At 65.7% G+C, this 398,101-nt stretch carries 373 protein-coding genes, 4 tRNA genes and 8 pseudogenes (1 of these 385 only partly in view); 192 read left to right on the forward strand and 193 right to left on the reverse strand.

Annotated features, from left to right (window positions below; genetic code table 11):
• The 3 genes from C4S70_RS01360 to C4S70_RS18600 all read left to right on the forward strand — a co-directional run.
• Window positions 1-737 carry the 3' end of a xanthine dehydrogenase family protein molybdopterin-binding subunit gene (locus tag C4S70_RS01360; protein WP_104006303.1) on the forward strand. It extends 1,627 nt beyond the left edge of the window, so 737 of the gene's 2,364 nt are visible here — the last part of the coding sequence; its start codon lies off the left edge, out of view; the stop codon is at window positions 735-737.
• 98 nt (window positions 738-835) lie between these two features.
• Window positions 836-1,621 carry an FAD binding domain-containing protein gene (locus C4S70_RS01365; protein ID WP_104006304.1) on the forward strand — a complete coding sequence of 262 codons (786 nt, stop codon included), beginning with the start codon at window positions 836-838 and terminating at the stop codon, window positions 1,619-1,621.
• Between the two features lie 257 nt (window positions 1,622-1,878).
• Window positions 1,879-2,157: a phasin family protein gene (locus C4S70_RS18600; protein WP_268807765.1), complete on the forward strand. Its 279-nt coding sequence runs from the start codon at window positions 1,879-1,881 to the stop codon at window positions 2,155-2,157.
• A 149-nt stretch (window positions 2,158-2,306) separates the two neighbouring features.
• Here C4S70_RS18600 and infC read toward each other — a convergent pair whose 3' ends face one another.
• The 6 genes from infC to C4S70_RS01400 form a co-directional block, all read right to left on the reverse strand.
• Window positions 2,307-2,921 (reverse strand): translation initiation factor IF-3, encoded by a 615-nt coding sequence (gene infC / locus C4S70_RS01375; protein WP_456077570.1) that lies wholly within the window; start codon window positions 2,919-2,921, stop codon window positions 2,307-2,309.
• 132 nt (window positions 2,922-3,053) lie between these two features.
• Window positions 3,054-3,872 carry a ferredoxin--NADP reductase gene (locus C4S70_RS01380; RefSeq protein WP_104006307.1) on the reverse strand — a complete coding sequence of 273 codons (819 nt, stop codon included), beginning with the start codon at window positions 3,870-3,872 and terminating at the stop codon, window positions 3,054-3,056.
• Window positions 3,873-3,942: 70 nt separating this feature from the next.
• On the reverse strand, window positions 3,943-4,350 hold the full coding sequence (locus C4S70_RS01385; RefSeq protein WP_104006308.1) for a DUF934 domain-containing protein: 408 nt from the start codon (window positions 4,348-4,350) through the stop codon (window positions 3,943-3,945).
• On the reverse strand, window positions 4,347-5,132 hold the full coding sequence (locus tag C4S70_RS01390) for a phosphoadenylyl-sulfate reductase (protein ID WP_235003670.1): 786 nt from the start codon (window positions 5,130-5,132) through the stop codon (window positions 4,347-4,349). Before C4S70_RS01390 ends, C4S70_RS01385 begins: the two co-directional genes overlap by 4 nt.
• Before the next feature lie 4 nt (window positions 5,133-5,136).
• Window positions 5,137-6,801 carry a nitrite/sulfite reductase gene (locus tag C4S70_RS01395; protein WP_104006310.1) on the reverse strand — a complete coding sequence of 555 codons (1,665 nt, stop codon included), beginning with the start codon at window positions 6,799-6,801 and terminating at the stop codon, window positions 5,137-5,139.
• A gap of 81 nt (window positions 6,802-6,882) precedes the next feature.
• The gene (locus tag C4S70_RS01400) at window positions 6,883-7,209 is read right to left on the reverse strand and encodes a DUF2849 domain-containing protein (protein WP_104006311.1); all 327 of its coding nucleotides are present in this window, start codon (window positions 7,207-7,209) and stop codon (window positions 6,883-6,885) included.
• A 147-nt stretch (window positions 7,210-7,356) separates the two neighbouring features.
• Here C4S70_RS01400 and C4S70_RS01405 point away from each other — a divergent pair, with 147 nt between their 5' ends.
• Window positions 7,357-7,839: an Lrp/AsnC family transcriptional regulator gene (locus C4S70_RS01405; RefSeq protein WP_104006312.1), complete on the forward strand. Its 483-nt coding sequence runs from the start codon at window positions 7,357-7,359 to the stop codon at window positions 7,837-7,839.
• 125 nt (window positions 7,840-7,964) lie between these two features.
• A complete protein-coding gene (locus C4S70_RS01410) occupies window positions 7,965-8,921 on the forward strand; it encodes an NAD(P)-dependent oxidoreductase (RefSeq protein WP_104006313.1) in 957 nt (318 codons plus the stop codon).
• A 15-nt stretch (window positions 8,922-8,936) separates the two neighbouring features.
• Here the strand turns inward: C4S70_RS01410 and C4S70_RS01415 are convergent, their stop codons facing one another.
• The 3 genes from C4S70_RS01415 to C4S70_RS01425 are packed head-to-tail and all read right to left on the reverse strand — an operon-like array spanning window position 8,937 to window position 11,644.
• Entirely contained in the window at window positions 8,937-9,491 is a 555-nt protein-coding gene (locus C4S70_RS01415) for a TadE/TadG family type IV pilus assembly protein (protein WP_104006314.1), read from the reverse strand.
• Between the two features lie 3 nt (window positions 9,492-9,494).
• Window positions 9,495-10,028 carry a TadE/TadG family type IV pilus assembly protein gene (locus C4S70_RS01420; protein WP_104006315.1) on the reverse strand — a complete coding sequence of 178 codons (534 nt, stop codon included), beginning with the start codon at window positions 10,026-10,028 and terminating at the stop codon, window positions 9,495-9,497.
• Entirely contained in the window at window positions 10,025-11,644 is a 1,620-nt protein-coding gene (locus C4S70_RS01425) for a TadE/TadG family type IV pilus assembly protein (RefSeq protein ID WP_160114833.1), read from the reverse strand. Before C4S70_RS01425 ends, C4S70_RS01420 begins: the two co-directional genes overlap by 4 nt.
• 412 nt (window positions 11,645-12,056) lie before the next feature.
• Here C4S70_RS01425 and C4S70_RS01430 point away from each other — a divergent pair, with 412 nt between their 5' ends.
• The 4 genes from C4S70_RS01430 (at window position 12,057) to C4S70_RS01445 (ending at window position 17,723) form a co-directional block, all read left to right on the forward strand.
• Entirely contained in the window at window positions 12,057-13,487 is a 1,431-nt protein-coding gene (locus tag C4S70_RS01430) for a Glu/Leu/Phe/Val family dehydrogenase (RefSeq protein ID WP_104006317.1), read from the forward strand.
• 194 nt (window positions 13,488-13,681) lie between these two features.
• Window positions 13,682-15,991: a molybdopterin-dependent oxidoreductase gene (locus tag C4S70_RS01435; protein ID WP_104006318.1), complete on the forward strand. Its 2,310-nt coding sequence runs from the start codon at window positions 13,682-13,684 to the stop codon at window positions 15,989-15,991.
• Complete coding sequence (locus C4S70_RS01440) at window positions 15,988-16,785, forward strand: IclR family transcriptional regulator (RefSeq protein WP_104006319.1); 798 nt, start codon at window positions 15,988-15,990, stop codon at window positions 16,783-16,785. The genes C4S70_RS01435 and C4S70_RS01440 overlap by 4 nt, the downstream gene beginning before the upstream one ends.
• 92 nt (window positions 16,786-16,877) lie before the next feature.
• Window positions 16,878-17,723, forward strand: coding sequence for a class I SAM-dependent methyltransferase (locus C4S70_RS01445; RefSeq protein WP_104006320.1), 846 nt, complete (start codon window positions 16,878-16,880; stop codon window positions 17,721-17,723).
• 47 nt (window positions 17,724-17,770) lie between these two features.
• Here the strand turns inward: C4S70_RS01445 and C4S70_RS01450 are convergent, their stop codons facing one another.
• The 6 genes from C4S70_RS01450 to C4S70_RS01475 form a co-directional block, all read right to left on the reverse strand.
• On the reverse strand, window positions 17,771-19,063 hold the full coding sequence (locus tag C4S70_RS01450) for an O-acetylhomoserine aminocarboxypropyltransferase/cysteine synthase family protein (protein WP_104006321.1): 1,293 nt from the start codon (window positions 19,061-19,063) through the stop codon (window positions 17,771-17,773).
• 137 nt (window positions 19,064-19,200) lie between these two features.
• Window positions 19,201-20,205 carry a hypothetical protein gene (locus C4S70_RS01455; protein ID WP_104006322.1) on the reverse strand — a complete coding sequence of 335 codons (1,005 nt, stop codon included), beginning with the start codon at window positions 20,203-20,205 and terminating at the stop codon, window positions 19,201-19,203.
• A gap of 202 nt (window positions 20,206-20,407) precedes the next feature.
• On the reverse strand, window positions 20,408-21,157 hold the full coding sequence (gene tpiA / locus C4S70_RS01460; RefSeq protein WP_104006323.1) for a triose-phosphate isomerase: 750 nt from the start codon (window positions 21,155-21,157) through the stop codon (window positions 20,408-20,410).
• Between the two features lie 89 nt (window positions 21,158-21,246).
• Window positions 21,247-21,636, reverse strand: coding sequence for a HesB/IscA family protein (locus C4S70_RS01465; protein ID WP_104006324.1), 390 nt, complete (start codon window positions 21,634-21,636; stop codon window positions 21,247-21,249).
• 10 nt (window positions 21,637-21,646) lie between these two features.
• Window positions 21,647-22,009 carry an SUF system Fe-S cluster assembly protein gene (locus C4S70_RS01470; RefSeq protein WP_104006325.1) on the reverse strand — a complete coding sequence of 121 codons (363 nt, stop codon included), beginning with the start codon at window positions 22,007-22,009 and terminating at the stop codon, window positions 21,647-21,649.
• 89 nt (window positions 22,010-22,098) lie between these two features.
• Window positions 22,099-22,665 (reverse strand): HNH endonuclease, encoded by a 567-nt coding sequence (locus tag C4S70_RS01475; protein ID WP_104006326.1) that lies wholly within the window; start codon window positions 22,663-22,665, stop codon window positions 22,099-22,101.
• A 444-nt stretch (window positions 22,666-23,109) separates the two neighbouring features.
• Here C4S70_RS01475 and C4S70_RS01480 point away from each other — a divergent pair, with 444 nt between their 5' ends.
• Window positions 23,110-23,736 carry a pseudouridine synthase gene (locus tag C4S70_RS01480; RefSeq protein WP_104006327.1) on the forward strand — a complete coding sequence of 209 codons (627 nt, stop codon included), beginning with the start codon at window positions 23,110-23,112 and terminating at the stop codon, window positions 23,734-23,736.
• Here the strand turns inward: C4S70_RS01480 and C4S70_RS01485 are convergent.
• Window positions 23,723-24,007 carry an usg protein gene (locus tag C4S70_RS01485; protein ID WP_104006328.1) on the reverse strand — a complete coding sequence of 95 codons (285 nt, stop codon included), beginning with the start codon at window positions 24,005-24,007 and terminating at the stop codon, window positions 23,723-23,725. The two genes, C4S70_RS01480 and C4S70_RS01485, sit on opposite strands and share 14 nt — an antisense overlap.
• A 191-nt stretch (window positions 24,008-24,198) precedes the next feature.
• Here C4S70_RS01485 and gyrA point away from each other — a divergent pair, with 191 nt between their 5' ends.
• Entirely contained in the window at window positions 24,199-26,967 is a 2,769-nt protein-coding gene (gyrA, locus tag C4S70_RS01490) for a DNA gyrase subunit A (protein WP_200822700.1), read from the forward strand.
• Window positions 26,968-27,169: 202 nt separating this feature from the next.
• Here gyrA and C4S70_RS01495 read toward each other — a convergent pair.
• From C4S70_RS01495 to C4S70_RS01515, 5 genes and pseudogenes are all read right to left on the reverse strand, one after another.
• A tRNA-Val gene (locus C4S70_RS01495) sits at window positions 27,170-27,245 on the reverse strand.
• A gap of 118 nt (window positions 27,246-27,363) precedes the next feature.
• A pseudogene (locus tag C4S70_RS01500) lies at window positions 27,364-28,543 on the reverse strand (ammonium transporter).
• 156 nt (window positions 28,544-28,699) lie between these two features.
• Window positions 28,700-29,176 carry a CinA family protein gene (locus C4S70_RS01505; protein ID WP_104006329.1) on the reverse strand — a complete coding sequence of 159 codons (477 nt, stop codon included), beginning with the start codon at window positions 29,174-29,176 and terminating at the stop codon, window positions 28,700-28,702.
• On the reverse strand, window positions 29,173-29,673 hold the full coding sequence (locus C4S70_RS01510) for a phosphatidylglycerophosphatase A family protein (RefSeq protein ID WP_104006330.1): 501 nt from the start codon (window positions 29,671-29,673) through the stop codon (window positions 29,173-29,175). The genes C4S70_RS01505 and C4S70_RS01510 overlap by 4 nt, the downstream gene beginning before the upstream one ends.
• Entirely contained in the window at window positions 29,670-30,809 is a 1,140-nt protein-coding gene (locus C4S70_RS01515) for a bifunctional 2-C-methyl-D-erythritol 4-phosphate cytidylyltransferase/2-C-methyl-D-erythritol 2,4-cyclodiphosphate synthase (protein WP_104006331.1), read from the reverse strand. The genes C4S70_RS01510 and C4S70_RS01515 overlap by 4 nt, the downstream gene beginning before the upstream one ends.
• A 186-nt stretch (window positions 30,810-30,995) precedes the next feature.
• Between C4S70_RS01515 and dusB the strand changes: the two genes are divergently transcribed.
• The 5 genes from dusB to ntrX all read left to right on the forward strand — a co-directional run bounded on the left by dusB (window position 30,996) and on the right by ntrX (window position 38,223).
• Window positions 30,996-31,979, forward strand: a complete 984-nt coding sequence (dusB, locus tag C4S70_RS01520; protein WP_104006332.1) for a tRNA dihydrouridine synthase DusB — start codon at window positions 30,996-30,998, stop codon at window positions 31,977-31,979.
• Complete coding sequence (locus C4S70_RS01525; protein ID WP_104006333.1) at window positions 31,976-33,058, forward strand: two-component system sensor histidine kinase NtrB; 1,083 nt, start codon at window positions 31,976-31,978, stop codon at window positions 33,056-33,058. The genes dusB and C4S70_RS01525 overlap by 4 nt, the downstream gene beginning before the upstream one ends.
• Window positions 33,058-34,422, forward strand: a complete 1,365-nt coding sequence (locus C4S70_RS01530; RefSeq protein ID WP_104006334.1) for a response regulator — start codon at window positions 33,058-33,060, stop codon at window positions 34,420-34,422. The genes C4S70_RS01525 and C4S70_RS01530 overlap by 1 nt, the downstream gene beginning before the upstream one ends.
• A gap of 163 nt (window positions 34,423-34,585) precedes the next feature.
• On the forward strand, window positions 34,586-36,814 hold the full coding sequence (locus C4S70_RS01535) for a sensor histidine kinase NtrY-like (RefSeq protein WP_104006335.1): 2,229 nt from the start codon (window positions 34,586-34,588) through the stop codon (window positions 36,812-36,814).
• Window positions 36,811-38,223 (forward strand): nitrogen assimilation response regulator NtrX, encoded by a 1,413-nt coding sequence (gene ntrX / locus C4S70_RS01540; RefSeq protein ID WP_104006336.1) that lies wholly within the window; start codon window positions 36,811-36,813, stop codon window positions 38,221-38,223. Before C4S70_RS01535 ends, ntrX begins: the two co-directional genes overlap by 4 nt.
• A 155-nt stretch (window positions 38,224-38,378) precedes the next feature.
• Here ntrX and C4S70_RS01545 read toward each other — a convergent pair whose 3' ends face one another.
• Window positions 38,379-38,867 (reverse strand): hypothetical protein, encoded by a 489-nt coding sequence (locus C4S70_RS01545; protein WP_104006337.1) that lies wholly within the window; start codon window positions 38,865-38,867, stop codon window positions 38,379-38,381.
• Between the two features lie 96 nt (window positions 38,868-38,963).
• Here C4S70_RS01545 and trkA point away from each other — a divergent pair, with 96 nt between their 5' ends.
• From trkA to C4S70_RS01570, 5 genes are all read left to right on the forward strand, one after another.
• Window positions 38,964-40,340, forward strand: a complete 1,377-nt coding sequence (gene trkA / locus C4S70_RS01550; protein ID WP_104006338.1) for a Trk system potassium transporter TrkA — start codon at window positions 38,964-38,966, stop codon at window positions 40,338-40,340.
• Between the two features lie 2 nt (window positions 40,341-40,342).
• Window positions 40,343-41,878: a TrkH family potassium uptake protein gene (locus tag C4S70_RS01555; RefSeq protein WP_104006339.1), complete on the forward strand. Its 1,536-nt coding sequence runs from the start codon at window positions 40,343-40,345 to the stop codon at window positions 41,876-41,878.
• A gap of 158 nt (window positions 41,879-42,036) precedes the next feature.
• Window positions 42,037-42,276, forward strand: a complete 240-nt coding sequence (hfq, locus tag C4S70_RS01560) for an RNA chaperone Hfq (RefSeq protein WP_104006340.1) — start codon at window positions 42,037-42,039, stop codon at window positions 42,274-42,276.
• Entirely contained in the window at window positions 42,276-43,547 is a 1,272-nt protein-coding gene (gene hflX, locus C4S70_RS01565) for a GTPase HflX (RefSeq protein WP_104006341.1), read from the forward strand. Before hfq ends, hflX begins: the two co-directional genes overlap by 1 nt.
• Window positions 43,548-43,728: 181 nt before the next feature.
• Window positions 43,729-44,922 (forward strand): DegT/DnrJ/EryC1/StrS family aminotransferase, encoded by a 1,194-nt coding sequence (locus C4S70_RS01570; RefSeq protein ID WP_104006342.1) that lies wholly within the window; start codon window positions 43,729-43,731, stop codon window positions 44,920-44,922.
• On the opposite strand, the gene C4S70_RS01575 is transcribed toward C4S70_RS01570, so the two are convergent.
• Entirely contained in the window at window positions 44,882-46,219 is a 1,338-nt protein-coding gene (locus tag C4S70_RS01575) for an APC family permease (RefSeq protein ID WP_104006343.1), read from the reverse strand. The genes C4S70_RS01570 and C4S70_RS01575 overlap by 41 nt on opposite strands.
• Window positions 46,220-46,308: 89 nt before the next feature.
• Between C4S70_RS01575 and C4S70_RS01580 the strand changes: the two genes are divergently transcribed.
• The gene (locus C4S70_RS01580) at window positions 46,309-47,472 is read left to right on the forward strand and encodes an isovaleryl-CoA dehydrogenase (RefSeq protein WP_104006344.1); all 1,164 of its coding nucleotides are present in this window, start codon (window positions 46,309-46,311) and stop codon (window positions 47,470-47,472) included.
• 84 nt (window positions 47,473-47,556) lie between these two features.
• On the opposite strand, the gene C4S70_RS01585 is transcribed toward C4S70_RS01580, so the two are convergent.
• Window positions 47,557-48,159 (reverse strand): OmpW/AlkL family protein, encoded by a 603-nt coding sequence (locus C4S70_RS01585; RefSeq protein ID WP_104006654.1) that lies wholly within the window; start codon window positions 48,157-48,159, stop codon window positions 47,557-47,559.
• A gap of 197 nt (window positions 48,160-48,356) precedes the next feature.
• On the opposite strand from C4S70_RS01585, the gene C4S70_RS01590 reads away from it, so the two are divergent.
• The 29 genes from C4S70_RS01590 to C4S70_RS01730 all read left to right on the forward strand — a co-directional run bounded on the left by C4S70_RS01590 (window position 48,357) and on the right by C4S70_RS01730 (window position 76,359).
• A complete protein-coding gene (locus tag C4S70_RS01590) occupies window positions 48,357-49,892 on the forward strand; it encodes an AMP-binding protein (RefSeq protein WP_104006345.1) in 1,536 nt (511 codons plus the stop codon).
• Complete coding sequence (locus C4S70_RS01595; RefSeq protein WP_104006346.1) at window positions 49,889-51,493, forward strand: carboxyl transferase domain-containing protein; 1,605 nt, start codon at window positions 49,889-49,891, stop codon at window positions 51,491-51,493. The genes C4S70_RS01590 and C4S70_RS01595 overlap by 4 nt, the downstream gene beginning before the upstream one ends.
• A gap of 76 nt (window positions 51,494-51,569) precedes the next feature.
• Window positions 51,570-53,510 (forward strand): acetyl/propionyl/methylcrotonyl-CoA carboxylase subunit alpha, encoded by a 1,941-nt coding sequence (locus C4S70_RS01600; RefSeq protein WP_104006347.1) that lies wholly within the window; start codon window positions 51,570-51,572, stop codon window positions 53,508-53,510.
• A gap of 68 nt (window positions 53,511-53,578) precedes the next feature.
• Window positions 53,579-54,433 (forward strand): hydroxymethylglutaryl-CoA lyase, encoded by an 855-nt coding sequence (locus tag C4S70_RS01605; protein WP_104006348.1) that lies wholly within the window; start codon window positions 53,579-53,581, stop codon window positions 54,431-54,433.
• A gap of 19 nt (window positions 54,434-54,452) precedes the next feature.
• A complete protein-coding gene (locus C4S70_RS01610) occupies window positions 54,453-55,241 on the forward strand; it encodes a crotonase/enoyl-CoA hydratase family protein (RefSeq protein WP_104006349.1) in 789 nt (262 codons plus the stop codon).
• 195 nt (window positions 55,242-55,436) lie between these two features.
• A complete protein-coding gene (locus C4S70_RS01615; RefSeq protein ID WP_104006350.1) occupies window positions 55,437-55,802 on the forward strand; it encodes an NADH-quinone oxidoreductase subunit A in 366 nt (121 codons plus the stop codon).
• Complete coding sequence (locus C4S70_RS01620) at window positions 55,793-56,326, forward strand: NuoB/complex I 20 kDa subunit family protein (protein WP_104006351.1); 534 nt, start codon at window positions 55,793-55,795, stop codon at window positions 56,324-56,326. Before C4S70_RS01615 ends, C4S70_RS01620 begins: the two co-directional genes overlap by 10 nt.
• Window positions 56,323-56,928 (forward strand): NADH-quinone oxidoreductase subunit C, encoded by a 606-nt coding sequence (locus C4S70_RS01625; protein WP_104006352.1) that lies wholly within the window; start codon window positions 56,323-56,325, stop codon window positions 56,926-56,928. Before C4S70_RS01620 ends, C4S70_RS01625 begins: the two co-directional genes overlap by 4 nt.
• Window positions 56,928-58,145 carry an NADH-quinone oxidoreductase subunit D gene (locus tag C4S70_RS01630; RefSeq protein WP_200822701.1) on the forward strand — a complete coding sequence of 406 codons (1,218 nt, stop codon included), beginning with the start codon at window positions 56,928-56,930 and terminating at the stop codon, window positions 58,143-58,145. The genes C4S70_RS01625 and C4S70_RS01630 overlap by 1 nt, the downstream gene beginning before the upstream one ends.
• Window positions 58,146-58,148: 3 nt before the next feature.
• Window positions 58,149-58,529 (forward strand): hypothetical protein, encoded by a 381-nt coding sequence (locus tag C4S70_RS01635; protein ID WP_104006354.1) that lies wholly within the window; start codon window positions 58,149-58,151, stop codon window positions 58,527-58,529.
• Complete coding sequence (locus C4S70_RS01640; protein ID WP_104006355.1) at window positions 58,529-59,644, forward strand: NADH-quinone oxidoreductase subunit E; 1,116 nt, start codon at window positions 58,529-58,531, stop codon at window positions 59,642-59,644. Before C4S70_RS01635 ends, C4S70_RS01640 begins: the two co-directional genes overlap by 1 nt.
• A gap of 117 nt (window positions 59,645-59,761) precedes the next feature.
• Window positions 59,762-60,214, forward strand: a complete 453-nt coding sequence (locus tag C4S70_RS01645) for a hypothetical protein (protein ID WP_104006356.1) — start codon at window positions 59,762-59,764, stop codon at window positions 60,212-60,214.
• A 45-nt stretch (window positions 60,215-60,259) separates the two neighbouring features.
• Complete coding sequence (locus C4S70_RS01650) at window positions 60,260-60,487, forward strand: DUF5337 domain-containing protein (RefSeq protein WP_104006357.1); 228 nt, start codon at window positions 60,260-60,262, stop codon at window positions 60,485-60,487.
• A gap of 7 nt (window positions 60,488-60,494) precedes the next feature.
• Complete coding sequence (gene nuoF / locus C4S70_RS01655) at window positions 60,495-61,790, forward strand: NADH-quinone oxidoreductase subunit NuoF (RefSeq protein ID WP_104006358.1); 1,296 nt, start codon at window positions 60,495-60,497, stop codon at window positions 61,788-61,790.
• Window positions 61,790-62,134, forward strand: a complete 345-nt coding sequence (locus C4S70_RS01660) for a hypothetical protein (protein ID WP_104006359.1) — start codon at window positions 61,790-61,792, stop codon at window positions 62,132-62,134. The genes nuoF and C4S70_RS01660 overlap by 1 nt, the downstream gene beginning before the upstream one ends.
• Window positions 62,135-62,232: 98 nt before the next feature.
• On the forward strand, window positions 62,233-62,643 hold the full coding sequence (locus C4S70_RS01665) for a DUF5333 domain-containing protein (RefSeq protein ID WP_104006360.1): 411 nt from the start codon (window positions 62,233-62,235) through the stop codon (window positions 62,641-62,643).
• Window positions 62,644-62,646: 3 nt separating this feature from the next.
• The gene (gene nuoG, locus C4S70_RS01670) at window positions 62,647-64,662 is read left to right on the forward strand and encodes an NADH-quinone oxidoreductase subunit NuoG (RefSeq protein WP_104006361.1); all 2,016 of its coding nucleotides are present in this window, start codon (window positions 62,647-62,649) and stop codon (window positions 64,660-64,662) included.
• Window positions 64,659-65,048 carry a hypothetical protein gene (locus tag C4S70_RS01675; RefSeq protein ID WP_104006362.1) on the forward strand — a complete coding sequence of 130 codons (390 nt, stop codon included), beginning with the start codon at window positions 64,659-64,661 and terminating at the stop codon, window positions 65,046-65,048. Before nuoG ends, C4S70_RS01675 begins: the two co-directional genes overlap by 4 nt.
• Window positions 65,049-65,054: 6 nt before the next feature.
• The gene (gene nuoH / locus C4S70_RS01680) at window positions 65,055-66,092 is read left to right on the forward strand and encodes an NADH-quinone oxidoreductase subunit NuoH (protein WP_104006363.1); all 1,038 of its coding nucleotides are present in this window, start codon (window positions 65,055-65,057) and stop codon (window positions 66,090-66,092) included.
• A gap of 3 nt (window positions 66,093-66,095) precedes the next feature.
• Window positions 66,096-66,590, forward strand: coding sequence for an NADH-quinone oxidoreductase subunit NuoI (nuoI, locus tag C4S70_RS01685; RefSeq protein WP_104006364.1), 495 nt, complete (start codon window positions 66,096-66,098; stop codon window positions 66,588-66,590).
• Window positions 66,587-66,997 carry a carboxymuconolactone decarboxylase family protein gene (locus C4S70_RS01690; RefSeq protein WP_104006365.1) on the forward strand — a complete coding sequence of 137 codons (411 nt, stop codon included), beginning with the start codon at window positions 66,587-66,589 and terminating at the stop codon, window positions 66,995-66,997. The genes nuoI and C4S70_RS01690 overlap by 4 nt, the downstream gene beginning before the upstream one ends.
• Window positions 66,994-67,602: an NADH-quinone oxidoreductase subunit J gene (locus tag C4S70_RS01695; RefSeq protein WP_104006366.1), complete on the forward strand. Its 609-nt coding sequence runs from the start codon at window positions 66,994-66,996 to the stop codon at window positions 67,600-67,602. The genes C4S70_RS01690 and C4S70_RS01695 overlap by 4 nt, the downstream gene beginning before the upstream one ends.
• Before the next feature lie 85 nt (window positions 67,603-67,687).
• Window positions 67,688-67,993, forward strand: a complete 306-nt coding sequence (gene nuoK / locus C4S70_RS01700) for an NADH-quinone oxidoreductase subunit NuoK (RefSeq protein WP_104006367.1) — start codon at window positions 67,688-67,690, stop codon at window positions 67,991-67,993.
• Between the two features lie 4 nt (window positions 67,994-67,997).
• Window positions 67,998-70,097 (forward strand): NADH-quinone oxidoreductase subunit L, encoded by a 2,100-nt coding sequence (nuoL, locus tag C4S70_RS01705; protein WP_104006368.1) that lies wholly within the window; start codon window positions 67,998-68,000, stop codon window positions 70,095-70,097.
• 1 nt (window position 70,098) lies between these two features.
• Window positions 70,099-71,640: an NADH-quinone oxidoreductase subunit M gene (locus C4S70_RS01710; RefSeq protein ID WP_104006369.1), complete on the forward strand. Its 1,542-nt coding sequence runs from the start codon at window positions 70,099-70,101 to the stop codon at window positions 71,638-71,640.
• Window positions 71,641-71,653: 13 nt separating this feature from the next.
• Window positions 71,654-73,093 carry an NADH-quinone oxidoreductase subunit NuoN gene (gene nuoN / locus C4S70_RS01715; protein ID WP_104006370.1) on the forward strand — a complete coding sequence of 480 codons (1,440 nt, stop codon included), beginning with the start codon at window positions 71,654-71,656 and terminating at the stop codon, window positions 73,091-73,093.
• A gap of 54 nt (window positions 73,094-73,147) precedes the next feature.
• Complete coding sequence (locus C4S70_RS01720; RefSeq protein ID WP_104006371.1) at window positions 73,148-73,897, forward strand: biotin--[acetyl-CoA-carboxylase] ligase; 750 nt, start codon at window positions 73,148-73,150, stop codon at window positions 73,895-73,897.
• 18 nt (window positions 73,898-73,915) lie between these two features.
• Window positions 73,916-74,695 (forward strand): type III pantothenate kinase, encoded by a 780-nt coding sequence (locus C4S70_RS01725; RefSeq protein ID WP_104006372.1) that lies wholly within the window; start codon window positions 73,916-73,918, stop codon window positions 74,693-74,695.
• The gene (locus C4S70_RS01730) at window positions 74,692-76,359 is read left to right on the forward strand and encodes a ribonuclease J (RefSeq protein ID WP_104006373.1); all 1,668 of its coding nucleotides are present in this window, start codon (window positions 74,692-74,694) and stop codon (window positions 76,357-76,359) included. The genes C4S70_RS01725 and C4S70_RS01730 overlap by 4 nt, the downstream gene beginning before the upstream one ends.
• Before the next feature lie 171 nt (window positions 76,360-76,530).
• Here the strand turns inward: C4S70_RS01730 and C4S70_RS01735 are convergent, their stop codons facing one another.
• The 4 genes from C4S70_RS01735 to C4S70_RS01750 form a co-directional block, all read right to left on the reverse strand.
• Window positions 76,531-78,006, reverse strand: coding sequence for a DEAD/DEAH box helicase (locus C4S70_RS01735; RefSeq protein ID WP_104006374.1), 1,476 nt, complete (start codon window positions 78,004-78,006; stop codon window positions 76,531-76,533).
• Between the two features lie 181 nt (window positions 78,007-78,187).
• Window positions 78,188-79,150 carry a glycosyltransferase family 2 protein gene (locus C4S70_RS01740; protein ID WP_104006375.1) on the reverse strand — a complete coding sequence of 321 codons (963 nt, stop codon included), beginning with the start codon at window positions 79,148-79,150 and terminating at the stop codon, window positions 78,188-78,190.
• A 10-nt stretch (window positions 79,151-79,160) separates the two neighbouring features.
• Complete coding sequence (locus C4S70_RS01745; protein WP_104006376.1) at window positions 79,161-80,768, reverse strand: peptide chain release factor 3; 1,608 nt, start codon at window positions 80,766-80,768, stop codon at window positions 79,161-79,163.
• A gap of 58 nt (window positions 80,769-80,826) precedes the next feature.
• Window positions 80,827-81,825, reverse strand: coding sequence for a Hint domain-containing protein (locus tag C4S70_RS01750; protein WP_104006377.1), 999 nt, complete (start codon window positions 81,823-81,825; stop codon window positions 80,827-80,829).
• A gap of 196 nt (window positions 81,826-82,021) precedes the next feature.
• On the opposite strand from C4S70_RS01750, the gene C4S70_RS01755 reads away from it, so the two are divergent.
• Together C4S70_RS01755 and C4S70_RS01760 are read left to right on the forward strand one after the other, a co-directional pair.
• On the forward strand, window positions 82,022-82,801 hold the full coding sequence (locus tag C4S70_RS01755; protein WP_104006378.1) for an SDR family oxidoreductase: 780 nt from the start codon (window positions 82,022-82,024) through the stop codon (window positions 82,799-82,801).
• Between the two features lie 141 nt (window positions 82,802-82,942).
• Window positions 82,943-84,046 carry an ABC transporter ATP-binding protein gene (locus tag C4S70_RS01760; RefSeq protein WP_235003636.1) on the forward strand — a complete coding sequence of 368 codons (1,104 nt, stop codon included), beginning with the start codon at window positions 82,943-82,945 and terminating at the stop codon, window positions 84,044-84,046.
• Window positions 84,047-84,107: 61 nt separating this feature from the next.
• Here the strand turns inward: C4S70_RS01760 and C4S70_RS01765 are convergent, their stop codons facing one another.
• Window positions 84,108-84,776, reverse strand: coding sequence for a helix-turn-helix transcriptional regulator (locus C4S70_RS01765; protein WP_104006380.1), 669 nt, complete (start codon window positions 84,774-84,776; stop codon window positions 84,108-84,110).
• A 206-nt stretch (window positions 84,777-84,982) separates the two neighbouring features.
• Here C4S70_RS01765 and C4S70_RS01770 point away from each other — a divergent pair, with 206 nt between their 5' ends.
• The 4 genes from C4S70_RS01770 (at window position 84,983) to C4S70_RS01785 (ending at window position 87,525) form a co-directional block, all read left to right on the forward strand.
• Complete coding sequence (locus C4S70_RS01770) at window positions 84,983-85,198, forward strand: twin-arginine translocase TatA/TatE family subunit (RefSeq protein ID WP_104006655.1); 216 nt, start codon at window positions 84,983-84,985, stop codon at window positions 85,196-85,198.
• Window positions 85,199-85,204: 6 nt separating this feature from the next.
• The gene (gene tatB, locus C4S70_RS01775; protein ID WP_104006381.1) at window positions 85,205-85,687 is read left to right on the forward strand and encodes a Sec-independent protein translocase protein TatB; all 483 of its coding nucleotides are present in this window, start codon (window positions 85,205-85,207) and stop codon (window positions 85,685-85,687) included.
• Window positions 85,684-86,565, forward strand: a complete 882-nt coding sequence (gene tatC, locus C4S70_RS01780) for a twin-arginine translocase subunit TatC (RefSeq protein WP_104006382.1) — start codon at window positions 85,684-85,686, stop codon at window positions 86,563-86,565. The genes tatB and tatC overlap by 4 nt, the downstream gene beginning before the upstream one ends.
• Before the next feature lie 117 nt (window positions 86,566-86,682).
• A complete protein-coding gene (locus C4S70_RS01785; protein WP_104006383.1) occupies window positions 86,683-87,525 on the forward strand; it encodes an ATP-binding protein in 843 nt (280 codons plus the stop codon).
• A 6-nt stretch (window positions 87,526-87,531) separates the two neighbouring features.
• On the opposite strand, the gene C4S70_RS01790 is transcribed toward C4S70_RS01785, so the two are convergent.
• The 6 genes from C4S70_RS01790 to pepN all read right to left on the reverse strand — a co-directional run bounded on the left by C4S70_RS01790 (window position 87,532) and on the right by pepN (window position 95,508).
• Window positions 87,532-88,902, reverse strand: coding sequence for a diguanylate cyclase domain-containing protein (locus tag C4S70_RS01790; RefSeq protein WP_104006384.1), 1,371 nt, complete (start codon window positions 88,900-88,902; stop codon window positions 87,532-87,534).
• A 72-nt stretch (window positions 88,903-88,974) separates the two neighbouring features.
• Window positions 88,975-89,346: a DUF4177 domain-containing protein gene (locus tag C4S70_RS19445; RefSeq protein WP_200822702.1), complete on the reverse strand. Its 372-nt coding sequence runs from the start codon at window positions 89,344-89,346 to the stop codon at window positions 88,975-88,977.
• Between the two features lie 129 nt (window positions 89,347-89,475).
• Entirely contained in the window at window positions 89,476-90,987 is a 1,512-nt protein-coding gene (gene gatB / locus C4S70_RS01800; protein ID WP_104006385.1) for an Asp-tRNA(Asn)/Glu-tRNA(Gln) amidotransferase subunit GatB, read from the reverse strand.
• A gap of 83 nt (window positions 90,988-91,070) precedes the next feature.
• The gene (locus C4S70_RS01805) at window positions 91,071-92,387 is read right to left on the reverse strand and encodes a hypothetical protein (protein ID WP_146064165.1); all 1,317 of its coding nucleotides are present in this window, start codon (window positions 92,385-92,387) and stop codon (window positions 91,071-91,073) included.
• Window positions 92,388-92,519: 132 nt separating this feature from the next.
• A complete protein-coding gene (locus C4S70_RS01810; RefSeq protein WP_104006387.1) occupies window positions 92,520-92,951 on the reverse strand; it encodes a hypothetical protein in 432 nt (143 codons plus the stop codon).
• A 4-nt stretch (window positions 92,952-92,955) separates the two neighbouring features.
• Window positions 92,956-95,508, reverse strand: coding sequence for an aminopeptidase N (pepN, locus tag C4S70_RS01815; protein ID WP_104006388.1), 2,553 nt, complete (start codon window positions 95,506-95,508; stop codon window positions 92,956-92,958).
• A 281-nt stretch (window positions 95,509-95,789) separates the two neighbouring features.
• Between pepN and C4S70_RS01820 the strand changes: the two genes are divergently transcribed.
• A complete protein-coding gene (locus tag C4S70_RS01820) occupies window positions 95,790-97,934 on the forward strand; it encodes a malate synthase G (RefSeq protein WP_104006389.1) in 2,145 nt (714 codons plus the stop codon).
• A gap of 276 nt (window positions 97,935-98,210) precedes the next feature.
• Window positions 98,211-98,990 (forward strand): gamma-glutamyl-gamma-aminobutyrate hydrolase family protein, encoded by a 780-nt coding sequence (locus C4S70_RS01825; RefSeq protein WP_104006390.1) that lies wholly within the window; start codon window positions 98,211-98,213, stop codon window positions 98,988-98,990.
• A 169-nt stretch (window positions 98,991-99,159) separates the two neighbouring features.
• Here the strand turns inward: C4S70_RS01825 and C4S70_RS01830 are convergent, their stop codons facing one another.
• The 3 genes from C4S70_RS01830 to C4S70_RS01840 all read right to left on the reverse strand — a co-directional run bounded on the left by C4S70_RS01830 (window position 99,160) and on the right by C4S70_RS01840 (window position 102,947).
• On the reverse strand, window positions 99,160-100,131 hold the full coding sequence (locus C4S70_RS01830; protein ID WP_104006391.1) for an ABC transporter permease: 972 nt from the start codon (window positions 100,129-100,131) through the stop codon (window positions 99,160-99,162).
• Window positions 100,124-101,131: an ABC transporter permease gene (locus tag C4S70_RS01835; protein ID WP_104006392.1), complete on the reverse strand. Its 1,008-nt coding sequence runs from the start codon at window positions 101,129-101,131 to the stop codon at window positions 100,124-100,126. Before C4S70_RS01835 ends, C4S70_RS01830 begins: the two co-directional genes overlap by 8 nt.
• Window positions 101,132-101,240: 109 nt before the next feature.
• Entirely contained in the window at window positions 101,241-102,947 is a 1,707-nt protein-coding gene (locus C4S70_RS01840) for a peptide ABC transporter substrate-binding protein (protein ID WP_104006656.1), read from the reverse strand.
• Between the two features lie 275 nt (window positions 102,948-103,222).
• On the opposite strand from C4S70_RS01840, the gene C4S70_RS01845 reads away from it, so the two are divergent.
• From C4S70_RS01845 to C4S70_RS01870, 6 genes are all read left to right on the forward strand, one after another.
• The gene (locus C4S70_RS01845; protein WP_235003637.1) at window positions 103,223-105,055 is read left to right on the forward strand and encodes an ABC transporter ATP-binding protein; all 1,833 of its coding nucleotides are present in this window, start codon (window positions 103,223-103,225) and stop codon (window positions 105,053-105,055) included.
• A 7-nt stretch (window positions 105,056-105,062) separates the two neighbouring features.
• Window positions 105,063-106,241 (forward strand): acetylornithine deacetylase, encoded by a 1,179-nt coding sequence (gene argE, locus C4S70_RS01850; RefSeq protein WP_104006393.1) that lies wholly within the window; start codon window positions 105,063-105,065, stop codon window positions 106,239-106,241.
• Window positions 106,242-106,281: 40 nt separating this feature from the next.
• The gene (locus tag C4S70_RS01855; RefSeq protein ID WP_104006394.1) at window positions 106,282-107,445 is read left to right on the forward strand and encodes a M20 aminoacylase family protein; all 1,164 of its coding nucleotides are present in this window, start codon (window positions 106,282-106,284) and stop codon (window positions 107,443-107,445) included.
• A 288-nt stretch (window positions 107,446-107,733) separates the two neighbouring features.
• Window positions 107,734-108,234, forward strand: a complete 501-nt coding sequence (locus C4S70_RS01860) for a type III secretion system chaperone family protein (RefSeq protein WP_104006395.1) — start codon at window positions 107,734-107,736, stop codon at window positions 108,232-108,234.
• A gap of 40 nt (window positions 108,235-108,274) precedes the next feature.
• On the forward strand, window positions 108,275-109,090 hold the full coding sequence (proC, locus tag C4S70_RS01865) for a pyrroline-5-carboxylate reductase (protein ID WP_104006396.1): 816 nt from the start codon (window positions 108,275-108,277) through the stop codon (window positions 109,088-109,090).
• Window positions 109,083-109,421 carry a tRNA-binding protein gene (locus C4S70_RS01870; RefSeq protein WP_104006397.1) on the forward strand — a complete coding sequence of 113 codons (339 nt, stop codon included), beginning with the start codon at window positions 109,083-109,085 and terminating at the stop codon, window positions 109,419-109,421. The genes proC and C4S70_RS01870 overlap by 8 nt, the downstream gene beginning before the upstream one ends.
• A 4-nt stretch (window positions 109,422-109,425) precedes the next feature.
• On the opposite strand, the gene C4S70_RS01875 is transcribed toward C4S70_RS01870, so the two are convergent.
• The gene (locus C4S70_RS01875; RefSeq protein WP_104006398.1) at window positions 109,426-110,007 is read right to left on the reverse strand and encodes a thymidine kinase; all 582 of its coding nucleotides are present in this window, start codon (window positions 110,005-110,007) and stop codon (window positions 109,426-109,428) included.
• 341 nt (window positions 110,008-110,348) lie between these two features.
• On the opposite strand from C4S70_RS01875, the gene C4S70_RS01880 reads away from it, so the two are divergent.
• On the forward strand, window positions 110,349-110,825 hold the full coding sequence (locus tag C4S70_RS01880; RefSeq protein ID WP_104006399.1) for a phage regulatory CII family protein: 477 nt from the start codon (window positions 110,349-110,351) through the stop codon (window positions 110,823-110,825).
• A gap of 22 nt (window positions 110,826-110,847) precedes the next feature.
• On the opposite strand, the gene C4S70_RS01885 is transcribed toward C4S70_RS01880, so the two are convergent.
• On the reverse strand, window positions 110,848-111,978 hold the full coding sequence (locus C4S70_RS01885) for a beta-ketoacyl-ACP synthase III (RefSeq protein ID WP_104006400.1): 1,131 nt from the start codon (window positions 111,976-111,978) through the stop codon (window positions 110,848-110,850).
• Between the two features lie 165 nt (window positions 111,979-112,143).
• Here C4S70_RS01885 and C4S70_RS01890 point away from each other — a divergent pair, with 165 nt between their 5' ends.
• Together C4S70_RS01890 and C4S70_RS01895 are read left to right on the forward strand one after the other, a co-directional pair.
• Entirely contained in the window at window positions 112,144-112,551 is a 408-nt protein-coding gene (locus C4S70_RS01890) for a hypothetical protein (RefSeq protein WP_104006401.1), read from the forward strand.
• Between the two features lie 25 nt (window positions 112,552-112,576).
• Window positions 112,577-112,990, forward strand: a complete 414-nt coding sequence (locus tag C4S70_RS01895) for a hypothetical protein (RefSeq protein WP_235003638.1) — start codon at window positions 112,577-112,579, stop codon at window positions 112,988-112,990.
• 13 nt (window positions 112,991-113,003) lie between these two features.
• Here the strand turns inward: C4S70_RS01895 and C4S70_RS01900 are convergent, their stop codons facing one another.
• From C4S70_RS01900 to C4S70_RS01915, 4 genes are all read right to left on the reverse strand, one after another.
• Complete coding sequence (locus C4S70_RS01900; protein WP_104006403.1) at window positions 113,004-113,234, reverse strand: RND transporter; 231 nt, start codon at window positions 113,232-113,234, stop codon at window positions 113,004-113,006.
• Between the two features lie 26 nt (window positions 113,235-113,260).
• A tRNA-Asp gene (locus C4S70_RS01905) sits at window positions 113,261-113,337 on the reverse strand.
• 41 nt (window positions 113,338-113,378) lie between these two features.
• A tRNA-Asp gene (locus tag C4S70_RS01910) sits at window positions 113,379-113,455 on the reverse strand.
• A 101-nt stretch (window positions 113,456-113,556) separates the two neighbouring features.
• Window positions 113,557-114,426 carry a MurR/RpiR family transcriptional regulator gene (locus tag C4S70_RS01915; protein ID WP_104006404.1) on the reverse strand — a complete coding sequence of 290 codons (870 nt, stop codon included), beginning with the start codon at window positions 114,424-114,426 and terminating at the stop codon, window positions 113,557-113,559.
• A 133-nt stretch (window positions 114,427-114,559) separates the two neighbouring features.
• On the opposite strand from C4S70_RS01915, the gene C4S70_RS01920 reads away from it, so the two are divergent.
• The 7 genes from C4S70_RS01920 to C4S70_RS01950 all read left to right on the forward strand — a co-directional run bounded on the left by C4S70_RS01920 (window position 114,560) and on the right by C4S70_RS01950 (window position 122,576).
• Window positions 114,560-115,351: an N-formylglutamate amidohydrolase gene (locus tag C4S70_RS01920; RefSeq protein ID WP_104006658.1), complete on the forward strand. Its 792-nt coding sequence runs from the start codon at window positions 114,560-114,562 to the stop codon at window positions 115,349-115,351.
• A 13-nt stretch (window positions 115,352-115,364) separates the two neighbouring features.
• Window positions 115,365-116,033, forward strand: coding sequence for a TRAP transporter small permease subunit (locus C4S70_RS01925; RefSeq protein ID WP_104006405.1), 669 nt, complete (start codon window positions 115,365-115,367; stop codon window positions 116,031-116,033).
• Window positions 116,033-117,361 (forward strand): TRAP transporter large permease, encoded by a 1,329-nt coding sequence (locus C4S70_RS01930; protein WP_104006406.1) that lies wholly within the window; start codon window positions 116,033-116,035, stop codon window positions 117,359-117,361. The genes C4S70_RS01925 and C4S70_RS01930 overlap by 1 nt, the downstream gene beginning before the upstream one ends.
• Window positions 117,362-117,450: 89 nt before the next feature.
• On the forward strand, window positions 117,451-118,488 hold the full coding sequence (locus C4S70_RS01935) for a TRAP transporter substrate-binding protein (protein WP_104006659.1): 1,038 nt from the start codon (window positions 117,451-117,453) through the stop codon (window positions 118,486-118,488).
• Window positions 118,489-118,583: 95 nt separating this feature from the next.
• Complete coding sequence (locus C4S70_RS01940) at window positions 118,584-119,948, forward strand: glutamine synthetase family protein (protein WP_104006407.1); 1,365 nt, start codon at window positions 118,584-118,586, stop codon at window positions 119,946-119,948.
• A gap of 98 nt (window positions 119,949-120,046) precedes the next feature.
• Window positions 120,047-121,426 (forward strand): aldehyde dehydrogenase family protein, encoded by a 1,380-nt coding sequence (locus tag C4S70_RS01945; RefSeq protein ID WP_104006408.1) that lies wholly within the window; start codon window positions 120,047-120,049, stop codon window positions 121,424-121,426.
• 4 nt (window positions 121,427-121,430) lie between these two features.
• The gene (locus C4S70_RS01950) at window positions 121,431-122,576 is read left to right on the forward strand and encodes an iron-containing alcohol dehydrogenase (RefSeq protein ID WP_104006409.1); all 1,146 of its coding nucleotides are present in this window, start codon (window positions 121,431-121,433) and stop codon (window positions 122,574-122,576) included.
• 1 nt (window position 122,577) lies between these two features.
• On the opposite strand, the gene C4S70_RS01955 is transcribed toward C4S70_RS01950, so the two are convergent.
• Window positions 122,578-123,537 carry an L-threonylcarbamoyladenylate synthase gene (locus C4S70_RS01955; RefSeq protein ID WP_104006410.1) on the reverse strand — a complete coding sequence of 320 codons (960 nt, stop codon included), beginning with the start codon at window positions 123,535-123,537 and terminating at the stop codon, window positions 122,578-122,580.
• 159 nt (window positions 123,538-123,696) lie between these two features.
• Here C4S70_RS01955 and C4S70_RS01960 point away from each other — a divergent pair, with 159 nt between their 5' ends.
• The 5 genes from C4S70_RS01960 (at window position 123,697) to C4S70_RS01980 (ending at window position 127,792) form a co-directional block, all read left to right on the forward strand.
• Window positions 123,697-125,400 carry an acyl-CoA dehydrogenase gene (locus C4S70_RS01960; protein WP_104006411.1) on the forward strand — a complete coding sequence of 568 codons (1,704 nt, stop codon included), beginning with the start codon at window positions 123,697-123,699 and terminating at the stop codon, window positions 125,398-125,400.
• A gap of 3 nt (window positions 125,401-125,403) precedes the next feature.
• Window positions 125,404-126,450, forward strand: a complete 1,047-nt coding sequence (locus tag C4S70_RS01965) for an MBL fold metallo-hydrolase (protein WP_104006412.1) — start codon at window positions 125,404-125,406, stop codon at window positions 126,448-126,450.
• A 4-nt stretch (window positions 126,451-126,454) separates the two neighbouring features.
• On the forward strand, window positions 126,455-126,925 hold the full coding sequence (locus tag C4S70_RS01970) for a DUF6173 family protein (protein WP_200822703.1): 471 nt from the start codon (window positions 126,455-126,457) through the stop codon (window positions 126,923-126,925).
• 94 nt (window positions 126,926-127,019) lie between these two features.
• The gene (locus tag C4S70_RS01975) at window positions 127,020-127,154 is read left to right on the forward strand and encodes an aa3-type cytochrome c oxidase subunit IV (protein ID WP_104006413.1); all 135 of its coding nucleotides are present in this window, start codon (window positions 127,020-127,022) and stop codon (window positions 127,152-127,154) included.
• Window positions 127,155-127,177: 23 nt separating this feature from the next.
• Complete coding sequence (locus C4S70_RS01980) at window positions 127,178-127,792, forward strand: hypothetical protein (protein WP_235003641.1); 615 nt, start codon at window positions 127,178-127,180, stop codon at window positions 127,790-127,792.
• A 4-nt stretch (window positions 127,793-127,796) separates the two neighbouring features.
• Here C4S70_RS01980 and C4S70_RS01985 read toward each other — a convergent pair whose 3' ends face one another.
• Together C4S70_RS01985 and C4S70_RS01990 are read right to left on the reverse strand one after the other, a co-directional pair.
• Window positions 127,797-128,132 (reverse strand): AzlD domain-containing protein, encoded by a 336-nt coding sequence (locus tag C4S70_RS01985; RefSeq protein WP_104006415.1) that lies wholly within the window; start codon window positions 128,130-128,132, stop codon window positions 127,797-127,799.
• Window positions 128,129-128,842, reverse strand: a complete 714-nt coding sequence (locus tag C4S70_RS01990) for an AzlC family ABC transporter permease (protein ID WP_104006416.1) — start codon at window positions 128,840-128,842, stop codon at window positions 128,129-128,131. The genes C4S70_RS01985 and C4S70_RS01990 overlap by 4 nt, the downstream gene beginning before the upstream one ends.
• A gap of 49 nt (window positions 128,843-128,891) precedes the next feature.
• On the opposite strand from C4S70_RS01990, the gene C4S70_RS01995 reads away from it, so the two are divergent.
• From C4S70_RS01995 to C4S70_RS02015, 5 genes are all read left to right on the forward strand, one after another.
• On the forward strand, window positions 128,892-129,782 hold the full coding sequence (locus tag C4S70_RS01995; RefSeq protein ID WP_104006417.1) for a formate dehydrogenase accessory sulfurtransferase FdhD: 891 nt from the start codon (window positions 128,892-128,894) through the stop codon (window positions 129,780-129,782).
• A 102-nt stretch (window positions 129,783-129,884) separates the two neighbouring features.
• A complete protein-coding gene (gene mobA, locus C4S70_RS02000; RefSeq protein WP_104006418.1) occupies window positions 129,885-130,535 on the forward strand; it encodes a molybdenum cofactor guanylyltransferase MobA in 651 nt (216 codons plus the stop codon).
• Window positions 130,532-131,023: a molybdopterin-guanine dinucleotide biosynthesis protein B gene (gene mobB, locus C4S70_RS02005; protein ID WP_104006419.1), complete on the forward strand. Its 492-nt coding sequence runs from the start codon at window positions 130,532-130,534 to the stop codon at window positions 131,021-131,023. Before mobA ends, mobB begins: the two co-directional genes overlap by 4 nt.
• Window positions 131,024-131,029: 6 nt before the next feature.
• On the forward strand, window positions 131,030-132,283 hold the full coding sequence (locus C4S70_RS02010) for a molybdopterin-binding protein (RefSeq protein WP_104006420.1): 1,254 nt from the start codon (window positions 131,030-131,032) through the stop codon (window positions 132,281-132,283).
• A 519-nt stretch (window positions 132,284-132,802) separates the two neighbouring features.
• Complete coding sequence (locus C4S70_RS02015) at window positions 132,803-134,335, forward strand: ATP-dependent DNA helicase (protein ID WP_104006421.1); 1,533 nt, start codon at window positions 132,803-132,805, stop codon at window positions 134,333-134,335.
• Here C4S70_RS02015 and C4S70_RS02020 read toward each other — a convergent pair whose 3' ends face one another.
• The 13 genes and pseudogenes from C4S70_RS02020 to C4S70_RS02080 form a co-directional block, all read right to left on the reverse strand.
• A complete protein-coding gene (locus C4S70_RS02020; RefSeq protein WP_104006422.1) occupies window positions 134,336-135,103 on the reverse strand; it encodes a TIGR02186 family protein in 768 nt (255 codons plus the stop codon).
• Between the two features lie 3 nt (window positions 135,104-135,106).
• Window positions 135,107-136,030, reverse strand: coding sequence for a sulfite exporter TauE/SafE family protein (locus tag C4S70_RS02025; RefSeq protein ID WP_104006423.1), 924 nt, complete (start codon window positions 136,028-136,030; stop codon window positions 135,107-135,109).
• A 78-nt stretch (window positions 136,031-136,108) separates the two neighbouring features.
• Window positions 136,109-137,029: pseudogene (locus C4S70_RS02030) on the reverse strand (sulfite exporter TauE/SafE family protein).
• Window positions 137,030-137,174: 145 nt separating this feature from the next.
• Window positions 137,175-137,669: a hypothetical protein gene (locus C4S70_RS02035; protein ID WP_104006424.1), complete on the reverse strand. Its 495-nt coding sequence runs from the start codon at window positions 137,667-137,669 to the stop codon at window positions 137,175-137,177.
• 134 nt (window positions 137,670-137,803) lie between these two features.
• Window positions 137,804-138,769: an ABC transporter permease gene (locus tag C4S70_RS02040; RefSeq protein ID WP_104006425.1), complete on the reverse strand. Its 966-nt coding sequence runs from the start codon at window positions 138,767-138,769 to the stop codon at window positions 137,804-137,806.
• Window positions 138,770-138,772: 3 nt separating this feature from the next.
• Window positions 138,773-139,921 (reverse strand): ABC transporter permease, encoded by a 1,149-nt coding sequence (locus C4S70_RS02045; protein ID WP_235003642.1) that lies wholly within the window; start codon window positions 139,919-139,921, stop codon window positions 138,773-138,775.
• A gap of 1 nt (window position 139,922) precedes the next feature.
• Window positions 139,923-141,470 (reverse strand): ABC transporter ATP-binding protein, encoded by a 1,548-nt coding sequence (locus C4S70_RS02050; protein WP_104006426.1) that lies wholly within the window; start codon window positions 141,468-141,470, stop codon window positions 139,923-139,925.
• A gap of 74 nt (window positions 141,471-141,544) precedes the next feature.
• Window positions 141,545-142,540: a BMP family lipoprotein gene (locus C4S70_RS02055; protein ID WP_104006427.1), complete on the reverse strand. Its 996-nt coding sequence runs from the start codon at window positions 142,538-142,540 to the stop codon at window positions 141,545-141,547.
• A 107-nt stretch (window positions 142,541-142,647) separates the two neighbouring features.
• Window positions 142,648-143,112, reverse strand: coding sequence for a GNAT family N-acetyltransferase (locus C4S70_RS02060; RefSeq protein WP_235003643.1), 465 nt, complete (start codon window positions 143,110-143,112; stop codon window positions 142,648-142,650).
• Complete coding sequence (tsaB, locus tag C4S70_RS02065) at window positions 143,112-143,714, reverse strand: tRNA (adenosine(37)-N6)-threonylcarbamoyltransferase complex dimerization subunit type 1 TsaB (RefSeq protein ID WP_104006428.1); 603 nt, start codon at window positions 143,712-143,714, stop codon at window positions 143,112-143,114. The genes C4S70_RS02060 and tsaB overlap by 1 nt, the downstream gene beginning before the upstream one ends.
• Window positions 143,704-144,258 carry a NifU family protein gene (locus C4S70_RS02070; RefSeq protein ID WP_104006429.1) on the reverse strand — a complete coding sequence of 185 codons (555 nt, stop codon included), beginning with the start codon at window positions 144,256-144,258 and terminating at the stop codon, window positions 143,704-143,706. The genes tsaB and C4S70_RS02070 overlap by 11 nt, the downstream gene beginning before the upstream one ends.
• Before the next feature lie 72 nt (window positions 144,259-144,330).
• Window positions 144,331-144,786, reverse strand: a complete 456-nt coding sequence (locus tag C4S70_RS02075) for a universal stress protein (protein WP_104006430.1) — start codon at window positions 144,784-144,786, stop codon at window positions 144,331-144,333.
• Between the two features lie 67 nt (window positions 144,787-144,853).
• A complete protein-coding gene (locus C4S70_RS02080; protein ID WP_104006431.1) occupies window positions 144,854-145,717 on the reverse strand; it encodes a branched-chain amino acid aminotransferase in 864 nt (287 codons plus the stop codon).
• Between the two features lie 198 nt (window positions 145,718-145,915).
• Between C4S70_RS02080 and C4S70_RS02085 the strand changes: the two genes are divergently transcribed.
• From C4S70_RS02085 to C4S70_RS02105, 5 genes are all read left to right on the forward strand, one after another.
• The gene (locus C4S70_RS02085; protein ID WP_104006432.1) at window positions 145,916-147,196 is read left to right on the forward strand and encodes a DUF3422 family protein; all 1,281 of its coding nucleotides are present in this window, start codon (window positions 145,916-145,918) and stop codon (window positions 147,194-147,196) included.
• A gap of 155 nt (window positions 147,197-147,351) precedes the next feature.
• Window positions 147,352-147,972 carry a thiamine phosphate synthase gene (locus tag C4S70_RS02090; protein WP_104006433.1) on the forward strand — a complete coding sequence of 207 codons (621 nt, stop codon included), beginning with the start codon at window positions 147,352-147,354 and terminating at the stop codon, window positions 147,970-147,972.
• 116 nt (window positions 147,973-148,088) lie between these two features.
• Window positions 148,089-149,537, forward strand: a complete 1,449-nt coding sequence (guaB, locus tag C4S70_RS02095; protein ID WP_104006434.1) for an IMP dehydrogenase — start codon at window positions 148,089-148,091, stop codon at window positions 149,535-149,537.
• Window positions 149,538-149,567: 30 nt separating this feature from the next.
• On the forward strand, window positions 149,568-150,743 hold the full coding sequence (locus C4S70_RS02100) for an RsmB/NOP family class I SAM-dependent RNA methyltransferase (protein ID WP_104006435.1): 1,176 nt from the start codon (window positions 149,568-149,570) through the stop codon (window positions 150,741-150,743).
• Between the two features lie 110 nt (window positions 150,744-150,853).
• On the forward strand, window positions 150,854-153,142 hold the full coding sequence (locus tag C4S70_RS02105; protein ID WP_104006436.1) for an ATP-binding protein: 2,289 nt from the start codon (window positions 150,854-150,856) through the stop codon (window positions 153,140-153,142).
• 42 nt (window positions 153,143-153,184) lie between these two features.
• On the opposite strand, the gene C4S70_RS02110 is transcribed toward C4S70_RS02105, so the two are convergent.
• On the reverse strand, window positions 153,185-153,778 hold the full coding sequence (locus tag C4S70_RS02110; protein WP_104006437.1) for a gamma-glutamyl kinase: 594 nt from the start codon (window positions 153,776-153,778) through the stop codon (window positions 153,185-153,187).
• A gap of 191 nt (window positions 153,779-153,969) precedes the next feature.
• On the opposite strand from C4S70_RS02110, the gene recA reads away from it, so the two are divergent.
• The 3 genes from recA (at window position 153,970) to C4S70_RS02125 (ending at window position 158,120) form a co-directional block, all read left to right on the forward strand.
• Complete coding sequence (recA, locus tag C4S70_RS02115; RefSeq protein WP_104006438.1) at window positions 153,970-155,037, forward strand: recombinase RecA; 1,068 nt, start codon at window positions 153,970-153,972, stop codon at window positions 155,035-155,037.
• Window positions 155,038-155,173: 136 nt separating this feature from the next.
• Window positions 155,174-157,831, forward strand: a complete 2,658-nt coding sequence (alaS, locus tag C4S70_RS02120) for an alanine--tRNA ligase (RefSeq protein ID WP_104006439.1) — start codon at window positions 155,174-155,176, stop codon at window positions 157,829-157,831.
• A 1-nt stretch (window position 157,832) separates the two neighbouring features.
• Window positions 157,833-158,120 carry a DUF1330 domain-containing protein gene (locus C4S70_RS02125; RefSeq protein WP_104006440.1) on the forward strand — a complete coding sequence of 96 codons (288 nt, stop codon included), beginning with the start codon at window positions 157,833-157,835 and terminating at the stop codon, window positions 158,118-158,120.
• A gap of 214 nt (window positions 158,121-158,334) precedes the next feature.
• On the opposite strand, the gene typA is transcribed toward C4S70_RS02125, so the two are convergent.
• Window positions 158,335-160,155, reverse strand: a complete 1,821-nt coding sequence (gene typA / locus C4S70_RS02130) for a translational GTPase TypA (protein ID WP_104006662.1) — start codon at window positions 160,153-160,155, stop codon at window positions 158,335-158,337.
• A 78-nt stretch (window positions 160,156-160,233) separates the two neighbouring features.
• Window positions 160,234-160,569: a DMT family transporter gene (locus C4S70_RS02135; protein WP_104006441.1), complete on the reverse strand. Its 336-nt coding sequence runs from the start codon at window positions 160,567-160,569 to the stop codon at window positions 160,234-160,236.
• Between the two features lie 190 nt (window positions 160,570-160,759).
• Here C4S70_RS02135 and C4S70_RS02140 point away from each other — a divergent pair, with 190 nt between their 5' ends.
• Together C4S70_RS02140 and C4S70_RS02145 are read left to right on the forward strand one after the other, a co-directional pair.
• Entirely contained in the window at window positions 160,760-161,182 is a 423-nt protein-coding gene (locus C4S70_RS02140) for an acyl-CoA thioesterase (RefSeq protein ID WP_160114834.1), read from the forward strand.
• Between the two features lie 199 nt (window positions 161,183-161,381).
• A complete protein-coding gene (locus C4S70_RS02145) occupies window positions 161,382-162,068 on the forward strand; it encodes a hypothetical protein (protein WP_146064166.1) in 687 nt (228 codons plus the stop codon).
• Window positions 162,069-162,070: 2 nt separating this feature from the next.
• Here the strand turns inward: C4S70_RS02145 and C4S70_RS02150 are convergent, their stop codons facing one another.
• On the reverse strand, window positions 162,071-162,343 hold the full coding sequence (locus tag C4S70_RS02150) for a hypothetical protein (protein WP_104006444.1): 273 nt from the start codon (window positions 162,341-162,343) through the stop codon (window positions 162,071-162,073).
• On the reverse strand, window positions 162,343-162,996 hold the full coding sequence (locus tag C4S70_RS02155) for an alpha/beta hydrolase (protein WP_104006445.1): 654 nt from the start codon (window positions 162,994-162,996) through the stop codon (window positions 162,343-162,345). The genes C4S70_RS02150 and C4S70_RS02155 overlap by 1 nt, the downstream gene beginning before the upstream one ends.
• A 205-nt stretch (window positions 162,997-163,201) precedes the next feature.
• On the opposite strand from C4S70_RS02155, the gene iscR reads away from it, so the two are divergent.
• The 13 genes from iscR (at window position 163,202) to C4S70_RS02225 (ending at window position 178,437) form a co-directional block, all read left to right on the forward strand.
• Complete coding sequence (iscR, locus tag C4S70_RS02160) at window positions 163,202-163,663, forward strand: Fe-S cluster assembly transcriptional regulator IscR (RefSeq protein ID WP_104006446.1); 462 nt, start codon at window positions 163,202-163,204, stop codon at window positions 163,661-163,663.
• Window positions 163,664-163,745: 82 nt separating this feature from the next.
• Window positions 163,746-164,792, forward strand: a complete 1,047-nt coding sequence (locus tag C4S70_RS02165; RefSeq protein WP_235003644.1) for a cysteine desulfurase family protein — start codon at window positions 163,746-163,748, stop codon at window positions 164,790-164,792.
• Between the two features lie 17 nt (window positions 164,793-164,809).
• The gene (sufB, locus tag C4S70_RS02170) at window positions 164,810-166,333 is read left to right on the forward strand and encodes a Fe-S cluster assembly protein SufB (RefSeq protein WP_104006448.1); all 1,524 of its coding nucleotides are present in this window, start codon (window positions 164,810-164,812) and stop codon (window positions 166,331-166,333) included.
• Window positions 166,334-166,374: 41 nt separating this feature from the next.
• Entirely contained in the window at window positions 166,375-167,247 is an 873-nt protein-coding gene (locus tag C4S70_RS02175; RefSeq protein WP_160114835.1) for an FkbM family methyltransferase, read from the forward strand.
• An 18-nt stretch (window positions 167,248-167,265) separates the two neighbouring features.
• A complete protein-coding gene (locus tag C4S70_RS02180) occupies window positions 167,266-167,901 on the forward strand; it encodes a hypothetical protein (protein ID WP_235003645.1) in 636 nt (211 codons plus the stop codon).
• Window positions 167,902-167,960: 59 nt separating this feature from the next.
• Window positions 167,961-168,716 (forward strand): Fe-S cluster assembly ATPase SufC, encoded by a 756-nt coding sequence (sufC, locus tag C4S70_RS02185; protein WP_104006664.1) that lies wholly within the window; start codon window positions 167,961-167,963, stop codon window positions 168,714-168,716.
• The gene (gene sufD, locus C4S70_RS02190) at window positions 168,716-169,996 is read left to right on the forward strand and encodes a Fe-S cluster assembly protein SufD (protein WP_104006450.1); all 1,281 of its coding nucleotides are present in this window, start codon (window positions 168,716-168,718) and stop codon (window positions 169,994-169,996) included. Before sufC ends, sufD begins: the two co-directional genes overlap by 1 nt.
• Entirely contained in the window at window positions 169,996-170,481 is a 486-nt protein-coding gene (locus C4S70_RS02195; RefSeq protein WP_104006451.1) for a YIP1 family protein, read from the forward strand. Before sufD ends, C4S70_RS02195 begins: the two co-directional genes overlap by 1 nt.
• A complete protein-coding gene (locus tag C4S70_RS02200; RefSeq protein ID WP_160114836.1) occupies window positions 170,478-171,068 on the forward strand; it encodes a YIP1 family protein in 591 nt (196 codons plus the stop codon). Before C4S70_RS02195 ends, C4S70_RS02200 begins: the two co-directional genes overlap by 4 nt.
• On the forward strand, window positions 171,061-172,281 hold the full coding sequence (locus C4S70_RS02205; protein ID WP_104006453.1) for a cysteine desulfurase: 1,221 nt from the start codon (window positions 171,061-171,063) through the stop codon (window positions 172,279-172,281). The genes C4S70_RS02200 and C4S70_RS02205 overlap by 8 nt, the downstream gene beginning before the upstream one ends.
• A 114-nt stretch (window positions 172,282-172,395) precedes the next feature.
• A complete protein-coding gene (locus C4S70_RS02210; RefSeq protein WP_104006454.1) occupies window positions 172,396-174,291 on the forward strand; it encodes a PhoX family protein in 1,896 nt (631 codons plus the stop codon).
• 84 nt (window positions 174,292-174,375) lie between these two features.
• Window positions 174,376-174,452: transfer RNA gene (locus C4S70_RS02215), tRNA-Arg, on the forward strand.
• Window positions 174,453-175,302: 850 nt separating this feature from the next.
• The gene (locus tag C4S70_RS02225; RefSeq protein ID WP_235003646.1) at window positions 175,303-178,437 is read left to right on the forward strand and encodes a Hint domain-containing protein; all 3,135 of its coding nucleotides are present in this window, start codon (window positions 175,303-175,305) and stop codon (window positions 178,435-178,437) included.
• 87 nt (window positions 178,438-178,524) lie between these two features.
• On the opposite strand, the gene C4S70_RS02230 is transcribed toward C4S70_RS02225, so the two are convergent.
• Both C4S70_RS02230 and C4S70_RS02235 read right to left on the reverse strand, forming a co-directional pair.
• The gene (locus C4S70_RS02230; RefSeq protein ID WP_104006456.1) at window positions 178,525-179,133 is read right to left on the reverse strand and encodes a nucleotidyltransferase family protein; all 609 of its coding nucleotides are present in this window, start codon (window positions 179,131-179,133) and stop codon (window positions 178,525-178,527) included.
• A gap of 119 nt (window positions 179,134-179,252) precedes the next feature.
• Window positions 179,253-181,661 (reverse strand): GcvT family protein, encoded by a 2,409-nt coding sequence (locus tag C4S70_RS02235; protein WP_104006457.1) that lies wholly within the window; start codon window positions 181,659-181,661, stop codon window positions 179,253-179,255.
• A 279-nt stretch (window positions 181,662-181,940) separates the two neighbouring features.
• Between C4S70_RS02235 and C4S70_RS02240 the strand changes: the two are divergent.
• From C4S70_RS02240 to C4S70_RS02245, 3 genes and pseudogenes are all read left to right on the forward strand, one after another.
• Window positions 181,941-183,473, forward strand: a pseudogene (locus C4S70_RS02240) (FAD-dependent oxidoreductase); the annotation flags it as partial.
• Window positions 183,474-183,536: 63 nt separating this feature from the next.
• On the forward strand, window positions 183,537-184,235 hold the full coding sequence (locus tag C4S70_RS18965; RefSeq protein ID WP_380218898.1) for a polysaccharide deacetylase family protein: 699 nt from the start codon (window positions 183,537-183,539) through the stop codon (window positions 184,233-184,235).
• Entirely contained in the window at window positions 184,235-185,083 is an 849-nt protein-coding gene (locus C4S70_RS02245) for a glycosyltransferase (protein WP_104006458.1), read from the forward strand. The genes C4S70_RS18965 and C4S70_RS02245 overlap by 1 nt, the downstream gene beginning before the upstream one ends.
• Before the next feature lie 153 nt (window positions 185,084-185,236).
• Here the strand turns inward: C4S70_RS02245 and C4S70_RS02250 are convergent, their stop codons facing one another.
• Entirely contained in the window at window positions 185,237-186,871 is a 1,635-nt protein-coding gene (locus tag C4S70_RS02250; protein ID WP_104006459.1) for an MFS transporter, read from the reverse strand.
• Window positions 186,868-188,175: an HlyC/CorC family transporter gene (locus tag C4S70_RS02255; RefSeq protein WP_104006460.1), complete on the reverse strand. Its 1,308-nt coding sequence runs from the start codon at window positions 188,173-188,175 to the stop codon at window positions 186,868-186,870. Before C4S70_RS02255 ends, C4S70_RS02250 begins: the two co-directional genes overlap by 4 nt.
• Before the next feature lie 72 nt (window positions 188,176-188,247).
• Here C4S70_RS02255 and C4S70_RS02260 point away from each other — a divergent pair, with 72 nt between their 5' ends.
• Entirely contained in the window at window positions 188,248-189,060 is an 813-nt protein-coding gene (locus tag C4S70_RS02260) for a metallophosphoesterase family protein (protein WP_327314567.1), read from the forward strand.
• Here C4S70_RS02260 and C4S70_RS02265 read toward each other — a convergent pair.
• Genes C4S70_RS02265 through C4S70_RS18775 form a run of 3 tightly spaced genes read right to left on the reverse strand, consistent with a single transcriptional unit; the run spans window position 189,009 to window position 191,645 of the window.
• Window positions 189,009-189,977, reverse strand: a complete 969-nt coding sequence (locus C4S70_RS02265; protein ID WP_104006461.1) for a site-specific tyrosine recombinase XerD — start codon at window positions 189,975-189,977, stop codon at window positions 189,009-189,011. The two genes, C4S70_RS02260 and C4S70_RS02265, sit on opposite strands and share 52 nt — an antisense overlap.
• Window positions 189,974-191,503: a hypothetical protein gene (locus tag C4S70_RS02270; RefSeq protein ID WP_104006462.1), complete on the reverse strand. Its 1,530-nt coding sequence runs from the start codon at window positions 191,501-191,503 to the stop codon at window positions 189,974-189,976. Before C4S70_RS02270 ends, C4S70_RS02265 begins: the two co-directional genes overlap by 4 nt.
• Entirely contained in the window at window positions 191,493-191,645 is a 153-nt protein-coding gene (locus C4S70_RS18775; RefSeq protein ID WP_200822704.1) for a hypothetical protein, read from the reverse strand. Before C4S70_RS18775 ends, C4S70_RS02270 begins: the two co-directional genes overlap by 11 nt.
• Before the next feature lie 79 nt (window positions 191,646-191,724).
• Here C4S70_RS18775 and C4S70_RS02275 point away from each other — a divergent pair, with 79 nt between their 5' ends.
• Together C4S70_RS02275 and aroB are read left to right on the forward strand one after the other, a co-directional pair.
• Entirely contained in the window at window positions 191,725-192,312 is a 588-nt protein-coding gene (locus C4S70_RS02275) for a shikimate kinase (protein ID WP_104006463.1), read from the forward strand.
• Window positions 192,312-193,424 (forward strand): 3-dehydroquinate synthase, encoded by a 1,113-nt coding sequence (gene aroB / locus C4S70_RS02280; RefSeq protein WP_104006464.1) that lies wholly within the window; start codon window positions 192,312-192,314, stop codon window positions 193,422-193,424. The genes C4S70_RS02275 and aroB overlap by 1 nt, the downstream gene beginning before the upstream one ends.
• A 211-nt stretch (window positions 193,425-193,635) precedes the next feature.
• On the opposite strand, the gene C4S70_RS02285 is transcribed toward aroB, so the two are convergent.
• The gene (locus C4S70_RS02285) at window positions 193,636-194,709 is read right to left on the reverse strand and encodes a site-2 protease family protein (RefSeq protein WP_104006465.1); all 1,074 of its coding nucleotides are present in this window, start codon (window positions 194,707-194,709) and stop codon (window positions 193,636-193,638) included.
• Between the two features lie 23 nt (window positions 194,710-194,732).
• Window positions 194,733-195,236: a single-stranded DNA-binding protein gene (gene ssb, locus C4S70_RS02290; RefSeq protein WP_104006466.1), complete on the reverse strand. Its 504-nt coding sequence runs from the start codon at window positions 195,234-195,236 to the stop codon at window positions 194,733-194,735.
• A gap of 197 nt (window positions 195,237-195,433) precedes the next feature.
• Here ssb and C4S70_RS02295 point away from each other — a divergent pair, with 197 nt between their 5' ends.
• A complete protein-coding gene (locus C4S70_RS02295; RefSeq protein ID WP_104006467.1) occupies window positions 195,434-196,009 on the forward strand; it encodes a lytic transglycosylase domain-containing protein in 576 nt (191 codons plus the stop codon).
• Window positions 196,010-196,174: 165 nt separating this feature from the next.
• Here the strand turns inward: C4S70_RS02295 and C4S70_RS02300 are convergent, their stop codons facing one another.
• The 5 genes from C4S70_RS02300 to miaA form a co-directional block, all read right to left on the reverse strand.
• Window positions 196,175-198,262, reverse strand: coding sequence for a dipeptide ABC transporter ATP-binding protein (locus C4S70_RS02300; protein WP_104006468.1), 2,088 nt, complete (start codon window positions 198,260-198,262; stop codon window positions 196,175-196,177).
• Between the two features lie 96 nt (window positions 198,263-198,358).
• Window positions 198,359-199,573, reverse strand: a complete 1,215-nt coding sequence (locus tag C4S70_RS02305; RefSeq protein ID WP_104006469.1) for an ABC transporter permease — start codon at window positions 199,571-199,573, stop codon at window positions 198,359-198,361.
• A gap of 17 nt (window positions 199,574-199,590) precedes the next feature.
• A complete protein-coding gene (locus C4S70_RS02310; protein WP_104006470.1) occupies window positions 199,591-200,643 on the reverse strand; it encodes an ABC transporter permease in 1,053 nt (350 codons plus the stop codon).
• Between the two features lie 115 nt (window positions 200,644-200,758).
• Entirely contained in the window at window positions 200,759-202,423 is a 1,665-nt protein-coding gene (locus C4S70_RS02315; RefSeq protein WP_104006471.1) for an ABC transporter substrate-binding protein, read from the reverse strand.
• A gap of 326 nt (window positions 202,424-202,749) precedes the next feature.
• Entirely contained in the window at window positions 202,750-203,625 is an 876-nt protein-coding gene (gene miaA, locus C4S70_RS02320; RefSeq protein WP_104006667.1) for a tRNA (adenosine(37)-N6)-dimethylallyltransferase MiaA, read from the reverse strand.
• Between the two features lie 129 nt (window positions 203,626-203,754).
• Between miaA and pyrH the strand changes: the two genes are divergently transcribed.
• The 13 genes from pyrH (at window position 203,755) to lpxB (ending at window position 215,799) form a co-directional block, all read left to right on the forward strand.
• Window positions 203,755-204,501: a UMP kinase gene (gene pyrH, locus C4S70_RS02325; RefSeq protein WP_104006472.1), complete on the forward strand. Its 747-nt coding sequence runs from the start codon at window positions 203,755-203,757 to the stop codon at window positions 204,499-204,501.
• Between the two features lie 66 nt (window positions 204,502-204,567).
• Window positions 204,568-205,131: a ribosome recycling factor gene (gene frr / locus C4S70_RS02330; protein WP_104006473.1), complete on the forward strand. Its 564-nt coding sequence runs from the start codon at window positions 204,568-204,570 to the stop codon at window positions 205,129-205,131.
• A 7-nt stretch (window positions 205,132-205,138) separates the two neighbouring features.
• Entirely contained in the window at window positions 205,139-205,873 is a 735-nt protein-coding gene (locus tag C4S70_RS02335) for an isoprenyl transferase (RefSeq protein ID WP_104006474.1), read from the forward strand.
• A complete protein-coding gene (locus C4S70_RS02340) occupies window positions 205,870-206,661 on the forward strand; it encodes a phosphatidate cytidylyltransferase (protein ID WP_104006475.1) in 792 nt (263 codons plus the stop codon). The genes C4S70_RS02335 and C4S70_RS02340 overlap by 4 nt, the downstream gene beginning before the upstream one ends.
• Entirely contained in the window at window positions 206,661-207,833 is a 1,173-nt protein-coding gene (gene dxr / locus C4S70_RS02345) for a 1-deoxy-D-xylulose-5-phosphate reductoisomerase (RefSeq protein ID WP_104006476.1), read from the forward strand. The genes C4S70_RS02340 and dxr overlap by 1 nt, the downstream gene beginning before the upstream one ends.
• Window positions 207,834-207,839: 6 nt before the next feature.
• The gene (gene rseP / locus C4S70_RS02350) at window positions 207,840-209,192 is read left to right on the forward strand and encodes an RIP metalloprotease RseP (RefSeq protein ID WP_104006477.1); all 1,353 of its coding nucleotides are present in this window, start codon (window positions 207,840-207,842) and stop codon (window positions 209,190-209,192) included.
• A 92-nt stretch (window positions 209,193-209,284) separates the two neighbouring features.
• Window positions 209,285-209,410 carry a hypothetical protein gene (locus tag C4S70_RS19300; protein WP_268807762.1) on the forward strand — a complete coding sequence of 42 codons (126 nt, stop codon included), beginning with the start codon at window positions 209,285-209,287 and terminating at the stop codon, window positions 209,408-209,410.
• Between the two features lie 128 nt (window positions 209,411-209,538).
• Window positions 209,539-211,899: an outer membrane protein assembly factor BamA gene (gene bamA, locus C4S70_RS02355; protein WP_104006478.1), complete on the forward strand. Its 2,361-nt coding sequence runs from the start codon at window positions 209,539-209,541 to the stop codon at window positions 211,897-211,899.
• Window positions 211,900-211,912: 13 nt separating this feature from the next.
• Entirely contained in the window at window positions 211,913-212,521 is a 609-nt protein-coding gene (locus tag C4S70_RS02360) for an OmpH family outer membrane protein (protein WP_104006668.1), read from the forward strand.
• A gap of 70 nt (window positions 212,522-212,591) precedes the next feature.
• Window positions 212,592-213,059, forward strand: a complete 468-nt coding sequence (fabZ, locus tag C4S70_RS02365) for a 3-hydroxyacyl-ACP dehydratase FabZ (RefSeq protein WP_104006479.1) — start codon at window positions 212,592-212,594, stop codon at window positions 213,057-213,059.
• Window positions 213,060-213,063: 4 nt separating this feature from the next.
• A complete protein-coding gene (gene lpxA / locus C4S70_RS02370; protein ID WP_104006480.1) occupies window positions 213,064-213,849 on the forward strand; it encodes an acyl-ACP--UDP-N-acetylglucosamine O-acyltransferase in 786 nt (261 codons plus the stop codon).
• 4 nt (window positions 213,850-213,853) lie between these two features.
• The gene (locus C4S70_RS02375; RefSeq protein WP_104006481.1) at window positions 213,854-214,648 is read left to right on the forward strand and encodes an LpxI family protein; all 795 of its coding nucleotides are present in this window, start codon (window positions 213,854-213,856) and stop codon (window positions 214,646-214,648) included.
• The gene (lpxB, locus tag C4S70_RS02380) at window positions 214,648-215,799 is read left to right on the forward strand and encodes a lipid-A-disaccharide synthase (protein WP_235003648.1); all 1,152 of its coding nucleotides are present in this window, start codon (window positions 214,648-214,650) and stop codon (window positions 215,797-215,799) included. Before C4S70_RS02375 ends, lpxB begins: the two co-directional genes overlap by 1 nt.
• 81 nt (window positions 215,800-215,880) lie before the next feature.
• Here the strand turns inward: lpxB and C4S70_RS02385 are convergent, their stop codons facing one another.
• Window positions 215,881-216,792 (reverse strand): LysR family transcriptional regulator, encoded by a 912-nt coding sequence (locus tag C4S70_RS02385; RefSeq protein WP_104006669.1) that lies wholly within the window; start codon window positions 216,790-216,792, stop codon window positions 215,881-215,883.
• Between the two features lie 99 nt (window positions 216,793-216,891).
• Between C4S70_RS02385 and C4S70_RS02390 the strand changes: the two genes are divergently transcribed.
• Together C4S70_RS02390 and C4S70_RS02395 are read left to right on the forward strand one after the other, a co-directional pair.
• A complete protein-coding gene (locus tag C4S70_RS02390) occupies window positions 216,892-218,109 on the forward strand; it encodes an acyl-CoA dehydrogenase (protein WP_104006483.1) in 1,218 nt (405 codons plus the stop codon).
• Window positions 218,110-218,302: 193 nt separating this feature from the next.
• Entirely contained in the window at window positions 218,303-219,085 is a 783-nt protein-coding gene (locus C4S70_RS02395; RefSeq protein WP_104006484.1) for an SDR family oxidoreductase, read from the forward strand.
• Between the two features lie 27 nt (window positions 219,086-219,112).
• Here the strand turns inward: C4S70_RS02395 and C4S70_RS02400 are convergent, their stop codons facing one another.
• From C4S70_RS02400 to C4S70_RS02415, 4 genes are all read right to left on the reverse strand, one after another.
• Window positions 219,113-219,982 carry an acyl-CoA thioesterase gene (locus C4S70_RS02400; protein ID WP_104006485.1) on the reverse strand — a complete coding sequence of 290 codons (870 nt, stop codon included), beginning with the start codon at window positions 219,980-219,982 and terminating at the stop codon, window positions 219,113-219,115.
• Complete coding sequence (locus C4S70_RS02405; protein WP_104006486.1) at window positions 219,983-221,959, reverse strand: acetoacetate--CoA ligase; 1,977 nt, start codon at window positions 221,957-221,959, stop codon at window positions 219,983-219,985.
• Window positions 221,956-223,179 (reverse strand): serine hydrolase domain-containing protein, encoded by a 1,224-nt coding sequence (locus C4S70_RS02410; protein ID WP_235003649.1) that lies wholly within the window; start codon window positions 223,177-223,179, stop codon window positions 221,956-221,958. Before C4S70_RS02410 ends, C4S70_RS02405 begins: the two co-directional genes overlap by 4 nt.
• Before the next feature lie 83 nt (window positions 223,180-223,262).
• Window positions 223,263-224,015, reverse strand: coding sequence for an enoyl-CoA hydratase/isomerase family protein (locus C4S70_RS02415; RefSeq protein ID WP_104006487.1), 753 nt, complete (start codon window positions 224,013-224,015; stop codon window positions 223,263-223,265).
• 152 nt (window positions 224,016-224,167) lie between these two features.
• On the opposite strand from C4S70_RS02415, the gene C4S70_RS02420 reads away from it, so the two are divergent.
• The 3 genes from C4S70_RS02420 to C4S70_RS02430 are packed head-to-tail and all read left to right on the forward strand — an operon-like array spanning window position 224,168 to window position 226,109.
• Entirely contained in the window at window positions 224,168-224,779 is a 612-nt protein-coding gene (locus C4S70_RS02420; RefSeq protein ID WP_235003650.1) for a glutathione S-transferase family protein, read from the forward strand.
• The gene (locus C4S70_RS02425; RefSeq protein WP_104006488.1) at window positions 224,776-225,510 is read left to right on the forward strand and encodes an SDR family oxidoreductase; all 735 of its coding nucleotides are present in this window, start codon (window positions 224,776-224,778) and stop codon (window positions 225,508-225,510) included. Before C4S70_RS02420 ends, C4S70_RS02425 begins: the two co-directional genes overlap by 4 nt.
• Window positions 225,510-226,109 (forward strand): 2-hydroxychromene-2-carboxylate isomerase, encoded by a 600-nt coding sequence (locus C4S70_RS02430; RefSeq protein ID WP_200822705.1) that lies wholly within the window; start codon window positions 225,510-225,512, stop codon window positions 226,107-226,109. The genes C4S70_RS02425 and C4S70_RS02430 overlap by 1 nt, the downstream gene beginning before the upstream one ends.
• 223 nt (window positions 226,110-226,332) lie before the next feature.
• Here the strand turns inward: C4S70_RS02430 and C4S70_RS02435 are convergent, their stop codons facing one another.
• The 13 genes from C4S70_RS02435 to C4S70_RS02495 form a co-directional block, all read right to left on the reverse strand.
• Window positions 226,333-227,034 carry an ABC transporter ATP-binding protein gene (locus C4S70_RS02435; protein WP_104006490.1) on the reverse strand — a complete coding sequence of 234 codons (702 nt, stop codon included), beginning with the start codon at window positions 227,032-227,034 and terminating at the stop codon, window positions 226,333-226,335.
• Between the two features lie 2 nt (window positions 227,035-227,036).
• Window positions 227,037-227,807, reverse strand: a complete 771-nt coding sequence (locus C4S70_RS02440; RefSeq protein WP_104006491.1) for an ABC transporter ATP-binding protein — start codon at window positions 227,805-227,807, stop codon at window positions 227,037-227,039.
• Complete coding sequence (locus tag C4S70_RS02445) at window positions 227,804-229,090, reverse strand: branched-chain amino acid ABC transporter permease (RefSeq protein ID WP_104006492.1); 1,287 nt, start codon at window positions 229,088-229,090, stop codon at window positions 227,804-227,806. Before C4S70_RS02445 ends, C4S70_RS02440 begins: the two co-directional genes overlap by 4 nt.
• On the reverse strand, window positions 229,087-230,043 hold the full coding sequence (locus C4S70_RS02450) for a branched-chain amino acid ABC transporter permease (protein ID WP_104006493.1): 957 nt from the start codon (window positions 230,041-230,043) through the stop codon (window positions 229,087-229,089). Before C4S70_RS02450 ends, C4S70_RS02445 begins: the two co-directional genes overlap by 4 nt.
• 77 nt (window positions 230,044-230,120) lie before the next feature.
• Window positions 230,121-231,362: a branched-chain amino acid ABC transporter substrate-binding protein gene (locus C4S70_RS02455; protein ID WP_104006494.1), complete on the reverse strand. Its 1,242-nt coding sequence runs from the start codon at window positions 231,360-231,362 to the stop codon at window positions 230,121-230,123.
• A 360-nt stretch (window positions 231,363-231,722) separates the two neighbouring features.
• Complete coding sequence (locus C4S70_RS02460) at window positions 231,723-232,523, reverse strand: IclR family transcriptional regulator (protein WP_104006495.1); 801 nt, start codon at window positions 232,521-232,523, stop codon at window positions 231,723-231,725.
• A 15-nt stretch (window positions 232,524-232,538) separates the two neighbouring features.
• On the reverse strand, window positions 232,539-233,570 hold the full coding sequence (locus C4S70_RS02465; protein WP_104006496.1) for a phosphotransferase family protein: 1,032 nt from the start codon (window positions 233,568-233,570) through the stop codon (window positions 232,539-232,541).
• 9 nt (window positions 233,571-233,579) lie between these two features.
• Window positions 233,580-234,230: a histidine phosphatase family protein gene (locus C4S70_RS02470; RefSeq protein WP_104006497.1), complete on the reverse strand. Its 651-nt coding sequence runs from the start codon at window positions 234,228-234,230 to the stop codon at window positions 233,580-233,582.
• Window positions 234,231-235,268 (reverse strand): NAD(P)H-dependent flavin oxidoreductase, encoded by a 1,038-nt coding sequence (locus tag C4S70_RS02475; protein WP_104006498.1) that lies wholly within the window; start codon window positions 235,266-235,268, stop codon window positions 234,231-234,233.
• A 4-nt stretch (window positions 235,269-235,272) separates the two neighbouring features.
• Window positions 235,273-236,202: an SDR family NAD(P)-dependent oxidoreductase gene (locus tag C4S70_RS02480; RefSeq protein WP_104006499.1), complete on the reverse strand. Its 930-nt coding sequence runs from the start codon at window positions 236,200-236,202 to the stop codon at window positions 235,273-235,275.
• Window positions 236,203-236,212: 10 nt separating this feature from the next.
• The gene (locus tag C4S70_RS02485) at window positions 236,213-237,040 is read right to left on the reverse strand and encodes an SDR family oxidoreductase (protein ID WP_104006500.1); all 828 of its coding nucleotides are present in this window, start codon (window positions 237,038-237,040) and stop codon (window positions 236,213-236,215) included.
• Window positions 237,041-237,045: 5 nt separating this feature from the next.
• Entirely contained in the window at window positions 237,046-238,167 is a 1,122-nt protein-coding gene (locus tag C4S70_RS02490) for an acyl-CoA dehydrogenase family protein (RefSeq protein ID WP_200822706.1), read from the reverse strand.
• A gap of 6 nt (window positions 238,168-238,173) precedes the next feature.
• Window positions 238,174-239,349 carry an acyl-CoA dehydrogenase family protein gene (locus tag C4S70_RS02495; protein WP_235003651.1) on the reverse strand — a complete coding sequence of 392 codons (1,176 nt, stop codon included), beginning with the start codon at window positions 239,347-239,349 and terminating at the stop codon, window positions 238,174-238,176.
• A gap of 142 nt (window positions 239,350-239,491) precedes the next feature.
• Here C4S70_RS02495 and C4S70_RS02500 point away from each other — a divergent pair, with 142 nt between their 5' ends.
• Complete coding sequence (locus C4S70_RS02500) at window positions 239,492-240,490, forward strand: NADPH:quinone oxidoreductase family protein (RefSeq protein WP_104006673.1); 999 nt, start codon at window positions 239,492-239,494, stop codon at window positions 240,488-240,490.
• A gap of 93 nt (window positions 240,491-240,583) precedes the next feature.
• Here the strand turns inward: C4S70_RS02500 and C4S70_RS02505 are convergent, their stop codons facing one another.
• Window positions 240,584-241,240: a histidine phosphatase family protein gene (locus tag C4S70_RS02505; protein WP_104006502.1), complete on the reverse strand. Its 657-nt coding sequence runs from the start codon at window positions 241,238-241,240 to the stop codon at window positions 240,584-240,586.
• Window positions 241,237-242,610 carry a class II 3-deoxy-7-phosphoheptulonate synthase gene (locus tag C4S70_RS02510; protein ID WP_104006503.1) on the reverse strand — a complete coding sequence of 458 codons (1,374 nt, stop codon included), beginning with the start codon at window positions 242,608-242,610 and terminating at the stop codon, window positions 241,237-241,239. Before C4S70_RS02510 ends, C4S70_RS02505 begins: the two co-directional genes overlap by 4 nt.
• Before the next feature lie 169 nt (window positions 242,611-242,779).
• Here C4S70_RS02510 and C4S70_RS02515 point away from each other — a divergent pair, with 169 nt between their 5' ends.
• Window positions 242,780-243,784, forward strand: coding sequence for a GlxA family transcriptional regulator (locus C4S70_RS02515; protein ID WP_104006504.1), 1,005 nt, complete (start codon window positions 242,780-242,782; stop codon window positions 243,782-243,784).
• 145 nt (window positions 243,785-243,929) lie between these two features.
• On the opposite strand, the gene C4S70_RS02520 is transcribed toward C4S70_RS02515, so the two are convergent.
• Complete coding sequence (locus C4S70_RS02520) at window positions 243,930-245,027, reverse strand: PQQ-dependent sugar dehydrogenase (protein ID WP_104006505.1); 1,098 nt, start codon at window positions 245,025-245,027, stop codon at window positions 243,930-243,932.
• Window positions 245,028-245,159: 132 nt separating this feature from the next.
• On the opposite strand from C4S70_RS02520, the gene C4S70_RS02525 reads away from it, so the two are divergent.
• The 5 genes from C4S70_RS02525 (at window position 245,160) to C4S70_RS02545 (ending at window position 250,521) form a co-directional block, all read left to right on the forward strand.
• The gene (locus C4S70_RS02525) at window positions 245,160-246,341 is read left to right on the forward strand and encodes an ABC transporter substrate-binding protein (protein ID WP_104006506.1); all 1,182 of its coding nucleotides are present in this window, start codon (window positions 245,160-245,162) and stop codon (window positions 246,339-246,341) included.
• A 157-nt stretch (window positions 246,342-246,498) separates the two neighbouring features.
• On the forward strand, window positions 246,499-247,281 hold the full coding sequence (locus tag C4S70_RS02530; RefSeq protein WP_104006507.1) for an ABC transporter ATP-binding protein: 783 nt from the start codon (window positions 246,499-246,501) through the stop codon (window positions 247,279-247,281).
• 97 nt (window positions 247,282-247,378) lie between these two features.
• A complete protein-coding gene (locus C4S70_RS02535) occupies window positions 247,379-248,206 on the forward strand; it encodes an ABC transporter ATP-binding protein (protein ID WP_104006508.1) in 828 nt (275 codons plus the stop codon).
• A gap of 3 nt (window positions 248,207-248,209) precedes the next feature.
• A complete protein-coding gene (locus tag C4S70_RS02540) occupies window positions 248,210-249,220 on the forward strand; it encodes a branched-chain amino acid ABC transporter permease (RefSeq protein WP_104006509.1) in 1,011 nt (336 codons plus the stop codon).
• Window positions 249,217-250,521, forward strand: a complete 1,305-nt coding sequence (locus C4S70_RS02545) for a branched-chain amino acid ABC transporter permease (RefSeq protein WP_104006510.1) — start codon at window positions 249,217-249,219, stop codon at window positions 250,519-250,521. The genes C4S70_RS02540 and C4S70_RS02545 overlap by 4 nt, the downstream gene beginning before the upstream one ends.
• A gap of 150 nt (window positions 250,522-250,671) precedes the next feature.
• Here the strand turns inward: C4S70_RS02545 and C4S70_RS02550 are convergent, their stop codons facing one another.
• Entirely contained in the window at window positions 250,672-252,219 is a 1,548-nt protein-coding gene (locus C4S70_RS02550) for a helicase HerA-like domain-containing protein (RefSeq protein ID WP_104006674.1), read from the reverse strand.
• 472 nt (window positions 252,220-252,691) lie between these two features.
• Here C4S70_RS02550 and C4S70_RS02555 point away from each other — a divergent pair, with 472 nt between their 5' ends.
• The gene (locus tag C4S70_RS02555; protein ID WP_104006511.1) at window positions 252,692-253,300 is read left to right on the forward strand and encodes an invasion associated locus B family protein; all 609 of its coding nucleotides are present in this window, start codon (window positions 252,692-252,694) and stop codon (window positions 253,298-253,300) included.
• 51 nt (window positions 253,301-253,351) lie between these two features.
• Here C4S70_RS02555 and C4S70_RS02560 read toward each other — a convergent pair whose 3' ends face one another.
• From C4S70_RS02560 to C4S70_RS02575, 4 genes and pseudogenes are all read right to left on the reverse strand, one after another.
• Window positions 253,352-254,560, reverse strand: coding sequence for a beta-ketoacyl-[acyl-carrier-protein] synthase family protein (locus C4S70_RS02560; protein ID WP_104006512.1), 1,209 nt, complete (start codon window positions 254,558-254,560; stop codon window positions 253,352-253,354).
• Between the two features lie 25 nt (window positions 254,561-254,585).
• A pseudogene (locus tag C4S70_RS02565) lies at window positions 254,586-254,846 on the reverse strand (acyl carrier protein); the annotation flags it as partial.
• Between the two features lie 30 nt (window positions 254,847-254,876).
• A complete protein-coding gene (lpxD, locus tag C4S70_RS02570; protein WP_104006514.1) occupies window positions 254,877-255,962 on the reverse strand; it encodes a UDP-3-O-(3-hydroxymyristoyl)glucosamine N-acyltransferase in 1,086 nt (361 codons plus the stop codon).
• 50 nt (window positions 255,963-256,012) lie between these two features.
• A complete protein-coding gene (locus C4S70_RS02575) occupies window positions 256,013-257,647 on the reverse strand; it encodes a L,D-transpeptidase family protein (protein ID WP_104006515.1) in 1,635 nt (544 codons plus the stop codon).
• Between the two features lie 359 nt (window positions 257,648-258,006).
• Between C4S70_RS02575 and C4S70_RS02580 the strand changes: the two genes are divergently transcribed.
• Window positions 258,007-258,576 carry a YcbK family protein gene (locus C4S70_RS02580; protein WP_235003652.1) on the forward strand — a complete coding sequence of 190 codons (570 nt, stop codon included), beginning with the start codon at window positions 258,007-258,009 and terminating at the stop codon, window positions 258,574-258,576.
• Between the two features lie 115 nt (window positions 258,577-258,691).
• Here the strand turns inward: C4S70_RS02580 and C4S70_RS02585 are convergent, their stop codons facing one another.
• On the reverse strand, window positions 258,692-262,111 hold the full coding sequence (locus C4S70_RS02585; protein ID WP_104006516.1) for an indolepyruvate ferredoxin oxidoreductase family protein: 3,420 nt from the start codon (window positions 262,109-262,111) through the stop codon (window positions 258,692-258,694).
• A 170-nt stretch (window positions 262,112-262,281) separates the two neighbouring features.
• Here C4S70_RS02585 and C4S70_RS02590 point away from each other — a divergent pair, with 170 nt between their 5' ends.
• The 4 genes and pseudogenes from C4S70_RS02590 (at window position 262,282) to C4S70_RS19370 (ending at window position 265,799) form a co-directional block, all read left to right on the forward strand.
• A complete protein-coding gene (locus C4S70_RS02590; RefSeq protein ID WP_104006517.1) occupies window positions 262,282-263,187 on the forward strand; it encodes a LysR family transcriptional regulator in 906 nt (301 codons plus the stop codon).
• Between the two features lie 434 nt (window positions 263,188-263,621).
• Entirely contained in the window at window positions 263,622-265,247 is a 1,626-nt protein-coding gene (locus tag C4S70_RS19360; protein WP_327314603.1) for a mechanosensitive ion channel family protein, read from the forward strand.
• A gap of 12 nt (window positions 265,248-265,259) precedes the next feature.
• Window positions 265,260-265,364, forward strand: a pseudogene (locus C4S70_RS19365) (mechanosensitive ion channel domain-containing protein); the annotation flags it as partial.
• An 18-nt stretch (window positions 265,365-265,382) separates the two neighbouring features.
• A complete protein-coding gene (locus C4S70_RS19370; RefSeq protein ID WP_380218900.1) occupies window positions 265,383-265,799 on the forward strand; it encodes a hypothetical protein in 417 nt (138 codons plus the stop codon).
• 55 nt (window positions 265,800-265,854) lie between these two features.
• On the opposite strand, the gene C4S70_RS02600 is transcribed toward C4S70_RS19370, so the two are convergent.
• Together C4S70_RS02600 and C4S70_RS02605 are read right to left on the reverse strand one after the other, a co-directional pair.
• A complete protein-coding gene (locus tag C4S70_RS02600) occupies window positions 265,855-266,754 on the reverse strand; it encodes a YihY/virulence factor BrkB family protein (protein WP_327314605.1) in 900 nt (299 codons plus the stop codon).
• Complete coding sequence (locus C4S70_RS02605) at window positions 266,751-267,821, reverse strand: AI-2E family transporter (RefSeq protein WP_104006518.1); 1,071 nt, start codon at window positions 267,819-267,821, stop codon at window positions 266,751-266,753. Before C4S70_RS02605 ends, C4S70_RS02600 begins: the two co-directional genes overlap by 4 nt.
• Window positions 267,822-267,963: 142 nt before the next feature.
• On the opposite strand from C4S70_RS02605, the gene C4S70_RS02610 reads away from it, so the two are divergent.
• From C4S70_RS02610 to cls, 5 genes and pseudogenes are all read left to right on the forward strand, one after another.
• Window positions 267,964-268,203: a hypothetical protein gene (locus C4S70_RS02610; RefSeq protein WP_146064167.1), complete on the forward strand. Its 240-nt coding sequence runs from the start codon at window positions 267,964-267,966 to the stop codon at window positions 268,201-268,203.
• 53 nt (window positions 268,204-268,256) lie between these two features.
• The gene (locus tag C4S70_RS02615) at window positions 268,257-268,595 is read left to right on the forward strand and encodes a hypothetical protein (RefSeq protein ID WP_104006520.1); all 339 of its coding nucleotides are present in this window, start codon (window positions 268,257-268,259) and stop codon (window positions 268,593-268,595) included.
• A gap of 17 nt (window positions 268,596-268,612) precedes the next feature.
• On the forward strand, window positions 268,613-269,074 hold the full coding sequence (locus C4S70_RS02620; protein ID WP_104006521.1) for a phage holin family protein: 462 nt from the start codon (window positions 268,613-268,615) through the stop codon (window positions 269,072-269,074).
• A gap of 76 nt (window positions 269,075-269,150) precedes the next feature.
• Window positions 269,151-270,109 (forward strand): annotated as a pseudogene (locus tag C4S70_RS02625) (HAD family hydrolase).
• A gap of 9 nt (window positions 270,110-270,118) precedes the next feature.
• Window positions 270,119-271,540 carry a cardiolipin synthase gene (cls, locus tag C4S70_RS02630; protein WP_235003653.1) on the forward strand — a complete coding sequence of 474 codons (1,422 nt, stop codon included), beginning with the start codon at window positions 270,119-270,121 and terminating at the stop codon, window positions 271,538-271,540.
• Window positions 271,541-271,544: 4 nt separating this feature from the next.
• Here the strand turns inward: cls and C4S70_RS02635 are convergent, their stop codons facing one another.
• The 11 genes from C4S70_RS02635 to C4S70_RS02685 all read right to left on the reverse strand — a co-directional run bounded on the left by C4S70_RS02635 (window position 271,545) and on the right by C4S70_RS02685 (window position 283,182).
• A complete protein-coding gene (locus C4S70_RS02635; RefSeq protein ID WP_104006522.1) occupies window positions 271,545-271,985 on the reverse strand; it encodes an ion channel in 441 nt (146 codons plus the stop codon).
• Between the two features lie 27 nt (window positions 271,986-272,012).
• Window positions 272,013-272,744 carry an alanyl-tRNA editing protein gene (locus C4S70_RS02640; protein WP_104006523.1) on the reverse strand — a complete coding sequence of 244 codons (732 nt, stop codon included), beginning with the start codon at window positions 272,742-272,744 and terminating at the stop codon, window positions 272,013-272,015.
• Window positions 272,725-275,160: a DUF3772 domain-containing protein gene (locus tag C4S70_RS02645; RefSeq protein ID WP_235003654.1), complete on the reverse strand. Its 2,436-nt coding sequence runs from the start codon at window positions 275,158-275,160 to the stop codon at window positions 272,725-272,727. The genes C4S70_RS02640 and C4S70_RS02645 overlap by 20 nt, the downstream gene beginning before the upstream one ends.
• 2 nt (window positions 275,161-275,162) lie before the next feature.
• Window positions 275,163-276,197 carry a cysteine synthase A gene (locus tag C4S70_RS02650; protein ID WP_104006525.1) on the reverse strand — a complete coding sequence of 345 codons (1,035 nt, stop codon included), beginning with the start codon at window positions 276,195-276,197 and terminating at the stop codon, window positions 275,163-275,165.
• Window positions 276,198-276,257: 60 nt separating this feature from the next.
• The gene (locus tag C4S70_RS02655; protein WP_104006526.1) at window positions 276,258-277,379 is read right to left on the reverse strand and encodes an NUDIX domain-containing protein; all 1,122 of its coding nucleotides are present in this window, start codon (window positions 277,377-277,379) and stop codon (window positions 276,258-276,260) included.
• 21 nt (window positions 277,380-277,400) lie between these two features.
• The gene (locus tag C4S70_RS02660; protein WP_235003655.1) at window positions 277,401-277,862 is read right to left on the reverse strand and encodes a TrgA family protein; all 462 of its coding nucleotides are present in this window, start codon (window positions 277,860-277,862) and stop codon (window positions 277,401-277,403) included.
• Between the two features lie 125 nt (window positions 277,863-277,987).
• Window positions 277,988-279,217, reverse strand: a complete 1,230-nt coding sequence (locus C4S70_RS02665) for an aminotransferase class V-fold PLP-dependent enzyme (RefSeq protein WP_104006527.1) — start codon at window positions 279,215-279,217, stop codon at window positions 277,988-277,990.
• A 195-nt stretch (window positions 279,218-279,412) separates the two neighbouring features.
• Entirely contained in the window at window positions 279,413-280,408 is a 996-nt protein-coding gene (gene acuI, locus C4S70_RS02670) for an acryloyl-CoA reductase (RefSeq protein WP_104006528.1), read from the reverse strand.
• Between the two features lie 103 nt (window positions 280,409-280,511).
• Window positions 280,512-281,606 carry a dimethylsulfoniopropionate demethylase gene (locus C4S70_RS02675; RefSeq protein ID WP_104006679.1) on the reverse strand — a complete coding sequence of 365 codons (1,095 nt, stop codon included), beginning with the start codon at window positions 281,604-281,606 and terminating at the stop codon, window positions 280,512-280,514.
• A gap of 168 nt (window positions 281,607-281,774) precedes the next feature.
• Window positions 281,775-282,407 (reverse strand): DUF1326 domain-containing protein, encoded by a 633-nt coding sequence (locus tag C4S70_RS02680; protein ID WP_104006529.1) that lies wholly within the window; start codon window positions 282,405-282,407, stop codon window positions 281,775-281,777.
• A gap of 13 nt (window positions 282,408-282,420) precedes the next feature.
• Window positions 282,421-283,182 carry a DUF2182 domain-containing protein gene (locus C4S70_RS02685; protein ID WP_235003656.1) on the reverse strand — a complete coding sequence of 254 codons (762 nt, stop codon included), beginning with the start codon at window positions 283,180-283,182 and terminating at the stop codon, window positions 282,421-282,423.
• A gap of 90 nt (window positions 283,183-283,272) precedes the next feature.
• Here C4S70_RS02685 and C4S70_RS02690 point away from each other — a divergent pair, with 90 nt between their 5' ends.
• Window positions 283,273-284,019: a FadR/GntR family transcriptional regulator gene (locus tag C4S70_RS02690; protein ID WP_104006531.1), complete on the forward strand. Its 747-nt coding sequence runs from the start codon at window positions 283,273-283,275 to the stop codon at window positions 284,017-284,019.
• Window positions 284,020-284,461: 442 nt separating this feature from the next.
• Here C4S70_RS02690 and recG read toward each other — a convergent pair whose 3' ends face one another.
• From recG to sciP, 4 genes are all read right to left on the reverse strand, one after another.
• Entirely contained in the window at window positions 284,462-286,552 is a 2,091-nt protein-coding gene (gene recG / locus C4S70_RS02695; protein ID WP_104006532.1) for an ATP-dependent DNA helicase RecG, read from the reverse strand.
• The gene (ligA, locus tag C4S70_RS02700) at window positions 286,549-288,828 is read right to left on the reverse strand and encodes an NAD-dependent DNA ligase LigA (RefSeq protein WP_235003657.1); all 2,280 of its coding nucleotides are present in this window, start codon (window positions 288,826-288,828) and stop codon (window positions 286,549-286,551) included. Before ligA ends, recG begins: the two co-directional genes overlap by 4 nt.
• Before the next feature lie 62 nt (window positions 288,829-288,890).
• Window positions 288,891-289,604, reverse strand: coding sequence for a response regulator transcription factor CtrA (ctrA, locus tag C4S70_RS02705; RefSeq protein ID WP_104006534.1), 714 nt, complete (start codon window positions 289,602-289,604; stop codon window positions 288,891-288,893).
• 99 nt (window positions 289,605-289,703) lie between these two features.
• A complete protein-coding gene (gene sciP, locus C4S70_RS02710) occupies window positions 289,704-289,982 on the reverse strand; it encodes a CtrA inhibitor SciP (RefSeq protein ID WP_104006535.1) in 279 nt (92 codons plus the stop codon).
• Window positions 289,983-290,118: 136 nt separating this feature from the next.
• Here sciP and mnmA point away from each other — a divergent pair, with 136 nt between their 5' ends.
• Window positions 290,119-291,261, forward strand: coding sequence for a tRNA 2-thiouridine(34) synthase MnmA (mnmA, locus tag C4S70_RS02715; protein WP_104006536.1), 1,143 nt, complete (start codon window positions 290,119-290,121; stop codon window positions 291,259-291,261).
• 176 nt (window positions 291,262-291,437) lie between these two features.
• Here the strand turns inward: mnmA and phoB are convergent, their stop codons facing one another.
• The 11 genes from phoB to C4S70_RS02770 form a co-directional block, all read right to left on the reverse strand.
• On the reverse strand, window positions 291,438-292,127 hold the full coding sequence (phoB, locus tag C4S70_RS02720; protein WP_104006537.1) for a phosphate regulon transcriptional regulator PhoB: 690 nt from the start codon (window positions 292,125-292,127) through the stop codon (window positions 291,438-291,440).
• Between the two features lie 9 nt (window positions 292,128-292,136).
• The gene (gene phoU, locus C4S70_RS02725; protein ID WP_104006538.1) at window positions 292,137-292,841 is read right to left on the reverse strand and encodes a phosphate signaling complex protein PhoU; all 705 of its coding nucleotides are present in this window, start codon (window positions 292,839-292,841) and stop codon (window positions 292,137-292,139) included.
• Window positions 292,842-292,858: 17 nt separating this feature from the next.
• On the reverse strand, window positions 292,859-293,656 hold the full coding sequence (pstB, locus tag C4S70_RS02730; protein ID WP_104006539.1) for a phosphate ABC transporter ATP-binding protein PstB: 798 nt from the start codon (window positions 293,654-293,656) through the stop codon (window positions 292,859-292,861).
• Window positions 293,657-293,670: 14 nt separating this feature from the next.
• Entirely contained in the window at window positions 293,671-295,455 is a 1,785-nt protein-coding gene (pstA, locus tag C4S70_RS02735; protein ID WP_160114837.1) for a phosphate ABC transporter permease PstA, read from the reverse strand.
• A gap of 13 nt (window positions 295,456-295,468) precedes the next feature.
• Window positions 295,469-296,845, reverse strand: coding sequence for a phosphate ABC transporter permease subunit PstC (gene pstC / locus C4S70_RS02740; RefSeq protein WP_104006541.1), 1,377 nt, complete (start codon window positions 296,843-296,845; stop codon window positions 295,469-295,471).
• Window positions 296,846-296,957: 112 nt separating this feature from the next.
• The gene (locus tag C4S70_RS02745) at window positions 296,958-297,956 is read right to left on the reverse strand and encodes a substrate-binding domain-containing protein (RefSeq protein WP_104006680.1); all 999 of its coding nucleotides are present in this window, start codon (window positions 297,954-297,956) and stop codon (window positions 296,958-296,960) included.
• A gap of 178 nt (window positions 297,957-298,134) precedes the next feature.
• Window positions 298,135-299,169, reverse strand: coding sequence for an ATP-binding protein (locus C4S70_RS02750; protein ID WP_104006542.1), 1,035 nt, complete (start codon window positions 299,167-299,169; stop codon window positions 298,135-298,137).
• 3 nt (window positions 299,170-299,172) lie between these two features.
• Window positions 299,173-300,357, reverse strand: a complete 1,185-nt coding sequence (locus C4S70_RS02755) for a trans-sulfuration enzyme family protein (RefSeq protein WP_104006543.1) — start codon at window positions 300,355-300,357, stop codon at window positions 299,173-299,175.
• Window positions 300,357-300,881 (reverse strand): gamma carbonic anhydrase family protein, encoded by a 525-nt coding sequence (locus tag C4S70_RS02760; RefSeq protein WP_104006544.1) that lies wholly within the window; start codon window positions 300,879-300,881, stop codon window positions 300,357-300,359. Before C4S70_RS02760 ends, C4S70_RS02755 begins: the two co-directional genes overlap by 1 nt.
• Window positions 300,878-301,519: a guanylate kinase gene (gene gmk / locus C4S70_RS02765; protein ID WP_104006545.1), complete on the reverse strand. Its 642-nt coding sequence runs from the start codon at window positions 301,517-301,519 to the stop codon at window positions 300,878-300,880. The genes C4S70_RS02760 and gmk overlap by 4 nt, the downstream gene beginning before the upstream one ends.
• 15 nt (window positions 301,520-301,534) lie before the next feature.
• Window positions 301,535-302,413, reverse strand: coding sequence for a YicC/YloC family endoribonuclease (locus C4S70_RS02770; RefSeq protein ID WP_235003658.1), 879 nt, complete (start codon window positions 302,411-302,413; stop codon window positions 301,535-301,537).
• Between the two features lie 292 nt (window positions 302,414-302,705).
• Here C4S70_RS02770 and C4S70_RS02775 point away from each other — a divergent pair, with 292 nt between their 5' ends.
• From C4S70_RS02775 to C4S70_RS02790, 4 genes are all read left to right on the forward strand, one after another.
• A complete protein-coding gene (locus C4S70_RS02775; protein WP_104006682.1) occupies window positions 302,706-303,392 on the forward strand; it encodes a PAS domain-containing protein in 687 nt (228 codons plus the stop codon).
• A gap of 111 nt (window positions 303,393-303,503) precedes the next feature.
• Complete coding sequence (locus C4S70_RS02780; RefSeq protein WP_104006683.1) at window positions 303,504-303,974, forward strand: MaoC family dehydratase; 471 nt, start codon at window positions 303,504-303,506, stop codon at window positions 303,972-303,974.
• Between the two features lie 132 nt (window positions 303,975-304,106).
• A complete protein-coding gene (aroQ, locus tag C4S70_RS02785) occupies window positions 304,107-304,556 on the forward strand; it encodes a type II 3-dehydroquinate dehydratase (RefSeq protein WP_104006546.1) in 450 nt (149 codons plus the stop codon).
• A complete protein-coding gene (locus C4S70_RS02790; protein WP_104006547.1) occupies window positions 304,553-305,299 on the forward strand; it encodes a helix-turn-helix transcriptional regulator in 747 nt (248 codons plus the stop codon). Before aroQ ends, C4S70_RS02790 begins: the two co-directional genes overlap by 4 nt.
• 366 nt (window positions 305,300-305,665) lie before the next feature.
• Here C4S70_RS02790 and tsf read toward each other — a convergent pair whose 3' ends face one another.
• The 5 genes from tsf to C4S70_RS02815 form a co-directional block, all read right to left on the reverse strand.
• Window positions 305,666-306,541 carry a translation elongation factor Ts gene (tsf, locus tag C4S70_RS02795; RefSeq protein WP_104006548.1) on the reverse strand — a complete coding sequence of 292 codons (876 nt, stop codon included), beginning with the start codon at window positions 306,539-306,541 and terminating at the stop codon, window positions 305,666-305,668.
• Window positions 306,542-306,620: 79 nt separating this feature from the next.
• Window positions 306,621-307,412: a 30S ribosomal protein S2 gene (gene rpsB, locus C4S70_RS02800; protein ID WP_104006684.1), complete on the reverse strand. Its 792-nt coding sequence runs from the start codon at window positions 307,410-307,412 to the stop codon at window positions 306,621-306,623.
• Window positions 307,413-307,587: 175 nt separating this feature from the next.
• Window positions 307,588-308,433 (reverse strand): lysophospholipid acyltransferase family protein, encoded by an 846-nt coding sequence (locus C4S70_RS02805; protein ID WP_104006549.1) that lies wholly within the window; start codon window positions 308,431-308,433, stop codon window positions 307,588-307,590.
• A complete protein-coding gene (locus tag C4S70_RS02810) occupies window positions 308,430-309,194 on the reverse strand; it encodes a GNAT family N-acetyltransferase (RefSeq protein WP_104006550.1) in 765 nt (254 codons plus the stop codon). The genes C4S70_RS02805 and C4S70_RS02810 overlap by 4 nt, the downstream gene beginning before the upstream one ends.
• A gap of 101 nt (window positions 309,195-309,295) precedes the next feature.
• Entirely contained in the window at window positions 309,296-309,451 is a 156-nt protein-coding gene (locus C4S70_RS02815; protein WP_380218901.1) for a DUF3553 domain-containing protein, read from the reverse strand.
• 89 nt (window positions 309,452-309,540) lie between these two features.
• On the opposite strand from C4S70_RS02815, the gene C4S70_RS02820 reads away from it, so the two are divergent.
• Window positions 309,541-310,149, forward strand: a complete 609-nt coding sequence (locus C4S70_RS02820) for a histidine phosphotransferase family protein (protein ID WP_104006551.1) — start codon at window positions 309,541-309,543, stop codon at window positions 310,147-310,149.
• 143 nt (window positions 310,150-310,292) lie between these two features.
• Here C4S70_RS02820 and C4S70_RS02825 read toward each other — a convergent pair whose 3' ends face one another.
• Complete coding sequence (locus tag C4S70_RS02825; protein ID WP_146064168.1) at window positions 310,293-310,847, reverse strand: hypothetical protein; 555 nt, start codon at window positions 310,845-310,847, stop codon at window positions 310,293-310,295.
• A 112-nt stretch (window positions 310,848-310,959) separates the two neighbouring features.
• On the opposite strand from C4S70_RS02825, the gene C4S70_RS02830 reads away from it, so the two are divergent.
• From C4S70_RS02830 to C4S70_RS02840, 3 genes are all read left to right on the forward strand, one after another.
• Window positions 310,960-311,859 (forward strand): PfkB family carbohydrate kinase, encoded by a 900-nt coding sequence (locus C4S70_RS02830; RefSeq protein WP_104006686.1) that lies wholly within the window; start codon window positions 310,960-310,962, stop codon window positions 311,857-311,859.
• On the forward strand, window positions 311,856-312,770 hold the full coding sequence (locus tag C4S70_RS02835; RefSeq protein WP_104006553.1) for a pseudouridine-5'-phosphate glycosidase: 915 nt from the start codon (window positions 311,856-311,858) through the stop codon (window positions 312,768-312,770). The genes C4S70_RS02830 and C4S70_RS02835 overlap by 4 nt, the downstream gene beginning before the upstream one ends.
• Window positions 312,771-312,848: 78 nt before the next feature.
• Window positions 312,849-313,535 carry a DUF502 domain-containing protein gene (locus C4S70_RS02840; RefSeq protein WP_104006554.1) on the forward strand — a complete coding sequence of 229 codons (687 nt, stop codon included), beginning with the start codon at window positions 312,849-312,851 and terminating at the stop codon, window positions 313,533-313,535.
• Between the two features lie 33 nt (window positions 313,536-313,568).
• On the opposite strand, the gene C4S70_RS18780 is transcribed toward C4S70_RS02840, so the two are convergent.
• Genes C4S70_RS18780 through C4S70_RS02855 form a run of 4 tightly spaced genes read right to left on the reverse strand, consistent with a single transcriptional unit; the run spans window position 313,569 to window position 315,663 of the window.
• A complete protein-coding gene (locus C4S70_RS18780) occupies window positions 313,569-314,051 on the reverse strand; it encodes a DODA-type extradiol aromatic ring-opening family dioxygenase (RefSeq protein ID WP_200822708.1) in 483 nt (160 codons plus the stop codon).
• Window positions 313,996-314,418, reverse strand: coding sequence for a DODA-type extradiol aromatic ring-opening family dioxygenase (locus C4S70_RS18785; RefSeq protein ID WP_200822709.1), 423 nt, complete (start codon window positions 314,416-314,418; stop codon window positions 313,996-313,998). The genes C4S70_RS18780 and C4S70_RS18785 overlap by 56 nt, the downstream gene beginning before the upstream one ends.
• A gap of 3 nt (window positions 314,419-314,421) precedes the next feature.
• Window positions 314,422-314,778 (reverse strand): protocatechuate 4,5-dioxygenase subunit alpha, encoded by a 357-nt coding sequence (locus C4S70_RS02850; RefSeq protein WP_104006555.1) that lies wholly within the window; start codon window positions 314,776-314,778, stop codon window positions 314,422-314,424.
• A gap of 12 nt (window positions 314,779-314,790) precedes the next feature.
• On the reverse strand, window positions 314,791-315,663 hold the full coding sequence (locus C4S70_RS02855; RefSeq protein ID WP_104006687.1) for an amidohydrolase family protein: 873 nt from the start codon (window positions 315,661-315,663) through the stop codon (window positions 314,791-314,793).
• A gap of 228 nt (window positions 315,664-315,891) precedes the next feature.
• Here C4S70_RS02855 and C4S70_RS02860 point away from each other — a divergent pair, with 228 nt between their 5' ends.
• On the forward strand, window positions 315,892-316,836 hold the full coding sequence (locus tag C4S70_RS02860; RefSeq protein ID WP_104006556.1) for a Gfo/Idh/MocA family oxidoreductase: 945 nt from the start codon (window positions 315,892-315,894) through the stop codon (window positions 316,834-316,836).
• Window positions 316,837-316,959: 123 nt separating this feature from the next.
• On the opposite strand, the gene cueR is transcribed toward C4S70_RS02860, so the two are convergent.
• Both cueR and C4S70_RS02870 read right to left on the reverse strand, forming a co-directional pair.
• Window positions 316,960-317,364 carry a Cu(I)-responsive transcriptional regulator gene (gene cueR / locus C4S70_RS02865; RefSeq protein WP_104006557.1) on the reverse strand — a complete coding sequence of 135 codons (405 nt, stop codon included), beginning with the start codon at window positions 317,362-317,364 and terminating at the stop codon, window positions 316,960-316,962.
• Window positions 317,365-317,374: 10 nt separating this feature from the next.
• Window positions 317,375-319,885: a heavy metal translocating P-type ATPase gene (locus C4S70_RS02870; protein ID WP_104006558.1), complete on the reverse strand. Its 2,511-nt coding sequence runs from the start codon at window positions 319,883-319,885 to the stop codon at window positions 317,375-317,377.
• 175 nt (window positions 319,886-320,060) lie between these two features.
• Here C4S70_RS02870 and C4S70_RS02875 point away from each other — a divergent pair, with 175 nt between their 5' ends.
• The 4 genes from C4S70_RS02875 (at window position 320,061) to C4S70_RS02890 (ending at window position 324,582) form a co-directional block, all read left to right on the forward strand.
• The gene (locus tag C4S70_RS02875) at window positions 320,061-320,258 is read left to right on the forward strand and encodes a heavy-metal-associated domain-containing protein (RefSeq protein WP_104006559.1); all 198 of its coding nucleotides are present in this window, start codon (window positions 320,061-320,063) and stop codon (window positions 320,256-320,258) included.
• Window positions 320,259-320,370: 112 nt separating this feature from the next.
• The gene (locus C4S70_RS02880; protein WP_200822710.1) at window positions 320,371-321,024 is read left to right on the forward strand and encodes an ABC transporter ATP-binding protein; all 654 of its coding nucleotides are present in this window, start codon (window positions 320,371-320,373) and stop codon (window positions 321,022-321,024) included.
• The gene (locus C4S70_RS02885; protein WP_104006560.1) at window positions 321,021-323,432 is read left to right on the forward strand and encodes an ABC transporter permease; all 2,412 of its coding nucleotides are present in this window, start codon (window positions 321,021-321,023) and stop codon (window positions 323,430-323,432) included. Before C4S70_RS02880 ends, C4S70_RS02885 begins: the two co-directional genes overlap by 4 nt.
• Before the next feature lie 133 nt (window positions 323,433-323,565).
• Entirely contained in the window at window positions 323,566-324,582 is a 1,017-nt protein-coding gene (locus tag C4S70_RS02890) for a lipocalin-like domain-containing protein (RefSeq protein WP_235003678.1), read from the forward strand.
• An 18-nt stretch (window positions 324,583-324,600) separates the two neighbouring features.
• Here the strand turns inward: C4S70_RS02890 and C4S70_RS02895 are convergent, their stop codons facing one another.
• The 4 genes from C4S70_RS02895 to C4S70_RS02910 form a co-directional block, all read right to left on the reverse strand.
• Window positions 324,601-326,370 carry a PHA/PHB synthase family protein gene (locus C4S70_RS02895; protein ID WP_104006562.1) on the reverse strand — a complete coding sequence of 590 codons (1,770 nt, stop codon included), beginning with the start codon at window positions 326,368-326,370 and terminating at the stop codon, window positions 324,601-324,603.
• Between the two features lie 253 nt (window positions 326,371-326,623).
• Entirely contained in the window at window positions 326,624-327,511 is an 888-nt protein-coding gene (locus C4S70_RS02900; RefSeq protein ID WP_104006563.1) for a fructose bisphosphate aldolase, read from the reverse strand.
• A 71-nt stretch (window positions 327,512-327,582) separates the two neighbouring features.
• Complete coding sequence (locus C4S70_RS02905) at window positions 327,583-328,935, reverse strand: cytochrome P450 (RefSeq protein ID WP_104006564.1); 1,353 nt, start codon at window positions 328,933-328,935, stop codon at window positions 327,583-327,585.
• On the reverse strand, window positions 328,932-330,200 hold the full coding sequence (locus C4S70_RS02910) for a hypothetical protein (protein ID WP_104006565.1): 1,269 nt from the start codon (window positions 330,198-330,200) through the stop codon (window positions 328,932-328,934). Before C4S70_RS02910 ends, C4S70_RS02905 begins: the two co-directional genes overlap by 4 nt.
• A 103-nt stretch (window positions 330,201-330,303) precedes the next feature.
• Here C4S70_RS02910 and C4S70_RS02915 point away from each other — a divergent pair, with 103 nt between their 5' ends.
• Complete coding sequence (locus C4S70_RS02915) at window positions 330,304-330,543, forward strand: sulfurtransferase TusA family protein (RefSeq protein WP_104006566.1); 240 nt, start codon at window positions 330,304-330,306, stop codon at window positions 330,541-330,543.
• 65 nt (window positions 330,544-330,608) lie between these two features.
• Here C4S70_RS02915 and C4S70_RS02920 read toward each other — a convergent pair whose 3' ends face one another.
• From C4S70_RS02920 to purC, 6 genes are all read right to left on the reverse strand, one after another.
• Window positions 330,609-333,563 (reverse strand): Rne/Rng family ribonuclease, encoded by a 2,955-nt coding sequence (locus C4S70_RS02920; protein ID WP_104006567.1) that lies wholly within the window; start codon window positions 333,561-333,563, stop codon window positions 330,609-330,611.
• Between the two features lie 461 nt (window positions 333,564-334,024).
• On the reverse strand, window positions 334,025-335,365 hold the full coding sequence (locus C4S70_RS02925) for a sigma-54-dependent transcriptional regulator (protein WP_104006568.1): 1,341 nt from the start codon (window positions 335,363-335,365) through the stop codon (window positions 334,025-334,027).
• Between the two features lie 24 nt (window positions 335,366-335,389).
• A complete protein-coding gene (locus C4S70_RS02930) occupies window positions 335,390-337,192 on the reverse strand; it encodes a sensor histidine kinase (RefSeq protein WP_104006569.1) in 1,803 nt (600 codons plus the stop codon).
• Window positions 337,193-337,228: 36 nt separating this feature from the next.
• Window positions 337,229-337,897, reverse strand: a complete 669-nt coding sequence (gene purQ, locus C4S70_RS02935) for a phosphoribosylformylglycinamidine synthase subunit PurQ (protein ID WP_104006570.1) — start codon at window positions 337,895-337,897, stop codon at window positions 337,229-337,231.
• A 93-nt stretch (window positions 337,898-337,990) separates the two neighbouring features.
• Window positions 337,991-338,221, reverse strand: a complete 231-nt coding sequence (purS, locus tag C4S70_RS02940) for a phosphoribosylformylglycinamidine synthase subunit PurS (RefSeq protein WP_104006571.1) — start codon at window positions 338,219-338,221, stop codon at window positions 337,991-337,993.
• A 92-nt stretch (window positions 338,222-338,313) separates the two neighbouring features.
• Window positions 338,314-339,069, reverse strand: a complete 756-nt coding sequence (gene purC, locus C4S70_RS02945; RefSeq protein WP_104006572.1) for a phosphoribosylaminoimidazolesuccinocarboxamide synthase — start codon at window positions 339,067-339,069, stop codon at window positions 338,314-338,316.
• Between the two features lie 185 nt (window positions 339,070-339,254).
• Between purC and C4S70_RS02950 the strand changes: the two genes are divergently transcribed.
• Together C4S70_RS02950 and bmt are read left to right on the forward strand one after the other, a co-directional pair.
• Window positions 339,255-339,578, forward strand: coding sequence for a DUF1476 domain-containing protein (locus tag C4S70_RS02950; protein WP_104006573.1), 324 nt, complete (start codon window positions 339,255-339,257; stop codon window positions 339,576-339,578).
• Between the two features lie 146 nt (window positions 339,579-339,724).
• The gene (bmt, locus tag C4S70_RS02955) at window positions 339,725-340,741 is read left to right on the forward strand and encodes a betaine--homocysteine S-methyltransferase (RefSeq protein ID WP_104006574.1); all 1,017 of its coding nucleotides are present in this window, start codon (window positions 339,725-339,727) and stop codon (window positions 340,739-340,741) included.
• A 161-nt stretch (window positions 340,742-340,902) separates the two neighbouring features.
• Here the strand turns inward: bmt and C4S70_RS02960 are convergent, their stop codons facing one another.
• The 6 genes from C4S70_RS02960 to C4S70_RS02985 all read right to left on the reverse strand — a co-directional run bounded on the left by C4S70_RS02960 (window position 340,903) and on the right by C4S70_RS02985 (window position 345,379).
• Window positions 340,903-341,679 carry an enoyl-CoA hydratase-related protein gene (locus C4S70_RS02960; RefSeq protein WP_104006575.1) on the reverse strand — a complete coding sequence of 259 codons (777 nt, stop codon included), beginning with the start codon at window positions 341,677-341,679 and terminating at the stop codon, window positions 340,903-340,905.
• Between the two features lie 69 nt (window positions 341,680-341,748).
• Window positions 341,749-342,309 (reverse strand): holin family protein, encoded by a 561-nt coding sequence (locus tag C4S70_RS02965; RefSeq protein WP_104006576.1) that lies wholly within the window; start codon window positions 342,307-342,309, stop codon window positions 341,749-341,751.
• Window positions 342,300-342,911: a holin-associated N-acetylmuramidase gene (locus C4S70_RS02970; protein WP_104006577.1), complete on the reverse strand. Its 612-nt coding sequence runs from the start codon at window positions 342,909-342,911 to the stop codon at window positions 342,300-342,302. The genes C4S70_RS02965 and C4S70_RS02970 overlap by 10 nt, the downstream gene beginning before the upstream one ends.
• A gap of 107 nt (window positions 342,912-343,018) precedes the next feature.
• A complete protein-coding gene (gene ccmE, locus C4S70_RS02975) occupies window positions 343,019-343,465 on the reverse strand; it encodes a cytochrome c maturation protein CcmE (protein WP_104006578.1) in 447 nt (148 codons plus the stop codon).
• A gap of 24 nt (window positions 343,466-343,489) precedes the next feature.
• Complete coding sequence (gene argC / locus C4S70_RS02980; protein WP_104006579.1) at window positions 343,490-344,518, reverse strand: N-acetyl-gamma-glutamyl-phosphate reductase; 1,029 nt, start codon at window positions 344,516-344,518, stop codon at window positions 343,490-343,492.
• Window positions 344,519-344,569: 51 nt separating this feature from the next.
• A complete protein-coding gene (locus C4S70_RS02985; RefSeq protein ID WP_104006580.1) occupies window positions 344,570-345,379 on the reverse strand; it encodes a glutamate racemase in 810 nt (269 codons plus the stop codon).
• A gap of 209 nt (window positions 345,380-345,588) precedes the next feature.
• Here C4S70_RS02985 and C4S70_RS02990 point away from each other — a divergent pair, with 209 nt between their 5' ends.
• Window positions 345,589-346,470: a DNA adenine methylase gene (locus C4S70_RS02990; RefSeq protein WP_104006689.1), complete on the forward strand. Its 882-nt coding sequence runs from the start codon at window positions 345,589-345,591 to the stop codon at window positions 346,468-346,470.
• 106 nt (window positions 346,471-346,576) lie between these two features.
• On the opposite strand, the gene C4S70_RS02995 is transcribed toward C4S70_RS02990, so the two are convergent.
• From C4S70_RS02995 to ccrA, 4 genes are all read right to left on the reverse strand, one after another.
• The gene (locus tag C4S70_RS02995) at window positions 346,577-347,248 is read right to left on the reverse strand and encodes an acyl-homoserine-lactone synthase (RefSeq protein ID WP_104006581.1); all 672 of its coding nucleotides are present in this window, start codon (window positions 347,246-347,248) and stop codon (window positions 346,577-346,579) included.
• 79 nt (window positions 347,249-347,327) lie between these two features.
• Complete coding sequence (locus tag C4S70_RS03000; protein WP_104006582.1) at window positions 347,328-348,047, reverse strand: helix-turn-helix transcriptional regulator; 720 nt, start codon at window positions 348,045-348,047, stop codon at window positions 347,328-347,330.
• Complete coding sequence (locus tag C4S70_RS03005; RefSeq protein WP_104006583.1) at window positions 348,004-348,201, reverse strand: hypothetical protein; 198 nt, start codon at window positions 348,199-348,201, stop codon at window positions 348,004-348,006. Before C4S70_RS03005 ends, C4S70_RS03000 begins: the two co-directional genes overlap by 44 nt.
• 213 nt (window positions 348,202-348,414) lie before the next feature.
• Entirely contained in the window at window positions 348,415-349,707 is a 1,293-nt protein-coding gene (gene ccrA, locus C4S70_RS03010; RefSeq protein WP_104006690.1) for a crotonyl-CoA carboxylase/reductase, read from the reverse strand.
• A gap of 390 nt (window positions 349,708-350,097) precedes the next feature.
• On the opposite strand from ccrA, the gene C4S70_RS03015 reads away from it, so the two are divergent.
• The 3 genes from C4S70_RS03015 (at window position 350,098) to deoD (ending at window position 353,257) form a co-directional block, all read left to right on the forward strand.
• The gene (locus C4S70_RS03015) at window positions 350,098-352,101 is read left to right on the forward strand and encodes a protein meaA (protein ID WP_235003660.1); all 2,004 of its coding nucleotides are present in this window, start codon (window positions 350,098-350,100) and stop codon (window positions 352,099-352,101) included.
• Between the two features lie 104 nt (window positions 352,102-352,205).
• Window positions 352,206-352,517, forward strand: a complete 312-nt coding sequence (locus tag C4S70_RS03020; RefSeq protein ID WP_104006692.1) for an H-NS histone family protein — start codon at window positions 352,206-352,208, stop codon at window positions 352,515-352,517.
• A 35-nt stretch (window positions 352,518-352,552) separates the two neighbouring features.
• Window positions 352,553-353,257 (forward strand): purine-nucleoside phosphorylase, encoded by a 705-nt coding sequence (gene deoD / locus C4S70_RS03025; protein WP_104006584.1) that lies wholly within the window; start codon window positions 352,553-352,555, stop codon window positions 353,255-353,257.
• A gap of 108 nt (window positions 353,258-353,365) precedes the next feature.
• On the opposite strand, the gene C4S70_RS03030 is transcribed toward deoD, so the two are convergent.
• The 18 genes from C4S70_RS03030 to C4S70_RS03110 all read right to left on the reverse strand — a co-directional run bounded on the left by C4S70_RS03030 (window position 353,366) and on the right by C4S70_RS03110 (window position 370,182).
• Window positions 353,366-354,220: an urea carboxylase-associated family protein gene (locus tag C4S70_RS03030; protein ID WP_104006585.1), complete on the reverse strand. Its 855-nt coding sequence runs from the start codon at window positions 354,218-354,220 to the stop codon at window positions 353,366-353,368.
• 60 nt (window positions 354,221-354,280) lie between these two features.
• A complete protein-coding gene (locus tag C4S70_RS03035) occupies window positions 354,281-355,447 on the reverse strand; it encodes a type III PLP-dependent enzyme (RefSeq protein WP_200822711.1) in 1,167 nt (388 codons plus the stop codon).
• A gap of 161 nt (window positions 355,448-355,608) precedes the next feature.
• Window positions 355,609-355,800 (reverse strand): hypothetical protein, encoded by a 192-nt coding sequence (locus C4S70_RS03040; RefSeq protein WP_104006587.1) that lies wholly within the window; start codon window positions 355,798-355,800, stop codon window positions 355,609-355,611.
• A 72-nt stretch (window positions 355,801-355,872) separates the two neighbouring features.
• Window positions 355,873-356,025, reverse strand: a complete 153-nt coding sequence (locus tag C4S70_RS18605; RefSeq protein WP_160114838.1) for a hypothetical protein — start codon at window positions 356,023-356,025, stop codon at window positions 355,873-355,875.
• 196 nt (window positions 356,026-356,221) lie between these two features.
• The gene (locus C4S70_RS03045; protein WP_104006588.1) at window positions 356,222-357,004 is read right to left on the reverse strand and encodes a succinate dehydrogenase iron-sulfur subunit; all 783 of its coding nucleotides are present in this window, start codon (window positions 357,002-357,004) and stop codon (window positions 356,222-356,224) included.
• Window positions 357,005-357,018: 14 nt separating this feature from the next.
• Window positions 357,019-357,831 carry a sulfotransferase family protein gene (locus C4S70_RS03050; RefSeq protein WP_104006589.1) on the reverse strand — a complete coding sequence of 271 codons (813 nt, stop codon included), beginning with the start codon at window positions 357,829-357,831 and terminating at the stop codon, window positions 357,019-357,021.
• A 92-nt stretch (window positions 357,832-357,923) separates the two neighbouring features.
• Window positions 357,924-359,729: a succinate dehydrogenase flavoprotein subunit gene (sdhA, locus tag C4S70_RS03055; protein WP_104006590.1), complete on the reverse strand. Its 1,806-nt coding sequence runs from the start codon at window positions 359,727-359,729 to the stop codon at window positions 357,924-357,926.
• 12 nt (window positions 359,730-359,741) lie between these two features.
• Window positions 359,742-360,119 carry a succinate dehydrogenase, hydrophobic membrane anchor protein gene (gene sdhD / locus C4S70_RS03060; RefSeq protein WP_104006591.1) on the reverse strand — a complete coding sequence of 126 codons (378 nt, stop codon included), beginning with the start codon at window positions 360,117-360,119 and terminating at the stop codon, window positions 359,742-359,744.
• A 12-nt stretch (window positions 360,120-360,131) separates the two neighbouring features.
• Window positions 360,132-360,515: a succinate dehydrogenase, cytochrome b556 subunit gene (gene sdhC / locus C4S70_RS03065; RefSeq protein ID WP_104006592.1), complete on the reverse strand. Its 384-nt coding sequence runs from the start codon at window positions 360,513-360,515 to the stop codon at window positions 360,132-360,134.
• A 279-nt stretch (window positions 360,516-360,794) separates the two neighbouring features.
• Window positions 360,795-361,670 carry a hypothetical protein gene (locus C4S70_RS03070; RefSeq protein WP_104006593.1) on the reverse strand — a complete coding sequence of 292 codons (876 nt, stop codon included), beginning with the start codon at window positions 361,668-361,670 and terminating at the stop codon, window positions 360,795-360,797.
• A gap of 92 nt (window positions 361,671-361,762) precedes the next feature.
• Window positions 361,763-362,986 (reverse strand): MFS transporter, encoded by a 1,224-nt coding sequence (locus tag C4S70_RS03075; protein ID WP_104006594.1) that lies wholly within the window; start codon window positions 362,984-362,986, stop codon window positions 361,763-361,765.
• A gap of 36 nt (window positions 362,987-363,022) precedes the next feature.
• Entirely contained in the window at window positions 363,023-363,661 is a 639-nt protein-coding gene (locus tag C4S70_RS03080) for an ImuA family protein (RefSeq protein WP_104006595.1), read from the reverse strand.
• A gap of 84 nt (window positions 363,662-363,745) precedes the next feature.
• Window positions 363,746-364,597, reverse strand: coding sequence for an ABC transporter permease (locus C4S70_RS03085; protein ID WP_104006596.1), 852 nt, complete (start codon window positions 364,595-364,597; stop codon window positions 363,746-363,748).
• Between the two features lie 255 nt (window positions 364,598-364,852).
• Window positions 364,853-365,710 (reverse strand): ABC transporter permease, encoded by an 858-nt coding sequence (locus tag C4S70_RS03090; protein ID WP_200822712.1) that lies wholly within the window; start codon window positions 365,708-365,710, stop codon window positions 364,853-364,855.
• Window positions 365,703-366,836 (reverse strand): ABC transporter ATP-binding protein, encoded by a 1,134-nt coding sequence (locus C4S70_RS03095; protein ID WP_104006598.1) that lies wholly within the window; start codon window positions 366,834-366,836, stop codon window positions 365,703-365,705. Before C4S70_RS03095 ends, C4S70_RS03090 begins: the two co-directional genes overlap by 8 nt.
• Window positions 366,837-366,924: 88 nt before the next feature.
• Window positions 366,925-367,986, reverse strand: coding sequence for an extracellular solute-binding protein (locus C4S70_RS03100; protein WP_200822717.1), 1,062 nt, complete (start codon window positions 367,984-367,986; stop codon window positions 366,925-366,927).
• A 236-nt stretch (window positions 367,987-368,222) separates the two neighbouring features.
• On the reverse strand, window positions 368,223-368,690 hold the full coding sequence (locus C4S70_RS03105; protein ID WP_104006600.1) for a DNA polymerase III subunit chi: 468 nt from the start codon (window positions 368,688-368,690) through the stop codon (window positions 368,223-368,225).
• Between the two features lie 4 nt (window positions 368,691-368,694).
• Window positions 368,695-370,182 (reverse strand): leucyl aminopeptidase, encoded by a 1,488-nt coding sequence (locus tag C4S70_RS03110; RefSeq protein ID WP_104006601.1) that lies wholly within the window; start codon window positions 370,180-370,182, stop codon window positions 368,695-368,697.
• Between the two features lie 132 nt (window positions 370,183-370,314).
• Between C4S70_RS03110 and lptF the strand changes: the two genes are divergently transcribed.
• The 6 genes from lptF (at window position 370,315) to rsmA (ending at window position 377,830) form a co-directional block, all read left to right on the forward strand.
• The gene (gene lptF / locus C4S70_RS03115) at window positions 370,315-371,439 is read left to right on the forward strand and encodes an LPS export ABC transporter permease LptF (RefSeq protein ID WP_104006602.1); all 1,125 of its coding nucleotides are present in this window, start codon (window positions 370,315-370,317) and stop codon (window positions 371,437-371,439) included.
• Complete coding sequence (gene lptG / locus C4S70_RS03120) at window positions 371,436-372,533, forward strand: LPS export ABC transporter permease LptG (RefSeq protein ID WP_104006603.1); 1,098 nt, start codon at window positions 371,436-371,438, stop codon at window positions 372,531-372,533. The genes lptF and lptG overlap by 4 nt, the downstream gene beginning before the upstream one ends.
• Window positions 372,530-374,674 (forward strand): LPS-assembly protein LptD, encoded by a 2,145-nt coding sequence (locus tag C4S70_RS03125; RefSeq protein ID WP_104006604.1) that lies wholly within the window; start codon window positions 372,530-372,532, stop codon window positions 374,672-374,674. The genes lptG and C4S70_RS03125 overlap by 4 nt, the downstream gene beginning before the upstream one ends.
• Window positions 374,656-375,951, forward strand: a complete 1,296-nt coding sequence (locus C4S70_RS03130; protein ID WP_104006605.1) for a peptidylprolyl isomerase — start codon at window positions 374,656-374,658, stop codon at window positions 375,949-375,951. The genes C4S70_RS03125 and C4S70_RS03130 overlap by 19 nt, the downstream gene beginning before the upstream one ends.
• Window positions 375,948-376,913 carry a 4-hydroxythreonine-4-phosphate dehydrogenase PdxA gene (gene pdxA, locus C4S70_RS03135; protein WP_104006606.1) on the forward strand — a complete coding sequence of 322 codons (966 nt, stop codon included), beginning with the start codon at window positions 375,948-375,950 and terminating at the stop codon, window positions 376,911-376,913. Before C4S70_RS03130 ends, pdxA begins: the two co-directional genes overlap by 4 nt.
• 71 nt (window positions 376,914-376,984) lie before the next feature.
• Window positions 376,985-377,830, forward strand: a complete 846-nt coding sequence (gene rsmA, locus C4S70_RS03140; RefSeq protein ID WP_104006607.1) for a 16S rRNA (adenine(1518)-N(6)/adenine(1519)-N(6))-dimethyltransferase RsmA — start codon at window positions 376,985-376,987, stop codon at window positions 377,828-377,830.
• Window positions 377,831-377,887: 57 nt separating this feature from the next.
• Here the strand turns inward: rsmA and C4S70_RS03145 are convergent, their stop codons facing one another.
• The 3 genes from C4S70_RS03145 to prfA all read right to left on the reverse strand — a co-directional run bounded on the left by C4S70_RS03145 (window position 377,888) and on the right by prfA (window position 380,671).
• Complete coding sequence (locus tag C4S70_RS03145) at window positions 377,888-378,496, reverse strand: DUF4167 domain-containing protein (RefSeq protein WP_104006608.1); 609 nt, start codon at window positions 378,494-378,496, stop codon at window positions 377,888-377,890.
• A 283-nt stretch (window positions 378,497-378,779) separates the two neighbouring features.
• Complete coding sequence (gene prmC, locus C4S70_RS03150; protein ID WP_104006609.1) at window positions 378,780-379,622, reverse strand: peptide chain release factor N(5)-glutamine methyltransferase; 843 nt, start codon at window positions 379,620-379,622, stop codon at window positions 378,780-378,782.
• Window positions 379,619-380,671, reverse strand: coding sequence for a peptide chain release factor 1 (prfA, locus tag C4S70_RS03155; RefSeq protein WP_104006610.1), 1,053 nt, complete (start codon window positions 380,669-380,671; stop codon window positions 379,619-379,621). Before prfA ends, prmC begins: the two co-directional genes overlap by 4 nt.
• 74 nt (window positions 380,672-380,745) lie before the next feature.
• On the opposite strand from prfA, the gene C4S70_RS03160 reads away from it, so the two are divergent.
• Window positions 380,746-381,048 carry a hypothetical protein gene (locus C4S70_RS03160; RefSeq protein WP_104006611.1) on the forward strand — a complete coding sequence of 101 codons (303 nt, stop codon included), beginning with the start codon at window positions 380,746-380,748 and terminating at the stop codon, window positions 381,046-381,048.
• Here the strand turns inward: C4S70_RS03160 and C4S70_RS03165 are convergent.
• The 4 genes from C4S70_RS03165 to C4S70_RS03180 are packed head-to-tail and all read right to left on the reverse strand — an operon-like array spanning window position 380,980 to window position 384,518.
• Entirely contained in the window at window positions 380,980-381,390 is a 411-nt protein-coding gene (locus C4S70_RS03165; protein WP_235003661.1) for a DUF1499 domain-containing protein, read from the reverse strand. The genes C4S70_RS03160 and C4S70_RS03165 overlap by 69 nt on opposite strands.
• 39 nt (window positions 381,391-381,429) lie before the next feature.
• Window positions 381,430-382,377: an agmatinase gene (speB, locus tag C4S70_RS03170; RefSeq protein WP_104006613.1), complete on the reverse strand. Its 948-nt coding sequence runs from the start codon at window positions 382,375-382,377 to the stop codon at window positions 381,430-381,432.
• Window positions 382,374-383,336 (reverse strand): agmatinase, encoded by a 963-nt coding sequence (gene speB, locus C4S70_RS03175; protein WP_104006614.1) that lies wholly within the window; start codon window positions 383,334-383,336, stop codon window positions 382,374-382,376. Before speB (C4S70_RS03175) ends, speB (C4S70_RS03170) begins: the two co-directional genes overlap by 4 nt.
• A gap of 18 nt (window positions 383,337-383,354) precedes the next feature.
• Window positions 383,355-384,518 carry a M20 aminoacylase family protein gene (locus C4S70_RS03180; RefSeq protein WP_104006615.1) on the reverse strand — a complete coding sequence of 388 codons (1,164 nt, stop codon included), beginning with the start codon at window positions 384,516-384,518 and terminating at the stop codon, window positions 383,355-383,357.
• A gap of 64 nt (window positions 384,519-384,582) precedes the next feature.
• Here C4S70_RS03180 and mazG point away from each other — a divergent pair, with 64 nt between their 5' ends.
• The 4 genes from mazG (at window position 384,583) to C4S70_RS03200 (ending at window position 387,275) form a co-directional block, all read left to right on the forward strand.
• Window positions 384,583-385,416 carry a nucleoside triphosphate pyrophosphohydrolase gene (mazG, locus tag C4S70_RS03185; protein ID WP_104006616.1) on the forward strand — a complete coding sequence of 278 codons (834 nt, stop codon included), beginning with the start codon at window positions 384,583-384,585 and terminating at the stop codon, window positions 385,414-385,416.
• A gap of 81 nt (window positions 385,417-385,497) precedes the next feature.
• Entirely contained in the window at window positions 385,498-386,439 is a 942-nt protein-coding gene (locus tag C4S70_RS03190) for a nucleoside hydrolase (protein WP_104006617.1), read from the forward strand.
• On the forward strand, window positions 386,436-386,882 hold the full coding sequence (locus tag C4S70_RS03195; protein WP_104006618.1) for a GNAT family N-acetyltransferase: 447 nt from the start codon (window positions 386,436-386,438) through the stop codon (window positions 386,880-386,882). The genes C4S70_RS03190 and C4S70_RS03195 overlap by 4 nt, the downstream gene beginning before the upstream one ends.
• 117 nt (window positions 386,883-386,999) lie before the next feature.
• Window positions 387,000-387,275: a glycine zipper 2TM domain-containing protein gene (locus C4S70_RS03200; protein ID WP_104006693.1), complete on the forward strand. Its 276-nt coding sequence runs from the start codon at window positions 387,000-387,002 to the stop codon at window positions 387,273-387,275.
• 84 nt (window positions 387,276-387,359) lie between these two features.
• Here C4S70_RS03200 and ndk read toward each other — a convergent pair whose 3' ends face one another.
• Window positions 387,360-387,782: a nucleoside-diphosphate kinase gene (ndk, locus tag C4S70_RS03205; RefSeq protein ID WP_104006619.1), complete on the reverse strand. Its 423-nt coding sequence runs from the start codon at window positions 387,780-387,782 to the stop codon at window positions 387,360-387,362.
• A gap of 157 nt (window positions 387,783-387,939) precedes the next feature.
• Between ndk and C4S70_RS03210 the strand changes: the two genes are divergently transcribed.
• From C4S70_RS03210 to C4S70_RS03245, 7 genes and pseudogenes are all read left to right on the forward strand, one after another.
• Entirely contained in the window at window positions 387,940-389,793 is a 1,854-nt protein-coding gene (locus tag C4S70_RS03210) for an ABC-F family ATP-binding cassette domain-containing protein (protein ID WP_104006620.1), read from the forward strand.
• Between the two features lie 177 nt (window positions 389,794-389,970).
• Window positions 389,971-391,476 (forward strand): annotated as a pseudogene (locus C4S70_RS03215) (arylsulfatase).
• 121 nt (window positions 391,477-391,597) lie between these two features.
• Window positions 391,598-392,212: a MarC family protein gene (locus C4S70_RS03220; RefSeq protein ID WP_104006621.1), complete on the forward strand. Its 615-nt coding sequence runs from the start codon at window positions 391,598-391,600 to the stop codon at window positions 392,210-392,212.
• A gap of 168 nt (window positions 392,213-392,380) precedes the next feature.
• Window positions 392,381-392,971, forward strand: a complete 591-nt coding sequence (locus tag C4S70_RS03230) for a retropepsin-like aspartic protease family protein (RefSeq protein WP_104006623.1) — start codon at window positions 392,381-392,383, stop codon at window positions 392,969-392,971.
• Between the two features lie 66 nt (window positions 392,972-393,037).
• On the forward strand, window positions 393,038-393,790 hold the full coding sequence (locus C4S70_RS03235; RefSeq protein ID WP_104006624.1) for an RNA methyltransferase: 753 nt from the start codon (window positions 393,038-393,040) through the stop codon (window positions 393,788-393,790).
• A 66-nt stretch (window positions 393,791-393,856) separates the two neighbouring features.
• The gene (gene ctaA / locus C4S70_RS03240) at window positions 393,857-395,011 is read left to right on the forward strand and encodes a heme A synthase (protein ID WP_104006625.1); all 1,155 of its coding nucleotides are present in this window, start codon (window positions 393,857-393,859) and stop codon (window positions 395,009-395,011) included.
• Window positions 395,008-396,486, forward strand: coding sequence for a carboxypeptidase M32 (locus C4S70_RS03245; protein WP_104006626.1), 1,479 nt, complete (start codon window positions 395,008-395,010; stop codon window positions 396,484-396,486). The genes ctaA and C4S70_RS03245 overlap by 4 nt, the downstream gene beginning before the upstream one ends.
• A gap of 59 nt (window positions 396,487-396,545) precedes the next feature.
• Here the strand turns inward: C4S70_RS03245 and C4S70_RS03250 are convergent, their stop codons facing one another.
• Window positions 396,546-396,950, reverse strand: coding sequence for a DoxX family protein (locus C4S70_RS03250; protein ID WP_104006627.1), 405 nt, complete (start codon window positions 396,948-396,950; stop codon window positions 396,546-396,548).
• A 956-nt stretch (window positions 396,951-397,906) separates the two neighbouring features.
• Between C4S70_RS03250 and C4S70_RS03255 the strand changes: the two are divergent.
• Window positions 397,907-398,101 (forward strand): annotated as a pseudogene (locus tag C4S70_RS03255) (transposase); the annotation flags it as partial.

Here is a 398,101-nt window from a genome sequence, read left to right on the forward strand (position 1 = left end):
TGGGCACCTACGGGTCGCGCTCGATCGCGGTGGGCGGTTCCGCCATGGTGCGGGCGACCGAGAAGATTATCAACAAGGCCAAGAAGATCGCCGCGCATCTGCTGGAAGCGTCCGAGGCCGACATCGAACTGAAGGATGGTCAGTTCAGCGTGGCCGGCACCGACAAGTCGGTGGCCTGGGGCGATGTGTGCCTGGCGGCCTACGTGCCGCACAACTATCCCTTGGAGGATATCGAGCCGGGACTTGAGGAGACGGCCTTCTACGATCCGGCGAACTTTACCTATCCTTCGGGCGCCTATGCCTGCGAGGTCGAGGTGGATCCGGACACCGGCAAGGTGACGATCGAGAGTTTCGCCGCGGCGGACGATTTCGGCAACATCATCAACCCGATGATCGTGGACGGCCAGGTGCATGGCGGGATCGGCCAAGGGATCGGACAGGCGTTGCTGGAAAACTGCGTCTATGACGAGAACGGCCAGTTGCTGAGCGCGTCCTATATGGACTATGCGATGCCGCGAGCCGACGACGTGCCGTTCTACAAGGTCGATCATTCCTGCCAGACGCCCTGCACCCACAACCCGCTGGGCGTGAAGGGCTGCGGCGAGGCTGGCGCGATCGGGTCGCCGCCGGCGGTGGTGAACGCGGTGATCGATGCGTTGCAGTCGGGTGGCTACAAGGTGGACCACATCGACATGCCCGTGTCGCCGGCGCGCGTCTGGGCGGCGATGCACGGCTGAGGCAAGGTGCGGGACCGGGGGCCAGCCCCCGGACCCCCGGGATATTTCAAGCAAGAGGAAGGGGCCCAGGGGTTCCGGATTCTTGGAGGAGAGACGAGATGTACAATTTCGAATTCGTGAAGCCAAAGACTCTGGAGGAGGCTGTGGCGGCGCTTTCGGCGGAAGAAGCGCAGGTTCTGGGTGGGGGGCAGACGCTGATTCCCACGTTGAAGCAGCGGCTGGCCGCGCCTGCGAAACTGGTGAGCCTGAGCGGCATCGAGGCGTTGCAGGGCGTGCGCGCCGACGGCGGTGTGCTGACCGTGGGCGCTGGCACCACCCACGCGACGGTCGCGGCCGAGGCAGGTGCCTATCCGGCCCTGGCGGCGCTGGCGGGCAATATCGCCGATCCGGCGGTGCGCAACCGGGGCACGCTGGGCGGGTCGATCGCCAACAACGATCCGGCCGCAGATTATCCGGCGGCGGTGCTGGCCAGCGGCGCGACCGTGGTGACGATTGCGCGCGAGATCGCGGCGGATGATTTCTTTCAGGGGATGTTCACCACGGCGCTGAACGATGGCGAGATCATCACGGCGGTGAAATTCCCGATCCCCGAGGCGGCGAGTTATCAGAAGTTCGAACAACCCGCCTCGCGGTTCGCCCTGGTGGGCGTGTTCGTGGCGAAATACGCCGATGGCGTTCGCGTTGCCGTGACCGGGGCGTCCGAGGACGGCGTTTTCCGCTGGTCCGAGGCCGAGGCGGCGCTGGCGGCGAATTTCGCGCCCGAGGCGCTGGAGGGTCTGGCCGTGCCGGCCGAGGGCATGATCGCCGATCTGCATGGCAGCAAGGCGTATCGCGCGCATCTGGTGGGCGTGATGACGAAACGGGCCGTGGCCGCTGCCGGCTGAGGCGAGGCACCGAGACTGGGGCGGGCCGCGCGACAATGCGCGGCCCGTTTTCGTGTTCGGTGATAGGGCAGAATCCATTCTGCGGCGATAATGTCGCGCCTGGCCTCAAATTTGTTGCGAGAGGCGAAACTGTTTCGCATACTTGTCTCGATTGTTCGGTTGTCGTGGCCTGGGAGGGTAGAATGTCCAGAAAGCGCAAGACAGACGCATCCGACGAACGCCTCGGCGGCGCGGTCCCATCGTTCTATCACAGCATCATGCAGACGCAGATGGCGGCGATTTCGTCGCTGTCATGGCTGGGGGCCGAGTGGGCCGGGGCCGCCGGTCGGATGAGCGGCGAGTTCCTGCAATTCATGGCCGATCGCGTCAAGGAAGACGTCCGGTTTCAGCACAGCTGCCTGCAGTGCAAGTCGCCGCAGGAATTACAGAAACTTCAGGCCGAATTCATCCAGAAGGCGATCGATCAATATGTGGCCGAAACTGGAAAAATGGTTGAAATCGGGTCTGCGGCGCTGAAACCATTTCGGGACGCTTGACGCCGCGACCATGCGGCGGATCGGAGTGGCAGGTCGGGACTGGCCAAGCAGCGGCGCGATCGAACGCAGCGGCCGGAAAACGAACCCCCTGAGTCGGACGACTCAGGGGCGCATGGGCTATCGCCGGGCAAGAGCCGGTCGGTGTCAGATCACTTTTGCGGCAGGGGGCCGATCATCATGATCATCTGCCGGCCTTCCATCTTGGGCATGTTCTCGACCCGGCCGATTTCCTTGACGTCTTCGGCAACGCGTTCCAGCAGTTCGCGGCCCAGGTTCTGGTGCGCCATTTCCCGACCGCGAAAACGCAGGGTGACCTTTACCTTGTCGCCGTTTTCCAGAAACTTGAAGACGTTGCGCATCTTGACCTGATAGTCGTGCGTGTCGGTGTTGGGGCGGAATTTCACCTCCTTCACCTCGATCGTCTTCTGTTTCTTGCGCGCCTCGGCTTCGCGTTTCTGCTGTTCATACTTGAACTTGCCGAAATCCATGATCTTGCAGACCGGCGGATTGGCGTTGGGCGAGATCTCGACGAGATCGAGACCGGCCTCGTCGGCAAGCTCGAGCGCCTGCGAAGGCGGCATCACGCCCAGGTTTTCGCCATCGGCGCCGATCAGGCGGATTTCGGGGGCGCGGATCTTTTCGTTGACGCGCGGGCCGGTGTCTCTTTGCGGCGGCGCGTTATGAGGTCTGCGGGCTATGGTTTCGTTCCTTTTTCCGTTGCAGCAAGTTCGCGTTTTGAGGCCGAAATCTATCTTGGCCGCGATGCCGGTTCAAGCCGGATAAGTGCAGCGCCGCGCTAAAAAACGAACGGTGTGGACCGGGCACCTCGCCGCAGGCGTCACAAAGGCCGGCGCCTTGCGGGCCGGCCCTTGTGGCGCCGTTCGATGCGCCGACCGTCAGCCGACGAAAGCCTTTTCCACCACATACTCGCCGGGCTCGGAATTCGCGCCTTCGCGCAGGCCATAGCCTTCGAGGATCTCCTTGAGTTCCATGTTGAAGGCGAGGCTGCCGCAGACCATGGCACGGTCGGTTTCGGGGTGGATGCCGTCGATCCCGAGATCGCGGAACACGGTGCCGTCGCGCAGAAGATCGGTGATCCGGCCCATCTTGGGGCTCTCTTCGCGGGTGGTGGTGGGGTAGTATTTCACCTTGTCGTCCACCATCTCGCCGATCAGCGGATCGTCCTTCAGGCTCTCCACGATCGACTTGCCGTAGGCGAGGTCGGCCACTTCACGGCAGGTGTGGGTGATGATCACCTCGTCGTATTTCTCGTAGGTTTCCGGTTCGCGCAGCAGCGAAGCGAAGGGGGCGAAGCCGGTGCCGGTGGCAAAGAACCAGATCCGCTTGCCCGGCAGCAGCGCGTCATGGACCAGCGTGCCGGTGGGCTTGGGGCGCAGAATCACCTGGTCGCCCGGCTTGATGTGCTGCAGCCGCGAGGTCAGCGGCCCGCCCGGCACCTTGATCGAGTAGAATTCCAGCTCGTCGTCCCAGGCGGGCGAGGCGATGGAATAGGCGCGCAGGATCGGCTTGCCGTTGTCACCCAGCAGCCCGATCATGACGAATTCCCCGGACCGAAAGCGCAGACTGCGCGGGCGGGTCACGCGGAACGAGAACAGGCGGTCCGTCCAGTGCTTGACGTAGGTGACGGTCTGGGCGTCGGGCAGAGTCTGGGCCTTTACGGCTTTGGCTTCGGTCACGGCGGTCATCTCGGTCATTGTTCACGTCTGCCGGCCTGATAAACCGACACCTCTGATTAAACTTTGATTTATGTCAGGTGAAGGGGTCTCAGCCGCGCAGGCGGGCCTGATAGTCGCCCGCGCGCCAGTCGGCCCGGGCGATCCACTGCTCCTGTGGCTGGCGGGCAGCAAGGGCGTCGTCGATCTCCACCTCGTCAAAGCCGGACCGGCGCGCCATCGCGTATTGGTCGGCCAGAACGTGGCCCTTGGCCCGCAAACGCCCGCGATAGCCCATCAGGCGCAGCTGGCGCGCGATGGAAAAGCCGCGCCCGTCAGCAAAGCCGGGGAAGTCCACGCGGATCATGGTCACGCCCTCCAGCCGGCCGGCCAGGGTCAGCGGATCGGTGTCGGCGGGCAGGTCCAGTGACGTTGCGTCGCGGCCCGCATCAGCCAGCGGGACAAAGCCGCCGGTCCAGTCATCGGCGGCGAATCCGCCGTCATTCACGAGAATGGTCATCTGTCAGCTCCGATTCGCACGAATTTTCCGTTCACAAGGTGGATGCCGCATTCGGTCTTGTCGTGCCCGCGCCAGCGGCCCGAGCGGGGATCTTCGCCCGGCGCCACCGGCGAGGTGCAGGGCGCGCAGCCGATGGAGGGATAGCCGCGCGCCACCAGCGGGTGCCGGGGCAGGCGGTTTTCGTCCATATAGGTGGCGACGTCCTCGGGTGCCCAGTGGGCCAGCGGATTGATCTTGATCCGGCCGGTGCCTTCTTCGACCTCGAAGAAATCGAGCGCGGCGCGGGTGCCGGACTGGAACCGCTTGCGGCCGGTGATCCAGCCGTCGAACCCCGCGAGCGCCCGGTTGAGCGGCACGGTCTTGCGCAGCGCGCAGCAGGCGTCGGTGTTGTGCCGGTGCAGGGTGCCGTCGGGGTCGGCGGCGGCGATCTCCGCCTCGGCGGCGCGGATGATGCGCACATTCTTCAGCCCCAGCCGTTCGCTGAGCTCGACCTGGTAGACCAGGGTTTCGGTAAACAGCATCTCGGTGTCGATGAAGAGCACCGGGACGGTGTTGTCGATCACCGCCGCCATGTGCAGCAGCACCACCGATTCCGCGCCGAAGCTGGAGACCAGCGCGATGCGGCCGGCCTCTTGCAGGGCGGCGCGCATCACCTCGGTCGCGCCATGGTGACGGTAGCGCGCGTTGAGCGCGGCAACCTTGTCCTCCAACGCCGCCTGCGCGGCGTCGGAGGCGCCTCCGGCGGGAGTATTTGAGGCAAGATGAAGGGGCCGGTCTTTCATGTCGTCAAGCGGCATTGGCGCGGGTTTCCGGGTAGAGCGCGGCCTTGAAGGGCGCCGCCCCGAGCCTGCGCCAGGTTTCCAGGAAGGTTTCGGCGGGGCTTTCGCGCAGGTCGAGATAGGTTTCCACGATGCGTTCGATGGCCGGCACGATCTCGTCGTAGGAAAAGCCGGGGCCGGTGCGTTCGCCCAGAGTGGCCTCTTCGGTCCCGTCGCCGCCCAGCGTGATCTGGTAGGTTTCCACGCCGGCGCGGTCCAGCCCGAGGATGCCGATATGGCCCACATGGTGGTGGCCGCAGGCGTTGATGCAGCCCGAGATCTTGATCTTGAGCGGGCCGATGTCGTGTTCCAGCTTCAATTCGTCGAAGCGGGTGGCGATCTTCTGGGCAACGGGGATCGAGCGCGCCGTGGCCAGCGCGCAATAGTCCATGCCCGGGCAGGCGATGATGTCCGAGATCAGGCCGATATTCGCGGTCGCAAGCCCGTTTTCGCGCAGCGTGGCATGGATCGCGGGCAGGTCGGATTTGTGCACATGCGGCAGGATCGCGTTCTGTTCGTGGCTGATGCGCAGTTCGCCGTAGGAATAGCGCTCGGCCAGATCCGCCATCACTCGCATCTGGTCCGAGCTGGCATCCCCCGGCGTGGCGCCGTGAGATTTCAGGCTGATGGTGACGATCGCGTGTTCGGGGTGGCGATGCGCGGTCAGGTTGGTGTCGGCCCAGCTGCGGAACACCGGGTCGGCGTCACGGGCCGCGTCGAACGCCGCGGTTGACCGCGTGCGGAAGGCGGGCGGGGCGAAGTCGGCCTTGATGCGGGCCAGCGTGTCGCGGTCCGCGCCCGACCAGGTGGGGCGGATCAGCGCGAAATGGCGTTCCACCCGGTCGCGGATGGCGTCGATGCCGTGTTCATGCACGGCGATCTTGATCCGCGCCTTGTATTTGTTGTCGCGGCGGCCGATCAGGTTGAAGGTGGTCAGCACCGCCTCGAGATAGGGCAGCAGATCGGCTTCGGGCAGGAAGTCCCGCAGCACCTTGCCGATCATCGGCGTGCGGCCCAGCCCGCCGCCCACGATCACCTCGAAACCCAGTTGCCCGTCGCGTTCCACCAGCCGCAGCCCGACATCGTTCACGCGGGTGACGGCGCGGTCTTGGGCGCTGCCGGTCACGGCGATCTTGAACTTGCGCCCCAGGAACTGGAATTCGGGATGGTCGGTGGACCATTGCCGGATCAGCTCGGCATAGGGGCGGGGGTCGGCGATCTCGTCCGCGCTGGCGCCGGCGAAATGGTCCGAGGTCACGTTGCGGATCGTGTTGCCGCTGGTCTGGATCGCGTGCAGGCCGACCTCGGCCAGCGCGTCCAGCATGTCCGGCACTTCACGCAGGCGCGGCCAGTTGTATTGCAGGTTCTGGCGCGTGGTGAAATGGCCATAGCCCCGGTCCCAGCGGTCGGCGACCTCGGCCAGTTTGCGCATCTGCGCCGGGTTCAGGGTGCCATAGGGGATCGCCACGCGCAGCATGTAGGCGTGCAGCTGCAGGTAGAGCCCGTTCATCAGCCGCAGCGGCTTAAATTCCTCTTCGGTCAGCGAGCCGTCGATGCGGCGTTCCACCTGGGCGCGGAACTGGGCGTTGCGGCGGGCCAGGAAGTCGCGGTCGAACTCGGTATAGCTGTACATGGGCGGTATCCTTGCGTCGGGTCAGCCCCGGGCCGGCGGCTCGGGCAGCCGGGCCGGGGGAGAGGCGGGTTCGGCCTGGGGTCAGGCCCGGGGCTGTTGGCTGGACTGTTGGCGGGCTTGCTGTTTTCCGTGGAAATAGTTGGACGGGCCGGAGCGGCGGAATTCCTCACGGAAATGGGTGGGCTCGGGGCCGTTCGGGCCGATCGCCACCTCGGCGAGATAGGCGCCGACCACGCGATTCTGCTGGGCTTCGGCAAAAAGCAGGCGCAGCTGGGCGTGGGCTTCGTCGGTGATGACCTCGGCCTCTTCCAGCTGCCGCGACCAGCGGTCGTCGGCGGTCAGGTAGATCACGTCGCCCTCGAACAGGTCCGAGGCGGTCACCACCTTGGGGGTAAAGGCGCGTTTCATGGGGCTGGCTCCGAAATCGGTTCATCTCTTGGGTGGAATATAGGAAATTGTTCTGGTACCAGGCCATATATCCGCAGAAATAAGGACGTTCGTTTTGTTTAGGTGGCGGGCCGGGGCGAATGATCCAGCGAAAGGGGAAAATCGGGAATGACGGTGCGCATTGACGCGATGGATCGGAAAATCCTCACCGAGCTGCAGCGGGACGCCAGCCAGTCGCTGGACGAGATCGCCCGCCGCGTGGGCAGTTCAAAGACGCCGGTATGGAACCGGATTCGCAAGTTGCGCGGGGCCGGGGTGATCGGCCGGCAGACGGTGATTCTGGACCCCGAGGCGCTGGGATTCGAGGCCTGTTTCTTCGTGCTGATCCGCACGTCCGAACATGACGCGGGCTGGCAGGCGGCGTTTCTCAAGGCACTGCGCGACCGGCCCGAGGTGCAGGAGGCGCACCGGCTGGCGGGGGACATCGATTATATCCTCAAGGTGCGCGTGCCCAACGCGCGGGCCTATGATGCCTTCTACCAGGCGCTGATTTCCGAGGTGAAGGTGCACAACGTCACCGCCCTGCTGTCGATGGAGGAAATCAAGTCCACCACCGAATTGCCGCTGATGGACGGGCAGGGCCGGCGCTGACGTAAAGGAAGTGACGGGGGAAGGGGCGCGCGTCCCGAAAACGGCGCGGGCAGGTCGCAAACGAAGGCGACGGCGCGGACCGCGGGTGGCGAGGCTGGCGCAAAGCCACATGCGGGAGAGAGCGGATGCGCGTCGGATTCGTCGGTCTGGGAAATGTCGGGGGCAAGCTGTCGGGCAGCCTGCTGCGCAACGGGGTGGATTTGGTCGTCCATGACCTGAACCCCGATCTGGTCGCGGCGTTCGTCGAGCGCGGCGCGGCGGCGGGCGAAGGCCCGTCGGCGATGATGCGCGACTGTGACGCGGTGATCACCTGCCTGCCCAGCCCCGCGGCGTCGGACGCGGTGATGCGCGAGATGCTGCCCGAGGTCGGCCCCGGCAAGATCTGGATGGAGATGTCCACCACCGACGAGGCCGAGGTGAAACGTCTGGGCGCGCAGGTGATCGACCGCGGCGGCGCGGCGGTGGACTGCCCGGTGTCGGGCGGCTGCCATCGCGCGGCGACGGGCAATATCAGCATCTTTGCCGGCTGCGACCGGGAAACCTTCGAACGAATCCTGCCGCTCCTGACCAAGATGGGCCGGCGGATCCTGCACACCGGGCCGCTGGGCAGTGCGAGCATCCTAAAGGTGGTGACCAATTACCTTGCGACGGCGAACCTGGTTTCGCTGGCCGAGGCGCTGACCGTGTCCAGGGCGGCGGGGATGGACCTGAACGTGGCCTACGAGGCGATCCGCATTTCCTCGGGCAATTCCTTCGTGCATGAAACCGAAAGTCAGGTGATCCTGAACGGCAGCCGCGACATTTCCTTCACCATGGACCTGGTGGCCAAGGATATCGGGCTGTTTCAGCAGGTCGCCGACCGGGTCGGCGTGCCGCTCGAGCTGAACCCGCTGATGATAGAGATCTTCCGCGACGGAATAGACCGGTTCGGCCCGCGCGAGTTGTCGCCCAACATCATCAAGCGGCTGGAAGAGGCCACGGGGCTGGACATTCGCGCACCGGGATTTCCGGCCAAAATGGTCGATGACGAAGCCGAAGCGCCGGGCGCCGAGGTAATCGTCCGGCGTCCGGCGGCGGAATAGACGGCTGGCGCCGGCTCAGACGTTGCTCCAAGCCACTTGCGGAGCAAAACGGGGGCGCGTGAAGACGAAGTTGTCCAAGTCCAAGTTGCCGAAACCGACATTGAAGATCGGCTCGTAGGTATTGCTGCTCTCGACCAGGATCACGCGCTCGCCGTCCGGCATCTGCGGCAGGCGGGCCTTGATGTCCTGGAGATTGTTGTCGTTGCGTGGATAGGTATAGATCCCCCGGACCCGCGACCAGTCCACATAGTATCGGTCCTTCGCGGCATCATAGCGCACGACGCTGATGCGCAGCCCGACCGGCGCCTGGTCGCGCACCATCGTCTGGAACAGGGCATACATGCTGTCGATATAGGTGTCGTTGATCGCCTCGGTCTCGCGCGAGATCAGGTCGCCGACAGTGTAGGCGGCCTTCACGTTCAGCGCGCTTTGGCGGTAGCCGTCAAAAAAGACGTAGCTTGCCATGAACGCCCAGAACAGAAGCGGGACGATGAGGACGAATTCGACGGTGATACTGCCACGTTCGTCGCGGGCATATCCCGAAAGGATGCGGCGCAGAGCGTAGGGCATGGTTTACCTCGGTTCCTGAACAAAGACACTCACCGCAACCAGCGCGTAGCCTCCGTCGGCGGTATCGGACAGTTGCTTGCCCAGTCCGCTGCTTGGAAAGATCGGGTCGAACTTGGCGCAGGCGCGCAGCAGCATCAGTTCGTTTTCCTGGCCGTTGACAAAGTTGCGCACGGGCGAGAGTTCTTCGGCGCGGTTGATGCAATCGGGGGCGGCCAGAGCGCCGTTCCAGTTGCGCGGGTCCAGCCGGATCATTTCGAGCCGCAGTGAATTCTGGCAGTCGGTGATCACGGCCGACCGGGCGCACAACTGATCGCGGATGTCGTCATGGGTCATCACCTGCCCGGTCCCCAGCCGGATGTCGCGCACGGTCAGGTCCATGGCGCGCTCCAGCATGGCCTGTTTGAAGGTTACCATCCCCAGTTCGATCCCCGAGAACATGATGGTCATGACCGCCGGAAAGACGAGAACGAATTCGACCGTTCCCGCGCCGGTCTGGGATCGCCGGAATCGGCGCAGCAGGTGTCCAAGCCGTTTCATTGGGTCAGCCTCAGTTTGCGGATGGAAGACGCGATCGCGGCAAAGGCGTCGCGGATTTCCAGCCCCTTCACGTCGAAATAGTGACTGTCCGAGCTGGCGCAGTCCATCAGAACCGCCTTGCCGTTCGACGGAGCCTCGAAGCTGATCGTGTAGACCACGATCCCGGCGTCCTTGGCGGCGTCGCAGATGGCATGGGAGCGCCAGTTCTTGGAATTGGGCCGGATGTCGTCATAGACGTCGATCCAGTCGTAATAGTCGCTGGCCTTGTAGTGCATCTGATAGCGCATGTAGGCATGGCCGGATACCGAGGCCAGGTTCCACAGTTGCGGGTAGCTCAGCCGATAGGCGCGCGAGCCGCCCGCGGGGGCGTCGCGCCACTTGCGATTGTGCGGGTAGAAATAGCCCCAGTCCACGCAGGGATCCACGCCGCCGGCGTTTTCGGCGTTGTTGTGGTCGCTGGAATTGCCCGGCGCGCACTGGTCGCCATTGCCCCAGCCATTGTTGCCCTTGGACTTTTTCTTGCCCCAGATCGAGAACCGCTTGCGCTTGGGGTCGTACCAGACGTCCGTCGGCCCGTCGCGGTATTCGTCCTTCATTACGTATTCGGTGGTGTTCTCGCCGTCGCTCATCAGCACGATGACCTTGAGCGTGCCGCCGTCGGAAAAGTCGTTCGGGCGCCCGTCAAAGCCGACATCCACGATGCCATCGTCCACCAGGTCGCCGATGGCGGGGCGGGCGGCGGGATCCAGCAGGGCGCTGCCCCACTTCATGCCGATCTCGATCGAGGTGTTGCCGCTGGCGGAAAGCTGGTTGATCTTGTTCTGAAGGGCGCTGATGTTGTTCGACACCGGAAAAATCTCTGACCCGGAATCGGTGCGGCAGACCCGGTAATTGGCCTTCGTGCCATAGCGATAGCTCGACCACGGGTCGAAATGGCCCGACCGTTGCAGCCGCTGGGTGACCGTGATCGCCGTCGTCCGATAGTCCGCATCGTCGAAATCGACGCAGTTGTTGTAACTGTGCTCGTTCGTGACGTTGAACTTGGACAGCAGCGCGCCGCCGACATTCACCTGGCTGGAGAACGGGACGATCGAAATGCTGGCGCCACCCGGCGCGCTGGTCGAGATCACCGTGTCCACGAATTCCTTGGCTGCGATCTTGAGGTTCTTCAGCCTGTTGCGGGACCCCATCGAGCCCGACACGTCCAGGACCATCGACACTTCCAGCTTGTCCAGACGTTCTTCCGCCGTGGTCGAGGCCGGGACGGTCAGGGAATCCACGCCCGACATGTGCATGAACTGGGTGGGAAAGCTGAATTCCGCCGAGGCCGAGACGCTGCGATAGCCAAAGCCCTGATCCACCGTGACGTTGCTGAGATAATCCAGCATGCCGGCCTTGGCGAGATAGTCGTGCACGACCTCCTCGGGATCCTTGACCTGGTCGAGGTCTGCCGCCGCCAGCGCCGCCCGGTCCAGCGTGTTCTGCAGTGCAGCGCGATCACGCTCGAACCGCATCAGGTCCACGCCGATGCCGGCGGTTATCAGGATGATCAGGAACACGAAGATGCCCATGATCAGCAGGGCGCCGTCCTCGTCCCTTGCAAAACGGCGGGCCATGACAGCGAGGTGCTGGCGAATGGACCGTGCGGTGGCATGGCGGCTGATCCCGGTCCTGCTCAAGGGGCGATGATTGAAACCGTTCATGGTAAACCTCGCTTGCCGGGTGGCCCGACAGGTCGTGAAACGTGCTTGTCCGAAAACGCTTATGCGCGCTGAACGTGACCGGATTGAGGCAAGAATCAAGCTGGAACGGGACATTGTTCCGCCTTCCGGAAACAGTCTCCCGCCACAGTGCCACTGTTCGTCATCCGGAAAACGGCAAGCCGGGAAATGCAAAAATTCTTGCAAACGGAAAAGTTTTCGAAGTGACCAAAAATTAGGCATTTCCCGGTTGAAGACTGGGTTACGGTGGGTCACAAGACCCCTGCGGCGACTCGCCGCAGACTCGGTTTTTCCAAGGAGGGCCCCAATGGCGCCGAGACAGGAACCCAGCTTTCGCGAAAGTGTTGACCTGATGTTCAACAGGGCCGCGGCCCTGATGGACCTGCCGCCGGGGCTGGAGGAAAAGATACGGGTCTGCAACGCCACCTATACGGTGCGCTTCGGCGTGCGTCTGCGCGGCCAGATCCAGACCTTCACCGGCTATCGGTCGGTCCATTCGGAACATATGGAGCCGGTCAAGGGCGGGATCCGCTATGCGCTTTCGGTGAACCAGGACGAGGTCGAGGCGCTGGCGGCGCTGATGACCTACAAATGCGCCCTGGTCGAGGCGCCGTTCGGCGGCTCCAAGGGGGGCTTGTGCATCGACCCGCGCCAGTATGACGAATACGAACTGGAAATGATCACCCGGCGCTTTGCCTATGAGCTGGCCAAGCGCGACCTGATCAACCCCGCCCAGAACGTGCCCGCCCCCGACATGGGCACGGGCGAGCGCGAGATGGCCTGGATCGCGGATCAGTATGCGCGGATGAACACCACCGACATCAATGCCCGCGCCTGCGTCACCGGCAAGCCGCTGAACGCGGGCGGCATCGCCGGGCGGGTCGAGGCAACGGGCCGCGGCGTGCAATACGCGCTGCAGGAGTTTTTCCGCCATCCCCATGACGTGAAGAAGGCCGGCTTGTCCGGCACGCTGGATGGCAAGCGGATCATCGTGCAGGGGCTGGGCAACGTGGGCTATCACGCGGCCAAGTTCCTGTCGGAAGAAGACGGCGCGCGCATCACCGGAATCATCGAACGCGACGGCGCCCTGTTCGACGAGGACGGGCTGGATGTCGAGGCGGTGCGCAACTGGATCGTCCACCACGGCGGGGTCACCGGCTATCCGGATGCGCTGCACCACGCCGAAGGGGCCGCCGTTCTCGAAGAAGAGTGCGACATCCTGATTCCGGCGGCGATGGAGGGGGTGATCAACCTCTCCAACGCCGAGCGGATCAAGGCCAAACTGATCCTCGAGGCCGCAAACGGGCCGGTCACCGCCGGCGCCGACGAGATCCTGCGCGACAGGGGCGTGGTCATCATCCCCGACATGTATGCCAATGCCGGCGGCGTGACCGTGTCCTATTTCGAATGGGTCAAAAACCTCAGCCACATCCGGTTCGGCCGGATGCAGCGCCGGCAGGAAGAGGCGCGCCACCAGCTGGTGGTGGCGGAACTCGAAAGGCTCGACCGCTATCTGGGCGACGCTTGGTCGATGACCCCGGATTTCAAGAGCAAATATCTGCGCGGCGCGGACGAGCTGGAACTGGTCCGGTCGGGGCTGGATGACACGATGCGGATTGCCTACCAGTCGATGAGCGAGGTCTGGAACGACCGCGCCGATGTCGAGGATCTGCGCACGGCGGCCTATCTCGTCGCCATCGACCGCGTGGCCAAGAGCTATCGCGCCAAGGGGTTGTGATCCGGCGGGGTGCCGACTGATCCGGGCTGGAGGGCGGCATGACCGCCGTCCTGCCGGTTTCACGGCACCGACCGCAGCGCGCTTCGGACTCCGCCGGTCGTTTGCGGGACCACGGGCGGGGACACAAAGCGGGTGACGGCTCGGGCGTTTCGTGTCAGTATGCGGGTTGAATGTTGCAGCCAGCGGAACGCTCGATGTCGCCTGATCCCGATCCGGCCCTGCGCACCGGCAACCATTGGGGGCTTGGCCGTCCCGTCCTGCGTGATGGGCGCCTGGTCGAGGTCAGGCCACATCCGGCGGACCCCTGGCCCTCGGCCCTGAACGGCAACATAGCCGGCAGCTTGGGCGGGCGCGCGCGGATCCTGCGGCCGGCCATCCGCGTCGGCTGGCTCGAAAACGGGCCCGGCCCGGCCGATGGCGCGCGGGGGCGCGAGCCGTTTGTCGAGGTCGACTGGGACACCGCGCTCGACCGGCTGGCCGAGGAACTTGGCCGGGTGCGCGCCGCCCACGGCAATGGCGCGATTTATGCCGGCTCCTATGGCTGGGGCAGCGCGGGGCGGTTCCACCACCCCCAGACCCAGCTCAAGCGGTTCCTGAACGCGGTGGGCGGCTTTGTCCGGTCCGAAGGCAATTACAGCTACAACGCCGCGCTGGTCCTGCTGCCGCATGTCGTGGGCAACTACCGCGATCATGTGAAACAGGCGACGCGGTTGTCCAATATCGCCCGGCACGGGGAACTGGTGGTGATGTTCGGCGGCTTTCCGCTGCGCAACACGCAAGTGTCCGATGGCGGTCTGGGCCGACACCGTATCCAGGGGGCGCTGCGGGACTGCGCGGCCAACGGCGTGCGCTTCGTCAATGTCAGCCCGCTGAAGGGCGATGCCGACCCGGTGCTGAACGCCGAATGGATCGCGCCGCGGCCGGGAACGGATGTTGCGCTGATGATGGGACTGGCGCAGACCCTGATCGCCGAAGGGCTGCACGACCGTGCCTTTCTGGATCGCTATACGGTCGGCTTCGACCGGGTGGCCGCCTATCTGGCCGGGCAGGTGGACGGCGTCGCCAAGACGGCCGACTGGGCCGAGTCGCAATGCGGCGTGCCGGCGGACCGCATCCGTGACCTTGCGCGGGAAATGGCGGGTAAACGCACGATGATTTCGTGCGCAGCGGCGCTGCAACGGGCCGACTGGGGTGAACAGCCGCTGTGGATGACGGTCGCTCTGGCCGCGCTGCTGGGCCAGATCGGGCTGCCCGGCGGCGGCTATACGATCGGCTATGGCGTGAATGCTTCGGTGGGGGTGATGGACCGCATCCTGCGACCCGGCGCGCTGCCGCAGGGGGAAAACCCGATCGCGGATTACATCCCGGTGGCGATGGTCAGCGACATGCTACTGACCCCCGGCGGGGCCTATGACTACAACGGCGAACGCCGCCGGTTGCCCGATATCCGCATGGTCTGGTGGGCCGGCGGCAACCCGTTTCACCACCACCAGAACCTGAACCGGCTGCGCGCGGCCTTTCAGCGGCCCGAAACGGTGGTCGTGAACGATTTCAATTGGACCGCCACAGCACGGCATGCCGACATCGTCCTGCCGGTGGCCGCGCCCGAGGAGCGGCGCGATTTCGTCTGCGGCAAGCAGGACAACGCGCTGATCCCGTCGCCGGCGCTGGTGGCCCCGCCGGGGCAGGCGCGTACCGAATACGAGATCTTTTCGGATCTCGCCGACCGGCTGGGCGCGCGCGACGCCTTTACCGAGGGGCGCGGCGAAGAGGACTGGCTGCGCGACATGTGGGCGCGCACGGTGCAGACGGCGGCCGGCCACGGCATCGCCCTGCCGGACTGGGGCCGTTTCATGGCGAGCGGCCCGATCGAACTGCCCGATCCCGCGCCCGACCGGGTGTTCCTGTCGGAGTTCCGCGCCGACCCCGACGCCAACCCGCTGCCCACGCCCAGCGGCAAAATTGAGCTTTATTCCGAGGTGATCGCGGGGTTCGGCTATGACGACTGCCCCGGCCACCCGGTCTGGATGCCGCCGCGCGGGGTGGCGGACGGGACCGCGCGGCGCTTTCCGCTGGCGCTGCTGTCGGGGCAACCCGAGGCGCGGCTGCATTCGCAGATGGACAATGGCGGCTACAGCCTGTCGCAAAAGATCGCCGGGCGCGAACCCGTTCTCATCCACCCCGCGGACGCCGCCGCGCACGGCATCGCGGATGGCGATGTGGTCGAACTGTTCAACGACCGGGGCCGGTGCCTCGCTGGCGCGCGGGTGACCGACGCCATCGCGCCGGGCGTGGTGTTCCTGCGCACCGGCGCCTGGTATGACCCGGACCCCGACGATCCGCAGGCCCGCGACCGCCACGGCAACCCCAACGTCCTGACCCACGACCTACGCACGTCGCGGCTGAGCCAGGGCCCGGCGGCGCAGTCGGCCTTTGTCGAGATCCGCCGCCACGACGGCCCCGCGCCCGCCGTCATGGCGCATGAACCGCCCGCGTTTGCATGAACCGGGATCGGGCGAACCGGGGGGCGAAGCCGCCCCAGAAGCCGCCCCAGCGGCTGGACAGCACGCTGTCCAAGGGGCTGCTGATCCTCGAGACGCTCGCAACGGCGCCGGGGCCCAGGGGGGTGTCGGAACTGGCGCGCGAACTGGGGCTGACCAAGTCCAACGTGTTCCGCCTGCTGCAGACCCTGGTCGCGCTGGGCTATGTGCAGGCGACCGAAGACAAGCTCTACCGCGCGACGCTGAAGACTTGGCGCGTGGGCCGGGCGGTGGTCGAGAATGTCAACCTGCGGGATCTGGCCGCCCCGGCCATGGAAGTGCTGGCCCGCGAAACCGGCGAGACCATCTATCTGGCGGTGCAGGAGGGGCTGAGCGTGGTCTATATCGACAAGGTCGAAAGCACCCGGCCGATCCGGTCCTGGAACCCGATCGGGGGCACCGCGCCGCTGCACTGCGTGGGCACGGGCAAGGCGATCCTGGCCGCGCGCTATGACCGGATGCGCGCCCGGATGATCGGCCATCTCACCCGTCACACCGATCGCACCATCACTTCGATCAAGGCGTTGGACGACGAAATGGCGCTGACGCGGGACCGCGGCTTTGCCATCGACACCGGCGAGTTCCGCGAAGGCGTGCGCAGCTATGGCGCCGCGATCCGACTGCCGGGCGGCGAGCCGATCGGCGCTCTGGGAGTCTCGGTGCCCGAGGTCAATCTGAAGGACGGGGACGAGCCGCGCATCTGCGCGCTGGTCAAACGCGCCGCGGACGAGGTTTCCCAGGCGCTGGGCCAGGCCTGACGCGCGATCCGGCGGCGCCCGGACCCGCGCCCGGTTGCGCCCCCGGCGGGTCGTGCCTATTCAGGCCGGGGAGCACGGCGAAAGGATGCAGCGTGGCGAAAAGAAGGTTTCCGAAACTGAACGGCTTGCTGGAAGAGCTGGACGTCAAGCTGGCCGATCTCGCCCCCGACCGCGAGGAACGCGCGCGCCTGCACGCCTTCGAGGCTGCCGGGGGACTCGACCGTCCGGCCTATGCCCTGTCGCCGGGGATGGAGGGGTTCGACATCGCCCCGCTGGTGCAGGAACATGCCCGCCATGCCGGGGCGCTGGCGCGGCTGAAGGATCCCGCGCGCAACGACACCGGCTATGCCCCCGGCAACGGCTATTACGACAGCCCCGACGCGGACGCGCTCTATCTCATGGTGCGGCGGTTTGCGCCCGAACGAGTGATCGAGGTGGGTTGCGGGAACTCGACCCGCGTGACGCGGCAGGCGGTGATCGACGGGGGGGTGGCGACGCGCATCACCGCGATCGACCCATGGCCGCGCGCCGACATTGCCGATGTGGTGGACCGGTTCGAACAGGCGCGATTGGAACAGGTCGATCCCGCGCTGTTCGAGGCGCTTGGACCCGGTGACATCCTGTTCATCGACTCCAGCCACCAGGTTCGGGTTTCCAACGACGTGGCGCATCTGTTCTGCCGGATCATCCCCGCGCTCGCGCCGGGCGTGGTGATCCATGTCCACGACGTGTTCCTGCCCTACGAATACCCCAAGCGGTTCTTTTACGACTGCCCCGGCTGGGGCGAACAATACCTGCTGCACGCGCTGCTGCAGGGCGGCGGCTTTGAGATGCTCTGGCCCGGCTACTATCTTCAGCGCGAACGGCCCGACGCGGTGGCGGCCTTGCCCTTTCTGGCCGAGGGGCGGGCGCAGAGCATCTGGGTGCGCAAGCTTTGAAACGAAAAAGCCGCCCCGGGGGGCGGCTTTCGTACCTCTCGCAGGTGTCAGGCCGTGGCCTTGGCCAGCGCCTGGTCGAGGTCGCGGATCAGGTCGTCGGCATCCTCGATCCCGATCGACACGCGCACCACGTTCGGCGCGGCGCCGGCGGCGATCTGCTGTTCTTCGGTCAGCTGCCGGTGCGTGGTCGAGGCCGAATGGATGATGAGCGACCGGGTGTCGCCGAGGTTCGCCACATGGCTGAAGAGTTCGAGGCTGTCCACCAGCTTGACGCAGGCTTCGTATCCGCCCTTGACAGCAAAGGTGAACAGCGCCCCGGCGCCCTTGGGATAGAGCCGCTGCGCCCGATCATACCAGGGCGAGGAGGGCAGGCCGGCATAGGTCACGTAGTCCACGCGCGGGTCTTTCTCCAGCCACTCGGCCACCTTGCGCGCGTTCTCCACGTGGCGCTGCATCCGCAGGCTGAGAGTTTCAATCCCCATCAGCGTGTAATGCGCGGCCTGCGGGTTCATGGTCATGCCCAGATCCCGCAGCCCGATGGCGATGCCGTAGAAGGTATAGCTGAGCGGGCCGAAGGTTTCGTGGAACTTCAGCCCGTGATAGGCGGGCTCGGGTTCGCTGAGCGAGGGGAACTTTCCGCTGGCCGACCAGTCGAAATTGCCCGAATCCACCACCGCGCCGCCGGTCACGGTGCCGTTGCCGGTGAGGTATTTCGTGGTCGAATGAACCACCAGCGTCGCGCCCTGTTCGATCGGGCGGCACAGGTAGGGGGTTGCCGAAGTGTTGTCGATGATGAGCGGCAGACCGGCCGCGTTCCCAACCTCGGCGATCGCGGGAATGTCGGTGACATAGCCGCCGGGGTTGGCGATGGATTCGCCAAAGATCGCGCGGGTGTCGTCGTCGATGGCGTCGCGCACCGCGTCGAGGTCGTCGAAATCGACGAACTTGGCCGACCAGCCGAACTTGCGGATCGTGTTGGAAAACTGCTGCACCGTGCCGCCGTAGAGCCGGGTCGAGGCGACCACGTTCGTGCCCGGCTGCATCAGCGGGAACAGCGCCATGATCTGCGCCGCATGGCCCGAGGAACAGCAGACCGCGCCGACGCCGCCCTCGAGCGTGGCGATGCGTTCCTGCAGCACCGCGACGGTGGGGTTGGTCAGGCGGGAATAGATGTAGCCCACCTCCTGCAGGTTGAACAGCGCCGCCGCGTGGTCGGCATCGCGGAACACATAGGCCGTGGTCTGGTAGATCGGGGTCTGCCTCGCGCCGGTGGCCGGATCGGGCCTGCTGCCGGCGTGAATCTGCAGCGTGTCGAAACCATAGGCGGGTGCGTCGGACATCAATTTCACTCCCTCATGCGCAATGTCGTTGGCAACGGTTTAGAACACCGATCCCGCCCGCACAACGAGCGCGCCGAAAATCGGGAAATTGGGCCGCAAACCGGCCGTGCCCCGGAACATTGTTCCCCCGCGCGGCGCTAGCGCATCCAGAATCCCGCCGCGCGGATGCGATTGCGGATCGCCTGTTCCTTGCGGGGCAGGTTTTCGCGGTCGAACATGGCCCGCACCTTGGCCCCGCGCCCCTGATAGACGATACGCTTGATCGGCTCGTATCCCTTCAGCACCTTCTTGATCCGGTTCGGCGCGGCGACCTGTTCCAGCACCTCGACCACCCGGTCGCTTTCGCGCGCATAGAGCAGGGGGAGATGGCGGTAATGGCAGCTGACCGAGCCGTCCAGAAGCCCCTGGGGCAGCGTATCCCTCCCGCCGCCGAAGGAGTGGATCACCAATGGCAGCGCCACCTGGTCGAGCCACGGGTCGAGGCTTTGGCCGACCAGTTCGGGCGGCGGGTCGTTGCGGATCGAGGTGGCATAGTCGAGGAACCGCCGGCCGAAGGCGACCGGGTCGGCATGGAAGAACCAGCCGGCGTTGAAATAGAGATAGCGCTTCCAGTATTCGTCGGGCTGGGCGAGGTCCAGGCTGCTTTCGAAATCCAGCCCGAACCGGTCGTAGAGCGATTTCCAGATGCTCGTATAGCCAGGCCCGTAGAGGGTGGGCTGCGGCCACGTCCCTTCGCGCCGCAGCGAGGCGGTCGGACGGTCGAAGTCGAACGGCACCCGGGTCAGATCGCCGGTGATCAGCGTGTCGGTGTCGAAGAACAGGAAGGGCTCGCCCTCGGGCAGGGCCAGAAGCGCCTCGATCTTGTTGCCGTGCGGATAGCTTTCGCCGAAGGCGGTGTTCTGGAAGGGCAGGATCTCGGCGCCGAGCCAATGCAGCAGCGCCAGCACCTCGCGGTTGCGGATGGCGGGGTCGAAGCTCCAGCGCGGGCCGGGCTGGGGCACGGCCACGAACAGGCGGCCCCGCCAGTCCGGGCTGCAATGGCGCAGCGAGGCGGCGAACAGGATCGCCTCGTATTGCAGCCGGCCGGCCTGGCCGACGATCATGATGTTGAAATCCCGGTTGCTTGCCTGGTCGCGTGTCATGGTGGTTCCTGCCGCGGGTCGGTGATTGGCGGCGACTGCCCTTTTGCGGGACTATAGGCGCGCAGAGACGCGGCCGGAAGCCCGCAATCGCCGTCCCGCGGGATATCGCAGGGCGTTCCGGCGCGGGGATCCCGGTCGGCCACATGCCGGCGTTGGCGCGGGCCGTGGGGGCGGAATTGGGTATTTTTGACCAGAAAGAAGCTCAGGCTGCTTCCAGAGCGCTGACGATGGGCGAGAAATCGCAGGCGTGGAGGCTCGCGCCGCCGACGAGCGCGCCATCGACATCGGGCACGGCAAAGATTTCGGCGGCGTTGGACGGCTTGACCGAGCCGCCGTAGAGGATGCGCACCGATCGGCCGACGCCCGCGCCGAAGCGGCGTTCGAGCCGGGCGCGGATGAAGGCGTGAACCTCGCCGATCTGGTCGGCGGTGGGGGTCAGGCCGGTGCCGATGGCCCAGATCGGTTCATAGGCGATCACGAGGGTTTCCCCGGTGACCAGATCGGGGACCGAGCCCGCCAGTTGTCCGCCGATGATGTCGAGCGTATTGGCGGCCTCGCGTTCGGCGAGGCTTTCGCCGACGCAGATGATCGCGGTGAGGCCCGAGTCGATGGCATGGCGGGCCTTGGCGCGCACGTCCTCGTCGGTTTCGCCGTGGTCGGCGCGGCGCTCGGAATGGCCGAGAATCACATGGGTCGCGCCGGCATCCGACAGCATTTCGGCGCTGATGTCGCCGGTATGGGCGCCGCTGGCCGCGGCGTGGCAGTCCTGGCCGCCGATGGCGATGGCCGTGCCCCGGGTCGCGGTCGATGCGCGGTGGATCAGCGTCGCGGGCGGGCAGATCACGATGTCGCAGCCGGGGTCGGGATGCGCGGCGGCCAGCGCTTCGAGCTCTGCCAGCGCCGCGCCGGTGCCGTTCATCTTCCAGTTGCCTGCCGCCAGTTTCCGCCGCATCCGCCTCTCTCCGTTTCCGAATGATCAGGCGTGAGGTAGCATCGGGCGCGGGGCCGCGCAATTGCAGCGGATCGTCGCGCGGGGACCGGTCAGGCGCTACCGTCGCCCTGCGCCTCTTGCGACAATTCGTCTATGTCCTTGAACTTGATCGATTCGCCGCAGCCGCAGGCCTCGGCCACGTTGGGGTTGTTGAACCGGAACCCCGATTCCAGCAGCGAAACCTCGTAGTCGATCTCGGTCCCGAACAGGAACATCTGCGCCATGGGCGCGATCATCACCCGCGCGCCGTCCTGTTCGACGACCTCGTCGTGCGGGTCGGGCGCGTCCACATATTCCATCGTGTATTCCATGCCCGCGCAGCCGCCCTTCTTGACCCCGATGCGCAGGCCGGCGTGACCGCCCTGTTCCATCAGTTTCCTGATCTGCGCCGCGGCGCGCGGCGTCATGGTGACGGCCTGTTTTCCCGGAATTCCGAACATCGCCGTCCCCTTACATGAAACCCAGTTCGAGCCGCGCGGCATCGGACATCATGTCCATGCCCCAGGGCGGCTCCCATGTCAGTTCGACCTCGACCGAGCGCACGCCGGGCACCGCGCCGACCGCGTCCTGCACCCAGCCGGGCATGTCGCCGGCCACCGGGCAGCCCGGCGCCGTCAGCGTCATGATGATGCGCACGTCGTTGTCGTCGCTGATCTCGATCGTGTAGATCAGGCCGAGCTCGAAGATGTTGACCGGGATCTCCGGGTCATAGACCGTGCGACAGGCATCCGCCACGGCCTCGTAAAGCGGATGGTTGGTGGTCGAGGGCGCGATCAGCGGGGCGCCTTCAAGCGGTTCCTGGGGCTTGGTCATCTCGGGCCTCGGTCCTTTTTCCTGACCGATTATATAGGGAATGTCGAATGCGGCGTCCAGCCCGGTCTTTGCCGCTGGGCGATCGCCGGTCAGTCCTCAAGTTCGCTTTCCCAGTAGAGAAAGTCCATCCAGGTCTGGTGCAGCTGGCCGCGCACGAAGGGCAGGCGGCGTGCGGCGGCATCGAGCTGGTGGGCCGAAGGTTTGAAGGGGGGGCGGCGCAGTTTCATGCCGGCCTGTTTCAGCGTCTTGTTGCCCTTGCGGGCGTTGTCCTTGCGGCAACAGGCAACGATATTGGTCCAGACCGACTTGCCGCCCTTGCTGCGCGGCAGAACGTGGTCAAAGGTCAGATCCTTGGCGGGAAAGCGGTTGCCGCAATACTGACAGGTGAATTCGTCCCGCAGGAACAGGTTGTAGCGGGTAAACCCGACCCGTTTGCGCTGATGATACTGTTTCAGCGCGACGACTGCCGGCACGTCGTATTCCCGCGTGGCCGAGCGGATCACGATGTCGTCATAGGTCTTGATCTGGATCACCCGTCGCTGGTGCACGGCGACAAAGGCGTCCTGCCAGCTCCAGACAGAGAGCGGCGCCCAACTGAGCGGTTGCATGTCCGCGTTCAGCACGAGCGTGCGCAGGTGGTCGAGAGACTGGGTCATGGGGCGGTCTCCATCGGCGGTAAAGACGGCGCGGGGCGCGCGGGAGGCAAAAAAGAAGGCGCGTGGGACTCACGCGCCTGTCGGGATCGGATATGGCTCCGGCAACTGATCGGGGTGACTATTCGGCCATGATCGTCGGGGCGGTCATGGCCGGCCGGGCAGGGCGGCCTGACGGACCCCATGCCGCGCGCGGATCGTTCCGCGTCGGACGCGGTGGCAAGAGGATATGCGGCGAGCAACCCCATATGCGGTTCCGGTCTCCCTGTGCCGCCGCCGAAATTGCCTGTCCGGCGGGGCCTTGATCTGTCCACAACTATATATCGTGGTTGACGTCTGGCAAGCGTTCAGTTTCCACAATATGTCGCAGATACTCTTGCTCGGAAACGTAACAGGCGCGTGACGGGGGCACTTGTCTGTCTCGGCGGCGGTGGCTAAGGCGGGGCCATGGCGCGCCTGATCCGCTTCAACAAACCCTATGACGTGCTGCCCCAGTTCACCGACCGGGCCGGCGGGGACAGCCCGCGGCGGACGCTGTCGGACCATATCGACGTGCCGGGCGTCTATCCGGCGGGGCGGCTGGACCGGGACAGCGAGGGGTTGATGCTGCTGACCGATGACGGGCGGCTTCAGGCACGGATCGCGGACCCGCGCCACAAGCTGGAAAAGAGCTACTGGGTGCAGGTCGAGGGCACCCCTGACCACGCGGCGCTGCAACGGCTGGAGCGGGGCGTGATGTTGAAGGACGGGCTGACAAGGCCCGCCAAAGCGCGGTTGATCGACGAACCCGCCGGACTCTGGCCGCGCGATCCGCCGATCCGTGTGCGCAAGACCGTGCCTGATTGCTGGATCGCGCTGACCATACGCGAAGGCCGCAACCGTCAGGTGCGCCGCATGACCGCGGCGGTGGGGCATCCGACCCTGCGCCTGATCCGCTGGCGCATCGGCGACTGGACGCTGGACGGGCTGGCCTGCGGCGAATGGGAGGATCTGCCAGTGCCGTCGCGGCCGAGTCGGACACGGGTCCGCCCCAAGGCAGGGCGGCCGGGGCGGCGAAAGCCTACTGGATCCTGAATTCCCCCACCATGTTCTGCCACTCTCCGGGCGAGATCATCTTGCGGTGGGTGAAGCGGACCGAATGCAGCGGTCCGTCGATCTCGCGCTGCCAGAACTCGATGAACTGGAACAGGCGCGGGTGGTCGGGGGCCAGATCGTATTCCTGCCAGATGAAGGTGTTCAGGACATGGACGTGATCGGGCATGTGGTAAAAGAGCTCGGCCGTGGTCAGGCCATAGCCCCTGAGCATCAGCTCGGTTTCGGTCATGTCACTCGGGCGCGTCTCCATGAATTGCCTCATGTCATGTTTCGGTGAAACAATGATGCGCCCAATTTCCTAATTTTCAAGAAAAACAGTGTGTTAGCAATCTTCTGGCGGTGCTGACAAATCGGTCGGAGAACTGCCATTGCACCTGATATGCGCTGTCTGGTAAGGTGCATCCACAATATCTAGTCCCCTCAAAAGATCGGGAAGAAAACGTGAGCGACACGCCGGAAACCCCTGAAAACATGGATGAAAACGGGCCGACAGACGGTTTCGGCGGCGGATCGTCGGAGCATGTCCACACGATCTCCATCGAATCCGAGATGCGCTCGTCCTATCTGGACTATGCCATGTCGGTCATCGTCAGCCGCGCGATTCCCGACCTGCGCGACGGTCTGAAGCCGGTGCACCGGCGCATCCTGTATGCGATGTATGAAACCGGCAACACCCACGACAAGCCCTATCGCAAGTCGGCCCGTCCGGTCGGCGACGTGATGGGTAAGTATCACCCGCATGGCGACAGCGCGATCTACGACGCGCTGGTGCGGATGGCGCAGCCGTTTTCCATGTCGCTGCCGCTGCTGGACGGGCAGGGGAACTTCGGGTCCATGGACGGGGACAACCCGGCCGCCATGCGCTATACCGAGGTGCGCATGGCCAAGGCTGCGGCCTATCTGCTGGCCGACATCGACAAGGACACGGTCGATTTCCAGGACAATTACGACGGCAAGGACAAGGAGCCGACCGTTCTGCCGGCGCGGTTCCCCAACATGCTGGTCAACGGCGCGGGCGGCATCGCGGTCGGCATGGCCACCAACATCCCGCCGCACAATCTGGGCGAGGTGGTGGATGCGACGCTCGCGCTGATCGAGAACCCGGATCTGTCGAGCGAGGATCTGATCCGCTACATCCTCGGCCCCGATTTCCCCACCGGCGGGGTGATGCTGGGCCGGTCCGGCGCGCGCAAGGCGTATCTGGAGGGGCGCGGCAGCGTCATCATCCGTGCGAAAACGCATGTGGAGGAGCTGCGCAAGGACCGTTTCGCCATCGTGGTGGACGAGATCCCCTATCAGGTGAACAAGGCCGCGATGATCGAGAAGATCGCCGAGGCCGTGCGCGAAAAGCGGATCGAGGGGATCGCCCATGTCCAGGACGAATCCGACCGCCACGGCGTGCGCGTGGTGATCGAGCTGAAGCGCGACGCCACGCCCGAGGTGGTGCTGAACCAGCTGTGGCGGTTCACGCCGATGCAGACGACATTCGGCTGCAACATGCTGGCGCTGAACGGCGGCCGGCCCGAGCAGCTGACCCTGCGCGGGTTCCTCGCCGCCTTCGTCGACTTCCGCGAAGAGGTAGTCGCGCGGCGCACCGCCTATCTGCTGCGCCGCGCGCGCGAACGCAGCCATGTGCTGTGCGGTCTGGCGGTGGCGGTCAGCAATGTGGACGAGGTGGTGGCGACGATCCGCTCTTCGGCGGATGCGGCCGAGGCGCGGCAGCGTCTGATGGAGCGGCGCTGGCCGGCGGCCGAGATCGCCGACTATATCCGGCTGATCGACGATCCGACCCACAAGATGAACGAGGACGGCACCTACAACCTGTCGGAAACTCAGGCCCGGGCCATCCTTGACCTGCGACTGCAGCGCCTGACCCAGATCGGGGTCAAGGAAGTCACCGACGAACTTGAAGAGCTGGCGGCCAAGATACGGGAATATCTGGAAATTCTCGGCTCGCGCGAGCGGATTTTGGGGATCATCTCGGATGAGCTGCGCGAGGTGAAGGAGCTGTTCGCGGTGCCGCGCCGGACCGAGATCGTCGAATGGTCCGGCGACATGGAGGACGAAGACCTCATCGAGCGCGAGGACATGGTGGTGACCGTCACCGCCGCCGGCTGGATCAAGCGCACCCCGCTGGCCGAGTTTCGCGCCCAGCGCCGCGGCGGCAAGGGGCTGAGCGGCATGGCCACCAAGGAAGAAGACGTGGTGACCGCGTTGTTCGTGGCCAACACGCACACGCCGCTGCTGTTCTTTACGACCGACGGCATGGTCTACAAGCTGAAATGCTGGCGCCTGCCGCAGGGCGGGCGGACGTCGAAGGGCAAGGCGATCGTAAACATCCTGCCGATCCCGACCGGCGTCAGCGTGGCGGCGGTCATGCCTGTCGATGTGGACGAGGATCACTGGGATGACCTGCAGATCGTCTTTGCCACCAGCGCCGGCGACGTCCGCCGCAACCGGCTGGGCGATTTCACCAATGTCCGCTCGAACGGCAAAATCGCGATGAAACTGCCCGAGGGGGTAGAACTGGTGAATGCCTGCATCGCCTCGGAGGAGGACGACGTGATGCTGGTGACGCAGGCGGGGCGGGCGATCCGGTTCCCCACGACGGATGTGCGCATCTTCAAGGGGCGCGATTCCACCGGCGTGCGCGGCATCCGGCTGGCGCCGGGCGACCGTGTGGTGTCGATGTCGGTGATCCGGCATTTCGAGGCGACGCCGGACGAACGGTCCGCCTATCTGAAGATGCGCCGCGCCGTCGCGGGCGATACCGAGCCGGCCGGCGAAGAGGAAGAAGGCAACGTCTTTGCCACGATCAGCCAGGAACGCTACGCCGAAATGTCGGCCGCGGAGAACCTGATCCTGACGGTAACGGCCAAGGGGCTGGGCAAGCTGACCTCGAGCCACGACTACCCGGTGCGCGGGCGTGGCGGCCAGGGGGTGACCGCGTGGGAGAAATCCATGCGCGGCGGGCCGCTGGTGGCGTCCTTCCCGGTGGAGATGGACGATCAGATCATGCTGGCGACCTCCACGGGGCAGTCGATCCGGGTGCCGGTCGAGGGGATCTCGTTCCGGTCCCGCAGCGCCGGCGGGGTCAAGGTATTCGATACCCGATCCGGCGAAGAGGTGGTCAGCGTGGCGCGCGTCGCCGAGCAGGGCGAAGACGCGGGCGAAGACACGGGCGAAGACGGGGCGGGCGAGGCGGAATAGGTCCGTCCTGTCGCGACAGACGGCGGTTTCGGATTGGCCGGGCCAATCCGACCGAGGCGGGGGGCATCGCCCCCCGCACCCCCCAATCCAAACGGGGGGCTCTGCCCCCCGAACCCCCCGGAGTATTTGCAGGCAAGATGAAGGCATGGGGCGCGGCGGGTTCGTAATTTGCGCCAACCGTTGGAAAGGGCGAGGGGGTCGTTGGTGGGTGATGAGAGACTCGAACTCCCGACATCTTCGGTGTAAACGAAGCGCTCTACCAACTGAGCTAATCACCCGCGGGGCTGCTATTACCCGCCTCGCGCGCCGGTCGCAAGACCCGGATTGCCGGCAGACCCGCGGTGGGGGGCCTCACCGCGGTATCGGGGTCGCGGTGAGGCGGATTGCGCCGATGATTTAGCTGATGATGCCGTAGGCGCGTTCACCGTGAACGCTGAGATCCAGCCCGTTGGTTTCGGTTTCGGCGTCCACGCGCAGCGGGGTCACGAGCGCAACCAGCTTGACCAGAATGACGGTCGCGACCAGCGTGAACACGCCAATGATCGCCAGGCTGCCCAGCTGCGCGGCCCAGCTGCCCACGCCGAACAGGGCGATCATTGTGGTGCCGAAGATGCCGCCCACGCCATGCACGGCAAACACGTCCAGCGTGCCGTCGATCTTCAGGACGTTGCGGACCACGTTCACCGCCTCCTGGCACAGCACGCCGGCGACGCCGCCGATGATCAGCGCCTCGACCGGTCCCACGAAGCCGCTGGCCGGGGTGATCGAGGCCAGCCCCGCGATGGTGCCGGTGACGAGGCCCACCATCGACGCCTTGCCGTATTTCACGCGCTCCCACAGCGCCCAGGTGAGCGATGCGGCGGCGGCCGAGACATGCGTGACGGTCAGCGCCACCGCCGCGCCTCCGTCGGCGGCCAGTTGCGACCCGCCGTTGAAGCCGAACCAGCCGACCCACACCATGCCCGCGCCGATCGCGACAAAGGCGGGTGCGTGCGGCGGCGTGGTGCGGTTGCGGCGGGGGCCGAGAAAGACTGCGATCACCAGCGCGGCGATGCCGGCGGTTTCATGCACGACGATGCCCCCGGCAAAATCCTTGACGCCGGTATCGCCGAAGATGCCGCCGTCGGACAACAGCCCGCCGCCCCAGATCCAGTGGGTCACGGGCGCATAGACCAGCAGCATCCACAGCGCCGAGAACAGCAGCACGAAGCCGAAGCCGACCCGTTCCACATAGGCGCCGACGATCAGCGCCGGCGTGATGATGGCGAAGGTCATCTGGAAGGAGAAGAACAGGATTTCCGGGATCGTGCCCGACAGGTCGTCCGGCCCCACACCGGCCAAGAAGGCCCGGCCCAGACCGCCCCACCAGGCCGAATCGGCCGGGCCGAAGGCGATGGAATATCCGACCGCGAGCCACAGAACGCTCATCAGCGCGGCGATGGAGAAACAGTGCATGAAGACGCTGAGCACGTTGCGCGCGCACCAGCCCCCCATGGAACAGGGCAAGCCCCGGCAAGGTCATGAAAAGGACCAGCGCCGTGGCGACGATGATCCAGGCTGTGTCGGCTCCGTTCATTCGGCCGCTCCCTTGTTGCATGAGTGTCGATTGGGAGCGGCTCAAGCGGATGCGGCCTGCGGAAAAAAGAGGCGGCCGGGGCGAGGGCCGCCCATTTTCGGGGCTTTTTTCAATCTGGTCAAAATTCGGGCGCCATCCCGCGCGATTGCCCAGGACTTAGGCAGTATGCGAAAGCGCGTCTTTCAGCAGTCGCAGCGCGTGGTCGCGGGCCGCGGCGCGGACATTGGGGCGGCCCAGGGCGCCGAACTCGACCGTTTCGGTGACGGTGGCGCGGCCCGTCTGCGCCAGACTGAAGCAGACACGGCCCTCGGGCTTGTGTTCGGACCCGCCGGGGCCAGCGATGCCGGTAATCGCCACGGCCAGTTGCACCGGGGCGCGGGCCAGCGCGCCGTCGGCCATCTCGCGGGCGACCTGTTCGGACACGGCGCCATGCGCGGTGAGCGTTTCGGGGCGCACGCCCAGCAGTTCGGTCTTGGCCCGGTTCGTGTAGGTGACGAAGCCGCGTTCGAACACGTCAGACGAACCGGCGATGTCGGTGAGCGCGGCGGCGACCATGCCCCCGGTGCAGCTTTCGGCGGTGGCGATCATGATCCCGCGTTCGCGGGCGAGGTCGAGGATGTCCGCGGCGATCATGCGCCCAGCACCCCGTGCGCGATCCATGCCAGCAGCAGAACGCCCCCCGCCGCCAGTGCCCCGGCGATCACGTCGTCCAGCATCACGCCCACCGGATCGTTGTGCCGCTCGGCCCAGCCTACCGGGCCGGGTTTCCAGATATCGAACAGCCGGAACAGGACGAAGGCCGCGATCCAGCCGGGCCAGAGCGCGGTGATGTCGATGCCCAGCCGGTCGGCTGCGGCAGAGAGCGGCATCAGCGCCATGAACTGTCCGGCGACCTCGTCGATGACGATTTCGGACGGGTCGTGATCGTCTGCGCCGCGCGTGGCCACCGCGATCGACCAGAGGCCGGCCAGGAACACGGCGATCGTGCCCGCGACCAGAAGCGGAAAGCCCCCCGCGACATGCAGCCCCCAGCCCATCGGCAAGGCGGCGAGCGAGCCCCATGTGCCCGGCGCCGGGCGCAGATAGCCCACGCCGAACACCGTCGAGATGATCCGCGCCAGCTCCGTCATGCCCGCACCAGAGTCGCCGTGGCCAGCGCGGCGATCCCCTCTTCGCGGCCGGTGAAGCCCAGCCTTTCGGACGTGGTTGCCTTGACCGACACCGCGTCCCTGTCCAGCCCCATGATCCGCGCCATGACGTCCCTCATCCTGTCGGCATGCGGCCCCACCTTGGGGCGTTCGCAGATCAGGGTGCAATCCACATTCGCCACGCGCCAGCCCATCTGTCCGGCCAGTTCCACCGCATGACGCAGAAAAATGTCGCTGGCCGCGCCTTTCCATTGTGGATCGCTGGGGGGGAAGTGCTGGCCGATGTCGCCGCGCGCCAGCGCGCCATAGATCGCGTCCGTCACCGCGTGCATGCCCACATCGGCGTCCGAATGGCCCTGAAGGCCGCGGTCATGGGGCACCTTCACGCCGCACAGCGTCACATGATCGCCGGGGCCGAAACGGTGCACGTCAAAGCCATTGCCCAGTCGAACCGTCATGTCACCTCTCAATATGCGCTCGGCCCGGGCGAAGTCCTCGGCCTGCGTGATCTTCAGATTGTCGGGGTCGCCCGGCACGATGGCAACCCGCAGCCCGGCGGCGCGTGCGACCTCCACATCGTCGGCGGTCCCGCCCGGATGCGCCGCATGGGCCGCGACGATCGCGTCATACCGAAACCCCTGCGGCGTCTGGGCCGCGAAAAGGCCGCTGCGGTCCTGCGTGCCGGTGACTTCGCCATCGGCCCCGGTCCACAGCGCATCCGTCACCGCCAGCCCCGGCGCGGCCCCGTCATGGGTATCAAGCGCGGCCAGCACATCGGCGATCACCCGCCCGCTCACGCAGGGCCGGGCCACGTCATGGATCAGCACCCGTGTCACGCCGCGGCCATCCAGCGCGGTCAGCCCGGCGCGCACCGATGCCGCCCGGTCCGCGCCCCCGCGCGCCAGAATCAGGCCGGGGGTATCCGCGAACGCCTCCCACGCGGCGCGGTCGTCGGGTGACAGCACCAGCGCGATCAGGTCGATCTCGGGCGCAGCGCGGAACCGCTCCAGCGTCCAGTCGGCCACCCGCCGCCCGGCCAGCGGCCGCCACTGCTTGGGCACGCCGCCGCCTGCGCGTGTTCCGCGTCCGGCGGCGACGATCACGGCGGCTGTGGTCATTGCGGGCTCCTGCGGCGAATGCGTCGGACCCGTCTTTATGCGGTGGCTGATCGCTAGGCAATGACCCGGGGGTATGTGCTGAAAAAACAGGCAAATGCCCGTGCGATGCCTTCGGATTTCGCATTGATCGTTGTGTCCGGGCCGGTTTCCCCATAGCTATGGGGCGAATGCACAAGGATTGAGCAGTTGCCGCTGAACATTGCCGACAAATCCGTGACCCCGCCCGTGATTCTGGCGCCCATGGCTGGAATCACCGACCGGCCGTTCCGCGACCTCGTTATGTCCTTTGGCGCGGGGCTGGTGGTGAGCGAGATGATCGCCAGCCAGGAGATGATCCAGGCCAAGCCCGGCGTGCGGGAAAAGGCGGAGCTGGGCGCGGATGTGGAAAACACCGCCGTGCAGATCGCCGGCAAGGATGCACGCTGGATGGCCGAGGCCGCGCGGTTTCTCGAGGGTCGCGGCGCGGCGATCATCGACATCAACATGGGCTGCCCGGCCAAGAAGGTGACGAACGGCTATTCCGGCTCGGCGCTGATGAAGACGCCGGACCACGCGCTGCGGCTGATCGAGGCGGTGGTGGGGGCGGTCAGCGTGCCGGTCACGCTCAAGACCCGGCTGGGCTGGGATGATGCGATGCGCAACGCCCCCCAGATCGCCCGGCGCGCCGAAGAAGCGGGCGTGCGCATGGTGACGATCCACGGCCGCACGCGCTGCCAGTTCTACAAAGGGCGCGCCGACTGGGGCGCCGTGCGTGCGGTGAAAGAGTCCGTGTCGGTGCCGGTGGTGGTGAATGGCGACATCGTGGATGCGGGTTCCGCGCGGCAGGCGCTGGCGCAGTCGGGCGCCGACGGGGTGATGATCGGGCGCGGGGCGCAGGGCCGGCCCTGGCTCTTGGCGCAGGTGGCGCATGAGTTATACGGCGCGCCGGCGATCGAGGTGCCCGAAGGCGACGACCTTATCGACATGGTTTCAGGTCATTACGAGGCGATGCTGAGGTTCTATGGCGCCGATCTGGGGCTGCGCGTCGCGCGCAAGCATCTGGGCTGGTACATGGATCGTGCCGGCACCGGCGCGGGGCTGCGCCGGGCGGTGCTGACGGCGCGCGACCCGGCCGAGGTTCTGCGGCTCTTGCGCGACGCGCTTGTGCCGCAAAGGGAGCGGGCGGCGTGACCGGCAGCGACACGATCTGGGCCTCGCTGCCGGTACCGGCCTTCATCATCGACGCCGAGGACCGGGTGACGGAGGTCAACTCGGCCGCCGAGGGGTTCCTGAACGCCTCGCTGAAATCGGTGGCGGGCACGCCGATCTGGGATCTGCTGGCGATCGCGGTGCCGATCGAAGAGGCATTCGCCCGCGCCCGAGCCAACGGAACACCGCTTTTCGTCAATGACATCGACGTGGGGTCGGGCAATCGTGCGCCGCTGCAATGCGCGTTGCAGATCGCGCCCCTGGCGGGTCATCCGGGGGCGATGATCATGATCGTCAGCCCGCGCGAGCTGGCCGGCCGCATGACCCAGAGCCAATCGGTCAAGTCCGCCGCGCAGTCGGCGATCGGCATGGCCCAGATGCTGGCGCACGAGATCAAGAACCCGCTGGCGGGGATCACCGGGGCGGCGCAGCTGCTGAGCATGAACCTTGCTCCGGAAGATCTTGAACTCACGGATCTTATCGTCGCCGAAAGCCGCCGTATCGTGAAGCTGCTGGAACAGGTGGAACAGTTCGGCAATCTCAGTGCGCCGGATTTCCGGCCCGTGAACATCCACGACGTTCTGGACCGCGCGCGGCGGTCAGCGCAGCTGGGCTTCGGCGCCCACATGGCCTTTGTCGAGGATTACGACCCCTCGCTGCCGCTCGCGTGGGGCGATCCCGACCAGCTGTTGCAGGTCGTGATGAACTTATTGAAGAACGCCTCGGAAGCTGCTGACAAGAAAGGCGGAACCATTCGCCTGCACACCTATTTCGAACATTCCTTCCGGCTTCGGCGCAGCGACGGGTCCGGTCATTCCCTGCCGTTGCAGATCGAGATCATCGACGACGGCCCCGGCCTGCCCGAGCACATCCGCGACGACGTGTTCGACCCCTTCGTGTCGGGGCGCGAGAACGGCACCGGGCTGGGGCTGGCGCTGGTGAGCAAGATCGTGTCGGACCATGACGGCTGGATCTCGGTGACCTCGGTGCCCGGTCACACCGTGTTCCGCCTGTCGCTGCCGCGCGTGCCGCGCGACCACAAGGACAAGGAGACCACCTGATGGACGGAACGGTTCTGGTTGCCGACGACGACCGCACGATCCGCACGGTGCTGACCCAGGCGCTGACCCGGGCGGGCTGCAAGGTGCATGCGACCTCTTCGCTGACCACGCTGATGCGCTGGATCGGCGAGGGGCGGGGCGATGTGGTGATCTCGGACGTGGTGATGCCGGACGGGAACGGGCTGGAGATGCTGCCGAAGATCGCGCAGGACCGGCCCGGTCTGCCGGTGATCGTGATCTCGGCGCAGAACACGATCATGACGGCGATCAAGGCGGCCGAGGCCGAGGCCTACGACTATCTGCCGAAACCGTTTGATCTGCCGGAGCTGATGAAACGCACCGCGCGTGCCTTGGAACAGCGGGGCCGGCGGGGGCGGGCGGCGCCGCGGGATGAAGCCGACGGTCCCGATGATCTGCCGCTGGTTGGGCGTACGCCGGTGATGCAGGGGCTCTATCGCGTGGTGGCGAGGCTGATGAACGCGGATCTTCCGGTGACGATCACCGGCGAAAGCGGTTCCGGCAAGTCGTTGATCGCGCGGGCCATCCATGACTTTTCCGATCGCCGCACCCTGCCTTTCGTGACGGCGACCGAGGCGGACCTGAGCGATCTCGAGGGCCCGGCGCGCCTGCTGGCGCGGGTCAAGGGCGGGACGCTTCTGATCGACGAGGTCACCGATTTCGACGACGAGTCGCAGGCGCGGATCGTGCGGATGATGGAGGCGCCCGGCGACCACGTTCCGCGCTTCATGGCCACCAGCCAGACCGACCCGGCCACGGCGATGGAGCAGGGGCGGCTGCGCAGGGATCTCTATTACCGGCTGGGCGGGGCCACGCTGCAGGTGCCGTCGCTGCGCGAACGGGTGGACGACATTCCGCTGCTGACGGAACATTTCCTGGCCCGCGCCGAACGCGAAGGCGCGCCAAGGCGCCGGCTGGGCAGGGAGGCGGCAGAGCTCTTTCGCACCTACAGCTGGCCCGGCAATGTCCGCCAGCTGGAAAACGCCGTGCGGCGGCTGAGCCTGACCAGCCGCGCCGAAGAGATTTCCCGCGCCGAGGTCGAGGCGATGCTGGGCAGCCAGCCCGAGGCCGCGCCGGTGCTGGGCGGCGGGTCCGAAACCCTCTCGGCCTCGGTCGCCCGCCATCTGCGGCGCTATTTCGACCTGCATGGCAATGTTCTGCCACCTCCCGGCCTTTACCAGAGGATTTTGCGCGAAGTCGAAGCGCCGCTTATAGAAATCGCTCTTGAGGCTACCGGCGGCAATCAGGCGAAATGCGCCGATCTTCTGGGAATCAACCGCAATACCCTGCGCAAAAAGATCACCGATCTCGAAATTCAGGTGACACGCCGCCGAAAATTGATGTAAAACTGCCACACAAAGCGTGGCGAGCCGGCGTCAGTCGGCGCAAAGACCACGAAATATGGCGGTTGGCCGTTTCGGCGGCACATCAGGATGAGGGACGCAGGTGGCAACCCGGTCACAGCAAGGGCTATTCCCGGCTCTGAGCCAATGGCGCAGAACCCGGCGGATGCGAAACATCGGCACGCTGGGTCTGGTGATCCTGGGGCCGCTTCTGGCGCTTGCCACCTTCCTTGCCCTTGGCCCCTTCGACCTGCATGCCTCGGCTCCGGCGCTGCGGATCATTCTTCTGGCGGACCTGGTCTATGTTCTGGTGCTGGCGGCGCTGGTACTGGTGCAGGTGATGCGGCTGGTCGCGGCCCGCCGGGCGCGGTCGGCCGGATCTCGGCTGCATCTGCGGCTGATGGGCGTGTTCACGCTGCTGGCGCTGGCGCCCACGGTGATCGTCGCGGTCTTTGCGGGGTTGACCCTGAACATCGGGCTCGAGGGCTGGTTTTCGGAGCGCGTGCGCGATGCGCTGGGGGCTTCGGTGGCCGCCGCCGAGGCCTACGAGAAGGAGAAATACGACGGTCTGGTCGAGGACGCGACCGCGCTGGCACGGTTTCTCGACAGCGGGCGGCGGGCCGAATTCTTCATTTCGGATGCGGAACTGCGCGTGGTGCTAGCGCAGGGGCAGAGCCAGATCCAGCGCGGCCTGCGCGAGGCCTATATCATTGACGGCACCGGCGAGATCCGGGCCCGCGGCGAACGATCCTATCTTTTCGACTACGAGCGCCCGCCCCCCGATCAGTTGCAACAGGCCCGGGACGAAGGGCTGGTCGTCATCAAGGATTGGGACAACAACGAATTCCGCGCGCTGGTGCGGCTGGATGCCTTTCTTGACCGTTATCTCTATGTCAGCCGCGAAGTGGACGGCAGCATTTTGAGCCTGCTGGATGACACCAAGCAGACCGTGCAGCTCTATCACCAGCTCGAGAGGGAGCGCGGCCGGGTGCTGTTCGAGTTCGGGCTGCTCTATCTGGGCTTTGCGCTGATACTGGTGCTGGCGGCGCTGTGGCTGGCGATGTGGTTCGCCGAGCGGCTGTCGCGGCCGGTGGGGCAGCTGACCATGGCCGCGCAAAAGGTCGGCGGCGGCGATCTGGACGTGCAGATCCGCGAAGAGGACGGCGACGACGAGATCGCGATGCTGGGGCGCTATTTCAACCGGATGACGCGGCAGCTCAAGGCGCAGCGGCAGTCGCTGCTGGACACCACCCGGCAGATCGAACAGCGGCGGCGGCTGTTCGATTCGGTGCTGTCCTCGGTGACGTCGGGCGTGGTGGGGCTGGATGCCGAGGGGCGGGTGACCTTCGTCAACCGCTCGGCCGAGCGGTTGCTGGGCTGGTCCGGCGAGGAACAGTCGCTGGCGCTGGGGGTGGCGGTGCCCGAGTTCGGGCCGCTGTTCGAGGCCCTGCGCGAAGGTCCGGGCGAAACCGTGCAGGGCGAGGTGCGCGTGTCGCGTCAGGGGCGGATGGAGATCCTTCTGGTGCGGATGAGCACCCGGCGCGAGGTGGACGGGCAGCTCGAAGGTTATGTGGTGGCCTTTGACGACGTGACCGATCTGGTCAGCGCCCAGCGGATGGCGGCTTGGGGGGATGTGGCCCGCCGCATCGCGCACGAGATCAAGAACCCGCTCACCCCCATTCAGCTCAGCGCCGAGCGGATCCGGCGCAAGTTCGGCCCGCGCCTGGGCGACGATGCCGAAAAGCTGGAATCGATGACCGATGTCATCGTGCGGCAGACCAACGATTTGCGGCGGATCGTGGACGAGTTTTCCAAATTCGCCCGGATGCCCGAGCCGGACCGCCATGTCGAGGATCTGACCCGGCTGGTGCGCGACGCGGTGACATTGCAGCAAAGCGGCCAGCCCGAGGTCCGGATCGCCCCGGATCTGCCGGATCATCCGGTCATCGCCGAGGTGGACGCCACCATGGTCTCGCAGGCGCTGACCAATCTCATCAAGAACGCGGGCGAAGCGATCGAGAGCCTGCGGCAGAAGGGAGCGCCCGAGGGCTATTGCCCCGAGATACGGGTGGAGATGCGCGACGAGGGCGGTCAGTGCGAGATCCGGATCGCCGACAACGGGATCGGCCTGCCCGAAGACCGGGCGCGCCTGTTCGAACCCTATGTGACCACCCGTGACGAGGGCACCGGCCTGGGCCTGCCGATCGTCAAGAAGATCATCGAGGAACATGGCGGCAGCCTCTCGCTCGAGGATGCCCCGATATTCGACGGATGCACCCATGCAGGCGCGATGGCGGTGATCCGTCTGCCGGTATCGTCGCGGCAGGAGACCGCCGAGCCCGGCGCCCCGACCGAGCAGCAGAAAGAACGATTGGTGAAAGCAGGTACGAGATGAGTGACATTCTGATTGTTGACGACGAACGCGACATCCGGGAACTGGTGTCGGACATCCTCGAGGACGAGGGCTATACGACCCGCCTGGCCGGCAATTCCGACGAATGCATGGCCCAGATCAATGCCGAACCGCCGGCGCTGCTGATCCTCGACATCTGGCTGAAGGACAGCAACATGGACGGGATCGACATCCTCAAGAAGGTGCGGCGCGACAATCCCGACATCCCCGTGGTGATCATCTCGGGCCACGGCAATATCGAGATCGCCGTGGCTGCGATCAAGCAGGGCGCCTATGACTTTATCGAGAAGCCGTTCAACATCGACCAGCTGTTGGTAGTGATCCGCCGCGCGATGGAAACCTCGCGCCTGCGGCGCGAGAACAGCGCGCTCAAACGGCGCGAGGTGACGACCTCCGAAATGATCGGGGAATCCGCGGCGTTCCGCGCGCTCGTGTCTCAGCTCGACAAGGTAACGAAATCCAACGGCCGGGTAATGCTGACCGGGCCGGCCGGGTCGGGCAAGGAAATCGCCGCGCGCTATATCCACGCCAATTCCAATCGAGCCAATGCGCCCTTTGTCACCGTCAATTGCGCCACGATCGAACCCGAGCGCATGGAAGAGGTGCTGTTCGGCCGCGAAACCGCCGACCGCGGCATCGAGTCGGGCCTGCTGGAAGAGGCGCATGGCGGCGTCATATTCTTTGACGAGGTCGCCGACATGCCGCTGGGCACCCAGTCCAAGATCCTGCGGGTTCTGGTCGAGCAGCAGTTCCAGCGCGTCGGCGGCACGGACAAGGTGCGGGTGGATCTGCGGGTGATCTCGGCCACCAACCGCGATCTTGAGGAAGAGATCAAGGCGGGGCGGTTCCGGCAGGAACTGTATCACCGGCTGAACGTGGTGCCGATCCGGGTGCCGTCGCTGGAGGAGCGGCGGGAGGACATTCCGGTTCTGGCGCGCCACTTCATCCGGCAGTTCCACGCCGATCAGGGCCTGCCGTTGCGCGAGCTGAGCGAAGAGGCAATGGCCCTTATGCAGACCATGCGCTGGCCGGGCAACGTGCGCCAGTTGCGCAACCTGATCGAGCGGGTCCTGATCCTGGGCGAGCCGGGCGGGCCGATCCAGGCGTCCGAACTGCCCAGCGACGAGGGGGCGGAGACGGATGGGGAACGTGTGGTTCTTTCGGGCAAGCTGGCCGCCCTGCCGCTGCGCGAGGCGCGCGAAGCGTTCGAGCGCGAGTATCTTCTGACGCAGATCAACCGGTTCGGCGGTAATATCAGCCGCACCGCGGCCTTTGTCGGCATGGAGCGCAGCGCCTTGCACCGCAAGCTGAAGTCGCTGGGCGTCGTCACCACCAACAAGGCCGGTGCGCGCGTGGCGCGGGTGAGCGAAGCGGTCGAGGCGGCCGAGTAGGGTCCGGCGCAGGTTTTCGGGGCGATGTTCCGGATCGGCGGGGCCGATCCGGCCGGGGCGAGGGGGCGCTGCCCCCTCGCGCTCCCCCGGAGTATTTCAGGCAAGATGAAGAAACGGGAGGGGGCCGACGGGGCGGATTGGCGCGATGCGGGCTGTCAGCCCTGGCTTGAGGCGGTCACGGGCGATACGATCTGCCAGCTGCCGTCGTCGTGACGGATCACGCAGCTTTGCGGGGTCAGTTGCGGCAGCGTCGTGGTCGGCCGTTTGGGCACCGATGCCGCCACATTTGGCGAACAGCGCGGCAAGGTGACGGGCGCATAGCCCTTGCCGGCCATGCACATGTCCATCACGCGTGCGCGCAGTTCGCGGTTCACGTCCACCGTGTAGATGCCGCCCTCGACCCAGTATCCGGGCGTGGTCCAGCAGTTGCCGGACGGGTCGCAAACCGTCCGACCGGGATAGTAGATCGGCGGTTCCTGCCGGATCTGGTTGGCGACCGGCGCCTTCTGGAGGGCCTCGACTTCGCAATCGGTGGTGTCGGTTTGTGCGCGGCCGACCGCGACGCCGGGTTTGTGATAGAAGGTGACGTCCGTGCAGCCGGCAAGTGCGAGCAGGGCAACGGCGGGGATTGCTGTCGTTTTCATGGCCTCATGTTGCCTCGGCTTGCGGTGCAAGACAACGGAATTGACCCGGCTCGGCCCTTCTGTCATTCCAGTTCGGGCACAAGGGAACCGAGAGCCATGAAGGTCATCATTTGCGGCGCCGGCCAGGTCGGCGGCCAGATCGCCCGGCAGCTGTCCAGAGAGGACAATGACGTGACCATCGTCGACAAGGACGAGGACCTGATCCGCAGCGTGACCGACACGCTCGACGTGCAGGGGGTGGCGGGGTTCGCCAGCTATCCCGACGTGCTGCGGCGCGCGGGGGCCGAGGACGCGGACATGATCATCGCCGCCACCCATTCGGACGAGGTCAACATGGTCACCTGTCAGGTGGCCCATTCCATGTTCCGGATCCGGCGTAAAGTCGCCCGGCTGCGTGCGCAGGCCTATCTGAAGGCGATGCAGTCGGACCTCTACAAGGAGGAGCACCTGCCCATCGACGTGGTGATCAGCCCCGAGCGCGAGGTGGCGGCCGCCGCGATGCGCCGGCTGTCGGCGCCATCAGCCTTTGACACCGAATCCTTCATGGGCGGGCGCGCCCAGCTGCTGGGGATCACCGTCGACGAGGATTGTCCGATTACGAACACGCCGCTGCGGCAGCTGACCGATCTGTTTTCGACGCTGCGCGCGATCGTGGTCGGTATCCGGCGCGAGGGTACGCTGTTTGCCCCCGAACCGGGCGACCAGCTGTTTGCGGGCGATGACTGTTATGTGTTCTGTCATGCGGACGACGTGAGGAGAACGCTGGAGATCTTCGGAAAAAAGGAAAAGAACCGGGATCGCGTGCTGATCGTCGGAGCCGGGAACGTCGGGCTTGACGTGGCGCGGCGGCTCGAGCAGTCCCCGGACCGGACGCGTGTCAAGGTGATCGAGGCCAAGCGTGCGCGGGCCGAACGGGCGGCCGAGCAGCTGGAACGAACGGTGGTGCTGCATGGCGACGGGCTGAGCAGCGAGTTGCTGACCGAGGCGGGCGTGGACCGGGTCGATGCGCTGCTGGCCGTGACCGACGACGACAAGACCAACATGCTGGTGGCCGTGCGCGCCAAGGCCGAGGGCTGCGCGCTTGCGATCGCGCTCATCAACGAACCTTCGCTGGTGCCGCTGGCGGGGCCCTTGGGGATCGACGCCTATATCAACCCGCGTGCAACCACGGTCAGTTCGATCCTGCGGCACGTCCGGCACGGCAAGGTGCGGCAGGTCTATGCGATCGGCGACAACGAGGCCGAGGTGATCGAGGCCGAGGTGATGGACACCTCGCCCATGGCCGGGCAGAGGCTGCGCGACATCGACTTTCCCGAAGGCGTTCTGGTCGGCGCGGTGCGCAAGGGGGAGGAGGTGTTGCGTCCGGTGGGCGAGTTGCGGATCGAGAAGGGCGACGTTCTGGCGATCTTTTCGCTGGCCGGCGACGTGCGCGAGGTCGAACGCCTGCTGCAAGTCTCGATCGACTATTTCTGACCATGTCGCGGATCGGGAAATACGACGATGCGGCCTGGATGCCGCTGGCCCTGCAGGTGTGGGGCGTCTTTTCGCTGGCCATGTGGCTGCCGGCGGCCCATGCCCTGATTCGCAACAATCACGCGGTATCCCGGTCGTTTTTCTATTCGGGATTGCTGGGGGTGATCTGCGTGGCGATGATCGCGCTGGCGCTGCGGGGGCGCCGGTCAAGGCGGGGGGCGCTGGGGCAGCTTCTGGTGCTGTTCGCCGTATTCGCGGCGCTTCCGGCCTTTCTTGCGATTCCGCTGCATGACGCGATGCGAACGACGAGCTTCGTGAACGCCTATTTCGACATGGTCAGCGCGATCACAACCACGGGAGCGAACCTGTTCGACGACCCCGCGCGGCTGGATGCGTCGATCCACCTGTGGCGGGCCGAGGTCGGCTGGCTGGGCGGGCTGGTGATGTGGATCGCGGCGGGGGCCATTCTGGCGCCGCTGTCGTTGGGCGGGTTCGAGATCACCGCGCGGGGCCAGCCGGGGCGCAGCTCGGACAACGCCGCAGCGATCGCGCGGGCGGACCCGATGCGCCGGGTGGTGCGGACCACGGTGGTTCTGACCCCTGTCTATGCGGGGCTGACGGTCGTGGTCTGGGTGCTGCTGATGGTCGCCGGGGAAAGCGCCCTGACCGGGCTGTCCCACGCCATGTCCGTGATGGCGACGTCGGGCATTTCGCCGGTGGGCGGCCTGTCCGGCAGCGCCTCGGGCGTGACGGGCGAGGCGATCCTGTTTTTGTTCATGTTCTTTGCGCTGTCGCGTCTGACCTTTTCCAGCGACACCGCGAATCGCGGCTATGCCCGGCTGGACAAGGATCCCGAATTCCGCATTGGCCTGATGATCGTGGTGGGGGTGCCTGCGCTGCTGTTTCTGCGCCATTGGCTGGCGACCCTGAACATCGCGACCGCGAGTCAGGGCGGGGCAGAGCCGCTTCAGGCGCTTTGGGGCGCGGTGTTCACTGTTCTGTCCTTTCTGACCACGACCGGTTTCGTCAGTGCCGACTGGGGCGCGGCGCAAAGCTGGTCGGGCATGGGAACGCCGGGGCTGATCTTGATGGGGCTGGCGCTGGTCGGAGGCGGCGTGGCGACCACGGCGGGCGGCGTAAAGCTGCTGCGCGTCTATGTCCTCTATCTCAGTTCCGCGCGCGAGCTCGAGCGGCTTGTCCATCCCCATTCGGTGGGCGGAGGGGATCCCTCGCACCGGCGGTTCCGGCGCGACGGGGCGTTCATCGCCTGGGTATTCTTCATGCTGTTCGCGCTGTCTCTGTCGCTGGTGACGACCGTTCTGGCCGCCCTTGGCGTGGGCTTCGAACAGTCGGTGGTCATGGCGGTCGCCACGCTGTCCACCACCGGGCCGCTGATCGAGGTGGCGATGGATACGCCGGTTCGGCTGATTGAACTGGGCGCGGGAGCCAAGGCGGTATTGTGCGCGGCGATGGTGCTGGGGCGGCTTGAGACGCTGGCGATCGTCGCGCTTTTGACGCCCGATCTGTGGCGGAATTGACCCATGACGTGAAAATGCCCCCGCGTCTCTTGCTTTTTTCTGGTGGAATATCCGTGCACTCCGCGACATACTCCGCCTGAAGGGGCGCGCCGCGGGGCGGTGCGATACGGACAAGAAACGAGAAGAACCAGACCAGAAAAAGGCGAGATTTTCAGCAAATGGCTTCGGACAGACAGAATCTTCAGGACGCTTTCCTGAACCACGTGCGCAAGACCAAGGTTCCGGTCACGATTTTCCTCATCAACGGCGTCAAGCTTCAGGGCGTGATCACATGGTTCGACAATTTCTGCGTTCTGCTGCGCCGGGATGGTCAGTCGCAACTGGTCTACAAGCATGCGATCTCGACCGTGATGCCGTCTCAGCCGATCAGCCTGTATGAAGGTGACGACGGCGCCTGATGGAGCATGAGGCGCAGCGCACCCGGGCCTGGGTGCTGCATCCTGACATCGGAACCCAAAAGCATCGCCGCGATCCTGAACGCGCGCTGGAAGAGGCCGTCGCTCTGGCGGCGGCGCTGCCCGGTCTCGACGTGATCGGAGCCGAGGTCGTCCGGCTGCCGAAACCCCATGCGGGATATCTGTTCGGGGCGGGCAAGATCGAGGAACTCGGCGACCGGTTTGCCGAACATCGGATCGAACTGGTGCTGATCGACGGGCCGGTGACGCCGGTGCAGCAGCGCAACCTGGAAAAGCGCTGGAAGGTGAAGATCCTGGATCGAACCGGGTTGATTCTGGAAATCTTCTCGGACCGGGCGCGGACCCGCGAAGGCGTGTTGCAGGTGGAAATGGCGGCGCTGAGCTATCAGCGCACGCGGCTAGTGCGGGCATGGACGCACCTTGAACGTCAGCGTGGGGGCCTGGGTTTCGTGGGCGGCCCAGGCGAGACGCAGATTGAGGCCGACCGGCGGGCGATCGACGAACAGCTTGTGCGGCTGCGGCGGCAACTGGACAAGGTGGTCAGGACGCGCGAGCTGCACCGCAAGGCCCGCGCCAAGGTGCCCTATCCGATCGTGGCACTGGTGGGTTATACCAACGCGGGAAAATCCACCCTGTTCAATCGGCTGACCGGGGCGGAGGTGATGGCCCGCGACATGCTGTTTGCGACGCTGGATCCCACCATGCGGCGGGTGCAACTGCCCGACGGACCGGAGGTGATCCTGTCCGACACGGTGGGGTTCATCAGCGACCTGCCGACCGAACTGGTCGCGGCCTTTCGCGCCACGCTGGAGGAGGTTCTGTCGGCGGATGTGATCGTGCATGTGCGCGACATCCAGCATCCCGAGACCGAGGAACAGGCGCGGGACGTTGAAACCATCCTGGCCTCTCTGGGAGTCGAGGAGGACCGGCCGCGGATCGAGGTCTGGAACAAGGTTGACCTGCTGGAGCCGGAGGCGCGCGCGGCGGTGATGGCACGGGCGGCGCGGGATCCATCCGTTTTTGCCATTTCGGCGCGGACCGGAGAAGGGGTGGATGCGCTGTTGCAAGCCATCGGCGAGCTGGTGCAGGGCGCAAGACACGAGACGCGGCTTCATCTCGGCTTTGACGAGGGAAAACGCAGGGCGTGGCTATATGAACAGGACGTGGTTCAGGACGAAACCCAGGTCGAGGACGGGTTCGATCTGACGGTCCTGTGGACGCCAAGGCAGGAGGCCCGGTTCCGGCAGCTTTAGGCCGGGTTCGGGCAGGGCGAGCTGTCGGCCTCGGCGACGCTTGTGGATGACCGGGCAGGGGGCGCTGCCCCCTCGGCCCTTGCGGGCCTCACCCCCGGAGTATTTCAGGCAAGATGAAGAGTTTTAGAATTCGGCGGATGACCGCTTGACCGGGCAGGGGCGGGCGCCCACAACGGCTGTCATGACGGAACGGTTCACAGGCAGTTTCACCCAGCAGGAGCCGATCCCCGAGGAGGGGATCGAGGCCGCTCTGGCGGTTCTTCGCAGCGGACGGTTGCACCGCTACAACGTAGCCCCCGGCGAGGTTGGCGAGGTCGCGCTGCTGGAACGGGAATTCGCCGTGCAGATGGACGCAAAATATTGCCTTGCGGTGGCCTCGGGCGGCTATGCGCTGGCCACGGCGCTGCGGGCGGTGGGGGTTGCGCCGGGCGAACCGGTGCTGACCAATGCCTTCACGCTGGCGCCAGTGCCCGGCGCGATCGCCAGCGTCGGCGCAGTGCCGGTATTCGTCGGCGTGAGCGAGGCGCTGACCATCGATCTGGAGGATCTGGCGGCCAAGGCGGGGCGAGCGAAGGTTCTGATGCTCAGCCACATGCGTGGGCATATTTGCGACATGGACGCGCTGATGCAGATTGCCCGGACCCATGGGCTGACGGTGATCGAGGATTGCGCCCATACGATGGGGGCTTCCTGGAACGGGGTGAAGAGCGGCCGGCACGGGGCGGTGGGCTGCTATTCCACCCAGACCTACAAGCACGTCAATTCCGGCGAGGGCGGGCTGCTGGTGACGGATGACGAAGAGATCGCGGCCCGGGCGGTCATCTTGTCGGGATCCTACATGCTGTATGACCGCCACCTTGCCGCGCCGGACAGGGAGGTGTTCGAGCGGGTGAAATACGACACGCCCAACATTTCGGGCCGGATGGATCATCTGCGCGCGGCGATCCTGCGGCCGCAGCTGCGCGATCTGGACGCGCAGGTGCGGCGCTGGAACGACCGCTATCGCGTGATCGAGGAGGGCCTGCGCGGCACGCCCGGCCTGACCGTTATCGAGCGGCCCGTGGCGGAGCATTTCGTCGGCTCGTCCTTCCAGTTCCTGCTGCTCGACTGGCCGGCGGAGAAGGTGCAGGCGGTCGTCGCGCGCTGTGCCGACCGGGGGGTGGAGCTCAAGTGGTTCGGCGCGCCCGAGCCGCACGGGTTCACCTCGCGCTATGACAGCTGGCGCTATGCGCCCAGCGCGCCGATGCCTGCGACCGACCGGGTGCTGGCGGGGATCCTCGACATGCGGGTGCCGCTGACCTTCAGCCTGAACGATTGCGCGCTGATCGCCCGGATCATCCGCGCCGAAGTTTCGGCGGTGCATCAGGTCGCCTGAGCCGCCCCGAAAGGTGGGCATAGACGGCCGCCATGACCGTCAGCACGGCATAGATGGTGAGTACGAAGGCGAGTTGCTCGGGGCTGTGTTGCGCCTCGTAGATCAGGATCAGGACGGTCGCCGCGCCGAGGCCGGTCATGGACAGGACCGTCGCCCAGGGGTGCGCGCCGGTTTCGCCACGTTTGGCGTGGTTGGTCAGCGCCATCAGGAAACAGACCAGCAGGAAGGTGATCGAGCCGAATTCGAGGATCAGCCGCAGGCTGCCGATCACGATCAGACCCATGGCGCAGATGGCCATGGCCGCGACCGCGAGGCGCGGGATGCCGCCCGACCGTTCGGCCAGCCGCGGCGGCAGGTAGCCGTCGCGCGCGATCGCGGCCATCTGCCGTGAAGCGCCGTAGAGGGTGCCGGAAATCGCGCTCATCGTTGCCAGCAGGGCGCCGGCGATCACCAAGTATTCGCCCACGGGTCCCAGCACGTCGCTGGCGCCGGCAGCGAGTGCGTATTCCTGTTTGGCGATGAGGTCGTCGAAGGGAATCGCGGCAATCGCGCCGATGGCCAGCACCACATAGATCGTCGTGGCCGCCGCCACCGCCCAGTAGATCGCGCGGGGGATGTTGCGGTCGGGCCGGTCCATGTCATTGGTGGCGTTGATCACCAGCTGGAAGCCTTCGTAGGCGACGAAGGTGACCGAAGCGATGGTGAGGATGCCCAGCAGCGGGAAGCCGTCCCGCGCAATCGCGGCTTCGGCCAGTCCGACATCGGCGTTGCCCCACAGCACGCCGGCCACCACCAGCAGGATTGCGATCTTTGTATAGACCATCAGATCCTCGAGCCGTCCCATGCCATGCACCGACCACAGGTTGACGGCGAGAAATCCCCCGATCACCGAGAGCGCCACGACTTTGCGCACAAGGTCGTTGTCGGCAAAGGCAAAACCGCTGATCGCGTAAGACGCGAAGGTGTAGGCATAAAGCGCGATGGTCGAGATGTAGCCGAACACCACCCACCAGCCGATCAGCGCCGCCAAGAAGTCGTGGCCGGGAAAGCTGCGCTTCACGAAGGCATAGGTCGCGCCTTCGTCGCGGTAATATACCCCCAGCTTCACATAGGAATAGGCCGCCAGCGCCGCCACCGCCCCGCCCAGCGCGATTGCGACCGGGGTCCAGACGCCGACCGTGGCGACCGAAATGCCAAGGATGGTGAATATCCCGCCGCCCACCATGCCGCCCAGCGCGATGGCGACCAGTTCGGGCAACCTCAGCGGCGCGGAGTCCTTTGAAGGGGAATGATGCATGCGGGTCACTGGATTCGAATTCTCTTGATCGGATGCATGACATGCCGTAGTTATCTGAACAACTGTTCAATAACCGGAGAGTCGATCCCATGTTCATGCATTCGATGAGGTTCGATCTGGGCGAGGACATCAACGCCCTGCGCGAGATGGTCCACCGCTGGGCGCAGGAGCGCCTCAAGCCGATGGCGGCCGAGATTGACCGCTCGAACAGCTTTCCCAACGAGCTGTGGAAGGAAATGGGCGAACTCGGCCTTCTGGGCATCACCGTGCCCGAGGAATATGGCGGGGCGGGCATGGGCTATCTGGCCCATGTGGTCGCGGTCGAGGAGATCGCCCGCGCCAGCGCCAGCGTGTCGCTCAGCTATGGCGCGCATTCCAATCTGTGCGTCAACCAGATCAAGCTGAACGGCACCGAGGAGCAGAAGCGGAAATACCTGCCCCGGCTGATCTCGGGCGAACATGTGGGCGCGCTGGCGATGTCCGAACCCTCGGCCGGGTCGGACGTGGTGTCGATGAAGCTGCGCGCGGAGAAGCGCAACGACCACTACCGGCTGAACGGCAACAAGTACTGGATCACCAACGGGCCCGATGCCGATACGCTGGTGGTCTATGCCAAGACCGACCCCGAGGCCGGCGCCAAGGGAATCACAGCCTTCATCATCGAAAAAGAGATGAAGGGCTTTTCCACCAGCCCACATTTCGACAAGCTGGGGATGCGCGGATCGAACACGGCCGAGCTGATCTTTGAAGACGTCGAAGTGCCGTTCGAAAACGTTCTGGGCGAGGAAAACAAGGGCGTTGCGGTTCTGATGTCGGGGCTGGACTATGAACGGGTGGTCCTGTCGGGGATCGGCACCGGAATCATGGCCGCCTGCATGGACGAAGTGATGCCCTACATGGCCGAGCGCCGCCAGTTCGGCCAGCCGATCGGGAATTTCCAGCTGATGCAGGGCAAGATCGCCGACATGTACACGGCGATGAATTCCGCCCGCGCCTATGTCTACGAGGTCGCGCGCGCCTGCGACCGGGGCGAGGTGACGCGCCAGGACGCGGCGGCCTGTGTGCTCTATGCGTCCGAAGAGGCGATGAAGGTGGCGCATCAGGCGGTGCAGGCCTTTGGCGGGGCCGGCTATCTGAACGACAACCCGGTGGGCCGGATCTTCCGCGATGCCAAGCTGATGGAAATTGGCGCCGGCACCAGCGAAATCCGGCGGATGCTGATCGGGCGCGAACTGGTGGGCAAGATGCTGTAGACAAGGAAAAGGCCCGCGCGACCGAGGGAGACACGCGGGCCGAACCGTTCGGCGGGCCGGCATGGCCCGCCAAGGCAAAAGGGATCAGAAGCGGTGGATGTAGGAAAAGCCCACGACGACCGGGTCGATCTTGGCGGTGCCGATCTTGGCGCCGTTCAGGCTCACGTCGCTATCGATATCCATCCAACGCAGGTCAAAGCGCAGCGCGCCGTTGTCGCTGATCTGGTAATCCACGCCGGCATGGGCGGCGATGCCCCAAGAATCGTCCAGCCGAACCTTACCCAGCGGCGACTTTTCGTCAAAGAAGGTGGTGTAGTTGATGCCCGCGCCGATGAAGGGCTTGAATGCCGACTGCGTGGGGAAGTGATAGTTCAACGACAGCGTCGGCGGCAGGTGCTTGACCGTCGCCGCGTAGGCGCCGCCCAGCTTGACGTCATGCTTGAACGGCGTCGCGGCCAGCAGCTCGACGCCCAGATTGTCGCGGATGAAGTATTCCACCGTGAACGTCGGGCGCGTGTCCGAATCCACCGTCGCCCTTGCGCCGGCCAGCGTGCCGTTGTTGGATTTGGGATTCACGTGGCCGACACCGATGCCGACGGTCCAGTCGCCTTGGGACTGGGCAAGGGCAGGGGCCGCCAGGGCGGCCATCGCGGTGGAAAGAACCAGAGCCTTGGTCATGCGTTTCATGGGTGTTGCGTCCTTGTTGATGTTTGCATGCGGAGATTCGCATGTTTTCGCGGTCGCAGCACTGATCTGGATCAAGTTTGCCCAATGTTACCAAGCGGCAACATGTTGAAATGTCGGCATAAAAATATGGTCATCGCTGGATTCTCCCGCAGAAAGGATCGTTACGTGTTGCATCGCGGCGTCAACCGGAGGGCCGCATGACCGGTTTCTCCGCCTCTCTCCCCGGTCTGCGGGCGGACGGGACATGGGACATCCCCGACCGCCTGAACATGGCGCGGCAGTGCCTGTCGCAGCCGCCGGATCGGCTGGCCATCATCGACCTGACCGGGGCGGCGCGGCGCGACGTGACCTTTGGCGATCTCGCCGCCATGACCGACGCGCTGGCCCGCCGGCTGCTGCGCGCGGTGGCGCCGGGCGACAGGGTGGGGGTTCTGCTGTCTCAATCGCCCTGGACGGCGGCGGCGCACTTGGCAATCTGGAAGATCGGCGCGATCTCGGTGCCGCTGTTCAAGCTGTTCCAGCGCGACGCCCTGCGCACGCGGATCACGGATGCGGACCTTTCGCTTGTCCTGACCGACGCGGCAGGCGCCGCGCAGCTGGGCGACCTGGCCACGCCGCTGATCGTGGACCGGGCGGGCGAAGACGGCGCGCCGGTGCCCTTTGCCGATACCGGCCCCGACGATCCCGCCGTGCTGATCTACACCTCGGGCACCACCGGCAAGCCGAAAGGCGCGCTGCACGGCCACCGGGTGTTGACCGGCCACCTGCCGGGCGTGTCGATCAGCCACGACCACCTGCGCGCGGGCGACTGCCTGTGGACCCCGGCCGACTGGGCCTGGATCGGCGGCCTCTTCGACGTGTTGATGCCGGGGCTGGCGCTGGGCATCCCCGTGGCCGCCGCGCGGATGGAGAAATTTACCCCCGAAGGCTGCGCCGACATCGTCCGCCGGGGCGGTGTGCGCAACGTGTTCTTCCCGCCCACCGCGCTGCGGATGCTCAAGGCGGCGGACATGGTCCTGCCGGGGCTGCGTTCGGTCGCCTCGGGGGGCGAGCCGCTGGGGGCGGAAATGCTGGACTGGGGCCGCCGCGCCTTTGGTCTGACCATCAACGAATTCTACGGCCAGACCGAATGCAACATGGTGGTCAGCTCCTGCGCCGCCGATTTCCCGCCGCGCCCGGGCTGCATCGGCAAGCCGGTGCCGGGCCACGAGGTTGCGGTGATCGACGACACCGGCCGGCCCGCGTCCGGCGAAGGCGACATCGCGATCCGGCGCGGCTCTGCCTCGATGATGCTGGAATACTGGCGCAACCCGCAGGCCACCGCCGAAAAGTTCTGCGACGACTGGCTGGTGACCGGCGACCGGGGCATCTGGGGCGGCGACTATCTGCGCTTTGTCGGGCGCGAGGATGACGTGATCACCTCGGCCGGCTACCGCATCGGCCCCGCCGAGATCGAGGACTGCCTGCTGACCCATCCGGCGGTCGCCACCGCGGGCGTGGTGGGCAAGCCCGATCCGCTGCGCACCGAGATCGTCAAGGCCTATGTCGTGCTGAAACCGGGGGCGCACGCGACCGAGGCGGATTTGCAGGCATATGTCAAAGAACGGCTTGCAAGCCATTCATACCCAAGGGAAATCACATTTCTCGATAGCCTGCCGATGACGGTGACGGGCAAGGTGATCCGCAAGGAGCTTAAACGCCGCGCGGCGGCGGAAACGGAGGCACAGCGATGAAACTGAAATCCGGGGCGCTGCCCTCGTCCGAGGACTTCCAGAAAAACCGCGCCGCGCATCTCGAGGCGCTCGAGCTGGTGCGCGTGGCCGCCGATGCCGCGCGTGCGGGTGGGGGGGAGAAGGCGCGCGACCGGCATGTGGCGCGCGGCAAACTGCTGCCCCGGCGGCGGGTGGCGAACCTGCTGGATCCCGGCTCGCCGTTTCTGGAAATCGGCGCGACGGCGGCGCATGACATGTATGGCGGCGCCGCGCCCTGCGCCGGGCTGATCGCCGGGATCGGCCGGGTGCACGGACAAGAGGTCATGGTCGTCTGCAACGACGCGACCGTGAAGGGCGGCACCTACTACCCGATGACGGTCAAGAAACACCTGCGCGCCCAGGAAATCGCCGAACAGAACCATCTGCCCTGCATCTATCTGGTGGATTCGGGCGGCGCCAACCTGCCCAACCAGGACGAGGTCTTCCCCGACCGCGACCATTTCGGCCGCATCTTCTACAACCAGGCCAACATGTCGGCCAAGGGCATCCCGCAGATCGCGGTGGTGATGGGGTCCTGCACGGCGGGCGGCGCCTATGTTCCGGCCATGTCGGACGTCACCATCATAGTGCGCGAACAGGGCACCATCTTCCTCGCCGGTCCGCCGCTGGTGCGCGCCGCCACCGGCGAAGTGGTCAGCGCCGAAGACCTGGGCGGCGGCGACGTGCACACGCGCCTGTCGGGGGTGGCCGACTACCTCGCCGAAGACGACGCCCACGCGCTGGCGCTGGCCCGCCGCGCCGTGGCCTCGCTGAACCGCGCGAAACCGCGGACCGTGCAGTTCCAGTCGCCCGAAGACCCCGCCTACGACCCCGAAGAGATCCTCGGCGTGGTCCCCGCCGACCTGCGCACCCCCTACGACATTCGCGAGGTGATCGCCCGCGTCGTGGACGGCTCGCGTTTCGATGAGTTCAAGCCGCGCTTCGGCGAAACGCTTGTGACCGGCTTCGCCCATCTCAACGGCTGCCCCGTCGGCATCGTCGCCAACAACGGTGTCCTCTTCTCGGAAAGCGCGATCAAGGGCGCGCATTTCATCGAACTGTGCTCGCAGCGCAGGATCCCGCTGGTGTTCCTGCAGAACATCACCGGCTTCATGGTTGGGCGCAAATACGAAAACGAAGGCATCGCCCGCCACGGCGCCAAGATGGTCACCGCCGTGGCCACCACCGCCGTGCCCAAGATCACCATGCTAGTGGGCGGCTCCTTCGGCGCGGGGAATTACGGCATGGCGGGGCGCGCCTATTCCCCGCGCTTCCTCTGGACCTGGCCCAATTCGCGCATCTCGGTGATGGGCGGCGAACAGGCCGCGGGCGTGCTGGCTACGGTCAAGCGCGATGCGATCGAACGGCAGGGCGGCACCTGGTCGGCCGAGGAAGAGGCCGAGTTCAAGCGCCCGACGATCGAACAGTTCGAGCACCAGTCGCACCCGCTCTACGCCTCGGCGCGGCTGTGGGACGACGGAATCATCGACCCGCGCAAGACGCGCGAGGTGCTATGGCTCAGCCTTTCGGCCAGCCTCAACGCTCCGATCCCGGAAACCCGTTTCGGCGTCTTCCGCATGTAATCTTCATCTTGCTTCAAATACTCCGGGGGTCCGGGGGCTGGCCCCCGGTTCCACCGCCCGACAAGGGACCAGCGCCATGTTCGACACGATCCTCATAGCCAATCGCGGCGAAATCGCCTGCCGCGTCATGCAGACGGCCCAGCGGCTGGGCATCCGCTGCGTCGCGGTCTTTTCCGACGCGGATGCCGGCGCGAAACATGTCCAGATGGCCGATGCCGCCGTGCATATCGGCGGCCCGGCCCCCGCCGACAGCTATCTGCGCGCCGACTCCATCATCCGGGCGGCAAGGGATACCGGCGCCCAGGCGATCCATCCCGGCTACGGGTTTCTCTCGGAAAACCCGGAGTTCGTCGAGGCGGTCGAGGCCGCCGGGCTCACCTTCATCGGCCCTTCTGCCGAGGCGATCCGCGCCATGGGGCTCAAGGACGCGGCCAAGCACCTGATGGAACGGGCTGGCGTGCCGGTGGTGCCGGGCTATCACGGCGACAACCAGGATCCCGAGCATCTCTCGGGCGCGGCGGACGCGATCGGCTATCCGGTGCTCATCAAGGCGGTCGCCGGCGGCGGCGGCAAGGGCATGCGGCTGGTCCAGCGACCCGAGGATTTCGCCGCCGCGCTGGAAAGCGCCCGCGGCGAGGCCCGCACCGCCTTTGGCAACGACACGGTTCTGATCGAGAAATTCGTCTCCAAGCCGCGCCATATCGAGGTGCAGGTCTTTGGCGACGGCGCCCGCGCGGTGCATCTGTTCGAACGCGACTGCTCGCTCCAGCGCCGCCACCAGAAGGTGATCGAGGAAGCCCCCGCGCCGGGCATGACCGGGGAGATGCGCGCCGCCATGGGCCAGGCGGCGGTGCGCGCCGCCGAGGCGATCGGCTATCGCGGCGCGGGCACGGTGGAGTTCATCGTCGATGCCTCCGAAGGGCTGCGCCCCGACCGGTTCTGGTTCATGGAGATGAACACACGGTTGCAGGTGGAACACCCCGTGACCGAGGCGATCACCGGCGTCGATCTGGTCGAGTGGCAGCTGCGCGTGGCGGCGGGCGAGTCCTTGCCCGCGCGGCAGGAGGATCTGTCGATCACCGGCCATGCCTTCGAGGCGCGGATCTATGCCGAGGACGCGGCCAAGGGGTTCCTGCCGGCGACGGGCACCCTGACCCATCTCGCCTTTCCCGAAGGCGCGCGGATCGACAGCGGCGTGCGGGCCGGCGACAGGATCAGTCCGTGGTATGATCCGATGATCGCCAAGCTGACAGTGCACGGCCCCACCCGTGATACCGCTCTGCGCCAGCTCGAACGCGCCCTGCGCTGGACCGATATCGGCGGGACGGTGACCAACGTGTCCTTCCTCGCCCGGCTGGCGGCGCAGCCCGATTTCGTTCGTGGCGACGTGGATACCGGGCTGATCGACCGGGAACTGGAGGATCTCACACCGGTGCCGGTGGCCTGCTCGCGGGCGCGCACCGTGGCCGCGTTGGCGGCGCTGGGCCTGCACGGCGGCGCGGGGCACGAGGGCGGGTTCTCGCTCTGGGGCGCGCTGGGCTGGGACGTGACGCTGGAGCATGAGGACGAGCGGATCGAGGCCCGCGTGGTGGCGCTGGGTCCGGACTGTTTCGAGGTCGATCTGGGCCGGATCGTGCACCGGATCGAGCGGCGCGACGGGATCTGGTGGGTGGACGGCACCAAGGTTCAGGCCCGCGTGGCCCGGCACGGGAACGAGGTGACCGTGTTCTGGGGCAACGGCTATCGGTTCGCGGTTGTCGATCCGCTGGAGCGCGACGTGGGCGGGGCGGCGGGCGGCAACGTGGTCGTGGCGCCGATGCCGGGGCTGGTGAAGGCGATCCTTGTCGCGCCGGGGCAGGCGGTGCACGAAGGCGACCGGCTGGCGGTGCTGGAGGCGATGAAGATGGAACATTCACTTCTGGCGGCGCGTGACGGGGTGGTGGCCGAGGTGCTGGTGCCCGAGGGCGCGCAGGTCGAGGCCGGCGCTGCGTTGGTGCGGCTGGAAGATGACGGCTGAGGTTTGTGACCGCGGTGGTGTCGGGAATTGGGTATTTGTGACCAGAAAGAAGCAGGGGGTCGGGAGAGATGCGTGAACGGGTCGAGATTTTCGAGGTGGGCCCCCGCGACGGGTTGCAGAACGAAAAGCGCGAGATCCCCGTGGCGGAGAAGATCGCGCTGGTGGACTGTCTGAGCCGCGCGGGGTTTTCCCGGATCGAATGCGCCAGTTTCGTGAGCCCGAAATGGGTGCCGCAGATGGCCGGATCGGCCGAGGTGCTCAAGGGAATCCGCCGCGCGCCGGGGGTGCGCTATGCGGCGCTGGTGCCGAACATGCGCGGGTATGAAGACGCGCTTGCCGCGGGCGCGGACGAGATCGCGGTCTTCGCCTCGGCCAGCGAGGGGTTTTCCAAGGCCAACATCAACGCCACGATCGAGGAGAGCGTCGAGCGGTTCAAGCCGATCATTGCCGCGGCCCGGCATATCGACCTGCCGGTGCGCGGTTATATCTCGTGCGTGACCGACTGCCCCTATGACGGGCCGACGCCGCCGGGAAAGGTGGCCGAACTGGCCGACATCCTGTTCGGTCTGGGATGCTATGAGATTTCCCTGGGCGACACGATCGGGCAGGGCACGCCCGAGACGATCTCGCGCATGTTGCTGGCGGTGCGCGACGTGGTGCCGGTGACGCGGCTTGCGGGGCATTACCACGACACGGCGGGCCGGGCGCTGGCGAATATCGACGCTTCGCTGAGCCTCGGTGTGCGGGTGTTCGATGCCGCCGTGGGGGGCTTGGGCGGTTGTCCCTACGCGCCCGGCGCGGCGGGCAATGTCGCGACCGAGGCGGTGGCGGCGCATCTGGAGCGGCTGGGCTATGAGACCGGGCTCGACATGGCCGTGCTGCAGGAAGCGGCGGCCATGGCACGGGCGATGCGTGGACTTTGAGACCGAAAGGGGGCAGGCGATGTTCGAGACGATTTCGATTTCCACCGATGCGCGCGGGGTGGCGACGCTGATGCTGAACCGGCCCGACAAGCACAACGCGATGTCGGGGCGGATGATCGAGGAACTCATGGCGGCGGCGGCGCGGCTGGCGGCGGATGACGCGGTGCGGGTCGTGGTGCTGACCGGGGCGGGACAGACGTTTTGCGCGGGCGGCGATCTGGCCTGGATGCAGGCGCAGATGGCGGCCGATGCCGACACCCGGTTTCGCGAGGCGCGCAAGCTGGCCGAGGCGTTGCAGGCGCTCAACACGTTGCCCAAGCCTCTGATCGGGGCGATGCAGGGGAATGCCTTTGGCGGCGGGGTGGGCATGGCCTGCGTCTGCGACGTGACCGTCGGGGTGGACACGCTGAAGATGGGCCTGACGGAAACGCGGCTGGGTCTGATCCCGGCAACGATCGGGCCCTATGTCGTGGCGCGCATGGGCGAGGCGCGGGCGCGGCGGGTGTTCATGTCGGCGCGGATCTTCGATGCCGCCGAGGCAGTGGAGCTGGGTCTGTTGGCCCGCGCCGTGCCGGCCGACAGGCTGATGGACGCGGTCGAGGCCGAGGTGGTGCCGTATCTTGCCTGCGCGCCCGGCGCGGTGGCGGCGGCCAAGAAGCTGACGCGGGATCTGGGGCCGCGCATCGACGACTCGGTCATCGACATGACGATCGGCGCGCTGGTGGAGCGCTGGGAAGGCGACGAGGCGAAAGAAGGGATTGCCGCCTTTTTCGACAAGCGCGCGCCGGCCTGGGCGGCAAAGGGCTGATCGCCGACGGCGGGTCGGATCATATTGGAAAACATGAATGTTTTTGCGGCGCTACACTTCGGCGATTTACCTTGGCTGAATCGGCCCGCGCTTGGTTGACGGCATGGGGGGCGTGGGAGTAGAGAGGCGCAGGTCAACACGCCATGTCTCGGCATGTCACGGCGCGCGTGCGCACGCGCCAGAAAGGAGCCACTCGTGGAAGAGCTGTTGCGGGAATATCTCCCCATCCTCGTGTTTCTCGTCATCGCCACCGCGCTGGGCGCGGTCCTGATTCTGGCGGCCGTGATCCTTGCGGTCCGCAACCCGGATCCGGAAAAGCTAAGCGCCTATGAATGCGGCTTCAACGCCTTCGATGACGCGCGGATGAAATTCGACGTCCGGTTCTATCTGGTGTCGATCCTGTTCATCATTTTCGACCTCGAAATCGCGATGCTGTTTCCCTGGGCGACCGGCTTTGCGGTGCTCAGCGATGTCGCGTTCTGGTCGATGATGGTGTTCCTGGCGGTGCTGACCATCGGCTTTGCCTACGAATGGAAGAAGGGGGCGCTGGAATGGGAGTGACCACCACAGCCAACGCGGCCGGCGCCGACAAGGAAGCGGCGACGCAGGCGCTGAACGCCGAGCTGCAGGACAAGGGGTTCCTGCTGACCACGACCGAGGACATCATCAACTGGGCCCGCACCGGGTCGCTGCACTGGATGACCTTCGGCCTGGCCTGCTGCGCGGTCGAGATGATGCACACCTCGATGCCGCGCTACGACGCCGAACGCTTTGGCATCGCCCCGCGCGCCAGCCCGCGCCAGTCCGACCTGATGATCGTCGCGGGCACGCTGACCAACAAGATGGCGCCGGCGCTGCGCAAGGTCTATGACCAGATGCCCGAGCCGCGCTATGTGCTGTCGATGGGCTCCTGCGCCAATGGCGGCGGGTATTACCACTACAGCTATTCCGTGGTGCGCGGCGTGGACCGGATCGTGCCGGTCGATGTCTATGTGCCGGGCTGCCCGCCGACCGCCGAGGCGCTGCTGTACGGGCTCTTGCAACTGCAACGGAAAATCCGCCGCACGGGGACGATCGTACGATGAGTGAAGCTCTGAAGGAACTGGGGGCGCACATCGCCGAGAAACGCCCCGACTGCGTGCTGGGCTGGGATGTCGCGCTCGGCGAGCTGAACGTGGAGGTGGCCCCGTCGAGCATCGTCGGATTCGTCGAGTTCCTGCGCGACGACCGCACCTGCCGGTTCACCTCGCTGATGGACGTGACGGCGGTGGACTATCCCGACCGGCCCAAGCGGTTCGACGTGGTCTATCATCTGTTGTCGATGTACCAGAACCACCGGATCCGCCTGCGCGCCGCGATCCGCGAAGACGAGGCGATCCCGTCGATCACCGGTGTCCACCCCGGCGCCAACTGGTTCGAACGCGAGGTGTTCGACATGTTCGGCATCCTGTTTACCGGCCACCCGGATCTGCGGCGGATCCTGACCGACTATGGGTTCCGCGGCCACCCGCTGCGCAAGGACTTCCCGACCACGGGCTATACCGAGGTGCGCTATGACGAGGTCGAAAAGCGCGTGGTCTATGAGCCGGTCAAGCTGGTCCAGGAATACCGTCAGTTCGACTTCATGAGCCCCTGGGAAGGCGCGAAATACATCCTGCCGGGTGACGAGAAAGCGGAGGCCAAGTGATGGACGGTTCCAATTTCGGCGACGCCCGCACGGGCGAACAGAAGATCCGCAACTTCAATATCAACTTCGGTCCCCAGCACCCGGCCGCGCACGGCGTGCTGCGGATGGTGCTGGAGCTGGACGGCGAGGTCGTGGAGCGCGCCGACCCGCATATCGGCCTGCTGCATCGCGGCACCGAGAAGCTGATGGAAAGCCGCACCTACCTGCAGTGCCTGCCCTATTTCGACCGGCTCGACTATGTGGGCACGATGAACCAGGAACATGCCTGGGTGCTCGCGATCGAAAAGGCGACCGGGGTTGAAGTGCCGCGCCGGGCCCAGCTGATCCGGGTTCTCTACTGCGAGATGGGCCGGATCCTGAACCACCTGCTGAACGTGACCACGCAGGCCATGGACGTGGGCGCGCTGACGCCGCCGGTCTGGGGCTTCGAGGAACGCGAAAAGCTGATGGTGTTCTATGAACGCGCCTGCGGGGCGCGGCTGCACGCGGCCTATTTCCGCCCCGGCGGCGTTCACCAGGACCTGCCGCCCGAGCTGCTGGACGACATCGACGAATGGTGCAAGGCCTTTCCGGCCTTCCTCGACGATCTCGACGCGTTGCTGACGGAAAACCGGATCTTCAAACAGCGCAACGTCGACATCGGCGTGGTCGATGTCGATACGGTGATGAAATACGGCTTTTCCGGCGTGATGGCGCGCTCGGCCGGTCTGGCATGGGATCTGCGGCGGTCGCAGCCCTATGAATGCTATGACGAGTTCGAGTTCGAGGTGCCGATCGGCAAGAACGGCGACTGTTACGACCGCTATCTGATGCGGATGGAAGAGATGCGCCAGTCCACCTCGATCATGCGGCAGGCGATCGCCAAGCTGAAGATGCCGGAAAACCGGGGCGACGTGCTGGCCCGCGGCAAGCTGACCCCGCCGCGCCGGGCCGAGATGAAAAGTTCGATGGAGGCGCTGATCCATCACTTCAAGCTCTATACCGAGGGCTTCCACGTCCCCGCCGGCGAAGTCTATGCCGCAGTCGAGGCGCCCAAGGGCGAACTGGGCGTCTACCTCGTCTCTGATGGCACGAACCGACCCTATCGCGCCAAGATCCGCGCGCCGGGCTATGCGCATCTGCAGGCCATCGACCACATCACGCGGGGGCACATGCTGGCCGACGTGGCCGCAATCATCGGCTCGCTCGACGTGGTGTTCGGAGAGATCGACCGCTGAGCGATGCTGGACACGGCCATCGATATCACGCTTGTGGTGACGCTTTGCATCACCGGCTTTTACGCGGTCATCTTCGTCCGCGATCCGCAGGCCGCGATGGAAACCGCCACCCATCGGCTTGACCTGCTGCCGCGGGTCATGGCCGGGCGCTATGTGGTGGTATTCCTGTTCACGCTCGGCGTGTCCATCCATTTCCTCGTCTACCGCGATGCCGCGGTGGCGGCCTGGTTCTACGCCGTCTGCGCCTTTCTGGGGCTGCATGACGGCTGGGTCTATCGCCGCCACGGGCTGCCGCATTTCAAACACACGATCACCGGCCTTCTGGCGCTGGGTGCCTTGTGCATCACGGTGCTGGCGCTGGCCACTTCAGGAGACGCAGTCTGATGCTCCGCCGTCTGTATCACGAACAACCCGACAGCTTTGCCTTTACGCCCGCCAACCTGGAATGGGCCAAGGCGCAGATCACCAAATATCCCGAAGGCCGCCAGGCCAGCGCGATCATCCCGCTTTTGTGGCGCGCGCAGGAGCAGGAGGGCTGGCTCACCCGGCCCGCCATCGAATATGTCGCGGATTTCCTGGGCATGCCCTATATCCGGGCGCTCGAAGTGGCCACGTTCTACTTCATGTTTCAGCTGCAACCCGTTGGCAGCGTTGCGCATATCCAGATCTGCGGCACCACGACCTGCATGATCTGCGGCTCGGGCGCGCTGATCGAGGTCTGCAAGCGAAGGATTGCCGAGAAACCCCATACGCTGAGCGCCGACGGCAAGTTCAGCTGGGAAGAGGTCGAATGTCTCGGGGCGTGTTCGAACGCGCCGATGGCGCAGATCGGCAAGGATTATTACGAGGATCTCACGCCGGAACGGTTCGAGGAGATTTTGGACGATCTCGCCGCCGGGAAGGTGCCGGTGCCGGGTCCGCAGAACGGCCGTTATGCCGCCGAACCGCTGGGCGGGCTGACGGCGCTGAAGGAATTCGAAAGCGGGCGCACGCAGCATAACGCCACCGTGGAACTGGCTGTGAAGCTGGGCGATACGGTGAAGCGCATCGACGGGACCGAGGTGCCGATCCTGACCCCGTGGCTCAAGGATCGCCCCGCCGCCGAACCCGCCGAGGCGCCCGCCGCCGAAGCCGAGGCCAAGCCCGCCGCGCCGAAGCCCGCCGAAGCCAAGGCCGAGGAGCCGCTGGTCAAGCCCTCCAAGCCGTTGCCGGGCCAGCAGGAACTGGCCGCGCGCAAGGGCGAGTGGAAATACGAGGTCGAGCCGGAGACGCTGAGCGCGCCGCGCGACGGCAAGCCGGACGATCTGAAGCTGCTCAAGGGCGTTGGGCCCAAGCTGGAAAAGCTGCTGAACGAGCTGGGTTTCTATCATTTCGACCAGATCGCGGCCTGGACGCCGGAACAGGTGGCCTGGGTGGATGAACGCCTGTCCTTCAAGGGCCGGATCGAACGCGAAGGCTGGATCGAACAGGCGCGGGAACTGGCTGCGAAGAAGAAATAGGCAGTGCCCGCCGTGATCGTGGCGGGTGCGTTTGAACACGACGGGCAAGGCTGAAATCGAGGGACGGAAGAGACCGATAAGAGAAGACCATCGACCAACAGGGAAAGGACCGGATCCATGACGAACGACTCCAAAGACGGAAAATCCAACGCACGGCACTGGCAGAAGGCCGCCGCCGGGGGCGTCGTGGTGGCGGTTCTGCTGATGGTGTTCAACGGGACCGGGCTGGTGACGGCGCTGATCTCGGGCGGGGTGGTCGCGGCGGTGGCGGGTTACATCCTGACGCGCATGGTTGGCGACCGTGATGTGGCCGAAATGGCGCGCGCGGCGCAGGACGCGGCAGAGCAGATGCGCGATAGCGCGACGACGACCGCACGGGCGACGGAAACCGAGCCGTCGGCGCCGGCCGAGCCGCAGGCGGCAACCGCTGCGCGCGAAGCAACGCAAGCGCCCCAGGCGCCGGCACGGATTTCGGCCAGCCCGCTGGTCAAACCGTCCAAGCCGCTGCCCGGCCAGCAGGAACTGGCGGCGCGCAAGGGAACCTGGCGCTATCAGGGCGCCGCGACATGAAAAAACGGCGGGCCGGAGAACGGCCCGCGATGACACGACGAACGAATGGCTGGGGAACGGGACAGTGCCATTGCCCGCAAGGGGCGCCAGATCGCGGTGGTGATCGCCGCGACCATGGTGCTGTGGCTGGCCGCCAACGCGCTGGGGCCGATGCTGGGGCTGCCGGGGCGTTATGCGCTGCTGTTCGATCTGGCGGCGATCGCGGGCTTCATCTATGCGCTCGTCAACATCTTGCAACTCTGGCGGATGCGCCAGGATCAGAACCGAGGGTAGCCGAGACATGCTCAAGGACCAGGACCGGATCTTTACCAACCTCTACGGGATGCATGACCGCTCCCTTAAGGGCGCGATGGCGCGGGGCCACTGGGATGGCACCAGGGAGATCCTCGAGAAGGGGCGCGACTGGATCGTGCAGCAGGTCAAGGATTCGGGCCTGCGCGGCCGGGGCGGGGCGGGCTTTCCGACCGGCTTGAAATGGTCCTTCATGCCCAAGGAGAGCGACGGACGCCCGGCCTATCTGGTGATCAACGCCGACGAATCCGAACCGGCCACCTGCAAGGACCGCGAGATCATGCGCCACGATCCGCACACGCTGATCGAGGGCGCGCTGATCGCCGGCTTCGCGATGGGGGCGCATACCGCCTATATCTACATCCGGGGCGAGTTCATCCGCGAACGCGAGGTTCTGCAGAACGCGATCAACGAGGCCTACGAGGCGGGGCTTATCGGCAAGAACGCCTGCAAGTCCGGCTGGGATTTCGACCTGTTCCTGCACCACGGCGCCGGGGCCTATATCTGCGGCGAGGAAACCGCCCTGCTGGAAAGCCTCGAGGGCAAGAAGGGCATGCCGCGCATGAAGCCGCCGTTCCCGGCGGCGGCGGGGCTTTACGGCTGCCCGACCACGGTCAACAACGTGGAATCGATCGCCGTCGTGCCGACCATCCTGCGGCGCGGGGCGGACTGGTTCGCCTCGTTCGGCCGGCCCAACAACTCGGGCACCAAGCTGATGGCGCTGACCGGGCACGTCAACAACCCCTGCGTGTTCGAGGAATCCATGTCCATGTCGGTGCGCGAGATCATCGAAACCCACGGCGGCGGCGTGCGCGGCGGCTGGGACAATCTCAAGGCGATCATCCCCGGCGGTGCCTCCTGTCCGATCCTGCGCAAGGACCAGCTGGACGACGCGACCATGGACTTCGACGGGATGCGGGAAAAGCAGTCGTCCTTCGGCACCGGCTGCATGATCGTGATGGACCAGTCCACCGACGTGATCGCGGCGGTGTGGCGGCTGTCGAAATTCTTCAAGCATGAAAGCTGCGGCCAGTGCACCCCCTGCCGCGAAGGCACCGGCTGGATGATGCGGGTGATGGAGCGGCTCGTGACCGGGGATGCCGAGATCGAAGAGATCGACATGCTTTACGACGTGTCCAAACAGGTCGAGGGTCACACCATCTGCGCGCTTGGCGACGCGGCGGCCTGGCCGATCCAGGGTCTGATCCGCAACTTCCGCGACGAGATCGAGGACCGGATCAAGGCCCGCAAGACCGGCCGCGTCACGGCGGTGGCAGCCGAGTGATGACCGGGCGCGGGCTCATATCCCTGGCCGTGGCGGCGGTCGTGCTGTTGGCCGCATGCACCAGGAAAGAGGACCGCGTCCTCTTTGGCGGGCATTTCTACAACGCCAAGGCTGAGGCCGTGGACCGCAAGGGCGACCGCACGCTGTTCCGCGTGACGGTGCCGGATGTGGCCGTGTCGCTGGAAAACGCGGTGCAGGCCGGCGCCTACGAGGCCACGCGCTATTGTATCGAGAATTACGGCAGCTCGCGCATCCTCTGGGAGATCGGGCCAGAAACCGAACCGCAGAATCTGCCGATCGAAAAGGGCAAGCTGATGCTTCGGGGGAGGTGCATCCGGCCATGACTTGGCTGGCGGCATATCCGCGCGCTTTCGCCGGGCTGTTATTGCATAACGGCCGGGGCTCGGCGCGTGCTTGGCTCTCCAGACAGGAGAGCAAACCCATGAAACATGCGGTCATCGTTCTTGTCACCGCCGCCATTCTGGCCGTGAGCCCCGCCACCGCGACGACCGCGCGGCCGTCCCTGCGCGACGTGCCCGAGATCGAGAACCCGCTGTTCGCGATCGTGGTTGCATATGTGATCGGCGAGCAATGCCCGACCATCACCGCGCGTCGCTTCAAGGGGCTGCTGCAGCTTGAAAAACTCTACTGGCGCGCCCGCGATCTGGGCTACGGCCATGACGAGATCCGGGCCTATGTGAAGTCCCCGGCTGAAAAGGAGCGCATGCGCAAGAAGGGCATGGAGCTGCTGAAGAAATACGGGCCCGAGGACGACCCGCAGAGCTATTGCGCGTTCGGACGCGCGGAAATCCAGAAGAAAAGCGCAATCGGCGCGCTATTGAGGGCGAAATAAGCCATGACTGACCTCCGCAAGATCGTCATCGACGGAAAAGAGATCGAAGTGGACGGGGCCATGACCCTGATCCAGGCCTGCGAAGAGGCCGGGATCGAGGTGCCGCGCTTCTGCTACCACGAGCGGCTGTCGATCGCCGGCAACTGCCGCATGTGCCTGGTCGAGGTCGTGGGCGGCCCGCCCAAGCCTGCGGCCAGCTGCGCGATGCAGGTGCGCGATCTGCGGCCCGGCCCGGAAGGCCAGCCGCCCGAGGTCAGGACCAACTCGCCCATGGTCAAGAAGGCGCGCGAGGGGGTGATGGAATTCATCCTGATCAACCACCCGCTGGATTGCCCGATCTGCGACCAGGGCGGCGAATGCGACCTTCAGGACCAGGCGATGGCCTATGGCCATTCCTTCAGCCGCTATCGCGAACCCAAGCGCGCGGTCGATGACCTGAACCTGGGCCCGCTGGTGTCCACGCAGATGACGCGCTGCATCTCCTGCACCCGCTGCGTGCGCTTCACCACCGAGGTGGCGGGCGTCTATGACATGGGCCAGACCGGCCGCGGCGAGGATGCCGAGATCACGACCTATCTGGGCAAGACGATCGATTCCAACCTGCAAGGCAACATCATCGACCTGTGCCCGGTCGGCGCGCTGACCAGCAAGCCTTATGCGTTCACCGCCCGGCCTTGGGAGCTGACCAAGACCGAAACCATCGACGTGATGGATGCGCAGGGCGCCAACATCCGGGTCGATACCAAGGGGCGCGAGGTCAAGCGGATCCTGCCGCGCAACCATGACGACGTGAACGAGGAATGGCTGTCGGACAAGTCGCGCTTTGTCTGGGACGGGTTGCGCCGACAGCGGCTGGACACGCCCTATGTCCGCGAGGACGGAAAGCTGCGCCCGGCGTCGTGGCCCGAGGCGCTGGCCCGCGCGGCCGAGGCGATGAAGGGCGCGTCCAAGGTGGCCGGCCTGATCGGCGATCTGGTGCCCGTGGAGGCGGCGTTCTCGCTCAAGCAGCTGGTCGAGGGGCTGGGCGGGGCCGTGGAATGCCGCGTCGATGGCGCGGTGCTGCCGGCCGGCAACCGCAGCGCCTATGTGGGCAATGCGGCGATCGCGGATATCGACGCTGCGCGCGCGATCTATCTGATCGGCACCGATCCGCGCGACGAGATGCCGGTTCTGAATGCCCGCATCCGCAAGGCGTGGCTTAAGGGCGCGCAGGTGGTTCTGGTCGGCCCCGAGGGGCTGGACCTGACCTATGACTATGCCCGCGCGGGGTCCGGGCGCGAGGCGCTGAACGCCCTGGTGGCCGATGCCAAGCCGACCGAGGGCGCGCTGGTGCTGGTCGGTCAGGGCGCGATCAGCGAGGGCGACGGCATCGCGGTTCTGGGCCAGGCGATGGCGTTGACCGAAAAGCTGGGCGGCAAGATGCTGGTGCTGCACACCGCCGCAGCGCGGGTGGGCGCGATGGATGTGGGCGCGGTTACCGAGGGCGGGCTTGAGAAAGCCACCGAGGGCGCGGACGTGATCTACAACCTCGGCGCGGACGAGATCGAAATCGCGCCGGGCGCCTTCGTGATCTATCAGGGCAGCCATGGCGACCGGGGCGCACACCGCGCCGACGTGATCCTGCCGGGTGCGGCCTACACTGAAGAAAACGGCCTGTTCGTCAACACCGAAGGCCGGCCGCAGCTGGCGATGCGCGCCAACTTCCCGCCGGGCGAGGCCAAGGAGAACTGGGCGATCCTGCGCGCGCTCAGCGCCGAGCTGGACGCGACGCTGCCCTGGGATTCGCTGGCGCAGCTGCGGCAGGCGCTGGTAGAGGCGGTGCCGCATCTCGCGGCGATCGACACGGTGCCCGACAACGGCTGGGAGCCGCTGGAGACCAAGCCGCTCAAGTCCGGCGATTTCCGTCTGGCCGTCAGCGATTTCTACCTGACCAACCCGATTGCGCGGGCCAGCGTGCTGATGGCGGAACTGTCGGCGCTGGCGCGCGACCGCAAGGCGCAGAAGATCGCCGCCGAATGATTCGCGCCGCGCTCATACCGTCGCTGCTGCTTGCGGCCTGCGACACGCAGGTCTCGTCGGACGATCCGGCGGTTTTCGCGCCCGAATATCTGGGCGTGGAAACCCGTCTGCTCGACAGCGATCTGGTGCAGTTCCAAGTGTCGATGAAGGGCGCCCGTGACGGTCAGGACGCGGTTGACTATGCCGAATGCGCCGCGGCGCAGTATGCGCTGATCCGGGGCTACGGTTTTGCGCGCCATTTGCGCACGAAAGTACACGAAAAGGGTGGCGTGTGGACGGCAGATGCTGTTTACACCATCTCGCCATCCCTGCCGCGTGGACTCAGGACCATCGACGCCGAGGTGACGGTGGCCAACTGCGCGGAAAACGGAATACCCACGGTGTGAGGACACATGGCTGATTTCTTTTCAACTCCGGTCGGTATCGGCATCATCATCGTGGCGCAGGTGCTGGCGATCATCGCCTTCGTCATGGTTTCGCTGCTGTTCCTGGTCTATGGCGACCGCAAGATCTGGGCGGCGGTCCAGATCCGGCGCGGCCCCAACGTGGTGGGCGTGTTCGGGCTGCTGCAATCGGTGGCGGATGCGCTGAAATACGTCGTGAAAGAGGTGGTGATCCCCGCCGGCGCCGACAAGCCGGTGTTCATTCTGGCGCCGATGCTGTCCTTCATCCTGGCGCTGATCGCCTGGGCGGTGATCCCGTTCAATGACGGCTGGGTTCTCAGCGACATCAACGTGGCCATCCTCTATGTCTTCGCCGTCTCCTCGCTCGAAGTCTACGGCGTGATCATGGGCGGTTGGGCGTCGAACTCGAAATACCCCTTCCTGGGCAGCCTGCGTTCGGCCGCGCAGATGATTTCCTACGAGGTGTCGATCGGCCTCATCATCATCGGCGTGATCCTCTCCACAGGGTCCATGAATTTTGGCGATATCGTGCGCGCGCAGGACACAGGCTGGGGCTTCTTCGGCTGGTACTGGCTGCCGCATTTCCCGATGGTGTTCCTGTTCTTCATCTCGGCCCTGGCAGAAACCAACCGCCCGCCCTTCGACCTGCCGGAAGCGGAATCGGAACTCGTGGCCGGCTATCAGGTGGAATATTCCTCGACCACGTTCCTGCTTTTCATGGCGGGTGAATACATCGCGATCTTCCTGATGTGCGCGCTGACGTCGCTGCTGTTCTTCGGCGGCTGGCTGTCGCCGATCCCGGGGCTGCCCGACGGCGTGCTGTGGATGGTCGGCAAGATGGCGTTCTTCTTCTTCATCTTCGCGATGGTCAAGGCGATCACTCCCCGCTACCGCTATGACCAGCTGATGCGGATCGGCTGGAAGGTGTTCCTGCCGTTCAGCCTGGTGTGGGTGGTCTTCGTGGCCTTCGCGGCGAAATTCGACTGGTTCTGGGGCACCTTCGCCCGCTGGACCGTGGGAGGCTGATCCATGACTCAGATCGATTTCGGACGCGCGGCGAAATATTTCCTGCTGTGGGATTTCATCGTCGGGTTCAAGCTGGGGATGAAGTATTTCTTCAAGCCCAAGGTGACGGTGAACTATCCGCATGAAAAGGGGCCGCTTTCCCCCCGGTTCCGGGGCGAGCACGCGCTGCGCCGCTATCCCAACGGCGAAGAACGCTGCATCGCCTGCAAGCTGTGCGAGGCGATCTGCCCCGCGCAGGCGATCACCATCGATGCCGAACCGCGCGACGACGGCAGCCGCCGCACCACGCGCTATGACATCGACATGACCAAATGCATCTACTGCGGTTTCTGCCAGGAGGCATGCCCGGTCGATGCCATCGTGGAAGGCCCGAATTTCGAATTCGCCACAGAGACCCGCGAAGAGCTGTTCTATGACAAGCAGAAACTGCTTGAGAACGGTGAGCGCTGGGAAGCCGAAATCGCCCGCAATCTGGAGCTGGATGCGCCCTACCGATGAACGACTCGCCGGCAAATCCCTTCGAACTGATGCTGCGGCAGGCGCAGGAGATGGCCCGGGCCTTCAACCCGGGGCTCGAGAGCTTTTCGCCAAAGGAGTTCGAGAAGCTCTGGCCGACCATGCCGAAAGAGCTGATGGAAGTCTGGTTCGGCAATGCGGTCAACAAGGAGGGGCTTGATGCCAGGACGCGGCTTCTGCTGACGCTGGCGGGGCTGACCATGCTGGGCGCGCAGTCGGAAACGGCGGTGCGCCAGACCGTGCGCCACGCGCTGGCGGCGGGGGCGAGAAAACAGGAGATCGTGGAAACGATCGGTCTGATGTCGGCCTTTGCCGGCATCCCGGCCATGACCCGGGCGCTGGAGCTGGCGCAGCAGGTCATGGACGAAAACGAGGAAAACGAGACATGAGCGTGTTTGCCTTCTACCTCTTTGCGATCAGCGCCATCGTCGGCGGGCTGTTCACCGTGATCAGCCGTCAGCCGGTGCATTCGGTGCTATGGCTGATCCTGGCCTTCATCTCTTCGGCGGGGCTGTTCATCCTGTTGGGCGCGGAATTCGTGGCCATGCTTCTGGTCATTGTCTACGTGGGCGCGGTGATGGTGCTGTTCCTGTTCGTGGTGATGATGCTGGACGTGGACTTTGCCGAGCTGAAGGCGGGCATGGCGAAATACATGCCGCTGGCGCTGTTGATCGGGCTGGTGATCCTGATGCAGTTCGTGATGGCCTTTGGCGCCTGGGACGCCAGCACCGTGGCCGAAAGCTTGCGCGCCAATCCGGTGCCGAGCGACGTGCAGAACACGGTGGCGCTGTCCGAGATCCTCTATGACAAGTATTTCCTGATCTTCCAGCTGGCCGGGCTGATCCTGCTGGTGGCGATGATCGGGGCGATCATGCTGACGCTGCGCCACCGCAAGGACGTCAAGCGCCAGGACGTGCTGGAGCAGATGTATCGCGATCCGGCCAAAGCGATGGAGCTGGTGGACATCAAACCGGGGCAGGGGATCGGCAACTGATCCGCGCCCGCCCGGCATCCGGCCGGGGCAACCTGAACTGATCGGGGGCAGTCACCCCCGCCGGGACCAAGAACCGAGGGACGACATGATAGGCTTGGAACATTACCTGACGGTGGCGGCGACGCTGTTCGTCATTGGCATCTTCGGGCTCTTCCTGAACCGCAAGAACGTCATCATCCTGCTGATGTCGATCGAGCTGATGCTGCTGGCGGTGAACATCAACTTCGTCGCCTTTTCCAGCCATCTGGGCGACCTGACGGGGCAGGTGTTCACCCTGTTCATCCTGACCGTGGCGGCAGCCGAGGCGGCGATCGGGCTTGCGATCCTGGTCTGCTTCTTCCGCAACCGCGGCACCATCGATGTCGAAGACATCAACATGATGAAGGGCTGAGACGATGGAAACGACAATTCTCTTTGCCCCGTTGATCGGCGCGCTGATCTGCGGCTTTGGCTACAAGCTGATCGGCGAAAAAGCGGGGATGTGGATCGCTACGGGCCTTCTGTTCCTGTCCTGTCTGCTCAGCTGGATCGTGTTCTTCGGCTTTGACGGCGAAACCCGGCAGATCCCGGTGCTGCGCTTCATCGAAAGCGGCAGCCTCGCCACCGAATGGGCGATCCGTCTGGACCGGCTGACCGCGATCATGCTGATCGTGGTGACCACGGTGTCGGCGCTCGTCCACCTCTACAGCTTCGGCTACATGAAGGACGACCCTCAGTGGAAAGAGGGCGAAAGCTATCTGCCGCGGTTCTTTGCCTACCTGTCCTTCTTCACCTTCGCGATGCTGACGCTGGTGACCTCGGACAACCTGGTGCAGATGTTCTTTGGCTGGGAAGGCGTGGGGCTGGCGTCCTACCTGCTGATCGGCTTCTACTATCGCAAGCCTTCGGCCAATGCCGCGGCGATCAAGGCCTTCGTTGTCAACCGGGTGGGCGACTTCGGCTTTGCGCTTGGCGTCTTCGCGCTGTTCTTCCTGGTGGACAGCATCAACTTTTCGGACGTCTTCGCCGCGGCCCCGACCATCGCCGAGACGCAGATGACCTTCCTCTGGGGCGAATGGAACGCGGCCAATGTGGTGGGCGTGCTGCTGTTCATCGGCGCGATGGGCAAGTCCGCGCAGCTGATCCTGCACACCTGGTTGCCCGACGCGATGGAAGGCCCGACCCCGGTTTCGGCGCTGATCCACGCCGCGACCATGGTGACCGCGGGCGTGTTCCTGGTCTGCCGGATGTCGCCGCTTTATGAATTCGCGCCGGGCGCGACCGCCTTCATCACGGTGCTGGGCGCCTCGACCGCGTTCTTTGCCGCGACCGTGGGCCTGGTGCAGACCGACATCAAGCGCGTGATCGCCTACTCGACCTGTTCGCAGCTGGGTTACATGTTCGTCGCAGCCGGCGTCGGCATGTATTCGGCGGCGATGTTCCACCTGTTCACGCACGCCTTCTTCAAGGCGCTCCTGTTCCTTGGCGCGGGCTCGGTCATCACCGCGATGCACCATGAACAGGACATGATGAACTATGGCGGCCTGCGCAAGAAGATCCCGCTGACCTTCTGGGCGATGATGCTGGGCACGCTGGCCATCACCGGCGTCGGCATCCCGCTGACCCATATCGGCTTTGCCGGGTTCCTGTCCAAGGACGCCATCATCGAGAGCGCCTGGGCCGGCGGATCGGGCTACGGCTTCTGGCTTCTGGTGATCGCGGCCTGCTTCACCTCGTTCTACAGCTGGCGGCTGATGTTCCTGACCTTCTGGGGCGAGCCGCGCGGCGACCGCCATGCCCATGACCACGCCCATGAAAGCCCGATGGTGATGCTGATCCCGCTGGGCGTGCTGAGCCTGGGCGCGGTGTTTGCCGGCATGATCTGGTACAACAGCTTCTTCGGCCATGCCGAGGACGTGGCCGAGTTCTACGGCATCCCCGTCGCCGAGGCGCAGGCCGAGGGCGGCCACGGCGAAGCCGCGGCGCATGGGCAGGGCGATGCGGCCGGTCACGGCAAAGAGGCCGGCAACGATGCCGCGCATGTGACATTTGCCGGCAAGCCGGGCGAGGGCGCGCTCTACATCGCGCCGGACAACCATGTGCTCGAGGACGCGCATGCCGCGCCGAAATGGGTCAAGGTTTCGCCCTTCATCGCGATGCTGCTGGGCCTTGCCATTGCCTACTGGTTCTACATCGTGAACCCCGAGGCGCCGAAGCGGCTGGCCGAGAACCAGCGCCCGCTGTATCTGTTCCTCAAGAACAAGTGGTATTTCGACGAGATCTATGACGCGATCTTCGTGAAGCCGACGCTCGCGCTGGGTCGGGTGCTGTGGAAGCGCGGCGACGGCAGCATCGTCGACGGGTTCCTCAATGGCGTGGCCATGGGTGTGGTGCCGTTCTTCACCCGCCTCGCGGGCCGGGCGCAGTCCGGTTACATCTTTACCTATGCCTTCTGGATGGTGATGGGCGTCGCCGCCCTGATCACCTGGATGTCGATCTCGGCAGGAGCGCACTGATATGGACAACCTTCTTTCCATTGTCACCTTCGTCCCGACGCTGGCGGCGCTGATCCTTGCCGTTTTCCTGCGCGGCGATGACGAGGCCGCGCAGCGCAACGCGAAATGGGTGGCGCTGGTGGCGACCACGGTCACCTTTCTGGTGAGCCTGGGCATCTACACCCAGTTCGACCCCTCCGATACGGGCTTTCAGTTCGTGGAAGAGGGCGAATGGCTGATGGGCCTGAAATACAAGATGGGCGTGGACGGAATCAGCGTCTTCCTGGTTCTGCTGACCACCTTCATCATGCCGCTGGCGATCCTGGCCAGCTGGGAGGTCACCCACCGCGTCAAGGAATACATGATCGCGTTCCTGCTGCTCGAGACGCTGATGCTGGGCGTGTTCATGGCGCTGGACCTGGTGCTGTTCTACCTCTTCTTCGAAGGCTCGCTGATCCCGATGTTCCTGATCATCGGCATCTGGGGCGGCAAGGACCGGATCTATGCCAGCTTCAAGTTCTTCCTCTATACCTTCTTCGGCTCGGTGCTGACGCTGGTGGCGATGATCGCGATGTTCGTGCAGTCGGGCACCACCGACATTCCGACGCTGATGACGCACGAATTCCCCGCCGACAGCCTGTCGGTGCTGGGGCTGCACATCGTGGGCGGGATGCAGACGCTGCTGTTCCTGGCCTTCTTTGCCTCGCTGGCGGTGAAGCTGCCGATGTGGCCGTTCCACACCTGGCTGCCGGACGCGCACGTGCAGGCGCCCACTGCCGGTTCGGTCATTCTGGCCGCGATCCTGCTGAAGATGGGCGGCTACGGTTTCCTGCGGTTCAGCCTGCCGATGTTCCCGGTGGGGACCGAGGTGATGACGCCCTTCATCCTGTGGATCAGCGTGATCGCCATCGTCTATACCTCGCTGGTCGCGCTGGTGCAGGAGGACATGAAAAAGCTGATCGCCTATTCGTCCGTGGCCCACATGGGGTTCGTCACCATGGGCATCTTCGTGGTGAACCAGCAGGGGCTGGACGGCGCGATGTTCCAGATGATCAGCCACGGCTTCATCTCGGCGGCGCTGTTTCTTTGCGTCGGCGTGGTGTATGACCGGATGCATACGCGCGAGATCGACGCCTATGGCGGGCTGGTGAACCGGATGCCGGCCTATGCGCTGATCTTCATGCTGTTCACCATGGCCAATGTCGGCCTGCCGGGCACCAGCGGGTTCATCGGCGAATTCCTGACCATGATGGGTGCCTTCCAGCACGACACCTGGATCGCCGCTGTGGCCGCGACCGGCGTGATCTTCTCGGCGGCGTATGCGCTGTGGCTCTATCGCCGGGTGGTGTTCGGCGACCTCATCAAGGAAAGCCTGAAGGCCATCACCGACCTGACGCCGCGCGAAAAGCTGGTCTTTGCCCCGCTGGTGGCGATGACCCTGCTGCTGGGTGTCTATCCGTCGCTGGTGACCGACATCATCTCGCCTTCGACCGAGGCGCTGATCCAACACTATGACAAGGCGCTGGCCGCGGCCGAGGCCGCCAGCCAGTATGCTTCGAACTGAGGAGCCTGGAACGATGATCCAAGGTGATCTGTCCATCATCCTGCCCGAGGTCGTGCTGTCGGTCTATGCGATGGCGGCCCTGATCGGGGCGGTCTACACGTCCAAGGACAAGCTGGCGCCGACCCTGACCTGGGCCACCGCCGCGCTGATGGCGGCGATGGCGGTCTGGACCGCGACCGGTGACGCCTCCGCGCGCACCGCCTTTGGAGGGATGTTCATTGACGACGGCTTTGCCCGCTTCGCCAAGGTGGCGATCCTGCTTGGCGGCGCCTCGGTGCTGGTGATGAGCCAGGATTATCTGTCCCGCCGCGACGCGCTGCCGTTCGAATTTCCGCTTCTGGTGGCGCTGTCCACCGTGGGCATGATGGTGATGGTCAGCGCGGGCGACCTGATCGCGCTCTACATGGGGCTCGAGCTTCAGTCGCTGTCGCTTTACGTGATCGCGTCGATGCGGCGCGACAGCGTGCGCTCGACCGAGGCCGGCCTGAAATACTTCGTGCTCGGCGCGCTGAGTTCCGGTCTACTGCTCTTTGGCTCGTCACTGATCTACGGCTATGCGGGCACCACGTCCTTTGCCGGGATCGTCGAGGCCGCGCAGCACGGCCATGTGTCGCTGGGTCTGCTGTTCGGGCTGGTGCTGCTGATCTCGGGCATGACCTTCAAGATCAGCGCGGTGCCGTTCCACATGTGGACCCCGGACGTCTATGAAGGCGCGCCGACGCCGGTCACCGCCTTCTTTGCCACCGCGCCCAAGGTGGCGGCGATGGGCATGATCGCGCGCGCGCTGTTCGAGGCCTTCGGCGGCATGTCCTCGGACTGGGGGCAGGTGCTGGCGCTGCTGGCGTTTCTCAGCATGGTGCTGGGCGCAGTGGCCGGGATCGGCCAGCGCGACATCAAGCGGCTGATGGCCTATTCATCGATCACCCACATGGGCTTTGCGCTGATGGGGCTGGCGGCGGGCACGCAGTTCGGCGTGCAGGCGATGCTGATCTACATGGCGATTTACGTGACCATGAACGTGGGCACCTTCGCCTTTATCCTGTCGATGGAAAAGGACGGCGAGCCGGTGACCGAGATCGACTCGCTGAATCTTTATGCCCAGCGCGAGCCGGGCCGGGCGCTGGCGATGCTGCTGCTGCTGTTCAGCCTCGCCGGGGTGCCGCCGCTTCTGGGCTTCTTCGGCAAGTTCTATGTGCTGCGCGCGGCCCTTGACGCGGGGCTGGTGTGGCTGGCGGTTGCGGGCGCGCTGGCTTCGGTGGTGGCGGCGTTCTACTACCTGCGGATCGTGTTCTACATGTATTTCGGCAAGGAAACCGATGGTGCGGTTGCCGGCGGTTCGCCCGTGCTGTGGGTGTTCCTGGCCGTTGCGGCGGCGATCAACGTGCTGGGCGTCATCAACCTCTTTGGCGTAGAGGGCGCGGCGGCCTTCGCCGCGGGGGCACTTGTTCAGTAATCGCCGCATCACGCTGGCAAGGAGGGCCCGGTTCGCCGACCGGGCCTTTCGCGCATGATCAGCTGGCCCGCCGGATATGGCTGCCGGGTGCTGGACGAGGTGGACAGCACCCTGGACGAGGCGCGCCGCATCGCCGATACCCTTTCCGGCCCGGAATGGATCATGGCGCACCGCCAGACCAGGGCGCGCGGCAGGCGCGGCCGGGCATGGATCGCGCCCGAGGGCAACCTGTCCGCGACCCTGATCCTGCGCCCCGGCGGCGGGCCGGAGAAGGCCGCGCAGCGCAGTTTCGTTGGCGCGCTGGCCGTCCACGATGCGGTGGTCGCGGTGACCGGCCGCGCCGAAGGGCTGGCCTGCAAGTGGCCCAATGACGTGCTGCTGAACGGGGGCAAGCTGGCCGGCATCCTGCTGGAAAGCTTTGGCGCGGGCGCGGATGTGTCCTATCTGGCGATCGGGATCGGCGTGAACCTGCGCGAGGCGCCGCCGGCCGACGCGGTAGAGGAGGGGGCGCTGCGCCCCGTGTCGCTCTTGTCCGAAACCGGGGCCGACGTGGACCCGGAAACCTTTCTGACCGCGCTGGCCGCGGCCTATGACCATTACGAGACGCATTTCGTCACATACGGTTTCGACCCGATCCGCGCCGCCTGGCTGCAACGGGCCGCGAAGCTGGGCCAGCCGATCACCGCCCGCACCGGCACGTCCGAGTTCACCGGCACGTTCCAGTCGATCGACGAGGCGGGAAATCTGGTGCTGATGACGCCAAGGGGACAGGTGATCCTGCCTGCGGCCGACATCTATTTCTGACCATATGGGGGGGGTGCGATGCTGCTGTGCATCGATTGCGGCAATACCAATACCGTGTTCTCGATCTGGGACGGGGAAAGGTTTCTGTGCACCCTGCGCACTTCGACCCACCATGCGCGCACGGCGGATGCCTATTTCACCTGGTATTCGACGCTGGTCAAACATTACGGGATCGAGGCCGACATCACCGACGTGATCATCTCCTCCACCGTGCCGCGCGTGGTGTTCAACCTTCGGGTCTTTTCCGAACGTTTCTTCGGCTGCCGCCCGCTGGTCGTGGGCAAGCCCGACTGCGTGCTGCCGCATCCGCCGCGGGTGGACCAGGGCACGCAGGTGGGCCCCGACCGGCTGGTCAATGCCGAGGGCGCGTTCGACCGCCACGGCGGCGACCTGATCGTGGTGGATTTCGGCACCGCCACCACCTTTGACGTGGTGGATACGGATGGCGCCTATATCGGCGGGGTGATCGCGCCGGGGGTGAATCTCAGCCTCGAGGCGCTGCACATGGCCGCAGCCGCGCTGCCGCATGTGGACATCACCACGCCGGAAAAGGTCATCGGCACCAACACGGTCGCCTGCATCCAGTCCGGCATCTTCTGGGGCTATGTGGGGCTGGTGCGCGAGATCTGCGCGCGCATCCGTGCCGAACACGCCCGTCCGATGAAGACGATCGCCACCGGCGGGCTCGCGCCGCTGTTTCAGCAGAACGTGGACCTGTTCGACTATCTCGAGGAAGACCTGACCATGCACGGCCTGACCGTGATCCACGCCTACAACAAGGAAAACGGGGCCAGATGAGCGGTGAAAGACTGATTTACCTGCCACTGGGCGGGGCCGGCGAAATCGGCATGAACGCCTATGTCTACGGCTATGGCAGGCCGGGCAGGGAACGGCTGATCCTGGTGGATCTGGGCGTCACCTTTCCCGACATGGACGGCACGCCGGGCGTCGATCTCATCATGCCCGACATCACCTGGCTGCGCGAAAGCGCCGACCGGCTCGAGGCGATCTTTGTCACTCATGCGCACGAGGACCATGTGGGCGGCGTGGCCCATTTGTGGGACGATCTGGGCGTGCCCGTTTACGCCCGTGCGTTCACCGCCAATATCGCGCGCGGCAAGATGGCCGATCTGGGCAAGCCAGAGGACGCGGTGCGGACCGTCTCGGCCTTCCCCGAGATCACCGAGGCCGGCCCGTTCAGGGTGAGCTTCCTGCCGGTGTCGCATTCCATCCCCGAAAGCGCGGCACTGGTGATCGACACGCCGGTCGGCAGGGTCATCCATTCCGGCGACTTCAAGCTGGACCCCGACCCGGTGGTGGGCGAGCCCTTCGATCCCGATCTCTGGGCAGAGGCCGCAAAGCCCGGGGTCAAGGCGCTGATCTGCGACTCGACCAACGTGTTCTCGCCCGATCCCGGCCGCTCCGAGAGCGATATCGGCGCGGCGATTACCGAACTGATCGCCGGGGCAGGGGGCATGGTCGCGGCCACCACCTTTGCCTCGAACGTGGCGCGGCTCAAGACCCTGGCCGAGGCGGCCCAACGCGCCGGACGTTCGGTGGTGCTCTTGGGGCGCGCCATGCAGCGGATGATCGAAGCGGCGGTCGAAACCGGCGTTCTGGCCGATTTCCCCCGCGTCGTCAGCCCCGAGGACGCGCTGGAGATTCCGCGCGAGAACCTGATGCTGCTGGTCACGGGCAGCCAGGGCGAGCGCCGCGCCGCCACGGCCCAGCTCGCACGCGGCCGGTTTCGCGGACTGGAGCTGAAAGAGGGCGACCTGTTCCTGTTTTCGTCAAAGACGATCCCCGGCAACGAACGGGGCGTGATCCGCATCATGAACCAGCTGAGCGAAAAGGGCGTGGACGTGGTGGACGACAGTTCCGGCCGCTATCACGTTTCGGGTCACGCCAACCGGCCGGACCTGCTGCGCATCCACGATCTCGTCGCGCCGCAGATGGTCATTCCGATGCACGGCGAACACCGGCACCTGCGCGAACACGCCCGCCTCGCCGAAGCCGCGGGGCGTCAGAGCGCGATCGTCGTGAACGGCATGATGATGGATCTTTCCGGCAACGCGCCCCAGGTGGTGGACTATGTGGAAACCGGGCGGACCTATCTCGACGGCTCGGTCAGGATCGGTGCTCTGGACGGCATCGTCCGCGACCGCATCCGCATGGCGCTCAACGGGCATGTGATCGTCACCGCAATCCTCGACGAAGAGAACGAACCGCTCGGCGACGCCTGGTGCGAACTGATGGGCCTGCCCGAGATTGGCAAGTCACGGGTCGCGCTGGACGAACTGCTGGAACACGACCTGACCCGGTTCCTTATGCGCGCCGACCCCCGCACCCTGGGGGACGACAGCAAGCTGGAAGAGGCCCTGCGCCGCATCGTGCGCCAGACCGCCCAATCCGAGATCGGCAAGCGCCCCGAGGTCACCGTGGTCATCAGCCGCATGGCCTGAAGGCGGCCATGGGGATCGGGGCAGCGGGTTTGCCCCCGGCAAGGGCGTCCAGCTTCTTTCTGGTCGGAAATACCCCGGGGGAGCGCGAGGGGGCAGCGCCCCCTCGCCTCGGTCGGATTGGCGTAGCCAATCCGAAACCCGATTGGACGACAGCGAAAGCCCGCGCCGGCTTCAGCCCGCGCGGCGTTCGTCAAAGCTCAGGGCGATAAAGCGGGGCAGGTGGTCGCCCATGCCGACCACCTTGTTCCCGGATCGGCCCGAATCCTGATCCTTGCGCCCGCGCGCAGAGCTCTTGACCTTGTCGCCCGAAGTTGCCTTTTCCGATGCCCTAGCCTTCGTGCTGGACCTGGACGCGCTCTTGCGGCCCTTGTCCGAGGTCGCGGCCTCGTCGGCTTCGCGCGGCGCCGCAACCGTGTCGTCCGCGGCGTCGGCGATCGGCTTTTCGGCAGCCTCGTCGCGGCGCTCGGCGCTCTTTTTCCTCTTCGCGGGCGCGGGTTTGACCGGATTTTCCAGGCGCGGGATTTCCTTCTGGACCAGTCGTTCGATCGCTTCGAGATATTTCTCGTCCTGCGGCGCGCAGATGGTCAGCGCCTTGCCCTCTCGCCCGGCCCGACCGGTGCGGCCGATCCGGTGCACATAGTCCTCTGGGTGGGTGGGCACGTCGAAATTGAACACGTGGCTCACGCTGGGCACGTCCAGCCCCCGCGCCGCCACGTCCGAAGCGACGAGGAACCGCAACTTGCCCTCGCGGAAATCCTCCAGCGTTCGCATGCGATGGGACTGGTCCAGATCGCCGTGGATCGCGGCCGCGTCATAGCCGTATTTACTGAGCGACTTTGCAACGATGTCCACGTCCACCTTGCGATTGCAAAAGATGATCGCATTGGTGCATTTTTCGCCCTCGGCGTCGATCAACGCCCGCAGCAGGCGGCGCTTTTCGCTGGCCGCGCGGTCCCGCCGCGACGGCTTGAACATCACCACGCCCTGTTCGATCGTCTCGCTGGTGGTGGCTTGGCGGGCGACCTCGATGCGAACGGGGTTCGACAGGAACATGTTGGTGATCCGTTCGATCTCGGGCGCCATCGTGGCTGAAAAGAACAGCGTCTGCCGTGTGAGCGGGTTGGTCAGACCGAAGATCCGCTCGATATCGGGGATGAAGCCCATGTCCAGCATCCGGTCGGCTTCGTCCACCACCATGATCCGCACGTCGTTCAGGATCAGCTTGCCGCGCTCGAAATGATCGAGCAGCCGCCCCGGAGTGGCGATCAGCACGTCCACGCCGCGGTCGATCAGCATCTCCTGTTCCTTGAAACTGACGCCGCCGATCAGCAGCGCCTTGGTCAGTTTCACGTATTTGGCATAGGCGTCGAAGTTCTCGGCCACCTGCGCGGCGAGTTCCCGCGTCGGGCACAGCACCAGGCTGCGCGGCATCCGCGCCCGCGCCCGGCCGCGCGCCAGAAGCGTGATCATCGGCAGAACGAAGCTTGCCGTCTTGCCGGTGCCGGTCTGGGCGATGCCCAGCACGTCGCGCCCCTCCAGCGCAGGCGGGATCGCGCCGGCCTGAATCGGCGTGGGGGTTTCGTATCCGGCCTCTTCGATGGCCTTCAGAACTTTGGGGTTCAGGTTCAGATCAGAGAATTTTGTCATGTATATCCGCGATTTGCGGACACATCCCGGCCCGCACGTCCATCTGAGCCGCTAGATTCGCATGTGGGCGCCAAGGCGCGCATGGCGGCTGCTGCGGGGCATAGCAAAATAGCAGGTCAGGGTCAAACAATCGTGGAAATCGGCCCGCCCAGCGGTTTTCTGTTGCTGAACTGGCGACAATTCAGGCAAAGTCAGGAAATTGTCTCCTGATTTTTCGATCCAGATCCAGCTCGCAACGGCGCAGCATCCCGGCGCGGTGGAGCCGGGCGCGGGCCTCCGGCGTGGCGGCGCAGATCTCGTCGTAAAAGGCGCGCAGGCCGGCCTCGCCGCTGTCGGCTTCGACAAAGCGCAGCGCCTCGTGCAGCGTCATGCCGCCCTGGTCGCGCGGGCGGGCCGGGGCCAGCTCGGCGCGATAGGATCCCTTCTCCAGCCGGTAGCGATAGGCGGCGATCCAGTCCTCCCAGCTTTTCGCGTGGGCATGGGCCAGCGCGATGTCGCGCAGTTCCACCTGCCCCGGATTGGTTTCGTCGCCGCGAAACACGTTGTGGATCTTCACCGTCAACCGGCCCAGCCCGGTTCGCACGAAAACCTTGCCCTGAACGTGGCTCATGAACCCGCCCTTCACGAAATCGCCGAAGGTCGGGTAAAGTCGGCGCACCGTCTCGGCCCGGCCCGGACCGGGGGGGATGAACGCCTTGAAATCGTTGCCGTCTCCGGCGATCTGCTCCATCGGCCGCACACGGGCGCACAGCACATCCTCGTCCAGGGCGGCCAACCTGTCGGCAACCGATGTCTCGGGCCACAGGAATTCGTCCACGTCGATATGGATGATCCAGTCCAGCTGCACCTTGCGCCCGTAGGCGAAGGTGGCGTTCGCGGTCTGGCGGGCCTGGTGCTTGGCCGGGCGCTTCACCCCCAGCCGCCGCCAATGCGCGTCGTCGCAGGCAAAGACCCGGATGCGCGGATGCGCCTTCAGTGCGGCAACGGTTGCGGGCGCCGGGTCGTCCAGAAAGATCAGCAGCCGGTGCGCGCCGAGTTCCAGGTGATGCGCGGCAAAGCCCAGAATGTCGCGCAGCGGCGCCTTGATGGTGGAGACCACGCCCCAGCGGGGCAGATCGGCGGAGAGGTCACGGGGCGCGGTCATCGCCCCGCTCTCATACCATCATTTCCTTGGTCGCCGACAGGGTGAGATCGGGAAAGTCGCGCTCGATCCGGTCGATGTCCCATTGCAGGCGCGTGAGATAAACCACGTCGCCGTCATGGTCATGGGCGATGTGCTGGCGGTTGGCGTTGATGAACCGGTCCATCGCCGTCTTGTCGCCGCCGACCCAGCGGGCCGAGGTGAATTGCGACGGCTCGAACCGCACCGGCAGGCCGTATTCCAGCTCGATCCGGCTGGCCAGAACCTCGAACTGCAAGGCGCCCACCACGCCCACGACGTAACCGGCGCCGATCATCGGCTTGAACACCTTGGCCGCGCCTTCCTCGGCGAACTGCATCAGCGCCTTGTCCAGATGCTTGGCCTTCATCGGGTCGGCCGCGCGGATGCCCTTGAGCAGTTCCGGCGCAAAGGAGGGGATGCCGGTCACGCGGATCGGCTCGCCTTCGGTCAGGGTGTCGCCGATGCGCAGCTGGCCGTGGTTGGGAATGCCGATGATGTCACCGGCCCAAGCCTCTTCGGCCAGTTCCCGGTCCGAGGCGAGAAACAGCACCGGGTTGCTGACCGCCATCGGTTTCTTCGTGCGCACATGGGTCAGCTTCATCCCGCGCGTGAAATGCCCCGAGGCCAGCCGGACAAAGGCCACCCGGTCGCGGTGCTTGGGGTCCATGTTGGCCTGAACCTTGAAGACGAAACCGGAAACTTTTGTTTCCTCGGGGGAAATCTGGCGCGGCTCGGCGCGCTGGGGCTGCGGTTCGGGGCCGTAGGCGCCAATCCCTTCCATCAGTTCCTTCACCCCGAAGGAATTGATCGCCGAGCCGAACCAGATCGGGGTCATGTGGCCTTCGAGCACCGATTGCGGGTCGAGCGCGGGCAGCAGTTCGCGCGCCATCTCGATCTCTTCCAGAAACGGCTCCAGCAGATGCGCGGGCACGTGCTCGGCCAGTTTCGGGTCGTCCAGACCGTTGATTTGGATCGATTCGGCCACGCGGTTGCGGTCGGCGCGGTCCATCAGCTCCAGCCGGTCGCGCAGGATGTCATAGCAGCCGATGAAATCGCGCCCCTGTCCGATCGGCCAGGAAGCCGGGGTCACGTCGATGGCCAGCATCTCCTGGATCTCGTCGATGATCTCGAACGTGTCGCGGCTTTCGCGGTCCATCTTATTGCAGAAGGTCAGGATCGGCAGGTCGCGCAGGCGGCAGACCTCAAAGAGTTTCTGCGTCTGGCTTTCCACCCCCTTGGCGCCGTCGATCACCATGATCGCCGCGTCCACCGCCGTCAGCGTGCGATAGGTGTCTTCGGAGAAATCCGAATGGCCCGGCGTGTCCACCAGGTTGAACCGCCAGCCGTTGTAGTCGAAGGACATGGCCGAGGCCGACACGGAAATGCCCCGATCCTTTTCCATCTGCATGAAGTCCGACCGGGTGCGGCGCGCCTCGCCCTTGGCGCGGACCTGTCCGGCCATCTGGATCGCGCCGCCATAGAGCAGGAATTTCTCGGTCAGCGTGGTCTTGCCCGCATCGGGGTGGGAAATGATCGCAAAGGTGCGCCGCCGGGCGATTTCGGCGGGCAGGTCGGGGCGGTTGGGGGCGGTGTCCAGCATGGCCGCGCATATAGTCAGCCGCCGGGCCAAGGGCAAGCGGGCAGGCGAAGGCCCCATCTCAGCCGGCCGAGGCGCGGCGCAACAGGTCGATGGCGTCGGGCCGGTTCAACAGCGCCTCCTGCACTTCGACGCCGTGGGCGCCGCCCTTGTCCGACAGGAGCGTGCCGACCCTGGTCAGAAGCTCTTCGGGCAGGACCGGCCGCGTGCGCGGGTCCACCAGCATCGATTCGGCGGCGATGCCTTCGGCGTAGATGATGTGATGATGGTCGAACAGGATCTGATAGTAATCGACAAATCCGCCTTCGCGGACATATACGGAACTGCCGTTCACCAGATGCCGGGCCTTGATCAGGATTTCCGGGCTGCCCGCCCCCAGCGCATCGCGGCGCTGATAGACGAACAGGCGGTGTTCGGGGCTCACGACCAGGTCGCGGTTGTTGTTCAGCACGCCTTTTTCGATCACCACCGGCGCAAAATCTCCGACCGCGCGGACGGTAGAGTGACCGATCCAGCGCACCTCTTGCGGGCCGGCATCGCGGGTCAGAACGCGGTCGCCCGCGCGGATGTCTTCGATCGGCACCTGCTTGCCGGTGGCCATGGTGATATGCGTGCCGGCGGTGAACGAGACGCAGGCGACCTGCGCGAACCTGCGCCGCGCGGCCGCCTTGTCGCAGCCCACCAGAGCGTAATCCGTCTTGGGTTCGATGCGGGCCAGCGGCAGGACATGGACGCTCTCGATCAGCCAGTCGTCGTCCACTTCGATCAGGATCAGCGCCTCGACGCTCTGACCATCGGGCGACATGAGCGTGATTGCGCAGTCAAGATGTACAAGGTCGCCCGGCTTTCCGGTTTCGCTGCCCCGGGCCACGCGGAAGGTGGTGTCGCCCAGCGGTTCCAGCGCCAGCCGCCGCCTGTGCGCATCGTCACGCAGCCGGTAGAGATCGTCGAGCACGAGATCCTCGGCCCCCGACAGACCGTCCCCGAGATTCGCGCCGGCCACAACGCAAAAGGCGTCAGCGGGATAGACGGAAATGTTCTGTTCGGGATAGGCGGGCATTGTCCTGGTCCTGTGTTCCGATCTGCTCCGAAACCTTGTGAGGCGATCTCGCATCAAGTATGTGCATTTTCTCTATGACGAAAGGATTAACCGGGTATTGTGGCCGATTTTGGAAAAATGCCCAGCAAAACGGGGGCGATCGTTCTCGAGCCTTTTACAATAAGGGCGTGTGCTTGCGCGACGACAGGGGGGAGCCATGGATTTCGGGATTTCGGGGAAAAAAGCGCTGGTCTGCGCATCGAGCCGCGGGTTGGGGTTGGGCTGCGCCCGGGCGCTGGCCGGCGAGGGCGTCAATCTGGTGATGAATGCGCGCGGTGCCGAAGCGCTGGAGAAGGCCGCGCAGGCGGTCCGCGACGATTTCGGGGTCGAGGTCGTGACGGTGGCGGCCGATGTCTCGACGCCCGAAGGACAGGCGGAGGTGATCGCGGCGGCCGAGGGCGCCGAAATCCTGGTGACCAATGCCGGGGGGCCGCCGCCGGGGATGTGGACGGATTGGGAGCGCGAGGATTTCATCAAGGCGCTGGATGCCAACATGCTTGCGCCGATTGCGTTCATCAAGGCGCTGGTGCCGGGCATGATGGAACGCGGCTGGGGGCGGGTCGTGAACATCACCAGTCAGGCGGTGCGTGCCCCGATCCCGGTGCTGGGCCTGTCCAATTCTGCGCGCACTGGGCTCACCGGCTATGTGGCCGGGACGTCGCGGCAGGTGGCGCGGGAAGGGGTCACGATCAACAACCTGCTGCCGGGCATTCATGCCACTGACCGGGCGGATGCGCTGGACCGCGGCGTGGCCGAGGCTGAGGGGATCACGCTGGAAGAGGCACGAGCACGGCGCGCCGCCACCCTGCCGGTAGGCCGCTATGGCACGCCAGAAGAATTCGGCGCGATGTGTGCGTTTCTGTGTTCGCAACATGCGGGTTTCATCGTGGGGCAGAACATTCTGCTGGACGGCGGCGGGGTGAATCTGACCATGTAGGGGGGAGGGGGCGCTGCCCCCTCTGGGCCTGCGGCCCATTCACCCCCGGAGTATTTCGGGCAAGATGAAGGGCACGGGTTGCGTGAAGGAGGCGCCGTTGCTATCTGCGCCGGAACCGCAATGGCCGAGGCGAGGGTCCGAATGAACATGACGCCTGAGCTGGACGTTCCGAGGCTGGAGGTCCGCAACCTCGTTCGGACCTACGAGGGGCGGCGGGTCGTTGACGACGTGTCACTGACCATCAAGGCCGGGCAGGTGATGTGCCTGCTGGGGCCGTCGGGTTGCGGAAAGTCCACCACCTTGCGCATGATCGCCGGCATCGAGATGCAGGATTCTGGCGAAATCTGGGTGGACGGCAAGCTGGTCTGCGACACCCGGTATCGCGTTCCGCCCGAACGGCGCGAAATCGGGCTGATGTTCCAGGATTTCGCCCTGTTTCCACATCTGAGCGTTGCCGACAACGTCGCCTTCGGGCTTCGGCACGGCAGCAAGGCCGAAAGGCGCGCCCGTGTGGAGCAACTCCTGGAGCGCGTTCACCTCACCCGGCATATCGACGATTATCCGCATCAACTGTCCGGGGGAGAGCAGCAGAGGGTCGCGCTGGCGCGTGCCCTGGCCCCCAGACCCAAGATCATGCTTATGGACGAGCCTTTCTCGGGGCTGGACAACAGGCTGCGGGATGGAATCCGCGATGACACGCTAAGCCTTCTGAAAGAGGAAAACGCCGCCGTTCTTCTGGTCACACACGAGCCCGAAGAGGCAATGCGCATGGCCGACGAGATCGCGCTGATGCGTGCCGGACGGATCGTTCAGCGTGGCGCGCCCTACAATGTCTACACCCGGCCGGTGGACAAGGCGGCCGTCGCTTTCTTCAGTGATATCAATGTCCTTCAGGCCACAGTGAACGGAGCCTTGGCGGACACGCCCTTTGGTCATTTTCTGGCCCCGGGCTATCCGGACGGAACCGATGTGGATATCGTTTTCCGACCTCAGCACGTCCGACTCGACTTCGATCGCAATGGCAAGGGGCCGCTTCCGACCGCATCGGACGGCGTTCCCGCGCGGGGCGTTGTCCAAAGGGCGAGGTTTCTTGGACACGAAAGTCTGGTCGAATTCCGCATGGATTACGATGGCTCGATCCTCAAGGCCACCGTTCCGAACGTCTTTCTCCCCGAACCGGGCCGCCCGATGTGGCTGACGATCCGCCGCGATCGTTGTTTCGTCTTCCCCGCGCAGACTTCCTGACGTTCCTGCTTCTTTCTGGTCGCAAATACCCCCGCCGGAGGCGCCGCGCGGCACGCGCGGTTCATCCCTCCTCGAAATCGCAAAGCCGCCGGCCGGGCTCGTCCACGAACAGCTCCGGCAGCGCGGCGGCACGTTCGATCTGGTCCAGGCGGAACTCCTCGAACCGATCATGACTTTCGCACCAGGCAGTCAGGATCCAGGCACGGCCGAAGGAGTCCAGACGCAGCGGGCGAATTCTGTGATCCGCGACGGCGCCGCCCTGCGCCCTTCCGGCAAGCCGCAGTTTCTGCCGGCCGCGGATGGCGCTGCGCAGCAAGCCCAGTTGGGAAAAACCCCGTGCTGCATCCGCCAGCGGATCCGGTTCCGCCTTCCAGGCTTCGGCTTCGGCAATGGTTTCGGCGGGCAGCGCGGCATCCAGCTTGTCCACGAGGGACAGTGCCGCCGCCCGGAGATCGGGATCGGGGGCCTCGGCCACGATCGCCAGGCCGAGATTCAGCGCGTCAACCTCCTGCCCGGTCAGCGTCAGCGGCGGAAGCACCACGCGCCGGGCCAATCGATACCCTACGCCTCGCGCGCCTTCGACCGGCACGCCGGCGCGGGCCAGCCGCTCCATGTCGCGATAGATCGTGCGCACCGATACGCCGAGCCTTCGCGCGAACCCATCGGCCCGATGGACCTGCCCGTCGCGCAGCAGACGGATGATTTCGTGAAGCCGGTCGGCGCGGCGCATGCGATCTCCTGACATTCAATACATTCAATGGCCATATACTGCCAAAAAACTGTCAGTTGCAACTCGGGCAGCACACCGGCCTGAAGATTCGGATCGAAATCCGCCCCGTTTCCGCGCCCGACGGCTTTTCCGCCCCACCCGCGCGCCCTAGAAGTCGGGACAAAGAGGCGCGGCCCGGAACGCGCGCAATACGCAAGGAGAAAGACATGCTCAACAATATCGGACTTCCCGGCCTTCTTCTGATCGCTGTCGTGGTTCTGGTCCTGTTCGGTCGCGGCAAGATCAGCTCGCTCATGGGCGAGGTCGGCAAGGGCATCACCGCCTTCAAGAAGGGCGTGAGCGAAGGAACCAGGGAACTCGAGGCCGACGCCGGCGACACCGTCAAGGACGTGACGCCCGAAACCGACAAGGACAAGGCGTAACCGCAGATGTTCGATCTGGGCTGGAGCGAACTTCTGCTCATCGCCATCGTGGCGCTGATCGTGGTGGGGCCCAAAGACCTGCCCGTTCTGTTCCGCAACATCGGCCGTTGGGTGGGCAAGGCCCGTGGCATGGCCCGAGAATTCAGCCGGGCGATGAACGAGGCCGCCGACCAGGCCGGCGTGAACGAGGTGCAGAAGACGCTTAAGGCGGCGACCAACCCCGTGGGCAGCGCGCTGGACGGGGTCAAGGACGCCGCCCGCGACCTGACCAAGGGGATCGATCCGACGAAATACGACCCCGAGAGCGAGACCGGCAAGCTGGCCGCCGAACGGGCAGAAGCCGCCAAGAAGATACAGGCCTCGACCGCGCGCGCCGCGGCCGAGCGGATGAAACGCGAGGCCGACGCCGCGCTGGCCAAGGCCGAAGAGGTCGAGGCCGCGTTGAACGCCCCGAACGGCGCGAATGAGGACAACGGAACCAAGGCATGAGCCAGACCGACGAGATCGACGACACGACGGCGCCGCTGATCGAGCATTTGGCCGAGCTGCGCCTGCGGCTCATCCATTCGGTGGTGGCCTTCATCATCGCCATGGTGATCTGCTTTGGCGTGGCCACGCCGATCTTCAACTTTCTGACGCAGCCGCTGTGCGACGTGTTGGCCGCGCGCGGGCAGAACTGCGACCTGATCTTCATCAGCCCGCAAGAGGGCTTCTTCGTGGCAATCAAGGTGTCGCTGCTGGGCGGGTTCATCCTGTCCTTTCCCTATATCGCCCTTCAGATGTGGCGTTTCGTGGCGCCGGGGCTCTACAAGTCGGAAAAGAACGCCTTTCTGCCCTTCCTGATCGCGTCGCCCTTCATGTTCCTGCTGGGCGCGGCCTTTGCCTTCTATGTGGTCACGCCGCTGGCCTACGACTTCTTTCTGGGCTTCCAGCAGTTTGGGGCCGAGGGCGAGGCCGTGGTCGGCCAGGACGCCGCCCCGCTGTCGGTGGTGTTCCAGGGCTCGGCGCAGGAATATCTGAACCTGACGATCAAGTTCATCGTCGCCTTCGGGCTGTGCTTTCAGCTGCCGGTGCTGCTGACGCTCATGGGCAAGGCGGGGCTGGTCAGCGCCGAAGGTCTGGGCAGTGTGCGCAAATACGCGGTGGTGGGAATCCTCGTGCTCGCCGCGATCGTCACCCCGCCGGACGTGATCACCCAGATCATCCTGTTCACGGTGGTCTACGGGCTCTACGAGATCTCGATCTTCCTCGTCCGCAGTGTCGAGGCCAAACGCGAAAAGCAGTTGCGCGCCGAAGGCTACTATGACGACGAGGAAGCCTTCGACGACCCGCTGCTGGACGAGTTCGACGAAGCGAAGGACAAGTAACCGCGGCCCGCAACAGTGACGGGGAAGGGCGTCCGTGGACGGGCGCCCTTTTCCGTTGGTCTTGCCGTGCCGGTTCGAAAGTGGTTTGAAACCGCGACGGATTTCAGGAGCAGTCCCATGGATCACGACCCTTTGACCCGCATTGCCGCCGCGCTGGAACGGATTGCCCCGGCACCGATGCCGGCGCCAGATTTCGACAGCGCCCCGGCCTTTGTCTGGCATGTCGAACCGGACCGGCTGGAGCCCGTCCGCCGGGTCAACCGGGTTGATCTGAAGCTGCTCGTCGGAATCGACCGGGCCCGCGACACGCTGCTGGAGAACACGCGGCGGTTCGCTGAAGGGTTCCTGGCCAACAACGCTCTTTTGTGGGGCGCGCGCGGCATGGGAAAATCCAGCCTTGTCAAGGCTGTGCACGCCGAGGTAGCGGCGGTCCACCCGTCCCTGAAACTGGTCGAGTTACAGCGCGAGGATCTGCCCAGCGTCGGGCGGCTTCTGAACCATCTGCGCGATGCATCGCAGCGTTTCGTTCTGTTTTGCGATGACCTGTCGTTCAGTCACGACGATCAGCACTACAAGTCGCTCAAGGCGGTGCTGGACGGCGGGATCGAGGGGCGGCCCGAAAACGTTGTGTTCTATGCGACCTCCAACCGCCGCCACCTGATGCCGCGCGACATGATCGAAAACGAACGCTCAAGCGCCATCAACCCCTCCGAGGCGGTCGAGGAAAAGGTGTCGCTTTCGGACCGGTTCGGTCTGTGGCTTGGCTTTCATCCCTGTTCGCAGGATGAATTTCTGTCGATGATCTCGGGCTATTGCCGGGCCTATGGCGTGCGGGTCGATGCCGAGACGCTGCGGGCCGAGGCGATCGAATGGCAGGCCACGCGCGGCGGGCGATCGGGCCGGGTGGCCTGGCAGTTTTTTGTCGATCTCGCCGGACGACACGGAGTCGCCATCGCCTGATCGCCGTCAGGCTGCCGGCTGAAAGAGGGACACGGTGTTCCGCCCCGCCTCCTTGGCGCGGTAGAGCGCGGCGTCGGCCCTGGCGATCAGCGCCTCCGGCTCGGGCGGGGCCGCCCGGTCCGGGGACACCACCGCGACGCCGATGCTGGTGGTGATCCGGATCATCTGGTTGGGCCGGTCGGTGGGAAACGGCGCGGCCTCGATGGCGTGGCGCATCCGGCCGGCGATGGCTTCGGTCCGGTCCGGGTCGGAATCGGTCAGTACGATCAGGAACTCCTCGCCCCCGAAGCGTGCCACCAGATCCCGCGGCCCCACGGTCGCGCTCAACCGTTTGGCGGCCTCGGCCAGAACCGCGTCACCGGCCAGGTGGCCATAACGGTCGTTCACCTGTTTGAACAGGTCGAGATCGGCCAGCATCACCGCAAATCCGCTCCCCCGCGCCACCGAAGCGCGGATGGTCCGGGCCAGAAAGGGGATCGCGTGGCGCCGGTTGAAAAGCCCGGTGAGCGGATCACGATGCGCGGCTCGCAGCCCTTCGCGTAGCGTGTCCCTGGCCCGGTCGGCGCGCGCCTTGTTGCGCAACTGGTTGGTCAGGCGCAGGGCAAGCTCATCCCCATGATACCCGTGGGGCATCACGTCGTCGGCGCCCCGGTCCAGAGCCTCGGCGGCGAGTTTCGGCGAGTTTGCCACGGCAATCACCGCCGCGTGCCGCGTCACGGCCGAGGCCCGCAGGTTCGACAGAAGGTCCAGCGCCATGTCCCGCGTGTCCGCCGTCATCTCGAGGATCAGTGCATCCGGCGGCGTCGCGGCCGCGCATCCATGCGCGCCGGCCAGGGCACAGGGCACCAGGCGATGGCGTTCCAGCCGCGCAGACAGTTTCGATTTCCACAGCGTGGCAGTTGCCGTGACCTCGGTGGCCAGCACGACCCGCGCCGGGGGCAGGAGCGCGGCGGCGGGTGCCTCTGCCAGGCCGAAGCCGTCGGGGGCGGCGCCCGAGGCGCGCAGTTCCTGATCGGCGGTGCGCGCGCGGATCAGGCTGCGGATGCGGGCCTGCAGCAGGGTGTCGTCCAGCGGGTGGCACAGCACGTCGTCGATCCCGGCCGCCAAGGCGGCCATGCGCGCGCCGTGGTCGTTCTGCGCCGTGATCGCGATGATCGGCACATCGGCAAGGCGCGGGTCGGACCGCAGCATCTGCGCGCGCCCGTCAGGCAAATTGACTGCGGTCACGATCAGATCGGGTTTGACCCGGCGCAGAATCGCGGAAAGCCCCGCCAGCGCGTCGGCCTGAACCACATGATACCATGCCGAAGAAAGCAGAACCTTCAGCATGATCCTGTTGGTGGCGACCCCGTCTATGATCAAAATGGTGCCTCGCACGGCAACCCCCGGCCTGCTGTCTCCGTCGCCCGCCGATCATCGGCAATGAGGGTTAACAGGCCGTAAACCCTGTCAGGGCGCCTTGCTGGTGGCCTCGTCGCCGGCGCCGGAGTCGGGGGTGGGCGCGGCCGGCGCGTCCGGTTCGACCGGGGGCGGCGTCGCGGGGGCCGTGGCTTCCTCTGCCTCGGCCGGTCGATCGGCGGTCCGGCCGGGGACCGGGCGGCGGAACACCAGCACGTTGCGCCACTTGATCGCTGTTCCTGTCAGGCCGCTGCGCTCTTCACTGGGCAGAAGGTCGGCGCGCTGGTATTCCCAGCCGTCCCGCGCCAGCTCGTTCAGCACGGTTTCAACCCCGAGCGCAAAGCGGCCCTCGGCCGTCTTGACGCCCTTTGCCTTGCGGCCGCGCGTGGGGGCGGGGATGACCTTGTATTCGTAATGCGTCATGCAAACTGCCTCGGAAAGCCGCCGGACCCGTCTATCAGCCCCGAAACGCCGCGCCAAGGAGGGGCAGGGGCGCCGCGTTGGGGTTGGCGCCCACCGGACGGGATGCCGGGCCGGCGCAGAACCCGCGGATCAAAGGCCCAGTTTGGCCTTGACGATGTCGTTCACCGCCTTGGGGTTGGCCTTGCCGCCTGTGGCCTTCATCACCTGGCCCACGAACCAGCCGGCCAGCTTGGGGTTGCTCTGCGCTTTTTCCACCTGGGCGGGGTTGGCGGCGATGATCTCGTCCACCGCGGCCTCGATCGCGCCGGTGTCGGTGACCTGCTTCATGCCGCGCTGCTCGACTATCTCGACCGGGTCGCCGCCCTCTTTGTAAACGATTTCAAAGAGTTCCTTGGCAATCTTGCCGCTGATGTCGCCCTTCTTGATGAGGTCGATGATCGCGCCCAGCTGCTGCGGCGAAACCGGCGATTCGGTGATGTCGTGGTCTTCCTTCTTGAGCCGGCCGAAGAGTTCGTTGATGACCCAGTTGGCCGCCATCTTGCCGTCGCGGCCCTTTGCCACCTCTTCGAAATAGGCCGCCGCCTCGACCTCGGCGGTCAGCACCGAGGCGTCATAGTCGGTCAGGCCGTATTCGGCGATAAAGCGCGCCTTCTTCTCATCGGGCAGTTCCGGAAGGCTGGCCGCGATGTCATCCACCCAGCTCTGCTCCAGCTCCAGCGGGAGCAGGTCGGGATCGGGGAAATAGCGGTAGTCATGCGCCTCTTCCTTGGAGCGCATCGACCGGGTTTCGCCCTTGTCGGGGTCATAAAGCCGGGTTTCCTGATCCACGGTGCCCCCCGATTCCAGAATCTGGATCTGGCGGCGTGCCTCGTATTCGATCGCCTGCTGGATGAAGCGCAGCGAGTTCATGTTCTTGATCTCGCAGCGGGTGCCCAGATGCGAGAAATCCTGCGTTTCCATGTAGCGTTCATAGTCGCCCGGACGGCAGACCGACACGTTCACGTCCGCCCGCAGGTTGCCGTTCTGCATGTTGCCGTCGCAGGTGCCGAGATAGAGCATGATCTGGCGCAGCTTGGACACATAGGCTGCGGCTTCCTCGGGGCTGCGGATGTCGGGGCGCGAGACGATCTCCATCAGCGCGACGCCGGTGCGGTTGAGGTCCACGAAGGACATGGTCGGGTCCATGTCGTGGATCGACTTGCCGGCGTCCTGTTCGACGTGGATGCGTTCGATCCGCACCCGGCGCGCGATGCCTGGCCCCATCTCGACCAGAACTTCGCCTTCGCCGACAAGTGGCTGATAAAGTTGGGAAATCTGATAGCCCTGCGGCAGGTCGGGGTAGAAGTAGTTCTTGCGGTCAAAGGCGCTGACCAGATTGATCCTGGCCTTCAGCCCCAGCCCGGTGCGCACCGCCTGTTCGATGCAGAATTCGTTCAGCACCGGCAGCATCCCCGGCATCGCCGCGTCCACGAAGGACACGTTCGAATTCGGCTCGGCCCCGAACTGTGTGGATGCCCCGGAAAACAGCTTGGCCTTGGAACTGACCTGGGCATGGACTTCCATGCCGATCACCATTTCCCAGTCGTGCTTCGCACCGGCGATGGTCTTGGCCTTGGGGGCCTCGTAGCTCAGGTCCAGCATGGATATGCGCCTCTTTGTCCGCAAACGTGTCCGGCCCGCGTTCTATGGCACGCGGGTCTGCGGGACAAGAGGGGGCGAGACGCTCAGGCGCGGCGGATCTCGACGCCGTCGTCGGTGAACACGACCTGGCGGCCCCGGCGCAGCTCGTCCCGGAACTGCTCGGCGATGATGCGCAGCGCGTCGTCGCGGCCGCGCGCGGCGAACCGGCCGGGCGAGGTGACGCGCGTGTTGTTGTCGAACCCGCAGGCCGCATGGGCCCAGATCATCGGGTGCAGCTCGGTCATATGGTCGCGGATCAGCCAGGATGCGGCGGCGGAAATCCGGTTGATCACGGCATCGGCCCGGTCGCTGCGCCCGGCGCGGCGCGGCAGGGCCAGCGCGCAATAGGCGGCGAGAAGGTTGATCATTCCCTGATCCGGCCGGGCGGCGACGATATCGCGCAGTCCGTCGAGAAAGAATTCCACGTCCAGCTCGGCGCAGGCGCCTTCGTCCAGAGCGATCGCGTCGAAGCAGACCCATGTATAGCCGCCATCGCCCCAGATGTCCTGGGTGCGCGCGGCGATGCGGCGGGCCTGAAGGTCCAGTTCCGCATATGAGCCGAACCAGCGCGGCAGAAGATGCGTGCCCAGCGCGCGCATGGGGCGGAAATTCGCGCGGTCGAGGTCGATCAGGCGCTCATAGTCGCGCAGGATGCCACCTTCTGGATTGCGCTGCCCCGCCAGCAGGGCGCAATGGGCGGCGGCCAGGGCGGGGCTGGTTACGTCGTCGCCGCACCAAGGGTGCAGAATGGCGGCGGCGCGTTCGAAATGCGCCGCGCAGCGGTCGCGGTTGAGGGACGGGATCGTGTCGCCGTCAAGCGCGCGCGGATCGCCCGGTCCGCGCCAGGCCCAGCCGATGTCGATATGGGCCAGGGCCACGATCAGGGCGATGGCCGGGTCGTCCGGCCGTTCCGCGCGCACGGCCTCGAGCCCCCGGATGCCGTTGAGCAGCGCGTCCTCGGTGGGCTCTCCGCTGTCGCCCAGCGCGTGTTCGACCGCCCGGATCACGTCCGCCCGCCCCCCCCAGGCCAGAAGATCGGCGACGGGCGTTCCGGCGGGGGAGGTCATCCTGCCCCGATCCGCGGTCAGGATTTCCTCGGACAACTCCTCCCAGCGATCCTGTCGGGCGAGGAACTGCCCCTTGAGCTGCATCTGCCGACAGAAGGAATCGTCGGGGCTTTCTTCGCAGATCGGGATGAACAGCTGGTCCTCGGGCGCCTGCGCCGCGCCATGCCCCGCGCGATCCAGAACCGCGCCCGCCAGCCCGCCGCGCGAAAACGACAGCCGTGCGGCAATGTCGCGAAGCTGGGAAAAGGGGCGCATCGAACGTCGGGCGTATCTGAGCATGGGAACCGGCAGCATTGATGTTTGACCTGCCGTGACTCTGGCCGCGATTTGGGGCGCAATCGTGGCGGCGATGCGAAGTTTCGCGGCTGCGCTTCGGGCTTTTGCGTGGCCTTGCCGGCGATGCGGCCCGGCTCGGCGATTCGCTGCCTAGAAAGGGGCAAAGTGGTGGCGCTCGGTGTCGATTCCGTGTTCGGAAAAGGCGCGCTCCAGCACCTGCCAGCGGGGCAGGGATTCGGGCGGAAGTTGCACCGGCGGGCCGGATTTCGGCACCACCCGGACCCGCATCGACATGTCCCAGCGGCGTTCGAACCGAACCCGGTCGATTTCCGCCAGCGGGATGGACCCGCGGCGCCGGCCGCTGTGCCAGTCAAGCCGGTCGTCGGTGAGGGTCAGGCCGGCCGAGGGATTGGCGATCAGATCCCACAGCGCGGGCAGGGTCGGCAGGGCCAGCAGCGCGACGATCCACGGCGCGGCCTGAAGGTGCACCAGCGCGAAGGCCAGCGCCGCATAGATCGCCACCAGCAGCACCGCCGCCTTCACCGACCGGCCGGCGCGGGCAAAGGTGAAGGGGGCGGGCATTGCGTCAGGCGGTGCGGATGCGCGAGATCATCTCGGTCACGTCGCGCGACAGGTCGGGTTGCGCCGCGATCCGGTCGAGCTGGGCTGCGATCAGCGCCTGACGGTTCGCGTCATAGCGCCGCCAGGTCTGGAAGGCGCTGCACATCCGCGCGGCGGTCTGCGGGTTCACCGGGTCCAGCCGGATCAGCCAGTCGGCCAGCAACGCATAGCCCGCCCCGTCGGCCCGGTGGAACCCGGCATGGTTCATCGCCAGCGCGCCAAAGAGCGCACGGAACCGGTTGGGGTTCTTCCAGTTGAAATCGGGGTGTTCGGTCAGCCGCCGGGCGATCTCGACCGCGCGATCCGGCGAGGCATGGGCCACCTGCAGCATGAACCATTTGTCGATCACCAGCCGGTCGTGCCGCCACTGGTCGTAGAAGGCGGCCAGTTCCGCCTCTCCCTTGCCGGCGGTCAGCAGGCAGGACAGCGCCGCGAGCTGCAGCGTCATGTTGTCGGCGCGCGCATATTGTTCGGCCGCCATCGCGCCGCCATCCACCCGCGAGGTCAGCCCGAGCGCCGCCGCGCCCAGCGCGCGCTTGCCCGCCTGTTCGGCATCGGGGGAATAGGGGGCGTCCACCTGCGCCTCGGCGTGCAGGCGCGGCAGAAGATCCTGAAGGTGCTGCGCCAGCGCCAGTTTCAGTGTCTCATGCGCGCGCCAGATCGCGTCGGGGTCCGGGGTGATGCCACGGTCATGCAGGGTGCCGGTCAGTTCCGACTGGGTCGGCAGGGCCAGCATCAGCGCGCGATAGGCCGGATCCAGACCATCGTCGCGGACCACCGCGCGGATGCCGTCCAGATAATCGGCACCCGGTGCGGCGTCCCTTGTGATCATGTCGATCAGGGTTTCGCGCGCCAGCATCCGCCCCGCTTCCCAGCGGTTGAACGGATCGGTGTCATGGGCCAGAAGAAAGGCGCGTTCGGCATTGGTCGTGTCGCGGTCGAGCACCACGGGTGCCGAGAAGTCGCGCAGGATCGACGGCACCGGCCGCGCGGCAAGCCCCGCGAAGGCAAAGCTCTGCCGAGCCTCGGTCATCTCGAGGATCTCGGTGGGCCGGATTTCATCTCCGTTGGGGCCGAGCAGGCCCACGGCAATCGGGATCACCTGCGGTTGCGGGTCGGGGGTGGCGGCAGAGGGTTTGATGGACTGCGTGAAGGTCAGCGTATAGGTGCCGTCCTGCCAGTTCTCCTCGACCTTCAGGCGCGGTGTGCCGGCCTGCGTGTACCAGCGTTTGAACTGCGTCAGGTCTCGGCCGGTGACGTCCTCAAACACCTTCAGCCAGTCCTCGATGGTGCAGGCCTGCCCGTCATGGCGGGCAAAGTAGAGATCGAGCGCCTCGTAATATTTGCGGTCCCCCACCAGCCGCTTGAGCATGCCGATTACCTCGGCGCCTTTCTCATAGACGGTCGCGGTGTAGAAGTTGTTGATCTCCTGATAGCTTTCGGGGCGCACCGGGTGGGCCAGCGGGCCGTCGTCCTCGGGGAACTGGCGGGCGCGCAGGTCGATCACGTCGCTGATGCGCTTGACCGCCGCGCCGCGCTGATCGGCGGTGAACTGGGCGTCGCGAAAGACGGTCAGCCCTTCCTTGAGGCATAGCTGGAACCAGTCGCGGCAGGTGATGCGGTTGCCCGTCCAGTTGTGGAAATATTCATGCGCGATGATCGCCTCGATCCGTTCGAAATTGGCATCCGTCGCGGTGTCGGGGCTGGCCAGGACGGCCGAGGAATTGAAGATGTTGAGCCCCTTGTTCTCCATCGCGCCCATGTTGAAGTCATCCACGGCGACGATGTTGAACACGTCCAGGTCGTATTCGCGGCCATAGACCTCTTCGTCCCATTTCATCGCCTTCTTGAGCGAATCCATGGCAAAGGCGCATTTGTGTTCGTCGCCGGGTCGGACCCAGACGGCCAGATCGACTTCGCGTCCCGACAAGGTGGTGAAGCGGTCGCGATGCGCGACCAGATCGCCGGCGACGAGGGCGAAGAGATAGGACGGTTTAGGCCAGGGATCATGCCATTCGGCAAAGCCCGGACCGGACTGGACGGGATTGCCGTTGGACAACAGCACCGGCAGGTCGGAATTGATCCGCACGGTAAAGGTGGCCATCACGTCCGGGCGGTCAGGATAAAAGGTGATCTTGCGAAAGCCTTCGGCCTCGCACTGGGTGCAGAACATGCCGTTCGACAGGTAAAGCCCCTCGAGCGCGGTATTGGCGGCGGGATCGATTTCCACCTCGGCTTCCCAAGTGAAGGGGGCGTCGGGGACGGCGCAGGTGAGGCCTTCGTCGGTGATCTCGGGGTCGATCTCGGTCCCGTCGATGGCGGCGCGGATCAGCCGCAGCTGTTCGCCATGCAGGAAGAACCGGCGGTCGGTCGCCGCCGGGTCGGGGCGAAAGCGGACGCGCGAGCGGACGCGGGTCGTCGATGGGTCGAGGTCGAAGGTCAGGTGCACCTCGTCCACGAGATAGCCGAAGGGGGTGTAATCCGTCAGATGGATGGTCTTTGGGGCCGCGTCGCGCATGGGATACCTCACGTCCGGGTTGCGGCGGGACGTTAGGGAGTCGGGGCGCGGGCTGCAAGAGGGGGGCAGGGCGGCGGCGTGGCGTGCGCGGCTGCTGTCGGACTTGGGTATTTGGGACCAGAAAGAAGCAGGATGGCCATGCGCGCGGTTTTCAAACGGGGATTGAAGAAGCATCGCGTCGATTTTGGTAAGAATTTTTGACCGCACTGTTGCCTATAGGAAACTTCCGTTCTAATCATGCGCGGAATGCGGCGGGATACCGCCTAGAGGAGGCGAAGGGAATGACCGAGAGAGTAGATCGGCACGGGTTGCAGGTGGCCCGCGTTCTGGCTGACTTCATCGAAGGCCGCGCGTTGCCGGGAACGGGGGTGGCGTCGGATGATTTCTGGGCCGGGATGGCGCGGATGGTGCGCGAGCTGGGGCCGAAGAACAAGGCGCTGTTGGCGCGGCGCGAGGAGTTGCAGAGCCGGATCGATGCCTGGCATGTCGAGCGGCGCGGCCAGCCGCATGATGCCGACGCCTACGAGACGTTCCTGCGCGAGATCGGGTATCTGTTGCCCGAGGGGCCGGATTTCCGGATCGAAACGGAAAACGTGGACCCCGAGATCGCGCGGGTGCCGGGGCCGCAGTTGGTCGTTCCGATCACCAATGCGCGGTTTGCGCTGAACGCGGCGAATGCGCGCTGGGGGTCGCTGTATGATGCGCTGTATGGCACGGATGCGCTGGGGGATCTGCCATCGGGCGGCGGCTATGATCCCGCGCGCGGGGCGCGGGTGGTCGCCTGGGCCAAGGCGCATCTGGACGAGGCGGTGCCGCTCGGCGATGGGTCCTGGGCCGATGTGACCGGTTTCGATCGCGATGCGGGCGGGCTGGTGCTGGCCACGGCGCAAGGGCCGGTGCGGCTGGCCGATCCCGCGCAGTTCGTGGGACTGAAGCCGGATCTGTCGGAGATCCTGCTGCGGCGCAACGGGTTGCATATCCGAGTTGTGGTGAACCGAGACCATCCGATCGGCAAGAACGACCCGGCCGGGATTGCCGATGTCGTTCTGGAGGCGGCCATGTCCACCATCATGGACTGCGAGGATTCGGTGGCCTGCGTGGATGCCGACGACAAGGTGCTGGCCTATGGCAACTGGCTGGGGCTGATGCAGGGCGACTTGGTGGAGCGTGTTACCAAGGATGGCCGCACCTTCGACCGGGTGCTGGCGGAGGATCCGGAGTTCCAGACGCCCGACGGGCAGCCGTTGCGGCTGAAGGGGCGGTCGCTGATGCTGGTGCGCAACGTCGGACATCTGATGACCAATCCGGCGATCCTCGATGCCGACGGCAACGAGGTGTTCGAGGGATTGATGGATGCGCTGTGCACCACGGCGATCGCGATGCACGATTTGAAGAAGGAGGGCGGCAATTCGGTCTGCGGTTCGGTTTACGTGGTCAAGCCGAAGATGCATGGGCCCGACGAGGTGGCCTTTGCCGTCGAGACATTCGACATGGTCGAGGAGATCCTGGGGCTGCCGCGCAACACGGTGAAGCTGGGGATCATGGACGAGGAGCGGCGCACCAGCGTCAACCTCAAGGAATGCATCCGGGCGGCGAAGGCGCGGGTGTGTTTCATCAATACCGGGTTCCTCGACCGGACCGGGGACGAGATCCACACCAGCATGGAAGCCGGTCCCATGGTGCCCAAGGGCGAGATGAAGACGCAGCCCTGGATTCTGGCCTATGAGGACCGCAACGTGGATATCGGGCTGGCCTGCGGGCTGCAGGGGCGCGCGCAGATCGGCAAGGGCATGTGGGCGATGCCGGACATGATGGCGGCGATGCTGGAGCAGAAGATCGCGCATCCGCAGGCCGGGGCGAACTGCGCCTGGGTGCCGTCGCCCACGGCGGCGACGTTGCACGCCACCCATTATCACAAGGTGGACGTGCTGGCCCGGCAGGAGGAGATTCGCGCCGGCGGGCCGCGCGGGACGCTGCGGGATCTGCTGACCATTCCGGTAATGGAGGGGCGCAACCCGAGCGAGGAAGAGATCGCGCGCGAGGTCGAGAACAATGCGCAGGGAATTCTGGGCTATGTGGTGCGCTGGATCGACCAGGGGATCGGGTGCTCCAAGGTGCCCGACATCAACGATGTGGGCCTGATGGAGGATCGCGCCACATGCCGGATTTCCAGCCAGGCGCTGGCCAACTGGCTGCATCATGGGGTCGTTTCTCATGATCTGGTCATGGAGGCCATGCGCAAGATGGCCCAGGTGGTGGATCGGCAGAACGCTGGCGATCCGAACTATCGGCCAATGGCGCCGAGCTTCGACGGGATCGCCTTTCAGGCGGCATGTGACCTGGTGTTTAAGGGGCGGGAGCAGCCGTCGGGCTACACCGAGCCGGTCCTGCACGCCCGGCGCCTGGAACTGAAGCGGCAAGTGTGAGGACAGGGAGGGAAGCGAGGGGGTTTTCCACCCCCTCGCGCTCCCCCGGAGGGTATTGGGGACCAGAAAGAAGCAAGGAACTTCGGGTCTCCGACGGCCAGGGGAGCACATTGGCACGCGGCTGGTACCGGTCCGAGGTGCGGGGCTTGGGCGCCCGACCGTCGAAGTCCTGACTTTGTGCGCCGCTGCACGAATCTGTGCGCAAGGCGGACTGTTGCGGGGGCGTGGTGACGCCGGTATCGTGCGCGGGAAGCAACCCAGGCAGATCGTTCCACCATGACTCGTCCCGTCGTCGGTATCATTGGCAATTCCTATCTGCTCAACGACCAGTATCCGACACACGCCGGCGGAACGATGAACTCGGACGCCGTCGCGAACGTGGCTGGGTGTCTGCCGCTGCTGATCCCGTCAGATCCGCGCTTTGTTACCGTCGCCGAACTGATGGATGTCTGTGACGGGTTCCTGCTGACGGGGGGGCGGCCGAACGTGCATCCCTCGCATTACGGTGAAGAGCCGACGCCCGCGCACGGCGAGTTCGACCAATGCCGGGATGCGGTCACGCTGCCTTTGGTAAGGGCCTGCGTCGAAAGGGGGCAGCCCTTTCTTGGGATCTGCCGCGGTTTTCAAGAGGTCAATGTGGCAATGGGCGGCTCGCTTTACCCCGAGATCCGCGACCTTCCGGGGCGCATGAACCACAGGATGCCGCCCGACGGGACGCTGGAGGAGAAGTTCGCGCTGCGACATCGCGTGACCTTCACCGAAGGCGGCGTGTTTCACCGTGTCATTGGGGCGCGCGAGGTGATGACGAATTCGCTGCACGGCCAGGGAATAAAACGCGCAGGCGCGCGGATCGTGATCGACGGAGTTGCGCCCGACGGCACGCCCGAGGCAATTTACGTCAAGGATGCGCCAGGCTTCACGCTCGCAGTGCAGTGGCACCCGGAGTGGGAGGCAGGTAACGATCCCGTCTCACGGCCCTTGTTCGAAGCCTTTGGCACGGCAGTCCGTGCCTGGGCTGCCGGGGGGCGCGGCGTTTCCATGCAAAAGACCGCGTAGCGGTGGAACATTCGAGCTGAGCGCTTTCGCCAGAGCCTTCAGATACTGGCTGCATCGGTCTGAGCACGCTCGCGGACAACTCGCCTCCTCATCTTGCTGAAAATACTCCGGGGAGCGCGAGGGGCAGAGCCCCTCGCTTCGGTCGGATTGGCGCAGCCAATCCGAAACCCTATCGCCCGCGAATCCGCGGGTCCAGCGCGTCACGCAGTCCGTCGCCCAGGTAATTGACACTCAGCACCGTCAGAGAGATTGCCATGCCCGGCCAGAAAACGCGCTCGGGATATTGCTGCAGATAGTCGGTTGCGTCGAACAGCAGCCGTCCCCAGGTGGGGAAGTCCGGCGGGAAGCCGAGCCCGAGAAAGCTGAGCGCGCTTTCCGTGATGATCGCCGTGGCGATGCCGAGCGTGGCCGACACCATGATCGGAGACAGCACGTTGGGCAGGATGTGGCGCAGGATCATCTTGGTGTTGGTGGTGCCCATGGATCGCGCGGCCAGCACGAATTCACGCTCCTTCAGCGCTAGGACGTCGCCACGAACGATCCGCGCGGTGGGCATCCAGCTGGTGATGCCGATGGCGCAGACGATCAGAATGAAGATCCCCTGTTCCGGCCCGAAAGTGGCATTCAACGGCTCGCGGAACAGCATCATCATCACCAGCAGGAGCGGCAGAAGCGGCAGCGCGAGGAACAGGTCGGTCAGACGCATCAGCGGACCGTCCAGCCGCTTGAAGAATCCGGCCATGACGCCGATCAACGACCCCAGCCCCAGCGCCAGCAGCATCGCCGCGATGCCCACGGACACGCTGGTCCGCCCGCCGGCCATCATCCGTGCCAGCATGTCGCGGCCCAGCTGATCGGTGCCGAAGGGATGGGCTAGGCTGGGCCCCTGGTTGCGGGCACGGATGTCGATATGGGTGGGGTCGATGGTCCAGACATAGGGTCCGAGAAACACCGTGACCACGATCAGCAGGAACAGGATGCCGCCCCACAGCGCGCCCTTGTGCGTCTTGAACTGGTCCCAGACATTGGCCCACTGGCTGCGCGGCGGCTTGGTGAATTCGTCCAGCTCTCCGGCCGCCGGAAGCACGGTGGAAGCCGGAGCAAGGCCCTCGTCGGGGACAAAGCGTTCCTTGTCAGTCATAGCGGATCCTCGGATCGAGAAGGCCGTAGAGGACATCGGCAATCAGGTTGAACAGCACGATCAGCACCGCAAAAATGAAGGTCAGCGTCTGCACCATCGGCAGGTCGTTGGCCTGGATCGCACCGATCAGCAACTGGCCGATCCCGTTCACCTTGAACACCTGTTCGGTGATGATGGCCCCGCCAAAGATCGACGGCACCCCCAGCGCGATCACCGTCACGACCGGGATCATCGAGTTGCGCAGGACATGCACCATCACCACGGTGTATTCGCCCAGCCCCTTGGCGCGGGCGGTGCGCACGTAATCCTGGTTGAGGTTGTCCAGCATCGAGGCGCGCATGAACCGGCTGATCTGGGCCGTGATCTGCAGCGCCAGCACCATGACCGGCATGATCATCTGCCGCAGCTGATAGACGAAGCTGTCCCAGTCATCGACCACATGGGTGGTGTCATAGATCGACGGGAACCAGCCAAGGTGGACCGAAAAGATCACGATCACCAGCACCCCGGAAAAGAACGGCGGCACCGAAAACCCGACCATCGAAACGAAGGTGCCGGCCTGGTCGAACCAGGAATATTGCCGATAGGCCGAATAGATCCCGATCGGCAGCGCGATCAGGATGCCGACCACATAGGCGGTGCCAACCACCCACAGCGTCTGGGGGATGCGTTGGATCACGATGTCCATGACCGGGCTGCGGGTCTGCCAGGAGATCACGCGCAGATCGCCCTGCGAAAAGCTCGTGCCGAGGTAGTGATCGATCAGCACCTGCGGTTCGATCCAGAAAAACTGGACCAGCCATTTCCAGTACTGGATGTGCAGCGGCTGGCCCAGCCCCAGGGCTTCGCGCATCTTCTCCTTAACCTCGGGCGGTACGGTCAGCGGCACCTGCGCCATCGGGTCACCGGGGGCGAGCTGCAGCAGCAGGAAGATCACCAGCGAAATGAAGATCAGCGTCGGAACCGCAAGCACCAGCCGGCGGATGGTGAAGGTCAGCATTCAGCGCGCCCCGTGAGACTCGGTGTCGGATCGGTCATGGACGAAAAACGTGGAAAACGGGCAAGAGCGGCCCCCGCCGGAAAGCAGGGACCGCCGGTCGTCTAGCAGCTTACTTGATGCGATACCAGTCCGCGACGTTCCACAACTCGCTGTCCCAGACGTTCAGCACCACGCCGCCCAGCGTGTTGGAGTGGGCCGACACTCGGCCGCGGTGCACCAGCGGCACGATGGTATAGCTGTCCTTGGTCAGCATGTTGTTCATCTTGATCGCGATCTCGGCGCGCTTGTTGATGTCGCCGGTCCGGGCCAGCTCGTCGATCAGCTTGTCGTATTCCGGGTCGCAGTAGCGGTTGATGTTCTCGCCCTGCCACTGGCTTTCCGGCTTCGGCTCGTTGCCGCAGCGATAGGCGGCCAGATACTGCTGCGGGTCGGTGCCGTTGAAGGTGTTGGCATACATCTGCACGTCGGCATAGAACTTCTGGAACGTGTCCGGGCTGCCCGGGTCGCCGCCGAAGAATACGCTGGCGTTGATGTTGCGCAGTTCGGTGTCCACCCCGATCTGGCGCCACCATTCCTTGATCAGCGCCTGGAAGTCCTGACGCACCGCGTTGGTGGAGGTCTGATAGAGGATCTTCAGCGGCTTGCCGTCCGGGGTTTCGCGGATGCCGTCGCCGTTGGTGTCCTTGTAGCCGGCCTCGTCCAGCAGCTTGTTCGCGCCGTCGATGTCCTGCTTGAGGCAGTAGTCGTTCTTGGCGGCATAGATTTCGGGCGCCGGCACCAGATCACAGGTCACCTTGCCCGCCTTTCCATAGCCGATCTCGACCAGCAGTTCGCGGTCGATCGCCATGCTCAGCGCCTGCCGCACGCGCTTGTCCGACAGGAACGGATGCGGATGCTTGCGCGTCGAACGCTCGCCCTCGGGCAGCGACGGCGAGGGATCGGTCAGGTTCATCTCGAGCCGCTCGACTAGCGGGCCGAAGCCGGCGATCGCCTTGCCCTTGCCGCCCTTTTCCATGTTGGCGATCACGTCGGGCGCAAGCTGCAGGTTCCAGGCATAGTCGAACTCGCCCGTTTCCAGCACCGCGCGGCCCGCCGCCGTGGCGTCACCGCCGCCCTTGAAGGTGACCTTGGCAAAGGCCGGCTTGTCCGGGTCGCGATAGTTGGGGTTGGCCTCCATGGTGATCACGTCGTTGGGCTTGAACTCGACCACCTTGAACGGCCCGGTGCCGATCGGGTTGAAGTTGGCTTCGGTGCATTCGGGGGCCTTGGCGCCCATGCAGTTTTCGAACTGCTTCTTCTGGATGATCGGCGACTGGCCGCCGACGAAGGGGCCATAGGGGTTGGGCTTGGGCTGGTCGAAGGTGACCTTGACGGTCAGCTCGTCCAGGGTCTCCACCTTTTCCACCCCGTCAAAGAACGACAGCTGCGCGCAGCCGCCTTCGGGGTGCATGCAGTAGTCCGCGGTGAACTTCACGTCCTCGGAGGTGACCGGCGTGCCGTCGGACCATTTCAGGCCGGGCTTCAGCTTCCAGGTGATGGTGGTCAGATCCTCGGAGACGCCGCCGTTTTCCAGCGTCGGAATTTCCTGGGCGAGGAAGGGCACCATGTTGCCTTTTTCGTCATAGCGCGCCAGCGGCTCGATGATCATCGAGGCCGATTCCACGTCCTTGGTGCCGCCCGACAGATAGGGGTTCAGGATCGACGGAGCCTGCCAGTAGAGGATCTTCACCTCGCCATCTGTTCCGCGACCGGCAAATGCCGCGGGGGCCAGAGCCAACGAGGCCGCAGCCCCGAGCAAAAGCGCCTTCATCTTCATCATGTTCTCCCGTTTTGGACACTCTCGTGTTCGTTGCGGCCCACGGGCCTTGTGCCGGTGGGTCCGGTGCCGCGAAGTCCGGGAACGCTTTTGCAACAACTTGTTAACGATGGTTTCAACAATGCGGCGCAGCGCCCCCCGGTCCGCGGATACGCAGCTATCGAAACAGAAGTTTTCAAAATTGCAAGCCCGTGTAATGGGAATTTCAGTCTGGGGTTTGACTTCGGGGTGCGGCTGGTCTTAGCGTCCGGGGCGCGACAACAGGGGGGGCTGACGTGCTCGATCAACCGCTGGATCAACCGCTTGCCAAGGTCGAAAGGCTCAGGGTCGAATTCGAAACCCGCGACGGCACCGTCGTTGGGGTGGAGGACGTGTCCTTCGACATCAAGCCCGGCGAAACCGTCTGCATCGTGGGCGAATCGGGATCCGGCAAATCGGTGTCGTCGCTGTCGCTGATGCGGCTGGTGGAATTCGGCGGCGGCCATATCGCGGGCGGGCGTCTGCTGTTCGACCGGCGCGAGGGCGGCGTGGTTGATCTGGCGCAGGCCGACACCAACCTGATGCGCCACATCCGCGGCAACGAAATCGGCATGATCTTTCAGGAGCCGATGACCGCTCTGAACCCGGTTTTCACCGTGGGCCGGCAGCTCACCGAAGGGTTGCGCCTGCATATGGGGATGACCCGCGCCGAGGCCGAGGCGCGCGCGGTGGAGCTGCTGCGGCAGGTGCGAATCCCCGAACCCGAGCGGCGGCTGAAACAGTATCCGCACGAACTGTCGGGGGGCATGCGCCAGCGGGTGGTGATCGCCATGGCCATGGCCTGCGAACCGCGCCTGCTGATCGCGGACGAACCGACCACGGCGCTGGACGTGACGATCCAGGCCGAGATCCTGGCGCTGATGAACCGGCTCAAGCGGGAAACCGGCACGGCGGTGATGTTCATCACCCACGACATGGCCGTGGTTGCGCAGATGGCCGACCGGGTGGTGGTCATGTATCGCGGCCGCAAGGTCGAGGAAGGGCCGGTTGAGGAAATCTTTGCAAACCCCCGGCATGACTACACAAAGGCGCTTTTGGCGGCGGTGCCGAAACTGGGCGAGATGCGCGGCAGGCCGGACCCGGAACCGATGCGGCTTCTGGGGGTCGAGGATCAGGATCTGCGCCCCATCCGGGGCACGGACGAGCCGCTCTTGCAGGTGCGCGGGCTGGTCACGCGGTTCCCGGTCAAGGGGGGCTTTTTCCGCCGCACCATCGCCAATGTCCACGCGGTAGAGGACGTGTCATTCACGCTCAACAAGGGCCAGACGCTCAGCCTGGTGGGCGAATCGGGCTGCGGCAAGTCCTCGGCGGGGCGCTCCATCCTGCGGCTGGTGGAGCCGCTGGCCGGCGAGATCGACCTGGACGGCCTGGACATCATGAAGCTCGACGCCGACGGCCTGCGCGAGGCGCGGCGCAACATGCAGATGATCTTTCAGGATCCCTTCGCCTCGCTCAATCCGCAGATGCAGCTGGTCGATCAGGTGGCCGAACCGCTGCGCAACTACGGCATCGCCTCGGGCAGCGAGATCACCGACCGCGTGGCGCATCTGTTCGACCGGGTGGAACTGCCGCGCAGTTTCCTGCGCCGCTATCCGCACGAGCTGTCCGGCGGACAGCGCCAACGGGTGGCGATCGCGCGGGCGCTTGCGCTGAATCCCAAGCTGATCGTTGCCGACGAATCGGTGTCGGCGCTGGACGTGAGCGTGCAGGCGCAGGTTCTGAACCTGATGATGGAGCTGCAGGCGGAACTGGGGCTGTCCTTCCTGTTCATCAGCCACGACATGGCGGTGGTGGAGCGGGTCAGCCATCATGTGGGGGTCATGTATCTGGGCCGGATCGTCGAGATGGGGCCGCGGCAGGCGGTGTTCGAAAACCCCCGTCACCCCTATACCCAGGCGCTGATGAAGGCGGTGCCGATCGCCGATCCGCATAGGCGCAAGTCGGAAAAGGATTTGAACTTCAAACCGATACCGTCGCCCATTCATCCTTTGGATTACGAACCCGCGCCGTCGGAATACGAAGAGGTCGAGCCCGGCCATTTCGTGCTGACGACCGACAGCGGGTATTGAGGTGGGCATGGCCGCAAAGCTGTCGCCGCTGGAGATTCTCGAACGCCTGATTTCGTTCCCGACGGTCAGCCGCGAGTCGAACCTGCCGCTGGTGGACTGGGTCGAGGAGTATCTGAAGGGCCACGGCATCACCGCCCACCGGCACTACAGCGAAGACAACGAAAAGGCGGCGCTTTTCGCCCATGTCGGCCCGTGGCAGGAGGGCGCCGTGGTTCTGTCGGGCCATACCGACGTGGTGCCCGTGGACGGCCAGCCCTGGGCAAGCGATCCGTTCCGGCTGGTGGAACGCGACGGGCGGCTCTACGGGCGCGGCACCTGCGACATGAAGGGGTTTGACGCACTGGCGATCTGGGCGCTGGTCGAGGCGCATGCGCGCGGCGTGGCCCGGCCGCTGCAACTGGCGCTGAGCTATGACGAAGAGGTCGGCTGCACCGGCGCGCCGGGCATGATCGAGGCGATGCAGACGGTTCTGCCCAAGGGCAGCGCGGTGATCGTGGGCGAGCCGTCGATGATGCAGGCCGTCACCGGCCACAAGGGCAGCATCGGCATCGCCACCCGTGTCACGGGGGTCGAGGTGCATTCGTCGTTGCTGCATCAGGGCGTCAGCGCCGTGATGGAGGCGGCGCGGCTGATCGACTGGGCCAATGCGGTGAATGCCGAAAACGCCGCCCGGCCGCCCTCGGACCTTGCCGCGCTGTTCGACCCGCCCTGGACCACGGCGCATGTGGGCACCGTCCACGGCGGCACGGCGGAAAACATCACCGCCCGCGACTGTCGCTTTGTCATGACCTTCCGCGTGGTGCCCGGCGAGGACCCCGAGGACTGGTCGCTGCGCTATCTGCAAAAGGTGCGCGCGGTCGAGGAGGGCATGAAGGCGGTGCGCCCCGAGGCGGGAATCGCGCTGGAACAGATCTTTGACGTGCCGCCGTTGGTGCCCGAGGGGCAGGGCGGTCGTGGCGGCGAGGCCGAGGCGCTGGCGCGCGCCATCACCGGCGACAACGGCGTGCATGTGGTCAGCTACGGCACTGAGGCCGGCCAGTTCCAGCACGCCGGCTATTCCGCCGTGATCTGCGGCCCCGGCGACATCGCGCAGGCGCACCAGCCCGACGAATACCTGACCGTGGCGCAGTTCCGGGCCGGTCAGGCCTTCATGGAACGGCTGCTGGAGCGGCTGCGGGCCGGCTGAGCGCCGCCCGAGAGAATTGTGAAAAGGAGTGTGAGAGCCGATGCCAGTCAAGAACCGCTTTGCAGAACTGCATGACGAGATCACCGCTTGGCGGCGGGACATCCACGAACATCCCGAGATCCTGTTCGAAACCCATCGCACCAGTGCGCTGGTGGCCGAAAAGCTGCGAGAATTCGGCTGCGACGAGGTGGTGACCGGCATCGGCCGCACCGGAGTCGTTGGCGTGATCAAGGGCAAGTCCACCGATTCGGGGCGGGTGATCGGGCTGCGCGCCGATATGGACGCGCTGCCGATCCATGAACAGACCGGAGTCGGTTATGCCTCCAAAACACCCGGCGCGATGCATGCCTGCGGCCATGACGGGCACACGGCGATGCTGCTGGGGGCGGCGAAATACCTGGCCGAGACGCGCAATTTCAACGGCACGGCGGTCGTCATCTTCCAGCCCGCTGAGGAAGGCGGGGGCGGCGGCAAGGAGATGTGCGACGACGGCCTGATGGAGCGCTGGGGCATCCAGGAGGTCTATGGCATGCACAACTGGCCGGGCAAGCCGGTGGGCAGTTTCGCAATCCGCCCCGGCGCCTTCTTCGCCGCCACCGACCAGTTCGACATCGAGTTCGAGGGCAAGGGCGGTCACGCGGCCAAGCCGCAGGAGACGGTGGATACCACGGTGATGGCCGCGCAGGCGGTGCTGGCGCTGCAGACCATCGCCAGCCGCAATGCCGACCCGGTGGACCAGGTGGTGGTGTCGGTGACGTCCTTTGAAACCTCCTCGACCGCCTTCAACGTGATTCCGCAAAAGGTGCACCTGCGCGGCACGGTGCGCACCATGAGTCATGCAATGCGGGATCTGGCCGAGAACCGGCTCAAGGAGATCTGCAACGGCGTCGCGGCGACCTTCGGGGGTTCGGTGAGCATCGACTATCACCGCGGCTATCCGGTGATGGTAAACAGCCCCGAACAGACCGAATTCGCGGCGCATGTCGCGCGCAAGGTATCCGGTCAGTGCGACGAGGCCCCGCTGGTCATGGGGGGCGAGGACTTTGCCTTCATGCTCGAGGAACGGCCCGGCGCCTATATCCTGGTCGGCAATGGCGACACCGCGATGGTCCACCACCCCGAATACAACTTCAACGACGAGGCGATTCCCGCCGGATGTTCCTGGTGGGCGGAGATCGTCGAATCGCGGATGCCGGCGGACTGACCGACAGCCCGTTTCCCATCGAATGGCGGCCCGGTAGATCGGGCCGCCATTTGTCGTGCCTCGGTCGGAGAAGGCCGCCAACATCTCGGGCACGGGCCGGGCTCATCCACAACTTATTGGCGTTATCCCCAAAATAATGCTTGCCAGATCGCCTTGGGCGCAGCACCATATCTGGTAGGAACACTGCGAAACACGCAGGTTTCTTGAGCAGGCAACCAGTTCTTGGGGCGTGATCCGGGCGAACGCCAAGATCCCGCTCAGGCTGGCAGAGAACCGAGAGGTGACGTCATGGCCCTTTCCGAGCAGATCTTCGAAGAGGAAATCCATCCCATCGACATTGTCGAGCATCTGGCCGAGCATCACGAATGGGACTTCGACCGGATCGGGGACGACCAGATCGCGATGGCGGTCGAGGGCCAGTGGCGGACCTATTCGATCACGCTGGCCTGGTCGGGCTACGACGAAACGCTGCGGCTGATCTGCAGTTTCGAGATGCAGCCGCCCGAAGAACGGCTGCCCGAACTGTATCACCTGCTGAACGAGATCAATGACAAGTGCTGGGCCGGCTCTTTCACCTACTGGGCCGAACAGCAGATGATGATCTATCGTTATGGTCTGGTGCTGGCGGGCGGGCAGGTGGCTTCGCCCGAACAGATCGACACGATGATCAGCGCCGCGGTGCTGAGCGCCGAACGCTACTATCCGGCGGTGCAGGTGCTGCTGTGGGGCGACAAGAGCCCGGCACAGGCGCTGGACGTCGCCATTGCAGAGGCCTACGGCCGAGCGTAAGTCTGGGCCCCGAACCGAACGATCAGGGGAGGGGCATTTCATGAGCATGTCGCGCGTCGCCGACCAGGGGCTGGTGCTTCTGGGCTGTGGCAAGATGGGGTCGGCCCTGCTGGCCGGCTGGCTCGAGGGCGGGCTGTCGCCGGCCTCGGTCTGGGTGATCGATCCCAACCCGTCCGATTGGCTGAAGCGTCAGGGGGTGCATCTGAACGCGCCGCTGCCGGAACGACCGGCAATCGCGCTGGTCGCGGTCAAGCCGCAGATGATGGGCGAGGCGCTGCCGGCGCTCAAGGCACTGGGCGGCGGCGGGACGGTGTTCCTGTCGATCGCCGCCGGCACGCCGATTGCGGCGTTCGAACAGGCAATGGGCGCGGGCACCCCCGTCATTCGCGCCATGCCGAACACCCCGGCGGCCATCCGGCGGGGCATCACCGCGCTGATCGGCAACGCCCATGCGACCGAATCCGACATGGAAATGGCCGAATCGCTGCTGGCCGCCGTGGGGCGGACGGTGCGGCTGGAGAGCGAATCGCAGATGGACGCGGTGACCGGGGTCAGCGGCTCGGGCCCGGCCTATGTATTCCACCTGATCGAAACGCTGGCTGCGGCGGGCGAAGCGCAGGGCCTGCCGGCGGATCTGGCGATGACTCTGGCCAAGGCGACCGTGGCCGGGGCAGGGGCGCTGGCCGAGGCGTCCGACGAATCGCCCGCGCAGCTGCGGGTGAATGTCACCAGCCCCGGCGGCACCACGCAGGCCGCGCTGGAGGTTCTGATGGATCCCGAAACCGGCTTTCCGGCCCTGATGCGGCGCGCGGTGGCGGCGGCCACCGAACGGTCGAAGGAGCTGTCCCGTGGATGAGATATCCTTTGACGATTTCCTCAAGGTGGATATCCGCGTGGGCCGCGTGACCCGCGCGGAACCCTATCCCGAGGCGCGCAAGCCCGCGATCAAGCTGTGGGTCGATTTCGGCCCCGAAATCGGAGAGAAAAAGTCCTCGGCCCAGCTGACCGCGCATTATGCGCCCGAGGATCTGGTCGGGCGTCAGGTGATGGCGGTGGTCAATTTCCCGCCGCGCCAGATCGGCAAGTTCATGTCCGAAGTGCTGGTTCTGGGCGTGCCGGATGCGGCGGGCGAGGTCGTTCTGATTGCGCCGGACAAGGACGTGCCCAGCGGTGGGCGGCTGTTCTAGCGCCTCAGCGATCGCCCACTGCCTCGCGCCAGTGGCGGCGGCAAAGGCTGACATAGGTTTCGTTGCCGCCGATCTGCACCTGATCTCCATCGGTCAGGACGCGCCCGGTTTCGTCCTTGCGCACCACCATCGTCGCCTTGCGCCCGCAATGGCAGATGGTGCGCACCTCGCGCATCTCGTCGGCCAGCGCCAGAAGCGTGGCCGAACCGGGGAAAAGCTGGCCCCGGAAATCCACCCGCAGACCATAGCACAGCACCGGCACGCCCAGATCATCGACCGCGCGCGCCAGTTGCCAGACCTGTTCGGGGGTCAGAAACTGCGCCTCGTCCACAAAGACGCAGGCGACCGGACCCCGTTCCAGCCGCGCCCGGATTCGCGCGAACAGATCGTCGCCGGCCTGGAAGGTGTCGGCCTGCGCGCCGATGCCGATGCGCGACGCGATCCGTCCCGGCCCCGCGCGGTCGTCGATCCGCGCGGTCAGCAGATAGGTTTCCATCCCGTTTTCGCGGTAGTTGTGCGCCGCCTGCAAGAGCACCGTGGACTTGCCGGCATTCATGGTCGAGTAGTTGAAGTAGAGCTTGGCCATGACGGCCGTTTACGCGCTGTCCGGCGCAGCGGCAAGCGCCCGCAGGCGCGGGAAATCCGGTCTGCTCGAGCGGGTCCATGACATGGGGACACTTGTCCCTGGGGATGGACATGCAGCCGACCCGCTCGGCAGTCCGAGCCGCGGGAAAACACTTGGTGACAACACCCCCGCGGCCCACTCTTTAACTGACGGAAATTGCCGCCCACCACTCACGGTCCCCCCGTTTCACCGAGGGGATGACAAGAGCATCGCAGTTCGCTTACAAGTCGTTAATGGGAAAAGTCGGCGCATCTTCCCCCGGCTGGCGGGAAGGCGGCCGGAGCGCGACCGGGGGGACACGCATGGCCGATATCGGCGCCTATCTGAAGAAACATACCGAGGCCCTGGTCAAGGATGTCGGGATCGAGGCGGCCTGCCGGATCACGGGCAAGTCCAAGGCTACGTTGGGGCGGTATTATTCCGAGCATGAGGAACACGCCGACCGGTTCATGCCGGTGGACGCGGTGGCGCAGCTCGAGGCGGCGGCGTCCTATCCGCATGTGACCGGGGCGCTGGCCGAACTGCAGGGTATCTCGATTTCCTTCGATGATAACCATCGCCGCCCGAACGCGGCGCGCGACGGCGGGGTGAATGCGGATGTGGTCGCGCTGAGCCAGCGGTTCGCAATGCTGATGGCGGAATACCAGCAGGCGATCGAGGACGGGGTCATCACCGCCGCCGAGGCCAAGCGGCTGCTGCAGGAAACCCAGGCGCTGCAGCAGGTCCTGGTCGAGATGAAGCTGCATCTCGAGGAGCAGAAGGTTTCGGTGGTGAAATGACGCCCCGGATCAGGTGCCCGGATCAGGCGGCGCTGCGGCGCTCGACGATCACGGATCCGACCGAATAGCCCGCGCCGAACGAACAGATCACGCCGATGTCGCCATCGCTCAGGTCGTCGGAATTCTGCGAGAACGCGATGATCGACCCCGCGGACGAGGTGTTGGCGTATTCCTGCAGAATGTTGGGCTGTTCCTCGGGGGTGGGCGTGCGGCCCAGCACCTTCTTGCCGATGAAGTCGTTCATCGACTTGTTGGCCTGATGCAGCCACATCCGTTTCAGGTCCGATGGCGCGATCCCTTCGGCGGCCATGTGCTCGGCGATGTGCTGGCTGACCATCGGCACGACTTCCTTGAACACCTTGCGGCCGTTTTGCATGAACTGCATGTCGCGCCGGTCCTTCATCCCGTCGGGCCGGCAGCGGCGAAGAAAGCCGTTGTTGTTTCGGATGTTGTTGGAAAACTGCGTGGCGCAGCGGGTGGACCGGATCACGAAATGCGGGCCCCTTGCGTCTTCGACCCGTTCGATCAGCGTGGCGGTCGCCACATCGCCAAAGATGAAGTGGCAATCGCGGTCGCGCCACTCCAGGTGGCCCGAGCAGATCTCGGGGTTGACCACCAGCGCCGAGCGGACCGTGCCGGCCCGGATCATGTCGGCGGCGGCCTGAATGCCGAAGGTGGCCGACGAACAGGCCACGTTCATGTCGAAGGCAAAGCCCTTGATCCCCAACAGATTCTGGATTTCCACGGCCATGGCCGGATAGGCCCGTTCCATGTTCGACGCGGCGCAGATCACGGCATCCACGTCCGCAGGCGTCTTGCCGGACTGCGAGAAGGCCTTGTGCGCGGCGTCCAGCGCCATTTCCGCCATCAGCGAGGGTTCATCGTCGCTGCGCTGGCGCAGCAGCGGGTGCATCACCTGCGGATCCAGGATGCCCGTCTTGTCGATCACATGCCGCCGCTCGATGCCCGAGGCTTTGACGATGAACTCCTCGGACGAGTGTTCCTTGGCCTCGACCGTTCCGGCGGCGATCTCTTCGGCATGTTCGGCGTTGAAACGGTCGGCATAGGCGTTGTAGGCCGCGACCAGTTCGGCGTTGGTGATGACCTGTTCGGGCGTGAAGACACCGGTTCCGGTGATGGCTGGCGTATGCATGTCGGACTCCGTCGGAAGGTTCCGCGATGTGGCCGCAAAGGCGGGGCAAGGTCAAGGGGGGCAGACGGATGATGGGGGCGAATTGTCGGCGCTGACGGATATTTGACGTGGCAACCTGCCGGAGTTGGGATAGCATGTCGCCGCTGGCTTGAGGGGATTGTTCCGATGCGTTTTTTCCATGTCTTTGCCGCGGTGTTGACCTTTGCCGTGGCCGCGCAGCCAGCCTATGCCTTTACCAGCCGCAACGGGGCGCGCGTGAATCAGGTCGACGCCGCCGTTTTCGAGGTGGTTCCGCGCGGCGCGTCGAACGGCCCCGACATCTGGTGCGCTGCCTCGGAATATGCGCGGATGCAGTTGGGGGCGTCCTGGAGTGCCGAGATTTTCGTAGTGCGCGGTCGAGGGCCCAGCGTCACCACGAACCGCCGAACGGCGGTCCAGTTCACGCTGGATCCCGCCGCGGCCGGGGTGACGCCTTCCGGCGGGTCGATCAGTCTCAATTCCCTGAAGGCAGGAGAGCACATGTCCGTCCAGTTGGCCAATACCCAGTGCAATGTCCCTTTCGGGCGATTCTAGGCGTGAAGGTTCGGGAATGAACAGGATGCGGACATCATTGGCGTTCCGGGCCATCGTGGCGGCCGGACTGATCGCGTTGCCGGGGATGGCGTCCGCCCAATGGCGTGCTGTCAATCGCAGCGAGGTGTTCCCGATTTCGAAGGGCGTGTTCGAGGTGGTGAACCGCAGCAGTTCCCGGACCCAGGACTACTGGTGCGCTGCGGGCGACTACGCGATCACCCAGCTGCGAACGGCCGCGACCCAGCGGATTTATGTGTCGGTTCCGATCGGCGCCAGCCAGTTCCGGTCCGGCAAGCGGGGCGTGCGGTTCTCGCTGACGCCGCCGCCGGAGGGACCGGCGCCGGACAGTTATTCGCTGTCGGTGAAGAAGGTGGGAGAGAACCTGACCGCCGCCTCGGCACGGAACTACTGCTACGACGATCTTTTCCTGGATTTCTGACGGGATTCGGCGCTTAGCCGGGGTTTGCGGTCGTGACTGACCGGACCGTCTTGGCCAGCAGCAGCGCCCAGGGGGCCGCGTGCAGGATGAGGTCGAAGATGTCGATCGGGCGCGTCAGCGTGCCCGCCGCCAGCATCTTCAGCTTTTCCCAGATATGCGGCTCGGGCAGGAACGGCGCCAAGCCCAGCGTCAGCGCGGCAATGATCGCCAGCGGCCATGAAACCTGATCCAGCAGCGCGCCCATATGCAAACCCTCTGCGAAAGAAGAAGTGGCGCGGTTGACGGGGCTCGAACCCGCGACCCCCGGCGTGACAGGCCGGTACTCTAACCAACTGAGCTACAACCGCGCATTTTCGGTGCCCTTCCCGGGCCGGGGTTCTGGCAGCGGTGGCGCGGTTGACGGGGCTCGAACCCGCGACCCCCGGCGTGACAGGCCGGTACTCTAACCAACTGAGCTACAACCGCTCGCTGCCGATCCGGGTCATCCCGGATGCCCGGGTGTATTATGGTGCCGGCCATTTCCCGTCAAGCGGGGTTTGGCGAAAAAAATGCCTTGTGCAAAAAAATCACGCCTCGCATCCGTCCGGCTTCAGCCCCCCCTGCGAGCGGAACAGCCGGGTGGAGGAAAACATCGCCTCCAGCTCCTCGATCCGCTCGCGGGCCTCTTCCCAGCGCATGTTCTGCACCTCGGCGATCAGAGCTTCGGCGATCAGCATCAGCGCTATGGTCGAATCCCAGCTCGACGGCGCCTCGACCAGCCCGTGAAAGGTGAAATCGGCAACCCGTCCGATCGGCGAGCCCCATTGATCGGTGAACAGCACCACCGTGGCACCGCGTTCGCTGGCCAGTTTGGCCAGCCGCTCCAGATCGGCCTCGTAGCGGCGGATGTCGAAGATCACCAGAACGGTGCGGTCATCCATGTCCAGCAGATATTGCGGCCAGACATTGGTGGAGTTGCCCAGCTGCGTGACATGGGGGCGGATGATCTGGAGATGGTTGAACAGGTAGTCCGCGTTCGACCGGGTGATCCGGCCGCCCACGACGTAAACCGTCCGGCGCGTGTCGGCCAGCACCCGTGCCACCGTGTCGAAAAGGGCGGGATCGATCCGGTCCAGCGTGTGGCGCATGTTTTCGCTGACGGCTTCGGCAAAGCGGGACAGAAGGTGGCGCGCGCCGTCATCGGAGCCCCAGTCGTCGCGCTTGGAAATCGGCTTCTTGATCTGTGCGGCGAGTTCGGCGCGCAGCGCGTCCTGAAGCGCCGGGAAGCCCTCGAATCCCAGCTTGCGGGCCATGCGGATGACGGTCGGGGTGGATACGCCCGCCGCCGTGGCCAGCCTGGTGATCGATTGCAGTCCCGCCATCGGGTAATCCTGCAGCAGAACCGAGGCCAGCTGGCGTTCCGACCGGGTCAGGTCGTCCATGCTGTCCTGAATCATCTGCTTGACCAGTCGCGTCGTGGGGGCCACGGGTGCCTCGTATTTTAGCGTTTGTTACAGGTTATTGGTCTGTGAAAATATGTCTACAGAAAAATTCTTGACAGGTGAATGAATGCTGTAGCCAATGTTTCACATGGCTGCCGACACCGATTCACTTTTGCTGACCGAAGACGAACGCCCCGCGGCGCGCGTCTTCAATCCCGGCGGGCGGGCCGGGGTCGTTCTGGTCTGCGAACATGCCAGCCGGTTCATCCCGGCCGCCCTGGGCGGGCTGGGGTTGAACGAGGCCGGCCGGCGGTCTCACGCGGCCTGGGACATCGGTGCGCTGGACACGGCCCGGGCCATGGCCGAGGCGATGGACGCGCCGCTGGTCCATTCCTGCGTCAGCCGCCTGGTCTATGACTGTAACCGCCCGCCCGAGGCGCCGGACGCGATGCCCGCGCGCAGCGAACGAATCGTGGTGCCGGGCAACGAGGGGCTGACCGAGGCGCAGCGGGCGCAGCGGGTGCGCGAGGTGTTCGTGCCCTTCTCGGCGCTGGTGGAACAAACGCTGGATGCGCGCGCGGACCCGCCGGTTCTGGTGACGGTGCACAGTTTCACGCCGGTCTACATGGGCCGGCCGCGCGCGGCGCAGATCGGCATCCTGCACGACACGGATTCGCGGCTGGCCGATGCCATGCTGGAGAGCGCCGGCCGGCACACGGAGCTGCGGGTCGCCCGCAATGACCCCTACGGCCCCGAGGACGGCGTGACCTACACGCTGCGCCGCCACGGGCTGCCGCGCGGGCTGCTGAACGTGATGATCGAGGTGCGGAACGATCTTCTTCGCACCCCCGACGACTGCGCCGGGATGGCGCGGTTGCTGGCGGGATGGTTGGAGGAAGCCATTGCCGCCGCGAAAGAGGGAGGAGAACGGAAAGGATGAAACCGGAGTTCCCATGCCCCGCGTGATCGTCGGATATGTGCGCACGGTGGATGCGATCAACTACCGGCTGGGCCGGATCATCATGTATGGCCTGTTCGTGATGGTCGCGGTGCTGCTGTGGTCGTCGATCAGCAAGACTCTGTTCGTGCCGTCGCGCTGGACGCTGGAGGTCGCGCAGTTCGCGCTGGTGGCCTATTACCTGCTGGGCGGGCCCTATTCGATCCAGCTGGGGGCGAATGTGCGGATGGACCTGTTCTATGGCAGCTGGACCCCGCGGCAGAAGGCGTGGATGGACGTCTTCACCATCTGGTTCCTGATCTTCTACCTGGCGGTGATGATCCACGGGGCGATCGAATCCACCGCCTATTCGCTGGGCTATTTCGGGGATCAGCCCTATCACTTCTTCCGCGACTTCTTTGCCGCGCTGCTGACCGGCGGGCCGGACGCGGCGGCCGAAAAGCTGGGCTATATCGAACGGTCCCCCACCGCGTGGCGGCCCTATCTCTGGCCGGTCAAGGTCATTGCCACGATCGGCATCTTCCTGATGCTGCTGCAGGCGGTTTCCGAGTTCTTCAAGGATCTGGCCCTGATCCGGGGGGTCGATCTCTACAAGGACTCCCCCGCCCACAAGCACCACGAAGAAGACATCTGTGACGACCTCCGTGAAGAGGAGGGCGCCTGATGTCCCATGAGATGATCGCCCTCTTCATGTTCTCGGTCATGATGGTGATGCTGTTGACCGGGCAGCGCGTGTTCGGCGCGATCGGCTTTGTGGCGGCCATTTCGGCGCTGTGGCTGTGGGGGACGGGCGGGTCGGACATTCCCTTTGCGGCGGTGATGAAGCTGATGAAGTGGTATCCGCTTCTGACCCTGCCGATGTTCATCTTCATGGGCTACGTGCTGTCGGAATCGAAGATCGCCGACGACCTTTACAGAATGTTTCACGTCTGGATGGGGCCCGTGCCCGGCGGGCTGGCGATCGGCACGATCGGGCTGATGGTGCTGATCTCGGCCATGAACGGGCTTTCGGTCGCGGGCATGGCGATCGGGGCGACGATCGCGCTGCCCGAACTGCTGAAGCGCGACTACGACAAGAAGATGATCACCGGGGTGATCCAGGCGGGATCCAGCCTTGGCATCCTCGTGCCGCCTTCGGTGGTGTTGGTACTCTATGCGATGATTGCCCGCCAGCCGGTGGGGCAGCTGTGGCTGGCCGGCGTCATTCCGGGGCTGATGATGGCGGCGCTGTTCATCATCTACATCTATATCCGTTGCCGGATCACGCCGTCGCTGGGACCGACGCTGAGCGCTGAGGAACGGGCCGAGATCACCATGACCGAAAAGCTGCGTCTGCTGCGGGCGGGGCTTCTGCCGCTGGCGATCTTTTTTGCCATGATGTTCCCCTTCGTGAAGGGCTGGACGTCGCTCACCGAAAGCTCGGCCATCGGTGCCATGACCGCCTTTGTCGCCGCCGTCATCAAGCGGCGCATGACCTGGAAGGTGTTCGAGAAATCGGTGCGCTCGACGCTGGCGGTCAGCTGCATGTTCATGTTCATCATCGTCGCCGCGATGGGGTTCGGCGCGGTGTTTGACGGGCTGGGCGCGGTGCAGGCGATCGACAGGCTGTTCACCGAACGGCTGGGGCTTTCCCCCTGGATGATCCTGGTGCTGATGCAGCTGAGCTTTCTGGTGATGGGCACCTTTCTGGACGACACGGCGATGCTGGTGATCGTGGCGCCGCTCTATATTCCGCTGGTGCGCGAACTGGGCTTCGACCTGGTGTGGTATGGCGTGCTCTATACGATCACCACGCAGATCGCCTACATGACGCCGCCCTTCGGCTACAACCTGTTCCTCATGCGCGCCATGGCCCCGCCCGAGATCACCATGCGCGACATCTACGGATCCATCATCCCCTTTGTCGGCGTGATGATCTTTGCCTTGGCCATCAACATGATCTTCCCCGAGATCGCGCTGTGGCTGCCGGAACTGGTCTACGAGGGGCGATGACGATGAGACGGGATCACGATGACAACAAGAACTCCGCCAAAGGAGCCGGGCACAACACTGAAAGCAAAGTTCAGCAAGGAGACTTCGATATGACGACAAGACGCAAGTTTTTGAAAACCGCCGGCGTCGGCGCTGCGGCGAGCCTCGCCGCCCCGGCCGTTCACGCCCAAGGCGCCAAGATCAAGTGGCGGCTTCAGACCTATGCCGGCCCGGCTTTGGCCGAGCAGGTGGTCAAGCCGATGGTGGACAAGTTCAACGCCATTGCCGGCGACGAGATGCAGATCGAGCTCTATACCGCCGACCAGCTGGTGCCCACGGGCGAGCTGTTCCGGGCGATGCAGAAGGGCACGATCGACGCGGTGCAGTCGGATGACGATTCCATGGCCTCGCCCACCGAAGTGACCGTGTTCGGCGGCTATTTCCCCTTTGCCCTGCGCTACAGCCTGGATGTGCCGGTGCTGTTCAATCAGTATGGCCTGGACGAGATCTGGAAGGCCGAATACGCCAAGGTGGGCGTCCAGCACATCTCGGCCGGGGCCTGGGATCCGTGCCATTTCGCTACCAAGAAGCCGGTGACTTCGCTGAAGGATCTGGACGGACTGCGAGTCTTCACTTTTCCCACCGCGGGGCGGTTCATGTCGCGTTTCGGCATCGTGCCGGTGACGCTGCCCTGGGAAGACGTCGAGGTCGCCCTGCAGACCGGCGAGATCGACGCCATCGCCTGGTCGGGCATCACCGAGGACTACACCGTCGGTTGGGCGGACGTGACCGACTATTTCCTGACCAACAACATCTCGGGCGCGTGGATCGGGCATTTCTTCGTCAACATGCAACGGTGGGCGGATCTGCCCGATCACCTCAAGACGCTGTTCCAGGTGTGCTGCGATTCCAGCCATTACCGCCGGCAGTGGTGGTATTGGGGCGGCGAGGCCGCGCTGCGGGTCAACGGCACCAAGCTGAAGCTGACCGCGATCCCGGACGAGGAATGGGCCCAGGTCGAGGCCGAGGCGCAGAAGTTCTGGGACGAGATCGCCAGCGAGTCCGAGGTCAAGGCGCAGGTGGTCGCCAAGATCAAGGAATACAACGCCGTGATGGCCAAGGCCGGCCGGCCCTATCGCTATACCTGACATGGACGCGGCCCGGCCGGGCCGCGCCCCTGGCAACCGAGAGGCCCCGGTTCGCGCCGGGGCCGATCCGCGACTGACAAACGGGATGAACGCCAATGCCTGCCCCCTGGAGCTTTGACTATCTGAAATCGCGCGTCGAGGACGGAAGCATCGACACAGTGCTTGTCTGTCTCGTGGACATGCAGGGCCGCCTGATGGGCAAGCGGTTCCACGCGGCGAACTTCATCGATCACGCCTGGGAAGAGACCCATTGCTGCAACTACCTGCTGGCGACCGATCTGGAGATGGCGACGCCCGACGGCTACAAGGCCACGAGCTGGGCGGCGGGCTATGGCGATTATGTGATGAAGCCCGATCTGACGACGATCCGGCCGCTGCCCTGGCTGGAGGGCACGGCAATGGTGCTGTGCGACATCCTGGACCACCACACGCACGAACCCGTCCCCCACAGCCCGCGCCAGGTGCTCAAGCGTCAGATCGCGCGCCTGGCCGAAAGGGGGCTGACGGCGATGGCCGCGACAGAGCTGGAATTCTTCCTGTTTGAAAAGAGTTACGAGGAGATCCGCAAGTCGGATTATCGCGATCTGGAGCCGATTTCCGGCTACAACGAGGATTACCACATCCTGCAGACCAGCAAGGAAGAGGCGGTGATGCGCCCGCTGCGCAACCATCTGGTCGCCGCCGGCGTGCCTGTGGAAAACACCAAGGGCGAGGCGGAAACCGGGCAGGAAGAGCTGAATATCCGCTATGCCGAGGCGCTGCTCTGTGCCGATCACCACACGCTGGCCAAGCACGCGACCAAGGAAATTGCGTGGAGCCAAGGCCATGCCGCGAGTTTCCTGCCGAAATGGAGCCACGCCAAGGTGGGCAGCGCGAGCCATGTGCATCTGTCGCTGTGGCGCGGGGAGGAGCCGGCCTTTTACGACCCGGAGGCCGCGCATGGCATGTCCGAAACCATGCGGCAGTTCTGCGCCGGCATGATCGCCCATGCGCCGGATTACACGTTCTTTCTTGCGCCCTATGTGAACAGCTACAAGCGGTTCATGAAGGGCACCTTTGCGCCGACCCGGACGGTCTGGTCGGTGGACAACCGCACCGCCGGGTTCCGCCTGTGCGGCGAGGGGACCAAGGCGGTGCGGATGGAGTGCCGGATCGGCGGGTCGGACATCAATCCCTATCTGGCGCTTGCGGCGATGATTGCCGCCGGAATCAAGGGGTTGGAGGACGGAATGGAACTGGCGCCGCCGGCCAGCGGCGACGTTTACGAGGATGTCGAGGGCGGCGAGATCCCCCGCACTCTGCGCGCGGCGACCGAGACGTTGCGCAACTCGGCCATGCTGCGCGAGGCGATGGGGGATGCGGTGGTGGATCACTACACCCGTTGTGCCGAATGGGAGCAGGAGGAATTCGACCGGGTGGTCACCGACTGGGAGATCGCGCGCGGGTTCGAACGGGCCTGACGGAAATCCGGGCGCCTGGCGGCGCCCGGATGCCTCCGGCGGGAGTATTTGGAGCAAGATGAAGGGGCGGGGCGCGGACCCGGTCCCGAGGTGGTGACATGACACGAACTGTCAAGTTGATTTCGCCGATCGACGGGTCGGTTTACCTGGAGCGGCGGGTTCTGGAGCGGGAGGAGGCCGAGGCGGCGGCGGACCGGGCTCGGGGGGCGCAGGCGGCCTGGGCCGCGCGGCCTTTGGACGAGCGGATCGCGCTGGTGCGGGCGGCGGTGGCGGAGGTGGGCAGGACCACCGACCGGATGGCCGAGGAACTGGCCTGGCAGATGGGCCGGCCGGTGCGCTATGGCGGCGAGTTTCGGGGGTTCGAGGAGCGCGCGCTCTACATGGCGGATATCGCGCATGAGGCGCTGGCACCGATCATGGTGGAGGATTCGCCCGCTTTCCTGCGCAAGATCGAACGCGAACCGCACGGAGTGGTGCTGGTGATCGCGCCGTGGAACTACCCCTACATGACGGCGATCAACACCGTGGCGCCGGCGCTGATCGCCGGCAACACGGTGTTGCTGAAACATGCCGCGCAGACGCTGCTGGTGGGGGAACGGCTGGTCGAGGCGTTTCATGCGGCGGGCGTTCCCGAAGATGTGTTCCAGAACCTGGTGCTGGATCACGACGCCACCGAGGCGTTGATCGCGAACCGGCATGTGGATTTCGTGAACTTCACCGGGTCGGTGGCCGGCGGGCAGGCGATGGAGCGCGCCGCTGCCGGCACCTTCATCCCCGTTTCGACGGAACTGGGCGGCAAGGATCCGGGCTATGTGCGTGCCGATGCGGATCTGGATGCGGCGGTCGAGACGCTGATGGACGGGGCCATGTTCAACTCGGGCCAGTGCTGTTGCGGGATCGAGCGGATCTATGTCCATGACAGCCTGTTCGACGCCTTTGTCGAAAAGTCGGTTGCCTTGGTGAAAGGGATGAAGCTGGGCAATCCGCTGGACCCCGAGACGACGATCGGGCCGATGGCGAATATCCGCTTTGCCGAACTGGCGCGGCGGCAGATCGCGGATGCCGTGGCGCAGGGGGCCGTGGCGCATATCGAGCCCTTCCCGCAGGATGATGGCGGGGTCTATCTGACGCCGCAGATCCTGACCAGTGTCACCCATGACATGGAGATCATGCGCGAGGAAACCTTTGGTCCCGTGGTCGGCATCATGGCCGTGCGCGACGACGAAGAGGCGATCGGGCTGATGAATGACAGCCGGTTCGGGCTGACCTGTTCCATCTGGACGCGGGACGCGGACAAGGCCGAGGAGATCGGGCGGCGGTTGCAAACGGGAACCGTGTTCATGAACCGCTGCGACTACCTGGATCCGGGCTTGTGCTGGACTGGATGCAAGGATACCGGGCGCGGCGCGGGGTTGAGCGTCCTTGGCTTTCACGCGCTGACGCGGCCGAAATCCTATCACTTGAAAAAGACGGTGTAAGAATATGCAACTGTTTGGAAACTGGTCCTATCCGACCTCGATCCGGTTTGGCGCGGGGCGAATTGTCGAGATTGCCGAGGCCTGTTCGGTCGCGGGCATCACCCGGCCGCTTCTGGTCACCGACAGGGGGCTGGCCGACATGGAGATCACCGCCCGCACACTGGGTCTGCTGAAGGCGGCGGGGCTGGAGGCGGAAATCTTTGCCGATGTCGATCCGAACCCGAACGAGAAGAACCTCGAGGCCGGGCTGAAGGTCTGGCGCGCGGGCGGGTTCGACGGAGTCATCGCCTTTGGCGGCGGGTCGGGGCTGGATCTGGGCAAGGTGCTGGCCTTCATGTCCGGTCAGACCCGGCCGGTCTGGGATTTTGAGGATGTGGATGACTGGTGGACTCGCGCCGACCCCGACGGAATCGCGCCGATCGTGGCGGTGCCGACGACGGCCGGGACCGGGTCCGAGGTGGGGCGCGCGGGCGTGCTGACCAACTCCGAGACGCAGGAAAAGAAGATCATCTTTCACCCGAAGATGCTGCCGACCGTGGTGATCTGCGACCCGGAACTGACCGTGGGCCTGCCGAAACATATCACTGCGGGCACAGGGCTCGATGCCTTTGCTCATTGCGTCGAGGCGTTCTGTTCCCCGCATTACCACCCGATGAGCCAGGGGATCGCGCTGGAGGGCATGCGGCTGGTCAAGGAGTATCTGCCGCGCGCCTATGCCGACGGGACCGACATCGAGGCGCGCGCCCACATGATGAGCGCGGCGGCGATGGGGGCAGTCGCGTTCCAGAAGGGGCTGGGCGCGATCCATGCGCTGAGCCACCCGGTGGGGGCGATGTATCATACCCATCACGGCACAACGAATGCGATGTTCATGCCCGCCGTGCTGCAATTCAACCGCCCCGCGATCGAAGGCGTGATCGGGCAGGCGGCGGCCTATCTGGGGATCGACGGCGGGTTCGACGGGTTCTGCGCCTTTGTGGGCGAGCTGAACGCCAGCTTGGGGATTCCGAAGACCCTGCGCGCGCTTGGCGTGACCGACCCGGATCTGGAGGAACTGACGCGCAAGGCGCTTGCCGATCCCAGCGTGGGCGGCAATCCGGTCGAGATGACGCCCGAGAACACCCGCGCCTTGTTCGAGGCCTGCCTCTAGCTCAGGGGCGTGGCGCGGCGGCCCGGCGCAGCCGGTCGTTGATGGCGTGCCCCAGCCCGTGATCGGGGATTGGGGCGACGGCGATCGGCTTGCCCGTGGCGTCCAGCCGATGCAGGTGGCCAAAGAGGTTGGCGGCGGCCTCTTCCAGATCGGCGGAAGGCGACAGGTTCAGGTCGCACGCCATCGGGCCAAAGCCCAGCAGCACCTCGCCCGGTTCGGCCGAGGTTGCGTTCAGGCGCACGCGGGCGCGCGGCGCATAGTGCGAGTTCAGCTGTCCCGGCGCGGTGACGGTGTCCGACGTTTCGGGGCGGCGAAGCGGGGTGGCCAGCACTTTCTCGATCGCCTCCGCCGCCAGCCCGCCGGGGCGCAGCAGTTCCGGCGCCTCGCCCGCCAGTCCGACGATGGTGGATTCCACGCCCACCGGGCAGGGGCCATCGTCGATCACCGCCGCGATCCGGCCCGCCAGTCCGGCCAGCACATGCTGCGCCGTAGTCGGGCTGATCCGGCCCGAAGGGTTGGCCGACGGTGCCGCCAGCGGGCCGCCAAAGGCATGCAGCAGCGCCCGCGCCGCGGGGTGGGCGGGCACGCGCACCGCCAGCGTATCCAGCCCCGCCGTTACCAGTTCGGAAATGCCGTGGCCGGGCCGCAGCGGCAGCACCAGCGTCAGCGGCCCCGGCCAGAAGGCCCGCGCAAGCCGGTCGGCGGCATCGGTCCACTGCACATGGCGGCGCGCGTCGTCCGGGGCCGCCACATGCACGATCAGCGGGTTGAAGCTGGGCCGGCCCTTGGCCTCGTAGATTCTGGCCACGGCGCGGCCGTTGCGGGCATCCGCGCCCAGCCCGTAGACCGTTTCGGTCGGAAAGGCGACCAGTTCCCCCGCCCGCAGCAGCGCCGCCGCGCGGTCAAGATCCGCGCTGGCCGTGGTCAGGACAAGGGTTTCGGGCGGCGCGGGGCGATCCATGGGCATGACGCGGCGTTTCGATTTGCATGACAGGGCGCTTCCGATAGGTATTCGCCCGAATGCAAGTGAATAGCCGCGCCCTGCGCGGTTGCCAACCCCGCAGCTTTGGCCCCGGCAGATCCGGTCGCCAGCGCGCCGCGGATGCACGAGAGGTTACGAATGTCCTACTGCGCCCCCGTCTCTGAATACGAATTCCTTCTCAGGAACGTTCTGAAGTTCAACCGCGTGACCGAGACGGAGCGGTTTTCCGAGGCGACCGACGATCTGGTCCACGCGATCCTGACCGAAGCGGCCAAGATGTGCGACGAGGTGATGGCGCCGCTGAACCGCGCGGGCGACCTGCACCCGGCGCGGCTGGAAAACGGGGTGGTGCGCACCTCTCCGGGCTTTGCCGAGGGCTGGAAGGCGATCGCCGAGGGGGGCTGGATCAGCATGAGCGCGAGCCCCGAATATGGCGGAATGGGGCTGCCGCACACCCTGACCACCGCGGTCAACGAGATGATGAGCGGCGCCTGCCTGTCGCTGCAGATGGCGCCGCTGATGAGTCAGGGCCAGATCGAGGCGCTGGAACATCACGCCAGCGACGAGATCAAGGCGCTCTATCTGCCGAAACTGATGAGCGGCGAATGGTCCGGCACCATGAACCTGACCGAACCGCAGGCGGGGTCGGACGTAGGCGCGCTGACGTCCAAGGCCGTGCCCAACGGCGATGGCACCTATGCGATTTCGGGGCAGAAAATCTTCATCAGCTGGGGCGACAACGACTTTACCGAAAACGTCTGCCACCTGGTTCTGGCCCGGCTGCCCGACGGGGCGCCCGGCACCCGCGGCATCAGCCTGTTCCTGGTGCCCAAGCTCATCCCCGACGAGAACGGCAACCCCGGCCGCGCCAACAGCCTGCGCGTGGTCAGCCTCGAACACAAGATGGGGCTGCACGGCTCGCCCACCTGCGTGATGGAATATGACGGCGCCACCGGCTGGCTGATCGGCGAGCCGCACAAGGGGCTCGCCTGCATGTTCACCATGATGAACAACGCCCGCCTCGGCGTGGGCGGGCAGGGGGTCGGCGTGGCCGAGGCCGCCTTGCAGAAGGCGCTGGCCTATGCGCTGGAACGCAAGCAGGGCAAGACGCCGTCGGGCACGATCATCGACCATGCCGACGTGCGGCGGATGCTGCTGGAGATGAAGGCGGACATCTTCGCGTCGCGCGCGATCCTGCTGGCTTGCGCCATCGCCATCGACGTGGCCAACGCCACCGGGGATGAGGCCTACAAGGCGCGCGCCGCGTTGCTCACGCCGATTGCCAAGACCTTTGGTACCGAAACCGGCATCCGCGTGGCCGAGCTGGGCCAGCAGGTGCACGGCGGCATGGGCTTCATCGAGGAAACCGGCGCGGCCCAGTATTACCGCGACGTGCGCGTGACCTCGATCTACGAGGGCACCAACGGCATCCAGGCGATGGATCTGGTGGGCCGCAAGATGATGGATGGCGGCGAGGCGGCGATCCGAATGCTGGAAGAGATCGAGGCCCGGACCGAGGCCGCGCGCTCCTCGATCCCCGATCTGGGCACACCGGTCTGGGAGTCGGCCGAAAACCTGCGCGAAGTGACCGAGTGGCTGGTCGAACAGACCGACATGAACGAACGCTTTGCCGGGGCGCTGCCCTACTTGCGCGCCTTTGCCCGGGTGCTGGGCGGCTTTGCTCATCTGGGCGCGGCGCTGGCCGATCCCGGCGGGCCGCGCGAAAAGTTGGCGCGGTTCTACATCCACCGGATGCTGCCGGAACATGCCTCGCTGCTGGAGCAGGCGCGGGCCGGGGCGGGGGATCTCTACGCGCTCACCAACGACGAACTGGCGGCCTGAGCCGTGGACGGGGCGTCGGCCGGCACGCTGCGTTACCCGTGGGACACGCCGCCCGCGCCGGGGGAGGCGATCGAGGTGGCCGAGGGCGTGCTGTGGATGCGCCTGCCGCTGCCGATGAAGCTGGATCACGTCAACGTCTATGCGCTGGATGACGGCGACGGCTGGACGGTGATCGACACCGGTTTCGGCTCGAAAAAGACCCGCGCGATCTGGTCCGATCTGATGGCCGGCCCGCTGGGCGGCAGGCCGGTGCGGCGGGTGGTGGCGACGCATCACCACCCCGACCATATCGGGCTGGCCGGGTGGTTCCAGTCCGAACACGGGGCCGAGCTGGTCACCACCCGCACCGCCTGGCTGTTCGCGCGGATGCTGACGCTGGACGTGCAGGAGGAATGGCCGCGCGAGACGCTCGACTACTACCGCAGCGCGGGCATGGCACCGGACATCCTGCAAAAGCGGATGCAGGAGCGTCCCTTCAACTTTGCGGACATGGTCTATCCCATGCCGCTGGGATTCACCCGGATCAAGCAGGGCGACATCTTCCGCATGGGCGGGCGCGACTGGGAGGTGCATGTCGGCAACGGCCACGCGCCCGAACACGCGACCTTCTGGAGCCGCGACGACAACCTGGTGTTCACCGGCGACCAGATCCTTTCGTCGATCAGCCCCAATATCGGGGTCTATGCGACCGAACCGCTGGCCGACCCGCTGGCCGAATGGCTGGAAGCCTGCGAGCGGCTGGCGCTGCTGGCGCGGCATGACCACTTGACCTTGGGCGGGCACAAGCTGCCGTTCACGGGCCTGGCGTTCCGGATGCGGCAGCTGATCGACAACCACCACGGCGCCCTGCGGCGGCTGCTGGAGCATCTGGATACGCCCAAGCCCGCGAGCGAATGTTTCACGCCGCTGTTCAAGCGCAATATCGGCGACGGCGAATACGGGCTGGCGCTGGTCGAGGCGGTGGCGCATGTGAATCATCTGTTCCATACTGGCGAAGTGACGCGCACGCGCTGCGCGGACGGGGCGTGGCTTTACCAGCGGAAGGACTGACGAGATGGTGGAAAGGGTGGAAAACACGGCCGAGGCGATGGAGGCCGCGGCCCTGCCGCGCATGCACGAGGTTCACGCGGACCCCGACCGACCCGCCGGCCCTGGTCGCGTGCCTGAAAAGCTGCTGACCGCGATCGGCGAGAAGAGCCCGGCCCGCTGGGCCTATGAACGGCTGATCCTCTACATTCGCAACTTCGAGGAGCAGCTCGATGCCGAACACGAAGTGGCGATGGGCTTTGCCGGGGGTGATGCGGGCGTGCTGCGGATCGAGGGGCTGGGCTATTTCGATCCCGATATCCTGACCTTCTACGGGTCCGACATGTCGGGCGCGCGCACCCAGCTGATCCAGCATGTCAGCCAGCTGAGCGTGATGCTGCGCGCAGTACCCAAACCGCGCGAGGACAGCCCGCCGCAGCGGATCGGGTTCCGTCTGGCGGCCGAGATCGAGGATGACGCGCCGGACGAACGGGGCTGACTTCTCGCCGCGCCACCTGTGCCGGAATGACTTGATGACAGACGCCCCCGAATCCGCTATCCACCGGAAAAACACGCGAACGTAAGGGACTGACATGGCAGAGCACAAGCACGGCGACATGGACATTCGCGAACACGAGGAGATGTTCCACGCCTTCGTGAAATTCATGACGTGGTCGGTGATCGTCATCTTGGCGATTCTCGTTTTCCTGGCGATCTTCGCGTCCTGAACATGCCTACCCTGCGGACGGCCATGGCGTCATGCCTGGTCGCCCTGACCGTGGCCGGTTGCACCAACCGGCCGGCCGGCAACGCCACCGACGCGCAGATCGCGGCGGTGTCCTATCGGGACGACGGGCCGAAATCGATCACCCTGTTCACGATGGTGAACAACCGCACCGGCAAGGGGGCGCACAGTTCGCTGCTGATCAACGCCTCCGAGCGGATCATTTTCGACCCCGCCGGGTCGTTCAAGGCCGACATCGTGCCCGAGCGCGGAGACGTGCTCTATGGCATCACCCCGGCGGTCGAAAAGGCCTATATCGGTTCGCACGCGCGCAGCACGTTCCACGTCGATATCCAGACGGTCGAAGTGACGCCCGCTCAGGCCGAGATCGCCTATCGGCTGGCCACGCAGAACGGCCGGGTGATGGGCGGGCTGTGTTCGAACGCCGCGGCGAATCTGCTGCGGCAGGTGCCGGGGTTCGAGAGCATCCATGCCTCGATGTTTCCCAGCAAGCTGCAGGAAGAGTTCTCCAGGCTGCCGGGCGTGACGCACGACAAGTATTACGAGTACGACAGCGAGGATCTTCAGGAAGGACTGAAGGTCAACAATGCCAAGCTGAACGCGGCCGCCCACAGCGGATAGCGAATCATCCGGTCAGGTAAAGCAGCGCCCAGAGCGTGCCCGCGCCGGCGAACATGGCGGCCAGCACGTTGCGGGTGGCATAGCCGGTCGCGGCCGTCACGAGCGCCGCCGCCAGCCGGGCCGTGTCGGGTGCGCCGCCGGTCGCCGGCGGCCATACCACCAGCGGCGCCACCAGCGCGGGTATGATCGCCACGGCGGTATAGCGCAGATGCCGCAAGATCCATGCCGGCAGCGGTCGGTCGCCCACCAGGCCGATGAAGACGAAGCGCAGCGCGAAGCTGCCCACGGCCATGCCGATGATCACGGTCCAGAGCGTCACGGGGTCGAATTGCGCGTTCATTCCGCGGCTCTCCCTTCGATCACCGTCTCGGCGCAGGCCCCGGCGATCATTCCCGCCAGCCCGGCCAGGATCAGGCCCAGATTGTGCGGAATCCCCGCGCCCAGAAGAACGACGACCACGGAAACCGCCGCGGCGATCAGATGCGCGCGTGTGCGCAACATGGGCGCGACCATGGCGATGAAGGCGATCGGAAGGACGAAATCGAGCGCCCAGCTTTCCGGGATCGTCTTGCCCAGCGCCGCCCCGGCAAAGGTCGCCGCATACCAGGTGGGCGCCAGCGGCGCCACCACGCCAAAGAAATAGGCCATCCGTTGGTGAACGGTCATGCGCGGTTCGGTTTCGAACTGGACGACCGAGCAGGCATAGGACTGGTCCACCGTGAAATAGGCCGCCAGCGCCCGCTGCCACAGCGGCGCCGCGCCCAGATACGGCGTGAGCGAGGCCGAATACATCGCGACCCGCAAGTTCACCGCCAGTGCCGAAACCAGCACGATCAGCGTGGGCGTGTCCTGCTGCATCAGCTGCAGCGCGGTAAACTGCGCGGCGCCGGCGAACACGGTGAAGGTGAACACCATCGTTTCGAACAGGGTCAGCCCGGCCTCGGTCGCGAGCACGCCGAACAGGGTGCCGAAGGGCGCGGCCACCAGGATGAAGGGAAGTCCATCCCTGAAGCCCTTGGCAAAAAAGGAATTGACGGTGGTGCTGGTCACGGCAAGGTCCTAAACTGTGCCGGCCCGGACTACCGGCGATCGGGGAGGGATGCAATTGGCCACGCGTGACGACCTGTCGGATTACATCATCGCACCGGACCCGGATGCGCGGCGCCTGACCCGCGCGGTGGCGGGCGTGGACCACACCGGCGCGCCCGTCGATATCCGGGTGATCGAGGAACGACCCCTGACGATCTATCTCAACAGGCAGGAGATCGTCACCGCGATGACCATCGGCGACTACCCGGAATATCTGGCACTGGGATTCCTGCGCAATCAGGGGATGCTGAAGGACGGCGAAGAGATCATCGGCGTCGATTACGACGAAGAGGTCGAAACCGTCGTCGTGCGCACGGTCGGAGAAACCACCTACGAAGACAAGCTGAAGAAAAAGACCCGCACCAGCGGCTGTGCCGTGGGGACCGTGTTCGGCGACATGATGGAGGGGCTCGAGGGCGTCACCCTGCCGCGGACGCCGGTGCGGACCTCCTGGCTCTATGCGCTGGCGCAGAAGATCAACCGCACCCCGTCTCTCTATCTGACGGCAGGGGCGATTCATGGAACGGTGCTGTGCCGGCAGGACCGGCCGCTTGTTTACATGGAGGACGTGGGACGCCACAACGCGGTGGACAAGATCGCCGGCTGGATGCTGTCGGAACGGGTGCCGGCGGCCGACAAGATCCTGTATACCACCGGGCGGCTGACTTCGGAGATGGTGATCAAGACGGCGATGATGGGGATCCCGGTGCTGGCCTCGCGGTCGGGTTTCACCGCCTGGGGGGTCGAGATCGCGCGGCAGGTTGGGCTTACGGTGATCGGGCGGATGCGCGGGCGGCGCTTTGTCTGCCTGTCGGGCGCCGAGCGTCTGGTCCGGGATGCCGATCCGGCATCGGTGCCCGAGGAAGACCGCAAGCATCGGCGCAAGGGAGCGGCGTCGTGATCGGGGGCGACGTGGTGCGGGAGGGGGGCCAGCCCCCCTCGGCCTGCGGCCTCACCCCCCGGGATATTTCGGGCAAGAGGAAGGACCGGGCGGGGGCGCGTCATGGGAGCTGAGACGCTGGGGGTCATCCTTGCGGGCGGGCGCGCGACCCGCATGGGCGGTGGCGACAAGGGGTTGCTGCCGCTGGGCGGGCGGACGTTGCTGACCCATGTCATCGACCGGATCCGGCCGCAGGTGGCCGGGCTTGCGCTCAATGCCAATGGCGAGCCGGCCCGGTTCGCCAGCTTTGGCCTGCCGGTGATCCCGGACACGATCGAAGGTCACCCCGGCCCGTTGGCGGGGGTGCTGGCGGGGCTCGACTGGGCCGCCGGGCAAGGGGCGAGTTGCCTCGTCACCGTGGCCGCCGATACGCCGTTCTTTCCCCGCGACCTGGTGGCGCGTCTGCAGGAGGCCGCGCAGGGCATGGCGCATCCGCTGGTGCTGGCCACCACGCCACGCGAAGGCGGCGAGGCGCTGAAATCGGGAGGGCGGCGGGGGGTGAACCGGCACCCGACCTTCGGTCTCTGGCCGGTGGCGTTGCGCGACGATCTGCGTGCGGCCCTGAAGGCCGGGCTGCGCAAAGTGGTTCTGTGGACCGACGCGCATGACGGGCGCGAGGCGCTGTTTCCGGTCGGCCGGATCGATCCCTTTTTCAATGTCAATACGCCCGGCGATCTGGAGCGTGCCGCGGCGATGCTGGAGGAACAGTTGTGAGAGTTTACGGCGTCGTCGGCTGGAAGAATGCCGGCAAGACCGGGCTGATAGAGCGGCTGGTGCGCGAGATCACCGGCCGGGGGATCACGGTTTCTACGGTGAAGCATGCCCATCACACGTTCGACGTGGATCACGAGGGCAAGGACAGCTGGCGCCACCGCGTGGCCGGGGCGACCGAGGTGCTATTGGCCTCGCGCAACCGTTTTGCGCTGATGCACGAGCTACGGAACGAGGATGAGCCGCGTCTTGAGGATTTGCTGGCCCGGCTGGCCCCGGTCGATCTGGTGCTGATCGAGGGCTACAAGCGCGACAGCCATCCCAAGGTCGAGGCCCACCGCAAGGCGACTGGCAATCCGCTGATCGCGCCGGGCGATCCCACTATCCGCGCCGTGGCCAGCGACGAGCCGATGGATCTGGATCGACCAGTTTTCGACCTCGACGACACGGTGCGGATTGCCGATTTCATCCTGTCCGAAGTGGGGCTGTGAGGGGCCATGATCGAGCCGCCGCCGCTGAAGAACGACTGTTTCGCACTGCCGCCGGGGGTGAACTGGACGCCGGTAGACGAGGCGCTCGCGCTGCTGCGCGACAGGTTGCACCCGGTGACGGGGGAGGAATGCGTGCCGTTGCAGGCCGCGCTCGGCCGGGTTCTGGCGCGTGACGTGGTGGCGCGGCGGTCGAACCCGCCCCGGACCAACTCGGCCGTCGATGGCTATGCGCTGGCCGGACCGGTGGCCGAGGGCAGCCACGTCCTGCCGCTGGTCGAGGGCCGCGCTGCCGCCGGGGTTCCGTATGAGGGCGTCGTGCCCGCAGGCCAGGCCATCCGCATCCTGACCGGTGCGATCCTGCCCGAGGGCGTGGATAGCGTCATCATGGAAGAGGACGTCACCGCCGAAGGGGGCGAGATCGCCTTTCGCGGCCCGCTGAAGAGGGGCGCGAATGCCCGTGCCGCCGGCGAGGACGTGGCCGAGGGGGCCGTGGCCCTGCCCGCCGGGCGGCAGGTGGCGCCGCAGGATCTGGCGCTTCTGTCGGCGGTGGGCGTCGCCGAGATCCCGGTGCGGACGCGGTTGCGGGTGGCGGTGCTTTCCACCGGCGACGAACTGGTCGAACCCGGCGCGCCCGCAGGGCCGGGCAAGATCTACGACGCCAACCGCCCGATGCTGCTGGGCCTGGCCGAACGGATGGGGTTCACACCCATCGACATCGGCCGGGTACCGGACGATCGCGATTCCCTGCGCGCGCGGCTGGACGAGGCCGCGTCGCGGGCGGACCTGATCCTGACCTCGGGCGGCGCCTCGGCGGGGGACGAAGATCACGTTTCGGCGCTCTTGCGGGAAAGCGGCGCGTTGCAGGAATGGCGCATGGCGATCAAGCCGGGCCGTCCGCTGGCGCTGGCGATGTGGGATGGCACGCCGGTCTTCGGCCTGCCCGGCAACCCGGTCGCGGCGCTGGTCTGTGCGCTGATCTTTGCCCGTCCCGCGATGGCCGCGCTGGCGGGCATGGGGTGGCCTGAACCGCAGGGCTTCGACCTGCCGGCGGCTTTCGAGAAGCGCAAGAAACCGGGCCGCCGCGAATACCTGCGCGGCCGGGTGAAAGACGGCCGGGTGGAGGTGTTCCGCTCTGAAGGCTCCGGCCTCATCAGCGGACTTTCCTGGGCCGGCGGGCTGGTCGAGATCGGGGACGAAGAACGCCACATCCGCCCAGGCGACCCGGTGCGGTTCCTGCCCTGGGGGGCGTTCGGCCTTTGACATCGGTGGCCGTCGGTGGCCGGGGGCGGACATGTCCTCTCCTGCGGGAGGTGGGCGCGTCGCGGCCCACCATCGCGCGTTCCTTGATCTTTCCGGCAAAAGCTCCAGTCGGTTCGAGATGTGGCGTGGTGTTGGCGGGCGGGAGTTGGGAAATACCCGGAGGCGCTGTTGCGGGCAGAGCGTTCGAGGCCTTTGCGGCGCATAGCCGGGGGCGCAAGTCGGCGCGCGATGCGCTCTGCATGTCGGCGCTTTCGGCTACCCGGCATGACCCCGAGCCGCGGGCCTTCGCCGAAAGGCTCGGGACCGAGGGCAGGCGCTCGAGCAGGCCATCATTGCCGTCGCGCGAAAACTGTTGGCCGTTCTGAATGCAATGATCCGGGAAAACGGACCATAGCGCCCCAGTTGAAGCCAGACTGAAGAACACATGTGTCGGGGCGCGCATTGGGCAGCGCCGATTTCCCTGACGGGCGGCAAACGCACGGTATGGGCAAGGCAGGGGAACCCCTGTAGGGTCGCGCCATGAGCAGCACGACTCTGACCTTTTCCGACGACCAGGCCACCGCCTTCGATATGATCGCCGAGCTTCTGCGCGGCGTCGGGGTGGACATCGAAGACACCCTGCTGACCCCGGCGCGCGACGACGGTGCCGGCGTCATGGCCGTGATCGGCAAGGCCGGCTCGGGCAAGACCCTGCTTCTGGCCGAGCTTTACCGCGCGCTCGAAGCGGCCGGGGTCGAAGTGGTGTCCGGCGACTACGAAGGCCGTCGCCGCCGCGACCGGCGCACGCTCGCGATCCTCGCCCCGACCAACAAGGCCGCCAGCGTGCTGCGGATGCGGGGCGTGCCGGCGACGACGATCCATCGCATCCTCTACACCCCCGTCTACGACCCCGAATACGAACGCATCGCCGAATGGCTGGCCGGCACCGGCGACCGGCCCGAGATCGAGGGTCTGACCGACGAGGCCTTGGACCGCGCCGCCGCCTTCTATGAACGCAACAAGTCGATCCCCGGCGCGCTGGCCGCGGCGGGCCTGCGGGGCTCGGACTTCATCACCGGCTGGAAGCGGCGCGAACAGCCGCTGGATATCGGCTTCATCGACGAGGCCTCGATGCTGGACGACCGCCAGTTCGAGGATCTCAAGGACATCTTCCCCACGCTGATCCTGTTCGGGGATCCCGCGCAGCTGGCCCCGGTCAACCAGTCCGGCGCGATGGTATTCGACGCGCTGCCCAGTCCCCGCAAGCTGGAACTGCACCGCATACACCGGCAGGAGGCCGACAACCCGATCCTCGATCTCGCGCATGCGCTGGCCGACCCGGATCTGGGGTTCGAGGATTTCGAACGGCTGATCGAGGACACCGCCCGCCGGGACGACCGCGTGGTCTGGGGGCAGAGGGTCGAGGTGGACCTGATGGCCCGCAGCCCGGTTCTGGTCTGGCGCAACGCGACGCGGGTGCGGCTCATCAACGCCTTCCGAACGGTGCACGCGGCGCCCGAAGATGCGCTTCTGCCCGGTGAGCCGCTGATCTGCGACGGGATCGAACTGCCGCTGAAGCACCGCAAGAAGCGGCTCGATCTCGAGGCGCGCGGCCTCATCAAGGGGGCGCAGGTGGTCTATCTCGGCCCCGGTTCGCGCGCGGGCTTTGCCCGGCTGCATGTGATCGGCGCCGAGGATCCCCAGGTCAGCGCCGCCTCGATCATCAAGATCGAGAAACCGGACGAGGAAGAACCCTTCATCCCCCAGGCCGCCCGCATGGGCGCCACCTTTCTGCACGGCGCGGCGGTGACGATCCACAAGGCGCAGGGGTCGCAATGGGATACGGTGCAGGTCTTTGCCCCCGACATCTGGGCGGCGGCGCGGATGGGCCGGGTCGAGGCCGGCCAGCCGCTGTGGAAACGCCTGGCCTATGTCGCGATCACCCGCGCGCAGGATCGGCTGATCTGGGTCGTGCGCAATCGGCTGTCGAAGCCCTCGCATCCGCTGCGGGTGGACGACCTGCGCGCGCGGCCCGCCGCGGCCCTGACGCTGGAGATGCAGGAAGAGGGGTGATCAGCTGTTCTTGAGCAGCCGGAACGCGGTGGAGGCACCCCAGCCGGCGGCGATGGCGATGGCCAGCGCCATGATGCCATAGACCATCGGCCGTTCCCGCGACAGGGTGAACAGGACCCGTTCCAGCCCGACCTTGCGCACGTCGATCACGGTTTCATCGCTGGACACGACCCGCCCCCCCCGGGTCAGGAAGATCCGAATGTGGTAGTCGCCTTCGGTCAGGTTGGCCGGCATGTCGATCGCGGTGCGAAACAGGGTCTGTTCGTCAAAGGCCACCTTGCCCTCGAGCGTCTGATACAGCCCTTGCGCCGTGCGAATGCGGATGACGGCCTCGGTGAAGCTCTCGCTGTCTTCGATCGCCATCGGGGCCCCGACCGAGCGGATGGCGTGGTCTACCGTGACCTTGTGGCGCAGGTTCTCCGTTTCGCTGATCGCTTCGTGCATGGGGGCCGAGGTCGCCACCGCATAAAAGACGGGGGCGGCGTCCACCTCCACCGTGTCGGTATTGACCCAAATGATCCCGTTCCACTTGGACTTGCGCCGCACCACGACAGGGTGCGACGGACCGGCCACGGTAATCACCACCTGAAGCGGGTTTTCGGTGTCGATCGGCTCTTCCCGCTTGACCGCGCCGAAGATCAGGATGTTGGAACCGTCAAAACGGGTGGTGATCGACACCTTATCCTTCGACAGGCCCAGAACGACTTCTTCCTTCGCCAGGGTCAGCGACGGAACGAGAAGCAGAAGAATCAGGAGCAGGAGGCGCATGGCTCAGTGACCTCCCGGCGCGCCGAGCGTGTAAAGCTCGGACGGTTGCAGCAGAAGGTCCAGCGCCAGCTTCAGGCAGACGGCAATGACTATCAGAGCCAACAGGATGCGCAGCTGTTCGGCCTTCATCCTGACCCCGATCCGCGTGCCGATCTGGGCTCCCACCACGCCGCCGATCAACAGCAGCAGCGCCAGCATGATGTCCACGGTAAAGTTCGTGGTGGCGTGCAGCATGGTGGTAAATGCGGTCACCAGGATGATCTGAAACAGCGAGGTGCCCACGACCACCTTGGTCGGCATGCCGAGGATGTAGATCATCGCCGGCACCATGATGAAGCCGCCCCCCACGCCCATGATCGCGGCCAGGATGCCCACCGCCATGCCCACGAGAATCGGCGGAATGACCGAGATATAGAGCCCGGAGGCGCGAAACCGCATCTTCAAGGGCAGGGCATGCACCCAAGTCCGTTGCCGCCGACGAGGGGCGGGGGCGCCGCCGGCCTTGCGCGCCTTGCGAATGGCATTGAGGCTTTCGACGAACATCAACGCGCCGACCACGCCCAGGAACACGACGTAGCAGAGCTTGACCAGCAGGTCGACCTGGCCGAGGCTCTTGAGATAGTTGAAGATCACAAGGCCAAGAGCAGCCCCCATCAGACCGCCGGCCTGCAGCACCAGCCCCATCTTGATATCGACCGTCTTGCGTCGGAAATGGGCAAGAACGCCGGAAAAGGACGAGGCCACGATCTGCGCCGCTTCGGTCGCGACGGCGACCGCCGGCGGGATGCCGATGAAGAAAAGAAGCGGCGTCATGAGGAATCCGCCACCGACGCCGAACATGCCCGAAAGGATGCCCACGATTCCGCCCAGACCAAGCAGAAGGTAGGCGTTCACGGAGACTTCGGCGATAGGTAGATAAATTTGCATATGTTTATCTAACCTAGGGTCAGGCACCGATCAACGGCTAATCTGTTGCGGAAGGTTGCGACACCGACCGTCTCGATTTCAGTGCCGACCGGGTGCAGACAGAACATAGATATTCCCCGGCTCCATCATCAGGTCCAACGCCAGTTTTCCGCAGACTAGCATAACAAGGGCGGCCAGCAAGACGCGCAGTTGCTCCGCCTTGAGTTTGAGTCCGATCCGGGTTCCGAACTGTGCGCCGATCACGCCGCCGATGATGAGATAGAGCGCCAGCATCACGTCCACGGTCTGGTTCGCCGTGGCGTGCAGCATGGTGGTGAAGGCGGTGACAAAGATGATCTGGAACAACGACGTTCCGACGACGACCTTGGTCGGCATGCTCAGCAGGTAGATCATCGCCGGCACCATGATGAAACCGCCGCCCACGCCCATGATCGCCGCCAGAACGCCGACCGACAGGCCAACCAAAAGCACCGGAATGACCGAGATATAGAGCCCCGAGGCGCGGAACCGCATCTTCAGGGGCAGGGCATGGACTCAGTTGTGGCGCCGCCGTTTGGCCGGCGGTCCGCCGGCTTTTCGGGCCGTGCGCAGCGCGTTTGCGCTTTCGACGAACATCAGTCCGCCGATAATGCCCAGGAATACGACATAGCACAGCTTGACCAGCAGATCGACCTGCCCGAGGCTCTTCAACCAGTTGAACACGAAGACCCCGAGCCCCGATCCGGCTAGCCCCCCGATCAACAGCACCGTGCCCATGGTCAGGTCTACGGTCTTGCGCTTGAAATGGGCAAGCAGCCCGGAAAACGAGGACGCCACGATCTGGTTGGCGCCGGTGGCGACGGCAACAGCTGGCGGCACGCCCACCATGAAAAGAAGCGGCGTGATGAGAAACCCGCCGCCAACACCGAACATTCCCGACAGAACGCCCACGATCCCGCCGATGCCCGGCAGGACGTAGGTGTTCACCGAGACTTCCGCGATAGGAAGATAGGTCTGCATGGCGCTTCCGATATTTCACATTCGCGGAAAGCAATATGAATTTCCGGCCTCCGCCTTGCCATCAGACGGCCTTTTGCCGGATGGGCAATGGCGGTCCTCGGTCACCGGGGATCGAAAACCGCGTCTGCCTGCGGCGGCCGGTGTCCTACAGGTAGTCCACGCACTCGATGAGTTTCTGCATCGTTGCGCGTGATCCCGCCAGCGACCACTGCCCCATGCGCTGGCCGGACCGATGGTTCAGGCGGATCACGTTGCCGCGGGCGATCTCGAGCAGGAACCTGGTCGAGGGATCGCCGCCGGGCAGGGTAAAGATCACGCTGTTTTTGTAGAGGTTGGCGCTGTTCAGGTTCCAGCCCGCACGCCGGTCGATGCGCGCCACGACATCGCCCGTGGTATTGCCGAACGCCCACATGTCGGAAAAGAACTGCAGCTTGACCGTCTGGCCATCGGCCCAGATCGCAAAGGTGGTTCCGTTGGACGGCCGCACCTGGGCGATGCAGGACAGCGTGCCGTCGTCAAAGGCGGCCACCCTCAGCTCCCACGCCTTGTGGCGAAAGACGACCCTAGAATCGCTGGCCTGTGCCGGAACAGAGGTCAGCGCGATGAAGACAACAAGAAACGCGCTCAGAACGAACCGCATATTCCACATCCCCTTTCTGAAAGAATTCAACTAGCCAAGTCGGGCCAGCGTGAACCGGGGGGGCGAGGCTGTCAATGACGCGGTGCCGGCCGGATCGGATTCGTGAACAATCCGTGTCCGGCCGGCGGGTTTTCTCAACGCTCCTTCACATAGGGCTCGCCACCCGCGCGCGGCGGGATCGCCTTGCCGACGAAGCCGGCCAGGATCACCACCGTCAGGATGTAGGGCAGGGCGTCCATCGCCTGCACCGGGATCGAGATCCCGCCCAGGTCGATGTTCTGATAGCGCAGCGCGATCGCCTGCAGCAGCCCGAACAGCAGGCAGGCCCACATCGCCTGCCAGGGTCGCCACTTGGCAAAGATCAGCGCCGCCAGCGCGATGAAGCCACGGCCCGCCGTCATGTCCTTGACGAACCCCGCCTGCAACGCGGTAGCCAGATAGGCCCCGGCAATGCCGCAGAGCACGCCGCAGATCATCACCGCCGCATAGCGCAGGCCGATCACCGACACCCCCGCCGTGTCCACCGCCGCGGGGTTCTCGCCAACCGCGCGCAGGCGCAGGCCAAAGCGGGTGCGGAACAGCAGCCACCATGTGGCCGGCACTGCGAGGAAGGCGACATAGACGAGGATGGAATGGCCCGAGATCAGTTCGGCATAGACCGGCCCCAGCACGGGCACGCCGCTCAGCGTCTGCGCCAGCGGCAGCTCGACCGGGGTGAAGCGGCCGGCGCCGATCAGCGCCGGCGTCCGCCCGCCCTGCTGGAACCAGTCCTGCGCGATCAGCACCGTCATGCCGGCGGCGAGGAAGTTGATCGCCACGCCGGAAATCAGCTGGTTGCCGCGGAAGGTGATCGAGGCCAGCCCGTGCAGCAGGCTCAGCGTCAGCGACGCGGCGATGCCTGCCAGCAGGCCCAGCCAGACGCTGCCGGTGATCGCCGCAAGGGCGGCGGAAAAGAAGGCTGCCGCCAGCATCTTGCCCTCGAGCCCGATGTCGAAGATGCCCGAACGTTCCGAATAGAGCCCCGCCAGACAGGCCAGCAGCAGCGGCGTGGCCAGACGCACGGTCGAATCGAGGACCTGGATGATGGTGTCGAAATCCATGATCTACTCCGTCGGCTGGGTGGGCTTGCGTTCGGGCAGGGGCGCGCCTTCGCCCATGTCGCGGCGGCGGTTGCCCAAGGCGAGAAACAGCCGTTCCAGCGGCATCCGCACCATGTTGTCCAGCGCCCCGGTGAACAGGATCACCAGCGCCTGGATCACCACGATCAGCTCGCGCGGGATGTTGCTCCACAGCGCCAGTTCCGCGCCGCCCTGAAACAGGAACCCGAACAGCAGCGCGGCCAGGAACACCCCGAACGGGTGGCTGCGCCCCATCAGCGCCACCGCGATGCCGATGAAGCCCGCGCCCTCGGTCGAGTTCAGCACCAGCCGTTCGGCCTCGCCCATCACGTTGTTGATCGCCATGAGCCCGGCCAGAGCGCCGGATATCAGCATGGCGATCATGGTGATGCGAAACGGCGAGATGCCGGCATAGCGCGCGCCGGTTTCCGAATGGCCATAGGCGCGAATCTCGTATCCCAGCCGGGTGCGCCAGATCAGCGCCCAGACCAGCACGCAGGCGGCGATGGCGACCAGAAGGCTGACATTGGCCGGGGCCGACTTGGAAAAGCCGATGCCCAGCGGGGCCAGCAACTCATGCAGGGTCGGCAGGTGGACAGCAGCGGGGAACCGTTCGGTGGCGGGGTCCATCGACCCTTCGGGCCGCATCACGTTGACCAGCATGTAGTTCAGCAGCGCGGCCGCGATGAAGTTGAACATGATCGTGGTGATCACGATATGGCTGCCGCGCCGCGCCTGCAGATAGGCCGGGATCGCCGCCCAGGCCGCGCCGAACAGCATCGCGGCCACACCGGCCGCCAGCAGAGCGATGCTCCAGTGCGGCCAGGGCACGTAGAGGCAGGCCATCGCCACGCCGAGCCCGCCCAGCATCGCCTGACCTTCGCCGCCGATGTTGAACAGGCGCGCATGAAAGGCCACCGCCACCGCCAGCCCGGTGAACATGAAGTTGGTGGCATAGTAGAGCGTGTAGCCCCAGCCATAGGTGGACCCCAGCGCACCGTCGAACATGATCTTGACGGCGGCGATCGGGTCTTCGCCGATGCCGAGGATCACCAGCGCCGACAGGATCGTCGCCAGCAGCAGGGAAATCAGGGGGATCAGGACCACATCGGCCCATTTGGGCATCTTGTCCATCTCAGGCGGCCTCTCCGCTCATGCCGGCCATCAGCAGGCCCAGTTCCTTTTCATCCGTCTCCTGCGGCAGCCGTTCGCCCATGATGCGGCCGTCGAACATGACCGCGATGCGGTCGGCCAGCGACAGGATTTCCTCCAGTTCGACCGACACCAGCAGCACCGCGCGTCCGGCATCGCGCAGGGCGACGATCTGCTTGTGAATGAACTCGATCGCGCCGATATCCACGCCACGCGTGGGCTGACCCACCAACAGCAGGTCGGGGTTGCGCTCGATCTCGCGTGCAACGACGATCTTCTGCTGGTTTCCGCCGCTGAAATTCCGGGCGCTCAGCCACGGATCGGCGGGGCGGATGTCGAATTTCTCGATCTTCCGTTCGGTGTCGGCCCGGATCGCGGCATTGTCCATCAGCAGCGCGTTGCGCTGATAGGCCGGGTCGTGGTGATAGCCGAAGGCGACGTTCTCCCACGCGTGGAACTCCATGATGAGCCCTTCGCGCTGGCGGTCCTCGGGCACATGGGCGATGCCGGCAGCGCGCCGCGCCTGACCGTCCGCGCCGCGCCCGTGCAGCGGCAATGCCGCGCCGTTCAGCCGGATCGTGCCCGCGCCGGGACGCATGCCGCCCAGCACCTCGAGCAGTTCGGACTGGCCGTTCCCGGCCACGCCCGCGATGCCGAGGATTTCGCCCGCACGCACGGTCAGGTCGATGCCCTTGACGCGCTCGACCCCCTTGTCGTCCCTGACCCGCAGGCCCTCGATTTCCAGCACCGGCCTGCCCGGCCGGGCCGGGGCCTTGTCCACCCGCAGCAGAACCTTGCGGCCCACCATCAGCTCGGCCAGCTGTTCGGGGTTCGTCTCGGCGGTGCGCACCGTGGCGGTCATCTGCCCGCGCCGCATCACGCTGACGGTGTCGGTCACATCCATGATCTCGCGCAGCTTGTGCGTGATCAGGATGATGGTCTTGCCCTCTTCCCGCAGACGCCGAAGGATTCGGAACAGCTGGTCGGCTTCTGCGGGCGTCAGCACGCCGGTCGGCTCGTCCAGGATCAGGATGTCGGCATGGCGATAGAGCGACTTGAGGATCTCGACCCTCTGCTGCATGCCCACGCCGATCTCCTCGATCAGCGCGTCCGGGTCCACGTCCAGCCCGTATTCGCGTGACAGCTCTTCCAGCGTCCTGCGCGCGCGCGCCAGCGATGGCCGCAAAAGCCCGCCGCCTTCGGCGCCCAGGATGATGTTTTCCAGCACGGTGAAGTTTTCCACCAGCTTGAAATGCTGGAACACCATGCCGATACCGGCGGCGATCGCGTCCTGACTGTCGTGGATCTCGGTGCGTTGCCCGTTGATCCATATCTCGCCCGCATCCGCCCGGTAGAAGCCGTAGAGGATGCTCATCAGCGTGGATTTGCCCGCGCCGTTTTCACCGATGATTCCGTGAATCGTGCCCGGCGCCACCGACAACGAGATGTCGCGGTTCGCCTGCACCGGCCCGAAGGCCTTGGATATGCCCTTGAGTTCGATGGCGGGGGGCGTGGTGGCCGAGGCGTTCATGCCTGTTCCCTCCGGCAAATGGGGATGCACGCCCGACGGCATCGGGCGTGCACATGATTTTCAGATCGCTACGCTCAGAATTGCAGAACCGGGCAGGTATCGTCGGTCATGTAGTCATGGACCTTGATTTCGCCCGCGGCGATCTTCGCCTTGGCCTCGTCCACCTTCGCCTTCATCTCGTCGGTGATGAGCGGCGCGTTGTATTCGTCCAGCGCATAGTCCACGCCGCCATTGGCCAGACCCATCACATGGAGTCCGGTTTCCATGTTCTCGCCCTGCTTGAGCACGTCATAGACCGCGTTGTCCACGCGCTTCATCATCGAGGTGAGAACCTTGCCGGGATGCATGTAGTTCTGGTTGCTGTCCACGCCGATCGACAGGATGCCTTCGTCGGCGGCGGTCTGCAGCACGCCCACGCCGGTGCCGCCGGCGGCGGCATAGACCACGTCGGCCCCCTGCGCGATCTGCGCCTTGGTCAGTTCCGACCCCTTCACCGGGTCGTTCCAGGCCGCCGGGGTGGTGCCGGTCATGTTGACGATGATCCTGGCGTCGGGGTTCACCGCCTTGACGCCTTCGGCATAGCCGCAGGCGAACTTGCGGATCAGCGGGATGTCCATGCCGCCGATGAAGCCCACGGTGCCGGTCTTGGAGGCCATCGCCGCCAGCATGCCCACGAGATAGGAGCCTTCATGTTCGTTGAACACGACCGAACGCACGTTGGGCTTGTCCACCACCATGTCGATGATCGCGAACTTGGTGTCGGGATAGTCGTCGGCCACCTGGCTCAGCGCGTCGGCAAAGGCAAAGCCGACCATGATCACCGGGTTCGCGCCGCTTTCGGCGAACCGGCGCAGGGCCTGTTCCCGCTGGGCTTCGGACTGCAGTTCGATGTCGCGGAACTTGCCGCCGGTTTCTTCGGCCCAGCGCTTGGCGCCGTTGAAGGCGGCTTCGTTGAACGACTTGTCGAACTTGCCGCCCAGATCGAAGATGAGCGCCGGTTCGGCCAGCGCCGCGACGGCGGTCAGGGCGACAGTGGCAGCCGCGCCCGCCAGAGATTTCATGAAGGTCATGTGCAAACTCCCGTTTGTTGTTGTGCGGGGCCGCGTGTTCGCGCGGTCCCGTCGGGCGGGTCGAGCCGCCCGGACTGACCAATTTAGGCCGCAGGGCAGGGGGCTGGTCAACCGGTTTTTGCCGCCCTTTGGGCGGAATCGGTCGGGTGACCACGGGGCAGGTCGCAGGTCATGATCAGCGCATTGGCGGGATCGCCCCCCGCGCGCCGGTAGTAGGCCCGGCGCATCCCCGCAGGGGCAAAGCCCTCTGATTCGTAGAGCGCGACGGCCGGCAGGTTGTCCGACGCGACCTCGAGGAAGGCCCGGCGGGCGCCCATTTCGGCCGCGCGGGTCATCCAGTCCCGCATCGCCGCACGGGCGAGCCCCCGCCGGCGATGATCGGGATGGGTGGCGATGGTCAGCAGTTCGGCTTCGTCCACGATCACCCGCACGAGCGCAAAGCTCCGGGCGTTGCCCACGGCAAAGCAGCCTGAATTCTGCAAGAGATCGGCAAATTCATCCGCGCTCCACGGTCGTTCCTGCCGAAAGGCGGCGGCGTGGGTTGCGGCCATCTGCACGGGCGTGAGCGACATCAGTCCAGCAGGATGGGCGGCGCGTCGCGCGGCGGGGCGGCATCGGCGGGCCGGACATAGAACGGCGCGGGCGGGGTCGTGATGTCCTGCCGGTTTTCGGCGGCGATCCGGGCGATCGCCTCGGCCAGCCGCGCCGGATCGGCCTGGGTGTGCAGGATGCGGCCTTCGGCCTGCGCGGCGGCTTCGGCCTGCGCGCACGGCAGCAGTTCGACCTCGCGCGCGGCACGGCACAAATAGACCTGATCGCGCGGGGCGGGGATGGCGGGCAGCGCATCCGGCGCCGCCAGCCGCAGCCGGGCGGCGCAGCCGGTCACACCCACCGCCGGCACGCCCAGTCCCAGCGCCAGACCCCGCGCGGCGGAAACGGCGATGCGTATGCCGGTGAAATTGCCGGGGCCGACGCCAACCCCGATCGCGGCGAGATCGCGCCAGTCGTGGCCGGCGCGTGCCAGCATCTCCTGCAGCATCGGCATCAGCCGTTCTGCCTGTCCCCGGCCCATCTCTTCGGCGCGCGCCTCCAGCAGATGGTCGCCCGACAGCAAAGCGGCCGCGCAATGCGCGGCCGACGTGTCGAAAGCCAGAATCAGAGGATCAGACGCCAACGGGGCGCACCTCGGTCACTTCGGGGATGTAGTGGCGCAGCAGGTTCTCGATCCCCATCTTCAGCGTGAGCGTGGAAGAGGGGCACCCCGCGCAGGCGCCCTGCATGTGCAGATAGACAACGCCGCGTTCGAACCCGTGAAAGGTGATGTCGCCGCCGTCCTGTGCCACCGCCGGGCGCACGCGGGTGTCCAGAAGCTCCTTGATCTGGTTGACGATCTCGGCGTCGTCGCCGCTGAATTCGGCATGGTCGGAGCCGTCTCCCTCCATCACCGGGGCGCCGGACTGGAAATGCTCCATCACCGCGCCCAGGATCGCCGGCTTGATGTGGTCCCATTCGATATCGTCATCCTTGGTCACGGTAACGAAATCGTTGCCCAGAAACACCGCCTTGACCCCGTTGACCGCGAAGATCCGCTTGGCCAGGGGCGACTTGGTCGCGGCTTCCGCAGTGGGAAAATCGGCGGTTCCGACCTCCAGCACGGTCTGGCCAGGCAGGAATTTCAGCGTTGCCGGGTTCGGCGTGGATTCGGTCTGGATGAACATGGAAGATAACTCCGTTGGCTTGGCTTGGATATGCGGGCGGACCGCCGCCAAGTCAAGGTTGCGCGGGCGGGCTCAGGTGATCGCCTCGAGCCGCTCCTTGCTCAGGTGCCCGGGCACCAGCGTGATCGGGATCGGCAAGGTGCCGGAAGCCTTGCTGAGTTGCGTCACCAGTGGGCCGGGGCCGCTCTTGTCGGTGCCCGCGCCCAGAACCAACACGCCGATTTCCGGGTCTTCCTTGATCTGTGCGAGGATTTCGGTCACCGCCTCGCCCTCGCGGATCACCAGTTCGGGGTCCACGCCCTGCCTGTCCCGCATCCACTTGGCGAAAACCTCGAAATGGGCGTGGATTCGTTCGCGCGCCTCTTCTCGCATGACTTCGCCCACGCCCAGCCAGTGGTTGAACTCCTCGGGCGGGATGACCGCGAGTATGGTCACGCCGCCGCCGGTATGCGCCGCCCGCATCGCGGCAAAGCGCATGGCGTTGAGGCACTCGCTGCTGTTGTCTAGAACGACGAGGAACTTGCGCATGGATCGTCTCCCTTTCGCGGGGATCATGCCCGAGGGGGGGCAATCTGGCAACTGCGGCGATTTGCTGTCAGCGGGTCGATTTCGCCCAGTCCCAGTAGAGCTCGCGCACGCGGCGGGTGACCGGTCCGATCTGGTACTGGCGCTCCTCGAAGGCCGAGACCGGCGTGACCTTGTTCATGTTGCCCGACATGAACACCTCGTCGGCCTTTTCGAAATCCTCGAAGGTCAGCACGGTTTCATGCACCTCGATCCCGTCGGCGCGCATGTTGGTGATGTGGCGCGCGCGGGTGATTCCGGCCAGGAAGGTGCCGTTGGGGATCGGCGTGAACACCACCCCGTCGCGCACCATGAAGATGTTGGCGGTGGCGGTTTCGGCCACGTTGCCCATCGCATCGGCCACCAGCGCGTTGGAAAAGCCCTTGGCGCGGGCCTCGGCCAGCATCCGGGCGTTGTTGGGGTAGAGGCAGCCGGCCTTGGCATTGACCACCGCGTTTTCCAGGGTCGGACGGCGGAACCGCGTGCGGGTCAGGGTCGCCGCGGCGGTGGGCGGCGCCATCGGGATCTCCTCCAGACAGATGGCAAAGCCGGTTTCATCGCGCTGTGGCACGATCGCCGTCGCGTCGCCGTTGATGCCCCAATACATCGGCCGGATGTAGACCGCCGCATCCGGGGCATAGGCCTTGAGCCCCTCCCACACGATATCGACCATCTCGTCGGTGCCGACCGTGGGCTCCAGCATCAGCGCCTCGGCCGAACGATTCACCCGGTCGCAATGCGCCCGCAGATCCGGCGCCATGCCGTCGAAAAACCGAGCCCCGTCGAACACGCCCGAACCCAGCCATGCGCCATGATCCGCCGCACGCATGATCGGCACGTCGCCGTCGTGCCAAGCGCCGTTGAAATATGTGCGGATGTTGGTGCCCGTCGCCATGTGATCCTCTCCGTCGCTTCGGGCGCAGACTAGGCGCGGGCGGGTCACAGGTCCAGACAGTTTCGGGCGCGCGCTCTCCGCCGGCATGCGGCACGGGCGAAACAGGCCACCGGGCATGTCGCCGCGCCGGCACGCCTGGCGGTTTTCTTTGCCGGCGGAGCCAATATAGTGCCCGCGACCGACCAGAGGAGATCCCCCGTGGCGCCGATCGAAGACCACCCGCTGCGATACGTTCTGACCAACGAACTGCATGCCCGCCCGTTCCCGGCGCTGGGGGCCAACAGCACCGTCGTGTTCCTCGCGATCAAGAAGGTGCAGGGCGCAGCCGGGCGCGACCGGAACGCCGACCTGACCCATCTCAAGGCGCTGCTCGACCGCCACGGCGCGCCCTATCCGCAGCCGGGGACCAACCACCACAGCTGCCGGATCGGCCGGCACACGCTGAAATGGGAAAGCCATACCGAGTTCGTCACCTACACCGCCTTTTCCGAGGGCCTCAGCGGCCGCGCCTTCGACCCGGTGGATTTCGGCGTCTTCCCCGCCGACTGGCTGGCGGACGCACCGGGCGCGCGGGTGACCTCGCTGGCGATTCGCATCAGCCCGCGGCCCGATGACGCCACAGTTGCGAAATTGCTCGAGGACTGGTTCGTGCCCGAAAGCCTCGCCGCCTCGCGGGTTCTCGACGACAACGCCATTGCCGCCAGCGATTTCCGCATCGACCCCGCGGGGCATGTCCGTTTCGGGATCTTCGTCAATCCCGAAACCGGCCCGCGCCGGATCGGCCGCATCGTCCAGCGCCTGTGCGATATCGAAACCTACAAGTCCATGTCAATGCTGGGCTTTTCCCGGGCTCGCGGGCTCTGGGACCGTTTGGGCGAACTTGACCGCGACCTCACCGGTCTGGTCACCGAGATGTCCGAATCCCGCGCTCCGGCCGAAGAAACCCTGAACCGCCTGCTCGAAGTCTCCACCGAGCTCGAAGCGATGGCCGCGCGCTCCGCCTTCCGCTTCTCGGCGACGGCGGCCTACGAAGCGATCGTGCACGAACGGATCGAGCTTCTGCGCGAAGAACGGCTCGAAGGGCGCCAGACCTTCCGCGAATTCATGACCCGCCGCTACGTTCCGGCGATGCGCACGGTCAAGGCGACCGAATCGCGGCTGCAGGCGCTGGCGGATCGGGCCATGCGGGCGGGCGATCTGCTGCGCACCCGTGTGGACGTGGAACGCAGCGCGCAGAATCAGGCGCTTCTGGCCAGCATGGACCGCCGCGCCGCGCTGCAACTGCGCCTGCAGCACACGGTCGAAGGTTTCTCTGTCGCAGCGATCAGCTACTACGCCGTGTCGCTGCTGAGCTATTTGCTCTACCCGTTGGCCAAGGCGACCGGCCTTTCCAAAGGGATGCTGACGGCCGCTCTCGTGCTCCCCGTGGTGCTGACGGTGTGGGCCACGATCCGCAATATCCGCAAAAGGCTCGAATGAGCTCCCTTCATCTTGCCCGAAAATACTCCGGGGGGAGGCCGCAGGCCGGGGGGCAGCGCCCCCCTTGGCCACGGCGGCCGCACGCCGGACCGGCTTGATGCTTGCCTCCTCCGCGCAATCCGCTAAACCTCGGCGCGCTTGCAAGAGGATCCCCCATGGACGCGCCGGAAAAACCCCAGATCTACCTCATCACCCCGCCGATCTTCGACGCGCCCGCCTTTGCCGACGATCTGGCGCGCGTCCTCGACGGGGCCGAAATCGCCTGCGTCCGGCTCGACATGGCGGCGACCGACGAAGGCGAACTGTCTCGCGCCGCCGACACCCTGCGCGAGGTCACCCATGCCCGCGACATCGCGATCGTGATCACCGATCACCTGCTTCTGGCCGAACGGCTGGGCCTCGACGGCGTGCACCTGTCCGACGCCTCGCGCTCGGTGCGCGCCGCGCGCAAGGCTTTGGGGCCTGATGCCATCGTCGGCTGCTTCTGCGGGGCGTCGCGGCACGACGGCATGACCGCGGGAGAGGCGGGCGCCGACTATGTCAGTTTCGGACCCGTGGGCGCGTCGCAGCTGGGCGACGGCACCACTGCCCCGCTCGAGCTGTTCCAGTGGTGGTCCGAAATGATCGAACTCCCGGTGGTCGCCGAAGGCGGCCTGACCCCGGAGCTGGTCGCGCAACTGGCGCCGCACACGGATTTCTTCGGTATCGGCCGCGAAATCTGGCGTTCCGGCGATCCGCTGGCGGCGTTGAAGACGCTAACTGCCGCGATCGATTGACCGGCGACCGACCGGCGCGCGAAGGGCACCTCCGCCATTGCCACCCCCCCTTTCCCCCGCCGGTGATCCGTGCGATAGGGTTGCCGCCAAACGGGCTCTTGCATGGGGAAACGACAATGCAGATTCGCGAGGCGCTCACCTTTGATGACGTTCTGCTGGTACCGGCCAAGTCGTCGGTGCTGCCATCCACGGCGGATACGCGCACGCGGGTGACGCGCGAGATCGCGCTGAACATCCCGCTCTTGTCCAGCGCGATGGACACGGTGACCGAGGCGCGCATGGCCATCGCCATGGCCCAGGCCGGGGGTATGGGCGTGATCCACCGCAACCTTTCGATCGAGGAACAGGCCGAAGAGGTGCGGCGGGTCAAGCGGTTCGAAAGCGGCATCGTCTACAACCCCATCACGTTGCGCCCCGATCAGACGCTTGCCGATGCCCGGGAACTGCGCGAACGCTACAACGTCACCGGATTCCCCGTGGTGGACGACGAAGGCCGCGTGGTCGGGATCGTCACCAACCGCGACATGCGCTTTGCCAGCGACGACAGGACGCCGGTCAGCGTGATGATGACCTCGGACAATCTGGCGATCCTGCGCGAACCCGCTGACCGGGACGAGGCGATCAGCCTGATGAAGGCGCGCCGCATCGAGAAACTTCTGGTGACCGACGCCACGGGCAAGCTGACCGGCCTGCTGACGTTGAAGGATACCGAACAGACGGTGCTGAACCCGACCGCCTGCAAGGATGAACTGGGTCGGTTGCGCGTCGCGGCGGCTTCGACCGTGGGCGATGCCGGATTCGAGCGCGCCCAGGCGCTGATCGAGGCGGGCTGCGACATGATCGTGATCGACACCGCGCATGGCCATTCCGAAGGGGTGGCCAAGGCGGTCGAACGGGTCAAGGCGCTGTCGAACGCGGTGCAGGTGGTTGCCGGTAACGTCGCCACGGCCGAGGCGACGCGCGCGCTGATCGACGCAGGTGCCGACGCGGTCAAGGTCGGCATCGGCCCGGGCAGTATCTGCACCACGCGGATGGTGGCGGGGGTCGGCGTGCCGCAGCTGACCGCGATCATGGATTGCGCGGCCGCCGCCGGCGACGTGCCGGTGATCGCCGATGGCGGGATCAAGTTTTCCGGCGACTTCGCCAAGGCGATCGCCGCCGGCGCCTCCTGCGCGATGGTGGGTTCGATGATCGCCGGCACCGACGAAAGCCCCGGCGAGGTGATTCTCTATCAGGGCCGCAGCTTCAAGAGCTATCGAGGCATGGGCAGCCTTGGCGCGATGGCGCGCGGCTCGGCCGACCGCTATTTCCAGAAGGATGCCGCCAGCGACAAGCTGGTGCCCGAGGGGATCGAGGGTCAGGTGCCCTACAAGGGGTCGGCCGCGACGGTGATCCACCAGCTGGTCGGGGGCCTGCGCGCGGCGATGGGTTATACCGGCTGCGCCACGATCGAGGAGATGCGCAAGAACTGCACATTCGTGCGGATCACCGGCGCCGGGCTCAGGGAAAGCCATGTCCACGACGTCCAGATCACCCGGGAAAGCCCCAATTATCGGGTCATGTGATCGGTCGGTGGCCCACGGGGACGGGTTGAGATGACGCCGGCGGCGCGGGTCCAGGCCGCGATCGAGATCCTTGACGAGATCCTCGCCGGTGCCCCGGCTGAGCGAACCCTGACCCGCTGGGCGCGGCGCAGCCGCTATGCCGGGTCGAAGGACCGCGCCGCTCTGCGGGATCTGGTGTTCGACGCCCTGCGTTGCCGGCGCTCGCTGGCCGCGCTTGGCGGGGCCGAAACGGGGCGCGGCCTGATGCTGGGTGCCTGCCGGCGCGACGGGGTCGATCCCGACACGATCTTTCAGAATGCCCGCTATGCGCCCGCGCCACTGACCTCAGCCGAGCGCGCCGCCGGGCGGCAGCCCGAAACCGCGGCCGAGCGTCTGGACATCCCCGACTGGCTCTGGCCGCGTCTTGTTGCGAGCCTGCACGATCGCGCGGCGCCGGTAGCGCAGGCGCTGCGTTCGCGCGCTCCGGTTCATCTCCGGGTGAACGTGGCACGCTGCGGCCGGGACGCGGCGATGGCGGTGCTGGCCGAAGACGGCGTGCACTGCATCCCGCATCCCGCCTCCTCCGCCGCGCTCGAGGTGGTCCGGGGCAGCCGTCGCGTTTCGTCCTCGCGGGCCTATCGGGACGGTCTGGTTGAACTGCAGGACGCAGGGAGCCAGGCCATCGCCGAGGCCTTGCCCCTGCGGGACGGGATGCGCGTGCTGGATTACTGCGCGGGTGGTGGCGGCAAGACGCTGGCCATGGCGGCGCGGGCGAGGCTTGATCTCTTTGCCCACGACGCCGCGCCAAGCAGGATGAAGAACCTTCCGCAACGCGCTGAAAGAGCGGGAGTTTCCGTCAAGATCGTGGATGCGGCAGAGGCGCGCCGCCATCGATACGATCTTGTCCTTTGCGATGTCCCGTGTACGGGAAGCGGCGCTTGGCGGCGCGCGCCCGAAGGGAAGTGGCGGCTTGGTCCGGACAGGTTGCAGACCCTGTTGCGCACCCAGGCGGGGATTCTCGACGAAACGGCCGTGCTGGTCGCGCCGGACGGCACCTTGGCCTATGCGACCTGCTCGGTTCTGCAGGAGGAAAACCACGCGCAGATCGCTGCCTTTCGGCAGCGCGAACCGGGCTGGACGCTGCGGGGCGAGTATCATTGGCTGCCCGACGCCGGGACGGACGGGTTCTATCTGGCGCTCTTGACGCGGCAGCCGGACGGCCCTTAAATCAACCCAAAGTAGAAATGTTCTGCCTTAATCGGGCTTTAACCCGAACCGGGCGACATGGACGATGACAAAGAAAAAGGCTTTGGCGCGTGTCGGAGAGACAGGTCATCATGGTGCCGAATCGAGCGGGCATGGCCCCCGCGCCTGCTCGCGTGGCGGTCATTTTTGCCGTTGTGGTGGCGGCGCTCGCGATTGTCGCGGCCACCGGGGTTGACGGGGCGGGCGCGCGGATTCCTGCCGCCGCCGCGATCACTGCGGGGCTGGCATCGCTGTTCGTCATCCTCCGCGCGCACCTGAGAAAACGGGCGGTTCTCAAGGCCTTGCAGTCTCACGCCCGGTTCATCGCGCATGACGCGGTGCCCGGTTTCGTCACTGATGGCGACGGTTTCATCTGCGTTCGCAACCCTGCCGCCATCGCCCGATATGGCGATGGCGAAGGCGACACGCTCGGGGCTGCCTTGCGAGGCATGCTCGCCGATCCCGCACCGGTCATCTTGCGGCTGGTGGCGACCGCGCGCGCCCAAGGCGCCGCCGGGGAGGAGATCGTGACCCGGATAGGTGCGATTCGTCTCGTCGTGCACAGGATCGATACCGATGTGTTCGGCTGGCGGATCGAGGATCTGCGTCCGCGTCAGGGGCAGGGTGTGAAAGCCATGGGCGTTCCGGTCATCTCCATTGGCCGGTCAGGCGCGGTCTTGTCCATGAATGATGCGGCGCGGGCTTTGATCGGCGACAAGGTCAGGCGGCTCGATCGGTTGTTCGGCGACACGTCCATTGGCGACGGGCAAATTCGAGAAATGCAGACCGCCGAGGGTCCGGTTCCGGTGGTTGCGCACCGTCACCCTGTCCCCGGTGGCCGCACGGACATCGTCTTGATCCCCTTGAGCGCCGAGGACATGCCGGCGCGCGGGGACAAGACATTCATGGGCGCGATTCCGCTCCCGATGCTCAAGCTGGACCGGAAGGGCATCATTCGCGAGATCAATTCTCATGCGGCGAAACTTCTTGGCAGCGACGTGAAACCGGGCGATTTCCTGGCCAATGCCCTGCATGGGCTGGGACGACCGATCAACGACTGGCTGAGAGAGACGGCGGAAGGCCGCGCCAACCACAAGTCGGAGTTTCTGCGTCTGGCGCGTGACGGGCAGGACGTTTTCGTTCAAGTCACCCTGACCCCGGTCGACGAGGGTGGAGAAACTGTCTTTCTCGCGCTGCTGAACGATGCGACCGAACTCAAGACCTTGGAGGCGCAGTTTGTTCAGGGGCAGAAAATGCAGGCGATCGGTCAGTTGGCCGGCGGGATCGCACATGATTTCAACAACCTGCTCACTGCGATTTCGGGTCATTGCGATCTGCTTCTGCTGCGGCATGACCAGGGTGACCCCGACTATGGCGATCTCGTGCAGATTCATGAAAACGCGAACCGGGCGGCCGCTCTGGTCAGCCAGTTGCTCGCCTTCTCGCGAAAGCAGACGCTGCGGCCGCAAGAGCTGGATTTGCGCGAAACGCTTTCGGATCTGACACATCTTCTCAACCGGCTGGTGGGCGAAAAGGTCACCCTGACCCTCAGCCACGATCCGGTTCTGCGCCCCATCCGCGCGGACAAGCGGCAACTGGAGCAAGTGCTGATGAACCTGGTCGTCAACGCGCGTGATTCGATGCCTGATGGCGGCGAAATCCGGATCGAGACCGAGGTGATTTCGCTGGACGCCCCGATGGAACGGGATCGCGTCACGGTGCCCGTCGGCGACTATGTTCTGGTCCGCGTGTCCGACCAGGGGGTCGGAATTCCCCCCGAGGTCCGCAACAAGATCTTCGAGCCGTTCTATACCACGAAAAGAACGGGCGAGGGCACGGGGCTGGGGCTCTCCACCGTATATGGAATCGTCAAGCAGACCGGCGGGTTCATCTTCGTCGACAGCGTGCCGGGGCAGGGCAGCGAGTTCACCCTGTATTTCCCGGCAAGCGAGCTTTGCGGCGAACCAGCGCCTGAGGTGCCGCCCGAGCAGCCGCAGGCGGAAATCCGCGCGCCGGCCGAGGGGGTCATTCTGCTGGTCGAGGACGAGGCGCCGGTACGCGCCTTTGCCGCCCGTGCGCTCAGGCTGCGCGGCTTCACCGTCATCGAAGCGCAATCCGCCGAGGAAGCGTTGCGCGTGCTGGAGGACGTCGATTTGCAGGTGGACGTGTTCGTCACGGATGTCGTCATGCCGGGCATGGACGGGCCGAGTTGGGTGCGCGAGGCGTTGAAGTCACGCCCCCGGGCGCGCGTGGTTTTCATGTCCGGCTACTCCGAGGGCGCATTTGGCGAAAGCGAGGAGGACATCCCCAACTCCGTCTTCCTTCCCAAACCGTTTTCGCTCAATCAGTTGACCGAAACGGTGCGCCGCCAGTTGGCGTGAGAGTCCATTCGTGCACCGGGACGCGCGGTTGTGACCGAATTGCTACCGGATGCTGTCGTAGAGTTGGAATTCGGCCGCGCACCTGCGCCTCAGACGGCGCTCGGTGCGGCCCGACAGGTTCAGCTCCATGCTGGGTGAGACGTTTTCGCGGGCGGGGCGCACTTCGGTCTGCAGACGGTTTTCGAGGAAATCGAGGAACCGGTCGAAGGCCTCGTAGCGGAACAGGTGCTTCACCGCGGTCCCATTTGGCCGGGGTTCCAGAAATTTCGCCTGGCTGCCGACGCGGGCGAATCCGGGCGGCTGCTTTTCCATGTAGGCGGCAACAAAGTCGTCAAAGGACACGTCGCGCGTGGAATTCGGGTGACCGTCCATGAGGGGACGGCGCCGATACCGATACCAGCTGCCCAGCCATGAAATCGGTTCGCGCATCACGGCGACCGTCTCCATCCGCGCGTCGCAGACTTTCTCGAACATGGGCCGAAAGAAGCGATTGTAGCGGTAGAGCGGGGCGTGCTTCAGCTCGGGCGGGTTGGAAATCACCATGTCGGCCCGATCGCGCAAGGCGGATTCGATCGCGGTCGTGCCCGTCTTGGGAACCGACAAAAGAACCAGACGTTCCTTGAAGAAAACAAGCATCTGAGCAGAAATCCCCCGTCTCGCCGGACCTGAAACTGCCGTAAACCTTGCGTTAACTCAATCCGCAATAGGCTGGGATCCGAAAAATTCGATTGAAATGTTCTCTTTTTGGTCCCATAAGGAACATGAGGTGAACAAAGCAGTCGTTGCCGGCCTTGCGCGGGTGTGACAAAAGACGGGATGACAGGACAATGGCGGATCTTCTGACGATGACCAGCAAGAACAATCCAGACAAGCAAAAGGCGCTGGACAGCGCGCTGGCCCAGATCGAACGGCAGTTCGGCAAAGGCTCGATCATGAAGCTGGGCGGCGACAACGCCATTCAGGAGATCGAGGCCAGTTCCACCGGCTCGCTGGGGCTGGACATCGCTCTGGGGATCGGCGGCCTGCCGATGGGCCGGATCATCGAGATCTACGGGCCGGAAAGCTCGGGCAAGACGACGCTCACGCTGCACTGCATCGCCGAGCAGCAGAAAAAGGGCGGGGTCTGCGCCTTTGTCGATGCCGAACATGCGCTGGATCCGCAATATGCCCGCAAGCTGGGCGTGGACCTTGACGAGTTGCTGATCTCGCAGCCCGACACGGGCGAACAGGCGCTGGAAATCACGGATACGCTGGTCCGGTCCGGCGCGGTGAACATGGTGGTCGTGGATTCGGTTGCCGCTCTGACCCCGAAATCCGAACTCGAAGGCGACATGGGCGATTCCAGCGTCGGCGTGCAGGCCCGGTTGATGAGCCAGGCCATGCGCAAGCTGACCGGCTCGATCGCGCGTTCGAACTGCATGGTGATCTTCATCAACCAGATCCGGATGAAGATCGGCGTCATGTTCGGCAGCCCCGAGACCACCACCGGCGGCAATGCGCTGAAATTCTATTCCTCGGTGCGGCTCGACATTCGCCGGATCGGCGCGATCAAGGACCGCGACGAGGTCGTCGGCAACCATACCCGCGTGAAGGTGGTCAAGAACAAGGTGGCTCCGCCCTTCAAGGAGGCCGAATTCGACATCATGTATGGCGAAGGCATTTCGAAGATGGGCGAGCTTCTGGATCTGGGCGTGAAGGCGGGCGTGGTGAACAAGTCCGGCGCGTGGTTCTCCTACGGTGACGAACGCATCGGACAGGGCCGCGAGAACGCCAAGCAGTTCCTGCGCGAACATGCCCGCATCGCCTACGAGATCGAGGACAAGATCCGCGCCGCGCACGGACTGGAATTCGACATGCCCCCGCCGGGCGAGGCAGACGACGTGCTCGAGGCCTGACCGGCCGGAGCCGGGAACCGGGGCGGGGCTTTCCCGCCCCGTTTTGTATCCCGCGCCCGCGTTGGGCTGTGGACACCGCGCGGGCAGGCGGATAAACCGGCGCAGATGCAAGACACTGCCGGGGCAGGACGCTGACATGCGCTCGTTGAACGAAATCCGATCGACCTTTCTGAATTACTTCGAACGTCAGGGGCACGAGGTGGTGCCATCGAGCCCGCTGGTGCCGCGCAACGACCCGACGCTGATGTTCACCAATTCGGGCATGGTCCAGTTCAAGAACCTCTTCACCGGGGTCGAACACCGCGACTATACCCGCGCGACCACCGCGCAGAAATGCGTGCGCGCCGGTGGCAAGCACAACGACCTGGACAATGTCGGCTATACCGCGCGCCACCATACCTTCTTTGAAATGCTCGGCAATTTCAGCTTTGGCGACTATTTCAAGGAAGAGGCGATCCCGTTCGCATGGGAGCTGATCACCAAGGAATTCGACATCCCCAAGGACCGGCTGCTGGTCACGGTCTATCACACCGACGACGAGGCCGCCGAGATCTGGAAGAAGACCGCCGGGTTCAGCGATGACCGCATCATCCGTATTCCTACGGCCGACAACTTCTGGATGATGGGACCGACCGGCCCCTGCGGCCCCTGCACCGAGATCTTTTTCGATCACGGCGAGAAATACTGGGGAGGCCCGCCGGGCACGCCCGAGGAGGACGGCGACCGCTTCGTCGAGATCTGGAACCTCGTGTTCATGCAGTATGAACAGTTCGAGGACGGCTCGCGGCGCGAGCTGGAAAAGCAGTCGATCGACACCGGCATGGGGATCGAACGGGTCGCGGCGCTATTGCAGGGCACCAACGACAACTATGCCACCGACCTGATGCGCGCGCTGATCGAGGCCAGCGCCCACGCCACCAGCACCGATCCCGACGGGCCGGGCAAGGTGCATCACCGAGTGATCGCGGACCATCTGCGCTCGACCTCGTTCCTGATTGCCGACGGGGTGATGCCTTCGAACGACGGGCGCGGCTATGTGCTGCGGCGGATCATGCGCCGGGCGATGCGACATGCGCATCTGCTGGGCGCAAAGGATCCGCTGATGCACCGGCTGGTGCCGGAACTGGTGCGCCAGATGGGCGGGGCCTATCCGGAACTCGGCCAGGCGCAGGCGCTGATCGAAGAGACGCTGAAGCTGGAAGAGACGCGCTTCAAGCAGACACTGGACCGCGGGCTGAAGCTGTTGGACGAGGAACTGGCGCATCTGCCCGAGGACGCGCCGCTGCCGGGCCAGACCGCGTTCAAGCTCTATGACACCTACGGCTTTCCGCTGGATCTCACGCAGGACGCGCTGCGCGAAAAGGGTCGGGTGGTGGATACCGGAGGCTTTGACGAAGCGATGGAGCGGCAGAAGGCCAAGGCCCGCGCCGCCTGGGCCGGGTCGGGCGAGTCGGCGGATGCGAAGATCTGGTTCGACATCGCCGACCGTGACGGCGTGACTGATTTCCTGGGCTATGACACCGAAACCGCCGAGGGCCAGATCGTGGCGCTGGTGCAGGACGGGGCCGAAGTGGTCGAGGTCGGCCAGGGCGGCAAGGTGCAGATCGCGCTGAACCAGACCCCGTTCTATGCCGAGGCTGGCGGTCAGGTGGGCGACACCGGCACGATCCGCACCGAAACGGGCGTGGCGCGCGTGACCGACACGAAGAATTCGGCCGGCGTGCATGTGCATTTCGCCGAAGTCACCGAAGGCACGATCCGCAAGGGCGAGGCGGCGGCGCTCGAGGTCGACCACGACCGGCGCTCTGCGATCCGCGCCAACCACTCGGCGACGCATCTGCTGAACGAAGCCCTGCGCGAAACCTTGGGCGACCATGTGGCCCAGCGCGGGTCGCTGAACGATGCCGACCGGCTGCGTTTCGATTTCAGCCATTCCAAGGCGCTGACGCCGGAGGAGATGGAGAAGATCGAGGCCGAGGTGAACGCGATGATCCGCCAGAACGCGCTGGTGGAAACCCGCGTGATGGCGCTGGACGAGGCGCGCGCGATCGGCGCGCAGGCGCTCTTTGGCGAGAAATACGGCGAAGAGGTTCGCGTGGTGTCGATGGGCGTGCAGCCGGGGTCGGGCCGAGGGCTCGACGGCAACACCTATTCGGTCGAACTGTGCGGCGGCACCCATGTCCGGCGCACCGGCGACATCGGCGAGTTCGTGCTGTTGAGCGACAGCGCCTCCAGCGCCGGCGTGCGCCGGGTCGAGGCGCTGACCGGCATTGCCGCGCAGAATTACGTCGCGCAGATGCGGGAGGTTCTGGGCGAATTGCAGGCCGAGCTGAAGGTCACGCCGGACAAGCTGCTGGAGCGGATCCGCGCCGATCAGGCCAAGCTGCGGGAGCTGTCAAACGAGGTGGCGCAGCTGCGCCGCGAACTGGCGATGGCCGGCGGGGGGGCGTCCGCGCCCGAGACCCGCGAAGTGGGCGGCGTGCCCTTCGTCGCGCAGGTTCTGACCGGCGTGACGGGCAAGGATCTGCCGCCGCTGATTGACGAACACAAGGCGCGGCTGGGCAGCGGGGCGATCCTGCTGATCGCCGACACCGGCGGCAAGGTGGCGGTCGCCGCCGGCGTCACGCCGGATCTGACCGACCGGGTGTCCGCGGTGGATCTGGTGCGCGCGGCGGTGGCGGAACTGGGCGGCAAGGGCGGCGGCGGCCGACCCGACCTCGCGCAGGGTGGCGCCCGGGATGCGGCCAATGCGGAGGCGGCGATCAAGGCCGCGGAAAAGGTGCTGGAGGGCTGAAATGGGGGCTTTGTGGATCGCGCATGTGACGGTCACCGACGAGGAAGAGTACGCCAAATATGCCGCGATCGCCACGCAGGCGATCGCCGAGCATGGCGGCGTGTTCATCGCCCGCGGCGGGCGGTACATCCAGCTGGAGGGGCAGGAACGGCCGCGCAACGTGGTGGCGCGGTTCCCATCGGTCGAGGCGGCCGAGGCCTGCTACAACTCGCCCACCTATCAGCGGGCGCTGCAGCACGCGCACAATGCCTCGGAGCGCGAACTGCTGGTCGTGGAAACCGACGAGTGAGGCACCGGCGGGGCGTGGTCGCGTCTTGATCGGTCGGTTGCGCGCTGCGATGCGGGGTACTGTTTCCGAGGGTATTTGATGCGGGGGGCTCTGCCCCCCGCACCCCCCGGAGTATTTCCGGCAAGATGAAGGAAAGAAGGGCCGCGCCGCTCCAAACCGCGCCACGCGCGGCCGTCCTGCGAGGCGCGCGAGTTCGGGCAAGTGGCGCGGTGGCCTAGCCAGCTGCGCGTGCGGCGCGTTTGCGTTCATGCGGGTCGAGGAACCGTTTGCGCAGGCGGATCGCGTTGGGCGTGACCTCGACCAGCTCGTCGTCGTCGATATAGGCGATCGCCTCTTCCAGCGACATCTGCACCGGCGGGGTCAGTCGCACCGCGTCGTCACTGCCCGAGGCGCGGATATTGGTCAGCTTCTTGCCCTTGAGCGGGTTCACCTCCAGATCGTTGTCGCGGGAATGTTCCCCGATGATCATGCCCTGGTAGACATCCGTCTGCGGGCCGATGAACAGCCGGCCGCGTTCTTCGAGGTTCCACAGCGCGTAGGCGACCGACTGTCCGGCCTCCATCGAGATCAGAACGCCCGCGCGGCGGCCCGGAATCGGCCCCTTCCAAGGCGCCCAGCCGTGGAACACGCGGTTCAAAACCCCGGTGCCGCGCGTGTCGGTCAGGAATTCGCCGTGATAGCCGATCAGCCCGCGCGACGGCACCAGCGCGATGATCCGTGTCTTGCCGTGGCCCGAAGGCTTCATCTCGATCAGCTCGCCCTTGCGCGTGCCGGTGATCTTTTCGATCACCGCGCCGGCATAATCGTCGTCCACGTCGATGGTGACTTCCTCGATGGGCTCCAGCTTTTGCCCGTTCTCCTCGCGGAACAGCACCTGCGGGCGCGAGATCGACAGCTCGAACCCTTCGCGGCGCATGTTCTCGATCAGAACGCCCATCTGCAGCTCGCCCCGTCCGGCGACCTCAAAGGCCTCGCCGCCCGGCGTGTCGGTGACGCGGATCGCCACGTTCTGTTCGGCCTCGCGCAGGAGCCGTTCGCGGATCACCCGGCTTTGCACCTTTTTTCCATCGCGGCCTGCGAGCGGGCTGTCGTTGATGCCGAAGGTCACGGTGATGGTCGGCGGGTCGATCGGCTGGGCGGGCAGGGCCTCAGTCACCTGCGGGTCCACCAGACTGTCGGCCACGGTGGCGCGGCTCATGCCGGCAATGGTGACGATGTCGCCGGCCTCGGCCTGCTCGATCGGCTGTTGCGCAAGCCCGCGAAAGGCGAGGATGCGGGTCACCCGGAAGGTTTCGATCTGCTCGCCCTCGCGGCTGAGCGCCTTGAGCGTCTGCCCGGTCTTCAACGTGCCCGATTCCACCCGGCCCGTCAGGATCCGGCCGATAAAGGGATCGGCGCCCAGCGTGGTGGCCAGCATGCGGAACGGTTCGTCCTTGCGCGCGATCTGGGCCGGCGGCGGCACATGGCGCAGGATCAGGTCGAAAAGCGCGGTCAGATCCTTGCGCGGCCCGTCCAGTTCCGCGTCGGCCCAGCCCGACCGGCCCGAGGCGTAGAGATGGGGAAAGTCCAGCTGTTCGTCATCGGCGCCGAGGTTCGCGAACAGGTCGAACACCTCGTCCAGGGCGCGGTCGGGTTCGGCATCGGGCTTGTCCACCTTGTTCAGCACCACGATCGGACGCAGCCCCAGCGCCAGCGCCTTGGAGGTGACGAACTTGGTCTGCGGCATCGGGCCTTCGGCGGCATCGACCAGCAGCACGACGCCATCGACCATGCTCAGGATCCGTTCGACCTCGCCGCCGAAATCCGCGTGGCCGGGGGTGTCCACGATGTTGATGCGGGTGCCGTTCCATTCCACGCTGGTCGCCTTGGCCAGGATGGTGATTCCGCGTTCGCGTTCCAGGTCGTTGCTGTCGAGCGCGCGCTCGGCCACGGCCTGGTTTTCGCGGAAGGCGCCGGATTGCTTGAGCAGCTCGTCCACCAGCGTCGTCTTGCCGTGGTCCACGTGAGCGATGATTGCGATGTTTCGCAGGTCCATGTTCATGCCTCGAAGGGGAAGGTTGACCCGGCGCATACCGCCTTGGGCGCGCAAAGGCCAGAGGGAAAGCGCGCCGGATCAGTGACCGGAGGTGGCCGAGAACAGGTGGATCACCAGGATCCCCGCGATGATGAGGCCCATCCCCAGCACCGCCGGCAGGTCGAGCCGCTGGCCGAAGATCACGAAGCCCAGCGCGGCGATGAACACGATGCCCAGCCCCGACCAGATCGCATAGACGATCCCCACGGGCATCGCCTTGAGCGCGAAGGACATGAAGTAGAAGGACAGCGCATAGGCGGCCACGACCAGCACAGAGGGGCCGGCCCGGGTGAACTGCTGGCTGGCCTGGAGCGCGGTCGTGCCGACGGTTTCGGCGGCGATGGCGAGGAAAAGGTAAAGATAATGGACGGGCATCTGGGTTCTCTCGGATGACTTTTTAGCCGGATGGCCGACCCGGCGCCGCGAGTCCAGCATGAACTTTTCCTTCGTGACAGGCGCGCGGCAATTGGTGCGTCCACCCGGTCGCGCAGCGGCAGGTCTTGCCGATCGCGCCGGGCTCGATCAGGGTCGGGCGGGAATGCCGCCAGCTGAAGGAGGAGAAGACATGCAACCGATGCGGTTCATCGTGGGCAGCCGCGATTGCGACGAACTGGGGCATCTGAACGTGTCCGGCTACATCTATTACTGCAACCGGGCCGGCAGTGCCTTCATGCGCGACATCGGCTGGCCGCCGGGGCAGGGCAATGGCGGGCGGCGCTATTCCTTTGCGGCGGTTCACGTGGTCAGCGACTATCTGGCGGAGGTGCGCGAAGGTCAGGCGATCCTCGTGCGGGCCGGGGTGGCGAAGATCGGGGGAAAGTCGGTGACATTCGACAACCGGATCACGCTGGAGGACGGCACGCCAGTTTTCCGCAGCCTTTGGAAATCGGCGCTGATGGACCTGGACACGCGCCGCGCGGTCGAAGTGCCCGACGATCTGCGGTCGGCGTTGGAGGTCGGGCTCGTGGCCCGCTATTGGGGGAAATGACGCCGGAACAGGCCGAATGGCCGGACGGCGTGCGGATTCCGGGTGGATTGTTTCCGGGGCGGATCCAATTAACTGGTTGAGTTTGACGCTGCGGCCACTTGGTGTGGCATGCTCCACGTCTCTGTCATTTCCGAAAGGTGCGATGATGCCCAAGGTGCTGCAACATTCCGGACATGTCTTGTCGCAGTTGGGACAAGAGGTGGCCCAGGCATGGTCGCTTTTGATTGAACAGTATCGCAACGACAGACGCCTGCGGATTTTTGCGCGCGAGCTCGTTTCGGCGAATCTTCTGTTGATTTTCCTGCCGGCGGCAGTGATCTGGGCCGGAGGGGCGGGGCTGATCGCCGTGCCCGATACGGATTTTCTGCATCCCGGCCGTGACGGATCCCTGCCGGAGATGTTCAACTATGCCCAGACTGGTCTGACGGCCGCTTTCCTGTTCCTGGCGTGGCGGAGCGGGGAGTCTCTTGCCTGTCTGGCCTGGGCCGCGCTGTTCGTCTTTGTCTTGCTGGACGATTCCCTGCAATACCACGAACATATGGGCGAATGGCTGGCCCGCGTGCTGGCGCTGACCGACCGGGACGGGCTGCGCGCGGTGGATTTCGGGGAGCTGCTGGCCTGGGTGCTGGCCGCCGCCGTGCTGTTGCCCCTTGTGGCGGTTTCGGCGCTGCGCACTGCGGGCCGGGAGCGCGGCTTTGCCATCCTGATCGGGGCGGTTTTTTCGGCGCTGGTCTTTTTCGGGCTCGCCGTGGACATGCTGCACCAGTTCACGGGGCTTCGGGCGCTGACGCTGCTGGAGGACGGTGGCGAGATGCTGTCGATCGCCGCCGCCTGTATCCTGTCCTTCGGCTGGTATCGTCTGGGTCGCGCCAACCCCGGGCGATGACGTCACCCGCCTTTGCGTTCGTCTGCCCCCTCGGCGGTGTCGGAAGGCCGGGCCTTTCCCGCCTTCAGCTCCCGGGCGCGGCGCACCAGAAACCGGCGGCCGGTGCGTTCGGCCAGCCGCACGCGGATCTCGGTCAGAAAGGCCTCTTCCAGCGTCTGCGACGAGGCGCCGAGCACATTGGCCACCTCGACATAGAGGCGGTCCTCGCCCGTGGCGTCCATGACCGCCAGCGTGTCCTCGGCCAGTTTCGCCGCCAGGGTTTCGATCGTGCCCATCAGCGCGTGGTTTCGGTCAGCCTGCGTTTGACATAGTCGGTCACGTTGTCGATCAGAGTATCCATGTGCGCGCCCTGAAAGAAGTGGTCCGCGCCCTCGATTTCGTGATGCGTGATCGTGATGCCCTTCTGTTCCTGCAGCTTGCCGACCAGGGAGCGCGTGTCCTGCGGCGGGGCGACCCGGTCGGCCAGCCCGTTGATGATGAGCCCCGAGGCCGGGCAGGGCGCCAGGAACGAGAAGTCATACATGTTGGCCGGCGGCGCGACGCTGACAAAGCCGGTAATCTCCGGCCGGCGCATCAGAAGCTGCATGCCGATCCAGGCGCCGAAGCTGAAGCCGGCGACCCAGCAGTGTTTCGAGTTCTGGTTCATCGACTGGAGATAGTCGAGCGCAGAGGCGGCATCGCTGAGTTCGCCCACCCCCTGATCGTATTCGCCCTGGCTGCGGCCCACGCCGCGGAAATTGAAGCGCAGGACCGTGAATCCCATGTTGTAGAAGGCGTAATGCAGGTTGTAGACGACCTTGTTGTTCATCGTGCCGCCGAATTGCGGATGCGGGTGCAGCACGATGGCGATGGGAGCATCCTTTTCCTTTTGCGGGTGATAGCGGCCTTCCAGGCGGCCTTCGGGTCCGGGAAAGATGACCTCGGGCATGGGCAGTCGTTGTCCTGTTTCTTGCTCTGGTCGGGTGTCCCATCGAATTCTTGACGAAATCTCTAGGAAACCTTAGAACAGTTCTAACCATTGGCGCTCGGTGGTCGAGCGCGCCGTCTTTGCGCACATACGCATTGGCGGGTGAAACGTCAACGTTCCGGCCTCTCTCCCAGAGAGAATCCTGCGCGGAAGCAAAGGGCTTGAGATGAAGCTTTCGACCAAGGGGCGGTATGCGATGGTGGCCTTGGTTGACATCGCATTGCAGCCGGAGGGGCAATTGGTGAGCTTGGCCGAGATTTCCGAGCGCCAGGCGATTTCGCTGCCGTATCTGGAGCAGCTTTTCGTCAAGCTGCGCCGCGCGGGATTGGTGGAGTCGGTGCGGGGGCCGGGCGGTGGTTACCGTCTGGCGCGACCGGCGTCCGAAATCCGGGTGGTGGATGTTCTGACCGCGGTCGATGAAACGGTGGACGCGATGCACAAGGGGGCCGGGGCCTCCGGTGCGTCGTCGGGCAGCAAGGCGCAGTCCCTGGCCAACAGGTTGTGGGAATCGCTGAGTGCGCATGTCTATGTGTTTCTGCATCAGACCCGGTTGTCGGACGTGATCGAGAATGAACTGGCGCCCTGCCCGGCGGTGCCGACGCTGTTTTCCGTGGTGGATTCGGAATGAGATTTTTCGACGAAAAATCTCGGGGGGCGCTGCCCCCGTCGCGCGCGGCGCGACTCCCCCGGGATATTTGGAGCAAGAGGAAGTGACCGGGCGGGTCTATCTGGACTGGAATGCGACGGCGCCCTTGCGGGCCGAGGCGCGGGCGGCGATGGTGGCGGCGATGGATGTGGTGGGCAACCCGTCATCGGTTCACGCCGAGGGGCGCGCGTCCAGGGCGCTGGTCGAACGGGCGCGCGCGCAGGTGGCTGCGGCATTCGGTGCGGAGGGTGCGGATATCGTGTTCACCTCGGGCGCGACCGAGGCGGCGGCACTGGCCTGCGCGGGGCGCGGGCTGCATGGCGCGGCGATCGAGCATGATGCGGTCAGGGCTTGGATCGAAGAGGATTTGCCGGTGTCCGAATCCGGCCGGGTGGTGGTTGAACGGCCTTGGCAGTCGGTGTTGCAGATGGCCAATTCCGAAACCGGGGTGGTGCAGGAGTTGCCCGAAGGTCTGGCGGTGACCGACGCCACGCAGGCGTTCGGCAAGCTGCCGATTGCCTTCAACTGGTGTGGGGCCGAGATGGCGCTGATTTCCGCGCACAAGCTGGGCGGGCCGAAGGGGGTCGGCGCGCTGGTTTTGCGGCGGGGGCTGGATGTCGAGGCGCGCATGCGCGGCGGTGGACAGGAAATGGGCCGCCGCGCCGGGACCGAGAACGTGATCGGCATTGCCGGCTTCGGAGCCGCTGCCGAGGCGGCGGCCCGCGATCTTGCCGACGGCGTGTGGGAGCGTGTCGCCGAGATTAGAAGTATTCTAGAATCAGCTATTGAGAGCTCGGCAAAAAAGAGTATTTTTGTCGGGAAAGACTCGCCGCGCCTGCCCAATACGCTTTGCCTTGCCACGCCGGGCTGGAAGGGTGAAACGCAGGTGATGCAAATGGATCTGGCCGGTTTCGCGATCAGCGCGGGGTCGGCCTGTTCCAGCGGCAAGGTTCGCGCCAGCCGGGTGTTGACGGCGATGGGATATGACGAGTCGGTGGCCGCCGGCGCGATCCGCGTTTCCCTTGGGCCGGAGACGACCGCGGAAGACGTGCTGCGCTTCGCCGAAGCGTGGCTGAAGATGGAAAAGAAGCATCGCGCCCGGGCGGCGTGAGGTCAGGAGAGAAGACGATGGCCGCATTGGACAACAGCGAAGTCAAGGAAGGCGTCGATCGGGAAACCGTCGAAGCCGTGCGCGAGGTGGGCGGCGCCTACAAGTATGGCTGGGAGACCGATATCGAGATGGAATACGCCCCCAAGGGGGTGAATGCCGATATCGTGCGTCTGATCTCGGAGAAGAACGACGAGCCGGCGTGGATGACCGAGTGGCGCCTGGCGGCGCTGGCGCGCTGGGAGAAGATGGAAGAACCCAAATGGGCCATGGTCCATTATCCCGAGATCGATTTTCAGGACCAGTATTACTATGCCCGCCCCAAGAGCATGGAGAAGAAGCCCAAGTCGCTGGACGAGGTCGATCCCAAGCTGCTGGCCACCTATGAAAAGCTGGGCATCCCGCTGAAGGAGCAGATGATCCTGGCCGGGGTCGAGGGCGCCGAAGCGGCGCCGCAGGAGGGCCGCAAGGTGGCCGTGGATGCGGTGTTCGATTCGGTGTCGGTGGGCACCACCTTCCAGGAGGAACTGAAGAAGGCGGGCGTGATCTTCTGTTCCATTTCCGAGGCGATCCGCGAGCACCCCGAACTGGTGAAGAAATATCTGGGCAGCGTGGTGCCGCCCACGGACAATTTCTATGCCACGCTGAACTCGGCCGTGTTCTCGGACGGATCGTTCGTCTATGTGCCGCCCGGCGTGCGCTGCCCGATGGAGCTGAGCACCTATTTCCGCATCAATGCCGAAAATACCGGCCAGTTCGAGCGCACGCTGATCATCGCCGACAAGGGGTCCTATGTGTCCTATCTGGAAGGCTGCACCGCGCCGCAGAGGGATACGGCACAGCTGCACGCGGCGGTGGTGGAGATCATCGTCGAGGAAGACGCCGAGGTGAAATATTCCACCGTCCAGAACTGGTATCCGGGTGACGAAAACGGCAAGGGCGGCATCTACAACTTTGTCACCAAGCGCGCCGATTGCCGGGGCGACCGGTCCAAGGTGATGTGGACGCAGGTGGAAACCGGCAGTGCCGTGACCTGGAAATACCCGTCCTGCATCCTGCGCGGCGACGACAGCCAGGGCGAGTTCTACTCGATCGCCATCACCAACAACTGGCAGCAGGCCGACACGGGAACCAAGATGATCCATCTGGGTCGCAATACCCGGTCGCGCATCGTGTCCAAGGGGATCAGCGCGGGCCACGCCCAGAACACCTATCGCGGGCTGGTGTCGATGCACCCGAAGGCGAAGAATGCCCGCAACTATACCCAGTGCGACAGCCTGCTGATCGGGGACAAGTGCGGCGCGCACACCGTGCCCTATATCGAGGTGCGCAACAACTCGGCCCAGGTCGAACACGAGGCGACCACCTCCAAGGTGGACGAGGATCAGCTGTTCTACTGCCGCCAGCGGGGCATGGACGAGGAAGAGGCCGTGGCGTTGGTGGTCAACGGGTTCTGCAAGGACGTCTTGCAGGCCCTGCCGATGGAATTCGCCATGGAGGCGCAGCAGCTGGTGGCGATCTCGCTCGAGGGTTCGGTGGGCTGATGGCGGACGGCGGCGGCCAAAAGGACTCGCGCGCGCGGCGTATGCTCGAGCAACGGATCGGGTTTCTTCAGGACGCGCTGAAGCCCGAGCGTCCGCTGCGCATCGTCGATGTCGGCGCCAATCCGATCAACCGTCCCGATTACCAGGATCTTCTTGAGATCGGCGGCTGCGAGGTCTGGGGCTTCGAGCCGGAGGAAAGCGCCTTTGCAGCCCTGCAAGAGACGGCGGGGCCCGGCCGCCATTATGTCCAGCGCGCCGTCGGGCGCCCGGGCAAGGGGGTCTTTCATCATCACCCGATGACCGGGCTGGGCTCGCTGTTTCCGGTGCGCGAAAAGTCGGTGAAATTCCTCGGCCATCCGCGCTGGTTCAAGCCCGAGGCGCAGAAATCCGAAATCGACCTGGTCTCGCTGGACGAACTGGACGAACTGCCGCGGCCCGACCTACTGAAGATCGACATTCAGGGCGGCGAGCTGGACGTGATCCGGACCGGGCGCGACAAGCTGTCCCACGCGGTCTGCATCATTCCCGAAGTGCGGTTCTATCGCATCTACGACGACGAACCTCTCTGGGCGCCGCTGGATCAGGAACTGCACGATCAGGGCTTCGTGCTGCACAAGCTTCTGTTCGCCAAATCCACCGTGATCGGCAATTCTCAGCGGGTCCGGATGAAGAACCCGGTGTTCCGAAACCAGCTGATCGACGGGGACGCGGTCTATATCCGCAACCCCGAGTTCACCGAGGAATGGGAGGACGAGCAGCTCAAGCAACTGGCCATCGCGTCGGCGGGGGTGTTCCGCAGTTTCGACCTGACCGTGTTCTGCCTCGATCGGCTGGTCGAGCGCGGCGCCGTCGCCGGTGACGTGCCGGCGCGGTTCATGGACAGTCTGCCCCGCTGGGTTCATTCGGAGGGATGAGACGTGCCGGATGGATCCATGACCCCGCTTGTGAGGGACGATGACATGGCGGATCGCTTGCGGGAACAGGCAGCGCGGCCCGTTCTGACCATGCCCGAGGCCGAGGCCGGGGCGGTGCGGTCGGCCTATCGGGCGGCCCGCGTGATTCTCGAATACGGCTCGGGCGGGTCCACCGTTCTGGCGGCCGAGATGCCGGGCAAGCATGTGACCAGCGTCGAAAGCGACCGCCGCTGGGCGCGGATGATGAAGCAGTGGTTCCGGCAGAACCCGCCGGCCAAGGATACGACGGTCGAGGTGATCTGGTCCAATATCGGGCCGACCCGGGACTGGGGCCAGCCCAAGGACCAGGGCGCATGGCACCGCTTTGCCCGTTATCCGCTGGGCGTGTGGCGGCGCGAGGATCTGCCGCATCCGGACGTGGTTCTGGTGGACGGCCGATTCCGGATCGGCTGCGCGCTGGCCACCGCCTTCAACATCCGCCGGCCGGTGACGCTGCTTTTTGACGACTATGCCGGCCGCAAGTGGTTCCACCAGGTCGAGGACTTTCTGGGCGCGCCCTTGATGGTGGGACGCATGGGCGTGTTCGAGGTCGAGCCGCAGCCCGTGCCGCCCCACCGGCTGCTGGACGTGATCCGCTTCATGCAGCGGCCCTGAGACAGGATTTGAAACATCCGCCGGACAGCCGGCGACGAGACAGGAAAGACGAGGAAAAAATGCTGGAAATCAAGAATCTGCACGTCAAACTTGAGGAAGAGGACAAGCAGATCCTCAAGGGCGTGAACCTGACGGTCGAGCCGGGCCGCGTGCATGCAATCATGGGGCCGAACGGATCGGGCAAATCCACGCTCAGCTATGTTCTGGCGGGGCGGGACGGGTATGAGGTCACCGAGGGCAGCGCCACGCTGGACGGCAAGGATCTGCTGGAGATGGAACCCGAAGAGCGCGCCGCGGCGGGCATCTTCCTGGCCTTCCAGTATCCGGTGGAAATCCCCGGCGTGGGCAACATGACCTTTCTGCGCACCGCGGTGAACGCCCAGCGCAAGGCGCGCGGACAGAAGGAACTGAGCGCGGCCGATTTCCTGAAACTGGTGCGGGAAAAGGCCAAGACGCTGAAGATCGACGCGGACATGCTCAAGCGTCCGGTCAACGTGGGATTTTCGGGCGGTGAGAAGAAGCGCAACGAGATCCTGCAGATGGCGATGCTCGAGCCGCGCATGTGCATTCTCGACGAAACCGATTCCGGCCTTGACGTGGACGCGATGAAGCTGGTGGCCGAGGGCGTGAACGCGCTGCGCAGCCCCGATCGCGGGTTCCTGGTCATCACCCACTATCAGAGGCTGCTGGACCACATCCAGCCGGACGTGGTGCACATCATGGCCGATGGCCGCATCGTCAAGACCGGCGGGCCCGAGCTTGCGCTCGAGGTGGAACACAACGGCTATGCCGACATTCTGGCCGAGGTGCAGTGATGGCGCTGGACGAACGCAAGATGACCGCCACCGAGGCGCGCCTGGCGGCAATGCAAGTGCCCGAGGTCGGCTGCACCAAGGAGGCCCGTGAGGCGGCGCTGGAGCGGGTGCGGCGCATGGGGCTGCCGGGCCGGCGCGACGAATACTGGAAATACACCCGCCCCGATTCCCTGGTGCAGGTGGCGGCCCCCCGCGCCGCCGTGTTCGATGCGGGCGAAGAGCCGATGTTTTCCGCCTTCGACCGGCTGCGCGTGGTGTTCGTGGACGGGGTGTTTTCGCCCGAATTGTCTGATGATCTGAGCCTTGAAGGGGTGCAGATCGACCGGCTGGAGGACATCTGCTGCACCAACGACCACTGGGCCGAAGACCTTTATGGCGTGCTCGAAGCGCGCGGGCAGAGCCCGGTGGAACGCCCGTTGGCCGCGTTGAATACCGCTTATGCGGGCGACGGGGTGGCAATCCGTGTAACGGGGCGGGTGTCGAAGCCGATCAACCTGACCTATGTCCACAAGTCCGAACAGTCGGACGTGCTCCTGCACCATGTGATCCGGGTGGAGCCGGGCGCCGAGGCGACGATCCTCGAAAACGGCCCCGCCGCGGCGCGGTTCAACAAGTGCATGGAGATCGACATCGCCGATGGCGGGCGGCTGCATCTGGTGCGCGCGCAGGGGCGCGACCACGAACGCCGCGCCTATACCAGCCTGTTCGCCCGTCTGGGCGCGAAGGCGACCTTCAAGAGCTTTACCCTGACCGTGAACGGGGTTCTGACCCGCAACGAGGCGGTGGTCGAGTTCACCGGCGGCGACGCGGTGGCGCATGTGGCCGGCGCCTGCGCGGGCGACGGCAACTTTCACCACGACGACACGGTGTTCATCACCCATGACGCGGTGGGCTGCGAAAGCCGGCAGGTGTTCAAGAAGGTGCTGCGCAACGGCGCGACCGGCGTGTTTCAGGGCAAGATCCTGGTCAAGGAGGGCGCGCAGAAAACCGACGGCTACCAGATCAGCCAGTCGCTTCTGCTGGACGAGGACAGCCAGTTCTTTGCCAAGCCCGAGCTGGAAATCTACGCCGACGACGTGGCCTGTTCGCATGGCAGCACCTCGGGCGCGATCGACGAAGAGGCGCTGTTCTACCTGCGCTCGCGCGGGGTGCCCGCGGCCGAGGCGCAGGATCTGCTGACGCTCGCCTTCATCGCCGAGGCCGTGGACGAGATCGAGGACAAGGCCATCGCCGAGGATATCCTGGGCCGCGTCCAGGGCTGGCTGGCGCGCCGACGCTGATGGCGGTCACGACGGACATCATCGCCACCTGGCGCGGGCCGCGACAAGTGATGCGCCGGCTGCTGGCGATGGGCCAGCGCGAGGACCGCGCTCTGGCCTTCGCGATGGCGTTCTGCGTGATCTCGTTCATCGCTCAGATGCCGTCGCTGGCGCGCAAGGCACATCTGGAGGGGGTGGAGCTGAATCCGCTCCTGGGTGGCGCTCTGCTGGGTGCCGTGATCATCCTGCCCCTGATGCTTTACGTCGTGGCGGCCATCTCGCGACTGGTGGCGCGCGTGTTCGGCGGGCAGGGGACGTGGTATGGGGCGCGGCTGGCGCTGTTCTGGTCGCTGCTGGCAACAACGCCTCTGGTGCTGCTGCGCGGGCTGGTGGCGGGCTTCATCGGTCCCGGCCCGGTGCAGTTCGGGGTGGACGCGCTCTGGCTGGTGGTGTTCCTGTGGTTCTGGGTGTTCACCCTGCATGAATCGGAGGCCCCCCGCCCGTGACCCTTGCCGAATTGCGATCCCTGACCGTCCTTTCGGTGACGGTACCGGCCGAGGCCGCGCGCCGGATCCTGGCGCTGCGGCTGCCGCGCGGGGTGCTGTGGTCGGCGCTGCTGCTGGCCGCGGCGCTGAACGCGATCCTGTTCGCGCTGTCCAACATCCTGCTGCCCACGCCGCACATGATGCCGTGGATATTTCAGTCGCCGCTGGTCTATTTCGGGCTGGTGGTGCTGGCGCTGGTCGCCTTCATTCAGGCGCTGGTCTGGGTCGGGCAGGGCCTGGGCGGGCAGGGCGGCACCGACGAGATCATGGCCGTGATCGTCTGGATGCAGTATCTGCGGGTGCTGGTTCAGGCGGCCTCGCTGGTGCTGATGCTCGTCTTTCCGATCCTATCGCTGGTGCTGGTGATGGCGGCAACGGTGATCGGGGTGTGGATCCTGCTGCATTTCATCGCCCAGGCGCACCGGCTGGACGGGCTGGGCCGCGCGGCCTTCGTCGTGATCCTGTCGGGGTTGGCGGTCATCATCGCCGCATCGCTGTTCATGGCCCTGGTGCTGGGGCCGTTCACGGGGGACATGAGCCATGTATGACGTGGAAAGGATCCGCGCCGATTTTCCGATTCTCTCGCGGCAGGTAAACGGCAAGCCGCTGGTCTATCTCGACAACGGCGCCTCGGCGCAGAAGCCGCGCGCGGTGATCGACGCGGTCACGCGCGGCTACGCCGAGGAATACGCCAACGTCCATCGCGGCCTGCACTACCTGTCCAACCTCGCCACCGAGAAATACGAATCCGTGCGCGGCACCGTGGCGCGGTTTCTGGGCGCGGCGGACGAGGACGAGATCGTGCTCAACACCGGCTCGACCATCGGCATAAACATGGTGGCCTACAGCTGGGCCATGCCGCGGATGCAGGCGGGCGACGAAATCGTGCTCAGCGTGATGGAGCATCACGCCAATATCGTGCCCTGGCATTTTCTGCGCGAACGGCAGGGGGTGGTGCTGAAATGGGTGGACATCGCCGACGACGGGTCGCTGGATCCGCAGGCGGTGATCGACGCGATCGGGCCGCGCACGAAACTGGTGGCGATCACCCATTGTTCGAACGTTCTGGGCACTGTGGTGGACGTCAAGGCGATCACGCGGGCCGCCCATGACCGGGGCGTGCCGGTGCTGGTGGACGGCAGCCAGGGCGCGGTGCACATGCCGGTCAACGTGGCCGATATCGGCTGCGATTTCTACGCCATCACCGGGCACAAGCTCTACGGCCCCTCGGCCTCGGGCGCGATCTACATCCGGCGCGAGCGGATGGCGGAGATGCGTCCTTTCCTCGGCGGCGGCGACATGATCAAGGAGGTCACCCGCGACCGGGTGATCTACAACGACCCGCCGATGAAGTTCGAGGCCGGCACGCCGGGCATCGTGCAGACCATCGGGCTGGGCGTGGCGCTGGACTATCTCATGGCGCTGGGGATGGAGAACGTCGCCGCGCACGAGGCCGCGCTGCGCGACTATGCGATGGAGCGGCTCAAGGGGCTGAACTGGCTGACGCTGCAGGGCACCGCGCCGGGCAAGGCGGCGATCTTCAGCTTTACCCTTCAGGGCGCGGCCCATGCCCATGACATCTCGACCATCCTCGACAAGAAGGGCGTGGCGGTGCGCGCGGGCCATCACTGCGCCGGCCCGCTGATGGAGCGGCTGGGGGTCACGGCGACCTGCCGCGCCTCGTTCGGACTCTACAACACGCGCGAAGAGGTGGACGCGCTGGTCGAGGCGCTGGAGTTGGCGCACGAACTTTTTGGCTGAAACCCGCTCTCGTCACGCGTCCGTTACACGCGCGTCAAGCGGTTGTGACATTGCGCGCCTAAAGGCAGGCTGTTCCCGGAACTGTTCCGGGTCATTCCGAGGGAGACTGCCGTGATGAAGGATATCAACCGCCGCGATCTGTCCGCCGACGACTGGGACGAACTCAACTTTCCCCGCCCGGACGAACAGGAATTCGACCGCGTCGTGGAACGCGCCCTGTCCCGCCGGGGCTTTCTGGGCGGGATCATCGCCTTTGGCTCGGGCGCGGCGGCGCTTGGTGCGGGCATGCTCAAGGGCTCGACTGCGCTGGCGGGGACGGCCCGTTTCGCCTTTGACGGCATTCCGGCCGCAACCGACCACACCGTGCATGTGCCGGAGGGCTACGACTGGAAGGTGCTGGTGCGCTGGGGCGACCCGCTCTTTTCCGACGCCGCGGGCGATTTCGACCACGAAACCGGGGGCAGCGCCGCCAAGGCCGACCGCGTGTTCGGCGAGAACACCGACGGCATGGCGCTGTTCGTGATCGACGGCCGCCAGGTGATCGCGGTCAATCACGAATACACCAATCGCAAGGTGAACCTGCCACGGGCCGAGGGCGGAACGCCGCGGAACGCCGAGGATGTCGAAAAGCTGCAAAAGTTGCAGGGCGTTTCGGTGTTCGAACTGGCCGAAGGACCGCAGGGCTGGCAGGTCGTGGTGGACAGCCCCCTCAACCGCCGCATCACGCATCGCACGCCGATGCGGATTGCCGGTCCCGCCGCGGGTCACGAATGGATGCGGACCGCCGCCGATCCGGCCGGCACCGAAAGCCTGGGCACCTTCAACAATTGCGGTTCGGGCAGGACGCCGTGGGGCACCTATCTGACCTGCGAAGAAAACTTCAACGGCTATTTCGGCGCCTCGGGCGGTTTTGCGGTCGAGGGACTCGCCGCCGAGGGCTATCGCCGCTACGGCATTTCCGCCAAGGGCTGGGGCTATGACTACCACCTGTGGGACGCCCGTTTCGACGTGACGCAGAATCCCAACGAGCCGCACCGCGCCGGCTGGGTGGTCGAGATCGACCCGGCCGATCCGGGTTCGACCCCGGTCAAGCGCACCGCGCTGGGGCGGTTCAAGCACGAGAACGCCGAATGCGTCCTCGCCCCCGATGGGCGTGTGGTGGTCTATATGGGCGACGACGAACGGGGCGAGTTTCTCTACAAGTTCGTCTCGCGCGATGTCTATGTGCCCGGCGGCGACACCTCGACCTTGCTGGACGAGGGCCAGCTCTACGCCGCCCGATTCGAGGATGACGGGACCGGCCGCTGGCTCGCGCTGACGCCCCGGGCCACGGGAATGACCGAGGCCGAGATCGCCATCTTCACCCGTATCGCCGCCTCGCGCGTGGGGGCAACCACGATGGACCGGCCCGAATGGGTGGCGGTGAACCCCGTCGCGGCCGAGGCCTATTGCGCGCTGACCAACAACAAGAATCGCGGCCTCAAGACCAATGCCGGCGGCGACTGGCAGCGCGTGGGCGGTCCCAACCCGCGCGAGGCGAACAGGTATGGGCAGATCCTGCGGTGGCGCCCGGCCGCGGATGACCACGCAGCCGAGCGCTTTGCCTGGGATCTTTACGTGATGTGCGGCAATCCCGAAGTCGCCGAGGGGGCGAATCGGGGATCCGATAACATCACGGCGGGCAACATGTTCAACGCGCCCGACTGCCTGGTCTTCGACAGCGCGGGCATGTTGTGGATCCAGACCGACGGCAAAGATTCCAACGAAGGCCCCTTTGCGGGGCAGGGCAACAACCAGATGCTGGCCGGCGATCCCGTGACCGGCGAGATCCGGCGGTTCCTGACCGGCCCGAAGGGCTCCGAGGTGACCGGGCTGGTCTGGTCGGCGGACCGGCGCACCATGTTCGTGGGCATCCAGCACCCCGGGGCGCCCTTTCCGGATGGCGAGGGCAAGCTGCCCCGGTCTTCGATCATCGCCATATGGCGCAGGGACGGCCGCCCGGTGGGCTGATCCGGCCGTTGGGGCGATTTCGGAACAGGCCGTTTTCGCTATTGTCACCGCGCGGGCGATGGGCTATCCCTCGCCCGCGATTGCGCACCCGTAGCTCAGCTGGATAGAGCGCTGCCCTCCGAAGGCAGAGGCCAGAGGTTCGAATCCTCTCGGGTGCGCCATTCCCCCTTCATGTAGCGTCCCGGTTCCAAGGCATCTGCGCGTATGGGCGGCATGTCCCGCGCCGAAGTGATCGGCATGGTCCGGTGATCGCTCATCCCGACCGATCCGTTGCGCGCGAGGCGGGCGCGCCGGGTAGTCGCGGCCCGCAAGCAGCCCCGCGATTGGGGCAGAGATGTGGCGGAGATGTGCCTATGAATTGGCGGAATTGATTCGAATCCCTTGTATTTGACACGAATCCCGGTTGTTGCGGAAACAATGGCGGCGGTTTTTCCCGTCTTGTTCCGCTGGGGAAACGGCCAAAGGTTGAAATACGGTTAAATTGTGCAGGGCGCATTGCCTGCCTGGAAATTCTTAGATTGTTGGGCAAACCGAGACAATCATCCACGTATGCGCGGACACGAGTGGTATTGTTTTAGAAACGTAACCAAATAAGGGCATTTGTGTCGCGGATTCGCGCTGTGCGGGGTCGATATGGAACGACCGGAGCGGTCGCCCGTGGCGAATCCGGCACTTCATATCGGTTCACACCAAATCCGGGGGTGGTAGATTGATCTCAGCCTAACTGGGGGGCTGATGTTTGCTGGTCACGGGGGCGACCGCACGGAACCGCATCGGGGCGATGCGGAAGGATGTGCGATCGCGTGAAGTCGCGTTCGCCGGGCGAGGGTTTGCGCCGTGGCACTTGGTGCCGCGTGGCCGTGGCCCGAACACGCATCCTTTCGAGCATCGCGAGATCTGGCAAACCGTCGCGGTCGCTGCGCGAAACGGCTTCATCGGTCGGTGAGTGGTCCGCATCTCGCGGGTCGAAGGGAAATGCAAGTGCCGCCTGTGCGGAGATGGAGTTTTACGATGCGCGAACATGACGAACACAAGTCGAAGGACGGAATTGTCACCGGCACCTCCGACAATGACCGTATCGACATGTCCTATACCGGCGATCCGCAGGGCGACAGGATCGATCATGGCGACGCGGTTCTGCCCGGCGCGGGGCCGGACGACGATGTCGTGGATGCCCAAGGCGGCGACGACACGATCGAGGCCGGCGTAGGCGACGATCTGGTTCATGCCGGCGCGGGCGACGATTCGGTTTCGGGCGGCACCGGAAACGATACGCTGATCGGGGACGGGAACGCGCCCGGCGGCACCCATGGCCGCGAGGTGTTCCAGTGGGACGAATTGCCGGACCCCGACAATGGCGGCGAGATCGACGACGGCGACATGCTGAACGATCCGGTGCAGCTGAATACCGGCAGCGTCACGGTCTCCTACCGGGTTCTGCACGGCATGGCCCAGGCCAAGACCGAGTTCAGCGAGGATCACCAGTATGTAAAAGGCATCGACAGCGATGGCGAGCCGGTTGACGACGAGAGCAGCCTGGGCTCAACGCTTTATGCCGAAGGGGCGTCGGCCGGCTACGAGCTTTCCTTCTCGGACGAGGTGGCGAATGTCTCGTTCCGGATCAACGACATCGACGGCGACGGGATCGTTCGGATCAAGGCGTTCGATTCCGAAGGCAATCCGGTCGAGGTGGACCTGACCGGGGGCAAGCGTCTGACGCTGAAGGACACCGACGGCGTTCCGGGCGCGGACACCGCCGACAGCCGGGGCGGCTACGCGCCCGATGACAGCCGGTGCTATTCGCTGCTGGTCGAGATTCCGGGGCCGGTGTCGCGTCTGGTCATCGAGCATGAGCAGGACGGCGACAACAACACGGGCATCAACGTCACCGACATCTATTACGATGTGCCGCCGTTCGGCACCGAAGAGGATGGCGACGATACGCTGAATGGCGGCGATGGCGACGACGTGATCATCGGCAGCGGCGGAAACGATTCGGTCACCGGGGGCGACGGAAACGACGTGATCGACACCAGCGGCGGGAAACCGCTGCCGGATCGCGGGTTCCCCAGCTATGACGGTCTGCCGCCGGTTCCTGCCGATCCTATGCCCGACAACGATCACGACAGCGTGGATGGCGGCGCCGGCGACGATCTGATCATGACCGGCGATGATGCCGACGTGATCGCGGGCGGCGCGGGCAGCGATACGATCCTTGCCGGTCTTGACGACGATACCGTGGGTGGCGGCAGCGGCGCCGACCGGATCGTTGGCGGCGAAGGGGCCGACTCGATCCAGGGCGGGGCGGGCGACGACACGATCTATGGCGGTCTCGATCCCGTCTTCCCCGATGCCCTGAACATCCCCGATGACGGCTCGGTCGGGGCGCCGGACCCGGACCCGACCAACGGCACCGACAGCATCGACGGCGGCGTCGGCAATGACGTGATCTTTGGCCAGGATGACGATGACACGATCACCGGCGGCGAGGGCGACGATTCGCTCGACGGCGGCATCGACGACGACGACGTGCGGGGCGACGCCGGCAATGACACCGTGCTGGGCGGTCAGGGCGACGATACCGTCTTCGGTGGCACTGGGACGGACAACGTGTCGGGCGGCGCCGGTGACGACATCGTCTTTGGCGGGCTTGATTCGGATGCCGATCTGGTCGATGGCGGCGACGGCGCGGACATTCTGGGCGCGCTGGAAAACGACACCGTGGCCGGCGGCGAGGGTGGCCCTGTGGATTTCGACCGGCTGCTGGTGCGCGGCCCGGCGACGGTGCGGTGGGACAATGACGATCCCAGCACCGAGGCGGGCTATGTCACCTATTATGACGAGAACCTCAATGTCATCGGCACGGCGCGGTTCACCGAGATCGAGCAGGTCCATGCCATCGACACGCAGGAGGTCGCCCCGACATCGGCCGATGCGCCGGATCAGAATGCGGTGCACGGGGTCGTCGAGGGAACCAGCGAGGCCGATCTGATCGACGTGAATTACACGGGCGATCCGGAAGGCGACATGATCGACCACAGCGATGCCGTCCGTCCCCTGACTGGCAATCAGGACGTGGTTCTGGCCGGTAACGGGGATGACACGGTCATGTCGGGACTCGACAGCGACCTGGTCTTTGGCGGTCAGGGCGATGACGAACTGCATGGCGAGGAAGGCTCGGACGCGCTTGCCGGCGAAGAAGGCGACGATGTCCTCGATGGCGGGCAAGGGGCGGACCTCATGGTCGGCGGGTCGGGGGACGACACCCTGTCCGGCAGCAACGCCACCGCCGGCGATGAAGGCGACGCCATGTTCGGCGGCACGGGTGATGATCGTTTCGTCGAGATCAGTCAGGGCGACACCGTTGTCGGCGGCGAGGATCTCGATGGGGGCGACAACGACGTGCTCGACCTGACCGGCGCGGCCGAGGCGGCCAGTCCGGGCGGGCGGCTCTATGTCGAATACGATCCGGGCAATCCCGAATCCGGCGTGGTGCATTTCCTCGATGCCGACGGCAACGAAACCGGCACGGCGGAATTCTCCCAGATCGAGACGGTCATTCCCTGCTTTACCCCGGGCACGCTGATCGCGACCCCGCAGGGCGAGCGCCGGGTGGAGGATCTGCAGGTCGGTGACCGGGTCATCACCCGCGACAATGGCATCCAGGCGATCCGCTGGATCGGGCAGCGGACGCTGAGCGGGGCCGAACTGGCCCGTTCTCCCAAGTTCCAGCCGATCCTGATCCGTGCAGGCGCGCTGGGTCAGGGCCTGCCCGAGCGTGACATGCTGGTCAGCCCCAACCACCGGGTGCTGATCTGCAACGAACGCGCCTCGCTCTATTTCGACGACACCGAGGTTCTGGTCGCGGCCAAGCACCTGACCGGCATGAAAGGGATCGACCAGATCGAGGTGGACGAGGTGACCTATGTCCACTTCATGTTCGAGCGCCACGAGGTGGTGCTGTCGGACGGCGCGTGGACCGAGAGCTTCCAGCCCGGCGAATGGACGCTGGACGGCATGGAGCAGGAGCAGCGCCAGGAACTGTTCGAGCTGTTCCCCGAACTGCAGGAGCGTGAAGGGGTCGAAGCCTTCCCCGCCGCGCGGCGCACCTTGAAGAAACACGAGGCCCGGCTGCTGATCCACTGACAGCTGGGGCAATATCCCGGATATGCAGCTACATTTGCGCGCGCCGGGACGCGCGACCAAAGGCGGGGCTCGCGAGCGCCCTGCCTTTCACGATTCGGGGCTGTTCCCTGCGCGCCAGGCCGCCCAGTCTTCGGGCGTGTCGAGATCGCGCAGGGCGTGGAGGCCGGGCAGGGGGATCAGGGCGACGCGGTCCTTGTGCGCGCTCACGACCGATTGGGCGCCGCTGTCGCCGGTGAGGCGTGCGATGTCTCCGAACAGGCTGCGCGAAAACAGGACCGGATGACCCGGTTTGCCGTTGTCGGTCGCGCCGCGCCAGATCAGGGTGTCGCTGTCGGGCCGAAAGGCATCGGCCACCTTGCGCAGATCCGCTGTCGTGATCTCGGGCAGGTCGGCCAGCAGGATCATCACCGCCTCGGCATCCTCGGGAAGCCGCGCCAGCCCGGCCCGCAGCGAGGCGTTCATGCCTTCGGCCGCGTTCGGAACGTCGATGCGCCGAATGTCGAGGTCGGCGATCGCCTCGTGGCGCGGGTGAGGGGCTGGCGGCAGGGCGACGAGGACCGGCTGTCCGGTGTCCCGCGCGATCCGGGCGGTGCGGTGGATCAGTGCTTCGCCGTCGATGGTCTGCATCAGTTTGTCCGCCCCGCGCATGCGCGACGAGGCGCCTGCGGCGAGGATCAGGATCGGGATCTTGGACATGTGGTGCGCTGCCTCGTCTGTTGGCGCCGGTGGCGGGTGCGGGAGCCTCCGGCGGGAGTATTTGAGGCAAGATGAAGGGGCGGGGCAAGCGCCCGGTGGGACGGGCGCCCGTTCCCGTGTCAGCCGCGCATCCGTGCGCCGTCGGCGTCAAAGAGCGGTTCGGTAATGATGCGGGCAGGACGCATCCGGCCGAGGATCTCGATCTCTACGGCAAGCCCGTCGCGGATGCGGTCCGCTGGCAGGAAGCCCAGCGCGATGGATTTGCGCGCGTGGTGGGAATAGCCGCCGGAGGTGCAGAAGCCCTGGACCCGACCGTCGAGCCAGATCGGCTCGTAGGCGTTCACGTCGGCGTCTTCGGCGTCCACCTCGAAGGCGCAGAGGCGGCGGGCGGGGCCGGAGGCGCGTTCGGCCTCTGCCGCCGCGCGGCCGATGAAGTCGGCGTCCTTGCCGAAGGCGATGAAGCGGTCGAGCCCGGTTTCGGCCGGGGTATAGTCGGGGGAGTATTCGCGCATCCAAGAACCGAAGAACTTGTCGAGCCTGAGCGACATCATGGCGCGCATGCCGAAGGGGGTGATGCCATGCGGCTGGCCGGCCTCCCACAGGGTCCACCAGAGCTGGCGCTGTGCCATCGGATCGCAGTAGATCTCGAACCCCAGATCGCCGGTATAGCTGACGCGCTGCACGATGCAGCCGGTCATGCCGACGGTCATCTGCCGGACGTCCATGAAGCACATGTCGCTGACATCGGCGCGTGTGCAGGCGGTCAGAACCTCGCGGGCACGCGGGCCGGCGATCTGAAAGCCGGTGCGTTTGTCGCTGATGTTTTCAATGGTTACGCCGTCTTCCTCATGTTGCATGAACCAGCGCATGTGGAAGGCCTGCGCGCCGTAGGACGCGGTGAGCTGGAAACGGTCGTCGTCGATGCAGGAGACGGTGAAATCGCCGATAAGCCGGCCGGCGGGCGACAGCATCGGGGTCAGAGACAAGCGGCCCGGGGGCGGTATCCGGCCGGCCATGATCCGGTTCAGCCAGTCGCGGGCGCGGGGACCGGTGACCAGGTATTTCCCGAAATTGTGGACTTCGTTAATACCCACGCTTTCGCGCACGGCGCGGACCTCGCGGCCGATCGCCGAGAACGCGTCGGAGCGGCGGAAGGACGGGGTTTCGTATGTCGGTTCGTCGCCCCGGGCGAAATAGTTGGGCACCTCGAGCCCGTATTGCTGCCCCCAGACCGCCCCCATGTCCGAAAAGATGTCATACATCGGCGTGGTGCGGTTGGGGCGCGCGGCGGGGAGTTCCTCATTCGGGTAGGAGACCGAGAAGCGTTTCTGGTAGTTCTCGATCACCTTGGGGCGGGTGTAGCCCGGCGTGATCCAGTCGCCGAACCGGGCCACGTCCATGGCGAAGACATCGCGTTCGGGTTCGCCTTCGACCATCCACTGCGCCAGCGTCAGACCGACGCCGCCACCCTGGCTGAACCCTGCCATGACGGCGCAGGCGGACCAGTAGTTGCGCATCCCCGGCACCGGGCCGACCAGCGGGTTGCCGTCGGGGGCAAAGGTGAAGGGGCCGTGGATCACCGATTTGACGCCGGCGCGTTCCAGCACCGGGAACCGCCGGTAGGCGAATTCGATCGATTCGGTGATCTTGTCGAAATCGTCGGGCAGCAGTTCGTGACCGAACTCCCACGGCGTGCCGTCCACGGCCCAGGGGCGGCAGCGCTGTTCATAGAAGCCGATGCAGAGCCCGCGCCCCTCTTGCCGGAGGTAGGATTCGCCCGATGGATCCATGACATGGGGGTGTTCGGTGTCGCGTTCGTAGATCTCGGGGATGTCGTCGGTGACGAGATATTGGTGCTCCATCGGATGCAGAGGGAAATAGACCCCGGCCATGGCGCCAACCTCGCGCGCCCAGAGACCGGCGGCGTTGACCACATGTTCGGCGTGGATCGTGCCCTTGTCCGTCACCACGTCCCAGCTGCCGTCGGGGCGCTGGTTGGTTTCGCACACCAAGCAGTGGGTTTCGATCGTGGCGCCCGCCATGCGGGCGGCTCTGGCATAGGCGTGGGTGGTGCCGGAGGGGTCGAGATGGCCGTCCAGCGGGTCGTAAAGCGCGCCGATGATGCCATCGGTATTGGTGATCGGAGCGATGCGCCTGATTTCCTCGGGTCCGATGACTTCGGTTTCCAGTCCCATGTAGCGGTGCTTGGCCCGTTCGGCCAGGAGCATGTCGAACCGGTCGCGGTTGTCGGCCAGGGTGATGCCGCCCACATGGTGCAGGCCGCAGGACATGCCGGTGATCTCTTCCAGTTCCTTGTAGAGTCGGATCGTGTAGCCCTGGAGCGCGGCCATGTTGGTGTCGCCGTTCAGCGTATGGAACCCGCCGGCGGCGTGCCAGGTGGAGCCGGAGGTGAGATCGGAGCGTTCCAGCAGCATCACGTCGGACCAGCCGAGTTTCGTCAGGTGGTAGAGGACGGAGCAGCCGACGACGCCGCCGCCGATCACCGCGACCTGAGTGGTGGTTTTCATGGGAGTCCTCCGGTGGTTTTGATCCCGAGATTGCGGATGCTGTGTGGGTGCGGCTTGTCGGAATGCGACCGGAGATGTCGTTTCCAAAATGCCGCGCCTGGCGGCGCGACGCGGTTTGCTGCGCGCCCTGCGGGCGCGATGCCTCCGGCGGGAGTATTTGGCGCAAGATGAAGGGGCCGGGCGGGGTCCGGTTGCGACCGGACATGTCGGGAAACGGCAATTCAGCGCGCCGTCGAGGCGTCAGAGCGGCAGGCAGGCGCACGGGAAGAGGAGCGGAACATGCGCACGCGTGCCCGGACGGTGGTGATCGGTGGCAGCGTCAACGGGTGTTCGATCCTGTGTCGTCTGACCCGGTTGGCATGGCGGGACGTCGTGTTGCTTGAGCGGGACGAGCTGACGAGCGGGTCTACCTGGCATGCGGCGTCCAACATTCACCGGTTGCATGACAGCACCGATGTCAGCCGGATCCAGCACTACGCGATGCGGCTTTACAAGGCGCTGGAGCAAGAGACCGGGCAGAGCTGCGGGGTGTTCCAGCTCGGGGCGCTGTATATCGCGGAGACGAAACACGCGCATCAGTTGCGGCTGCATGTGGCCAAGGCGAAGCTTCAAGGGGTGAGTTTTACGAGATTTCGCGGGACCAGGCCGAGCGGCTGCGCCCGGCCCTTGACATGCAAAAGGAGATGGGCGCGGCGTTCGGGCTGAATCATGGCTGGGAGCATCCGCTCTACTTCGACGCGGAAACCCCCGACAGTGCCGGCTTCACCCGCCTGCCGCGGTGGGAAAGCGTCGGCCGCGAAGTGCGGATGTTGCGCGATCGGTCCGGCATCATCGACATTTCCAACTTCGCCAGGTACCGCGTGGTCGGGGCTGAGGTCGAGGACTGGCGAAACGCGGTCTTTGCCAACCGAATGCCCGTGACGGCGGGGCGGTCCTGCCTGGCGCTGCTAATCGGCTGGCGCGGCGGGATCGCGGGGGATTTTACCGTGACCCGGCTGGGCGAGCAGGAATTCTGAGTGATCGGCTCGGGGGATGGCCGGGCACTGTCACCAGCGATTGTTCGGTGCCGTGCCGCTGCCCGAAGGGACGACATTCGAGAGCCTGACCGAAGCGGTCTGCGGTTTCAACGTGGACGGGCCCAAGTCGCGCGCGATGCTGCAGCGGTCCACCAATGCCTCGCTGGAGACGGCGGATTTCCCCTTCATGGCCAGCCGACGGATCGATCTGGCCGGGGTCGAGGCGATGGCGCTGCGGGTGTCGTTCGCCGGAATCTGGGGAGGGAACTGCGTTGCGCCAAGGCCGATCGGGCGCGGTTTTACGCGGCGCTGCTCGCCAAGGGCGTCAACCACGTCTCCGGCCCGGTCGGGTCCGGGTCGCGCGCGCCGATGAGCCTGCGGTTGGAAAAGGGTTACGGCGCATGGGGCCGGGAATACAGCCCCGAAAACGGCCGCACGAGGTCGGGCTGGAGCGGCTGGTCAAGCTCGACAAGGCGTTCCTGAACCGGGACACCACCGCGCGGGTGATGCGGAACGCGCCGCGTAAACGGCTGTCATGCTGGCGCTGAACGACGAGGACGTGACCGCCTCCAACGCCTATGCCAGCGGCGGCGAGCCGTTCTTTCGGGCCGGGCGCGGCATCGGCCGGGTGACGTCGGGGGCCTATGGCCATTCCGTGGATCCGTCGCTGGCGCCGGGATATGTCAGCGGCGCAGAGCCGAGGGACGAGGTCGAGGTGATGGTGCTGGGCCGGCCGCACCGGGCGCGGATCCTGCACCGGCCGTCCTTTGACCCGCAAGGGGCGCGGCTCAGGGGTAGGTGCGGCTTGGCGACGTGGTCAAAGCCTGCCTATATGGGGGCGACCTATCGGGAAACGTTCATGCCGCCACGCGAGACTGCCAGACGATCTGTTCTTATCCTCCACGGGATCGGTGCGCCGGAACGGGCGCTTGAACCCGGAGAGGCGCGGTTCTGGCTCTCGCGCGAGGAATTCTGCCACCTTCTGGACCGGGTGGCCGCGATGGGCGATCGGCGGCCTGTCCTGACCTTTGACGACGGGAATGCGTCGGATGCGAAAATCGCCTTGCCCGAACTGGAGCGGCGCGGTCTGCGGGCGATGTTCTTCATCCTGACGGACCGCATCGACCGGCCCGGATCGGTGTCGGCCGGAGACGTGCGGGCCTTGGCGCGGGCGGGAATGACCGTGGGGTTGCACGGCGCGGCGCATCGGGACTGGCGCAGGCTGGACGCGGCGGGGCGCGAGGCGGAGTTCCGGCAGGCCCGCGCGCGGCTGGAGGATCTGACCGGACAGCCGGTCACGCTGGCGGCGGCGCCCTTCGGGCTCTATGATCGGCGCGTTGCAAGCTGGCTGAAGAGGGAGGGATTTGAGGCCCTGTACACCAGCGATCGGGGGCTGGCGTCGGATGCGGACTTCCTGCGCTGTCGCAACTGCGTGGAGCGCGACATGACGGCGACCGACGTCGAGCGTTGTCTGAGGGGTAGCCCGTCGCCGCTGCGCCGGCTGCGTGGCTGGGCGGGGCGCGCACGCAGGCGATTGTTTCCGCTGCGGGTAGCATAATGATTTCGGTGATCATTCCGGCCCATCAGGAAGAAGGCTATATCGGCGACTGCCTGCGGCATGTCCTCGCCTCCGATCCGCCGCGGGCGCGGGACGGGACGGCGCAGCCGGTGCAGGTGATCGTTGTCGCCAATGGCTGCGCGGATGCCACCGCGCAGGAGGCCCGGTCGCTGGCGGGCCGGTTTGCGCAAAGAGGCTGGCCGATGGAGATCGTCGAGCTTGCGGAAGGGAGCAAGCCGCGGGCGCTCAATGCCGGGGATCGCCGGGCGATCTACGATATCCGCGTCTACATGGACGCGGACATATGGGTGTCGCCGGGACTGATCGCGGGTTTGGCCGGTGTATTGGACCGGCCCGAGCCGGCTTATGCCGGGGGGCGCTCCAGGATACGGGATGCCCGTGGCTGGTTCTTGAAGCGCTATGCGCGATTCTGGTTGAGGCTGCCCTTCATGGCTTCGGGCGTGCCGGGCTGTGGGGTCTATGCGGTGAACGCAGCGGGCCGGGCACGGTGGGGGGACTTTCCCGAGGTGACCGCCGACGACATGTTCGTGCGTTATCATTTCGCGCCGGAGGAAAGCCATCCGGTGCCGGAAGACTATGTCTGGCCCATTGCTGGCAACTTTGCCCAGCTCGTGCGATCCCGCAGGCGTCAGGATGAAGGGCTGGCCGAGATCCGCCGGCTTCTGCCGGAAGGAGCGGCGCGCTCGGGCCCGACGGCGCCGAGCGGCGGGGAACTGCTGCGCCTGTTTCTGAGCGATCCGGTTGGCTTTGCGGTCTATGCGTCGGTGGCGTTGGCGGTGCGCACGCCCCTGTTTTCCAGGCAGGGCCGCTGGGACCGTGGCCGGTAGGCGGGGGGCGGGCTGGCGCCCGCTGGGGGCTCTGCCCCCGCCCGCCTGACGGCGGACTCCCCCGGAGTATTTCGAGCAAGATGAAGAAACCGAACTGGCGTTTGGCGGTGACAGGACCGCCGACCGGTGAGCGCAAGTGTTTCGGGGGTCCGTTCAATCGGTGCTGGGGAACCGGGACTTCTGGATCACGACAATCGTGAGCAGGGGCGCGCCGACGGTTATGACGGCGACCGTCACCAGCAGCATCCCGAGCTGCGTATAGTCCGCAGGCGTCGTCACCTGGCCCGTGGCGGGGTCCACAACCTCGCGCGTGATCACGAAGATCCGGTTGAGATATTTGGTGCCGAGACTGGAGGCCGAAAGCGCCAGATTGGTGAAGGAGGCCATCACGGCAAAGAAGGTGGCCTTGAGATTTTCCGGCGCGTTGCGCGCGATCCAGGCAAGCATCGGGATCATGGCGACCTGGCCCAGGGGCGATTCCACCGCCGTGTCGATCACCGCGATGAAGCGTGCATCCACCACCCCGCCCGTCATCGCCGCGGTCCAGTGATGGATGCCGTAATAGAGCCCGATATTGGGCAGCGACAGAAGCCCCGACGCGATGCTGAGGATGATCACGATGTCGACGATGGTCTTTCGCGCCATCATCGGGCGCAGCACCACCATGCCCACCAGAGTCAGCACCGAGGTCAGAAGCTGGAGCACCGAAAGGAACTGCTGGTCGAAGCCCAGCACGTCGATTTCGAACCAGGTGGCGCCTGCGCCGGGCAGGGGAACGGCGCGGAACACGAAGATGATGATCGCCGTGCCCACCAGCGTGCGGGCCTTTTCCGGCGGCAGGGCGCGGATCAGTTGCCGCATAAGGAACAGCACGACCCCCATCGAGCCGGCAAAGACGATTTCCTGCGATCCCGGCACGTCGCCCAGCCCCACCAGCAACGACAGGCCCAGAAAGGCCGCGCCGCCGATGAAATACCACCAGTTCGGCCGCACCTTTTCGTCGTCGCGGTTGAAACGGGCCAGCGCCGCCGCGCGGTCGAGCCCCGCGGCGATCAGCCGGCGGATGGTCAGGCGCTTCTGGATGGCGGCGACGATCGTGCCGGACACCGAAATCGCGGGAATGACCAGCGCCAGCAGGTATATGCCGGCATAGACTTGGCCTTTGGCCTCTTGCGGCAGGTCCTCGATGCCCGAGAACAGGTAGATGTTGGCCGCCGCGACCGTGCTGGATCCCGCGATGAGGGCGAACCGGCCCAGCGTCTGCATGGTGGTGTGCATCGCGCGCAATTCGGCCTCGGGCAGGGGGGTGCCGGTGTCGTCCACGCGCGGCACGGCCTCGACCGACATCGCGTCCGCCACCGCGTCCTGCACCACGTAACCGAAGGGCGCGATCAGCACCGACAGCACGTACCACCATGTCACCGGCATGATCCGCGTCATCCACTCCAGACGCAGCGCCAGCCCGTGCATGATGAGAAACGACCCCGCGATCAGCGCCACGCCGAACCAGATCAGCCCCGCCTTCCAGCGCCAGATCAGGTCAACTAGGTGCCCCACGGGCATCTTCAGCGCCCAGGGCAGCCCCGCCCAGAAGGCCAGCCCCGCCAGGAAGGCGGGCGATACGTCCAGATATTCCTTGACGAAGAACGTGCCCACGATCGCGGTCAGCCCCGACGCCCCGGCCGCGAAATAGACCATCAGCGGCGGCAGGAAGGACCAGCGGAACTGCCGCCCCAGATCCAGGACGACATCGCTCCAGACCTTGCGGATGCGGGCGGCGGTCGTCACAGGGGCTTGATCTTCAACTCGGTCACGCGATTGCCTTCGCGGGCGGTCACCTCGAAGCGAAAGCCGTGGAAGGAAAACACCTGCCCCACGGTGGGGATCATCTGCGCCTCGTGGATCACCAGGCCTGCGACGGTGTTGGCCTCGTCATCGGGCAGGTTCCAGTCGGTCGCGCGGTTGAGGTCGCGGATCGTCATCTGGCCGGGGACGAGGAACTGGCCGTCCTCGGTGCGGCGGATGGCGGGTTCGGATTCGGTGTCGAATTCGTCGGTGATCTCGCCCACGATTTCCTCGAGGATGTCCTCCAGCGTAATCAGCCCCTGCAGTTGCCCGTACTCATCCACCACCAGCGCGAAATGGGTCCGCATCCGCAGGAACTGGCGCATCTGGTCGTCCAGTGTGGTGGTTTCGGGCACGAAATAGGGCGGCTTGGCCACGTCGGAAATGCGGAAATCCCGCAGCGCCTCGGCCCCGCCGCCTTCGGCCACGACCTTGCGATACATCGCGCGCAGCAGATCCTTGGCGTGCACCACGCCGATGATGTTTTCCGGCTCGTCGCGGTAGACGGGCAGGCGCGTGTAAGGGCTGTTCAGGCACTGCTCGAGGATCGCGCCCGGGTCGTCGTCGGCATTGATCATCTCGATCTTGGAGCGGTGCAGCATGATCTCTTCTACCGTGCGCTCACCCAGATCCAGCGCGCCGAGAATGCGGTCGCGGTCCTCCTTTTCGACGATGCCCTCGGAATGGCCCAGCTGGATGGCGCCGGCGATTTCCTCGCGGACGGCAAGGATGTGACTGTCGGGATCGACCGTTACGCCAAAGAGCCGCAGCACACCGCGCACCAGCAGCCGCACCGCGCCGACCACCGGCGCGAACACCTTGACCACCACCGCGATCGCCGGAGCGACGAAGGCGGCCGCGCGTTCGGCGTTGATGATCGCGTAGGTTTTCGGCAGCACCTCGGCGAAGATCAGCACCAGAAGCGTCATCACCAGCGTCGCGAGCGCCACGCCGCTGTCACCGAACGCCTTGGTGAATACGGCGGTCGCCAGGGACGCGGCCAGGATGTTGACCAGGTTGTTGCCCAAGAGAACCGACCCGATCAGGCGTTCGTTGTCCTCAGTGATCTTCAGCGCCGTCTCGGCACCGTGCGATCCCTTGTCGGCCTGCGCCCTGAGCTTGCCGCGCGAGGCCGCGGTCAGCGCGGTTTCCGAGCCCGAGAAAAAGGCCGACAGCACCAGCATCAGAAGGATCAGTCCGGCGCTGATCCAGAAGGCGCCGTCCAAGGTGACGGATGAGGCTTCCATGTCGAGTTGTCCCGTTGTTTCAATCGGGTTATGGGGCGCGCGGGCGTCCCGATCAAGGGCGGGCCGGAGGGAATGCCGATGCGTGTTGCGGATCTGGGAGAAATGGATGGCCCGATGTTGCTGTTCGGCGGGCCCTATTCCAACTTGGCCGCGCTGGAGGCGCTGATCGCACAGGCGCGGGTGCGCGGCCTGCCCCCGGAGCGGACGATCTGCACCGGCGACGTGGTGGCCTATTGCGCCGAACCCGCCGAATGCGTCGCACGGATCCGGGCGCTGGGGTGTCACGTCATCGCCGGCAACTGCGAACGGCAACTGGCGGCGGGCGAGTCCGATTGCGGCTGCGGCTTCGACGAAGGCAGCGCCTGCGATCTGCTCTCCGCCGGCTGGTACGGCTTCGCCGACGCGCGGATCGGCTCGGCGGATCGGGACTGGATGCGCGGGCTGCCGGATCTGGCGGTGTTCCGCCACGCGGGGCGGCGCCATGGGGTGGTGCATGGGGGCGTGACCGATATCGCGCGGTTTCTCTGGCCGGTGAGTCCCGACGACGCCTTTGCGCAGGAATTCGCGGCTTTTGCGGAAATTGCCGGGCCGGTGGATGCGATCATTGCCGGGCATTGCGGCATTCCCTTCGTGCGGGAGACGCCGTGGGGCAGATGGATCAACGCAGGCGTGATCGGGATGCCCCCGAATGACGGCCGGCCCGCCACGCGGTTTGCCCTTCTGGATTCGGGACGGGCCGAGATCGAGGAACTCGACCATGATCACCGCGCCGCGCGGGCCGCGATGGAACGGGCCGGGTTGACCCAGGGCTACCATGCCGCGCTTTGCAGCGGTTACTGGCCGTCCGAGGATGTCCTGCCAGCCGTTTTGCGCGCAAGCGGGTGATGTTCCAGCACCAGTTCGGCCAGGCGTTCGTCCAGCACATGGGTATAGATTTCGGTGGTGGACACGTCCGCATGGCCCAGAAGTGTCTGGATCACGCGCAGGTCGGCGCCGTTGGCCAGCAGATGCGTGGCAAAGGCGTGACGCAGCGTGTGGGGCGTCACCTTGTCCGGGCTGACCCCTGCGGCCACGGCAATCTCCTTGATGAGCAGGTAGAACCGGTGCCGGGTCAGGTGGCCGTCGCGGCCGCGCGACGGAAACAGGAATCGCGAGGGCGCCGCCCCCTTGTCGGTCCGGGCGGCCTCTGCCGCGTCCCGCGCCGTCAGCCAGTCCCCAAGCGCTTCCCGCGCCGGCGGCGACAGCGGCACCATCCGCTCCTTGTCGCCCTTGCCCCGGATCAGCAGCATGCGCGGGTCGCCCCGCGCGGCCGCTACCGGCAGCGACACCAGCTCGCTGACCCGCATTCCCGTCGCATAGAGCAGCTCCATCAGGCAGGTGTTGCGCAGACGGTCGGCCTCTGTTCGTCCGGTGCGGCGGGCGGCATCCAGCATGGCCGTGACCTCTTCCACCTCGAGGGTTTTGGGCAGCCGCCGGTCGCGGCCGGGGCCGCGGATCTGGATCGCCGGATTGTCGCCCCGCCAGCCTTCGTCAAAGGCAAAGCGAAAGAGCTGCCGAATCGCCGAAAGCCGCCGGGCGCGGGTGGCGCGGGACAGCCCTTGGGCCTCGCATGCGATCAGGTAGGCTTCGATCCCGTCGCGGTCGATTCCGGCGAAATCCGTGCCGCGCCGGGCAAGCCAGCCGGCGAAGTCCTTGAGATCCCGGCCATAGGCCAGGAGCGTGTTGGTCGCCGCGCCGGCCTCGGCGGCCTCGGCGTCCAAAAAGGTGGAAATCCATTGCAGCGGGTCGCGGGGGGCGGTCACGGGGTCTGCTCCGGTCCCAGCAGCATAAGTTGCAGGGCCGCGCGCCGGGCGGTGTCCTGCAACCCCACCGCGTTGAACGTGCCAAGCGCTGCGGTCAGATCGCTGGTGTTGCCCTGTCGGCCGCTGTCGAACAGGGCCATCGCGCGCAGGATCGCCTCGCCCAGACGGCCGGAATCCAGAAGCATCCGCAATTCGGGCGGGATCTCCACGTCCGGTGCAAACGCGGTGGAAATCGCCCGGGCGCGGGCATCGGGCGGCTCGGCGGCCGAGGGATTGCCCTGCGCCAGCGCGGCAAGGAACGGGGCCCGGGGCGTCGCCGGGTGCGGCGCGCGCGCGGCCTGTTCGTAATCCGGCGACAGCAGCCTCACCCGCCAGGCCAGCGCCGCCGTCCTGCCGGAAAGATCCACAGCGGCCAGACGTCTAGCGAACATCTCGGCAAAGGCGACCTCGATCCCCGCCTCGCGCGCGGCGCCCCAAGCCTTGGGCAGGGTCTTGGCGACGGCCTTGGCGCTGCCGGTGTTCAGGGCGGTGTCGAACCGCTGCATCGCGGCCACCCGGTCCCAGACCCCGCCCGAGGCTGACGGGCTGCGTTCGGTATATAGACCCAACAGAAGGTTCGGCGTGAGCGCGCCGGTCCGGGTCAGCCGCTCGGCCGCCTCGATCCGGGCCTTCCACCCGGCCACGTCACGCAGATCGGCGATGGCAAAGGCGCGCGGCAATGCGGTGGTGGGCAGCCGCTCCCCGATCGCCTCGAACAGGCGAAAGGTCAGCGGATCGGGGTTGTCCGGCGCGGGCAGGGGCGGGGCTCCGTCATAGATGTCGGGGCTGATGAACCGATCCAGCAGATCGAGCTGCGGCCCGGGCAGTGCGTCGAGCGCATGCGCGGTCTCCAGCAGAAGGGCCGCGGTGTTCCAGTCCCCGCGCCGGGCGGTGCAAAAGATCGTGGCCGCAAGCCCCGGAGACAGCCAGGGTTCGACGGTCAGGGCGGCGCAGCTGCGGTCTTCGTCGCCGGTCAGCAGAGTGGCGTCGAACCAGCGCCGGAACCGTTCGCGCGTCTCGGTCGGGCCGGCCATCTGGATCAGCGCCTGCGCCGGATCGACGGCGCCCAGGTCCATCAGCCGGTCGATTCGCGCCAGCAGCAGAAGGTCGGCACTGTCCCCACCTGCCGGCGCGCGCGTCTCGGACAGAAGCAGCGTATAGAGCAGCATCTGCATGGCCGGGCTGCGTTCGACCGGAACGGTTTCGATCAGCGCGGCGAGCTCGGCCGGGTCGCTGCCCCGCCACAGGTCGATCGGCAGCCCCGTCACGCGCGCGGACACCAGCCCAACGGGCAAGGCCAGCCGTTCGAGCGGGGCGACCTCGACCGGGGGACGCAGCGCGTCGCTGGCAACGGGGGGTTCCATCAGAACCGTTCCCGGAAGCCCGCGGGGCGGCGGTTGGTTCAGCCAGTCTATCGCCGAAAGCGGTGTCTGGGCGGCTGCGACCGCCGGGAGGATGGTAGCGATGAGGGCCGCCCTAATCCGCATCCAGCACCACCGGTTGACGTATCTCGCTGCGCGGTGGCGAAAAGTCGGCGCCGAACCACGGGCCGAGATAGGCAAAGGCCACCAGCGCGACCCCGCCCAGAACGGCCAGATACACGATGAATTTGAGCAACCGCCCTGCCATGTCACTTTTGCCTTTCTTCCTGCCGTTTTCCGAAAGTTATATATGGCGTTTTGCCCAAGATCACGTCATTCACGAGGCAATGAGCGGAAAAGAGCAAAAATCTGACGCGCGCGGGACCGCCTGCGGGTTTCGGCTGAAGAAAACCGTGGTGATGGTCGGCATGATGGGGGCGGGCAAGACCGCCGTGGGCCGGGCGCTCGCGGCGCGGCTGGGGGTGCCGTTTCTGGACAGCGATCACGAGATCGAGCGGGCGGCGAACATGACCATCCCGGAGATCTTCGAACGCGACGGAGAGCCGTTCTTTCGCGAGAAGGAAACGCAGGTCATTGCCCGCCTGCTGGCCGAGGCCCCGGGCGTGCTGTCTACCGGCGGCGGGGCGTTTCTGCGTGCCGAGAACCGGCAGCTGATTTCGGAGCATGGCGTATCTGTGTGGCTGAACGCCCCGCTGGAGGTGCTGTGGAACCGGGTCAGGCACAAGGACACGCGGCCGCTGCTGCGCACGCCCGACCCCCATGCGACGTTGAAGGCGCTTTATGAGGCGCGCGTGCCGTTTTATTCCAGAGCCGATCTGGAGGTGCTCTCGGACGGGGTGTCCTCGATCGATGAAATGGTGGACCGGGTTCTGGCCGCGCTGGCCACGCGCCCGGACGTTCTGGAGCGGACATGATGCAGCAGACGGTGCGCGTGGACCTGGGCGAACGGTCTTATGACGTGGTGGTGGGGCCGGGGCTTCTGGCCGAGGCGGGGGCGCGGATCGCGCCGCTGTTGTCGCGGCCGCGGGTCGCGGTGCTGACTGACGAAAACGTGGCCGGCCTGCACCTGGAGGCCTTGCGCAAGGGGTTGTCCGAGGGCGGCGTCGAGATGGCTTCGCTGGCGCTGCCGGCGGGTGAGGCGACCAAGAGCTGGCCGCATTTCGAACGCGCGGTGGAGTGGTTGCTGGAGCAGAAGGTGGAGCGGCGCGACATCGTGGTGGCGTTGGGGGGCGGGGTGATCGGCGATCTGGCCGGGTTCGCGGCGGCGGTGCTGCGGCGCGGGGTGCGGTTCGTGCAGATCCCGACCTCGCTTCTGGCACAGGTGGACAGTTCCGTGGGCGGCAAGACCGGCATCAATTCGGTGCATGGCAAGAACCTGATCGGCGCCTTTCATCAGCCGTCGCTGGTGCTGGCCGACACCGAGGTTCTGGGCACGCTGACGGCGCGGGACTTTCTGGCCGGTTACGGCGAGGTGGTGAAATACGGGTTGCTGGGCGATGCGGGCTTTTTCGAATGGCTCGAGGCGCAGGGGCCGGCGCTGGCGGCCGGCGACATGGCGGCGCGGGTCCGGGCGGTGACGCGATCGGTGCAGATGAAGGCCGAGATCGTGGCCCGCGACGAGACCGAACAGGGGGACCGGGCGCTGCTGAATCTCGGCCACACGTTCTGCCATGCGCTGGAGGCGGCGACGGGCTATTCCGACCGGCTGCTGCATGGCGAAGGCGTGGCGATCGGCTGCGCGCTGGCCTTTGAGCTGTCGGCGCGGCTGGGGCTGTGTTCGCAGGAGGATCCCAGCCGGGTTCGAGCGCATCTGCGGGCGATGGGGATGAAGACCGACCTTGCGGACATCCCGGGCGATCTGCCCGACGCCGAAGGGCTGCTGGACCTGATGGCGCAGGACAAGAAGGTGGTGGACGGCCGGTTGCGGTTCATTCTGGCCCGCGGAATCGGGCAGGCTTTCACCACCTCGGACGTGCCGCAAGAGGCCGTGCTGGGCGTGTTGCGCGACGCGCTGGCGGCGCGATAGCCGGTGCCGTGGCGGGTTGACGGCCGGTTTCGGATCGGCGCGGCCGATCCGACCGGGGTGAGGGGTTCTGCCCGTTGTGTCGGAGAAGCACCCGAAGAGGTTGCGAGGGGCTCTGCCCCTCGCGCTCCCCGGAGTATTTGCAGCAATATGAAGATATCGGGTGGGTCCGGCCGTCATCGCGGCGGTGCGATCTTGCGAGCCGAGCCGGTCGTCAGCGGCCCCGCACCACCATCAGCTCGCCGACATTTTCGCGGGTGATGTAGCCTGCCATCCGGCCGAAGCGGTCCACGACCGCGACGGCGGGGGCGCCGTTGTGCATCAGCTCCAGAACCTCTTCCAGCCCCGTGCCCAGGCTGACCTGCGGAATGGCGGCATCCATGATCTCGTAGGCCGGGCGGCTGCGGGGTTCGTCGCTGGCAAGCGCGGCAAAGAGCGCAGAGCGGGTGACGAAACCGGCGAGCGATCCATCTTCGTTCAGCACGGGAAATTCGTGCTGGGTGGTGCGGACCAGTTCCATCGCCGCGGTCGCGATCGTGTCGGTGGGCGCAAGCGATTCGAAATGGGTGATCATCGCGTCCCGCGCCACCAGCCGTCGCGCCACCGACCGCATGGCGACGTCCTGGGCCTCGGCATTGGCGGCGACGAACACGAACAGCGCAATCAGAACGAGGATCGGGTTGCCGGAGCTGAGCCCCCAGAAGCCGAGGCCGAAGGCGACGATCTGGCCGGCGACCGCGGCCATGCGGGTGGCGGTAACCCGGTCCGTCCAGAGGCTGAGCAGTGCGCGCAGCACCCGCCCCCCGTCCATCGGGAAGGCTGGGATCAGATTGAACACGGCCAGGAACAGGTTCACCATCGCCACCTGCGCGAGAAACCCGCCGCCGGTCAGATCGATGCTTTCAAGCCCCTGTTCGGGCAGGCGCGCGCCGAAGACGATGGTCAGAACCGCCCAGATCACCACGTTCACGGCGGGGCCGGCCAGCGCCACCATGATCTCTTGCCGTGGGTTTTCGGGCATCCGTTCGAGCCGCGCCAGCCCGCCGATGGGCAGCAGAGTGATGTCGGGCGTGCGGATGCCGTAGCGCCGCGCGGTCAGGGCATGGCCGAATTCATGCGCCACCACGCAGGCGAACAGCACCACCACGAAAAGCACGTTGGCCAGCGCTGCCTCGGGGCCTTCGGCAGTGTAGGTGGCAAAGCCGATCCACGCCAAAAGCAGGAAAAAGGTCACATGGATCCGCAGTTCCGACCCGAAGAGCCGTCCAATGGGAAAGGACCAGGCCATCGGCTTGCCTCCTTCAAGTCACCTCAGAACGGGATCTCGTCGTCCTCGATCCCTTGCGAGGGCGCCGCCGGGGCAGGGGCGGGGCCGCCGTAGGGATCCCCCTGCGGGCCGCTGTCATAGCCGCCATAGCCGCCGCCCGCGCCGCCATAGCCGCCACCTGATCCGCCGCCTTCGCCGCGGCTGTCGAGCATCACGAGATTGCCGTTGAAGCCCTGCAGGACAACTTCGGTCGTATACCGGTCCTGGCCCGACTGGTCCTGCCATTTCCGGGTTTGCAGCTGGCCCTCGACATAGATCTTGGACCCCTTGCGCAGGTATTGTTCGCACACCCGCACAAGGCCCTCGTTGAAGATCGCGACGCTGTGCCATTCGGTACGTTCGCGCCGTTCGCCGGTATTCTTGTCCCGCCAGGTTTCCGAGGTCGCGATGCGCAGGTTGCACACCTTGCCGCCGTTCTGGAAGGTGCGGACCTCGGGGTCGCGGCCGAGGTTGCCGATGAGGATGACTTTGTTGACTGATCCGGCCATGTCTTTCCCTGTAGTTGTCTTGCCGATATCCGCGGTGGCGGCGAATCCGCGCCACCCGTTCGATGCGACCCTATACCCACCGGGCGAAGGTTGAAACATGGTTGCTGAGATGCGGCGGAGTTTGTCCCGCGTGTTTTGCAATTGCCGTTCCGGTTTGATAGGCAGGGCGGCGTGCGAGTTGGCGAAGGGCCGGGCGGATGTGCAGGCTTTTTTCATTTGTGGTCGTTTGTGTTGCCGTGGCGCTGGCGGTACCGGCCTCGGCGGACATGCTGGCCACCAAGAACCGCAAGAAGCTGTTCAAGAGCCAGCTCAAGGTGCTGGATACGCGCGCGGCCAGCCAATATTCCTTTTCCGAACGGCTCAGGCCAAGCGTGACGAACATCATGCCGTTGCCCTATCGCGGCCAGTATCGTGGCCTTTACCTCGACATGGCAAGGGAAGCGGCGCGGCGGCATGGCGTGCCGGTGGATCTGTTCTTGCGTCTGGTTCAGCGGGAATCGGGATGGAATCCGAACGCGGTGTCGCCGAAAGGGGCGATCGGGCTGGCGCAGCTGATGCCGGAAACGGCCCGTGCACTGGGCGTCGATCCCAGGGATCCCCGGCAGAATCTCGACGGCGGCGCACGGTATCTTGCCCGGCAATTCCGCAAGTTCAAATCCTGGCGGCTGGCGCTGGCGGCCTACAATGCCGGCCCCGAGGCCGTCGAGACGCATGGCGGCGTGCCGCCCTATGACGAGACGCGCGCCTATGTCCGCGCGATCTGGGGAAGCTGAAGACCGCAGCCGCTTGGCCACGGCGACGTCCGATCGCCCCCAAGGGGTGGCCAAGCGGTGAACGCGCAAGCCCGATGCGTATCGTCCGGCCGCTTCGTCCGCGACCGCGATCCGTGCGCCCCGGCTATGGACCGGGCGACGCCGAACCGTCTGATCGGTCCCAGGCTACTCCGCCGCGATGCGGATTACCGGCTCCATCTCGGCAAAGTCGGCCTCGGACAGGTGGCATTTGATGCTGTGACCATCCGCCATCTGCCTCAGCGGCGGCACCTCGCGGTCGCATAAGCCCCCGGAAACGCGCGACTTCCAGCGACAGCGGGTCTGGAACGGACAGCCGGGCGGCGGACTCACGGCGGAAGGAATCTCACCCTCCAGCACGACATGGGTCTTTTCCACATGCGTGTCGGCAATCGGCACGGCGGACAGCAGCGCCTCGGTATAGGGGTGATAGGGCGGGCTGAAGACCTGATCGGTCGTTCCCAGTTCCACCACATGGCCCAGATACATCACCATTACCCGGTCGCTGAGATAGCGCACGATGGACAGGTCGTGGCTGATGAACAACAGCGTCGTCTTGTTTTCGCGCTGGATGTCCATCAGCAGGTCGGTCACCGCGGCCTGCACGCTGACGTCCAGTGCCGAGACCGGCTCGTCCGCGACGACAATGCGGGCACCGCCGGCAAAGGCGCGGGCGATGCCGACGCGCTGTTTCTGCCCACCCGAGAGCTGGCGCGGCATTCGTTCGGCAAAGGCGCGCGGCAGCTTCACCAGATCCAGCAGTTCCAGCATCCGCCGGCGGCGTTCCCGGTCGTTGGCGCCGACGCCGAACACCTCCAGCGCGCGCATGATCTGGCGGCCCACCGTCATCGACGGGTTCAGCGTGTCGAAAGGGTTCTGGAACACCATCTGGATGTCGGCGATGGTCTGGGTGTCGCGTTCCTGGATCGGGATATGCTCGATCTCGCGGTTGTCAAAGATGATCTTGCCGTCGGTTGCAGTTTCCAACCCCATCAGCACCTTGGCAAAGGTGGATTTGCCGCAGCCGGATTCGCCGACGATGGCAAGCGTCTCGGATTCGCGCGCGTCAAAGCTCAGCTCTTCGTTGGCCTTCACCACCCGTTTCTCACCCCTGCCGAACAGCGCGTTGGCGGCCACCTCGTAGTATTTCTTCAGCCGGTCCATGCGCAGGACGACGTCTCCGATCTGCGCCTTCTCCTGCTTGGGCTCGACCGGCGGCGGCGCGTTCCAGTCGATTTCCTGGAACCTGACGCAGCGCGTGGCATGGCGCTCGTTGCCGGGCACGTCGAACATCGGGATGTCCTGCGCGTCGCAACGGCCCGCTTCGAAATAGTCGCAACGGGGGCCGAAATTGCAGCCCGGCGGCCGTTCGTGGGGCAGGGGAAAGTTGCCGGGGATCGCCCGCAGGGGGCGGGCGTTCTTGTCCGCGCCGGGCAACGGGATCGACCGAAACAGCGCCTGCGTATAGGGGTGGCGCATCTGGTCGAACACGTCCGCGATCGATCCCCGCTCCACCGCCTCGCCGGAATACATGACGCAGATCCGGTCGCAGGTTTCCAGCACCAGCCCGAGGTTGTGGCTGATGAACAGCATCGAGGTGCCGTATTTGCGTCCCAGATCCTTCACCAGTTCGACCACGGCGGCCTCCACCGTCACGTCCAGCGCGGTGGTCGGCTCGTCCAGGATCAGCAGCGCCGGCTTGGACATCAGCGCCATCGCGATCACGATCCGCTGCTGCTGCCCGCCCGAAAGCTGATGCGGGTAAGAGTTCAGGATCCGCTCCGGATCGGGCAGGCGCACGTCGCCCACCACTTCCAATGCGCGCTTGTAGGCCTCTTCCTTGCTGACCCCTTCATGGATCATCGGCACTTCCATCAGTTGCTTGCCGATCTTCATCGCCGGGTTCAGGCTGGCCATCGGTTCCTGATAGATCATCGCGATCTCGTTGCCGCGAATGTCGCGCAGCTCGGCCTCGGTCATCTCGCCCATGTCGCGGCCCTTGAACCGGATCGAGCCGCCGACGATCCGGCCGTTCTTGCCCAGATCCCGCATCACGCCCAGCGCCACGGTGGACTTGCCGCAACCGGATTCCCCCACCAGCCCGACGGCCTCGCCGGGCATCACCGAAACCGAAAAATCCATCACCGCCGGAATTTCCCGCAGCCGGGTGAAGAACGAGATCGACAGCCTGTCGATCTCCAGGATCGGTCCATCATGTCCGGCCAGCTTGCTCATCTCTCATCTCCCTGTCAGAGCCCGAGGCCTCTTCCTCTTGCTCCAAATATCCCGGGGGGGTCCGGGGGGCAGCGCCCCCCGGACTCCCGATCCGTATCAATCCTTCAGCGATTCCTCGCGCAGCCCGTCCGCCAGCAGATTAAGCCCCAGCACCAGACTGAGCAGCGCCAGCGCGGGCGGCAGCGCGGGATGCAGATAGATCGACAACAGCTTGCGCCCTTCGTTGATCGTCGATCCCCAGTCCGGGCTTTCCGGCGGCAGGCCGAGACCGAAGAAGCCCAATGTTCCCAGAAGGATCGTCGTATAGCCGATCCGCAGGCAGAAATCGACGATCAACGGCCCGCGCGCATTGGGCAGGATTTCCCACAGCATGATGTACCACGGCCCCTCGCCGCGGGTCTGGGCGGCGGCCACATAGTCGCGCGTCTTGATGTCCATGGTCAGACCGCGGACGATGCGGAACACCGTCGGCGAATTGACGAAGACCACCGATACGAACACCACCAGGATGCCGCCCGGCACGTCGAAGAGGTCCACGATTTCGGGCAGCGCGGGTATCGAATAGAGCGGCGTGTTGACCAGGTATCCGCCGGTGGAAATCAGCGACAGGTAAAACCAGATCAGAACTCCCAGCACCCCGACCAGAAGCGGCGTTCGGATCCTGGGTTGGGTATGATAGCGCGAATTCAGCAGAACGCCGGCGAATATGATCGGGAAAACGAACAGCACCGCCGCCATGTAGCTCGGCACCCCGCTGTCCACGATCTCGGGCGTGACCAGAAGATAGAACAACAGGATCACCGGGAAGGCCAGGATCAGGTTGGCAAGGAACGACAGCACCGTGTCCAGTCTCCCGCCGTAATAGCCCGCGGGCAGACCCAGCGTAATCCCCACCATGAAGGCGAACAGCGTGGCCAGCGGCGCGATCTGCACCACGACCCAGGCGCCCTTGACCATGCGCGAAAACACGTCCCGCGCCAGGTTGTCGCCGCCCAGCAGATACCACGGGTAGACGCCGTCGCCGGGGTCGGGCAGGGGTGTGCCGGGAGCCTTGTTCTTCATCCCCGACACCTGCTCCAGCGCGTCATGGGTGACGATCAGGTCCATCGCGCCGAAGATGCCGGTGAAAACCCAGAACATCACGATCGCAAAGCCGATCATGCCGATCGGGCTGTCGAAAAGCTTGCCATACAATCCCAGCCGCCGCTTGAAGGCGGCTGACAGCGCGAACAGGATGATCAGCGCGATCCAGACCGGCGTGAACTGCCAGAGAATGCGGGTGATGATGTCGAACGTGCCGAGAGGTTCCATGTCTGCCTGTTCCTCTCTCACGAAATCCGGATGCGTGGGTTCAGATAGACATAGCCGATATCCGATATCAGCTGCGTCAGCAGAACGACCAGGACGGACACCACCGAAACGCCCAGCAACAGCTCGATGTCATTGTTGCCGGCCGCCTCGACCAGGGTCCAGCCGAAGCCCTTGTAGTTGAACAGAACCTCGACGATCACCACGCCGTTCAACAGCCACGGAAACTGCAGCATGATCACCGTGAAGGGCGCGATCAGCGCATTGCGCAGCGCGTGTTTCAGCACGATGTCGCGGAACGCAACCCCCTTGAGCCGCGCGGTGCGGATGTATTGCGCAGTCATCACCTCGGTCATGCTGGCACGCGTCATGCGCGCGATATAGCCCATGCCGTAGAGCGCGATGGTCAGCACCGGCAGGAAGAAGTTGTTGAAATTGGCCTCTTCCATCGCACTGGTCGCGGTGCCCTTGAACCATTTCAGCCCCACCGCCGAGGACGCAAAGACCGCGATGAAGATCACGCCCGAAACATATTCGGGCGTGGCCGTGGTCAGGATCGAGACTGTGGACAGCGTGCGGTCGGTCTTGGACCCCTCTTTCATCCCGGCCAGCACGCCGATCAGCAGCGCCGTGGGCACCATCAGCACAAGCACCCAGAACATCAGCTTGCCGGTCAGCGCGAGCCGGACCGAGATCACCTCGGACACCTCGGCCTTGAACCGGGTCGAAACGCCCCAGTCCCCCTGCAGGATGCCGCAGAACCGCGGCGCGGCGGCGGCCTCTTCGGCGCTGACCGTGCCGGTGATGCAGCGCCCTGTCACGCCATCCTCGGTCTGCCGGGTCCAGCCGGGCAGAACGCCCAGCCACTGGCCGTATTTCGCCGGCAGCGGGTCGAGATAGCCGCGCGCGTCCAGCCAGCTGGCCACGGCCTCGTCCGACATGCGGAAATTGCCCTGGGTCTTGGCCAGTTTTTCGAGGTTGGGATAGAGATTGGTCAGAAAGAACACGATGAAGGTCAGGCACAAGGCCGTCAGGATCATCACGCCCGTTCTGCGCAGGATAAAAAGTCCCATTTGCCCCCCTGTAGGTCAGGCTGTGCATCGCCCCGTTCGCCGGGATCGTTGATCCGCCCCCCGAAGGGGCGTGGGAAAGGCGGCCGCCCCGGTCGGGCGGCCGCGCCGGACGGGATCAGGCCGCCCAGCCCCACTTGTAGTGATGATGCTCAAAGGCGATGTGCATGTCCGTGCCCACCAGGCCATCGCGGAAGTGACGATAAAGCGACCGCCAGTAGGGCTGGATCGTCACGCCCTCTTCCTGGATCAGCATCTCGCCCTTCTTGACCACTTCGCGGCGCTTGTCGGCATCGGCGATGGCCAGCGCCTCTTCGAGGATCGCGTCGAATTCGGGGTTGGCCCAGCCGAATTCGTTCCATGCCTCGCCCGAACGATAGGCCAGCGCCCAGATCTGCACGCCCAGCGGGCGGTGGTTCCAGTTGGTCGAGCTGAAGGGATACTTCACCCAGTCGTTCCAGAAGGTCGAACCGGGCAGCACCTTGCGCTTGACCTTGAAGCCCGCATCGCGCAGCTGCGCGGCCACCGCGTCGGTTGTGTTCTTGCGCCAGTCGTCGTCGATCGACACAATTTCATGCTCGAAATCGGCCATGCCGGCCTCTTTCATCAGCGCCATCGCGCCCGCCGGATCGACCTTTTGCGGCGGCAGTTCGGCATATTCGGGATGCTTGGGCCCCACATGGTGGTTTTCGGCCGTCGTGCCGCGCCCGCCATAGCCCAGCTCCAGCAGCACGCTGTTGTCCACGGCCATCTGGATCGCCCGGCGCACGCGCTTGTCGGCATAGGGCTTGATCCCGTTTACCTCGGCCAACTGGTTGGGACGGACGACGATGGTGCTCATGGTCACCACCTCGGATTTCACCAGCCCCAGCCCGTCGAACACGTCGATGAACTCGCCCACGGATTCGTGGACCATGTCCACCTCTTCCGATTCCATCGCCGCCAGCCAGGACGAGGGGTCGGTGCCGTAGTCGGTATATTCGATCCGGTCCAGATAGGGGCCGCCATAAACCGCGGTGCCCCACCAGGTGTGGTTCTTGTTCAGCTCAAGCGTCGCCTTCACGCCGACCTCGAGCTCGGTCAGCAGATAAGGGCCGGTGCCCACGTTCTTGGTGAAATCCTCGGTCTGGAACGACTTGTGCACGATGGCGGAGGGATAATCCGACATGCCCGCGATCAGCGAGATGTCGGGCTTGGGCAGCATCAGCTTGACCGTGTGGCTGTCCACCACCTGAATCGCGCCGTCGATCGCCTTGCCGGTGTTCGGGTCCACCAGCGTCGCCATGCGGCCGGCCATCGAGTTGCCCTCGACCGACTTGTCGCACCAGCCCTCGATGTTGCGGGCCACGTCCTCGGCGGTGAAGTCGTCGCCGTTGTTCCACTTCACCCCCTTGCGGACGTGCAGGGTGTATTCGGTGGCGTCGTCGTTGATCTCCCAGCCTTCCAGCAGCATGCCGCGGAACGTGCCGTCCGAGTTGTATTCGACGAGGTATTCCAGCGTTCCGCGCGTCTGGTTGCCCATCTCCGACCAGTCATAGGTGCGCGGATCCTTCAGCGGGCGCACGCTCATCTGCACGCGGATCGTGCCGCCCTTCTTGGGCGTGCTGGCGGCACGGGCGGGGGCGGCGAGCCCGATCATGCCATAGGCCGCCGTGGCGGTCACGCCCAGCATGGTGGCGCGGGTCAGGAATTCACGGCGGCTCAGCTTGCCCTGCCGGTATTCCTCGGCGTGCATTCTTGCCGCCCAGTGCACCGGCTTGCCGTTTATTGTCTGGTGGTTCATTTCCGTTCTTCTCCCTGTTGTCCGGATTTGTTTCAAAGGTGCGCTACAGCGCGCCGCGGCATCGTCTGATGCGACGCTTCGGGTCTGAAATTTCGATGGCGCAAATCCCCATGCGGGTATTCGGCACGACGAATGCGGCGGCGTCAATGTTTGGTTTCGTCGTTTTTCGGATCAATTGCGACATGGACCTTGTAAAAAAGCGACAAGCCGCCGCCGGATTTTCAGAAGGAACAGGGCTGTTTGTCCGCATTCCGGCGGATCCGGTCGCCGCGCCGGTGTTTGCCCTCGTGATCCTCGCCGCGATTCGGTGCGACCGTCATCCGGCGCTATTGGTCCGGGCGAATCCGGTGCCAGTCCTTCATCCGGGCGCGAAACCAGGTGCGCTGCCGCTTGGCGAATTGCCGGGTGGCGATGGTGGCGCGCGCGCGGGCCTCGTCCAGCGTGATTTCGCCGCGCAGATGGGCCATGAGTTCCGGCACGCCGATCGCCTTGCATGATGGCAGGGCGGGATCGTACCGGTCGCGCATCGCGGCGACCTCGTCCAGCGCGCCCTGCTCCAGCATCAGGTCGAACCGGCGGGCGATCCGGTCCAGCAGCCAGTCCTTGGGCGCGTCGAACAGGATCGGCACGGCCCGCTCCAGCGGCAAGAGCGGCGGGGGCGTGGCGTCCTGCCAGTCGGCCAGCGGACGGCCGGTCGCGGCCTGCACCTCCCAGGCCCGCTGGACCCGCGCGCGGTTGCGCCGGTCGATCCGGGCGGCCGTCCGCGCGTCGAGCTGGGCCAGCATGTCCTCGAGTGGCATCTCGTCGGCGCGGGCGCGGATCTCGGGCGGGGTGGGGGGGATGTCGGCCATGCCTTCGGTCAGCGCCATGAAGTAAAGCCCGGTGCCACCGACGATGATCGGCCTTTCGGGGCCCTCCAGCAGCGGGGTCACCTCGCGCAGCCAGTGGCCGGCGGAATAGGGCGCGTCAAAGGCGACATGCCCATAAAGCTGGTGCGGCGCCTGCGCCTCTTCCTGCGGCGAAGGGCGCGCGGTGACGACCCGCCAGCAGTCATAGACCTGGCTGGCGTCGGCATTGACGATCACGCCGCCCCGGTCGCGGGCGATCCGCAAGGCCAGCGCGGACTTGCCCGAGGCGGTCGGCCCCGCGATCAGAACCGGACGGTCCGGCCGTATCTCGGGGAGGTGGTCGAAGGCGGCCATCGGCGGGTACCCGAAACTGTGAAAATCCTGCCCGAAACCCTGCCCGATCATGCGGATGGTGCATTGAACATGGGCGCGGATTGCTCCATTTTGCGCCGAGCCTAACCCCGTCCCTTCCCGGAGTGCAATATGGACGTGTCCACAGAGACCGACAACCAACCGCCTGCAACCACTTACAAACGCGTGATGCTCAAGATCTCGGGCGAGGCCCTGATGGGCGACCAGGGATTCGGCCTGCACCCGCCCACCGTCCAGCGCATCGCGCGCGAGGTGAAATCGGTGCACGACCTTGGCGTCGAAATCTGCATGGTGATCGGCGGCGGCAACATCTTTCGCGGCCTTTCCGGTTCGGCTCAGGGGATGGAGCGCACCACGGCCGATTACATGGGGATGCTGGCGACCGTGATGAACGCGCTGGCGATGCAGTCGGCGCTCGAGGATCTGGGGGTGTTCACCCGGGTCATCAGCGCGATCCGCATGGACGAAGTGTGCGAGCCCTACATTCGCCGCCGCGCGGTGCGGCATCTGGAAAAGAAGCGGGTCTGCATCTTTGCCGCCGGCACCGGCAACCCCTATTTCACCACCGACACCGCCGCGACCCTGCGCGCCTCCGAGATGAAATGCGAGGCGATCTTCAAGGGGACCAAGGTGGACGGCGTCTATGACAAGGATCCCGCCCGGCACGCCGACGCCAAGCGCTACGACCATGTGACGTTCGACGATGTGCTGGCCAGGCGGCTGGGGGTGATGGACGCCTCTGCCATCGCTCTGGCGCGCGACAACAACCTGCCGATCATCGTCTTTTCGCTGGACGAACCCGGCGGGTTCCGCGGCATCCTTGCGGGCCGGGGCACCTATACAAAGGTGGAAGGCTGACGCTATAGGTGAACCCGGACCGCCACGGGCGGAGAAACGACAACCCCAAGCGGGAGCAGAAGAACGATGTCATCCGAAGAATTCGAGCTGGACCTTGACGACCTGAAACGCCGTATGGAGGGCGCGCTGAGCGCGCTGCGCACGGAATTTGCCTCGCTTCGGACCGGGCGGGCCAGCGCGTCGATGCTGGAGCCGGTTCAGGTCGAAGCCTATGGCCAGATGACCCCGATCAACCAGGTCGGCACGATCAACGTCCCCGAGCCGCGCATGGTGACGATCAACGTCTGGGACAAGTCGCTCGTGAACAAGGTCGAAAAGGCGATCATGGAATCGGGCCTTGGCATCAACCCCCAGACCAACGGCACGATCATCATGCTGCCGATCCCCGAACTGAACGAGGAACGCCGCCGCGAGCTCAGCAAGGTTGCCGGCCAGTATGCCGAACAGGCCCGCGTGGCGATCCGCAACGTGCGCCATCACGGCATGGACCAGATCAAGAAGCACAAGGACGGCATGAGCGAGGACGATCAGCGGTTCTGGCAGGACGCCGTGCAGGAACTGACCGACCAGATGATCAAGGCGGTGGACGAGGCGCTGGAGCACAAGCAGGCCGAGATCATGCAGGTCTGACCGGGGCATGCCGCGCGACCGAGACAACGAAGCGCTGCCGGCGGGGCCGCGCCATGTCGCCATCATCATGGACGGCAACGGCCGTTGGGCGCAGGCCCGCGGCCGGCCGCGCCTGTTCGGCCATCACGCCGGCGCTCGGCGCGTGCGCGAAGTGGTCGAGGCCTGCCCCGATCTGGGGATCAAGTATCTGACCATCTTTGCCTTTTCGACCGAGAACTGGAAGCGCACCCAGGTCGAGGTGGCCGGCCTGATGAGCCTGTTTCGCCGCTACATTACCAAGGAGATGCGCGCGCTGAAGGAACGCGGCGTGCGGGTGCGGTTCATCGGCGACCGGGTGCGGCTGGACCCCAAGCTGATCGGCCTGATGAACCAGCTTGAGCAGGAAACCGCGCAGAACGACCTGGTGCACCTGACCATCGCCATCAATTACGGCGGCCGGGACGAGGTGGCCCGCGCCACGCGGCGGCTGGCGCAGGACGTGGCCGAAGGCAAGCTGCGCCCCGAGGACGTGGACGAGGAAACCCTGCCGCGTTACCTCGACACTTGCGTGCTGCCCGACCCGGACCTGGTGATCCGCACCAGTGGCGAGGCGCGGATTTCCAATTTCCTGCTGTGGCAGTCGGCCTATGCCGAGTATGAATTCGTGGATACACTCTGGCCCGACTTCACGGCCGAAGAACTGGCCCGGCTGTGCCGGAACTACGGCGCGCGCGAGCGTCGCTTTGGAGCGGTCAAGGCATGAGCGCGCAGGGACGGTGGTCGGATCTTTCGGCGCGGCTGGTGTCATCCCTGGTCATGGTGTCTGTCGCTCTGGCCGCGCTGTGGATCGGGGGCGCGGTATGGCAGGCCTTCATCGCGCTGATCTGCGCGGCGATGGTCTATGAAATGGCCCGGATGGTCGCGCCCGATGCGACCGCGGTCGCTTGGCTCTGCGCGGCTCTCGCGATCGTGGTGATCTATCCGACGACACTGTGGCCACCGGCGATCGTGTTGCCATCGCTTCTGGTGCCGGGGCTTGCCGGCGCGGCGCTGTTGCCGGGATATCGGCGTCTCTTTCTGGCCTATGCGGCCTGGATCGCGCTCGCCGGGTTCGCGTTCATCACGATCCGGGCCGAATTGGGCATGACCGGCATGCTGTGGCTGATCTGCGTCGTGATCGCGACCGATGTCGCGGGCTATTTCGCGGGCAAGGCGATCGGCGGGCCGAAATTCTGGCCACGCGTGAGTCCCAAGAAGACCTGGTCCGGCACCGCCGCAGGGTGGATCGCCGCGGCGCTGGTCGGGGCGGGGTTCGTGGCCGTGGCGGGGTTTGACGGCTGGACGGTTCCACTGTCGGTGCTGGCCGCGTTTGCATCGCAGGCGGGCGACATCGCGGAAAGCCGGGTCAAGCGCCGGCTCGGTGTCAAGGATTCGTCCAATCTCATTCCGGGCCACGGCGGGTTCCTTGACCGGTTCGACGGAATGATCGGGGCAGGTGTCCTGATTCTGCTGGGCGGTTGGGCGACGGGGCTTTTGCCGGGGATTTTCTGATGCGCAAGGTAACCATCCTGGGCGCCACCGGCTCGATCGGGCAGAACACCATCGACCTGATCCGGCGCGACGCGGGAGCTTATGACGTGGTGGCCCTGACCGGAGGGGCGAATATCGCGAGGCTGGCGGCCGATGCCCGCGCCTTGGGGGCCGACATTGCGGTGACCGCGCATGAGGACCGGCTGGACGATCTGCGCGACGCGCTGGCTGGATCGGGGGTGGAGGCTGCGGCGGGCGCGAAGGCGATCCGCGAGGCGGCCGCGCGCCCGGCCGACTGGGTGATGTCCGCCATCGTCGGCGCGGCCGGGCTTGCGCCTGGGCTGGCGGCGCTGGAGCAGGGGGCGACGCTGGCGTTGGCCAACAAGGAGACGCTGGTCTGTGCCGGGGCGCTGGTGCTGGACACCGCCCGCCGCCATGGCGCGCGCCTGCTGCCGGTTGACAGCGAACATTCCGCCGTCTTTCAGGCGCTGGTCGGCGAGGATATGGACTCCGTGGAGCGGATCATCATCACCGCCTCGGGCGGTGCTTTCCGCGACTGGCCGCTGGAGCGTCTGCGCCATGCCACGGTGGCCGAGGCGTCGGCCCACCCCAACTGGGACATGGGGCAGAGAATCACCATAGATAGCGCATCCATGTTCAACAAGGCGCTGGAACTGATTGAAACACGGGAATATTTCGGAATCGATCCCGACCGGATCGAGGTTCTGGTCCACCCTGAATCGCTGGTTCACGCGCTGGTGGGGTTCCGCGACGGGGCGCTGATGGCGCATGTGGGCGCGCCGGACATGCGCCACGCGATCGGCTATGCGCTGCACTGGCCGGAACGGCGCGATTTGCCGGTGGCGCGGCTGGATCTGGCGCAGGTGGGGCAGCTTAATTTCCGCGCGCCGGACGATGCGCGCTATCCCGCGCTGCGGCTGGCGCGGCAGGTGTTGGCGCGCGGCGGGCTGATGGGCGCGGCCTTCAACGCGGCCAAGGAACGGGCGCTGGATCACTTCATCGCGGGTCGGATCGGATTTCTCGACATGGCCGAGGTGGTCGAGGAGGTTCTCGCCCGGATGGAGGCCCGAAGCGGTCTCATTGATGCCGCAATGACTCTTGATAACGTGTTGGAAACCGACCATCTCGCAAGGGCAGGTGCCGATGACGTGGTGGCAGAGCGGGCAGGGTAGAGCGTTTTGGACATTGTTTCACTGATACCCCAGACCGGGGGGCTGATCTGGACGATTGCCGCTTTCGTGGTGGCGCTTTCGATCATCGTGGCAGTGCATGAATACGGCCACTACATCGTGGGCCGCTGGTCCGGCATCAAGGCCGAGGTGTTCTCGATCGGTTTCGGCCCGGTGCTGTGGAGCCGGACGGACCGCCACGGCACGCGATGGCAGATCGCCGCACTGCCGTTCGGGGGGTATGTGAAGTTCCTGGGCGATGCCAACGCGGCCTCGAGCCCCGACAGCAAGGCGATTGCCGAGATCTGGAAGGAAAACCCCGACGAGCTGCGCCACACCATGCAGGGCGCGCCGCTGTGGGCACGGACGGCGACCGTGGCGGCGGGGCCGGTGTTCAACTTCATCCTGTCGATCGTGATCTTTGCCGGCGTCTTCATGGTGCGCGGGGTCGCCACCGAGCCGCTGACGGTGGGAGAGATCGTGCCGATGCCGCAGGCCGGTTACGAACTGCGGGTCGGGGATGAAATACTCGGGATCGAGGGCGTGCCCACGCCGTCCTTTTCCGATCCGAAAGCCTGGAAAGCCTTTACCGACGGCATCCCGAAGAAGCCGGTTCTCGACTACCGGGTGCGCCGGGACGGTCACGAGCTGACGGTCAAGGGGCCGTATCTGTTTCCGCCCTATGTCCAGCAGGTCGTGCCGCGCAGCGCGGCGATGGACAGCGGGCTGCGGCCCGGCGACCTGATCCTGGCGGTGGACGGCCGGCCGATCTTTGCCTTCGACCAGATCAAGGAAGTGGTCGAGACGTCCGACGGCAAGCCGATGCTGCTGGATGTGTGGCGCGACGGAAAGACGTTGCGGTTCACCCTGACCCCGCGCCGCACGGATGAACCGCTGCCCGATGGCGGGTTCCAGACGGTCTGGCGCATTGGCGTGGTCGGGGGCATGGCGATCACCCCGGCGACGGAAATGGCCGGCCCGATCGAGGCGCTGATCGCCGGCGTGGCGCAGACCTGGACCATCATCACCGGGTCGCTGTCGGGGCTGTGGCACATGATCACCGGCGCGATCAGCACCTGCAACATCTCGGGGCCCATAGGCATCGCCGAAACCTCGGGCGCGATGGCCAGCCAAGGCGCGCAGAGCTTCGTGTGGTTCATCGCCGTGCTTTCGGCGGCGGTGGGGCTGCTGAACCTGTTTCCCATCCCTGCGCTGGATGGCGGCCACCTGCTGTTCTATGCCTACGAGGCCGTCACGGGCAAACCGCCCAGCGATGCGGCGCTGCGGGTGCTTATGGCGATCGGCATCGCCCTGATCCTGTCGCTGATGGTGTTCTCGCTGGGCAACGACCTGTTCTGCTGAGTGCCCGCAAAGTTTCGTGTCTCTGCCCGGTTTCCGCCACAATTCCCGTCCAAGCTGGAGCCAAACGAGGGCAGTCGGGAAAGGACAGGGACATGCACGCGCTGGAACATTCATACCGTGGTCTCAGCCTGCTGGTGGCGATCAACTGGGATCGGATCCTGTTCGTCGGTGCCATCGCCGCCGGTCTTCTGGCCGGGGCATATTTGGGCGGCCTCTGATTCCCCGTCGCAAGGCACCGGGGCCCGCGTGGCAGGCTTTTGCCGCACGCGGGCCCCGTTCGTTTTGACAAGGCCGGACAATCCCGATACTCAACGTCAAACCTCTGCTGAAAGTCGGGTTCGGAACGATGGGATTGAACGGGACCGCAGGAACATCCTGTGTTAAGCGTGCGGGCGACGGCTATATCTTGTGCCGACTTGTGGCGTCTGTTTTTTTCGTGGCCGTATTGGCGTTTGCCGCGATGCCGCGGTCGGTCGCGGCTCAGGATTTCAGCTTCGGGTCGTTCCGGGTCGAGGGCAACCAACGCATCCAGACCTCTACGATCATCGCGCGCACGGGAATCACCCCGGGCAAGACCGTGACCGCCGGGCAGCTGAACGACGCCTATCAGAGCCTGCTTGACAGTGGTCTATTTGAGACAGTCGAGCTGGACCCGCAGGGCAGCACGCTGGTGATCCGCGTCGAGGAGCGGCCAACGATCAACGAAATCAACTTTGAGGGCAACAAGCGGATCAAGGACGAAGATCTTAGCAAGATCGTGGAGTCGCAATCGCGCCGCGTCTTCAATCCCCGTCAGGCCGAACGCGATGCCGCCAAGATTGCCGAGGCTTACAGCCAGACCGGCCGGGTCGCCGCCACCGTGACCCCGCGCATCATCCGGCGCAGCGACAACCGGGTTGATCTTGTGTTCGAGATCTCCGAGGGCGACACGATCGAGATCGAGCGCGTGAGCTTTGTCGGCAACCGGGCCTTTTCCGACCGGCGGCTGCGGCAGGTCCTGGAAACCAAGCAGGCCAATTTCCTGCGCGCCTTCCTGCGTTCGGATACGCTGATCGAGGACCGCATCGCCTTTGACAAGCAGGTTCTGCGCGACTTCTACCTGTCGCGCGGTTACGTGGACTTCCGTGTCAACAGCGCCAATGTCGAGTTCACCCGCGAACATGATGCCTTTTACCTGGTGGTGAATGTCACCGAAGGCCAGCAGTACAAGTTCGGCAAGATCACGACCGTCAGCGAAATGCCGGGGGTGGATGCGGCCGCCTATCAGAAGATCATCAAAGTCAAGTCCGGCAAGGTCTATTCGCCATCCCTCGTTGAAAATACAATCACCCGCATGGAGAACCTCGCGGTCAAGCAGGGGGTGGATTTTCTGCGGGTCGAGCCGCGGATCAAGCGCAATGACCGGGATCTGACCCTGGATGTCGAGTTCGCTCTGACCAAGGGGCCGCGGATCTTTGTCGAGCGGATCGATATCGAAGGCAACACCACCACGCTTGACCGCGTGATCCGCCATCAGTTCCGCATCGCCGAGGGCGATCCGTTCAACCCGCGCGAGATCCGTCAGGCGGCCGAGCGGATTCGCGCGTTGGGATTCTTTGAAACGGCGGATGTGGAAACGCGCGAGGGCACATCGCCCGATCAGGTGATCGTCGATGTCAACGTGGTCGAGAAACCGACCGGATCGCTCAGCCTCGGCGGGTCATACTCCATCAATGACGGGTTCGGGGTCGCGATCGGGCTGAGCGAATCCAACTTTCTGGGCCGGGGGCAGCGGCTTTCGCTTACCCTGTCCACGGCGCAGGAATCGGAATCCTACGTTCTTGGTTTTACCGAACCCTATCTGCTGGGGCGCGATCTGCGTCTCGATCTGGATCTGGGCGTCTCCAGCACCAATTCGAGTTATGCCGCCTATGATACCCGCACAGGCTTTTTCAAGCCCGCTCTGACTTTCCCGACCGGCGAACTGTCGAGCCTTCGAATCGGCTATAACTGGGATCGGTCGGAGATGAAGGACAATGGCGACAGCAGCTTTGGCGCGGTGATCGGCAACGAGATCGCGCAAGGGTCGAAAGTGGCCAGCGGTGTCGGTCTGACCTATACCTACGACAGCCGCGTAAGTGGCCTTAACCCGAACGCGGGCGTCCTGTTCCAAATCGGAACCGATTACGCCGGTCTTGGCGGCGATTCCAAGTATTTCCGCGCCACCGGCAAGGTCATCGCGCAGACCAAGGTCTATCACGAAGAGATAACCCTGCGCGCGACCCTTCAGGGCGGGGTGTTCAGCTGGCGCGGGAACGGCTACAGCCGGACGCTGGATCGCTTCCTGTTGACCAATGACATCATGCGCGGGTTCGAACCGTCGGGCATAGGGCCGCGCGATCAGTCAGGCGGGGCGGATGACGCCATCGGCGGCAACTATTTCGCGGTTGCCAGTTTCGAGGCCGAATTCCCGCTGGGCCTGCCCGAGGAACTGGGCCTGCGGGGCGGGGTATTCTATGACATTGGCAACTTGTGGAACGTCAGCAACGTGGACACGTCCGGCGCCACGATCGTCGGTGCGAACGGCGCGGCGCGGCACGTAATCGGATTTTCCTTGCTGTGGACCACGGGTCTTGGGCCTCTGCGCTTCAACTTCACCAAGGCGCTGAAAAAGGAGTCCTACGACAAGGAGCAGAGCTTCGACCTGACCTTGCAGACGAGCTTCTAGGATGCCGGCCTTGATGATGGTGCATCCCCCAGGCCGAATCGAAGAGGGTGGAGCCCTGTTCCGCGCATTGGCCCTGTTCGTCCTTGCGGCGATGGCGCTGACGGTCGACAACCGCCCGGCACCGGCCCAGCAATTGGGTCTGCCCAACAGTGCGATTCTCACCCTTTCGGCCGAAAGATTGTTCTCGGAATCCGCCTTTGGGCGGCGCGTGGCCAAGGAAATCGAGGCCGAAAGCGCGGTTCTGGCCGCCGAGAACCGACGGATCGAGGCCGAACTGAGCGCCGAGGAAAAGGAACTCACCGAACGGCGCGGCAAGATGGCCCCAGACGCGTTTCGCACCCTTGCCGATGCCTTCGACGCCAAGGTGCAGGAGATCCGCAAGACCCAGGACGCCAAGGCGCGCGATCTGGTTGCCAAACGCGATGCCGCGCGTGTTCAGTTCCTGCGCGCGGCCCGTCCGGTGCTCGAGGCGCTGATGCGCGATGCCGGGGCGACCGTGATCCTGGAACGCTCCAGCGTCTTTCTCAGCGCCAATTCGACCGATGTCACGGATGCGGCCATAGAAAGGATCGACGCAATTCTGGGCGATGGATCGACGCTCGAGTCGCCGAAGGGCCGTTAGGCGGGCGCTTGCCCAGCCATCTGCGGGTTGATAGTCACGCAGCACAGAGACAGACAGGGGATCCCACACCATGAGCTCCGAGTTGCAGAGCGCCGATATCCAGTTGATCCAGCGCATCCTTCCGCACCGCTATCCGTTTCTTCTGGTTGACAAGGTGGTAGATATCGACGGCACCCGCTCGGCGCGGGGGATCAAGAACGTCACCATGAACGAACCGCATTTCCAGGGACATTTCCCCGGCACGCCGATCATGCCCGGCGTGACCATCGTCGAGGCGATGGCGCAGACCTCGGGCGTGATGCTGGGCGTGGCGATGGACATCATCGACCGCGATCTGCTGATCTATTTCATGTCGATCGACAAGTGCAAGTTCCGGCGCAAGGTGATCCCCGGCGACGTCATGGAAATGAATGTCACCACGCTGCGCGGCAAACCCGGCGGCAAGGTCTGGAAGTTTTCAGGCCGTGCCGAGGTCGAGGGCGAACTGGCCGCAGAGGCCGAGTTCTCGGCCTATGTGGATCTGGACGTGCAGGGCTGACGCAATGAGCGACATACACCCCACCGCCATCATCGAGGACGGCGCGCGCATCGGACAGGATTGCCGGATCGGACCGTTCTGCGTGGTCGGCCCCGAGGTGGTTCTTGGCGACCGGGTGCACCTGAAGAGTCATGTCGTCGTCACCGGAAACACGCGGATTGGCGACGATACGGTGGTGTTTCCGTTTTCCACCCTGGGGGAGATCCCGCAGGACCTGAAATTCAAGGGCGAAAAGACCCGCACCGAGATCGGCAGACGCAACCGGATTCGCGAATGCGTGACCGTCAATGCCGGCACCGAAGGCGGCGGGGGCGTCACGCGGATCGGGGATGACTGCCTGCTCATGGCCTGCACGCATGTCGCCCATGACGTGCTGATCGGAAACCGGGTGATCCTGGTCAACTCTTCGGGCGTGGCCGGCCATGTGATCGTCGAGGATGACGTGATCATCGGCGGGCTGAGCGGCGTCCACCAGTTCGTCCGGATCGGGCGCGGTGCAATCATCGGTGCACTGTCCAAGGTTACCCGGGACGTGATCCCCTTTGGCCTGGTGCAGGGCGACGAGGGCCGCCTGGACGGGTTGAATCTGGTTGGGCTGAAGCGCCGCAATGTCCCGCGCGAAGAGATCGCCGCTCTGCGCGCCGCCTATCGCGCACTGGCCGAGGGCGACGGCAGCTTTCAGGAACGCGCGCGCAGGCTGGGCGAGGAGACCGACAGCGATTACGTCCGCGCCATCGTGGACTTCGTTGCCGGGGATACCGACCGGTCCTTCCTGACACCGCGGGGCTGAGGCGATGCTGGCGCTGATTGCCGGAACCGGGCGGCTTCCGCAGCAGGTCGTGGGGGCGCTTGGCGTACGCCCGCTGGTCTGCGCGCTCGAGGGTTTTCTGCCCGAGGGAGTGGAGGTGGACCGCCGTTTCCGGATCGAGCATCTGGGCAGCTTCGTGGCTGAACTGACGGCGCAAGGGGTGGACGAAATCTGTCTGGCCGGCGCGATACGCCGTGTGCCGGTGGAACCCGGCCTGATCGACGCGGCGACGATGCCGTTGGTGCCGATCCTGCAGCAGGCGCTGGCCGGCGGGGATGACGCCGCCCTGCGCGCGGTGATGGGAATATTCGAACGCGCCGGCATGACCGTGCGCGCCGCCCATGAGATTGCGCCGGAGTTGCTGCCGCCCGCCGGGGTGCCGACGCGCGCCGCCCCCGACGCGGCCGAGCGCAGCGATGCCACCCGCGCCGAGGCCGTGGTCGCCGCTATGGGTCAGGTCGATATTGGCCAGTCCTGTGCGGTCAGGGGCGGGCAGGTTCTGGCGGTCGAGGGGGTCTTTGGCACGGACTGGATGCTGGAGAGCCTGCGTCAGAGGCCGGACGGCACCGGGGGCATCTTGTTTAAGGCGCCGAAACCGGGGCAGGACCGCCGCGCCGATCTGCCGGCCATCGGCCCGGAAACGATTCGGGGCGCGGCCGTGGCGGGTCTGAACGGCGTCGTGATCGAAGCCCAGGGCGTCATGGTTCTGGATCGCGCCGAGGTCATAGCCGAATGCGACCGTTTGGACCTGTTCCTGTGGGTGCGCGGGGCCGGCGAGTGATGCGCGTTTTCCTCGTCGCCGGAGAGCCGTCGGGCGACCGGTTGGGCGGGGCGCTGATGGCCGGATTGCGCCAGTTGGTGCCGGATGTGCGCTTTTCCGGCGTCGGCGGCCCGTCGATGCAGGCACAGGGTATGAGCAGTCTCTTTCCGATGGAGGAGTTGTCGGTGATGGGGCTGGTCGAGGTGCTGCCCAGGCTGCGCCGTCTCAGGCGGCGGATTCGGGAAACCGCCGAGGCCGTTCTGACAGAGAGGCCGGATGTTCTCATTACCATCGACAGCCCGGATTTTTCCCTGCGCGTGGCGAAGCTGGTGAAGGCATCCAGCGACGTGCGAACGGTGCATTACGTCGCGCCTTCGGTCTGGGCCTGGCGGCCGGGGCGGGCGCGGAAGATGGCCAGGGTGATCGACCATGTGCTGGCGCTGTTGCCGTTCGAGCCGCCGTACATGCAGGCTGCCGGCATGGACTGCGACTTCGTGGGCCATCCGGTGGTGGCCGAGCCGCAAGCTACGGCTGAGGAAATCGGCGCGTTCCATGCGGCCTTCGCACTGGGGGACGCGCCGGTTCTGCTGGTGCTGCCGGGATCGCGCCACGGCGAGGTTGGCCGGCTTGTCGAGGTGTTCGGCGACGGGCTGAGGCGATTTCTGCGGGACCGGCCCGAAATGCGGGTCGTCGTGCCCGCTGCCGCGCCGGTGGCCGGCATGGTGGCCGAGGCCGCGGCGCGATGGCCGGGCGACCCCGTGGTGATCGATCCCGGCGCCTTTTCCACCGACGTCGCCCTGGCCCACAAGAGGGCGGCCTTTGCCACGGCCGAACTGGCGCTTGCGGCCTCGGGGACGGTGTCGCTGGAACTGGCGGCGGCGGGGACACCGATGGTGGTGGCCTACCGGTTGAACTGGCTGACTTGGCAGCTGGCCCGGCTGTTGGTTTCGGTGGACACGGTGACGTTGGTGAATCTCGTCAGCGAAAGCCGGGTGGTCCCCGAATGCCTGGGGCCGGATTGCACCGGGGAGGCGATTGCCGAGCGTCTGCGAGAGGTTGCCGCCCGCCCGCAGGCTCAGCGCGCGGCGATGGAGGAGACCATGCGAAAGCTGGGGCGGGGCGGCGAAGCCCCCGGTCTTCGGGCGGCGCGGGCGGTTCTGGACCGGTTGTGATTCAAGCGGACGCGCCTGCGGCGCGACGCCTGTCAGCCCGCTGCGCGGGCGGATTGGGGTATTTGTGACCAGAAAGAAGCTTTATCGGGGGAGGCTGTCTTCGGGCTGGGTCTGGGTGGCGAGCCAGTCGCGGAAGAGACGCAGCGCCGGGGCGCTGGATCGCGTGTGCGGCCAGACGAGGAAATAGGCGCCATCCGCTTCGATCGGGGCGGGGGCGAGCGCGACGAGGCGGCCGGTGGCAAGATCTTCTTCGACCAGGTAGTCCGGCATCAGGGCCGCGCCGAGACCCAGCAGAGCGGCTTGGGTTATGGTTGAGAATTGATCATGGATCGTGCCGGGCAGGGGGGATGGCGCCTGGACGCCGTTTCGGGCGAACCAATCCTGCCAGGCGCGCGGGCGGGTCTGGATGTGAAGGAGCGGCAGGTTCAGCAGATCCTGTGGCGAACCGGGCGAGGATCGTTCGAGGAGCGCGGGCGCGCAGACCGGAATGACCTGTTCCGCCCGCAGCAGAAGGTGCTCGGTTCCTGGCCAGTCCGGCTTTCCAAAATGTAACGCTGCATCGAATGGTTCGGTCGTGAAGTTGAAGGGGCGCAACCGGGTGGTCATGTTGATGGTGACGTCCGGGTGCAGCCGGGCAAATTCCGGCAGGCGCGGCATCAGCCACCGCATGCCGAAGGTCGGCAGAATGGCGAGGTTCACGGTGCCGGTGGCCGGGGCAACCTGAAGGTGCAATGCGGCATTGGCGATCCGGTCAAGCGCCGCGCGGATGTCGGACGCATAGGCTTTTGCCGCCGGAGTGAGCGCAAGCCGCCGCCCGCCGCGCTGGACCATCGTGATGCCCATCTGGCGTTCGAGGGCTTGCAACTGGCGGCTGATCGCGCCCTGTGTCAGGGAGAGTTCGGAGGCCGCGGCCGAAGCGCTGCCGAGGCGGTCAACGGCTTCGAGCGCTCGGAGCGAGGCGATCGACGGGAAGAAACGGCGTGGGGCTATCATGTATTCCATTTTCTCATGATTGGGTGCGGAAGTCTCGCTGTTTTTGATCAGCGTTGCCGGCTAGGGTAACGCCAGTTTTCCAAAGAACAGGAGAGAGCCATGAATGCGCCGAGCTTGCGCCCCAAGGATGCGCCGGATCTGGCTGGGTTTGATTGGGCCGATCCGTTCCGGTTGACCGACCAGTTGACCGAGGACGAACGCATGATCGCGGACAGCGCGCGGGCCTATGCTCAGGAAAAGCTGCAGCCGCGTGTGACCCGGGCCTTTGCGGACGAGCAAACCGACCCGGAAATCTTTCGCGAGATGGGCCAGATGGGCCTGCTGGGCACGACGATCCCCGAGGAATATGGCGGGCTGGGCGCGGGCTATGTGAGCTATGGCCTGGTTGCGCGGGAAATCGAGCGGGTAGATTCAGGGTATCGGTCGATGATGTCGGTGCAAAGCTCGCTGGTGATGTATCCGATCTATGCCTATGGCTCGGAGGAGCAGCGGCGGAAATACCTGCCGAAACTGGCCAGCGGCGAATGGATCGGCTGTTTCGGCCTGACCGAGCCCGACGCGGGCAGCGACCCCGCCAGCATGAAGACCCGCGCCGAGAAGACCGCGAACGGCTATCGGTTGACCGGATCCAAGATGTGGATCTCGAACGCGCCGATCGCCGATGTCTTCGTGGTCTGGGCCAAGTCCGACGCCCATGACGGCAAGATCCGCGGTTTCGTCCTGGAAAAGGGCATGAAGGGGCTGAGCGCGCCGAAGATCGAGAACAAGATGAGCCTGCGCGCCTCGATCACCGGAGAAATCGTGATGGATGGCGTCGAAGTGGGCGAAGAGGCGCTGCTGCCGAATATCCAGGGGCTGAAGGGACCGTTCGGATGTCTCAACCGCGCGCGCTATGGTATCGCCTGGGGCGCGATGGGGGCGGCCGAATTCTGCTGGCACGCGGCCCGGGCTTACGGGCTGGATCGCAAGCAGTTCAACCGTCCACTGGCGCAGACGCAGCTCTATCAGAAGAAACTGGCCGACATGCAGACGGAAATCGCTCTGGGGTTGCAATCCTGTCTGCGGGTCGGGCGGCTGATGGACGAAGCGAATGCCGCGCCCGAGATGATCTCGATCATCAAGCGGAACAATTGCGGCAAGGCGCTGGATATCGCGCGGATGGCGCGCGACATGCACGGCGGCAACGGAATAAGCCTCGAGTTCCATGTGATCCGGCACATGATCAACCTCGAGACTGTGAACACCTATGAGGGCACGCATGACGTTCATGCGCTGATCCTGGGCCGGGCGCAGACCGGGCTTCAGGCGTTCTTCTGAAATCGAGACGGGGCGTGCGGTCGCGGGATCGCGCGCCCCTGTGCCGATGTTCTTGTAATCGGTATTATGTGTTTATTTGGCATCGTGTGCCGATGGGCGAAATGACGTTCCGTCCCTTTGCTTTGACGACATTGTCCTGCGGTGCGTTGCTCTCGTATCGTTTCCTGGACGGAGGAGCACACGAGGAAACCCCATGGACATTCAGAACAGGATTGTCGTCGTCACCGGCGCGGCGAGCGGTATCGGCCGCGCGCTGGCGGTGGCCTTTGCCGATGCCGGCGCGGCCAAGGTGATCTGCGCCGACCTGAACGCCGATGGCGCGGCCGACATTGCGCGGGAAATCAACGGCGAGCCCGCGCAAGTTGACGTTTCGTCCGAGGACGAGATCAAGGCATTGATCGACCGCGTGGAATCCGGGATCGGCCCGATCGACCTGTTCTGCTCCAATGCCGGGATACTCGTGGCGGGCGGCATGGAGGTGCCAAACGAGGATTGGCAAAAGATCTGGGACATCAACGTCATGAGCCAGGTCTGGGCGGCGCGCCACCTTGTGCCGCGGATGATCGCGCGCGGTGGCGGGTATCTGCTGAACACGGCGTCGGCGGCCGGGTTGCTGAACCAGATCGGCGCGGCGCCCTATGGCGTGACCAAGCACGCCTCGATCGGGTTGGCTGAATGGTTGGCGATAACCCACGGAGATCAGGGCATAAAAGTTTCGGTACTGTGCCCGCAGGCGGTGCGGTCCGAAATGACTCGCGGCGTCGAGGATCACGTCGCCAGCATCGACGGCATGCTGGAGCCCGAGGACGTGGCGCAGGCCTGTCTGGACGCGATCGCCGAAGAGCGATTCCTGATCCTGCCGCATCCGCAGGTGGCCGATTACATCAAGTTGAAGGCGGGGGATTACGAACGCTGGATCGGGGGCATGCGCAAGCTGAACCGTCAATATGGCGGCGTTGAAGCTCTTAAGAAATAGGAAAGTCAGAGGCTTGGCGCCCTGGCCTCATTTCGGCTTGATCGGCCTTACAAGACCTTCCTGCGCGACGGAGGCGACAAGCTTGCCGTCGCGCGTATAGATCGCACCCCGGTTGAAGCCGCGCGCGTTCCCGGTCCAGGGGCTGTCCATCGTATAAAGGTGCCAGTTCTGGAATCTGATGGGCCCGTGAAACCACATGGCGTGGTCGAGGCTTGCGGTCATCTGGGTCTTGCGGAACCAGGTCAGCCCGTGCGGGCGCAGCGAAGAGCCCAGCAGATTCATGTCGGACGCATAGGCCAGCAGGATATGCTGCATCTGCGGGCTTTGCCCCGCAGCGGCCTCCATCCGGAACCACAGATGGTTTCGGTCGTCGGCGGGTTCGGGATCCAGCAGGTCGCGCGGGTCGATCTCGCGGATCTCGATCGGGCGCGGGCGCAGGAATTCGGCGCGGCGCTCTTCGGGTATGCGGTCGAGATAGTGCTGCCGCAGTTCTTCGCGGTTGGGCAGGTTTTCGGGCCCTTCGACATCCGGCATCGGGTGCTGGTGGTCCCAGCCCTCTTCTTGGATGTGGAAGGACGCGGCCATGTTGAGAATCTGGCGGCCATGCTGGATCGCCACCACCCGGCGCGTGGTGAAACTGCCGCCGTCGCGGGATCGGTCCACCTGATAGATCACCGGAATGCTGGGGTCGCCGGGGCGGATGAAATAGGCGTGCAGCGAATGGCAGAGACGCTCCTCGGGCACGGTGCGATAGGCTGCGGCCAGCGCCTGCGCGATCACCTGCCCGCCATAGATCCGGGTGGGCGTCTCGCCGCCCGATCCCTGCCCCCGGAACAGATCGACTTCGAGCCGTTCGATATCGAGAAGATCGAGAAGTTCCCGCGCCGAGTCGTCCATTCAGGCCCCGTCTTTCCTCTTGTTTTCCCGCGCCTTGGCGTAGGCAATGAAAATGTCGAAACTGTCGGGATTCGCCATGGAATCGCGGTTCACCACCTTGTCCGGATCGCCCCCCAGAAGCAACTTTTTCACGGGAACTTCAAGTTTCTTGCCCGATAGGGTGCGCGGGATCTCGGGCACCTGCACGATCTCGTTCGGCACGAAACGGGCCGAAACCGTTTGCCGTATGGCACCCGCGATCCTGTCGCGCAGCGCGTCGTCCAGCGCACGCCCCGGCGCGAGAACCACGAAAAGCGGCATGAAGCTTTCGCGGCCGAGGAATTCCAGATCCACCACCAGCGAATCCATCACCTCGTCCAGCGCCTCGACCGCCTTGTAGATCTCGGACGATCCCAGCCGCAGGCCCTTGCGGTTGATGGTGGCGTCCGACCGGCCATAGATGATCGCGCCGCCCTCCGGCGCGATCTCGATCCAGTCGCCATGCCGCCAGACGCCGGGATAGGTGTCGAAATAGCTGTCATGCAGACGGCGGCCGTCCGTGTCGCCCCAGAAGAACAGCGGCATGGACGGGAGCGGTTCGGTGCAGACCAGTTCGCCCACCTCGCCGATCAGGGGCTTGCCGTCCTCGTCAAAGGCGTAAACGGCATCGCCCAGGAACCGACACTGCATCTCGCCCGCCCGCACCGGCAAAAGCGGATTGCCGCCCACGAAGGCGCCGGCGAAATCGGTGCCGCCGGAAATGGGCGCCAGCCAGATGTCGGGCTTCACCGCGTCATAGACCCATTCATACCCGTCCTCGGTCAGCGGCGACCCCGTGGTGCCCAGCGACCGCAGCGCCGACAGATCCACCGCGTCGCGCGGGCGGATGCCGGCCTTGATGCACTGGGTGATGAAGGCCGCGCCCACGCCCAGATAGGTCACGCGCTCGCGCGCGGCCACGCGCCACAGTTCCAGCATGTCGGGGTGGTTGGGGGCGCCGTCGAACATCACCAGCGTCGCGCCCTGCCCCAGCGCGGTGAACTGCGCGTTCCACATGATCCAGCCCGAGGAGGTCAGCCAGCAGAACCGGTCATCCGCGCCCACGTCCAGATGCAGCGACATCTTGCAGCCCTCGATCAGGATGCCGCCATGGCCATGCACGATGGGTTTGGGGTTGCCTGTGGTGCCCGAGGAATAAACCACCCATAGCGGATGATCGAAAGCGACCTGGGCGTAGTCAGGCGCCGCGTCGTCGCCGGTCAGGTCGTCCCAGGCCACGGCATCGGAAGGAACCTCGCCCACCACCGGCACGACCACGCGATGCTCCAGCGTCGGCAGGCCCGCGGCGATGGTGGCGATCACCTCGCGCCGGTCGATGGTGCGGCCGGCATGGATATATCCGTCCTGCGCGATCAGCACCTTGGGCTCGATCTGCCGGAACCGGTCGAGGATCGCGACATGGCCCATGTCGGGGGCGCAGAGCGACCAGATCGCGCCGATGCTGGCGGTGGCGAGCATGGCGATCGCCGCGGTTTCGGTATTGGGCAGGATCGCCACCACGCGATCCCCCTGCCCCACGCCCATCGCCCGCAGCCGCGCGGCCACGCTGGCCACCTGCGCCACCAGTTCGGCCCAGGTCAGTTCGCGTCGGCCGAAGGTTTCGGACTGCACGATCAGCGCCGGCCGGTCGGGAGCGGTCTCTGCGTGCTTGAGCACGTTTTCGGCGAAGTTCAGCCGGGCGCCGGGAAACCAGATCGCGCCGGGCATCCTGCGTTCGGCCAGGACCGTCGTATAGGGCGCGCTGGCGCGGATCTGGAAATGGTCCCAGATCGCACCCCAGAAGGCGTCGAGATCGGAAATGCTCCACTTCCACAGCGAATCGTAATCAGGAAAATCCAGCCCGCGCGCATCACGCAGCCAGTCCATGAACCGCGCCATCCGACTGGCCGCAGCGCGTTCGGGCGAAGGTTGCCAGAGAATGGGACGTTCCGTGCTCATTCCACCAATGCTCCATGCACCAAAGCCTTGAGTTGCGACCGGGCGGGATAGGAACTGGACGGCGCCAGCTGGGTAAAGAACACCACCGTCATGTCCAGCGCGCGGTCCACCCAGAAGAAGGTGGAGGCCATGCCGCCCCAGCTGAAATCGCCCACGCTGCCCGGCGTGCGCATCCGCCCCGGATCCAGCAGCACCGCGCCGCCCAGGCCGAAGCCCACGCCCTCCATCGGCTGTTCGGCAAAACTCTGCGGCCCCATCGAGGCGATGTCGCCGGGCAGGTGATTGCGCATCATGAAATCCAGCGTCCGGGGGCTGAGCAGCCGTCCCCCGTCGCAATCGCCCCCGCGCCGCAGCATTTCGGCGAATTTCATGTAGTCGTCGATGGTGCCCACCAGCCCGCCGCCGCCGGAAAACATGGTGGCGGCCAGAAACGGCGACTTTTCCGGCGCATCGGTCAGCCGCAGCGTGTCGCCCCCTTCGCGGGCGGCGTTCAGAACCATCGCGTCGCCCGCAAGCGGCGTATAGAGCGCGGCAAAGCGATCCCGCGCCCCCGCCGGCACGGAAAAGGCGGTTTCGGTCATGCCCAGGGGGCCCAGGATTTCCGCGTCGAAGAAGTCGGCGAGCGACTTGCCCGAGACGATTTCGACCACGCGGCCCAGGATGTCGATGCCCACGGAATATTCCCACCGCGTGCCGGGCCCGAAGGCGAGCGGCAGCGCGGCCACCTGCTCTACCATGTCGGCCAGCACGCCCTGGTGGGGCTTGAACAGAAGATCCTGTTCATCCATCGCCGCCGGCAGGACGCCGGGGTTGAACGGATAGCTCAGCCCGCTGGTATGGGTCATCAACTGGTGCAGAGTCGGCGTCTCGCAGGGCTCGGTCTGGTCGATCCGGGTCGCGCCGGGGATCAGCGCGCGGCAGTCGGCGAAGGACGGGATGAAGTCCGATACCGGGGCGTCAAGATGGAACAGCCCCCGTTCGGCCAGCATCATCGCCGCGACCGTGGTGATCGGTTTGGTCATCGAATAGATCCGCACCACAGTGTCGCGGGCAAATGGCAGCCCGGCCTCGACATTGCGGTTGCCGCAGGCGTGGAAATGCACCTCTTGTCCGTGACGGTGGATCAGAACCGATGAGCCGGGATACTTCCGCGCATCCACATAGGCTTGCATCCAGTCGTTGATGCGATTCAGCCGTTCGGTATCGAATCCCTGGGCCATGCCCTGCTCCTCCCCTTGTCCTGCCGATATCTGAGCGCGGAACCGCCCGCCCTGTCGAGCGGACCGTCCCGTCACTTTGCCGCTCAGCCGATCATGCGGCGCATGGCATCGCGGGTTTCTTCGTTGAACCAGCCGCCTTCGGGCGCGTTGGCGCCGCCGGCCATCTGTCGCTCGATCAACGCGATCGTGTCGCCGCGGATCTGCCGTTTGACGGCGGCATAGGTGCGCGGCGGCAGCTGGGCGAGCGCCCGCGCCTCCTCCAGAGCGCGCGGCAGCGGGTCGCCCTCGACCAGTTCATCCAGAACCCCGCGCCGGTGCGCGGTGCCCGCGTCGATCGGCTGGCCGGTCAGCATCATGCGCCGCAACAGGTTCGCATCCAGCGTGGCCCGCGCGATCTCCATCGGACCCGCGGGAAAAGTCGCACCCACCCGCACCTCGGCCAGCCCCTGTTGCGCGCGGTCGTTGCCCACACGGAAATCGGCGGCCAGCACGAAAAACAGCCCGCCTGCAATGGCCGCGCCGCCCACCGCGGCCACCACCGGCTTGGGGCAGGAAAACTCGGCCAGGAAGCCGACATTCAGCCCCTCGACGATGGCGTGCTGCTGGGGGATGTCGAAAGTCCGCGCTTCCTTCAGGTCGAGTCCCGCGGAATAGACCTTCAGGGCGCTGGAAATCACGATGGCGCGCACGGCGTCATCCTGTCCCAACCGCCCGATTTCGCCCGCGAAATCCATCAGGAACGCGGCGCTCAGCGCGTTCACCGGCTCGCGGTTCAGTTGCAGCTCGATCACGCCGTCGCCGTGATCGCGACGCACCAGCCAGCCCTGATCGGTCATGGTGTGCTCTCCCCTTTGTACCGCCACGTCGCGCAGGCGCGCATTGACGGGCGTTTTCCTCGCGGCCTACTCTTTCCCTGTCCGCCCGGCTTGTCAAACGCGGCAAGCCTTGGCGCGGCAAGGATTTTCGGGGGGATTTCCGGGGAGGAGACGTGCTGAAACTCTATTACGCCCGCAATACCCGAGCCGAGCGCGTGGCGTGGCTGCTGGAAGAGCTGGGGCTGGACTACGAGATCAAGAAATTCTCGCTGGGTGATCCGGCGATGCGCGGGCCGGACTATCTGCGGATCCACCCGGCCGGCCGCGTTCCGGCGCTGGAGGAGGACGGAACGGTGATCCATGAATCCGGCGCGATCGTGCAGTATCTGCTGGCGCGTCATGGCCGGGGGCGGTTGGTGCCGCCGGTGGAGGCGCCGGAATTTCCGCAATACCTGCAATGGTTTCACTTCTGCGAAGGCATGATCATGCCGCATGTGAACATCCTCGTGGTGGAAACCGTCCTGCTGCCGCCCGAGCGGCGGACCGAGCGGAACGTCAAGCGCGCCACGAAGCTGTTGAACCAGATGCTGGACATCGTGGAACGTCACATGGAGGGGCGCGACTATCTGGCCGGCGACTTCAGCGGCGCCGACATCATGACGGGGCATTCGGTGGTGGTGTCGCGTGACTTGCTGGGGACGGATTACGCCAACCGGCCGAACCTTGCGGCCTATGCCGACCGGCTGCTGGCGCGGCCGGCGCTGCAGAAGGCGCGGTCGTTGTGACGGCGCCGGTGGTCCTGATCGTCGGCGCGGGCGATTACATCGGCGCGGCCATCGCGCGGCGCTTCGCGCGGGGCGGCTACACCGTTTGCATGGGGCGGCGTAACGGCGACAAGCTGGGGCCGCTGGTCGAAGAGATCCGCGCCGAGGGCGGCATCGCCCACGGCTTCACGCTGGACGCCCGCGACGAGGACAACGTGACCGAGGTGTTCCGGCAGGTGGAGGATGCCCACGGCCCGATCGAGGTCATGATCTTCAACGTGGGCGGCAATGTCCGCTTTCCGATCCTGGAAACCACGTCGCGGGTGTTCCGCAAGGTGTGGGAGATGGCCTGTTTCGCAGGCTTTCTGTCCGGGCGCGAGGCGGCGCGCTACATGGTGCCGCGAGGGCGGGGCTGCATCCTGTTCACAGGCGCGACCGCCTCGGTCAAGGGCAGCGCGGGCTTTGCCGCCTTTGCCGCGGGTAAGCACGGGCTGCGGGCGCTGGCCCAGAGCATGGCGCGCGAGCTGGGGCGAAAGAACATACATGTTGCGCATCTGGTGATCGACGCGGGCGTGGACACCGCATTCGTGCGCGAGCGCATCGCCCAGGCCGGCAGCGATCCGGGCTCCCTGCCCCCGGACACGTTGATGCGGCCCGAGTCGGTGGCCGAAACATACTGGATGCTGGCGCATCAGCCGCGCGACGCCTGGACCTTCGAGCTGGACCTGCGCCCATACGGAGAAACATGGTGATGCAAGAGATTGAATTTCTGTATGATTTTGGCAGTCCCAATGCCTATCTGGTGCACCGTGTCCTGCCGGGATTGGCCGAACGCCACGGCGCGAGGTTGCACTATGTGCCGATCCTTTTGGGCGGTGTGTTCAAGGCCACGAACAACCGCAGCCCGATGGAGGCCTTTGCCGGCGTGAAGGGCAAGCTGGCCTATGAGATGCGCGAGACCGAGCGGTTCGTGCGGCGGCACGGGATCCGCTATCACATGAACCCCTACTTTCCGCTCAACACGCTGGCCTTGATGCGCGGCGCGGTGTTCGCGCAAGGCAAGGACTGGGAAGGCGCCTTTGTCGATGCGGTATTCGATGCGATCTGGCTGCATGGCCAGAAGATGGACGAGCCGATGGTGATCGAGGATGCCCTGCGCGAGGCCGATCTTCCGGCGGCCAAGATCATGGACGCGATGCGGTCGCCCGAGGTGAAGCAGGGGCTGATCGCCAACACCGACGCCGCAGTGGCCCGAGGCGTATTCGGCGCGCCGACCATGTTCGTGGGCGACGAGATGTTTTTCGGCAAACACAGCCTGCCGGAACTGGAACATCTGTTGGAGACCGCCTGACAGGTGGTGAAGCGAGAGGCTTTGCCCCGTCACGCGGAACGCGCGCACGGATATAATTGGCGAGGGGCTCTGCCCGTCGCGCGGGAACGCGCGCAAGGATAATGGGCGAGGGGCTCTGCCCGTCACGCGGAACGCGCGCAAGGATATAATTGGCGAGGGGCTCTGCCCCTCGCGCTCCCAGGAGTATTTCAAGCAAGATGAAGGGTTTGCGCGCAGGTCTTGATCAGACCTCGAGCCATTCCTTGCGCACGTCAGAGCGAGCCTTGAGCTCGGCCGGCGTGCCTTCGAACACCACCTTGCCGTGGCCCATGACATAGACCCGGTCCGCGATGTCGAGCGCGATGGCCAGTTTCTGTTCCACCAGGAGCGTGGAGACGCCGCGCCGGGCAATTTCCTGAAGGAGGTCCGCCACGCGCCGGGTCATCTGCGGCGACAGGCCTTCGGTCGGTTCGTCGATCATCACGAAATCCGGATCGCCCATCAGTGTGCGGCACATGGTCAGCATTTGCTGTTCGCCGCCCGAGAGCACCGAGGCCTCGACATCGGCGCGTGCGCGCAGGTTTTCGAACATGTCGAACATGTCCTGCATGGACCACCGTCCCTGCCCGTCCTTCTGGCCGGGTTTCAGCCCGAGAATCAGGTTCTGGCGCGTGGTGAGACCGGGAAAGATATCGCGGTTTTCTGGCACGTAGCCGATGCCGAGATTGGCGATCTCGAAGGCCTTGCGGCCGGCGATCTCCTGCCCCTTGAAACTGACGGAGCCGACCGGGGCAACCTCGCCCATGATGGCCTTGCAGGTGGTGGAGCGCCCCACCCCGTTGCGGCCCAGAAGCGCGACGATCTCGCCGTCGTCGATGGTCATGTTCACGCCCTGAAGGATGTGGGATTTGCCGTAATAGGCGTGCAGGTCAGAAACTTGCAGCATGGTCAATGCTCTGCCTCCAGTGCCGCGCCCAGATAGGCCTCTTGAACCCGCGGGTCGGCGCGAACCTCTTCGGGCGTGCCGGTGGCGATGATCTCGCCATAGACCAGCACGCTGATCCGGTCGGCGAGCCCGAACACCACGCTCATGTCATGTTCGACCATGACCAGCGTCTTGCCCTCGGTCACGTCCCGGATCAGGTTGACGATGTATTCGGTTTCCGAATGGCTCATGCCGGCGGTGGGTTCGTCCAGCATGATGACATTGGCCCCGCCGGCCATGGTGATGCCGATTTCCAGCGCGCGCTGTTCGGCATAGGACAGGACGCCCGCCGGCAGGTCGCGCCGTGCCGTCAGGTTGATCTGTTCCAAGATCGCATCGGTTGCCTCGGTCAGATCGCGCGACCGCCCCACCATGTGCCAGAACGAATAGCGATAACCCTTGGACCACAGCAGCGAGCAGCGCACGTTCTCGAACACCGTCATGCGCGGGAAGATGTTGGTGATCTGGAACGACCGGCTGAGCCCCAGCCGGTTGATCTTGTAGGGCGCGAGGCCCGAGACGTCCTGTCCGTTCAGGTAAACCGAGCCGGACGTGGGCACATAGCGGCCCGTGATCAGGTTGAACAGGGTGGACTTGCCCGCGCCGTTGGGGCCGATGATCGCGTGGCGTTCGCCGCGGGCGATGGTCAGATCCACACCCCGGATGATCTCGGTCTTGCCGAAGCTCTTGCGCAGGCCGGCGAGCTCCAGTGCGGGTGCGTCGGGCGCGTTCATATCAGTCGCTCCGTATCCGGTGTGTTCGCGGCCGTCCAGGCGGCCGACAGTTCGGGGACAACCCGGCGCGCCAGCCAGAATCCCGCCAGCGCGGCGATGATCGACACGGCCAGCGGCAGAACGTCATGGCTGTCGAAGGTGATCCAGAACAGGGTCATTTCGGTATCGCCGGGTGCGGCATTGCGGATGTGAAAAACGATCTCGAACACCCCGACGAACCCCGCCACGCACAGAAGCGCCGGCCCCAGCATCTTGAGATAGGGCACGAACAGCAGGTGCAGCTTGCCCAACCGCAGGGGGATCGTGTGCATCATCAGAAGACCCGCCAGCCCGCCGGGGAAATACATCACCGTCGCCACGAACAGGATGCCGAGATAGAGCTGCCAGATCTCGGTCTGCAGGCTCAGCACCGTCTGCAGCAGGGTGAACAGGATCGCGCCGATGATCGGGCCGAAAAAGAACCCCGCCCCGCCGAGAAAGGTAACCAGAAGGATCATGCCTGACTGGGCAAGGTTGAGGTTTTCCTCGGTCACGATCTCGTAGTTGATGGCGAACAGTCCGCCCGCGATGCCGGCAAAGAACCCCGAGGCACAGAAGGAATAGAACCGGACCCAGCGCGCCGAATAGCCCAGGAATTCGGCCCGTTCGGGGTTGTCGCGCACCGCGTTCGCCATCCGGCCCAGCGGAGTGCGCGACCACAGATACATCAGCACTGCCGAGATCATCAGCCAGGCTGCGGTAAGGTAATAGACCTCGATCTGGCGGATGAACTCGATCCCGAAAAAAGGCAGGCCATAAGTGCGGTCGCCGCTGACGCCTTCTTCGCCGCCGAAGAAGGCGACGATGATGACCGAACAGGCGGCGATCAGCTCGCCGACACCAAGGCTGATCATGGCGAATACCGTGCCGGCCTTGCGGGTCGAGAAACTGCCGATGATCATCGCCAGCCCCAGCGCGAAAAGCCCGGCCAGAAGCGGCAGAACCGGCAGCGGGATCGGCAGCTCATGAAACTCGATCCAGTTCATGATGTGCATCGCCATGAACCCGCCCATGCCCATATAGACCGCGTGGCCAAAGGACAGCATGCCCCCCTGCCCCAGCAGCATGTTGTAGGCAAGCGCAAAGACGATGGTGATGGCCATCTGGTTCATGATGGTCAGCGCCGCGTTCGACGGAAAGATCAGCGGCATGACCAGCAGGAACAGCGCCGAGACCAGCCAGGGCAGAAACTGACCAAAGGTGATGCTGGCGCTGCGGGCGGTGTTATGGGTTGCGTCGGTCATGCGTCACGTTTCCCGAACAGGCCATGCGGCCGGAACACGAGGATCAGAACCATCAGGATATAGGGCAGGATGTCCGCGATCTGCGGGCTGGTGATGGTCCACAGATCCCGCCAGAGGCTTTCGTCCAGGTTTTCCGGCGTGGAAATCCCGATTGCGTTCAGCAGATCCTCGGCGCGCACATTGTAGGACTTGGCGAAGGTGGTCAGCCAGCCGATCAGCAGCGATGCCACCAGCGCGCCGGACAGCGACCCCAGCCCGCCGATCACGATGGTCACGAAGACGATCGAGCCGAGCACGAAGGCCATTCCGGGAAACGTGCTGAGAACGGGTCCCGCGATCACGCCCGCCACGCCTGCCAGCGCCGTGCCGACGCCGAAGACGCCCATGAAGACCAGCGGCACGTTGTGGCCCAGCGCCTCGACCGTGCGCGGATAGCTCAGCGCCGCCTGGATCACCAGCCCGACGCGAGTTCGGGTCAGGAACCACAGCAGCAGGATGAAGATCGCGACCGAGATGAACAGCATGAACACCTTGTAGGCCGGAATGGCAAATCCCGAGACGGTGAAGGCGGTGAACTCCAGAACCTCGGGGATCTCATAGGGCACGCGGTCGCGGCCCCAGACGAACTGCACCGCCTCTTCGATCAGAAGCGCCAGCCCGAAGGTAAAGATCAACTCGGGCACATGGCCATACTGGTGCACCCGTCGCAGTCCGTAGCGTTCCACCAGGGCCCCCAGGACGCCGACCAGAAGAGGCGCAATCAGAAGCCCCATCCAGAAGCCCAGGTAAGTGCTGATCTGGTAGGCAAAATAGGCGCCCAGCATGTAAAAGCTCGCATGGGCGAAGTTCAGCACGCCCATCATCGAGAAGATGAGCGTCAGACCGGCCGACAGCATGAACAGGAGCAATCCTGTCACCAGCCCGTCGATCAGGTTGATGAGAACGAGGTCCATCCCTCTCCTCCCGCGTCGCAGATTTCCCGCCTGGGGTGATGGCGCCCGAACGGGGGCCGGGCGCCAGAGGCCGCCTCTTACGGGCGCTTCATCTTGCAGGTGGTCGGGCTGTCCTTGCCGGCCATCTCGACGGTGGATTCGACCAGAAGGCCATAACCCGAATTGTCGAAGTCATGCTTGACGCCGTCGGTATGGGCAAAGATGTGCACGTTCTGGATCGCCTGATGGTCCTGCGGTCGCATCCACACCTTGCCGCCCCAGATCGAGTCGTGCTCCATCCCCTCCAGCGCCTTGGCGATGGCGACCATGTCGGTGTCGGTCCCGGCCTGCTCGATCGCCTTGGCGAGCATCTCGATCACGTTGGCGATCCGCGGCTGGCCCAGATCGTCATCGGGGTATTTGGCCTTGAACGCGGTGGCATAGGCATCGGCGCGGTCGTTCGGCGGCGGGTTGATCTGGCCCTCGCCCACCAGTTTCAGCGAGCCCTTGCCCGCCTCGCCAAAGGCGGCGGTGATGCCGGTCGATGCGGCGTAATAGGTGTAGAGCGGACCCTTGAAGCCGTTTTCGAGGATCGCCTTGCCCAGGCCGACCATGTCGCTGCCCCAGTTGCCGGTGATCACGGCATCCGCGCCCGACGAGATGATCTTGCGGGCATAAGGCGTAAAGTCCTTGACCTTGCCGATCGGGTGCAGCTCGTTGCCCACGATTTCGATGTCGGGGCGCTTCTGGCCCAGGAACTTGACGGCCGCCGCGGCCACCGCCTTGCCGAAACTGTAGTCCTGCCCGATGATATAGACCTTCTTGATCTCGGGCTTCTGCGCGATCACGTCGGTCAGCGCGTCCATCTTGATGTCGGCATTGGCGTCAAAGCGGAAGTGCCAGAAATTGCACTTGTCGTTGGTCAGCGCCGGATCCACCGCCGAATAGTTCAGGAACAGCACCCGTTTGTCGGGATTTCGCTTGTTGTGCTTTTTGATCGCGTCAGTGAGGGCATTGGCCACGCCAGAGCTGTTGCCCTGCGCGATGAAGCGGATGCCCTGATCGATCGCCACCTGAAGCTGGATCAGCGATTCCTTGGGGCTGATCTTGTTGTCGAAGGGCACGATCTCGAACTTCTTGCCGCCCAGAACGCCGCCCTTCTTGTTCACCAGTTCCTCGGCGGCGAATTCATACTGGTGCAGCCCGTCCGTCCCGGTGGCCGCGAACGGCCCCGACAGCGGGTCGATGAAGGCGATCTTGATGTTTTCGGCAAAGGCCGCGGATGCCCCGATGCACAGGGCGAGCGCGGCCGACAGGCCGAACCTGGTGGTTTTGCGCATATTGTCTCCTCCCAATCGCGCGCCGGGATTCTGTGTTGTTTTCTGGCCCGGACACAGCCAAAGCCTTGCACACTCTGGATTAAAGTCAAGCATCAGGTGGAGATTTCGGGCGCTTTTGCCGAATCCGGGCGACGCTGCGTCACGAAACGCGCGGCGGCGGTGGCGGGCACGGTCCCGGGCGGAGCCTCCGGATCAGACTGCCGCCGGTGAAATCGTTTTGTTTCAACTGGATGCCGCGCTTTTCGCAACCGGACTGCGGCGCCTGTCGGCGGGCCTGCCCTGCCCCCCCGGTATGCTCGCGGCTGTCCAGGCGCACGCCACGCCACGCGGCTTTGACGCAACGTCAGGAATGCGACGGCCTCAACCCGGCCGCAGGCTCAGCGCGTTCGCGGCGGCCATGAGCTTTTCGGCATATTCGCCTTCCAGCTCATCCCGGCTGACGTAAAAGGACGGCCCGCCCACATTCAGCCCATAGACCCGTGCCCGGTTCAGCGAATGCACCGGCACCGCGATCCCGTTCACATCCTCGCGCCACTCGCCATAAGAGGTGCAGAAGCCACGCGCAGCAAATTCCTCGGCCGCGCGCTCATAGCTTTCCCGCCACGCCGCGTCGCGGTCGGGGTCTTCGCGCGCGGCCATCTCGAACACGGCGTCGCGTTCGTCCTGCTCCATCGCCACCAGAATCGCCCGCCCCATCGCCGAAAAGAACAGCGGTACGCGCGAGCCCACATGCATCGACAGGCTGACATTTTCGCGCGAGCGGTTGACCGCGACATAGATCGCCTCGGTCCGGTGGCGTTCGCCAAGGGCTGCGGTGATGTAGGAATTGGGCCCCCGGCGCAGGTCGCGCAGCACCTGCCCCGCCCGGTCGCAGATATCCATCCCCGCCAGCACGCCGAACCCCAGCCGCAGCACCCCCGGCCCCAGCTGATAGGTGCCCTTGCGCGCATCCGGAATGAGATATTCCAGCCTGCACAACGTATGGGTCAGCCGCGACACCGTCGCCTTGGGCAGGCCGGTGCGTTCCGAGATGTCCGTGTTGGTCAGCTCGTATTCATTGGCGCGGAAACAGCGCAGCACGTCCAGCCCCCGCGCCAGCGCGGTGACGAAGTTGCGGTCCTTCGCCTCGTCCGGGTCCTTGTGAAACTCGCTGTCCGCCATGCGCCCGGCCTCCCTCTAGCTGTCCAGCGCCTTCAGCCCGTGTTCGGCAAAGACCGGCACATATTGGCCCAGCTTGATCGCCCGTTCCGGGTTCGAGGCATTGCCGTCCAGCGCACGTTTCAGCACGCCCTGGATGATCCCCGCCATGCGGAAGAAGCAGAAGGACAGGTAGAAGCCGAAATTGTCCACGCCCGGCAATCCCCTGCGTTCGCAATACCTTGCGATGAACTCCTCGTCCGACGGCAGCCCAAGCGCGGTGCGGTCGATACCACCCATGCCGCGCCCTTCCTCGCCCGCCGGCATCTGCCACTGCATGATGACGCTGGCCAGATCCGCATAGGGGTGGCCGATCGTGGACAGCTCCCAGTCCAGCACTGCGATGCAGTCGGTGCTGTCTTTGGCAAAGATCATGTTGTCGATGCGATAGTCGCCATGCACCAGCGTCCGCTGGCCGTCATCCTCGGGGATCTCGGCGGTCAGCCTTTCGATCAGCCGGTCCATCGCCGGCACCGGTTCGGTTTCGGAGGCGCGGTATTGCTTGGTCCAGCGCGCCACCTGCCGTTCGAAATAGTTGCCGGGGGGGCCGTAATCCGACAGGCCCATCGCGTCGATATCGACCATGTGCAGCTCGGCCAGCACGCGGTTCATCTCGTCGATCACGCCGGCGCGGGTGGCGTTGTCCTCGCCCGGCATGGTGGGTTCCTTGAAATTGCGCCCGTCGGCAAAGTCCATCACGTAGAAGGCCGAGCCGATCACCGAGTCGTCCTCGCACAGCAGGTGCACCTTCGGCACCGGCACCTTCGTGCCATACAGTGCCTTCTGCACGCGAAACTCGCGATCCACCGCATGGGCGGATTTCAGCAGCTTCCCCGGCGGCTTGCGCCGCAGCACATAGCGCCGCGCGGGCGTGACCAGCAGGAAGGTCGGGTTCGACTGGCCGGTGGCGAACTTGCGTGCCTGCACGATCGGACCCTCGTATCCGGGCAGGTTCGCGCGCAGCCAGGCGTCCACCGCCGTTGTGTCCAGCGTCTGGGTGTCGTTGCTCATGGGGTCACCTCAGCTGTAGCTCATCAGTTTCGCGCCCTCGGCGCTTGCGAAATGCGGGGCGGCGTTGAATTCGTGCAGGCTGATCCGCCCGCGCGAGAAGATGAACCGCGTCATCGACGTGTTCCGCACCTGCAGGTTCAACGTCATCATCATTTCCGGCGGCGCCTGCAAGGTCGAGGCGACAAGCTGCCCGATCGGTCCGCCGGAGCTGACCACCAGCACCCGTTTCGCGTCGGTATCCATGGCGAAATCGCGCGCGGCCGCGACGCGGGCGACGAAATCGCGCCACGTCTCTTTGGCACCTTCCACCCCGCCGCGCTGCCATTCCAGGATGGTGTCGCGCAGGGTGCGGAAATGGGTCTTGCGGTCGTGCCGCACCGGGTCGGGCATCTCGCCGCCGAACTTTACCCGCAAAAGGTCGTAGAAGTCGTATTCGTTGAAGCCGCCATGTTCCTCGGGCGGCGCATCAAAGCCCATCTCGGCCAGCGTGTCCTTCTGCCGTTGCAGGGTGCCGGTCATCAGCCGGTCGGGCTCCCAGCCCATGTCGCGCAGCACCTGCCCCACGGCGCGGGACTGGGCCCGACCGAGATCGCTCAGCCGGTCGTAGTCGTCCGCGCCAAAGGACGCCTGACCGTGGCGGATGACCAGAAGCTCGGCCATTCACGCGCCCCGGAACTCGGCCGCCAGCCGCGCGCCGGCGGCGCGGTATTCGCGGTCGATCCGGTCGATCAGCTCGGTCGCGGGCACCACATCGCGCACGTCGCCGATGCCCTGCCCCGAGCCCCAGATCTCCTTCCACGCCTTGGGCTTGGAGGAACCGGATGAGAAGTTCATCGAGGACGGGTCGGATTCGGGCAGGTTGTCGGGGTCTAGCCCCGCCCGTTCGATGCTCTTCTTGAGGTAGTTGCCGTGAACGCCGGTGAAGAGCGAGGAATAGACGATGTCCTCGGCGCCGCTTTCGACGATCATCCGCTTGTAGTCCTCCACCGCGTTGGCCTCGCGCGTGGCGATGAAGGGCGAGCCCATATAGCCGAAATCGGCCCCCACCGCGCGCGCGGCCAGCAGCGCCTCGCCGCTGGCGATCGCGCCCGAAAGCGCAAGCGGCCCGTCGAACCAGGACCGGATTTCGCGGACCAGCGCAAAGGGCGATTGCTGGCCCGCATGGCCCCCCGCGCCCGCAGCCACGGCGATCAGCCCATCCGCGCCCTTTTCGATCGCTTTCCTGGCAAAGGTGTTGTTGATGATGTCATGCAGCACCACCCCGCCCACCGAATGGGCGGCCTCGTTCACCTCGGGGCGCGCGCCCAGCGAGGTGATCCAGACCGGCACCTTCCATTTCACGCAGATGTCGATGTCGCGTTGAAGCCGCGCATTCGACCGGTGCACGATCTGGTTGACGGCAAAGGGCGCGGCGGGGCGGTCGGGGTTTTCCTGGTTGTGGCGGTCCAGCTCTTCCGTGATCCGTTTCAGCCAGGCCTCCAGCAGCGGCGGCTCGCCTTCCCCCTCGCGCGCGTTCAACGCCGGGAAAGAGCCGATGATCCCCGCCTTGCACTGGGCGATCACCAGATCGGGCACGGAAATGATGAACAGCGGCGCGCCGATCAGCGGGATCCGCAAGCCCCGCAGCGCGGGCGGCAGATGGCTTTCGTCGCGGTGCCAGGTCACGGTCATGTCGGATTCCTTCACGGGTTGGTTCATCGCCTCACTCTCCCCACGGCAGGTTCAGGCCGCGCGCGTCGGCGGCCTTCCTGGCGTACTTCCGGGTTTGCGAGAACGCATCCTGCATCGGCTTCTGGTTCTCCGGATCATTGATTTCCGCAAAACGCGCGGCCACGTTTTCCGGCGTGTTGCCGTCGCCTTCCAACAGGATGCCTTCGGTTTCATAGATGCGGGTTTGCGCGAAACAGCCCGCGCCCGCGCTCAGGATCACCCGCGTCGGCGCATCTTCGCTGACCAGATACAGCAAGCCCGGCGTGATGGTTTCCGGCGCGAGCAGCTCCAGCGCCTGCTCGGGCAGCAGGCTTTCGGTCATGCGGGTGGCGGCGGTGGGGGCCAGCGTGTTGACGCGGATATTGTCGCGCGCCCCTTCCAGCCCCAGCACGTTCATCAGCCCCACGACGCCCGCCTTGGCCGCGCCATAGTTCGACTGGCCGAAATTGCCGTAAAGACCAGACGCCGAAGAGGTCATTGCCACGCGGCCATATTTCTGTTCGCGCATGATCGGCCAGACCGCATGGGTGCACAGCGCGCTGCCGATCAGGTGGACGTCGATCACCTTGCGGAAATCGGCCATGTCCATCTTGGCAAAGGTCTTGTCGCGCAGGATGCCGGCATTGTTGACCAGAATGTCCACCCGGCCCCAGCGGTCCATGGTCTTTGCCACCATGTCGGCGACCTGTTCGTCGTTCGACACGTCGGCGCCATGGGCAATCGCCTCGCCGCCCGCAGCCTTGATCTCCTCGACCACCGCCAGCGCGGCGTCGGACGAGGCGCCCTCGCCCGCCGTCGAGACGCCGAGATCGTTGACCACCACCCTGGCGCCGCGCGCCGCCAGCCCCAGCGCATGGGACCGGCCCAGCCCCGCCCCCGCGCCGGTGACGATGGCAACCTGTCCGTCGAACCTGATGCTCATGGCCGCCTCCTTACTCCAGCGCGCCGGCAAAGAGGTTGCCGCCGGTCTGCACGTTCACGCCGCCCGACACGGGCAGCACCGCGCCGGTGATGTAGGATCCGCCCTTGCCGCACAGAAACAGCATGCAGCCGGCGATGTCCTCGTCGCGGCCCACGCGGCCCAGCGGCACGTCGCGGCCAACCTTTTCGCGCTTGTCCTCTTCGCCGATGGCGAATTTGGTCATGTTCGACACGAACGGCCCCGGCGCCAGCGCGTTGACGGTCACATGGTGCCCCGCCCGCGCCAGTTCCTTGGCCAGAATCTTGGTCATGTGCAGCACGCCCGCCTTGGACACCGCATAGGAATAGGCCCCGTCGCCCAGCGGGATTTCCCCCATGACCGAGCCCACATTGACCACCCGCGCCGGATCGTCCGCCGTGCCGCTGGCAATCAGCATCGGCAGCAGCTTTTGCGTGAGGTCAAACACGCCGGTCACGTTGACCCGCATCACCTTTTCCCAGGCGTGATAGGGAAACTGCCCCAGCGGCGCGCCCCAGGTGATTCCGGCATTGTTCATAAGGATATCAAGCCGTTCGATGCGTTTCTTCACCTCTTCGACCAGCGCGTTGATGCCCTCTTCGGAGCCCACGTCCCCGGCAAAGCCCTCGGCGCTGCCCGGCGCGTCGAGCGCGTTGAGCTCCGCCGCGACGGCCTCGCAGGCCTCGCCCTTGCGCGAGGCGATCAGCACGCGCGCACCGGCGCGCACCAGCCCCTCGGCCGCCATGCGCCCGATGCCGGTGGCGCCGCCCGTGACCAGCGCGGTCTTGCCGTTCAGGCCGAAAAGAATCTCAGGTGTCATGTGATTTATCCCTCAAATCCGCGCTTTTGCGCGACGATCTTTGCGTGATGCCCGTAGTCGCCCAGCCATTCGGCCGCGACCCGGGCGCGTTTCATGTAGAAGCCCATGTCATATTCGTCGGTCATGCCGATGCCGCCATGCATCTGCACGCCTTCCTGAACCGCCAGAATCGCCGTCGAGGTCGCCCGCGCCTTGGCCAGCGACACCGCCAGCGCGGCGTTGTCGGGGTCGTGATCCAGCATCCGACCCGCGTGCAGGATGGCCGAAGCGGTGACTTCGGTCTCGCACCACAGATGCGCCGCGCGGTGCTGCAACGCCTGGAAGGCGCCGATCGGCACGCCGAACTGCTTGCGCTCCTTGAGATAGTCCACCGTCATCCCGAAGGCGCCTGCCGCCAGCCCCGCCATTTCCGCCGCGAGAGCCGCCTGCCCGGCCCGAAGCGCCGGCCGCAGCACCGCCATCGCGTCCTCCACCGCGCCGAGGACGTCCTCGCCCGTGGCTTCGACATTCTCGAGATGCACATCCGCCGCATCGCGGCTGTCGATCATCGGGCGCGGGGCGCGGGTGATGCCGTCACGGTCAGCGGGCAGATCGAACAGCGTCAGCCCCTCGCCCGTGCGCGCCAACACCAGCAGACGGTCGGCATTGCCGCCGTCCACCACGAATTTCTTGGTGCCCGACAGGCGAAACCCGTTGCCTTCGCGCCGCGCCTCCATCCGGACGCCGTCGGGGTCAAACTTGGCGCCCTCGTCGATGGCCAGCGCATAGATCGCCTCGCCCGACGCGATCCGGGCCAGAGCGGCCTTGGCGCGGTCGTCGGCGACCCGGCGCAGCGCGGTCGCGGCGATGACGGCGGTGCCGATGAACGGGCTGGCGGTCAGCGTCTTGCCCATCTCTTCGGCGATCACGCCCGCGGCGGTATGGCCCATGTCGGACCCGCCGGCCTCTTCGGGCACCAGCACCCCGGCCCAGCCCATCTCGGCCATCTGTTTCCACAACTCGGGGTCATGGGTGCGGCCTTCGTCGCGCATCCGGCGCAGGCGGGCGACCGGGGCGGCTTCGTCCAGAAACCCGCGCGCCATGTCGGCCAGCATGATTTCTTCTTCGGTTTTCAACAGCTTTTCCATCGAACCTTACCCCGGCAGACCCAGAATGCGCTTGGAAATGATCGACAGCATCACCTCGGATGTGCCGCCCTCGATCGAGTTGGCCTTGGTGCGCAGCCATGTCGGCGCGCGCTCGTCATTCCAGTCGAGCGCCTCCGACCCCGCCGCCGCCATCACCAGCTCCAGCCGCCGCTTGTTCAACTCGGTGCCGTAATATTTCAGCATGGCCGAAGCATCCCCCACGCCCGACCCGGCTTCGGCCTGGTCCTTGTAGCGTTCGAGCGTGAGCGTAAAGGCCAGCCCGTCCACCTCGGCCCGCATGGCGTCGGCTTGCAGGATCGGGTCGGTGCGGCCGGTTTCGGCATTGGCCAGCACCTCCATCAGCGGCCGCCCGCCGCCCATCACCGCGCCGCCGGCGCTGATCATCTCGCGTTCATGGGTCAGCAGGTATTTCGCCACGTCCCAGCCGCGGTTCACCTCGCCCACGACCGAAGACACGCCGGGTGCATGCTCCTTCGGCACCTTCACGTTGTCAAAGAAGGTCTCGCAGAAGGGCGAGGCGCCCGAGATCAGCCGGATCGGCTTCGTGCTGACCCCCGGCGCGGTCATGTCGATCAGGACGAAAGAGATCCCCTTGTGCTTGGGCGCCTCGCGGTCGGTGCGCAGCAGGGCAAAGATCCAGTCCGCCTTGTCTGCGTAGGAGGTCCAGATCTTCTGCCCGTTGACCAGCCAATGTTCGCCCATGTCCTCGCATCTGGTCTGCACCCCGGCGAGGTCGGACCCCGCCCCCGGTTCGGAATAGCCCTGGCACCAGCGGATTTCGCCGCGCGCGATGGGCGGCAGGAAATACTGCTTCTGCGCCTCGGTGCCGAATTTCAACAGCGCCGGTCCCAGCATCCAGATGCCGAAGCTTTGCAGCGGATAGCGCGCGCCGATCCGCGCCATTTCCTCGTGAAAGATCCTTTCTTGATCGCGGTTCATCCCCGCGCCGCCATATTCGACCGGCCAGGTCGGCACGGTGTAGCCGCGCGTGACGCAGCGTTCCAACCAGATCCGCTGGGCATCAGAGGCGAATTTCCAGTTCTTGCCGCCCCAGCAGATGCTATGTTCATCCCGCGCGCCGTCGCGCATTTCCTCGGGGCAGTTCTGCTCCAGCCAGTCCCGCAGTTCCGCGCGAAAGGCGTCCAGATCGGTATCGGGCACCCTATCCTCCCTTGCCAAGTTGCCGCATCTGTTCCGCTGTGCAGAATTGCATTTCGTTATGCGATTGACAACCGGGAGAGGCGCGGAAAGACTTAACGTCATTCGCAGGACATCGCGCCAGAAACATTGGGGAGAGTAGATGATGAAAGCCATGCTGAGCACCGCGCCGGGAGGGCCGGAGAGCCTGGAACTGACCGAGTTGCCGGATCCCGAGCCGAAGAAGGGCCAGATCCGGGTGCGGGTCCGTGCGGCGGGGGTGAATTTTCCCGACACGCTGATGATCCGGGATCTCTACCAGATGAAGCCGCCGCGCCCCTTTGCGCCGGGCGGCGAGATTGCGGGCGAGGTGGATGCCGTTGGCGAAGGGGTCGAGGGGTTCGAGCTGGGCGACCGGGTGCTGGCGCTGACCGGGCATGGCGGATTCGCCACGCAAATCTGCATTCCCGCAGCGGCGGCGGTGAAGTTTCCCGACGCGATGCCGTTCGAGGACGCGGCCTGTTTCGTGTTCACCTATGGCACCTCCTATCACGCGCTGAAGGATCGCGCCGATCTGAAGCCGGGCGAGACTCTGCTGATCCTGGGCGCCGCGGGGGGCGTCGGCACGGCGGCGATCGAACTGGGCCGCGCAATGGGCGCGCGGGTGATCGGCGCGGTGTCGTCGGAGGAAAAGGCCGCGTTCTGCCGCGAGCTGGGGGCGGACGAGACGCTGATCTATCCGCACGCGCTGGAGGGCCGTGATGCGCAGAAGGAGCTGTCGGCGCAGATCAAGAAGATCGCCGGCGGCGAGGGCGTGGACGTGGTTTATGATGCGGTTGGTGGAAACTACGCCGAGCCGGCGATTCGTGCCTTGGCGTGGAAGGGGCGTTTTCTGGTAGTCGGCTTTCCGGCGGGCATTCCGAAGATCCCGCTGAACCTGACTCTGCTCAAGGGGTCGCAGATCGTGGGCGTGTTCTGGGGCGCGCATGTGATGCGCGAGCCAGAGTTGCATGCGGCCAATGTCGCCGACCTGTTCCGGCTCTATGGAGAGGGCCGGATTCGCCCGCGTATTTCCGCAAGATTTCCCTTGAAGGAGGTGCCCGCGGCGCTGGAAATGATGCAGTACCGCAAGGTGATGGGGAAAGTCGTCATCACCATGGAGTGAGAAGGCGGCGGCATGGAATCGCGGCGGTCTTTCGCCCGCCGCGATGCCTTCGGCGAGGGTATTTTCGACCAGAAAGAAGCAGGGTTTGCGCGATCATTCGAGATGGGCGCAGTCATTGTAGCTGCGCAGACTCATGGTCGTGCCGTGGATCACGAGGCGGCTGATGGAGCCGTTGGCGGCGCCGAGAAAGGCGAAGGGGCGCGCGCCGGTGGCGAGGCTGAGCGCGGCACCGATCACGCCGCCATGCACGAAGGCGGCGACGCGCTGGTCGGCATGGCGCGCCGCCATACGGAAAAGCGCGTCTCCCACCCGGGCCTGCAGGGCCGCGGTGGTTTCGGCGCCCGGAATCTCGCCCCATTCGTGATTTTCCAGCGCGCGCAGCCAGGCCGGATCGTCGTTGGCGGCGCGAATCCGGTATTCGCCGTCGTCCCAGTCGCCCAGATGCACCTCTCGCAGGTCGGGCTCCTCGATCGGCGTGATTCCCAGCCGTTGGAGCAGCGGCGCGGCGGTCTGGTGCGTGCGGCGCAGCGGCGTGACATAGACCGCATCGAGGCGTTCGTTTTGCAGCCGTTCGGCGATGACGCGGGCCTGGGCCTCTCCGTTCGGGTGCAGGGCCGGGTCGCCATGGCCGTACTTCATGGGAAAACGTTCGCCGGGGCGTGCCGGCGCGCTTTCGCCGTGGCGGATCAGCAGAAGGTCCATCGCCCCCGTCGGGGGGCGATAGACCGGCTGGCGGTATTCCCGCGTCATCCCGCGGCGCGACGGTCGCGGTCCTCGCGCAGGCGGCTGAGTTCCTCGGCCACGAGGAAGGCCAGCTCCAGCGACTGGCTGGCATTCAGGCGCGGGTCGCAGGCGGTGTGGTAGCGGTCGGAGAGGTTTTCCTCGCTCACCGCGTGGACGCCGCCGGTGCATTCGGTCACGTCCTGGCCGGTCATCTCGAAATGCACCCCGCCGGGGATCGTGCCTTCGGCCGCGTGGACGGCGAAGAATTCGCGCACCTCGCGCAGCACCGCGTCGAAGGGGCGGGTCTTGTAGCCGGTCGAGGACTTGATCGTGTTGCCGTGCATCGGGTCGCAGACCCAGGTTACGTTGGCGCCCTCTTCCTGCACGGTTCGGATCAGCCGCGGCAGGTTGTCGGCCACCTTGCCTGCGCCGAAGCGGGTGATGAGCGTCAACCGGCCCGGTTCGTTTTCCGGGTTCAGTTTCGCCATCAGAACCTTGAGATCCTCGGTGGTCATTGTGGGGCCGCATTTCAGCCCGATCGGGTTCAGCACGCCGCGCAGGAATTCCACATGCGCCCCGTCCGGCTGGCGCGTGCGATCGCCGATCCAGAGGAAATGCCCCGAGCCCGCCAGCCATTTGCCGGAGGTCGAATCGAGCCGTGTCAGCGCCTCTTCGTATTCCAGCAACAGGCCTTCGTGGCTGGTGTAGAATTCCACGCTGCGCAGAGCGTGTTCGGTTTCTGCATTGATGCCGGCGGCCTTCATGAAGTCCAGCGTGTCGGTGATACGGCTGGCCATCTCGCGGTATTTCTCGGCCTCTTCGGATTCGGTGAAGCCCAGCGTCCAGGCATGCACCTGGTTCACGTCCGCGTAACCACCGGTCGAGAAGGCGCGCAGCAGGTTCAGCGTGGCCGCGGCCTGGGTATAGGCCTGCAGCATCTTGTTGGGATCCGGCACGCGAGCCTGAGGCGTGAAATCGAGTTCGTTGATGATGTCGCCGCGATAGCTGGGCAGTTCCACGCCGTCCCTGACCTCGGTCGGGGCGCTGCGCGGCTTGGCGAACTGGCCGGCCATGCGGCCCACCTTGATGACCGGCACCTTGGCGCCATAGGTCAGCACCATCGCCATCTGCAGCATCACCTTGAACGTGTCGCGGATGGCGTTCGCGCTGAACTGATCGAAGCTTTCGGCGCAGTCGCCGCCCTGTAGCAGGAACGCTTCGCCCCGCGAGGCGGCGCCGAGATGCTCCTTGAGCCGCCGTGCCTCTCCGGCGAAGACCAGCGGCGGATATTTTGCAAGCTGCGCCTCGACGCGGGCAAGAGCCTGCGGGTCGGTATAGTCGGGCATCTGCACCCGCGGTTTGCTGCGCCAGCTGGACTTGTTCCATTCGCTTGTCATGTCGGCCTCCGCCTTCGGTCGTTCAGGGGGCTTCTATACAAAACCCCGTGCGCGGTGGCCATATCAGTTTTGCGCCTCTTGACGTCGCAATCGGCGCGTGGGCAAGCTGTGCGTCACTCTTGCCGGGCGGGATCCCGGCGCCCTGATTCCCTGAGCCACGAGACGCGCCATGCAGGACCATCGCCATGTCGTGAACGTCGAACATGCACCCGAGCGGCCGAAACGGTTCGTTTTCGTGCTGCTGGAGAACTTTACCCTGTTGTCCTTTGCCTCGGCGCTGGAGTGCCTGCGGATCGCCAACCGGATGGCGGATCGGCCGCTGTATTCGTGGATCCTGATTGGCGAAGGCGGTGGAGAGGCGAATTGTTCGGCCGGCACCGCGTTTCGGCTGGATGACGACCTGATCGAAACCCAGCGGGACGACGTCATCCTGGTCTGCGGCGGCATCGACATCCAGAAAGCGACCACGAAGAAGCTGCTGGGCTGGCTCAGGCGCGAGGCGCGCAAGGGCGTGACGATCGGCGGGCTGTGCACGGCCGCTTGGGCGCTGGCCAGGGCCGGGCTGCTGGATGGCAGGAGGGCGACGATCCACTGGGAGAACGCCGACAGTTTCGCCGAGGAATTCGACGAGGTCGAACTGACCAAGTCGGTTTTCGTCATCGACGGCAACCGCATGACCACGGCCGGGGGCACCTCGTCGATCGATCTGATGCTGAAGATCATCGCCGACGACCACGGGGAGGAGCTGGCCAACGCGGTGGCGGATCAGCAGATCTATTCCTCGATCCGGACCGATCAGGACACGCAGCGGCTGTCGGTGCCGACGCGCATCGGCGTGCGGCATCCGAAACTGGCGCGGGTGATCCAGATGATGGAACAGAACATCGAGGAGCCGATCAGCCCCTCGATTCTGGCGCGCGACGTGGGCATGTCCACGCGCCAGCTGGAGCGGCTGTTCAGGCGGTACCTGAACCGCAGTCCGAAGCGGTATTACATGGAACTGCGGTTGCAGAAGGCGCGCAACCTGCTGATGCAGACCGACATGAGCGTGATCAATGTGGCGCTGGCCTGCGGCTTTGCCTCGCCGTCGCATTTCTCGAAATGCTACCGGGCCCATTACAACACCACGCCCTATCGCGAACGCGGCAGCCATTCGACGCGGCTGTCAGTTTGAGGGAGTCCGTTTCGGATCGCTGGCGCGATCCGACCGATGCGGGGGCGCTGCCCCCGCGCCCCCGGAGTATTTGAAGCAAGATGAAGGGACCGTGGCGGGTTCGGGCGGCGATCCGGTCGCGGTGTGGCGGCGGGATCGGCGGTGGCTAGCGGGGGCTCATGCGATAGATCGCGCCGTTGCCTTCCGACACGATCCAGATCGACCCGTCCGGCGCTTCGGCCACGTCGCGGATTCGCTGGGTCTGGGGACCGGCGATGCGTTCGATCTCGCGCAGGGGCGATTCCGCGAGGTGGCTGATCATGTCGAATTTCAGCGATCCCACAAAGAAATGTCCCCGCCATTGCGGCCAGAGGCGGCCCGAGTAGATCATCATGTCTGACGGGGCGATCGAGGGATCCCAGTAGAAGGCGGGTTGTTCCATTCCCGCCTTGTGGGTGCCCTCGCCGATCCTGGCCCCCGAATAGTGCCGGCCGTGACCGATCACCGGCCAGCCGTAATTGGCGCCCTTGCGGATCCGGTTGATCTCGTCCCCGCCCATGGGGCCGTGTTCGGCCACCCAGAGGGTGCCGGAGCGATCCAGCGCCGCGCCTTGCGGGTTGCGATGGCCCCAGGACCAGATCTCGGGACGGACCCCGGGCCGGTTCACGAACGGGTTGTCGGCGGGCACAGATCCGTCGCGGTTGATCCTGACGACGGTGCCGTTGTGGTTGGCCAGGTTCTGCGCCTGATCCATGTCGCCGCGATCCCCCAGGGTGACGAAAAGGGTCCCGTCGGAGGCCTCGACGATGCGGGAGCCGAAATGCCGGCCGCCCCGGCCGACATGGGCGGCCTCGAAGATCACGCGGGGGACGTCGAGCCGCGCCCTGTTCGCGTCCAGTCGCGCCGCCGCGACGGCGGTGCCGATGCCGCCGCCCGTCAGCCGTTTGGAAAAGGTCAGGAAGATTTCGCGGGTGGTCGCGTGATCGCGCGGCACCATAACGTCGAGCAGACCGCCCTGCCCCTGTGCCCGCACCCGCGGCACGCCGCGCACCCGCCGCGCCCGGCCGTCGCGCACAAGAAGCAGATCGCCTTCGCGTTCGGTCACCAGGAATCCGCCTCCGGGCAGGAAGGCGATCGCCCAGGGCACGTCGAGCCCGGTCAGCACGGTTTCGACCCGGACCGGGCCGGCGCTGGTCTGCAGGTCTTGCGCCTGTGCTGGTGCGGCGGCCAGAACAAGCCAGAGAACAACCGAAAATACGCGCATGAGACCTCCTGTCGGGTTGGTCCGGGCCGAGAGGGAAATCCGGCCGCCTTTCCTTTCACATAGCACTTTTCTTTTGCAATCGCCTTGCCTAGGGTCGGGCCAGAACGTTCGTTCCAACAAGGGAGATGAAGAATGAAAAAGTTCCTGATGGCTTCGGCCGCCGCGGCTCTTCTGGCCGGTGCCGCCTCTGCCGAAGAGGTGAAGATCGGCGTGATCCTGGGCTTTACCGGTCCGATCGAATCGCTGACGCCGCAGATGGCCGCCGGCGCCGAGCTGGCGATGAAGGAAGTCTCTGACAGCGGCAAGCTGCTGGGCGGGACCACGGTGACCCCGGTGCGGGCCGATTCGACCTGCATCGACGCCGGCGCGGCCACTGCGGCGGCCGAACGTCTGGTGACCTCGGACGGCGTCAAGGGGATCATGGGCGCGGACTGCTCGGGCGTGACCGGCGCGATCCTGTCCAACGTGGCGGTGCCAAACGGCGTGGTGATGATCTCGCCCTCGGCCACCTCGCCGGGGCTGTCCACGGCCGAGGACAACGGCCTGTTCTTCCGCACCGCGCCGTCGGATGCCCGCCAGGGCGAGGTGATGGCCGAGATCCTGCTCGAGCAGGGGGTCAAGTCGGTGGCGCTGACCTATACCAACAACGACTATGGCAAGGGCCTGGCCGACAGCTTCAAGTCCGCCTACGAGGCCAAGGGCGGCAAGGTCACCATCTCGGCCGCGCATGAGGACGGCAAGGCCGACTATTCGGCCGAAGTCGCGGCGCTGGCTTCGGCCGGTGGCGAACGGCTGGTGGTCGCGGGCTACGTGGACCAGGGCGGTTCGGGCATCGTCCGCGCGGCGCTGGATTCGGGCGCCTTCGACACGTTCCATTTCCCCGACGGCATGATCAGCGCCAAGCTGGAGGAAAACTTCGGTTCCGAGATCGACGGCTCCACCGGCCAGCATCCGGGCACCGACAGCCCCGGCGCGGCCAAGTTCGAGGAACTGGCGGGCGGCGCCTTCGACGCGACTTCGCCGTTCACGCCGGAATCCTATGACGCGGCGGCGCTCATCATGCTGGCGATGCAGGCGGCCGGGTCCACCGACAGCCAAGTCTACAAGAAAAAAGTCATGGAAGTCGCCAACGCGCCGGGTGAAAAGATCTATCCGGGCGAGCTGGGCAAGGCGCTGGATCTGCTCGCGGCGGGCAAGGACATCGACTATGTCGGCGCCACCGCGGTCGAGCTGATCGGACCGGGCGAATCGGCGGGCAACTACCGCGAGATCGTGATCAAGGACGGCAAGGTCACCACGGTGAAATACCGGTGATCGGCACCCGTTCGGCATGAGAACGTGGCCCGGACCTTGCGTCCGGGCCTTTTCTTTGCCAAAAGCCCGCGCCAAGCGCGACTCAACGACAAGATGCCGCACCCCGCGCCCGTGGGGACCGGCACCGGGGGAGGATGACATGACCACCGGGGATCCAATGATCGTCGTGGACGATCTTCACAAGCATTTCGGGGGCTTTCACGCCGTTGACGGGGCCAGTTTGCAGATCGCAAAGGGGTCCATCACCGGGCTGATCGGCCCCAACGGCGCCGGCAAGACCACGCTGTTCAACGTGATCGCCGGCGTCCTGCCGCCGACCAGCGGCCGGGTCTTCATGGACGGCGAGGACATTACCGGCCTGCCGCCGCACGAACTGTTCCACAAGGGGCTGTTGCGCACTTTCCAGATTGCGCATGAATTTTCCTCGATGACCTGCCGGGAAAACCTGATGATGGTGCCTGGCGGGCAGTCGGGTGAAAAGCTGTGGAACACGTGGTTCGGGCGCAAGCGCATCGCCGACGAGGAACGCGCGCTGCGCGCCAAGGCGGATGAGGTGCTGGAATTCCTGACCATCGAGCATCTGGCCGATCACAAGGCGGGCCAGGTATCGGGCGGGCAGAAGAAGCTGCTGGAACTGGGGCGCACCATGATGGTGGACGCCCGTATCGTGTTCCTGGACGAGGTGGGCGCCGGGGTGAACCGGACCCTGCTGAACACGATCGCGGATGCCATCGTGCGGCTCAATCAGGAGCGCGGCTATACCTTTGTCGTGATCGAGCATGACATGGATTTCATCGGCCGCATCTGCGACCCGGTGATCTGCATGGCCGAGGGCAAGGTTCTCGCCGAAGGCACGCTGGACGAGATCAAGGCCAACGAACATGTGATCGAGGCCTATCTGGGCACCGGGCTCAAGCACCGCGACAAGGTCGGGGCATGACGGGGCGGGCGTGGACCGGATCGGGGGGCGCTGCCCCCGTCGCCCTGCGGGCGACTCCCCCGGAGTATTTTCAGCAAGATGAAGGGACAGGGCGGCCATGAGCGACAATCCCTGGCAGGATGATCGCGGCAACAAGGACGCGACGATCACGCGGAAGGAAGGCATGGGACAGGCGACGGTTCATGCCGGGGAGGGGCAGACGCACCCGGCCCCCGGCGGGCCGTTCCTGATTGGCGAGAAGATGACCGGCGGCTATGGCAAGGGGCCGGACATCCTGCATGACTGCACCATTTCGGTGGATCGCGGCGAAATCGCGGTGATCGTGGGCCCCAACGGCGCCGGAAAGTCCACCGCTATGAAGGCGATATTCGGCATGCTGGACGTTCGGTCGGGTTCGGTCCGGCTGGATGGAGAGGACATCACCGACCTCAGCCCGCAGGCGCGGGTGGTCAAGGGGATGGGGTTCGTGCCGCAGACAAACAACATCTTCACCTCGATGACGGTGGAGGAAAATCTGGAGATGGGTGCCTTCATCCGCACCGACGACATCAGCGAGACGATGGAGCAGGTCTATGACCTGTTCCCGATCCTGCGCGAAAAGCGCCGACAGGCGGCCGGCGAGCTGTCGGGCGGCCAGCGCCAGCAGGTCGCGGTGGGCCGCGCGCTGATGACCCGGCCCAAGGTGCTGATGCTGGACGAACCCACTGCGGGCGTGAGTCCCATCGTGATGGATGAACTCTTTGACCGGATCATCGAGGTCAGCCGCACCGGCATCCCGATCCTGATGGTGGAGCAGAACGCCCGCCAGGCGCTGGAGATCGCCGACAAGGGTTATGTCCTGGTGCAGGGCCGCAACGCCTATACCGGGTCGGGCAAGGAACTGCTGTCCGACCCGGAAGTGCGCAAATCCTTCCTGGGGGGCTGAGACATGGATTTCCTCAACGCCCTGGTGGCGCTTTCCAATTTCGTTCTGATCCCGGCGATCACCTATGGAAGCCAGCTTGCGCTGGGGGCCCTGGGCGTGACGCTGATTTACGGGATCCTGCGGTTTTCCAACTTTGCCCATGGCGACACGATGGCCTTCGGCACGATGGTGACGATCCTGTTCACTTGGTGGCTCCAGTCCATGGGTTGGCATCTGGGCCCCTTGCCGACCGCGCTTCTGGCGCTGCCGCTGGGTATCCTGGGCTGCATTGCGCTGCTTCTGGTAACGGACCGGCTGGTCTATCGGTTCTACCGCGAACAGAAGGCCAAGCCGGTGATCCTGGTGATCGTGTCGATGGGCGTGATGTTCATCATGAACGGTCTGGTGCGCTTCATCATCGGCCCCGATGACCAGCGGTTCGCGGACGGCACGCGTTTTCTCGTCACGGCGCGCGAATTCAAGAAGGCGACAGGCCTGAACGAGGGACTGGCGCTCAAGGCCACGCAGGGCATCACCATCGTTACCGCGGTCGTGGTCGTGGCGCTGCTGTTCTGGTTCCTCAACCGCACCCGAACCGGCAAGTCGATGCGCGCCTATTCCGACAACGAGGATCTGGCGCTGCTGTCGGGCATCAACCCCGAACGCGTGGTGATGTATACATGGATGATCGTGGCGGCGCTGGCGACCATCGCCGGCGTGCTCTACGGCCTCGACAAGAGCTTCAAGCCCTTCGTCTATTTCCAGCTTCTGCTGCCGATCTTCGCCTCGGCCATCGTCGGGGGGCTGGGCAACCCGCTGGGCGCCATCGCGGGCGGGTTCATCATCGCCTTTTCCGAGGTGACCATCACCTATGCATGGAAGAAGGTCCTGGTCTATCTCATGCCGGAGCCTCTGGAGCCCGAGGGACTCGTGCAGCTTCTCAGCACGGACTACAAGTTCGCGGTGTCCTTCGTGATCCTTCTGATCGTCCTGCTGTTCCGTCCCACCGGCATCTTCAAGGGGAAAGCGGTATGAACGAGACGGTAAAGAATGTGGGGCTGTTCGCCCTGGTCGGCGCGCTGATCCTTCTGACCGGGGTCATGCAGAGCTGGAACACCGCGGTGCTGATCCTGAACATGGGCCTGATCTCGGCCATCATGGCGATTGGCGTGAACCTGCAATGGGGATTCGCCGGTCTGTTCAACGTCGGTGTCATGGGCTTTGTGGCGCTTGGCGGGTTGGCAGTGGTTCTGACCTCGATGCCGCCGGTCAAGGAGGCCTGGGCCGCGGGCGGTCTGCGGATCGTCGCGGGGCTGTTGCTGGGGGCGGCCACCATCGCCGCCGCGGTCGTGGTCAACAAACGCATGGCCAAGAGCGGCAAGCGCGCGATCGTCATGATCGTGATCCTCGTGGGTGGCTTCTTCCTCTACCGCGGGGTGCTCGACCCGGGCGTTGCGGCGGTCGAAGCGGTCAATCCCGCCAGCACCGGATACCTTGGCGGGCTGGGCCTTCCGGTCCTGCTGGCCTGGCCCGTGGGCGGCCTGCTGGCCGCGGGCGCGGCCTGGCTGGTCGGCAAGACCGCGCTGGGACTGCGTTCGGACTACCTGGCGATCGCAACGCTGGGCATTGCCGAGATCATCATCGCGATCATGAAGAACGAGGACTGGCTGGCCCGCGGCGTCAAGAACGTGGTCGGCCTGCCGCGCCCCCTGCCCTATGAGATCGACCTGCAACAGGATCCTGCTTTCGTCGATCGCGTGACATCGCTGGGGCTCGACCCGGTCACGGCATCGACGATGTATGTCAAGCTCGGCTACTCGATCCTGTTCCTTGTCGTGCTTCTCATCCTCTTGTGGATGGCGCAGATGGCACTGAAGAGCCCATGGGGCCGCATGATGCGCGCCATCCGCGACAACGAGGTCGCCGCCGAAGCCATGGGCAAGGACGTCACCGCCCGTCATCTGCAGGTGTTCATCATCGGCTCGGCGATCTGCGGTCTGGCCGGCGCGATGATGACCACGCTGGACGGCCAACTCACCCCCGGCACCTACCAGCCGCTGCGCTTTACCTTCCTGATCTGGGTGATGGTGATCGTGGGCGGTTCGGGCAACAATTTCGGCGCGGTGCTGGGCGCGATGCTGATCTGGTTCCTCTGGGTCCAGGTGGAACCGATCGGGCTGTGGCTTTTGCAGGTGCTTACCTCGGGCATGGCCGACACCAACCCGCTGAAGCAGCACCTGCTGGACAGCGCGGCGCATATGCGCCTGCTGACCATGGGGCTCATCCTGCTGCTGGTGCTGCGCTTCAGCCCGCGCGGCCTGATCCCGGAAAAGTAACCGGCATCAAACCCACCGACAAAGGGCGCGGGTCGAACCACCCGCGCCCTTTTCCATTTACGGGCCCCTGCTTCTTTTTCCGAGCCCCTGCTTCTTTCTGGTCCCAAATACCCCCCGCGGAGCGATCGCGGCGCAGCCGCGATACCGGCCCTACCGCCCGCGGAACAGGCCACCCAAGATGCCGCGCACGATCCGCCGCCCGGTGGTGCCCTTCAACTCCTTGATCAGCGCCTGCGTCAAGGCCGAGCCGAAACTGTCCTTCTCGCGTACCCGCCGCGCCGAGGACCGCCCCACGCGGTTGCCCGAATAGCGCCGCGCGGCATTGTATTCCCGTGCCACGGGGCCCGCTTCTTCCTCCTCGGCCGCGACCTCGGCCGCTTCGGCCTCGACCGCCCGCTTCGCGGCACGTTCGGCCAGGATCTCGTGGGCCGAGCGCCGGTCCACCGCCGCGTCATATTTGCCCGCCATGCGCGACGCCGCCAATATCTGCCGCCGTTCCTCCTCCGTGATCGGGCCCAGCTGCGACGACGGCGGCCGGATCAGGGTGCGCTCGACCATGCCCGGCACGCCCTTCTTCTCCAGAAAGGACGTCAACGCCTCGCCCACCCCGACCTCGCGGATCGCCTCTTCGGTGGAAAAGCGCGGGTTCTCCCGGTAGGTCTCGGCCGCAAGCCGCAGGTTCTTGCGGTCCCGCGCCGTATAGGCGCGCAGCGCATGCTGCACCCGGTTGCCCAACTGGCCAAGGATGTCCTCGGGGATGTCTGCCGGATGCTGGGTCACGAAATAGACCCCGACCCCCTTGGACCGGATCAGGCGGGCGACCTGTTCGACCTTGTCCACCAGCGCCTTGGGCGCGTCATCGAACAAAAGATGCGCCTCGTCGAAGAAAAAAACCAGCCTGGGCCTGTCTGGATCGCCCACCTCGGGCAGCTCTTCGAAGAGTTCCGACAGGAGCCACAACAGAAAGGTCGAATAGAGCCGGGGCGAGCCCATCAGGCGGTCGGCGGCCAGGATGTTGATGATGCCCCGGCCCCGGTCATCGGTTCGCATCAGATCGGACAGATCCAGCGCCGGTTCACCAAAGAGCTGCACCCCGCCCTGATTTTCCAGAACCATCAGCCGCCGCTGGATCGCGCCGACCGAAGCCGTCGAGATATTGCCGTAACGCAGCGACAGATCCCCACGATTTTCCCCGACCCAGACCAGCAGCGACTGCAGATCCTTCAGGTCCAGCAGCGGCAGCCCCTGTTCATCCGCCAGGCGGAAGGCGATGTTCAGGATGCCCTCCTGCGCCTCGCTCAGCTCCAACAGCCGGGCCAGCATCAGCGGCCCCATCTCGGCCACCGTGGTGCGCACCGGATGCCCCTGCTGGCCGAACAGATCCCAGAAGGTCACGGGGAATGACTCATAGCGATAATCGTCAAAGCCGATCTTCGCCGCCCGCTCCATGAAGGCGTCATGCAGCTTGAAACCGGGCGATCCGGCCTTGGCCAATCCGGACAGATCGCCCTTAACGTCCGCCAGGAACACCGGCACACCCGCCGATGAAAACCCCTCGGCCATGATCTGCAGCGTCACCGTCTTGCCCGTGCCGGTCGCGCCCGCGATCAACCCGTGGCGGTTGGCATATTTCAGTGCCAGCCCCTGTTTGACGGCGTAGCCTTCTCCGCCGCCGCCGATGAACACCTTGTCCCGCATGTCGTCCCGATCCGTCATTTTTCCGCCTCCGGCCATGCCTTGACCATACAAAGTTAACCTTTTCGCGCCATAGTCATTTCCGCCCCGCCGTGAACCCTTGGGCGGCGGGGGGACTTCCTCCCTGTCAGACTGGCCGCGCCCATACGGCGCGGTCTTTTTCCAATCGGTCAAAAGACGGAAAAACAAGGCAAAAGCCCTGATTTTCGCAGGTTTTCCGTTGACCACGGGCATCTCGTTTCGTAACGTCTTGGCACAACTAAGTCGGCCAGTCCGACGGGGAGAGACTGATTTGAAGGGGGGCTGTTCCAGTCCCCTTTCTTTATTGCTCGTTTCTTTATTGCTCGTTCGCCCGGAAGGCCCGGCTGGCGGTGCATCGGTGTCATTCCGCCGCCATTCTCCGAATGCCGCTGACAGCCCCGCAGCGGCGTGCTACAGCAGCGGCGAAGAAATCACCAAACGACACGAGGCTTGGATGTCCAGAACGAACACACTGATTGCCGCTCTGAGCGCGGCGATTCTGGCCGCGCCGGCAATGGCACAGGAACAAGGCGCAACCGCCGAGCAAGAGGAACAGCCGGCCGGGCAGATTCTCGACATGGGCCAGCCCGCCGATGACGGCCCAAAGGTCGGCGATCGCTATTCCAAGGAAAAATTCGGAGATTGGGATCTTGCCTGCATCAAGGTGAACCAAGGCGAAGATCCCTGCTCGCTGCTGCAGATCCTCAAGGACGACAAGGGCAACCCGATGGCCGAGTTCAGCCTGTTCCGGCTGAAGGAAGGCGGGCAGGCGGTGGCGGCAGCCACGGTGATCGTGCCGCTGGAAACCCTGTTGCCCGCGCAATTGACCATCTCGATCGATGGCGCGCCGGGCAAGCGGTATCAGTATTCCTTCTGCAACCCGATCGGCTGCGTCGCGCAGATCGGCCTGACCCAGGCGGATGTGGATGCCATGAAGAACGGCAAGGAGGCAATCATTTCGCTGGTGCCCGCTCCGGCGCCGACCCAGGTGATAAAGCTCAAGGTCTCGCTCAAGGGCTTCACCGCCGGATACGACAAGGTGGACGTGGTCGAGAACCGATAGACACCCCCCGTTGCCGAACAGGCCGCTCCTGCCGCGAGCGGCCTTTTCCGTTCAGACGCGGCGCAGCACCAGAACCGCGTTCAACCCGCCAAAGGCAAAGGCGTTGCTGACGACGACGTCCACCTTTGCCTCGCGCGCCGCGTTGGGCACCACGTCCAGCGCGCATTCCGGGTCCGGTTCCTCATAGCCGATGGTGGGCGCGATCACCCCGTCGCGCAGAGCCATGATGCAGGCCAGCAGCTCCACCGCGCCGGTGCCGCCGATGACATGGCCGTGCATCGACTTGGTGGACGAGATCATCAGCTCGTCCGCATGGGGGCCGAAGACGTCGGCCACGGCGGCGCATTCGGTCTTGTCATTGGCAGCGGTGCCCGTGCCGTGGGCGTTTATATAGCCCACCTCGGACGGGTTCACGCGCGCGTCCTGCAGCGCCCCCGCCATCGCCCGCGCCGCCCCCTGCTTGGACGGCATCACGATGTCGGAGGCGTCCGAGGTCATGGCAAAGCCGATCACCTCGCACAGGATCTCTGCACCGCGCGCGCGGGCGTGGTCGTAATCCTCGAACACGAAAACGCCGGCGCCTTCGCCCTGAACCATGCCGTTGCGGTTGGCGCTGAACGGGCGGCAGGCGTCCCGCGACATGACCCGCAGGCCCTCCCACGCCTTGATGCCGCCGAAACACATCATCGATTCCGACCCGCCGGTGATCATCACCGGCGCCGCCCCCGACCGCACCATCTGAAAGGCCAGCCCCATCGCGTGATTGGCCGAGGCACAGGCGGTCGAGACGGTGAAAGAGGGCCCCTTTATATTGTGCTCGATCGACACATGGCTGGCGGCGGCATTGTTCATCAGCTTGGGCACGACGAAGGGGTGCACCCGGTTCTTGCCCTCCTCATAGACCGCGCGGTAATTGTCGTCCCAAGTGGAAACCCCGCCGCCCGCGGTGCCCAGAACCACGCCCGACCGCGCCGACAGATCTCCCGAAAACTCCAGCCCCGACTGCTCGATCGCTTCCCGGGCGGCGATCAGGGTGAACTGAGTGAACCGGTCATAGAGCGCCATCTGCTGGCGGTTGAACCGGCCCTCGGCCTCGAACCCGCGCACCTGCCCGCCGATGCGGATCGACAGCCGCTCCACGTCGCGGAACTCCAGCGGGCCGATGCCGCAGCGGCCCTCGCGCATGGCCTCGAAGGTATCAGGCACCGAATGACCAAGGGCGTTGATCGTGCCGGCCCCTGTTATGACGACGCGTTTCATCGAGGTCGCTTTCGGCCCGTTGCCGTCATGCCTTTTCGGTCACGAGCTTTTCGATCCCCGCCACGATCGCCGCGACGTTGGAGATGTCGAAATCGCTCGCTTGCGGTTCGTTGGCGTTGAAGGGGATCGAGATGTCGAATTCTTCCTCGATGGCGAAAATGCTTTCGACCAGCCCGAGGCTGTCGATGCCCAGATCCTCGAGCGTGCTGTCCATGGTCACGTCAGAGGGGTCGAGCATGGCCTGCTCGGCAATGATGGCGATGACCCTGTCGCGGATGCTCATGGCGTCCCTCCGATCTGTCGCGTTGGCGGTGGTTTACTCGCTGCCGCCGGATTTGAAAACCGCCTTTTTCAGCGCGTCCAGGTCGCGCATCAGGCGCGGCAGGCGGCGCTGTGCCTTGTAGATCTCGGTGTGCTGGTCCATGCGCACGGCCGGATAGCCCATCATCACCCGCCCCGCCGGGACATTGGACAGGATCTTGGTGCCCCCCGCTGCGACCACCCCGTCGCCGATGAAGATGTTGTCGGCAACGCCGCACTGCCCGCCCAGCACCACATGGTTGCCGATGTCCACCGACCCGGAAATGCCCGTCTGCCCGGCGAACAGGCAGTCGCGCCCGATGCGGACGTTGTGGCCCACATGGACCAGGTTGTCGAACTTGCAGCCGTCGCCGATCTGAGTGGCGCGGATCGTGCCGTTGTCGATGCAGCTATTGGCGCCCACTTCCACGTCGTCGCCGATCTCCACCCCGCCCAGCGAATGGATCCGCACCCAGGCCTGCGGTCGCGCGTCGCCGGTGTCGCCCATCGTCTTGCGCGCGTTCTCCACCGCCGAAACCTCGGGCGTGACAAAGGAAAACCCGTCCGATCCGATGCGCGCGCCTGGCTGGGCGATGAAACGGTCGCCGATGCGGACGCGGGCGCCGATGCTGACCATTTCGCGCAGAAAGCCATCGCGGCCCAGCACCGCGTTCACGCCGACAAAGCAATGCGGGCCGATCACCGACCCCGCGCCGATGCGGGCGCCCGCAGAAACAACCGCAAGCGGCCCGACCGAGACGCCTTCGCCCAGTTCCGCCGTCGGGTCGATCACGGCCGACGGATGGATGCCCGGCGCAAACCCCTGCCCGGGGTCCATCATCGCGGTGAGTCCGGCCATGGCCCGTCGCGGACGCGGCGCAAAGATCGCCGCCCGCAGCCCCATCGCCTGCCAGTCGGCGCCGTCCCAAAGCATCGCGGCGCGAGCCTGGCCCAGATCCTCGGCATATTTCGGCGACATCGCCAGCGCCAGATCATCCGGCCCGGCCATCGCAGGCTCGGCCGCGCGCAGGATGGTCAGCGACGTGTCTCCGGCCGCCTCGGCCCCGAGCGCATCGGCAATCTGCTGGACGGTATAAGACATGGCGGGTGCCCCTGAATCCTCGATCCGAACGGATCCTTCGGGGGCAGTGATTACCCCTGAACCCCCGGCAGGGCCACCCCCTGTTGCTGCAACGCTTTCCAGATCTTTGCGTCACGGCCATAGACGTCGCGGCGGAACTCCAACCCTCCCTTGGGCTTGGTAAAGGCCGTGCGATAGATGATGTGCACCGGCAGGTGCCGGTCCAGATCCACCTGGGTTTCCCGGCCGGTCTTCAGGGTTGACTGGAAAAAGCCCACCGGATCGTCGACGCGTCCGACCTCTTCCGCCAGCAACGCATAGGCAAAGTCGAACGGATCCGCCAGCCGGATGCAGCCATGGCTGTAGGCGCGCACCTCGCGCTTGAACAGGTGCTTTTCGGGGGTATCGTGCATATAGACATTGTGCTTGTTGGGAAACATGAACTTGACCCGCCCCAATGCATTGCGCGCCCCCGGTGGCTGGCGCATGTCGAAGGGGAAGTTGCGGGCCGTGAACTGTGTAAAATCCATGCTGCCCCGGTCAACCTGCTGCCCGCGCACGTCCGTGATGATGAGATGCCCCGCCGCATTGGGGTTCTGCTGCAGTTTCGGCAGGTATTCCTTGACCATGATCGACCGCGGCACATACCAGCTGGGGTTGATGATCATGTGCTCCATTTCGTCCGAGAACTCGGGGCTGCGCCGGTCGTGCACGTTCTTGCCGATCACGGTGCGGGTGCGGAACGTCTCGCGCCCGTCATCGATGATCCGGGCGGTGAAATCGGGCTGGTTCACCAGAACGTATTTCCGCCCCCGATCCCCCAGCCAGCGTTCCCGTTCCAGCGCGACCAAAACCGATTTCATGCGTTCGGTGGCGGACACGTTGATTTCGGCGATGGTGCCCTTGCCGGCCACGCCGTCGGGTTTCAGTCCGTGATCGTGTTGAAACGCCCGCACCGCGCGTTCCAGTGCCTTGTCGTAGCGCGCCGAAAGGCCCCTGCGCAGGTATCCCATCCGCACCAGCCGATCGCGCAGGGCGATCACCGCCGGCCCGGTGTCGCCGGGTTCCATCTTGCGCATGGGCACCGTCGCGCCCCAGCCGCCCGCCTGGATGATCCGCAAAAGGTTCAGCCGTTCCTTCAGCAGCCGCCGATATTCCAGCGATTGCGGCGCAAGGCCGGCCAGCACGTCCTTAGGATCCCCGGTCGAGATGTCCCTGAGCAGCGCCAGACCGTCCGGCCGCGCGGGCTGGCGGTCGATGTAATCGTCGATGCTGGAGGGGTCGAGGATGCCCGAATGGACGTCGCTGGCGTATTGCAGAAAGGCGCGGCTCATGGCGACCTCGGCCAGTCCCAGATCGCGCGTGGTGCGAACCGACGCCAGTTGCGCGCGCAGGGCCTCGGGGTCGTAGCGGCTGGCGGGCAGCCCGTGCAGTCCGGCCCCCCGCAGCGCCCGCAGAAGCGCCGCCCGCCGCCCCCGCGCGGCCGCGTCATCGCCCACCCAGATCGGCCGATAGGCCCGATCCCTGTAGAAGGCGCCGATCACTTCATCAAAGGCCGCCCCCGCGTAGGCCGCCTCGGCGATGGCCTGGTCAAAGGCCGTCACCTCTGTTCGCGGCTGATCGGCCTGCGCGATCGACCACAGCCCGGTCGCGATGGTCAGGCCCAGGGCGAGACGACGAAAACGAGCCGGAAAAGCAGACGGCATGGTCAAATCCTTGGATGGGATAGAAAAAAATACGAGGCAGCAGCATTTGTCACCCATTGTTCGGAAGCCTCGCCGGCATGTCCACTCACAATTTCCTCAACGTCGCGCCCATTTTCGGGGGCTGATGCAACGCTGCATCACCCATGACCGGCCAGAATTTCGCGCGGATTTCGGCGCATCCCCGTCAAGTTGCGCGAAAAATTGCCGAAATTGGACCAGATAGCATTCCCGAAACAATCCGGGCTTGGCCGCCGAATCGTCCTGTGCAATAGATACCTTCGACCTGGGGATGGTTGAAACAGATGCCCCGCCTCGACGGGGCAGGCAGAACGAGCGTTAAGGATACGACGCAGAGGGACATGGTGGAATCCAAACACTTCGGCATGAGTCGGCGTGCCCTGTTGGGCGCGTTCGCAGCAACCGCAATCAGTGCCGCTCCGACCTTCTCAAAGGCCGCCGGGTTCCTTCGAGGCGCTGGCGACATTCGCCGCCTGCGGATGTATTCGGGCCGCACCGGCGAACATCTCGACATGATCTACTGGATCGACGGGGAATACATCCAGGACGCGCTTGAGGAGATCAATTATTTCATGCGCGACGTGCGCGCGAACAAGGCCACGCGGATGGACACCCGCACGCTGGATATCATCGCCGCGGTCCACAACCTTCTGGACGTGAACGAACCCTATCTTCTGCTGTCCGGCTATCGCACCCCGCAGACAAACGCGATGCTGCGCCGCCGGTCGCGCCGGGTCGCCAAGAATTCCCTGCATGTGAAGGGACAGGCCAACGATGTGCGGCTCGCGACGCGGTCGGTCAACCAGATCGCCCGGGCGGCGATTTCCTGCCGCGCGGGCGGCGTGGGGCGCTATTCGCGGTCGAACTTCGTGCACATGGATTGCGGACAGGTCCGCACCTGGGGCGCCTGACGCTTCCGGATACTCTCTCTTTCTCTCTCTCGACCCTCCAGAAAAAGACCCCGGCCGTTCGGCCGGGGTCTTTTTCTTGTCGCGCTTTGTTTCCGCAGGGGATACGGCGGCGACCCTATTCGGCCGCCTTGTCGACCCCCTCGCCGCCCGTTTCCAGAACCATGAGCAGCTCCTCGCGCCGTTTCGCCGCCTTTTCGGCATTTTCCTTCTTCACCGGGCCGAAGCCGCGGATCGACAGCGGCAGTTCGGCCAGCGCAACGGCTGCATCCATGGTTTCCGGCTTGACCAGGTCCAGCATCCGGCGGACATCCCTTTCGTATTGCCGGATCAGACCGCGCTCCATCCGACGCTCCGCCGAATAGCCGAAGATGTCCAGCGGCGTGCCGCGCAGCCGCTTCATCCGCGCCAGCAGGCGGAACAGACGCAGCGACCATTCGCCGAATTCGCGTTTCTTCGGCCGGCCTTCGGGATCCTTGCCCGACAGGATCGGCGGGGCGAGGTGGAAGGTCATGCGGAAATCGCCGTCGAACTCGGCCCGTGCCTTGTCGCGGCTGTCCAGCAAAAGCCGCGCGACCTCGTATTCGTCCTTGTAGGCCAGAACCTTGTGATAGCCCTTGGCCACGGCCTCGCGCAGGCGTTCGTCCTCGATCCCATCCACCAGCTTGCGATAGCGTTTCGCCAGCCGCTTGCCCTGATAGGCGGTCAGATGCTCGGTACGGAAGGCGATCTTCTCTTCCAGGGATTTCGGCAGTTCGATCACCTTGGGCCTGAGGATCGCGGCGGCCTCCTGCGGGTGCAATACCGCCCAGCGGCCGATCTCGAAGGCGCGCTTGTTGGCTTCGACCGCCGCGCCGTTCAGCTCGATCGCCTGCATGATCGCGTCATGGCTCAGCGGCACCAGACCGCGCTGCCAGGCCGCGCCGAACACCATCATGTTGGAAAAGATCGAATCCCCCAGCGTCGCCCGGGCCAGTTCCGAGGCGTCGAACAGGTCCAGCCGGTCCTTGAGCCGCGCCTGAAGCGCCAGTTCCAGCCGGTCCACCGGCAGGTGGAATTCGGTGTCGCGGGTGAAGTCGCCGGTGATGATCTCGTGGCTGTTGACCACCGCGCCCGTCTTGCCGGTGCGCATCAGCCCGATGGTCGAGGCCCCGGCGCTGACCACCAAGTCGCCGCCGATCACCGCGTCGGCCTCGCCCGTGGCGACGCGGATCGCGTTGATGTCGGCGGGGTCGTTGGCAAGGCGGCAGTGGATGTGCACCGCCCCGCCCTTTTGCGCGAGCCCGGCCATCTCCATCATGCCCGCGCCCTTGCCGTCGATCTGAGCCGCTTGCGCCATCACCGCGCCGATGGTCACGACGCCAGTGCCGCCGACGCCGGTGATGACCACGTTCCAGGTGCCCTCGATCTGCGGCAGACGGGGCTGCGGCAGGTGCGGCAGGTCCAGATCGACCGTCACCTCCTTGCGCAGTTTCGCCCCTTCGAGCGTCACGAAGGACGGGCAGAAGCCCTTGAGGCAGGAATAGTCCTTGTTGCAGGACGACTGGTCGATCGCCCGCTTGCGGCCGAGTTCGGTTTCCACCGGCACGATCGACACGCAGTTCGACTGCACCCCGCAATCGCCGCAGCCCTCGCAGACATCCGGGTTGATGAACACACGCCTGTCCGGGTCCGGGAAGGTGCCGCGCTTGCGCCGGCGGCGTTTCTCGGCGGCGCAGGTCTGGACATAGATGATGGCCGACACGCCCTCGTATTTTTCAAAGGCGCGCTCCACGTTCAGCAGGTTGTCGCGGGTGTGAAACTCGACATCCCCTGGATAGAGCTTGGGATCCTGCGGCTCCTTTTCGTCATGGACCACCGCGACATGCCGCACGCCCATCGCCCGCAGTTCGGCGGCGATGCGCTGCGGGGTCAGCCCGCCCTCGTTCGGCTGGCCGCCGGTCATGGCCACCGCATCGTTGTAGAGGATCTTGTAGGTGATGTTGGTGCCGGCGGCCAACGCGGCCCGGATCGCCTGCACGCCGGAATGGTTGTAGGTGCCGTCGCCGAGGTTCTGGAACACATGGCGGCGTTTCGAAAACGGCGCCTCGCCGATCCAGTTCGCGCCCTCGCCGCCCATATGGGTGAAACCCAGCGTGTTGCGGTCCATCCACTGCACCATGAAGTGACAGCCGATCCCGGCATAGGCGCGCGCGCCTTCGGGCAACTTGGTGCCCGTATTGTGCGGACAGCCCGAGCAGAAATAGGGCAGCCGGGTCGCGATGTTTTCCGCATTGTCGTTGCGGCGCACCTCTTCCAGCGCGGCGAGGCCTGCGCGGATGCCGTCGGTGTCGCGACCCTCCTCGATCAGGATCTCGCCCAGCTTCTCGGCAATCATAACCGGATCCAGCGCCCAGCGGGTCGGGAACAGCTCTTCGCGGTGCATGGACCCGGCCCCGCCCTTGTACCAGCCATATACCCGCCGGCCGCGGCGGTCGTCAAAGATCGCCTCCTTGACCTGCACCTCGATCAGCTTGCGCTTTTCCTCGACGATCACGATCAGGTCGAGCCCCTCGGCCCAGTCGTGGAACCCCTTCATGTCCAAGGGCCAGGTCTGGCCCACCTTGTAGGTGGTGATCCCCAGACGTTCGGCCTCGGCCGCGTCGATATGCAGAAGCTCCAGCGCGTGTTGCAGATCCAGCCAGTTCTTGCCGGCGGCCACCAGCCCGATCTTTGCCCCCGGCTTGCCCCAGACGCGGCGGTCGATGCGGTTGGCGTGGGAAAACGCCTCGGCCGCGAACCGTTTGTAATCGATGATCCGCGCCTCTTGCGCAATGCGGTCGTCGATCAGGCGGATGTTCAGCCCGCCTTCGGGCATGTCGAATTCGGGTCGGACCAGCTGCATCCGGTCGGGCCGGCCATCGACGACCGAGGTCACCTCGATCGTGTCCTTCATGGTCTTGAGCCCGACCCAGAGCCCGGAAAACCGGCTGAGCGCGAAACCGTAGATGCCGTAGTCCAGGATCTCCTGCACGCCGGCGGGGTTCACGATCGGCACATAGGCGTCGATCAGCGCCCATTCCGACTGGTGCAGCACCGTCGAGGATTCGCCGGTATGGTCGTCGCCCATCGCGATCAGCACCCCGCCATTGGGCGAGGTGCCGGCCATGTTGGCGTGGCGGAAGGCGTCGCCGGTGCGGTCCACGCCCGGCCCCTTGCCGTACCACAGGCCAAAGACCCCGTCATAGAGCCCTTCGCCGCGCAGCTCGGCCTGCTGGCTGCCCCACAGCGCCGTGGCGGCGAGATCCTCGTTCAGCCCGTATTGAAAGGTGATGTCGCTTTCGGCCAGATACTTGGCCGCACGGGTCATCTGCATGTCCACCGCACCCAGCGGCGAGCCGCGATAGCCCGTCACCAGCCCGGCAGTGTTTAGACCGGCGGCCTTGTCGCGGGCCTTCTGCATCAGCATCAGCCGCACCAGCGCCTGCGTCCCGTTCAGCAGAACGGGGCTTTTCGACAGGTCGAACCGGTCGGTCAAGGAAATCTTCTGAGTGGTCATGTGTCGCCTCCCAACGGCACAGATGTTCGCGCTCCCTGTCTTGATATTAGGTCATAAATCCTGACCTGCATAGGGGGATTCTGGTATTTCGGGATCGCACCCGATCGTTTCGGCTTAAAAAGCACCAAACTTTCATATAGGGCGGAAAGCGGGAAACGAAAGTTGCGGACATGGACTGGGACAAGCTCAGGATTTTTCACGCGGTGGCCGATGCCGGCAGCCTGACTCACGCGGGGGACAAGCTGAACCTGTCGCAATCCGCGGTCAGCCGGCAGATTCGCGCGCTCGAGGAAAGCCTCGGGACCACGCTGTTCCACCGCCACGCGCGGGGGCTGATTCTGACCGAACAGGGCGAATTGCTATTCGATGCCACCACGGCGATGGCCAAGCGGCTCGAGGCGGCCGAGGCGCGGATCAAGGACAGCGAGGAAGAGGTGTTCGGCCACCTGCGCGTCACCACCACGCTGGCCTTTGGAACGCTGTGGCTGGCACCGCGGCTTTCGGCGCTTTACGATAAATATCCCGACCTCAAGATCGACTTGAAGCTGGAAGAGCGCGTGCTCGACCTGCCCATGCGCGAGGCCGACGTGGCCATCCGCATGAAGGAACCCAGCCAGGCAGACCTGATCCGCAAGCGGCTGATGACCGTGCGGCTGCGTGCCTATGCCTCGCGCGACTATCTGGAGCGAGCAGGAACGCCCGAGGCGCTGTCGGATCTGTCGCATCACCGCCTGATCAGCCAGAGCCCGGATTCGTCGCAAGTGTCGGCCGGGGCGCGCATGATCCAGCAGCTTCTTCAGCACGAGCCGCAATCGACGCTGACGGTCAACAACTATTTCGGCGTGCTTCAGGGGGTTCTCAACGATCTCGGTATCGGCGTCCTGCCCGACTATCTGACCGAGGAATTCCCCGATCTGGTGCGGGTGCTGCCCGAGTTCGAGTCCGCCGAAGTGCCGGTTTTCCTCGCCTACCCCGAGGAACTGCGCCATTCGCGTCGCATCGCGGCATTTCGCGATTTCGTGCAGGACGAGGTCATCGCCCACCGCAAGCATCTGAAACAGCTTGGAAAACTCTGAGCCATGCAAGAGACGCATGGCGGCTTTGCCGCACCTGCGACATAAAAGACCTTGCGCGGTCGGCATGTGCCACCTAAATGAGCACTCGAAGGCGATGGCGCCTGATTGCGCATCATCTTCATACCTCCCTGTTGGACTTTGGCCGGGCTTGGTTCCCGGCCTTTTTTTTGCCCGCGGACGTGATCTCGGCTCTGTTTGCGGCTCTGGAGCACCCGGCAATCGCCTGCGGGCCGCTCACGCAGCGTCTGCGATCAAGCAAGTTTATTTTGTTTTGGCTCCGTAAACTGGCTTAACTGCCGTGGACCGTTTGAGTTCAATTCCGCGAAGGCCCGACCAACCAAATGATTTTTCGTCTGCTCGTCGTTTGTGTCCTTTCCATCGCCGCGCTGCTGCCAGCCTCCTCCGACGCTCAGGAGAGTTCGGGGGCGGCAGAGATGTCTTTGCTAGAACAACTGCCTGAACCTCTGACTCAGGAGGCGATCCACGAAATGGTCGCCCGCATGTCCGACGACGAGGTGCGCGCCCTTCTGCTGGCGCGGCTGGATGCGGTTGCGCAAGGAAACGCCGGCCCGGCCGCCGAGCGCAAGCCACTGCCGATCCGGATCCGGGACACGGCGCTGGCGATGGGGGCATCGTGGTGGGATGCCATTGCCAGACTTCCGAACCTCATTTCAGCGGAAAGTCGGGCAGTCGCAAACTTCGCCGAGAGATTCGGGCCTGCCGGGCTGGCGCAGCTTTTCGCCTACATCCTGGGCGCGCTGGCGGTGGCGCTGGCGGTGGAATGGCTCTCCGTGCGGCTGCTCGGGCGGTTTCGCAGGATCGAAACGGGCACCGAAACGCAGGACCTGTGGGGCGCGGTGCGCTATCTGGTTCGCCGCTTCATGCACGAACTCGTCGGGCTCATCGCCTTCTATGTGGTGTTGCGAATCTTCGGCGCGCTGCTGTTCAGCGAACAGCAGCTGGCCTTTGCCGGCCCCTTCGTGATCTATCTGATCTGGATTCCGCGCCTGGGGGCGGCGCTGTCACGGCTGGTGCTGGCACCCAATCGTTCGGATCTGCGGCTGATCAACGTCAACGACCGCTGGGCGCGCTATCTGCACCGCAACCTGATCGGGTTGTTCCTGCTGGGTGGCTTCACCATCTTCCTTCTGCATTTCAACGCCTCCAACGGCGTTCCGAACGCCGAGGTCCGGATCGGGTTCTGGCTGAATACGGCGGTGCATCTCTATATCATCCTGATTGCCTGGACCGCGCGCGAAGGGCTGACGGACATGATGCGCGGCACCGACCCGGACCGGACCGAGTTCGACGAGACGGTGGCGCGTCTCTATCCGAAATTCGCGATCGCGGTGTCGGTCGTGATGTGGCTGGTGGTCGAAGCGATCGTGGCCGCCGGATCGCCGGAAATGGTTTCGCTGGTCATGCAGGGGGCCAGCTATGTCACGATGTTCTGGCTGCTGATGGCGCCGGCGCTGAACACGCTGATCCGGGGGCTGGTGCGGCATCTGGTGCCACCGATGGCGGGCGAAGGCAAGCTGGCCGAAGAGGCCCATCGCGCCACCAAGCGCGGCTACATCCGCATCGGGCGGATGCTGGCGGCGGTGTTCGTGATCCTGATGGTGGCCAAGGAATGGGACGTTTCGCTGATCGACTTTGCCGGCACGGGTGAATCCATTGGCTCCAAGTTTGTCGTGGCGCTGTTGATCCTTGCGGCGGCCTATGTCGCCAACGAAGTCGTGTCGCTGTGGATCAACCGAAAGCTGGCCCGCGAGCAGACCGCCGCCGAGGTGCCGGATGTGGACAGCGGCGGCGAAGGCGGCGGGGCCGGCGGGTCGCGGCTGGCGACAGTCTTGCCGCTCTTGCGGGTATCCGCCTCGGTCACGATCGCGGTTCTGGCCATTCTGCTGGCATTGGGCGAGGTCGGCATCAACATCACTCCGCTTCTGGCCGGCGCCGGCGTCGTCGGTCTGGCCGTCGGCTTTGGCGCGCAGAAGCTGGTCAGCGACATCGTCGGCGGCATCTTCTTCCTGATCGACGACGCCTTCCGCATCGGCGAATAAGTCGATGTCGGCGGCACCACCGGCACGGTGGAGAAGATTTCGATCCGGTCGATGCAACTGCGCCACCATCGCGGGCCGGTGCACACCATCCCCTATGGCGAGATCCAGAAGCTGACCAACTACAGCCGCGACTGGGTGATCATGAAGCTCAAGTTCACCGTGCCCTTCGACACCGATCCCAACAAGGTCAAGAAGATCTTCAAGAAGATCGGCGCCGAAATGATGCAGGATCCGCTCTACAAGGACGATTTCATCGAGCCGTTCAAGAGCCAAGGCGTGTTCGACATCGACGACGTGGGCATGGTGATCCGCGGCAAGTTCATGGCCAAGCCCGGCACCCAGTTCACCATCCGCAAGGAGATCTACAACCGCGTCAAGAAGGCCTTTGCCGAAAACGGCATCGAATTCGCCCGGCGCGAGGTGCGTGTGGCGATTCCGGGCCTGGATCAGGCCGAACACCTGTCCGAGCAGGAAAAGGAGGCGATCGCCGCGGCCGCGGCCGGGACGGTCCAACAGCAGACAGAGCCGGACCAGGGCGGCGAGAAGAAATAGCCTGGAGAAATCGCATCCGCCCGCCCCCGTCCCCTGCCGGGCGCGGCCGCGGGCTTCATTCGGCGCTGGTGTCGTCCGACATGTCGATCAGCGCGCCGTTGAACTCGGCCCCCAGGATCAGGATCGCGGATATCAGATACAGAAAGATCAGCGCCGCCATCGCCCCGGCCAGCCCCGCATAGGTGGCCGAATAGCTGCCGAAGGCGGCGACATACCAGGAAAAGGCCCGGCCCGCCGCCATCCAGCCCAGAATGGTCAACGCCACCCCCGGCAGGATCTGGCGCAGCGAATGACGCCGGGCCGGCAGCCAGTAATGGGCGGCCAGAACCATGATTACCGGCATCGCGTCGATCACGATCACGCCGAACCCGCCGCGCGCCAGCCAGTCGAGCGCGCTCCAATCCAGCTGCTCGACCGCCAGCCGGGTATAGAGCGACCCCGCCACAGCCAGGGCGCCTGCGGCAAGCACGGCGACCGCCCCCAGCAGGACGAAGGCCAGGCACAGCGCGCGGGTCTTCAAATAGGGCCGCGTGTCGATGTCGTGATAGGCGCGCGTCATCGCCTCGCGCACCGCGTCCACCCCGTTTGAGGCAAAGAACAGCGTGAGCAGCCCGCCCACGGTCATCAGGCTGGTATTGTCCGCCGCCAGAACCCTGCGAAGCTCGGCCACGATCGGCGCCTGGATCGCATCGGGCCAGGCGCCAAAGATCAGCTCGGCCGTTTCATTCAGCGCCTCGCGGTCCTCGACATAGGTCACGATGTCAAAGTGGCCGGACAGGAACCCGCCGAGCGCGACCACGAACAGGATGAACGGAAACAGCGCCAGCATGATCGACATGGCGACATGGCTGCTCAGCACCCAGCCGCCCTTGGCGTTGAACCGGCGCAACGCCTCGACCGCCGCGCGCAGCGGCCGCGCGACCAGTCGCGGAAGGCGAGGATCCCGGTCGATCACTGCGGTTCTCCGGCGGACTGGATGCTTTCGGCCAGCGTAGTCCAGATCGTGACGAACAGACCGGCAAGGACCGGCCCCAGGATCATGCCGGACGCCCCGAACATCGCCAGCCCGCCCAGCGTGCTGACCAGGATGATGATGTCATGCAGCCGGGCATCCCGCCCCACCAGGACGGGACGCAGCAGGTTGTCGATGGTCGATACCACCGCCGCCGCCCAGACGGCCACGCCCACGGCCGCCGCATAGTCGCCCTTGGCGCCCAGGTAGATCGCGCCCCCGAACAGGACGAAGGGCGCCCCCAGCGCCGGCAGAACGGCAAAGACCATCATCACCACCGCCCAGAAGGCCGACCCCGGCACGCCGGCGGCCCAGAAGGCCGCCCCGCCGAGCGCCCCCTGGATGATCGCGATCAGCAGCGTACCCTTGATCGTGGCACGGCTGATCGACATGATCCGGTCGTTCAGCGTTTCCTGGGTCTCCGGTGCCAGCCCGGTAAAGCGCAACAGCTGCAGCAGGATGGGCGTGTCCATCTGCAGAAAGAAGAACAGCGAATAGAAGAATACGAAGAGCTTGAGGAAAAAGGTCGCCGCGCCCAGCGTCATCGAGGAAAGCGACGAGACAAAGAACGCGGCCATCGCCTGGATCAGATCGCCCAGCTTGTTCAGAACCCGCGGCCAGAGATCTTCGACCCTGCCCTTCCATGGCAGCCAGTCGGGCACCATCCTGTCCCAGTCGGTTTCGTTGAACCGGATCGCCAGCTGCCCCACGCCGCGCGCCATCGAATCCGCCTGTGACACGGCGACGGCAATCAGTCCGATCAGCGGCAGGATCACCAGCAGCAGCATCAGCACCAGTGAGATCCCGGACGCCACCGACCTGCGCCCGCCCAGCCGGTCGGCCAGCCTTGCGTTCATCGGATGCACCATCGCGCCGGTGATGGCCGCCAGCACCAGCGGCTCCAGCAGCCCCCGCGTCATGTTGAACACCACGACCGAAATCAGAACCGTCGCCGCAAGCAGCGCGGTCCATCGCAACGATTCGGCGCTGAAGGGCTGGGCGGGTTTCATGCTGGCTCTGACCAATCGTCACATGGCGGGACAACCACGACAAGAACGTTGCACGACAAGCGTTTACGATGCAACATCTCACATGGCGAAAGACGCGCCGCAACGGCGCCGTCATCCCTTGCAGCGAAACTGGAGCAAAAAGATGAGCGACCTCGACGACTGGCTGGAAACCCTGAAACAGATGCGGGACGAGGCACGGCTTCAACTGCACCTCGGCACAAAGGAAGCCCAGGAAGAATGGGAAGAACTGATGAAGGAGTGGGTCAAGTTCGCCCGCGAGGCGCAACTGGAGAAATCCGCCGAGGAAGTCGGCGAAGCCGCCCGCGAACTGGGGCTGCGGCTCAAGGCCGCCTTTGACCGGATGCGCAAACGCGAGGGCTGAGCTCCGCGGGTCGGCGCACCTTTTGGCGCATCTGAAAACGGAGGCACGGGTCGATGGTGACCAAGGCCGAACTCGAGGCGGAACTGGCCGAACTGAAACGCGAACTGGCCGAGCGCGAGGCCCAAGAGGCCTCTGCCCGGCAGGATGCGCCGCAAGAGCGGACAGAGCAGACCGAAACCGACGAGAAAATCGCGGCGGCCTCGGTCGATCAGATGCGCGAGTCCCTGACGGAGGCGCTGAAGTCGCATGGCGTGGACCCGGCGGATCTCGACCTTGACGGTCTGTGGAAACAGCTATCCGACGACATCGCCGACCTTGCCCGCCAGCGCCCCGCGCTGACCGCGGTCACGGCCTTCACGCTGGGCTTTATCCTGGGGCGTGTGTCGAAATGAGCGCAAGGAACAATCGCATGACGCGCATCAGCCGCAACATCCACATTCTTTTGCGCACGGAACGCATGATCGCCCGGCGCCAGACGGACATGGCCCTGCGTCAGGCCGGGCTTTACGCCTTTGCCGGTCTGGTGGCGCTGATCGGGCTGGTCATGCTGAACGTGGCGGCGTTTCATGCGCTGCAGGAGCGGACCACCCCGCAGATGGCCGCGCTGACCGTTGCGGCGGGGAATTTCGTGCTGGCTCTGATCGTGATCTATGTTGCCGGTCGGACGAAGCCGGGCAAGGAACTGGAGCCGGTGATCGAGTTGCGCGACCTGGCCATGTCCGAAATAGAAGCGGACGTGGAAAACGCGATCACCGAGGCGCGCGAGTTGTCGGAGAATGTTCGTCGAATTGCGCGCGACCCGCTGGGATCTGCGCTGCCGGCCATGCTGGCGCGACTGCTGCCGATCCTGCTCGGCAGCCGCAAGAAGTGATCTTGAATTGCCTATTTCAGCGGGAGACCATCCGATGTTTTATCGAATCTTTACAGTATATTGCGCGGCGGTTTTCATGTTTGCGACGGCAGCCTGGTCCGATCCCTTGCCGTCTTGGTCGGACGGACCGGCGAAGGAGCGGATCGTTTCGTTCATCGAAACCGTTACCGACCCGGATGCGGAGCAGTTCGTGCCCGCCGCCGAGCGTATCGCGGTCTTTGACAATGACGGCACGCTCTGGGCCGAACAGCCGATCTATTTCCAGCTGATCTTTGCCTTGGACGAGGTCGCCCGCCGCGCCAAGGACGATCCCTCGGTCCTGACCTCGGACGCACTCAGGGCCTCTGCGAAGGGCGACCTGAAGGGGGTCATGGCCGGCGGCAAGGCGGGACTGGCCGAAATTCTGAAGGTTTCCCATTCCGGAATCGACGTGGACACATTTCAGGCCCATGTGAACGACTGGCTTGCCTCGGCCCGTCACCCGTCCAAGGGCATGGCCTATGAGCGTATGACCTATCAGCCGATGGTGGAACTCTTGCGCTATCTCCGCGACGATGGCTTCAGCACCTGGATCGTCTCGGGCGGCGGGCTTCATTTCATACGCGCCTTTGCCGACCGCGCCTATGGCATCCCGCCGCAGCAGGTGATCGGCTCCTCGGTGGTGACGTCCTATCAGGTCACCGAGAATGGCCCGAAGATAATGGCCCGAAGATCATGAAAGAAGGCGAGCTGTTCTTTTACGACGACAAGGAAGGCAAGCCGCTTGCGATCGACCGCCATATCGGGATGCGCCCGATCATCGCGGTGGGCAATTCCGACGGCGACTTTCAGATGCTGGAATACACCACCGCCGGGGACGGCCCACGGCTGGGCGTCTATATCCATCACACGGACGCCGATCACGAATGGGCCTATGACCGCGAAGGCCATATCGGAGTGCTGAACCGCGGGCTGGACGAGGCCGAACAGCGCGGCTGGCTGGTCGTGGATATGGCGCGCGACTGGAAACGGGTATTCACGGGCGCGGCCGACTAGAGAGGCAAGGTGACGCAATTCTGGATCGAGGTCAGTTCGGCGGCCGTATTCGCGCTTTATGCGTTGGCCGCCGCCTGCGCGATCCGCGCCGCCAACACTGCCCGGACGCCGCAGGGGGCGGTGGGCTGGGTTGTCTTTCTGATCTCGATGCCGATCCTCGGCATTCCGCTCTACCTGATCCTCGGCCATCACCGGTTCAAGGGCTATCGCCTGTCCCGGCTGGAATCGCAGCGCGTGGTCGAGGGGATCAAGACATTTTCCGCCGACCACAGGGCCGACCCGCAAGGTTGGGACGTCGCCTTGGAGCCGTTCGAGACACTGGCCGGCATGCCCGCCGTGCGCGGCAATGCGGCCGATCTGCTGATCGACGGCCAACAGACCTTCGACGCGATTTTCCAGGCGATCGACCAGGCGCAGAACTACATCCTCGTCCAGTTCTACATCGTCCATGACGACCAGCTGGGCCGCGCCTTTCAGAACCGGCTCATCGCCGCCGCCCGGCGCGGGGTCAAGGTCTGGTTCTTCACCGACGCGATCGGCAGCTACAAGCTGCCGACCGCCTATTGCGACAAGCTGCGCGAGGCCGGCATCCGCGTCAGCGACCGCGACAGCCAGCGCGGGCCCAAGTTCCGCTTTCAGATCAACTATCGCAACCACCGCAAGACGGTGATCGTGGACGGGCGCGCGGGTTTCATCGGCGGGCACAATGTTGGCGACGAATACATGGGGCGGGATCCGGCCTTCGGGCCGTGGCGCGACACCCATATCCGGATGCGCGGCCCCGTGGTGCAGGAATTGCAGCTCATCTTTGCCGAAGACTGGCACTTTGCGACTGACGAACTGATCCTGGACGAACTGGTCTGGACGCCCGAACACGCCGCCGAAGACATGACCGCGCTGATCGTCGCCACCGGCCCCGGCGACAGGACCGAAACCGGCAGCCTTATGTTCTTTTCCGCGATCGTCGCCGCGCGGCGCCGAGTCTGGATCGCCTCGCCCTATTTCGTCCCCGACATCGACATCATGGCCGCATTGAAACATGCGGCGATGCGGGGGGTGGACGTGCGGATCCTGGTGCCGGACGCGATCGACCACCGGATCCCATGGCTGGCCGCCTTTGCCTATTTCGACGAAATCATCGAGGCCGGGGTGAAGGTGCATCGCTATGCGCAGGGCTTCATGCACCAGAAGGTGTTCGTGGTGGATGACGAACTGGCCGCGGTGGGCACCACGAACCTGGACAACCGGTCCTTCCGGCTGAATTTCGAGGCGATGGCGCTGTTCTTCGACCCCCGCGCGGCCGCGGCGGTGGATGAGATGCTGCAGGCCGATTTCGAACGCAGTTTCCTGCTGACGCGGAAGATCCACGAACAGCCCTGGCGGATCCGCTATGGCGCGCCGATCGCGCGGCTTTTTGCGCCGATCCTGTGACCGCTCAGTCCTGCCCGAACATGCCCGCCTGCAGCAGCCGCGACATGACCGCGATCAGAAAGGCCGAACTGATGCCGAAACCCAGCACCCCGGCCACCCCGGCGAACGTGCCGAACACCCGCAGTCCCGGCCCCAGTGTCAGGTCGCCATAGCCGACGGTCGTATAGGTCACCAGCGAAAAATAGATTGCTTCGTTCCAGTCCGACACGGCCCCGTAACGGGTCCAGATCGTGGACCAAATCAGGACTTGGATCGTGTGGGCAAGAACGATGAAGAACAGCGCCAGAATCATCATCCAGCCGATCTGCAGCGTCGTCGGCGGTGTACTCAGGCGCCGTCCGGCGCGGCTCAGGACCGTGCTGGCCCAGACCAGAAAGCCGGTTTCGAGCATCAGGCACAGCCCCATGAAGACACTGCCCCAGATGATCTGCTCTCCCAGTGCCATGGCGGCTCCTTCCGTGCGCCTTTCGCCTCAGTCGTCGATATGCAGATAGACGCGGCGGTTCTCGCGGCCCTTCTTCTCGATCTTGCCCAACCGGATGCGGCCGATTTCGCCGGTGCGGGCGACATGGGTGCCGCCGCAGGGTTGCAGATCCACCTGATCGTCACCCGTGCCGATGCGGATCAGGCGCACCCGCCCTGCCCCGCGCGGCGGCTGCACCGACATGGTCTTGACCAGCCCAGGATTGGCGTCCAGTTCGGCATCGGTGATCCAGTCCTCGGTCACCGGCAGATCCCGGTCGATCAGCTCCTGCAGACGGGCCTGCAACGTCTCCTTGTCCCCAGGCGCCTCGGGCATGTTGAAGTCGAGCCGCCCCTTGCCCGCGCCCACCTGCCCGCCGGTCACCTGCAGAGGGATCACCACCGACAACAGATGCAGAGCGGTGTGCATCCGCATATGCGCGTACCGGCGGTCCCAGTCGAGTTCCTGCACCACCTCGGTGCCCAGCGGCGGCAGGACGGCGCCCTCGTCCGGCACCAGAACCGGCGCGCCGTCCTCGCCCTTGACGGTGGTGGCCACCACCAATTCGCCGCCATCCCATGCCAGCCGCCCGCTGTCTCCGGGCTGGCCGCCACCGGTGGGATAGAACAGCGCGCGGTCCAGCACCACGCCGCCGCGGTCGGTCAGCGCCACGACGCGGGCCGCGGCGCTGCGGGCGCAGGGGTCTGTCCGAAAGATCGGATCAACGGTCACTGTCGGCATCCATGTCGTTCAGGTCAGGAGGTGTCGGCGCGGCACTTGCCGTCCGGGTGTCAGGGCGCGACGGCGCCGTTGGCGGGGCCGGTGCAGGATCCGGTTCGGGCGCGGTTCCATCCAGCGCACGCGCCAGCGCCTCGGGATTGCGCAACCAGATGTCGCGCTGCGAGAACGGAATCTCGATCCCTTCCTCGCGGAAGCGGCGTTCGATCTCGTAGTTCAGATCGGATTTCACCGACAGCACCCAGTTCACGTCGCGCAGGATGGCGCGGATCTCGAAGTCGAGCGAATCCGCGCCGAAGCCCTGGAACACCACCATCGGTGCGGGATTGGCCAGCACCATCGGATGCGCATTGGCGATCTCCAGAAGGATTTTCTCGACCTTGCGCGTGTCCGAGCCATAGGCCACCCCCACCGGCACGATCGCCCGCCCGACCGTGTTGCCGCGTGTGTAGTTGGTCACCGTCCCGGTGATGAAATCCGAATTCGGCACGATCACGTCGGTGCGGTCGAAGGTCTCGATCCGGGTGGAGCGCACCGATATGTCGCGCACATAGCCCATCAGCCCGTTCACCTCGATCCAGTCGCCGATGGCGAAGGGGCGTTCGATCAGCAGGATGATGCCGCTGACGAAGTTGGACACGATGGTCTGCAGGCCAAAGCCGATCCCCACCGACAGCGCCCCGGCCACCAGCGCGATGGAGGACAGGTCGATCCCGGCGGTGGAAATCGCCACCATCGCGGCGATGAAGATCCCGACATAGCCGGTGCCCGCCACCACCGCGTTCTGCCCGCCCGGGTCCAGACCGGTCTTGGGAAGAAGCGACGTGCGCAGGCCGCTCTGGACCAGGCGGGTGAGAACATAGCCGATCGCAAAGACCAGGACGTATCCCAGGAACGCGGTGGGGGAAATCCGCGTGTCGCCGATCTGGAACCCGGCCAGGAACTTTGCCCAGATCTCGGACAGATCGGCGATCCGCGCCCCCCAGATCAGCGCCAGCACCGGCACCGCCCCCAGCGCGATCAGGCCGCCCGCCAGCACCGCAAACAGCGAATCCCGCGCCTCGCACCCCTTGCCCGACAGCCAGCCATAAAGATCGGTCAGGAACCGCTGGAGGATGACGCCCACCGAAAACAGCGTGAGCGTGAGCACGGCCGGGTAGATCAGGGCCTCGGCGGCGACGGTATAGCCGATGGCTGCGAGTAACGGCGCCGTCATGCCCAGCAGCCGCACGATACGGCGTACCAAGCGGATCAGACCGGTGCGCTCGGAAGGCTCGCGCTCTTTCGGTTCCTCGCTCCGGGTCAGACGGTTGATGTGATAGAGCACCAGCGCGGTCAGCACGATGCCCGGAAAGGCAATCACCGCGCGGGTGGCCTCCGACAGCGTTTCGATCTGCGCCAGAAGCCCGACCACGCCCTGCAGCACCAGCAGCCAGGACGCTGCGGTGACGTCGCGGCGCAGCTTGTCCTGCATCTGCGGTGACAGGAAAACAATCGCATCGGCGTGGCGGGCATCGAACAGCCGTTCGTTCAGCCATGCATAGAACAACAGGATCGCGGCCCAGACCGGCACCGCATCCAGCACCAGCGATCCGCGAAAGCCCAGCGACCCGGACAGACGAACCGCGTTGACGATCGCGACGACGCCGGCGAACTGCAACGCCAGTACCGCGACGGACACGAGGAAATTCCACACCCCGGTTCCCCGGCCGCCGAACTGGCGCATGTAGTCGCCGAACTGGTGCGACCAGGCCCGCGCGCGGAACAGAAGCAGCAGACCCAGCGCGATCAGCCCGGCGATGAAGGGCGCGTTTTCCGTCCGTTGTTCCCGCGCCGACGGCGCCGAGATCTGCGCCTGGGTTTCGGCCGCAAGCCCACGGAAGACCTCGGCCGTCTCGGCCAGCGCCTCGCCCCAATGCGCGGGATTGAGCGGCGACGGCCCCCGGTGCAGCAGTTCCGATTTCTGACGATCGCGAATGATCCGGTCGATCTCGGCGATCAGCCCGTTGGCGCGGCTATAGGCCTGTTCGGCCACGATGCCCGGCACGCGCGCCTGCGTCAATTGCCGGTTCAACTCCTCGCGCAGACGGGCGATTTCTTCAGGTTCGGTCTGGCCGTCCTCGGGCGGCGGGCCCAGCGCGGCGATCTGCTCCTCAAGCGTCCTGATGCGCGCGGCGTTGGAATTGCGCAGCTTCTGAAAGGTCTCGCGATAGCGGACAAGATCCTTGCGCAACTCCTCCAGCGCCGCATTGGAGGCGCGCCGGGCCGCGATCACCTCGTCGGCGCGCGCCGCCGTAGCCTGCCATTTCTCGAAATAGGCGGATTGTTCGTCGGTGAACTGCGCCCACGCGAAAGAAACCGACAGGATCAGCGCCGCAAGCGCGACCGCGATCCAGTGCAACGCCGGATTGCGTTTCACCGTCATACGTCCTCGAACACGCCCGGAATGCTGGCCGGCGCGCGGTCCATCCAGTCGGGCACCGGCAGGTTCTTCGATTTCAGGAACACCGGGTTGAACAGCTTGGACTGATAGCGCGTGCCATAGTCGGCCAGCACCGTGACAATGGTGTGCCCCGGCCCCATCTCGCGCGCCATGCGCACAGCGCCGGCGACGTTGATCGCGGTCGAGCCGCCCATCACCAGCCCTTCCTCGTGCAGCAGGTCAAAGACATAAGGCAGCGCCTCTTCGTCCGGGATCTGATAGGCCATGTCGGGGCGGAACCCTTCGAGGTTCTTCGTGATCCGCCCCTGCCCGATGCCCTCGGTGATCGAGCTGCCCTCGGCCTTCAGCTCGCCGGTTGTGTAATAGCTGTAAAGCGCCGCGCCCATCGGGTCGGCCAGACCGATCTTGACCCCCTTGGGCTGCAACGCCATCGCCACGCCCGCAAGCGTCCCGCCCGAGCCCACGGCGCAGATGAAACCGTCCACCTTGCCGCCGGTCTGTTCCCAGATCTCGGGGCCGGTGGTTTCCACATGCGCCTGCCGGTTGGCCACGTTGTCGAACTGGTTGGCCCAGATCGCGCCGTTGGGTTCGGTTTCGTTCAGCTTCGCCGCCAGCCGTTCGGAATAGCGGACAAAGTTGTTGGGGTTGCGATAGGGCGCGGCGGGCACCTGCACCAGCTCGGCGCCCGCGAGCCGCAGCATGTCCTTCTTTTCCTCGCTCTGCGTCTCGGGGATCACGATCACCGTCTTGAACCCCATCGACGCGCCCACCAGCGCCAGCCCGATGCCGGTATTGCCCGCGGTGCCCTCGACGATGGTGCCGCCGGGGCGCAAGGTGCCACGGGCGATCGCGTCGCGGATGATATAAAGCGCCGCCCGGTCCTTGACCGACTGGCCGGGGTTCATGAACTCGGCCTTGCCGAAGATTTCGCAGCCGGTTTCCTCGCTGGCCTTGCGAAGCCGGATCAGCGGCGTGTATCCGATCGCGTCGGCCAGATCGCGTGCAATGCGCATGGGCTCACTCCCCGGTTTCGAAACTGGTGACAAACGGTGTAGCCCCGCCGCGTGCTGACCTCAAGCGCCCTTGCGCAGCCGGTCGCGGTGACGGCCCAGCCACAGCGCGGTGGCCAGAAGCGGCATGTCGCGCACCGCGCCCCGGTCCACCATTTCCATCAGCGCGTCGAAGGAAAACCGCCGCGGCAGGATGTCCTCGCCTTCCGCATCCAGCCCGCCCGTGCCCTGGCCCGCGCCGGCAAGGTCGGCAATGCCGACATAGAGATGCAGGAATTCCCCCGAAGACCCCGTGCTGGCGAAGGATTTTCCAACGCGCTCCAGCCGGTCGAGCGTGACGCCCGCCTCTTCCACCGCCTCGCGGCGGGCGGTTTCTTCGGGGGTCTCGCCCGGATCGACCAGCCCCGCGACCGGTTCCCACACCCAGGGCGCGGGGTCGCCGGCCAGAAACACCGGGGCGCGAAACTGCTGGATCAGCAGAACCCGGTCCAGCCGCGGATCATAGGGCAGCACCACCGCCGCATCCCCGACCATCTGGGCGGACCGTTCGATAGGCGCGCTCATCGTGCCGTCGAACCGGCGAAACCGCAGGCGAGCCTCCTCGATGCCGAAAAAGTTGAGATGGGCGCGCTTGTGGTCGAGGATCTCGACGTCGCGCGCCACGTCATGGGTTCCGTCTTCGGGGCGGCTCTGCGCCTGCACCCAGCACCACGCCCTGCGCCGGATCTGGGGAAAGCGGCGGGCGATCTTCTGCGGACTCAGCCGGCCGTAAAAGGCCATGACTTCCTCGGCCGCGCGGCGGCTGGTCGGTCCCCAGCGGCGCTCCCATTCCTCCAGCGACCAGTCCGGGCCCGGGCGATCCTGGCCTTCGGGCGGACAGAACATCTCGGCCTGCACCGGCCCGGCCTCGGTTTCCACGGTAACCGGCCGCAGCGCATAGCCGAACCCGCCCTCGTAAAAGACCAGCCGGTCGATATCCGCCTCCGTCAGCCCCCGCGCCAACAGCCCCTCGGCGGTCGCGCCGCTGCGACGGACGATGGTGGGATAAGACGCGCCTTCGACCCAATGCACGGCGTGATCGGCCAACCGTGCCGGACAGGTTTTCACCTGCTCGGCCTTGCGGCCTAGGATGATTTCCAGAAGCGGCAGAGAGCGCAGCGTCCCGAAAAAGAACAGGTTTCGCAATAAATTGGCCTTTTCAATATGTTACCGCCAGTTTCTGGCGGCGATCTCGGTGATGATTCCGGCCAGGACCGCCCCGACCAGCAGGGTGATTAGCACATTCGGCACCAGAATCATCAACCCGTATTCGGCGGCGATGCGGAAGATGTCGGCCAGCGCCTCGAACGGCCCGCCATAGCGGTGGCGCGTGGCGAGGCTGAACATCTGTTTGACCGAGGGAACGAAGGTGGCCCAGAATACCGCGACCAGCACACCGGTCACCCCGTTGTTGACCGCCGCCGTCATGCCGTTTCCGGCGCGCTTGCCCATCACGAACCAGCCCACGACCAGCCCGATGATCACGTTGGTCCGCGTGAAATTCCCGAAATAGGTCCCCTCGGGGAACAGCGCCTTGACCTGCGGCGTCACGATCACCGCCAGCATCGCAAGGCACAGCGCCGCCACGAGATTGGCGGCACTGGGCATCAGTTGCGACACGCGCGGCATGGGGCTCGATTTCCGAAAAATGCTTCGACCTCTGACGGCAGGCTAGGCTGGCAAACCCCACCGCGCAAGCGCGCGGCGCGGACCGACCGGCAGGAACCCGCCGGTCGTGTCCCTTGGGTACCGGGTCAGAGCACGCGGTCAAGCGCCTCGATCAGTTGCGTGACCTCTGCCTGGCTGGTGTAATGGACAAAGCTCAGCCGCAGCACGCCCTTGTCCGGATCCACCCCCATCGCCTGCAGCAGCCGCACCGCGTAGAAGTCGCCGCCCCCGGCCATGATCCCGTGTTCGGCCAGCTCGGCCGCCACCGGCTCGGCGGCGCGGCCGGCCAGTTCCAGTGCCACGGTGGGGGCGCGGTTCGCGGCCTCGGCCGTCCCGATCAGACGCACGCCGGGGCGGTCCTTCAGAAAATCGAGAAGCGGCTGCAACAGGTTGATTTCATGGGCCCGCATCAGATCGTGGACGAAGGCCGCGCAGTCTTCGCCGCCGCCCCCCGGCCCGCCGTGATGGGCGCTCAGCGCCTGCACATAATCCGCCATGCCCGCACAGGCCGCCACCTGCGCGTGATCGGGACCCGCCGGCGTGAACCGCTTGCAGAGCACGCCCCCGTTGAAGAAATGCGCCTGGTTGGGCAGCATTTCGCCCAGGGCCCGCCGGATCACCATGATCCCCTGATGCGGCCCGTAGGTCTTGTAGGACGAGAACAGGTAGACATCCGGCCCCATCTGCCCCACATCCGGAAACCCGTGCGGAGCATAGGACACGCCGTCCACGCAGACGAAGGCCCCGGCCGCGTGGGCCATCGCGGTGATTTCGACCACCGGGTTGATCTCGCCCACCACGTTTGAACAGTGCGGAAAACAGACCAGCCGCACCTTTTCGTCCAGCAGCGGCTCGAGCCGTTCGGGGTCCAGATGCCCGGTTTCGGGGTCGATCTGCCACTCCCGGATCTCGATCCCCGCCTCTGCCAGACGCCGCCACGGACCGGAATTGGCCTCGTGATCCTGGTTGGTGACGACGATCGCCTCGCCCGGGCTCATCCACTGGCGAAAAGCCTGCGCCAGAACATAGGTGTTCTGCGACGTGGACGGGCCGAAACTCAGCTCGTCGGTCGCCACTCCCAAAAGCGCGGCCATGCGGCGGCGCGCCTCGTCCATCTCCTCGCCACCCAGCCGGCTGGCCTCGAAGGGACCAAAGGGCTGCACCTTGCGCGTTCGGTAAAACCGGTCAAGCCGGTTCAGAACCTGTCGACAAGTATATGATCCCCCGGCATTTTCAAAAAAGGCCTGCCCCTGCAGAGAGGCCTCGGAAAAGGCGGGGAACTGGCTTCGAACGAAATCGATATCAAGCTGGGTCACGCGTGGCGCTCCTTGAGTCTCACCTTTGGTTTCCGTCCCGGCGCGCCCGGCAGACCGGGCCGCGCCCCAATCTGGCAGGTCTTCCAGCCGAGCCGGTGAACCGGCGCACCCGCGGCCCAGCGGCAGCCGCGGCGGGACCGGCCCGCCGCGACGCATCCGGGCTAGCGCATCGCCCGGAGCAGTTCAAGCGCCCGATCAGGCGTTGACGTCAACGACCACCCGGCCCTTGACGCGACCCTTGAGGATATCCGCCCCCAGCTGCGGCAGATCGGCCAGCGTGGCCGGCTGCACCATCGCCTCGAGCTTGTCCATCGGCAGATCGCGGGCGATCCGTTCCCAAGCGCGCAGGCGGTTTTCATAGGGCTGCATCACCGAATCGATCCCCAGCAGGTTCACCCCACGCAGGATGAAGGGCGTGATCAGCGCCCCTTCGATCGCGGCGCCGCCGGCCAGCCCGACCGCGGCGACCGAGCAGCCATATTTCATCTGCTTGAGCACCCGACCCAGCATCGCGCCCGCGACCGCATCGACGCAACCGGCCCAGGTCTCGCTCTCCAGCGGCTTGCGCGTCACCTCGCTCAACTCCTCGCGTGGCACGATCCGGCTGGCGCCCAGCCCGCGCAGATAGTCCTCGGTTTCAGGCCGCCCCGTGACGGCTGCCACCTCGTAACCGAGATTGCCCAGGATCGCGGTCGCCACCGACCCCACGCCGCCGGCAGCCCCGGTCACCAGAACCGGCCCGTGTCCCGGTTCCAGCCCGTGCTTCTCCAGCGCCATCACCGACAGCATCGAGGTGAACCCGGCGGTCCCGACCGCCATTGCCTGCCGCGTACTCAGCCCCTCGGGGAGCGGAACCAGCCAGTCGGCCTTGACACGGGCCTTCTGCGCATAGCCCCCCCAATGCGCCTCGCCCACGCGCCAGCCGGTCAGAATCACCTTGTCGCCGGGCTTGTAGCGCGGATCGGAGGATTCTTCGACCGTGCCGGCAAAGTCGATCCCCGGCACATGCGGATATTTCCGCACAAGCCCGCCGCCCGGCCCGATGCACAGCCCATCCTTGTAGTTCACCGTCGAATATTCGACCGCCACCAGAACCTCGGCCTCGGGCAGATCGTCGACGCCGATCTGCTCCACCGCCGCGCTGGTCTTGCCGCTTTCCTCGTCCTTGCGCACCACCAATGCGTTGAACATGTGATTTCTCCTTTCCGAACCGTCCCCGGTCCCTTCATCTTGCTTCAAATACTCCGGGGAGCGCGAGGGGCAGCGCCCCTCGCCCCCGCCCCAGCCATCGTCACTACCGCCAGAACCTTTCCTGCACGGTCGCTCTGCGCATCCCATGCTCGGTTTCGACTTCGATCACCGTGCCCGGATCCCAGTGCGACCGGTCCACCATGCCGATCGCCACGTTCACTCCGAACTCCGGGCTGAACACGGCCGACGCGATCTGTCCCACGCGCCGCCCGCCGGCAAGCAACGGCCAGGCCCGGGTGCAGGGTCCGATCTCGCCATCAATCACCATGGGCCGGATCTGGCGCGGCGGCCCGTTCCTCGCCTGCTCGGCCAAGGCCGTCTTGCCGATGAAATCGTCCGGCGAGTTGCAGAACCGCCCTAACCCGGCCTCGTAGGGCGTGTTCTCACGCGTCATGTCCGAGCCATAGCCCAGCAGCCCGCTTTCGATCCGTTCGATGTTGTTCGGACACCCCGCACGCACGTTCAGATCCTCTCCGGCCGCCATCAGCCTGTTCCACAGAGGCATGCCGTATTCGGCCCCCTCGACATAGATCTCGAACCCGCCCTGCTTCGACCAGCCCGACCGCGCGACGACGAACTCCCGGTCTTCAAAGCGCACCCGCTTGTAACGAAAGAACCGGATCCCCCGCACAACGTCGCCGAAGACGCGCGCCATCAACTCGTCGGCCTTGGGACCCTGAATTGCCAGCGGCGAGACGTCGGGCTCCTCGATCTCGACCTCCAGACCAAGAGCCACGGCGATCCCCAGCAGGAATTGCAGCAGGTCGCCATCGGCAAGGCTCAGCCAGTAGTGATCCTGCGCCAGCTTGATCGCCACGGGGTCGTTCAGCATGCCGCCCCTGTGGTCCGTGATCGGCACATAGTAGCACTGGTCGTCGGCCATCCGCCCCATGTCGCGGGGACTGACCATCCTCATCAACCGCAACGCGTCGGGTCCGCGAACGCTCACCTGCCGTTCGCAGGACACGTCCCAGACCTGGACGTTCTGCTTCAGATGCGCCGCATCGGCCTCGAGGCTTTCGAACATGGTGGGCAGCAGCATATGGTTGTAGACGGTATAGGCCTTGACCCCTGCGGCCTCGACCCCGTCCGAGAACGGCGTGCGCCGGACCCGGCGCGAAGGCGTGATCGTTGCCATTCTCCTCTCTCCCTGCATGGTCGCATCCTCCCGGTCGTTCATGCCCCCCGGCCGATGCGCGCGCGGAAAATGCGGGAGCCTCCGGCGGGGGTATTTCGGACCAGAAAGAAGCGGAATTCGGTCCCTGTCGTCGGCCGGCGCTTGCGTCAGGCACCGGCCGTCCCTGTGTCAGCGCGGGCCGTGCCAGTCGATCTGGCAGATCTCGGCCGAACGCCCGTCAAAATCCCAGACCCGACCGAAGGCGCGCACGCGGCCCTTGGTGGCGGTTGCGACGGTGATGTCGGGGCCCATCCAGTATTCGGTGTTGGTCACGACCACCTCCTTGCCGTCCTTGCCTTCGATCGGGACGACGGCGCCCTGGATTTTCTTGCCGACGCGCAGGCGACGCTCCTTGCCTTCGGTTTCGAACACGACCTCGGTCTTCTCGGCACCCAGGAATTCGCTGACCAGCAGGCCAAAGAGACCCGTCGTGCCGCGCGCGGCGCCGGAGAAGATGTTCACCAGCGCCTCGTAGGCGTCGTCGCTGGCGCGATCGTCGATGAAAGCCGCCGCCTTCCAGTTGCCGCGCCCCATGTTGCCGGGGATTTCCAGAAACAGCCCGACATTCAGCCCCGACAGGTCAACATCGCCGTAGGATCCTTCGTCGATGCGCACCCCGGCCCAGGCCTGGCAGTAGCCCTCGGTCGGGGGGTGCTTGCCAAGGCTGATCACGCAGGGGCAGAAAACCGTGCAGTTGCAGTTCAGGATCAGTTCACCCTTTATTGTCCAGGGAACCGTTCCCACTTCGCCGTCCAGTGCCATCTCGTTACTCCTCTCAGAATGCGGTGAACGTCATCCAGCCCGCCGCGCCCAGAAGAGCGGCACCCAGCGGACGGGTGATCCAGCGCCCGATCTCGGGCAGTTTCTCCAGAACCATCAGCATCGTGGCGAGCCCCATGAAGGCAAGGTTCATCACCCCGCCGACGAATGCCAGCGCCATCAGCGCCCAACAGCAGCCCAGGCATACAAGACCCAGCCGCAGCCCGTTCCGCCAAGGGCCTTCGTCCCAGTGCTGCATGAAAAAGGTCAGCGGCATCCGGCATTTGGACAGGCACGCCTCTTTCAGCGCCGAGAACTGGTAGAGCCCGGCCACCCCCAGAAGCGCAGCCGACAGCAAGGCGCTGGCGCTCCGCCCCAGAGGGTCGAGCAGACCGGCGCGGAAGAGCGCCATCTGCGCCCCCGCCGCCAGCAGCGAATAGCCGATCCAGACAGCGAGATAGCCCCCTATGAGGCGCCACATGCTGGTCTGCGCGCCGGAATGGCCGAGATCGTCATAGGTTGCCAGAGCCGGCAGCACCGTCGGTGCCATCATCGCAGCCGACATAAGAACCCACATCAGGACCATCCGACCGAAACCGGCGGCATCGGGCGTCAGCGTGCAGAGATCGCGCCAGAACTCTGCCCCGTAAATGTTTGCTGCATCGCGCAAATCCGCAGGCACCGCCATCATGTAAAGGATACCCCAGGCCGCCAGAATCACGCCAAAGAGCGCCAGCCAGTGCGGTGCGGCCATAGCCCTGATCCGATGTGCCAGCATGGGACCCCTCCACCCTGATCCTGCGATTCGGTTCTTGCAATTTAAATGTCAGACTTTTAAATGTCAGACAAATAAAATCTGACGGACCCCATGAAGATCGATCCCAACAGCTCCGCAGACCTGTCGGCCCAGATCGCGCAGGCGATCCGCGATGCCATCGTCAACGGCGATCTGATCGTGGATGAACGCCTGCCGTCGGAATCGGAACTGGCGGACCATTTCAACGTGTCCCGTCCCACCGTGCGCGAAGCATTGAAGCGACTGGCGGCACAGTCGCTGATCCGCACCCAGCGCGGCGCGGCCGGCGGCGCCTTCGTCAACCGGCTTCGGTTCGAGGACGCCTATTCGCAGCAGATTACTACCTCAACCCTCTTGCTGTCGATGAATGCGGTCAGTTTCGAAACCGCCTGCGAGGCGCGCTATGCGCTGGAACGGGCCTGTGCGCCACTGTCGGCGCAGCGGCGGACCGCCGATCATCTGGCGACGATGCGGGCCGAGATCGTGCGGCAAAGCCAGCCGGGCCTGACCGACGAGGCCTTCTGCGCCTCGGACGTGGCGTTTCATCGGGCGCTGGTGGACGGGGCAGGCAACCCGGTCCTGTCCTATCATCTGGCCGGCGCGGTCGAGGCGATGCAACCGTTGATGAACATGATCACCTTTACCGCCCGCTCGCGCGAGGCGATCGTGGCGTTGCATTCGCGCATCGCCGATGCAATCGAGGCCGGCGATGGGGCTGCAGCCTCGGCCGGGCTGACCGCGCTCGAGGAAGAAACGTTGAAACTGGGCCAGACGGTCTTTGCTGAACGGCAGCGCAAGGAACGGCCCGCAGCCAATTGATTTTCGGCAAAAAAATGCCGCGACCCCCGGCGGGGCCGCGGCAGCAGTTGCGACTCTCGGGACTATCGGGAGATCCGGCGCCGGGATGGGGAGTGGCGCGGGATCCCGGGTCCGAAGGGGTGCAAACAGGCAGATCACCCCAGGGACAGTCGGGACAGGTCGGACCCTTCCCGTCGAGATCGCAGGCAGAACAGCTAGAAAGCGGGAATGTAGAGAGCGGCAACCAGCATCACCGCCAGAGACGCCGCACCGATCAGATCCTGAAGGAACGTATCACGCGACCGGCGGAGAACTTCGGCGATTTCGGTCAACATCCTTGTCTTCCTCTTCCTGGCCGGGTTGGGCACCGGCGTTAACGGCTTGTTGACTTTTTGTTCTCATATTTTTCAGGACATGTAAAGAACTAAAAGAGAACACACGCGAACATTTCGGTCCGCGCCGCTCACCCGATCTTGATCAGGCGGATCGCGCGGTCCTGCTGCATCAGCCACAACAGCATGCGCGCGGCGCGGCCCCGGTCGGTCTCCAGCGCGGGATCCCTGGCGAGCAGCGCGCGGGCGTCGCTTTGCGCGGTGGCCATGAGGCCCGCCTGCGATTCCAGATCGGCCACGCGGAACCGCGGCAGGCCGGACTGCGCTGTGCCGATCAGATCGCCGGCCCCGCGCATCTGCAGATCGGCCTCGGCGATGCGGAACCCGTCCTCGGTCTCGCGCAGGATCTCCAGCCGCCGCCGGCCGCCCTCGGTCAGCGGCGGGCGATAGACCAGAAGGCAGGTCGACTCCGCGTCGCCCCGCCCCACGCGACCGCGCAGCTGGTGCAACTGGGCGAGACCGAAGATCTCGGCCCGCTCGATGACCATGATCGAGGCATTGGGTACATCCACGCCGACCTCGATCACCGTGGTCGCCACCAGAACCCGCGTGCGGCCTTCCTGAAACGCCGCCATGGCCGCGTCCTTCTCGGCCGGGGGCATCTGGCCGTGGACCAGGCCCACCACGCCCTCGCCCAACGCCGCGCGCAGATGGGCAAAGCGTTCCTGGGCGGCGGTCAGGTCGCGGGTTTCGGATTCCTCGACCAGCGGGCAGACCCAATAGCATTGCCGCCCCTCGGCCACGGCGCGGCGCAGGTGCTCCACGATCTCGTCCATCCGTTCGGCGCTGACGATGGCTGTGCGGATCGGCTTGCGGCCCGGGGGTTTTTCATCCAGCACCGACACGTCCATGTCGCCATATTGCGCCAGCGCCAGGCTGCGCGGGATCGGCGTCGCCGTCATCACCAGCAGATCCGCCGCCACGCCCTTGTCCGCCAGTTCCATCCGCTGCCGCACGCCGAACCTGTGCTGTTCGTCCACAATGGCCAGCCGGAGGTCGCGGAATTCCACGTCCTCCTGGAACACGGCATGGGTGCCGACGAGGATCTGGATCCTTCCTTCTTTCAATGCGGCCAGCTTGGCCCGCCGCTCCGCCCCCTTATCGCGCCCGGTCAGGATCTCGAGCACGACGCCGGCCTGTTCGGCCAGCGGGCGCAGCCCTTCCAGATGCTGGCGTGCGAGGATCTCGGTCGGGGCCATCATCACCCCCTGACCACCGGCCTCGACCGCGACCAGCAGTGCCATGAAGGCGACCAGCGTTTTGCCCGCGCCCACGTCGCCTTGCAGCAGTCGGTTCATCCGTTCCGGCGCGGCCATGTCGGCGGCGATCTCCTCGATCGCCCGCATCTGCGCAGCCGTGGGCCGGTAAGGCAGCGCGTCAAGCACGCGCCGCTGCAGCTTGCCCGTCGCCACGCTGACGATGCCGCGGGCCTTGCGTTCGCGCCGCCGTGCGAGCGCAAGCGTGAGCTGATGCGCGAAGAGTTCGTCATAGGCCAGCCTTTCGCGCGCGGGCGCCGACGGCGACAGATCCTGCATCCCCCTGGGCGCATGGGCCTGCCGGACCGCATCGGCCCAGGCCGGCCACCCCTTCTGCGCCACCAAGGCCGGGTCGATCCATTCGGGCAGGTCCGGCACCCGCGCCAGCGCGCTGCGCACTGCCCGCGCCATCACCTTTTGGCTGATTCCTTGCGTCAGGTGGTAGACCGGCTCGAAATCGGGGATCTCGGCGGCCTCTTCGGGCGGCAGGATGTGATCGGGATGCACCATCTGCGCCATCCCGTCGAACAGCTCGATCCGGCCCGACACCACCCGGCGCGCGCCCGACGGCAGGACGCGGTTCAGATAGTCGCTGCGGGCGTGAAAGAACACCAGCTGGAAGTCGGTGCGCGCGTCCGAAACATGCACGCGATACGGCCCGCCCCGACGCGCCGGCGGCCTGTGAGCGCCGACAGTGACCTCAATGGTCGCCGTGCAGGGCAGATCCAGCCCTTGCACCGTGTCGCGCCTGCGCCGGTCCACCACCGAATAGGGCAGCGAAAACAGCAGATCCCGCGGGGTTTCGATCTCGGCCTGCTGCAACAGCTTCGCGGTGCGCGGCCCCACGCCATCCAGCGTCTCGAGCCCCGCGAAGATCGGGAAAAGCTGCTCGGGCCTCCCGCTCATGTGCCCCCGATCATCTCAAGCCAGCTGTCCTCGTCGATGATCTCAACCCCCAGCTCGGCGGCCTTCCTCGCCTTGGAGCCCGCGCCGGGACCGGCCACGACCAGATCCGTCTTGCGGCTGACCGATCCGGCCACCTTGGCCCCCAGCGCCTCGGCTCGTGCCTTGGCCTCGGCCCGGGTCATCTTCTCCAGAGTGCCAGTGAATACCACTGTCTTGCCCGCCACCGGGCTATCGGCGGCGGCGGGGCGTTCAACCGGCTCCACCTCCAGATGAGACACCAGACGGTCGATCGAGGCGCGCTCTTCGGGATTGGCAAAGGCGTCCGACAGCGAAAGTGCCAGAACCGGGCCGATGCCGTCGATGCCGGTCAGTTCCTCCCAGGCGGCTTTGGCCTCGGGCGGAACGGCGCAGGCCTCCCAGGCGCGGGCGCGGACCTTTGCGATCTCGGGTCTGCGACCTTCGCGTTGGGCTGCGATCCGCTCGGCCGCCTCGGCCTCGTCCGCCGCCCGGTGGGCCAGTGCGGCCGGCCGCGCGGTGTCGATCGCGTGCACGAAAGCCTCCCAGGTGCCATAGTAGCGGGCCAGATCGCGCGCGGCCGCCTCGCCCGCGTGGCGGATGCCAAGGGCAAAGATCAGCCGGTTGAGCGGTATGCGCCGGCGCGCGCGGATCGCGGCAAAGAGGTTTTCGGCGGATTTCTCGCCCCAGCCTTCGCGGTTCTTCAGCTGTTGCAGGCCGCTGCCAAAGCGCTCCTCCAGCGTGAAGATGTCCGCCGGTTCGCGAATCCAGCCGTCGGCATGAAACTGTTCGACCTGCTTGGCGCCCAGCCCTTCGATGTCGAAGGCCGCGCGGCTCACGAAATGCTTGAGCTTTTCCACCGCCTGCGCCGGGCAGATCAGCCCGCCGGTGCAGCGGCGCACCGAATCGCCCTCTTCCCGCACGGCGGGGCTGCCGCATTCGGGGCAGGTGGTGGGGAACTGATAGGGCGCCGCGTCCGGCGGGCGGCGCGACAGGTCCACATCCGCCACCTTGGGGATCACGTCGCCGGCGCGATAGACCTGAACCCAGTCGCCCACGCGGATGTCCTTGCCGCCACGGATCGGGTTGCCGTTGGCGTCGCGCCCGGCGATGTAGTCCTCGTTGTGCAGCGTGGCGTTGCTGACCACGACGCCGCCCACCGTCACCGGCTGCAGGCGCGCCACCGGCGACAGCGCGCCGGTGCGGCCGACCTGGATGTCGATCGCCAGAAGCCGGGTCCAGGCGGTTTCGGCCGGAAACTTGTGCGCAATCGCCCAACGCGGGGTGGTGGAGCGGAACCCCAGCCGGGCCTGCAGGCGCAGATCGTTGACCTTGTAAACCACGCCGTCGATGTCATAGCCCAGCGTCGCCCGCTGCGCCTCGATGACGCGATAATGCCCCAGCATCTCGGCCGGGCCGTTGCACAGCCGGGTCAGATCGTTCACCGGAAAACCCAGCGCGGCCAGCCGCTCCATCGCCGCCATTTGCGTATCCGCAAGAGGCTCGGACAGTTCACCCCAGGCATAGGCAAAGAAACGCAACGGACGGGACCGCGTGACCTCGGGATCGAGCTGGCGCAGCGACCCGGCGGCGGCGTTGCGCGGGTTGGCAAAGGTCGGCAGAGCGCGCCGTCCCCGCTTCTTTCGCTCGACGTTCTCCGCCTCGATCCGGGCGTTCAGCGCGTCGAAATCGGCGTGGCTCATGTAGACCTCGCCCCGCACTTCGAGAATCTCCGGCGCGCCGTCGACCCGGTGCGGGATGTCGCCGATGGTCAGGGCATTGGCAGTGACGTTCTCGCCCTCCTGCCCGTCGCCCCGCGTGGCCGCCTCCACCAGCCGACCGCCTTCATAGCGCAGCGACAGGGACAGCCCGTCGATCTTGGGCTCCGCCGTGTAGTCCAGCCGCGCCGCGGCCGGCAGCCCCAGATAGTTCCGGATGCCCGCATCGAAATCGAACACATCCTCGTCGCTGAAGGCATTGGCCAGCGACAGCATCGGGATACGGTGGCGAACCTTCGAAAACCCCTCCGCCGGCCGGGCCCCCACCTTCTCGGTCGGGCTGTCGGGGCGCTTGAGTTCGGGAAAGCGCGCCTCGATCGCCGCGTTCCGCCGCTTCAGGCGGTCATATTCGGCATCGGAAATGAACGGCTGCGCCTTCTGGTAATAGGCTTCGTTCGCCCGGTTCAGGATCCCGGCCAGCCGCGCCAGTTCCGCCTTCGCCTGCTCGGGCGTCAGTTCGTCTACGTCCACGTCCTCGGTCACGGCCCGCCCCCTGTCGTTGCGCGACAAGTGATAGGGCGTGGCCGCGGCCAGGTCCAGACGGGTCAGGCGCTGACTGCCACCTTGCGCCCGCCGTGATCCTCCTGCGGGTCGCGCAGGACATAGCCGCGGCCCCATACTGTCTCGATATAGTTCTCGCCCCCGGTTGCGGCGCTGAGCTTCTTGCGCAGCTTGCAGATGAACACGTCGATGATCTTCAGCTCGGGCTCGTCCATGCCGCCATAGAGGTGGTTGAGGAACATCTCCTTGGTCAGCGTCGTGCCCTTGCGCAGGCTGAGCAGCTCCAGCATCTGGTATTCCTTTCCGGTCAGGTGCACCGGCTCGCCGTCCACTTCCACGGTCTTGGCGTCCAGGTTCACCGCGATCTTGCCTGTGCGGATCACCGACTGCGAATGCCCCTTGGACCGGCGGATGATCGCATGGATCCGCGCCACCAGTTCCTCGCGATGGAACGGTTTGGTCAGGTAGTCGTCGGCGCCAAAGCCGAAGCCCTTGATCTTGTTTTCCGTGTCGTCCACCCCCGACAGGATCAGGATGGGGGTTTCCACGCGCGCCATGCGGATCTGGCGCAGCACCTCGTGACCGTTCATGTCCGGCAGATTGAGATCCAGCAGAATCAGGTCGTAGTCGTAGAGCTTGGCGAGATCCACGCCCTCTTCGCCCATGTCGGTGGCATAGACGTTCAGGTTCGCGTGGGTCAGCATCATCTCGATACTCTTGGAGGTTGTGGGGTCATCCTCGACCAGAAGGATCCGCATCTTTGTATTCTCCGCCTTGAACGTGGTTCCGAATTACCCGCACCCTGAACAAGAAAGGTTAACCCGTCGTTACCATGTTCATGGCGTAGCAAATTCTACCTATGGTTGTCTATACTTTTTCAATCGCGTGGTCTTGAGCGCATCCTCGCCATGTTCCGCGATGGCCCGCACCCAGCCGGCAAATTCCTCGTCGCTCAGCCCATAGCGGCGCTTGGCCTCGGATTCCGAAATCAGCCCGTAGATCACGCCGCGCACCACGGCCAGTTTCCGCGAGGCGACCCATCGCACGGTATCGGCGGGCGGCAGGTCGGCCCGTGTCATCACCGTTCCATCGGGCAGCGTGACCGCCCGCGGTCCTTCCACCTTTTTCAAGAACATCTCCGCTCCATTCCCTTCTGACGTGGAGAGGCTGCTCTGGGGCGGCTTAATGGCCGGTGAAACGCGGCCTTGTGATTGCCTCGCATTTTCCTATATTCTGCGCGGCCTGATGCCCCGACTGCCCAGGAGATCCCCGATGGCGCTGGATACCGATACCGAACCGAATTCGCTCGGCCTGCCGAAACCGCCCGAGGAGACGCGGGTAGTCGTGGCCATGTCCGGCGGCGTGGACAGCTCTGTCGTGGCGGCGATGCTGGCCGAGGAAGGCTATGACGTGGTGGGCGTGACGCTGCAGCTATATGACCACGGGGCGGCGCTGGCGAAGAAGGGCGCGTGCTGCGCCGGCATCGACATCCACGATGCGCGCCGCGTGGCCGAAGAACGCGGTTTTCCGCATTACGTGCTGGACTACGAGAACATCTTTCGCGACGCGGTGATCGAAGAGTTCGCCGACAGCTATCTGGCCGGCGCCACGCCCGTGCCCTGCATCCGCTGCAACGAGCGGGTCAAGTTCAAGGATCTTCTGGAGACGGCCAGGGATCTGGAGGCCGACTGCATGGCTACCGGCCACTATATCCAGCGCAAGATGGGGCCGAACGGGCCGGAATTGCACCGCGCCGCCGACCCCGCGCGCGACCAGTCCTATTTCCTGTTCTCCACCACGCGCGAACAGCTGGAGTATTTGCGCTTTCCTCTGGGGCATCTGCCGTCCAAGGCAGAAACCCGCAAGCTGGCCGCGCAATACGGCCTGCCCGTGGCGGACAAGCCCGACAGCCAGGACATCTGTTTCGTGCCCGATGGAAACTATGCGGGCGTGATCGAGAAATTGCGCCCCGGCGCGGCTGAGCCGGGCGAGATCGTTCATGCGGACGGCCGGGTGCTGGGCACGCATGAGGGTGTGATTCATTACACGATCGGGCAACGTCGTGGCTTGGGCATCGGCGGGTTGAGCGAGCCGCTTTACGTGGTGAAGCTGGATGTGGAGAGCCGCCGGGTGATTGTCGGACCAAAGGAGATGCTGGCGACCCGGATCGTGCCGGTGCGCGAGATCAACTGGCTTGGGGATGCGCCGTTCACGTCGCAGGCGGAGTGGCAGCTGTCGGTCAAGGTCCGCTCGACCCGGCCGCCGCGCGAGGCGATCCTGCGGCCGCTGTCGGAGACCACCGCCGAGGTGGAGCTGCTCACGCCCGAGGAAGGGGTGTCGCCGGGTCAGGCTTGCGTGTTCTACGAAACCGACGGCAGCCGGGTTCTTGGCGGCGGCTGGATCTGGCGTGGCTGAGGTTCCGGCGCCGAAAACAAGGGCGTCGGATTGGCAGGGCCAATCCGACCGAGGCGGGGGGCGCTGCCCCCCGCGCCCCCCGGGGTATTTCCGACCAGAAAGAAGCAGGGGCGCGGAGTCGTCCGGTCGCCGGATATGTGGCGTTTCGATGGCGTACGCCGCGTCGGGCGCAGGACTCAGCCGAGCGCGTAGCCGGTGCCGCGGACGGTGCGGATCGGGTCGGCGCCGCCGCCCCGCGTGAGCGCCTTGCGCAGGCGGCCGACATGCACGTCCACGGTGCGGGTGTCCACGTAGATGTCGCGGCCCCAGACGCGGTCGAGCAGTTGCTCGCGACTCCAGACGCGGCCGGGCTTTTCGATCAGCGCCGCGAGCAGGCGGAATTCGGTCGGACCGAGCCGGATCTCTACCCCGCCGCGGGTGACGCGATGGGTTTCGGAATCGAGCACGATGTCGTCATGTTCCAGCCGCATCCCCGCGGCCGCCGGCCGCACGCGGCGCAGCTGGACCCTCACCCGCGCCATCAGTTCCGCCAGCGAGTAAGGTTTGATCACATAGTCGTCCGCGCCGGTTTCCAGCCCGCGCACGCGGTCCACCTCTTCGGTGCGGGCCGAAAGCATGATCACGGGGATGTTGCGCGTCTCGGGCCGGATCTTCAGCCGGCGGCAGACCTCGAGCCCGCTGAGGCGCGGCATCATCCAGTCGAGCACCACGATATCGGGCGGCGTCTCGCGGATCTGCAGGAGCGCCTCTTCGCCGTCCCCGGCTCGCAGGACACGAAAGCCCTCGGCCTCGAGATTGTAGGCGAGAACCTCGCGCTGGGCCGGTTCGTCCTCGACCACGAGAACCGTTGGCTGGTCGGCGGACATGGGTTCACCTCAGGCCTTGGACGTCGAGGTCCTGTCGGCCTTGGGCCGGTCCTCGCCGGGACGTTCGCCGGTGACGACGTAGATCAGCTGCTCGGCGATGTTGGTGACGTGATCCCCCATCCGTTCGGTGTTCTTGGCGATGAAATGCATGTGCATCGCCGGGGTGATGTTGCGCGGATCCTCCATCATGAAGGTCAGAAGCTCGCGGAAGAGCGCGTTGTACATCTGGTCGATATCCTTGTCGCGCTCGATCACGTCTTCGGCCAGTTCCACGTCGCGCTGGATATAGGCGTCTAGCGCGTCCTTGAGCATCCGCTGCACCTCCATCGCCATGCGCCGCAGCGCCGACGCGGTATCGCCCACGACCGGGCTGTCCACCAGAACCCTGGTACGTTTGGCCATGTTCTTGGCATAGTCGCCGATCCGCTCGAGATTGGCGGCGATCTTCATCACCGCCAACACCAGCCGCAAGTCGCCCGCCGTTGGCGCGCGCAGCGCGATCAGGCGGGCGGTGTCCTCGTTGATGCGCTCTTCCATCGCGTCGATGGCCTTGTCACCGGCGCGGACCTGATCGGCCAGTTCGACGTCGCGGCTCTCCAGGGACTTGGCCGCGTTGCGGATCGCGTCCTCGACCAGCCCGCCCATCTTCATGATTTCCGCCTGGATCCGTTCGATGTCGCGGTCGAAGGCAGAGAGGATATGTTGTTCCGACATGTCCGTTTCGCTCCTGCTCAGCCGATCCGGCCGGTGATGTAGCTTTCGGTGCGGGGATCGACCGGGTTGGTGAATATCTGCGCGGTTTCGCCGAATTCCACCAATTCGCCGAGATGGAAGAAGGCGGTCTTCTGGCTGACCCGCGCGGCCTGCTGCATCGAATGGGTCACGATCACCACCGAGTAGCGCGCGCGAAGCTCGTCGATCAGCTCTTCGACCTGCGCGGTGGCGATCGGGTCCAGCGCCGAACAGGGTTCGTCCATCAGCAGCACCTCGGGTTCGGTGGCCACCGCGCGGGCGATGCACAGGCGCTGCTGCTGGCCGCCCGACAGGCCGGTGCCGGGTTCGTGCAGGCGGTCCTTGACCTCGTCCCACAGCGCGCCGCGGCGAAGGGCCTTTTCCACGATCTCGTCAAGCTCGGCCTTGTTGCGGGCCAGCCCGTGAATGCGCGGCCCGTAGGCCACGTTGTCGTAGATCGACTTGGGGAACGGGTTGGGCTTCTGGAACACCATGCCGACGCGGGCACGCAGCTGCACCGGATCCACACGCTTGTCATAGATGTCCTCGCCATCCAGGCGGATTTCGCCCTCGACCCGGCAGATCGGGATCGTGTCGTTCATCCGGTTCAGACAGCGCAGAAAGGTGGACTTGCCGCAGCCCGAAGGTCCGATGAACGCGGTCACCATCTTGTCCCGGATATCCACGTTCACGTCCTTGATCGCCTGCGCGTCGCCGTAGAAGACGTTCACGTTCCGGGCGGCGAACTTGATCTCGGTGTCGGTCACCTGCTTCTCCACATCTTGCATCACATTCATCGGCCCGCCCCCCCTTACCATCGCCGCTCGAACCGGCGGCGCAGCAAGATGGCAATACCATTCATCGCCACCAGAAACACCATCAGAACCACGATCGCGGCGGCCGTGCGGGCCTCGAAGGCGCGTTCGGGAAAGTCCGACCAGCGATAAACCTGCACCGGCAGGGCGGTGGCGCTGTCGGTGATGCCCTGGGGCACATCGACGATGAAGGCCACCATGCCGATCATGATGAGTGGCGCGGTTTCCCCCAGCGCGCTCGCCATGCCCAGGATCGCCCCGGTCAGCATGCCCGGCACCGCCAGCGGCAGGACGTGGTGGAACACCGCCTGCTGGTGCGAGGCCCCCACCCCAAGCGCCGCCTCGCGGATCGACGGCGGCACGGCGGCGATCGCGGCACGACTGGCGATGATGATCGTCGGCAGCGTCATCAGCGCCAACACGATCCCCCCCGCCAGCGGCGACGAACGCGGCACCCCGAAGAAGCCGATGACCACCGCCAACCCCAGCAGACCGAAGATGATCGACGGCACCGCAGCCAGGTTGTTGATGTTGACCTCGATGAAATCGGTGAACCGGTTGCGGGGCGCGAATTCCTCAAGATAGATCGCGCCCAGAACGCCGATGGGGAAGGCCAGCAGGAAGGTCACCAGCATGGTCCAGAAGGACCCCACCACGGCGCCGCGTATGCCGGCCAGTTCCGGTTCGCGCGAATCGCTGGCGAAGAAGAAACGCCAGTTGAAGACCTGATCCACCGCGCCGCGCGCGCCCAGATCCTCGATCAGCGCCACCGACAGGTCGGACACCTTGCGCGAGGCTTCGGGCAGATCCGACAGGAACAGCGCCCAGTCGGTCACGTTTTCGACCGGCCCCTCCACGGGGGTCAGCTCGACGCCGGTGGCACGGCCGGGCGCGATCGAGGTCAGCTTGATCCAGCCGCCATTGACATGCAGCATCAGCGACCGGTCCTTGCGCGTCAGCTTTTCCGAACCGCCCTCGCCGGCTGCGCGCGCCTCCAGCTCTTCGGCCTCGGCCAGCAGGCGGTCGCGCTCGGCCGCGCGCTTGTCGGCCTCGGCGAGATTGGCGGCGCGCGCTTCCTCGGTCTCCGCCGATTGTGCCCGGTCGCGAAAGGCCGCAACGCCGTTGTTCTGCAGCGCAGCCTTGCGGCGCAGCGCGGCGGCATCGGCCAGCAGACGTTCCTTCACCACCTCCAGGGCTGCGGCAAAATCGGCGGCGGTCGAGACGATTTGCAGCTTCTTGCCCTTGCCCGTCACGGTCAGCGCGCCCGAGGTCTGCATCGGCTGGAGCTGCCCGAATTCGCCCTTGAGATAAAGGTCGGTCACGTCCGAGGCCAGAAGCGGAAATTCGATGGTCCGGCCAATCAGGTCCGGGTTGGCCGCAACATGTTCGGCCAGTTCAAAGGGCGCCCCCGACGAAATCAGCCCGTAAAGTTCCTTCTTCGCCTTGCGCGATTTCACCTGCGGAAAGGTGTCGCGCAGTGCCTGCTTGGTGATGCCGACGAAATCGCCGCGCCGGATCACCTTTGGATCGCCCGTGCCGTCGGGGTCGATCCTGTCGGCCTCCAGCGTCACCGGAAGCGTAAGATAGCTTTCGCTGAGCGTGGCCGACGCCTTGACCAGGATCGAGCCCATCAGCGCCACCAGGGCCAGGCCGGAGACAAAGATCGCGGCCAGGCCATAGGCCTTGAGCCGAAGCACCGACCGACGGCGTTTGCGCAGATGCGGGTCGGTGCGGGAGGCTTCGATCAGGCCGGGGCGATGGATACGGGTTGCGTCGGTCATCTCGGCATCCCCCTCAGTCATACTGTTCGCGGAACCGGGCCACGACCTTTTGCGCCGCCACGTTCATCAACAGCGTGATGACGAACAGCGTGAAGCCCAGGGTAAAGGCCGGCCCGGCGGCGACCGAGGCTTCGATATCGCCGGTGATCAGCGCCACGATCTGCACGGTCACCGTGGTCACGGCCTCAAACGGGTTGGCGGTCAGGTTGGCGCCCTGCCCCGCGGCCATCACCACGATCATGGTTTCCCCCACCGCCCGGGAAAAGCCCAGCAGCGCTGCCGACACGATCCCCGGCATGGCGGCGGGCAGGACGACCTTGGTGATGGTTTCGGCCTGCGTGGCGCCCAGCCCGTAAGAGCCATCCCGCAGCGCCTGCGGCACGGCGTTGATCACGTCATCCGACAGCGACGAGATGAAGGGAATGATCATGATCCCCATGACCAGCCCCGCGACCAGCGCCGATTCGGACGCGATCGGGATGCCGATCACGTCGCCGGTGTTGCGAAGGAATGGCGCCACGGTGATCGCGGCGAAAAAGCCGTAGACGACGGTGGGAACGCCCGCCAGCACCTCGAGCATCGGCTTGGCGATCGACCGCATCCGGGGCCCTGCGAAATCCGACAGATAGATCGCCGCGAACAGCCCGATCGGCACCGCCACCAGCATCGCGATCAGCGTGATCATCAGCGTGCCGGCAAAGAGCGGGATCGCGCCCACCTTGTCGGCATCCATGTGGCCCGAATGCACGCCCGAAAGCGGGCTCCAGGTGGTCCCGAACAGGAACTTGTCCACGCGCCAGCCGATATTTTCAAAGAATGTCACCGTCTCGAAGATCAGCGACAGAAAGATTCCGACCGTCGTCACGATCGCGATCCCGGCGGTGACGGCGAGGATCGCCTTGACGATCGCCTCGGTCCGGTTGCGGGCCCGCCAGTCCGGCGCGATCTTGCGCTGAGCGTAGAGAAACGCCAGCCCTGTCACACCGGCCACCACCGCGATCCGAACCCAGCCCCAGATCGCCGCGAGCGACGAAAACCGCGCCGCGATCTCCAGCCGCAGGTCATCGCTGGCCGAGGACACCCGCGCCACCGCCAGCGCACGCGCATCCGACAGGATCAACTGGTGCTCGATGAATGGCTTGTCGGGCGCGATCTCGGCGATCCGGCCCATCAGCACATGCTCGATATGCCAATTGGACAGCACCGTCATCGCGATCAGCGCCCCCCATCCACACAGAGCGACCAGAAGAAAACCGAAATAGCCGTGATATTGCGGGCGCGAATGCAGCGCCGAAGGCGTGTTCCCGGCCAGCCGGGCGGCGCGGAGGCGTCCCATGAGAAAGGCGCCGATTGCGGCGACCAGGACCAGAGCTGCCAGTATCGAAGTCATGGCGGTTCCTGCGATATCGGTTTTGGGTCAGCCCCGGACAATCGGGACGGCCGATCCTCGGACCGGCCGTCCCCGTCGGGGCGTCTGCCGCCCCTTTGTCACAATCGGCGGATCAGTTCCACTCGTTTCCGGTCATCGGGGTCAGGTTGCGCACCGATTCCTGCCATTTGGCGTGTTCGTCCGCCGGCAGCGGGATCAGCCCCTTGTCCACCAGATAGCCCTCTTCGCCCGAGGCCGCGTCGGACATGAACTCGTTGGCATATTCCTGAATGCCAGGCACCACGCCCACATGCGCGTTCTTGATGTAGAAATACATCGAGCGGGAAATCGGGTAGTCGCCGGCGGAAATGGTTTCGAAATTCGGCTCCACCCCGTCGATCTTCGCGCCCTTCAGCGCGTCCGAGTTCTGGTCGAGGAAGGAGAAGCCGAACACGCCGAGCGCATCGGGGTTGGCTTCCAGCTTGGACACGATCAGGTTGTCGTTTTCGCCGGCCTCGACGAAGACGCCGTCTTCGCGGACGTGCCTGCCTTCCTTCTTGCAGTAGGCCTTGTCCTTGCCGGCCTCGCGGCAGCCCTTGTACATCGCCAGTTCCTCGAAGGAATCGCGCGTGCCCGAGGACGGCGGCGGTCCCAGCACCTCGATCTTGATGTCCGGCAGCGAGGGGTCGATCTCGCTCCACTTCGACGGCCGGGGCCCATCGGCGGCCAGCGCCGTCCACAGCTGGCCCAGGGTGATGTCGAATTCGGGCGCGTCCATCGCGTTGGCGATCACGATGCCGTCAAAGCCGATCTTGGCCTCCGTGATCTCGGTCACGCCGTTTTCTTGGCACATCTTGAATTCCCCGGCCTTCATCCGGCGCGAGGCATTGGTGATGTCGGGATGCTCCTGCCCGACGCCCGCGCAGAACAGCTTCATCCCGCCGCCCGAGCCGGTCGATTCCACCACCGGCGTCTTGAAATCCGTGGTGCGGCCGAACTGTTCGGCCACCGCGGTCGAGAACGGGAACACCGTGGACGAGCCGACAATTCGGATCTGGTCGCGGGCGGCGGCCGCCGTGGCGGACACGGCCGCGACGGCCAGCGTGGATACGGCGAGTTTCAGAAAGGACATGCCTGTCTCCATCTTGTGCATGTTGTCTGATCACCCCAATGATGATCTCGGGTGCCGGACTAAGGCCGTCGGGCAAAGCTTTTGTGACAGCGATGTAACAGTTTCATGACAGGAGCCGGATTTGCCCGACTTTCCAGCGAAAAGCCGCCATGACCTGCGCGCATTGCCGACCGCGCGGTCAACGCGGCAGAATCACGGTAAAGACGGCGCCCTCGCCCGGTCGGCTGCGGGCCAATAGCCGCCCGCGGTGGCGGTTCACGATGTGCTTGACGATCGCCAGCCCCAGCCCGGTTCCGCCCAGCTGGCGCGACCGGTGGTTGTCGGCGCGATAGAACCGTTCGGTCAGGCGCGGCAGGTGGTGCGGCGCGATGCCGGGCCCCTTGTCGGCGACCTCGATGCGCGCCGCGGGGCCGCGCACTGCGGGATCTCGGTCGGACGGCTCGACCGTGACCGTCACCTCGCCGCCGCTGCCGCCATACTTGATCGCGTTCTCGACCAGGTTGGTCAGAACCTGCCGCAACTGATCGGCATCGCCCGGCACCACGACCGGCTCTTTCGGCGCGGTAAGCCGCAGTTCGACCCCGGCATCCTGCGCCAGCGGCTCCAGCGACTTGAGCGTGGAGCCCGCGACCGCGCCCAGATCCACCGGGTCCGACGGGCGCAGGCGCTCTTCGCTTTCGACCCGGTTCAGCGACAGCAGGTCCGTCACCAGCCGGTTCATTCGCGCGGCTTCGGCCTCCATGATGCCCAGGAACCGTTCGCGCGCGGCCGCATCGTCGCGGGCCGGGCCGCGCAGCGTCTCGATGAACCCCATCAGCGCGGTGAGCGGCGTGCGCAGTTCGTGACTGACATTGGCCACGAAATCCCGCCGCATCTCGCTGGCCTGCTCCAGATCGCTGACATCGCGGAACACCAGCATCGCCATGCGGCCGTCGGGCCCGTGCACGGGGCGGCAGGTGACCTCGTGCGCGGTTTCGTTGCTGCCCTCGACCGAAATGTGTCGCACCGTGCGGCCTTCGCCCTGAAACAGCGCCGCCTCGATCGCCGCGATCACCTGCGGCTGGCGCAGCACCATCGCGAAATTCAGTCCCTCGATCCGGTCGCCCAGAAGCTCGTGTGCCGCATCGTTGCAGGCGGCGATCCGTTCCATCCGGTCCACCAGAAGCGCCGGCATCGGAATCGCCTGAATCATATCGCGGGTCAGCCGGTCCATGCCTCAGCCGCCCGTCGCCTCGGCCACGGCGCGGGTGAACACTTCCCTCAGTGCCTCCAGATCCTCAAGCCCAACCGAGACGCGGAAAAACCCCTCGCCCAGCCCCAGCGCGGCGCGTTCCTCCGCGCTCAGCGCCCGGTGCGAGGACGAGGCGGGGTGCGACAGCGTCGTGCCCACGTCGCCCAGCGTGGGCGCAAAGGCCAGCTCTTCGGCGGCGCGGGTAAAGGCGTTGGCCGCCGCCCGCCCGCCGTCGAGTTCGAAACTGACCATGTTGCAGCCCTGCCCCTGCAAAAGCGCCGCCGCGCGGGCGTGGTCGGGGTGGTCGGGCCGGGTGGGATAGATCACCCGTTTCACGCCGGGCAGCCCGGCCAGGTGATCGGCCAGCGCCTCCGCCGTGGCCTGGGCGCGGTCGAACCGTAGGTCAAAGGACAGCATCCCTCGTTCGGCAAGCCAGCAGTCAAACGGGCTGGGCGTCAGCCCGGCGGTCACGGCAAAGACCCGCATCGCCTCGTTCAGCGCCGGATCTCGCGCGACCGCATAGCCCAGGGTCACGTCGGAATGGCCCGCCAGCAGCTTGGTCACCGAATGGATCACGATGTCGGCGCCGTGGTCGAAGGGCCGAAAGGCGCGCGGCGTGGTGAAGGTGTTGTCCACCGCCAGCAGGACGCCCGCGTTCCGACACAGCGCGGCCAGTCCGTCGATATCGGCCACCCGCAGCGCGGGGTTCGACACGACCTCGACCAGAACCAGCCGGGTTTCCGGGCGCAGCGCGGCGCGCACCGCGTCCACGTCCCCCGCATCCGCCAGCGTGGTGGCAATGCCCAGCCGCGGCAGATCCTCCTTCATCTGGCGCAGGCTGCGCCCATAAAGCTGGTTGCCGCCGATCACATGATCGCCAGAGCGCAGCAGCCCCAGCAGCACCGCCGTCACCGCCGCCATGCCCGAGCCGGTGACGATTCCGCCCGTCGCCCCCTCCATCGCGTCGATCCGCGCCGCCACCACGTCGGCATTGGGGTGGCCTTCGCGGGCATAGGTATACCCCTGCACCCGGCCCTCGTATTGCGCATCCAGCGCATCGGGGGTGTCGCTGGCATAGACCACCGACGGGCTGAGCGGCGTCACGACGGGGCGCGAGGCGCTTTCCGGCAGCGGGAAGGGCCGCATCAAGGAACCGCGGTCATTGCGCATCAGTCGATCTTTCGCAGTTGCGCGCGGAACAGGCGGGCATGTTCGGCGTAATGCAGCGCGCTGAAGGTGATCCGCTGAGCGTTCTTTTCGTCTACCTCTCGCACGACCTTGCCGGGCGCGCCCATGACCAGTGAGTTGTCGGGAATTTCCTTGTTCTCGGTAATCAGCGCCCCGGCCCCGATCAGGCAGTTCCTGCCGATCTTCGCGCCGTTCAGGATCACCGCGCCCATGCCCACCAGCGTGTTGTCGCCGATGGTGCAGCCATGCAGCATCACCTTGTGCCCGATGGTGCAGTTGCGGCCGATGGTCAGGGGAAAGCCTGCGTCGATATGCATGACGCAGTTTTCCTGCACGTTCGAGTTCTCGCCGATGCGGATTTCCTCGTGATCGGCGCGGATCGTGGTGCCGAACCAGACGCTCGCACCCTTTTCCAGCACCACCTTGCCAATCAGATTGGCATCGGGGGCGACCCAGCTGTCCTCGTGCAGTTGCGGCTCATGCTCTCCCAATGCGTATATGGTCATGTCATCTCCTCGAATTCCTGTTGCAGGCGGCGCACATGCTCGGTCAGGTGCGGCTGCTGAATGCGGCGCAGGCGGGTGGCCTCGACGATGGTGATCAGCCGTTTTTCGGTCAGGTCCAGATCGTCGTTGATCAGCACGAAATCATAGCCGTCCCAATGGCTGATCTCGTCCCAGCTTTTCTGCATCCGTTTCGCGATCACCTCTTCGCTGTCCTGCCCGCGAGTTTCCAGCCGCCGGCGCAATTCGCGGATCGAGGGCGGCAGCAGGAAGATCGACAACGTATGCATCCCCAGGGCCGAGTTGCGGATCTGCTGCGCGCCCTGCCAGTCGATGTCGAACAGCACGTCCTGGCCCGCGTCGATCGCCGCCTGCACCGGCCCCTTGGGCGAGCCGTAGAAATTGCCGAAGACATGAGCATGTTCCAGCATCTCGCCCGCGGCCACGGCCTTCTTGAACGCGTCCTCGGACATGAAGTGATAGTCCTTGCCGTCCACCTCGCCAGGGCGTGGCGGGCGGGTCGTGGCGCTGACGGAAAACCGGATGGAGGGATCCCACGCCATCAGCCGCCGCGACAAGGTGGATTTGCCCGCGCCCGAGGGCGAGGACAGGATGATCAACAGACCGCGCCGGTCAGCCATTCTTCGCATCTCCCGTCATTCGATGTTCTGGACCTGCTCGCGCATCTGGTCGATCACCGCCTTGAGCTCGAGCCCCACCGCCGTCAGTTCCTTGTTCTGCGACTTGGAGCACAGCGTGTTGGCCTCGCGGTTGAATTCCTGCATCAGGAAATCCAGCTTGCGCCCGACCGGCCCGCCCTTGTTCAAGAGCCCCCGCGCGGCCTCGACATGGGCGCGCAGGCGGTCGATTTCCTCTGTGACGTCGGATTTCACCGCGATCAGCGCCAGTTCCTGCGCCACCCGGTCGGGATCGGCGCCTTCGGCATTGTCCAGAACGCGGGACAGATTGGCGCGCAGTGTTTCGGCCATCGCTTCCTTTCGGGATTCGGCCAGTTCGGCGGCCTGATCGGTCAGCGCCTCGACAATCAGCAACTGATCCCGCAGGATCGCGGCCAGCGCCGCGCCTTCCTGCTCGCGCATTTTTACGAATGCGGCGACGAGACCGGGAAACTCCGACCGGATTTGCGCGGTCAGAGCCTCGACATCTTCCTCTCCCGCGCCCGGCTCCAGCACACCGCGGATCGCCAGCAGATCCGCGGCCCGCGATGGCGCAAGCTGCACGCCGCGTTCCAGTGCCGCGGCCTCGGTCCGGGCAAGCGCGTCCAGAACCGTGTCCAGCATCGACCGGTTCAGCACCAGCGCGCCGGCCTCTTCGCCGCGCGATACCCGCAGGGTCAGCGTCACGTTGCCCCGCGCCAATGCCTTGCCAAGTTCCGCCCGCAACGCGGCTTCGAGTCCTTCCAGCCAGTCGGGCACCCGCAGCCGAAGGTCCAGCCCCTTGCCGTTGACGCTGCGCAACTCCCACGCCCAGCTCCAAGGGCCATTTGCCCCCTTGGCCGAAGCAAATCCGGTCATCGATCTTATCATCGCCGCACGCATCCCTTTCCGGCCGGTCCCAAAGTCTGCCGCACCTAATGCCATCGCCAGCCGCAGGGCAACCCCCATGCCCGCCTCGCCGGCGCCCAAAATGTTAACCAAAGGTTAAGAAAGTTCTCCAAAATTGATTCAACTGAGCGCATCCTGATTTCGAATACGATGGTAATGGGGGATCGCTCTCATGTTCTGGAAACGCGGGACGGGCATCAGCGGTCGCGACGGCAAGAGCGCCGACGATGGCGCAGAAAGAGACGCGGGAAAGGTTGTCGAAATGGACCGTTTTCGTTCCGGCCAGAGCCTGTCGCCGATCCGCCAGGCCGAAGCTTACTGGATCGCCCTGAGCGAAAATGGGACCATACCGCGCCGCACGCAGATCGACCCCAGGGCGCTGGAAAACATTCTGCCCCAGACCTTCATCCTGGAGCGCATCGCGCCGGGGCTGGCGCGGTTCCGCCTGGCCGGGCAGCATCTGTGCGCGCTGGCGGGGATGGAAGTTCGCGGGATGCCGTTTTCGGCCTTTTTTGCCGCGCCTTCGCGCCCTGGCCTCGCGGCCTTGCTCGAGCGGCTGTTCGATACGCCCGCGATCGTGGAACTGACCCTGACCGAAGAACGCCGCCGGGGCGCGGCGGGGGCGGAGGCGCGCGCGATCCTTCTGCCGCTGACCAGCGACGATGGCGCCGTGAACCGCGCGCTGGGCGTCCTGATCGCCGGCAATGCCAGCGGCCGCGTGCCGCTGCGGCTGGACCTGACCGGGCAGAAACTGCGCCCCGTGCCGGTCACCGCGACTGGTCGTCCCGGCTTGACCGCGCCGCTTGCCGGTTCGGTGCCCTCTGCCCCGCCTGGCCGTCCCGGCAGTCCCGATCGCAGCCTCGAAAGCCCGGGCCACGCCGGGCCGGGACTGGCCGAATCCCAGCGCCCGCTCACCGGCCGCCCCCCCTGGTTAAAAGTGGTGAAGTAGCCCTCCCCGCGCCGCGGACGCAACGGCGCGCTTGAAACCCCTTGCCCAGAGCGGAACACTCCTGCCCAATTGCAACCGCGCGGCCATGCCCGCCAATGGGAGGAAAACATCGTGAGCGCCATCGACGAGGCACTGAAGGCACAGACCGCCCTGATCGGTCAGGAAGTCGGCATTTCCAACTGGATCACCGTGGATCAGGACATGATCGACGCCTTTGCCGAGATCACCCATGACGATCAGTGGATCCATGTCGATCCCGAACGCGCCGCCGCCGAAAGCCCCTTTGGCGGGACCATCGCGCACGGATTTCTCACCCTCTCGCTGGCCAGCCGCTTTGCCTATGACTGTTTCGGGCCTCTGCCGGGGCAGGTCATGGGCATCAATTACGGCTTCAATCGCCTGCGCTTCATTACGCCGGTCCGGGCCGGGTCGCGGGTGCGGGGCCATTTCACCCTGAAGGCTGTGCAGAAGAGGTCGGACACGCAACTGTTGCGCGAAACCGTGCTGACAGTCGAGATCGACGGCGAAGAAGCCCCCGCGCTGGTCGCCGACTGGCTGGGCATCATGGTGTTCGAGGACTGAACACCCGGCCTGTGCCCCAAACTCCACAGAGCCAGTCGAAACGCTTGCCCCCACGGGCCGCTGCTCCTCTGACTCTGGACAGCGTCAACCGGTTGGGAATAATACTCTCCCAAAATTGGGGATGTGAGAGTCATGATTTCCATTCTGGTGCTGAACGGGCCCAACCTGAACCTTCTAGGCACGCGCCAGCCCGAGGTTTACGGGTCCACGACGCTGGCGATGATCGAGGATGCCTGCCGCGCGCATGGGGAACGGCTCGGTCTGGCGGTGGATTGCGCGCAAACCAACCACGAAGGCGCGCTGATCGACGCGATCCATGCGGCCAAGGGCGTTCACGCCGGCATCGTTCTGAATGCCGGCGCCTATACGCACACGTCCATTGCCCTGATGGACGCGATCGCCTCGGTCGAACTGCCGGTGGTCGAGGTGCACCTGTCCAATATCCACGCCCGCGAAAGCTTCCGGCACCGTTCGTATATTGCACCGGTCGCGCTGGGGCAGATCTGCGGCTTTGGTGCGCAGGGCTATCTGCTCGCGCTGGATGCGCTCAAGGCGCATTTGCAACGGGACGCCAGCCAATGAAGGCGCTGAAGGACTACCTGCATTTCCTGACCACTGCGGGCAGTCTGGAGGAGCTCTGGCCTGAACACGTTGCGCGAATGGCCGACTACGGTTTTGACCGGCTGATCTATGGCAACACGGTTTTTCGCAGCGGCTCTTCGCTGGGGGATCCCGATGACTTCGTGATCCTGTCGAACCACAGCAAGGAATATCTCGAGGGGTTCCTGCACAAGGGGCTGTACCACCTCGCCCCGATGACGAAATGGGCGCTGGAAAACACGGGGGCGGCCAGCTGGCGGTTGAACACCTGCGGCGAGATCACGAAAGAGCAGCGCAAGGTTCTGGAATTCAACCGGAAAATGGGCGTGGTGGCCGGCTATACCATCAGCTTTCCATCCCCCTCGTCCCGCAGAAAAGGGGCCATGTCGCTCTGTGCCCGGCGCGGATTGAGCCAGGAGGAGGTGGACGCGATCTGGGACGAGCACGGGGCGGATATCCTGCTGATGAACAACGTGGCGCATCTGAAGATCCTCAGCCTGCCCTACCAGCCGCCGAAACGCGCGCTTACCCAGCGGCAGCGTCAGGCGCTGGAATGGGCCGGGGACGGGCTGACGGTGCAGGACATCGCCACGGTGATGGGGCTGAAGCCGGCGACGGTGGAAAAGCATCTACGCCTGGCCCGCGACGTTCTGGCGGTCGAATCGACGACGCAGGCCGTGCTCAAGGCCGCGTTCTACAACCAGATGTATGTGATCGACGGCTGACGCGATTCGACGTCACTTCACAACCATCGCGAATATTTCCGCAGGGTAAGGAATCCACTACTTTTCATTTGGGGCAAACCTGCGCAATATCTGCATGTTCCGTGAGTGGTGGCCTTGGGCCTTGGAACTCTGGGGCATGACCTTCGTGATTTCGAAGCTCTCTGCCCTGACCGGCATGGGGGTGTATTCCTCCGCTTCCGTGCCGGTGACTTTGAACGGCTCCATCCATCCCCATTGAAGGGGCCTTCAGAACTACAGGGGCCGCGCGTGGCGCGGCCCCTTTTTTGCGGCCGATGTGAGGAGTCCGAAAAACGAAAACGCCGCGCGATGCGCGGCGTTCCCTTAGGTTGTCGGATCCTGCCCGGCTCAGCCCTGGGCTGCCTTGGCCACCTCGGCGGCGAAGTCTTCCTGCTTCTTCTCGATGCCTTCGCCGACCTCGAAGCGGATGAAGCCGGTGATCTCGGCGCCGGCTTCCTTGGCGGCGGCGCCCACGGTCAGGTCCGGGTTCACCACGAATTGCTGGTTGAGTAGCGTCACCTCGGCCATGAACTTCTTCATCCGGCCGGTGATCATCTTTTCGATCACGGCTTCGGGCTTGCCGCTTTCGCGGGCGATGTCCATCTGGACCTGCTTTTCCTTTTCGACCACGGCCGGGTCCAGATCCTCTTCGCTCAGCGCGGCGGGGTTGGCGGCGGCGACATGCATCGCGACCTGCTTGCCGAAGGCCTCGTCGCCGCCCTTCATGGCGACCAGAACGCCGATCTTGCCCATGCCGGGAACGACGGCGTTGTGGACGTAAGCCACGACCTTTTCGCCCTCGATCCTGGCCATGCGGCGCAGGGTCATGTTCTCGCCGATCTTGGCGATCTTGTCGGTGATGACTTCGGCCACGGTCTTGCCGTCCAGCGGTGCGGCCTTCAGCGCCTCGACGTCATCGACGTCCAGCGCGGCCTTGGCGATGCCGGCGACCATTTCCTGGAACTCGGCGTTCTTGCCGACGAAATCGGTTTCGGCGTTCACCTCCACGGCCACGCCCTTGCCGCCATCGACGACCACGGCGACGAGCCCCTCGGCCGCCGTGCGGCCCGATTTCTTGGCCGCGGTGGCCAGGCCCTTGGTGCGCAGCCAGTCAACGGCGGCCTCCATGTCGCCGCCGGTTTCGGTCAGCGCCTTTTTCGCGTCCATCATGCCTGCGCCGGTCTTTTCGCGCAGTTCCTTCACCATTGCTGCAGTGACTGCCATGTTCTTGGCTCCTCGAATGGGTTTGGGTCCGGGGGCGGAATCGGGCCCGCGCCCCGCGTTTCGATTCCGTGGCGGCGGATCAGCCTTCGGCCTGCGCCTCGGCTTCGGCGGCTTCGCCTTCGGCCAGGGCCTCTTCGGCGGGGGCCTCTTCCAGCGCGCCCAGGTCAACACCGGCGGCGCCCAGCTGCGCCGACATGCCGTCCAGCGCGGCGCGGGCCGCCAGGTCGCAGTAAAGCGCGATGGCGCGCGCGGCGTCGTCGTTGCCGGGGATCACATAGTCGATGCCGTCGGGCGAGCAGTTGGTGTCGACCACGGCCACGACCGGGATGCCCAGCTTGTTGGCCTCGGCCACGGCCAGGGCCTCTTTCTTGACGTCGATGACGAACAGCAGATCGGGAATGCCGCCCATCTCGCGGATACCGCCCAGAGAGGCCGTCAGTTTTTCCTGCTGCCGTTCGAGGTTCAGCCGTTCCTTCTTGGTCAGGCCCTCGGCGCCGCTGGCCAGCGCCTCGTCGATCTCGTTCAGGCGCTTGATCGACTGCGAAACGGTCTGCCAGTTAGTCAGCGTGCCGCCCAGCCAGCGGTGGTTCATGTAGTATTGCGCCGACTTTTCGGCGGCTTCGGCGATCGGCTGCTGCGCCTGGCGCTTGGTGCCGACGAACAGCACGCGGCCGCCCTTGGCGACGGTGTCGCGGATCACCTGCAGCGCCTGGTCCAGCATCGGCACGGTCTGGGTCAGGTCGATGATGTGGATGCCGTTGCGCTGGCCATAGATGTAGGGGGCCATGCGCGGGTTCCAGCGCTGCGTCTGGTGACCGAAGTGCACGCCAGCTTCCAGCAGCTGACGCATGGTGAACTCGGGAAGAGCCATGTCAGTTTCCTTTCCGGTTTCATGCCTCGGCGGGGGTTCAGCGCCGGGCACCGCGAAAGGGTCGCCCTTTGCCAACCGGCGGTCCGTCAGGGATGTCTCCCCCGAACGGGCCCAAACCCCGCCAGCGGGTTTGAATGGCGCGCGTATACGGCACCGCGCGGCGGGGCGCAACCCCCTAGCCGACCCGCGGCGGGCGTCCCAGCCGCCGGGCGTGCTCTTGCCGGATGGTGTCTTCGCAATGCGCCGCCAGCGCCTTGCGGCCGGGAAAATCCGCCACCTTGACGGGCGGGTGATAGACCAGCTCGACCGCCCCCTGCCGGGGCTGCGCCAGCACCCGCAGCAGATGCGGGCCGAACTCCATGTCGCCCCACCAGCCATAGAAGCTCGCGGCGCGCCCCGGTGGCGCGTGGTAGATCACCGTGACCGGCTGGACATGCATGAAGTCGCGGATTCCTTCGGCGAAAAACGCCTGAAACAGCGTGGTCTTGAACCGCAGCACCCGCAGCCCGTCGGTCGAGGTGCCCTCGGGAAAGAACAGCAGCTTGTGGCCGGCGCGCAGGCGTTGTTCCATCATCAGCGTCTGGGCGCGGGCGAATTTGGGGTTGCGTTCGATGAAGACGGTGCCGGTGGCCCGGGCCAGCCAGCCGATGCCGGGCCAGCGCGCCACCTCTGCCTTGGAGACGAAATAGATCCGCTTGCGGGCGTTCAGCGCGAAGATGTCGAGCCAGGACGAATGGTTCGCCACCACCGCGCCGCGGCCGCGCATCAGCTCTCCGGTGGTGCGGAACCCCATCCCCATGATGCGAAAGGCGTTGCGGCAGACGAATTGCGTGATCCAGGGCGTCCAGGGGCGGTGGATGCCGAAGAGCGGCCGTTCCACCAGCCGCACCGCCAGCAGGATCCCAAGATTGCCAAAGACCAGAATCGCCAGCGCCAGCCCGCGCGTCAGCGCCAGCAGCCAGCCCAGCGGGCCGACGCGCACCGGTTCGGGCGCAATGGAAGGATCCCAGGTCGCGCTCATGCCCCCTGCCCCGCGGCATAGATCCGGCGCTGGCGGTCGTTCATCCGGGCCGTGTCAAGCACCAGACACACGTCCACCGTGTTGAAGGCATGGTCGATGAAGGCGCCCTCGCCCACGAAACCGCCCAGGCGCAGATAGGCCTTGATGAGCGCGGGCGTCTCGACCATCGCCCGGCGGCGCTCGATCCCGTCCTTCGGCAGCAGGTCCATGCGCTGACCGTGGGGTGGACGGGCGCGCACGCGCAGGTCGGGCGGCGCAAGGTGGCCGTGGTGCAACATCGACAGCGGCTGGGCCAGCCGGGCCGGGTCGGTGCCGTGAAAGCTGGCCACGCCGAACAGCACTTCGATCCCGTGCCGCGCGACATAGCCAGCCAGCCCCTGCCACAGGTGGAACATGGCCGTGCCGCCGCGATAGTCGCGATGCAGGCAGGACCTGCCCAACTCCAGCAGCCGCCGGCCGCCCTGCCGCAGGGGCGTCAGGTCGTATTCGTCCTCGGAATAGAACTGTCCGGCGCGCTCGGCCATGTCGTCGCGCAGCAGCCGATAGACGCCCACCACCCGGCCGGTGGCGTCGTCGATGGCGATCATGTGGTCGAAGAAGGGATCAAACCGGTCGCGTTCCAGCCCCGCGTCGTGGTCCACCATCGCCCCGCCCGCCCCCAGTTCGCGCACGAACACCTCGTAACGCAGCGCCTGCGCCGCGCGCAGTTCGGCCTCGCTCTCGGCGATCTTGACGGTGAAGGATGTGCCGGGCTCGGGCATGTCACCCCGTCATGGCGGTTGCAGTCGGGGCCGCTGTTACCCCGGCACGGCCCGCAAAGGCAACATCCGCCGGAAGGCCTGCGGCGTTAACCATTCGTCAATCAGTTTTCGGGATCAAGGACCGGGATCAGTTCGATGCGGTTGCCGTCAAAGACCACCTTGCCGTGGTCGGGAAAGTTGACGGTGATCTTGCCGCCGATATTGGATTGCACCTGACCCGTGCCCCAGTCCGGTTGATCGGGGTGGCGCACGAACATGCCGGGTGTGAGAAAGGAGTTGTGGTCTGTCACGCGGGCCCGCTCCATAGCCACCGGCCCCGGAACGGGCCGTCAACGGGAGGTAGCCCATGGGCGAAACCACAGTCAAGCAACGCGAGGCGGACCTGGCCGCGCTGATCGGGTCGCGCATCTGCCATGACCTGATCAGCCCGATCGGCGCGATCTCGAACGGGCTGGAGCTGTTGGAACTGGCCGGCGCGGCGCAGGGGCCCGAGATGGGGCTGATCGCCGACAGCGTGGCCCATGCCGGGGCGCGGATCCGGTTCTTTCGGCTTGCCTATGGCGCCGCCGGAGACCAGCGCGTCGGACGAGACGAGGTGATCTCGGTTCTGGACGCGGTCCATGCCGGCGGGCGGTTGCGGGTGGACTGGGCGGTGACGGGCGACCAGCCGCGAACGATGGTGCGGCTGGCGCTCCTGGCGCTGCAATGCTGCGAGACGGCAATGCCGATGGGCGGCGAGGTTCGGATTGCCGAGACCGGTGGCCGCTGGACGGTCACGGCGCAGAGCGAACGGTTGAGCCTCGACGAACGGCTTTGGGCCGCGCTGGACGGCGGCGTGGCCGACGAGATCACGCCGGCCCGCGTCCAGTTTCTGCTGTTGCCCATCGCAGCGGCGGAGGCCGGGCGCTCGGTTGAGGTTTCCGGACGTGCGGACGGCGTGACGATCGCTTTCTGACCGTGCCGGCCCTGTGTGGCGGCCGGGCGCCGACCCCATGCCGGCGCGCGCGCCGAGAGTGCGGGCGCCTCCGGCGGGGGTATTTGGGACCAGAAAGAAGCAGAAGGCGAAGCCGCCCCCTGTGGAGCCATGTCAACGGCGTGTCATTCCGACGGCTCGATTCCGACCGCGATCGCGCTGCCATAGGCGACGAGGATCCTGTCGCCCGGTGCGCGGGATTTGGCGAAGGCGCGCAGTTCCTTCGGAACCTTCACCGTCACGACCTCGCCCTCGGCATTGCGGATCGTGGCGAAGTGATCGACCGGATCATAGCCGAGGAACTCCACCACGGTGGTGGTAATTTCGGCCCCCGCCGCGCCGGGCTTGGCCCCTTCCGGGGCCGCGGCCAGAACTTGTGCGCTGTCGGTGCCGTCTTCGCCGGGCAGCGCCATGTCCACCGCGATCGCCTCGGTATAGTTGACGCGGATGCGATCGCCGACTTCGAGTTGGTCGAAATTGCGCAGCGTGTCGGTGGCGCGCAGGGTCAGCACCGCCCCGTCGGTCCGCACCACGAAACGGCGGTTTTCGCGGTCGATCTCGCGAATCGTGCCGGCGGCGGTGACGGTTTCACTCATCTGCGCGTTGGTCACGCCCCGTTCAGAGCAGGCCGCAAGGGTCAGCAGCACGCCCAGTCCGGCGGCGGCGAGAATGAATTTCACGGTCAACTCCTCGAAATGAATACAGGCGCAGGGTAACAGGACGGGACAGGTTGTAAACGGCCGGCTCCCTTTGCCCTTGCCCCGCGCCGCCGTTTTCGCGCACAAGGCGGCCATGACGAAACCGGAAACCCCATCCATCCTTTGCATCGGCTCGGTCCTATGGGACGTGATCGGACGGTCGGCCAGCCACATGCGGCAGGGCTCGGACGTGCCGGGGCGGATCACCCGCCTGCCCGGCGGCGTCGCCATGAACATCGCCACGACGCTGGTGCGGTTCGGCATGGCGCCGATCCTGCTGACCGCGATCGGCCGCGATCCGGAAGGCGACGAGCTGGTCGCCGCCTGCGCCCGTCTGGGCATGGTGACCGATCACATCTATCGCTCGGACGATCTTCCCACCGACCGTTACATGGCGGTCGAGGGGGCAAACGGGCTGATCGCCGCCATCGCCGATGCCCATTCGCTCGAGGCCGCGGGTGCCAAGATCCTGCGCCCGCTGATCGACGGGCCGCTGGGCCGCGCGGAGGCGCCCTGGCCGGGGCTCGTGGCGCTGGACGGCAACCTGACGCTGGCGCTTCTGGAAGAGATCGCCGCCCACCCCGCCTTTGCCGCGGCCGATCTGCGCGTGGCGCCGGCCTCGCCGGGCAAGGCCGAGCGGCTGCTGCCGTTTCTGGGCGGCTGGCGGGCGACGCTTTACGTCAATCTCGAAGAGGCCGGGATCCTCGCTCAGGACGAGTTCGGCGATTCCGAATCAGCGGCGCGGGCGCTGCTGGACCGGGGCGCGCACCGGGTTCTGGTGACCGATGGCGGGCGTTCGGCAACGGTCGCCGACGCCAATCATGTCATCACGCGCACCCCGCCCGAGGTGCTCGTGACCCGTGTCACGGGGGCGGGCGATACCTTCATGGCCGCCCATATTGCCGCCGAAGCGCAGGGGGCGGATGCCGAAACCGCGCTGGCGCGCGCCCTGCATGCCGCCGCCACTTATGTCTCTGGAGACACGCCGCTGTGATCGAGCTGACCTTTTCCGCGGAAACCCGCGCCGCCCTGACCGAAGGCCGCCCGCTGGTGGCGCTGGAAAGCACCATCATCACCCACGGCATGCCCTGGCCGCGAAATGCCGATGTGGCCCGCACGGTCGAACAGGACATCCGCGACGCCGGCGCCACCCCGGCGACCATTGCCGTTCTGGACGGGCGGCTGCATGTGGGGCTGGAGCCGGAACAGATCACCACGCTGGCGCAGGCCCGCGATGTGGCAAAACTGTCGCGCGCGGACCTGGCCGCCTGCATGGCCACGGGCGGCACCGGGGCAACCACCGTCGCCGCCACCATGATCGCCGCCCGCGCCGCCGGCATCGCGGTCTTTGCCACCGGCGGGATCGGCGGGGTGCACAAGGGGGCGGAGTCCAGCTTCGACATCTCCGCCGACCTTCAGGAACTGGCCCAGACCCCCGTCACGGTCGTCGCCGCCGGGGCCAAGGCAATCCTTGATCTGCCCAAGACGCTGGAAGTGCTGGAAACTCTGGGCGTGCCGGTGATCGCATACGGGCAGGACGAATTTCCCGCCTTCTGGTCGGCAAAATCATCGCTGAAGGCGCCGCTGCGCATGGACGACCCCGACACCATCGCCCGTGCCCATCTGCTGCGCCGAGACCTGGGTCTGCCCGGCGGGCAACTGGTCGCCAATCCGGTGCCCGAGGCCGACGAGATCCCCGCCGAGGCACTGGCCCCGGTGATCGAGGCCGCCCAGGCCGAGGCCGACCGGCGCGGCATTACCGGCAAGGCGGTCACTCCCTTCCTGCTGCAAAGGATCTTCGAGGAAACCGGCGGCCGGTCGCTTGAAACCAACATCGCGCTGGTGCGCAACAACGCCCGCCTCGCGGCACGGATCGCGCGCGCCCTGGCGAAACAGGATTTCTGACCTCGACAACCTGCCCCGCCTTGTAGTAGCGGCAAGTGTCAGCGCCTGGTCTGCAGCGCGCACAACGGAACGAGCCGCATGAACAGCCAACCGGAGCACGACCCGTTCGAGGAACCGATCCACCGCCCCGGAGTCTGGGCGCGGATCCGGTCGTCGTTCCTGACCGGAATCGTCGTGATTGCTCCGGTGGGGCTGACCATCTGGCTGATCTGGACGGTGATCGGCTGGATCGACAGTTTCGTATTGCCCTTCGTGCCCGAACGGCTCCAGCCCGAAACCTATATCGGCGTGAACTTGCGCGGCGTCGGCGTCGTCATCTTCGTGATCTTTGCCGTCTTCATCGGCTGGATCGCCAAGGGGATCATCGGCCGGTCCCTGATTCGCTTTGCCGAAAACCTGGTCAACCGGATGCCGGTGGTGCGCACGATCTATTCCGGGATCAAGCAGATCTCGGAAACCGTCTTTGCCCAGACGGAACGGAATTTCGAAAAGGCCTGCCTCGTGCAATACCCGCGCAAGGGGATCTGGGCGATCGCCTTCATCTCGACCCACGCCAAGGGCGAGATCGTGCAAAAGGCGGAAACCGGCGGGCGGCTGATGAGCGTTTTCCTTCCCACGACACCCAACCCGACGTCGGGCTTTCTGCTCTTCGTGCCCGAAGAGGACGTGATCGTTCTCGACATGTCGATCGAGGACGCGGCCAAGCTGGTGATCTCGGCCGGGCTGGTCTATCCCGACGACCTGCCCAAGGCCGACAAGAACTGACCGCCCGCGCCAAACCGGAAACCGCGCCGACGCTCAGTCCATGCATTCCAGCAGCATCGTCCCCGCCCCGGTGTTCGAGATCGGGACGTGATAGTTGCTTTCGCGCCGCACCACCTTGTCGCCGAGCGCCCCGCGCATCATCATCCACATCAGGAATTCGGTGCCCTGGCTGCCGGCCTTTTCGACCAGCTCCATGCGGCTGATCTTCGTCAGTTCGTCCGGGTCGGTGACGATCTTTTCCATGCAGTAGAGATCGAACTCCTTGTTGATGAAGCCCGCGCGTTCCCCGTCCAGCTGGTGCGACAGTCCGCCGGTGCCCAGCACGACGACGTTGATATCCTCGGGCCAGCTGCGGATCGCGCGGCCCAGGGCACGGCCGAAATTCAGCGCCCGCCGCAGCGTCGGGATCGGGTGTTGCACCGTATTGGCGCTGATCGGGATCACGCGCGGCATGTCGGGATTATTGGGCGCGCCCGGCCAGAACAGCTGCATCGGCACGGTAAAGCCGTGATCCACCGCCAGCTCCTGGCACGAGGTGATGTCGAAATTCGTCGGCCACCATGCTTTCGATAATGTGCCAGCTCAGCCGCGGGTGGCCGGGAAAGGGGTCCAGTTTCGGGATGCACCAGCCTTTGTCCTCGTTGACATATTCATGCGCCGCGCCGATGGCAAAGGTAGGCATCTTGTCCAGAAAGAACCCCAACCCGTGGTCGTTGTAGATGTTGATCGCCACCGCGGGCTTGTGTTCGTCCAGCCATTCGCGGATCGGCGGATAGGCGTCGAAGAAGGGCTTCCAGTAGGGGTCGTCGAACAGCCCCTTGTGGATCGCGTTGCCCACCGCGGGGATGTGGCTTGTCGTCAGCCCACCGATGATCCGTGCCATCTCTCAATCCCCCGCCCTGCGCAGTTTTTCCTTGAATTCCTCCTTGGTCATGCCGGTCTGCTGAGCGCCGATATCCTGCATGTCGAGCCGGTAGATCCCGGCCAGCTTGGCCAGGTAGTAGATGTTGCCGCCCGCTTCGATCATCTTCAGCACGTCGCGCCCGCGCACGGCCTGCCTCTGTTCCTCGTTCAGCTTGAATTTTCCCATGTAAGCTTCGGGATCTGCAAGAAATTCATCTCTCGCCGACGCGGAGTTGAAGGAATAGCACATCTTGTTCAGGGCATGGCCCTTCATTGCCATCTCGCCGTCGAAGATGGTGGTGCCGGGAATGTCGATATGGTGGTGAAAACCTTCTTCCATCCGCTCCTCCTGTCAGCGCGCCCAGTACAGGCGCACCGGATTGTCCACCAGCAGCCTGATCTGCCGGTCCGGGTCGGGAGCGATGCGGGGAATGAGATCCACCAGCTCGCCATCGTCGGGCATGTGCGATTTCATGTTGGGGTGCGGCCAGTCGGTGCCCCACAGCACCCGGTCGGGAAACCGCCGGACGATCTCGGCGGCAAAGGGCACCACGTCGTCATAGGGCGGGCCCTGCCGGGTCAGCCGTTCGGGACAGGTGACCTTGCACCAGATCGCCGGGTTGTCCTCCATCAGCCGGATGAAACGGCCGAAATCGGGGTGATCCACACCCTTTGTCACATCCGGCCGGCCCATGTGATCGACCACCACCGGGGTCGGCAGACCATTCAAAAAAGGCACGAGTTCCGGCAGATCGGCGGCCTCGAAATAAACGACGACATGCCAGCCCAGCGGGGCGATCTTTTCGGCAATGGTCAGGAACGCATCCTTCGGCGTGGCATCGACCAGCCGTCTGACAAAGTTGAACCGCACACCGCGCGCACCGCGCGCATCCATTTCGCACAGGTCTTGCTCGGCAATCTCCGGCCCCACGCTGGCGACCCCCCGCGCTCGCCCGCCGGCGGCATCCAGCGCATCCAGCAACGCGCGATTGTCCTTGCCGTGACAGGTGGCCTGCACGATCACGTTGCGTTCGAACCCCAGGAAATCCCGCAATTCGAACAGCTTGTCCTTTCCCGCATCGCAAGGCGTATACTTGCGCTCGGGCGCGAACGAAAGCTGCGCTGCCGGCCCGAACACATGACAATGCGCATCCACCGCGCCGGCCGGCAGACGAAAATCGGGCTTCTTCGGGTCGGGATCGAAACACAGCCAATCGGGATCCATGCACTTGCCTTGCGCCTCTTTTCGCTCTTCCTGCACGCTAGGCCTCATAGCCCGCGCCGGCCAGTAAGATTGCCGGCATCCGCCATTGGATTTTGTTATTCCGGTGACCTGCTCGCGCCCTACCAGCGCCGATCTATAGCAAAGTCCAATACCCGCCTCTTGGCAATGAATTGTCCCCGGCCCCGCGTGAATGTTAGCACTTGCCGCAAACGAAAAAGGAGAGAACCGATGCGGATTTGCGTCGCCGGCGCCGCAGGCGCTTTTGGAACCAAACATCTGGAAGCGCTGGCAAATATCGAAGGGGTCGAAGTCACGTCGGTCGTCGGCGGTGACGCTGACGACATCGACGCCTTTGCCGCCGCGCGCAGTATCCCCCATGCTACCCGGAACCTCAACGAGGCGATTGCCCGCGACGACGTGGACGCCGTGATCCTGGCCACGCCGACCCCGCTGCATGCCGAACAGACCATCGCCTGCCTGCGCGCGGGCAAGCACGTCCTCTGCGAAATCCCGATGGCCGATTCCCTGGCCGATGCGCAGGCCGTGGTGCAGGCGCAAAGGGAAACCGGACTCGTGGCCATGGTGGATCACGTGCGCCGCTTCAACCCCTCGCACCAATGGATCCACGACCGGATCCGGGCCGGAGAGCTGAAGATCCAGCAGATGGACATCCAGACCTACTTCTTCCGCCGCACCAACACCAACGCCAAGGGAGAGCCGCGCAGCTGGACCGACCACCTGCTCTGGCACCATGCCTGTCACACGGTGGACCTGTTCCAGTATCAGACCGGCGAGATCGCCGAACATGTCGCCGGGGTCCAGGGCCCGCCGCACCCCGAGCTTGGCATCGCCATGGACATGGGAATCCTCATGAAAGCCGCCTCGGGCGCGGTCTGCACCCTGTCGCTGTCCTTCAACAATGACGGCCCCTTCGGTACCTGGTTCCGCTATATCTGCGACAACGGCACCTATGTCGCGCGCTATGACGACCTGTTCGACGGCCACGACAACCGGGTCGACCTCTCGGGCGTCGCCGTCTCGACCAATGGAATCGAGCTGGCCGACCGCGAATTCATCGCCGCGATCCGGGAAGGTCGCGAACCCAACAGCTCGGTCGCGCAAGGCCTGTCCGCGATGGAAACCCTCGACCGGATCGAAAAATCGCTTCTGTGACAGGATCATGCAGGGCGTTTCTCGCTTCGCCCTGCAGCTTCTTTCTGGTCCGAAATACCCCCGCCGGAGGCCGCGCGGCGCCAGCCGCGCCACAAATCGCCTTCGCGCCGCAGGCGCGGCCGCCTACTTCGCGCAGCAATCGGCTTCGGCCGCCAGATCGGCCAGGATCGGGCAGTCGGGCCGATGATCGCCTGCGCATTTCTCCACCAGATGCGACAGCGTCTCGTGCATCTGGCGCAGTTCGTCCATCTTGCGCTCGATCCGCGCGATATGGTCCTGCGCGATCTTCTTGACATCCGCGCTGGCGCGGGTCCGGTCCTCGTAAAGCGCCAGAAGCGACCGGCAATCCTCCAGCGAAAACCCCAGCGACCGCGCGCGGCCCAGAAAGGCCAGCTTGTGCAGGTCGCTTTCGCGGAACCGGCGATAGCCGTTCGGGCCGCGCAAAGGTTCGACCAGCCCGATTTCTTCGTAATAGCGGATCGTCTTGGCGGGCAGACCCGACCGCCGCGCAACATCCCCGATATTCATCGCATCCCTCCTATTCCGCCGGCGCCGGCCGCGCCGGCAGCCCGCCCCGACCGGTATCTTCGACCGCCGCCAGAGACGGACGGAACCGGCGCAGCCGCAACGCGTTGCTCACCACGAACACGCTCGACATCGCCATCGCCCCTGCCGCCAGAACCGGCGACAGCAACAACCCGAAGGCCGGATAGAGAACGCCCGCCGCCACCGGGATCAGCGCGGTGTTGTAGGCAAAGGCCCAGAACAGGTTCTGCCGGATATTGCGCATGGTCGCCGCCGAAATCTCGAACGCGTTGACCACGCCCCGCAGATCGCCCGACATCAGAACCACGTCCGCCGCCTCGATCGCCACATCCGTGCCGGTGCCGATGGCAATGCCCACATCCGCATGCGCCAGCGCCGGCGCATCGTTGATGCCGTCGCCGACAAAGGCCAGTTTTTGACCGCCCGCACGCAGCGCTTCCAGAGCCGCAACCTTGCCCTCGGGCAGCACCTCGGCCTCGACATGGTCGATCCCCACCTGCCGCGCGATCGCCTGCGCCGTGGCGCGGTTATCGCCGGTGATCATCGCCACCTCCAGCCCCAACCGATGCAGCGCCGCGATGGCGTCCCTGCTGGTGGGCTTGAGCGGATCGGCCACCGCGATCACCGCCGCCGCCCGCCCGTCGATCGCGGCATAGAGCGGCGTGCGCCCCTCGCCCGCCAGTTCCTCGCCCACCTGCGCCAGATCGCCCAGGTCGATGCCTTCACGCGCCATCAGCCGATCGGCCCCGACCAGCACGCGGCGCCCCTCGACCTCAGCCTGCACGCCATGCCCGGTCAAGGAGGCGAACCCTTCGGCCCGCGGCAGATCCAGCCCCTCGGCCTTCGCGGCCCGCACGATGGCCTCGGCGATCGGATGCTCCGATCCCCGCTCGACCGCCGCCACCAGCGCCAGAACCTGCGCCCGCTCGAACCCGTCCGCCAGGCGCAGATCGGTCAGTTCCGGCCGCCCCTGGGTCAGCGTTCCGGTCTTGTCCAGCGCCACGACCTGAACGCCCTGCAACGCCTGCAGCGCATCGCCCTTGCGGAACAGCACACCCAGTTCGGCCGCGCGCCCCGTGCCCACCATGATCGAGGTGGGCGTGGCCAGCCCCATCGCGCAGGGGCAGGCGATGATCAGCACCGCCACCCCGGCCACCAGCGCATGGGTCAACGCGGGCTCCGGCCCGAACACCAGCCAGACCAGCACGGTCAGCGCCGCCACCCCCATCACCGCCGGCACGAACCACAGCGTGATCCGGTCCACAAGCCCCTGGATCGGCAGCTTGGCGCCCTGCGCCTCTTCGACCATCTTCACAATTTGCGCCAGCGTTGTGTCGGCGCCCACCCGCGTGGCGCGGAAGCGAAAGCCCCCCGCCCCGTTCACCGTGCCGCCGGTGACCGCGTCGCCCGGTGCCTTCTCCACCGGGATCGGCTCGCCGGTGATCATGCTTTCGTCCACATGGCTGCGGCCCTCTATCACCTCGCCGTCCACCGCGATCCGGTCGCCGGGCCTCACGAGGATGATGTCACCGGGCACGATCTCCTCTGCCGCCACCTCCACGAAGTCGTCCCCGCGCAGCACCCGCGCCGTGGGGGCCTGAAGGCTCAGCAGCTTGCGGATCGCCTCGCCCGTGCGGCCCTTGGCGCGGGCCTCCAGGAACCGGCCCAGCAGGATCAGCACCACGATCACCGCCGCGGCCTCGTAATAAACCGCGCGGGACTGTTCCGGCAAAAGCTCAGGCCAGAAGGTCGCCACGACCGAATAAAGATAGGCTGCCGTGGTGCCCACCGCGACGAGGCTGTTCATGTCCGGCGCCCCGCGCAGCAGGGCCGGCCAGCCCTTGAGATAAAATTGCCGCCCCGGCCCGGCCAGCACCGCCGTGGTCAGCAGAAACTGCAGATACCAGCTGGTCTGCCGGCCGATCGTGCCATCGATCCAGTGGTGCAGACCGGGGATCAGATGGCTGCCCATCTCGACCAGAAACACCGGCAGCGACAGCACCGCCGCCACGATCAGACGCCGCTTCAGCGCCTGCGCCTCGGCCTCCTTGCGCGCGCCCATGTCCTCAGCCGCCTCGGCCTGCCGGACCTTGGCGGGATAGCCGATCTCTCCGGCCGCGCGGATCAGGTCGGCCGGTTGCACCTGGCCTTCGAGATAGGTCACCGTCGCGGTTTCCGCGGCAAGGTTCACGTTCACGTCCAGCACGCCCGGCACCGCCGCCAGCGCCCGGTCCACCCGGCCCACGCAGGAGGCACAGGACATCGACTCGACCTCCAGCGTCACCGTGCGCCGCCGCGCGGGGTAGCCGGCCTGCTCCAGCGCCTCGGTCAGCGCCTGCGGGGTCGCGGGGTCGTGATAGACCACCTGCGCGCTTTCAGAGGCGAGGTTCACGCGTGCCTCTTCGACGCCCGGCACGGCCTTCAGCGCCCGTTCCACCCGCCCCACGCAGGAGGCGCAGGACATGCCTTCGACCGACAGTTTCAACTCATGTTGACCCGACATCCGACTCGGCCCTTTTCCGATCCTGCTCTCTGGATAAGGGTTCCCGCAACTGGAAGGTCAAGGGAACGTTCGGCTCTTGCCCGGAAATATCGCGCAATTCGCATTCGTCCCTTGACCTTCCAGCGCGGGAAAGGTTCAGAACGCACCCGAAACGCGCGGATCAGGAGAAAGACAGATGGCGAAGTTTTCCGTCCCCGAAATGAGCTGCGGCCACTGCACCGCGGCGATCGAGAAACAGATCAAGGCGACCGACCCCGCCGCCCAGGTCGAATGCAATCTCGACGATCACACCGTCACCGTGCAAAGCGCGCTGAGCGCCGAGGCGCTGGCTGCCGCGATCAAGGAAGCCGGATACGACTCGACCCCCCTTTGAGGGGCAAGACCCCGGCGGCGATCCGCCGGGGTCTTTTTCCGCGTGCAAGGGCTGGACAGTTCGGTGCAAAAGATCATTTGATTGGCCCGGAGCAATCAAACCGGCGCGGCCCTTGCTGTTATCCATCGACAACGTGACCAAGTCCTATCCCGGCAGCGGTGCGGGGCCGGTGCTGCGCGGGGTCTCGCTGACGCTCGGCGCCGGCGAGACCCTCGCCCTGACCGGCGAAAGCGGCAGCGGCAAGAGCACGCTTCTTCACCTGGCCGGGGCGCTGGACCGGCCCGATTCGGGGCGGATCGCGCTGGACGGCACGGATTATGCCGGTCTCGACGATACCGGCCGGGCCGCCCTGCGGCGGGATCGCATCGCGCTGGTGTTTCAGCAGTTCAACCTCGTGCCGTCGCTGACCGTAGCGCAGAACCTGTCCCTGCACGCGCGCCTGGCGGGGCGCCACGACCCGGCGCGGCTGGCGGCATTGACGGAACGGCTGGGCCTTTCGGGGCTCGAACGCCGCTATCCCGAGCAGCTCTCGGGCGGGCAGCAGCAGCGCGTGGCGATCGGTCGGGCCCTGGCGGCGCGGCCCCGGCTGCTGCTGGCGGACGAGCCCACCGGCAACCTCGACGAAACCACGGGCGAGGCGGTGCTGGCGCTGATGCTGGAGCTTGTGGCCGAAACCGGCACCGCGCTGCTCCTGGTCACCCATTCCGAACGCATCGCCGCGCGACTGTCGCGGCGGGCGCATCTGAGCAACGGGCGGATCACATGACCGGCGCCGCGCTGCACACGTTGCTCAGCCACTGGCGGCGGCATCCGTTGCAGCTCTTCACGCTGCTGGCGGGGCTCGCGCTGGCCACGGCGCTGTGGTCGGCGGTGCAGGCGATCAACGCGCAGGCGCGGGCGTCCTACGCACAGGCCGCCGCGCAGATCGGCGCGAATGCGATGGACCGGCTGGAACCGGCTGACGGCGCCATGATCCCGCTGGACACCTATGTCGCCCTTCGCCGCGCGGGATGGCTGGTGACGCCGGTGCTTGAAGGACGCGCGCGGCTGGGCGGAGAAAAGCTGACGGTGATCGGCGTCGATCCGGTGACGCATCCGTCCCTGCCCGCCCTGGACGATGCCGCGGGCGCGCTGTCGCCTGCCGATCTGATCGGGCCGCCCGGACGGGTGTTCGCCCGCCCCGACACGGCTCGCAGGATCGCCGGCCTGCCGGGGATGCCGCCAGTGATCGCATCGGACGAGGTGCCCCCCGGCGCGGTGCTGACCGACATCGCCGTTGCCGAACGGCTGCTGGGCCAGCGCGGGCAGCTCTCGCGCCTTCTGCTGCTGCCGGATCAGCCGCGGGGCCTGCGGCGGCTGGCCGAGATCGCGCCGGAGCTGGAGCGCGTCGCGCCCACGGCCCGGTCCGAGATCGCCCGGCTGACCGACAGTTTTCACCTGAACCTCACCGCGTTCGGCCTGCTGTCCTTTGCGGTGGGGCTGTTCATCGTCCACGGCACGGTGGGGCTGGCCTTTGAACAACGCCGGCAGATGTTCCGCACGCTGCGCGCGCTGGGTCTGCCGATGCGGCGGCTGATCGCGGTGACGCTGGCCGAGATTGCCGGCGCGGCGCTGCTGGCCGGGCTGGCCGGGCTGGCGCTGGGCTATCTGGTCGCCGCCGCCCTGCTGCCCGATGTCGCGGCCACGTTGCGCGGGCTTTACGGCGCCCCGGTCGATGGCGGGCTGAGCCTGCGGCCCGCCTGGGTGCTGAGCGGTCTGGGCATGGCCTTTGTCGGCGCCTTCATTGCCGGCGGTCAGGCATTGTGGCGGCTGCGCTCTCTGCCGATCCTCGCCGCGCCGGGCGCGCGAACCTGGGCGGTTGGGGCGGCGCGCAATGCTCGGCTGCAGGCGACTGTCGGGGCGGCGCTCATCCTGGCGGGCTGGCTCGTGCTGGCGCTGGCCGGCGGTCTGATCGCGGGGTTCGTCTTTCTCGCCGGTCTGCTTCTGGGCAGTGCGCTGCTGTTGCCCGCGGCGCTGGGACTGGTGGTCGGAGGCGCAGAGCGTCTTGCCCGGGGGCCGGTGACGGAATGGGTCTGGGCCGACATGCGGGCGCAGCTGCCGGGGCTGTCGCTCGCGCTGATGGCGCTGCTGCTGGCGCTGGCGGCCAATATCGGCGTCGGCACGATGGTCAAGAGCTTTCGGCTGACCTTTACCGGCTGGCTGGATCAGCGGCTGGTGTCCGAACTATACGTCACGGCCCGCGATGACGCGCAAGGGGCCGAGATCGCCGCCTGGCTGGCGCCCAGGGTGGATGCGGTGTTGCCGATCCGGTCGGTCGAGCGGCGGATTTCGGGGATGCCTGTATTCGTGTATGGCATCATCGATCATCCCACCTATCGCGCGCACTGGCCGCTGTTGCAGGCGGACCCGGATGCCTGGGACCGCGTCGCGCGGGGCGAGGCGGTGCTGGTCAGCGAGCAGTTCGCCCGGCGCACCGGGCGATGGACCGGCGCCACCGTTGCGCTGGCCCCGGACTGGCGGCTGCCGGTGGCCGGAGTCTATTCCGACTATGGCAACCCCACCGGGCAGATGATCCTGTCGCTGCCGGCGTTGCTGGCCCATGTCGGGGCTGTCCCCAACCGGCGGTTCGGCATTCGCATCGCGCCGGACCGGGTGCCGGGTCTGGCCGAGGCGTTGCGCCGCCGGTTCGATCTGCCCGAGGACGCAATCGTCGATCAGGCGGAGATCAAGGCGCGGTCGCTGGCCATATTCGACAAGACCTTTTTCATCACCGGGGCGCTCAACGCGCTGACGCTGGGCGTTGCGGGTTTCGCCATCCTGACCAGCCTGCTGACGCTATGGTCGCGGCGGCTACCGCAACTGGCGCCGGTCTGGGCGCTGGGTCTGACACGGGCGCGGCTGATGCGGCTGGAGGTGGCGCGAAGCGCCGCGCTGGCGGGTTTGACGGCCGTGGTGGCACTGCCGCTCGGGCTGGTGCTGGCCTGGGCGCTGCTGGCCATCATCAATGTCGAGGCGTTCGGGTGGCGGCTGCCGATGCATCTTTTCCCGATCGATTGGCTGCGGCTGGCGGTGCTGGCGCTGGTTGCGGCGAGCGTGGCCGCGGTGATCTCGGCACGTCGGCTGGTGCGGGCGTCGCCGTCCACCCTGTTGGCGGTATTCAGCAATGAACGTTGAGCACGGGCGTCACGTGGTTCGGGGGCGCTGCCCCCGTCGCCTGCGGCGACTCCCCCGGAGTATTTTCCGCAAGATGAAGGAATTGGTCGCGGTGGCGGCGGGCATCATCTGGCTGACCGGTCTGGTTGCGCTGATGGGGCACGGGGACATGGCGGTCCGGGCGCAGGGATTTGCCGGGCTAGGGACAAGGGCCGACGGGTTCGCGCAGGCGCGTGCCGGGGTTCGTCCGGTTTTTCCCCGCGATCACGGGGCGCACCCCGATTTCCGCATCGAATGGTGGTATCTGACGGCCAATCTGAAAGATGCCGAGGGACGGGATTTCGGCGTTCAGTGGACGTTGTTCCGGCTGGCGCTGCGGCCGGGCGAAGCGGATGGCTGGCAGAGCCCGCAGCTGTGGATGGGACATGCGGCGGTGACGTCGGCCGACACGCACCGGTTCGCGGAACGGCGCGCGCGGGGCGGGATCGGACAGGCGGGGGTTAGGTTGGATCCCTTCACGGCATGGATCGACAATTGGGTGATGACGGGGGCGGACGACCTGTCGCGGCTGCGCCTGGCAGCGCGCGGCAGGGACTGGTCCTATAATCTTGAACTTAGAGCGGACGGGCCGATCGTGCTGCACGGGGACGCGGGATATTCCGTGAAATCGCCAGACGGTCAGGCGAGCCATTACTATTCGCAACCTCATTACCGCGCCTCGGGCAGGCTCGTGCTGTCGGGTCGCGACATCCAGGTGAGCGGAGACGGCTGGCTGGATCGCGAATGGTCTTCGCAACCCTTGTCAGCGGATCAGGAGGGTTGGGACTGGTTCTCGCTGCGTTTCGACAGCGGCGAGAAGCTCATGGCCTTTCGCCTTCGCGGGGACGGGGGCGATTTCACCGCGGCCACATGGATTGACCCGACCGGCGAGGCGACCGCCCTGCCGGAGGGATCCTTTCGCGCCGAGCCGCTCACGCCGGCCAAGCAGGGCGGCCACCGGACGCCGGTCAGGTGGAAAATTCGGCTGCCTGACAGAGGGTTGGATGCGGTTGTCGAAGCCCTGAACCCGCACGCATGGATGCGGACTTCGGTTCCCTACTGGGAAGGTCCGGTGCGGGTGAACGGAACCCACACCGGTGTCGGATATCTCGAAATGACCGGCTATGACTGACCAGCGGCGGCGCCGTGGTCAAGTCACGAAGACATAAGTGCCCGGCGCATCTGCCAGCGGCGCGCCCATCTTCGGCGGTTTGACCGGGGCGCCCGAATGGTCAGCAAGCCAATCGTGCCAGGCCGGCCACCAGGAGCCGTCGAAACAGGGGGCCTGCGCCTCCCATTCATCCGGCGACAGATGATTTTCCCCATGCCGGTGGGTCAGCATCCGGTAGTGACGGCGCGGATGGCCCGGTTCGCTGACCACGCCCGCATTGTGGCCGCCATTGGTCAGCACGAAAGTCGTATCGGCATCCGCCAGACGCGAGATCTTGTAGACCGACCGCCACGGCGCGACGTGATCGGTTTCCGTGCCCACCGCGAAGATCGGCACCCGGATGTCGCTGAGGAACACCGGCCGGCCCTCCACTTCGTACCGTCCCGAAGCCAGATCATTTCCCAGAAACATCTTTCGCAGATACTCCGAATGCATCCGATAGGGCATCCGGGTGCTGTCCGCGTTCCAGGTCATCAGATCGTTCGGCTCGGGCCGTTCGCCCAGAAGGTATTGCCGCACGATGCGCGACCAGATCAGGTCATTGGACCGCAACAGCTGAAATGCCCCGGATATCTGATGGGCATCCAGATAGCCCTGTTTCCACATCATGTCCTCGAGCAACGCGACCTCGCTTTCGTCCATGAACAGCATCAGCTCGCCCGCCTCGGTAAAATCGGTCTGCCCGGCAAACAGCGTGAGGCTCGCCAGACGGTCCTGCCCGTCCCGCGCCAGCTTGGCCGCTGCAATGGCCGCCAAAGTGCCGCCCAGGCAGTATCCGGTCAGATGCACCCGCGCCGGCCCGTTGATGCGCGCGATCTCTTCCAGCGCGGCCAGCGGGCCCTGCTCGAGATAGTCGTTCATGCCAAGATCACGGTCTCCGGCATCGGGATTGCGCCACGAGATCATGAAGACCGTGTGTCCCTGCCCGACCATATAGCGCACCAGCGAATTCTCGGGGCGCAGGTCCAGTATGTAGTATTTCATGATCCAGGCGGGCACGATCAGCACCGGCTCGGGGTGAACCGTCGGCGTCGTCGGTTCATATTGGATCAGTTCGATCAGATGGTTGCGATAGACCACCCTGCCCGGCGTGAGCGCCAGGTTCTCCCCGACTTTCCACTTCGACTCGATCCGGTCGCGGCCGTCGAACATCAGCTCGCCCAGATCCTCAAGCCAGTTCCAATACCCCCGGACGAGGTTCGCGCCCCATTCCCTACGGGTGCGTTCGGTCACCTCGGGGTTCAGCCAGGGCAGATTCGACGGGCTCGTCGCATCCAGCAACTGGCGGGCCATGAAACGAACTTCGCGCTCGTTGGCGCGGGACACGCCGCGCACCTCGGTCGTGGCGGAATCCCACCAGTCCTGCGCCAACAGAAAGGACTGTTTCGCCAGATCAAGCGGCAGCGCCTGCCAGCCCTCATGCCGGAAACGCCGGTCGGTGGGATCCGGCTCGGCGACCGGGTCCGCCTCGCGCCCCGTGGCACGGGCCAGGGCATAATGGCCCAACCGTGCGGCATCCGTCAGCGCCTTGTTTGCCAGTTCCACCTGCTTGCCCTGAAGCACGGAAAAATGGGCGCTCCAATCCATCCACGCGCCCATCACGGCGGCCGGCGACACCCCCATCGTCCACCGCGCAAGCCGCGCCCGATTGTCACGATCCACCAGTTCGGCGAGTTGATGAAAAGCGTTCCGTTCCCGTGGCCGATCCAAGATCGACCGCGTAACCGGAACATCGGCCCGATCCCGCATCGACGATGCCTCGCTCAGTTTTCAACCTCGCCTTTTCATATAGGCAGCGCGGGCACCGAAGGAATGATCTGCATCAATTCGTTGCGCCGTCGCGCCAATCACCGCGGACGCTCGCCCAATCCTTCATCTTGCCCCCAAATACTCTGGGGAAGCGCGAGGGGGCAACGCCCCCTCGCATCGGTCGGATCGCACAAGCGATCCGAAACGCCCCCCTGGCCTTCTTCATGCGACCAAGGAACAGGCCGCCAACGGCTCAAACCGAGGCGCGCCAGATCATGTCGATATTGCGTCGCAGCGCCGCGTTGAATTCCTCCTCCGTCATCTGCCGCGACAGCCCTTCGGTAAGGGCCCGCGAAAAGCTGGCGATCATCCGGTCGTTCTGCGCCAGCAGACGACAGGCGACCTCGGTCGAATAGCCGCCCGACAGCGCAACCACCCGCAGCACCCGCGGATGCCGGGCCAGATCGTCATACAGGTTCGCCCGGCTCGGCAAGGTGAGCTTGAGCATCACCTCGGCCCCCTCGGGCAGCGCATCGAGCTGCTTTTTCAACGCGTCACGAAGGATGTCCTCGGCCTCGGTCTTGGTCGCGGAATGGATATCGACCTCGGGCTCGATGATCGGAACCAGACCGGCCTCCAGCACCTCGCGCGCAACGTCGAACTGCTGCTCCACCACCGCGGCGATGCCGGCGGCATTGGCCTCGTGAATGACCGAGCGTTCCTTGGTGCCGAACACGCCCTGTTTCGCGGCAGCAGCCAGCGTGTCCCCCAGTCCGGGGATCGGCTTCATCATCTGCACGCCATCGGCCTTTTCGGCCAGCCCCTTGTCGATCTTGAGAAAGGGCACCACGCCGCGTTCCGACCAGATGTAATCGGGCACCTTGCGGCCATCGATCTCTTCGCCCAGGGTGCGCTCGAACAGGATCGCGCCGATCACCTTGTCCCCATTGAAATCCGGGGCCGTCATGATCCGCGCGCGCATCTTCTGGATCTCGGCGAACATCGCCTCTTCGCCGTCATATTCCGACGCGTCCACACCATAAAGTGCCAGCGCCTTGGGGGTGGAGCCCCCGCTCTGGTCCAGCGCCGCGATAAACCCCTTGCCCTGCGCGATCCGTTCCCGCTTTTCCCTGTCCGTCATGCTCAAAATCCCATGGCTCCGATTCATTGTCCGGCCCTGATTAGACCAGGAATTCGCGCAGTGACAGACTGTTAGCGCCGAACAAATCTCAGCCAGACACCTTCCTTGGCGCGCACCGTCAGATGCGCCACAGGCACGGGATCGCACCCCCCCACCCGTTCGACCCGAAACCGGCGCAGCAGGGTGGACAGGATCAGCGGCCCCTCGACCATGGCAAAGCCCGCGCCCGTGCAGACGCGCGCGCCGGCCGAGAACGGGATATAGGCCTCGCGCTGGCATTTCCGTCCGTTCTCGGTCTGCCAGCGGGCGGGATCGAACCCGTCGGGGTTGTCCCACAGCCGTTCATGGCGGTGCAGGTGCCAGGGACTGATGACCAGCTGCGCGCCCTTCGGCACGTCGCGGTCGCGGAACCGCTCGGGCCGCGTGGCCGCGCGCACCATCATCGGCACGGGGGGGTAAAGCCGCAGTGCCTCGCGGAACACGTCCCGGCTGATCCGCAGGCGCGACATCACGCCGAAGCCGTCATCGTCATCAAGCGCCCGCGCCTCTTCGGCCACCCGGTCCTGCCAGTCGGGGTAGAGCGCCATCAGATACAGCGTCCAGGCCAGCGCCGAGGCAGAGGTTTCATGCCCCGCCAGAAAGAAGATCGCCACCTGATCAACCATCTCGGCCTCGTCGAAGCGTTCTCCGGTCAGCGGGTCGGCGGTGGTCATGATCTTGGTGGCCAGATCGTCCGGCGCGGTGCCAGCGGCAATCTCCTGCGCGCGGTCCGCCGTCAGACCGGCGATCAGCGCGCGGATCTCGGCCGCCGTCCGCCGGGTGCGGCGCGAATGGAATCGCGGGAACCAGTCCGGCAGCGGCACGAAGGCGGCCAGATTCAGGATCGGCTGTTCGCGCTGGTATTCGCGAAAGCGGGTGAACACGCGGGCGGCGACCTCATGCGTGATGGGGATGGAAAACAGGGTGCGAAAGATCACGTCCGCCGCGATGTGGCTGGTGATCTCCTCGACCTCCACCGCCTGCCCCGCGCGCCGCTCCAGCCGCGCCGCCCCGGCTTGCGCCGCGGCCAGCATGGCTGGAAAAGTGTCCTTCAGCCGCCCGCCCTCGAAGGCGGGGTCGATGATCCGCCGTTGACGTTTCCAGACCTCGCCGTTGGTCAGGAACACCGAATTGCCCAACAGGGGCCGCAGCCCCTCGCGGATGCGGTCGGATTTGGGGAAATCGTCGGGGCGCTCCTTCAGCACGGTCTGCACCAGCGACGGCTGGTTCAGCAGGAAGGAACGGAAGAACGGCGTGCGGAACTCGGCCATCCATGCACGATAGAGCCGCGCGGGCTGCGCCGACAGGATGTCCTGTCGAAACAGCCGCGCATAGCGCCACAGCGACACCTTGTCGGGCCGGGCCTTCGGTTTCGGCGGGTTCATGCGGCCCTCACGGATGTGTATTTCGACGCAGGCACGTCGATGCGCGATTTCGACGGCGCGCGCCCCTCGAACCGCGCCGCCAGCGTGCGCGGGCCCGCGGTGATGCGGAAATAGTCGTAATCGCCGGGCCGGTCGAAGGCGCAGAGATATTGAAAATGCAGCCGGAAGAAGCGCCAGCGCAGTTCCTTCCACCGTTCGGGGCTGAGCGTTTGGGTGAAGGCCGCCGAGATCACCAGCGGCCAGATCTTGGCATCCGTGCCCACCCCGCTGACGGTGACCGGGTCGCACAGCGCAAAGGCGCAGCCGTCCCCCGGTGCGGTCACGTCCACCCAGGTCAGTTCGCGCCGGGTGGAGAGATACATCAGATCCTCCCGCAGCCGGTGCGCCTCCGGCAGGAAGGACACCATCGGCACCACCTGCCCCAGGGTGAGAAACCCCAGCGCCGGGCCGCCCTTCCGCACCCCGCCCGCGCGGATCAGGTCGGCCAGCACCGACACCCCCAGATGCGCCCCCGAGGAATGGCCCACCACCAGCACCTCGTCCACGTCCTCGCGCAGCGCCTCGGCAATGCGGTCGGCAAAGGCGGCCATGCGTGCCTCGAGTTCCGGCGGATTGGCGCCGCGGGCCTGGGCGGTATAGGCGTAGTCATGCATCAGGTAATGCGCATAAAACCGGTTGTCCTGCGCCTTGAACCACCGCAGCAGCCAGACGGCGGCAAGGATCGCCGCAAAGACCCGTGCCGCCAGAACCGCCGCCGCCCAGACCGGGCCGGCAAGCGGCACCAAGCCCGCCAGCCAGCCGATCAGCGCGGCCACCGCCCAGCCGGCCAGCCCCGCCAGCAGCAGTTGCAGCAACAGCATCCCCACCGGATAGAGCGCGGCGATCACCGGCCCCTTGCGCAGCCACATCAGCCGGCGCAGCGCGCCCGAGGCGATATAGGTCCAGGCCGTGCGCAGAAGCTGCCAATAGGTCGCGGGGATCGAACTCGACATGCTGTCGCGCACGATGTCGGACCAGACCAGCACCTCGAAATCGGCCTCGACGGGGGCGTCCTCGATCCGGGCCGCGACGTGCCAGCCATAGGCGCCGCCGCCCTGTCCGGGGCGCAGAGCGATGTCAAAGCCGGAAATCGCGGCCTGACGCGCGCCTTCCTTACGGTAAAGCTCGCGATAGCGGCGGGGGTGAATCGGGTCGTAGCCGGGGATGTAGAACACCCGGCGGCGGCGCACCCGCGCGCGTTCCCGATCTGACAAGGCCTTGCCCATCGCCCGCCTCTTGCCTGCGGGGAAAGCTTATCTGCATTTTCCGGCAAGAGTAAGGCGCATCCCGGACATGGACAGCCCCCTTCGGGGCGGGTAAGTGGCAGATATGACCGAAATCGAGATCACCGAAACCCTGGACGCGATCGGGCTGTTGTGCCCCCTGCCCGTTCTGAAGGCGCGCAAGCGGCTCACGGGCCTGCCCGCCGGCGCGGTGCTGGAGCTGTTGTCGGACGACCCGGCGGCGGTAATCGACGTGCCGCATTTCTGCAATGAAAATGGCCACGTCTTTCTGGGCGAGACCGATCACGGCACGCATCGCGCCTTTCTGATCCGCAAGGCCGGATAGAAAAAGGGCGGGCCACATGGACCCGCCCCGGTTTCCTGTCGCAAGGGGGCAATCCCCCTGGCCGATCAGCGCCCCAGCGACCACCAGCCGCGCCGCTTCGACTTGGCCGGCCGTGCCGGCTCGGAGGCGGTCTCCGACACCGCTTCGGTTGCGGGTTCTTGCCTGGGCTCGGGCTCAGCCTCGGGTTCCGGTTCCGCCTCGGGTTCGACGGTCGTCTCGGCCTTCGCCGCAGCTTCGGCAGGTTGAGGCGATTCGGCCGCTTCGGGCTGTTCGGTCTGCGCCGCCGGCTCGGACTGTTCGGCCGGTTCGGTGGCCGCGGGCTCTTCGACTGCCTGCGCCGCCACCTCTTCGGCCACGTCTTCAGCCGCTTCTTCAGCTACCGGGGCCTCGGCCGTTTCGGGCTCGGCCTCGGGCACCGCAACCTCGGCCGTCGCACCGATGTCCTCGACCGGCCCGGAGGGTACGGCCACGTCGGTCGCGGTCGCTGCGTCCCCGACAACGGCGGTTTCGGGAACAGGCTGTTCGACCGCCGTTCCGTTCACCTCCTCAGCCGGCGATGCCTCGGCGGCAGCCTCTGCGGGTGCCGCGTCCGCGGCCGTTTCCTCGGTCGCCGCGGCCGACTTCTTGCTTCTGGCCGACGGCTTGCGCGACCGCGGCGACCGGCTGCGGGTCTTCTTCGCCGGGGCCGGCTCTTCACCCGTTTCCCCGGCCGCTTCCGCAACAGCGGCCTCGGGCGCAGCATCGACCGGTTCCTCAGTTTCCGCCGTCTCGGTCATCGATTCCGCGCCGGCGGACGGCTCGGCGGAACCCTCTTCCGGGGCCTCGACCGGCGCGCCTTCCCCGTCCGTCGCTGCGACCTCGGTCGTCTGGGCCTCGCCCTTGGACTTGCCGGACCGGCGGCGGCGGCGGCGGCGGCGCTTCTTCGGTTTGCTTTCGCCTTCGGCTTCGGCCTCGGCGGTCTCGACAGCTTCCTCCTCGGACGCCGCGCCCGCGTCGACTTCCTCCATCAGCCGGGAGTCGACCGACACCACCGGCACCGCGGCCTCGGGCACGCGGCGGGTCGCCGTCTTCAACTTCTCGACGGTGAAATCGGGGCTGATCAGGTGCATGTCGCCCTCGACCCGCACCGACAGGCCATAGCGCGCCTCGATCTGGGCGATATGCTCGCGCTTCTGGTTCATCAGGAAGTTGGCGATGCCCACCGGGCAGCGCACCAGCACCTCGCGCACCTTGCGGCGGGTGCCCTCTTCCTCGAGCTGGCGCAGGATCGACAGCGCAAGGCTGTCATCGGACCGGATCAGGCCGGTGCCGTGACAGGCCGGGCACGGCTGGGTCGAGGCCTCGAGCATCCCCGGCCTCAGGCGCTGGCGGCTCATCTCGAGCAGGCCAAAGCCGGAAATCCGTCCCACCTGGATCCGCGCCCGGTCGGTCTTGAGCTTGTCCTTCAGGCGCTTCTCGACGGCGGCGTTGTTCTTGCGCTCTTCCATGTCGATGAAGTCGATCACGATCAGCCCGGCCAGGTCGCGCAGTCGCAGCTGCCGGGCGATCTCTTCGGCGGCCTCGAGATTGGTCTGAAGCGCGGTTTCCTCGATCGAGCCCTTCTTGGTGGCCCGGCCCGAGTTCACGTCGATCGCCACCAGCGCCTCTGTCACGCCGATCACGATGTAGCCACCCGAAGGCAGCTGCACCACCGGGTTGAACATGCCCGCCAGGTAGCTTTCCACCTGGTAGCGCGCGAAGAGAGGCAGCGGATCCTCGTATTTCTTCACGTTCTTGGCGTGGGACGGCATGATCATCTTCATGAAGTCCTTGGCGGTGCGGTATCCGCGTTCGCCTTCGACCAGGACTTCGTCGATCTCGCGGCTGTAGAGGTCGCGGATCGAGCGTTTGATCAGATCGCCTTCCTCGTAGATCTTGGCCGGCGCGACGGATTTCAGCGTCAGATCGCGGATCTGTTCCCACAGGCGCTGGAGATACTCATAGTCGCGCTTGATCTCGGCCTTGGTCCGCTTGGCGCCGGCCGTGCGGATGATGAGCCCCGCGCCGGGCGGCACGTCGATCTCGGCCGCGATCTGCTTGAGCTTCTTGCGGTCGGCGGCATTGGTGATCTTGCGCGAGATGCCGCCGCCACGGGCAGTGTTCGGCATCAGAACGCAATAGCGGCCGGGAAGCGACAGATAGGTGGTGAGCGCCGCACCCTTGTTGCCGCGCTCCTCCTTGACGACCTGAACCAGCATGATCTGGCGGACCTTGATCACTTCCTGGATCTTGTAGCGACGCTGACGCGGCTTGCGCGGCGGGCGGATATCTTCGGTCTCGTCCTCATCGGCCACCGATTCGATGCTGTCATCCTTGTCGGAGGCGTCCAGCACCTCTGCCTCTTCCTCGGCCTGTTCGTCGGCCTCTTCGGCCACCTGCTCCCCGGTTTCCTCTTCGGCCGCTTCCGCCGCGTCGCCATCTTCGGGCTCGGCGACGGGGGTTTCGGCGACCCGCTCCATCGGAGAGACACCTTCCTCGCCTTCCACGGGGGGCACAATGGCGACCGGCTCGGCCCCCTCCTCGCCTTCGGTCGGGTCGATCGTCTCCATGCCAGAGATCTGGACATCGGCGGTTTCCACCGCATCCTCGGCCTGCACCTTCTCGGCGCTGGTCTTGGACCGCGACCGGCTGCGGCGCGAACGTCCCTTGGGCTTTTCCTCTTCTGCCTCTTCCTGCACGCGCAATGCCTCGGCATAGGCGCGCTCTTCCTCCATCAGCGCCTCGCGGTCGGCGACGGGGATCTGGTAATAATCGGGGTGGATTTCCGAAAAGGCCAGGAACCCGTGTCGGTTCCCGCCGTAATCCACGAAGGCCGCCTGCAGCGACGGCTCGACCCTCGTTACCTTGGCGAGATAGATGTTTCCCGCCAGCTGGCGTTTGTTTTCGGACTCAAAGTCGAACTCCTCGACCTTGTTGCCGTCCACCACGACGACGCGGGTTTCCTCCGCGTGCGTGGCGTCGATAAGCATTTTCTTTGCCATGTGTCCTTGTTGCACGGCCGCAACCGCACCCTTTCAGGTGGTCGGGCACGACTGAGGCGGTGTCTTGTCTGGGCGATATGTGACGCGTCGCGGATCGGGCCGGCCAGCGGCTCTCCGAAAGATGTTCTCAACTCTCGCGTTCGCGTCATCGCGGTTCTTCTCCGACAGGTCGGTGTATCCGTTGCCTGCCAATTCAATCCCTCGACCCGGGAACCCGGCGGGGTGCTCTTCTGCCCCGGAGGGGCACAATCGGTCTGTCCAGTCTTTCGGCCAGTGTGTCGCAATTTGCGCCGGTCGAGGCTGAAACAGCGAATCTCTTCAACGGCGATCCGATGCATTGGTGTCATCGGACCCGTTTGCACAACATAAAGGTCGCGCCGGGCAAAAGACAATGGGCATTGTGCATTTCATTTGTTCATTTTCCCGTCCGCGACCGGACTGCACTGACCCGGACGCCATCCTCAGCCCTGCAGGTAATCCGACCGCTGGAGTCCGTATTTCGCCATTTTTTCGTTCAGGGTGCGCCGCGGCAGGCACAGCTCCTCCATCACCGCGGCGATGGACCCACGATGCCGGCGCATGGTGTTGTCGATCAGCATGCGCTCGAAGGCCTCGACATATTCCTTGAGCGGCTTGCCCTCGGTCGTCATCACCGGCTGCATCTGATCGTTGTCGGTCATCAGCAGCGACGCGATCGTGCCCGATCCGCGCCGCGCCTGAAGCACCGCGCGTTCGGCGATGTTGATGAGCTGGCGCACATTGCCCGGCCAGGGCGCCTGCAACAGCTGCGCGGCCTCCTGCGCGCTGACCTTGGGCGCCTCGCAGCCGTATTCCTCGGCGAACTGCTCGGCAAAGCGGGTGAACAGTTGCAGGATGTCCTCGCCCCGCTGGCGCAGCGGCGGCACCGTGATCCGCAGCGAGGCCAGACGATAGAACAGGTCCGGCCGCAGCATGTCCTCGCTGGTCTTGCCGGCCTCCTGCAGGTTGGAGATGGCGATGATCCGGGTTTCCGGCGGCGTGCCCTGTTCGTTGATCGCATGCAGCAGCCGGTTCTGCACCATTTCCGACAGCGTTTCGACATCCTCCAGCACCAGCGTGCCGCCGCGGGCCTCTTCGATCGCGGGCAGTTGCGAATCCTCGGGCAGCATCGGGCCCAGCAGACGCTTGGCCAGCGCGTCCTCTTCGAAGGCCGAGCAGCTGATCAGGACGAATTTCCGGCCCGCGCGGCTGCCGGCGGCATGCAGGGCATGGGCGACCAGGGTCTTGCCGGTCCCGGTCTCGCCGTCGATCAGGACGTGACCGTCCGCCTGCGCCAGATCCAGGATGTCCTCGCGCAGCCGCTCCATCACCGGACTTGCGCCGATCAGCTTGTTCATGATCTGCGTGCCGCCGCTGAGTTCCTTGCGCAGGGCGCGATTGTCCAGCACCAGCCGGCGCTGGTTGGTGGCGCGCTTGGCCAGTTCCGACATGCGGTCGGGGTTGAACGGCTTTTCCAGAAAGTCGAAGGCGCCGACCCGCATCGCCTCGACCGCCATCGGCACGTCGCCATGACCGGTGATCATGATGACCGGCAGGGCGCTGTCGGTGCCCATGAGCTTCTTGAGGAACTGCATCCCGTCCATGCCCGGCATCTTGATGTCGGTGATGACGATGCCGGGATAGTCCGGACCGATCACCTTGAGCGCCTCTTCGGCGCTGGCAAAGGCCTCGGTGTCATAGCCCGACAGCGCCAACCACTGGCTGATCGACTGCCGCATGTCCCGTTCGTCGTCCACAATCGCGATCTTCATCGCCTGAGCCATCTTGGTCACCCTTCGCACTTTGCCTTATTCAGCCGCCTCGACGCCCCCTTCGAGGATCGGCAACTGCATCTCGAATACCGCGCCGCCATTCTGCCCGTTGCGCGCGGTCAGACGGCCGCCCAGATCGTTCACGATCCCCGACGAGATCGCCAGTCCCAGCCCCACGCCGTCGCCGGGCTGTTTGGTGGTGTAGAACGGCTCGAACAGCGAATCGAAATCCTCGATCCCGCCGCCGTTGTCGCGCACCGTCAGCGTCGCGGTCTCGCCCGCGGCCAGAATGATCTCGACCTCGGGATCCTCCACCGACTTGGTGGCGTCCAGCGCATTGCGCAAGAGGTTGATGATCACCTGTTCGATCCGCACCCGGTCCCCCATCACCCAGACCGGTTCGTCCGGCATGATCCGCGTGAGCCGCACCTTGCGCTGCCGCAGCTGCGGCTCCATCATCGCCAACGACGAAGCCAGCGCGTCCGACAGGTTCACCGGATGGAATTCTTCTCCGCCCTTGCGTGCATAGGACTTGAGCTGCTTGGTGATCGCGCCCATCCGCTCGATCAGGTCGTCGATGCGTCCGAAACCGGCAAGCGCCTCCTCGGGGCGGTTGCGTTTGAGCAGCAGGCGCGCACCGGCCAGATAGGTCTTCATCGCCGCCAGCGGCTGGTTCAGTTCGTGGCTCACCGCCGCGGCCATCTCGCCCAGAGCCGCCAGTTTCGAACTTTGCGCCAGCGTCTGCTCGGCCACGGCAAGGTTTTCCTGCACGCGCTCCCGCTCGGCGATCTCGCGCTGCAGGCGCTGGTTCAGACGGCGCAGTTCCGCCGATTCCCGCTGGAACAGCACCAGCCGGAGGGCGGTGCGCCGGCCCATCGCGTAGAATGCCAGCGCCAGCATCAGCGCAAACCCCATGATCTCGAGCGCCAGAACCCCGTTCACGCGCTCGCGCACCGACTGATAGGTGGTGAAGGAAACGATCCGCCAGCCCCGGAACGGCAGGCGGTTTTCCACCCGCATCACCGCCTCGCCCTGCACATAGGCATCGGCCGGCAGCGCGGTCCAGTCCGCGGTCGCCTTGATCGCCCGTTCGATCGCGCTGACCGGCGTCTGCCGTTTCAGCGCCTCTTCCTCGGTCAGACCGCGCCAGCGGGATTCCGTGGCCAGAATGATCGCCCCCTGACTGTCGGTCACCAGCACCGCATCGGAAATCCCCGCCCAGGCCTGTTCGAACTTCTGCAGGTCCACCTCGACCACGATCACGCCCAGAATGCCGGACTGCGCCTCGATGCGACGGGAATAGGCGAACATGTATCCCCCCGCCTCGCGCGGAACCAGTGAAAAGATCGTGCCCTTGGAGCGGACCGCATCGACAAAGGGCGCCTCGCCTCGGTGCTGCTCGCCCAGGCGGCTGCGGTCGGTGGCGGCCACAACCCGGCCATCGGCGTCCAGCAGGATCAACGAGGCCGCGCCGATCTCCTGAACGTATGAAATCAGCCGCTGCGTGGACCGGCTGTAATCCTTGGACTGGAGCGCCGCGATCAGCGCGGGGTCGCGCGCCAGAAGCTGCGGCACGATCGAATTGCGCTGCAACTCGCTCATCAGGTTGCCACCGTAAAGCGCCAGCCGCAGTTCCGCCCGGTTCCGCGTCGCCGCCGTGAACCGGTCCGTCAGCAGACGGTTCGTCACCCAGACCGTCGCCACCGCGACCACAAGCAGCACACCCAGCGCCACCCGCACCGGCGCGCTCAGCGTCCCGGTCTCGGGCCGGTCCTTCGGCTTGGACGAAATCTCGGAGAAACCGTTCCGGGATGGCCGGGTCTGGGGGGCGTCGCTCATGCCCCCAAGCTACGCCCGTCCCGGCCCCGCCACAAGTCAGGCCGGCGCCAACACCCCCGCCAATGCGCGGAACAGCGCCAATCCGTCGGTGCCGCCATGGCCGGAATCCGCCGCCCGTTCGGGATGCGGCATCATCCCCAGCACGCGACGGTTGGGCGACAGGATCCCCGCGATGTCGGCGACCGATCCGTTGGGGTTTTCGGTATAGGTGAACGCGATCCGGTCTTCGGCCCGCAACCGCTCCAGCGTGGCGTCATCGGCGTAGTAGTTGCCGTCGTGATGGGCGATCGGGATCCGGATCACCTGCCCCTTTTCGTATTCGCGAGTAAAGGCGCTGTCGGTGGTTTCCACCCGCAGCCCCACGGTGCGGCAGATGTATTTCAGCCCCGCATTGCGCAGCAGAGCCCCCGGCAGGATTCCCGTCTCGGTCAGGATCTGGAACCCGTTGCAGATGCCCAGAACATAGCCACCGCGCTCGGCATGGGAAACGATCGCCTTGCAAACCGGCGACCGCGCCGCGATCGCCCCGCAGCGCAGATAGTCGCCATAGCTGAACCCGCCGGGCACGCCGACGATGTCCACGCCCTCGGGCAGCCCGGTTTCCTTGTGCCAGACCATGGTCACGTCGAACCCGACCCGTTCGAAGGCCACGGCAAGATCGCGGTCGCAGTTGGACCCCGGAAAGACGACGACGGCGGCGCGCATGACGCTTCTCCTCTTACGCTTTGCTGCCGGCCCCGACGCACGCGCCCGGCCGGCCATGATCCGTTCGGCGATCCAGGCGGCGCGCCCGGCGCATCACCCCATCTCGATCGTGTAGGACTCGATCACCGTATTGGCCAGAAGCTTTTCGCACATCTCGGCCACGTCCGCCTCGGTCACGCCCTCGGCCAGGTCCAGATCGATCACCTTGCCCTGACGCACGCCCTCGACGCCCCTGAACCCCATCGCCCCCAGCGCGTGACGGATCGCCTCGCCCTGCGGATCGAGTACCCCGTCCTTGAGCATCACGTGAACCCGAGCCTTCATCCTGTCTCTTCCCTCGATGGCAAAGCGGCCCGCTGCCGCTTCTTTCTGGTCAAAAATACCCAAATCCCGGCGCCGCCCCGCGCGGCACCGTCTCAGTTGATGAGCGTCGGCTTGCCATGCGGCATCTTGGGCAGAACCCCCAGACGCCGCGCGACCTCGGAATAGGCATCCGTCAGATCGCCCAGGTCGCGCCGGAACACGTCCTTGTCCAGCTTCTGACCCGTCTTGATGTCCCAAAGCCGGCAACTGTCGGGGCTGATCTCGTCGGCCACGATCAGCCGCATGAAATCGCCGTCGTAGATCCGCCCGAACTCGATCTTGAAATCCACCAGCCGGATCCCCACCGCCAGCATCACACCCGACATGAAATCGTTCACCCGCAGCGCGAGGCTCACGATGTCGTCCATGTCCTGCTGGCTGGCCCAGCCGAAGGCGGCGATGTGCTCCTCGGTCACCAGCGGATCGCCCAGGGCATCGTCCTTGTAGCAATATTCCACGATCGGGCGGGGAAGCTGCATCCCCTCCTCCAGCCCCAGCCGCTTGCAGATCGACCCGGCCGCGTAATTGCGCACGATCACCTCCAGCGGGATGATCTCGCAGGCGCGCACCAGCTGTTCGCGCATGTTCAGCCGCCGGATGAAATGGGTCGGCACGCCGATCTGGTTCAGCCCGGTCATGAAGAACTCGCTCAGCCGGTTGTTCAGCACGCCCTTGCCTTCGATGGTCGCTTTCTTCTCGGCATTGAAGGCAGTGGCGTCATCCTTGAAATACTGCACGAGCGTGCCCGGCTCGGGGCCCTCGTACAGGATCTTGGCCTTGCCTTCGTAGATTTTCTTGCGGCGCGCCATGGTCGTCCTTTCCCGGCTTTGCGCCGGAAAACGGCTCCCGGCGGTTGCCGCCCTCATAGTGCAACCGCGCATTTGTCGCAAGCAGGCGCGCCGAACCGGGCCTTTCACTGCTTCGGCCCTTGCGGTTCCGTTCCGGCAGGGTCATATCTGAACCGACGCAAACATTCAGCAAAGGGGCCATAGGCATGACCACTTTCGACGACCGCGAAAGCGCTTTCGAAGCGAAGTTCGCCCATGACGAGGAAATGCAGTTCAAGGCGCAGGCGCGCTGCAACAAGCTGCTGGGGCTCTGGGCGGCCGAACGGATGGGGCTGAGCGGCGAAAAGGCCGAGGAATACGCCAAGACCGTGGTCATCGCCGACTTCGAAGAGCCCGGAGATGAAGACGTGATTCGCAAGGTGACGGCCGATCTCGAAGGCAAGGTGACGTCGGACGAGATTCGCGCCAAGCGGGCCGAACTGCTGCCCATCGCCAAAGAGCAGATCATGAACGAGGCCGCCGCCGGCTGAACCCCGCCGGCTCATGAAGATCATGAGCCGAACGCATTTGCCATTTGCGCCCCGTCCATGCCAGACGGGGCGCAGTCGTTGAACCCGGCCGGCGTGGACCGGTCACGACCCAGTCACGAACCCGGTTACGAAGTGGATCGCCTGCGATGACAAACGTCTTCACCCACCTGATGGAGCGCCTCGACACCCTGCTGGCCGATGGCGCAACCGGCACCAACCTGTTTCAGATGGGCCTGCAATCGGGCGATGCGCCCGAGCTGTGGAACACCGCCGAGCCGGGAAAAATAACCGCGCATTATCAAAGCTGGGTGGACGCGGGCAGCGATCTGTTCCTGACCAACACCTTCGGCGGCAACGCGGCGCGGCTCAAGCTGCATGATGCGCAGAACCGGGTGCGCGAACTGAACCGCGTGGGTGCCGAACTGGCCCGCGAGGTGGCCGACAAGGCCGGCCGTGAGGTGGCCGTGGCGGGCTCGGTCGGCCCCACCGGCGAGATCATGGAGCCCGTCGGCACGCTCAGCCACGCGCTGGCGGTCGAGATGTTCCACGAACAGGCCGATGCGCTGAAGGAGGGGGGCGTGGACGTGCTGTGGCTGGAAACCATCAGCGCGCCCGAAGAGTTCCGCGCCGCGGCCGAGGCCTTTGCACTGACCGACATGTCCTGGTGCGGCACGATGAGCTTTGACACGGCGGGACGCACCATGATGGGCGTGACCTCGGCCGATCTGGTGAATCTGGTCGAGGATCTGCCGAACCCGCCGCTGGCCTTCGGCGCCAATTGCGGCACCGGCGCGTCGGACATCCTGCGCACCGTTCTGGGCTTTGTCGCGCAGGGATCGGAGCGTCCGATCATCGCCAAGGGCAATGCCGGCATCCCCAAATATGTCGAAGGCCACATCCACTATGACGGCACGCCCGAGCTCATGGCCGACTACGCGGTCATGGCGCGCGACGCCGGTGCGAAGATCGTCGGCGGATGCTGCGGCACCACGCCCGAGCATCTGCGCCACATGCGCGAGGCACTGGACACCCGGCCTCGGAGCGACCGTCCGACGCTGGAACAGATCGCCGAGGCGCTGGGGCCCTTCAGTTCGGCCGGCGACGGCACCGGCGACGACGCCGCCCCCGAACGCCGCAGCCGCCGCGGCCGCCGGCGCGGGTGACACAGGTCATCCCGGGGTCATCCGGGCGGGGGCGTACTTCCCGGAACCCGAGCAAACGCGCAGGCGGCGTGCCATGACGGTATTGGCGAGGGGCTCTGCCCCTCGCGCTCCCCGGGATATTTTCAGCAAGAGCAAGAGGCAGGTTCCCGCCCGGCGACGGGTCAGCGGCCTTCGAATTCGGCGGGGCGTTTTTGCAGGAATGCGATCACGCCTTCCTGAAAGTCACGGGTGCGCCCGGCCTCCGTCTGCAATTGCGCCTCGATTTCCAGTTGCTCTTCGAGGTCGTGTTCAAAGCTTCCGCGGATCGCCTTCTTGATCCGGGCAAAGGCCTCGGTCGGACCCTTGGCCAGCCACTCGGCCCGTTTGCGCCAATGCGCCTCGAACAGCTCATCGGGGACGGCCTCCCAGATCATGCCCCACTGATCCGCCTGACGCGCACTGATCCTGTCGGCAAACAGCGCCGCGCCCATGGCCTTGGCCAAACCCATCTGCCGCGGCAGGAGCCAAGTGCCGCTGGCATCCGGGATCAGCCCGATCCGGGCGAAGGCCTGAAGGAAATAGGCACTTTCGGTCGCGATAACCACATCCGCCGACAAGGCCAGATTGGCGCCTGCCCCGGCTGCGGGGCCGTTCACGGCGGAAATCGTCGGCACCGGGCAGTTGTGGATCGCGCGCAGCATCGGATTGTATTCGTCCCGCAGCGCGCGCCCCAGGTCCAGGTCGCCTTCGCTGGAGGCGTCGCCCAGATCCTGACCGGTGCAGAACGCATCCCCCGCCCCGGTCAGCACCACCGCCCGCGCGTTCCGGCCGGCCTCGCCCATCGCATGGGTGATCTCGGCCCGCATCTGGCTGGTCAGCGCGTTCATCTTTTCCGGGCGGTTCAGGGTCAGCACCGCCAGCCCGTCGGCAATCTCAAGGGTGATCGTCTGATAGTCCATTCGGTCCTCGTGTCTGCTTTTGCAGGCACAGTGACCGAAGCCGCCGCATGAGAAAAGAGAAACCGCGCGTCACCCCACGGCTGCGGCCGCCCTTCGCCGCCTGCGCCATTCCTCCAGCGCCGGGTTGGGGTCGGAGTCGCCGCCCGCAAGATCGGCCGCTTCGTCGCGCAGCCGTTCGATTTCGGCGAGGTTGTGCAGAACCGCCGGCGCGCGGGCCATGGTCGCGGCCAGATCCCGCTGGAAATCCTGCGCCTTGGCCTGATGCCGGGCCCCGAAATAGAAGGACACCACCACGCCCAGCAGCCACCAGAGCGGTTCGGGCACCACCGCCAGCCCCTGCATCCGCGCCGCGAACCAAAGCGGATCGACCATCGCCGCCACGAACAGCCCCAGCGCCCCCAGCGCCAGCGCCGGGCGCGGCAGGCGGTTGAGCCCATCCATGAAACGATCGAACCGGCCGCGCGGAGGCTGACCGAATTCGGCAGCGAACTGCGCCATTGCCGTGGCGCGCAGTTCTGCCGCCCGCCGCCCCCGCGCCTCGGCGTTTTCGATGAAAACTTCGGCGGTTTCCCGCACCACGTTGCGACCGCCGCCGAACAACGCCCCCCAGAGATCCGCGATCAGCCCCATGCCGCCACCCTATGTTCGAACTCCGCATCGGTCATGTGGTAGCGCGGCGACAGGAACGCCTCGGCGCGCCGGATCCACCCGCCCTTGCCCCCGGCGCGGGTGCGGGCAAACTTGCGACTGGCCGGGCGGCGGTCCGCCAGACGGAAATAGTAGTTGCGCCGGGCGATCGAATAGGCGTCGCGCAGCGCGACCGGATCGGTCCGGGCCGCGTCATGGGCCGCGCGCGCGGTCTGCGGCCCGATCAGACCGTCCACGGCCACGTCATAGCCCATCCGGCACAGAAGGCGTTGCAGGATCTTCACCGCCTGCGCCCCGGCATTCACATACATGTCGAAAACCGGCGCGTGCAGCACATCGGGCAGCATGCCCAGCCGCGGTCGGTCATAGTAATGTCGGACGAAGATGTCGATCGCCTGATCCCGGCTCAGGCGGTGCAGATCCGTCTCGTCCACTTGGCCGTCGCCGTCGAGATCCAGCCCCAACCGCTGCATCGTACCCAGCGTGACACCGTGTTTGGTCGCCCCGCCCGGATCGTCCGGATCGTTCACGAAACCGCCTTCGCGCGCCACGATCCCGGCGGCAATCTCTCGCACCGTCTGCATTTCGCATGTCCCCTGCCTGGTCCATGCGAAACGCTGCCGCCGATCAGTTTACGAACCGCAACCCCTGCGCGCGCCGTAAGCGGCGGCGCGCAACGCCGGCCACGAATTCAGCTCTGGTTGGGATCCTCGTAGACGCCCTGTTCCTTGAGCGCGTCGATCACTTCCTTGGGCATGTAGTTTTCATCGTGTTTTGCAAGAATTTCCGTGGCTTGAAACACGCCGTTCACGTATTTTCCCGTGGCGACCATGCCCTGATTTTCGCCGAAGAGATCCGGCAGAACGCCGGTAAACCGGACCGGAACGCTTGCCCCGCCGTCGGTCACGAGGAATTCGATCGTTCCCTGACCATCCTTCTTCAGCGACCCTTCCTCGACCAGACCGCCGATGCGGAACACCTCGGACGGCGACGGCGGCTCCGCCATCACCTGGCTGGGCGAGCGGAAGAAATTGATCCCGTCGCGCATGGCATAGCCGATCAGCCCCGTCGCCAGCGCAAGCGCCACGAAGGCGACCAGGATGATCTGGATGCGGCGTCTTTTCTTCAGCGACTTCATGTCTTCCTCCGTCTCACGGGCGGGTCACGGGAACAGCGGCGGCATCATCAGGCCCCCCGTCTCTTCCTCACCTAGCATCAGGTTGGCGTTCTGCAAGGCCTGCCCGCTGGAGCCCTTGGTCAGGTTATCCAGCGCGGCAAAGACGATCGCGCGGCCTTCGATCCGGTCCGCCGTCACGCCGACATGGCAGAAATTCGAACCCCGCACGTGATGCGTGCTGGGAGCCTCGCCAAAGGGCAGCGTGAGGATGAAGGGCTCGTCCGCATAGGCCGCCGCCAGCGTGTCATGGATGGTCCGGGCATCGCCCTTGACATAGACCGTCGCGAGAATACCGCGGTTTGCCGGGATCAGATGCGGCGTAAACTGAACCCGAACGGGACGGCCGGCAAGCGCGCTGAATTCCTGATCGAACTCGCCCAGATGCCGGTGCGTGCCGCCGATGGCATAAGGGTTGTAGCCCTCGCTCAGCTCGGCATGCAGCAGGTTTTCCTTGAGCGACCGCCCCGCCCCGCTGACCGCGCATTTCAGGTCCAGGATGATGTCGTCCAGGTCGATCACTCCGGTCGAGATCAGCGGGCGCAGCGCATATTGCCCGGTCGCTGCATTGCATCCCGTCCCGGCCACCAGCCGCGCGGCGCGGATCTGGTCGCGGTAGAACTCGGTCAGGCCATAAACGGCCTCTTTCTGCAACTCCACGGCGGCATGGGGATTGCCATACCATTTCTCGTAGTCCGCCGGATCGCGCAGCCGGAAATCGGCGCTCAGATCAACGATTTTCAGATCGCGTGGAAGGTCGCGGATCACCTCCTGGCTGGTTTTGTGCGGCAGCGCGCAGAAACACAGATCGATGCCGGAAAAGTCGATCTCGTCGATGCGGCACAGGGCGGGCAGGTCAAGGTGGCGCAGATGCGGAAACACCTCGGTCATGCGCATGCCGGCCTTGCGCTCGCCCGACAGCGCGACGATCTCCATGTTGGGGTGCAGCGCGATCAGCCGCACCAGTTCCGCGCCGGTATAGCCGCTGGCGCCGAGAATTGCGATCTTGTGGGTCATATTGACCTCTTGTTTCAATGACTTGCAGGGTGTCTTCAAAGCTTCTGATGCTCAGGCCTTTTCGAACGTGATCTGTCGTCGCAGGAACTGCGTGGCGCGGTCGCTGACCCGCGCGGGATCGCCGGTGGTCAGGAAACCCGGCTCTCCGCTGCCCAGCATGTCGGGATGGCGCTGCAGATAGTCAGCCAGGCTCTCGGCCACGATCCGGCCCTGGCTGAACACCTTCACCTCCGGCCCCAGCGCGTCCTGAAAGGTCTTTTCCATCAGCGGATAATGAGTGCAGCCCAGAATGGCGGCTTCGGGGTCTGGCATCTTGCGCTTGAGCGCCTCCACATGGCTGCGCACCAGCGCCTCGGCCAGGATCATGTCGCCCTCTTCGATCGCGTCCACCACGCCGCCGCAGGCCTGCGCTTCGACATCCACGCCGATCGCGCGGAACGCCAGTTCCCGCTGAAAGGCCCGGCTGGCCACGGTCGCGGGCGTGGCAAACAGAGCCACATGCTTGACCGCCACCTCGCGCGGGGGACTGTTGTCGCCCCATTGCCGTTCGGTGAGCGCCTCGATCAGCGGCACGAACACGCCCAGCACCCGCTTGCCGGGCGGCAGTCCGCCCTCCTGGATCCGGCGCAGCGCGGCGGCCGAGGCGGTGTTGCAGGCCAGAATCACCAGATCGCAGCCGCGGTCCCAGAGCTTTTCGATCGCGGCGGTGGTCAGGTTGAACACGTCATCGGCGTCGCGCACCCCATAGGGCGCGTGGGCGCTGTCGCCGAAATACAGAAAGTCCACCTGCGGAAGTCGTTCCTGCGCGGCTTGCAGGACGGTCAGGCCGCCAAGACCGGAATCGAATATGCCAACTGCCATGTCGTTCACGCGCTCATGTGCCGCAGGCGCCAGACCGGCGCCGGTTCGAAAACCTCTTACGAGTCTTTCCGGCGATAGTCCATCGCCGCGCCCGACCCGCTCCGACATGCCGCACCCGGCGCATCGAGGCTTGGCACTCCTGCCGGGTTCGGGGCATACCGTTCCGAGGGCAAAAAGCGGGGCAGAACATGAAGGACCGGGCGGATCGGATGTCAGACGAAGGCGGCGTTGCGCTGCATCCGCCGGTCGAACCCTTCAAGACGCAGCTTCTGAAATGGGTTGGAAGCAAGCAGAAGATCGCGCACGAAATCATCCCCTATTTCCCCGCGAAGTTCGGCACCTATCGCGAACCCTTCGTCGGCGCGGGCGGGGTGATGGCCGCGCTGGCGCCCCCGCGCGCGTTGGGCTCGGACGTGTTCGCGCCGCTGGTGGAAATCTGGCAGACGCTGGTTGCCGATCCCGACCGGCTCAAGCAATGGTACGAAGAGCGCTGGGCCCTCTATCACGCCGGCGACCGGGTGTCGCAATACGAACGGATCAAGGCCGCCTACAACGCCGCGCCGAACGGGGCGGACTTCCTGTTTCTGTGCCGGGCCTGCTATGGCGGGGTGGTGCGGTTCCGCAAGCGCGACGGCTACATGTCCACCCCCTGCGGCGCGCACCCGCCGATCAAGCCGGAGTCCTTTGCCAAGCGGGTCGATCTATGGCACGCGCGGCTGAAGGGCGCGCGCTTTCACCGGATGGACTATCGCGAGGCGATGGCGCTGGCTGAACCCGGCGACCTGGTTTATTGCGACCCGCCTTATTCGCATTCACAGGCGATTCTGTATGGCGCGCAGGATTTCCGGCTGGACGAGTTGTTCGAGACCATCGCCGCCTGCAAGGCGCGCGGGGTCTTCGTCGCGCTGAGCATCGACGGCAGCAAAAAGTCGGGCAATGTCTGGTGCGATCTGGATCTGCCCGACGGCCTGTTCGAACGGGAGATCCTGATCAGCCTGGGCCGCTCGATGCTGCGTCGGTTCCAGATGGGGGGGCGGAGTCTGGAGTCGGAAGTGGTCAGGGACCGTCTGCTGCTGACCTATGGCGGCTGATCGGGTCGGGATCGGATCGGCTGCGCCGATCCGACCGGCCGGGGGCCTTGCCCGTCGCCATCGTCGTTCGGATCAATGGCGCTCCGATGGCGTCGCCCAGAGCATTTCAGGCAAGATGACGGCGCAAGGCAACCGACTCGGACCGCGACGGGTGCGCCAGTGCCGCCCGATGTTGCCGGACCGCGCTGTGGAACCAGATCCGGGAAAGGTCCGGTGAAATGCCGGCGCGGCGTGCCACGCGGTCGCGGGCCTGAGGCGAAAAGGACCACAGACCGACGCTGATGCGGTCGCGGCCTTCGCCTTCGCTGCCGAGCACCTTGGGCGAGGCACCGATTGCGCGGTAGATCCGCACCATACGGGCATCGAACACCCCGACGAAGTGGCGGATGCCAAAGCCCCGCATGATCTCGCCCCCGCCCAGCATCAGCGCCGCCGCCACGTTCGATTTCGCGTGCCGGGCGAGGCAGAAGCGGGTGCATTCCCAGATCGACGGGTCGCGAATCGGCGCACCACCGGTGAGATGGCCGAAGACGTCATTGACCATGACCGGCCCGGCGGTAGGAAGAAACCGCATCGAGCCGCCGTGCCGTCCGTCAGGGCATTCCCAGATCACGTAGAGCGGATCGAGGTCGTCGTATTCGTCCCGTTCGTGCCCCTCCGCATTCACCGTGACATCCCAGCCCAGGCGCGTGCGAAACTGGTCGGCGCGATCGCGGAACATCGTGTCCGCAAGCAGCGGGTAATCGTCCAGTTGACTGGCATAGAGATAACGCAGCATTGCCCTGTTCCCCCTTGTTCCGAGGTGGACAGGGCTAGGGCAACAAGGGTTAACGGCGGCTCAGGGTTGCGCGCGGTGCTCAGACAACGATCAGCCCGCGGCTGATGGCACGGGCGATGGCGTGGGTCGTGTTCAGGGCGCCCAGCTTGAACCGGGCGCTTTCGATATAGACCCGCAATGTGTGTTCCGAGATTTCCAGTGTCTTGGCGACCTGGGCGCGGCTGTAGCCCATCGCCAGCAGGGTCATGGCGTCCACCTCGCGCGGGGACAGGGCGCGGGCTTGGTCGGACTGGCGGTCGGGCTGGAACTCCATCGCCTTGCCGTGAAAGCTGTGGGCGATGAGGATCAGGTCGCGGCCACTGGACCGGGTGAAGGCGGACCAGCTGTCATCGTCGCCATTGTGGCTGGCCGTGAACAGGGCGAACTGGCCGTTGGGCCCCCGGATCGGAATGGAGTAGCCCTGATTTCCGACGCCGTGCTCCAGCGCGTCGCGGAAAAAGGCCCTGGCGGGTTTCGACGACCAGTCGAGCCGTTTCCAGTCCACCGGGTGAAACCTTTGGTAACAGCCGGTTATGACCGGATCTATACGCAGGTAGTTGCGGCAGAGATAGCGTTCGACCCAGGCGTCGGAATAGGTGCCACAGCCGTATTGGTCGCCCCCCGCATCCACCCAGTGATAGACCATGTGATCGACGCCGAACGCATCGCGGAGCCGCTCGATCACGCCCTGCAAATCCTCAAGCGCGGTGGCGGCATCAATATCCTCTAGCACCCGGTCCAGATTCACCGCCCGTTTCAACACGTCCGCCCGTCTCCTCAAGGTGCCGCGATGCGATCTCCGCCGCCGCGACCAGCGTGGTGTCGCCCAACTGCTCGGCCAGAGCCGGAAGCCCGTTGGCCGAGGCAAAATTCTTCAGATCCGCCAGAACGTCCAGTATCCAGTCATTCCGCATTGCCAGATTCGCCCTCCAACGGTTAACGAACGGTTAACACAACCTTAGCATGTGCTTTTTTCGGGGGGTATTCGCCGATTTCTACTCCCCAATTCCGGCGAGGTGCCCCCTGGCAAATCATTGAGATCACATGTCCCGACCGCACGGCACGCAAAAGGACCCGCGCCACCGGCCGGTGAGTCGCGGGTCCCGTCGCAGTCGCGTCAAAGGCGATCAGCCCTTGGGGCCGGCCTCCAGCACGTCCTCGAAAGTGCGCAACCCGGTGCGCGGCGCCTGAACCAGCACCGACATGTTGCCCGGCTTGTGCTCGTTGCGCAGCATCTTCATGTGCGCCTGGGGCAGATCCTCCCAGCTGAACACTTCGGACATGCAGGGATCCAGCCGCCGTTCGATCATCAGGCGGTTGGCGGCGGCGGCCTGCTTGAGATGGGCGAAGTGGCTGCCCTGAATCCGCTTCTGGTGCATCCAGACGTAACGGGCATCCATGGTCAGGTTGTAGCCGGTGGTACCGGCGCAGATCACCACCATGCCGCCCTTCTTGACCACGAAGGTCGAGACCGGGAAGGTCGACTCTCCGGGATGTTCGAACACGATGTCGGGGTTCACCCCCTTGCCGGTGATGTTCCAGATCGCCTTGCCGAACTTGCGCACCTCGGCGAACCAGGCCTTCCATTCGTCGGAATTCACCTTGGGCAGCTGACCCCAGCAGTTGAAGTCCTTGCGGTTGATGACGCCTTTGGCGCCCAGGTTCATGACGAACTCGCGCTTGTCTTCGTCCGAGATCACGCCAATGGCGTTGGCGCCGGCGGTGTTGACCAGCTGGATCGCATAGGACCCCAGCCCCCCTGAGGCGCCCCAGACCAGCACGTTCATGCCGGGCTTGAGCTCATGCGGGTGATGCCCGAACAGCATCCGATAGGCGGTGGCCAGGGTCAGCGTGTAGCAGGCCGATTCCTCCCAGGTCAGATGCTTCGGGCGCGGCATCAACTGCTGCGCCTGCACGTTGGTGAACTGCGCGAACGACCCGTCCGGCGTCTCGTAGCCCCAGATGCGCTGGCTGGGCGAATACATCGGGTCGCCGCCATTGCATTCCTCGTCGTCGCCGTCGTCCTGGTTGCAGTGGATGACGACCTCGTCGCCCACCTTCCAGTTCTTTACCTTGTCGCCCACGGCCCAGACAATGCCCGAGGCGTCCGAACCGGCGATGTGATACGGCGCCTTGTGGCCGTCGAACGGGCTGATCGGCGTGCCAAGCGCAGCCCACACGCCGTTGTAGTTGACGCCCGCCGCCATCACCAGAACCAGAACCTCGTGGCTGTCGAGCGCGGGCACGTCCACGACTTCGAGCTGCATCGCCTTGTCGGGTTCGCCGTGACGCTCCTTGCGGATCGCCCAAGCGTACATTTTCTTCGGGACGTAACCCAGCGGGGGGATTTCCCCCATCTCGTAAAGATCCTTCTCCGGCGCCTCGTAGGGTGCAATGCCGCCGTCGGTGTCCAGTGCCATCTCGGCCTCCTTGGTCATGGGTCTTGCCGCGACGCAGAATCGCGGTCCTGCCAGAGGGAATATGAATCTCCGCGCAACAATGCAACATCCAATCGTCACATTTTGAAATTTTATAACCCAGCAATCGCAGAAACCTCTTTGCGCGCGCAGAAGAAACTTGGCACCGCAGTCGTCCGCTTCGCCACCGAAACAGGTCGAACGGCCCTGCATTGCGGAACTTTTGGACGCCCGCGCGCCGATCCCGTGCCGTTACGTCAGACCGCAGGCCGCGCCGGATTGAACCGATCGTGGACGCGGCGGCTCTTGCCGCGTCGCAGAAAACGTGATTATTACCTTGTTGCGCCCACGGGGCCGCTGACGCAACTAAATTACCTTCAGGAGTCCGCGCCGATGACCGAAGCCCCAAAGAAAGACCGCATGACCGGATCGGCCGATCGTCAAGCCGATCGTCCCTGGCTGATCCGCACCTATGCCGGCCATTCCACGGCCAAGGCCTCGAACGCGCTTTATCGGCGCAACCTGGAAAAGGGACAGACCGGGCTGTCGGTGGCGTTCGACCTGCCGACGCAGACGGGGTATGACTCCGACCACGTTCTGGCGCGGGGCGAGGTCGGCAAGGTCGGCGTGCCGGTCTGCCACCTGGGCGACATGCGGGCTCTGTTCGACCAGATCCCGCTGGAGCAGATGAACACCTCGATGACGATCAACGCGACCGCGCCGTGGTTGCTGGCGCTCTATGTCGCGGTGGCCGAGGAACAGGGCGCGGACATCTCGAAACTGCAGGGCACGGTGCAGAACGACCTGATCAAGGAATATCTCAGCCGCGGCACCTATGTCTGCCCGCCGAAACCGTCGCTGAAGATGATCGCGGATGTGGCGGAATACTGCTATCGCAACATCCCGAAATGGAACCCGATGAACGTGTGTTCCTACCACCTGCAAGAGGCCGGCGCCACGCCCGAGCAGGAGCTGGCTTACGCGCTGGCCACCGGCATCGCGGTGCTGGACGAATTGCGCCCGCGCGTCCCGGCCGAGGATTTCCCGGCCATGTGCGGGCGGATTTCGTTCTTCGTCAATGCGGGCATCCGCTTCGTGACCGAGATGTGCAAGATGCGCGCCTTTGTCGATCTCTGGGACGAGATCCTGGAAACCCGATATGGCGTGGACAATCCGAAATACCGCCGTTTCCGCTATGGCGTGCAGGTGAACAGCCTTGGCCTGACCGAGCAGCAGCCGGAAAACAACGTCTATCGCATCCTGATCGAGATGTTGGCGGTGACGTTGTCGAAGAAGGCTCGCGCCCGCGCGGTGCAACTGCCCGCCTGGAACGAGGCGCTCGGCCTGCCGCGCCCCTGGGATCAGCAATGGTCGATGCGGATGCAGCAGATCCTGGCCTATGAAACGGACCTTCTGGAATATGACGACCTCTTTGACGGCAACCCGGCGGTCGAACGCAAGGTCGAAGAGCTGAAGGAAGGCGCGCGGCACGAACTGGCCACGATCGACGGCATGGGCGGCGCGGTGGCCGCAATCGACTACATGAAGGCGCGGCTGGTGGAGTCGAATGCCCAGCGGCTGAACCGTATCGAATCCGGTGAAACCATCGTCGTCGGCGTAAACAAGTTCACCACCACCGAACCCTCGCCTCTGACGAGCGAGGACGGCGGGATCATGGTCGTCGATCCGGCGGTGGAGAAAGAGCAGATCGCGCGCCTGAATGCCTGGCGGGCCGAGCGCGACGACAGCGCCGTGCAGGCCGCGCTGGCGGCGCTGCGCGAGGCGGCGGCCAGGGGCGAAAACGTCATGCCGCCCTCGATCGCGGCGGCCAGGGCCGGCGTGACCACCGGCGAATGGGCCGAAGTGATGCGCCAGGTCCACGGCACCTATCGCGGGCCCACCGGCGTGTCGCGGTCGGTGTCGAACAAGACCGAAGGTCTGGACGATCTGCGCGCCATGGTGGACGCGGTCAGCGACCGGCTGGGCCGACGGCTGAAATTCCTTGTCGGCAAGCCGGGGCTGGACGGCCATTCCAACGGCGCCGAACAAATCGCCTTTCGCGCCCGCGACTGCGGGATGGACATCACCTATGACGGCATCCGCCTGACCCCGCAGGAGATCGTGGAAAAGGTGCAGGAAGAGCAGGCCCATGTGGTGGGGCTGTCGATCCTGTCGGGCAGCCACCTGCCACTGGTGCAGGAGGTGATGGAGCGAATGCGCAACGCCGGGCTTGGCGATGTGCCGGTGATCGTGGGCGGCATCATCCCCGACGAGGATGCGCGGCGGCTTCTGGAAATGGGGGTGGCGCGTGTTTACACGCCCAAGGATTTCGAGCTGAACACGATAATGCGCGATATCGTGGCATTGGCGGATCCAAGGGAAATTGCCGCGCAATAGGCGATAAAATGCCCGCGAAACGGAATTGAAGCTGAAAAGCGTCCGGTTTTCCTTTATGTTTCTTGCGCGGCGTCTTTCGCGCCGCGGGGCAACAGGAGAAGAAAATGGCCATCAACCTCGAGCAGATGTCGCGAAAGGAATTGCTGGCGCTTCAGCGGGATCTCGAAAAGGCGCTGGCCGCGGCCGAGCGCCGGGAACGCGAAGCGGCACGGAAAGAGGCCGAAGCGGCTGCGGCGAAATACGGATTTTCGCTGGATGAAATAACGGGGGGTGGAAAGCCGAAATCGTCCGGCGCGAAAATAAAGTATCGCAATCCCGACAACCCCGCGCAGACATGGAGCGGACGCGGCCGCAAGCCGGCCTGGGTGCACGAAGCACTGGCGCGGGGGCTTGACATCACCGACCTCGAAGCCTGACAAGGCCGGGAAATTTCCCAAGGCGGTGAAGAGACATGACAATCCACATTGGCGCTGCACCGGGCGAAATTGCAGAAACCGTTCTCATGCCCGGCGATCCGTATCGCGCGAAATGGGCAGCGGAAACCTTTCTGGAAAAGCCTCGCCTCGTGAATGAAGTGCGGGGCATGCTGGGATTCACCGGCAGCTGGAAAGGCAATCCGGTCACCATTCAGGGCAGCGGCATGGGGATGCCGTCGCTGTCGATTTACGCCAACGAACTGATCCGCGATTACGGCGCGAAAACGCTGATCCGGATCGGATCCTGCGGGGGCATGCAGGAAAAGGTCAGGCTGCGCGATCTCGTCATTGCCATGACCGCCTCATCTATTAGCACGCCGTCCAGGGGCATTTTTCGCGAATTGAATTTCGCGCCCTGCGCCGACTGGTCTCTGCTGCAGGCGGCGGTTCGGGCGGCCGAGGCGAAGGGCACGCCGACCCATGTGGGCGGGATCTATTCCTCGGACGTGTTCTATGACGAACGCCCCGACCTGAACGAGCAGATGGTGCGGCACGGTATCCTGGGCGTCGAGATGGAGGCGGCCGAGCTTTATGCGGTTGCGGCACGGCACGGCTGCAGGGCGCTGGCGGTGCTGACCGTGTCGGACCACCTGTTGACTGGCGAGGCGCTGTCGTCGGCGGATCGCGAACGCAGCTTTGCCGACATGGTGGAGATCGCACTGGAGGCGGCGTTCGCCTGAAATCGCAGCGCGGGTGGACAGGCGGCTCGGGGGCGCTGCCCCCGCCCGCGCCATGGCGCGGACTCCCCCGGAGTATTTCACGCAAGATGAAGGAATGGCGGGATTTCGCTAGGCCTGCCGGCCGTGGGTTCGGTCGTAGCCGTTGGTGGCGGGCGGCTCCCATCCGTCCAGCGCGCCGTCCCGGGGCGTGTAGATTTCTACCAGCAGCGGGTGGCACATGGCGGCATCGCTGGAATGTTCAGAAGAGCAGTCTCCGCCCGGACAGGCGCTGAGCGCGCCGAGCAGGTCGATTTCCGCAAAGAATTCGATGTAGTCGCCGGGGCGCGCCGGGCTGGCCTTCATGAAATACTGCCCCGTATCGCGGGTGAAGCCCGTGCACATGAAGACGTTCAACACGTCGTGAATGTGGGGTTCGGCCGCGTGCAGCGGCAGGCCGGTATGGTCGGCCAGCGCGCGGGTGAGGTTCGAATGGCAGCAGTGGTGGTATTGGGTGCCCGACAGCAGGTTGCCCGTGTAGGGGTCGCAACGGGTGCCGATCACGTCGTGGACCGACCCGCCGTAGTCGTCGATCCCGTACCAGTCCAGCGTATCCTCGACGATCGTGGCCATCGGGCGCAGGGTGGGAAAGCTGCTCCACATCCGGTCGCCGGTGGTCAGATGCGTGCCATGCAGGGCGCGCGTCTTTCCGGAATAGAACCGTTCGGACAGGTCGTTCAGGTTCCACAGGTTGAGATCGCCCACCTGCGGCCCCTCGATGCTGGCGATGCGGAAGAAATGGCCGGCGGGCACCTCGAAACAGGCCGCCTCGCGCGGGGCAACGATGGTTTCACCGGTCTTGTCCGCCGTCGCGCGCGCCTGGCGATACAGGTTCAGAGGCGGCTGCGGCAGCGCGGCGGTCGGGTAGCAGATCACCGGCCGTATGGCGCGGCGGGCATCGGCGTCGGGGGGCGGCCTGTGTGGCATGGAGCAACTCTCTTCTGTTTTCGTCAGAGTGGAGAGAAACGCGCCGGTTGGGAAGCCCCGTCAGAGCTCGACCACATCGAGCGGGGGAAAGCCGTTGAAGCCGACCGAGGCGTAGGTGGAGGTATAGGCGCCGCAGTTGCGGATCAGAACCCGGTCGCCGGCGGCAAGCCCCAGAGGCAGCTGCACAGGGTGGCGTTCATACATCACGTCGGCGCTGTCGCAGGACGGTCCGGCCAGCACGCAGGGGCCGGTCGGTTCGCCGTCCTTGAGCGTTGCGAACTGGTAGCGGATCGCTTCGTCCATGGTTTCGGCAAGCCCCGAGAACTTGCCGATGTCCAGATAGACCCAGCGGTGCAGATCGCGGTCGGACTTGCGCGCCACAAGCAGAACCTGGGCCGCAATGGCGCCGGCATCGGCGACCAGCCCCCTGCCCGGCTCTGCCATGATTTCGGGCACATCGCCGAAGCGGCCGCGCACCATGCGCATGACCTGCGCGGCATAGCGCGTGGACGGCTCGATCGGCGCGCCGTAGAAGGCCGGGAAGCCGCCCCCGATGTTCAGAAGCCGCAGGTCGTGCCCGGCCGCCCGGGCGGCATGCCAGACCTGCGCCACGCGGCCCAGAACCGGCGCCCACATCGCCGCGCGACGGGTCTGGGAGCCGACGTGAAAGCTGAGTCCGACCGGATGCAGACCGAGATCGCGCGCCAGGGTCAACAGCGGCAGGGCGCGGTCGGAGGCGCAGCCGAACTTGCGCGACAGCGGCCAGTCGGCAGAGGTCGATTCGACCAGAAGGCGCAGACAGACCCGCGCGCCGGGCGCGTGGGCCGCGATCTTCTGTAGTTCTTCCTCGGCATCCGCCGCGAACAGGTCGATCCCGGCCGCATGCGCGAATGCGATGTCCTCGGGCCGCTTGATCGTGTTGCCAAAGGAAATCCGATCGGGCGTCGCGCCATGGTTCAGGCACAGTTCGATCTCGGCCCGGCTGGCGGCGTCGAAATGCGCGCCTTCGGCCACCAGCGCGTCGATGATCCCCGGCGCGGGATTGGCCTTGACCGCGTAGTGGATCCGCGCCCGGCCCAGCCCGGCCTTGAGCGCGCGGTAGTTGTCCGCCACGACGGAGGGGTCAAGCACCAGCGTCGGCCGGTCGAACCGGTTGCGCCAGATATGGGATTCGATGCGGGAAAGCGGGGCGGCCTCGGCGGGCGCGCCGGTCACGAAGGCGTTCATGGCCATCTCCATCAGGATCCGGCCCCGATCGGGGCGAAATACGAGCGGAGACGTTACCGTCGCTGCGTAACCATGGGGGCGGTCCCCCTTCGACAGAGGCGCGTGCGTTGGCGTCTTGGACGCGGCATATGGCATCGCGCCGCGAGTCGATCAAGCCCTTTTCAGCGCCGATCGCGCAGACAATCGCGCGGGGCGTCCCGGCTCTGCGTTTCCGCCCCGCAAAAGGCACAGCGCCAGACGCCGCGCGCGCGATCCTCGCGCCAGCGGCAGTTACGGGTCAGTGTCGTCGCGTTGTGCCGCCAGATGAAATAGGCCAACACGCCAATGAAAAGGATCAGAAGAAGCAGCGGCAAATCCGGCGTCCTCGGTCAGTGAGTCACGCCGTGGCTAACCGATCCGCGCCGGATTTACCACGCCTTGCGCGATCAGGCCGCTTCGGGTTCGCGCGGTTCTTGCTGTTCCGGCGGACGCGGTGCGACGCGCTCGGGCTCGGATGCGTCGTAATAGCTCCAGGCCCTTTCCAGCGCCTTCAGAGCCTCCTCGGTGTCCTTGAGGGGAAGAATCGAGATGCTGATCATGGCGATCTCCTGGGTTTGTCGGTCTCCTCCCAGATGTCCTTTCTACCACCCTGCGCATCCGGTTGCATCCGCCCGATCGGCAAACCGGTCATGCCGGCAAGACATGACTTTCGCCACTTAACAGCTCAGTCCAAAAGGAAAAACCGCCCGCGGTCTGCCGCGGGCGGTCGATCCTGTCCTGACCGGAGCAAGGCGGTCAGAGCTGGCGTTCCACCATCATGTGCTTGATCTTGGCGATGGCCTTGGCCGGGTTCAGCCCCTTGGGGCAGGTCTTGGCGCAGTTCATGATCGTGTGGCAGCGATAGAGCTTGAACGGATCCTCCAAATCGTCCAGCCGCTCGCCCGTCGCCTCGTCCCGGCTGTCGATGATCCAGCGATAGGCATGCAGCAGCGCCGCCGGACCGAGATAGCGGTCCGAGTTCCACCAGTAACTGGGGCACGAGGTCGAGCAGGACGCGCACATCACGCATTCATAAAGCCCGTCCAGCTTCTTGCGGTCCTCGATCGACTGGCGCCATTCCTTCTGCGGCGCGGGCGTCTTGGTTTCCAGCCAGGGCATGATGCTGGCATGCTGGGCGTAGAAATGGTTGAGATCGGGCACCAGATCCTTGACCACCGCCATGTGCGGCAGCGGATAGATCTTGACCACGTCCTTCCTGACCTCGTCGATGCCGTAGATGCAGGCCAGCGTGTTGATTCCGTCGATATTCATCGCGCAGGAACCGCAGATGCCTTCGCGGCAGGACCGGCGGAAAGTCAGGGTCGGATCGATCTTGTTCTTGATGTAGAGCAGCGCGTCCAGGATCATCGGGCCGCAGTCGTCGAGATCCACGAAATAGGTATCCACCCGCGGGTTCTGGCCGTCATCGGGATTCCATCGGTAGATCTGGAACTGGCGCAGATTGGTCCCGCCCTCGGGCTTTGGCCAGGTCTTGCCAGTGACGATCTTGGAATTCTTCGGGAGCGTTAACTGCACCATTGTCGTCTTCCTTTTCAGTTGCCCGTTTCGGCAAGTTCGGAGCCGGGCGCCAGACGCCCCAGCCAGGTTTCGTCCGTTTCGTATCCCAACGCGATCAGATCCGCCCCGTGCCGCCGAAGATACAGTTCCGCGGTCTCCACCGGCAGATTGGTCACCCATTGCGCGGGCTTGCCCGACTTGACATGGGTCCGGGTGCGCCCCTCATCGGGATTGTCGGCCAGCCCGCCGAAGATCGAGTTCTCGTAGAAGATGCGCGCGCCGGTTTCCACTTCGTCCTCATCGAACCCCATGAACCGCAACGCTTTGGAAAACAGCGTGCAATCGGTATCCACGATTAGATCTTCATAACGGATGTCGAAGGCCCGTGCGTGGCCATAGGGCCAAGCCAGCATCTCGGTCAGGGTTTTCAGATGCATGCCCTGCATTTCAAAGGCCAGCTTGTCCTCGGGCCGTGCAAGCGACCGCATGTACTGCTGGTAGCTCTTGCCACCCAGCTTGGGGTCTGGACGGTAGAGCCATTTTTCGGTCGGAGCGCTGGTGCTGTCGTGATAGCGCGCGCCCGACAGCAGCACGTCGCGCGGGTCGCGGATCACATGCAGGAACCGGGCGTCCTCGCGCTCCCACAGGTCCGGCGCGAACCGCCCGCCCCAGTTGGGCACGATCACCCGTCCCTGCGCGGGCAGCTTTTCCGCCCACTTCTCGGGGCGGTGCACGGGCTGAAACGGGATGTCCAGCGCCTGCGCGATCTCGCGCCAGACCCGCCGCATCCAGACGGTACCCGTCTTGTGATGCGTGCCGACGCACAGGATACGGGGCGCCGCGCTCATCGCGCGCCCCTGCCTTGGCCGGTCGCCGCGCCGAAGCGGCCCGAAACCGGCCGCTCCGATGCGATCTGTACACCGACCGCCCCAAGCATGACTCAGAAGGTCCGTTCCTTGGGCGCGATCTTCTCGAGCTTGATGCCGCCCTGTTCCTCGGGCGTCAGCGGCTCGGTGATAACCGGGCGATAGCTGAGCGTGACCTTGGCGCCGTCGACGCGCGCAATGGTATGGACGCGCCAGTTCTCATCGTCGCGCTTGGGGAAGTCCTCGCGCGCATGCGCCCCGCGCGATTCGTGGCGCGCCTCGGCCCCGTTGATCGTGGCCAGCGCGTTCGGCATCAGGTTGGTCAGCTCCAGCGTCTCCATCAGGTCGCTGTTCCAGACCAGAGACCGGTCGGTGACCTTCAGATCGTCCAGCTTGCCCGCCACGGCCGCCATCCGCTTGACCCCCTGCTGCAGCGTCTCGGCGGTGCGGAACACGGCGGCGTCTTCCTGCATCGTCTTCTGCATCTCGAGCCGCAATTCGGCGGTCGGAACGGTCCCGTCGGCATGACGCAGCCGGTCGAAGCGGTCGAACGCCTTGTCCACCGACGCCTGGTTGGCGGCGGGGTTGGGCTTGCCCTTCTCCACCACCTGCCCGGCGCGGATCGCGGCGGCGCGGCCGAACACCACAAGGTCGATCAGCGAGTTCGACCCCAGCCGGTTCGCGCCGTGCACGCTGGCACAGCCGGCCTCGCCCACCGCCATCAGGCCCGGCACCACCGCGTTGGGGTCGTCCTCGGTCGGGTTCAGAACCTCGCCCCAATAGTTGGTGGGAATGCCGCCCATGTTGTAATGCACCGTGGGCAGCACCGGGATCGGCTCCTTGGTCACGTCCACGCCGGCGAAGATGCGCGCCGATTCCGAGATGCCCGGCAGGCGCTCGGCCAGGACCTCGGGCGGCAGATGGCTGAGGTTCAGATGGATGTGATCCTTGTTCTTGCCGACGCCGCGGCCTTCGCGGATCTCCAGCGTCATGCAGCGGCTGACATAGTCGCGCGGCGCCAGATCCTTGTAGTGCGGCGCATAGCGCTCCATGAAGCGTTCGCCTTCGGAATTGGTCAGATACCCGCCTTCGCCGCGGGCGCCCTCGGTGATGAGACAGCCCGAACCGTAGATGCCGGTGGGGTGGAACTGCACGAACTCCATGTCCTGCAGCGGAAGACCCGCGCGCGCCACCATGCCGCCGCCGTCGCCGGTGCAGGTATGGGCGCTGGTGGCGCTGAAATAGGCCCGGCCGTAGCCGCCGGTGGCCAGAACCGTCATCTTGGCGTTGAAGACGTGGAAGGTGCCGTCATCGAGCTTCCAGCACACCACGCCCTGGCACTGCCCGTCCTCGGACATGATGAGGTCGATGGCGAAATACTCGATGTAGAACTCGGCCTTGTTCTTCAGCGACTGGCCATAGAGCGTGTGCAGGATCGCATGGCCGGTGCGGTCGGCGGCGGCGCAGGTGCGCTGCACCGGCGGACCTTCGCCGAACTCGGTGGTGTGGCCGCCGAAGGGGCGCTGGTAGATCTTGCCCTCTTCGGTGCGCGAAAAGGGCACGCCATAATGTTCCAGCTCGTAAACCGCCTGCGGGGCGTTGCGCGCGAGATATTCCATCGCATCCGTGTCGCCCAGCCAGTCCGACCCCTTGACCGTGTCATACATGTGCCACTGCCAGTTGTCGGGCCCCATGTTGCCAAGGGACGCGGCGATGCCCCCCTGCGCGGCCACGGTATGCGACCGGGTGGGGAAAACCTTGGTCACGCAGGCGGTGCGCAGACCCTGTTCGGCCATGCCCAGCGTCGCGCGCAGCCCCGCGCCACCGGCGCCGACCACCACGACATCATAGTCATGCGTTTCGTATTCGTATGCAGCCATCTGTTCTGTTCCTCAGTGCCCGAGCGCGATCTTGCCCAGGGCATAAAGCCCGGTCGCGGTCAGGCCATAGCTCAGCACGATCACGCACATGATCAGCACCTTGCGGGTGGATTTGCGGGTGTAGTCCTCGATCATCACCTGCGCGCCGCGGCGGAAATGCTGCATTCCCACCAGCAGAACCAGACCCGTGACGATCGCCGGGATCGGATGCGAAAACGTTTCGATCACATTTTCGTAGCCGCTGCCCAGGGCGCGGCCGAAGATGACGATGAAGGTCGGCACGATCAGCGCAAGACCAAAGGCGCTCACCTGCATGTACCAGTGATGCCCGGTGCCGCTATGGGCGGCCCCGTGGCCCTCGGCCCGCTTGCGGTCGGTCAGATAACGCATGGGTTCCCTCCCTCAGATGACGAGCAGCGTGAGAACGGTCAGAACGACCGACCCGATGATGCAGGCCCAGCCGAGCTTCTCGGCGGTTTCGACCTCCAGCGCGCGGCCGGCATCAAAGATCAGGTGCCGCAGGCCACCCAGATAGTGATACCAGATGCCCAGCAGCGACAGGGTCATCACGATATCTCCGAACCAGGACGTGATCACGCCATCGACGAAGTTGAAATACTCCTCGGACGTCGCTGCCGCGAGCAGCCACCAGACCAGCAGGAACGCACCGACGATCAGCGCATTTCCCGTGATCCGAATCAGGATCGACGAAATCGACGTCATTTGCGGACGATAGATTTGCAGATGCGGGCTGAGCGGACGCTCACGCGGAGTTGGACTTGCCATGGCGGCTCCCTTTCCCTTTGGCTGCATCGGTTTTACTTGTTTTCGCGCCCCTGTCACGGCCCGGTTAGCGAAAACACGACGATTTTTTTGCCGCACCAAGAAGAATTGGTCGGTTTGCGATCACAATTCACTCCTTTGCGATCACACAACTGGAAAATTCGCGGCGATGGGCGACTCGCCACCCCAGCGAAAGACGATCGGAGCCGATTAGTGATCACACCGCCAACGGCACGACCCGCCGGACCAAGATGACGGCGAACCGCCGCGCGACCGGCGCCTTCACGGCGCGATCAGGTTCACGCCGGGGATGTGCTGGATGCGCGCCACGTCGTCGTCGTAGTCCTCGGTGAGCTCCTCCACCAGCTCCTCGGTCCAGCCCGCAAGATCCAGTTCCTCTTCGACGGCATCCTCGCGGGCATACTTGTCCAGAAAGGCGGCCAGGACCCGGCGCCGATGCACCTCGGTCATGGGGGGCGCCTTGGCCAGATAGTCCTGGAGACGCCGGAACCCGCTTTCCTTCATGATCTCGGCGATGAGATCCAGCGCGCCGGACACCTCTTCGGTGGGCTCCAGCCCAGCCGCCTCGCGCAGGATCTGGCCCCAGATAAGCGGCGTATCCTCGTTGCACCAGACGGTGATCGACACGTCGGGCACCGCCGCGCGGATCCGGACGAACAGGTCCGACCAGCGCAGGGCGCGCGGATCGCTGGTTTCCAGGACGGTCCTGACCGTTCTGGGCGCGGCGTCGCGCAACAGCGCCGGCACAAAGGTCGCCGGGTTGCGGATCGCCATGAACAGCTCGATCTGGTCCTGCGGGAACAGGCTGCGCAGGTGCCGCAGGCGCTGTTCGGCCAGCGGGTAGAACTGATTGTCGATCACCGCGAAACGGCGCGACCCGAAAAAATGTTCGTTGGACAGGAAAACGCGGTCGGCGATCTCCTCGTCGAGGATCGCGTCGATCAGAACGTCGCGGGCATCCTCGGCCGGTTCGGCCTCTTCCATCGCTGCGAAGGCGTTCTTGATCAGCGGCCGATACCTGCGCGGGCCGGGCACCGAAACGCCCCGCGCCGTCAGCGCGTCGCGGTCCCGCAACAGGCACTTCAGGAGTCGATCTTCGTCCGTGACATGCGCACCGGCATGAAAGACTATCTGCATTTTGGCCCGCCCACCCCTGCGGCAACGAAGTGTTTCCCCTCGGGTTAAAGCCTTGGGCGGCCAAGGTCAAATCGGCCCGCGCCGGCGAACGCTCACTTCCGTTCTCTCTGACGTCCCAGAAGGCGGCCGATCAGGAAGGTCGTGCGCGGGGCATAGACGTAACGGGTGCGCCGCTCGGGCGTGGGGCGGGTCATCATGCGCGCGAAACCGATCACCGCCAACAGCAGATGCGCCAACCCGATCATGGCAAACATGGCCGCATGCCCCCAAGCGCCGATCAGGAACGAAGCCAGCCAGGGCGCCGCGATCGCCCCCAAGGCATAGAGGAACATCAGCGCCGCCGAAAGCTCGACCCGTTCGCGGCTTTTGGCGAAGTCGTGGGCATGGGCCGACGCGACCGAAAAGATCGGAAAGGTGGTCACGCCAAAGACAAGCGCCGCCGCCATGATCGCCGCGGTCCCGCGGTCCGCCGCGCCCACGGTCAGGGCGCAACTGGCAATCGCCGCCGCCGACAGCCAGATCAGCACCCAGCGCCGGTCGAACTTGTCGGCCAGCCAACCGACCGGAAACTGCGCCACCGCGCCGCCCAGCACGAAGGCGCTGAGAAACCAGGCGATCTGATCGGCGCCCAGCCCCACGTCCCGCCCATAAAGCGGCCCCACCATGCGGAACGACGCCGAGGACACCGCCGCCACCACCACGCCGGCCGCGGCCAGCGGCGATTTCTCCAGCGCCATCATTGGCTTGAGACGCGGCGCGGCGGGAGTTTCCGGCTGCGGCATCCGGGTCAGGGTCAGCGGCAGCAGGGCCAGGCAGATCAGCAGCGCCAGGATGTTGTAGGACACGTAGCTGGCCGGCTCCAGCACCGCGATCAGCATCTGGGCCACGAGCGACCCGCTCATGTCCACGACGCGATAGGTGCCCATCGCGCGGGCGCGGATGTCGTTGGTCAGCTTCGCCTGCAACCAGGCCTCGATCACCGTGTAGGCACCCGCAACGCTCAGCCCCGTCGCCATGCGCATGACCGCCCATGCGTAAGCGTCCAGCACCAGCATATGCGCGATCAGACCGATCGCGCCGACTGCGGCAAAGGCGGCGAAGCTGCGCGAATGGCCGGCACTGCCCATCAGGCGCGGCGCCCACCAGCAGCCGATGAAAAAGCCCAGGAAATGCGCCGACCCCAAAAGGCCGATCTGCGTCGTGGTAAAGCCCAGCTGCACGCCGGACAGCGCGTCCAGCGGCCCCACCCCGCCCGAAGACAGCTGCATCAGAATGACCGACAGGAACAGGGCGGTGAAGGAAATGATCAGGCGCATGGTTTCGCACCATGACACCGGCGCGCGGGGCAGCTATCACCTTTTCGACGTTCCGATGTCGCTTCGGGCGGTTTCCGCCACGAACCGCCATGCGCGCCCGTCTTCGCCGCCCGCGTGGCGGGACAGGCGGACCAGCCAGCGGCGCGGCGGCGCGGTGCGGGCGCGTCGCCGCTCCAGCCACCAGCGCGCGCGCCGCCCCTCATGCGCCGGGGCCATGTGCCAGCGGCTCTCGACCCCGCGGGCGCCGCCTTCGCCGGGCGTCAGCAGCAGCCCCACCGGCGCCGCGCCCGAGGATTCGGCCGCCAACTGCAGCCGCCGCACCGGAGTCAGCGCCGGGTATCCCGGAAGATCCGCCACCACCAGCCCCACCGCCCCGGAGCGCAGCGCCTCTTCGGCGCACCACAACAGATCGGGCGCGCGGCGGGGATGCACGAACAGAAACCGCGCCGGATCGACCAGCGGGCGCATCCCGTCGGCGTGCAACCGCTCGGGCGCCCAAGCGGGCGCGATCCACAGCACCGTGCCCTGCCCCTGCCCGGCCATCCACAGCGCGAACGCATGCCGCGCCGGCCCGCAGGCCTCGTGCACGCGGGCCGGCCGCAGGCCGATGCCGGCGGGCGGATCCTGCTCCGGACGCAGTGAGTCAGGGATCGAAAGGGATGCCAGATTCGTCATGGCATCACCCTATCGTGTTCTCATTATGTTCTCAACACACGCCCCAAACGCGCCGCCCTGCCCCCCAGGGCGGGACCGCGCGGCTCAGCCCCGGCGCTGGAACAGGATCATCACCAGCGCCAGAAGCGAAGACCCCAGCATCAGCAGCAGCGACACCGCGTTCAAGAGCGGCGTGGAGCCTTCCTTGAGCCGGTCGAACATGGCGATCGTCAGCGGCGCGTCCGATCCCACCAGCATCAGGGTGGTGTTGAAGTTCTCGAAGCTCATCAGGAACGCCACCACCGCCGCCCCCACGATCGCCGGCATGAGAAAGGGCACCGTGACCGTGCGCACCGCGGTCAGGCGGCTGGCGCCCAGGTTCAGCGCCGCCTCCTCCAGTGTCCGGTCGAATTTCTGCAACCGGGCCGAAATGACCAGGGTCGAGATCGTGGCGATGAAGGAAAACTGCCCCAGCACCACCAGAAACAGCCCCGGCCGCAGGATCTGCAGGTCGAGCCCTGCCAGCTCCCACAGCCCGTTGGCGAGCGTGGAGGAAAACACCAGGATCGAGATGCCCAGCACGATGCCGGGGATCACCAGCGGCAGCAGCATCAGAACATAAAGCAGGCTCTTGCCGCGGAACTGATAGCGGTTGAACAGAAAAGCATTGGACAACCCCACCGCCACCGACAGGATCACCACCATCACCGCCACAAATGCCGAGGTGCCGATGGCGCGCAGGATGGGGCGTTCGTGGAACACGCCGATCATGGGACGTTCGTCGCCGAAGAACCAGTTCCAGGTGAACCCGTTCCAGGGCAGAGAAGGAAACTGGCTGTCGTTGAAGGCAAAGACCGCGACCACCGTCAGCGGCAGCGCCAGATAGATGAAGAACAGCGTGACATATGCCCCGTAGACAAGCCGCAGCGCGCGGGGTTGGGGAATGGACGGAATCATCGCGGCAACCTCCCGAACTCCCGAGCCGACAAATCGCGACATTGGTCGCCCATTACCCCCGGATCGCCTGCGATCCGGTTCGCGCCCGACCCCGCCCCCCAGGGCGGGCGCGAATTGTTCCAACCGTCAGGACCAGCCCGACCCGGACCCCCGGAAGAAACGCCGCCGCCAACGTCGCGGCACCCCCCCTCGGGGCCGGACGGGAACCTTCCGTTGTTCCGGTGTCGGAATGCAGCGAAATCCTGTTCCATCCCCCTAACCCATCGTCTCTTCCAGCGTCTCGCCGGTCAGGCGCAACATGCCCCAGACGATCAGCGACGACAGCAAGAGCAGCATGAAGCCGAAAGCCGCGCCCAGCTCCCAGTTGAAGCGCACGATGAACTGGGAATAGATCAGCTCGGTGAACCACAGGCTGTCCTTGCCGCCCAGCATTGTCGGCGTGAGGTAATTGCCGAGGCTGAGCATGAACACCACGATCGAGCCGGACACGATGCCCGGCTTGGCATGCGGCAGCACGATTTCGCGCAGCACCGACCAGCCATTGCCGCCCAGGTCATAGCCGGCCTCGATCACCGCGTCGTCGAGGCTTTCCAGCGTGGTCACCAGCGGCACCACCATGAACAGCATCGAGGTATAGACCAGCCCGACCATGATCGCGGCGTCGTTGTAGAGCATCTCCACCGGCCCCTCGGCCAGCCCCAGCCATTGCAGCAGCCCCGAGAACACGCCGGTTTCCCGCAACAGGATCATCCAGCCGAAGGTGCGCACCAGTTCCGACACCCAGAACGGGATCAGACAGGCCAGAAACAGCGCCGATTGCAGCCGCCCGCGGGCGATCTTGGCGATGTAATAGCTGACCGGAAAGGCGATCAGAAAGGTGATGATCGTGGCCAGGATCGACATCACCGCGGTGCGGGCAAAGGTCCACAGATACAGCGGCTCGCCCCAGAAGGTGCGGTAATTGGCCAGGCTGATGTCATATTTGCCGACCCCGACCCGTTCGCGGATCGACACCAGAAACATGTCCACATGCGGGATCAGTATGAGCAGCGACAGCCACAACAGAAGCGGCGTCAGCAACAGGATGAAACCAAGACGGGTTCCCTCACGCATCGGACCGCTCCGCATCGGGGGCGCCGTCCTGGCCGGTCGCCGGGAAACAGTTGCCCTGCGCGCCCGACCAGCCGACCACGATTCGATCGCCCTCGCCCAGGTCGGCAAACTCGCCCGACTGCGGCAGCGCGACCTCGATCTCTCCGCCGCCGGTCGCGTGCCGCACCAGAATGCGCGAGGCGGCGCCGTTGAACAGCAGGCTGGTCACGGTGCCCTCGATGCGGTTGTCGAACCGGGCCAGTTCGGCCGCGTCGCGGGCCACCCGGATGGCCTCGGGTCGGACAAACATCTGCACCCGGTCGCCCACCGACAGCGCCCGCCCGTGGGTCGCCCCCAGCATCAGCATCCCGTCATCGGTGCGCAGGGCCAGCGTCTCGCCCTCGATACGTTCGACCCGGCCGGGCCAGCGGTTGGAATCACCCACGAACCCGGCGACAAAGGCGGTTTCCGGCCGATAATACAGATCCCGCGCCGTGCCGACCTGTTCGAACCGGCCCCGGTTCATCACCGCGACCTGATCGGACATCACCAGCGCCTCGGACTGGTCGTGGGTGATGTAGACGAAGGTGGTGTCGAACTCGGCCTGCAGCTTCTTGAGCTCGATCTTCATGTGTTCGCGCAGCTTCAGGTCCAGCGCGCCCAGCGGTTCGTCCAGAAGCAGCACGTCGGGCTCCAGCACCATGCAGCGGGCGATGGCGACGCGCTGCTTCTGCCCGCCGCTCAGTTCGTCCACCCGGCGCGCGCCGATCCCCGGCAAACCGATCCTTTCCAGCGCCTCGTCCACCTTGCGGGCGATCTCCGCCTTCGGCAGGCCGGCGCGGCGCAGGCCATAGCCGATATTGTCGGCCACGTTCATCATCGGAAACAGCGCCAGATGCTGAAACACCATGTTCACCGGCCGCTTGTTGGGCGGCACGTTCAGCACCGACCGCCCCTTGATGCGGATGTCGCCGGCGGAGGGGTCCAGAAACCCCGCGATCATCCGCATGATCGTCGTCTTACCGCAGCCCGATGGACCCAGGATCGAAAAGAACGACCCCGGCGCAACCGAGAAGGACACGTCGTCAACCGCGGTCATGCCATCGAACCGCTTGGTCAGGCTCACGCATTCCAGATCGGGGGCCATCGGTGCCTCTTGCTGCTGGTGGACGAAACGGAAAACATGCGACCGGCCCCGCGCGGGGGCCGGCGCTTTTGTCTTTGCCGACAGCCCCTTACTGGGCTGCCTTCACGCGGTCAAGAACCGCCCCCTCGAGCGCTTCGAGGCCCGCGGGAACCGGCGGATACCACTTGATGTTGTCCACCGCTTCGGGGGGGAAGCTGGCCTGATAGCGCGCCTTGAGATCGGCCGAGACATATTCATCCGCGCCCTTGGAGGCAGTGAAGTTGCCGGCGGCCTCGGTGATCATCGCAGCAACTTTCGGCTGCATGACGAAGTTGATCCACTTGTAGGCGGCATCGTCCGCCTGCCCCTTGGCGGGCAGCGCAAAGGTGTCGATCCAGCCAAGCGCCCCCGATTTCGGCGCGACAAAGGTGATGTCGGGGTTTTCGGCGTTGAGCTTCCAGCCGCCGGTATCCCAGGCCATCGCCGCCACGGTTTCCCCCGACCGCATCAGGTTCAGCAGCTCGTCGCCACCGCTCCAGTAGGTCTTCACGTTCGGCTTGCACTCGATCAGCTTGGCCTCGACCTTCGACAGGATGTCCTTGTAGGCGGCCTCGTCGCCATAGGCGGCGAAGGGATCCATCCCCATCGAAAAGGCAAAGGCGATCAGCGTGGGCCGCTTCAGCCGGTAGGTGACCTTGCCGGCCACCTCAGGGGCGCAAAGGTCGAGGTAGTCCTTGACCATCGGCGCCTTCTTGGTGTTCACCACCAGCCCCGAGGTGCCCCAGACATGCGGCACGCCGTAGACCTGCCCATCCACGGTGGTGTTCTTCATCGTCGCCTCGAGCATCGAGGGGATGAACAGGGACTTGTCGATCTTCGACAGGTCGATCGGCTTGTAGATGCCGAATTCCAGCTGCGGGCCGGCGATCCGGTCCTGGCTGGGCTGGATCAGGTCGAAGCCGCCGCCGCCGGTAGCGCGCAGCTTGGCGATCATTTCCTCGTTGTTCGACTTGGTCACCTCGACGGTGATGCCGGTTTCCTTCTCGAACATCTCCACGACGTTCTCGGGCGCATAACCGCCCCAGGTCAGCAGGCGCAGCGTTTCGGCGCTGGCGGTCTGCGCAAGGCCCAGAACGGCAACGCTCAGAACCGACGCCGCGATGGTCTTCATGCGTCTCATGTCAATACATCCCTTGTTGGTCAGATTTTCCTGTGGCGCCGTGATAGTTGCGCTATTCTTTCTTTCAGTCAATTTGTGAAACGAAAATGACAATTGACGGCGTTTCGCCGAAAAATCCTGCCCGCGTCCCGGCACCGCACACGGCGGCCACGGTGAACGCCGCCGCGGACGGGCGTTCCGGGCGTTCATCCGCCGGCGCGCGACGGGCGCCGCCAACATTCGTGACGTCAGGAACGACCGGTTTCGGCCTTCTTCTCCCAGCGGCCCGATTCCTCGGACCAGTATTGCGCCGCGCAGCCCGCGCCGGTCAGCGCCTTCCACTGTGCCCGCGCGCGATTCACCGCGTCCGGGTCGTGGCCATCGAACAGGATGCAGACGCGTTCCAGCGCCCGCACCTCGTCCGCGTCCACCTCGGCCCCGTCCACCGCCATCAGGCAGGCCGGGTCGTTCGCGGCCGCGCGCGCGGTGGTCAGCAGCACCGGCTGGTCCGCGTCATGCGGCCCGCCCGCCAGCCCGTGCGGCAGGAACCCCTCCTCCGGCCCGCGCCAGAGCACCTCGTCCAACCAGGCCAGGCGCGCGGCATCGGCGCCGCGCACCGCCACGCGCCAGCCCGCCGCGCGGGCCTTTTCCAGCAGCACCGGCAGGGTCTGCTCCAGCGGGCGGCGCGTCAGGTGATAGAAATAGGCCGCGCCCAAGGGCTCACTCCACCTCGAACCTGTCCCGCACCAGACGGTCCAGCGCCCGCACGCCCCAGCCCGTGGCGCCCTTGGGCGCGTAGGTCGTGTCGGACTTGACCGAGGCCACCCCGGCGATGTCCAGGTGGATCCAGGGCGTGCCCTCCTTGACAAAGCGCTGCAGGAACTGCGCGGCGGTGATCGAACCCGCCGGCCGGCCGCCGACATTCTTCATGTCGGCGATGCGCGACTTCAGCAGCTCGTCATAGGCCTTGGCCAGCGGCATCCGCCAGGCGCCCTCGTCCTCGGCCTGGGCGGCCTTGAGGAAGGCGTTGCAGATCGCGTCGTCGTTGGAGAAGACGCCGGCGTTTTCATGCCCCAGCGAGATGATGATGGCACCGGTCAGCGTGGCCAGATCGATCATCGCCGCGGGCTTGAACCTGTCCTGCGCATACCACATCACGTCGCACAGCACGAGCCGCCCCTCGGCATCGGTGTTGATGACCTCGATCGTATCGCCCTTCATCGAGCGCACCACGTCGCCCGGACGCTGCGCGCGCCCATCGGGCATGTTCTCCACCAGACCGACCAGCCCGACCACGTTGGCCCGCGCCTTGCGCCGCGCCAGGGCCCGCATGGTGCCGGCGACCACGCCGGCGCCGCCCATGTCCATGGTCATGTCCTCCATGCCGCCGGCGGGTTTCAGCGAAATGCCGCCCGTGTCGAACACCACGCCCTTGCCCACCAATGCCAGCGGCGCGGCGTCCTTCGCCCCGCCCTTCCACTGCATCACCACGACCCGGGAGGGGCTTTCGGCCCCCTGCCCCACCGCCAGCAGCGCGCGCATCCCCAGTTTTTCAAGCTCGGCCTCGTCGAGGATCTCGACCTCGACGCCCAGGCTCTCCAGTTCCTTCAGCCGCCGGGCGAATTCCTCCGTGGTCAGCACGTTGGCCGGCTCGTTGACCAGATCGCGGGTTGCGTGCACGCCTTCGACCGCCGCCTGCAACGGCGCATAGGCTGCGGCGACCTCTTCGTGCCGGTTGTGCGCGATCACGACCTCGCTGACGGTCCCACCATTCTCCTCGTCATCAGAGCCGGTCTTGTGCGCGTCGAACCGATAGGCCCGCAGCGCCAGCCCCTGCGCCAATTCCGCCACCCGGCGGCGGCTGCCGGCCATGATCAACGCCGGCTTGCCGTCCTTCAGCTTGCCCAGCGCCGCCCCTGCCTTGCGTGCCTCGATCGGCGAAGGGTTCTGCTCCAGAACCAGCACGTCCAGCGCCTCGGCCGCCATGCCCGCGGGCCAGGCCAGCGTGAACACCTGCCCGTTCTTCGCCTTGGCGAACCGGTCGCTGTCCAGCAGCCGCTGCACCGCGCCGCGGGTCAGACGGTTCGCGCGCCGGCCCGCCGGGTCCAGCTTGCCATCGGGGGTGACGATCACCGCCACGCGGCCCTCGGCGGTGGCGATGCGATCCAGGTCGGTGGCTTCGAAACGGACGGGAATCGGGCTGCTCATCGGGTTCTCCTGCTGAATTCGTCGCCCGAGAGGTAACGTGGCGTCGCCGCTTTGACCAGATTGCAGTTTTCCCCCCGAACTGATTGCAGTAAGGTCGCGCGCCAGAAACACGCTGTATTCAGGGGGGCCGCGGTGTCGCGCTACGACAGATATGTGCTGTCGCAATATCTGCTGCTGTTCGGCTTCTTTGCGCTGATTCTCGTCTCGGTCATGTGGGTGAACCGCGCGGTGGTGCTGTTCGACCGCCTGATCGCGGACGGACAATCGGCCATGGTGTTTCTGGAATTCAGCGCGCTGGTCCTGCCCAACCTCGTCCGCATGATTCTACCGATGGCGGCTTTCGCGGCGGCGGTGTTTGTCACCAACCGGCTGATCCGGGAAAGCGAACTGACCGTGATGCAGGCCACCGGGTCCAGCCCCGCCCGCCTGGCCCGGCCGACGCTGGCCTTTGGCCTGATCGCGGCAGCGATGATGAGCGTGCTGACCCATCTTCTGCTGCCGGCCTCGAAAGGCCAGCTGGCGGCGCGTGAAACCGAGATCGCGCGAAACGCCACTGCGCGTCTGTTGACCGAAGGCCATTTCCTGCATCCCGGCCACGGCGTCACGTTCTATGTCCGCAAGATCGATCCGGACGGGACGCTCAACGACGTGTTCCTGTCCGACAGGCGGGATCCCGCCCGTGAGGTCGTCTATACCGGGTCGCGCGCCTATCTCGTGCGGGACGACGGCAGAGCCAATCTGATCATCGTGGACGGCATGGCGCAGCGGCTGGACACGCGACACCGAACCCTTTCGACCACGGTCTTTTCGGACTTTTCCTATGACATCACGCCGCTGGTGACCAAACAGGAGGGAGAAAAGCGCAGCCCTAACATGGTCTCCACGGCCGAACTGATCCGAAATCCGCACACCGTGGCCACGGAAACGGGAACGACCATCGGCAAGGTGACCGAAGTTCTCCATCAGAGGTTCGCCCGCGCGCTGATCAGCCTGGTCGCGCCGCTGGTGGGGTTCTCGACGCTCCTGCTGGGGGTGTATTCCCGGTTCGGTCTGTGGCGCCAGGTCCTTCTGGCCTTTGGCGTGCTTGTCGGGCTTGAACTTCTGCGCGGGGCGCTGGCCGAACCGATCCGCGACCACCCGGACCTGTGGCCGCTGACCTATCTGCCCGGCGTGTCGGGCCTGATCCTTTCGGGGCTTTTTCTCAGGTTTGCCGGCCGGCCGATCCGCTGGCCTTTGGCGCGACAGGTGCCCGCATGATCCTCGATCGCTACTTTGCCCGCCGCTTCCTGCTGAACCTGTCGGTGGTCGCGGGCGTTTTCTCGGCCCTGATCCTGCTGATCGACATGATCGAACAACTGCGGCGGTTCGAGGGCATCGACATCTCGTTCGGGCAGGTCGTCACCCTGTCGCTGCTGAACCTGCCGGCCGGCATCAACGAAATCCTGCCGCTGATCATGATCCTCTCGACCGTCGCGCTTTTTGTCGCGCTGGCACGGTCCAGCGAACTGGTGGTCACCCGCGCGACGGGGCGGTCGGGGATCCGCGCCCTAGCCGCCCCGGTCCTTGTCGCGCTGCTGATCGGAGCTCTGGCGGTATCGACCCTGAACCCGATCGTGGCGGCGACCTCCAACCGTTACCAGGAACTGGCCGAGACCTATCGCGGCAATGTCCCGTCCACCGTGTCGCTCAGCGGCGATGGGCTGTGGCTGCGGCAGGGAAGCGCCGGCGGTCAGGCGGTCATTCATGCCACGGGCTATCTGTCGCAGCCGCTGCGCCTGCTGAACGTGTCGATCCTGAGCTTCGGCCGCGATGACCGACCGGTGCGCCGGATCATCGCCGAAAGCGCCGAGCTGAACCGCTCGGACTGGGTGCTGCGCAAGGCCAAGGTCTGGCCGCTGACGCCGGGGCTGAACCCCGAAACCTCGTCGGCGGAACACGACACGCTGCGCATTCCCACCACGCTGACCGAAGAGCGGGTGCGCGACAGCATCGGCAAGCCCTCCAGCATTTCGATCTACGACATGCCCGCCATGATCCGGCAAATGGGCCAAGCCGGCTTTTCCACGACCCGGCAAGAGGTCTGGCTCCAGTCAGAACTGGCCCGCCCGCTGTTTCTGGCGGCCATGGTCCTGATTGGCGCCGCCTTCACCATGCGCCACGCGCGACTGGGCGGGATCGGAGCGTCGGTTCTGACCGCGGTTCTGCTGGGCTTTGGTCTTTACTTCGTGCGGAACTTCGCCCAGGTGCTGGGTGAAAACGGTCAGTTGCCGGTGCCGCTGGCCGCCTGGGCGCCGCCGGTCGCGGCGCTGCTGCTGAGCTTGGGCCTGTTGCTGCACGCGGAGGACGGATGATCCGGCATCGCTGGCAAATCGCCGTTCTGTCGGCCCTGTGGCTGCTGACCGCCCCGATGGCGCACACCCAGACGGCCGATGCCGATCCGCCGGCCATGCTGGTCGCGGACCGGATGTTCGTGACGGCGGACCGCAAACTGGTGGCCGAGGGCCATGTCGAAGCGTTCCAGGGCGACATCCGCATGCAGGCCAGCCGCGTCACCTTTGACCGCGAAACCGGCCAGCTTGTCGTCGAAGGCCCGATCCGCATCGACCAGGGCGGCAATGTCACGGTGCTGGCCAGCCATGCCGAGCTGGACAGCGGATTGCAGAACGGGTTGCTGACCGGGGCGCGGATGGTGTTCGACCGGCATGTGCAACTTGCCGCGCTTCAGATGAACCGGGCCAGCGGCCGTTACACGCAGATGTACAAGACGGCCGTCACCTCCTGCCGGGTCTGCGAAGACGGCCGGCCGCCGCTGTGGCAGATTCGGGCGCGCAAGGTGACCCATGACCAGCAGGAACAGCAAATCTATTTCGAAGGCGCGCAGCTGCGCATCCTCGACGTGCCCATGTTCTACCTGCCTGCGCTGCGCCTGCCCGACCCGAATCTCAAGCGCGCCACCGGGTTCCTGATCCCTTCGGTCCGCAGCACGTCGCAGTTGGGGATCGGGGTCAAGGTGCCCTATTTCTTTCGGATCGGGGACAGCAAGGATCTGACGCTCACGCCCTATCTGTCCTCCAAGACCACGACGCTGGGCTATCGCTATCGCCAGGCGTTCCGGCGCGGCACGATCGAGATCAACGGCGCGCATACCCGCGACGACCTGTTCCCCGGCGAAGACCGCGGCTATCTCTTCGCGCAGGGGCTTTTCAACCTGCGCGACGGCTACAGGCTGAGCTTTGACATCAAGACCACGTCGGACAACGCCTATCTGGTCGATTACGGCATCGGGAACGATGACCGGCTCAAGAGCGAGATCTCGCTCAGCCGTTACCGGCGCGATTCAGCCGTCAATGCCCGGCTGATCCATTTCAAGTCGCTGCGCGACAGCGAAGACCCGTCCACCGTGCCCTCGCGGGTGGCGGATTTCACCTATGAACGGCGCTTTCACCCCGGCGGCATAGGCGGAGAGGTCCGTCTTGGCGTCTCGGGGTTCGGTTTCGTCCGCCCCTCTGACGTGAACGTGGACGGGCGCGACGTTGCGCATGGCACGGTCGATCTCGAATGGCGCCGTCGATGGCTTCTGGCCAACGGGCTGATCGTGGACTGGACCAGCGGGGTGGCGGCGGACGAATTCTTCATCCGCGACGACGACACCTATCCCGCCAGCGCCGGCGTCGTGACCCCCCGCGCGGCGCTGACGTTCCGCTATCCGATGGCGCGCGCGGTCGGGGGCGGCGTGACCGAGTATCTTGAACCTATCCTGCAGGCGGGATGGACAAGCGTATCCAACCGCAACGTGCCGCTGGACGAAGGCACCTTCCAGGAATTCGACCAGGGCAACCTGCTGTCGCTGTCGCGCTTTCCCGCCGCGGACCGGCGCGAAAACGGGGCGACCGTCGTCTATGGCCTGAACTGGGCGCGCCATGCGCAAGCCGGATGGAAGGCGGCGGCCACAATCGGCCAGGTCTTCCGAAGCGAGGCCCAGCCCGACTTCACCTGGACGTCGGGGCTGAACGGCACCTCCTCGGACATTCTGCTCGCCGGGCAGTTCGTCTCTTCCGATGGCCTTTCGCTGACCGCGCGCGGCCTTCTGTCGGGGTCGCTCGACTTTTCGATGGCCGAACTGCGGGGCGGCTGGAACAGCCACGCCCTGAGCGTGGCGGGCACCTATGTCTGGCTGGGACGCGACCCGGTCGTGGGCCGCACCACGCCGGTGTCGGAAATCTGGTTCGACGGCGATTACGACTTTCTGCCGAACTGGTCGGCGGGTGCCCGCCTGCGATACGACACCGAAGGCACGCAACCCATATATGCCGGCTTCAACCTGGCCTATGAAAACGAATGCGTCACTGTCGATCTTTCCATCAACAGGCGCTATACCTCCTCGACAAGTGTCGAACCATCGACCAGTTTCGGGTTATCCGTCGCGCTCAGCGGATTTTCCGTGAAAGGCGGCGCACAAAACTACAGGCGAACATGCAGCAGTCCATCCTGAGCCATCTTGCCCGTCCCGCCGCCGCCCTGCGCGCGGTGCTGACCGCCCGACGCGGCGCGCTGACCGCGGCCGCCACGGCGGCGGCGCTGGGGATCGCAACCGCCGGCGGCGTCACTCGGACCGCCAGCGCCCAAAGCCTTTTCTCGCCCGCCATCCGGGTGAACGACGAAACGATTTCCCATTTCGAGCTGCAACAGCGGATCCGGATGATGCAGGTGCTGCGCGTGCCGGGAGATGCCGAAGAGCTCGCCCGCAAGGCGTTGATCGAAGAGCGGCTCAAACGCGAGGCGATCCGCGAGGCGGGCATCACCGTGTCCCCCGAGGATATCGAGGCGGGAATCGAGGAACTGGCGCAGCGCACCCAACTTCCGCCCGATGAGTTCGTGAAGGCGCTGGAACAGGAAGGCGTCGCCCGCGAAACGCTGCGGGATTTCGTGGAAATCGGCGTGGCCTGGCGCGACTTTGTCCAGCAGCGTTTCCTGGCCCAGGCCCGTCCCACCGAGGACGAGATCGACCGCGCGATCGGTCAGGGCGACGCGGGCGGCGGGATCCAGGTTCTGCTGTCGGAGGTCATTCTGCCGGTAAACGAGCAGAATTTCGAGCAGGCGCAGGCGCTGGCGCTCGAGATTGCAAAAATCGACACGACCGAAGCTTTCGCCGCGACGGCCCGGCAATATTCGGCGTCCGAGTCGCGGGCCAATGGCGGCGATCTCGGATGGGTGTCGCTGACCAAGCTGCCGCCGGGGTTGCAATCGATCATTCTGGAATTGAAACCGGGCCAGGTGAGCGACCCGATCAACCTGCCCAACGCCATCGCCCTGTTCCAGATGCGCGGCATGCGTGAATCCGCGCCGGCCGAACCGCGCTATTCCGCCATCGACTATGCGATGTATTTCATTCCCGGCGGGCGCTCTGCCGAAGCGTTGCAACAGGCGGCGGAGCTGCGGCAGCGCGTGGATACCTGCAACGATCTTTACGGCGTGGCCCAGGGGCAGCCGCCCGAAGTTCTGCTGCGCGAAAGCAAGGCGCCGGGCGAGATCCCGCGCGACGTGGCGCTGGAACTGGCCAGGCTGGACGACAACGAAGTGTCCACCGCGCTGACCCGGAACAATGGCCGGACGCTGGTCTTTCTCATGCTGTGCGGCCGGACCTCCGAGATCGCATCCGATGCCTCGCGCGAGGATGTGGCACAGGCGCTTGCCCAGCAGCGGCTTGCGCTGATGGCGGACAGCTATCTGCAGCAGCTTCTGGCCGAAGCCCGCATCGAGGAACAATGATCGCCCCGATCGCGGTCAGCTGCGGCGAACCCGCCGGGATCGGCCCGGAGATCGCGGCGCGGGCGTGGCGGATCCTGGGGCGGGACTGTCCGTTTTTCTGGATCGGCGATCCCCGGCATCTGCCCGCCGACACGCCGGCCGCCGAGATAGATGATCCCTCGCAGGCTGTGGCGCTGTGCGCCGAGGCCTTGCCCGTCCTGCCGCTGCGTTTTGCCGCCGATGCGGTTCCGGGAAGACCCGATCCGCGCAATGCATCCGGCGTGATCGACGCGATCCGCCGCGGCGTGGACTTGGTGCGGTCGGGCGCGGCCGGCGCGCTGTGCACGGCGCCTATTCACAAGAAGGCGCTGATCGACGGGGCCGGCTTCGCCTATCCGGGCCATACCGAGTTTCTGGCCGCGCTGGCCGGGGTCGAGCGGGTGGTGATGATGCTGGCCTCCGACCGGCTGAAGGTCGTGCCGGTGACGATCCACATCCCGCTGGCGCAGGTGCCGCGATTCCTGACCCCCGGGCTCTTGCGCGAGACGATCGAGATCACCGCGCGGGAGATGCGGGCGCGGTTCGATCTGGATCGACCCCGGATCGCTGTGGCGGGGTTGAACCCCCATGCCGGCGAAGGCGGCGCGATGGGGCGGGAGGAACTTGACTGGATCGCGCCGCTGCTGGCGCAGATGCGCGGCGAGGGGTTCGACGTTGCCGGACCGCTACCGGCAGACACGATGTTTCACGCCGCGGCGCGGGCGCGCTATGACGTGGCGGTGGCCATGTATCACGATCAGGCGCTGATCCCGATCAAGACTCTGGATTTCGACCGGGGCGTGAACGTCACGCTGGGGCTGCCCTTCGTGCGGACCTCGCCCGATCACGGCACGGCGCTGGATATTGCCGGCAGGGGTGTCGCGAAACCCGACAGCATGATCGCGGCCTTGCGATTGGCGCGGGGGATGGCAAAGGGGGCGTGACACCGCCGAACGGGCCGCGGGGCCGAGGGTGCGGGAGCCTCCGGCGGGAGTATTTGGAGCAAGATGAAGACATGGGCGCGATCGACAATCTGCCCCCCCTGCGCGAGGTGATCGCCCGGCACGGGCTGGCGGCGAAAAAGGCATTGGGGCAGAACTTTCTGCTGGATCTGAACCTGACCGCTAAGATCGCGCGGCAGGCCGGCGATCTGAGCCGGTGCGACGTGCTCGAGGTCGGACCCGGCCCCGGCGGGCTGACGCGGGGGCTGCTGGCCGAAGGCGCGCGCAAGGTGCTGGCGATCGAGAAGGATCCGCGCTGCCTGCCGGCGCTGGAAGAGATCGCGGCGGCCTTTCCGGGGCGGCTGGAGGTGGTTCAGGGCGACGCGCTGGAGATCGACCCGCTGGAGCGATTGACGCCGCCGATCCGGGTCGTGGCGAACCTGCCCTACAATGTGGGAACCGAACTGCTGGTGCGGTGGCTGACGCCTGAGGTCTGGCCCCCCTTCTGGGAGAGCCTGACCCTTATGTTCCAGCGCGAGGTGGCTGAGCGGATCGTGGCGCAGCCGGGATCGAAAGCATATGGCCGGCTGGCAATTCTCGCGCAATGGCGGGCAGAGGCACGGATCGTGATGTCACTGCCGCCCGGCGCCTTTACCCCGCCGCCGAAAGTGTCGAGCGCGGTCGTTCACCTGACCGCCTTGCCCGCGCCGCGTCATCCGGCGGATCCGAAGGTTCTGTCTCGCGTGGTGGCGGCCGCCTTCAACCAGCGGCGCAAGATGCTGCGGGCGGCGCTGAGGGGCCTCGCCCCGGATATCGAGGATCGGCTGGCCGCCGCCGGGCTGAAGCCCACCGACCGCGCCGAGCAGGTGCCGCTGGAAGGGTTCTGCGCACTGGCGCGCGAGCTGCAGGCGGCGAAATGACACGCAAAACCCCACCCGGTCGGGTGGGGTTTCGGTCGTCGCGCTGCGGACCGTATCCTACTCTGCCACCTGCGGCGCGTCGTCCGGGCCGGTGCCGGTCGGTGTCTCGGTGTCTGGCGCCTTGTCTTCGGAGGCGGGTGCCGGATCGGCATCCTTCTTCCGGGTCTGTGCGCCGGTCTTGCGCGTACGTCCCCGGGTACTGCGCCTGGGCTTGCTCTCGGGCGTTTCGACCAGACCGCTGGTATCCTCGGCGACGGGCTCGGCCACGTCAAGAACCGTGGGCTGCGGCGCCTCGGACGGATCCACCGCCGCGGCGGCCTGGGTGGCTTCGCGTTCCTGACGGGCAAGGCGTTCGCGGTCGCGCTCGGCCTGGCGTTCGCGGCTCTGGCGTTCCTGCTCTTCGCGGCGTGCCTCGATCTCGCGCTGCGCCTCGTTCAGCAGGCGCTGATAGTGCTCGGCGTGCTGCTGGAAATTCTCGGCCGCCACGCGGTTGTTGGCCAGTTGCGCATCCCGCGCCAGCTGGTTGTACTTTTCGATGATCTGCTGCGGCGTGCCGCGCACCTTGCCTTCGGGGCCGGAACTTTCGAACACCCGGTTGATGATGTTGCCACCGGAAGGGCGGTTGCGGTTCGACTTCGACCGCGAACGGGATTTGGACGATCTCATGACCTTGCTGTCAGCCTTGTCTTTGACCTTGTGCCGATCCGAAAAACGCGTGAAGCGTGCTTGCCTGTCGTGCCGGATCGTCTTGGGGGCTTGAACGTCGCGGGGGAAACTGGAAAAGCATCGGCCGCCGCGATCTGAACCTGAATAAGCATGTCCGGAGCGCTGGCACAAGGGTTTTCAGCGAGATTTCGCGAATTCCCACGCGAAAAGATGTCGAACTGACGCAAATCCGCCGCGGTTGCCGGCCGCGGGCGGCATCCCCCCCGGTGCGCGATCGACTTGCTCAGCCGCGTCTGGCACGGATCACCCGGTCGCGCCCGTCCAGATCCTGCACGATGCCGATATCCACAAGCCCCGCCTGCGCAAACAGCGCGATCACCGCCGCGACCTGGGTCGGGCCGATCTCGACCAGCAGCCGCCCCCCCGGCGCGAGATGGCGCATCACACCGTCGGCGATCCGGCGATAGGCGCCCAGCCCGTCGCCGCCATCGGTCAGCGCCAGCTCGGGTTCGTGGCGGCGGACCTCTTCGTCGAGGCCGGCCATTTCGTCCAGCGCGATATAGGGCGGGTTGGACACGATCAGGTCGAACCGGCCGGCCACGTCCGAAAGCCAGTCGGACCGGCGGATCTCGGCGCGTTCGGCCACCCCGTGCAGCACCGCGTTGGCGCTGGCCTGCAGGCAGGCGGCTTCGCTGATGTCCACGCCCAGGCCGGTGGCCTGCGCGCGTTCGGCCAGAAGGGTCACGAGGATGCAGCCCGAGCCCACGCCCAGATCCAGCACGCGGGCAAAGGGTTCGGACAGCGCGGCCTCTATCAGAGTTTCGGTTTCCGGCCTTGGATCAAGCACTTCTCCGCTGATCTTGAAGCGGCGGCCATAGAATTCGCGTTCGCCGGTCAGGTGCGACACCGGCACGCGGATCGCGCGCAGTGACACCAGCTGTTCATAGCGTTCGGCGATCTCGGGCGACAGCTCTTCGGGTGCGATCAGGGTGACACGGGCGGCGTCGATGCGCGCCGCATGCGCCAGCAGCAGCCGCGCGTCGCGGGCCGGATCGGCCACCCCGGCCGCGCGCAGCCGCGCCGCGGCGGCGGCCATGGCGCGGGCGGCAGTCAGCGAACCGGTCATGCCGCCATCTCGGCCAGCTTGCGGGCCTGATCGTCGGCGATCAGAGCATCGATGATCTCGTCCAGATCCCCCGCCATCACCTGATCCAGCCGATAGAGCGTCAGGTTGATGCGATGGTCGGTCACGCGGCCCTGGGGGAAGTTGTAGGTGCGGATGCGTTCGGACCGGTCCCCGCTGCCCACCTGCGATGCGCGGTCGGCCGAGCGTTCGGCATGCAGGCGCTGACGTTCCAGATCGTATAGCCGGGTGCGCAGAACCTGCATGGCGATCTCGCGGTTGCGGTGCTGGGACTTTTCGGAACTCGTCACCACGATGCCGGTGGGCAGGTGGGTGATGCGCACCGCCGAATCGGTTGTGTTGACGTGCTGGCCGCCCGCCCCGCTGGACCGCATCGTGTCGATACGGATATCGCCGGGGTCGATCCGGATGTCCACGTCCTCGGCCTCGGGCAGGACCGCCACCGTCGCGGCCGAGGTGTGGATCCGCCCGCCGCTTTCGGTTTCGGGCACGCGCTGGACGCGGTGGACACCGGATTCGTATTTCAGCCGGGCAAAGACGCCGTCCCCCCTGACATGGGCGACCACTTCCTTGATGCCGCCCAGATCGGTGCCCTGCTGCTCGATGATCTCGAAGGACCATCCGCGGCTTTCGGCATATCGCTGATACATCCGCAGCAGATCGCCGGCGAAAAGCGCCGCCTCTTCGCCGCCAGTGCCGGGGCGGATTTCCAGAATGGCGGAGCGCGCGTCGGCCTCGTCCCGTGGCAACAGCGCCAGTTGCAGGGCGCGTTCCGCCTGCGGCAGGCGCGCCTCGAGCGCGGGGATCTCTTCCTCGGCCAGTTCGCGCATGTCAGGGTCGTCCAGCATGGCCCGCGCCTCGGCCAGATCGGCCTGCAGGCGACGCCATTCGGCGATCTGGTCCACCACCGGTTTCAGTTCGGAATACTCCCGCGCCAGCGCCGCGATCTGCGCGCCGTCGGCTTCGGCCATCGCGGCCTCGAGGTATTGGAACCTCTGGATGATCTGGTCCAGTCGGTCTTCGGGGATCATGGCAGCGGGTGTCCGATATCCGGGCGTTGCGGTCAAGTCTTTGGTCGTCGGGGGAAACGTGCTAACGTTCATATATGCGACGGATCCTGATCGTTCCAACCGTTCTGGCCGCGCTGGCGACGGTGGCGGCGGCGGATGTGGTGGGCCCCGGCGGGAAGGTGCGCGATTGCTACTGCACCGACAGCAAGGGAAAGCGCGTGGAACTGGGCCAAACGATCTGCCTGTTCGTGGATGGCCGGATGTTCATGGCCCAGTGCCAGATGTCGCTGAACAACCCGATGTGGCGCAAGGTGCGCGACGGGTGCCTGTCATCCCGACTGCGCCTGCAGCGCCTTCAGCCAGGCCTCGACGCGGGCGCGGTTCACTCCGAAATCTGACCGGCCAAAGCGCAGCCGCCCCCAGACCACCAGCCGGTCCCCGTCCTGCCAGACGGTCGTATAGTCGGGAAAGCCGATGGTCGGCGTGCGGGAGATGTAGGTGATCATCCCCTCTTCGACCGAACCGGCAAGCACGCTTGTCCGCGGCGTTGCCCGCGCGATCCGGTCCAGCCGGGCCAGCCCGTCGGGGCCGGTTTCGACAATGCGCACAACGCCACCCGCCATGTTGCGGTTCTCGGTGAACTCCGGGCGCATATGCCAGCGCGCGGGGTCGGAGGGCGCCAGCCGGATATAGGCCAGCACCCCCACCGCCGCGATCAACAGGATCCACAGAACCGTCATCCAGTGCCCCATTGCCTGCCCGAGCCTCGTGGTTTCGTCCTACCGATACTCTACCCCCGGCAGGATGCACAGCAGTTCATACAGGATATTCGCCCCCGTCAACGCGGTATTGCCCGACGGGTCATAGGGCGGCGACACCTCGACCAGATCGCAGCCGACGATCGGCGCCCCCCTGAGCGCCCGGATCAGTTGCAGCGCCTGCGGCGTGGTCAGCCCGCCGATTTCCGGCGTGCCGGTCCCTGGCGCATAGGCCGGATCCAGCCCGTCGATGTCAAAGGTGACATAGACCGGCCGGTCGCCGATGTCGCGGCGGATCTCGGCGGCCATCTGGCTCAGATCCCGCCCCCAGAGGTCATGCGCGGGGAACTGCTGGAACCCCCAGCCCGCGGCCTCTTTGAAATCGGTGGCGGCATAGCCCGTGCCCCGGATGCCGATCTGGTAGGTTTTTTCGGGGTTTATCAACCCTTCTTCATACGCGCGACGGAACACGGTGCCGTGGGTTTCGCGCTCGCCGAACATCTCATCGTTGACGTCCGCATGGGCGTCCACATGGACCAGCGCCACCGGCCCGTGCCGGCGCGCGATCGACCGCAGGATCGGCAGGGTGATCGAATGGTCACCGCCCATCGCCATCGGCAGCGCGCCCGCGTTCAGGATCGCGTCGTAACTCTCTGAAATGATGCGGATCGTGTCCTTCAGGGAAAAGGTGTTGATCGCCAGGTCGCCGATATCGGCTACCTGCAGGCTGTCAAAAGGCGCCGCGCCGGTGGCCATGTTGTAGGGCCGGATCATCGCGCTTTCGGCGCGGATCTGTTTCGGCCCGAACCGCGTGCCCGACCGCCACGAGGTGCCGATATCCACCGGCACCCCCACCACGGCCACGTCCAACCCCTGAAGCCGCCCCGCCGAGGGCAGCCGCATGAACGTATTGGGCCCCGAGAACCGGGCCAGGTCGTTGCCGCTGATCGGCTGATTCTTCGCGGTCATTTCAGGATGTTCCACCCCAGAAGACAGATGATCTCGGTCGCCACGTGGGCGCCGGCGATGGCCGTGGCGCCGGTGGTGTCGAAGGGCGGCGAGACCTCGACCACGTCGCCGCCCTTGATGTTGATGCCGGCGATCGCGCGCAGGATGCGCGCGGCCTGCCAGCTGGCCAGCCCGCCCCAGACCGGCGTGCCGGTGCCCGGCGCAAAGGCCGGGTCCAGCGCGTCGATGTCGAAACTGAGATAGACCGGGTGGTCGCCCAATATGTCGCGGATGCGTTCGGCCACGGCCTCGGGGCCTTCGGCATGGACCGCGGCCGCGTCGATGATGTTGACGCCCAGCGTGTCCTCGTTGGTGGTGCGGATGCCCACCTGAACCGACCGCTCCGGATCTACGATGCCCGATTTGACCGCCTTGTAGAACATGGTGCCGTGATCGACGCGGGAAAGGTCGTCATCGGCCCAGGTGTCGGTATGCGCGTCGAACTGCAACAGCGACATGGGTCCGAACATTTCCGCGTAAGCCTTGAGAATCGGGAAGCTTATGTAGTGATCGCCCCCCAGCGTGACCGAGGCCGCGCCGGCGTTCAGGATGCCGCGGATGTGGTTCGTCACCGCATCGGGAAAGGCGGGGATGTTGGCATAGTCGAAGGCCACGTCGCCATAGTCCACGATGGCGAGACTGCTCAGCGGCGCGTGCGGCCAGCCATAGGGTTCGTCGGGGCTTTGCAGCGCGCTGGCCTCGCGGATCGCGCGGGGGCCCAGCCGGGTGCCGGGGCGGTTGGTCACCGCCTGATCGAAGGGAACCCCGGTCACGGCAATGTCCACGCCGGTCAGATCCTTGGAATAGCGGCGGCGCAGGAAACTGGTCGCCCCGCCAAAGGTGTTCTCGAAACTCAACCCCTTGAGATCCTCGCGGGTAAAGGCGTGGTCCACCTGGGTCTTTGCGTCTTCCAGTGCCAATGTGCTCTCCCTGTGCTGTCAGGCCGCCGGCTGGGCGCACTCCACCAGCCGGGCAAAGAACGAAGCGCCGATGGGCGCGACCTCGTCGTTGAAATCGTATTCCGGGTGATGCAGCCCCGCGCCCGGCCCCTGCCCGACGAACAGATAGGCGCCCGGACGCGCCTGCAACATGTAGGCGAAATCCTCTGCCCCCATTTCGCGCCCGGCATCGGCGATGACCCGGTCCTCGCCGGCGATCTCGCGTGCGACTTGCGTGGCAAAGCCCGCCTTGTCGGGGTCGTTGACGGTGGCGGGATAGCCGATCTCGTAGTCCAGCCAGGCCTCGACACCGAAGCTTGCCGCCTGGCCCGCCACGATCTGTTCCATCCGCTCCATCACCATCTTCTGCACGCCCGGATCAAAGGTGCGAACGGTGCCGTTCAGCCAGGCGGTGTCGGGGATCACGTTGTCCACGGTGCCGGCATGGATCTGCGTGACCGAAATCACCAGGTCATTCAGCGCATAATGATTGCGGCTGACGATGGTCTGGATCGCCTGCGCGATGCCCACCGCCGCCATCACGGGGTCGCGGGTTTCATGCGGCATGGCGCCATGCCCGCCCACGCCCTTGATGTGGATGTGGAACGTGTCCACCGCCGCCATGATCGGCCCCGGCGTGGTGTAAAACGTGCCGAGGTCCAGCCCCGGCACGTTGTGCAGCGCATAGACTTCGCGGATGTCGAACCGGTCCATGATCCCTTCTTCGACCATGACCCCCGCGCCGCCGCCCTGTTCCTCGGCGGGTTGAAAGATCAGTGCCACCCGGCCCGAGAAGTTGCGCGTCTCGGCCAGATAGCGCGCGGCACCCAGGAGCATTGTCGTGTGCCCGTCATGGCCGCAGGCATGCATGCGGCCTTCGTGTTCGGATGCGTAAGCCAGTCCGGTCGCCTCGGCAATCGGAAGCCCGTCCATGTCGGCGCGCAGCCCGATGGTCGGCCCGTCTCCCTGCCCGTTGACGATGGCGACGAGGCCGGTTCGGGCGATACCTTCGTGGATCTCGTCCACGCCGAATTCGCGCAGGCGCTCGGCCACGAAGGCGGCGGTCTTCGGGCAGTCGAGGCCAAGTTCGGGGATCCGGTGCAGGTGCCGGCGCCACTGGGCCATGTCATCGGCATAGTCCGCGATACGATTGACGACGGGCATGGGGTGGACTCCTCGCGCTTCCTCGGTGATGGATGCATGTGACACGACAAGCCGGAGAGCCGCAATGCCCGAAAACCCGCTGATCCACGACCCGGATGCCGGTATCGAGAGGCTGCTGGAGATCATGCGCCGCCTGCGCGACCCCGAAACCGGCTGCCCCTGGGATATCGAGCAGGATTTCGCCTCGATCGCGCCCTATACGATCGAAGAGGCCTATGAGGTGGCCGATGCGATCGAGCGCGAGGCCTGGGAGGAGCTCAAGGGCGAGCTGGGGGATCTTCTGTTCCAGTCGGTGTTCCACGCGCAGATGGCCGAAGAGGCCGGGCATTTCACCTTTCAGGACGTGGTGCGGACCATGTCAGACAAGATGGTGGCGCGGCATCCGCATGTTTTCGGCGACGAATCGCGCGACAAGTCGGCCGAGCAGCAGACCCGCGACTGGGAGGCGATCAAGGCCGCCGAACGGGCCGGGAAGGCGCAGACGGGCACGCTGGACGGGGTGGCCGCGAATCTGCCGGCGCTGTTGCGGGCCTGGAAGCTGCAGAAACGCGCGGCGCGGGTGGGGTTCGACTGGCCGGACGCATCCCACGTTCTGGACAAGATCGTGGAAGAGGCCAGGGAGCTGGCGGCGGCGCGGGACCGCAGGAGCCACGACGAGATCGAGGAGGAGTTCGGCGATCTTCTGTTCGTGATGGCGAATCTGGCCCGGCACCTGGGCGTGGAGCCCGAAGCAGCGCTGCGGCGGACCAATGCCAAGTTCATACGGCGCTTCGAGGCGATCGAGCGGAAACTGGCCGAACGGGGCAAGACGCCGGAGCAAAGCGATCTTGCGGAGATGGACGCGCTCTGGGACGAGGTGAAGGCCGAGGAGAAGGCGCGGCAGGATGAATGCGCCTGACGGCGCATGCCTCCGGCGGGGGTATTTGGGACCAGAAAGAAGCAGCGGTTCAGGACCGGGCTTTGGCGTGAGGGCAAGGGGATGAGTGCGCGCAAAATCATCATCGACACCGATCCGGGGCAGGATGACGCGGTGGCGATTCTGCTGGCGCTGGCCAGTCCCGAGGAGATCGAGGTGCTGGGGATCACGGCGGTGGCGGGCAACGTGCCGCTGCCGCTGACGGCGCGGAATGCGCGGATCGTCTGCGAACTGGCCCGTCGGCGGGACGTGCCGGTATTCGCGGGCTGCGCCGCGCCGCTGAAGCGGCCCTTGGTGACCGCCGAGCATGTGCACGGCAAGACCGGGCTGGACGGGCCGGTGCTGCCCGAGCCCGCCATGCCGCTGCAGGACGCCCATGCGGTGGATTTCATCGTCGACACGGTGCGCGGTCTGCCCGAGGGCGAGGTCACGCTGTGCCCGCTGGGGCCGCTGACCAATGTGGCCATGGCCCTGCGGAAGGCACCGGACATTGCCGGGCGACTGCGCGAGATCGTGCTGATGGGTGGGGCCTATTTCGAGGTGGGCAACATCACGCCGGCGGCCGAGTTCAACATTTACGTCGATCCGGAAGCGGCTGAAATCGTGTTCCGATCCGGCGTTCCGCTGACGGCAATGCCGCTGGACGTGACGCACAAGGCGCTGGTGACGCGGCCGCGCAACGAGGCGTTCCGTGCGCTGGGCACGCCCGTCGGTGTTGCCGTGGCCGAGATGACCGATTTCTTCGAGCGCTTCGACCGCGAGAAATACGGCAGTGCCGGCGCGCCGCTGCACGACCCCTGCGTCACCGCCTTTCTGATCCGGCCCGAGCTGTTTTCGGGCCGCCATATCAACGTGGAGATCGAGACCCAATCCGACCTCACGCGCGGCATGACCGTGGCCGACTGGTGGGGGGTCACAGACCGCGCGCCGAATGCAACCTTCATGGGCGACGTGGATGCCGACGGATTCTTTGCCCTGCTGACCGAAAGGCTTGCCCGACTATGACCGCTCTCCACCTTGCCGGGCCGAATGACCTGGACCGTCTGGCCGCCCTGAGCGCGGCCTTTCACGCCGAGACCGGGATCGAACAGGCCGACGACGTCCGCCGCGCCGCGCTGCTGCCGCTGCTCGAGGGGTCACCGCACGGCTGCGCCTATCTGATCGGGCCGGCCCGCGCGCCGATCGGATACATCGTCATCACCTTCGGCTGGTCGGTGGAGTTCGGCGGGCTGGACGGGTTCATCGACGAAATCTACCTGCGCCCGGCGGTGCGGGGGCGCGGGATCGCCACGGAAGTGCTGGCCGGGCTGCCACGGGCGCTGGGACAGGCCGGGGTGCGTGCGCTGCATCTGGAGGTCGATCGCGACAACGCGGCCGCGCAACGGCTGTATGCGCGTGCCGGATTCGCGCCGCGCGACCGCTGCATTCTCATGACTCGTGTGCTGTGACAGCACGGGCCGGCGGCAAACCGCCGGTGCCGGACAGGCGGCATGGACAGAGACGGATTCTCTTTTCACACTTTCGCGGCGCCCGACACAAACGGGCGCCGACAGAGGATGCACGCCATGCCCGGCAGAATGATTTTACTGATTGCTTCACTGGCCGTAGGAAGCCTTGCGGCCTGCGACAACCTGACCTCGGAACAGGCAACGGTGGTTGGCGCCACCGGGGGCGCGGCGACGGGGCTGATCCTGGCCGACGCGCTCAAGGCCAACAAGGACTGGAAGCTGATCGCGGCGCTGGCGGGCGCGGCGGCCGGCACGGTGGTGGCGCAGAACCAGCGCACCGGCATGTGCGCCTATGCGCGCGGCGACGGCACCTATTACGAGGCGCCCTGCTGAGCGGTCGTCACGAAAAACCCCGCCCGGTCGCGGGCGGGGTTGGCAGAGGTCATCGGGCCGAAGCACGACCCGCATGGGCCTGCGTCAGCCGACGATCTCGATCCCCGAGAAGAAGAAGGCGATTTCCTGGGCGGCGGTTTCCGGCGCGTCCGAGCCGTGCACCGAGTTTTCACCGACCGATTCCGCGAATTCGGCCCGGATGGTGCCCGGGGCGGCGTCGGCGGGGTTGGTGGCGCCCATGATCTCGCGGTTGCGGGCAATGGCGTTCTCGCCTTCCAGCACCTGCACCACGACCGGGGCCGAGGACATGAATTCGCACAGCTCGTCGTAGAAGGGGCGCTCCTTGTGGACGGCGTAGAACTGGCCGGCCTGTTCCTTGGTCAGGCGGATCCGCTTCTGCGCGACGATGCGCAGGCCGCCTTCTTCGAACTTGGCGTTGATCTTTCCGGTCAGGTTGCGGCGGGTGGCGTCGGGCTTGATGATCGACAGGGTGCGTTCAATGGCCATCGGGGCTCTCCTTTGCGTGGATTTTCCGGGCGTCTCCGCCCGCGGTGAATCTCGCGCGCCGCCTAGCATGCAAGCGATCCGTTGGAAAGGGACTTGTTGCCCGGGCCGCGACGGGCGCGATTGACACCCCCCGCCCCCTGCGCCATGACCCGATCCCATGCTGCGGATCGACAACATAACCTTTTCCATCGCCGGCCGGACGCTGTTCGACGGGGCCAGCGCCCGCATTCCTTCGGGCCACAAGGTCGGAATCGTGGGGCGCAACGGCACCGGCAAGACCACGCTCTTTCGCCTGATCCGTGGCGAACTGGCGCTGGAGGGCGGCACGATCACCCTGCCCGCCCGCGCCCGCATCGGCGGCGTCGCGCAGGAGGCCCCCGCGACGCGGGAGTCGCTGCTGGACACGGTTCTGGCCGCCGATACCGAACGCGCGGCACTCATGGCCGAAGCCGACCGCGCAACCGACCCCGCCCGCATCGCCGAGATCCAGACCCGGCTGGCCGATATCGACGCCTGGTCGGCCGAGGCCCGCGCGGCGGCGATCCTCAAGGGGCTCGGCTTCGACGAGGCGGCGCAGGCCCGCCCCTGCGCCGATTTCTCGGGCGGCTGGCGGATGCGGGTGGCGCTGGCGGGCGTCCTGTTTTCGCGCCCCGATCTGCTGCTTCTGGACGAGCCGACCAACTATCTCGATCTCGAAGGCGCGCTGTGGCTGGAATCCTACATCGCCCGCTACCCGCACACGGTGCTGATCATCAGCCACGACCGCGACCTGCTGAACCGCGCGGTGGGCGCGATCCTGCACCTGGAGGACCGCAAGCTCACGCTCTATTCCGGTCCCTACGACCAGTTCGCCCGCCAGCGGGCCGAACGGCTGGCCCAAGCACAGGCGGAGGCGAAGAAACAGGAGGCCCGGCGCGCGCATCTGCAATCTTACGTGGACCGGTTCCGCTACAAGGCCGACAAGGCGAAACAGGCGCAGTCGCGGCTGAAGGCGCTGGCGCGGATGCAGCCGATCACCACCCCGCAGGAGGCGGCGCTGCGCGCCTTCACCTTCCCCTCGCCCGAGGAACTGTCGCCGCCGATCATCCATCTGGAAGGCGGGGTAACTGGCTATGACGGCACCCCCGTTCTGCGGCGGCTGAACCTGCGCATCGACCAGGACGACCGGATCGCGCTTCTGGGCCGCAACGGTCAGGGCAAGTCCACGCTGGCCAAGCTCTTGTCCGACCGGCTGCCGCTGATGGAGGGGCGGCTGACCCGGTCGTCGAAACTGCGCATCGGCTATTTCGCCCAGCATCAGGTGGACGAGCTCAACGCCGACGAAACGCCACTGGCCCACATCGCCCGGCAGCGCCCCGACGAGCCGCCGGCCAAGCTGCGCGCGCGGCTCGCCGGTTTCGGGCTGGGCGAGGCGCAGGCGGAAATGGCGGTGGGGGATCTCTCGGGGGGGCAGAAGGCGCGGCTGAGCCTGCTCATTGCCACCATCGACGCGCCGCACCTGCTGATCCTCGACGAGCCGACCAACCACCTGGATATCGAAAGCCGCGAGGCGCTGGTCGAGGCGCTGACCGCCTATTCCGGCGCGGTGATCCTCGTCAGCCACGACATGCACCTGTTGAGCCTCGTGGCCGACCGGCTGTGGCTGGTCGATGGGGGCACGGTGAAGCCCTATGACGGCGATCTGGAAAGCTATCGCGCGCTGCTGCTGGAGCGCGAACGACCGACCGCGCCCGAAAAACCGGCGAAGCCCAGGCCGCGGCGGCCGGCGCGCGAAGCGCTTCTGGCGGCCCGCGCCGAAGTAAGGAAATGCGAGCAGCGCGTTGAAAAGCTGCAGGAAATGCGCGAGAAGCTCGACGCGAAGCTGGCCGATCCGACCCTCTACACCGAGCGCAAGCAGGATCTGCCCGTCTGGCAGAAGAAACATGCCGAGGTGATGGAGGCGCTGGAGCGGGCCGAGACGCTGTGGCTGGAGGCGCTGGAGCGGCTGGAGGCCGCGGAAGTCGGCGCATAGTTGCCGTCCGGTCGCCATTGCCTGAAATTTCCCCTTTGGTCCAATCGTTTCAATAGCATTATGAGGCACGTTGCTGCCTGTTTTCGGATTTTTCGGCGGCAATCGAATTTGGAGGTAAGAAATATGAACTTCAACCTAAGTCCGGCGAAACTCGTCGGCGCGGCGCTTGCAATTGGGATGGCCATTTCGGGTTTCTCCGCGACATCCGCGCAGGCGCAGGACAAACCCAACATTCTTGTGATCTGGGGCGACGATGTCGGCCAGTCCAACATCTCGGCCTACACGATGGGCCTGATGGGCTACCGCACGCCCAATATCGACCGGATCGCCCAAGAGGGGATGTTCTTTACCGACTATTTCGGCGAACAGTCCTGTACCGCGGGCCGGTCGTCCTTCATCACCGGCCTGTCCAAGGTCGGCCTGCCGGGTGCCAAGGAAGGCATGCAGATCGAGGGTCCGACCATTGCCGGCATGCTGAAGGCGCAAGGCTATGTCACCGGCTAGTTCGGCAAGAACCACCTCGGCGATCGGGATGAACATTTGCCTACAAACCACGGATTTGACGAATTTTTCGGCAATCTATACCACCTCAACGCCGAAGAAGAGCCGGAAAACGAGGACTATCCGCAAAGCCCAGAGTTCCGCGAAAAATTCGGCCCCCGCGGCGTGATCCACTCCTTCGCCGACGGCCGGATCGAGGACACCGGGCCGCTGACCAAGAAGCGGATGGAAACCATCGACGAGGAAACCGTCGCCGCAGCCATCGACTTCATGAAGCGGGCCAAGGAACAGGGCAAGCCGTTCTTTGTCTGGTGGAGCGGCACGCGGATGCACTTCCACACCCATGTGAGCGACGAGATGCGCGCCAAGGCCGACGAGATCGCCGGCAAGCATGTGGACGAATATTCCGCCGGCATGATCGAGCATGACATGCATGTGGGCGAACTGCTCAAGGCGCTGGACGATCTGGGGCTGACCGAGAACACGATCGTTCAGTATTCGACCGACAACGGGCCGCACATGGACACCTGGCCCGATGCCGGCATGACTCCGTTCTGGGGCGAAAAGAACACCCAGTGGGAAGGCGCATGGCGCGTGCCCGCGATGGTGCGCTGGCCCGGTCACATCAAGCCGGGGTCGGTGTCCAACGAGATCGTGCATCACATGGACTGGTTCCCGACCTTCCTTGCCGCGGCGGGCGATCCGACCGTCAAGGAAGACCTGCTCAAGGGCGTGGATGTCGCCGAGGTCGGCGGTGGGCGCCACTACAAGGTGCATCTGGACGGCTACAACATCCTGCCGATGCTGACGGGTGAAACCGACAAGAGCCCGCGCAAGGAAATCTTCTACTTCACCGATGACGGCGACCTCGCGGCGCTGCGCTTCAACGACTGGAAGATCACCTTCCTTGAGCAGAAGGAATGGGCGACCTTCCGCGCCTGGATCGAACCGCTGACGCCGCTGATCTTCAACCTGCGGCGGGATCCGTATGAACGCGCATATCGCACGTCGAACACCTATTACGACTGGATGCTCGACCGTGCCTACATGTATGTGCCGGCGCAGGCCTATGTGGCGAAGTTCCTGGAGACCTTCAAGGAATACCCGCCGCGGATGAAGGCGGCGAGCTTCAACCTGGACAAGGTGATGGAACAGCTGAGCCAGCCGGCCGGCAACCCCTGACCGGCTCTGCGATTTCGACAAACCGAACGCGCCCTTCGGGGCGCGTTTTTTTGTCACGCGGGCCATCGCGCCCCGGAAGGGGCTTGGCATCGGCGCCGATCCGTGCTGCAAGCGGGAACCGATGGACGCCGCATTCCTCATAACCGCCTTCACGACGCTGTTCGTGATCGTCGACCCGATCGGCCTGACGCCGCTGTTCGTGGCGATGACGCATGACATGCCCGCAGCGCAGCGCCGCAGCATTGCGTGGCGGTCCTGCGCGACGGCGGCGATTCTGCTGACCCTGTTCGCCGCCTTCGGCGAGGCGGTGCTGGGCTTTGTCGGCATCTCGATGCCGGCCTTCCGCGTCGCCGGCGGGGCACTTTTGTTCCTGACCGCGCTGGACATGCTGTTCGAACGCCGGACCAAGCGGCGCGAGGATCAGGCCGAAGACGACCGCCCCGACCCGTCGGTGTTTCCGCTGGGCATGCCGCTGATCGCCGGGCCGGGGTCGATCGCCACGGTGATCCTGCTGACCGGCCAGCATCCGGGGCTGGAGGGGCTGGGGATGGTGGTCGGCGTGATGCTGGCGGTGATCGGCGTGGTGCTGGTGCTGTTTCTCGCCTCGGGCTGGCTGGCGCGGCTGATGGGCAAGACCGGGATCAACGTGGTGACGCGGCTGTTGGGGATGCTGCTGGCCGCGCTGTCGGTGCAGTTCATTCTGGACGGAATGCGGGACTTCGGCTTTGCCGGGTGAGGATGGCGCGAAGATGGCGGAGGCGCCGGGGGCGCTGCCCCCGGACCCCCGGGATATTTTCGGCAAGAGGAAGAACGGGGACATGGCGGAAGGCGAAGGGCAAGCGGTCTGGCATGACGCGGCGTCGTTCCTAGATAAGAAAAGAACGCCGACGACCGGGAACGCCGCATGACTGCCTTCGACCAAGGCCACATCGCCTATCTGGTGCTGCTGGGTGCGGCGCTGGTCTACTGGTTCGTCCGCTCAAACCGCGCATCGGCCGGGAAGGTGGCGCAACAGGCGATCGCCTGGGGGCTCATCTTTCTTGGCGTGATCGCGGCGATCGGGCTGTGGGACGACATCCGCCAGACCGTGCGCCCGCGGCTGGGCGCGGTGGCCGAGGCGGGCCGGATCAAGGTGCCGCGCGCCAATGACGGGCATTATTACCTCACGCTCAAGGTGAACGGCGCGCCGGTGGAGTTCATGGTGGACACCGGCGCAAGCCAGGTCGTGCTGGCGAAAGCGGATGCGCAAAGGGCGGGGATCGACACGGAGGATCTGGCCTATGTCGGGCGTGCCTACACGGCCAATGGCGTGGTGCGCACTGCACCGGTGCGGCTGGGTGCCGTCGAGATCGGCCCGGTGCGTCATGAAAACCTCCGCGCCTGGGTGAATGGCGGCGAGATGGACCAGTCGTTGCTGGGCATGTCCTGGCTGCAGCTATGGGACCGGATCGAGATCACCGGCAATGCGCTGGTTCTGAGCCGGGAAGGCCGCTGACCGCTTGCCCCCGCCGTCTGCGCGTTCTAGGAGCGGGGCGGATTTTCAACGACACGCGGACATCGCATGACCCAGATCGGACAACCGACCCAGCCCGCCTTTGTGCTCGTGCGCCCGCAGATGGGCGAGAATATCGGCGCGGCGGCGCGGGCGATGTGGAATTTCGGGCTGGACCGGCTACGCCTGGTCCGCCCGCGAGACGGCTGGCCCAACCCCGCCGCCGGCGCATTGGCCAGCGGCGCGGGGCGGCTTCTGGACGAGGCCACGCTGCATGACGACCTGGCCGGCGCGGTGGCCGACTGCAACTGGGTTCTGGCCACCACCGCCCGCCCGCGCGAGCTGACCAAACCGGTCCTGAGCCCCGAACGCGCGATGCAGCTGGCGGCCAAACGGATCGCCGCCGGCGAACGGGTCGCGGTTCTGTTCGGCCCCGAACGCACGGGGCTGGAAAATGACGAGGTGGCGCGCGCCAACGCCATCATCACCGTTCCGGTGAACCCCGCGTTCCCCTCGCTCAACCTTGCCCAATGCGTGCTGCTGGCGGCCTATGAATGGCAGCGGCAGAAGGGCGGATTTGCCCACGAGATCGACCGACCCGGCAAGCATCACTGGGCCACCGCGATCGAGGTGGAGAAGCTCGCCCAACACTACGAGGAACGGCTGGATCAGGCCGGGTTCTTCTTTCCCGAAGCCAAGGCCGAGAACATGAAGGTCAACCTGCGCAACCTTTGGAGCCGGATGCGGTTGACGCAGGCGGATGTGCAGATGTTGCACGGAATCATGCGGCAGATGGTCCGCTGGAAAGAGCGCGGCGACTGAAGCGCAGGGCTGGACGGCGGGGGCGCGGACGCCTAGCTTTCGCCGGAATGTGCAGATGAGGGTAGCATGAGCGGCAAGCGCAGCATTTTCGAGGAAGTTTCCGACGACACCCCGCGCCGGCCGGCGGCGCAGCCGGGGCTGATCGACCGCGGGCGCGGCGGCGCGCGGCGCGGGATTCGCGCCTGGCTGATGGTGCTGTTCGCGCTGGTGGTGGCGATGATCGTCGTGGGCGGGCTGACGCGGCTGACCGACAGCGGCCTGTCCATCACCGAATGGCGCCCCGTGACCGGGGCCCTGCCCCCGATGAGCGAAGCCGACTGGCAGGCCGAGTTCGACAAGTATCGCCAGATCGACCAGTGGCGGCTGGAAAACCAGTGGATGGAGCTTGAGGATTTCAAGCGGATCTACTGGTGGGAGTGGAGCCACCGCCAGCTGGGTCGCTTCATCGGGCTGGTCTGGGCGGTCGGGCTCCTGGGTTTCCTGATCGCGCGCAGGATCCCGCCGGGCTGGACCGGGCGGCTGCTGATCCCCGGCGCGCTCGGCGGGCTGCAGGGCGCGATCGGCTGGTGGATGGTGGCCTCGGGCGTGGTGTCGGGGATGGATGTGACTTCGGTCGCGTCCTACCGTCTGGCGATCCACCTGGGCCTGGCCTTCGTCATACTGGGAGTGATCGCATGGTATGTATTCCTGCTGGGGCGCGAAGAGCGCGACCTGCTGCAGGCCCGGCGCGCGCGGGAAAGACGGCTGTTTGCGACCGCCACGGGCTGGATGCATCTGGCCTTTCTGCAGATCCTGCTGGGCGCGCTGGTTGCGGGCATCGACGCGGGCCGCACCTATACAGACTGGCCCTGGATGGCCGGCCAGTTCCTGCCGCCCGAACCGTTCGAGACCACGCCGATCTGGCGCAACTTCCTTGAAACCGCCTCGCTGGTGCAGTTCATGCACCGGATGGTGGGCTATGCGCTGCTGGCCTATGGGATCTTCGCCTGGGCGCGCGGGCGCGGCTCGGCCCATGAGGCGACGCGGTTCGCCTTCAACGCCGCGCTGGCGGCGCTGGTGGTTCAGGTGGTGCTGGGCATCGTCACGGTGCTTTATGCCGCGCAGCTGCATGTGGCCATCACCCACCAGCTGGTGGCGGTTCTGACCTGGGTGCTGATCCTGCGCGCCCGCTTCATGGCCGGCTATCCGGTGGCAGACACGATCCGAGGGGCGAAGAAATGACCGCATATGACGACCTCATGGCCCATGCCCGCCAGACGATGGCACTGGCGCAGATCGCCGGGCGGCTGGGCTGGGATCAGGAAACCATGATGCCCCGCGGCGCCGCCGCCCAGCGGGGCGAGGAAATGGCAGCGATCGAGGCGGTGCTGCACGCCCGCCGCTCGGATCCGCGAGTGGCCGAATGGCTGGAAACCGCCGAAGCCCCCGACGAGGCAGGCCGCGCCCAGCTGCGCGAGATCCGCCGCGCCTACGACCGCGCGACCCGCGTGCCGGCCGATCTTGCTGCCCGCATCGCGCAGGTCACGTCCGAGGCGCAGGGAAAATGGGCGCAAGCCCGCGCCGACGAGGATTTCGCCGCCTTCCGGCCCGTGCTGGAAGAGGTGGTCGCGCTCAAGCGCGAGGAAGGCGCGGCGCTGGCGCAGGGGGGCGATATCTACGATGCGATGCTCCAGGACTACGAGCCCGGCGCGACCGGGGCCGGCATCGCCGAGATCTTTGATGCAATGCGCCCCCGGCTGGCGGCCCTGCGCGCGGCGGTGCTGGACCGCCCCGGCCCGGACGGCCTGCGCGGCCCGTTCGACGAACGCGCGCAGATGAAGCTGGCCCGCCGTCTGGCCCGCGTCTTCGGCTATGACTTCAGTCGCGGGCGGCTGGACAAGGCGGTGCATCCCTTCAGCTCCGGCAGCGGGTCGGACGTGCGCATCACCACCCGCACCGCCGAGGACGACCCCTTCAACTGCATCTATTCCACCATCCACGAAACGGGCCATGCAGCCTATGAACAGGCGGTGGATCCGGCCTATGCGCTGACGCCGATCGGGCATGGCGCCTCGATGGGCGTGCATGAAAGCCAGAGCCGGATCTACGAAAACCAGCTGGGCCGGTCGCGGGCCTTCACCGGCTGGCTGTTCGCCCGGATGCGCGAGGCCTTCGGCGATTTCGGCGTGGCGGACGCGGACAGTTTCTACGCGATCGTGAACCGGGTCCATAACGGCTATATCCGCACCGAGGCCGACGAGGTGCAATACAACCTGCACATCATGCTGCGGTTCGACCTTGAACGCGCCCTGATGCGCGGCGAACTGCAGGTCGCCGATCTGGAAACCGCCTGGAACGACCGTTTCGCCGCCGATTTCGGTTACGCGGTGGACAAGCCCTCGAACGGCTGTTTGCAGGACGTGCACTGGTCGGTGGGGCTGTTCGGCTATTTCCCGACCTATGCGCTGGGCAATGTCTATGCGGGCTGCCTGCATCAGGCGCTGCGGCAGGCGGTGCCGGATCTCGATACGCAACTGGCCGCGGGGGATCTCTCCGGCGCGACCGGCTGGCTGCGCGAAAATCTCCAGCGCCACGGCGCCCTGCGCCCCCCCCTCGAGATGATCGAAGCGGCCAGCGGGGTGGCCCCGACCGAGGCGCCGCTGCTGGACTATCTCGAAGAGAAATTCGGGGCTCTCTACGGCCTGAAGGCGGCCTGAAACGCGAAAAGCGGCCCGCTTGCAAGGCGGGCCGCTCGTTGACCTTCGACCTGCGCCGGTCAGGCGGCGGCCGCCGCTTCCCTGCCCGTGCGCGCATCGACCGAGAACCGCCCCGGCCCCGCCACGGCGAGCGCGAGATAGCCGCCGGCCAGACCGACATTCTTGAAGAACATGGTCATCTGCATCTGATCCGCCGGAATCAGGTGATAGAGGAGGCCGGCGGCCAGGCTGAACGCCCCCAGCGCAAGCGCCGCCCAGCGGGTCTGCCAGCCCGCCAGCAGCGCCAGCCCGCCAAGGATTTCCAGCGCGATCACCGGCCAGGCCATAAAGGCGGGCACCCCGCCCGAGGCCATGTAAGCGGTGAATCCTTCGACATTGCCGAGCTTGCCGATACCGGCAACGATGAAAAGGACCGCCAGCAGAACGCGCGCCGCCAGCAATCCGGTATCCCGAAAACTGTCCATGAGAGTGTCTCTCCAAGCATTGTTTGCGAGGCCGGACAAGCTTGGCGCGATCGGGGGCGGCGGCAATTCACGAAGTTTTCACAGATCCTGCGCGACAATGCACATGAGCGACATCCGTGCCCGCGACGGCCCCGTTCCGCTGCCGCGCGGTGGCGGGGTCCGGTCCCGCCCGATTCCCGTCTCGGTCTTGCCACATTCGGATGGGAAGTTTGACCGTGGCGGGGGCGAAGTCTGGAGTTTTAGCCATGCGCCTTATGCTTATGTCTCTTCTGTTTCTGGGATATGTGATGGCCCCCACGCTGGGCTGAGACGGGCGCGCCGCGGATCGTCCTCGTCAGCCCCGATTGTCGACACCGGGACAGTGCGTTCTTCCTTGGCGCCACGGGCGCCGCTCAGCGTCAGGATATTTGCGCGAGACGGGTTCAAAGGGCCACTACCCGCAGAAACGCAGTGCAGCGTGCTGCGCGCCCCGGCAGCGGACCACGCGACCGGAATACAGTTTGATTTGAAATGGATTTCCCCGTTCGGCATGAACGACCAAAGACACGAGGGGCGAACACGGACGGCACAGGGCCCGGTCACGGCTGTCACCTCTCGTCACGCGGCGCGGGCCGGACGCAGATCGCCCGGGAATTGCCGCTGCCACGGGCGGGACAGTCATCGACCGTCGGCGTGCTCCGACCAAAGAGTTCGGCTTCATGGCGTTTCAGGCTGGGGCGCGCGCTGATCGGCACGTTCTTCCCTTCGCCGCTGAACAGCTCGGGGAACAGCAGCCGCAGTTCCGCGCGCGCCTCCTCGTCCAGCGCGGATACCGTCAGAGCGCCGGGCTGAAAGCTCTCGGTCCAGATCCCGTCGCTTAGGCTCAGGCCCCATTGATTTTCGGTCTGCTGCGTGATTCATCGTTCCGAAAACGAGCGGTGAACATGTCTGATCTTTTCTGACTGACGGATGCGCAGATGGCGCGGCTTGAGCCCTTCTTTCCGAAGTTCACACGGCAAGCCACGTGTCGATGACAGGCGCGTCATGAGTGGGGTTATCTTTATCAATCGCAATGGTTTGCGGTGGCGCGATGCGCCCAAGGAATACGGCCCGCACAAGACGCTCTACAATCGTTGGAAGCGGTGGAGCGACAAGGGCATCTTCGCCCGGAT

Source organism: Jhaorihella thermophila, assembly GCF_900108275.1.
Classification (GTDB): Bacteria; Pseudomonadota; Alphaproteobacteria; order Rhodobacterales; family Rhodobacteraceae; genus Jhaorihella; species Jhaorihella thermophila.

Excerpts from the sequence above, each read along its gene's own strand:
- C4S70_RS01365 (WP_104006304.1), top strand. The coding sequence starts at position 836 with ATGTACAATTTCGAATTCGTGAAGCCAAAGACTCTGGAGGAGGCTGTG.
- C4S70_RS18600 (WP_268807765.1), top strand. The coding sequence starts at position 1,879 with ATGCAGACGCAGATGGCGGCGATTTCGTCGCTGTCATGGCTGGGGGCC.
- C4S70_RS01380 (WP_104006307.1), bottom strand. The coding sequence starts at position 3,872 with ATGACCGAGATGACCGCCGTGACCGAAGCCAAAGCCGTAAAGGCCCAG.
- C4S70_RS01385 (WP_104006308.1), bottom strand. The coding sequence starts at position 4,350 with ATGACCATTCTCGTGAATGACGGCGGATTCGCCGCCGATGACTGGACC.
- C4S70_RS01390 (WP_235003670.1), bottom strand. The coding sequence starts at position 5,132 with ATGAAAGACCGGCCCCTTCATCTTGCCTCAAATACTCCCGCCGGAGGC.
- C4S70_RS01395 (WP_104006310.1), bottom strand. The coding sequence starts at position 6,801 with ATGTACAGCTATACCGAGTTCGACCGCGACTTCCTGGCCCGCCGCAAC.
- C4S70_RS01400 (WP_104006311.1), bottom strand. The coding sequence starts at position 7,209 with ATGAAACGCGCCTTTACCCCCAAGGTGGTGACCGCCTCGGACCTGTTC.
- C4S70_RS01405 (WP_104006312.1), top strand. The coding sequence starts at position 7,357 with ATGACGGTGCGCATTGACGCGATGGATCGGAAAATCCTCACCGAGCTG.
- C4S70_RS01410 (WP_104006313.1), top strand. The coding sequence starts at position 7,965 with ATGCGCGTCGGATTCGTCGGTCTGGGAAATGTCGGGGGCAAGCTGTCG.
- C4S70_RS01415 (WP_104006314.1), bottom strand. The coding sequence starts at position 9,491 with ATGCCCTACGCTCTGCGCCGCATCCTTTCGGGATATGCCCGCGACGAA.
- C4S70_RS01420 (WP_104006315.1), bottom strand. The coding sequence starts at position 10,028 with ATGAAACGGCTTGGACACCTGCTGCGCCGATTCCGGCGATCCCAGACC.
- C4S70_RS01425 (WP_160114833.1), bottom strand. The coding sequence starts at position 11,644 with ATGGCCCGCCGTTTTGCAAGGGACGAGGACGGCGCCCTGCTGATCATG.
- C4S70_RS01430 (WP_104006317.1), top strand. The coding sequence starts at position 12,057 with ATGGCGCCGAGACAGGAACCCAGCTTTCGCGAAAGTGTTGACCTGATG.
- C4S70_RS01435 (WP_104006318.1), top strand. The coding sequence starts at position 13,682 with ATGTCGCCTGATCCCGATCCGGCCCTGCGCACCGGCAACCATTGGGGG.
- C4S70_RS01440 (WP_104006319.1), top strand. The coding sequence starts at position 15,988 with ATGAACCGGGATCGGGCGAACCGGGGGGCGAAGCCGCCCCAGAAGCCG.
- C4S70_RS01450 (WP_104006321.1), bottom strand. The coding sequence starts at position 19,063 with ATGTCCGACGCACCCGCCTATGGTTTCGACACGCTGCAGATTCACGCC.
- C4S70_RS01455 (WP_104006322.1), bottom strand. The coding sequence starts at position 20,205 with ATGACACGCGACCAGGCAAGCAACCGGGATTTCAACATCATGATCGTC.
- tpiA (WP_104006323.1), bottom strand. The coding sequence starts at position 21,157 with ATGCGGCGGAAACTGGCGGCAGGCAACTGGAAGATGAACGGCACCGGC.
- C4S70_RS01465 (WP_104006324.1), bottom strand. The coding sequence starts at position 21,636 with ATGTTCGGAATTCCGGGAAAACAGGCCGTCACCATGACGCCGCGCGCC.
- C4S70_RS01470 (WP_104006325.1), bottom strand. The coding sequence starts at position 22,009 with ATGACCAAGCCCCAGGAACCGCTTGAAGGCGCCCCGCTGATCGCGCCC.
- C4S70_RS01475 (WP_104006326.1), bottom strand. The coding sequence starts at position 22,665 with ATGACCCAGTCTCTCGACCACCTGCGCACGCTCGTGCTGAACGCGGAC.
- C4S70_RS01480 (WP_104006327.1), top strand. The coding sequence starts at position 23,110 with ATGGCGCGCCTGATCCGCTTCAACAAACCCTATGACGTGCTGCCCCAG.
- C4S70_RS01485 (WP_104006328.1), bottom strand. The coding sequence starts at position 24,007 with ATGGAGACGCGCCCGAGTGACATGACCGAAACCGAGCTGATGCTCAGG.
- C4S70_RS01505 (WP_104006329.1), bottom strand. The coding sequence starts at position 29,176 with ATGATCGCCGCGGACATCCTCGACCTCGCCCGCGAACGCGGGATCATG.
- C4S70_RS01510 (WP_104006330.1), bottom strand. The coding sequence starts at position 29,673 with ATGACGGAGCTGGCGCGGATCATCTCGACGGTGTTCGGCGTGGGCTAT.
- C4S70_RS01515 (WP_104006331.1), bottom strand. The coding sequence starts at position 30,809 with ATGACCACAGCCGCCGTGATCGTCGCCGCCGGACGCGGAACACGCGCA.
- C4S70_RS01530 (WP_104006334.1), top strand. The coding sequence starts at position 33,058 with ATGGACGGAACGGTTCTGGTTGCCGACGACGACCGCACGATCCGCACG.
- C4S70_RS01535 (WP_104006335.1), top strand. The coding sequence starts at position 34,586 with ATGCGAAACATCGGCACGCTGGGTCTGGTGATCCTGGGGCCGCTTCTG.
- ntrX (WP_104006336.1), top strand. The coding sequence starts at position 36,811 with ATGAGTGACATTCTGATTGTTGACGACGAACGCGACATCCGGGAACTG.
- C4S70_RS01545 (WP_104006337.1), bottom strand. The coding sequence starts at position 38,867 with ATGAAAACGACAGCAATCCCCGCCGTTGCCCTGCTCGCACTTGCCGGC.
- trkA (WP_104006338.1), top strand. The coding sequence starts at position 38,964 with ATGAAGGTCATCATTTGCGGCGCCGGCCAGGTCGGCGGCCAGATCGCC.
- C4S70_RS01555 (WP_104006339.1), top strand. The coding sequence starts at position 40,343 with ATGTCGCGGATCGGGAAATACGACGATGCGGCCTGGATGCCGCTGGCC.
- hfq (WP_104006340.1), top strand. The coding sequence starts at position 42,037 with ATGGCTTCGGACAGACAGAATCTTCAGGACGCTTTCCTGAACCACGTG.
- hflX (WP_104006341.1), top strand. The coding sequence starts at position 42,276 with ATGGAGCATGAGGCGCAGCGCACCCGGGCCTGGGTGCTGCATCCTGAC.
- C4S70_RS01570 (WP_104006342.1), top strand. The coding sequence starts at position 43,729 with ATGACGGAACGGTTCACAGGCAGTTTCACCCAGCAGGAGCCGATCCCC.
- C4S70_RS01575 (WP_104006343.1), bottom strand. The coding sequence starts at position 46,219 with ATGCATCATTCCCCTTCAAAGGACTCCGCGCCGCTGAGGTTGCCCGAA.
- C4S70_RS01580 (WP_104006344.1), top strand. The coding sequence starts at position 46,309 with ATGTTCATGCATTCGATGAGGTTCGATCTGGGCGAGGACATCAACGCC.
- C4S70_RS01585 (WP_104006654.1), bottom strand. The coding sequence starts at position 48,159 with ATGAAACGCATGACCAAGGCTCTGGTTCTTTCCACCGCGATGGCCGCC.
- C4S70_RS01590 (WP_104006345.1), top strand. The coding sequence starts at position 48,357 with ATGACCGGTTTCTCCGCCTCTCTCCCCGGTCTGCGGGCGGACGGGACA.
- C4S70_RS01595 (WP_104006346.1), top strand. The coding sequence starts at position 49,889 with ATGAAACTGAAATCCGGGGCGCTGCCCTCGTCCGAGGACTTCCAGAAA.
- C4S70_RS01600 (WP_104006347.1), top strand. The coding sequence starts at position 51,570 with ATGTTCGACACGATCCTCATAGCCAATCGCGGCGAAATCGCCTGCCGC.
- C4S70_RS01605 (WP_104006348.1), top strand. The coding sequence starts at position 53,579 with ATGCGTGAACGGGTCGAGATTTTCGAGGTGGGCCCCCGCGACGGGTTG.
- C4S70_RS01610 (WP_104006349.1), top strand. The coding sequence starts at position 54,453 with ATGTTCGAGACGATTTCGATTTCCACCGATGCGCGCGGGGTGGCGACG.
- C4S70_RS01620 (WP_104006351.1), top strand. The coding sequence starts at position 55,793 with ATGGGAGTGACCACCACAGCCAACGCGGCCGGCGCCGACAAGGAAGCG.
- C4S70_RS01625 (WP_104006352.1), top strand. The coding sequence starts at position 56,323 with ATGAGTGAAGCTCTGAAGGAACTGGGGGCGCACATCGCCGAGAAACGC.
- C4S70_RS01630 (WP_200822701.1), top strand. The coding sequence starts at position 56,928 with ATGGACGGTTCCAATTTCGGCGACGCCCGCACGGGCGAACAGAAGATC.
- C4S70_RS01635 (WP_104006354.1), top strand. The coding sequence starts at position 58,149 with ATGCTGGACACGGCCATCGATATCACGCTTGTGGTGACGCTTTGCATC.
- C4S70_RS01640 (WP_104006355.1), top strand. The coding sequence starts at position 58,529 with ATGCTCCGCCGTCTGTATCACGAACAACCCGACAGCTTTGCCTTTACG.
- C4S70_RS01645 (WP_104006356.1), top strand. The coding sequence starts at position 59,762 with ATGACGAACGACTCCAAAGACGGAAAATCCAACGCACGGCACTGGCAG.
- C4S70_RS01650 (WP_104006357.1), top strand. The coding sequence starts at position 60,260 with ATGGCTGGGGAACGGGACAGTGCCATTGCCCGCAAGGGGCGCCAGATC.
- nuoF (WP_104006358.1), top strand. The coding sequence starts at position 60,495 with ATGCTCAAGGACCAGGACCGGATCTTTACCAACCTCTACGGGATGCAT.
- C4S70_RS01660 (WP_104006359.1), top strand. The coding sequence starts at position 61,790 with ATGACCGGGCGCGGGCTCATATCCCTGGCCGTGGCGGCGGTCGTGCTG.
- C4S70_RS01665 (WP_104006360.1), top strand. The coding sequence starts at position 62,233 with ATGAAACATGCGGTCATCGTTCTTGTCACCGCCGCCATTCTGGCCGTG.
- nuoG (WP_104006361.1), top strand. The coding sequence starts at position 62,647 with ATGACTGACCTCCGCAAGATCGTCATCGACGGAAAAGAGATCGAAGTG.
- C4S70_RS01675 (WP_104006362.1), top strand. The coding sequence starts at position 64,659 with ATGATTCGCGCCGCGCTCATACCGTCGCTGCTGCTTGCGGCCTGCGAC.
- nuoH (WP_104006363.1), top strand. The coding sequence starts at position 65,055 with ATGGCTGATTTCTTTTCAACTCCGGTCGGTATCGGCATCATCATCGTG.
- nuoI (WP_104006364.1), top strand. The coding sequence starts at position 66,096 with ATGACTCAGATCGATTTCGGACGCGCGGCGAAATATTTCCTGCTGTGG.
- C4S70_RS01690 (WP_104006365.1), top strand. The coding sequence starts at position 66,587 with ATGAACGACTCGCCGGCAAATCCCTTCGAACTGATGCTGCGGCAGGCG.
- C4S70_RS01695 (WP_104006366.1), top strand. The coding sequence starts at position 66,994 with ATGAGCGTGTTTGCCTTCTACCTCTTTGCGATCAGCGCCATCGTCGGC.
- nuoK (WP_104006367.1), top strand. The coding sequence starts at position 67,688 with ATGATAGGCTTGGAACATTACCTGACGGTGGCGGCGACGCTGTTCGTC.
- nuoL (WP_104006368.1), top strand. The coding sequence starts at position 67,998 with ATGGAAACGACAATTCTCTTTGCCCCGTTGATCGGCGCGCTGATCTGC.
- C4S70_RS01710 (WP_104006369.1), top strand. The coding sequence starts at position 70,099 with ATGGACAACCTTCTTTCCATTGTCACCTTCGTCCCGACGCTGGCGGCG.
- nuoN (WP_104006370.1), top strand. The coding sequence starts at position 71,654 with ATGATCCAAGGTGATCTGTCCATCATCCTGCCCGAGGTCGTGCTGTCG.
- C4S70_RS01720 (WP_104006371.1), top strand. The coding sequence starts at position 73,148 with ATGATCAGCTGGCCCGCCGGATATGGCTGCCGGGTGCTGGACGAGGTG.
- C4S70_RS01725 (WP_104006372.1), top strand. The coding sequence starts at position 73,916 with ATGCTGCTGTGCATCGATTGCGGCAATACCAATACCGTGTTCTCGATC.
- C4S70_RS01730 (WP_104006373.1), top strand. The coding sequence starts at position 74,692 with ATGAGCGGTGAAAGACTGATTTACCTGCCACTGGGCGGGGCCGGCGAA.
- C4S70_RS01735 (WP_104006374.1), bottom strand. The coding sequence starts at position 78,006 with ATGACAAAATTCTCTGATCTGAACCTGAACCCCAAAGTTCTGAAGGCC.
- C4S70_RS01740 (WP_104006375.1), bottom strand. The coding sequence starts at position 79,150 with ATGACCGCGCCCCGTGACCTCTCCGCCGATCTGCCCCGCTGGGGCGTG.
- C4S70_RS01745 (WP_104006376.1), bottom strand. The coding sequence starts at position 80,768 with ATGCTGGACACCGCCCCCAACCGCCCCGACCTGCCCGCCGAAATCGCC.
- C4S70_RS01750 (WP_104006377.1), bottom strand. The coding sequence starts at position 81,825 with ATGCCCGCCTATCCCGAACAGAACATTTCCGTCTATCCCGCTGACGCC.
- C4S70_RS01755 (WP_104006378.1), top strand. The coding sequence starts at position 82,022 with ATGGATTTCGGGATTTCGGGGAAAAAAGCGCTGGTCTGCGCATCGAGC.
- C4S70_RS01760 (WP_235003636.1), top strand. The coding sequence starts at position 82,943 with ATGAACATGACGCCTGAGCTGGACGTTCCGAGGCTGGAGGTCCGCAAC.
- C4S70_RS01765 (WP_104006380.1), bottom strand. The coding sequence starts at position 84,776 with ATGCGCCGCGCCGACCGGCTTCACGAAATCATCCGTCTGCTGCGCGAC.
- C4S70_RS01770 (WP_104006655.1), top strand. The coding sequence starts at position 84,983 with ATGCTCAACAATATCGGACTTCCCGGCCTTCTTCTGATCGCTGTCGTG.
- tatB (WP_104006381.1), top strand. The coding sequence starts at position 85,205 with ATGTTCGATCTGGGCTGGAGCGAACTTCTGCTCATCGCCATCGTGGCG.
- tatC (WP_104006382.1), top strand. The coding sequence starts at position 85,684 with ATGAGCCAGACCGACGAGATCGACGACACGACGGCGCCGCTGATCGAG.
- C4S70_RS01785 (WP_104006383.1), top strand. The coding sequence starts at position 86,683 with ATGGATCACGACCCTTTGACCCGCATTGCCGCCGCGCTGGAACGGATT.
- C4S70_RS19445 (WP_200822702.1), bottom strand. The coding sequence starts at position 89,346 with ATGACGCATTACGAATACAAGGTCATCCCCGCCCCCACGCGCGGCCGC.
- gatB (WP_104006385.1), bottom strand. The coding sequence starts at position 90,987 with ATGCTGGACCTGAGCTACGAGGCCCCCAAGGCCAAGACCATCGCCGGT.
- C4S70_RS01805 (WP_146064165.1), bottom strand. The coding sequence starts at position 92,387 with ATGCTGCCGGTTCCCATGCTCAGATACGCCCGACGTTCGATGCGCCCC.
- C4S70_RS01810 (WP_104006387.1), bottom strand. The coding sequence starts at position 92,951 with ATGCCCGCCCCCTTCACCTTTGCCCGCGCCGGCCGGTCGGTGAAGGCG.
- pepN (WP_104006388.1), bottom strand. The coding sequence starts at position 95,508 with ATGCGCGACGCGGCCCCAAAGACCATCCATCTGACGGATTACACCCCC.
- C4S70_RS01820 (WP_104006389.1), top strand. The coding sequence starts at position 95,790 with ATGACCGAGAGAGTAGATCGGCACGGGTTGCAGGTGGCCCGCGTTCTG.
- C4S70_RS01825 (WP_104006390.1), top strand. The coding sequence starts at position 98,211 with ATGACTCGTCCCGTCGTCGGTATCATTGGCAATTCCTATCTGCTCAAC.
- C4S70_RS01830 (WP_104006391.1), bottom strand. The coding sequence starts at position 100,131 with ATGACTGACAAGGAACGCTTTGTCCCCGACGAGGGCCTTGCTCCGGCT.
- C4S70_RS01835 (WP_104006392.1), bottom strand. The coding sequence starts at position 101,131 with ATGCTGACCTTCACCATCCGCCGGCTGGTGCTTGCGGTTCCGACGCTG.
- C4S70_RS01840 (WP_104006656.1), bottom strand. The coding sequence starts at position 102,947 with ATGAAGATGAAGGCGCTTTTGCTCGGGGCTGCGGCCTCGTTGGCTCTG.
- argE (WP_104006393.1), top strand. The coding sequence starts at position 105,063 with ATGGCCGCAAAGCTGTCGCCGCTGGAGATTCTCGAACGCCTGATTTCG.
- C4S70_RS01855 (WP_104006394.1), top strand. The coding sequence starts at position 106,282 with ATGCCAGTCAAGAACCGCTTTGCAGAACTGCATGACGAGATCACCGCT.
- C4S70_RS01860 (WP_104006395.1), top strand. The coding sequence starts at position 107,734 with ATGGCCCTTTCCGAGCAGATCTTCGAAGAGGAAATCCATCCCATCGAC.
- proC (WP_104006396.1), top strand. The coding sequence starts at position 108,275 with ATGAGCATGTCGCGCGTCGCCGACCAGGGGCTGGTGCTTCTGGGCTGT.
- C4S70_RS01875 (WP_104006398.1), bottom strand. The coding sequence starts at position 110,007 with ATGGCCAAGCTCTACTTCAACTACTCGACCATGAATGCCGGCAAGTCC.
- C4S70_RS01880 (WP_104006399.1), top strand. The coding sequence starts at position 110,349 with ATGGCCGATATCGGCGCCTATCTGAAGAAACATACCGAGGCCCTGGTC.
- C4S70_RS01885 (WP_104006400.1), bottom strand. The coding sequence starts at position 111,978 with ATGCATACGCCAGCCATCACCGGAACCGGTGTCTTCACGCCCGAACAG.
- C4S70_RS01890 (WP_104006401.1), top strand. The coding sequence starts at position 112,144 with ATGCGTTTTTTCCATGTCTTTGCCGCGGTGTTGACCTTTGCCGTGGCC.
- C4S70_RS01895 (WP_235003638.1), top strand. The coding sequence starts at position 112,577 with ATGCGGACATCATTGGCGTTCCGGGCCATCGTGGCGGCCGGACTGATC.
- C4S70_RS01900 (WP_104006403.1), bottom strand. The coding sequence starts at position 113,234 with ATGGGCGCGCTGCTGGATCAGGTTTCATGGCCGCTGGCGATCATTGCC.
- C4S70_RS01915 (WP_104006404.1), bottom strand. The coding sequence starts at position 114,426 with ATGATTCAGGACAGCATGGACGACCTGACCCGGTCGGAACGCCAGCTG.
- C4S70_RS01920 (WP_104006658.1), top strand. The coding sequence starts at position 114,560 with ATGGCTGCCGACACCGATTCACTTTTGCTGACCGAAGACGAACGCCCC.
- C4S70_RS01925 (WP_104006405.1), top strand. The coding sequence starts at position 115,365 with ATGCCCCGCGTGATCGTCGGATATGTGCGCACGGTGGATGCGATCAAC.
- C4S70_RS01930 (WP_104006406.1), top strand. The coding sequence starts at position 116,033 with ATGTCCCATGAGATGATCGCCCTCTTCATGTTCTCGGTCATGATGGTG.
- C4S70_RS01935 (WP_104006659.1), top strand. The coding sequence starts at position 117,451 with ATGACGACAAGACGCAAGTTTTTGAAAACCGCCGGCGTCGGCGCTGCG.
- C4S70_RS01940 (WP_104006407.1), top strand. The coding sequence starts at position 118,584 with ATGCCTGCCCCCTGGAGCTTTGACTATCTGAAATCGCGCGTCGAGGAC.
- C4S70_RS01945 (WP_104006408.1), top strand. The coding sequence starts at position 120,047 with ATGACACGAACTGTCAAGTTGATTTCGCCGATCGACGGGTCGGTTTAC.
- C4S70_RS01950 (WP_104006409.1), top strand. The coding sequence starts at position 121,431 with ATGCAACTGTTTGGAAACTGGTCCTATCCGACCTCGATCCGGTTTGGC.
- C4S70_RS01955 (WP_104006410.1), bottom strand. The coding sequence starts at position 123,537 with ATGGATCGCCCCGCGCCGCCCGAAACCCTTGTCCTGACCACGGCCAGC.
- C4S70_RS01960 (WP_104006411.1), top strand. The coding sequence starts at position 123,697 with ATGTCCTACTGCGCCCCCGTCTCTGAATACGAATTCCTTCTCAGGAAC.
- C4S70_RS01970 (WP_200822703.1), top strand. The coding sequence starts at position 126,455 with ATGGTGGAAAGGGTGGAAAACACGGCCGAGGCGATGGAGGCCGCGGCC.
- C4S70_RS01975 (WP_104006413.1), top strand. The coding sequence starts at position 127,020 with ATGGCAGAGCACAAGCACGGCGACATGGACATTCGCGAACACGAGGAG.
- C4S70_RS01980 (WP_235003641.1), top strand. The coding sequence starts at position 127,178 with ATGGCGTCATGCCTGGTCGCCCTGACCGTGGCCGGTTGCACCAACCGG.
- C4S70_RS01985 (WP_104006415.1), bottom strand. The coding sequence starts at position 128,132 with ATGAACGCGCAATTCGACCCCGTGACGCTCTGGACCGTGATCATCGGC.
- C4S70_RS01995 (WP_104006417.1), top strand. The coding sequence starts at position 128,892 with ATGCAATTGGCCACGCGTGACGACCTGTCGGATTACATCATCGCACCG.
- mobA (WP_104006418.1), top strand. The coding sequence starts at position 129,885 with ATGGGAGCTGAGACGCTGGGGGTCATCCTTGCGGGCGGGCGCGCGACC.
- C4S70_RS02010 (WP_104006420.1), top strand. The coding sequence starts at position 131,030 with ATGATCGAGCCGCCGCCGCTGAAGAACGACTGTTTCGCACTGCCGCCG.
- C4S70_RS02015 (WP_104006421.1), top strand. The coding sequence starts at position 132,803 with ATGAGCAGCACGACTCTGACCTTTTCCGACGACCAGGCCACCGCCTTC.
- C4S70_RS02020 (WP_104006422.1), bottom strand. The coding sequence starts at position 135,103 with ATGCGCCTCCTGCTCCTGATTCTTCTGCTTCTCGTTCCGTCGCTGACC.
- C4S70_RS02025 (WP_104006423.1), bottom strand. The coding sequence starts at position 136,030 with ATGCAAATTTATCTACCTATCGCCGAAGTCTCCGTGAACGCCTACCTT.
- C4S70_RS02035 (WP_104006424.1), bottom strand. The coding sequence starts at position 137,669 with ATGCGGTTCGTTCTGAGCGCGTTTCTTGTTGTCTTCATCGCGCTGACC.
- C4S70_RS02040 (WP_104006425.1), bottom strand. The coding sequence starts at position 138,769 with ATGGATTTCGACACCATCATCCAGGTCCTCGATTCGACCGTGCGTCTG.
- C4S70_RS02045 (WP_235003642.1), bottom strand. The coding sequence starts at position 139,921 with ATGGACAAGATGCCCAAATGGGCCGATGTGGTCCTGATCCCCCTGATT.
- C4S70_RS02050 (WP_104006426.1), bottom strand. The coding sequence starts at position 141,470 with ATGAACGCCTCGGCCACCACGCCCCCCGCCATCGAACTCAAGGGCATA.
- C4S70_RS02055 (WP_104006427.1), bottom strand. The coding sequence starts at position 142,540 with ATGACCTTCATGAAATCTCTGGCGGGCGCGGCTGCCACTGTCGCCCTG.
- C4S70_RS02060 (WP_235003643.1), bottom strand. The coding sequence starts at position 143,112 with ATGTCGCTCACGCCCGTGCAGATGGCCGCAACCCACGCCGCCGCCTTT.
- C4S70_RS02070 (WP_104006429.1), bottom strand. The coding sequence starts at position 144,258 with ATGTTCATCCAGACCGAATCCACGCCGAACCCGGCAACGCTGAAATTC.
- C4S70_RS02075 (WP_104006430.1), bottom strand. The coding sequence starts at position 144,786 with ATGCGCAAGTTCCTCGTCGTTCTAGACAACAGCAGCGAGTGCCTCAAC.
- C4S70_RS02080 (WP_104006431.1), bottom strand. The coding sequence starts at position 145,717 with ATGGCGACGGGCACCAACATCCGCACATATTTCAACGGCGCTTGGCAC.
- C4S70_RS02090 (WP_104006433.1), top strand. The coding sequence starts at position 147,352 with ATGGACGCGCCGGAAAAACCCCAGATCTACCTCATCACCCCGCCGATC.
- guaB (WP_104006434.1), top strand. The coding sequence starts at position 148,089 with ATGCAGATTCGCGAGGCGCTCACCTTTGATGACGTTCTGCTGGTACCG.
- C4S70_RS02100 (WP_104006435.1), top strand. The coding sequence starts at position 149,568 with ATGACGCCGGCGGCGCGGGTCCAGGCCGCGATCGAGATCCTTGACGAG.
- C4S70_RS02105 (WP_104006436.1), top strand. The coding sequence starts at position 150,854 with ATGGTGCCGAATCGAGCGGGCATGGCCCCCGCGCCTGCTCGCGTGGCG.
- C4S70_RS02110 (WP_104006437.1), bottom strand. The coding sequence starts at position 153,778 with ATGCTTGTTTTCTTCAAGGAACGTCTGGTTCTTTTGTCGGTTCCCAAG.
- recA (WP_104006438.1), top strand. The coding sequence starts at position 153,970 with ATGGCGGATCTTCTGACGATGACCAGCAAGAACAATCCAGACAAGCAA.
- alaS (WP_104006439.1), top strand. The coding sequence starts at position 155,174 with ATGCGCTCGTTGAACGAAATCCGATCGACCTTTCTGAATTACTTCGAA.
- C4S70_RS02125 (WP_104006440.1), top strand. The coding sequence starts at position 157,833 with ATGGGGGCTTTGTGGATCGCGCATGTGACGGTCACCGACGAGGAAGAG.
- typA (WP_104006662.1), bottom strand. The coding sequence starts at position 160,155 with ATGGACCTGCGAAACATCGCAATCATCGCTCACGTGGACCACGGCAAG.
- C4S70_RS02135 (WP_104006441.1), bottom strand. The coding sequence starts at position 160,569 with ATGCCCGTCCATTATCTTTACCTTTTCCTCGCCATCGCCGCCGAAACC.
- C4S70_RS02140 (WP_160114834.1), top strand. The coding sequence starts at position 160,760 with ATGCAACCGATGCGGTTCATCGTGGGCAGCCGCGATTGCGACGAACTG.
- C4S70_RS02150 (WP_104006444.1), bottom strand. The coding sequence starts at position 162,343 with ATGGGCACGATCGAAACCCTGGCGGCGAAACTGGCCGAGGACACGCTG.
- C4S70_RS02155 (WP_104006445.1), bottom strand. The coding sequence starts at position 162,996 with ATGCCCGAGGTCATCTTTCCCGGACCCGAAGGCCGCCTGGAAGGCCGC.
- iscR (WP_104006446.1), top strand. The coding sequence starts at position 163,202 with ATGAAGCTTTCGACCAAGGGGCGGTATGCGATGGTGGCCTTGGTTGAC.
- sufB (WP_104006448.1), top strand. The coding sequence starts at position 164,810 with ATGGCCGCATTGGACAACAGCGAAGTCAAGGAAGGCGTCGATCGGGAA.
- C4S70_RS02175 (WP_160114835.1), top strand. The coding sequence starts at position 166,375 with ATGCTCGAGCAACGGATCGGGTTTCTTCAGGACGCGCTGAAGCCCGAG.
- C4S70_RS02180 (WP_235003645.1), top strand. The coding sequence starts at position 167,266 with ATGACCCCGCTTGTGAGGGACGATGACATGGCGGATCGCTTGCGGGAA.
- sufC (WP_104006664.1), top strand. The coding sequence starts at position 167,961 with ATGCTGGAAATCAAGAATCTGCACGTCAAACTTGAGGAAGAGGACAAG.
- sufD (WP_104006450.1), top strand. The coding sequence starts at position 168,716 with ATGGCGCTGGACGAACGCAAGATGACCGCCACCGAGGCGCGCCTGGCG.
- C4S70_RS02195 (WP_104006451.1), top strand. The coding sequence starts at position 169,996 with ATGGCGGTCACGACGGACATCATCGCCACCTGGCGCGGGCCGCGACAA.
- C4S70_RS02205 (WP_104006453.1), top strand. The coding sequence starts at position 171,061 with ATGTATGACGTGGAAAGGATCCGCGCCGATTTTCCGATTCTCTCGCGG.
- C4S70_RS02210 (WP_104006454.1), top strand. The coding sequence starts at position 172,396 with ATGAAGGATATCAACCGCCGCGATCTGTCCGCCGACGACTGGGACGAA.
- C4S70_RS02225 (WP_235003646.1), top strand. The coding sequence starts at position 175,303 with ATGCGCGAACATGACGAACACAAGTCGAAGGACGGAATTGTCACCGGC.
- C4S70_RS02230 (WP_104006456.1), bottom strand. The coding sequence starts at position 179,133 with ATGTCCAAGATCCCGATCCTGATCCTCGCCGCAGGCGCCTCGTCGCGC.
- C4S70_RS02235 (WP_104006457.1), bottom strand. The coding sequence starts at position 181,661 with ATGAAAACCACCACTCAGGTCGCGGTGATCGGCGGCGGCGTCGTCGGC.
- C4S70_RS18965 (WP_380218898.1), top strand. The coding sequence starts at position 183,537 with ATGCCGCCACGCGAGACTGCCAGACGATCTGTTCTTATCCTCCACGGG.
- C4S70_RS02245 (WP_104006458.1), top strand. The coding sequence starts at position 184,235 with ATGATTTCGGTGATCATTCCGGCCCATCAGGAAGAAGGCTATATCGGC.
- C4S70_RS02255 (WP_104006460.1), bottom strand. The coding sequence starts at position 188,175 with ATGGAAGCCTCATCCGTCACCTTGGACGGCGCCTTCTGGATCAGCGCC.
- C4S70_RS02260 (WP_327314567.1), top strand. The coding sequence starts at position 188,248 with ATGCCGATGCGTGTTGCGGATCTGGGAGAAATGGATGGCCCGATGTTG.
- C4S70_RS02270 (WP_104006462.1), bottom strand. The coding sequence starts at position 191,503 with ATGCGGATTAGGGCGGCCCTCATCGCTACCATCCTCCCGGCGGTCGCA.
- C4S70_RS18775 (WP_200822704.1), bottom strand. The coding sequence starts at position 191,645 with ATGGCAGGGCGGTTGCTCAAATTCATCGTGTATCTGGCCGTTCTGGGC.
- C4S70_RS02275 (WP_104006463.1), top strand. The coding sequence starts at position 191,725 with ATGAGCGGAAAAGAGCAAAAATCTGACGCGCGCGGGACCGCCTGCGGG.
- aroB (WP_104006464.1), top strand. The coding sequence starts at position 192,312 with ATGCAGCAGACGGTGCGCGTGGACCTGGGCGAACGGTCTTATGACGTG.
- C4S70_RS02285 (WP_104006465.1), bottom strand. The coding sequence starts at position 194,709 with ATGGCCTGGTCCTTTCCCATTGGACGGCTCTTCGGGTCGGAACTGCGG.
- ssb (WP_104006466.1), bottom strand. The coding sequence starts at position 195,236 with ATGGCCGGATCAGTCAACAAAGTCATCCTCATCGGCAACCTCGGCCGC.
- C4S70_RS02295 (WP_104006467.1), top strand. The coding sequence starts at position 195,434 with ATGTGCAGGCTTTTTTCATTTGTGGTCGTTTGTGTTGCCGTGGCGCTG.
- C4S70_RS02300 (WP_104006468.1), bottom strand. The coding sequence starts at position 198,262 with ATGAGCAAGCTGGCCGGACATGATGGACCGATCCTGGAGATCGACAGG.
- C4S70_RS02305 (WP_104006469.1), bottom strand. The coding sequence starts at position 199,573 with ATGGAACCTCTCGGCACGTTCGACATCATCACCCGCATTCTCTGGCAG.
- C4S70_RS02310 (WP_104006470.1), bottom strand. The coding sequence starts at position 200,643 with ATGGGACTTTTTATCCTGCGCAGAACGGGCGTGATGATCCTGACGGCC.
- C4S70_RS02315 (WP_104006471.1), bottom strand. The coding sequence starts at position 202,423 with ATGAACCACCAGACAATAAACGGCAAGCCGGTGCACTGGGCGGCAAGA.
- miaA (WP_104006667.1), bottom strand. The coding sequence starts at position 203,625 with ATGGCCGCCTTCGACCACCTCCCCGAGATACGGCCGGACCGTCCGGTT.
- pyrH (WP_104006472.1), top strand. The coding sequence starts at position 203,755 with ATGGACGTGTCCACAGAGACCGACAACCAACCGCCTGCAACCACTTAC.
- frr (WP_104006473.1), top strand. The coding sequence starts at position 204,568 with ATGTCATCCGAAGAATTCGAGCTGGACCTTGACGACCTGAAACGCCGT.
- C4S70_RS02335 (WP_104006474.1), top strand. The coding sequence starts at position 205,139 with ATGCCGCGCGACCGAGACAACGAAGCGCTGCCGGCGGGGCCGCGCCAT.
- C4S70_RS02340 (WP_104006475.1), top strand. The coding sequence starts at position 205,870 with ATGAGCGCGCAGGGACGGTGGTCGGATCTTTCGGCGCGGCTGGTGTCA.
- dxr (WP_104006476.1), top strand. The coding sequence starts at position 206,661 with ATGCGCAAGGTAACCATCCTGGGCGCCACCGGCTCGATCGGGCAGAAC.
- C4S70_RS19300 (WP_268807762.1), top strand. The coding sequence starts at position 209,285 with ATGCACGCGCTGGAACATTCATACCGTGGTCTCAGCCTGCTGGTGGCG.
- bamA (WP_104006478.1), top strand. The coding sequence starts at position 209,539 with ATGGGATTGAACGGGACCGCAGGAACATCCTGTGTTAAGCGTGCGGGC.
- C4S70_RS02360 (WP_104006668.1), top strand. The coding sequence starts at position 211,913 with ATGATGGTGCATCCCCCAGGCCGAATCGAAGAGGGTGGAGCCCTGTTC.
- fabZ (WP_104006479.1), top strand. The coding sequence starts at position 212,592 with ATGAGCTCCGAGTTGCAGAGCGCCGATATCCAGTTGATCCAGCGCATC.
- lpxA (WP_104006480.1), top strand. The coding sequence starts at position 213,064 with ATGAGCGACATACACCCCACCGCCATCATCGAGGACGGCGCGCGCATC.
- C4S70_RS02375 (WP_104006481.1), top strand. The coding sequence starts at position 213,854 with ATGCTGGCGCTGATTGCCGGAACCGGGCGGCTTCCGCAGCAGGTCGTG.
- lpxB (WP_235003648.1), top strand. The coding sequence starts at position 214,648 with ATGCGCGTTTTCCTCGTCGCCGGAGAGCCGTCGGGCGACCGGTTGGGC.
- C4S70_RS02385 (WP_104006669.1), bottom strand. The coding sequence starts at position 216,792 with ATGATAGCCCCACGCCGTTTCTTCCCGTCGATCGCCTCGCTCCGAGCG.
- C4S70_RS02390 (WP_104006483.1), top strand. The coding sequence starts at position 216,892 with ATGAATGCGCCGAGCTTGCGCCCCAAGGATGCGCCGGATCTGGCTGGG.
- C4S70_RS02395 (WP_104006484.1), top strand. The coding sequence starts at position 218,303 with ATGGACATTCAGAACAGGATTGTCGTCGTCACCGGCGCGGCGAGCGGT.
- C4S70_RS02400 (WP_104006485.1), bottom strand. The coding sequence starts at position 219,982 with ATGGACGACTCGGCGCGGGAACTTCTCGATCTTCTCGATATCGAACGG.
- C4S70_RS02405 (WP_104006486.1), bottom strand. The coding sequence starts at position 221,959 with ATGAGCACGGAACGTCCCATTCTCTGGCAACCTTCGCCCGAACGCGCT.
- C4S70_RS02410 (WP_235003649.1), bottom strand. The coding sequence starts at position 223,179 with ATGGCCCAGGGATTCGATACCGAACGGCTGAATCGCATCAACGACTGG.
- C4S70_RS02415 (WP_104006487.1), bottom strand. The coding sequence starts at position 224,015 with ATGACCGATCAGGGCTGGCTGGTGCGTCGCGATCACGGCGACGGCGTG.
- C4S70_RS02430 (WP_200822705.1), top strand. The coding sequence starts at position 225,510 with ATGCAAGAGATTGAATTTCTGTATGATTTTGGCAGTCCCAATGCCTAT.
- C4S70_RS02435 (WP_104006490.1), bottom strand. The coding sequence starts at position 227,034 with ATGCTGCAAGTTTCTGACCTGCACGCCTATTACGGCAAATCCCACATC.
- C4S70_RS02440 (WP_104006491.1), bottom strand. The coding sequence starts at position 227,807 with ATGAACGCGCCCGACGCACCCGCACTGGAGCTCGCCGGCCTGCGCAAG.
- C4S70_RS02445 (WP_104006492.1), bottom strand. The coding sequence starts at position 229,090 with ATGACCGACGCAACCCATAACACCGCCCGCAGCGCCAGCATCACCTTT.
- C4S70_RS02450 (WP_104006493.1), bottom strand. The coding sequence starts at position 230,043 with ATGGACCTCGTTCTCATCAACCTGATCGACGGGCTGGTGACAGGATTG.
- C4S70_RS02455 (WP_104006494.1), bottom strand. The coding sequence starts at position 231,362 with ATGCGCAAAACCACCAGGTTCGGCCTGTCGGCCGCGCTCGCCCTGTGC.
- C4S70_RS02460 (WP_104006495.1), bottom strand. The coding sequence starts at position 232,523 with ATGGCGGACAGCGAGTTTCACAAGGACCCGGACGAGGCGAAGGACCGC.
- C4S70_RS02465 (WP_104006496.1), bottom strand. The coding sequence starts at position 233,570 with ATGAGCAACGACACCCAGACGCTGGACACAACGGCGGTGGACGCCTGG.
- C4S70_RS02470 (WP_104006497.1), bottom strand. The coding sequence starts at position 234,230 with ATGGCCGAGCTTCTGGTCATCCGCCACGGTCAGGCGTCCTTTGGCGCG.
- C4S70_RS02475 (WP_104006498.1), bottom strand. The coding sequence starts at position 235,268 with ATGAACCAACCCGTGAAGGAATCCGACATGACCGTGACCTGGCACCGC.
- C4S70_RS02480 (WP_104006499.1), bottom strand. The coding sequence starts at position 236,202 with ATGAGCATCAGGTTCGACGGACAGGTTGCCATCGTCACCGGCGCGGGG.
- C4S70_RS02485 (WP_104006500.1), bottom strand. The coding sequence starts at position 237,040 with ATGACACCTGAGATTCTTTTCGGCCTGAACGGCAAGACCGCGCTGGTC.
- C4S70_RS02490 (WP_200822706.1), bottom strand. The coding sequence starts at position 238,167 with ATGGAAAAGCTGTTGAAAACCGAAGAAGAAATCATGCTGGCCGACATG.
- C4S70_RS02500 (WP_104006673.1), top strand. The coding sequence starts at position 239,492 with ATGAAAGCCATGCTGAGCACCGCGCCGGGAGGGCCGGAGAGCCTGGAA.
- C4S70_RS02505 (WP_104006502.1), bottom strand. The coding sequence starts at position 241,240 with ATGACGCGGGAATACCGCCAGCCGGTCTATCGCCCCCCGACGGGGGCG.
- C4S70_RS02510 (WP_104006503.1), bottom strand. The coding sequence starts at position 242,610 with ATGACAAGCGAATGGAACAAGTCCAGCTGGCGCAGCAAACCGCGGGTG.
- C4S70_RS02515 (WP_104006504.1), top strand. The coding sequence starts at position 242,780 with ATGCAGGACCATCGCCATGTCGTGAACGTCGAACATGCACCCGAGCGG.
- C4S70_RS02520 (WP_104006505.1), bottom strand. The coding sequence starts at position 245,027 with ATGCGCGTATTTTCGGTTGTTCTCTGGCTTGTTCTGGCCGCCGCACCA.
- C4S70_RS02525 (WP_104006506.1), top strand. The coding sequence starts at position 245,160 with ATGAAAAAGTTCCTGATGGCTTCGGCCGCCGCGGCTCTTCTGGCCGGT.
- C4S70_RS02530 (WP_104006507.1), top strand. The coding sequence starts at position 246,499 with ATGATCGTCGTGGACGATCTTCACAAGCATTTCGGGGGCTTTCACGCC.
- C4S70_RS02535 (WP_104006508.1), top strand. The coding sequence starts at position 247,379 with ATGAGCGACAATCCCTGGCAGGATGATCGCGGCAACAAGGACGCGACG.
- C4S70_RS02540 (WP_104006509.1), top strand. The coding sequence starts at position 248,210 with ATGGATTTCCTCAACGCCCTGGTGGCGCTTTCCAATTTCGTTCTGATC.
- C4S70_RS02545 (WP_104006510.1), top strand. The coding sequence starts at position 249,217 with ATGAACGAGACGGTAAAGAATGTGGGGCTGTTCGCCCTGGTCGGCGCG.
- C4S70_RS02550 (WP_104006674.1), bottom strand. The coding sequence starts at position 252,219 with ATGCGGGACAAGGTGTTCATCGGCGGCGGCGGAGAAGGCTACGCCGTC.
- C4S70_RS02555 (WP_104006511.1), top strand. The coding sequence starts at position 252,692 with ATGTCCAGAACGAACACACTGATTGCCGCTCTGAGCGCGGCGATTCTG.
- C4S70_RS02560 (WP_104006512.1), bottom strand. The coding sequence starts at position 254,560 with ATGAAACGCGTCGTCATAACAGGGGCCGGCACGATCAACGCCCTTGGT.
- lpxD (WP_104006514.1), bottom strand. The coding sequence starts at position 255,962 with ATGTCTTATACCGTCCAGCAGATTGCCGATGCGCTCGGGGCCGAGGCG.
- C4S70_RS02575 (WP_104006515.1), bottom strand. The coding sequence starts at position 257,647 with ATGCCGTCTGCTTTTCCGGCTCGTTTTCGTCGTCTCGCCCTGGGCCTG.
- C4S70_RS02580 (WP_235003652.1), top strand. The coding sequence starts at position 258,007 with ATGGTGGAATCCAAACACTTCGGCATGAGTCGGCGTGCCCTGTTGGGC.
- C4S70_RS02585 (WP_104006516.1), bottom strand. The coding sequence starts at position 262,111 with ATGACCACTCAGAAGATTTCCTTGACCGACCGGTTCGACCTGTCGAAA.
- C4S70_RS02590 (WP_104006517.1), top strand. The coding sequence starts at position 262,282 with ATGGACTGGGACAAGCTCAGGATTTTTCACGCGGTGGCCGATGCCGGC.
- C4S70_RS19360 (WP_327314603.1), top strand. The coding sequence starts at position 263,622 with ATGTCTTTGCTAGAACAACTGCCTGAACCTCTGACTCAGGAGGCGATC.
- C4S70_RS02605 (WP_104006518.1), bottom strand. The coding sequence starts at position 267,821 with ATGAAACCCGCCCAGCCCTTCAGCGCCGAATCGTTGCGATGGACCGCG.
- C4S70_RS02610 (WP_146064167.1), top strand. The coding sequence starts at position 267,964 with ATGAGCGACCTCGACGACTGGCTGGAAACCCTGAAACAGATGCGGGAC.
- C4S70_RS02615 (WP_104006520.1), top strand. The coding sequence starts at position 268,257 with ATGGTGACCAAGGCCGAACTCGAGGCGGAACTGGCCGAACTGAAACGC.
- C4S70_RS02620 (WP_104006521.1), top strand. The coding sequence starts at position 268,613 with ATGACGCGCATCAGCCGCAACATCCACATTCTTTTGCGCACGGAACGC.
- C4S70_RS02635 (WP_104006522.1), bottom strand. The coding sequence starts at position 271,985 with ATGGCACTGGGAGAGCAGATCATCTGGGGCAGTGTCTTCATGGGGCTG.
- C4S70_RS02640 (WP_104006523.1), bottom strand. The coding sequence starts at position 272,744 with ATGCCGACAGTGACCGTTGATCCGATCTTTCGGACAGACCCCTGCGCC.
- C4S70_RS02650 (WP_104006525.1), bottom strand. The coding sequence starts at position 276,197 with ATGCGCATTGCACGCGATCTGGCCGACGCGATCGGATACACGCCGCTG.
- C4S70_RS02660 (WP_235003655.1), bottom strand. The coding sequence starts at position 277,862 with ATGCCGCGCGTGTCGCAACTGATGCCCAGTGCCGCCAATCTCGTGGCG.
- acuI (WP_104006528.1), bottom strand. The coding sequence starts at position 280,408 with ATGTTCAACGCATTGGTGGTGCGCAAGGACGAGGAAAGCGGCAAGACC.
- C4S70_RS02675 (WP_104006679.1), bottom strand. The coding sequence starts at position 281,606 with ATGGCAACGATCACGCCTTCGCGCCGGGTCCGGCGCACGCCGTTCTCG.
- C4S70_RS02680 (WP_104006529.1), bottom strand. The coding sequence starts at position 282,407 with ATGGCACTGGACGGCGAAGTGGGAACGGTTCCCTGGACAATAAAGGGT.
- C4S70_RS02685 (WP_235003656.1), bottom strand. The coding sequence starts at position 283,182 with ATGCTGGCACATCGGATCAGGGCTATGGCCGCACCGCACTGGCTGGCG.
- C4S70_RS02690 (WP_104006531.1), top strand. The coding sequence starts at position 283,273 with ATGAAGATCGATCCCAACAGCTCCGCAGACCTGTCGGCCCAGATCGCG.
- recG (WP_104006532.1), bottom strand. The coding sequence starts at position 286,552 with ATGAGCGGGAGGCCCGAGCAGCTTTTCCCGATCTTCGCGGGGCTCGAG.
- ctrA (WP_104006534.1), bottom strand. The coding sequence starts at position 289,604 with ATGCGGATCCTTCTGGTCGAGGATGACCCCACAACCTCCAAGAGTATC.
- sciP (WP_104006535.1), bottom strand. The coding sequence starts at position 289,982 with ATGTTCTTGAAAAAGGTGGAAGGACCGCGGGCGGTCACGCTGCCCGAT.
- mnmA (WP_104006536.1), top strand. The coding sequence starts at position 290,119 with ATGGCGCTGGATACCGATACCGAACCGAATTCGCTCGGCCTGCCGAAA.
- phoB (WP_104006537.1), bottom strand. The coding sequence starts at position 292,127 with ATGTCCGCCGACCAGCCAACGGTTCTCGTGGTCGAGGACGAACCGGCC.
- phoU (WP_104006538.1), bottom strand. The coding sequence starts at position 292,841 with ATGTCGGAACAACATATCCTCTCTGCCTTCGACCGCGACATCGAACGG.
- pstB (WP_104006539.1), bottom strand. The coding sequence starts at position 293,656 with ATGAATGTGATGCAAGATGTGGAGAAGCAGGTGACCGACACCGAGATC.
- pstA (WP_160114837.1), bottom strand. The coding sequence starts at position 295,455 with ATGACCGACGCAACCCGTATCCATCGCCCCGGCCTGATCGAAGCCTCC.
- pstC (WP_104006541.1), bottom strand. The coding sequence starts at position 296,845 with ATGACTTCGATACTGGCAGCTCTGGTCCTGGTCGCCGCAATCGGCGCC.
- C4S70_RS02745 (WP_104006680.1), bottom strand. The coding sequence starts at position 297,956 with ATGTCCTTTCTGAAACTCGCCGTATCCACGCTGGCCGTCGCGGCCGTG.
- C4S70_RS02750 (WP_104006542.1), bottom strand. The coding sequence starts at position 299,169 with ATGGACCGGCTGACCCGCGATATGATTCAGGCGATTCCGATGCCGGCG.
- C4S70_RS02755 (WP_104006543.1), bottom strand. The coding sequence starts at position 300,357 with ATGCGCAATGACCGCGGTTCCTTGATGCGGCCCTTCCCGCTGCCGGAA.
- C4S70_RS02760 (WP_104006544.1), bottom strand. The coding sequence starts at position 300,881 with ATGACCATATACGCATTGGGAGAGCATGAGCCGCAACTGCACGAGGAC.
- gmk (WP_104006545.1), bottom strand. The coding sequence starts at position 301,519 with ATGGCTGACCGGCGCGGTCTGTTGATCATCCTGTCCTCGCCCTCGGGC.
- C4S70_RS02770 (WP_235003658.1), bottom strand. The coding sequence starts at position 302,413 with ATGACCGGATTTGCTTCGGCCAAGGGGGCAAATGGCCCTTGGAGCTGG.
- C4S70_RS02775 (WP_104006682.1), top strand. The coding sequence starts at position 302,706 with ATGGACCGTTTTCGTTCCGGCCAGAGCCTGTCGCCGATCCGCCAGGCC.
- aroQ (WP_104006546.1), top strand. The coding sequence starts at position 304,107 with ATGATTTCCATTCTGGTGCTGAACGGGCCCAACCTGAACCTTCTAGGC.
- C4S70_RS02790 (WP_104006547.1), top strand. The coding sequence starts at position 304,553 with ATGAAGGCGCTGAAGGACTACCTGCATTTCCTGACCACTGCGGGCAGT.
- tsf (WP_104006548.1), bottom strand. The coding sequence starts at position 306,541 with ATGGCAGTCACTGCAGCAATGGTGAAGGAACTGCGCGAAAAGACCGGC.
- rpsB (WP_104006684.1), bottom strand. The coding sequence starts at position 307,412 with ATGGCTCTTCCCGAGTTCACCATGCGTCAGCTGCTGGAAGCTGGCGTG.
- C4S70_RS02805 (WP_104006549.1), bottom strand. The coding sequence starts at position 308,433 with ATGAGCGCGACCTGGGATCCTTCCATTGCGCCCGAACCGGTGCGCGTC.
- C4S70_RS02810 (WP_104006550.1), bottom strand. The coding sequence starts at position 309,194 with ATGCCCGAGCCCGGCACATCCTTCACCGTCAAGATCGCCGAGAGCGAG.
- C4S70_RS02815 (WP_380218901.1), bottom strand. The coding sequence starts at position 309,451 with ATGTTCGTGCGCCACCCCGATCAACCGGACTGGGGCACGGGTCAGGTG.
- C4S70_RS02820 (WP_104006551.1), top strand. The coding sequence starts at position 309,541 with ATGGGCGAAACCACAGTCAAGCAACGCGAGGCGGACCTGGCCGCGCTG.
- C4S70_RS02830 (WP_104006686.1), top strand. The coding sequence starts at position 310,960 with ATGACGAAACCGGAAACCCCATCCATCCTTTGCATCGGCTCGGTCCTA.
- C4S70_RS02840 (WP_104006554.1), top strand. The coding sequence starts at position 312,849 with ATGAACAGCCAACCGGAGCACGACCCGTTCGAGGAACCGATCCACCGC.
- C4S70_RS18785 (WP_200822709.1), bottom strand. The coding sequence starts at position 314,418 with ATGGCACGGATCATCGGTGGGCTGACGACAAGCCACATCCCCGCGGTG.
- C4S70_RS02850 (WP_104006555.1), bottom strand. The coding sequence starts at position 314,778 with ATGGAAGAAGGTTTTCACCACCATATCGACATTCCCGGCACCACCATC.
- C4S70_RS02855 (WP_104006687.1), bottom strand. The coding sequence starts at position 315,663 with ATGGATCCCGATTGGCTGTGTTTCGATCCCGACCCGAAGAAGCCCGAT.
- C4S70_RS02860 (WP_104006556.1), top strand. The coding sequence starts at position 315,892 with ATGCGGATTTGCGTCGCCGGCGCCGCAGGCGCTTTTGGAACCAAACAT.
- cueR (WP_104006557.1), bottom strand. The coding sequence starts at position 317,364 with ATGAATATCGGGGATGTTGCGCGGCGGTCGGGTCTGCCCGCCAAGACG.
- C4S70_RS02870 (WP_104006558.1), bottom strand. The coding sequence starts at position 319,885 with ATGTCGGGTCAACATGAGTTGAAACTGTCGGTCGAAGGCATGTCCTGC.
- C4S70_RS02875 (WP_104006559.1), top strand. The coding sequence starts at position 320,061 with ATGGCGAAGTTTTCCGTCCCCGAAATGAGCTGCGGCCACTGCACCGCG.
- C4S70_RS02885 (WP_104006560.1), top strand. The coding sequence starts at position 321,021 with ATGACCGGCGCCGCGCTGCACACGTTGCTCAGCCACTGGCGGCGGCAT.
- C4S70_RS02890 (WP_235003678.1), top strand. The coding sequence starts at position 323,566 with ATGGGGCACGGGGACATGGCGGTCCGGGCGCAGGGATTTGCCGGGCTA.
- C4S70_RS02895 (WP_104006562.1), bottom strand. The coding sequence starts at position 326,370 with ATGCGGGATCGGGCCGATGTTCCGGTTACGCGGTCGATCTTGGATCGG.
- C4S70_RS02900 (WP_104006563.1), bottom strand. The coding sequence starts at position 327,511 with ATGACGGACAGGGAAAAGCGGGAACGGATCGCGCAGGGCAAGGGGTTT.
- C4S70_RS02905 (WP_104006564.1), bottom strand. The coding sequence starts at position 328,935 with ATGAACCCGCCGAAACCGAAGGCCCGGCCCGACAAGGTGTCGCTGTGG.
- C4S70_RS02910 (WP_104006565.1), bottom strand. The coding sequence starts at position 330,200 with ATGGGCAAGGCCTTGTCAGATCGGGAACGCGCGCGGGTGCGCCGCCGC.
- C4S70_RS02915 (WP_104006566.1), top strand. The coding sequence starts at position 330,304 with ATGACCGAAATCGAGATCACCGAAACCCTGGACGCGATCGGGCTGTTG.
- C4S70_RS02920 (WP_104006567.1), bottom strand. The coding sequence starts at position 333,563 with ATGGCAAAGAAAATGCTTATCGACGCCACGCACGCGGAGGAAACCCGC.
- C4S70_RS02925 (WP_104006568.1), bottom strand. The coding sequence starts at position 335,365 with ATGGCTCAGGCGATGAAGATCGCGATTGTGGACGACGAACGGGACATG.
- C4S70_RS02930 (WP_104006569.1), bottom strand. The coding sequence starts at position 337,192 with ATGAGCGACGCCCCCCAGACCCGGCCATCCCGGAACGGTTTCTCCGAG.
- purQ (WP_104006570.1), bottom strand. The coding sequence starts at position 337,897 with ATGCGCGCCGCCGTCGTCGTCTTTCCGGGGTCCAACTGCGACCGCGAT.
- purS (WP_104006571.1), bottom strand. The coding sequence starts at position 338,221 with ATGAAGGCTCGGGTTCACGTGATGCTCAAGGACGGGGTACTCGATCCG.
- purC (WP_104006572.1), bottom strand. The coding sequence starts at position 339,069 with ATGGCGCGCCGCAAGAAAATCTACGAAGGCAAGGCCAAGATCCTGTAC.
- C4S70_RS02950 (WP_104006573.1), top strand. The coding sequence starts at position 339,255 with ATGACCACTTTCGACGACCGCGAAAGCGCTTTCGAAGCGAAGTTCGCC.
- bmt (WP_104006574.1), top strand. The coding sequence starts at position 339,725 with ATGACAAACGTCTTCACCCACCTGATGGAGCGCCTCGACACCCTGCTG.
- C4S70_RS02960 (WP_104006575.1), bottom strand. The coding sequence starts at position 341,679 with ATGGACTATCAGACGATCACCCTTGAGATTGCCGACGGGCTGGCGGTG.
- C4S70_RS02965 (WP_104006576.1), bottom strand. The coding sequence starts at position 342,309 with ATGGGGCTGATCGCGGATCTCTGGGGGGCGTTGTTCGGCGGCGGTCGC.
- C4S70_RS02970 (WP_104006577.1), bottom strand. The coding sequence starts at position 342,911 with ATGCAGACGGTGCGAGAGATTGCCGCCGGGATCGTGGCGCGCGAAGGC.
- ccmE (WP_104006578.1), bottom strand. The coding sequence starts at position 343,465 with ATGAAGTCGCTGAAGAAAAGACGCCGCATCCAGATCATCCTGGTCGCC.
- argC (WP_104006579.1), bottom strand. The coding sequence starts at position 344,518 with ATGACCCACAAGATCGCAATTCTCGGCGCCAGCGGCTATACCGGCGCG.
- C4S70_RS02985 (WP_104006580.1), bottom strand. The coding sequence starts at position 345,379 with ATGGCAGTTGGCATATTCGATTCCGGTCTTGGCGGCCTGACCGTCCTG.
- C4S70_RS02990 (WP_104006689.1), top strand. The coding sequence starts at position 345,589 with ATGTCAGACGAAGGCGGCGTTGCGCTGCATCCGCCGGTCGAACCCTTC.
- C4S70_RS02995 (WP_104006581.1), bottom strand. The coding sequence starts at position 347,248 with ATGCTGCGTTATCTCTATGCCAGTCAACTGGACGATTACCCGCTGCTT.
- C4S70_RS03005 (WP_104006583.1), bottom strand. The coding sequence starts at position 348,201 with ATGCGGAATGACTGGATACTGGACGTTCTGGCGGATCTGAAGAATTTT.
- ccrA (WP_104006690.1), bottom strand. The coding sequence starts at position 349,707 with ATGGCACTGGACACCGACGGCGGCATTGCACCCTACGAGGCGCCGGAG.
- C4S70_RS03015 (WP_235003660.1), top strand. The coding sequence starts at position 350,098 with ATGACCGAAGCCCCAAAGAAAGACCGCATGACCGGATCGGCCGATCGT.
- C4S70_RS03020 (WP_104006692.1), top strand. The coding sequence starts at position 352,206 with ATGGCCATCAACCTCGAGCAGATGTCGCGAAAGGAATTGCTGGCGCTT.
- deoD (WP_104006584.1), top strand. The coding sequence starts at position 352,553 with ATGACAATCCACATTGGCGCTGCACCGGGCGAAATTGCAGAAACCGTT.
- C4S70_RS03030 (WP_104006585.1), bottom strand. The coding sequence starts at position 354,220 with ATGCCACACAGGCCGCCCCCCGACGCCGATGCCCGCCGCGCCATACGG.
- C4S70_RS03035 (WP_200822711.1), bottom strand. The coding sequence starts at position 355,447 with ATGAACGCCTTCGTGACCGGCGCGCCCGCCGAGGCCGCCCCGCTTTCC.
- C4S70_RS18605 (WP_160114838.1), bottom strand. The coding sequence starts at position 356,025 with ATGATCAGCATCTCGATTCTTCCCCTCAAGGACACCGAGGAGGCTCTG.
- C4S70_RS03045 (WP_104006588.1), bottom strand. The coding sequence starts at position 357,004 with ATGGTGCAGTTAACGCTCCCGAAGAATTCCAAGATCGTCACTGGCAAG.
- C4S70_RS03050 (WP_104006589.1), bottom strand. The coding sequence starts at position 357,831 with ATGAGCGCGGCGCCCCGTATCCTGTGCGTCGGCACGCATCACAAGACG.
- sdhA (WP_104006590.1), bottom strand. The coding sequence starts at position 359,729 with ATGGCTGCATACGAATACGAAACGCATGACTATGATGTCGTGGTGGTC.
- sdhD (WP_104006591.1), bottom strand. The coding sequence starts at position 360,119 with ATGCGTTATCTGACCGACCGCAAGCGGGCCGAGGGCCACGGGGCCGCC.
- sdhC (WP_104006592.1), bottom strand. The coding sequence starts at position 360,515 with ATGGCAAGTCCAACTCCGCGTGAGCGTCCGCTCAGCCCGCATCTGCAA.
- C4S70_RS03070 (WP_104006593.1), bottom strand. The coding sequence starts at position 361,670 with ATGCAGATAGTCTTTCATGCCGGTGCGCATGTCACGGACGAAGATCGA.
- C4S70_RS03075 (WP_104006594.1), bottom strand. The coding sequence starts at position 362,986 with ATGCGCCTGATCATTTCCTTCACCGCCCTGTTCCTGTCGGTCATTCTG.
- C4S70_RS03080 (WP_104006595.1), bottom strand. The coding sequence starts at position 363,661 with ATGACGAATCTGGCATCCCTTTCGATCCCTGACTCACTGCGTCCGGAG.
- C4S70_RS03085 (WP_104006596.1), bottom strand. The coding sequence starts at position 364,597 with ATGATTCCGTCCATTCCCCAACCCCGCGCGCTGCGGCTTGTCTACGGG.
- C4S70_RS03090 (WP_200822712.1), bottom strand. The coding sequence starts at position 365,710 with ATGCGTGAGGGAACCCGTCTTGGTTTCATCCTGTTGCTGACGCCGCTT.
- C4S70_RS03095 (WP_104006598.1), bottom strand. The coding sequence starts at position 366,836 with ATGGCCCCCGATCTGGAATGCGTGAGCCTGACCAAGCGGTTCGATGGC.
- C4S70_RS03100 (WP_200822717.1), bottom strand. The coding sequence starts at position 367,986 with ATGAAGACCATCGCGGCGTCGGTTCTGAGCGTTGCCGTTCTGGGCCTT.
- C4S70_RS03110 (WP_104006601.1), bottom strand. The coding sequence starts at position 370,182 with ATGAGCAGCCCGATTCCCGTCCGTTTCGAAGCCACCGACCTGGATCGC.
- lptG (WP_104006603.1), top strand. The coding sequence starts at position 371,436 with ATGATCCTCGATCGCTACTTTGCCCGCCGCTTCCTGCTGAACCTGTCG.
- C4S70_RS03125 (WP_104006604.1), top strand. The coding sequence starts at position 372,530 with ATGATCCGGCATCGCTGGCAAATCGCCGTTCTGTCGGCCCTGTGGCTG.
- C4S70_RS03130 (WP_104006605.1), top strand. The coding sequence starts at position 374,656 with ATGCAGCAGTCCATCCTGAGCCATCTTGCCCGTCCCGCCGCCGCCCTG.
- pdxA (WP_104006606.1), top strand. The coding sequence starts at position 375,948 with ATGATCGCCCCGATCGCGGTCAGCTGCGGCGAACCCGCCGGGATCGGC.
- rsmA (WP_104006607.1), top strand. The coding sequence starts at position 376,985 with ATGGGCGCGATCGACAATCTGCCCCCCCTGCGCGAGGTGATCGCCCGG.
- C4S70_RS03145 (WP_104006608.1), bottom strand. The coding sequence starts at position 378,496 with ATGAGATCGTCCAAATCCCGTTCGCGGTCGAAGTCGAACCGCAACCGC.
- prmC (WP_104006609.1), bottom strand. The coding sequence starts at position 379,622 with ATGACCGGTTCGCTGACTGCCGCCCGCGCCATGGCCGCCGCCGCGGCG.
- prfA (WP_104006610.1), bottom strand. The coding sequence starts at position 380,671 with ATGATCCCCGAAGACCGACTGGACCAGATCATCCAGAGGTTCCAATAC.
- C4S70_RS03160 (WP_104006611.1), top strand. The coding sequence starts at position 380,746 with ATGCGACGGATCCTGATCGTTCCAACCGTTCTGGCCGCGCTGGCGACG.
- C4S70_RS03165 (WP_235003661.1), bottom strand. The coding sequence starts at position 381,390 with ATGACGGTTCTGTGGATCCTGTTGATCGCGGCGGTGGGGGTGCTGGCC.
- speB (WP_104006613.1), bottom strand. The coding sequence starts at position 382,377 with ATGACCGCGAAGAATCAGCCGATCAGCGGCAACGACCTGGCCCGGTTC.
- C4S70_RS03180 (WP_104006615.1), bottom strand. The coding sequence starts at position 384,518 with ATGCCCGTCGTCAATCGTATCGCGGACTATGCCGATGACATGGCCCAG.
- mazG (WP_104006616.1), top strand. The coding sequence starts at position 384,583 with ATGCCCGAAAACCCGCTGATCCACGACCCGGATGCCGGTATCGAGAGG.
- C4S70_RS03190 (WP_104006617.1), top strand. The coding sequence starts at position 385,498 with ATGAGTGCGCGCAAAATCATCATCGACACCGATCCGGGGCAGGATGAC.
- C4S70_RS03195 (WP_104006618.1), top strand. The coding sequence starts at position 386,436 with ATGACCGCTCTCCACCTTGCCGGGCCGAATGACCTGGACCGTCTGGCC.
- C4S70_RS03200 (WP_104006693.1), top strand. The coding sequence starts at position 387,000 with ATGCCCGGCAGAATGATTTTACTGATTGCTTCACTGGCCGTAGGAAGC.
- ndk (WP_104006619.1), bottom strand. The coding sequence starts at position 387,782 with ATGGCCATTGAACGCACCCTGTCGATCATCAAGCCCGACGCCACCCGC.
- C4S70_RS03210 (WP_104006620.1), top strand. The coding sequence starts at position 387,940 with ATGCTGCGGATCGACAACATAACCTTTTCCATCGCCGGCCGGACGCTG.
- C4S70_RS03220 (WP_104006621.1), top strand. The coding sequence starts at position 391,598 with ATGGACGCCGCATTCCTCATAACCGCCTTCACGACGCTGTTCGTGATC.
- C4S70_RS03230 (WP_104006623.1), top strand. The coding sequence starts at position 392,381 with ATGACTGCCTTCGACCAAGGCCACATCGCCTATCTGGTGCTGCTGGGT.
- C4S70_RS03235 (WP_104006624.1), top strand. The coding sequence starts at position 393,038 with ATGACCCAGATCGGACAACCGACCCAGCCCGCCTTTGTGCTCGTGCGC.
- ctaA (WP_104006625.1), top strand. The coding sequence starts at position 393,857 with ATGAGCGGCAAGCGCAGCATTTTCGAGGAAGTTTCCGACGACACCCCG.
- C4S70_RS03245 (WP_104006626.1), top strand. The coding sequence starts at position 395,008 with ATGACCGCATATGACGACCTCATGGCCCATGCCCGCCAGACGATGGCA.
- C4S70_RS03250 (WP_104006627.1), bottom strand. The coding sequence starts at position 396,950 with ATGGACAGTTTTCGGGATACCGGATTGCTGGCGGCGCGCGTTCTGCTG.